This is a genomic window from Bradyrhizobium sp. CW1 (genome assembly GCF_023100665.1).
Classification (GTDB): Bacteria; Pseudomonadota; Alphaproteobacteria; order Rhizobiales; family Xanthobacteraceae; genus Bradyrhizobium; species Bradyrhizobium canariense_D.
In genome coordinates, this window is the sequence record NZ_CP064684.1 from 3749962 (window position 1) to 4200777 (window position 450816).

At 63.9% G+C, this 450816-nt stretch carries 431 protein-coding genes, 6 tRNA genes and 9 pseudogenes (1 of these 446 only partly in view); 249 read left to right on the top strand and 197 right to left on the bottom strand.

The features are described 5' to 3' along the window. The first annotated feature begins 40 nt into the window (after nt 1-40). The 27 genes from IVB54_RS18395 (at nt 41) to IVB54_RS18525 (ending at nt 26184) form a co-directional block, all read left to right on the top strand. Nucleotides 41-406 carry an NADH-quinone oxidoreductase subunit A gene (locus IVB54_RS18395; RefSeq protein WP_008136158.1) on the top strand — a complete coding sequence of 122 codons (366 nt, stop codon included), beginning with the start codon at nt 41-43 and terminating at the stop codon, nt 404-406. Next, a complete protein-coding gene (locus IVB54_RS18400) occupies nt 403-984 on the top strand; it encodes an NADH-quinone oxidoreductase subunit B (RefSeq protein WP_026232875.1) in 582 nt (193 codons plus the stop codon). The genes IVB54_RS18395 and IVB54_RS18400 overlap by 4 nt, the downstream gene beginning before the upstream one ends. 11 nt (nt 985-995) lie before the next feature. Beyond that, entirely contained in the window at nt 996-1610 is a 615-nt protein-coding gene (locus tag IVB54_RS18405) for an NADH-quinone oxidoreductase subunit C (RefSeq protein ID WP_018455092.1), read from the top strand. 2 nt (nt 1611-1612) lie between these two features. Beyond that, nucleotides 1613-2809: an NADH-quinone oxidoreductase subunit D gene (locus tag IVB54_RS18410; RefSeq protein ID WP_018455091.1), complete on the top strand. Its 1197-nt coding sequence runs from the start codon at nt 1613-1615 to the stop codon at nt 2807-2809. Then, on the top strand, nt 2809-3771 hold the full coding sequence (locus tag IVB54_RS18415) for an FkbM family methyltransferase (protein ID WP_018455090.1): 963 nt from the start codon (nt 2809-2811) through the stop codon (nt 3769-3771). The genes IVB54_RS18410 and IVB54_RS18415 overlap by 1 nt, the downstream gene beginning before the upstream one ends. Before the next feature lie 12 nt (nt 3772-3783). Next, the gene (gene nuoE / locus IVB54_RS18420) at nt 3784-4395 is read left to right on the top strand and encodes an NADH-quinone oxidoreductase subunit NuoE (protein ID WP_018455089.1); all 612 of its coding nucleotides are present in this window, start codon (nt 3784-3786) and stop codon (nt 4393-4395) included. Beyond that, the gene (locus IVB54_RS18425) at nt 4395-4598 is read left to right on the top strand and encodes a hypothetical protein (protein ID WP_026232874.1); all 204 of its coding nucleotides are present in this window, start codon (nt 4395-4397) and stop codon (nt 4596-4598) included. Before nuoE ends, IVB54_RS18425 begins: the two co-directional genes overlap by 1 nt. A gap of 15 nt (nt 4599-4613) precedes the next feature. Beyond that, nucleotides 4614-5939 carry an NADH-quinone oxidoreductase subunit NuoF gene (gene nuoF / locus IVB54_RS18430; RefSeq protein WP_018455087.1) on the top strand — a complete coding sequence of 442 codons (1326 nt, stop codon included), beginning with the start codon at nt 4614-4616 and terminating at the stop codon, nt 5937-5939. 5 nt (nt 5940-5944) lie between these two features. Further along, nucleotides 5945-8020 (top strand): NADH-quinone oxidoreductase subunit NuoG, encoded by a 2076-nt coding sequence (nuoG, locus tag IVB54_RS18435; protein WP_247362609.1) that lies wholly within the window; start codon nt 5945-5947, stop codon nt 8018-8020. Between the two features lie 4 nt (nt 8021-8024). Then, nucleotides 8025-9092 (top strand): NADH-quinone oxidoreductase subunit NuoH, encoded by a 1068-nt coding sequence (gene nuoH, locus IVB54_RS18440; RefSeq protein ID WP_018455085.1) that lies wholly within the window; start codon nt 8025-8027, stop codon nt 9090-9092. Nucleotides 9093-9106: 14 nt separating this feature from the next. Next, nucleotides 9107-9595, top strand: a complete 489-nt coding sequence (gene nuoI, locus IVB54_RS18445; protein WP_026232873.1) for an NADH-quinone oxidoreductase subunit NuoI — start codon at nt 9107-9109, stop codon at nt 9593-9595. 9 nt (nt 9596-9604) lie between these two features. Then, nucleotides 9605-10243, top strand: coding sequence for an NADH-quinone oxidoreductase subunit J (locus tag IVB54_RS18450; RefSeq protein WP_018455084.1), 639 nt, complete (start codon nt 9605-9607; stop codon nt 10241-10243). Beyond that, a complete protein-coding gene (gene nuoK, locus IVB54_RS18455; RefSeq protein ID WP_007603558.1) occupies nt 10240-10548 on the top strand; it encodes an NADH-quinone oxidoreductase subunit NuoK in 309 nt (102 codons plus the stop codon). Before IVB54_RS18450 ends, nuoK begins: the two co-directional genes overlap by 4 nt. Before the next feature lie 61 nt (nt 10549-10609). Continuing rightward, the gene (gene nuoL / locus IVB54_RS18460; RefSeq protein ID WP_247298475.1) at nt 10610-12709 is read left to right on the top strand and encodes an NADH-quinone oxidoreductase subunit L; all 2100 of its coding nucleotides are present in this window, start codon (nt 10610-10612) and stop codon (nt 12707-12709) included. Further along, nucleotides 12710-14218, top strand: a complete 1509-nt coding sequence (locus tag IVB54_RS18465; RefSeq protein WP_018455082.1) for an NADH-quinone oxidoreductase subunit M — start codon at nt 12710-12712, stop codon at nt 14216-14218. Nucleotides 14219-14240: 22 nt separating this feature from the next. After that, entirely contained in the window at nt 14241-15677 is a 1437-nt protein-coding gene (nuoN, locus tag IVB54_RS18470) for an NADH-quinone oxidoreductase subunit NuoN (protein ID WP_018455081.1), read from the top strand. Between the two features lies 1 nt (nt 15678). Then, entirely contained in the window at nt 15679-16485 is an 807-nt protein-coding gene (locus IVB54_RS18475; protein ID WP_247777426.1) for a biotin--[acetyl-CoA-carboxylase] ligase, read from the top strand. After that, a complete protein-coding gene (locus IVB54_RS18480; protein WP_247777427.1) occupies nt 16485-18155 on the top strand; it encodes a ribonuclease J in 1671 nt (556 codons plus the stop codon). The genes IVB54_RS18475 and IVB54_RS18480 overlap by 1 nt, the downstream gene beginning before the upstream one ends. Before the next feature lie 12 nt (nt 18156-18167). Continuing rightward, complete coding sequence (gene mce, locus IVB54_RS18485) at nt 18168-18572, top strand: methylmalonyl-CoA epimerase (RefSeq protein ID WP_018455078.1); 405 nt, start codon at nt 18168-18170, stop codon at nt 18570-18572. Between the two features lie 9 nt (nt 18573-18581). Next, a complete protein-coding gene (locus tag IVB54_RS18490; protein ID WP_018455077.1) occupies nt 18582-18857 on the top strand; it encodes a DUF1467 family protein in 276 nt (91 codons plus the stop codon). A 28-nt stretch (nt 18858-18885) separates the two neighbouring features. After that, nucleotides 18886-19233 (top strand): hypothetical protein, encoded by a 348-nt coding sequence (locus IVB54_RS18495; RefSeq protein ID WP_007603574.1) that lies wholly within the window; start codon nt 18886-18888, stop codon nt 19231-19233. Nucleotides 19234-19268: 35 nt separating this feature from the next. Beyond that, entirely contained in the window at nt 19269-20549 is a 1281-nt protein-coding gene (mtnK, locus tag IVB54_RS18500; protein ID WP_018455076.1) for an S-methyl-5-thioribose kinase, read from the top strand. 134 nt (nt 20550-20683) lie between these two features. Next, the gene (locus IVB54_RS18505; RefSeq protein ID WP_039799326.1) at nt 20684-22270 is read left to right on the top strand and encodes an ABC transporter substrate-binding protein; all 1587 of its coding nucleotides are present in this window, start codon (nt 20684-20686) and stop codon (nt 22268-22270) included. A gap of 60 nt (nt 22271-22330) precedes the next feature. Further along, nucleotides 22331-23254 (top strand): ABC transporter permease, encoded by a 924-nt coding sequence (locus tag IVB54_RS18510; RefSeq protein ID WP_085384783.1) that lies wholly within the window; start codon nt 22331-22333, stop codon nt 23252-23254. Continuing rightward, nucleotides 23251-24072: an ABC transporter permease gene (locus IVB54_RS18515; protein WP_007603580.1), complete on the top strand. Its 822-nt coding sequence runs from the start codon at nt 23251-23253 to the stop codon at nt 24070-24072. Before IVB54_RS18510 ends, IVB54_RS18515 begins: the two co-directional genes overlap by 4 nt. Continuing rightward, nucleotides 24069-25049, top strand: a complete 981-nt coding sequence (locus IVB54_RS18520) for an ABC transporter ATP-binding protein (protein WP_018455073.1) — start codon at nt 24069-24071, stop codon at nt 25047-25049. The genes IVB54_RS18515 and IVB54_RS18520 overlap by 4 nt, the downstream gene beginning before the upstream one ends. Continuing rightward, nucleotides 25042-26184 (top strand): oligopeptide/dipeptide ABC transporter ATP-binding protein, encoded by a 1143-nt coding sequence (locus tag IVB54_RS18525; protein WP_051112980.1) that lies wholly within the window; start codon nt 25042-25044, stop codon nt 26182-26184. The genes IVB54_RS18520 and IVB54_RS18525 overlap by 8 nt, the downstream gene beginning before the upstream one ends. Here the strand turns inward: IVB54_RS18525 and IVB54_RS18530 are convergent. After that, nucleotides 26099-26722 (bottom strand): LysR family transcriptional regulator, encoded by a 624-nt coding sequence (locus tag IVB54_RS18530; protein ID WP_026232872.1) that lies wholly within the window; start codon nt 26720-26722, stop codon nt 26099-26101. The genes IVB54_RS18525 and IVB54_RS18530 overlap by 86 nt on opposite strands. A 129-nt stretch (nt 26723-26851) precedes the next feature. On the opposite strand from IVB54_RS18530, the pseudogene IVB54_RS18535 reads away from it, so the two are divergent. Further along, a pseudogene (locus IVB54_RS18535) lies at nt 26852-27245 on the top strand (RidA family protein). A gap of 41 nt (nt 27246-27286) precedes the next feature. Further along, nucleotides 27287-27991: an L-2-amino-thiazoline-4-carboxylic acid hydrolase gene (locus IVB54_RS18540; protein WP_018455069.1), complete on the top strand. Its 705-nt coding sequence runs from the start codon at nt 27287-27289 to the stop codon at nt 27989-27991. Between the two features lie 326 nt (nt 27992-28317). On the opposite strand, the gene IVB54_RS18545 is transcribed toward IVB54_RS18540, so the two are convergent. From IVB54_RS18545 to IVB54_RS18560, 4 genes are all read right to left on the bottom strand, one after another. Continuing rightward, entirely contained in the window at nt 28318-29346 is a 1029-nt protein-coding gene (locus IVB54_RS18545) for an ABC transporter permease (protein WP_026232870.1), read from the bottom strand. 12 nt (nt 29347-29358) lie between these two features. Continuing rightward, entirely contained in the window at nt 29359-30861 is a 1503-nt protein-coding gene (locus IVB54_RS18550) for a sugar ABC transporter ATP-binding protein (protein WP_018455067.1), read from the bottom strand. Between the two features lie 6 nt (nt 30862-30867). Beyond that, a complete protein-coding gene (locus IVB54_RS18555; protein ID WP_247777429.1) occupies nt 30868-31890 on the bottom strand; it encodes a sugar ABC transporter substrate-binding protein in 1023 nt (340 codons plus the stop codon). A gap of 141 nt (nt 31891-32031) precedes the next feature. Further along, nucleotides 32032-32436 carry a globin gene (locus IVB54_RS18560; protein WP_018455065.1) on the bottom strand — a complete coding sequence of 135 codons (405 nt, stop codon included), beginning with the start codon at nt 32434-32436 and terminating at the stop codon, nt 32032-32034. Nucleotides 32437-32912: 476 nt separating this feature from the next. On the opposite strand from IVB54_RS18560, the gene IVB54_RS18565 reads away from it, so the two are divergent. From IVB54_RS18565 to IVB54_RS18600, 8 genes are all read left to right on the top strand, one after another. Beyond that, complete coding sequence (locus IVB54_RS18565) at nt 32913-33287, top strand: DUF2946 family protein (protein WP_026232869.1); 375 nt, start codon at nt 32913-32915, stop codon at nt 33285-33287. An 84-nt stretch (nt 33288-33371) separates the two neighbouring features. Beyond that, nucleotides 33372-35579: a TonB-dependent receptor gene (locus IVB54_RS18570; protein WP_247777430.1), complete on the top strand. Its 2208-nt coding sequence runs from the start codon at nt 33372-33374 to the stop codon at nt 35577-35579. 122 nt (nt 35580-35701) lie between these two features. Beyond that, complete coding sequence (locus IVB54_RS18575; protein ID WP_026232867.1) at nt 35702-36220, top strand: copper chaperone PCu(A)C; 519 nt, start codon at nt 35702-35704, stop codon at nt 36218-36220. A 32-nt stretch (nt 36221-36252) separates the two neighbouring features. After that, on the top strand, nt 36253-36771 hold the full coding sequence (locus IVB54_RS18580) for a YcnI family protein (protein ID WP_018455060.1): 519 nt from the start codon (nt 36253-36255) through the stop codon (nt 36769-36771). After that, nucleotides 36771-38333 (top strand): CopD family protein, encoded by a 1563-nt coding sequence (locus IVB54_RS18585; RefSeq protein WP_018455059.1) that lies wholly within the window; start codon nt 36771-36773, stop codon nt 38331-38333. The genes IVB54_RS18580 and IVB54_RS18585 overlap by 1 nt, the downstream gene beginning before the upstream one ends. A gap of 153 nt (nt 38334-38486) precedes the next feature. Continuing rightward, a complete protein-coding gene (gene proS / locus IVB54_RS18590) occupies nt 38487-39806 on the top strand; it encodes a proline--tRNA ligase (RefSeq protein ID WP_018455058.1) in 1320 nt (439 codons plus the stop codon). 90 nt (nt 39807-39896) lie between these two features. Beyond that, nucleotides 39897-41177, top strand: coding sequence for a lipoprotein-releasing ABC transporter permease subunit (locus IVB54_RS18595; RefSeq protein ID WP_018455057.1), 1281 nt, complete (start codon nt 39897-39899; stop codon nt 41175-41177). Between the two features lie 7 nt (nt 41178-41184). Continuing rightward, nucleotides 41185-41886 (top strand): ABC transporter ATP-binding protein, encoded by a 702-nt coding sequence (locus IVB54_RS18600; protein ID WP_018455056.1) that lies wholly within the window; start codon nt 41185-41187, stop codon nt 41884-41886. A 77-nt stretch (nt 41887-41963) separates the two neighbouring features. On the opposite strand, the gene IVB54_RS18605 is transcribed toward IVB54_RS18600, so the two are convergent. Next, nucleotides 41964-43043 (bottom strand): zinc-binding alcohol dehydrogenase family protein, encoded by a 1080-nt coding sequence (locus tag IVB54_RS18605; protein ID WP_018455055.1) that lies wholly within the window; start codon nt 43041-43043, stop codon nt 41964-41966. Between the two features lie 107 nt (nt 43044-43150). Here IVB54_RS18605 and IVB54_RS18610 point away from each other — a divergent pair, with 107 nt between their 5' ends. Then, nucleotides 43151-43924 carry a helix-turn-helix transcriptional regulator gene (locus IVB54_RS18610; protein WP_018455054.1) on the top strand — a complete coding sequence of 258 codons (774 nt, stop codon included), beginning with the start codon at nt 43151-43153 and terminating at the stop codon, nt 43922-43924. Nucleotides 43925-43951: 27 nt separating this feature from the next. On the opposite strand, the gene IVB54_RS18615 is transcribed toward IVB54_RS18610, so the two are convergent. After that, the gene (locus IVB54_RS18615; protein ID WP_247362612.1) at nt 43952-45370 is read right to left on the bottom strand and encodes a PLP-dependent aminotransferase family protein; all 1419 of its coding nucleotides are present in this window, start codon (nt 45368-45370) and stop codon (nt 43952-43954) included. 137 nt (nt 45371-45507) lie between these two features. Between IVB54_RS18615 and IVB54_RS18620 the strand changes: the two genes are divergently transcribed. Both IVB54_RS18620 and IVB54_RS18625 read left to right on the top strand, forming a co-directional pair. After that, entirely contained in the window at nt 45508-45969 is a 462-nt protein-coding gene (locus IVB54_RS18620) for a carboxymuconolactone decarboxylase family protein (RefSeq protein ID WP_018455053.1), read from the top strand. A 111-nt stretch (nt 45970-46080) separates the two neighbouring features. After that, nucleotides 46081-46698, top strand: a complete 618-nt coding sequence (locus IVB54_RS18625) for an HD domain-containing protein (protein WP_247777431.1) — start codon at nt 46081-46083, stop codon at nt 46696-46698. 35 nt (nt 46699-46733) lie between these two features. On the opposite strand, the gene IVB54_RS18630 is transcribed toward IVB54_RS18625, so the two are convergent. After that, nucleotides 46734-47720 carry a hypothetical protein gene (locus IVB54_RS18630; RefSeq protein WP_245288408.1) on the bottom strand — a complete coding sequence of 329 codons (987 nt, stop codon included), beginning with the start codon at nt 47718-47720 and terminating at the stop codon, nt 46734-46736. Nucleotides 47721-48325: 605 nt separating this feature from the next. Here IVB54_RS18630 and IVB54_RS18635 point away from each other — a divergent pair. Together IVB54_RS18635 and map are read left to right on the top strand one after the other, a co-directional pair. Continuing rightward, on the top strand, nt 48326-51475 hold the full coding sequence (locus tag IVB54_RS18635) for a GAF domain-containing protein (protein ID WP_247777432.1): 3150 nt from the start codon (nt 48326-48328) through the stop codon (nt 51473-51475). A gap of 78 nt (nt 51476-51553) precedes the next feature. Further along, nucleotides 51554-52303, top strand: coding sequence for a type I methionyl aminopeptidase (gene map / locus IVB54_RS18640; protein ID WP_026232866.1), 750 nt, complete (start codon nt 51554-51556; stop codon nt 52301-52303). A 148-nt stretch (nt 52304-52451) separates the two neighbouring features. Here map and IVB54_RS18645 read toward each other — a convergent pair whose 3' ends face one another. Continuing rightward, nucleotides 52452-52700 (bottom strand): DUF3551 domain-containing protein, encoded by a 249-nt coding sequence (locus IVB54_RS18645; protein ID WP_018455048.1) that lies wholly within the window; start codon nt 52698-52700, stop codon nt 52452-52454. Nucleotide 52701: 1 nt separating this feature from the next. After that, nucleotides 52702-53022, bottom strand: a complete 321-nt coding sequence (locus IVB54_RS18650) for a DUF3551 domain-containing protein (RefSeq protein ID WP_247777433.1) — start codon at nt 53020-53022, stop codon at nt 52702-52704. A gap of 252 nt (nt 53023-53274) precedes the next feature. On the opposite strand from IVB54_RS18650, the gene IVB54_RS18655 reads away from it, so the two are divergent. The 17 genes from IVB54_RS18655 to fabZ all read left to right on the top strand — a co-directional run bounded on the left by IVB54_RS18655 (nt 53275) and on the right by fabZ (nt 74317). After that, complete coding sequence (locus tag IVB54_RS18655) at nt 53275-53994, top strand: outer membrane beta-barrel protein (protein ID WP_018455046.1); 720 nt, start codon at nt 53275-53277, stop codon at nt 53992-53994. A gap of 455 nt (nt 53995-54449) precedes the next feature. After that, nucleotides 54450-57947: a DNA polymerase III subunit alpha gene (gene dnaE, locus IVB54_RS18660; RefSeq protein ID WP_018455045.1), complete on the top strand. Its 3498-nt coding sequence runs from the start codon at nt 54450-54452 to the stop codon at nt 57945-57947. A 114-nt stretch (nt 57948-58061) separates the two neighbouring features. Continuing rightward, nucleotides 58062-58433 (top strand): DUF2846 domain-containing protein, encoded by a 372-nt coding sequence (locus tag IVB54_RS18665; protein ID WP_247777434.1) that lies wholly within the window; start codon nt 58062-58064, stop codon nt 58431-58433. After that, entirely contained in the window at nt 58430-58579 is a 150-nt protein-coding gene (locus IVB54_RS18670) for a hypothetical protein (protein ID WP_247777435.1), read from the top strand. Before IVB54_RS18665 ends, IVB54_RS18670 begins: the two co-directional genes overlap by 4 nt. 112 nt (nt 58580-58691) lie before the next feature. Further along, nucleotides 58692-59432, top strand: a complete 741-nt coding sequence (locus IVB54_RS18675) for a carbonic anhydrase (protein ID WP_026232864.1) — start codon at nt 58692-58694, stop codon at nt 59430-59432. A gap of 191 nt (nt 59433-59623) precedes the next feature. Beyond that, entirely contained in the window at nt 59624-62119 is a 2496-nt protein-coding gene (locus IVB54_RS18680; RefSeq protein ID WP_247777436.1) for a caspase domain-containing protein, read from the top strand. A gap of 219 nt (nt 62120-62338) precedes the next feature. Next, on the top strand, nt 62339-63328 hold the full coding sequence (locus tag IVB54_RS18685) for a 30S ribosomal protein S2 (protein ID WP_007603625.1): 990 nt from the start codon (nt 62339-62341) through the stop codon (nt 63326-63328). Nucleotides 63329-63459: 131 nt separating this feature from the next. Further along, nucleotides 63460-64383 (top strand): translation elongation factor Ts, encoded by a 924-nt coding sequence (tsf, locus tag IVB54_RS18690; protein WP_018455041.1) that lies wholly within the window; start codon nt 63460-63462, stop codon nt 64381-64383. 60 nt (nt 64384-64443) lie between these two features. Beyond that, on the top strand, nt 64444-65160 hold the full coding sequence (gene pyrH, locus IVB54_RS18695; RefSeq protein WP_247777437.1) for a UMP kinase: 717 nt from the start codon (nt 64444-64446) through the stop codon (nt 65158-65160). A 65-nt stretch (nt 65161-65225) separates the two neighbouring features. Then, nucleotides 65226-65789: a ribosome recycling factor gene (gene frr / locus IVB54_RS18700; RefSeq protein WP_007603628.1), complete on the top strand. Its 564-nt coding sequence runs from the start codon at nt 65226-65228 to the stop codon at nt 65787-65789. 112 nt (nt 65790-65901) lie between these two features. Beyond that, nucleotides 65902-66660, top strand: coding sequence for an isoprenyl transferase (locus IVB54_RS18705; RefSeq protein WP_007610887.1), 759 nt, complete (start codon nt 65902-65904; stop codon nt 66658-66660). Next, nucleotides 66657-67499 (top strand): phosphatidate cytidylyltransferase, encoded by an 843-nt coding sequence (locus IVB54_RS18710; protein WP_026232863.1) that lies wholly within the window; start codon nt 66657-66659, stop codon nt 67497-67499. The genes IVB54_RS18705 and IVB54_RS18710 overlap by 4 nt, the downstream gene beginning before the upstream one ends. A gap of 4 nt (nt 67500-67503) precedes the next feature. Then, entirely contained in the window at nt 67504-68727 is a 1224-nt protein-coding gene (gene dxr / locus IVB54_RS18715; RefSeq protein ID WP_018455038.1) for a 1-deoxy-D-xylulose-5-phosphate reductoisomerase, read from the top strand. Between the two features lie 44 nt (nt 68728-68771). After that, a complete protein-coding gene (gene rseP / locus IVB54_RS18720; protein WP_018455037.1) occupies nt 68772-69923 on the top strand; it encodes an RIP metalloprotease RseP in 1152 nt (383 codons plus the stop codon). A gap of 187 nt (nt 69924-70110) precedes the next feature. After that, nucleotides 70111-72666, top strand: coding sequence for an outer membrane protein assembly factor BamA (gene bamA, locus IVB54_RS18725; protein ID WP_026232862.1), 2556 nt, complete (start codon nt 70111-70113; stop codon nt 72664-72666). 125 nt (nt 72667-72791) lie between these two features. Continuing rightward, on the top strand, nt 72792-73859 hold the full coding sequence (gene lpxD / locus IVB54_RS18730) for a UDP-3-O-(3-hydroxymyristoyl)glucosamine N-acyltransferase (RefSeq protein ID WP_018455035.1): 1068 nt from the start codon (nt 72792-72794) through the stop codon (nt 73857-73859). Then, complete coding sequence (gene fabZ / locus IVB54_RS18735; RefSeq protein WP_007610868.1) at nt 73856-74317, top strand: 3-hydroxyacyl-ACP dehydratase FabZ; 462 nt, start codon at nt 73856-73858, stop codon at nt 74315-74317. The genes lpxD and fabZ overlap by 4 nt, the downstream gene beginning before the upstream one ends. 6 nt (nt 74318-74323) lie before the next feature. On the opposite strand, the gene IVB54_RS18740 is transcribed toward fabZ, so the two are convergent. Next, nucleotides 74324-74668 (bottom strand): KTSC domain-containing protein, encoded by a 345-nt coding sequence (locus IVB54_RS18740; protein WP_085353277.1) that lies wholly within the window; start codon nt 74666-74668, stop codon nt 74324-74326. A gap of 175 nt (nt 74669-74843) precedes the next feature. Between IVB54_RS18740 and lpxA the strand changes: the two genes are divergently transcribed. The 4 genes from lpxA (at nt 74844) to IVB54_RS18760 (ending at nt 79576) form a co-directional block, all read left to right on the top strand. Then, entirely contained in the window at nt 74844-75635 is a 792-nt protein-coding gene (gene lpxA / locus IVB54_RS18745) for an acyl-ACP--UDP-N-acetylglucosamine O-acyltransferase (RefSeq protein ID WP_247298534.1), read from the top strand. A gap of 19 nt (nt 75636-75654) precedes the next feature. Then, nucleotides 75655-76512: a UDP-2,3-diacylglucosamine diphosphatase LpxI gene (gene lpxI / locus IVB54_RS18750; RefSeq protein WP_039799320.1), complete on the top strand. Its 858-nt coding sequence runs from the start codon at nt 75655-75657 to the stop codon at nt 76510-76512. Beyond that, complete coding sequence (gene lpxB, locus IVB54_RS18755; RefSeq protein ID WP_247336816.1) at nt 76509-77708, top strand: lipid-A-disaccharide synthase; 1200 nt, start codon at nt 76509-76511, stop codon at nt 77706-77708. Before lpxI ends, lpxB begins: the two co-directional genes overlap by 4 nt. Before the next feature lie 1694 nt (nt 77709-79402). Further along, the gene (locus IVB54_RS18760) at nt 79403-79576 is read left to right on the top strand and encodes a hypothetical protein (protein ID WP_164988493.1); all 174 of its coding nucleotides are present in this window, start codon (nt 79403-79405) and stop codon (nt 79574-79576) included. A 202-nt stretch (nt 79577-79778) separates the two neighbouring features. Here the strand turns inward: IVB54_RS18760 and IVB54_RS18765 are convergent, their stop codons facing one another. The 3 genes from IVB54_RS18765 to IVB54_RS18775 form a co-directional block, all read right to left on the bottom strand. After that, on the bottom strand, nt 79779-80183 hold the full coding sequence (locus IVB54_RS18765) for a hypothetical protein (RefSeq protein ID WP_247777438.1): 405 nt from the start codon (nt 80181-80183) through the stop codon (nt 79779-79781). 329 nt (nt 80184-80512) lie between these two features. Continuing rightward, nucleotides 80513-80686 (bottom strand): hypothetical protein, encoded by a 174-nt coding sequence (locus IVB54_RS18770; protein ID WP_247336810.1) that lies wholly within the window; start codon nt 80684-80686, stop codon nt 80513-80515. 464 nt (nt 80687-81150) lie between these two features. Beyond that, the gene (locus IVB54_RS18775) at nt 81151-81558 is read right to left on the bottom strand and encodes a hypothetical protein (RefSeq protein ID WP_085357631.1); all 408 of its coding nucleotides are present in this window, start codon (nt 81556-81558) and stop codon (nt 81151-81153) included. Nucleotides 81559-82203: 645 nt separating this feature from the next. Here IVB54_RS18775 and IVB54_RS18780 point away from each other — a divergent pair. After that, a complete protein-coding gene (locus IVB54_RS18780; protein WP_247397107.1) occupies nt 82204-83136 on the top strand; it encodes an ABC transporter substrate-binding protein in 933 nt (310 codons plus the stop codon). Between the two features lie 121 nt (nt 83137-83257). On the opposite strand, the gene IVB54_RS18785 is transcribed toward IVB54_RS18780, so the two are convergent. From IVB54_RS18785 to gltX, 8 genes are all read right to left on the bottom strand, one after another. Next, the gene (locus IVB54_RS18785; RefSeq protein ID WP_247336804.1) at nt 83258-84025 is read right to left on the bottom strand and encodes an SDR family oxidoreductase; all 768 of its coding nucleotides are present in this window, start codon (nt 84023-84025) and stop codon (nt 83258-83260) included. Beyond that, nucleotides 84022-85131, bottom strand: coding sequence for an ATP-binding cassette domain-containing protein (locus IVB54_RS18790; RefSeq protein ID WP_247336801.1), 1110 nt, complete (start codon nt 85129-85131; stop codon nt 84022-84024). The genes IVB54_RS18785 and IVB54_RS18790 overlap by 4 nt, the downstream gene beginning before the upstream one ends. Before the next feature lie 10 nt (nt 85132-85141). After that, complete coding sequence (locus tag IVB54_RS18795; RefSeq protein WP_247777439.1) at nt 85142-85999, bottom strand: carbohydrate ABC transporter permease; 858 nt, start codon at nt 85997-85999, stop codon at nt 85142-85144. Next, nucleotides 85992-86915: a sugar ABC transporter permease gene (locus IVB54_RS18800; RefSeq protein WP_085362119.1), complete on the bottom strand. Its 924-nt coding sequence runs from the start codon at nt 86913-86915 to the stop codon at nt 85992-85994. The genes IVB54_RS18795 and IVB54_RS18800 overlap by 8 nt, the downstream gene beginning before the upstream one ends. Continuing rightward, entirely contained in the window at nt 86912-88198 is a 1287-nt protein-coding gene (locus IVB54_RS18805) for an ABC transporter substrate-binding protein (protein ID WP_085353258.1), read from the bottom strand. Before IVB54_RS18805 ends, IVB54_RS18800 begins: the two co-directional genes overlap by 4 nt. 57 nt (nt 88199-88255) lie before the next feature. Further along, nucleotides 88256-89434, bottom strand: coding sequence for an ROK family transcriptional regulator (locus IVB54_RS18810; protein ID WP_198957573.1), 1179 nt, complete (start codon nt 89432-89434; stop codon nt 88256-88258). A gap of 177 nt (nt 89435-89611) precedes the next feature. Beyond that, entirely contained in the window at nt 89612-90916 is a 1305-nt protein-coding gene (gene gltA, locus IVB54_RS18815; protein WP_018458093.1) for a citrate synthase, read from the bottom strand. A gap of 169 nt (nt 90917-91085) precedes the next feature. Then, the gene (gene gltX, locus IVB54_RS18820; protein WP_085353254.1) at nt 91086-92513 is read right to left on the bottom strand and encodes a glutamate--tRNA ligase; all 1428 of its coding nucleotides are present in this window, start codon (nt 92511-92513) and stop codon (nt 91086-91088) included. Between the two features lie 166 nt (nt 92514-92679). Between gltX and IVB54_RS18825 the strand changes: the two genes are divergently transcribed. The 4 genes from IVB54_RS18825 to IVB54_RS18840 all read left to right on the top strand — a co-directional run bounded on the left by IVB54_RS18825 (nt 92680) and on the right by IVB54_RS18840 (nt 97455). Beyond that, nucleotides 92680-94356: a glutamine--tRNA ligase/YqeY domain fusion protein gene (locus tag IVB54_RS18825; protein ID WP_085395031.1), complete on the top strand. Its 1677-nt coding sequence runs from the start codon at nt 92680-92682 to the stop codon at nt 94354-94356. A 19-nt stretch (nt 94357-94375) separates the two neighbouring features. Continuing rightward, entirely contained in the window at nt 94376-94762 is a 387-nt protein-coding gene (locus IVB54_RS18830) for a nuclear transport factor 2 family protein (protein ID WP_018458090.1), read from the top strand. 84 nt (nt 94763-94846) lie between these two features. After that, nucleotides 94847-95080 carry a DUF2171 domain-containing protein gene (locus tag IVB54_RS18835; protein ID WP_007610829.1) on the top strand — a complete coding sequence of 78 codons (234 nt, stop codon included), beginning with the start codon at nt 94847-94849 and terminating at the stop codon, nt 95078-95080. Between the two features lie 95 nt (nt 95081-95175). Next, entirely contained in the window at nt 95176-97455 is a 2280-nt protein-coding gene (locus IVB54_RS18840; RefSeq protein ID WP_247336797.1) for a ComEC/Rec2 family competence protein, read from the top strand. Nucleotides 97456-97593: 138 nt separating this feature from the next. On the opposite strand, the gene IVB54_RS18845 is transcribed toward IVB54_RS18840, so the two are convergent. From IVB54_RS18845 to IVB54_RS18870, 6 genes are all read right to left on the bottom strand, one after another. Then, nucleotides 97594-98028: a hypothetical protein gene (locus IVB54_RS18845; protein ID WP_018458088.1), complete on the bottom strand. Its 435-nt coding sequence runs from the start codon at nt 98026-98028 to the stop codon at nt 97594-97596. A gap of 494 nt (nt 98029-98522) precedes the next feature. After that, nucleotides 98523-99224 carry a transcriptional repressor LexA gene (gene lexA / locus IVB54_RS18850; protein WP_026233499.1) on the bottom strand — a complete coding sequence of 234 codons (702 nt, stop codon included), beginning with the start codon at nt 99222-99224 and terminating at the stop codon, nt 98523-98525. A 176-nt stretch (nt 99225-99400) separates the two neighbouring features. Then, the gene (gene glp / locus IVB54_RS18855; RefSeq protein WP_085395034.1) at nt 99401-100612 is read right to left on the bottom strand and encodes a gephyrin-like molybdotransferase Glp; all 1212 of its coding nucleotides are present in this window, start codon (nt 100610-100612) and stop codon (nt 99401-99403) included. Nucleotides 100613-100850: 238 nt separating this feature from the next. After that, nucleotides 100851-101042: a hypothetical protein gene (locus IVB54_RS18860; RefSeq protein ID WP_026233498.1), complete on the bottom strand. Its 192-nt coding sequence runs from the start codon at nt 101040-101042 to the stop codon at nt 100851-100853. 167 nt (nt 101043-101209) lie between these two features. After that, on the bottom strand, nt 101210-101836 hold the full coding sequence (locus IVB54_RS18865; RefSeq protein ID WP_085395035.1) for an HAD family phosphatase: 627 nt from the start codon (nt 101834-101836) through the stop codon (nt 101210-101212). Between the two features lie 14 nt (nt 101837-101850). After that, on the bottom strand, nt 101851-102984 hold the full coding sequence (locus IVB54_RS18870) for an alpha-hydroxy acid oxidase (RefSeq protein ID WP_018458083.1): 1134 nt from the start codon (nt 102982-102984) through the stop codon (nt 101851-101853). Nucleotides 102985-103288: 304 nt separating this feature from the next. On the opposite strand from IVB54_RS18870, the gene IVB54_RS18875 reads away from it, so the two are divergent. Continuing rightward, a complete protein-coding gene (locus tag IVB54_RS18875; RefSeq protein WP_026233497.1) occupies nt 103289-104626 on the top strand; it encodes a S41 family peptidase in 1338 nt (445 codons plus the stop codon). A 272-nt stretch (nt 104627-104898) separates the two neighbouring features. Here IVB54_RS18875 and IVB54_RS18880 read toward each other — a convergent pair whose 3' ends face one another. Continuing rightward, the gene (locus tag IVB54_RS18880) at nt 104899-107631 is read right to left on the bottom strand and encodes an EAL domain-containing protein (RefSeq protein WP_247336794.1); all 2733 of its coding nucleotides are present in this window, start codon (nt 107629-107631) and stop codon (nt 104899-104901) included. Nucleotides 107632-107773: 142 nt separating this feature from the next. On the opposite strand from IVB54_RS18880, the gene IVB54_RS18885 reads away from it, so the two are divergent. Continuing rightward, nucleotides 107774-107875: a Flp family type IVb pilin gene (locus tag IVB54_RS18885; protein WP_247336957.1), complete on the top strand. Its 102-nt coding sequence runs from the start codon at nt 107774-107776 to the stop codon at nt 107873-107875. A 9-nt stretch (nt 107876-107884) separates the two neighbouring features. On the opposite strand, the gene moaC is transcribed toward IVB54_RS18885, so the two are convergent. From moaC to IVB54_RS18905, 4 genes are read right to left on the bottom strand one after another with little or no spacing between them, the layout of a single operon-like run. Further along, nucleotides 107885-108427, bottom strand: a complete 543-nt coding sequence (gene moaC / locus IVB54_RS18890) for a cyclic pyranopterin monophosphate synthase MoaC (RefSeq protein ID WP_247777440.1) — start codon at nt 108425-108427, stop codon at nt 107885-107887. A gap of 1 nt (nt 108428) precedes the next feature. Continuing rightward, nucleotides 108429-109250: an indole-3-glycerol phosphate synthase TrpC gene (trpC, locus tag IVB54_RS18895; RefSeq protein ID WP_247777441.1), complete on the bottom strand. Its 822-nt coding sequence runs from the start codon at nt 109248-109250 to the stop codon at nt 108429-108431. A 7-nt stretch (nt 109251-109257) separates the two neighbouring features. Next, nucleotides 109258-110271 (bottom strand): anthranilate phosphoribosyltransferase, encoded by a 1014-nt coding sequence (trpD, locus tag IVB54_RS18900; RefSeq protein ID WP_247336787.1) that lies wholly within the window; start codon nt 110269-110271, stop codon nt 109258-109260. A gap of 14 nt (nt 110272-110285) precedes the next feature. Continuing rightward, nucleotides 110286-112184, bottom strand: coding sequence for a peptidylprolyl isomerase (locus IVB54_RS18905; RefSeq protein WP_247777442.1), 1899 nt, complete (start codon nt 112182-112184; stop codon nt 110286-110288). Nucleotides 112185-112407: 223 nt separating this feature from the next. Here IVB54_RS18905 and tpiA point away from each other — a divergent pair, with 223 nt between their 5' ends. From tpiA to IVB54_RS18920, 3 genes are all read left to right on the top strand, one after another. Then, complete coding sequence (gene tpiA, locus IVB54_RS18910; protein ID WP_247336780.1) at nt 112408-113166, top strand: triose-phosphate isomerase; 759 nt, start codon at nt 112408-112410, stop codon at nt 113164-113166. 157 nt (nt 113167-113323) lie between these two features. Next, nucleotides 113324-113710, top strand: a complete 387-nt coding sequence (gene secG / locus IVB54_RS18915; protein ID WP_007590603.1) for a preprotein translocase subunit SecG — start codon at nt 113324-113326, stop codon at nt 113708-113710. 166 nt (nt 113711-113876) lie between these two features. Continuing rightward, a complete protein-coding gene (locus IVB54_RS18920; RefSeq protein WP_007590604.1) occupies nt 113877-115508 on the top strand; it encodes a CTP synthase in 1632 nt (543 codons plus the stop codon). Between the two features lie 4 nt (nt 115509-115512). Here the strand turns inward: IVB54_RS18920 and IVB54_RS18925 are convergent, their stop codons facing one another. The 3 genes from IVB54_RS18925 to IVB54_RS18935 all read right to left on the bottom strand — a co-directional run bounded on the left by IVB54_RS18925 (nt 115513) and on the right by IVB54_RS18935 (nt 118326). Then, a complete protein-coding gene (locus IVB54_RS18925) occupies nt 115513-116175 on the bottom strand; it encodes an rRNA adenine N-6-methyltransferase family protein (RefSeq protein ID WP_018458074.1) in 663 nt (220 codons plus the stop codon). 103 nt (nt 116176-116278) lie between these two features. Next, a complete protein-coding gene (locus tag IVB54_RS18930; RefSeq protein WP_247777443.1) occupies nt 116279-117655 on the bottom strand; it encodes a HAMP domain-containing sensor histidine kinase in 1377 nt (458 codons plus the stop codon). After that, nucleotides 117652-118326, bottom strand: coding sequence for a response regulator transcription factor (locus tag IVB54_RS18935; protein ID WP_247362721.1), 675 nt, complete (start codon nt 118324-118326; stop codon nt 117652-117654). Before IVB54_RS18935 ends, IVB54_RS18930 begins: the two co-directional genes overlap by 4 nt. A 195-nt stretch (nt 118327-118521) precedes the next feature. Between IVB54_RS18935 and IVB54_RS18940 the strand changes: the two genes are divergently transcribed. The 3 genes from IVB54_RS18940 to IVB54_RS18950 all read left to right on the top strand — a co-directional run bounded on the left by IVB54_RS18940 (nt 118522) and on the right by IVB54_RS18950 (nt 121045). Beyond that, on the top strand, nt 118522-118848 hold the full coding sequence (locus IVB54_RS18940) for an NIPSNAP family protein (RefSeq protein WP_247336773.1): 327 nt from the start codon (nt 118522-118524) through the stop codon (nt 118846-118848). Between the two features lie 125 nt (nt 118849-118973). Next, entirely contained in the window at nt 118974-119837 is an 864-nt protein-coding gene (gene kdsA / locus IVB54_RS18945) for a 3-deoxy-8-phosphooctulonate synthase (protein WP_018458071.1), read from the top strand. Next, complete coding sequence (locus tag IVB54_RS18950) at nt 119837-121045, top strand: MFS transporter (RefSeq protein WP_085353232.1); 1209 nt, start codon at nt 119837-119839, stop codon at nt 121043-121045. Before kdsA ends, IVB54_RS18950 begins: the two co-directional genes overlap by 1 nt. A 30-nt stretch (nt 121046-121075) precedes the next feature. Here IVB54_RS18950 and IVB54_RS18955 read toward each other — a convergent pair whose 3' ends face one another. Next, nucleotides 121076-121492, bottom strand: a complete 417-nt coding sequence (locus IVB54_RS18955; protein ID WP_085395042.1) for a helix-turn-helix domain-containing protein — start codon at nt 121490-121492, stop codon at nt 121076-121078. 110 nt (nt 121493-121602) lie between these two features. Between IVB54_RS18955 and IVB54_RS18960 the strand changes: the two genes are divergently transcribed. Together IVB54_RS18960 and IVB54_RS18965 are read left to right on the top strand one after the other, a co-directional pair. Further along, a complete protein-coding gene (locus IVB54_RS18960) occupies nt 121603-121905 on the top strand; it encodes a hypothetical protein (protein ID WP_247336770.1) in 303 nt (100 codons plus the stop codon). A 17-nt stretch (nt 121906-121922) separates the two neighbouring features. Then, nucleotides 121923-122546 carry a dihydrofolate reductase family protein gene (locus IVB54_RS18965; protein WP_085395044.1) on the top strand — a complete coding sequence of 208 codons (624 nt, stop codon included), beginning with the start codon at nt 121923-121925 and terminating at the stop codon, nt 122544-122546. 22 nt (nt 122547-122568) lie between these two features. On the opposite strand, the gene queF is transcribed toward IVB54_RS18965, so the two are convergent. Both queF and IVB54_RS18975 read right to left on the bottom strand, forming a co-directional pair. Then, nucleotides 122569-123021: a preQ(1) synthase gene (queF, locus tag IVB54_RS18970; protein ID WP_018458066.1), complete on the bottom strand. Its 453-nt coding sequence runs from the start codon at nt 123019-123021 to the stop codon at nt 122569-122571. A 51-nt stretch (nt 123022-123072) separates the two neighbouring features. After that, nucleotides 123073-124050 carry a lyase gene (locus tag IVB54_RS18975; protein WP_247336767.1) on the bottom strand — a complete coding sequence of 326 codons (978 nt, stop codon included), beginning with the start codon at nt 124048-124050 and terminating at the stop codon, nt 123073-123075. 173 nt (nt 124051-124223) lie between these two features. Here IVB54_RS18975 and eno point away from each other — a divergent pair, with 173 nt between their 5' ends. The 14 genes from eno (at nt 124224) to IVB54_RS19045 (ending at nt 138103) form a co-directional block, all read left to right on the top strand. Then, nucleotides 124224-125507 carry a phosphopyruvate hydratase gene (eno, locus tag IVB54_RS18980; protein ID WP_018458064.1) on the top strand — a complete coding sequence of 428 codons (1284 nt, stop codon included), beginning with the start codon at nt 124224-124226 and terminating at the stop codon, nt 125505-125507. 34 nt (nt 125508-125541) lie between these two features. Further along, on the top strand, nt 125542-126675 hold the full coding sequence (locus IVB54_RS18985) for a zinc-binding dehydrogenase (RefSeq protein WP_018458063.1): 1134 nt from the start codon (nt 125542-125544) through the stop codon (nt 126673-126675). Between the two features lie 116 nt (nt 126676-126791). Beyond that, nucleotides 126792-127790 (top strand): MBL fold metallo-hydrolase, encoded by a 999-nt coding sequence (locus IVB54_RS18990; protein WP_247397137.1) that lies wholly within the window; start codon nt 126792-126794, stop codon nt 127788-127790. Nucleotides 127791-127965: 175 nt separating this feature from the next. Then, a complete protein-coding gene (locus IVB54_RS18995) occupies nt 127966-128517 on the top strand; it encodes an NADPH-dependent FMN reductase (RefSeq protein WP_085353225.1) in 552 nt (183 codons plus the stop codon). Between the two features lie 209 nt (nt 128518-128726). Then, nucleotides 128727-129044 (top strand): septum formation initiator family protein, encoded by a 318-nt coding sequence (locus tag IVB54_RS19000; RefSeq protein ID WP_007590617.1) that lies wholly within the window; start codon nt 128727-128729, stop codon nt 129042-129044. A gap of 311 nt (nt 129045-129355) precedes the next feature. After that, the gene (pdhA, locus tag IVB54_RS19005; RefSeq protein ID WP_247397139.1) at nt 129356-130378 is read left to right on the top strand and encodes a pyruvate dehydrogenase (acetyl-transferring) E1 component subunit alpha; all 1023 of its coding nucleotides are present in this window, start codon (nt 129356-129358) and stop codon (nt 130376-130378) included. Between the two features lie 29 nt (nt 130379-130407). Then, nucleotides 130408-131796, top strand: coding sequence for a pyruvate dehydrogenase complex E1 component subunit beta (locus IVB54_RS19010; protein ID WP_026233491.1), 1389 nt, complete (start codon nt 130408-130410; stop codon nt 131794-131796). A 3-nt stretch (nt 131797-131799) separates the two neighbouring features. After that, nucleotides 131800-132102, top strand: a complete 303-nt coding sequence (locus tag IVB54_RS19015; RefSeq protein ID WP_007590623.1) for a DUF5076 domain-containing protein — start codon at nt 131800-131802, stop codon at nt 132100-132102. Nucleotides 132103-132104: 2 nt separating this feature from the next. Continuing rightward, on the top strand, nt 132105-132557 hold the full coding sequence (locus tag IVB54_RS19020) for a nucleoside deaminase (RefSeq protein WP_247397142.1): 453 nt from the start codon (nt 132105-132107) through the stop codon (nt 132555-132557). A gap of 60 nt (nt 132558-132617) precedes the next feature. Then, nucleotides 132618-133967, top strand: coding sequence for a pyruvate dehydrogenase complex dihydrolipoamide acetyltransferase (locus IVB54_RS19025; RefSeq protein WP_247397145.1), 1350 nt, complete (start codon nt 132618-132620; stop codon nt 133965-133967). 48 nt (nt 133968-134015) lie between these two features. Then, nucleotides 134016-134222, top strand: a complete 207-nt coding sequence (locus IVB54_RS19030) for a hypothetical protein (RefSeq protein ID WP_018458056.1) — start codon at nt 134016-134018, stop codon at nt 134220-134222. Nucleotides 134223-134239: 17 nt separating this feature from the next. After that, nucleotides 134240-135661: a dihydrolipoyl dehydrogenase gene (gene lpdA, locus IVB54_RS19035; protein WP_247777444.1), complete on the top strand. Its 1422-nt coding sequence runs from the start codon at nt 134240-134242 to the stop codon at nt 135659-135661. Between the two features lie 145 nt (nt 135662-135806). Further along, nucleotides 135807-137048, top strand: coding sequence for a threonine synthase (locus tag IVB54_RS19040; RefSeq protein ID WP_247777445.1), 1242 nt, complete (start codon nt 135807-135809; stop codon nt 137046-137048). Between the two features lie 86 nt (nt 137049-137134). Continuing rightward, nucleotides 137135-138103, top strand: a complete 969-nt coding sequence (locus tag IVB54_RS19045) for a tripartite tricarboxylate transporter substrate binding protein BugD (RefSeq protein ID WP_085353215.1) — start codon at nt 137135-137137, stop codon at nt 138101-138103. Nucleotides 138104-138135: 32 nt separating this feature from the next. Here the strand turns inward: IVB54_RS19045 and IVB54_RS19050 are convergent, their stop codons facing one another. The 3 genes from IVB54_RS19050 to IVB54_RS19060 form a co-directional block, all read right to left on the bottom strand. Next, entirely contained in the window at nt 138136-138522 is a 387-nt protein-coding gene (locus IVB54_RS19050) for a response regulator (RefSeq protein ID WP_018458052.1), read from the bottom strand. Between the two features lie 85 nt (nt 138523-138607). Next, nucleotides 138608-139279, bottom strand: a complete 672-nt coding sequence (locus IVB54_RS19055) for a response regulator transcription factor (RefSeq protein ID WP_018458051.1) — start codon at nt 139277-139279, stop codon at nt 138608-138610. Further along, nucleotides 139276-141711 (bottom strand): PAS domain-containing sensor histidine kinase, encoded by a 2436-nt coding sequence (locus IVB54_RS19060; RefSeq protein WP_026233490.1) that lies wholly within the window; start codon nt 141709-141711, stop codon nt 139276-139278. Before IVB54_RS19060 ends, IVB54_RS19055 begins: the two co-directional genes overlap by 4 nt. A 744-nt stretch (nt 141712-142455) precedes the next feature. Here IVB54_RS19060 and IVB54_RS19065 point away from each other — a divergent pair. The 3 genes from IVB54_RS19065 (at nt 142456) to IVB54_RS19075 (ending at nt 143366) form a co-directional block, all read left to right on the top strand. Then, the gene (locus IVB54_RS19065) at nt 142456-142824 is read left to right on the top strand and encodes a hypothetical protein (protein ID WP_247777446.1); all 369 of its coding nucleotides are present in this window, start codon (nt 142456-142458) and stop codon (nt 142822-142824) included. After that, the gene (locus tag IVB54_RS19070) at nt 142821-143009 is read left to right on the top strand and encodes a hypothetical protein (RefSeq protein WP_039800268.1); all 189 of its coding nucleotides are present in this window, start codon (nt 142821-142823) and stop codon (nt 143007-143009) included. Before IVB54_RS19065 ends, IVB54_RS19070 begins: the two co-directional genes overlap by 4 nt. 66 nt (nt 143010-143075) lie before the next feature. Then, nucleotides 143076-143366 (top strand): hypothetical protein, encoded by a 291-nt coding sequence (locus IVB54_RS19075; RefSeq protein WP_231188451.1) that lies wholly within the window; start codon nt 143076-143078, stop codon nt 143364-143366. A 91-nt stretch (nt 143367-143457) separates the two neighbouring features. Here the strand turns inward: IVB54_RS19075 and IVB54_RS19080 are convergent, their stop codons facing one another. Then, nucleotides 143458-145650, bottom strand: coding sequence for a lytic transglycosylase domain-containing protein (locus tag IVB54_RS19080; RefSeq protein ID WP_247336756.1), 2193 nt, complete (start codon nt 145648-145650; stop codon nt 143458-143460). A gap of 324 nt (nt 145651-145974) precedes the next feature. Here IVB54_RS19080 and IVB54_RS19085 point away from each other — a divergent pair, with 324 nt between their 5' ends. The 5 genes from IVB54_RS19085 (at nt 145975) to IVB54_RS19105 (ending at nt 149450) form a co-directional block, all read left to right on the top strand. Continuing rightward, nucleotides 145975-147711, top strand: a complete 1737-nt coding sequence (locus IVB54_RS19085) for an adenylate/guanylate cyclase domain-containing protein (protein WP_018458045.1) — start codon at nt 145975-145977, stop codon at nt 147709-147711. A 105-nt stretch (nt 147712-147816) separates the two neighbouring features. Further along, nucleotides 147817-147993 carry a hypothetical protein gene (locus IVB54_RS19090; protein ID WP_018458044.1) on the top strand — a complete coding sequence of 59 codons (177 nt, stop codon included), beginning with the start codon at nt 147817-147819 and terminating at the stop codon, nt 147991-147993. 149 nt (nt 147994-148142) lie between these two features. Next, a complete protein-coding gene (locus IVB54_RS19095) occupies nt 148143-148355 on the top strand; it encodes a hypothetical protein (protein ID WP_018458043.1) in 213 nt (70 codons plus the stop codon). A 66-nt stretch (nt 148356-148421) separates the two neighbouring features. Continuing rightward, on the top strand, nt 148422-148724 hold the full coding sequence (locus tag IVB54_RS19100) for a hypothetical protein (protein WP_247296609.1): 303 nt from the start codon (nt 148422-148424) through the stop codon (nt 148722-148724). Between the two features lie 156 nt (nt 148725-148880). Then, the gene (locus IVB54_RS19105) at nt 148881-149450 is read left to right on the top strand and encodes a hypothetical protein (RefSeq protein WP_247777447.1); all 570 of its coding nucleotides are present in this window, start codon (nt 148881-148883) and stop codon (nt 149448-149450) included. Between the two features lie 26 nt (nt 149451-149476). Here the strand turns inward: IVB54_RS19105 and IVB54_RS19110 are convergent, their stop codons facing one another. Both IVB54_RS19110 and IVB54_RS19115 read right to left on the bottom strand, forming a co-directional pair. Continuing rightward, on the bottom strand, nt 149477-149698 hold the full coding sequence (locus IVB54_RS19110; RefSeq protein WP_085353205.1) for a hypothetical protein: 222 nt from the start codon (nt 149696-149698) through the stop codon (nt 149477-149479). Further along, nucleotides 149698-149964: a hypothetical protein gene (locus IVB54_RS19115; protein WP_247336751.1), complete on the bottom strand. Its 267-nt coding sequence runs from the start codon at nt 149962-149964 to the stop codon at nt 149698-149700. The genes IVB54_RS19110 and IVB54_RS19115 overlap by 1 nt, the downstream gene beginning before the upstream one ends. 700 nt (nt 149965-150664) lie before the next feature. On the opposite strand from IVB54_RS19115, the gene ilvD (IVB54_RS19120) reads away from it, so the two are divergent. Both ilvD (IVB54_RS19120) and IVB54_RS19125 read left to right on the top strand, forming a co-directional pair. Further along, nucleotides 150665-152389, top strand: a complete 1725-nt coding sequence (gene ilvD, locus IVB54_RS19120) for a dihydroxy-acid dehydratase (protein WP_027518135.1) — start codon at nt 150665-150667, stop codon at nt 152387-152389. Next, a complete protein-coding gene (locus tag IVB54_RS19125; RefSeq protein ID WP_026233489.1) occupies nt 152376-153197 on the top strand; it encodes a tetratricopeptide repeat protein in 822 nt (273 codons plus the stop codon). The genes ilvD (IVB54_RS19120) and IVB54_RS19125 overlap by 14 nt, the downstream gene beginning before the upstream one ends. A 15-nt stretch (nt 153198-153212) precedes the next feature. Here IVB54_RS19125 and xth read toward each other — a convergent pair whose 3' ends face one another. Further along, nucleotides 153213-154010, bottom strand: a complete 798-nt coding sequence (gene xth, locus IVB54_RS19130) for an exodeoxyribonuclease III (RefSeq protein WP_007610740.1) — start codon at nt 154008-154010, stop codon at nt 153213-153215. A gap of 133 nt (nt 154011-154143) precedes the next feature. Here xth and IVB54_RS19135 point away from each other — a divergent pair, with 133 nt between their 5' ends. Then, nucleotides 154144-156474, top strand: a complete 2331-nt coding sequence (locus IVB54_RS19135; RefSeq protein WP_247336748.1) for an ATP-binding protein — start codon at nt 154144-154146, stop codon at nt 156472-156474. 9 nt (nt 156475-156483) lie between these two features. Here IVB54_RS19135 and erpA read toward each other — a convergent pair whose 3' ends face one another. Then, nucleotides 156484-156813 carry an iron-sulfur cluster insertion protein ErpA gene (erpA, locus tag IVB54_RS19140; RefSeq protein ID WP_007610737.1) on the bottom strand — a complete coding sequence of 110 codons (330 nt, stop codon included), beginning with the start codon at nt 156811-156813 and terminating at the stop codon, nt 156484-156486. 134 nt (nt 156814-156947) lie between these two features. On the opposite strand from erpA, the gene IVB54_RS19145 reads away from it, so the two are divergent. From IVB54_RS19145 to surE, 12 genes are all read left to right on the top strand, one after another. Further along, on the top strand, nt 156948-158156 hold the full coding sequence (locus IVB54_RS19145; RefSeq protein WP_026233487.1) for a deoxyguanosinetriphosphate triphosphohydrolase: 1209 nt from the start codon (nt 156948-156950) through the stop codon (nt 158154-158156). Nucleotides 158157-158165: 9 nt separating this feature from the next. Beyond that, nucleotides 158166-159956, top strand: a complete 1791-nt coding sequence (gene argS, locus IVB54_RS19150; RefSeq protein WP_018458033.1) for an arginine--tRNA ligase — start codon at nt 158166-158168, stop codon at nt 159954-159956. Between the two features lie 139 nt (nt 159957-160095). Beyond that, nucleotides 160096-161670 (top strand): SPOR domain-containing protein, encoded by a 1575-nt coding sequence (locus tag IVB54_RS19155; RefSeq protein ID WP_026233486.1) that lies wholly within the window; start codon nt 160096-160098, stop codon nt 161668-161670. 45 nt (nt 161671-161715) lie between these two features. Then, complete coding sequence (nagZ, locus tag IVB54_RS19160; protein ID WP_018458031.1) at nt 161716-162744, top strand: beta-N-acetylhexosaminidase; 1029 nt, start codon at nt 161716-161718, stop codon at nt 162742-162744. Next, nucleotides 162741-163580, top strand: a complete 840-nt coding sequence (locus IVB54_RS19165; RefSeq protein WP_007590654.1) for a ScpA family protein — start codon at nt 162741-162743, stop codon at nt 163578-163580. The genes nagZ and IVB54_RS19165 overlap by 4 nt, the downstream gene beginning before the upstream one ends. 21 nt (nt 163581-163601) lie before the next feature. Next, on the top strand, nt 163602-164354 hold the full coding sequence (scpB, locus tag IVB54_RS19170) for an SMC-Scp complex subunit ScpB (protein ID WP_018458030.1): 753 nt from the start codon (nt 163602-163604) through the stop codon (nt 164352-164354). Nucleotides 164355-164520: 166 nt separating this feature from the next. Next, nucleotides 164521-164757, top strand: coding sequence for a twin-arginine translocase TatA/TatE family subunit (locus IVB54_RS19175; protein WP_007610722.1), 237 nt, complete (start codon nt 164521-164523; stop codon nt 164755-164757). An 88-nt stretch (nt 164758-164845) separates the two neighbouring features. Beyond that, on the top strand, nt 164846-165400 hold the full coding sequence (gene tatB, locus IVB54_RS19180; RefSeq protein ID WP_018458029.1) for a Sec-independent protein translocase protein TatB: 555 nt from the start codon (nt 164846-164848) through the stop codon (nt 165398-165400). Next, the gene (gene tatC / locus IVB54_RS19185) at nt 165397-166209 is read left to right on the top strand and encodes a twin-arginine translocase subunit TatC (RefSeq protein ID WP_018458028.1); all 813 of its coding nucleotides are present in this window, start codon (nt 165397-165399) and stop codon (nt 166207-166209) included. Before tatB ends, tatC begins: the two co-directional genes overlap by 4 nt. Nucleotides 166210-166407: 198 nt before the next feature. Further along, nucleotides 166408-167739 (top strand): serine--tRNA ligase, encoded by a 1332-nt coding sequence (gene serS, locus IVB54_RS19190; RefSeq protein WP_018458027.1) that lies wholly within the window; start codon nt 166408-166410, stop codon nt 167737-167739. A gap of 94 nt (nt 167740-167833) precedes the next feature. After that, nucleotides 167834-168196, top strand: coding sequence for a hypothetical protein (locus IVB54_RS19195; protein ID WP_018458026.1), 363 nt, complete (start codon nt 167834-167836; stop codon nt 168194-168196). A 101-nt stretch (nt 168197-168297) separates the two neighbouring features. After that, on the top strand, nt 168298-169065 hold the full coding sequence (surE, locus tag IVB54_RS19200; RefSeq protein ID WP_018458025.1) for a 5'/3'-nucleotidase SurE: 768 nt from the start codon (nt 168298-168300) through the stop codon (nt 169063-169065). 35 nt (nt 169066-169100) lie between these two features. Here the strand turns inward: surE and IVB54_RS19205 are convergent, their stop codons facing one another. Further along, nucleotides 169101-169472: a response regulator gene (locus tag IVB54_RS19205; RefSeq protein ID WP_007590670.1), complete on the bottom strand. Its 372-nt coding sequence runs from the start codon at nt 169470-169472 to the stop codon at nt 169101-169103. A gap of 225 nt (nt 169473-169697) precedes the next feature. Between IVB54_RS19205 and IVB54_RS19210 the strand changes: the two genes are divergently transcribed. Both IVB54_RS19210 and IVB54_RS19215 read left to right on the top strand, forming a co-directional pair. After that, a complete protein-coding gene (locus IVB54_RS19210; protein ID WP_026233485.1) occupies nt 169698-170348 on the top strand; it encodes a protein-L-isoaspartate(D-aspartate) O-methyltransferase in 651 nt (216 codons plus the stop codon). Between the two features lie 109 nt (nt 170349-170457). Continuing rightward, nucleotides 170458-171843: a LysM peptidoglycan-binding domain-containing M23 family metallopeptidase gene (locus tag IVB54_RS19215; protein WP_247777448.1), complete on the top strand. Its 1386-nt coding sequence runs from the start codon at nt 170458-170460 to the stop codon at nt 171841-171843. A gap of 157 nt (nt 171844-172000) precedes the next feature. On the opposite strand, the gene IVB54_RS19220 is transcribed toward IVB54_RS19215, so the two are convergent. Further along, the gene (locus IVB54_RS19220; RefSeq protein WP_018458021.1) at nt 172001-173017 is read right to left on the bottom strand and encodes an ATP-binding protein; all 1017 of its coding nucleotides are present in this window, start codon (nt 173015-173017) and stop codon (nt 172001-172003) included. Between the two features lie 180 nt (nt 173018-173197). Between IVB54_RS19220 and yajC the strand changes: the two genes are divergently transcribed. The 6 genes from yajC to IVB54_RS19250 are packed head-to-tail and all read left to right on the top strand — an operon-like array spanning nt 173198 to nt 178851. Then, nucleotides 173198-173563 (top strand): preprotein translocase subunit YajC, encoded by a 366-nt coding sequence (gene yajC / locus IVB54_RS19225; RefSeq protein WP_007610701.1) that lies wholly within the window; start codon nt 173198-173200, stop codon nt 173561-173563. A 59-nt stretch (nt 173564-173622) separates the two neighbouring features. Further along, nucleotides 173623-175227: a protein translocase subunit SecD gene (gene secD / locus IVB54_RS19230; RefSeq protein WP_018458020.1), complete on the top strand. Its 1605-nt coding sequence runs from the start codon at nt 173623-173625 to the stop codon at nt 175225-175227. A gap of 10 nt (nt 175228-175237) precedes the next feature. Then, nucleotides 175238-176257 carry a protein translocase subunit SecF gene (secF, locus tag IVB54_RS19235; protein WP_018458019.1) on the top strand — a complete coding sequence of 340 codons (1020 nt, stop codon included), beginning with the start codon at nt 175238-175240 and terminating at the stop codon, nt 176255-176257. A gap of 60 nt (nt 176258-176317) precedes the next feature. After that, nucleotides 176318-176701 carry an Mth938-like domain-containing protein gene (locus tag IVB54_RS19240; protein ID WP_018458018.1) on the top strand — a complete coding sequence of 128 codons (384 nt, stop codon included), beginning with the start codon at nt 176318-176320 and terminating at the stop codon, nt 176699-176701. Further along, nucleotides 176698-177561, top strand: coding sequence for a phytoene/squalene synthase family protein (locus IVB54_RS19245; protein WP_018458017.1), 864 nt, complete (start codon nt 176698-176700; stop codon nt 177559-177561). The genes IVB54_RS19240 and IVB54_RS19245 overlap by 4 nt, the downstream gene beginning before the upstream one ends. 45 nt (nt 177562-177606) lie before the next feature. Beyond that, a complete protein-coding gene (locus IVB54_RS19250) occupies nt 177607-178851 on the top strand; it encodes a threonine ammonia-lyase (protein WP_018458016.1) in 1245 nt (414 codons plus the stop codon). Between the two features lie 16 nt (nt 178852-178867). Here the strand turns inward: IVB54_RS19250 and IVB54_RS19255 are convergent, their stop codons facing one another. From IVB54_RS19255 to IVB54_RS19275, 5 genes are all read right to left on the bottom strand, one after another. Then, nucleotides 178868-180046 carry an aminotransferase class V-fold PLP-dependent enzyme gene (locus tag IVB54_RS19255; protein ID WP_018458015.1) on the bottom strand — a complete coding sequence of 393 codons (1179 nt, stop codon included), beginning with the start codon at nt 180044-180046 and terminating at the stop codon, nt 178868-178870. A gap of 78 nt (nt 180047-180124) precedes the next feature. Next, entirely contained in the window at nt 180125-180682 is a 558-nt protein-coding gene (locus IVB54_RS19260; protein ID WP_039800294.1) for a CAP domain-containing protein, read from the bottom strand. A 105-nt stretch (nt 180683-180787) separates the two neighbouring features. Further along, nucleotides 180788-181882, bottom strand: coding sequence for a serine/threonine protein kinase (locus IVB54_RS19265; protein WP_026233483.1), 1095 nt, complete (start codon nt 181880-181882; stop codon nt 180788-180790). 7 nt (nt 181883-181889) lie between these two features. Then, nucleotides 181890-183317, bottom strand: coding sequence for a methylenetetrahydrofolate--tRNA-(uracil(54)-C(5))-methyltransferase (FADH(2)-oxidizing) TrmFO (trmFO, locus tag IVB54_RS19270; RefSeq protein ID WP_247336741.1), 1428 nt, complete (start codon nt 183315-183317; stop codon nt 181890-181892). 126 nt (nt 183318-183443) lie between these two features. Then, complete coding sequence (locus IVB54_RS19275) at nt 183444-183596, bottom strand: DUF1127 domain-containing protein (RefSeq protein ID WP_018458011.1); 153 nt, start codon at nt 183594-183596, stop codon at nt 183444-183446. A gap of 617 nt (nt 183597-184213) precedes the next feature. Between IVB54_RS19275 and IVB54_RS19280 the strand changes: the two genes are divergently transcribed. Beyond that, nucleotides 184214-184540 (top strand): hypothetical protein, encoded by a 327-nt coding sequence (locus IVB54_RS19280; RefSeq protein WP_018458010.1) that lies wholly within the window; start codon nt 184214-184216, stop codon nt 184538-184540. A 76-nt stretch (nt 184541-184616) separates the two neighbouring features. On the opposite strand, the gene IVB54_RS19285 is transcribed toward IVB54_RS19280, so the two are convergent. Both IVB54_RS19285 and IVB54_RS19290 read right to left on the bottom strand, forming a co-directional pair. Continuing rightward, nucleotides 184617-185441: a lytic murein transglycosylase gene (locus IVB54_RS19285; protein ID WP_247777449.1), complete on the bottom strand. Its 825-nt coding sequence runs from the start codon at nt 185439-185441 to the stop codon at nt 184617-184619. Between the two features lie 130 nt (nt 185442-185571). Beyond that, on the bottom strand, nt 185572-186480 hold the full coding sequence (locus tag IVB54_RS19290; protein ID WP_026233481.1) for a DUF2189 domain-containing protein: 909 nt from the start codon (nt 186478-186480) through the stop codon (nt 185572-185574). A gap of 334 nt (nt 186481-186814) precedes the next feature. Between IVB54_RS19290 and IVB54_RS19295 the strand changes: the two genes are divergently transcribed. Further along, nucleotides 186815-187198, top strand: coding sequence for a DUF3597 domain-containing protein (locus tag IVB54_RS19295; RefSeq protein WP_026233480.1), 384 nt, complete (start codon nt 186815-186817; stop codon nt 187196-187198). A gap of 53 nt (nt 187199-187251) precedes the next feature. Here the strand turns inward: IVB54_RS19295 and IVB54_RS19300 are convergent, their stop codons facing one another. Both IVB54_RS19300 and IVB54_RS19305 read right to left on the bottom strand, forming a co-directional pair. Beyond that, nucleotides 187252-187527 carry a GNAT family N-acetyltransferase gene (locus IVB54_RS19300; RefSeq protein WP_018458006.1) on the bottom strand — a complete coding sequence of 92 codons (276 nt, stop codon included), beginning with the start codon at nt 187525-187527 and terminating at the stop codon, nt 187252-187254. A gap of 248 nt (nt 187528-187775) precedes the next feature. Further along, nucleotides 187776-188132, bottom strand: coding sequence for a hypothetical protein (locus tag IVB54_RS19305; RefSeq protein ID WP_018458005.1), 357 nt, complete (start codon nt 188130-188132; stop codon nt 187776-187778). Nucleotides 188133-188311: 179 nt separating this feature from the next. On the opposite strand from IVB54_RS19305, the gene IVB54_RS19310 reads away from it, so the two are divergent. Both IVB54_RS19310 and IVB54_RS19315 read left to right on the top strand, forming a co-directional pair. Next, a complete protein-coding gene (locus IVB54_RS19310; RefSeq protein ID WP_247336735.1) occupies nt 188312-189919 on the top strand; it encodes an acyl-CoA synthetase in 1608 nt (535 codons plus the stop codon). A gap of 9 nt (nt 189920-189928) precedes the next feature. After that, complete coding sequence (locus tag IVB54_RS19315) at nt 189929-190789, top strand: DUF296 domain-containing protein (RefSeq protein ID WP_247336733.1); 861 nt, start codon at nt 189929-189931, stop codon at nt 190787-190789. Nucleotides 190790-190805: 16 nt separating this feature from the next. Here IVB54_RS19315 and IVB54_RS19320 read toward each other — a convergent pair whose 3' ends face one another. Continuing rightward, the gene (locus IVB54_RS19320) at nt 190806-192878 is read right to left on the bottom strand and encodes a DUF1217 domain-containing protein (RefSeq protein WP_247777450.1); all 2073 of its coding nucleotides are present in this window, start codon (nt 192876-192878) and stop codon (nt 190806-190808) included. Between the two features lie 1163 nt (nt 192879-194041). Between IVB54_RS19320 and IVB54_RS19325 the strand changes: the two genes are divergently transcribed. Together IVB54_RS19325 and IVB54_RS19330 are read left to right on the top strand one after the other, a co-directional pair. Next, nucleotides 194042-194623 carry an SRPBCC family protein gene (locus tag IVB54_RS19325; protein ID WP_018458001.1) on the top strand — a complete coding sequence of 194 codons (582 nt, stop codon included), beginning with the start codon at nt 194042-194044 and terminating at the stop codon, nt 194621-194623. 2 nt (nt 194624-194625) lie between these two features. Beyond that, nucleotides 194626-195576 (top strand): annotated as a pseudogene (locus IVB54_RS19330) (cytochrome D1 domain-containing protein); the annotation flags it as partial. Nucleotides 195577-195627: 51 nt separating this feature from the next. On the opposite strand, the gene IVB54_RS19335 reads toward IVB54_RS19330, so the two are convergent. The 5 genes from IVB54_RS19335 to IVB54_RS19355 form a co-directional block, all read right to left on the bottom strand. Beyond that, nucleotides 195628-196302: an HAD family hydrolase gene (locus IVB54_RS19335; RefSeq protein WP_018457999.1), complete on the bottom strand. Its 675-nt coding sequence runs from the start codon at nt 196300-196302 to the stop codon at nt 195628-195630. A gap of 18 nt (nt 196303-196320) precedes the next feature. After that, nucleotides 196321-196884, bottom strand: a complete 564-nt coding sequence (locus IVB54_RS19340; RefSeq protein WP_026233478.1) for a DinB family protein — start codon at nt 196882-196884, stop codon at nt 196321-196323. 46 nt (nt 196885-196930) lie between these two features. Next, nucleotides 196931-199912 carry an excinuclease ABC subunit UvrA gene (gene uvrA / locus IVB54_RS19345; RefSeq protein WP_018457997.1) on the bottom strand — a complete coding sequence of 994 codons (2982 nt, stop codon included), beginning with the start codon at nt 199910-199912 and terminating at the stop codon, nt 196931-196933. Between the two features lie 282 nt (nt 199913-200194). Continuing rightward, the gene (locus IVB54_RS19350) at nt 200195-200884 is read right to left on the bottom strand and encodes an outer membrane protein (RefSeq protein ID WP_018457996.1); all 690 of its coding nucleotides are present in this window, start codon (nt 200882-200884) and stop codon (nt 200195-200197) included. Between the two features lie 230 nt (nt 200885-201114). Next, nucleotides 201115-201897 (bottom strand): outer membrane beta-barrel protein, encoded by a 783-nt coding sequence (locus IVB54_RS19355; protein WP_026233477.1) that lies wholly within the window; start codon nt 201895-201897, stop codon nt 201115-201117. A gap of 459 nt (nt 201898-202356) precedes the next feature. Between IVB54_RS19355 and IVB54_RS19360 the strand changes: the two genes are divergently transcribed. Further along, nucleotides 202357-202854, top strand: coding sequence for a single-stranded DNA-binding protein (locus IVB54_RS19360; protein ID WP_018457994.1), 498 nt, complete (start codon nt 202357-202359; stop codon nt 202852-202854). 370 nt (nt 202855-203224) lie between these two features. Further along, nucleotides 203225-205969 (top strand): DNA gyrase subunit A, encoded by a 2745-nt coding sequence (gene gyrA, locus IVB54_RS19365; protein WP_018457993.1) that lies wholly within the window; start codon nt 203225-203227, stop codon nt 205967-205969. 105 nt (nt 205970-206074) lie between these two features. Here the strand turns inward: gyrA and IVB54_RS19370 are convergent, their stop codons facing one another. Next, a complete protein-coding gene (locus IVB54_RS19370) occupies nt 206075-207928 on the bottom strand; it encodes a KUP/HAK/KT family potassium transporter (protein WP_018457992.1) in 1854 nt (617 codons plus the stop codon). A gap of 206 nt (nt 207929-208134) precedes the next feature. Further along, nucleotides 208135-208392 (bottom strand): hypothetical protein, encoded by a 258-nt coding sequence (locus IVB54_RS19375; protein WP_018457991.1) that lies wholly within the window; start codon nt 208390-208392, stop codon nt 208135-208137. 247 nt (nt 208393-208639) lie between these two features. Between IVB54_RS19375 and coaD the strand changes: the two genes are divergently transcribed. From coaD to IVB54_RS19415, 8 genes are all read left to right on the top strand, one after another. Continuing rightward, nucleotides 208640-209134, top strand: a complete 495-nt coding sequence (gene coaD / locus IVB54_RS19380) for a pantetheine-phosphate adenylyltransferase (protein ID WP_018457990.1) — start codon at nt 208640-208642, stop codon at nt 209132-209134. A gap of 41 nt (nt 209135-209175) precedes the next feature. Next, nucleotides 209176-209739, top strand: a complete 564-nt coding sequence (locus tag IVB54_RS19385) for a peptidylprolyl isomerase (RefSeq protein WP_018457989.1) — start codon at nt 209176-209178, stop codon at nt 209737-209739. Nucleotides 209740-209747: 8 nt separating this feature from the next. After that, on the top strand, nt 209748-210173 hold the full coding sequence (locus IVB54_RS19390; RefSeq protein ID WP_018457988.1) for a hypothetical protein: 426 nt from the start codon (nt 209748-209750) through the stop codon (nt 210171-210173). Then, nucleotides 210170-210634: a peptidylprolyl isomerase gene (locus tag IVB54_RS19395; RefSeq protein ID WP_018457987.1), complete on the top strand. Its 465-nt coding sequence runs from the start codon at nt 210170-210172 to the stop codon at nt 210632-210634. The genes IVB54_RS19390 and IVB54_RS19395 overlap by 4 nt, the downstream gene beginning before the upstream one ends. 142 nt (nt 210635-210776) lie before the next feature. Then, on the top strand, nt 210777-211850 hold the full coding sequence (gene queA / locus IVB54_RS19400) for a tRNA preQ1(34) S-adenosylmethionine ribosyltransferase-isomerase QueA (RefSeq protein WP_018457986.1): 1074 nt from the start codon (nt 210777-210779) through the stop codon (nt 211848-211850). Between the two features lie 57 nt (nt 211851-211907). After that, on the top strand, nt 211908-212150 hold the full coding sequence (locus IVB54_RS19405; protein ID WP_018457985.1) for a type II toxin-antitoxin system VapB family antitoxin: 243 nt from the start codon (nt 211908-211910) through the stop codon (nt 212148-212150). Further along, entirely contained in the window at nt 212150-212311 is a 162-nt protein-coding gene (locus tag IVB54_RS19410; RefSeq protein WP_018457984.1) for a type II toxin-antitoxin system VapC family toxin, read from the top strand. Before IVB54_RS19405 ends, IVB54_RS19410 begins: the two co-directional genes overlap by 1 nt. Continuing rightward, nucleotides 212308-212538 carry a type II toxin-antitoxin system VapC family toxin gene (locus tag IVB54_RS19415; protein ID WP_245288491.1) on the top strand — a complete coding sequence of 77 codons (231 nt, stop codon included), beginning with the start codon at nt 212308-212310 and terminating at the stop codon, nt 212536-212538. Before IVB54_RS19410 ends, IVB54_RS19415 begins: the two co-directional genes overlap by 4 nt. A gap of 118 nt (nt 212539-212656) precedes the next feature. Here the strand turns inward: IVB54_RS19415 and IVB54_RS19420 are convergent, their stop codons facing one another. The 4 genes and pseudogenes from IVB54_RS19420 to IVB54_RS19435 form a co-directional block, all read right to left on the bottom strand. Then, nucleotides 212657-213694: an aspartate-semialdehyde dehydrogenase gene (locus IVB54_RS19420; protein ID WP_018457983.1), complete on the bottom strand. Its 1038-nt coding sequence runs from the start codon at nt 213692-213694 to the stop codon at nt 212657-212659. A gap of 219 nt (nt 213695-213913) precedes the next feature. Continuing rightward, nucleotides 213914-214516, bottom strand: coding sequence for a PepSY domain-containing protein (locus IVB54_RS19425; protein WP_018457982.1), 603 nt, complete (start codon nt 214514-214516; stop codon nt 213914-213916). A 247-nt stretch (nt 214517-214763) separates the two neighbouring features. Further along, nucleotides 214764-215510: a TetR/AcrR family transcriptional regulator gene (locus IVB54_RS19430; protein ID WP_018457980.1), complete on the bottom strand. Its 747-nt coding sequence runs from the start codon at nt 215508-215510 to the stop codon at nt 214764-214766. 133 nt (nt 215511-215643) lie between these two features. After that, a pseudogene (locus IVB54_RS19435) lies at nt 215644-216843 on the bottom strand (patatin-like phospholipase family protein). A 204-nt stretch (nt 216844-217047) separates the two neighbouring features. On the opposite strand from IVB54_RS19435, the gene tgt reads away from it, so the two are divergent. Then, the gene (gene tgt, locus IVB54_RS19440) at nt 217048-218196 is read left to right on the top strand and encodes a tRNA guanosine(34) transglycosylase Tgt (protein ID WP_247296644.1); all 1149 of its coding nucleotides are present in this window, start codon (nt 217048-217050) and stop codon (nt 218194-218196) included. Between the two features lie 15 nt (nt 218197-218211). On the opposite strand, the gene IVB54_RS19445 is transcribed toward tgt, so the two are convergent. After that, nucleotides 218212-218430: a hypothetical protein gene (locus IVB54_RS19445; RefSeq protein ID WP_026233474.1), complete on the bottom strand. Its 219-nt coding sequence runs from the start codon at nt 218428-218430 to the stop codon at nt 218212-218214. 199 nt (nt 218431-218629) lie between these two features. Here IVB54_RS19445 and cysK point away from each other — a divergent pair, with 199 nt between their 5' ends. Further along, entirely contained in the window at nt 218630-219607 is a 978-nt protein-coding gene (cysK, locus tag IVB54_RS19450; RefSeq protein ID WP_018457976.1) for a cysteine synthase A, read from the top strand. A gap of 3 nt (nt 219608-219610) precedes the next feature. Then, nucleotides 219611-219853, top strand: coding sequence for a BrnA antitoxin family protein (locus tag IVB54_RS19455; RefSeq protein ID WP_007610629.1), 243 nt, complete (start codon nt 219611-219613; stop codon nt 219851-219853). A gap of 76 nt (nt 219854-219929) precedes the next feature. Here the strand turns inward: IVB54_RS19455 and IVB54_RS19460 are convergent, their stop codons facing one another. Together IVB54_RS19460 and IVB54_RS19465 are read right to left on the bottom strand one after the other, a co-directional pair. Continuing rightward, on the bottom strand, nt 219930-221360 hold the full coding sequence (locus tag IVB54_RS19460) for a caspase family protein (RefSeq protein WP_018457974.1): 1431 nt from the start codon (nt 221358-221360) through the stop codon (nt 219930-219932). A gap of 203 nt (nt 221361-221563) precedes the next feature. Beyond that, the gene (locus IVB54_RS19465; RefSeq protein WP_085353150.1) at nt 221564-222439 is read right to left on the bottom strand and encodes a DMT family transporter; all 876 of its coding nucleotides are present in this window, start codon (nt 222437-222439) and stop codon (nt 221564-221566) included. Between the two features lie 150 nt (nt 222440-222589). On the opposite strand from IVB54_RS19465, the gene IVB54_RS19470 reads away from it, so the two are divergent. Continuing rightward, nucleotides 222590-222988: a RidA family protein gene (locus tag IVB54_RS19470; protein WP_018457972.1), complete on the top strand. Its 399-nt coding sequence runs from the start codon at nt 222590-222592 to the stop codon at nt 222986-222988. A 51-nt stretch (nt 222989-223039) separates the two neighbouring features. Here the strand turns inward: IVB54_RS19470 and IVB54_RS19475 are convergent, their stop codons facing one another. The 3 genes from IVB54_RS19475 to IVB54_RS19485 all read right to left on the bottom strand — a co-directional run bounded on the left by IVB54_RS19475 (nt 223040) and on the right by IVB54_RS19485 (nt 224662). Continuing rightward, entirely contained in the window at nt 223040-223585 is a 546-nt protein-coding gene (locus tag IVB54_RS19475) for a hypothetical protein (protein ID WP_026233473.1), read from the bottom strand. After that, entirely contained in the window at nt 223530-223874 is a 345-nt protein-coding gene (locus IVB54_RS19480) for a hypothetical protein (RefSeq protein WP_018457970.1), read from the bottom strand. The genes IVB54_RS19475 and IVB54_RS19480 overlap by 56 nt, the downstream gene beginning before the upstream one ends. 200 nt (nt 223875-224074) lie before the next feature. Next, on the bottom strand, nt 224075-224662 hold the full coding sequence (locus tag IVB54_RS19485) for a formyltransferase family protein (protein ID WP_018457969.1): 588 nt from the start codon (nt 224660-224662) through the stop codon (nt 224075-224077). Nucleotides 224663-224849: 187 nt separating this feature from the next. Between IVB54_RS19485 and IVB54_RS19490 the strand changes: the two genes are divergently transcribed. Then, nucleotides 224850-225137, top strand: coding sequence for a hypothetical protein (locus IVB54_RS19490; protein WP_018457968.1), 288 nt, complete (start codon nt 224850-224852; stop codon nt 225135-225137). A 337-nt stretch (nt 225138-225474) separates the two neighbouring features. Continuing rightward, nucleotides 225475-225711: a hypothetical protein gene (locus IVB54_RS19495; RefSeq protein ID WP_026233472.1), complete on the top strand. Its 237-nt coding sequence runs from the start codon at nt 225475-225477 to the stop codon at nt 225709-225711. A gap of 3 nt (nt 225712-225714) precedes the next feature. Here the strand turns inward: IVB54_RS19495 and IVB54_RS19500 are convergent, their stop codons facing one another. From IVB54_RS19500 to IVB54_RS19515, 4 genes are all read right to left on the bottom strand, one after another. Beyond that, a complete protein-coding gene (locus IVB54_RS19500; RefSeq protein WP_026233471.1) occupies nt 225715-226017 on the bottom strand; it encodes a hypothetical protein in 303 nt (100 codons plus the stop codon). A gap of 91 nt (nt 226018-226108) precedes the next feature. Beyond that, entirely contained in the window at nt 226109-228157 is a 2049-nt protein-coding gene (locus IVB54_RS19505) for an acetoacetate--CoA ligase (RefSeq protein ID WP_018457965.1), read from the bottom strand. A gap of 118 nt (nt 228158-228275) precedes the next feature. Further along, entirely contained in the window at nt 228276-228503 is a 228-nt protein-coding gene (locus IVB54_RS19510; RefSeq protein WP_018457964.1) for a hypothetical protein, read from the bottom strand. Between the two features lie 155 nt (nt 228504-228658). Further along, nucleotides 228659-228880: a hypothetical protein gene (locus IVB54_RS19515; RefSeq protein ID WP_018457963.1), complete on the bottom strand. Its 222-nt coding sequence runs from the start codon at nt 228878-228880 to the stop codon at nt 228659-228661. A 141-nt stretch (nt 228881-229021) separates the two neighbouring features. On the opposite strand from IVB54_RS19515, the gene IVB54_RS19520 reads away from it, so the two are divergent. Further along, nucleotides 229022-230131, top strand: a complete 1110-nt coding sequence (locus IVB54_RS19520) for an AI-2E family transporter (protein ID WP_026233470.1) — start codon at nt 229022-229024, stop codon at nt 230129-230131. A gap of 145 nt (nt 230132-230276) precedes the next feature. Further along, nucleotides 230277-230663 (top strand): NUDIX hydrolase, encoded by a 387-nt coding sequence (locus IVB54_RS19525; RefSeq protein ID WP_026233469.1) that lies wholly within the window; start codon nt 230277-230279, stop codon nt 230661-230663. Between the two features lies 1 nt (nt 230664). Here IVB54_RS19525 and IVB54_RS19530 read toward each other — a convergent pair whose 3' ends face one another. The 4 genes and pseudogenes from IVB54_RS19530 to IVB54_RS19545 form a co-directional block, all read right to left on the bottom strand. Beyond that, nucleotides 230665-230958, bottom strand: coding sequence for a Zn-ribbon domain-containing protein (locus tag IVB54_RS19530; RefSeq protein ID WP_247777451.1), 294 nt, complete (start codon nt 230956-230958; stop codon nt 230665-230667). A 104-nt stretch (nt 230959-231062) separates the two neighbouring features. Further along, the gene (locus IVB54_RS19535) at nt 231063-231302 is read right to left on the bottom strand and encodes a hypothetical protein (RefSeq protein WP_026233468.1); all 240 of its coding nucleotides are present in this window, start codon (nt 231300-231302) and stop codon (nt 231063-231065) included. A 129-nt stretch (nt 231303-231431) separates the two neighbouring features. After that, a pseudogene (locus IVB54_RS19540) lies at nt 231432-231662 on the bottom strand (hypothetical protein); the annotation flags it as partial. 308 nt (nt 231663-231970) lie between these two features. Next, nucleotides 231971-232141, bottom strand: a complete 171-nt coding sequence (locus IVB54_RS19545) for a hypothetical protein (protein ID WP_018457957.1) — start codon at nt 232139-232141, stop codon at nt 231971-231973. Nucleotides 232142-232629: 488 nt separating this feature from the next. Here IVB54_RS19545 and IVB54_RS19550 point away from each other — a divergent pair, with 488 nt between their 5' ends. Then, nucleotides 232630-233292: a hypothetical protein gene (locus IVB54_RS19550; protein WP_247777452.1), complete on the top strand. Its 663-nt coding sequence runs from the start codon at nt 232630-232632 to the stop codon at nt 233290-233292. A 174-nt stretch (nt 233293-233466) separates the two neighbouring features. Here IVB54_RS19550 and IVB54_RS19555 read toward each other — a convergent pair whose 3' ends face one another. Then, nucleotides 233467-233826: a hypothetical protein gene (locus IVB54_RS19555; RefSeq protein WP_247397170.1), complete on the bottom strand. Its 360-nt coding sequence runs from the start codon at nt 233824-233826 to the stop codon at nt 233467-233469. A gap of 161 nt (nt 233827-233987) precedes the next feature. Between IVB54_RS19555 and IVB54_RS19560 the strand changes: the two genes are divergently transcribed. Further along, complete coding sequence (locus tag IVB54_RS19560; protein ID WP_026233466.1) at nt 233988-234194, top strand: hypothetical protein; 207 nt, start codon at nt 233988-233990, stop codon at nt 234192-234194. A 335-nt stretch (nt 234195-234529) separates the two neighbouring features. On the opposite strand, the gene IVB54_RS19565 is transcribed toward IVB54_RS19560, so the two are convergent. The 3 genes from IVB54_RS19565 to IVB54_RS19575 all read right to left on the bottom strand — a co-directional run bounded on the left by IVB54_RS19565 (nt 234530) and on the right by IVB54_RS19575 (nt 235622). Next, complete coding sequence (locus IVB54_RS19565) at nt 234530-234721, bottom strand: hypothetical protein (protein ID WP_018457953.1); 192 nt, start codon at nt 234719-234721, stop codon at nt 234530-234532. A 47-nt stretch (nt 234722-234768) separates the two neighbouring features. Next, on the bottom strand, nt 234769-235152 hold the full coding sequence (locus tag IVB54_RS19570; RefSeq protein ID WP_018457952.1) for a hypothetical protein: 384 nt from the start codon (nt 235150-235152) through the stop codon (nt 234769-234771). A 113-nt stretch (nt 235153-235265) separates the two neighbouring features. Further along, nucleotides 235266-235622, bottom strand: coding sequence for a hypothetical protein (locus tag IVB54_RS19575; RefSeq protein ID WP_018457951.1), 357 nt, complete (start codon nt 235620-235622; stop codon nt 235266-235268). A gap of 911 nt (nt 235623-236533) precedes the next feature. Here IVB54_RS19575 and IVB54_RS19580 point away from each other — a divergent pair. The 17 genes from IVB54_RS19580 (at nt 236534) to IVB54_RS19660 (ending at nt 247436) form a co-directional block, all read left to right on the top strand. Continuing rightward, a complete protein-coding gene (locus tag IVB54_RS19580; RefSeq protein WP_247777453.1) occupies nt 236534-237787 on the top strand; it encodes a site-specific integrase in 1254 nt (417 codons plus the stop codon). Then, nucleotides 237784-238332: a hypothetical protein gene (locus IVB54_RS19585; protein WP_247777454.1), complete on the top strand. Its 549-nt coding sequence runs from the start codon at nt 237784-237786 to the stop codon at nt 238330-238332. The genes IVB54_RS19580 and IVB54_RS19585 overlap by 4 nt, the downstream gene beginning before the upstream one ends. A 144-nt stretch (nt 238333-238476) precedes the next feature. Beyond that, nucleotides 238477-238701, top strand: coding sequence for a hypothetical protein (locus tag IVB54_RS19590; RefSeq protein ID WP_247777456.1), 225 nt, complete (start codon nt 238477-238479; stop codon nt 238699-238701). Between the two features lie 235 nt (nt 238702-238936). After that, nucleotides 238937-239155: a hypothetical protein gene (locus tag IVB54_RS19595; protein WP_247777457.1), complete on the top strand. Its 219-nt coding sequence runs from the start codon at nt 238937-238939 to the stop codon at nt 239153-239155. Continuing rightward, on the top strand, nt 239152-239394 hold the full coding sequence (locus tag IVB54_RS19600) for a hypothetical protein (protein ID WP_247777459.1): 243 nt from the start codon (nt 239152-239154) through the stop codon (nt 239392-239394). Before IVB54_RS19595 ends, IVB54_RS19600 begins: the two co-directional genes overlap by 4 nt. After that, nucleotides 239391-240635 carry an AAA family ATPase gene (locus tag IVB54_RS19605; RefSeq protein WP_247777460.1) on the top strand — a complete coding sequence of 415 codons (1245 nt, stop codon included), beginning with the start codon at nt 239391-239393 and terminating at the stop codon, nt 240633-240635. The genes IVB54_RS19600 and IVB54_RS19605 overlap by 4 nt, the downstream gene beginning before the upstream one ends. 484 nt (nt 240636-241119) lie before the next feature. Next, nucleotides 241120-241506, top strand: a complete 387-nt coding sequence (locus IVB54_RS19610; protein ID WP_247777461.1) for a DUF5681 domain-containing protein — start codon at nt 241120-241122, stop codon at nt 241504-241506. A gap of 180 nt (nt 241507-241686) precedes the next feature. After that, nucleotides 241687-241836, top strand: a complete 150-nt coding sequence (locus IVB54_RS19615) for a hypothetical protein (protein WP_247777462.1) — start codon at nt 241687-241689, stop codon at nt 241834-241836. Further along, nucleotides 241829-241999 (top strand): hypothetical protein, encoded by a 171-nt coding sequence (locus IVB54_RS19620; protein ID WP_247777463.1) that lies wholly within the window; start codon nt 241829-241831, stop codon nt 241997-241999. Before IVB54_RS19615 ends, IVB54_RS19620 begins: the two co-directional genes overlap by 8 nt. Before the next feature lie 36 nt (nt 242000-242035). Next, entirely contained in the window at nt 242036-242227 is a 192-nt protein-coding gene (locus IVB54_RS19625; protein WP_247777465.1) for a hypothetical protein, read from the top strand. A 148-nt stretch (nt 242228-242375) separates the two neighbouring features. Beyond that, a complete protein-coding gene (locus tag IVB54_RS19630) occupies nt 242376-242906 on the top strand; it encodes a hypothetical protein (RefSeq protein ID WP_247777466.1) in 531 nt (176 codons plus the stop codon). Nucleotides 242907-243081: 175 nt separating this feature from the next. Further along, complete coding sequence (locus IVB54_RS19635; RefSeq protein ID WP_247777467.1) at nt 243082-244299, top strand: hypothetical protein; 1218 nt, start codon at nt 243082-243084, stop codon at nt 244297-244299. Between the two features lie 5 nt (nt 244300-244304). Continuing rightward, nucleotides 244305-244580, top strand: coding sequence for a hypothetical protein (locus IVB54_RS19640; RefSeq protein ID WP_247777468.1), 276 nt, complete (start codon nt 244305-244307; stop codon nt 244578-244580). A gap of 74 nt (nt 244581-244654) precedes the next feature. Beyond that, nucleotides 244655-245056 carry a hypothetical protein gene (locus IVB54_RS19645; protein ID WP_247777470.1) on the top strand — a complete coding sequence of 134 codons (402 nt, stop codon included), beginning with the start codon at nt 244655-244657 and terminating at the stop codon, nt 245054-245056. Continuing rightward, the gene (locus IVB54_RS19650; protein WP_247777471.1) at nt 245022-245261 is read left to right on the top strand and encodes a hypothetical protein; all 240 of its coding nucleotides are present in this window, start codon (nt 245022-245024) and stop codon (nt 245259-245261) included. Before IVB54_RS19645 ends, IVB54_RS19650 begins: the two co-directional genes overlap by 35 nt. Further along, nucleotides 245258-245431, top strand: coding sequence for a hypothetical protein (locus IVB54_RS19655; protein WP_247777473.1), 174 nt, complete (start codon nt 245258-245260; stop codon nt 245429-245431). Before IVB54_RS19650 ends, IVB54_RS19655 begins: the two co-directional genes overlap by 4 nt. Before the next feature lie 238 nt (nt 245432-245669). Continuing rightward, nucleotides 245670-247436, top strand: coding sequence for a hypothetical protein (locus IVB54_RS19660; protein ID WP_247777475.1), 1767 nt, complete (start codon nt 245670-245672; stop codon nt 247434-247436). A gap of 19 nt (nt 247437-247455) precedes the next feature. Here the strand turns inward: IVB54_RS19660 and IVB54_RS19665 are convergent, their stop codons facing one another. From IVB54_RS19665 to IVB54_RS19675, 3 genes are all read right to left on the bottom strand, one after another. Continuing rightward, the gene (locus IVB54_RS19665) at nt 247456-247698 is read right to left on the bottom strand and encodes a hypothetical protein (RefSeq protein ID WP_247777476.1); all 243 of its coding nucleotides are present in this window, start codon (nt 247696-247698) and stop codon (nt 247456-247458) included. Further along, on the bottom strand, nt 247662-247850 hold the full coding sequence (locus tag IVB54_RS19670; RefSeq protein ID WP_247777477.1) for a hypothetical protein: 189 nt from the start codon (nt 247848-247850) through the stop codon (nt 247662-247664). Before IVB54_RS19670 ends, IVB54_RS19665 begins: the two co-directional genes overlap by 37 nt. Nucleotides 247851-247987: 137 nt before the next feature. Further along, entirely contained in the window at nt 247988-249013 is a 1026-nt protein-coding gene (locus tag IVB54_RS19675; RefSeq protein ID WP_247777478.1) for a hypothetical protein, read from the bottom strand. A gap of 154 nt (nt 249014-249167) precedes the next feature. Between IVB54_RS19675 and IVB54_RS19680 the strand changes: the two genes are divergently transcribed. Continuing rightward, on the top strand, nt 249168-250100 hold the full coding sequence (locus tag IVB54_RS19680; protein WP_247777479.1) for a hypothetical protein: 933 nt from the start codon (nt 249168-249170) through the stop codon (nt 250098-250100). A 337-nt stretch (nt 250101-250437) separates the two neighbouring features. Further along, a complete protein-coding gene (locus IVB54_RS19685; protein WP_247777480.1) occupies nt 250438-250887 on the top strand; it encodes a hypothetical protein in 450 nt (149 codons plus the stop codon). Between the two features lie 833 nt (nt 250888-251720). On the opposite strand, the gene IVB54_RS19690 is transcribed toward IVB54_RS19685, so the two are convergent. From IVB54_RS19690 to IVB54_RS19700, 3 genes are all read right to left on the bottom strand, one after another. After that, nucleotides 251721-251796: transfer RNA gene (locus tag IVB54_RS19690), tRNA-Lys, on the bottom strand. Between the two features lie 315 nt (nt 251797-252111). Beyond that, on the bottom strand, nt 252112-254787 hold the full coding sequence (locus IVB54_RS19695) for a glycosyltransferase (RefSeq protein WP_018457949.1): 2676 nt from the start codon (nt 254785-254787) through the stop codon (nt 252112-252114). A gap of 214 nt (nt 254788-255001) precedes the next feature. Then, entirely contained in the window at nt 255002-255607 is a 606-nt protein-coding gene (locus IVB54_RS19700; protein WP_018457948.1) for a beta-1,3-glucan biosynthesis protein, read from the bottom strand. Between the two features lie 329 nt (nt 255608-255936). Here IVB54_RS19700 and IVB54_RS19705 point away from each other — a divergent pair, with 329 nt between their 5' ends. Then, the gene (locus IVB54_RS19705) at nt 255937-257496 is read left to right on the top strand and encodes a beta-1,6-glucan synthase (RefSeq protein WP_039800292.1); all 1560 of its coding nucleotides are present in this window, start codon (nt 255937-255939) and stop codon (nt 257494-257496) included. On the opposite strand, the gene IVB54_RS19710 is transcribed toward IVB54_RS19705, so the two are convergent. Next, a complete protein-coding gene (locus tag IVB54_RS19710) occupies nt 257456-257836 on the bottom strand; it encodes a hypothetical protein (RefSeq protein ID WP_018457946.1) in 381 nt (126 codons plus the stop codon). The two genes, IVB54_RS19705 and IVB54_RS19710, sit on opposite strands and share 41 nt — an antisense overlap. A 110-nt stretch (nt 257837-257946) precedes the next feature. Next, nucleotides 257947-259335, bottom strand: a complete 1389-nt coding sequence (locus tag IVB54_RS19715; RefSeq protein WP_247336719.1) for a hypothetical protein — start codon at nt 259333-259335, stop codon at nt 257947-257949. A 174-nt stretch (nt 259336-259509) separates the two neighbouring features. On the opposite strand from IVB54_RS19715, the gene glmU reads away from it, so the two are divergent. Beyond that, nucleotides 259510-260865 (top strand): bifunctional UDP-N-acetylglucosamine diphosphorylase/glucosamine-1-phosphate N-acetyltransferase GlmU, encoded by a 1356-nt coding sequence (gene glmU, locus IVB54_RS19720; RefSeq protein ID WP_018457944.1) that lies wholly within the window; start codon nt 259510-259512, stop codon nt 260863-260865. 6 nt (nt 260866-260871) lie between these two features. On the opposite strand, the gene IVB54_RS19725 is transcribed toward glmU, so the two are convergent. Continuing rightward, entirely contained in the window at nt 260872-261090 is a 219-nt protein-coding gene (locus tag IVB54_RS19725) for a hypothetical protein (protein ID WP_018457943.1), read from the bottom strand. Between the two features lie 220 nt (nt 261091-261310). On the opposite strand from IVB54_RS19725, the gene glmS reads away from it, so the two are divergent. The 3 genes and pseudogenes from glmS (at nt 261311) to IVB54_RS19740 (ending at nt 264946) form a co-directional block, all read left to right on the top strand. Continuing rightward, entirely contained in the window at nt 261311-263137 is a 1827-nt protein-coding gene (glmS, locus tag IVB54_RS19730) for a glutamine--fructose-6-phosphate transaminase (isomerizing) (RefSeq protein WP_018457942.1), read from the top strand. Nucleotides 263138-263226: 89 nt separating this feature from the next. Beyond that, the gene (locus IVB54_RS19735; RefSeq protein ID WP_018457941.1) at nt 263227-264000 is read left to right on the top strand and encodes a DUF502 domain-containing protein; all 774 of its coding nucleotides are present in this window, start codon (nt 263227-263229) and stop codon (nt 263998-264000) included. Nucleotides 264001-264104: 104 nt separating this feature from the next. Further along, nucleotides 264105-264946 (top strand): annotated as a pseudogene (locus IVB54_RS19740) (DUF1932 domain-containing protein). A gap of 28 nt (nt 264947-264974) precedes the next feature. On the opposite strand, the gene IVB54_RS19745 reads toward IVB54_RS19740, so the two are convergent. Next, nucleotides 264975-265490 carry an adenylate kinase gene (locus IVB54_RS19745; protein ID WP_018457939.1) on the bottom strand — a complete coding sequence of 172 codons (516 nt, stop codon included), beginning with the start codon at nt 265488-265490 and terminating at the stop codon, nt 264975-264977. A gap of 177 nt (nt 265491-265667) precedes the next feature. Between IVB54_RS19745 and IVB54_RS19750 the strand changes: the two genes are divergently transcribed. The 3 genes from IVB54_RS19750 to panE all read left to right on the top strand — a co-directional run bounded on the left by IVB54_RS19750 (nt 265668) and on the right by panE (nt 267990). Further along, nucleotides 265668-266057 carry a hypothetical protein gene (locus IVB54_RS19750; RefSeq protein WP_018457938.1) on the top strand — a complete coding sequence of 130 codons (390 nt, stop codon included), beginning with the start codon at nt 265668-265670 and terminating at the stop codon, nt 266055-266057. A 106-nt stretch (nt 266058-266163) separates the two neighbouring features. Then, a complete protein-coding gene (locus IVB54_RS19755; protein WP_026233463.1) occupies nt 266164-266994 on the top strand; it encodes a helix-turn-helix transcriptional regulator in 831 nt (276 codons plus the stop codon). 66 nt (nt 266995-267060) lie between these two features. Next, nucleotides 267061-267990: a 2-dehydropantoate 2-reductase gene (gene panE, locus IVB54_RS19760; RefSeq protein WP_018457936.1), complete on the top strand. Its 930-nt coding sequence runs from the start codon at nt 267061-267063 to the stop codon at nt 267988-267990. Here panE and recG read toward each other — a convergent pair. Continuing rightward, a complete protein-coding gene (recG, locus tag IVB54_RS19765) occupies nt 267987-270095 on the bottom strand; it encodes an ATP-dependent DNA helicase RecG (RefSeq protein ID WP_247336716.1) in 2109 nt (702 codons plus the stop codon). The two genes, panE and recG, sit on opposite strands and share 4 nt — an antisense overlap. A gap of 182 nt (nt 270096-270277) precedes the next feature. Here recG and IVB54_RS19770 point away from each other — a divergent pair, with 182 nt between their 5' ends. The 3 genes from IVB54_RS19770 to IVB54_RS19780 all read left to right on the top strand — a co-directional run bounded on the left by IVB54_RS19770 (nt 270278) and on the right by IVB54_RS19780 (nt 274530). Continuing rightward, a complete protein-coding gene (locus tag IVB54_RS19770; RefSeq protein WP_018457934.1) occupies nt 270278-270568 on the top strand; it encodes a succinate dehydrogenase assembly factor 2 in 291 nt (96 codons plus the stop codon). Continuing rightward, entirely contained in the window at nt 270565-274083 is a 3519-nt protein-coding gene (gene mfd / locus IVB54_RS19775; RefSeq protein ID WP_018457933.1) for a transcription-repair coupling factor, read from the top strand. Before IVB54_RS19770 ends, mfd begins: the two co-directional genes overlap by 4 nt. Nucleotides 274084-274320: 237 nt before the next feature. Next, a complete protein-coding gene (locus tag IVB54_RS19780) occupies nt 274321-274530 on the top strand; it encodes a cold-shock protein (protein WP_018457932.1) in 210 nt (69 codons plus the stop codon). Between the two features lie 202 nt (nt 274531-274732). Here IVB54_RS19780 and IVB54_RS19785 read toward each other — a convergent pair whose 3' ends face one another. The 3 genes from IVB54_RS19785 to IVB54_RS19795 all read right to left on the bottom strand — a co-directional run bounded on the left by IVB54_RS19785 (nt 274733) and on the right by IVB54_RS19795 (nt 279423). Then, on the bottom strand, nt 274733-275959 hold the full coding sequence (locus IVB54_RS19785) for a hypothetical protein (RefSeq protein WP_018457931.1): 1227 nt from the start codon (nt 275957-275959) through the stop codon (nt 274733-274735). Nucleotides 275960-276044: 85 nt separating this feature from the next. Beyond that, nucleotides 276045-277550, bottom strand: coding sequence for an AMP-binding protein (locus IVB54_RS19790; protein ID WP_247777482.1), 1506 nt, complete (start codon nt 277548-277550; stop codon nt 276045-276047). A 4-nt stretch (nt 277551-277554) separates the two neighbouring features. Further along, complete coding sequence (locus tag IVB54_RS19795) at nt 277555-279423, bottom strand: extracellular solute-binding protein (protein WP_018457929.1); 1869 nt, start codon at nt 279421-279423, stop codon at nt 277555-277557. A gap of 260 nt (nt 279424-279683) precedes the next feature. Between IVB54_RS19795 and IVB54_RS19800 the strand changes: the two genes are divergently transcribed. Continuing rightward, entirely contained in the window at nt 279684-280508 is an 825-nt protein-coding gene (locus tag IVB54_RS19800) for an invasion associated locus B family protein (protein ID WP_018457928.1), read from the top strand. A gap of 77 nt (nt 280509-280585) precedes the next feature. Here IVB54_RS19800 and hspQ read toward each other — a convergent pair whose 3' ends face one another. After that, nucleotides 280586-280915 carry a heat shock protein HspQ gene (gene hspQ, locus IVB54_RS19805; RefSeq protein WP_018457927.1) on the bottom strand — a complete coding sequence of 110 codons (330 nt, stop codon included), beginning with the start codon at nt 280913-280915 and terminating at the stop codon, nt 280586-280588. A gap of 106 nt (nt 280916-281021) precedes the next feature. On the opposite strand from hspQ, the gene IVB54_RS19810 reads away from it, so the two are divergent. Then, nucleotides 281022-281975, top strand: coding sequence for an AEC family transporter (locus IVB54_RS19810; RefSeq protein WP_018457926.1), 954 nt, complete (start codon nt 281022-281024; stop codon nt 281973-281975). 7 nt (nt 281976-281982) lie between these two features. Here IVB54_RS19810 and IVB54_RS19815 read toward each other — a convergent pair whose 3' ends face one another. Further along, nucleotides 281983-283167, bottom strand: coding sequence for a UbiH/UbiF family hydroxylase (locus IVB54_RS19815; RefSeq protein ID WP_018457925.1), 1185 nt, complete (start codon nt 283165-283167; stop codon nt 281983-281985). Between the two features lie 87 nt (nt 283168-283254). On the opposite strand from IVB54_RS19815, the gene pcsA reads away from it, so the two are divergent. From pcsA to IVB54_RS19830, 3 genes are all read left to right on the top strand, one after another. After that, nucleotides 283255-284022 carry a phosphatidylcholine synthase gene (gene pcsA, locus IVB54_RS19820; RefSeq protein ID WP_085353096.1) on the top strand — a complete coding sequence of 256 codons (768 nt, stop codon included), beginning with the start codon at nt 283255-283257 and terminating at the stop codon, nt 284020-284022. After that, the gene (locus IVB54_RS19825; protein WP_018457923.1) at nt 284019-284753 is read left to right on the top strand and encodes a TerC family protein; all 735 of its coding nucleotides are present in this window, start codon (nt 284019-284021) and stop codon (nt 284751-284753) included. Before pcsA ends, IVB54_RS19825 begins: the two co-directional genes overlap by 4 nt. A gap of 75 nt (nt 284754-284828) precedes the next feature. After that, nucleotides 284829-285803 (top strand): quinone oxidoreductase, encoded by a 975-nt coding sequence (locus IVB54_RS19830; RefSeq protein WP_018457922.1) that lies wholly within the window; start codon nt 284829-284831, stop codon nt 285801-285803. 122 nt (nt 285804-285925) lie between these two features. On the opposite strand, the gene IVB54_RS19835 is transcribed toward IVB54_RS19830, so the two are convergent. After that, on the bottom strand, nt 285926-287122 hold the full coding sequence (locus IVB54_RS19835; RefSeq protein WP_018457921.1) for an acetylornithine transaminase: 1197 nt from the start codon (nt 287120-287122) through the stop codon (nt 285926-285928). A 403-nt stretch (nt 287123-287525) separates the two neighbouring features. Here IVB54_RS19835 and IVB54_RS19840 point away from each other — a divergent pair, with 403 nt between their 5' ends. The 3 genes from IVB54_RS19840 to IVB54_RS19850 all read left to right on the top strand — a co-directional run bounded on the left by IVB54_RS19840 (nt 287526) and on the right by IVB54_RS19850 (nt 289382). Then, the gene (locus IVB54_RS19840) at nt 287526-288473 is read left to right on the top strand and encodes a hypothetical protein (RefSeq protein WP_018457920.1); all 948 of its coding nucleotides are present in this window, start codon (nt 287526-287528) and stop codon (nt 288471-288473) included. 125 nt (nt 288474-288598) lie between these two features. Then, complete coding sequence (locus IVB54_RS19845; RefSeq protein ID WP_018457919.1) at nt 288599-289030, top strand: MerR family transcriptional regulator; 432 nt, start codon at nt 288599-288601, stop codon at nt 289028-289030. Continuing rightward, the gene (locus IVB54_RS19850) at nt 288963-289382 is read left to right on the top strand and encodes a carboxymuconolactone decarboxylase family protein (protein WP_026233462.1); all 420 of its coding nucleotides are present in this window, start codon (nt 288963-288965) and stop codon (nt 289380-289382) included. The genes IVB54_RS19845 and IVB54_RS19850 overlap by 68 nt, the downstream gene beginning before the upstream one ends. Before the next feature lie 90 nt (nt 289383-289472). Here IVB54_RS19850 and rimO read toward each other — a convergent pair whose 3' ends face one another. After that, nucleotides 289473-290798 carry a 30S ribosomal protein S12 methylthiotransferase RimO gene (gene rimO, locus IVB54_RS19855; protein WP_018457917.1) on the bottom strand — a complete coding sequence of 442 codons (1326 nt, stop codon included), beginning with the start codon at nt 290796-290798 and terminating at the stop codon, nt 289473-289475. A 111-nt stretch (nt 290799-290909) separates the two neighbouring features. On the opposite strand from rimO, the gene IVB54_RS19860 reads away from it, so the two are divergent. From IVB54_RS19860 to IVB54_RS19880, 5 genes are all read left to right on the top strand, one after another. Continuing rightward, nucleotides 290910-291500, top strand: a complete 591-nt coding sequence (locus IVB54_RS19860) for an ANTAR domain-containing protein (RefSeq protein ID WP_007590901.1) — start codon at nt 290910-290912, stop codon at nt 291498-291500. Beyond that, complete coding sequence (locus IVB54_RS19865; RefSeq protein WP_018457916.1) at nt 291497-292660, top strand: CmpA/NrtA family ABC transporter substrate-binding protein; 1164 nt, start codon at nt 291497-291499, stop codon at nt 292658-292660. Before IVB54_RS19860 ends, IVB54_RS19865 begins: the two co-directional genes overlap by 4 nt. 331 nt (nt 292661-292991) lie before the next feature. Continuing rightward, complete coding sequence (locus tag IVB54_RS19870) at nt 292992-294773, top strand: NirA family protein (RefSeq protein ID WP_018457915.1); 1782 nt, start codon at nt 292992-292994, stop codon at nt 294771-294773. Beyond that, nucleotides 294770-296377 carry a sulfite reductase subunit alpha gene (locus IVB54_RS19875; RefSeq protein ID WP_018457914.1) on the top strand — a complete coding sequence of 536 codons (1608 nt, stop codon included), beginning with the start codon at nt 294770-294772 and terminating at the stop codon, nt 296375-296377. Before IVB54_RS19870 ends, IVB54_RS19875 begins: the two co-directional genes overlap by 4 nt. Before the next feature lie 199 nt (nt 296378-296576). After that, on the top strand, nt 296577-296729 hold the full coding sequence (locus IVB54_RS19880; protein ID WP_007590908.1) for a hypothetical protein: 153 nt from the start codon (nt 296577-296579) through the stop codon (nt 296727-296729). Here IVB54_RS19880 and IVB54_RS19885 read toward each other — a convergent pair whose 3' ends face one another. From IVB54_RS19885 to pxpB, 3 genes are read right to left on the bottom strand one after another with little or no spacing between them, the layout of a single operon-like run. Beyond that, complete coding sequence (locus IVB54_RS19885; RefSeq protein ID WP_018457913.1) at nt 296730-297500, bottom strand: 5-oxoprolinase subunit PxpA; 771 nt, start codon at nt 297498-297500, stop codon at nt 296730-296732. A gap of 32 nt (nt 297501-297532) precedes the next feature. Continuing rightward, nucleotides 297533-298570 carry a biotin-dependent carboxyltransferase family protein gene (locus IVB54_RS19890; RefSeq protein ID WP_018457912.1) on the bottom strand — a complete coding sequence of 346 codons (1038 nt, stop codon included), beginning with the start codon at nt 298568-298570 and terminating at the stop codon, nt 297533-297535. Further along, nucleotides 298567-299298, bottom strand: a complete 732-nt coding sequence (gene pxpB / locus IVB54_RS19895) for a 5-oxoprolinase subunit PxpB (protein ID WP_018457911.1) — start codon at nt 299296-299298, stop codon at nt 298567-298569. The genes IVB54_RS19890 and pxpB overlap by 4 nt, the downstream gene beginning before the upstream one ends. 245 nt (nt 299299-299543) lie before the next feature. Here pxpB and IVB54_RS19900 point away from each other — a divergent pair, with 245 nt between their 5' ends. Together IVB54_RS19900 and IVB54_RS19905 are read left to right on the top strand one after the other, a co-directional pair. Then, nucleotides 299544-300242, top strand: coding sequence for a ribonuclease activity regulator RraA (locus IVB54_RS19900; RefSeq protein ID WP_018457910.1), 699 nt, complete (start codon nt 299544-299546; stop codon nt 300240-300242). Between the two features lie 25 nt (nt 300243-300267). Continuing rightward, nucleotides 300268-300672, top strand: a complete 405-nt coding sequence (locus IVB54_RS19905) for a cupin domain-containing protein (RefSeq protein ID WP_018457909.1) — start codon at nt 300268-300270, stop codon at nt 300670-300672. 143 nt (nt 300673-300815) lie between these two features. Here IVB54_RS19905 and IVB54_RS19910 read toward each other — a convergent pair whose 3' ends face one another. The 3 genes from IVB54_RS19910 to IVB54_RS19920 all read right to left on the bottom strand — a co-directional run bounded on the left by IVB54_RS19910 (nt 300816) and on the right by IVB54_RS19920 (nt 303162). After that, nucleotides 300816-301166: a hypothetical protein gene (locus tag IVB54_RS19910; RefSeq protein ID WP_007590916.1), complete on the bottom strand. Its 351-nt coding sequence runs from the start codon at nt 301164-301166 to the stop codon at nt 300816-300818. Between the two features lie 177 nt (nt 301167-301343). Next, a complete protein-coding gene (locus IVB54_RS19915; protein WP_018457908.1) occupies nt 301344-302207 on the bottom strand; it encodes a DUF2147 domain-containing protein in 864 nt (287 codons plus the stop codon). Between the two features lie 172 nt (nt 302208-302379). Further along, complete coding sequence (locus IVB54_RS19920) at nt 302380-303162, bottom strand: transporter substrate-binding domain-containing protein (protein WP_018457907.1); 783 nt, start codon at nt 303160-303162, stop codon at nt 302380-302382. Between the two features lie 138 nt (nt 303163-303300). Here IVB54_RS19920 and IVB54_RS19925 point away from each other — a divergent pair, with 138 nt between their 5' ends. Then, complete coding sequence (locus IVB54_RS19925) at nt 303301-303798, top strand: DUF1993 domain-containing protein (RefSeq protein ID WP_018457906.1); 498 nt, start codon at nt 303301-303303, stop codon at nt 303796-303798. A 33-nt stretch (nt 303799-303831) separates the two neighbouring features. Here the strand turns inward: IVB54_RS19925 and IVB54_RS19930 are convergent, their stop codons facing one another. The 6 genes from IVB54_RS19930 to IVB54_RS19955 all read right to left on the bottom strand — a co-directional run bounded on the left by IVB54_RS19930 (nt 303832) and on the right by IVB54_RS19955 (nt 309981). Beyond that, on the bottom strand, nt 303832-304329 hold the full coding sequence (locus IVB54_RS19930; protein ID WP_026233461.1) for a hypothetical protein: 498 nt from the start codon (nt 304327-304329) through the stop codon (nt 303832-303834). Between the two features lie 184 nt (nt 304330-304513). After that, the gene (locus IVB54_RS19935; protein ID WP_018457904.1) at nt 304514-305503 is read right to left on the bottom strand and encodes a hydroxyacid dehydrogenase; all 990 of its coding nucleotides are present in this window, start codon (nt 305501-305503) and stop codon (nt 304514-304516) included. Between the two features lie 33 nt (nt 305504-305536). Next, nucleotides 305537-306637, bottom strand: coding sequence for a sn-glycerol-3-phosphate ABC transporter ATP-binding protein UgpC (gene ugpC / locus IVB54_RS19940; protein WP_018457903.1), 1101 nt, complete (start codon nt 306635-306637; stop codon nt 305537-305539). A 6-nt stretch (nt 306638-306643) separates the two neighbouring features. Then, entirely contained in the window at nt 306644-307555 is a 912-nt protein-coding gene (locus tag IVB54_RS19945) for a carbohydrate ABC transporter permease (RefSeq protein WP_018457902.1), read from the bottom strand. Beyond that, the gene (locus IVB54_RS19950; protein ID WP_007590928.1) at nt 307555-308493 is read right to left on the bottom strand and encodes a sugar ABC transporter permease; all 939 of its coding nucleotides are present in this window, start codon (nt 308491-308493) and stop codon (nt 307555-307557) included. Before IVB54_RS19950 ends, IVB54_RS19945 begins: the two co-directional genes overlap by 1 nt. Nucleotides 308494-308640: 147 nt before the next feature. Continuing rightward, entirely contained in the window at nt 308641-309981 is a 1341-nt protein-coding gene (locus IVB54_RS19955; RefSeq protein ID WP_026233460.1) for an extracellular solute-binding protein, read from the bottom strand. Nucleotides 309982-310464: 483 nt separating this feature from the next. Here IVB54_RS19955 and IVB54_RS19960 point away from each other — a divergent pair, with 483 nt between their 5' ends. Continuing rightward, on the top strand, nt 310465-311256 hold the full coding sequence (locus IVB54_RS19960) for a Spy/CpxP family protein refolding chaperone (protein WP_018457899.1): 792 nt from the start codon (nt 310465-310467) through the stop codon (nt 311254-311256). 111 nt (nt 311257-311367) lie between these two features. Further along, nucleotides 311368-311745, top strand: a complete 378-nt coding sequence (locus IVB54_RS19965) for a response regulator (protein WP_026233459.1) — start codon at nt 311368-311370, stop codon at nt 311743-311745. A gap of 62 nt (nt 311746-311807) precedes the next feature. Here IVB54_RS19965 and IVB54_RS19970 read toward each other — a convergent pair whose 3' ends face one another. The 3 genes from IVB54_RS19970 to glk all read right to left on the bottom strand — a co-directional run bounded on the left by IVB54_RS19970 (nt 311808) and on the right by glk (nt 313433). Further along, nucleotides 311808-311972, bottom strand: a complete 165-nt coding sequence (locus IVB54_RS19970) for a hypothetical protein (protein WP_162847220.1) — start codon at nt 311970-311972, stop codon at nt 311808-311810. Nucleotides 311973-312114: 142 nt separating this feature from the next. Further along, a complete protein-coding gene (locus tag IVB54_RS19975; protein ID WP_018457896.1) occupies nt 312115-312318 on the bottom strand; it encodes a hypothetical protein in 204 nt (67 codons plus the stop codon). Between the two features lie 143 nt (nt 312319-312461). Further along, the gene (gene glk / locus IVB54_RS19980) at nt 312462-313433 is read right to left on the bottom strand and encodes a glucokinase (RefSeq protein WP_018457895.1); all 972 of its coding nucleotides are present in this window, start codon (nt 313431-313433) and stop codon (nt 312462-312464) included. A gap of 254 nt (nt 313434-313687) precedes the next feature. Between glk and pncA the strand changes: the two genes are divergently transcribed. The 11 genes and pseudogenes from pncA to IVB54_RS20035 all read left to right on the top strand — a co-directional run bounded on the left by pncA (nt 313688) and on the right by IVB54_RS20035 (nt 324078). Continuing rightward, nucleotides 313688-314326, top strand: a complete 639-nt coding sequence (pncA, locus tag IVB54_RS19985) for a bifunctional nicotinamidase/pyrazinamidase (protein WP_018457894.1) — start codon at nt 313688-313690, stop codon at nt 314324-314326. Between the two features lie 16 nt (nt 314327-314342). Further along, nucleotides 314343-315458, top strand: coding sequence for an alpha/beta fold hydrolase (locus tag IVB54_RS19990; RefSeq protein ID WP_018457893.1), 1116 nt, complete (start codon nt 314343-314345; stop codon nt 315456-315458). Nucleotides 315459-315604: 146 nt separating this feature from the next. Further along, nucleotides 315605-317638 (top strand): NAD(+) synthase, encoded by a 2034-nt coding sequence (locus tag IVB54_RS19995; RefSeq protein WP_018457892.1) that lies wholly within the window; start codon nt 315605-315607, stop codon nt 317636-317638. Between the two features lie 14 nt (nt 317639-317652). Then, the gene (locus IVB54_RS20000; RefSeq protein ID WP_018457891.1) at nt 317653-318039 is read left to right on the top strand and encodes a GrlR family regulatory protein; all 387 of its coding nucleotides are present in this window, start codon (nt 317653-317655) and stop codon (nt 318037-318039) included. A 92-nt stretch (nt 318040-318131) separates the two neighbouring features. After that, a complete protein-coding gene (locus tag IVB54_RS20005; RefSeq protein WP_247777484.1) occupies nt 318132-319385 on the top strand; it encodes a DUF1236 domain-containing protein in 1254 nt (417 codons plus the stop codon). A gap of 360 nt (nt 319386-319745) precedes the next feature. Further along, nucleotides 319746-319832, top strand: a pseudogene (locus IVB54_RS20010) (ABC transporter permease); the annotation flags it as partial. Between the two features lie 245 nt (nt 319833-320077). Further along, nucleotides 320078-321928 carry a dihydroxy-acid dehydratase gene (gene ilvD, locus IVB54_RS20015; RefSeq protein WP_018457888.1) on the top strand — a complete coding sequence of 617 codons (1851 nt, stop codon included), beginning with the start codon at nt 320078-320080 and terminating at the stop codon, nt 321926-321928. 238 nt (nt 321929-322166) lie between these two features. Beyond that, nucleotides 322167-322490, top strand: coding sequence for a hypothetical protein (locus IVB54_RS20020; RefSeq protein WP_018457887.1), 324 nt, complete (start codon nt 322167-322169; stop codon nt 322488-322490). Nucleotides 322491-322772: 282 nt separating this feature from the next. Further along, nucleotides 322773-322862: transfer RNA gene (locus IVB54_RS20025), tRNA-Ser, on the top strand. A 386-nt stretch (nt 322863-323248) separates the two neighbouring features. Next, entirely contained in the window at nt 323249-323584 is a 336-nt protein-coding gene (locus IVB54_RS20030; protein ID WP_018457874.1) for a hypothetical protein, read from the top strand. A gap of 329 nt (nt 323585-323913) precedes the next feature. Further along, entirely contained in the window at nt 323914-324078 is a 165-nt protein-coding gene (locus tag IVB54_RS20035; RefSeq protein WP_018457873.1) for a hypothetical protein, read from the top strand. A 200-nt stretch (nt 324079-324278) separates the two neighbouring features. Here the strand turns inward: IVB54_RS20035 and IVB54_RS20040 are convergent, their stop codons facing one another. Beyond that, nucleotides 324279-324527, bottom strand: coding sequence for a hypothetical protein (locus IVB54_RS20040; RefSeq protein ID WP_018457872.1), 249 nt, complete (start codon nt 324525-324527; stop codon nt 324279-324281). A gap of 14 nt (nt 324528-324541) precedes the next feature. Further along, the gene (locus IVB54_RS20045) at nt 324542-324721 is read right to left on the bottom strand and encodes a hypothetical protein (protein ID WP_018457871.1); all 180 of its coding nucleotides are present in this window, start codon (nt 324719-324721) and stop codon (nt 324542-324544) included. A 517-nt stretch (nt 324722-325238) separates the two neighbouring features. On the opposite strand from IVB54_RS20045, the gene IVB54_RS20050 reads away from it, so the two are divergent. After that, on the top strand, nt 325239-325982 hold the full coding sequence (locus tag IVB54_RS20050) for a DUF2786 domain-containing protein (RefSeq protein WP_018457870.1): 744 nt from the start codon (nt 325239-325241) through the stop codon (nt 325980-325982). 41 nt (nt 325983-326023) lie between these two features. On the opposite strand, the gene IVB54_RS41655 is transcribed toward IVB54_RS20050, so the two are convergent. Further along, nucleotides 326024-326230 (bottom strand): hypothetical protein, encoded by a 207-nt coding sequence (locus IVB54_RS41655; RefSeq protein WP_007591053.1) that lies wholly within the window; start codon nt 326228-326230, stop codon nt 326024-326026. Nucleotides 326231-326537: 307 nt separating this feature from the next. Between IVB54_RS41655 and IVB54_RS20055 the strand changes: the two genes are divergently transcribed. The 4 genes from IVB54_RS20055 (at nt 326538) to IVB54_RS20070 (ending at nt 330065) form a co-directional block, all read left to right on the top strand. Beyond that, complete coding sequence (locus IVB54_RS20055) at nt 326538-326834, top strand: hypothetical protein (RefSeq protein WP_018457868.1); 297 nt, start codon at nt 326538-326540, stop codon at nt 326832-326834. A gap of 187 nt (nt 326835-327021) precedes the next feature. Next, nucleotides 327022-329049 carry a VTT domain-containing protein gene (locus IVB54_RS20060; protein ID WP_247777485.1) on the top strand — a complete coding sequence of 676 codons (2028 nt, stop codon included), beginning with the start codon at nt 327022-327024 and terminating at the stop codon, nt 329047-329049. Then, nucleotides 329049-329744 (top strand): endonuclease/exonuclease/phosphatase family protein, encoded by a 696-nt coding sequence (locus IVB54_RS20065; protein ID WP_039800285.1) that lies wholly within the window; start codon nt 329049-329051, stop codon nt 329742-329744. The genes IVB54_RS20060 and IVB54_RS20065 overlap by 1 nt, the downstream gene beginning before the upstream one ends. A 129-nt stretch (nt 329745-329873) precedes the next feature. Continuing rightward, nucleotides 329874-330065, top strand: coding sequence for a hypothetical protein (locus IVB54_RS20070; RefSeq protein WP_018457865.1), 192 nt, complete (start codon nt 329874-329876; stop codon nt 330063-330065). A 49-nt stretch (nt 330066-330114) separates the two neighbouring features. Here IVB54_RS20070 and IVB54_RS20075 read toward each other — a convergent pair whose 3' ends face one another. Next, nucleotides 330115-330339, bottom strand: a complete 225-nt coding sequence (locus IVB54_RS20075) for a hypothetical protein (protein ID WP_018457864.1) — start codon at nt 330337-330339, stop codon at nt 330115-330117. 235 nt (nt 330340-330574) lie between these two features. Here IVB54_RS20075 and IVB54_RS20080 point away from each other — a divergent pair, with 235 nt between their 5' ends. From IVB54_RS20080 to IVB54_RS20090, 3 genes are all read left to right on the top strand, one after another. Further along, nucleotides 330575-330892, top strand: a complete 318-nt coding sequence (locus IVB54_RS20080; RefSeq protein ID WP_162847233.1) for a DUF1476 domain-containing protein — start codon at nt 330575-330577, stop codon at nt 330890-330892. A gap of 41 nt (nt 330893-330933) precedes the next feature. Then, nucleotides 330934-331248: a hypothetical protein gene (locus IVB54_RS20085; protein ID WP_085349855.1), complete on the top strand. Its 315-nt coding sequence runs from the start codon at nt 330934-330936 to the stop codon at nt 331246-331248. A gap of 671 nt (nt 331249-331919) precedes the next feature. Further along, the gene (locus tag IVB54_RS20090) at nt 331920-332855 is read left to right on the top strand and encodes a septal ring lytic transglycosylase RlpA family protein (protein WP_083926497.1); all 936 of its coding nucleotides are present in this window, start codon (nt 331920-331922) and stop codon (nt 332853-332855) included. Here IVB54_RS20090 and IVB54_RS20095 read toward each other — a convergent pair. Then, nucleotides 332849-333805: an alpha/beta hydrolase gene (locus IVB54_RS20095; protein ID WP_085349804.1), complete on the bottom strand. Its 957-nt coding sequence runs from the start codon at nt 333803-333805 to the stop codon at nt 332849-332851. The genes IVB54_RS20090 and IVB54_RS20095 overlap by 7 nt on opposite strands. Before the next feature lie 151 nt (nt 333806-333956). On the opposite strand from IVB54_RS20095, the gene IVB54_RS20100 reads away from it, so the two are divergent. The 9 genes from IVB54_RS20100 to IVB54_RS20140 all read left to right on the top strand — a co-directional run bounded on the left by IVB54_RS20100 (nt 333957) and on the right by IVB54_RS20140 (nt 343774). After that, nucleotides 333957-335219 (top strand): D-alanyl-D-alanine carboxypeptidase family protein, encoded by a 1263-nt coding sequence (locus IVB54_RS20100; protein WP_247777487.1) that lies wholly within the window; start codon nt 333957-333959, stop codon nt 335217-335219. A 2-nt stretch (nt 335220-335221) separates the two neighbouring features. Beyond that, on the top strand, nt 335222-335908 hold the full coding sequence (tmk, locus tag IVB54_RS20105) for a dTMP kinase (protein ID WP_018457857.1): 687 nt from the start codon (nt 335222-335224) through the stop codon (nt 335906-335908). Next, the gene (locus IVB54_RS20110; RefSeq protein WP_018457856.1) at nt 335905-336951 is read left to right on the top strand and encodes a DNA polymerase III subunit delta'; all 1047 of its coding nucleotides are present in this window, start codon (nt 335905-335907) and stop codon (nt 336949-336951) included. The genes tmk and IVB54_RS20110 overlap by 4 nt, the downstream gene beginning before the upstream one ends. A 109-nt stretch (nt 336952-337060) precedes the next feature. Then, complete coding sequence (metG, locus tag IVB54_RS20115; RefSeq protein WP_018457855.1) at nt 337061-339082, top strand: methionine--tRNA ligase; 2022 nt, start codon at nt 337061-337063, stop codon at nt 339080-339082. 13 nt (nt 339083-339095) lie between these two features. Next, a complete protein-coding gene (locus IVB54_RS20120; protein WP_018457854.1) occupies nt 339096-339872 on the top strand; it encodes a TatD family hydrolase in 777 nt (258 codons plus the stop codon). Nucleotides 339873-339885: 13 nt separating this feature from the next. Next, nucleotides 339886-340683 carry an MBL fold metallo-hydrolase gene (locus tag IVB54_RS20125; protein WP_018457853.1) on the top strand — a complete coding sequence of 266 codons (798 nt, stop codon included), beginning with the start codon at nt 339886-339888 and terminating at the stop codon, nt 340681-340683. A gap of 165 nt (nt 340684-340848) precedes the next feature. Continuing rightward, nucleotides 340849-341442, top strand: a complete 594-nt coding sequence (locus IVB54_RS20130) for a TRAP transporter small permease (protein ID WP_018457852.1) — start codon at nt 340849-340851, stop codon at nt 341440-341442. A 2-nt stretch (nt 341443-341444) separates the two neighbouring features. Then, nucleotides 341445-342758: a TRAP transporter large permease subunit gene (locus IVB54_RS20135; protein WP_007591091.1), complete on the top strand. Its 1314-nt coding sequence runs from the start codon at nt 341445-341447 to the stop codon at nt 342756-342758. A gap of 38 nt (nt 342759-342796) precedes the next feature. Further along, nucleotides 342797-343774, top strand: a complete 978-nt coding sequence (locus tag IVB54_RS20140; protein WP_018457850.1) for a TRAP transporter substrate-binding protein — start codon at nt 342797-342799, stop codon at nt 343772-343774. 92 nt (nt 343775-343866) lie between these two features. On the opposite strand, the gene IVB54_RS20145 is transcribed toward IVB54_RS20140, so the two are convergent. The 3 genes from IVB54_RS20145 to IVB54_RS20155 are packed head-to-tail and all read right to left on the bottom strand — an operon-like array spanning nt 343867 to nt 348464. After that, nucleotides 343867-345516, bottom strand: coding sequence for an acyl-CoA synthetase (locus tag IVB54_RS20145; RefSeq protein ID WP_018457849.1), 1650 nt, complete (start codon nt 345514-345516; stop codon nt 343867-343869). A gap of 23 nt (nt 345517-345539) precedes the next feature. Next, on the bottom strand, nt 345540-347429 hold the full coding sequence (locus tag IVB54_RS20150; protein ID WP_247777488.1) for a TRAP transporter large permease subunit: 1890 nt from the start codon (nt 347427-347429) through the stop codon (nt 345540-345542). Between the two features lie 15 nt (nt 347430-347444). Next, nucleotides 347445-348464: a TRAP transporter substrate-binding protein gene (locus IVB54_RS20155; RefSeq protein ID WP_018457847.1), complete on the bottom strand. Its 1020-nt coding sequence runs from the start codon at nt 348462-348464 to the stop codon at nt 347445-347447. A 456-nt stretch (nt 348465-348920) separates the two neighbouring features. Between IVB54_RS20155 and IVB54_RS20160 the strand changes: the two genes are divergently transcribed. Next, on the top strand, nt 348921-350117 hold the full coding sequence (locus IVB54_RS20160) for a Xaa-Pro peptidase family protein (RefSeq protein ID WP_018457846.1): 1197 nt from the start codon (nt 348921-348923) through the stop codon (nt 350115-350117). A gap of 83 nt (nt 350118-350200) precedes the next feature. On the opposite strand, the gene mdoH is transcribed toward IVB54_RS20160, so the two are convergent. From mdoH to IVB54_RS20185, 5 genes are all read right to left on the bottom strand, one after another. Further along, complete coding sequence (gene mdoH / locus IVB54_RS20165; RefSeq protein ID WP_026233451.1) at nt 350201-352345, bottom strand: glucans biosynthesis glucosyltransferase MdoH; 2145 nt, start codon at nt 352343-352345, stop codon at nt 350201-350203. After that, complete coding sequence (locus IVB54_RS20170) at nt 352333-353841, bottom strand: glucan biosynthesis protein G (protein ID WP_026233450.1); 1509 nt, start codon at nt 353839-353841, stop codon at nt 352333-352335. Before IVB54_RS20170 ends, mdoH begins: the two co-directional genes overlap by 13 nt. Before the next feature lie 235 nt (nt 353842-354076). Continuing rightward, entirely contained in the window at nt 354077-354904 is an 828-nt protein-coding gene (locus IVB54_RS20175) for a hypothetical protein (protein WP_018457843.1), read from the bottom strand. Between the two features lie 83 nt (nt 354905-354987). Then, nucleotides 354988-356280, bottom strand: coding sequence for a siderophore utilization protein FsrB (gene fsrB, locus IVB54_RS20180; protein WP_018457842.1), 1293 nt, complete (start codon nt 356278-356280; stop codon nt 354988-354990). Nucleotides 356281-356332: 52 nt separating this feature from the next. Continuing rightward, nucleotides 356333-357718, bottom strand: a complete 1386-nt coding sequence (locus IVB54_RS20185; protein ID WP_345946428.1) for a TonB-dependent siderophore receptor — start codon at nt 357716-357718, stop codon at nt 356333-356335. On the opposite strand from IVB54_RS20185, the gene IVB54_RS41660 reads away from it, so the two are divergent. Next, entirely contained in the window at nt 357706-357870 is a 165-nt protein-coding gene (locus tag IVB54_RS41660) for a hypothetical protein (protein ID WP_018457840.1), read from the top strand. The genes IVB54_RS20185 and IVB54_RS41660 overlap by 13 nt on opposite strands. A gap of 137 nt (nt 357871-358007) precedes the next feature. Here the strand turns inward: IVB54_RS41660 and IVB54_RS41665 are convergent. The 6 genes and pseudogenes from IVB54_RS41665 to IVB54_RS20210 form a co-directional block, all read right to left on the bottom strand. After that, nucleotides 358008-358646 (bottom strand): annotated as a pseudogene (locus IVB54_RS41665) (TonB-dependent receptor plug domain-containing protein); the annotation flags it as partial. Between the two features lie 191 nt (nt 358647-358837). Further along, entirely contained in the window at nt 358838-359503 is a 666-nt protein-coding gene (locus IVB54_RS20190) for a methionine ABC transporter permease (RefSeq protein ID WP_018457839.1), read from the bottom strand. After that, nucleotides 359493-360659, bottom strand: coding sequence for a methionine ABC transporter ATP-binding protein (locus IVB54_RS20195; RefSeq protein WP_018457838.1), 1167 nt, complete (start codon nt 360657-360659; stop codon nt 359493-359495). The genes IVB54_RS20190 and IVB54_RS20195 overlap by 11 nt, the downstream gene beginning before the upstream one ends. A gap of 226 nt (nt 360660-360885) precedes the next feature. Then, a complete protein-coding gene (locus IVB54_RS20200; protein ID WP_018457837.1) occupies nt 360886-362358 on the bottom strand; it encodes a DASS family sodium-coupled anion symporter in 1473 nt (490 codons plus the stop codon). 112 nt (nt 362359-362470) lie between these two features. After that, a complete protein-coding gene (locus IVB54_RS20205; RefSeq protein WP_018457836.1) occupies nt 362471-363277 on the bottom strand; it encodes an enoyl-CoA hydratase/isomerase family protein in 807 nt (268 codons plus the stop codon). A 33-nt stretch (nt 363278-363310) separates the two neighbouring features. Beyond that, nucleotides 363311-364069, bottom strand: a complete 759-nt coding sequence (locus IVB54_RS20210) for a hypothetical protein (protein WP_018457835.1) — start codon at nt 364067-364069, stop codon at nt 363311-363313. Nucleotides 364070-364131: 62 nt separating this feature from the next. Between IVB54_RS20210 and nthA the strand changes: the two genes are divergently transcribed. The 3 genes from nthA to IVB54_RS20225 are packed head-to-tail and all read left to right on the top strand — an operon-like array spanning nt 364132 to nt 365791. Next, nucleotides 364132-364755: a nitrile hydratase subunit alpha gene (gene nthA, locus IVB54_RS20215; protein WP_018457834.1), complete on the top strand. Its 624-nt coding sequence runs from the start codon at nt 364132-364134 to the stop codon at nt 364753-364755. Further along, nucleotides 364752-365411 (top strand): nitrile hydratase subunit beta, encoded by a 660-nt coding sequence (gene nthB, locus IVB54_RS20220; RefSeq protein ID WP_018457833.1) that lies wholly within the window; start codon nt 364752-364754, stop codon nt 365409-365411. The genes nthA and nthB overlap by 4 nt, the downstream gene beginning before the upstream one ends. Beyond that, on the top strand, nt 365411-365791 hold the full coding sequence (locus IVB54_RS20225; protein ID WP_018457832.1) for a nitrile hydratase accessory protein: 381 nt from the start codon (nt 365411-365413) through the stop codon (nt 365789-365791). Before nthB ends, IVB54_RS20225 begins: the two co-directional genes overlap by 1 nt. Before the next feature lie 158 nt (nt 365792-365949). Here IVB54_RS20225 and queC read toward each other — a convergent pair whose 3' ends face one another. After that, entirely contained in the window at nt 365950-366663 is a 714-nt protein-coding gene (queC, locus tag IVB54_RS20230) for a 7-cyano-7-deazaguanine synthase QueC (protein ID WP_018457831.1), read from the bottom strand. Nucleotides 366664-366799: 136 nt separating this feature from the next. Here queC and mazG point away from each other — a divergent pair, with 136 nt between their 5' ends. Beyond that, nucleotides 366800-367654 (top strand): nucleoside triphosphate pyrophosphohydrolase, encoded by an 855-nt coding sequence (gene mazG, locus IVB54_RS20235; protein WP_018457830.1) that lies wholly within the window; start codon nt 366800-366802, stop codon nt 367652-367654. A gap of 20 nt (nt 367655-367674) precedes the next feature. Here the strand turns inward: mazG and hflX are convergent, their stop codons facing one another. The 4 genes from hflX to IVB54_RS20255 form a co-directional block, all read right to left on the bottom strand. Continuing rightward, the gene (gene hflX / locus IVB54_RS20240) at nt 367675-369057 is read right to left on the bottom strand and encodes a GTPase HflX (RefSeq protein ID WP_026233449.1); all 1383 of its coding nucleotides are present in this window, start codon (nt 369055-369057) and stop codon (nt 367675-367677) included. A gap of 11 nt (nt 369058-369068) precedes the next feature. Continuing rightward, on the bottom strand, nt 369069-369317 hold the full coding sequence (gene hfq, locus IVB54_RS20245) for an RNA chaperone Hfq (protein WP_007591126.1): 249 nt from the start codon (nt 369315-369317) through the stop codon (nt 369069-369071). A gap of 237 nt (nt 369318-369554) precedes the next feature. Continuing rightward, complete coding sequence (locus IVB54_RS20250) at nt 369555-370925, bottom strand: sigma-54 dependent transcriptional regulator (RefSeq protein WP_007591127.1); 1371 nt, start codon at nt 370923-370925, stop codon at nt 369555-369557. Nucleotides 370926-370940: 15 nt separating this feature from the next. Next, the gene (locus tag IVB54_RS20255; RefSeq protein WP_018457828.1) at nt 370941-373334 is read right to left on the bottom strand and encodes a PAS domain-containing sensor histidine kinase; all 2394 of its coding nucleotides are present in this window, start codon (nt 373332-373334) and stop codon (nt 370941-370943) included. 175 nt (nt 373335-373509) lie between these two features. Between IVB54_RS20255 and IVB54_RS20260 the strand changes: the two genes are divergently transcribed. After that, entirely contained in the window at nt 373510-373656 is a 147-nt protein-coding gene (locus IVB54_RS20260; RefSeq protein WP_018457826.1) for a hypothetical protein, read from the top strand. A gap of 166 nt (nt 373657-373822) precedes the next feature. Here IVB54_RS20260 and ntrC read toward each other — a convergent pair whose 3' ends face one another. From ntrC to dusB, 3 genes are read right to left on the bottom strand one after another with little or no spacing between them, the layout of a single operon-like run. Continuing rightward, entirely contained in the window at nt 373823-375265 is a 1443-nt protein-coding gene (ntrC, locus tag IVB54_RS20265; RefSeq protein ID WP_007610301.1) for a nitrogen regulation protein NR(I), read from the bottom strand. A gap of 9 nt (nt 375266-375274) precedes the next feature. Continuing rightward, on the bottom strand, nt 375275-376450 hold the full coding sequence (locus tag IVB54_RS20270) for a nitrogen regulation protein NR(II) (protein WP_026233448.1): 1176 nt from the start codon (nt 376448-376450) through the stop codon (nt 375275-375277). Continuing rightward, a complete protein-coding gene (gene dusB / locus IVB54_RS20275; protein WP_018457824.1) occupies nt 376447-377448 on the bottom strand; it encodes a tRNA dihydrouridine synthase DusB in 1002 nt (333 codons plus the stop codon). Before dusB ends, IVB54_RS20270 begins: the two co-directional genes overlap by 4 nt. A gap of 281 nt (nt 377449-377729) precedes the next feature. Between dusB and IVB54_RS20280 the strand changes: the two genes are divergently transcribed. Next, nucleotides 377730-378911, top strand: a complete 1182-nt coding sequence (locus tag IVB54_RS20280; protein ID WP_018457823.1) for a bifunctional 2-C-methyl-D-erythritol 4-phosphate cytidylyltransferase/2-C-methyl-D-erythritol 2,4-cyclodiphosphate synthase — start codon at nt 377730-377732, stop codon at nt 378909-378911. A gap of 3 nt (nt 378912-378914) precedes the next feature. After that, entirely contained in the window at nt 378915-379514 is a 600-nt protein-coding gene (locus tag IVB54_RS20285; RefSeq protein ID WP_018457822.1) for a CinA family protein, read from the top strand. On the opposite strand, the gene IVB54_RS20290 is transcribed toward IVB54_RS20285, so the two are convergent. Continuing rightward, a complete protein-coding gene (locus IVB54_RS20290) occupies nt 379414-379743 on the bottom strand; it encodes a mechanosensitive ion channel domain-containing protein (protein WP_338014016.1) in 330 nt (109 codons plus the stop codon). The two genes, IVB54_RS20285 and IVB54_RS20290, sit on opposite strands and share 101 nt — an antisense overlap. Nucleotides 379744-379751: 8 nt before the next feature. Between IVB54_RS20290 and IVB54_RS41670 the strand changes: the two are divergent. Further along, nucleotides 379752-379856 (top strand): annotated as a pseudogene (locus IVB54_RS41670) (cytochrome c4); the annotation flags it as partial. 141 nt (nt 379857-379997) lie between these two features. Here IVB54_RS41670 and IVB54_RS20295 read toward each other — a convergent pair. Together IVB54_RS20295 and lipA are read right to left on the bottom strand one after the other, a co-directional pair. After that, nucleotides 379998-380468, bottom strand: a complete 471-nt coding sequence (locus IVB54_RS20295) for an SRPBCC family protein (RefSeq protein ID WP_247777489.1) — start codon at nt 380466-380468, stop codon at nt 379998-380000. A gap of 6 nt (nt 380469-380474) precedes the next feature. Further along, a complete protein-coding gene (gene lipA, locus IVB54_RS20300) occupies nt 380475-381431 on the bottom strand; it encodes a lipoyl synthase (RefSeq protein ID WP_247777491.1) in 957 nt (318 codons plus the stop codon). Between the two features lie 130 nt (nt 381432-381561). Here lipA and IVB54_RS20305 point away from each other — a divergent pair, with 130 nt between their 5' ends. Further along, on the top strand, nt 381562-382164 hold the full coding sequence (locus IVB54_RS20305; RefSeq protein WP_018457818.1) for a DNA-3-methyladenine glycosylase: 603 nt from the start codon (nt 381562-381564) through the stop codon (nt 382162-382164). Nucleotides 382165-382166: 2 nt separating this feature from the next. Here the strand turns inward: IVB54_RS20305 and IVB54_RS20310 are convergent, their stop codons facing one another. The 12 genes from IVB54_RS20310 to IVB54_RS20365 form a co-directional block, all read right to left on the bottom strand. After that, nucleotides 382167-385043, bottom strand: a complete 2877-nt coding sequence (locus tag IVB54_RS20310; protein WP_085349819.1) for a valine--tRNA ligase — start codon at nt 385041-385043, stop codon at nt 382167-382169. A gap of 141 nt (nt 385044-385184) precedes the next feature. Continuing rightward, nucleotides 385185-385958 (bottom strand): DUF2497 domain-containing protein, encoded by a 774-nt coding sequence (locus IVB54_RS20315; protein ID WP_026233447.1) that lies wholly within the window; start codon nt 385956-385958, stop codon nt 385185-385187. A gap of 306 nt (nt 385959-386264) precedes the next feature. Further along, nucleotides 386265-387656, bottom strand: coding sequence for a TolC family outer membrane protein (locus IVB54_RS20320; RefSeq protein WP_018457815.1), 1392 nt, complete (start codon nt 387654-387656; stop codon nt 386265-386267). A 203-nt stretch (nt 387657-387859) separates the two neighbouring features. Next, on the bottom strand, nt 387860-388522 hold the full coding sequence (locus tag IVB54_RS20325; protein ID WP_018457814.1) for a protein-L-isoaspartate O-methyltransferase: 663 nt from the start codon (nt 388520-388522) through the stop codon (nt 387860-387862). Nucleotides 388523-388658: 136 nt separating this feature from the next. Continuing rightward, nucleotides 388659-388838: a hypothetical protein gene (locus IVB54_RS20330; RefSeq protein ID WP_026233446.1), complete on the bottom strand. Its 180-nt coding sequence runs from the start codon at nt 388836-388838 to the stop codon at nt 388659-388661. A gap of 176 nt (nt 388839-389014) precedes the next feature. After that, nucleotides 389015-389089 (bottom strand) — tRNA-Asn (locus IVB54_RS20335). 134 nt (nt 389090-389223) lie between these two features. Continuing rightward, nucleotides 389224-389592: a hypothetical protein gene (locus IVB54_RS20340; protein WP_018457812.1), complete on the bottom strand. Its 369-nt coding sequence runs from the start codon at nt 389590-389592 to the stop codon at nt 389224-389226. A 974-nt stretch (nt 389593-390566) separates the two neighbouring features. Further along, nucleotides 390567-390950 (bottom strand): RidA family protein, encoded by a 384-nt coding sequence (locus IVB54_RS20345; RefSeq protein ID WP_026233445.1) that lies wholly within the window; start codon nt 390948-390950, stop codon nt 390567-390569. Nucleotides 390951-390966: 16 nt separating this feature from the next. After that, nucleotides 390967-393300, bottom strand: coding sequence for an acetamidase/formamidase family protein (locus IVB54_RS20350; RefSeq protein ID WP_247777493.1), 2334 nt, complete (start codon nt 393298-393300; stop codon nt 390967-390969). A 259-nt stretch (nt 393301-393559) separates the two neighbouring features. Next, complete coding sequence (locus IVB54_RS20355) at nt 393560-394801, bottom strand: acetamidase/formamidase family protein (protein ID WP_018457809.1); 1242 nt, start codon at nt 394799-394801, stop codon at nt 393560-393562. Nucleotides 394802-394850: 49 nt separating this feature from the next. After that, nucleotides 394851-396473 carry an amino acid ABC transporter permease/ATP-binding protein gene (locus IVB54_RS20360; RefSeq protein ID WP_018457808.1) on the bottom strand — a complete coding sequence of 541 codons (1623 nt, stop codon included), beginning with the start codon at nt 396471-396473 and terminating at the stop codon, nt 394851-394853. Then, nucleotides 396473-397390, bottom strand: a complete 918-nt coding sequence (locus IVB54_RS20365) for an ABC transporter substrate-binding protein (protein WP_026233444.1) — start codon at nt 397388-397390, stop codon at nt 396473-396475. Before IVB54_RS20365 ends, IVB54_RS20360 begins: the two co-directional genes overlap by 1 nt. A gap of 503 nt (nt 397391-397893) precedes the next feature. Between IVB54_RS20365 and IVB54_RS20370 the strand changes: the two genes are divergently transcribed. Next, nucleotides 397894-398106: a hypothetical protein gene (locus IVB54_RS20370; protein ID WP_018457805.1), complete on the top strand. Its 213-nt coding sequence runs from the start codon at nt 397894-397896 to the stop codon at nt 398104-398106. A gap of 87 nt (nt 398107-398193) precedes the next feature. Here IVB54_RS20370 and IVB54_RS20375 read toward each other — a convergent pair whose 3' ends face one another. The 3 genes from IVB54_RS20375 to IVB54_RS20385 form a co-directional block, all read right to left on the bottom strand. After that, a complete protein-coding gene (locus IVB54_RS20375; protein WP_018457804.1) occupies nt 398194-398340 on the bottom strand; it encodes a hypothetical protein in 147 nt (48 codons plus the stop codon). A 181-nt stretch (nt 398341-398521) separates the two neighbouring features. Further along, nucleotides 398522-398594: transfer RNA gene (locus IVB54_RS20380), tRNA-Cys, on the bottom strand. A gap of 124 nt (nt 398595-398718) precedes the next feature. Next, a tRNA-Cys gene (locus IVB54_RS20385) sits at nt 398719-398792 on the bottom strand. A 155-nt stretch (nt 398793-398947) separates the two neighbouring features. On the opposite strand from IVB54_RS20385, the gene IVB54_RS20390 reads away from it, so the two are divergent. Further along, nucleotides 398948-399247 (top strand): hypothetical protein, encoded by a 300-nt coding sequence (locus IVB54_RS20390; protein ID WP_247776423.1) that lies wholly within the window; start codon nt 398948-398950, stop codon nt 399245-399247. Between the two features lie 43 nt (nt 399248-399290). Here IVB54_RS20390 and IVB54_RS20395 read toward each other — a convergent pair whose 3' ends face one another. The 10 genes and pseudogenes from IVB54_RS20395 to IVB54_RS20445 all read right to left on the bottom strand — a co-directional run bounded on the left by IVB54_RS20395 (nt 399291) and on the right by IVB54_RS20445 (nt 413170). Next, nucleotides 399291-399509, bottom strand: a complete 219-nt coding sequence (locus IVB54_RS20395) for a hypothetical protein (protein WP_247776424.1) — start codon at nt 399507-399509, stop codon at nt 399291-399293. Nucleotides 399510-399515: 6 nt separating this feature from the next. Further along, complete coding sequence (locus IVB54_RS20400) at nt 399516-400058, bottom strand: hypothetical protein (RefSeq protein ID WP_247776425.1); 543 nt, start codon at nt 400056-400058, stop codon at nt 399516-399518. 5 nt (nt 400059-400063) lie between these two features. Further along, nucleotides 400064-401215, bottom strand: coding sequence for a hypothetical protein (locus IVB54_RS20405; protein ID WP_247776426.1), 1152 nt, complete (start codon nt 401213-401215; stop codon nt 400064-400066). Between the two features lie 329 nt (nt 401216-401544). Next, nucleotides 401545-402296 (bottom strand): annotated as a pseudogene (locus tag IVB54_RS41675) (ABC transporter ATP-binding protein). A 10-nt stretch (nt 402297-402306) separates the two neighbouring features. Beyond that, a complete protein-coding gene (locus IVB54_RS20420; RefSeq protein WP_085385242.1) occupies nt 402307-403023 on the bottom strand; it encodes an ABC transporter permease in 717 nt (238 codons plus the stop codon). A gap of 197 nt (nt 403024-403220) precedes the next feature. Next, nucleotides 403221-403955, bottom strand: coding sequence for a tRNA-uridine aminocarboxypropyltransferase (locus IVB54_RS20425; protein ID WP_018457801.1), 735 nt, complete (start codon nt 403953-403955; stop codon nt 403221-403223). A gap of 41 nt (nt 403956-403996) precedes the next feature. After that, nucleotides 403997-407101 (bottom strand): efflux RND transporter permease subunit, encoded by a 3105-nt coding sequence (locus tag IVB54_RS20430; protein WP_018457800.1) that lies wholly within the window; start codon nt 407099-407101, stop codon nt 403997-403999. Then, nucleotides 407101-410250: an efflux RND transporter permease subunit gene (locus IVB54_RS20435; RefSeq protein ID WP_247776429.1), complete on the bottom strand. Its 3150-nt coding sequence runs from the start codon at nt 410248-410250 to the stop codon at nt 407101-407103. The genes IVB54_RS20430 and IVB54_RS20435 overlap by 1 nt, the downstream gene beginning before the upstream one ends. A 36-nt stretch (nt 410251-410286) precedes the next feature. Beyond that, a complete protein-coding gene (locus IVB54_RS20440; RefSeq protein WP_247338011.1) occupies nt 410287-411696 on the bottom strand; it encodes an efflux RND transporter periplasmic adaptor subunit in 1410 nt (469 codons plus the stop codon). Then, complete coding sequence (locus tag IVB54_RS20445) at nt 411686-413170, bottom strand: efflux transporter outer membrane subunit (protein ID WP_026233443.1); 1485 nt, start codon at nt 413168-413170, stop codon at nt 411686-411688. The genes IVB54_RS20440 and IVB54_RS20445 overlap by 11 nt, the downstream gene beginning before the upstream one ends. 724 nt (nt 413171-413894) lie before the next feature. On the opposite strand from IVB54_RS20445, the gene IVB54_RS20450 reads away from it, so the two are divergent. Beyond that, nucleotides 413895-414929 (top strand): cysteine synthase A, encoded by a 1035-nt coding sequence (locus tag IVB54_RS20450; protein ID WP_204511168.1) that lies wholly within the window; start codon nt 413895-413897, stop codon nt 414927-414929. 21 nt (nt 414930-414950) lie between these two features. Here the strand turns inward: IVB54_RS20450 and IVB54_RS20455 are convergent, their stop codons facing one another. The 8 genes from IVB54_RS20455 to IVB54_RS20490 all read right to left on the bottom strand — a co-directional run bounded on the left by IVB54_RS20455 (nt 414951) and on the right by IVB54_RS20490 (nt 427194). Next, a complete protein-coding gene (locus IVB54_RS20455; RefSeq protein WP_018457795.1) occupies nt 414951-415484 on the bottom strand; it encodes a DUF805 domain-containing protein in 534 nt (177 codons plus the stop codon). A 135-nt stretch (nt 415485-415619) separates the two neighbouring features. Next, nucleotides 415620-417860, bottom strand: a complete 2241-nt coding sequence (locus IVB54_RS20460; RefSeq protein ID WP_018457794.1) for a glycosyltransferase family 41 protein — start codon at nt 417858-417860, stop codon at nt 415620-415622. Between the two features lie 113 nt (nt 417861-417973). Next, nucleotides 417974-420214 (bottom strand): tetratricopeptide repeat protein, encoded by a 2241-nt coding sequence (locus IVB54_RS20465; RefSeq protein ID WP_247776430.1) that lies wholly within the window; start codon nt 420212-420214, stop codon nt 417974-417976. A 125-nt stretch (nt 420215-420339) separates the two neighbouring features. Further along, nucleotides 420340-422580, bottom strand: coding sequence for a tetratricopeptide repeat protein (locus IVB54_RS20470; RefSeq protein WP_018457792.1), 2241 nt, complete (start codon nt 422578-422580; stop codon nt 420340-420342). A gap of 100 nt (nt 422581-422680) precedes the next feature. Then, nucleotides 422681-423418, bottom strand: a complete 738-nt coding sequence (locus IVB54_RS20475; RefSeq protein ID WP_018457791.1) for an amino acid ABC transporter ATP-binding protein — start codon at nt 423416-423418, stop codon at nt 422681-422683. A gap of 11 nt (nt 423419-423429) precedes the next feature. Continuing rightward, the gene (locus IVB54_RS20480; RefSeq protein WP_018457790.1) at nt 423430-424950 is read right to left on the bottom strand and encodes an amino acid ABC transporter permease; all 1521 of its coding nucleotides are present in this window, start codon (nt 424948-424950) and stop codon (nt 423430-423432) included. Then, the gene (locus IVB54_RS20485; protein ID WP_018457789.1) at nt 424947-426152 is read right to left on the bottom strand and encodes an ABC transporter permease subunit; all 1206 of its coding nucleotides are present in this window, start codon (nt 426150-426152) and stop codon (nt 424947-424949) included. Before IVB54_RS20485 ends, IVB54_RS20480 begins: the two co-directional genes overlap by 4 nt. 25 nt (nt 426153-426177) lie before the next feature. Further along, on the bottom strand, nt 426178-427194 hold the full coding sequence (locus IVB54_RS20490) for an amino acid ABC transporter substrate-binding protein (RefSeq protein WP_018457788.1): 1017 nt from the start codon (nt 427192-427194) through the stop codon (nt 426178-426180). Between the two features lie 395 nt (nt 427195-427589). Between IVB54_RS20490 and metC the strand changes: the two genes are divergently transcribed. Together metC and IVB54_RS20500 are read left to right on the top strand one after the other, a co-directional pair. After that, nucleotides 427590-428774, top strand: coding sequence for a cystathionine beta-lyase (gene metC, locus IVB54_RS20495; RefSeq protein ID WP_018457787.1), 1185 nt, complete (start codon nt 427590-427592; stop codon nt 428772-428774). Nucleotides 428775-428907: 133 nt separating this feature from the next. After that, nucleotides 428908-430599 (top strand): Na/Pi cotransporter family protein, encoded by a 1692-nt coding sequence (locus IVB54_RS20500; RefSeq protein ID WP_018457786.1) that lies wholly within the window; start codon nt 428908-428910, stop codon nt 430597-430599. A 6-nt stretch (nt 430600-430605) separates the two neighbouring features. Here IVB54_RS20500 and IVB54_RS20505 read toward each other — a convergent pair whose 3' ends face one another. The 6 genes from IVB54_RS20505 to IVB54_RS20530 all read right to left on the bottom strand — a co-directional run bounded on the left by IVB54_RS20505 (nt 430606) and on the right by IVB54_RS20530 (nt 441799). Further along, nucleotides 430606-430944 carry a lipid-A-disaccharide synthase N-terminal domain-containing protein gene (locus tag IVB54_RS20505; protein ID WP_007591223.1) on the bottom strand — a complete coding sequence of 113 codons (339 nt, stop codon included), beginning with the start codon at nt 430942-430944 and terminating at the stop codon, nt 430606-430608. After that, nucleotides 430941-431687 (bottom strand): glycosyltransferase family 2 protein, encoded by a 747-nt coding sequence (locus IVB54_RS20510; protein WP_018457785.1) that lies wholly within the window; start codon nt 431685-431687, stop codon nt 430941-430943. Before IVB54_RS20510 ends, IVB54_RS20505 begins: the two co-directional genes overlap by 4 nt. Before the next feature lie 63 nt (nt 431688-431750). After that, nucleotides 431751-432596: a phosphatase PAP2 family protein gene (locus IVB54_RS20515; protein WP_085385250.1), complete on the bottom strand. Its 846-nt coding sequence runs from the start codon at nt 432594-432596 to the stop codon at nt 431751-431753. Nucleotide 432597: 1 nt separating this feature from the next. Next, complete coding sequence (locus IVB54_RS20520) at nt 432598-434340, bottom strand: glycosyltransferase family 39 protein (protein WP_026233442.1); 1743 nt, start codon at nt 434338-434340, stop codon at nt 432598-432600. Between the two features lie 50 nt (nt 434341-434390). Next, the gene (gene pbpC, locus IVB54_RS20525; RefSeq protein ID WP_018457782.1) at nt 434391-436499 is read right to left on the bottom strand and encodes a penicillin-binding protein 1C; all 2109 of its coding nucleotides are present in this window, start codon (nt 436497-436499) and stop codon (nt 434391-434393) included. 95 nt (nt 436500-436594) lie between these two features. After that, a complete protein-coding gene (locus tag IVB54_RS20530; protein WP_247776431.1) occupies nt 436595-441799 on the bottom strand; it encodes an alpha-2-macroglobulin in 5205 nt (1734 codons plus the stop codon). A 402-nt stretch (nt 441800-442201) separates the two neighbouring features. Here IVB54_RS20530 and IVB54_RS20535 point away from each other — a divergent pair. Next, nucleotides 442202-442278 (top strand) — tRNA-Arg (locus IVB54_RS20535). Nucleotides 442279-442457: 179 nt separating this feature from the next. Then, nucleotides 442458-442676, top strand: a complete 219-nt coding sequence (locus tag IVB54_RS20540; protein WP_018457780.1) for a hypothetical protein — start codon at nt 442458-442460, stop codon at nt 442674-442676. A gap of 63 nt (nt 442677-442739) precedes the next feature. Here IVB54_RS20540 and IVB54_RS20545 read toward each other — a convergent pair whose 3' ends face one another. Both IVB54_RS20545 and IVB54_RS20550 read right to left on the bottom strand, forming a co-directional pair. Further along, complete coding sequence (locus tag IVB54_RS20545) at nt 442740-443105, bottom strand: hypothetical protein (protein WP_247338016.1); 366 nt, start codon at nt 443103-443105, stop codon at nt 442740-442742. Nucleotides 443106-443120: 15 nt separating this feature from the next. Further along, entirely contained in the window at nt 443121-444404 is a 1284-nt protein-coding gene (locus tag IVB54_RS20550) for a hypothetical protein (RefSeq protein WP_026233440.1), read from the bottom strand. A gap of 148 nt (nt 444405-444552) precedes the next feature. On the opposite strand from IVB54_RS20550, the gene IVB54_RS20555 reads away from it, so the two are divergent. Then, on the top strand, nt 444553-444780 hold the full coding sequence (locus IVB54_RS20555; protein WP_018457777.1) for a DUF2171 domain-containing protein: 228 nt from the start codon (nt 444553-444555) through the stop codon (nt 444778-444780). Between the two features lie 334 nt (nt 444781-445114). On the opposite strand, the gene IVB54_RS20560 is transcribed toward IVB54_RS20555, so the two are convergent. Continuing rightward, nucleotides 445115-445264 (bottom strand): hypothetical protein, encoded by a 150-nt coding sequence (locus tag IVB54_RS20560; RefSeq protein ID WP_018457776.1) that lies wholly within the window; start codon nt 445262-445264, stop codon nt 445115-445117. A 244-nt stretch (nt 445265-445508) separates the two neighbouring features. Here IVB54_RS20560 and IVB54_RS20565 point away from each other — a divergent pair, with 244 nt between their 5' ends. Continuing rightward, nucleotides 445509-445670 carry a hypothetical protein gene (locus IVB54_RS20565; protein WP_018457775.1) on the top strand — a complete coding sequence of 54 codons (162 nt, stop codon included), beginning with the start codon at nt 445509-445511 and terminating at the stop codon, nt 445668-445670. Between the two features lie 109 nt (nt 445671-445779). Here the strand turns inward: IVB54_RS20565 and IVB54_RS20570 are convergent, their stop codons facing one another. From IVB54_RS20570 to IVB54_RS20580, 3 genes are all read right to left on the bottom strand, one after another. Then, a complete protein-coding gene (locus IVB54_RS20570; protein ID WP_247338017.1) occupies nt 445780-446586 on the bottom strand; it encodes a hypothetical protein in 807 nt (268 codons plus the stop codon). Between the two features lie 184 nt (nt 446587-446770). Continuing rightward, nucleotides 446771-447019 carry a hypothetical protein gene (locus IVB54_RS20575; protein ID WP_018457773.1) on the bottom strand — a complete coding sequence of 83 codons (249 nt, stop codon included), beginning with the start codon at nt 447017-447019 and terminating at the stop codon, nt 446771-446773. A gap of 76 nt (nt 447020-447095) precedes the next feature. Then, a complete protein-coding gene (locus IVB54_RS20580) occupies nt 447096-447332 on the bottom strand; it encodes a hypothetical protein (protein ID WP_018457772.1) in 237 nt (78 codons plus the stop codon). A 267-nt stretch (nt 447333-447599) separates the two neighbouring features. Between IVB54_RS20580 and IVB54_RS20585 the strand changes: the two genes are divergently transcribed. After that, a complete protein-coding gene (locus tag IVB54_RS20585) occupies nt 447600-447947 on the top strand; it encodes a DUF6481 family protein (protein WP_018457771.1) in 348 nt (115 codons plus the stop codon). A gap of 139 nt (nt 447948-448086) precedes the next feature. Here the strand turns inward: IVB54_RS20585 and IVB54_RS20590 are convergent, their stop codons facing one another. Then, nucleotides 448087-448329, bottom strand: coding sequence for a pentapeptide MXKDX repeat protein (locus IVB54_RS20590; RefSeq protein ID WP_007591301.1), 243 nt, complete (start codon nt 448327-448329; stop codon nt 448087-448089). Between the two features lie 319 nt (nt 448330-448648). Between IVB54_RS20590 and dctP the strand changes: the two genes are divergently transcribed. The 3 genes in view from dctP to IVB54_RS20605 are tightly spaced (each overlapping or abutting the next) and all read left to right on the top strand, a layout consistent with a single transcriptional unit that may run on beyond the window. Beyond that, entirely contained in the window at nt 448649-449671 is a 1023-nt protein-coding gene (dctP, locus tag IVB54_RS20595) for a TRAP transporter substrate-binding protein DctP (protein ID WP_247338018.1), read from the top strand. Continuing rightward, a complete protein-coding gene (locus tag IVB54_RS20600) occupies nt 449668-450222 on the top strand; it encodes a TRAP transporter small permease (protein WP_247296812.1) in 555 nt (184 codons plus the stop codon). The genes dctP and IVB54_RS20600 overlap by 4 nt, the downstream gene beginning before the upstream one ends. Continuing rightward, a protein-coding gene (locus IVB54_RS20605) for a TRAP transporter large permease (protein WP_007591317.1) crosses the window boundary here: on the top strand, nt 450219-450816 show its 5' end (the start). Its footprint extends 761 nt past the window's final position; only the first 598 of its 1359 coding nucleotides appear in the window; it begins with the start codon at nt 450219-450221; its stop codon lies off the right edge, out of view. Before IVB54_RS20600 ends, IVB54_RS20605 begins: the two co-directional genes overlap by 4 nt.

Consider the following 450816-nt stretch of genomic DNA (forward strand, 5'->3'; position numbering starts at 1 on the left):
TCCGTGGCTGTCCCGAGGCTGCGGGAAAAAGGGCTCGTCAATGAGCGGCATTCTGCAGAACTATCTTCCACTCGTCGTCTTCATAGGGGTAGCGGGCCTCATTGGCCTGGTGCTGCTGATCGCGCCGTTCATCGTGGCGTTCCAGCAGCCGGACCCGGAAAAGCTGTCGGCGTATGAGTGCGGTTTCAACGCCTTCGACGACGCCCGCATGAAGTTCGACGTCCGCTTCTATCTCGTCGCCATCCTCTTCATCATCTTCGACCTCGAGGTGGCGTTCCTGTTTCCCTGGGCGGTGGCGTTCGGCAAGCTTGGCGCGACCGGCTTCTGGTCCATGGTGGTGTTCCTCGCCGTGCTGACGGTCGGGTTCGCCTATGAATGGAAGAAAGGCGCACTGGAATGGGATTGACCCCTACGTCGTCCGCCGGTCCGGTTCTCGCGCCGGCCCCCAAGGGCATCCTGGACCCGTCGACCGGCAAGCCGGTCGGGGCCAATGATCCGTTCTTCCTCGAGGTCAATTCGGAACTGTCCGACAAGGGCTTCTTCGTGGCCGCGACCGACGACCTCATCACCTGGGCGCGCACCGGCTCGCTGATGTGGATGACCTTCGGTCTCGCCTGCTGCGCAGTCGAGATGATGCAGGTCTCGATGCCGCGCTACGACGTCGAGCGCTTCGGCTTCGCGCCGCGCGCTTCACCGCGTCAGTCGGACGTGATGATCGTCGCGGGGACCCTGACCAACAAGATGGCGCCTGCGTTGCGCAAGGTCTACGACCAGATGCCCGAGCCGCGCTACGTCATCTCGATGGGCTCCTGCGCCAACGGCGGCGGCTATTATCACTATTCCTACTCGGTCGTGCGCGGTTGTGACCGCATCGTGCCGATCGACATCTATGTGCCGGGCTGCCCGCCCACGGCGGAAGCGCTGCTCTACGGCGTGCTGCTGCTGCAGAAGAAGATCCGCCGCACCGGCACAATCGAACGCTAAGGTTTTACGTCATGGACGACGCCAAGCTCGACGCCCTGGGGCAGACGATCGTTAGCGCGCTTCCGGGCGCCGCCATCGGTCATTCGGTGGCCTTCAACCAACTCACGGTGGATGTCGAGGTCAGCAAAATCGTCGAGGTGGTCAAGTACCTGCGCGATGACCCGAACTGCCGCTTCATCAACTTCACCGACATCACGGCCGCGGATTATCCGTCGCGCGAAAAACGCTTCGACGTGATCTATCACTTCCTGTCACCGACCCTGAACGCGCGGATCCGGCTCAAGGCCCAGGCGGACGAGACCACGCAGGTGCCGTCGCTGATCGAGGTGTTTCCCGGGGCCGACTGGTTCGAGCGCGAGGCCTACGACCTCTATGGCGTGATCTTCGTCGGCCATCCCGACATGCGCCGCCTCCTGACCGATTACGGCTTCGAGGGTCATCCGCTGCGCAAGGATTTCCCGACCACCGGCTTCCTCGAGGTCCGCTACGACGACCAGGAGAAGCGGGTGGTGTACGAGCCGGTCAGGCTCAACCAGGAATTCCGCAAGTTCGACTTTTTGTCCCCGTGGGAGGGCGCCGACTATCCGGTCCTTCCAGGGGATGAAAAAGCAGGGCCGAAGGTCTGATCATGAACGAGCAACCCGAAGTCCTTCGCAACTTCACCATCAACTTCGGTCCGCAGCATCCGGCGGCGCACGGCGTGCTGCGCCTGGTGCTGGAGCTTGACGGCGAAGTCGTCGCCCGCGTCGACCCGCATATCGGCCTGCTTCACCGCGGCACCGAAAAGCTGATCGAGCAGAAGACCTATCTGCAGGCGATCCCTTATTTCGACCGCCTGGACTACGTCGCGCCGATGAACCAGGAGCACGCCTTCTGCATGGCTGCAGAAAAGCTGCTCGGCATCGAGGTGCCGCGCCGCGCGCAGCTGATCCGCGTGCTCTATTGCGAGATCGGCCGCATCCTGTCGCATTTGCTCAACGTCACCACGCAGGCGATGGACGTCGGCGCGCTGACCCCGCCGCTGTGGGGCTTTGAAGAGCGCGAAAAGCTGATGGTGTTCTACGAGCGCGCCTCCGGCAGTCGCATGCACGCAGCCTATTTCCGCGTCGGCGGCGTGCATCAGGACCTGCCGCAGAAGCTGGTCGACGACATCGACGCCTGGTGCGATCCGTTCCTGAAAGTGGTCGAGGATCTCGACCGGCTGCTCACCGCCAACCGCATCTTCAAGCAGCGCAACGTCGACATCGGCGTCGTGTCGCTGAAGGAAGCCTGGGAGTGGGGCTTCTCCGGCGTGATGGTGCGCGGTTCGGGCGCGGCCTGGGATCTGCGCAAGTCGCAGCCCTATGAATGCTACGCCGAGATGGATTTCGATATCCCGATCGGCAAGAACGGCGACTGCTATGACCGCTATCTGATCCGCATGGAAGAGATGCGCCAGTCCGTGCGCATCATGAAGCAGTGCATCCAGAAGCTGAACGCGGCCGACGGGAAGGGTCCCGTCGTCGTCGAGGACAACAAGGTCGCGCCGCCGCGCCGTGGCGAGATGAAGCGCTCGATGGAAGCGCTGATCCACCACTTCAAGCTCTACACCGAAGGCGTCCACGTGCCCGCCGGCGAGGTCTATGCGGCGGTCGAGGCGCCGAAGGGCGAGTTCGGCGTCTTTCTGATCTCGGACGGCACCAACAAGCCCTACAAGTGCAAGATCCGCGCGCCCGGCTTTGCGCATCTGCAGGCGATGGACCACATCTGCCGCGGTCATCTGCTCGCCGACGTCTCGGCGATCCTCGGCTCGCTCGACATCGTGTTCGGAGAGGTCGATCGGTGATGGCGCAGGCGCCGATCCAGTTTGACCGCGCCTCGGGGGCCCTTGAAGGGGCCAACCTGTGGGAGCGGACGGCTGCCTTGGCGCTGGTGACGGGATCGAAGATCTCGTCGCACTTCTCGCATATGGGCTACATCGCCTGCGCCAATCTGCTGCGCAAGACGCTGCCCGAGCGCAATATCGCGATCAAGCTCAATCCCGACGCCGTGTTCGAATTTCCCTACGGCGATGGCTATTGGAGCAAGCTGCTCAACCGCTCCTACAATTACGAGGACGAGCTGGAGCTGTTGTTCGCCGATTCCATCGACGTCGACTACACGCTGCTCGATTGCGGCGCGAATTACGGCTATTGGTCGGTGCTGGTGTCGAGCAAGCCGTTCGGCTCGCACAAGGCGATCGCGATCGAGCCGTCGGGGCAGAACTATCCGAAGCTTGACAACAACGCCCGCATTAACGCCAGCCGCTTCGAGACCATGAAATGCGCGATCGGCGCGGCCCGTGGCACCGCGCGTCTGTCAGGCACCAAGCACGAGGCCTTTAGCATCGCCGGCGATGCGTCGGCGGGCGGCGAGGATGTGCCGGTCATTGCGCTGGATAATCTGATCGACGACGGCAAGGTCGCAGGCACCGGCAAGTACCTGATCAAGCTCGACGTCGAGGGCGTCGAGATCGAGGCGATCAAGGGCGGCGCCCGGCTGCTCCAGGCCGACAGCGTCATCATGTGCGAGGAGCACGGCAGCGACCGTTCGCACGCGGTCTCGCGCTACATCCTCGAACACACCCCGCTGAAGCTGATCGTCTACGATCCCAGCACCCGACGTATGGAAACGGTGACCGAGCTGTCGATCCTCGACCGCATCAAGGTCTCCACCCACGTCGGCTACAATGTTTTCGGCACCGCAAGCGCATTCTGGCAGGACAGGATCAATGCCCTGAATGCGAAAACAGCGCGCCGCGTGCAGTGAGAGATTGAAGAGATGTCCGTTCGCCGATTAGCACCGAAGGAAGTCCAGCCCGCGAGCTTTGCGTTCACGGAGGAGAACCTCGCGTTCGCCAAGCAGCAGATCGCGAAATATCCGGCCGGACGCCAGGCTTCGGCCGTCATCGCCATCCTCTGGCGGGCGCAGGAGCAGCACGACGGCTGGGTCTCGGAAGCCGCGATCCGCGTCATCGCCGACATGCTCGACATGCCCTATATCCGCGTGCTCGAGGTCGCCACCTTCTACACGATGTTCCAGCTCGCCCCGGTCGGCAAGAAGGCCCACGTCCAGGTCTGCGGCACCACGCCGTGCCGCCTGCGCGGCGCCGAGGATCTGATCCACGTCTGCGAGCACCGCATTCATCACGAGCCCTTCCATCTCTCCAAGGACGGCAATTTCAGCTGGGAGGAGGTGGAGTGCCTCGGTGCCTGCGTGAATGCGCCGATGGTGCTGATCGGCAAGGATACCTATGAGGATCTGACCAAGGAAAGCTTCGGCAAGGTGCTCGATGGCTTTGCCTCGGGCAACCCGCCCAAGCCCGGTCCGCAGAACGGCCGCCAGTTCTCGGCGCCGACCGGTGGGCCGACAACGCTGAAGGAAATCACCTGATGCGTGATCTCTCACCGCCAGTTGAAGGGAGCAGTGTTGTGAAGAAGTGGGGCTTCGTCGCAATGCATTCCGCCGTGGCGGCCACATTCATTTTCCTGCTTCAGCGCTTCGCCCTGAACGCGTCGCTGGAATCCAGTCTGCTCTGGGCGCTGACCTTCGCCGTCTGCGCCGCCGGGCTTGCCTACAAGCAAGCCAACCGTTGATCGGAAAGCACTGACATGCTCGAGGACAAGGACCGCATCTTCAAGAACCTCTACGGCCTCCACGATTGGGGGCTCGAGGGCGCGCGGCGCCGCGGCGCCTGGGATGGTACGAAGAACATCATCGACAAGGGCCGTGACTGGATCATCAACGAGATGAAGGCGTCGGGGCTGCGCGGCCGCGGTGGCGCCGGCTTCCCGACCGGCCTGAAATGGTCGTTCATGCCGAAGGAATCGACCGACGGAAGGCCGAGCTATCTCGTCGTCAACGCCGACGAATCCGAGCCCGGGACTTGCAAGGATCGCGAGATCATGCGGCACGATCCGCATCTCCTGATCGAGGGCTGCCTGATCGCGAGCTGCGCGATGAACGCGCATGCCTGCTACATCTATGTCCGCGGCGAGTTCATCCGCGAGCGCGAGCATCTCCAGGCGGCGATCGACCAGGCCTATGAGGCCAAGCTGGTCGGCAAGGACAACGTCAACGGCTGGCCGTTCGACATCTACGTCGCCCACGGCGCCGGCGCCTATATCTGCGGCGAGGAAACCGCGCTGCTCGAGAGCCTCGAAGGCAAGAAGGGCCAGCCGCGCCTGAAGCCGCCGTTCCCGGCCAATGTCGGCCTGTACGGCTGCCCGACCACCGTCAACAATGTCGAGTCGATCGCGGTTGCGCCGGACATCCTGCGCCGTGGCGCGGCATGGTTCGCCGGCATCGGTCGTCCGAACAATGTCGGCACCAAGCTGTTCTGCATCTCCGGCCATGTCGAGCGGCCCTGCAACGTCGAAGAGGCCATGGGCATTCCGTTCCGTGAGCTGATCGAGAAGCATTGCGGCGGCATCCGCGGTGGCTGGGACAACCTCAAGGCCGTGATCCCCGGCGGCTCCTCCGTGCGCATGGTGCCGGCCGAGCAGATCATCGACACGCCGATGGATTTCGACAGCTTGAGCAAGCTGCGCTCGGGTCTCGGCACCGCGGCCGTGATCGTGATGGACAAGTCGACCGATTTGATCCGCGCCATCGCCCGCATCTCCTATTTCTACAAGCATGAGAGCTGCGGCCAGTGCACGCCGTGCCGCGAAGGCACCGGCTGGATGTGGCGCGTCTTGACCCGCATGGCCGAAGGCCGCGCCCACAAGCGCGAGATCGACATGCTGCTGGAAGTCACCAAGCAGGTCGAAGGTCACACCATCTGCGCGCTCGGCGACGCGGCGGCGTGGCCGATCCAGGGCCTGATCGCGCATTTCCGTCATGAGATCGAAGCGCGCATCGACCAATATTCGCACAAGTCCGACATCGACGATATCGGCGTCCGCGATCCCGTGAACATGGTCGCGGCGGAGTAGAGAGAATGACCAAGCTCATCATCGACGGTAAAGAGATCGATGTCCCCGCCGAATACACGCTGCTCCAGGCGTGCGAAGCGGCCGGCGCCGAGATTCCGCGCTTCTGCTATCATGAGCGGCTGTCGATCGCCGGCAATTGCCGGATGTGCCTCGTCGAGGTGAAGGGCGGCCCGAAGCCGGTCGCGAGCTGCGCCTGGGGCGTGCGCGATTGCCGTCCGGGTCCCAAGGGCGAGCCGCCGGAGATCTCCACCCGTTCGCCGATGGTGAAGAAGGCGCGCGAAGGCGTGATGGAATTCCTTCTGATCAACCATCCGCTGGATTGCCCGATCTGCGATCAGGGCGGCGAGTGCGACCTCCAGGACCAGGCGATGGGCTACGGTGTCGACACCAGCCGCTTCGCCGAGAACAAGCGCGCGGTCGAGGACAAATATCTCGGCGCGTTGGTCAAGACCTCGATGAACCGCTGCATCCAGTGCACCCGCTGCGTCCGCTTCTCGGCGGAAGTGGCCGGCGCCCCCGAAATGGGTGCGACCGGCCGCGGCGAGGACATGGAGATCACGACCTATCTCGAGCACGCGCTGACCTCGGAATTGCAAGGCAATCTCGTCGACATCTGCCCGGTCGGCGCGCTGACCTCGAAGCCCTATGCTTTCGCCGCGCGCCCGTGGGAGCTCGGCAAGACCCAGTCGATCGACGTGATGGACGGCGTGGGATCCGCGATCCGCGTCGACACCCGCGGCCGCGAAGTGATGCGTATCCTGCCGCGCATCAACGAGGCCGTGAACGAGGAGTGGATCTCCGACAAGACCCGTCACGTCGTCGACGGCCTGCGCACCCAGCGTCTCGACCGGCCCTATATCCGCGAAGCCGGCAAGCTGCGCGCGGCGAGCTGGCCCGAGGCCTTTGCCGCGATCGCCGCGAAAGCGGCCCGCACCGACGGCAAGCGCATCGGCGCGATCGCGGGCGACCTCGCTGGCGTCGAAGAGATGTTCGCGCTGAAGGACTTGCTGGCCAAATACGGCTCGGCCAATCTGGCGGTGCAGGGCGGCGACGCCTTCGATCCCGCGCTCGGCCGCGGCTCCTACATCTTCAATCCGACGCTCGCCGGCGTCGAGCAGGCCGATGCGCTGCTCATCATCGGCGCCAATCCGCGGAAAGAAGCGGCCGTGTTCAATGCCCGCATCCGCAAGCGCTGGCGCGCCGGCGGCTTCAAGGTCGGCGTGATCGGCGCCAAGCCCGACCTCACGTACGACTATGATCACCTCGGCGCGGGCACCGACACGCTGGGTGAGCTCGCGGCCGGCAAGCACTCCTTCATGGACGTGCTGAAGAACGCCAAGAACCCGATCATCCTGGTCGGTGCTGGCGCCGCCTCGCGCCACGACGGCGCCGCCATTCTCGCAGCCGCGGCCAAGCTCGCACTCGACGTCGGCGCGCTCAAGGACGGCTGGAACGGCTTCGGCGTCCTGCACGAGAGCGCCTCGCGCGTCGGCGCTCTCGATATCGGCTTTGTCGCTGGTCAGGGCGGGCTGAATGCGGCGCAGATGACGACGTTCGGGACGCTCGATCTGCTGTTCCTGCTCGGCGCCGACGAGATCAAGCCGTCGGACGGCACCTTCGTCGTCTATATCGGCACCCACGGCGACCGCGGCGCCCATCGGGCCGACGTGATCCTGCCAGCAGCCGCCTATACCGAGAAGTCCGCGATCTACGTCAACACCGAAGGCCGCGTGCAAATGACCGGACGCGCCGCATTCCCGCCGGGCGAGGCCCGCGAGGACTGGGCGATTGTCCGCGCGCTGTCGGAGGCGCTCGGCAAGAAGCTCGGCTATGACTCGCTTTCGGCCCTGCGCCAGGCGATCTTCAAGGCCGTGCCGCATCTGATGCGTCTCGACCAGATCGAGCCCGGCTCGGCCGACCAGATCAAGAAGCTCGCGGGGAAGGGCGGCACGACGGAGAAGGCCCCGTTCAAGCCGCTTGTCGAGGACTTCTATTTGACCAACCCAATCGCGCGTGCGTCCGCCGTGATGGCGGAATGTTCGCGGCTTGCCTCCGGGCAGATGCTGACCGCAGCGGAGTGAGCCGATGGAATTCTTCGAAAGCGCATTCTGGACCGGGTTCCTCTGGCCGCTGATCATCATGATCGCGCAGAGCGTCCTGGTGCTGGTCGTTCTGCTGGTGGCGATCGCCTACATCCTGCTCGCCGACCGCAAGATCTGGGCGGCGGTGCAGATCCGCCGCGGCCCGAACGTGGTTGGTCCCTGGGGCCTGCTGCAATCCTTCGCCGACCTCCTGAAGTTCGTGCTGAAGGAGCCGATCATCCCGTCCGGCGCCAACAAGGGCGTGTTTCTTCTTGCTCCCTTGGTCTCGTGCGTGCTCGCGCTCGCGGCCTGGGCGGTGATCCCTACCAATCTCGGCTGGGTGATCTCCGACATCAACGTCGGCGTTCTCTTCATCTTCGCGATCTCGTCGCTGTCGATCTACGGCATCATCATGGCCGGCTGGTCGTCGAACTCGAAATATCCGTTCCTCGCGGCGCTGCGCTCGGCGGCGCAGATGGTGTCCTACGAGGTCTCGATCGGCTTCGTCATCATCACGGTGCTGCTCTGCGCCGGCACGCTGAACCTCTCGGCCGTGGTCGAGGCGCAGCATGTCCGCGGCCTCGCCAGCCTGATCGGGCTGCCGCAGCTCACCATCCTGAACTGGTACGTCTGGCCGCTGTTCCCGATGTTCGTGATCTTCTACGTCTCGGCGCTGGCTGAAACCAACCGCCCGCCGTTCGACCTCGTCGAAGCAGAATCCGAGCTCGTCGCCGGCTTCATGGTCGAGTACGGCTCGACGCCGTATCTTCTGTTCATGCTCGGCGAGTATGTCGCGATTGCCACGATGTGCGCGATGGCGACGATCTTGTTTCTCGGAGGCTGGCTGCCGCCGGTGGACCTGCCGCCCTTCAACTGGGTGCCGGGGATCATCTGGTTCTCGCTGAAACTATTCTTCATGTTCTTCCTGTTCGCGATGGCCAAGGCGATCGTGCCGCGCTACCGCTACGATCAACTGATGCGCCTCGGCTGGAAAGTGTTCCTGCCGTTGTCGCTGGCGATGGTGATCGTGGTGGCCGGTGTGCTGCACTTCGCCGACATCGCGCCGAAGTGAGGGCCGTCATGGGTATCAACATCAACGCCACTGCACGCTCGCTTCTGCTGTCGGAATTCGTCTCGGCGTTCTTCCTCGCCATGCGCTATTTCTTCCAGCCGAAGCCGACGCTGAACTATCCCTTCGAGAAGGGCCCGATCTCCCCGCGCTTCCGCGGCGAGCATGCGCTGCGCCGCTATCCGAACGGAGAAGAGCGCTGCATCGCCTGCAAGCTGTGCGAAGCGGTTTGCCCGGCCCAGGCCATCACCATCGAGGCCGGTCCGCGCCGCAACGACGGCACCCGCCGCACCGTGCGCTACGACATCGACATGGTGAAGTGCATCTATTGCGGCCTCTGCCAGGAAGCCTGTCCGGTCGACGCCATCGTCGAAGGTCCGAACTTCGAGTTCGCGACCGAGACCCGCGAGGAACTGTTCTATGACAAGGCCAAGCTGCTCGCCAATGGCGACCGCTGGGAACGCGAGATCGCGAAAGCGATCGAACTCGACGCGCCGTACCGGTGAGATGAGAGCATGATCCTTCCCGCGCTGTTCTTCTATCTGTTCGCCGGCGTCTGTGTCGCCTCGGCGGTGATGGTGATTGTCTCGCGCAATCCCGTGCACTCGGTGCTGTACCTGATCCTGGCCTTCGTCAACGCCTCCGGTCTGTTCGTGTTGATGGGCGCCGAATTCCTCGCGATGATCCTGATCGTCGTCTATGTCGGTGCGGTCGCGGTCCTGTTCCTGTTCGTGATCATGATGCTCGACGTCGACTTCCTCGAGCTGCGCGAGGGCTTCATCGAATACCTGCCGGTCGGCCTCGTGATCGGCGGCATCTTCCTGTTCGAGCTGCTGCTCACGGTCGGCTTCTGGGTCATCAACCCCGGCGTCGCCAAGACGATCACGGCGGCGATCCCGACCAACGTCTCCAATACCGAGGCGCTCGGCCTGGTGCTCTATACCAAGTACATCCACTACTTCCAGCTCTCGGGCATGGTGCTGCTGGTCGCGATGATCGGCGCCATCGTGCTGACGCTGCGGCACAAGGCGAGCGTCAAGCGGCAGGACATCAACATTCAGAACGCGCGCACGCCCGAAATAGCGATGGCGATACGCAAGGTGGCGCCGGGGCAGGGGCTCCAGGACTCTGACGCGGCGGAGTGGGTGAAATGACGATCGGGCTCGGACACTATCTTGCGGTCGGCGCGATCCTGTTCACGCTCGGGATCCTCGGCATCTTCCTGAACCGCAAGAACATCATCGTCATCCTGATGTCGATCGAGCTGATCCTGCTCGCGGTCAACGTCAACCTCGTGGCGTTCTCGACCTTCCTCGGCGACATCGTCGGGCAGGTCTTCGCGCTCCTGGTGCTCACCGTCGCGGCCGCTGAAGCCGCGATCGGTCTCGCCATCCTGGTGGTCTATTTCCGCAACCGCGGCTCGATCGCGGTTGAGGACGTCAATCTGATGAAGGGCTGATCGCATGATCCGGAAAAGTGGACACCGGTTTTCCGACCAGATCATGCGGAAAGAGTAAATCATGGTCCAGGCAATCGTCTTCCTGCCTCTGCTGGGCGCCATTCTGGCTGGCCTGATCGCGCTGTTCGGCGCGCATGCCCGCAACCCCTCGGGCGACACGGTCGAGCATCACGATGATCACGGTCATGGCGCGCACGCCCATGCGTCGGACACGATCAACGAGGATGCGTCGGTCGTCCACGAGACTCATCACGAACCCGGAGATGGCCACGACGACCACCACGTCTCCGAGCCGCCCGCGGCGGGCTCGCGCGCTGCCGAGCTGATCACCACGGCGTTGCTGTTCGTGTCGGCGGCGCTGTCCTGGATGACGCTGGTCGATGTCGGCTTCATGCACCACGACATGCGCATTCCGCTGCTGCCGTGGATCCTCTCCGGCGATCTCCAGGTCTACTGGACGCTGCGGGTCGACACGCTCACCGCCGTGATGCTGGTGGTCGTGACCACCGTGTCCTCGCTCGTGCACCTCTATTCCATCGGCTACATGGACGAGGATCCGAACCGGCCGCGCTTCTTCGGCTATCTCTCGCTGTTCACCTTCGCCATGCTGATGCTGGTGACCGCCGACAACCTCGTGCAGCTGTTCTTCGGCTGGGAAGGCGTGGGTCTGGCAAGCTACCTCCTGATCGGTTTCTGGTACCAGAAGCCGTCGGCGAACGCCGCCGCCATCAAGGCCTTCGTGGTCAACCGTGTCGGCGATTTCGGCTTCGCGCTCGGCATCTTCGCGATCTTCCTGCTGGCCGGCTCGACCGATTTCGAGACCATCTTCCACGCTGCGCCCGGGTTGACCGGCAAGACCATCGACTTCCTCGGCTGGCACGCCGACGCGCTGACCCTGACCTGCCTGCTGCTGTTCATGGGCGCGATGGGCAAATCGGCGCAGTTCCTGCTGCACACCTGGCTGCCGGACGCGATGGAAGGCCCGACCCCGGTGTCGGCGCTGATCCACGCCGCGACCATGGTCACCGCCGGCGTCTTCATGGTGGCGCGCCTGTCGCCGCTGTTCGAACTCGCGCCGAACGCGCAGGCCGTCGTGATGTTCTTCGGCGCCACTACGGCGTTCTTCGCGGCGACCATTGGCCTGGTCCAGAACGACATCAAGCGCATCGTCGCTTACTCGACCTGTTCGCAGCTCGGCTACATGTTCGTGGCGATGGGAGCAGGGGCCTATTCGGTAGGCATGTTCCATTTGTTCACGCACGCCTTCTTCAAGGCGCTGTTGTTCTTGGGCTCCGGCTCGGTGATCTACGCGATGCATCACGAGCAGGACATCCGCAACATGGGCGGCCTGTGGCGCAAGATCCCCTACACCTACGCGGTGATGGTGGTCGGCACGCTCGCGCTCACGGGATTCCCGCTGACCGCGGGCTATTTCTCCAAGGACGCGATCATCGAGTCCGCCTACGCCTCGCACAATCCGTTCGCGATGTACGGCTTCCTGATGACGGTCGTCGCGGCCGGCCTGACCTCGTTCTACTCGTGGCGCCTCATCTTCAAGACCTTCCACGGCGAGCCGCATGACGAGCACCACTACGAGGCCGCGCATGAAGCGCCGATCTGGATGCTGATCCCGATCGGTGTGCTTGCGGTCGGCTCCATCCTGGCCGGCTTCCCGTTCAAGGAGCTGTTCGCCGGTCACGGCATCGAGGAGTTCTTCCGCGAGTCCGTGAAGATGAACCCGCATATCATCGAGGAGATGCACCACATTCCCGAGACCATCGCCTTCCTGCCGACGGTGATGATGGTGCTGGGCTTCCTGGTGTCATACCTGTTCTACATCCGCCGGCCTTATCTGCCGGTCGAGCTCGCGAACACGCAGCCAATGCTGTACAAGTTCCTGCTCAACAAATGGTACTTCGACGAGCTCTACGACATCATCTTCGTCCGTCCGGCGAAGTGGATTGGCTATCAGCTCTGGAAGAAGGGTGACGGCTTCATCATCGACGGTCTCGGCCCCGATGGCGTCTCAGCCCGCGTGCTGGACGTCACCCGCAACGTCGTGAAAATCCAGACCGGCTATCTCTACCACTACGCGTTCGCCATGCTGATCGGTGCCGCCGGCCTGATCACCTGGTTCATGTTCGGCTTTGGAGGCCAGTAAATGACGACCTGGCCAATTCTATCCGTCACGACGTTCCTGCCGCTGGTCGGCGCGCTGATCGTCTATCTCAGCCGTGGCGACGACGAGGCGGCCCGGCGCAACTCGCGCTGGATCGCGCTGTGGACCACGCTGATCACCTTCGCTGTGTCGGTGATCCTGGTCATGCGGTTCGATGCGTCGAGCGCCGACTTCCAGTTCGTCGAGAAGGCGAACTGGCTTGCCACCGGCATCACCTACCACATGGGCGTGGACGGCATCTCGTTGCCGCTGGTGATCCTGACCACCGCCATCATGCCGTTTTGCATCATCGCGAGCTGGAAGGCGATTACCAACCGCGTCCGCGAATACATGATGGCGTTCCTGATCCTGGAAACGCTGATGATCGGCACCTTCTCGGCGCTCGATCTCGTGCTGTTCTACCTGTTCTTCGAAGGCGGCCTGATCCCGATGTTCCTGATCATCGGCGTCTGGGGCGGTCCGCGCCGGGTCTATGCATCTTTCAAGTTCTTCCTCTACACGCTGCTCGGCTCGGTGCTGATGCTGCTCGCGATCATGGCGCTGTACTGGAACGGCGGCACCACCGACATCCCGACCCTGATGCACACCGCCGTGCCGCGCTCGCTGCAGACCTGGGCGTGGCTCGCCTTCTTCGCCTCGTTCGCGGTGAAGATGCCGATGTGGCCGGTGCACACCTGGCTCCCCGACGCCCACGTCGAGGCGCCGACCGCAGGCTCGGTGGTCCTGGCCGCGATCCTTCTGAAGATGGGCGGCTACGGCTTCCTGCGCTTCTCGCTGCCGATGTTCCCGCTGGCTTCGCACGACTTCGCGCCGCTGGTCTTCACGCTTTCGGCCATCGCCATCATCTACACCTCGTTGGTGGCGCTGATGCAGGAGGACATGAAGAAGCTGATTGCGTACTCCTCGGTGGCGCATATGGGCTTCGTCACCATGGGCATTTTCGCCGGTACCATGCAGGGTGTCGCCGGCGGCGTGTTCCAGATGATCTCGCACGGCATCGTCTCCGGCGCGCTGTTCCTCTGCGTCGGCATCGTCTACGACCGCATGCACACCCGTGAGATCGCGGCCTATGGCGGCCTCGTCAACCGGATGCCGCTCTACGCGCTGACCTTCATGGTCTTCACCATGGCCAATGTCGGCCTGCCCGGCACCTCCGGCTTCGTCGGCGAGTTCATGACGCTGCTCGGTACCTTCAAGGTCTCGATCCCGACCGCGTTCTTCGCCACCTTCGGCGTGATCCTGTCGGCCTGCTACGCGCTGTGGCTCTACCGCAAGGTCGTGTTCGGGGCGCTGGTCAAGCCGTCGCTGGCGAGCATGAAGGATCTCACCTTCCGGGAGGGCTTGACGCTGTTCCCGCTGATCGCGCTGACGATCCTGTTCGGCATCTATCCGAAGCCGGTGCTCGACATGTCGGCGGCCTCGGTCCAGCAACTCGTCAACAATTACAACACCGCTGTGACGGCCGTGAAGGCCGCCGCACTGCTCCAGTGAGCGGGCAGGTCAGGATATCGCCATGAGCTTTGAGACTGCAGGTTATCAACTGGCGCCGGTGCTGCCCGAGCTCGTGCTCGCGGTCGGGGCGATGGCACTCCTGATGCTCGGCGCCTATCGCGGGCAGGAGACCACCAAGACGGTCACGACGCTTGCGGTGCTGCTCCTGATCGTTGTCGGCGTGCTCGAATACATGCTGCCCGCGGGCAAGCACGTGACCTTCGGCGGCAGCTTCATCGTCGATGATTTTGCCCGCTTCATGAAGATCCTGGCCCTGATCGGCTCGGCGGTGACGCTGGTGCTGTCGACCGAGTTCCTGTCGGATCCGTCGCGCCGCATCTTCGAATATGCGATCCTGGTGCTGCTCTCGACTCTCGGCATGATGGTGCTGATCTCGGCCGGCGATCTGATCTCGCTTTATCTCGGCCTCGAATTGATGTCGCTGGCGCTCTACGTCGTCGCGGCCTCGAACCGCGACAACGCCAAGTCGACCGAAGCCGGCCTGAAGTACTTCGTGCTCGGCGCGCTGTCCTCGGGCATGCTGCTCTACGGCTCCTCGCTGATCTACGGCTTCACGGGCACGGTGGCCTTCACCGGCATCGCGGCGGCCGCGACGATCTCGAATGTCGGCCTGTTGTTCGGCCTGGTGTTCCTGCTCGCCGGCCTCTGCTTCAAGGTCTCGGCGGTGCCGTTCCACATGTGGACACCCGACGTCTACGAGGGCGCACCGACGCCTGTGACAGCCTTCTTCGCCTCGGCCCCGAAAGTGGCCGCGCTCGCGGTCTTCACCCGCGTCACGCTGACCGCATTTCCGGGCATCGTCTCGCAGTGGCAGCAGATCCTGGTGTTCGTGTCGATCGCCTCGATGGCGCTGGGCTCGTTCGCCGCGATCGGCCAGAGCAACATCAAGCGCCTGATGGCCTATTCCTCGATCGGCCATATGGGCTTTGCCCTGGTCGGACTTGCCGCAGGCACGGTCGAGGGCGCGCAGGGCGTCTTGATGTACATCGTGATCTATGTCGCGATGACGCTGGGCTCCTTCGCCATCATCCTGGCGATGAAGCGGAACGGCCAGCCGGTCGAGCAGATCAGCGATTTCGCAGGTCTCTCTCGGACCAATCCGCTGCTCGCCTTCATGTTCGCGATGCTGCTGTTCTCGCTCGCCGGCATCCCGCCGCTCGCCGGCTTCTTCGCCAAATGGTACGTCTTCGTCGCCGCCATCAAGGCGAACCTGTTCACGCTCGCCGTGATCGGCGTGCTCTCCAGCGTGGTCGGCGCCTACTACTATCTCAGCATCGTCAAGACGATGTATTTCGACGAGCCGGCCGGGCAGGTCGATCCGGTGCGCGTCGAAGTCAAGACGGTGCTGGCGGTCGCGGGCCTGTTCAACATTCTGTTCGCCCTGTTCGCGGGCCCGGTGGTGAGCGTCGCCTCCGCCGCCGCCAAGTCGCTGTTCTAGGATGGCATTCGCGCTCGGTCCTCGTGCGGCGTCGGCGGGCTACAAGCTCGCAGCTTTCGAACGGACCGGCTCGACCAACACGGAGGCGATCGAGCACGCGAGGGGCGGCGAACGCGGCCCGATGTGGTTCGTGACGTCGGAGCAGACCGCCGGCCGTGGCCGCCGTCAGCGCCCCTGGATCGCACCCAAGGGCAACCTTGCAGCTAGCGTCCTCGAAGTCCTCGACGTCGCCCCTTCCGTCGCCGCGACGATCGGCTTTGCGGCCGGGCTGGCCGAGGAGGCCGCCCTGGAGAAGGTTAGCCTGGAGGCTGCACTGCGCCTCGGCGAGGGCCGTCCCCGCTACGCCCTGAAATGGCCGAACGACGTGCTGGCCGGCGGCAAGAAGCTGGTCGGCATCGGCCTGGAGGCCGAAGCCATCGGCGACCGTCTTGCCATCGTCGTCGGCATCGGCACCAACGTCGTCGCCGCGCCCGAGGGTACGCCGACGCCTGCGGTGTCGCTGGCCGCGCTCGGCGTCCAGATCAGCGCGGAGGAGCTGTTCTCGGCGCTCTCCGATGCCTGGGTGGAATTCCGCGGTATCTGGGACAATGGCCGTGGCTTTGCCGAAATTCGCAAATTGTGGCTGGAGCGCGCCGCCGGCCTCGGCGAGCGGGTCGCGATCCACACGGGAGTGATGACGCTGGACGGCATTTTTGACACGATCGACGACACCGGCTGCCTGATCGTCCGCACGGTGGAGGGCCGGCGCGTGCCGGTCGCCGCGGGCGAGGTGTTCTTCGGCACGGCCGCCTCCGTGGGAGCTGCGTGATGGCGAAGCCTGAAGAACTGGTATTTGCACCGCTCGGCGGGGTCGGCGAGATCGGCATGAATTTGTCGATCTACGGCCTCGGCAACCGCCAGCAGCGCGCCTGGCTGGCGATCGATCTCGGCGTCTCCTTCGGCGACGAGGAGCATCTGCCGGGCATCGACCTGATCATGCCCGACGTCAGCTTCCTGGAGAAGGAACGCAAGAATCTGATGGGGCTGGTGCTGACCCACGCCCATGAGGATCATTTCGGCGCCATCATCGACCTTTGGCCGAAGCTGAAATGTCCGATCTACGCGACGCAGTTCAGCGCCGCGCTGTTCGAGGCCAAGTGCGCCGCCGAGCGCAATGCGCCCAAGATCCCGGTGACGGTGGTGCCGTCGGGCGGGCGCGTCGATATCGGTCCGTTCAACGTCGAGTTCATCCCGGTCGCGCATTCGATTCCGGAGTCGCATGCGCTGGCGATTCACACCGAAGTCGGCACGGTGCTGCACACCGGCGACTGGAAGATCGATCCGACCCCGATGATCGGCCGCCCGACCGACGAAAAGCGGCTGCGGGAGCTCGGCGATGCGGGCCTGCTCGCCCTGATCGGTGATTCCACCAACGCCGTGCGCGACGGCCGCTCACCCTCGGAAGCCGAGGTTGCGAGCTCCATCACCGAGCTCGTCAAGGCCGCCAAGGGCCGCGTCGCGGTCACGACCTTTGCCTCCAATGTCGCGCGCCTCAAGGCCGTCGCCATCGCTGCGAAGGCCGCCGACCGTGAGGTCGTCGTGGTCGGCCGCGCCATGGAACGCGTGGTGCAGGTCGCGCGCGAGACCGGCTATCTCGACGGCGTGCAGAGTTTCCGCTCCGCCGAGGTCTACGGTCATCTGCCGCAGGACAAGGTGCTGGCGCTCTGCACCGGCAGCCAGGGCGAGCCGCGTGCCGCGCTGGCGCGCATCGCCAATGACGACCATCCCGAGATCACGCTCAACCGTGGCGACAGCGTCATCTTCTCCTCGCGCACCATTCCCGGCAACGAGAAGGCGGTCGGGGCCATCATCAATGGCCTGGTCTTGCAGGGCGTGGAGGTCATCACCGACCGCGACCAGCTGGTCCATGTCTCCGGTCATCCCCGCCGCGACGAATTGCGCGACATGATCGCCTGGACCAGGCCGCAGCTCCTGATCCCCGTCCATGGCGAGGCCCTGCACCTGAACGAGCACGCCAAGCTCGCGCGTGCCGCCGGCGTGCCGCGCGTGCTGGTCTGCCGCAACGGCGATCTCGTCAAGCTCGGCCCCGGCGATCCCGGCATCATTGGGCAAGTGCCTGCGGGCCGTCTCTACAAGGACGGCACGATTCTGGAGGACTCCAAGTCCCGCGCGGTGGGCGAGCGGCGCCGCATGGCCTTCTCCGGCTGCGCCTTTGTCGCCATCGCCATGACGGAGCAGGGCGAGCTTGCCGACGATCCCGCGGTCGAACTCGTCGGTATCCCCGAGAAGAACAAAGCGGGCGAGCCCTTCGACGACCTCGTCTTCGACGCCGTGGTCTCCACCGTCGAGGGCCTGCCGAAGGCGCGCCGTCGCGACCCGGATGCGCTGGCGGAGTCGGTGCGACGCGCTGTCCGCTCCGTGATCAACGAACATTGGGGCAAAAAGCCCCCCTGTCTGGTACATGTGCTGACAGTGTAACGGGAGAGAAACATGCTGGGCCGGCTCAACCATGTCGCGATCGCGACCAAGGACGCCGTCAAGGCCGCCAAAATCTATGGCACCGCATTCGGGGCCCAGATCTCGGAGGCCGTCGCGCTGCCCGAGCATGGCGTCACCACGGTGTTCGCGACGCTGCCCAACACCAAGATCGAGTTCATCGAGCCGCTCGGCGAGGCCTCGCCGATCGCAAAGTTCCTGGACCGCAACGCCGACGGCGGCATCCACCACGTCTGCTACGAGGTGGTCGACATCATCGCCTCGCGCGACACGCTGGTGAAGGAGGGGGCAAGGGTGCTCGGCGACGGCGTGCCGAAGATCGGCGCCCACGGCAAGCCGGTGCTGTTCCTGCACCCGAAGGATTTTTCCGGCGCGCTGGTCGAAATCGAGCAGGCATAGGCCGAAGCCATGGCCATCCAGATATCAACCGCGATCGCGATCTACTTCGTCATCTGGTGGGTCGCGCTGTTCCTGACGCTGCCGTTTGGCGTGCGCAGCCAGCACGAGGACGGCGTCGGAGTGCCGGGCAGCGACCCCGGCGCGCCGATCCTGACGCGGATGGGGGGCAAGCTGATCTGGACCACCATCATCTCGGCGGTCATCTACGGGATCGCCATGGTCGCCTATCACGCCGGCTATTTGTCGATCGAGCGCCTGTCGAAATTGATGGGCATGCCGTTTTAATTTCGTGGTTGGCTTGGTTGGGGGAAGAATGACTTTTCAGAGGATCGTCGTCGCGCTTCTAGTGCTGATCGTCGCCGGTCTCGGCGCCATCGGCTATTTCGAGTGGAAGATGGCCGTGCAGGTGCGCACCCTGAAGGCGTTCGTCGAGGGCTATGTCTTCAACGAGGCCGTGATCGCCTGCGAGCAGGCCAAGAGCTCGACCCCATTCAAATGGAACGGCGGCAAGAGCACCGCGGTGATCGGCCTGAACTCGGTCAAAACAGACAAATACACCGTCAGCGCCAGCTACACGCTGGTGGCGGACAGCGTCTATTGTGATTACGATCCGATCAAAAGAAAGGCCGAGATCGGCTCGAGCTTCCTGGAGCGGGAGTAACGATTCGGCCATGCCAAGCATGGGATGGGATCGTCATGGCGCAGGGGCAGGGGGACTACCGGATTTTGCATGAGGCGGCGTTGCGGGACTATCTCGCGGGCGTTGCGGATCTCGCCGCGACCCTCGGCGGCGAGCCGGCCTCCTGGTCGATCACCGAAGTCGGCGACGGCAATCTCAATCTCGTTTTCATCGTCAAGGGCGGCCGCGGCGGCATCGCCGTGAAGCAGGCGCTGCCCTATGTCCGCCTCGTCGGCGAGAGCTGGCCGCTGCCGTTGTCCCGGGCTCATTACGAATATCTCGCTTTGTCGCGGCAGGCCGAGCTCGCGCCCGGCCTCGTGCCGGCGCTGCTGCATCACAACGAGGCCCTGGCGCTGACGGTGATGGAGCTGCTCGAGCCCCACATCATCATGCGCAAGGGGATGGTTGCGGGCTCGCAGTATCCGCGCTTTGTCGATGACATCACCACCTTCATGGCGCGGACATTGTTCTTCACCTCCGACCTCGCGGTGTCGGCGGCCGAGAAGAAGCAGGGCATCGCAGCTTTCGCCGGCAACCATGCGCTGTGCAAGATCACCGAGGATCTGATCTTCACCGATCCTTACCGCGTCGCCGAGCAGAACCGCTGGACTGCGCCGTATCTCGATGCGCTCGCCGCAGAGCTTCGCGAGGATATGGACCTCCACGTCGCGATCTCCCGGTTGAAGCTGAAGTTCATGGCGAGCCCCGAGGCGCTGCTCCACGGCGACCTGCACACCGGCTCGATCATGGTCACGGGCGGCGAGACGCGGGTGATCGACCCCGAATTCGCGTTCTACGGCCCGATGGGTTTCGATGTCGGCGCCGTGCTGGCCAACCTCCTGATGGCCTATTTTGCCTCCGCCGGGCATGAGCGCACGCCGGGCGAACGGCGTGCTTTCGAGGCCTGGGTGCTGGAGACGGTGGAAACGGTCTGGAACGATTTTACGCGAAAGTTCCTCGAGCTCTGGCGCGCTGGCGCCGCAGGCGATGCCTATCCCGCCTCACTGTTCGCCGGCGAGACAGGCGCGGCACGGCTGGAAGCCGAGCGGCAGGCCTACATGCAGCGGCTGTTCGCGGACACGGTCGGCTTCGCCGCGGCAAAAACCATCCGCCGCATCTTCGGCCTCGCCCACAATATCGACTTCGAGCTGATCGAGGATCCGCGCCGGCGCGCGATCAGCGAAGCACGCGCCGTCAGGCTGGCAAGGGCGATGATGCTCGAGGTGGGGGCGTTTCCGACCATCGCGGATGTCACCGCTGCAGCGCGAAAATTGCGCGACTGGCAGCCGGAGTTCTAGCGGGCTTCTGCGCAAATCGGTGGGGCCCGCGCGCGACGCTCGCATACGTCAACCCCTTCAAGACGCTTGCGCTCGACGTGCCGTGGATGGTCAACTCTCGGACCAGAGCACGCTGCGTTGTCGGAGGGACCATGATGTTCAGGATAGTGGCGATCATCGCGGGTTTGGGGCTGGCACTGGTGGCCTCGGCGGAGGCCCAGACGCCGCGCAAGGGCGGAACCATCCGCATGACCGCGCCTTATGGCTCGAGCTTCACCAGCCTGGACATTCTTACCACGCAGCGCGCCCAGGACGAGATCTACGCCAAGGCGCTGCACCGGTCGCTCTACATCTGGAATTCCACGGAAGGCAAGCCGGTTCTGGAGCTTGCCAAGGAGGACGTCGTCTCGGGCGGAGGCCTCGTTCATACCTTCAAGCTGCGCGACGACGCCTATTTCCACAACGGCCGCAAGATGACGGCCGACGACATCATCTGGACCTACAACCGCATCATGGACGGCACCAAGGCTTATCCCGGTGCGCGCTATGTCCGCGTGATCGAGGGCGCGGCGGCGGTCGAGAAGGGCCAGGCCAAGGAGATCTCCGGCCTGAAGAAAATCGACGACTTTACCTTCGAGATGAAGCTGACCGAGAAGGTCGATCCAGGTTTCTACTTCTGGAACGCGATCACGTCGATCTATCCCGCCGACGAGGCCGCCAAGGAGAGCTTTCTCCAGAAGCCGATCGGTCTTGGACCCTTCAAATTCGTCGAGCACGTGCCGGGGTCGCGCATCGTTCTGGAGCGCTGGGATCGGTTCTACAAGCCCGGCAAGCCCTACGCTGACAAGATCATCGTGTCGGTCATGGGGGAGGCCGCGGCACGCGATGTCGCCTTCCGCAACAAGGAGATCGACACCTCGGTGCTGGGACCGGCGCAATATGTCGCCTATCAGAACGACGCCGACCTCAAGGGCACGGTCGTGGAAGTCGCCGAGGTCTTCACCCGCTACATGGGGATGAATCCCGCGTTCAAGCCGTTCGCCGACAAGCGGGTCCGGCAGGCGATCAACTACGCGATCGACACCGACCTGATCATCAACAAGCTGGTCAAGGGCAAGGCCTACCGGGCCACCAGCTGGCTGCCGCTCACCTCTACCGCCTACGACAAGGCCATGAAGCCCTACGCCTTCGATCCCGCCAAGGCCAAGCAGCTGCTCGCCGACGCCGGCTATCCCTCAGGCTTCGAATTCGAATGGACCACCAGCCAGAACGAGAGCTGGGGTCTGCCGATCGTCTCGGCCGTGATCCCGATGCTGGACAGGGTGGGCATCAAGGCCAAGGTCAAGCAGGTCGAGACCGCGGTGCTGGCGGAGGTGGTTCGCAGCGGCGACTACCAGGCCTTTGTCTATTCGCAGGCGACCGGACCCGATCCGCAGGCCGCCCTCAAATGCTTCCACTCATCGACACCGCAGTCGGCCTGCAACTACATGAACTTCAAGAATGCCGAGTTCGACAAGCTGATCGACGAGGCGGGGCAGTCCGATGACGCTGCAAAGCGTACCCAGCTGCTGCAGAAGGCCAATGCTGTTCTCTACGAAGAGGCGCCGGTCTGGTTCTTCAACTACAACAAGGCGGTCATGGCCGTGCAGCCGTGGCTCAAGGGGGTTCAGCTGAATGCGACCGAACTGACCCATCAGAACGTCGAAGACCTCTGGGTCGACGAGACCTCGCCCGCGAAGTGACACGCGCTCTCGCGCTCCCTCCGTCGCCATGAACGACGGAGGGAGAGAGGAAAAGTGCCGATGCTCTCCTTCCTGTTCCGCCGCCTGCTGCAGACCATTCCGACCGTGCTCGCAGTGGTGGCTCTGGTGTTCGTGCTGTTCAGCGTCGTTCCCGGCAGCATCGTCTCGTCGATGAGCGACGATGCCGATCCGCAGGTCGAGCTGCGCATGAAGAAGCAGCTCGGGCTCGACGATCCCGTCTATGTCCGCTTCGGCGCCTACATCGCCAAGCTTGCGACCGGTGATTTCGGAACGTCGTTCCGGACGCGCGAGCCTGTGACGTTCATGATCGCCAAGCGGATATGGCCGACGCTCCAGCTCATCTTCACCGCCATGGCGTTTTCCGTCGTGATCGGTGTTCCCCTGGGTTTCATCGCCGCGCTGAAGCCGGGGGGTATCGTCGACACGCTGGCCATGGTCGTGGCGGTATCAGGCCTTTCGATCGCCAAATTTTGGCTCGGACTGGTGCTGATGTACTTGTTCGCGTTGAAGCTCGGCTGGCTGCCGAGTTTCGGCTATGGCGATGGCGGACTGAAATATCTGATCCTCCCGGCCGTGACGCTCGGCGTCTCGCCGATGGCGCTGTTCGCGCGGACGACACGCGCCGCGGTCCTCGAGATCATGACCGCGGATTTCGTCCGCACCGCGCGCTCCAAGGGCATGAGCGAGACCCGAGTCGTGAAGTGGCATGTGATGCGCAACGCGCTTGTCATCATTCTCACCACCGTTGGCCTGCAGTTCGGCGCGCTGATGGGGCAGGCGGTCGTGGTCGAGAAGCTGTACTCCTGGCCGGGCATCGGCTCGCTGCTGGTCGACAGTGTCCTGCAGCGCGACATTCCGGCCGTCCAGGGCTCCATTCTTGTCGTGGTGCTGTCCTTTCTCGCTATCAATCTGCTGATCGACGTGCTCTACGGCGTGATCGATCCCAGGATCAGATACGCATGAAGCTCCGCGCCAATCTCATCATCGGTGGCGCGCTGTTCGCGCTTGCGATCCTGGTCGGCCTGCTCGCGCCATGGCTGGCGCATACCGATCCTGTCCTCGACGCCAATCTGCTCAACGCGGAAGAGCCTCCGAGCTGGACTTGGTGGTTCGGCACCGACGACCAGGGCCGCGACATCTATTCCCGCGTCGTCTATGGCGCGCGGGTTTCGCTGACGGTCGGCATCGTCTCGCAGCTCATCAATAGCGTCATCGGCGTCGCGTTGGGCCTGAGCGCCGGCTATTGGGGCGGCTGGTGGGACGATGTCGTCAACGGCCTGACCAATCTCATGCTCGCGATCCCCTCGCTGATCTTCGCGTTGGCCATCATGGCGGTGCTCGGTCCCGGCCTGACCAGCCTGCTGATCGCACTCGGCTTGACCAACTGGTCCTTCACGTGCCGGATCGCGCGGGCCTCGGCGCTGTCGCTGAGGAGCCAGGGCTATGTGCAGGCCGCGACCGTGCTCGGCTACGGCGATCTCCGCATCATGATCACGCAGCTGCTGCCGAACATGCTAGGGCCGATCGTCGTCATCGGCACGCTCGGCATGGGCAGCGCGGTCTTGTCCGAAGCCGCGTTGTCGTTCCTCGGCCTCGGCGTCCGCCCGCCGTTTCCGAGCTGGGGCAGCATGTTGTCGGATGCCCGCGATCAGATCACGACCGCGCCGTGGCTCTCGGTGTTTCCCGGCCTTGCGATCTTCCTGACGGTGCTCGGCCTCAATCTGCTCGGTGACGGCCTGCGCGACATTCTCGATCCGCAATCGCGGAGCCGGCGCACATGACCCGCACGCCGCTGATCGAAGTCGAGGATTTGCGTATCGATCTCGACGATGGATCGCGGCGCGTTGCGGCGGCCGAGGGCATTTCATTCCGCATCGATCGCGGCGAGACGTTCGGCCTTGTCGGCGAATCCGGCTGCGGCAAAAGCATCACGGCGCTGGCCTTGATCGGCCTGTTGCGGCAGCCGTTGTCGATCGGCGGCGGTGTCATCCGGTTTGAGGGACGGGAGATCCAGCACCTTTCAGCCGCCAGGCAACGGGATCTGCGCGGCAATCGCATCGCCATGATCTTCCAGGAGCCGATGACGGCGCTCAACCCGGTCTCGCCGGTGGGCCGGCAGATCGCCGAGATGTTCGTGCTGCACAAGGGCAAGAGCTGGCGGGAAGCCGATAGACTGGCGGTCGAGGCGCTGGCGAGCGTGCGCGTTCCCGCCCCGGAGCGGCGCGTGAAGGATTACCCGCACCAGCTGTCCGGCGGCATGCGCCAGCGCGTGATGATCGCCATCGCGCTCGCTTGCGGTCCGGATCTCCTGATCGCCGACGAGCCGACCACGGCGCTCGACGTGACCGTGCAAGCCGAAATCATCGAGCTGATGCGGAATCTGTGTGCCGAGCGGGGAACCGCAATCCTGATGATCAGCCACGATCTGGGGCTGGTCGCCAATGTCTGCCGCCGCGTGGCCGTGATGTATGCCGGCCGCATCGTCGAGGAGCGCGGCTCGGCCGATATTTTCCGGGCACCCTCGCACCCCTATACGCGAGGCCTGGTTGCCTCGCTGCCGCGGCTCGGCAGTCGCGCAGCGCTTGGCCGCACCCGCCTGACGGAGATCGCGGGTGTGGTCCCGGCCATCACGAATTTCCCCAACGGCTGCCGGTTCAATCCGCGTTGCGCGCAGGCGACCGATATTTGCCGGACCACCCCGCCGGAAGCGGATTTGCTGGACGCCGGCGGCCTGGTCAGGTGTCACCACCATGCATGAGCCGCAAGCTAGTTTGGTTGAAACACGGCCGGACGACGATGTCATTCTCAGCGTCAGAGATCTCGCGGTCCATTTTCCGCTCGGAGGCGGCCTGCTCGGGCGCGGCCGGCGGCTGCTCCGTGCCGTTGACGGCGTCGATCTCACCCTGAAGCGGGGCGAATGCCTCGGCCTCGTCGGCGAGTCCGGCTCCGGCAAGTCGACGGTCGCATTGTCGATCCTTGGCCTCGTGACCCCGACGCGCGGCCGCATCGTGCTGGACGGACAGGACGTGACCAACCGACCATCCGGCGATCGGAAGGCGCTGGCCCGCATCGTGCAGATCGTGTTTCAGGATCCCTACGCCTCGCTCAATCCGCGCCAGACCGTTCGCCGCACGCTGGAAGATCCCCTGCGCGTGCATGGCGTCACGGCCAAGAGCGAGATCGAGGACCGCGTCGCGAAGATGCTGCGGCATGTGGGCCTGCGGCCGGAGCAGGCCGACCGCTACCCGCATGAATTCTCAGGCGGCCAGCGCCAGCGCATCGGCATTGCGCGTGCGCTGATCCTCAATCCGAAGATCGTCATCTGCGATGAACCGGTCTCGGCGCTCGACGTCTCGATCCGCGCCCAGATCATCAATCTGCTGCTGGAATTGAAGGAAACGCTCGGCCTCTCCTACATCATGATCAGCCACGATCTCGGCGTCGTCGAACACATGAGCGACAAGGTCGCCGTGATGTATCTCGGCCGCATCGTCGAGAACGGCCACTGGCGCGAGATCTTCGAACGGCCCGCGCACCCCTATACGCAAGCCCTGATCGCCGCCATCCCCGATCCCTTGCGCCATGCGCCGCTGGCGACGACAGGGGGCGACCTTCCCAACCCGCTCAATCCGCCGAACGGATGCGCATTCAGCCCGCGATGCCGGTATGCGGAGGCTGTGTGTCGGCGCGAGCCGGGGCCTGTGCTTGAAACGCGGGCGGACGGGCACGCGGTGAGGTGTTGGCGAAGTGACGAAATTGGTGCAGCGAGCGTCGCTCTATCTCCGTTACCCTCCGTGCCGGTCGAGCCTATCGTCTGCCACCAACCAGACGAGGGCGGCGATTCGCTATCGAGTTCTCCGCCGGCAGCGCACGCAGCCACGCGCGAAAACTGACGATCTCCGGACAATCCGCGGTGCCTTCAGGCGAAACCAGCCAATCACCCAAACCCGATCCCTGATCGATCCGGTCGCAGCGATAGCCGGGATGGTGGCCGAGGCCGCGGGCGAGCAACAGGTCGACCTTGCCTTCGACCAATTCGTGCAGGCCGGCCGGGTGCAGCACCCGCAAGCCGATCTCCGCATGCGTGCTGCGAAACGCCGCCAGGTCGAGGCGGCGGAGGTCGAAGCCGCCATGGATGCCCAATTGCAGCAGCACCGCACCTGCCGGTTTCAATTGCGAGGTCGCCTCCGCAATGTGGCGAAAGCCTTCGGAGACGCCGGGCAGATAGGCCTGACCGGCGACGGTGAGGACGAGCTGCTTATGCAGCCGCTCGAAGAGCTGCACGCCGAGGCGCGCCTCCAGCGCCTTCACCTGCTGCCCCACGGCGGCGGGCGTCACGTGCAGCTCGTGTGCGGCCAGTTTGAAGCTGAGATGCCGCGCGGCGGCCTCGAAGGCGCGCAGCGCGTTGAGTGGGGGAAGGGCGTAGGTCATCGGGCTCCATTTTGACACTGATGGGCTGTGGCCTTGCAATAGATTTTCTTGCGCTGAACCGCAGCAATGATGCTTTGCGGAGCGGTGATGGCGCCGGATACGGTCCGACCCGCAATCCGGAGAAACCTCGTGCCCCCAGCTCACCTCGTCAGCCACAATCCCGCAACAGTCCATGCGCCTGCCGGCGGCTACTGCATGGGACTTGAATTGACGCAGTATCGCCGCCTGTTGTTCATCAGCGGCCAGGTGCCGGAGAGACTCGACGGCACCGTGCCCGAAGGTTTCGAGGCGCAGTGCGAGCAGGCCTGGCGCAATTTGATCGAGGTGCTTGCTGCCGCCGGCCTTGGCATCGCGCATCTGGTCAAGGTCACCACAGTTCCTGACTGACCGCAATCAACTCGTGACCAACCGCTCCATTCGTCGCGCGATGCTGGGCGAACACCAGCCTGCGCTGACGGTCGTGATCGTCGAGACCGTCGACAGCAAATGGCTGCTGGAGATCGAGGCGATCGCCGCGGAGTGAACCAGCCGACTTTGCAATGAGCCAATCATATCGGGTGTCCCATGGCTGAGATCATCCATCCGTTTTACGAAGCGCATCGCGGTGCAATGGAGGCCGCCATGCGCGATCGGCTCGATTTGGCCGAAGCGATGTTGCGTGAGTGCGCGCAACTTTCCGAGATCGACGAGATCAGGCGCGAGGTGATGGACGAGTTCGAAATCGTGCTCATCCAAATGCCCTATGTCGGCGGCGCGGCAAGCCGCATGAGCGATTTCTTCATGCGTCTGATGGGTTTTATGGCCATCAGCCGGGTGCTGCGGCGCCACGGCGTGCCGGTGCCTGTGATCGGCGAGATCGAGCGGGAAACCTACAAGGCGCAATTGCTCACCGCGCCTGAAGCGGAGCGTCTCGCCTCAGGGCGTCAATTCATGTCGCCGGAGAACCAGGCCTTGCTGCGCGAGCAGGCGGCAAGAAGCGCGACTGAAAGCCATCAGACCGAATTTCCGGAAGATTTCGTCTACGATTTCGTCGAGCCTGATACGGGTGACAGTTTTGAGTTCGGCATCAACTACAAGGCTTGCGGCTTCTGCAAACTCGCGGCGCGCCATGGCGACAAGGACATTTTGCCGAACATCTGCGGGCTCGATTTCGTTGCCTACGCAGCGCGAGGCATCCGGCTGGAAAGGACACAGACGTTAGCGGGCGGTGCGAGCCACTGCAATTTCCGGTTCTCGCGGCTTGCGCCGGATGAGAAAGCGGAGAGCTAAGCCGCGTTCTCATGCTCCGCGATCGAGGTGAGGCTGGATTGCCCCTGCTGTCACGTCGTCATTGCGAGCGCAGCGAAGCAATCCAGAATCTTTCCGCGGCGGCAGCCTGGATTGCTTCGCTGCGCTCGCAATGACGGAGTTTGGGGAGCGACCCTGAGCCCATCCGCGCCCGCTGCCACGATGACATCCTGCTCCTGTTTTGCCCGACGAGTCAAATGCCGCCACGGTCGCAGCTACACAATTTCGGGTTTTTGTAAGTCGTTGAATTCCCTCACAGTCTCTACTGTGCATGGGGTTGTTTTCGCGCTTTTTGTTTTGAGGGGCGGCTATTCCACCGCTTTCTCCCTCAGCCGCTGCGCATAAACATTGATCACCAGCGCTGCCAGCAGGATCAGGCCGCGGATCAGGATTTTCAGGAAGCTGTCGATGTTGACGTGGTCGAGGCCGTTGTTGAGAACACCGAGAACGAAGAGACCGACGATGGTGTTGCCGATGCCGCCGCGGCCGCCGAACAGGCTGGTGCCGCCGACGACGACGGCAGCGATGGAGTCGAGCAGATAGGTGTCGAACTCGTTCTGCTGCGCGCTGCCGAAATGAGCGACACCGAGCATGCCGCCGATCCCGGAGCACACCGCCGAAATGACCATCACCGCGCCGAGGATGAGCTTGACGTTAAGGCCGGAATATTCGGCCGCCTCGCGGTTGCCGCCGACCATGTAGACGTAGCGGCCGAAGCGCGTGTAGGTCAGCACCAGATGTCCCAAGAGCAGCATGATCGCGGCGACGATGACGATCCATGGGATGCCGCCGATCGAACCCGAGCCGAGCGTGGTGATCACGCCGGGCACCTTGTAGGCGATCTGGCCGCGCACCAGCAGCGCCGAGATGCCGGCCGCGATCTGCATCATCGCTAGGGTCATGATGAAGGAGGGGATGCCGATCACGGTCAGCCCCAGCGCATTGACGAGGCCGAGCAACGCGCAGAGCAAAATGGCCAGCAGGATCGCCGCGGCGCCGGGCAGGGGAATGTTGGGAATGTTGACGTAGGATTCCTGGAGCGTGAAGTAGGCGACCGCGATGCCCGTGACGTTGGCGATGCTGGCGATCGAGAGGTCGATCTCCGCGCAGAGGATCACGAAGGTGAGGCCGACGGCGATGATGCCTGTGACGGAGACCTGCGTCAGGATGTTGCCGAGATTGTCCAGCGTCGCGAACGACGGACTGGCCAGCGCGAAGAAGCCGGACAGGAAGATCAGCGTCAGGAACGGGGCGATGTTGCGCATCTGCGAGCGCAGGAAGGGCGCAAGCCCTCGCGTCCGCTGCCCCGCCGCCAAAGCCGTGTCACTGCTTGCCATGGTGCTTCTCCGTCACGCCGCTTCCAGCAGGCGGTCCTTGCTGACCGGCTCGTTCTTGAATTCGCGCACCAATGCGCCGCGCTTGAGCACCAGGATGCGGTCGGCCAGCGACAGCACCGTTTCCGGCTCGGTCGACAGCACGATGATCGCGAGCCCCCTGGCGCGGAGATCACGGACGATGTTGATGACGTCGTTCTTGGCGCCGACATCCATGCCGCGAGTGGGCTCGCAGAGCACCAGCAGTTTTGGCGGATAGGTCAGCCATTTCGCCAGCGCGACTTTCTGTTGGTTGCCGCCGGAGAGCATGCCGAGATCGAGGCCGACCACGGGCGGCCTGATCTGGAGCTGCTCGACCTGGCGCTTTGCGATGTCGCGCTCCTGCGCCGGCTTGAGCAGCAACGCCGAGATGCGATCGAGGATGCTGATCGAGATGTTCTTGTAAACCGGCTCCTGGTGAAACAGCATCGCGCGCCGGCTCTCCGGCACCAGCGCCACCCCGGCGCGCCGCGCCGCCGCCGTGCTCGCGAAGGTCTTGGGCTTGCCCTCGACAGCGAGCGTGCCGCCGTCCGGCTTCAGCTTGCCGAACAAGATGCGCGACAGCTCCTGCTGGCCGCAGCCCATGAAGCCGTAGATGCCGAGCACTTCGCCGGCGCGCGCCTCGAAGGAGATGTCCTTCAGGCTGCGGGCCAGCGACAGCTGGTCGACCCTTAGGACAACCGAGCTGTCGCTCGGTTGGGGCAGCATCAAATCGTCGCTGTAGCTGTGCTCGAGCGCTTCGCCGCCGCGGCCGATCATGGCCTCGATCAGCGCGCCCTTGTTGGTCGCGGCACTTGCCGTCTCCGCGACCTTCCGCCCGTTGCGGAACACGGTGACCGTGTCGGACACGCGCAAGATGTCCTCGATGAAATGCGAGATGAAGACGATCGCCGTGCCTTCCTCGCGCAGGCGCCGCAGGGTCGCGAACAATCGCTCGACCTCGGGCGGAGAGAGGGCGGACGTCGGCTCGTCCAGGATGACGATGCGCGCGCCGGAGAACAGCACGCGCGCGATCTCGATCAGCTGCTGCAGCCCAATCGGGAGGTCGCCGAGCCTGCTCATCGGATCGACGTCGATGCCGAAGCGGGCGAGCTGCTCGCCGGCCTCCCGCGCCATCCGCCGCCATTGCACGAGGCCGAGGGCGTTGGTCGGCTGGTTGCCCAGAAACACGTTCTCCGCAACCGTGAGGTCGGGCGCGACGGAGAGCTCCTGGTGCACCATGGCGATGCCGGCGCTGTGGGCATCGCGGGCCGACCGGAAATGCATCTCCTGTCCGTCGATCAGGAAGCGGCCGGAGAATTCGGTGTGCACGCCGGCGATGATCTTCATCAGCGTGCTTTTTCCCGCGCCGTTCTCGCCGACGAGACCATGGATCTCGCCGGGTGAAAGCGCGAAGTCGACACCACGAAGCGCCTCGACGCCGCCGAAGCTCTTCGTGATGCCCTGCAGTTCCAGAATGGGTGAACGATCCTCTCGCATGGAGGCTCAGATCAGGAAATGATCCTGCATCCACTGCATGCCGGCGGCGTTGGCCTTGGTCACGACCGGACCGTCGGTGACGACGTTCTTCGGGATGCCCTGTCCGCTCTTTTCGCCGCCGGGCACGGCGGAGACGCCCGCAATGATGGCGCCGCCATGAATGCGGCAGGACGGATTGCGCACGGTGGCGAACATGCGGCCTTCGCTGACCGCCTGGATCGCCGGCGGCATCGCATCCACACCGCCGATCAGGATGTTGGTGCGGCCCCGCGCCTTCATGATGTTGGCGGCGGCGAGCGCCATGTCGTCATTGTGGAAGAACGCCGCGTCGATCTGCGGATACTTCGTCAGGTAGGTTTCCCAGAGACGCGCGGTCTTCGACACATCCCAGTCGGCCGGCTGGGTGTCGAGCACCTCGATCCCAGGGAATTGCTTCACGACGTTGTTGAAGCCCTTGGCGCGGCCCTGCGCGCCGGTGTGGCCGAGGGCTCCTTGCGTCATGATGATCTTGCCCTTGCCGCCCATGGCGTTGCACAGCGCCTGCGTCACCGAGGCGCCCATGAACTCGTTATCGGGGGCGAGGAAGGAGTGGACGTTGATCTGGTCGAGCGGCGCAATCAGCGTGTCCATGTCGATCACGGGCGTGCCGGCGTCGATCATCTTCTGCACCGGCTGGGTGAGCGTGCCGATGCCAAAAGCCTGGATCGCGACGAAGTCCCATTTCTGCGAGGCCATGTTGTCGATCGCCGCGCGCTGCTTCACGGCATCGAGCTGGCCGTCGAACCAGGTGACCTCGACATTGAACAGCTTGCCCCAGAATTCCGCGGCCTGCTTGCCCTGCGCGCACCAGGTCGCCTGGAGGCCCGCGTTGGAGAACGCCGCCTTCAGCGGCTTCTCGCTTCGTCCGACTTCGGCTGCAAGGGCGGGGTTTATGCCTATGCTGCCGAGGATGGCAGTCGCGGCGCCGGCGGTTGCTGCCGCCTGAAGAAGATCGCGCCTCGTCGTCGAGAAATCTTTCGTCCCGGACATCGCTCGCTCCCATACAATTCTATCTCGGCGCGTCATTGATTGCGCGACCGATGTTCGAAAGTGTCTCACAAGAGTTGGTACCACTCAATCCGCAATCAACGGCGGGGTCGCCGCGAGCCCGTGTTGGTGCAGCGCAAAGCGTCAGGCCGGGGCGCCGGCGAACGCGTCGATCTCGATGAGCAATCGGTCCCATGCCTGCGCCATGTCCGGCGACCATTCATCGCGGAGAAGATCGCGCAGCGTATCCCTGATGACGGTGAAGAAGGCGATGAACAGCTCGCGCGGCGTGCCGTAGCCATCGTGCGATACGACCTCGCATGTGATCAGCCGGAATTGCCCGCGGCGATCACCGGCGAAGTCGAGAATGGCCTCGATCGTGAGAGCCAGCATCGATCCCATCACGAGTTCGCTGCCTTGGGTGCGGAACATCGCCCGCGTTTCGGGATGCTGTTCGAACAGCCGTTGATAGACGTGTGGCGTGAGATCGGTGCAGCGCGAGGCTGCAAGTTCAAAGCTCTGTTCGATCGGATTGGGAGAAGCATTCATCGGTGCTTTAGCCCCGCAGACAAAAAAAGAGCGGGGCCCTAGCCCCGCTCGAAAATTGTGTCGACCCTATTATCCCCGATTCTAAGATTTGATCTTGATTGGCGGGGCGACGCTGCATTTTGCGCGTCAGGGGCTCCTCCCGAGACTTGGACCACCAGACTTCGACCTCGCGGCCAGCCTGAGCAAAAGGATGCTAGATCAACTTTTCTCACTTGTCATCATTTTCGGCAACGAATGTTCAAAATTCGAGCAATTGACGAAATGATCGGACGGCCGGCCGCATAAGTGTATGACAAATATAAGAAATCTGTGGATGGGCCAGGTCTCGACTGCCTCAAATCCCGGAGGTCCCCTCCCTTGGGCCGGCCGGACCACAGTTTCCGGGGAATTTGCGCGGGACCAAGAAGGCGGCGGAACCGGGCTCGACTTGGCCATCCGCCGGTGTTTAGTTAGTAGACGAACAAACGGTTCGGCGGATGCGCGCACGGCTGCAAAAATTCCTACCTCTGGTCCTGCTTGCCCTAGTTATGCAGGTGCTGGCGCCGATTGCCGCCTGTCTGGCGGCCGGCCAGGCCGTGGCCGATCCGCTGTCCGCCGCCGTCATCTGCCACAGCGCAGGCGAGCAAGGCGGGCTGAACGATCCGGCGGGTACGCCGGTCGCACATGCCGGTACGTGTGCCCTCTGTTGCCTGGCGCAGGTGGGCGCGTCGCCCGATTCGCCGCCGCACGCCGAACTCTCCGTTCCCTTGCGCCACGCCCAGCGCGTGGTGTGGCACGCGGCGGAGGCATTCGCCGGCGCGGCCCATAAGGGTACAAACGCCCAGGCGCGCGCCCCGCCTCAATTTTCCTGACGACTCTCGTGATCGCCGCGGTCCGCCGCAGGCGATTGATGCTGTCGAATGGCCGGAGAGAAAGCCCGGCGTCAGGAATGCCCCATGTTACGTTGTCATGCCCGCCTTGGCGTGAGCGTCGTTGCCATTCAGGCCGCGCTGCTTGCGTCGTCGAGCGGAGCCTTTGCCCAAGACAGCAGCGCAGTGCTGCCGCCGATCACGGTTGAGGCGCCTCACCAGAAGCGTACGCCGGCGGTCCGACCGCCACGCAATTCTGCGCGATCGGCCCGCATCACCCGAAGCCTGCGAACGACCCCATCACCGCAGGAAACCGTGAGCGACCAGAGTGCAGGGGCTCCGGGTGCCCTGACGGTTCTGACTGCTCAACAAGCGCTGGCGGAAATTGACCAGACTCCGGGCGGCGTGGCGCTCGTCTCGGCCGATGCCTACAGGAACTCGACGCCGTCCAACACGATCAAGGATGTTCTGGATTACGTGCCCGGCGTGTACGCCCAGCCCAAATGGGGCGACGACACCCGTCTTTCGATTCGCGGATCCGGCCTGTCGCGCAATTTTCATCTGCGCGGCGTGCAGCTCTATATGGACGGCATTCCGATCAACACCGCGGATGGCTATGGCGATTTCCAGGAGATTGATCCGAGCGCCTACAAATATGTCGAAGTCTTCAAGGGCGGCAATGCGCTTCAGTTTGGCGCCAATTCGCTGGGGGGCGCGATCAACTTTGTGACCCCGACTGGCCGCGACTCGTTTCCGAACGGTGTATCCTTCGATGTCGGAGGATTCGGCTACAAACGACTTCAGGCGAACGCGGGAGGCGTCAACGGGCGGTGGGATGGTTTCGTGACCGCTTCCGCGCAGGCCGCAGACGGATTTCGCGATCACAGCTTCGGCTCGAGCAACCGTTTGAGCGGTAATGTGGGCTATCAGTTCTCCGCGGATGTCGAGACACGGTTCTACCTCAATGCCAACGAGGTGCGGCAGCGAATTCCGGGTACCGTGACCAAGACGTCCGCTTTGACCAATCCGGAAGCTGCTGCACCGGCGAATGTTGCGATGGATCAGCAGCGCAATATCGACACTGTCAGGCTCGCCAACAAAACCACCGTTCGTTTCGATGACACCAAAGTCGAATTCGGCGCCTTTGGCGTCGATCGGCATTTGATGCATCCGATTTTCCAGTGGCTGGACTACCGTTGCAAGGACTACGGCGGATTCGCGAAGATCACGGATGACCGCACCATTGGCGGCTTCCGCAACAGGTTGGTCGCGGGCGTCCAGGTGCTGAACGGCAGCATCGACAACCAGCAGTTCGCCAACATCGGCGGGAGGAAGGGCGCTCTGCTTTCTTCCTCGATCGATCGGTCGGAGAACACCTCCGCCTATATCGAAGACAGCTTCTACGTCCTTCCAAATCTTGCATTGATCGGCGGCACGCAATTTCTGTACGCGACCCGTAATCGGCAGGATCGTTTCCTCAGCGACGGGGATCAATCGGGGGCGACGCGCTTTAATCTCTGGTCGCCGAAAAGCGGTCTGTTGTGGCAAATCGATCCGGCTTGGCAGGCCTTCGCCAATGTCTCGCGGAGTGCCGAGGTGCCGAGCTTCGGCGAAAGCGCGATCGGTCTCGGCATTCCGACGATCCCGTTCACCAGCATCCGCCCGCAGATTGCGACCACGTACGAAATCGGGACTCGCATGAAGCGATCTGATTATGCCTGGGAACTGACGGCCTACCGGGCCAACATTCGCGACGAATTGCAATGCCTCTATAGTGCTTTCGGCAATTGCAATGTGACCAATGCCGACCGCACCATCCATCAGGGCGTCGAGGCCGGCGCGGGCGCAGCCATCTTTCGTGGCATCTTCGTCAATGGCCCGGCGCCGGACAAGATCTGGCTAAATGTCGCCTATTCCTTCAACGACTTCCGCTTCGACAAAGATCCGATCTTCGGAAACAATCGATTGCCGGGAGCCCCAACTCACTATTTGCGCACGGAGCTTCTCTACAAGCACCCTACCGGTTTCTATGTTGGACCCAACGTAGAATGGGTGCCACAGGCCTACTTCGTCGACAGCATGAACACGCTGACGACAGAGCCTTACGCCCTGTTGGGATTGAAAGCCGGATTCGACAATGGCGGCCCGATGTCTGCCTACATCGAGGGGCGCAATCTCACCAACAAGACCTACATAGCCAGCGCCAGCATCATCGATCGAGCGACGGCGACGTCAGCATTGTTTGAGCCGGGTACTGGAAGAGCAGTATACGCTGGAATGAGGTATCGATGGTGACGCTCTATGCTCGGCTCCGCGGCAGGCCCGCATTCCGAATGCCGATGCTGACGGCGGCGGAAAGTGATCGCAAGAATGCAGGGCCATTCTTGGCCCGATCAATCGAGAAAGAGGCAATCAACATGAAGAATATCGGACGAACTCTCCTTGCGATTTCAGTGTTGCTGACCGCCTGTGCCGTCGCGCAGGCCGAGGACATCAAGGCCGGCGATCTCGTCATCTCGCAACCGTGGAGCCGGGCGACGCCGGGCGGCGCCAAGGTCGCCGGCGGCTATCTCACCATCGAGAACAAGGGCACAGTGGCCGACAAGCTGGTCAGCGTTTCCGCGGATATCGCGGGGAAGGCCGAGGTTCACGAGATGGCGATGGAGAACGGCGTGATGAAGATGCGCCTGCTCGACAAGGGCCTGGTGATCGATCCCGGCAAGACGGTGAAGTTCGCCCCCGGCGGCTACCACCTCATGCTCCAGGAGCTGAAGGGCCCCTTCAAGCAGGGCGACAAGGTGCCAGTGACGCTTCAGTTCGAGAAGGCCGGCAAGGTCGCCGTTTCCCTCGACGTCCAGGGCGTCGGCGCGCAGGCGCCCGGCGACAGTGGGCACATGATGAAGAAAATGCCTGATCATTCTGGAATGAAGATGTGACGAGCATGATCTGGACCTTTGGGAGATCCAATATGTCGAAGCGAACCTGGCTGATTGTTCTGAGCGTATTTGCGGCAACGCCAGCGACTGCGCACGTCTTCCTCGAAGGCAAGCAGGCAACCGTGGGGGGATCGTACAAGGCCGTCTTCGCTGTCCCGCACGGTTGCGCCGGCTCGCCCACGGTGAAAATCCGGGTGCAGATCCCGGAAGGCGTGATCGCGGTGAAACCGATGCCGAAGGCGGGCTGGAGTGTTGACGTGGTCGAGGGCAAATATGCCAGCGAATACGACTATCACGGCAACAAGCTTTCGTCCGGCGTCAAGGAGGTGACCTGGTCCGGCGGTAAGCTGCCGGACAAGAACTATGACGAGTTCGTCATGCACACGGCCCTGACCGACACGCTCAAACCGAACACAATCCTGTACTTCCCCGTCGTCCAGGAATGCGAGACCGGCGTCAGCCGCTGGATCGAGATCCCCGCGGAGGGGGCAGGGCATTCGCACGAGGGCAAGTCACCGGCGCCGGGCGTAAAACTTCTGCCAAAACCCTGATGCGCCTGCTCGCCGCGCTGGCGACGCTGCTTCTCGTTGTCGGCTTCGCGACCGGCGCCTCGGCGCACGCGGCGCTCGTCGCGGTCGAGCCGGCGAGCGGCAGCATGCTCGCGAGCGCGCCGAAGGCGGTGGAGTTGCGCTTCAATGAGACAGTGACGCCGGGCGCGATCCGGCTGATCGACGGCGCGGGCAGGGCGCGGGATGATGTGCGCGTCAACGCATCGGGCGAGACCATCTCGGTCGCGATGCCGATGGACATGCCGCAGGGCACGGCGGTCGTCAGCTATCGCGTGATCTCGCAGGACGGCCATCCCGTTACGGGATCGGTGATCTTCTCTATCGGCACGCCGACGGGGACGCAACCTCCCGCAAACGCCGATCGCGGATTGAACGTGCTGATCTGGCTGGCGCGGGTCGGTCTCTATCTTGGCCTCTTCGTCGGCGTCGGCGGCGCGTTCTTTGCGCGCTGGGTTGCGTGGTCGATGACGGGCATAACCGTCCCGCGTGTGGCGCTCGCCATCGGTCTCCCGAGCGCGGTGGTGTCCCTTGGCGTGTTGGGGCTTGATCTCCTCGGGCTACCGTTGTCGGCTCTCGCGACGATGGCTCCCTGGAAAGTGGCATTCGGGACCAGCGCGGGCCCCGCCTTGCTCGTGGCCGTCGCTGCAATGCTGTTCGCATTGCTGGCGCTAGGCAGCGCGTGGTGCGCGCGCGCTCTGACCATTATTGCCTTCGTCGGCGTCGGCTTGTCGCTGGCAATGACCGGGCACGCCGCTACGGCACCGCCCGAACTGTTGACCCGGCCGGCAATCTTTCTCCATGGTCTTGGTGTTGCCTTCTGGATTGGAGCCCTCGCACCGCTGGTCGCCCTGTTATCGAAGCGGCCCGCCGTGGCATTGCCTGTCGTGAACCGCTTCTCTCGCCTCGCCGCGCCGGTCGTTGGTGTTCTCGCATTGACCGGCCTCGCGCTCGCCATCGTCCAGCTTGAGGATCCGTCTGCATTGGTCGAGACCCGCTACGGGCTCATCCTCTCGATCAAGCTCGCGCTGGTCCTCGTGCTGTTGGCGCTTGCCGCGCTCAACCGCTTCCGCCTGACCCCGGCGCTCGCGGGAGATCACAAGGCTGCGCCGGCCCTGAAGCGCTCGATCGTGATCGAATGCGCCATCGCGCTCGGCATCTTCGCCGTGGTCGCCGGCTGGCGCTTCACGCCGCCGCCGCGGACGATCGTTCCGGAGACCCCGCTGGCGATCCACATCCACACCGACAGGGCGATGTTTCAGATCCTGGTCTCGCCGGGTAAGGCGGGTATCGACGATTTCGTGCTGCAGCTCATCACTGGCGAGGGGGCGGTGCTGGAGGCCAAGGAGGTGACGCTGACGCTGAGCCTGCCCGAACGCGGCATCGAGCCGATGGAGCGGAACGCCTCGCTCGGGCCGGACAGCTACTGGCACGTGCGCAAGGTCGAGCTGCCCTTTGCGGGCCGCTGGCATGTGCGGATCGACGCGCTGGTGAGCGATTTCGAGAAGATCACGCTGGAGGACGAGCTTGAGGTGGCGGCGCCCTGAATCGGGCTCTTCGGCACATCACGTCGAATCTGAAGTCGACGGAAAAATGACAGGAATTCCGCTGTGTTAGCGGGTTTTCCTCATTCCCGGTCTTGTGTTTTGGCTCCCAATCCGGTTTCACTGCAAGTCATCACTGATTCCTCGAGTATTGCCATGCGGTTGTCGCGGTTCTTTCTGCCCATTCTGAAGGAAAATCCGAAAGAGGCGGAGATCGTCTCGCATCGGCTGATGCTGCGTGCCGGCATGATCCGGCAGGAGGCCGCCGGCATCTATGCCTGGCTGCCGCTCGGCTTCCGCGTCTTGAAGAAGATCGAGCAGATCGTGCGCGAGGAGCAGGACCGCTCCGGCGCGCTGGAACTGTTGATGCCGACGCTCCAGCTCGCTGACCTCTGGCGCGAGAGCGGCCGCTACGATGCCTATGGCCCCGAGATGCTGCGCATCGCCGACCGGCACAAGCGTGAGCTGCTGTATGGCCCGACCAACGAGGAAATGATCACCGAGATCTTCCGCGCCTATGTGAAGTCCTACAAGAGCCTGCCGCTGAATCTCTATCATATTCAATGGAAATTCCGCGACGAGCAGCGTCCGCGCTTCGGCGTGATGCGCGGCCGCGAGTTCCTGATGAAGGACGCCTATTCATTCGACCTCAACGAGGCCGCGGCGCGCGTCGCCTACAACAAGATGTTCGTCGCGTATTTGCGCACCTTCGCGCGGATGGGGCTGAAGGCGATCCCGATGCGCGCCGAGACCGGCCCGATCGGCGGCGATCTCAGTCATGAGTTCATTGTGCTGGCCGAGACCGGCGAATCCGGCGTGTTCATCAATCGCGACGTGCTGGACCTGCCGGTGCCGGGCGAGGACGTCGACTATGAGAGCGATTTGACGCCGATCATCAAGCAATGGACGTCGGTCTATGCGGCGACGGAAGACGTTCACGACGCCGCGCGCTTCGAGCAGGAAGTGCCCGCGGACAAGCGGGTGAACACCCGCGGTATCGAGGTCGGGCAGATCTTCTATTTCGGCACGAAGTATTCCGAGGCGATGAAGGCGCTGGTGGCAGGCCCCGACGGTGTCGACGTGCCGATCCACGGCGGCTCCTACGGCGTCGGCGTCTCGCGCCTGCTCGGCGCCATTATCGAGGCCTGCCATGACGATGCCGGCATCAAATGGCCGGAGGCCGTTGCCCCGTTCCGCGTGTCGATTCTCAACCTCAAGCAGGGCGATGCCGCGGTCGATGCGGCCTGCGAGAAGCTCTATGCGGAGCTGTCCGCCAAGTGCGTCGACGTGCTCTACGACGACACCGAACAGCGCGCCGGAGCCAAATTCGCCGCCGCCGACCTGATCGGCATTCCGTGGCAGATCATGATCGGGCCGAAAGGGCTCGCCGACGGCAAGGTCGAGCTCAAGCGGCGAAGTGACGGCGCCCGCGAGACCATGTCGCCTGCGGACGCGGTCGCAAGACTTGTGGGCTGATAAGGCTGGTCGGCTGAATATTGTTCATCGCCCGAGATCGCGGCCGCCAATCCGGCCACATTTGACCCCGAATCATGGGACTATCGAGCGATGGATGAGACCATGACCGAAACTGTTCAAACCGCGCCTTTTGCACCATTCGAGTGGATGCTGTCGGGGCGCTACCTACGGGCGCGCCGCAAGGAGGGATTCATCTCGGTCATCGCCGGGTTCTCCTTCCTCGGCATCATGCTGGGCGTGGCGACACTGATTATCGTCATGGCCGTCATGAACGGCTTCCGCAAGGAGTTGCTCGACAAGATACTCGGGCTCAACGGCCACATCCTGGTCCAGCCGCTGGAATCGCCGCTGACCGACTGGAAGGACGTCGCCGACCGCCTCAGTCAGGTCCAGGGCATTCGGCTCGCAGCGCCCGTGGTGGATGGCCAGGCGCTGGCGTCATCGCCGTGGAACGCCTCCGGCGTCCTGGTGCGCGGCATCCGCTCCGACGACCTCAACAACCTCACCTCGATCGCCAAGAACATCAAGCAGGGCTCGCTCGAGGGCTTCGATGACGGGCAGGGGGTCGCGATCGGCCGGCGCCTCGCTGACCAGCTGTCGCTGCACGCCGGCGACAGCATCACGCTGGTGGCGCCTAAGGGCGCGGTCACGCCGATGGGCACGACACCGCGCATCAAGCCGTACAAGATCGCCGCGGTGTTCGAGATCGGCATGTCCGAGTATGATCTCGGCTTCGTGTTCATGCCGCTCGCGGAGGCGCAGGCCTATTTCAACCGCAGCAACGACGTCACCTCGATCGAGGTCTTCACCACCAATCCGGATCAGATCGTCGCGTTCCGCCAGGCCGTGACGGAGGCGGCGGGCCGGCCGGTGTTTCTGGTGGACTGGCGGCAGCGCAACTCGACCTTCTTCAACGCGCTCCAGGTCGAACGCAACGTGATGTTCCTGATCCTCACCATGATCGTGCTGGTCGCCGCGCTCAACATCGTTTCCGGCCTGATCATGCTGGTGAAGGACAAGGGCAGCGACATCGCGATCCTGCGGACCATGGGGGCCTCGCAAGGCTCGATCATGCGCATCTTCCTGATCACGGGCGCCTCGATCGGCGTGGTCGGTACGATGGTCGGCTTCATCGTCGGGCTGGTGATCTGCCTGAACATCGAATCGATCAGGCAATTCCTGTCCTGGCTGACCAGCACCGAACTGTTTTCGCCAGAGCTATATTTCCTGTCGAAGCTGCCCGCCGAGATCGACATCGGCGAGACCTCGGCCGTCGTGATCATGGCGCTGACGCTGTCGTTCCTGGCGACGCTGTATCCGTCCTGGCGCGCCGCGCGCCTCGATCCCGTCGAAGCGCTGCGGTACGAGTGAGGGGCTGATGGAGCAGCAGGGGGCGGAAGATGTACCGGTCATTTATCTCCACGAGATAAAGCGACAGTACTTGCAGGGCGAGGTGCCGCTGACGATCCTCGACGGCGCCAAGCTCGCGCTGTGGGCGGGGCAGTCCGTCGCGCTGGTGGCGCCGTCAGGCTCGGGCAAGTCGACGCTGCTGCACATCGCGGGTCTGTTGGAAGCGCCTGATTCCGGCGAGGTCTACGTCAATGGCGCGCCGACCTCGCAACTGCCCGACATCGAGCGCACCCAGCTTCGCCGCACCGACATCGGCTTTGTCTACCAGTCCCACCGGCTGTTGCCGGAGTTCTCGGCGCTGGAGAACGTCATGCTGCCGCAGATGATCCGCGGCCTCAAGAAATCCGAGAGCGTCAAGCGCGCCAAGGAGATCCTTGGCTATCTCGGCCTCGGCGAGCGCATCACGCACCGTCCGTCCGAGCTGTCGGGCGGCGAGCAGCAGCGCGTTGCAATCGCGCGCGCGGTGGCCAATGCTCCGCGGGTGCTGTTTGCGGACGAGCCGACCGGCAATCTCGATCCGCACACCGCTGACCACGTCTTCCAGGCCCTGATGCAGCTCGTCAAGGCGACCAAGGTCTCGATGCTGATCGCGACCCACAACATGGAGCTCGCCGGCCGGATGGACCGCCGCGTGTCGCTGTCGAACGGCCAGGTGGTCGAGCTCGAGTAAAAACCGCGAAAACAACCCCATGCACAGTAGCCAAGTGCTTGGGCGCACTGACGAAAAAAATGGTGCTCCCGGGAGGTTCAAGGCCGGATCACCGTCAATTTGAACGGCCCGCCATTGGCTGCGGCATGGGCTACCGCCTCATTGGCGTGGTCGAGGTCGAAGGCCGTGGCCTCGTACTCCTCCAGCCTCAGCAGTCCCGCGCGCACCAGCGCGATCAGGCGGCTTGCCGCATCCGGCGGATACATCCAGACGCCGTGGATGCTGATGCAGTTGCGCATGATCCAGGGGTAGGGCAGCTCGAGGCCAGCGCCGCCGGCCATGCCGACGCCACCCATCAGCACGACGCGGCCATTGGGGCGCACCGTCATGATCGCCGCGCGCACCACATTCGTGCTCACCGAGGGCGGCATGATGTCGAGCACGCAGTCGATCGGCCCGGGCGCCGCACGCTTCATGCTCTCGCGGTCGTGATCCTCGTTGCCGGAGAGTTTGACCGGCTTCACGCGATCGCCGAAACGGCGGACGAGGTCGGCCAAGATCTTGTCGTTGCGGCCGGGCGCGACCACGCAGGCCGCGCCCATCGCGAGCGCGACGGAGACGGCTGCGCTGCCGAAATTGCCGGTGGCCCCGCTCACCAGCACGGTCTCGCCGGGCTGAAGGCTGGCGGCGAGAAAGCCGCCATAGGGCACCAGCAGCGTCCCCAGCGCGCACCATCGCGTGGCGTCCTCCGACGCGATCGTGCCAAGCCGTTTGACGTTCTCCGTCGGCACCCGCATCTGCTCGGCGAACGAGCCATGGCGAAAATGCTGTTGCAGGCGCATGGCGCCGGCACCGGGGGCAGTGAGTCCTTGCAGGGCAATGTCGGGCGCTGCGGCGTCGTCGCGCGAGCGCACCGTCGGGTCGCAGAACACCCAGTCGCCAACGCTGAGCTTGGTTGCGTCCGGGCCGATGGCGCGTACCCGGCCGATGCCGCCTGGCCCCGGGATGATCGGCAGGTCGAGGGCATAGTTGCGTGCCCCGCTGAAGACCTCGTTCATGTAGGACAGCACCCGCGTTGCGATGACGTCCACGATGACCTCGCCCGTGCCGAGCACAGGGTCCGCGGCTTCCTCAATCGCAAGCGGCGATCCAAATGATTTCAATACGGCAGCTTTCATGATCTCACCTCAAAGTGGGTTGAAGCCCATATGCGCCGCCTTTCCAGGCCCAGGAAGGCCTGGTATTATCCTAGTATTCCCCAAGCCCTCCATCGAGGCACGTCACCATGGCCGACCCACGCCGCGTCGAATTCGGCGACTTCCTCAGGTCCCGCCGCGAAAAGCTGTCGCCGAAGACGGTCGGGCTTCCCGCGGGCCGGCGGCGTCGCACGGCGGGCCTGCGCCGCGAAGAGGTGGCGCAGCTCGCCGGCATCGGCGTCGACTGGTACATCCGCCTCGAGCAGGGCCGCACCGTCAGCCCCTCGGTCACCACCGTGGATGCGCTGGCGCGAGCGTTGCGCCTCAGCAAGACCGAGCACGCCCATCTCAAGGCACTTGCGCGCGACGGCGATAGGCGCGCGTTCACGCGCGAGATCGTGCCGCCCCCCGTTCGGCGGATGATCGAGAGCCTGGCGCAGCCGGCCTATGTCACGGGGCGGCGCTGGGACGTGCTGGCCTGGAACGCGGCGGCCGAGGAGATCTTCGGGTTCGGACAATTGCCCGAGCAGGACCGCAACACGCTGCTGCTGGTCATGACGAACAAGCAGACGCGAAAATTCTACGGTGCCGGCTGGGCTGACATCGCCAAGAGCATGGTCGCGATGTTTCGCGCCACTCACGACGTCTGGGCCGGCGATCCCGCCTTTACGGAATTGCTGACGCGGCTGCGCCAGGGCAGTCCGGAATTCGTCAAATGGTGGGAGGCGCACGAGATCCGCAGCACTGCCGCGGGCCTCAAGATCATGAACCATCCGACCAAGGGCGTGCTCCGGTTCGAGCACACGAGCTTTCAGGCCAATGACGATCCGGCGCTGAAGCTCGTGATCTACACGCCGGTGTAGATTGCGGAAACATGGGGTCGAAGCTCGTCACGTATGACGGTCGATGATCTGAAGGAGCCGATCGCAGGACGCCTCGATCCTCTTGTGGGGAGATGTGGCGACGCCCAGCAACAGGCCGGATCGCGCCGAGGCCGCGGACGCATGCCATAGCGATAGGGGCGTGGGCGCCAACCCAAACGATGCTGCTTCCCTCGCGATCGCGACGTCGGAGGTTCCGTCCGGCAGTCTCAGGACCGCGGCCAATCCGGCGATCGCAACGTCCTTCGCAACGTCCTTGGCGCGTGCCTTCAAATATTTCAGCAGCGCATCGACTTGCGCGGCATAGGCCCGCTTCGTGCGTCGAAGATGCCGCAGATAGTGGCCGTCGCGGATGAATTCGGCGGTTGCGAGCTGTACGGAGGGCCCGGGCGCCGGAGCGAGGCATGCCGCTACCTCGGCAAAACGGGATGCCAGAGAGGCGGGTGCAACGACGAAGCCCAGCCGCAAGGCAGGAGTCAGGGTCTTGCTGAACGACCCGATGTGAATCACGCGCCCGAAACGATCGAGAGAGGCGAGCGCCGGTGTGGCCCGCCCTCTCAGCTGAAGCTCGCTCAGATAGTCGTCCTCGATCACCCATACCCCTTCCTGGGCTGCCCAGTCGAGAAGACATGAACGTCTTGCCAGCGACAAGGTGGAGCCAAGCGGTGCCTGCTGTCCCGGCGTCACGACCACCAACGCAGCATCAGGAGCGTGTTTCAGGCCGTAACGGACGTCAATGCCGTCTACATCAACCGGGATCGGCCTGATGGACAACCTTGCAAGCTCAAGGCCGTGTCTTGTGAAGGGGAAGCCCGGGTCCTCCATCCAGACCTTCTTCTGCTCGAGGCCGAGAACCCGCAGTGCCAGTCCGAGGCCGCTGCTGAAGCCGCCGGTGATGATGATCTGCGACGGTGCACATTCGATACCCCGCGCCAGCGCGAGATATGCCGCAATGTCGCGCCTCAATTCCAGCTCGCCGCGGGGATCCCGATAAATGGCCGGTGCGCTGGTTTCCGCGCGCACCGCCCGCGTGCGCATCCTCGAGAAGAGCTTGGCGGGAAAGGTCTCGTGAGCGGGCACACCCATTTGGAAAACGGCCGGTCCCGCAGTGAGCTCCTGGTACATCTCCATGAACGAGCCGGGGTGGGGAGCGGCTTCCTGCCGAGGGGTAAAGGCGGGTCGATCCGCAACACGCGTTCCGGTCGCGCGCGACGCGACGATCAGTTGCGCAGAGGAAAGTTTTTCGTAGGCCGATCGCACGGTGCCGCGCGCCACGCCCAGCTGAGCCGCCAAATCCTGCCATGAGGGCAGACGAGCTCCCGGAGCCAGCACGCCGCTCTCGATGGCAGCTCCGATACCTCTGCGGATTTGTTCCGCCAATGGCGTCTTCGCAGATCGATCGAGCTCCAGCTGCAGCGGTTTGACCATGCCCCCGTGGTACACGATTTTCGTCCATTCTTGGTGCTTTTTTGTAGACCATGGCGGGGCCATTTATCGGGCAGGGAAGTACATGGCGGAAGTACATGGCGACAGCCGCCGAACAGAACCGATCATGGAGTATGAAAATGGCTAAGCGTCTCGACTACGACCGCATTGCACCCGCAGGCATGAAAGCGCTCGGCGGCGTTTACGGCTATGTCATGCAGAGCAATCTTCCTGCAACGCTCGTCACTCTGGTTTATCTGCGCATTTCGCAGATCAACAATTGCGCCTACTGCCTCGACATGCACACGCGCGATCTGCTGAAGAGCGGACAGAAGATCGAAAAGATCGCGCTGGTGCAGGCCTGGGCGGAAGGCGGTCATCTCTTCGACGAGCGGGAGCGTGCCGCCCTCGCATGGGCTGAAACGGTGACCCGTGTGGCCGAAACCGGCATCCCGGATCAAGCTTACGAGGCTGCCCGCGCCGTCTTCGAGGAGCGCGAGCTCGTCGATCTCACCATCGCGATCGGCCTGATGAATGCGTACAATCGCATGGCAATCAGCTTCCGAAATACGCCACAGGCCGCGAAAGAGATGGCAGCCTGACCCCGGTGCCAGACGGCAAGAGGGTAAACACATGCCATCGACTGCGACGGCATGTCCTGAGATATCGGCGATTCAAGGCAGGAGCTTGAAATGACCATCGCAATTTCCGGCGTGAAGATTCCCGACAGCAAGATCACACGGGAGGCCGCCGAGCTGGTGCGCCAGTACGAAAACGACATGTTGTTCAACCACTCGGTCCGCGTCTTTGTGTTCGGCGCGATCAAGGGACATCGGCAAAATCTGAAATTCGATTCCGAGCTGCTCTACATCGCGGCGCTGTTCCACGATCTCGGGCTTGTCGACCATTACCATACACAGACCAAGCGATTTGAAGTTGAGGGCGCCGATGCCGCCCGCGAATTTCTGAGGGGGCACGGCATCGACGAGCCAAAAGCCGATCTGGTTTGGGAGGCGATCGCGTTACATACGACGCCCGGAATTCCACAATACATGCGGCCGGAAATCGCTCTCACGAATGCGGGTGTGTTGGTCGACGTCGTGGGGATTGGCTATGACGAGTACTCGCCAGAGCAGCGCGACCAGGTGACCACCGCATTTCCGCGCGGTGATTTCAAGAACGAATTCCTTCAGGTACAAATCTGCTCGGCCTTGAAGAAGCCGCAGACCACGTTCGGGACTGTCAATTTCGATTACATCGAAGATCACGACCCCACATTTCACAAGCCGAACGCATGCACGCGCATCCGCAACACTCCCTGGCGGAGCTGACCTTCGGCGCGATGTTCGAGTTTCGCCACGTTGACTCATGGCGACGGTGCGGCCGGGGGCGTTACGCTGGCGTTCGGCTGCTGAATGGCCGGCCACGGGCTCTTCGGAGCCGGCGTCGCCGCCGCGCATGACGCCGCAAGCTGCGGCCACACTGACGTCAGGCCCGTCAAGTCGATGTCGAATTTCGTGATGTCCGCCTTGTCGTCGGGTAACAGCGTGGTTTCGCGGACATGGAGGGAGCGGGACGCCAGTATCGCTTTGAGCATGTCCGGATCAATGCTGCCGCGCCAGACTTCGTATTTTCCGGCCCGCAACACAGACCCTCCGGCCGCGTTGTCCGGAGCGGCGTCCGCCGTCACCAGGATGGTGGTCTTGCCGATGGCCGTCTCGTCGATCTCGCGCGCGAATGTCAACGGCACGCGCTTTCCGCTTTCGCAGGACAGACGCCATTCCATAGGCCGGAACGACGCGCCGTTCTCCTTCAGCATCGCGATCTTGCGGACGAAGGGGCGCGCTTCCTTTTCCAGTTTCCACGCCGTTTCGGCAAGCGAACGCGTGTCGATGCCGAAACGATAGAGCTCGGCGCGCGTCAGCAGGTGCAGGTTTTCGAACTTCACCGTCCGGATCAGATCGTCTAGCTCGCGGCTGATTCCCATCGCCGCGATGAACGCAGCGCGATCGCGATCGGCCCTGGCCATCCGGCGCTGCCTGTATTCCGCGACCGCCGCCGGAGGCGGATGCCCGTGAAAGGCAAGGACCAGCCTGGAATTATGGACCGCCAGCGCGGCGTCGGGGGCGACCTCGCGCGATGTCGCTCCGAGAAACAGGTAGCCGCAGGCCGAGTTGCACATCGCATGGTAAGTGGTGAGTTCGGCTTCCACCTCGCCGCCGGTATTTTTTATTTTCAGGCACGCGGCGTCCACCTGCGTGCCCGCGGCGCACGCCGTCGCGATGGTCCGGCCAACCCGACCGATCGCCTTGCGGCTGCGCAACAACCGCCCGATGACATAGGACTGCTCCACGTTTCCGCCCGGTGAATAGAGGTAGATCGGACGCTGCGTGTCCTTGACGCCGGCAAGGAAGCGGCGAATGCGCGGCGCAGCGTCCTGGTCGATATCGCCCTCGATGGCGATCCAGCGGTCGCAGCCCGGTCCGCAGGCGTCTGGTGGTCCCTTGGCAAGATAGATCGTCAGCCTGGATGCAAATCCAGTCTTCTCGGCCGGCGTCCCTTCGGCGTGCAATGCGCCAGGAAGCATCAGCGAGGCCAGGACAAGCAGACTACGGGCGAGCATGAAACGACGGGGACCACCCGCAGTGAAAAGCAGAGATCGATGTTACACGATGATCCGCGCAGCCACAACTTGCGGTGGCGCATCCGCACGGGTCTGTCCGCGACGGCTGGATTGGCAATCTGGGGGCGATGTGGGAGCAGGCAGAACAGCATCTCCCAAGGGGACGGTGACGACAGGAACCTAAATGCCATCATGCGGTTATCGCGCAGACAATTTGCGCGACCCGGCTGCATCACTCAGAAAGTCAGGCGGGCTACCTGTGGTCGAAGCGAACAGCAGCGGGACGATCAAGCAGTAGCTCCTCGTGGAGCTAGGAACGTGGCAGGGGAAGACCAATGACGACAGCGACCGGGATCCGCTCGGCCGATCGCAATTCCGTCTTAGCCACACTCGGCGACTTCATCCGAGAGATCAGCAATCCCGACGATCTCGCCTATGCTGCGGCGGAACTGCTCGGCCGCAGCCTGAACGTCAGCCGGGCGGGCTATGGCACGGTCGACACCTCAGCCGAGACCATCACCATTGTCCGCGACTGGAACGCACCGGGCATCCTGAGCCTCGCAGGCGTGCTGCGCTTCCGCGACTATGGCAGCTACATCGAAGATCTCAAGCGGGGCGAGACCGTCATCTGTGCCGATGCTGAAAAAGACCCTCGCGTCGGCGATCGTGCCGAGGCTCTCGAGGCGATCTCTGCGCGTGCGCTCGTCAACATGCCGATCTCGGAGGCCGATGGGGTCGTGGCGCTGCTGTATTTGAACAATGCCGGGCCGCGCGAATGGAGCCCCGAAGAGCTGGAGCTCATTCGCGATGTTGCCGAGCGTACGCGCACGGCCGTTGAGCGTCGCCGTGCTGAGACGGCCGTGCGGGAGAACGAAGCCCGGCTGCTTTTCCTGGACGCACTCAACAAGGAGACGGCCAGGACCCGCGATGCCGACGGCGTGATGGCGGTGACGACCAGGATGCTTGGCGAGCATCTCGAGGTATCGAGCTGTGCCTATGCCGATATGGATCCCGACCAGGACGGCTTCACCATACGCGGGGATTGGGCGGCGCCGGGCGCGGTGCATATCCTTGGTCACTACAGCCTGGCTGACTTCGGGAAGAAGGCGGTGCGAGAGCTCGGCGCCGGCAGGCCCCTGATCATCAATGACAATTTGAAGGAGCTTGCGCCTGAGGAAGCCGCCACTTTCCAGAACATCGGGATCGGTTCGACGATTTGCATGCCCTTGGTCAAAGAAGGGCAACTCACCGCCTTGATGGCGATCCATCACCGGGGCCCGCACCAGTGGACGCCGCGCGAACTCGCCTTGCTCACCGAAGTGACCGAACGGTCGTGGGCCCACATCGAGCGCGTCCGATCGGAACAGGCGGCGCGGGAGGCCGCCGAACGACTGACGCTTGCAAACAAGGCGGCTGGTATCGGCACCTGGGACTACGACCCGGTCAACAACGTTCTTCGATGGGATAGCCGCTGCAAGGAGGTGTTCGGTTTATCGCCGGACGCCGAAGTCAGCTATGAAGGGTCGTTCCTGAAGGGCCTTCATCCCGAAGACAGGCAGCGCGCCCACGAGGCCGTCTCCGCGGCGCTGACGCCGCACGCGCCGGCAAACTACAACATGGAATACCGGACCATTGGCATCGAGGATGGGGTCGAACGCTGGATCGCCGCGACCGGTCAAGCCATCTTTGCCAACGGCCAAGCTGTTCGGTTCATCGGAACGGTTCTGGATATCACCGCGCAAAAGAAAACCGAGCGTCATCTCAGAATACTCAATGATACCGGGGCCTCGGTCTCTCGCGAACGCGACCTCGACAAGATCGTCCAGATCGTGACGGATGCCGGCGTCGGACTCACCGGTGCTCAATTCGGCGCCTTTTTCTACAACGTTCTGGCGCCGGATGGCGGCAGCTACATGCTGTATTCGCTGTCTGGTGCGCCGCGATCCGCGTTTGAAAACTTTCCGATGCCGCGTAACACAGCCGTCTTTGGCCCGACCTTCGAGGGCTCCGGCGTGGTGAGGTCCGACGATATCCTGCGGGACCCCCGCTATGGCAAGAACGCGCCGCGGAAAGGCATGCCCGAGGGCCATCTTCCGGTCCGATCCTACCTGGCGGTCCCTGTGATCTCGCGCACCGGCGAAGTTTTCGGCGGACTATTCTTCGGTCACGCCGAGACGGGTAAATTCCAAGCCGAGCAGGAGTCCGCGTTGCTTGGTGTTGCGGGCCATGCCGCCACCGCTATCGACAACGCCCAGCTCTTGACCCGGCTCGAGGCGCTCAACGCCGGATTGGAGCAACGTGTTGCCGACGAAATTGCCGAGCGCATGAAGGCCGAAGAGCAATTGCGGCAATCCCAGAAGATGGAAGCCGTCGGGCAGTTGACCGGCGGCATTGCCCACGACTTCAACAATATGCTGGCCGTGATTCTCGGCAGCCTGAATCTTGCCAAGCGGCGGCTCGGCAGGGGAGAGGTCAGCATAGACCGCTTCATCGAGGGCGCCATCGACGGTGCAAATCGCGCAGCCACGTTGACGCAGAGGCTGCTCGCGTTCTCGCGCCAACAGCCGCTCGCGCCTGAGGTCGTGGACATCAACAAGATGGTCGGCGGGATGAGCGAGTTGCTCGAGCGCTCGCTGGGCGAGCTGATCCGCCTCGAGACGGTGTTGGCGGCTGGCCTCTGGCGGGTCAAGGCAGACCCGGCCCAGCTGGAAAGCGCGATGATCAACCTCGCGGTCAATGCGCGCGATGCCATGCCGAAGGGCGGCAGGCTGACAGTAGAAACCAGCAACGTCTCGATAGACCGAAAATATGCTCGCGAGTATGCACTCGCACCCGGGCAGTACGTTCTCGTGGCCGTGACGGACAACGGCACGGGAATTCCGGCCGACGTGCTGGGCAAGGTGTTCGATCCGTTTTTCACGACCAAGGTCGTGGGCAGGGGCACCGGTCTCGGCCTCAGTCAGGTCTACGGTTTCGTGCGGCAGTCGGGCGGCCATGTCAAAATTTACTCGGAAGTCGATGTTGGCACGACCGTGAAGATCTACCTTCCACGCTTCGCCGGCGAGGAGGCGGGCTCAGCTCTGTCACAGGAAGAAATACCCGCCGGTGCAAGCCATCAGAACGAAACCATTCTCGTCGTGGAAGACGACGAGCGCGTCCGCAACATTTCGTCCGAAAGCCTGCGCGAACTTGGCTACAACGTCATCGAGGCAGCCAGCGCCAAAGAGGCGATCAGGACGATCGAAAATGGTTTCGTTCCAGATCTGCTGTTCACGGATGTCGTCATGCCCGACATGACCGGCGCCGAGCTGGCGGCCGAGCTGTCGAAACGATACCCGGCGCTGAAAGTGCTGTTCACCACCGGCTACACGCGCAATGCAATCGTTCACAATGGCGTGCTCGATGCCGGCAAGCATCTGCTTCCCAAGCCCTTCGCTATCGAAGACCTGGCTGCCAAAGTCCGCACCTTGCTCGACGAGATCTGAACGCGTTTTGGAAACGATCTCTTCCGTTTGCAAGCTGCCTTCACAAGGGCTATGTCCCGGCTTTCGGAAGAGCATGACATGACAATCTCGGATGACAACGACCTCGCGCGCCTGAAGGAGATCGGGCGCATTGTCGCCAATACCCTGGAGGCAATGGGAAAGGCGCTCGAGCCGGGCATGTCCACCTCCGAGCTCGACCAGATCGGGCGAACGCTGCTGGAGGCCGCCGGTGCACGTTCGGCTCCGGAGCTGGCCTACGACTTTCCGGGCGCAACCTGCATCAGCGTGAACGAGGAGATCGCTCATGGCATCCCCGGCGATCGGCGGATCGCGCGCGGGGACCTCGTGAACATCGACGTGTCAGCCGAGAAGAACGGCTTCTTTGCGGATGCGGGAGCCTCATTCGCCGTTCCACCCGCAACCCGCGCGGTCGAACGTCTTTGCAGGGACGGCCGGCGGGCGATGTGGACGGGCCTGCAGCAGGTCGGAGCCGGCAAACCGATTGCCGGTATCGGTCAGGCCATCGGGACCTTTGCGCGGAAGAACGGTTACAGCCTGGTCAGGAACCTTGCCAGTCACGGCGTCGGCCTGTCGCTCCACGAGGAGCCGACGGAGATCGCAACGTGGCCCGACCGCTCCGAACGCCGCATCATGAGCGAAGGCCTCGTGTTCACCGTCGAGCCGTTCCTGTCCCTTGGCGCGGAATGGGCAGAGGATGGCGATGATCCATGGACGCTCTACAGCAGCCCCGAGGCGCCGACCGTTCAATACGAGCACACCGTGATCGCTACGCGAAGCGGACCGTTGATCGTTACGATGGCTGGTTAAGGAGGCGTCCTCAAGCCACCGGATCTCGGGCAGCATCCGAACGGGTTCGATCATCCAGAGCCAGCGGCGGCGCCGGTCTCGCCGACCAGATTGCCGAGCGTGGCGTCGGAAGCTCAACGCAAGGCGGGCCGCATATCAAAGTCCCGATTTAATTGACGCGCCGCGAGTGGCGAGGGGGCTTCTTCTGCGCAAAATACGGGTTCGCCACGCACGTCGCTGACCGACCGAGGGCTAAAAATCTGCACTGCTCGAGAGAGGTGTAGCGGCAATCGAAATAGCCGACGGGACCGTAGATCTGCATGCAGACCGGATAGCTCGGATCGTAGGTCTGCGCGTGCGCAGGCGCGCCGGCGAGCAGCAGGCCGATCGCGAGGAGCGCGAAGCGAGCGCGACGCATCTCAGCGCGGCAAATAGTAACCGGGCGAATAACCCGGCACCTGCGCGCGCGGCCTGTTCTGATACGCGTAGGGATCGTCGCTCTGGCCTGCGAAATACGGGTTCGCGATGCAGGTGAGGGCGCGGCCCGACGAACTCGCCTGGCACTGCGCGTAAGTGTCGAACGTGCAATTGCTCAGCCCCGGCCATTCATCGCCGGTGAGGCAGAAGGCATGGTGGGTCCCGAACGCGCGCGCAGGCACGCTTGCGCTAAGCGTGAAACCAAATGTGGCGAGGACGAGCGAAAATGTGGCGACAATGGGGAGAGCAATTCGTCTGCGCATTCGATTCTCCAATCACGCGAACGTGCGCGCGACGTTGTTACGCGCGCATGCTGCGTATGTCGTGTAGTCGACAATGGAACTCATGAAAACTCTTGTTTCAAAGGGTTTCCCGCGCGCGCTGGTAAATCTTCATTAATGAAGCGCGATCCTTTGGCGCGAACTGTGGCGTCGAGGTTACAGCAATTCTGTCGAGCGCTGCTATGACGACGCTACGGCCCGGGGGCCTAACGACGAAACTGGAACGGGAATCAAATGAACAAGAATCTGTTGCTTGCTGCTGTGAGCCTTGTCGCGCTCGGCGCGACCGCACCGGCGGTGGCTGCTGACCTCGCTGCGCGGCCTTACACCAAGGCGCCGGCGATGGTCGCCGCGATCTACGACTGGAGCGGCTTCTACATCGGCGTCAACGGCGGCGGCGGTTCCGCCCATTCGACTTGGGATCTCGTCGGCGGTGGCCGCGAGGGTTCGCACGATGCGACCGGCGGCACGGTCGGCGGCCAGATCGGCTACCGCATGCAGTCGGGCCAGTGGGTATTCGGTATCGAAGGTCAGGGCAACTGGGCTGACTTCTCGGGCGACAACGTCAGCGCGCTGTTCGCGACGCGCAACCGCTCCAAGATCGACTCGTTCGGTCTGATCACCGGTCAGATCGGCTACGCCTGGAACAACGTCCTCCTTTACGCCAAGGGCGGTGCGGCTGTCGCCGGCAGCAAGTATGAAGTCTCGACCCCTGGCGGCGCGCTGCTGTCCTCGAACGATCAGACCCGTTGGGGTGGCACGATCGGTGCCGGCCTCGAGTACGGTTTCGCCCCGAACTGGTCGGTTGGCGTCGAGTACAACCACATCTTCCTGCAGGACAAGAACGTCACGTTCGCAGGCCTGGTTGGCACCGATCGCATCCGCCAGGACGTCGACATGGGCCTCGTTCGCTTGAACTACAAGTTCGGCGGCCCGAGCCTCGGCCGTTACTGAGTAAAAGACTGCTATCGATCGCTCGACTTCGAGCGGTTGGCGAAAGCCCCGGCCATCGGCCGGGGCTTTTTTGTTGCTTAAATTCAGCGGGTTAACCATTCTGTTTGGAGATGGTCGAGATGGCTTGACTCCTGAGAACGAAATGAGAACAATGTTCTTCATACGTTCTCACCATGGAGTAAGCCATGTTCAGGATTTTCGTTGAAGAGGCCGCCGCGTTGGCGTCGATCGCGCTGTTTGTCGGGATGATTGCGATCTGGGCCCAGGTGCTCCCGCAGCTCTAGGCGCGGGCCTAGGTTGGGGAAAAGCAGGACGACGCGGCCGATCGGCCGCTCCGGCGTGGACTCTGGCACCATGACGCCCCACCATTATGAGGCGAGTCGGCCGGGCGAGTGCAGGATGCCTCCGGTGCCGGTGACCGCTCCATCTCATCTGCAAGAGGCCGTCACGCGACCATGCCGAGCGCCGGATTTGTCCACCTTCACGTTCACTCGGCCTATTCGCTGCTCAAGGGCTCGATCAAGATCGCCAAGCTCGCCGAGCTAGCGAAGAAAGACCATCAGCCGGCGCTGGCGTTGACCGACACCGACAACATGTTCGGTGCGCTGGAGTTCTCCGACAAGATGGCGGGCTCCGGTATCCAGCCGATCGTGGGCTGCGAGATCGCGATCGAGTTCGGCGACCAGGATCCCAATGCGCGCAACGTGCTGCTGCCCTCGCGCGTGGTGCTGCTGGCCGCGCAGGAGCGCGGCTATCGCAGCCTGATGCGGCTGAACTCGCGCGCGTTCCTGGAGACGCCCGACACTCATGCTCCCCACATCAAGTTCGACTGGCTCGAAGGCGAGACCGAAGGTCTGATCGCGCTGACGGGCGGTCCGGACGGACCGATCTCGCTGGCGCTTGCCGGCGGTTATACCGAGCTCGCGGCGGCGCGCTGCGAGCGTCTGGCCAGCCTGTTCGGAGACCGTCTCTACATCGAATTGCAGCGCCACAACATCGAGAAGGAGCGGCGGGTCGAAAGCAGCCTGATTGACATCGCCTACACCAAGGGCCTGCCGCTGGTCGCGACCAACGAGCCGTATTTCGCCACGACCGACGATTATGAAGCCCATGACGCGCTGCTCTGCATCGCCGGCGGGCGGCTGATCGCGGAGACCGAGCGCGAGCAGCTCACGCCCGATCACCGCTTCAAGACCCGCGCCGAGATGGCGGTGCTGTTCGCCGACATTCCGGAGGCGCTGGCCTCGACGGTGGAGATCGCCGAGCGCTGCTCGTTCCGGCCGATGACGCGCAAGCCGATCCTGCCGTTCTTCACGGTCGGCGCTGCCGCAAGCTCCGATGCCGCCGCAGTCGAGGCGGCCGAATTGAAGCGGCAGGCGGAGGAGGGGCTCGCCAACCGCCTGCGCGTGCACGGCCTCTCGCAAGGCACGACGGAAGAAGATTACAACGCGCGGCTTGCGTTCGAGCTCGACGTCATCATGCGCATGAAATACGCGGGCTACTTTCTGATCGTCTCCGACTTCATCAAATGGGCAAAGGGCCAGGGCATCCCGGTCGGGCCGGGCCGCGGCTCCGGCGCAGGCTCGCTGGTGGCGTGGGCGCTGACTATCACCGACCTCGACCCGATCAAGTTCGGCCTGCTGTTCGAGCGCTTCCTCAATCCGGAACGCGTCTCGATGCCGGACTTCGACATCGACTTCTGCCAGGATCGCCGCGGCGAGGTGATCAGGTACGTCCAGGAGCGCTACGGTCGCGACCAGGTCGCGCAGATCATCACCTTCGGGACGCTGCAGGCGCGCGGCGTGCTGCGCGACGTCGGCCGCGTGCTGCAGATGCCCTATGGCCAGGTCGACAAGCTCACAAAACTCGTGCCGCAGAATCCGGCCACGCCGGTGACGCTGGCCGCCGCGATCGAGAGCGAGCCAAAACTCCAGGCGTTCCGCGACGAGGATCCGGTGGTGGCGCGCGCGTTCGACATCGCGCAGCGCCTCGAAGGCCTGACCCGTCACGCCTCGACGCATGCGGCCGGCATCGTGATCGGCGATCGCCCGCTGAGCGAACTCGTGCCGATGTATCGCGATCCCAAATCCGACATGCCGGTGACCCAGTTCAACATGAAATGGGTCGAGCCCGCGGGCCTCGTGAAGTTCGACTTCCTCGGCCTGAAAACGCTGACCGTACTCGACGTCGCGTGCAAACTGCTCAAGCCGCGCAACATCCACGTCGATCTCGCGACGCTGCCGATCGACGATGCCGAAAGCTACCAGATGCTGGCGCGCGGCGAGGTGGTCGGCGTGTTCCAGGTTGAAAGCCAGGGCATGCGGCGCGCGCTGGTCGACATGCGCCCCGACCGTTTCGAGGACATCATCGCGCTGGTCGCGCTCTATCGACCGGGTCCGATGGCGAACATCCCGACCTATTGCGCGCGCAAGCACGGCGACGAGGAGCCGGAATATCTCCACCCCGTGCTGGAGCCGATTCTCAAGGAGACCTTCGGCGTCATCATCTACCAGGAACAGGTGATGCAGATCGCGCAGGTGATGTCGGGCTATTCGCTCGGCGACGCCGACCTGCTGCGCCGCGCCATGGGCAAGAAGATCCGCGCCGAGATGGAGAAGCAGCGCGAGATCTTCGTCGCAGGCGCAGTGAAGAACGGCGTGCCGAAGGGGCAGGCCGATACCATCTTCGAGCTGCTGGCGAAATTCGCCGACTACGGCTTCAACAAGAGCCACGCGGCGGCCTATGCGCTTGTGTCCTACCACACCGCCTACATGAAGGCGCATTACCCGGTGGAGTTCATCGCCGCGTCGATGACGCTTGATCTCAACAATACCGACAAGCTGTCCGAATTCCGCGCCGAGGCGCAGCGCCTCGGCATCAAGGTCGAACCGCCCAACGTCAACCGTTCCGGCGCGACTTTCGAAGTCGGCGACAAGACCATCTACTACGCGCTCGCGGCGTTGAAGGGCGTCGGTATTGCGGCCGTCGAGCAGATCATCGCGGAGCGGACCAAAAACGGCTTGTTCACCTCGCTCGCCGACTTTGCCGCGCGGGTGTCGCCGCGCGCGATCAACAAGCGCATCATCGAAAGCCTCGCCGCGGCGGGCGCCTTCGACACGCTGGAGCCGAACAGGGCGCGGGTCTTCGCCGGCGCCGACTCGATTCTCGCCGCATGCCAGCGGGCGAACGAAGCTGCAACCGTCGGCCAGAACGACATGTTCGGCAGCTCGGCCGACGCGCCGACCATCATGCTGCCGCAGATCGAGCCCTGGTTGCCGGCCGAGCGGCTGCGCCGCGAATATGACGCGATCGGCTTCTTCCTGTCGGGACATCCGCTCGACGATTACGCCACCGTGCTGAAGCGGCTGCGCGTGCAGTCCTGGGCCGAGTTCTCCCGCGCGGTGAAGACCGGCGCCACCGCCGGCAAGGTCGCGGCCACCGTGGTGTCGCGCATGGAGCGGCGGACCAAGACCGGCAACAAGATGGGCATCATGGGGCTCTCTGATCCCACGGGTCACTTTGAGGCGGTGCTGTTCTCCGAAGGCCTCGCGCAATATCGCGACGTCCTGGAACCGGGCGCCGCGGTGCTGCTCCAGCTCGGCGCCGAGCTCCAGGGCGAGGACGTCCGCGCGCGCGTGCTGCACGCCGAGCCGCTGGACGAGGCCGCGGCCAAGACGCAGAAGGGCCTGCGCATCTTCGTGCGCGACACCAAGCCGCTGGAATCGATCGCCAAGCGTCTCGCCGGCCCCGACATGGCGAACGGCGCCGCGCCGAAGGTCGGCAGTCCGGGCATCGCGCCCCGCTCCAACGGCGACGGCGAGGTCTCGCTGGTCATGATGCTCGACCTCGAAACCGAGGTCGAGATGAAGCTGCCCGGCCGCTTCAAGGTCTCGCCGCAGATCGCCGGCGCCATCAAGGCGGTCGCCGGTGTGGTGGACGTGCAGCAGCTCTAGCAACGCGCACGGTGTTGCAGGCGGCTGCATGTCTTGCGCGGGACATGCGGCGGCCCTGTTGCAACCTTTCGCTGTTTTCGGTTAGCATGCACTCGGGGAAAATCTGAGGGCGTGATGCTATTGCGTGGGCTGGTATTGCTCGTGGCTGCGGCACTGCTGTGCGGCTGTGAGACGGCGAGGAGCGGGCTCGGATATTCGGAGACGGTACGAAAGCTGGGTCCGCCGAAAGCCGGGCAGGCCCGTGTCGTCGTGTTTCGCGAGAAAGGCTTCGGCGGCATCGGCGATCCGGACTGGGAATTTTCCCTCGACGGTACGCCGATCAAGGGCCTGAAGACCGGGACATATGTCTATGTCGATCGCCCGGCAGGCCAGCACCAGTTCGTAGCAGAGGAGGCGGCGCTCGGCGTCACGCGCGTGGACTTTTCGGCTCAGTCCGGCCAGACCGTGTTCTTCGTAGCGCGCTCAGTCAGCGCAAGAGCGCCATGATCGCGAATGCGAGCACGGGGGTGCTGGGCTGGGGTCTCACCCTTGCGATGACGTCCGGCTATAAAAATCAGGGGCCGCTGGATTTCCTGCCCTTGGATGAATCGGCCGCCAGGACGACGATCGCAGAGCTTCGGTTGGCAGAATAGCCTCCGCGCGAAATTCGAGCTCCGCCCGCACCGTCATTTGTGGTGTCGTCACAGCGTTGCGGCTATGATCGCCGTGAGGCCGTTCGTCCATCGCGCCGGGAGGGAACGTGACATGTGCGACAAGTGCAATGAATCCCCACATGAGAGGATCGCGCCGTCGCGACGATCCGCGATGTTGTTGGGTGCCTCGGCGCTCGGCCTCGCCCTGACCGGCAGAGCCTTCGCCAAAGAGACCAAGGCGCCGCCCAAGCCGCAGAACGTGCTGTCGCCCGACGCATCATTGAAGCGCCTGACGGAAGGCAATGCCCGCTATGTCGAAGGCGTGTCGCGGCGGCACGATTTCAAGCACGAGCGCGAGGCGTTGGTCGGCGGACAGAATCCGTTCGCGGCCGTACTGAGCTGTGCCGATTCGCGCATCGCGCCGGAATATGCCTTCGACACTGGCCGCGGCGATCTGTTCGTTTGCCGCGTCGCCGGAAATTTTGCCGGCACCGAAACCATCGCCAGCATGGAATACGCGGTGGCCGTGCTGAATGCGCCGCTGATCCTCGTGCTCGGCCATGACGCTTGCGGCGCGGTCGATGCGACGCTGAAGGCGATCAAGGACAACAAGCCGCCGCCGGGCCATATTCCATCGCTGGTCGATGCGATCACGCCTGCAGCGAAGGCTGCGATGCAGCAGGGTGGGGACGTCCTCGACAGGGCGATCCGGCAGAACGTCATCGACAACGTCGCGAAGCTGAAGTCGGCAGCGCCGATCCTCAATGCGGCCGTGGAGCAGGGCAAGCTGAAGGTCGTCGGCGGCATCTATCGGCTCACGACGGGAACGGTCGACCTGATCGCGCAGGTCTGACGAGACGAACCGGCTCGCGCCGGTTCGTTGTCGCGAGGCTGACGCAGGCGCCCTGGCGTTGGTGCCGGGCGCCATGCCGCCGCCTCAATCCAAGCCTTCGTTATTTGGAAGCCTTTCGTTCAAGTGTCATTCAGCTCGCCACGCGTCTGATGCGTGGCGGCATCTCAACAACAAAAACGGGCAAGCAAGTCATGCGTGGGACGCTCCGAGCCTTCATTTGCCTTCTCCTGCCAATCGCGGTCCTTGCCGCGGGCGCGCCGGATCCGGCGCGTGCACAGCAGCAGGAAAAGCGTATGGCGCTCGTGGTCGGCAACGGCGCCTATGCCAAGTCGCCGCTGGCGACGACGGCAAACGATGCCGGCCTGATCGCGCAGACGCTGCAGGCGGCGGGCTTCGACGTCGTCGGCGCCCGCGATCTCGACGGCGACACGCTGCGCAAGAGCTTTCGCGATTTCATCCAGAAGGCGCAGGCCTCCGGACCGGACACCGTCGCGATGGTCTACCTCGCCGGCTATGGCGTGCAACTTGCCGGTGAGAACTACTTCATCCCGGTCGATTCCAACATCACCCGCGACACCGACATTCCGACCGAAGGCCTGCGCATCGGCGACTATCTCCGCCAGCTCGCCTCCGTTCCGCTCAAGGCCAACATCGTCGTGCTCGACGCTGCGCGGGCGCAGCCCTTCGTGGAGGGCGGCCAGCAGATCGCGAGCGGACTTGCGCTGGTCGAGCCCGACGCCAACATGCTGATCGCGTTCAACGCCGCGCCCGGCACGGTGGCGCCCGAGGAGCCTGGACCTTACGGCATCTATGCGCAGTCGCTGGCGGAGATGATCCGCACCGGCGGCCTACCGCTGCCTGAGGTGTTCGACCGCGTTCGCCTGCGCGTCAACGAGGCCAGCAAGGGCGCGCAAGTGCCCTGGAACGAGCAGAAGATATCGGCGCAATTCTCGTTCTTCGAGCGCGGACCTGACGCGCCGCCGCCTGAGGCCGCACCCGACCAAGTCGCCGCGATGCGCAACAAGCCGATCCGCGATCTCGGCGTGCAGGATGCCTATGCCGCCGCGCTCACGCGCGACACGCTGCCGGCCTACGAAGAGTTTCTCTCCGCCTATCCCGGCGACCCGCTGTCGAAGCGCGTGATGGTGATCGTCGCGGCGCGCCGCGAGGCCATCACCTGGCGGCGGACCTATCGGACCGACACGCCGGAGGCCTATTGGTCGTATCTGCGTCGCTATCCGCGCGGTCCGCATGCGGCGGATGCGCGCCGGCGCTTGGCGATTCTCACCGCGCCGGCCGAGCCGCCGCCGAGCTTCGCGATGATCGACTACGACGTGCCGCCACCGCCGCCGGAGGAGGTGGTCTATGTCGAGCGTCCCGTGCTGTATTTCAGCGATCCGGATTTTGGCTTTGCGCCGCCACCGCCGCCGCCGGTCTATTATCTGCCACCGCCGCCGCCGGATTTCGTCGTGCTGTCGCCGCCGATGCCGGTGGTCGGCCTGTTCGTGCTGCCGCAGCCGATGTTCGTGCCAATTCCTGTGTTCGTCAGGCCGCCGGTCTATGTCGCACCGCCCCCGAACAACATCATCTATCAGAACATCCATAACAGGACGGTCATCAACACGGTGATCAACCAGCCGCCGGCACCGCCGGCGGGTGCGGGTGCCGGAGCGGGCAATCTCGCGCCAGCCATTGCCGGGCGCACCAATCCGGCTGGTCCCGCCATGCCGCAGGCGGTCGTGCAGCGCGCCGCCCTGATTCAGCAGGGCAAGGCGCCGATGCCGCCGAGCGCGACGATGCAGCCGACGGCGAGGCCAGGAATGCCTCCGGCCAGGCCGGCCAATGCCGCACCGACCGGTACGCCACCTACGACTCCACCTGCCAGTCCGCTTGCCACGCCACCGGCCAAGCTGCCCCAAGCCAACACCCTGCCGGTTCCCGGCACCCATGGCGGTCCACCTGTACCGCCAGCGGGAGCCGGGCCACTGCCGGGCGGCAGACCCGGGCTGCCCACGGCCACTGCTCCCGGCACACCGCCGCCGACCCATCCGGGAGGGCCTGCGGGAGCGCCGACGACTGCTGCTCCCGGCACCACGCCGCCGGGTCATCCCGGTGCGCCGACCGCCGCCGCGCCGGCGACTGCGCCCACGGCGACAAACCCGGCCGCTGTGCCCGGCCAACCGCCGAAGCCGCCGGTGGCCCAAGCCCCGCCCGGGACCGGGATCGGGCCTGGGGACCATGGCAAGTCCGCGACCCGCGAGCCGGCTGGTTCGCCGCCTGCTGCCCGCACGCCTCCTGGCGCAGTTGGACGACCGGTCACGCCGCCGCCCTCGGCGGCGCGGGAGCCGATCAGGCCGCAGCATCAGCCGACCGCAGCTCCCGCCCAGGCTGCCCGGCCGTCGGCGCCACCACCGCGGCCTCAGGCCGTGGCGCGGCCGGCGCCTCCGCCTCCGCCGCGTGTTGCGCCGCCGCCACCGCCACGGGCGGCTCCACCCGTGGCGGTTGCTCGACCGGCGCCGCCGCCAATGGCGCGGCCCGCGCCGCCGGTCGCCCGGCCGGCGCCACCTCCGCCGCCCCGGATGGCCGTCGCGCCACCGCCGCCGCCGCGCCCGGCAGCACCTCCACCGCGTCCTCCGGCTCCGCCGCCGGCGGCAAAGAAGTGCCCGCCGAACCAGCCCAGATGCTAGGCAGGGGCTAGGCCGGAGCGATCTTTACGGAAGGGGGCCTCTTGCGGGCGAAAGCCGCCCCGAAAGGCCCTTATTTCCTTGCTTCTGGCCGAAATCGCGCTATACACCGCGCCATCTCACACGGAAGCATGGCTCACAAGGCCGTCCGGTGGCAGCCGGGGCGACAACGCTCTGTCCTGCTCACACGCTTCCGGAGGAACCAACCGGAGAATTAGAACGATGGCACTACCCGATTTCACTATGCGTCAGCTCCTCGAAGCCGGCGTGCACTTTGGTCACCAGTCTCACCGCTGGAATCCGAAAATGGCGCCGTTCATTTTCGGCGCCCGCAACAACATCCACATCGTCGACCTCGCGCAGACCGTGCCGTTGCTGCACAACGCCTTGCAGGCGGTCAGCGACACCGTCGCCAAGGGCGGCCGCATCCTGTTCGTCGGCACCAAGCGCCAGGCGCAGGACGGCGTTGCCGACGCGGCCAAGCGCTGCGCTCAGTACTTCGTCAATTCGCGCTGGCTCGGCGGCACGCTGACCAACTGGAAGACGATCTCGGGCTCGATCAAGCGCCTGCGTCATCTCGACGACGTGCTCGCCGGCGGCGATGCCTCCTCCTACACCAAGAAGGAGCGCCTGACCCTTCAGCGCGAGCGCGACAAGCTCGACCGCTCGCTCGGCGGCATCAAGGACATGGGCGGTCTGCCCGACCTGATCTTCGTGATCGACACCAACAAGGAAGACATCGCGATCCAGGAAGCCCAGCGGCTCAACATTCCGGTCGCGGCGATCGTCGACACCAATTCGGATCCGAAGGGCATCACTTATGTGGTGCCGGGAAATGACGACGCCGGCCGCGCGATTGCGCTCTATTGCGATCTGATCGCGCGCGCAGCGATTGACGGCATTTCACGCGCCCAAGGCGATTCCGGAATCGACGTCGGTGCTTCGGTTCGGCCGGTCGCAGAAGAGCTGCCCGCCACGAGCGGCTTCCAAGGCCTTGCCGGCCCGCGCGGCACGTCCGACGACCTCAAGAAGCTCCCGGGCGTGTCGGGCGCGATCGAGAAGAAGTTCAACGATCTCGGCATCTTCCACTTCTGGCAGCTGGCTGAGCTCGATCACGATACCGCGCACAAGATCGGCGAAGAAGTCGGCCTGCCGAGCCGCGCGGACGCCTGGGTGGCCAAGGCCAAGGCGCTGACCGCGGAAGCGGAATAGTCAAAAAGAGCGATGGGTTGGCCGGACAAGCTCCGGCCACCATTTCAGTTGACGCGAATTCCTGAGATGGACCGCGGCGAGGCGATCTGGCCGCGCCGCGGCAAACCGGCAGGCAAAAAGGATTTTGAACGATGGCAACGATCACAGCTGCGATGGTCAAGGACCTGCGCGAGTCGACCGGCGCAGGCATGATGGACTGCAAGGCCGCGCTGACCGAAAACGACGGCAACATGGAAGCGGCGCAGGATTGGCTGCGCAAGAAGGGCCTGTCGAAGGCCGCCAAGAAGTCGGGCCGCGTCGCCGCCGAGGGTCTGATCGGCGCGCTCACCAAGGGCAACAAGGGCGTCGTGGTCGAAGTCAATTCCGAGACTGACTTCGTCGCGCGCAACGGCCAGTTCCAGGGCCTCGTCAAGATGATCGCCCAGGTCGCATTCAACACCGGCGCCGATGTCGACAAGATCAAGGCCGCCAAGGTCGGCGACGTCACGATCGAAACTGCGATCAATGACGCAATCGCCACCATCGGCGAGAACATGACGCTGCGCCGCGCAGCTTCGCTCGAGGTCAGCCAGGGCGTGGTGTCGAGCTACGTCCATGGCGCGGTGGTCGAGGGCGCCGGCAAGATGGGCGTGATCGTGGCACTGGAATCCCCCGGCAAGGCCGACGAGCTCGCAACGCTTGGCCGCCAGATCGCGATGCATGTCGCGGCCGCCAACCCCCTGGCGCTGGATCCGTCCGGTCTCGATCCGGCGGTCGTCAAGCGCGAGAAGGACGTGCTCGCCGACAAATATCGCCAGCAGGGCAAGCCCGAGAACGTGATCGAGAAGATCGTCGAGTCCGGCCTGAAGACCTATTACAAGGAAGTTTGCCTGCTCGAGCAGGCCTTCATCCACGACACCGGGAAGTCGGTGGCGCAGGCGGTGAAGGAAGCCGAAGGCAAGGTCGGCGGCGCGGTGAAAATCGCGGGCTTTGTGCGCTATGCTCTCGGTGAGGGAATCGAGAAGCAGGAAAGCGACTTCGCGGCCGAGGTCGCGGCGGCCAGCGGCAAGAAGTAAGCGCCGGAACGTTCCTTCCGGCGTGCCGCCGGAAGCGGCGCCCGGACAAGGAAAGTGCTCATGACTGATCCGGTCTATCGTCGCGTCGTGATCAAGCTGTCCGGCGAATATCTCGCGGGACCGCAGGGTTTTGGCATCGATCAACCGACCATCGACCGGGTCGCCGACGATCTGATCGCCGCTCGCCACCTCGGCACCGAAGTCGCCGTCGTCATCGGCGGGGGCAATCTCTTTCGCGGCGTCGAGGTCTCCTCGCGCGGCGTGTCGCGCCCGACCGGTGACACCATGGGCATGCTCGCGACGATGATGAACTGCCTCGCGCTCGAGGCCACGATCGAGCGCAAGGGCACGCCTGCGCGCACGCTGTCGGCCTTCGTCATGCCCGAGATTTCCGAGCTGTTCACCCGCACCGCGGCACATGAATACCTCGCCGAGGGCCGGATCGTGCTGCTCGGCGGCGGAACCGGTAATCCGTTCTTCACCACGGACACGACCGCGGTGCTGCGCGCAGCCGAGATCGGCGCCCAGGCGGTTCTGAAGGCGACCAATGTCGACGGTGTCTACTCGGCCGACCCGAAGAAAGACCCGACGGCGACGCGATTCGACCGTCTGACGCATTCGCAGGCGATCGAGGGCGGCTACAAGGTGATGGATGCGACCGCCTTCGCGCTTGCCCGCGAGACGTCGCTGCCTATCATCGTGTTCTCGATCGCGGAGCCGGGCTCGATCGGCGCTGTACTGCGTGGCGGCGGCCACGGAACCATTGTCGCCGGCTGACGGCTTGTCGTTGCACCCTGAGAGAAGGTGCGGAGAGGTCGCCGGGATTTTGAAGGAGAAACGGGATGGCCACGGACAATTTCGATCTCAACGAAGTCAAGCGCCGCATGCAGGGCGCGATCCAGTCGCTCAAGCACGAGCTTGGCGGCCTGCGCACCGGTCGCGCCTCCGCCTCGATGCTCGATCCGGTGCAGGTCGACGCCTATGGCAGCCACATGCCGCTGAACCAGCTCGCCACCGTCAGCGTGCCGGAGCCGCGCCTGATTTCGGTGCAGGTCTGGGACAAGTCGATGGTCAAGGCGGTGGAGAAGGCGATCGTCGATTCCAATCTCGGCCTGTCGCCGGCGACTGAAGGCCAGGTTCTGCGCCTGCGCATCCCCGAACTCAATGAGGAGCGTCGCAAGGAGCTCGTCAAGGTCGCGCACAAATACGCGGAAGCCGCCAAGGTCGCCGCGCGCCACGTCCGCCGCGACGGTCTCGACGTTCTCAAGAAGCTCGAGAAGAATCACGAGATGTCCGAGGACGATCAGAAGCGCCACGCCGACGAGGTGCAGAAGGCGACCGACGGCACGATCTCCGAGATCGACCAGTTGCTGGCCGCCAAGGAAAAAGAAATCCTCACCGTCTAAGCAGGATGGATCGCGCTCTAGGTTATGTTCGCGCATGATCTTTACGGAAAACCGCTTCGCACTTTGCGCTAACGCGGCCCTTCGGGTCCGGATCATGCTTTAAGGCAGCCTCATGTCCAACGCCGCCGCGCCCGCAACGGAAGGACCAGATCGGTCCGATGCGCCTGCGCATGTCGCCATCATCATGGATGGCAACGGACGTTGGGCGGCCGCGCGCGGCTTGCCACGGGCGGAGGGCCATCGCCGCGGCGTGGAGGCCCTGCGTCGCGTGGTTCGGGCGTCGCATGAGCTTGGCATCCGCTATCTCACCATCTTCTCCTTCAGCTCGGAAAACTGGTCGCGTCCGGCGAGCGAGATCGGCGATCTGTTCGGCCTGTTACGCCGCTTCATCCGCAACGATCTGGCGAGCCTGCATCGCGACGGCGTCAAGGTACGCATCATCGGCGAGCGGGACGGGCTGGAGGGCGACATCTGCGCACTTCTCAATGAGGCGGAGGAACTGACGCGCGATAACACGCGCCTCACGCTCGTCGTCGCCTTCAATTACGGCTCCCGGCAGGAGATCGCGAAGGCGGCGCAGAAGCTCGCGCGGGAAGTCGCCGAGGGCCGGCGCAGTCCCGACACGATCGATGCCGAGACACTGGGGGCGCATCTCGACGCGCCCGACATTCCCGATCCCGATCTCATCATCCGCACCAGTGGCGAGCAGCGCCTGTCCAACTTCCTGATGTGGCAGGCCGCCTATAGCGAGCTTGTCTTCGTGCCGATTCACTGGCCCGATTTCGACAAGGCGGCGCTGGAAGGCGCAATCGCCGAATTCGCCAGGCGCGAGCGCCGTTTCGGCGGCCTGGTCGCGAAAACCGCCTCGTGAGCGAGCCCAACTCCGCACCGGCCGGCTCTCAGCCTGCCCCGAGCAATCTCGTGATGCGAATCCTCGCGGCGCTGGTGCTGGCGCCGCTCGCCATTGCGCTCGCTTATGCCGGCGGCTGGCTGTGGGCGCTTCTCGTCACCCTGGTGTCGATCGGACTGTTCGCGGAATGGCTGATGGTGGTTGGCGCAGGCTCGACCGCGCTGACCGGGGCGGGGACGATCGTCATCGCCGCGATGGGCTTGTGCGTTGCCTTCGGCGCGCTGAAGACCGCAATCATCACCGGCCTGATTGGCGGGGCGGTCGTGACGGTGATCGCGCGGGGCAAGTTCGTCTGGGCGGCCTCCGGATTTGCCTATGCGTCGGCGGCGCTACTCGCCTCGATCCTGCTGCGGAAGGATCTCGTGAACGGCTTCGCCGCGCTGATGTTCGTGCTGCTCGTGGTGTGGGCGACCGATATCGGCGGCTATTTCGCCGGCCGCGGCATCGGCGGACCGAAGCTGTGGCCGCGCGTGAGCCCGAAGAAGACCTGGTCAGGGGCGCTCGGCGGCTTTGCCGCGAGCCTTTTGGTCGCGGTCGCCTTTGCCGCTTGCGGGGTTGGAAAGATAGTTCCATTGCTGCTCGTCAGCGCGGTCCTCTCAATCGTGTCGGCCTGCGGCGATCTGTTCGAATCCGCGGTCAAGCGGCGCTTCGACGTCAAGGATTCCAGTCACTTAATTCCGGGCCACGGCGGGCTATTGGACCGTCTGGACGGTTTTGTCGCCGCCATCCTGGTGGCATGGATTATCGGCTTCCTCCGCCATGGTGTGCATAGCGCCGGAAGCGGTCTTATGGTTTGGTGAACATATGAGCGCGGTCCCATTGCGTAACAACAAGGCTGCGGCATCGAGCGTCCGCAGCGTCACGGTTCTCGGCGCCACCGGCTCGATCGGCGACAGCACGATGGATCTGCTGCGCGCCTCTCCCGAGCGCTACCGTGTCGAGGCGCTGACGGCAAACAGCAATGTCGAGGCGCTGGCAAAGCTCGCGAAGGAGTTCTCCGCGCGCTTCGTCGCGATCGCCGACATCACCAAGTTTGCCGAACTCAAGGCTGCGCTCGCGGGCACCGGCACCGAATGCGGCGCCGGCGAAAGCGCGGTGATCGAGGCCGGCGCGCGTCCGGCCGATTGGGTGATGGCCGCCGTGAGTGGCGCCGCCGGACTGAAGCCGGCGCTGGCGGCGGTCGATCGCGGCGCGCATGTCGCGCTCGCCAACAAGGAATGTCTCGTCTGCGCTGGTGATTTCTTCATGCAGCGCGCGGCGAAAGCGGGCGCCTGCATCCTGCCTGCGGATTCCGAGCACAATGCGTTGTTCCAGGCGCTCGCCTCGGGCAATCGCGACGAGCTCGTCCGTGTCATCATCACGGCCTCCGGCGGCCCCTTCCGCACCTGGAAGCCTGCCGACATCGAGCAGGCGACACTCGCGCAAGCCCTGAAGCATCCGAACTGGAGCATGGGCCAGAAGATCACGATCGATTCCGCCTCGATGATGAACAAGGGGCTCGAGGTGATCGAGGCCTCCTATCTGTTCGCGCTCTCGCCCGACGAGATCGACGTCCTCGTTCATCCGCAGTCGATCATCCACGGCATGGTCGAGTTCTCCGATCGCTCGGTCGTGGCCCAGCTCGGCTCACCCGACATGCGCACGCCGATCGCGCATTGCCTCGGCTGGCCCGACCGTATCAAGGGTCCGGCCGCCAAGCTCGATCTGGCCAAGATCGGCCAGTTGACCTTCGAGGCGCCGGATTTCGAGCGCTTCCCCGGGCTGCGCCTGGCCTTCGATTCTCTCCGGACCGGGAAGGGGGCGACCACGGTCTACAACGCCGCCAACGAGGTCGCGGTCGCCGCCTTCATCGCCGGCAAGATCCGGTTCGGGGCGATTGCCAGGCTGGTGGAGGAGACGCTGGATGACTGGGTCCGCAGCGGGAACCAGGCGCCGCTGACGTCAGCGGACGATGCAATCGCTGTTGACCATGTTGCGCGAAATAGGGCTGCCGCCCTATTGCCTCAAATTGCCTTAAAGGCATCCTAGATGGTTCGGGGCCAGGGCCTTGCGGCACTGGATGAGGGAATTCGATGATCGACTTTTTCGTCCATAGTTTCAATACGTTGAGCCATGGGCTCCTTGGCTACGCGGTTCCCTTCCTGTTCGTCCTGACCATCGTCGTGTTCTTCCATGAGCTCGGCCATTTCCTGGTCGCGCGCTGGGCACGCGTTCGTGTGTTAACTTTTTCGCTCGGTTTCGGACCTGAGCTGGTCGGTTTCAACGACCGCCATGGCACCCGCTGGAAGATCTCGGCGATCCCGCTCGGCGGCTACGTCAAGTTCTTCGGCGACGAGAGCGAGGCTTCGACGCCGTCGTCCGAGAAGCTTGCGGCCATGACGGCCGAGGAGCGCGCCGGCAGCTTCCATCACAAGAAGGTCGGCCCGCGCGCCGCCATCGTTGCCGCCGGACCGATCGCCAATTTCATCCTGGGCGCGCTGATCTTCGCCGGCATGGCGCTGTATTACGGCAAGCCGAGCACGATTGCGCGCGTCGACGGTGTCGTCGCCGATGGCGCTGCGGCGGCAGCCGGCTTCAAGATCGGCGACGTCGTCGTCCAGATCGACGGCAAGCCGATCGAAAGCTTTGCCGACATGCAGCGCATGGTTGCGATGAATGCTGGTTCGCCGCTTGCCTTCCAGGTCAAGCGCGACGGTTCCATCGTGTCGCTGACCGCGACGCCGGCGCTGCTCGAGCGCAAGGATCCCTTCGGCAACAGCCACCGTCTCGGCGTGCTCGGCGTCGAACACAAGTCTCAGGCCGGGGAGGCCTCGACGTCGCCGGTCGGCGTCGGCGAAGCGCTCAAGATCGGGGTGGAGCAGGTCTGGTTCATCATCACCAGCACCTTCAAGTTCCTGGGCTCGTTGTTCGTCGGGAACGGCAATCCGAACGAGGTCAGCGGCGTGCTCGGCATTGCCAAGATGTCGGGGCAGGCGGCCAGCGCCGGGTTCCAGTTCGTGATCAACCTCTGCGCGGTGCTGTCGGTGTCGATCGGCCTGCTGAATCTGTTCCCGATCCCACTGCTCGATGGCGGTCACCTTATGTTCTATGCGGCGGAGGTCGCCCGTGGTCGGCCCCTGTCCGAGCGGACCCAGGAGATGGGGTTCCGAATCGGGCTTGGCTTGGTGCTGATGTTGATGGTGTTTGCGACCTATAACGACATCCTGCGAATGGCCGCATCCTGATAGGGGCTTTTTTGTGGCGTTGCCCGGGCGTTGCTCTTGGGCAACGTCTTGGAATGAAAATGAAATTACGGCGCGCTCGACCGTTTGCGGCGTCGGTGAAATTGTCTACAAGCGGCTTGAACTTGGGGAATCTCCAGACCGGCGTTGGGGTTGGGTCTGGTACGGAATGATAAGGGCGCGTTGCGCAATGAAGTTTGGACTGCGACTCCGGGGGGGCTTGCTCGCAACCCTGATCATGTTCGGCGCGCCGGTGCTTGCCCCGGTTGGGGCTGCCTTTGTGTCTTCGTCTGCGCTTGCTCAGACCGTGCAGTCGATTTCCGTCGAAGGAAATCGCCGGGTCGAGGTGGAGACGATCCGCTCCTACTTCAAGCCGGGTCCCGGCGGTCGCCTGGATCAGGGTGCCATCGACGATGGCCTCAAGGCGTTGATCGAGACCGGCCTGTTCCAGGACGTCAGGATCAACCGCGGGGCCGGTGGCCAGATCGTCGTCTCCGTGGTGGAAAACCCGGTGATCGGCCGCATTGCCTTCGAGGGCAACAAGAAGATCAAGGACGAGCAGCTCACCGGTGAAGTCCAGTCCAAGGCGCGCGGCACCTTCTCCCGCGCCATGGTGCAGTCCGACACCCTGCGAATCGCAGAAATCTATCGCCGCTCCGGCCGTTACGACGTTCGCGTCACGCCTGAAATCATCGAGCAGCCGAACAACCGCGTCGATCTCGTCTTCACGGTCGAGGAGGGCGCCAAGACCGGCGTCAAGTCGATCGAGTTCGTCGGCAACAACGCGTACTCGTCCTACCGCCTGCGCGACGTCATCAAGACGCACGAATCCAACCTGCTGAGCTTCCTCGCCAGCAGCGACATCTACGATCCCGATCGGGTCGAGGCCGACCGCGACCTGATCCGCCGCTTCTATCTCAAGAACGGTTTCGCCGACGTCCAGGTCGTCGCCGCGCTCACCGAATACGATCCGGAGAAGAAGGGTTTCAACGTTACCTTCAAGATCGAGGAGGGCTCGCAATACCGGGTCGGCTCGATCGACTTCCGCTCCAGCATTCCCAACTTCGATCCCACCTCGATGCGCAACTATTCGCGCGTCAATGTCGGCTCGCTCTACAACGTCGAATCGGTCGAGAAGTCGGTCGAGGAGATGCAGATCGAGGCCTCGCGTCGCGGTTACGCCTTCGCCGTGGTCCGTCCCGGCGGCGACCGCAATTTCGAGGCGCACACCGTGTCGGTCGTGTTCAACATCGACGAGGGTCCGCGCACCTATATCGAGCGCATCAACCTTCGCGGCAACACCCGCACGCGCGACTACGTGATTCGTCGCGAGTTCGACGTCTCCGAGGGCGATGCCTACAACCGCGCGCTGGTCGACCGTGCCGAGCGCCGCTTGAAGAACCTCGACTATTTCAAGAGCGTGAAGATCACGACGGAGCCCGGCTCGTCGAGCGACCGCGTGATCCTGCTCGTGGACATGGAAGAGAAATCGACCGGCGACTTCTCGGTCTCGGGTGGTTATTCCACCACCGACGGCGCGCTGGCCGAAGTCTCGGTTTCCGAACGCAATTTGCTCGGCCGCGGCCTGTTCGCCAAGGCGGCGGTGACCTACGGCCAGTATGCCCGCGGCTACTCGCTGTCGTTCGTCGAACCCTATCTGCTCGACTACCGGGTCGCGCTGGGTCTCGACCTCTATCAGCGTGAGCAGAGGTCCAACAGCTACATCTCCTACGGCACCAAGACGCTCGGCTTCTCGCCGCGCCTCGGTTTCTCCCTGCGTGAAGATCTGTCGCTGCAGGTGCGCTACTCGATCTACCGGCAGGAAATCACGCTGCCGTCGTACCTCGCGAACTGTAACAACAACCAGTTCCTTGCCGACGGTGTCACTCCGAATCCGGCATTCAATCCAAGCCCGGCTTTCTCCGCGGCGAGTGGTATTCCTCTGGCTCCCTCGACCAACGGCCTCGGCTGCTACAGCGACGGCGAGGCCTCGCTGCCGGTCCGCAAGGAGCTTGCCAACGGCAAGACCCTGACCTCGGCGCTCGGCTACACGCTGACCTACAACACGCTCGACAACAACAAGAACCCCACCGACGGTCTGCTGGTCGATTTCCGGCAGGACTTCGCCGGCGTCGGCGGCGACGTCTCCTATCTGAAGACTGTGGTTGACGCGAAGTACTACACTCCGCTGGTCTCCGATATCGTCGGTCTCGTTCGCCTCCAGGGCGGCATGCTGAACAAGATGGGCAGCGATCTGCGCATGCTCGATCATTTCCAGATGGGCCCGAACCTCGTCCGCGGCTTTGCCCCGAACGGCATCGGACCGCGCGATTTGAACCCCTTCGGTACGCAGGACGCGCTTGGCGGCACCAAGTATTGGGGTGCTTCGCTCGAATTGCAGATGCCGTTCTGGTTCCTGCCGAAGGAAGTGGGTCTGAAGGGCGCCGTCTACGCCGACGCCGGCGGACTGTTCGACTATCAGGGACCGACGACGTGGTCGGTGACCAACGAACTGACCACGACCAAGAATTCGAGCTGCACGCCGTCGACCGTCAATCCCGCTTCGGCTGGAACCTGCACCGGCCTGGTGTATGACAATGGCAATGCGGTCCGGTCGTCGGTCGGCGTCGGCTTGATCTGGGCCTCGCCGTTCGGTCCGCTGCGCTTCGACTACGCCGTGCCGCTGACCAAGGGCAAGAACGACCGTACGCAGGAGTTCCGGTTCGGCGGCGGCACCTCGTTCTAATTCGAACAGCACGGCACGATCCGGACCACCGGAGCCGGTTTCCGAAAGGGATCGTGCCAATCCAGGAGATGAGGCATGATGCGGCTTGGCCGCTTCATGCCGAAGCCGGACCGCGACGGGGTGGAATGGCGCAGCCGACCTTCTTCACACAGCCGCCCGCCTCAGCGCTGGCTGACATCGCCACGCTGACCAAGGCGGAGTTGGTCGATCCCGCCAGGGGCGGCCAAATCATCAGGGGTCTTGCTTCGCTCGACGAAGCCGGCCCGATGCACCTGACGTTCTTCGACAATCTCAAATATGCCGATGAGCTCAAGGCGACCAAGGCCGGTGCTTGCCTGGTGAGCCCACGCTTCGAGGCGCGGGTGCCCGCGCATGTCGCCGTGCTGCGGGCGCCACAGCCGTTCCGCGCCTTCGTCAGGATCGCGCGGGAGTGGCATGGCGACGCGCTCCGGCCGCAATCCTGGACCGGCAACGACGGCATCGCGCCGTCGGCCATCATCGACCCCACCGCCAGGCTCGAGGACGGCGTGATCGTCGATCCCTTGGCCGTGATCGGCCCTGACGTGGAGATCGGCAGCGGCACGGTGATCGGTGTGGGGGCCGTGATCGGCCCCGGCGTCAAGATCGGCCGGGACTGCAATGTCGGCGCACGCACCGCCATCCAGTGCGCGCTGATCGGCAACGACGTGCTGATCCACCCCGGTTGTTCGATCGGCCAGGACGGCTACGGCTTCATCTTCTTCGGCCCCGAGGGCCATCTGAAGGTGCCCCAGACCGGCCGCGTGCTGATTCAGAACAACGTGGAGGTCGGCGCCGGCACCACCATCGATCGGGGCTCCTTGCGCGACACCGTGATCGGGGAAGGGACCAAAATCGACAATCAGGTCCAGATCGGCCACAATGTGACCATTGGCCGGCACTGCCTGCTGGCAGCCCAGATCGGCCTTGCCGGCAGCCTCACCCTCGGCGACAACGTGGCGCTGGGAGCGAAGGTGGGCATCAACAATCACGTCAAGATCGGGGATGGAGCTCAGGTGACTGCCATGAGCGGCGTCAAGGACGACGTTCCTCCCAACGGACGTTGGGGTGGTTTTTTCGCCAAGCCGGCCAGGCAGTGGTTCAAGGAAATTTTGGCGGTCGAGCGCTTGGCGCGCGACAGCAAGGCCGATCCGAAGCAGGAGGAACGGGAGTGACGGACGAAGCACCGGTCAGGTTCGAGCTTGTGGACATCAACATGATCCTGCAAACGCTCCCGCACCGTTTTCCGATGCTGCTGATCGATCGCGTGATCAACATCCGCACCGATTACAGCGGCATCGGCATCAAGAATGTCACCTTCAACGAACCGCCGTTCCAGGGCCACTTTCCCGATCGCCCGGTCTATCCCGGCGTCATGATGATCGAAGCGATGGCGCAGACCGCGGGTGTGATCGGCATCAAGTCGGTCGAAGGCACCGAGAAGCCGCGCGCGGTCTATTTCCTCACCATCGACAAGTGCAAGTTCCGCAAGCCTGTGCTGCCCGGCGATACCATCGAATACCACATGCGCTCGATCGGCCGCCGCAAGGCCATGTGGTGGTTTCACGGCGACGCCAAGGTCAACGGCCAGGTGGTTGCGGAGGCCGACGTCGGCGCCATGCTGACCGACTGAGCGGGATCAACTTCTCTGGATGCGCTCGCGCGCAGGACACGCGTACCGGCCGCCGCTGACCTCGCGCTTGATGTTCTGGTTGAAGAACTGTCCCATGGACGGTGCGCCCAGCAGGCGCTCGACCGTGTCGACCGGTACGCCGCAATAGCGGTCATAAACGCCTTCAACGGCCACGACGAGGGCCTGCTGCGCACGGTCGTAACAGACCCGCTGAAGCACCGTGCTGCGGCTGATGTCGCGGCACTCGAACGTCGCGAGGTCGATGGGGCGGTGTTCGGCGGTCTCGATCGTCTCGGAGACGATCGGCGCCGCGGCGAACTGTGCGAGGAGAAGTGCCAGGGCCCTGACCACGATACCTGAAGCTCCGCGTGAACTTGTTGATGACCCGGGAAGGCTGCCTCATCCGGCACTTGAAACACGGAGAGATCATACGTCACTGGACAGATCGGGCATAGTCGCGCTAACCAGCGGAAAACCGAGCGACTTCAACACCTAATCAGACCTTCTTGATGAGTCAGATTGCTTGATGAGTAAGATTGACCCCACCGCACGGATCGCGGACGGCGCCGTGATCGGCGAGGGCACCGAGATCGGCCCCTTCTGCATCATCGGCCCGCATGTCGCGATCGGCAATAACTGCAAGCTGATCGGACAGGTCACCGTCATCGGCCACACCTCGATCGGAGATGGCTGCGTGATCTCGCCGTTCGCGGTGCTGGGCGGGGCGCCCCAGGATCTCAGCTACAAGGGCGAGCCCACGAAGCTTGAGATCGGCTCGGGCTGCACCATCCGCGAAGGTGCGACCATGAATGTCGGCACCATCAAGGGCGGTGGCCTGACGCGCGTCGGCAACGACGGCTATTTCATGAACAACAGTCATGTCGGGCATGACTGCATGGTCGGCAACAACGTGATCTTCGCAACCTCGGCGACGCTCGGCGGCCATTGCGAGATCGGTGACGCCGTCTATATCGGCGGCCTGTCCGCAGTGCATCAGTTCACCCGCATCGGCCCCTATGTGATGGTTGGCGGTGTCTGCGGCGTGCGCGACGACGTCATCCCGTATGGGCTGGTCAACGGCCAATATGCGGTGCTCGAAGGCCTCAACCTGATCGGCATGAAGCGGCGCAAGTTCACCAAGCAGCGGCTTGTGACCGTGCGCGCGTTCTACCAGAAACTCTTCCGTGGCCCCGCTACCTTTGCCGAACGCCTGGAGGCGGCGCGGCCGCTCGCCGGTGGAGATCCGGCGATCGGCGAAATCCTCGACTTCATCGGCAAGGGCAAGCGCCCGCTCTGTCTTCCCGCCATCGCGAAGTGATGATGGAATGGCCCCGGGCATGACATCGGCGGCTTCGGAAATTTCATCGCCGGTCGGCGTCGTCGCTGGCGGCGGCGCGATGCCGTTCGCGGTTGCCGACTCGCTCGCCGCCCGCGGCATCACGCCGGTGTTGTTTCCGCTTCGGGGAGCCTGCGATCCCGCGCGGGTAGAGAAATTCCGTCATCGCTGGATCTCGGTCGGCCAGCTCGGCCGCGCCATGCGGCTGTTTCGCGAGGAGGGCTGCCGCGACCTGATTTTCATCGGCACGCTGGTGCGACCTTCGCTGTCGGAGGTCCGGGTCGACTTCACGACGCTTCGGCTGCTCGGCAATGTCATCCGCGCCTTCCGCGGCGGCGACGATCATTTGTTGTCCGGCGTCGGGCGCATTCTCGAGCAGGGCGGCTTTCGCATGGTCGGCATCAAGGATGTCGCGCCCGATCTGCTGATGCCCGAGGGCTGCATCAGCCGCGCCTGGCCGAGCGACACCGGCAAGACCGACATCGAGCGCGGACGCGCGGTGCTGACCGCCCTCGGTCCGTTCGACATCGGCCAGGCCGCGGTCGTGATCGACGGCCATGTGGTGGCGGTCGAGGATATCGAGGGCACCGATGCACTGCTCGCGCGCGTGGAACGGCTGCGCGAAGAGGGCCGCATCCGCGCCGCCACCGGGCGGGGCGTGCTGGTGAAGGTCCCAAAGAGCGGGCAGGATCTGCGCTTCGACCTGCCGACGATCGGCCCGCGCACCCTCGAGGGCGTCGCCGCCGCAGGGCTGGCCGGGATCGCCGTCGTTGCCGGCAACACCATCGCCGCCGAGCCGCAGGCAATGATCGCACTCGCCGACGCAAAATATCTCTTCGTCATCGGCCTGCCGGCGTGATGCAGGGTCGCGATCCCAAGCGCAAGATCTTCCTGATCGCCACGGAGGAATCCGGCGACCGGCTCGGCAGCGCCTTGATGAAGGTGCTGCGCCAGCGCCTCGGCGACGGCGTGCAGTTCGTGGGCGTCGGCGGCCACACCATGGCGCGCCAGGGGCTCGAGACGCTGTTTCCGATCGAGCAGCTCTCGATCGTCGGCTTCGCCGCGGTCGTGCAGCAATTGCCGAAGATCCTGCGGCTGATCCGCGAGACCGCGGAGGCAGTGACCGAAGCCGCGCCGGACGCGCTCGTCATCATCGACAGCCCCGATTTCACCCACCGTGTCGCCCGCCGCGTGCGGACGCGCAATCCGGCGATCCCGATCGTCGACTACGTCTCGCCACAGCTCTGGGCCTGGCGGCCGGGACGGGCGCGGACCATGCTCGGCTATGTCGACCATGTGCTCGGCCTGTTGCCATTCGAGCCGGAGGAATACCGCAAGCTCGGCGGGCCGCCATGCAGCTATGTCGGCCATCCCCTGATCGAGCAATTGCCCTCGCTGCGGCCGAACGCGGAGGAGCAGGCGCGCCGCGACGGCGAGCCGCCGGTCTTGCTGGTGTTGCCCGGCAGCCGCCGCAGCGAGATCAGGCACCATCTCGACGTGTTCGGCGCGACGCTCGGCCGATTGCAGACCGAAGGCCGCGCGTTCGAGCTGATGCTGCCGACCATGCCGCATCTCGAAACCACCATCCGCGAAGGCATCGCGAACTGGCTGGTCAAGCCTCAAATCGTGGTCGGCGAGAACGAGAAGCGCGCTGCCTTCCGCATCGCGCGCGCGGCACTGGCAAAATCCGGCACGGTGACGCTGGAGCTCGCGCTATCGGGCATTCCGATGGTGACGGCCTATCGCGTCGGCGCGATCGAAGCCTTCATCCTGCGCCGCGCGATCCGTGTCTCCTCGGTGATCCTCGCCAATCTCGTGATCGGCAAGGATGTCATCCCGGAGTTCCTGCAGGAAGACTGCACGCCGGAGAAGCTGGCGCCCGCGCTCTCGGAGCTTCTGACCGATTCACCGCTGCGCCGGCAGCAGGTGGAAGCATTCGCCCAGCTCGATACGATCATGTCGACAGGCAACAGATCGCCGAGCGTGCTCGCAGCCGACATCGTGCTGGCGACGATACGCAAGGGTAGGCGGGCGAGCCCGGACGCGTACTCCTAAACTCTTGGCTTACGAGAGCAAAGCGGAAGCCTCTCACGTTGAGCGCGATCGGGCGGCTGGTGGCCTGAGACATCGGCCTCACGATGTGGTATCCGAAAGCCGATGCAGGAGCCAAGCTTCGTGACTTGTGTTCTCAGACCGCCGAGACTTGAAGAACTACCAACGCTCTCGGCTTTGTGTCTTAGGTCCAAAGCTGTATGGGGTTACGGCAACGACTTCATGGACGCGTGTCGGGGTGAACTCACTATCGAACCATACGAACTGCAATCTAGTTCGATTGCGGTGGCGGAAGAGCACGGCAAGATTGTCGGCGTCGCCCAAGTCCAGGTCACTGGAAGCGAGGCTGATTTGTTGAAGTTGTTCGTTGACCCGACGATGCTTCGTAATGGTGTAGGAATGAAGCTGTTTCATTGAGCCACCAGCGAAGCAACAGCCATGGGCGCTCATCGTATGGTGATCGAAGCGGACCCAGATGCTGCACCTTTCTATCGACGAATGGGCGCGAAAGACTGCGGCTTCGCTCCCTCCGGCTCATTACGCGGCAGGATGCTTCCCAAGCTGGTTACGGAGCTGGGATCAATATGAGGTGCATGTCGGCTCCTGGCCCATCGGCGAAGTAGCAGCGCACCGGGTGAGGTCCGATCAGTGAGGCATGGCGGACCAGATTTTCTCACGTTGAGTTCTTCGCATTTTGACCCAAAGCGGACTCCAGCGCATCGAGCTCCCTCTGAGGGAGTGGGCACCGTGTTCTTTAACCTAGCCAAATGCAGGAACCGGCCGGCTTGCTCCCAATTCCGCTATGGACGATTCGACATTTGCCCAGTTTCAGACTACGCGGGAGGACAGTCGCAGGTTGCGCGACGAGGCCCGCACGCTTCGCGCCGCCTTGAGAAAACAACGTGAACTTCTCCGCCTTGCACGCGCCGAAGCGGCAATGGCCCGGGCTGAGTTGATCGCGAAGCGAGCAGGCCAGCTCCCCTGAAGAGAACGATCGATCTGGATCAAAACCGCCTGCCACCGTGCGCATGATGTGATGTCCATGAACGATAAGCCTGCGCCCAAGCCAGAAGTGAAGCCCCCGAGAGCCCGACGGCGCATCATCGAAAAGTATGCCGCCGGCCTCAGCGAATTGATCAGGAAGCTCCGCCAGAAGCTGGACTCCTGAAGGTCGGGGAACAGCCTGCAGGCGTCATAAAGCCGCAACGACCGAACTTCGCCAGCGAGCCCGCATTGTCAGAAAGGCTCCACCCCAAAATCTCTTTCTAAGTTGTGCTTCGGCCAAGTGTTTTGAGAGGCTTTTCTCGCATTCTATTAAGGGTCATCATGCGTGTCCCGCCCATCCAAAGTTCGTATATTGCAGCATTGTCGAAACTGCACGAGCAGCAATTAGAACGGCTGCGCATCGATCCAGAGATCGAAAAGCAATATGACGAAATCCGTCAACTGAGGGAAAGACTAAGATTAGCCCTCAGCCGGAAGAAGCTCCGCCCGCCGCTCTCAGCACACGAGTAGTCTCGCAATCTGTCGCTGGCCAAACGGACCTGATGCATCGATGCTCGCTCCAGAGGAGTGCGTATTCGGTTGCAGTTCCTCCAGATGTGGCGCACTACCGATTATCGCCGGCCAAAGGCTTGTCCGTAGGCGTCGGTGCCTGAGAGATGATTTGCGCTCCCGCCTAGACGGGAGCGATCATCATGGCCCAGCCCTTCAGCAGTGAAACGCTAGAACTCTTCGATCGAGCGCAACGAGCGATCGATACCTCGATCCGGCTTCGCCAAGAACGCCGCGATGCGATCCGAAAAGCCCAAAAGTACCAGCTCGAGTTTGAACTGCGGATGAGCCAAGAGCGTTGGCGCTCGATCTCCTGAGGGGATTGGACTGCACCCGTCCTCGTGCGGCGAGGCTTGAGCTGCTCATTTGGCATTCCCGCTTGTGGCCCATCAGCGAAGTGGCGAACCGTCTCATTGAGGTCAGCTTCGTGGGTGGAAGCGGACTGGTTTTGCTCAGGCCGGGTTCTTCGCACCTTGACCCATGGCGGACTACGGGTGCTATTGATTGCCCAACGACGGATCATCCTTCCGGTCCGGGAATGAAGTAGCGCCACAAAGGAATCATTCTTCCTTCGGCGTAGGACGGCCACCACCAAACCAGCGCCCTGCCGCTGAGGTTCTGCCGGTTGAGCACGACAGAGTTTGGCACGTTAAACCATTGCCCGGGTTCGCTTGGGCGCTGCGGATTTTTCAGAAGGACTCTATAGCCGCTTTTTGCCACATCCCACTCGGCTTCCGCGTGTTGGCCGTCCCCTCCATCACAGCACGGCTCACCTGCCTTATTCTTGAGACTTTTGAACCAAGCGTTCAGTTCTGGCCCGATCGGATCATGTGAATAGGCTGTGCTGATGCCGAAAAAATTGACCGCATACAGGGCTACGATCAACCGATAAAAATGCACCGGGCGTCCACTGGAACTGGTCATGGAAACCTCCGTTTCCCTGCCCATTTGCGTGGGTCATCGGAATTGCGCCAAGGTTCAATCGGAAAGTGCATGCCGTTAGAGATGCCGATCACTACCTCGGCACGGCTTTACCTTTGGCGACCGAGTCAATTTCGCCTCTTGGCCCTTAGCCGAAGGTCAATTGAGCGCGTGTCATGCCGGCTGTCAGGGGCAAACCGGACCTCGATCCAACTTGACGTCCACCGCTGCTTTTGGACCCAACCCGGACATAGCTTGCACCGGAGACAAGTAGCCGTTTTGGGTGTCCGGTAAGGCCGCCGCCTCGCCGGACCGATTAAGCTTCGACCGCTTTAGTTGAATGTTTGTAGTCTCAATTTGAGCGATCCGTCGGCTTGGCGTTCGAAGACATGCGTCGCTAAACCACTGAAGGGAGACGGCTTGCCCTCCTTGTCCTTACCCGTGGCGCTCCACTTGGCTGTGCCGAAGACAACCTTATCGTCTCCGCCGGCGTCGATCATCTCCAACTTGTGATCCGTCACACCGCTCGCGAAGAGTCCGGCAAAGAATTTTCTCGATCTCAGCCGGACCCGACGCGACCTGATGTGTGGGTGGCATCAATTTTGCCGTCGCAACATAGGAGGCGCCGATGGCTTTCTCGTCGTGCTTATTGAATGCGGCATCCCAAGCGGCGTAAGCCTTCTCCACGTCGCCCTTGGCGTCCGCGGCCAACGAAATTCCCGGCGCACCGAGCAGACAAATGACTAGTGCTGATGTTAGAGCCAACTTCATAGGATACTCCTCTGTAGGATAACGCCTTCCCGATTGATTAGATCATCACTCCGGTCGTCTGCCGCAGCTGCGGTCCGCCAGTATGACGACACCGTCGCCGGTCGCGTGGCGGCCATTGGTTCATTGCGGAAACCGACGCGATCGGCACCGTCGCGTGCGTCATTCGCTCCCACAATCGATTACTTACGAAGAACGAGCCTTAAGCCTTCAGGTCGGTGATCCGCATAATCGCGACCACGTTCCCATCATTGAACGCCTGCTCCTTTGTGTCCTTGTTGCAGGTCCAGACAAAATTCTTCTTGCCGGTAAAGGTCTTTTCGTCCTGCTCAAGCCGAAGCTCTCCTTCGGTGATATGGCAGACCATGGCATTCATCATCGGGGGCCCCATGGTCTTCGATCCCGGCTGCATGATGATGTCGCGCATTGAGACGGTCTTAAAACCCGGGATCAGCGATGGTGTCTCGCTATCATACTCACGCACCACCACACCTGGCCACGGAGTTGTGTCCTTGTAGCCCGTCGTTTGAGCGGCGGCGGGCTTTATCATGGCCGCCGAAGCCGCTGCCAACCCGAATGTCAATGCAGACCTTCGATCGATCTTGCTCATCGCTTTTCTCCCTGGGTTACTGCAACAAGCCGCCGCAAAAGCTGCGCGCGTGGAAATGTGGAGTCGTGGTGAGAAACCGAAAAGGGGCGGTCTCATAGGGTAGCGCACCTGCCGATAGCGCTAGCACTTCTCGTTGGTCCCGAACGGCGACTTCGGCACATCCCGCTTCTAGGGCAACCACATTCTACGAGACTGGTGCACCCGTAGAAATGGGTGTTTCGCCCCAAGAGGCATAATGCCTCAGCTTGTTTAGGGCCCGGAGAATCGTACTCGCTTTCGGCACCTTCACACGGCGCCCGACTGAATACGCAAGTCAGTGTCGCTGACTGGTCCTACGGTGTGTGCGTGCTGGTCGCCGGGCATATTTCGCGGAGGCCCTGAGAAAGTGATGTAGTCGGCTGCTTTTGGAGAAGTACGCGCACGATAAGGCATGACTTCTAACCAATCCAGTGGTGCGATTACGTGGCAACCTTGGCGCTCGTTTATAGGATATCGGCACGTGACCCGAAGTTGCCGCTGCGCCGATCCCCTGCATCTCCCAGCTGTGAGTGCACCAACTATCGAGACGTGATACTCTGTGTTCGATCGTCCTCGGGCTCCGATGAGGATCGAATGAAGCGGCGGGAGTTCATAGCAGGCAGTGCAATGCTGCTCGTTTCGCCACGGCGTTTGCGGGCCCAGGGCACGCCTCGCCGGATCGGTCTCTTGGGCGGATTCCTAGATTCTCAGGGTCGCAACGCGTGGCGCAGTGGTTTGCGCGAGAAGGGCTGGATCGAGGGCAGGAACCTGCTCGTTGAATATCGTTTTGCCGAAACTCCGGATCGCTTGTCAACCCTAGCTGCGGAGTTGGTGACGCTAACTCCCGATCTGGTAATTGCCCTCGGGCCGTCACCAGCCCTTGCCCTTAAATCGGCAACTGCCACCATTCCGATTGTATTCGTGGTTGTCGCCGATCCCGTGGGGCTCGGCCTCATCCAAAGCCTCGCGCGTCCAGGCGGTAACATGACCGGTCTCGCGAGCTGGGTGCCGGGAGATTGGACCGCCAAACAAATAGAAATCCTCCAGGAACTGGTTCCTGGCGCGTCGAAAATTGCGCTCTTGGTCAATCCGAGCAACCCCATGCACAGGCTGATGGTAGCCGAGGAGGCACCAAGCGCAGCCCGGAAGTTGGGCGTGGCTCTGCCGATAGTTGAGGCGACCGCGGACGAGGAGCTTGATATCGCCTTTGCCTCGGCTGCCGCCCAGCACGCCGATGCAATCATTGTCTTTGGCGATGTTCTTATCATTCGCCAAGCCCCACGAGTTATCGCGCTCGCGGCCAAACATCATCTGCCCGCGATGCATTTCTTCCGACAATTCGCGGATGGCGGATTAGTCGTCTACGGCCCGGATATTTTCGATCTATTGCGTCGTGCTGGCGGCTACGTCGATAAGATCCTCAAAGGCATCAAGCCCCCCGAGTTGCCGGTCGAGCAGCCGACCAGATTCGAGTTGGTGATCAACATGAAGACGGCCAGGGCGCTCGGCTTAACAGTGCCGCCTTCACTACTCATTCGCGCTGACGAGGTGATTGAATAGAGCTATCTCGCTGCGATGCAGGAGTCCGTTCATGGCCCAACTCCGACTCAAGGTGAGGTGGGCTCACGCGGCTGCTCTCGGAGACGGAGCGGACCTCTACGACAGCAGCTCGGATCACGCTCTAGCCGAGACCAGCGTCGACCTGAAAACACTGCCGCGTGATGCGCTGGCTGTCGTCCGAGGCGAGGAAAAGCGCCATGTTGGCGATGTCGTCGGGCGTCACCGCGTCGGGAATGGCCTGACGCGTGCGCAGCTCGGCGATCACCTGGTCGTCCGGGTACCACAGCCGGCGCTGACGCTCCGTGATCACCATCCCCGGCGCTATCGCGTTGACGCGGATGCGGTCGGGCCCGAGCGACCGGGCCAGGGAGTTGGTGAAGCCGACGATCGCGGCCTTTGCCGCGGCGTAGACAGGCAGCCCCGGCGCGCCGCGCATCCAGGCAATCGACGACATGTTGATGATCGAACCGCTGCCGTGCGCCTGCATCTGCGGCACCACCGCTTGCGCGGCAAAGAAGACGTGCTTGAGGTTGACGCCGATCATCCAGTCGAATTCGGCCGGCGTCACCTCGGCCAGCACCTGACGCTGATCATTGGCGGCGTTGTTGACGAGGACCGCGGCATCGCCAAGCGATCCCCGGACCTGCGCCATGGCGCCGCGCAAGGCGTCGATGTCGAGGAGATCGCACGGCACGAACAAGGGTACGGTCCCGGCCGCGGCCTTCACTTCCGCGACCAGCGCCCGGCCGGCTGCTTCATCGAGATCCAGGAACGCGACGCGCGCCCCTTGCGCCGCGAACGCCCGCACGAAGGCGGCACCGATGCCGCTGGCGCCACCGGTGATCAACACCACGCGGTCCCTAAGGCCGGCATAGCTCGTTCTTGTCATGCGATCAGTCGCTCCGTCTCGGGGTCGAACAGGCAGATGCGACGCGTGTCGAGCGCGAACGGGGCGGCGGCGCCCGGTGTGGGGCGGATGTCCGGCGTGATGCGCGCCAGCGCAGGCTCGCCGCCAAGCCGCAGCAGCACGATCGTTTCGGCTCCCGTCGGCTCGACCATCTCCACCGGCGCGGTGACGACGACGGGCGGATCGGCGGAGAACACGCGGCTGCCCTCGGCGAGGCATTCCGGCCTGATCCCGACCACCACGTCACGGCCGACGAAAGGGGCCGCCGCGTCGTATTGACGAAGGCGGAGGCGGACCTCGTCCGGCCGTCCCGCGCCGATCACGACCACCGGCCCGCCGGCATCGGCCTCCAGCCGTGCCGGCATCGTGTTCATCGGCGGCGAGCCCATGAAGCGGGCCACGAACAGATTGGCGGGATAGCGATACACGGTATCCGGGTCGGCAAACTGCTGCACCACGCCGCGATGCATCACGGCAATGCGCGTCGCCATCGTCATCGCCTCGATCTGATCGTGTGTGACATAGACGATGGTGGCGCCGATGCGCTGGTGCAGCCGCTTGATCTCCATCCGCATCTCGACGCGCAGCTTGGCGTCGAGATTGGAGAGCGGCTCGTCGAACAGGAAGAGCAGGGGATCGCGCACCAGCGCCCGGCCCATCGCCACACGCTGGCGCTGGCCGCCGGAGAGCTGCGAGGGCTTGCGGCCGAGCAGCGGCTCGATCTGGAGCAGCCTGGCCACATTCGCCAGCGCCTTTTCCTGCTCGGCCTTCGGGACGTGACGGCATTCCATGCCGAAGGTGATGTTCTGGCGCACCGTCATCGACGGATAGAGCGCGTAGGACTGGAACACCATCGCGATGTCGCGGTCCTTCGGCGGAATGTCGTTGACGATACGTCCGCCGATTTCCACGGTGCCTGCGCTCGGGAGGTCGAGCCCAGCGATGATGTTGAGCAGCGTGGACTTGCCGCAGCCGGATGGGCCAACGAGCACGGTGAATTCACCGCTCTCGATGTCGAGATCGATGCCCTTCAGCACCTCCAGATTGGCGTAGCGCTTGGACAGGGAGCGAATGCTTAGGGCTGCCATGACAATCCGATCATTTCACGGCCCCGGCGGTGAGGCCGCGCACGAAATACTTGCCGCCGATCAGATAGATCAGCAGGGTCGGCAGGGCGGCGATCATCACCGCCGCGCTCTGCACGCCATGCTGCGGGATGTCCGCGACTGGTGCGGATAGCGCGATCAGCGCGGCGGTGACGGGCTGTTGCTGACCAGTCGTGAATGTCACGCCGTAGAGAAATTCGTTCCAGATATGCGTGAACTGCCAGATCACGGTGACGACCAGAATAGGCGGCGAGAGCGGCAGGATGATGCGCCAGAAAATACGAAAGAACCCTGCGCCATCGATGCGCGCAGCTCTTATCAGATCCTGCGGGATGGCAGTGTAGTAGTTTCGGCAGAACAAGACCGTAAAGGAGAGTCCCTGGATCGTGTGGATCACGACCAGGCCCGTTAGCGTGTTCATCAGGCCCGTATCGCGCAACACGATGGTCCAGGGAAGCAAGCGCATCTGCTGGGGAAGGAAGAGGCCGAGGGTCACGATGCCGTAGATCCAGTTATCGCCGCGAAAACGCCAGAGCGACACGGCGTAACCGGCGACAGCACCGAGCAGGGTCGAGAAAATCGTCGCGGGAATCGTGACGAGCGCGGAGTTCAGCATGTACGGCCGGATGCCGGCGCAGGTCTCGGCGACGCAGAAACCGCTCCAGGCCGCGGCGTAGTTGCTCCATGCCCATTGCTTCGGCCAGCCGATCATCGACGCCTGCGCGATCTCCTCGTTGGTGCGGAGCGAGTTCAGCACGACAACAACCAATGGCGCGAGCCATGCTGCAGCGATCAGCGAGACGACGAGATAGATCAGAATCCGGCTTGGCGCGATGGTTCGCTCACGCATGGATCGCCCGCCGCCGCTGGACATAACGCCACGCTGCATAGGGCAGCAAAACCGCAAGAAGAATGAGCAACATGAGCACTGCCGCCGCCGCTCCGCGTCCGAGCAGGCTGCGCTGGAACATCAGGTCATAGACGACGAGGGCCGGCAGCTGGGTGGCGATCCCGGGTCCGCCATTGGTGAGCGCGCGGACGAGGTCGAAGGTCGAAATCGCGAACTGCAGCTGGATGACGATGACGGTGATGGTGATCGGCCAAAGGGTCGGCAGGATGACACGCCGGTACATTCGGATCGGTCCGGCGCCGTCGATCTGCGCGGCCTTGATCAGGTCGGCGTCGACGGAGCGAAGGCCGGCGAGGAACAGCGCCATGGCGAAACCGGACGATTGCCAGATCGCAGCGATGACAATGGTCCAAATGGCCATGTCGCGGTCGATCAGCCAGTCGAACCGGAAGGAGGTCCAGCCGAGGTCGCGGACCAGCTTCTGGATCCCGAGGCCGGGATTGAGCAGCCAACTCCAGACCGTGCCGGTGACCACGAATGACACCGCCAGAGGATAGAGGAAGATGGACCGCAGCAGATTCTCGCCGCGAATGCGCTGATCGAGCAGGATCGCAAGGATGAGACCGGTCGCCAGGCTCAGCAACACGAAGGCGCTGCCAAACAGCAGCAGATTGTCCAAGGCAATCTGCCAGTTCCGCGATGCGGCGACCGCAGAATAGTTGCGCAAGCCGACCCAGCCCGAGACCGGGACCAGAGTGGACGGCGTGAACGATATCCAGATCGTCCACAGCGTAAACGCAATGAGATGCGCGGCGGACAACAGCAGCGGCACCCAGATCGTCAGATATTCAGGCAGCCGGCGTACCCAGCCAGAGGCCGCCGGCCGGCCCGGTGTTGTCGAGACGGCGATCGTCAACGTGAGCTCTCGACGGCTTCGGCGAGGCGTATGGCCGCTTGCTCCGGCTTGATCGTCTTGTTCTTCACGTACTCCGTGATCACGTCGATCATCGCTGCGGTCATGCCGTTTTCCTGCGCCATGTTGTGCGCAAGGCTGAGGACGGCCTGATTGCTGGCAATCGCGTCTTTCAGGGCTGCTGCGGTCCGCCGTTGCCCGTCCGACCAGCCTTCGCCGGAGAGATCGACATCGGTGCGCACGGGGATCGATCCCGTGATCTGCGAATACATAGTCTGGATCGCCGGATCCATGACGAGCTGGGCCATCAGCGTCTGGCCGGCCTGCAGGTCGGGCTCCTTGCGCTGCCAGAATATGAAGGCATCGGCATTCAACAGGAAGACCGGCTTGCTATTGTCGCTCGGGCCCGGGGCGATGATGAAGTCCTCGAACTTGAAGCCGGCGTTGCGCAAGACGCCCTGCGCCCACCCGCCCATGATCATCATCCCCATGTCGCCGTCGACAAAGCGCTTCAAGTTGGTCGAAAAGTGCTGGGCGCCGACGTTGGGGTCCATCCAGTCGGCAATCTTGCGCACCTGTACGAAGGCAGCCTTTATCTCGGGGCCCTCCAGGGCCTTCTTGTCGAGATTCATGATGGCTGCGCGGTAAGCGGTGGGGCTGATGCCCGCCAAAGCGGCCTCGAATTTCTGGCCGTCGTCCGGGCGGGTGCCACCGTTGGCGATGGGATAGGGGACGCCGCCTGCTTTCATCTTCTCGGCGAGGTCGTTGAACTCAGCCCATGTGACGGGGACCTTGTCGGCCTTGGCCTTGTCCATCGCGCGTTTGGAGAGAAACAGCATGTTGGTGCTGTAGATCTGCAACGGCAGTGCAATCCACTTGCCCCCCGGCTTGTGCAATTTTGCAAGATCCGGAGCGACAACCTTTTCGTAGCCGGCGGCAGCGACGACGGCATCGAGATCGACGGTTGGGGCAATCTTGGACCAGGCCGCGATCTCGGGACCTTTGAGCTGCGAGCAGGCCGGCGGATCGCCGGCCATGATCTGGGCACGCAGCTTGTTCATCATCTCGGTGGTGAAGCCGGGGACGGGCGAGTGCTGCCAAACCCCGCCTTTCTCCTCGAATTTCTTGCCGAGTGCCGTGATGGCCGCCCCATCGCTACCTGCGGACCATTGCGAGATCGCAGTCAGACGCGGCTTGATCGCGCCTTGCGCGCGGGCGAATGCCGGCAGCGCGAGCGCGGCCGCAGATCCGGCGAGCAGTTGGCGCCTTGTTGTCGTGATCGGCATGGCAATTTCCTCCCGGTGTGAACTCTTTCGCGCGAGAGCCGCGCGGCATCAGGTACGTCAGGCGGCCTCGGCCGATGCGGCCGGCATGCCGCCGCGGCAAGCGAGGCAGAAAGACGCGAATGCCAGCGCCGCCCGCGGATCGTTGCCGTTCGACGGCGGCACGAAAGCGAGCGACACTTGCGCGTGTTTGCGGCCGCCCAACAGGCTGGCGTCGATCCCCTCGACGAGCGCGTTGCGATCGTCCTCGGTGAGGAGCGACGGCCAGCCGCTGATCGCGACGCCCTTGCATGGCTTCACGTTCAGCGTATTGCCGATCGCAAGGCCAAGCCGGAACAGCCGCCGGCGCAATTCCTGCCGCACGCGCGACGAGAGCGGCATCGCGGTCACCCACTCGCTGCCGAGCTCAAGCAACTCGGCTTCCGCGACGCCAAGAAGCTCGGCCAAAGCGGGAAGCGACGTATAAGCCTCGACGCAGCCATGATGACCGCAGCGGCAAATTGGTCCGTCGGCTCCGAACACCATGTGGCCGAGCTCGACCGGCTGGAGGACATCGTCCTCGACCGCGTCATCCATCCAGGTGCCCGCGACGCCCTGACCGACGAAGACGAAGAGATGCGCGCCGCTGAATGGATAATGCTCCGTGCGGCAACGGTGAAAGATGGCGTGCGCGACGACCGAATTGGTGAACTCGACCCGCACGCCGGGAAGCGTCTCGCCGAACATCTCGCTGATCCGCCCGACATCGCAGGGAATGATCGGATTGCCTGACGCGCCCAGCCGGCCGAGACCCGGAATCGAGACGCCGATCTGTGCGAGGGGGATACGTCGACGCCGCGTCCACTCGCGCAGCAATGTCATCGCTTCGCGAAACGCCCGGCCGACCGTCGCGACGGTCGGCGTCTTCGGCAGCGGCACATGCCCGGTGTAGTGCAGTTCGCCCGACAGGCCCCCGACCCCGACGCTGAGCCGCTGAGTGGTCAGCTCGAACGCCGCGAGCGCCACCGCCTTATCGAGCGACACGAGACCCGTGGGGCCACCGACATAAGGGGCAGGGCGCCGCACTTCCTCGATCAGGCCTTCGGCCTTCAGATCGAACAGGATGCGCGACAGGCTCGCTTCCGACAGGCGCACGGCCTTGGCCAGCGGCGGGCGAAAAGACCCGCCTGACTGAAGCAGGTGAGTCAAAATGGCAGCGCGCGTCTGCCGCCGACTTCTCGGCTGCTCCGGCATTTCCATCCCTGTCGTCATTCTTACTTAGAGTAAGAATTTGCGCGCGAAGCGTTGCGACGTCAAGCGTCGGCCGAGATATTGCGCCGACTTGTTGTTGTGCACGGCAGCAGGGTTGTGTCCGTGCAAAACAAAACGGCGCCATCCGGAGATGGCGCCGCTTCGAAAGCCGTGATGGGCTCGATCTTACTTCCGGTTGTTGATCGCAACGTAGTCGCGGCGGGTGACGCCGGTGTAGAGCTGGCGCGGACGGCCGATCTTCTGCTGCGGATCCTCGATCATCTCGCTCCACTGGCTGATCCAGCCGACGGTGCGGGCGACCGCGAACAGCACGGTGAACATCGAGACCGGGAAGCCCATCGCCTTCAGCGTGATGCCCGAATAGAAGTCGACGTTCGGGTAGAGCTTGCGGTCGATGAAGTACTGGTCGCTGAGCGCGATCTTCTCGAGCTCGAGCGCCACCTTCAGCATCGGATCGTCGCCATGGCCGGTCTCCTTGAGCACGGCGTGACACATCTTCTGCATGATCTTGGCGCGCGGATCGTAGTTCTTGTAGACGCGGTGACCGAAGCCCATCAGGCGGACTTCAGAGTTCTTGTCCTTCACCTTGGCGATGAACTCGGGGATCTTGTCGACCGAGCCGATCTCGGCGAGCATCGCGAGCGCTGCTTCGTTGGCGCCGCCATGGGCCGGGCCCCACAGGCAGGCGATGCCGGCCGCGATGCAGGCGAACGGGTTGGCGCCGGAGGAGCCGGCGATACGCACGGTCGAGGTCGAGGCGTTCTGCTCGTGGTCGGCGTGCAGGATGAAGATCTTGTCCAGCGCGTCAGCCAGCACCGGGTTGATCTTGTAGTCCTCGCACGGCACGGCAAAGCACATGTGCAGGAAGTTCTCGGCGAACTTCAGCGAGTTTTTCGGATACACGAAGGGCTGGCCGACCGTGTATTTGTAGGCCATCGCAGCCAGCGTCGGGATCTTGGCGATCATGCGCATGGAGGCGATCATGCGCTGCTTCGGATCGTTGATGTCGGTTGAGTCGTGATAGAACGCGGCGAGCGCGCCGACAGCCGCTACCATGATCGCCATCGGATGGGCGTCGCGGCGGAAGCCCTGGAAGAAGCGGGCCATCTGCTCGTGCACCATCGTGTGATGGATCACGCGGTCGTCGAAATCCTTCTTCTGCGCGGCGGTCGGAAGCTCCCCGAACAGCAGCAGATAGCAGGTCTCGAGGAAGTCGCCATTCTCGGCGAGCTGTTCGATCGGATAGCCGCGGTATTCCAGCACGCCCGCGTCACCGTCGATATAGGTGATCTTGGACTGGCAGCTCGCGGTCGAGGTAAAGCCCGGATCGTAGGTGAACAGGCCGGACTGGCCGTAGAGCTTGCCGATATCGATGACGTCGGGCCCGACGCTGCCGCTGTGGATCGGAAGATCGAAATTCTTGTTTCCGACCGTCAGTGTGGCGGTCTTATTGCTTGGTTTGGCGTCCATCAGAGGTCCCCGATGTATGGTGAAACGGGCCGGACCCGGAGGCCCCGATGAGATATCGCGGGGCAGGCCGGATGTTCCAGAAGGTACGGGTGAGATGGGTATATTATTGCTGTGTGCGCTGCAAGATGGCGCCACGCATGGTCGACTTACGTCGTAGGCTGGCCCTCAGCTAGTCCTTAGCCTGATCCTTAAGCCGGCCCTGGCTTTCCTGGCGTCCCAGGACGTCCAAAACCTCGAATATGCCGGGCGACGTCGTCCGACCGGTCAGCGCGGCCCGCAGCGGCTGGGCGACCGCGCCGAGCTTGAGACTATTTTCCTCGGCAAAGGCGCGCAGCGCGGCTTCCGCATTGGCCGCGCTCCACGTCTCGACTTTCTCCAGCGCGGAATGAAGCTGGCCGATCAGCTTGCGGTTCTCAGGCGTCAGCAGCGCCGCCGCCTTCGGGTCAAGCTCCAGCGGCCGGTCCGCGAAAATGAAATAGGCGCTGTCGATCAGCTCGATCAGCGTCTTGGCGCGCTCCTTCAGGGCCGGCATGGCCTTCAGGAGCTGCGCGCGCGTGGTGTCGTTTAACTTGGCCTTAAGCTCGTCGCGGCTGGGCACGACGTGGTCGAGCACGTCCTCGAACATCTTCACGAGTGATTGATCGTCGGCATTGCGGATGTAGTGGCCGTTGAGGTTTTCCAGCTTGGCAAAATCGAAGCGCGCTGCTGCGCGGCCGACGCTGGCAAGATCGAACGCCGCGATCATCTCCTCCGTCGAGAAGATTTCCTGGTCGCCATGGCTCCAGCCGAGCCGGACGAGATAGTTGCGGAGCGCGGACGGGAGGTACCCCATGGCGCGGTAGGCATCGACGCCAAGCGCGCCGTGCCTCTTGGAGAGCTTTGAGCCGTCCGGGCCATGAATCAGGGGGATGTGGGACATGCTCGGCAGCGTCCAGCCCATCGCGTCGTAGATCTGCTTTTGGCGGGCCGCGTTGATCAAATGGTCGTCGCCGCGGATGACGTGGGTGACGCCCATGTCGTGATCGTCGACCACCACAGCGAGCATGTAGGTCGGGTTGCCATCGCCGCGCAGCAGGACGAGGTCATCCAGATTCTCGTTCTGCCAGACCACGCGGCCCTGGACCTGGTCCTCGATCACGGTCTCGCCGGTCTGGGGCGCACGGAGCCGGATGGTGGGCTTTACGTCGGTCGGGGCCGTCGCCGGATCGCGGTCGCGCCACAGGCCGTCATAGAGGCGCGTGCGCCCCTCTGCGCGCGCCTTCTCGCGCATCGCGGTGAGCTCCTCGGCGGTGGCGTAGCAGCGATAGGCCTTGCCGTCGGCGAGCAGCTGCTCGGCGACCTCGCGGTGGCGGGCGGCGCGGCTGAACTGGTAGATGACGTCGCCATCCCAGCCGAGCTCCAGCCATTTCAGGCCGTCGAGGATGGCGCCGATCGCGGCCTCGGTGGAGCGCTCCCGGTCGGTGTCCTCGATCCGGAGCAGCATCTTGCCGCCGTGCTTCTTCGCATAGAGCCAGTTGAACAGCGCCGTGCGCGCGCCCCCGATATGGAGGAAGCCGGTCGGCGAAGGAGCGAAACGGGTGACGACGGGAGAGGTCATTCTTGGCAGGGCCTATGCATTGGAGGCGCTGGTATATAACAGGACCGGAGCATAACTAAAGCCCGGCAGCGGACCGCCAGGGGTTGCTTGAGACCTTGCTTAAGCCCTTGGCTCAGCCAAGGGAATTTGGCAGAAGGGCCGCTGATTTCCCTACAGGATTTTCGTAATGACAGAACCGGTGGCGAACGAGGTTGGGCGCGATTTCATTCGTGACATCATCCAGGCCGACCTCGAGGAGGCCAAATACAAGGAGATCGTGACCCGGTTCCCGCCGGAGCCGAACGGTTATCTCCATATCGGCCACGCCAAGTCGATCGCGCTCAATTTCGGCATCGCCCAAGAGTTTCCGGGCCGTTGCCATCTGCGCTTCGACGACACCAATCCGGTCAAGGAAGAGCAGGAATATATCGATTCCATCCAGGCCGACGTGCGCTGGCTCGGCTTCGACTGGGGCAAGAACCTGTTCTTCGCTTCGGACTATTTCGACCGCCTCTACGAATGGGCGGAGCAGCTGATCCGCGACGGGCTCGCCTATGTCGATGACCAGACCCAGGAGCAGATTCGTCTTGCGCGCGGCACGCTGACCGAGCCCGGCAAGAACTCGCCGTTCCGCGATCGCACCGTGGATGAAAACCTCGACCTGTTCCGTCGCATGAAGGCGGGCGAATTCCCGAACGGCGCGCGCGTGCTGCGGGCCAAGATCGACATGGGTGCGGGCAACATCAATCTGCGCGACCCCGTGCTGTACCGCATCCTGCATGCGCACCATCCGCGCACCGGGACCAAATGGAGCATCTATCCAAGCTACGACTATGCCCACGGCCAATCGGACGCCATCGAAGGCATCACGCACTCGATCTGCACGCTGGAGTTCGAGGACCATCGGCCGCTCTACGACTGGTTCATCGAGAAGCTGCCGGTGCCCTCGAAGCCGCACCAGTACGAATTCGCGCGGCTGAACCTGACCTACACGCTGCTGTCCAAGCGTGTGCTGACCCAGCTCGTCCGCGAGGGCCATGTCGCGGGCTGGGACGACCCGCGCATGCCCACCATGGCGGGCATGCGCCGCCGCGGCGTGCCGCCGGCCGCGCTTCGCGAATTCGTCAAGCGCATCGGCGTTGCGAAAGCCAATAGCGTGGTCGACGTCGGCATGCTGGAATTCTGCATCCGCGAGGAATTGAACCGCACGTCGCAGCGGCGCATGGCGGTGCTTAAGCCGCTCAAGATCGTGATCGAGAATTATCCCGAGGGGCAGACCGAGGAGCTCGAGGCGATCAACCATCCGGATGATCCCTCCGCCGGCACCCGCAAGATCACGTTCGGCCGTGAGCTCTATATCGAGCAGGACGACTTCATGGAGAACCCGCCGAAAAAGTTCTTCCGTCTGTCGCCGGGCAACGAGGTGCGGCTGCGCTACGCCTATTTCGTCAAGTGCACCGGCGTGATCAAGAACGATGCCGGCGAGGTGGTGGAGCTGCGCTGCACCTACGATCCCGCGACCAAGGGCGGCAACGCGCCCGATGGCCGCAAGGTCAAGGCCACCATGCACTGGCTGCCGGCGGCGACATCCGTGCCCGCGGAAATCCGCATCTACAATCAGCTGTTTGCCAAACCGAGCCCGGACGCCTCGAACTTCGCCGCCGACCTCAATCCGCAGTCACTGGAAATTCTCGCTAATGCCCGCGTCGAGGCATCGGTCGCGGAAAGCAATTCGACCGAGCCGATGCAGTTCGAGCGCCAGGGCTATTTCGTGCGCGACAAGGACTCGACGTCCGACAGACCGGTATTTTCCAGGACTATCGGTCTGCGCGACACGTTCGCGAAGGAAGTTGCCAAAGGCTGAAAAGAGCTGCGAGACCACAATGAGCAACGAAGCCGACGCTATCGTTTCCGGCATCATCGCGAAATGGCGCGCCGGCTTCGCCACGCTCGATGCGGCCGCGCTCTCATCGCTCTATGCGAGGAATGCCTTCTTCTTCGGCTCCAACCCAAAGCTCTACCGGGGCAGGGCCGGCGTCGCAGACTATTTCAACGGCCTGCCGCGCTGGCGCAAGCCGAGCGCGGTGTTTTCCGAGGTGACGGCGGCGCAGGCAGGTCCTGATCTGATCAATATGGCCGCGACCATCTCGTTCGATCTCGCCGGCGAACGCCCCGATTTCTCGGTCAAGATGAGCTGGGTCATCATGCGCGAGGACGGCGAGTGGAAGATCGTCAATCACCATGCTTCGTCGCAGGCGCCGCTGATCTGACGAGCGGGCACACGGCTTCGTCATTCTCGTGAGAGAACGAACGTGCTCCCCGCGCGTTGGGGTGGGTCCAACAAGGAACCCACCATGCAGAACATCGCAGAGCATATGGAAGTGATCGGCGCCGACGGCGTCCACATCGGCACCGTCGACAAGGTCGAAGGCAATCGCATCAAGCTGACCAAGAAGGACAGCGGCGAGGGCAGCCACAAGGGCCATCATCACTTCATCGACAAGGGCCTCGTCGCCGATATCGAGGGCAACAAGGTCAGGCTGTCGGCCAAGGCGGATGTGGCCGTGACGATGGAAGAGGAAAAGTAGCGGCCGCGCCCCTTCGTTCCTGATCCGTACCGCTATCCGCCCACCTGCACGTTCCGGTAGCTTCTGGCTTCGTTGCGTATCATCGAGTGCAGGGAATGGCGGAGCCGGGCCGGCCGGTACGATCGCAGGGGATCGCGGGGACGTGGCCCGCGGGCCGCGCCGCGTCCGCGGGCGGCCTCGCGCCTGCAGGCCTCGACCTCTGGACATCGCTGGCCGAGACCCTCCGCGCCTGGCTGCGCGCCGAGGCGGGCGCCGGGCGGCTGTTGCCGTGGGTGCCCGTCGCGTTTGGCTGCGGCATCGCGCTTTATTTCTCTGCCGATCATGAGCCGGTGCTGTGGGTCGTTGCCACGACCGCCATCGCGCTCCTGCTTGGCGCGGCTCTGTTGCGGCGGAGCCGGCTGTTCGCCCCGGCCATCATGATCGCGGCGGTCGCGGCCGGCTTTGCCGTCGCAACCTGGAAGACGGCGCGCATCGCCCACCCGGTGCTGGCAAGGGCGCTCTATTCGGTGTCGTTGTCGGGCTTCGTCGAGGCTCGCGACATCCGCGAGCGTACCGATCGTTTCGTGCTGCGCGTCACGGCGATGGAGGCGCAGCGCAGCGACGTCAGGCTCGAGCGCGTGCGCCTGTCGGTCCGCAAGGGCACCGCGCCGGAGGTCGGTAGCTTCGTTCAGCTGAAGGCACGGCTGATGCCGCCACTCGCGCCGGTGCGGCCCGGCAGCTACGACTTTTCGCGTGACATGTTCTTCCAGGGCATCGGCGCCTCCGGCTTCGCGATGGGCGCCATCACGGTGGCGTCGCCGCCTGAGACCGGCGGCTTACGGCTGCGTTACGCGGCCTTCATGCAAGGCCTGCGCGATGCGATCGATGCCCGCATCCGGGCGACGCTCGACGGCGACAATCGGGCGATCGCGACCGCGCTGCTCACCGGGCGGCGCGATGCGATCACCACGCCCGTCAACGATGCGATGTTCATCTCCGGCCTCGGCCACGTGCTCTCGATCTCCGGTTATCACATGGCCGTCGTTGCCGGCGTCGTGTTCTTCGCGGTGCGCGCGCTGCTCGCTCTGATCCCCGGACTGGCAGCCGGCTTCGCCATCAAGAAATGGTCGGCCGCCGCCGCGCTGGTCGCCGCTGCGTTCTACCTGCTGCTGTCGGGCGCGGAGGTCGCCACGCAAAGGTCGTTCTTCATGACGGCGGTGGTGCTGATCGCGGTGATGGTCGATCGCCGCGCCATCACCTTCCGCACGCTTGCTGTGGCTGCGCTGATCGTGCTGGCGGTCGCGCCGGAAGCGCTGGTGCATCCGAGTTTTCAGATGTCGTTTGCGGCAACGCTCGGCTTGGTCGCACTGGTGCAAATCGGCATGCCCAATTTGTTTGCCTCGCCGGACAATTCGGCGACTGCGCGCATTGCGATGTGGGGTGGGCGCGAGATTGCGATGCTGTTCATGGCTTCGCTGATTGCGGGACTTGCGACCACGCCCTATGCCGCCTTTCATTTCCACCGTGTCACGCCGTTCGGCGTGCTCGCCAATCTCGGCGCGATGCCCGTGGTCTCTGCGCTGGTGATGCCGGCGGGGCTGTTGGGGCTGCTTGCTGCGCCGTTCGGGCTGGACAGCGTGTTCTGGTGGCTGATGGGGATTGGCATCGAGTGGATGGTCGCGGTCTCGCGCTGGGTCGCGGCCTTGCCGGGCGCGGTGGGCCGCATCCCGGCGTTCGGGATCGCGCCGCTGATCGCGGCGAGCCTGGGAATCATTGTGCTCGGCTTGTTGCGCACGCCGCTGCGCTGGTCCGGCGCCCTGGTGCTGCTGGCAGCGATCCTCTGGGGACTGTCGGCGCGGCAGCCCGACATCCTGATTGCCGGGGATGGCGCGAGCGTCGCGGTGCGGGGCAGGGACGGATATCTGCACCTGATCAGGACGAACAAGGACGGCTTTCTGCTCAAGGAATGGCTCGCTGCCGACGCCGATCCGCGCGATGCGGGCAGAGCCTCGCTTGCCGATGGCGTGTCCTGCGACGAATCCGGCTGCGTGACGCCACTGGCCGACGGGAGGCTGGTCGCGCTGGCACTGCGCGTCGACGCTCTCGCAGACGATTGCAGTCGGGCCGCCCTGGTGGTGACGACTCGTCCCGCGCCGCCCGATTGCGCGGCGATGGTGGTCGATCGGCAGCGGCTCGCCAGCCAGAGCGCGCTGGCGCTGACGCAGCGTGGTGACGGTTTTGTGGTTCAGGCAGTGAGGGCGAGAGGCACGAGCCGCCCCTGGTTGCCGGCCGGCGCCGGCGAGGGTGATTTCGACGGCAGCCTCGCGCCAAAGTCGACCGCGCCTCGCATCAAGGACGCAACGCCGGCGGACACCGACCTGCAAGCCGACGATTGATCTGATGGTGCGGAGCAACGCAGTGGTTCGGTGCGTCCGTTCGGATTCGCGGGGCGCAAACCACACCATCTCGCCGGCCACGGCCGGCGATGGCGATTCAATCCTGACCTCCGACCTCGTAGCCGGAGGGCGGCTCTGTCAGCCGATCGGCAGGTGCGTGACGGTCGGCTGCCTGTCGGCGGTGATCTGCGCCTTGTGCTCGCGCTCGGTGACCGACTGAGTCACCGGCAGTTGCAGCACCGTCGCGCGCTGGCCTTCGACGAGCTGCGTCACCAGCACGTATTTGCCGTCGGGGAATTCGATCGCATCATGATGGCGGTCGGGAACGTGCGGATCGATCTTGCCGAACTTGCCGACGCGGGAATTGATGGTGCGCGTCCAGATCCAGCGATTGTCGTAGCGGACGTCGTCGGCGAAGGCGAGCTCCGTCCCCGGCAGCAGGCAGACGGCGACGGACGGATCGGCTGCAGAGGCGAAGCCGCGCGTCGAGGTGCCGCGGAAGCTTGTCGTGACGATCGTCTCGCCGACTTCGGCGGGGCGCGACGCGACGGCATGTAGGCTGTAGTCACACATCGGGTGCTCCTCATGCTGGGATAGCAACCCGCGTCTCTTATCGAGGCGCAGGCCTCTATCAGAGTGGAAGCACGAACGCTGTGCTTGGTTGTGGGCAAATCTGCGGCTGGCTTCCGCAAGCCGCGATCACATTATCTTTCCCGAATTCAATAGGAACAAAGCTCGCCGCGATGCATTCGGGAGGCGCGTACGCGAACATTGCCAACTTGGCTGCAACGGCCGAACTTGACCGCTGGTCGCTGTTTCCTCGAACAACCGAGCCGCGAAGCGGTGCTGCTTGAAGCGGTGCTGCTTCGTCGGCGTGGCGAGGAGCCAGCGTTGGAGGAGGGGCCGGATAGTCTGTGCAGAACCAGAAAGGCTATCCAGCCGGAGCGGACGATGATCCGCTCCAATCTCTGACCGGCGATGCCGATCGGAAGCGCGCGAGGCGCCAAGCACCTCCGGCATGAAGTGCTTCCGATATGAAGTACTGCCGATAGAAAGGACTCCCGGTATCAGTACTTCCGGTAAAGCCCGATCAGCTTGCCCTGAATCTTCACCCGGTTGGGCGGCAGGATGCGGACCTCATAGGCCGCGTTGGCGGGCTCGAGCGCGATCGAGGCGCCGCGACGGCGGAAGCGCTTCAGCGTCGCTTCCTCGTCGTCGATCAGCGCCACCACGATGTCGCCGGTATCGGCGCTCTCGTTGCGCTGGATCAGGGCCATGTCGCCGTCGAGAATGCCGGCTTCGACCATCGAGTCGCCGCGCACTTCCAGCGCGTAATGCTCGCCCGAGCCGAGCATGTCAGGCGGTACGCTGATAGTATGGCTGCGGGTCTGCAACGCCTCGATCGGCGTGCCGGCCGCGATGCGGCCCATCACCGGCACCGCGACGGGACGTTCGCCCTCGTCAGCGGGCAGGCTCGCGCTCGCACGCACCTTGCCGAGATTGCCCTCGATGACGCTCGGCGTGAAGCCGCGGCGGCTGCCAGCGGCTGCCTGGAGCTCCGGCAGCTTGATGACTTCAATCGCACGGGCGCGGTTGGGCAGGCGTCGGATGAAGCCACGCTCCTCGAGCGCCGTGATCAGGCGATGGATGCCCGACTTCGAGCGCAGATCGAGCGCATCCTTCATCTCGTCGAAGGAGGGCGGCACGCCGCTTTCCTTCAGACGTTCACTGATGAACCGCAGAAGCTCGTATTGTTTGCGCGTTAACATCTCGACCAAAGTCCCCCGGTTGATGTCGTCCGATTCCGAGACGCTGAATTCGGCCATAAGCCGCTGCATGCTCGAAACAAATCATGAACAGACACTATATGTTCGATACATGTTCCGCAACTGCTTAATTTACCGTGAACAGAGCAAAGTGCGCGGAACGCGCGTTGCGGGGGCGCTCAGACGGGGAGCCGCAACACTTCGCAAGCCGTGCCGGCTTCGGCCTTCGGCGCGAATGGTGCGCGGACGAGAAGTACCTGTGCTGCAGCGAGATTCGCAAGCAGCGAAGAGTCCTGATGATTGACGGGAACAACGACGCGTGTGCCATCGTCACGCTCCTCAAGATGCGCGCGCAGATAGTCCTCGCGCTGGTCGTTGGCGCCGACGTCGCGGCCGAGCACGGCGCGTTCACGGCGATGGTGAATCACTGAACGGCCCGACAGGGCGCGAATCAGCGGCACCATGAACAGGAAAGCGCACACGTAGGACGATACGGGATTGCCCGGCAGGCCGATCACACCCATTGCGCCGAGTCGCCCGTGCATCATCGGCTTGCCTGGCCGCATCGCGATCTTCCAGAACGCCATCGCGATGCCTTCGTCCCGCAGTGCCTGCTGGACCAGATCGTGGTCGCCGACCGATGCGCCGCCGGTCGTGATCAGGACGTCGGCGCCGCTCTCGCGGGCGCGGCGGATGCCGGCGGTGGTGGCCTCGAGCGTGTCGGCGGCAATACCGAGGTCGATGGTCTCGGCGCCCTCGCTGCGGGCGAGCGCGTGCAGGGCGTAGCCGTTGGAATAGACGATCTGGCCGTGGCCGGGCGTGGTGCCCGGCATCACCAGCTCGTCGCCGGTGGCGAGAATCGCGACCTTCGGACGCCTGACAACGGCAAGGTGCGGATGATTCATCCCGGCGGCGAGCGCGAGGTCTCGCTCGGTCAGACGGCTTCCCTTGCGCAGGAGCACGTCGCCCTCGCGGAAATCGACGCCGGCGGGGCGGATGTGCCGGCCGGCGATCGCGGCTTCCTTGATCGTGATGCGCTTGCCGGCGGCGACCGTGTCCTCCTGGATCACGACGGCGTCCGCGCCAAAGGGAATGACGCCGCCGGTGAAGATCCGCACGGCCTCGCCGGCTCCGACCGTCCCCTCGAACGGTCGGCCCGCTGCGACTTCGCCGATGACGGTGAGCTCCGAATCGATCGTCGCGGCGTCGGCCGCGCGCACCGCGTAGCCGTCCATCGCCGACATCGCTTGCGGCGGCTGCGTGCGCCGCGCCACGACGTCACGCGCGAGCACGCGATGGTAGGCCTCGTCGAGGGAAATCATTTCTTCCGGCAGCGGCTCTGCACCCGCCAGCACCGCGGCAAGCGCGTCAGAAACCGGCATCAAGGCCACGGCGAAAACTCCTGCTCGGCACGTTCGGGCGAATGTTCCGCACGTCTTCTAGCCGAGCGCAGGCGCAGAGGCAAAAGCGGCTGAGCAGGCACAGTCATCCCGCCCCTTCACATTGTTCCGGAAGGCAGGATCAAGCGCGTCGCGGCATGATCCGAAGGAGGTCACAGATCGGCAGGAGAGTGGTCATGGAAGCGACGAAAATCATGGCAAGGCGAGAACGCGCCATGGCCTGAATCGATCAGCTCCCTGCCTGCCCGGGAGTTACGTCGGGCGCCTTGGATCCCTGATCCTTGTCGGGCAGCGGGTCGGCTTGGGATTTCAGGTCGGCGGCCTTGCTCACAAGCTTGGCGGAAAGGTCCGAATCTGAAGTTGTCCTCGCGAATTCAAGAAGAAGAGAGGCCTGCTTGGTGAGGTAGGTTTTGCCCAGCACGATGATGCATCCGTCCGTAGAAGTCCCAACGGACTCTAAGAGTCCGGAAGGCGGTATTCCGTTCCCGGAACTCTGTATAAAAATGTACAAAGTGATCCGGTTCCTCAATTTTTCAAAATTGGTCCGTCGGGCCGTGCCGTCGTGGGTTTCGCGACAACGGACCGTCGTCAAATGCCCAATGCCTTCAATGCGTTCCCGACGTCACGCGGCGAGGTCACATGCACCGCCGTCAAGCCGCGCGCGCGCGCTCCCTCGATGTTTTCGGCAAGATCGTCGAAGAACACGATGCGCCCGGCGGGCACGCCGATCGCCGCAACGACGTGGTCGAAGGCCTCCGCATCCGGTTTGCGCAGGCCGATGCTGGACGACAAATACAGCTCGCGGAAATGGCCGAGGAGGTCGGCATATTCCCTCGAGAAATGGTCCACGTGCGGCCGGTTGGTGTTGGAGAAAGCATAGAGCGGCATCTGTTTCGCTGCGCGCGGCAGCAGCTCGGCGATGTCAGGCATTTCGCCGGCGAAAATCGCGTTCCAGCCTTCCAGGAACTGCGCATCCGAAATGCCGATTCCGAGCGAGGCTCGCAATGAGGCGAAATAGTCCTCATCGCTGATCTTCCCCATCTCGTGCAACCGATAGGCTTCGCTGTCCCGCACATAGCGCGCGACGATGGCTTCGGGCTTGCAGCCGGCATGTCCCGCCCAGCAGGCGATCGCCTTGGAGAAATCGATATCGAGCACGACGCGGCCGAGATCGAACAGGAGCGCATCCGCGCTGCCGGGAGAGAGCGATGTCACCTGCGTCCTTTCACTCAGTATCGATACGGCTCGTGGTCGAACAGCGGAAACGCGCTGAACACACTCGGCGCGTTGGTTGCGGTCGCCTGGTGCAGGCAGGATTTGTTGACCTCGGCGAACGAGGTCGCACCCAAGAGGCCGAGGCAGCGCAGCACTTCGTCCTCGAGCAGTTCCAGCATGCGCGCCACGCCGGCTTCGCCGGCCGCCGCCAGCGCCCAGCATTGCAGCCGGCCGATGCCGACGAGGTCGGCGCCCGCCGCGATCGCCTTGACGATGTCGGTGCCGCGACAGACACCGCCATCGACCATGATCTTGGCGCGGCCGTTCACGGCGTCGACGATCTCGGGCAGCACGTGCATGGCGCCGCGACCGTGATCGAGCTGACGGCCGCCATGGTTGGAGACGTAGATCCATTCGACGCCGTGATCGATCGCGATCAGCGCGTCCTCTGGCGTCGCGATGCCCTTGAGGATCAGCGGGATCTTGAACTTGTCCTTGATCATCTTCACCGTCCGCCACTCCAGACCCTTCTGGTAATCGCCCCCGGTGGCGCGCAAGCGGCTCTCGCGAACGTAGCGCTTGGCGATGTCACGTTCGCGGCGGCTGTAGTGGGCGGTGTCGACGGTCAGGCAGAAGGCGGCGTAGGCGTTCTTCTCGGCCCGGCTGACGACGTCGGCGACGAAGGCGTCATCGCCGCGCACATAGAGCTGGTAGAGCCGCAGCGCGTCGGACGCAGCTTCGGCGGTCTTTTCTAGGCCGGGCTCGGACACCGAACTGAGCATGTGCGCCGCACCGAAAGTGCCGCAGGCGCGTGCCACGCTCGCCGCACCATCCGGATCGAAGATCTCGAGCGCGCCGACCGGGGCGAGGACCACGGGCAGGCGCATCTTGCGGCCGAACTGTTCGACCGAACCTGTAACCTTGCGAACATCGCGCAGCACGCGCGGGCGGAAAGCGATCTCGTCCAGCGCCATGCGGTTGCGACGCATCGTGGTCTCGGTCTCGGCCGCGCCGACGATATAGTCCCATGCATTCTGGTTGAGGTTGGCGCGGGCTTTCCGGATGAATTCATGCAGATTCTGGAACGGCTCGGTGCTAGCGCCGAGCTCGACGTTCCTTTCCGGTTGGATGCGGGGTGCTTCGTTCATTGTTATCCTCCCGAGAATTTGAAGCCTTCCCTGATCGCCTAACCCGTCCGGGGCGCCAAAACCATCCTAAAATGGCATGGCTGCGAGGCGCGGGCCGGCCGGCCGACCCCCGCGGCGCACGAACCGGTCCTGCAACGTTGCCGAAAGTTTGGGTCCGGACCAACCGATTTTTACGGTGTACCCGCCGGCGTGGCATCCCGGCCTTGAAGAAACCAGAATGGTATTGTGAGAAGCAGGCTGGATCGCCATTTGCATGGCGGCTCCCAGCCCCACCGAACCGCGAAGCAAAAAGGCCAGCCTATCCATGCGGAAAACCCTGCTGTTTCCACTGGGCGCGCTCACCGGAGCGTGTCTGACCCTTTTGGTAGCCAGTCCGCACGGCGGCGTATGGGCGGCACGGGCGGCAGCGAGCGCGGATGACGCCTATTCCAAGCTCAATCTGTTCGGCGAAGTGTTCGAGCGGGTGAAGGCGAGCTATGTCGAGAAGCCTGACAATGCCAAGCTGATCGAAGGCGCGATCACCGGCATGGTGACCTCGCTCGATCCGCACTCGCGCTACATGAACGACAAGGCCTGGACCGAGATGCAGGAGACCACCTCCGGCGAGTTCGGCGGGCTCGGCATCGAGGTCACGATGGAGGAGGGGCTGGTCAAGGTCGTCTCGCCGATCGACGACACGCCGGCATCCAAGGCCGGCATCATGTCGGGCGACCTCATCAGCAAGATCGACGGCGATGCCGTGCAGGGCATGACGCTCGAGCAGGCCGTCAACAAGATGAAGGGGCCGGTCGAGACCCAGACCAAGCTCACGATCGTGCGCAAGGGCGCCGACGCCCCGCTCGACGTCGCGATCAAGCGCGAGATCATCCATGTGCGTCCCGTGCGCTTCCACGTCGAGAACGGGGATATCGGCTATATCCGCGTCACCTCGTTCAACGAGCAGACCACCGATGGCCTGAAGAAGGCGATCGCATCGATCACCAAGGAGGTTCCGCCGGAGAAGCTGGTAGGCTACGTGATGGACCTGCGCAACAATCCGGGCGGATTGCTCGACCAGGCCGTGTCGGTGTCGAGCGCGTTCCTGCAGCGTGGCGAGGTCGTCTCGACCCGCGGCCGCAATCCGGAAGAGACCCAGCGCTTTACCGCCCATGGTGGCGACCTCACCAAGGGCAAGCCGCTGGTGGTTCTCGTCAACGGCGGCTCCGCCTCAGCCTCGGAAATCGTGGCCGGCGCGCTGCATGACCACAAGCGCGCGACGCTGATCGGCACGCGCTCGTTCGGCAAGGGCTCGGTGCAGACCATCATTCCGCTCGGCACCGGCAACGGCGCGCTGGCGCTGACCACGGCGCGCTACTACACGCCCTCGGGCCGCTCGATCCAGGCCCAGGGCATCGCGCCCGACATCGAGATCCTCCAAGACGTGCCGCCCGAGCTGAAGGGCCGGATGGACACCATGGCGGAGTCCCAGATGCGCGGTCATCTCCAGGCAGCCGACGGCACCGAGCAGACCGGGTCGCAGTCCTATGTCCCACCGGAAGCGAAAGACGACAAGGCCCTGCATACGGCCTACGACTTCCTGCACGGCCAAACCGCGAATGCGGTCGCCGCCAAGCCGGCGTCGAAGGCTGCGGTGCCGAACTAGGCGCTCGCGACGGTAAGGTGTTGATCGCCCGGGAGCGGATAGCCGTTCCCGGGCGAACTTGTTTCGGGACGCTGTGTCAGCTCGGGTTCATGGCCGCGAAGGTGGCCTCGTAGCAGCCATCGCGCTCGGCCCAGCGGCGGGCGCGGTCGCGCTCGACCAGACCGCGCCGCTGGACCCGCAACTCCAGCAATTGCATGACCTCCGCGACACCCTGCGTCGTGTGTATCGAGGAGAGCTTCTGGGAATGCCGCTGCGCCGACCACGAGGTCGAACTAGCTTGCCTCGCGGCGCCGGCCTTCCTCGCCATTACGCCGGGCGAGACGGCTGCGATGAGCTGCGAACAGCTCCAGCACCTTGTCGGCGGGCTTTGCGGCGCTGAACAGATAACCCTGCATCTCGGAGCAGCCGAGCGCGCGCAGCAACCGCTGCTGCTCCTCGGTCTCGACGCCCTCGGCCGTGGTGGTCATGCGGCGGGCGGCCGCGAGATTGACGAGCGCCTGCACGATGCTGGCGGAGCCGTCGGGGCCGGCGATGTCGTTGACGAAGCAGCGGTCGATCTTGATCTTGTCGAACGGGAAGCGGTGCAGATAGCTTAGCGAGGAGTAGCCGGTGCCGAAATCGTCCAGCGCGATGCGGACGCCGATGGCGCGGAGTTGATGCAGGATCGCAAGCGCCGTGTCGTCGTCGCGGATCAGCACCGCCTCGGTGATTTCGAGCTCGAGCCGGCTCGCCGACAAATTGGAGGCGGCAAGCGCCGCCATGATCTTCAGCGCCAGCGTGCCGCTCTTGAATTGCACCGGCGAGACGTTGACGGCGAGGCGGATGTCGTCGGGCCAGTTCGCCGCGTCCCGGCAGGCGGTCGCCAGCACCCATTCGCCGATCTCGTTGATCAGGCCGGTGTCCTCGGCGATCGGAATGAACTCGGCCGGCGAGACCATGCCGCGCTCGGGATGGCGCCAGCGCACCAGCGCCTCGCAGCCGGTGATGCGGTCGTCCTTCAGGCTGAGGCAGGGCTGGTAATACACCTCGAGGCCGCCTTCGCGTCCGCCTTGGGCGATGGCGTGGCGCAGGGCGATCTCGAGCTGCCGCCGCTCGTGGATCTTGGCGTCCATCTCCGGCTCGAAAAAACGGTAGGTGCGGCGCCCGGCGGCTTTGGCGGCGTACATCGCCATATCCGCGTTCTTCAGGATCTGGTCCAGCGCCGTTCCATGTTGCGGCGCCAGCGCGATGCCGATGCTGGCGTCGGTGGCAAGATGATGTCCCATGCAGTCGAACGGCGCGCGGATGGCCTCAAACACCCGCGCGACGAGTTCGTTGACCTGATCCAGCGATGTCACCGCGCTCTGGACGATGGCAAATTCGTCGCCGCCGAGGCGCGCCACGAAGTCCGCCGGCCCCGCACAGCGGTGGAGGCTCTGCGCGACCGACTTCAGGAGCTCGTCGCCGACGAGATGCCCGAGCGCGTCGTTGACGCCCTTGAACTCGTCGATGTCGATGTAGTGCACCGCGAGTTGTTCGCCGCCGGCGACGAGATCGAGTTCCTGACGCAGATGCTCGTGGAACATGGTGCGGTTGGGCAGGTCGGTCAGTGCGTCGTAATGAGCGAGATGGGTGATGCGCTCCTCGATACGCCGGCGCTCCGTGATGTCCTCATGCGTCGCCACCCAGCCGCCATCCGTGAGCGGTTCGTTCACGATCTGGATCGAGCGACCGTCGGAGGTCTCGACCACCATGGAATTGCGCACGTGGACGTCGCGCAGGACCCGTGCGACATACTGGTCCGCATCGCCGGTGAACGAGCCGGTGGCTTTGCGGTGTGCAATGATGTCGTGAAAGCTGCAGCCGGGTCTCACGATTTCGGCCGACAGCCCGTACATCTCGATGTAGCGCTGATTGCAGATCACGAGCTGCTGCGAGGCGTCGAACAGCAGCAGGCCCTGGGTCATGTTGTTGACGGCGCGGTCGAGACGCTGCTTTTCCAGCGTCAGCCGTTCCCGCGAAAGACGATGCTGCTCCAGGAGCTTGCGAACGATCGCGATCAACACGCCCGCGATGGCGAGCGCGGAAGAGGCCGCGACCGAGATCAGGATGCCGATCTGCTCGCGCCAGTCCGTCAGGGCCGTCGCGCGCGTCGTGGTGGCCATCATCAGGATCGGGAAGTGAGGCAGGGCATGTGAGGAAATCAGCCGGTCCTCGCCGTCGACGGGGCTCATGAAGCGGCCGGTAAAATGGTCGAGCCCGAAAACCCTTTGATGCGCGAACGGACCGTTCTTGAAATTCCGTCCCATCAATTCACTGGAATGGGGATAACGGGCGAGCATCATGCCGTCCCGGTGCAGCATCGAGATCGTCGTGCTTTCGCCGAGCACGGCGGACTCGAAGAATTTTTCGAAGTTTGCCGGCTCAATGCCGCGTCCGACCACACCCATGAATTCGCCGTTCGGTCCGACGACCTTGCGCACGATCAGGATGGTCCATGCGCCGGAGATGCGACTGTAGAGTGGCTCGATCAGGACGTCGGGAGCGTCGGGATCGTACCGGAAGGTCTGGAAATAGGCGCGATCGGCAACGTTCACGTTCGGGGCCGGCCATGCCGCCGACGAATTGATCAAATTGCCTTCGGCATCGATGATATTGACGCCGCCCATGTAGGGCAGTGCCTCGATCTTCGAACGCAGCATCCGGTGGAGGTCCTGGCCGGCGAGGCGCTTGCGATAGTCCGCCGCACTGGTGATGCCGCTTGCGCGGACGTAGTCGACGAAATCCTTCTGGATGACCGCGAAATCCTGCAATTGCTGGTCGAAATGATGGGCCAGCATCAGCACGGTGTTTTCCAGCTCGCGCCCGGAGCTGCGCAGCGCACGTTCGCGGAAATTCTGCGCCATCAGCGTCGCGCCGACGGCGATCGCAGCGATCAACAGCGTGCCGCCCACCACCAGCCAGCGGATCGGTCCGCTGCGCACGAAGGCCTGGTCAAAAAGGCGACTGCCGAATCCCGTCATCATGATCGATCGTTGTCGTGCACACGCCAGGGTCAATTCTTGGCCCCGGAAACATCCGTTGGTTTACGGGAACGGAGTGGAGGCGAAGTTAGCAAGCTGGGTTAATGGGCCGTGAAGGGACCCTCGCAAAAGCAATCAATATGCGATCGAGTATGGGCTGATTGCGCTCGCGATCGTCGCCGTGGTGGACGGCCTGGGCAGCAAGCTCAGTTCAAAATTCGGGTCGATCAGCGCGTCGTTGAAGTAGCAGCCGCAATCAGACGGGGTAATGGCCGGACTTGCCGCCGAGCTTCTCGACCAGATGGATGCCTTCGATGCGCACGCCGCGCTCCACCGCCTTGATCATGTCGTAGATGGTGAGGCAGGCGACCGAGACGGCGGTGAGCGCTTCCATCTCGACGCCGGTCGGGCCCGTGACCTTCACGCTGGCGCGGACGAGGCAGCCCGGCAGCGTTGCGTCTGGCTCGATCTCGACCGTCACCTTCGACAGCGCGAGCGGATGGCAGAGCGGGATCAGCTCCGCGGTGCGCTTGGCGGCCATGATGCCGGCGATGCGGGCGGTGCCGAGCACGTCGCCCTTCTTGGCGTTGCCGGACACGATCAGGTCAAGCGTCGCCCTGGTCATGACGACGCGTCCTTCCGCGACCGCGAGCCGCTCGCTGGCGGGCTTGTCCGACACGTCAACCATCCGCGCCTCGCCGGAGGCGCCGATATGGGTGAGGGCAGGGCCGGTCTTGGTGTTGGACTGGGTCTTGGACTCGGACTTGGCTGGTTTCGTCGCGGTCGGCTTGCGGGCCATGTCAGCGCGTGCCCGTCGCGCGCGCCGTCGTCTCGCGCGCCAGCAATTTGCGCGTCGCAGCGGTAACATCGGCTTGCCGCATCAGGCTCTCGCCGACCAGGAAGGTCGACATGCCGACGCGCTCGAGCCGGGCGAGATCGGCGGGCGTGAAGATGCCGCTCTCGCCGACCATCAACCGGTCGCCGGGGATCAGCGGCGCCAATGTTTCGCTGGTCGCAAGCGTGGTTTCGAAGGTGCGCAGATTGCGGTTGTTGACGCCGATCATCGGCGAACGCAGCTTCAGCGCGCGGTCAAGCTCGACGCGGTCGTGGATCTCGATCAGCACGTCCATGCCGTGGGCGATGGCGGCATCCTCGAGCTCTTTTGCCGCGGCATCATCGAGCGCCGCCATGATGATCAGGATGCAGTCGGCGCCGTGCGCCCGGGCCTCCGCCACCTGATAGATGTCGAACATGAAATCCTTGCGCAGCACCGGCAGTGACGTTGCCGCGCGGGCCGCCACCATGAAGTCGAGATGGCCCTGGAACGAGGGCGTGTCCGTCAGCACGGACAGGCAGGCAGCGCCGCCGGCCTCATAGGCCCTGGCCAACAGCGGCGGATCGAAATCGGCGCGGATCAGGCCCTTTGACGGCGACGCCTTCTTGACCTCCGCGATCAGCGCGTAGTCGCCATTGGCGTGCTTGGCCTTGATCGCGCGCAGGAAGCCGCGCGGTGCTGCTTGCGCCTTGGCCTTCGCCTCTACCGCCGACAGCGGCTGCGCGCGCTTGGCCGCAGCGATTTCTTCGCGCTTGTAGGCTTCGATCTTGGTCAAGATGTCCGACATGTCAGGCTCAGCCGTTCGAGACCGCGATCAAATGTTTCAGCCGCGCGCGCGCCGCGCCGCTGTCGAGCGATTTTGCGCCGATCACGACACCTTCCTTGAGATTCCTGGCACGCCCCGCTACGACCAATGCGGCAGCGGCGTTGATCAACGCGACGTCACGATAGGGGCTCGGCTTGCCGTCGAGCACGCCCTGCAAGGCGATAGCGTTGGCGTCGGCGTCGCCGCCTTTGAGCGCACCGGCCTCGCAGCACGGCAGGCCCGCGTCCTCCGGCGTCACCTCGAAATTCCGGATCTCGCCATTGTGGAGCGCGGAGACGAAGGTCGGGCCGGTGAGGGTGATTTCGTCGAGGCCGTCGGAACCGTGCACGACCCAGGCGGATTCGGAGCCGAGGTTCTTGAGCACTTGCGCCAGCGGCTGCACCCATTGCCGGGAGAACACGCCGACCATCTGCCGTTTCACACCGGCCGGATTGGACAACGGACCGAGCAGGTTGAAGATCGTGCGTGTCGCAAGCTCCACCCGGGTCGGGCCGACGTTCTTCATGGCGGGATGATGGGCGGGCGCGAACATGAAGCCGATGCCGCATTCGCGTATGCAGCGGCCGACCTGTTCGGGCCTCAGATCGATCTTCACCCCCAGCGAAGCCAGCACGTCGGCAGCGCCCGAACGCGACGATAGCGCGCGGTTGCCGTGCTTGGCCACCGGCAGACCGGCGCCCGAAACGATGAAGGAGGCACAGGTCGAGACATTGACCGAGCCGGAGCCGTCGCCGCCGGTGCCGACAATGTCGACGGCGTCCGCGGGCGCATCGACCGTGAGCATCTTGGAGCGCATGGCCGAGACCGCGCCGGTGATCTCGTCCACGGTCTCGCCGCGCACCCGCAGCGCCATCAGGAGGCCGCCCATTTGCGAGGGCGTAGCCTCGCCGGACATCACGGCGTCGAAGGCGGAAGCCGCTTCGTCACGCGACAGGCTGGCGCCGGTCGCCACTTTTCCAATGATCGATTTCAGGTCGTCCATCGCGTGCTTTCAACTCACTGGTTCGCGCCGGTCACCTGCGCGAAGGCGGCCTGATTAATCGTGGTCCCGATGTCGGTTTCAAGCTTGTTGACGTAGGACGCGACCTGCTCCTCGGTCTGCGCGCGGTCGAGACTGTCCTTCAGCTTCTTGACCGCATCGGAAGCGGCATCGACGGTGGGATCGATGATCTCGGTAACGCGGAACACGATCACCTCGGTGCCGCCGGTCACTGCCGTCTGCCCGACGCCGTCCTTGGCGACGCGGAAGGCGGCCGACACGACGGCCGCGGGCACGCTGGCGGGCGAGTCGTCCCGCTTGAAGCCGGTGGCGGTCTCGACCTTGGCGCCGATCGCGGCTGCTTCGTCGGCGAGCTTGCCGCCAGATTCGAGCTTCTGCACCATCTCGGTCGCCTTGGCCTTCAGCTTGGTCGCGATCTGGTCCTGGCGCCAGCGCACCTCGACCTGGTCGCGAACCTCGTCGAGATTGCGGTCGCGCGAGGGCGTGATGGCAAGCACGTCGTACCAGACATAGCCGCCCTTGAACGAGATCGAGTCGTTGTCGACGCCGACATCGGTGTTAAAGGCCTGCGACACCACGTCGAGGCCCTGCGGAATGCCGGAGACCGGCTGGCCGCTCGGCGCGCGGCCGGAACGGTCGACGGCGTCGATGGTCACGGCGGTGAGGCCGAGCTTCTGCGCCGCGTCGATCACGCTGGCACCGCCGCCGCGCTCGTCTTCCATCTTGTCGCGGAGATCGGCGACCTTGACGCGCGCACGCTCGGTGGCGATCTCGCGCTTGATGTCGGCGGCAACGCTCGCGTAGTTCGCCTCAGTGCCCGGCTCGATCTTTTCGACCTTGACGATCGACGTGCCGAGACGGCCCTGGATCGGCTGGCTGATTTCACCGGCGGGAAGCGCGAAGACAGCGTCTCCAACTGCGGGATCGAGCGAGGATTTGGTCACGAGCCCGAGATCGACGTCAGACGCGCTCAGTCCGCGCTCCTTGCCGAGGTCCTCGAACGACGTCCCGCTGGTGAGCCGCTCGCGTGCGGCCTGTGCCTCGGCGGCGTTGGGGAATACGATCTGCTGGATTTGGCGCTTCTCCGGCGTGCCGAGCCGGTCCTTGCGCTGGTCGAATGCTTTCTTGGCGTCCTCGTCCGACACCTCGCTCCACTTGCCGATCTCCTCCGGCGAGACCACGACGAACGCGATCTTGCGATATTCGGGCGCGCGGAACTTGACCTTGTGATCCTCGAAATAGGCGGCGAGCGCCTCCGGCGATGGCGCGTCGATGGTGCCTGCCTGGGCTGCGTCGAGCCTGACGAATTCAATGGCGCGCTGCTCGTTCTGGAAGCGCGTCAGCACGTCGAGCATCGCCTTCGGCGGCTCGAGGCCGGCACCGATCGTGCCGGTGATCTGCCGACGCAGTGAGACCTTGCGCTGCTCCGAAACGTAGCGCTGCTCGGTATAGCCGAAATTGCGGATCACGGACTGAAAGCGGTTCGAATCGAAGTTGCCGCCGACGCCCTTGAAGTTCGGGTCGTTCATGATGAGCTGGCGGATCTGGTCGTCGGACTGGCCGAGCCCGAGCCGGCGCGCCTCTTCGTCGAGGGCGGCTTCCGCGATCGTCTGCTGGAGCACCTGACGGTCGAGGCCGAAGGCGCGCGCCTGCTCAGGCGACAGCGGCCGGCCGAACTGGCGGCTGATCTGCTGGAGGCGATCAGTGTAAATCTGGCGGAACTCGTTCAACGAAATCTCGGTGCCGCCGACCTTGGCCACGGTGGATTGCCCAAAACCCTTGAAGATGTCGGCAATGCCCCAAACGCCGAAACTGATGATCAGCACGCCCATCACAATGGCCATAATGGTCTTGCCGAGCCAGTTTGATGAGGCCTTGCGCATTCCTCGAAGCATTTGGTCCAACTTGTTTGGCAGGAGGGGAACGGGAGCGCGTCTTAATGCAGATTCCGCAAAAGCGCGTCACCAAATTGATCAATCATCATAAAGTGGTGGCTTTCCCCCCGCAACCTCGGGTCTAGCGGGCTTTCGATCCCTGCGGTTAAAAGCCCCTGGTCTCTGGAACTGCCACGGGACCTCTGCTAGCGCATGAACAAACCAAATTTTGCTGGAATTTGACATGACCGATGCCATCCGCCCCCTGATCGCCGGCAACTGGAAAATGAACGGCCTCAAGGCCTCGACTGCCGAATTCGACGCCATGCTCAATGGCGCGGCAGAGGTGGCCGGCAAAGCCGAGCTGCTGGTTTGCCCGCCGGCGACCCTGATCGCTGTCTTTGCCGAGAAGGCACGCGGCAAGAAGGTCGCGGTGGGGGCCCAGGATTGCCACCCCAAAGCCTCGGGCGCCCATACCGGCGACATCGCCGCCGAAATGCTAGCGGATTCGGGTGCGACCGCCGTCATCGTCGGCCATTCCGAGCGCCGCGCCGACCATGGCGAGGGCGAAGCCCTGATCCGGCAGAAGGCTGAGGCCGCCTGGCGCGCCGGGGTGACGGCGATCGTCTGTATCGGAGAGACGCAGGGCCAGCGCGATGCGGGCCAGACCCTGGATATCCTGCGCGGCCAGCTCACCGGCTCGCTGCCGGATGGCTCGACCTCCGCCAATCTGGTCGTGGCCTATGAGCCGGTCTGGGCGATCGGCACCGGCCTGACCCCGACGTCTCGGGATGTCGAGCAGATTCATGGCTTTATCCGGGAATTCCTGACCTCCAGGTTCAAGGCCGACGGCGCCGGGATGCGCATTCTCTATGGCGGCTCGGTCAAGCCCTCGAACGCGGCCGAGCTGATGGCCGTGAAGAACGTCAATGGCGCGCTGGTCGGCGGGGCCAGTCTGAAGGCGGCCGATTTCCTTGCGATTGCGCAGGGCTGCCCTATTTAGGCAGGGCCGTCCCTGGCTGGTTCAAACCACTGGTCCGGGGCTGATCGGGGGTGGCAATGCCCCGTCCGATCGTGTAACACCGCGCAACTTCAGGAAAACCCCGCGAAGCACGATTGGCCGCCGTCTCGGCGCTGTCGGCTTGTGACGGAAGGACACTATGCAGACCGTTGTCATCGTCATTCACCTCATGATCGTCACCGTTATGATCGGCGCCGTCCTGCTCCAGAAGTCGGAAGGCGGGGGCCTCGGCATGGGAGGCGGCGCAGGCTTCATGTCGAGCCGCGGCACGGCGAACCTTCTGACGCGGACCACCGCGATTCTGGCCGTCGGCTTCTTCCTCACCAGCCTGTTCCTGTCCTGGTATGCCGGCTACGACCGCAAGCCGTCGTCGATCATCGGTGCGCCGGCGTCGCAGACACAGCCGGCCGGTGGCGGACCGATCGCGCCGCCGACCTCGGGTGGCATCCTGGATTCGCTGAAGAAGGCCGACGAGCAGCAGCAGGCTCCGGCACCGAGCGGCCCGCAGGTACCGCGTTCGCAATAAAACAGGGGGGCCATGCAGGGCGGCTTCTACCGTCCTGGATCAACAATCCCTATCAAGGCTCTGTCACCACTCTCAGTTCTGGCTCACCCACAGCCCCACAAAATGTTTGGGGCGGAATACGAATCGCTTTGGCGAATCGAATTCGAGGGATTAGAGGTTAAGCCCCATGGCGCGGTACATATTCATCACCGGCGGCGTGGTTTCTTCGCTCGGCAAGGGTCTGGCTTCAGCGGCACTCGGTGCCCTGTTGCAAGCTCGGGGCTACAAGGTCCGCCTCCGCAAGCTTGACCCCTATCTCAATCTCGATCCCGGAACGATGTCGCCGTATCAGCACGGCGAAGTGTTCGTGACCGATGACGGCGCGGAGACCGACCTCGATCTCGGTCACTATGAGCGCTTCACCGGGCGGCCGGCGACCAAGGCCGACAACATCACGACCGGGCGCATTTATCAGGACATCATCTCCAAGGAGCGGCGCGGCGATTATCTCGGCGCGACCATCCAGGTGGTTCCGCATGTCACCAACGCCATCAAGGATTTCGTCCTCGACGGCAACGACGATTACGACTTCGTGCTGGTCGAGATCGGTGGCACCGTCGGCGACATCGAGGGCCTGCCGTTCTTCGAGGCGATCCGCCAGCTCAAGAACGAGTTGCCGCGCGATCACGCCATCTACATTCATTTGACGCTGCTGCCTTACATCCCGAGCGCCGGTGAGCTGAAGACAAAGCCGACGCAGCACTCCGTCAAGGAGCTGCGCTCGATCGGCATCCAGCCGGACATCCTGCTCTGCCGTACCGATCGCGAGATCCCGAAGGAGGAACGGCGCAAGCTCGGGCTGTTCTGTAACGTGCGCGAGAGCGCCGTCATCGAGGCGCGCGACGCCGACAGCATCTACGCTGTCCCTCAGGCTTACCATGCGGCAGGCCTCGACGACGAAGTGCTTGCCGCCTTCGGCATCGGCTCGCGGATTCCGCCGGAGCTGCGGAGCTGGCAGCAGATCAACGAGCGCATCCGCAATCCCGAGGGCAACGTCACCATCGCCATCGTCGGTAAGTATACCGGCATGAAGGATGCGTATAAGTCGCTGATCGAGGCGCTCTCCCATGGCGGCATCGCCAACAAGGTGAAGGTCAATCTCGACTGGATCGAAAGCGAGATCTTCGAGAAGGAAGATCCCGCGCCGTTCCTCGAGCACGTCAACGGCATTCTGGTGCCCGGCGGCTTCGGCCAGCGCGGCGCCGAAGGCAAGATCCGCGCGGCGCAGTTCGCGCGCGAGCGCGACGTGCCGTATTTCGGCATCTGCTTCGGCATGCAGATGGCGGTGATCGAGGCAGCTCGGAATCTCGTCGGGATCGAGGAGGCCAACTCCACCGAGTTCGGCCCGACCAAGGAGCCCTTGGTCGGCCTGATGACGGAATGGCTGCGCGGCAACGAGCTCGAGAAGCGCACCAACGCCGGCGATCTCGGCGGCACGATGCGCTTGGGCGCCTATCCCGCGGCGCTCAATCGCGGCAGCCGCGTTTCGGAAGTCTATGGCGGCGCGACCGAGATTTCCGAGCGCCACCGCCATCGCTACGAGGTCAACACCGCCTATAAGGATCGCCTCGAGCAGCACGGGCTGAAATTCTCGGGCCTGTCGCCCGACGGCGTGCTGCCGGAGATCGTCGAGTACGAGGATCACCCCTGGTTCATCGGCGTCCAGTTCCATCCGGAACTGAAGTCGCGACCGTTCGAGCCGCATCCGCTGTTCGCGTCGTTCATTCGCGCGGCAATGGTTCAGAGCCGCCTGGTGTAATCGCTCAGCGCGTGGCGGTGCAGTCACCTGCAAGATGCATCGGCTCCGGCGCGGCCGGCATTGACGTATCGGGCGCAAGCGATCCCGTGACGAGCTTCATCTGCGGCCGTCGCGTCAGCTTGTAGACGGCGGCCGGCGGCACGTTCAGCAGGGCACGATCCACCAGCTTTGCGCGCAAGCCCAGCCGGTCGAGCACGGGCCGCGGGATCGGACAACTCATGCCGTAGGTGAACTGGTAGAAGGCGCCGCCGGGGCGGACATGACTGAACGCGCCACCGACGATCGAGACCACCTTGCGCGTCGACATGTTGAGCAGCGGCAGGCCGCTCACGACCGCGCCGACGGGCGCGCCGTCATAGAGGCGCTCCGTTGCGAGCCGCCCTGCATCCATCCACAAGACGCGCGCGTTCGGAAAACGCATCTGGAGCACCTTCATGAAGTCGGAGCCGTATTCGATCAGCGTGAGGTCCTGCTGGCGCACGCCGCGTTTGAGCAGCTTGTAGGTGAACGCGCCGGTGCCGGGGCCGAGCTCGAGAACAGGGCCGGTCGATGCGGTGATCTCGCGGGTGATGAGATCGGCCAGCGCCGCGCCTGACGGCGCGATCGCGCCGACGCGGCGCGGGGCTGACATCCATGACAGGAAGAACGAGAGGAAATCGTTGGGCATGCGCACTCCGGCATCTTGGTTGCGCCTCGCAGGTCAGAGGTGAGGCGGCCGAACAATCGCTTGAGTGCATTGCGACAGCATTGCGTGCCGCCTGTCGATTGCGTCAATTCTCCCGGACGGGCGGCAGTGACATCCTGAAGCACGCGCCGCCGATCGCTGTGTCCGCGACCGAGATGTGGCCGCCATGCAGGAGCACGATCTCGCGCACCATGTTGAGACCGAGGCCGGCACCGCGATCGAGCGGTGTCAGCCGGTAGAACGGTTCGAATATCTGTTCGCGCTGATCGGCCGGAATGCCGGCGCCTTCGTCCGTGACCTCGATGCTCGCGGGCCTGCTGACACGAATGCCTATGGTGCCGCGGCGCGGGCCGTGCTGGATCGCATTCTGCACAAGGTTGGTCAGCGCGCGCTCCAGCGCCGCCGCATCGCCGATCGTTTCGACCGGCGTGGAGGGGGCGTCGTGCGCCAACTCGTAGCCGGCGGCAATGGCCAGCGGCGCAAGATCTGCGGCCGCGCTTTGCGCGATTGCGACGAGGTCAACGCGCGTGAAGGGATGGCCGCAGCGGTCGAGCCTTTGAATGTCCAGCAGCTGCTCGGCAAGCGTTGCCAGGCGCGCGGAATCCTCCAGCAACCGGGTCTTGTCCGGCCCCGCTGGAAGCGACTCCAGCCGCGTGTTCAGGATCGCGATCGGTGTGCGCAACTCGTGTGCGGCATCGGCGACGAAGCGCTTGTGGCGGGCATAGCCCTGGTCTAGCCGCGCCAGCGCGTCGTTGACAGCGGTCACGAGCGGCACGACCTCCAGCGGAATCCGATCCAGCGACAGCCGGGCGCCGCGTTGATGGATGTCGATGCGCCGCGCCTGGTCCGCCGTCGCATCGAGCGCCTCGAAGGCGCCCCGCACGATCATCGGCGTCGCAATGAATGTCGCCGTTCCCATGAGGAGCAGGCCGGGCAGGGCGATGCCGAGCAATGCAAGCGATGTCATGAACAACGCCTTGGCGCCGGTGAGCCTGCCTTGCGTCGCCGTGATGATTTGCACATTGCCGGCGTCGGTGTCGACCCGCTTCAGCCGCGCCGGGGGCTTGCGCGGATCGTCCTCGAACAGCTGCCAGCCGAGCCGGGCCTGGCTGATCTGGTCGAGGCCGCTGCCGATGGCGGCGAATTCGGCCGGCACGGGGCCTTCGCTGAGCGAATGTCCCTGCCTGTCGCGGACCAGGAACCAGAGATCGGGGGTCTCGCTGCGCAATTGCTTCAGTTCGGTCGTCGACCGCAGGACCAGGTCGCCTTGCGCGTCGCGTCCGAGCGCGCGCTGGAAGATATCGATCACGCGATCTTCGTCGCGTCCGGCGATCACGAATCCCGACGCGCTCAATGCCCCGACGACGACGGCAACGAGCGCCGTGAGCAGCACCGCCTGGAGCGACAGCAGGCGCAAGCTCAGCCGCGAGCGCAGACAATAGGGTTCGTGGTGCTTGCTCATGGCAGCTTCTTCAGGAGATAGCCGACGCCGCGGATGCCGTGGATCTCCACGCGCGCATCGGCTTCCGAGAGTTTGCGGCGCAGGCGCGACACATGCGTATCGAGCGCATTCGACTGGATCTCGTCGTCGAAACTGTAGACGACTTCTTCCAGCGCGGAGCGCAGCACGGTCCGGCCCATGCGGCGGACCAGGGCTTCCAGCACGAGGAGCTCGCGTCGCGGCAGCTCGAGCGGAGCCCCGTCGATGCTTGCCTCGCGATGGCCGAAATCGAAGGCGAGGCGGCCGGCGTGCATGATGTCGGGATGCAGCCCGGCGGGCCGGCGCAGCACGGCGCGCAGCCGCGCCAGCAATTCCTCCACCGCGAACGGCTTTGACAGATAATCATCCGCCCCGCAGTCCAGTCCGGCGACCCGGTCGGCGAGTTCGCCGCGCGCCGTCAACACGATGATCGGCACGCCGTCGGCGCGCGCCCTGAGTTTCGGGATCAGGGTGAGACCGTCGCCATCGGGAAGCTGGCGATCGAGCAGGACGGCGGCGTGGACGTCGGCAGAAATGGCCTCTTCCGCCTCGGCAAGCGTCGGGGCGTGGTCCACGACCATGTCGTAGCGCTTCAGCGCCGACACCAGCGCGTCGGCCATTTCGGCCTCGTCCTCGACGAGCAAAATCCGCATGATCCGCACCTCAACCTCAATCGCGCCATTCTAGCGGCCGTATCATTGCGGCAGCATTGCGGGAACCGGCTCTCGATGAAGCGGCTTGAGCGGCTCTAGCCATGCACGGAACGCTACCGGGGCGGCCGAGCGGGCCTCAAGACACCGTCGGGGCCGGCCGTTATAACCGCCGGACCTGATCAGGGAGGAATACGAATGATCTACGAAATGCGCATCTATCGCTGCGTGCCCGGCCGCCTGCCGGCACTGCTCAAGCGGTTCGAGACCGTCACGCTGAAGGTGTGGGAAAAGCACGGCATCAAGCAGGCCGGGTTCTTCACGACCCTGATCGGTGAATCCAACCAGGAGCTGACCTATTTCCTGGCCTGGGAGTCGCTCGCCGAGCGCGAGAAGAAGTGGGCCGCCTTCATGACCGATCCGGACTGGATGAAAGGGCGCGCCGAGAGCGAGGCGGACGGCCAGATCGTCGGCAACATCGTCAGCCAGATCCTGGCGCCGACCGCCTTCTCGTCGGTGAAGTAGAGACGGCCGGCGCGAGGGCGTCGCGGGGAGCCTGGGCGCAACCCTGATATTCTGGGAGCCCAGGCCGAATGGGGTTGATCCGCCCTTCATCGCGGCTATGGTCGCGCCGAAACGAGGGATTTGCCTTGAGCTCTTCGACGTCAGCGGCTCCGGTCGTCACCATTGGCAAGGTCAAATTCGGCAATGATCTGCCGATCTCGATCATTGCCGGGCCGTGTCAGCTCGAAAGCCGCCAGCATGCGCTGGAGGTGGCCTCCGCGCTGAAGGAGATCGCCGCGCGGCTGCAGATCGGCCTCGTCTACAAGACCTCATTCGACAAGGCCAATCGCACCAGCGCGTCGGCCGCGCGTGGCCTCGGACTTGCACAATCGCTGCCGATCTTCGCCGAAATCCGATCGTCGCTCGGCCTGCCGGTCCTGACCGACGTGCATGACGCCGGGCAGTGTGCCGAGGTGGCGCAGGCGGTGGACGTGCTGCAGATTCCCGCCTTCCTATGTCGCCAGACCGATCTGCTGCTGGCGGCGGCCGCAACCGGCAAGGTCGTCAACGTCAAGAAGGGTCAGTTTCTTGCGCCCTGGGACATGGCCAACGTCGTGTCCAAGATCACGAGCGCGAACAATCCCAACGTGCTCGTCACCGAACGCGGCGCGTCCTTCGGCTACAACACCCTGGTCTCCGACATGCGCGCGCTGCCGATCCTGGCGCGCACCACCGGCGCCCCCGTGATCTTCGACGCGACTCATTCGGTGCAACAGCCGGGCGGGAAGGGGACGTCTTCCGGAGGCGAGCGCGAATTCGTGCCGGTGCTCGCACGCGCAGCCGTCGCCGTCGGTGTTGCCGGTATCTTCATCGAGACCCATCCCGATCCTGACAGCGCGCCGTCGGACGGACCCAACATGGTGCCGCTGCGCGAGTTCGAAGGGCTGATCCGAAGGCTGATGGCGTTCGACGCGCTCGCCAAGGATTCGACCAAAGCCGACCCGCGCTGATGCAGCAAGGCGAGGCGCGGGCGCACGATCACGGCCTGCCGGCCGCGCTTTACGTCATCTCCGGTGCAAGCTTCGCCGCGGCGCTCTCCGCGCGCGCGCTCGATCCGGTGCTGCCGCACGTCGCGGAGGACTTTGGCGTCAGCATCGCGACCGCTGCCGGTTTTGCCGCGGTGTTCGCCTTCACCTTCTCGATCATCCAGCCGATCGTCGGCGCCGCCGCCGATCTGTTCGGCAAGACGCGGCTGATGATCGGCTGCCTCGCGCTGCTCGGCCTTGCCAACATCCTGGGGGCGCTCTCGAGCTCATTCTCGGTTCTGTTCGCGACCCGTATCCTCGCCGGTATCGGCTCCGGCGGCGTGTTTCCGGTGGCGCTCAGCCTGACCAGCGATCTCGTCGGTCCGGAGAAGCGCCAGGTCGCGATCAGCCGCACGCTCGCCGGCGCGATGACGGGCAATCTCCTCGGCGCCTCGGCCTCCGGCCTGATCGGCGATTTCCTCGGCTGGCGCGGCGTGCTGGCGGTGCTCGGCGCGCTGGTGATCGTTGCCTCGATCGCGGTCGCCGCCGGTTTTCGTGGCGCCAAGGTCAAGCATCCGCCGAAGACGAGCCTGTCGGCGCTGAAGGCGGGCTATCGCACCATCTTCACCAACCCGAACGCCTATGTCTGTTATGCGGCGGTGTTCATCGAAGGCTGCTGCGTGCTCGGCCTGTTTCCCTACATCGCTTCGTTCCTGTTCGAGCTCGGTCAGACCTCGCTCTCGATCGCGGGCATCGTCATCGCGGGCTTTGCGGTCGGCGGCTTGTTCTACACGCTGACGGTGTCGCGCCTGCTGCCATGGCTGGGCATGAAGGGAATGATGATCGCGGGCATGACGCTGGTGGCTTCGCAGCTCGTTGCCGTCGGCTTCGGCCTGCGCTGGGAAGTGCAGGCGTTCAATCTCATCGTGATGGGATGGGGCTTCTACATCGCCCATGGCTGCCTTCAGATGTTTGCCAGCGAACTCTCGGTCGAGGCGCGCGCAACCGCGTTGTCGCTGCATTCGTTCTTCTTCTTCATGGGGCAGACGGTGGGGCCGCTCGCCTATGGACTTGGCCTCCAGCATGGCGGCAAGATGCCGACCCTGTTCGCGAGCGCCGCGATCATGGTCGCGCTGGGCTTCGCCTGTGCGCGGCTGTTGAAACAGCGGGCGCCATCGGATGCAGTCGCCTAAAAGATGTCTAGCGCCTGACGCGGCGTATCGTCATTTAGAACCTCCTTTCCTCAGTTTTTGCTTCATCTGGGAAAGCATCTTGGGGCCCCCCGCCGATAGTCTCTCGGCAATCGCACCAAGATCCGGATCAGCATTACGATATTTGCTGCCCCATAAGCCAAGCTCGGCGAGGACAGGCAGCAGATCAATGCCCGCCTCCGTAAGGCGATAAATCGCCTTCAGTTTATGCGTGGGGTCGTCATGACGGGTAAGGACGCCGCCTTCTTGCAGCGTTTGAAGCCGCTCCGCAAGCGTCCGCGATGATATCGTTTCATCGGACTGCAGAAATTCCCGGAAGTGCTGTTTCCCCGCGAAAACGATGTCACGCACAATCAGCAGCGTCCAGCGATCGCCGAGCAACTCCAGCGACAGACTGATTGGGCAACCTGATCGCTGTCTTCCCGACATCCGTAGTTCCCTTTGTAAATCGATTTACTATTGACATCATTCGAGGCTGGCGTCAATGCTTCCAAATGTAAACCAATCACAAAGTCTCAATGCTGGAGGAGTGGTGGAAAATGCCCGCAGATATCCATCAGGTTGCAAGCGGCGGCTTTTACATATTTCAGAAGGTGACAGAGCTCCTGGGCAGGAAACTGCGCAAAGACGTGACTTATCGATCTGTCCCGCTCGATGACGCCCGCAGCAGCATGATCGCAAACAGGATATCAGCCAGCTTCACGGAAGCGTTGATCGAAACTCCAGCGAGCTTCAATCGCCAAGAGCGATGGGCACTCGACACGCCAACTTCAGAAAACACAACTCGAACGACCTTCAAACAATGGGCTGCTGAATCGTTCGCAGCTTCGATCCTTGCATGATTCGAGAGAATAGACCGATGCGAAAACTTATCCTTCAGATGCAGGTGTCAGCCGATGGCTTTGTCGGCTCCTACGGAACGGTAAATTGGCAGCTATGGGGTTGGGGTGACAACAACTTTTGGGATGATGAACTGAAGCGCGATTTCAATGCTCACTTCGAGCGCATCGACACGATTCTTCTCAGTCGGAAGATGCTGAATGAAGGGTATCTACGGCATTGGGAGAACGCAGCGAACCGCTACCCAACTGAGCCATTCTACGCGTTCGCTAAGCGTATCACAGAAATGAGCAAAATGGTTCCGACGAATAAGCCAACGGAGCCGGCGTGGGAACGAACCACGCTTGTCAGCGGAGATTTGCACGAGGTGGTCGGCGCCTTAAAGAGCCAACGAGGGCGCGACATTGGCGTGTTCGGTGGCGCGGGGTTTGCCGCGGCGCTGATCGAACAAGGTCTCGTTGACGAGTTTCAATTCTACGTCAACCCGGCGGTATTGGGTGACGGCGTCAGGATCTTCGCGGCGTCGGGGTTCAGGAAGCTAAAATTACTCGAGGCCAAGGCTTATTCGAGCGGCATGGTTGTTAGCCGCTATACCTCGTCCCCCGAGCGAGCAAATCTTCGCGGTCGAGACCGAACGCGGTGAGTCAGAAACGGTCTCTTCAAGCTCAGCCCCGGCCGCGATAGGGCGCGACGCCCTGCTCGGGCACCCACAATCCCTTCGGCGCGCGGCCCGTCTGCCAGAACACGTCGATTGGAATGCCGCCGCGCGGATACCAATAGCCCCCGATGCGCAGGAACTTCGGCTTGATCTCGCTCGCGATGCGCTTGCCGATCATCACGGTGCAGTCCTCGTGGAAGGCGCCGTGATTGCGGAAGCTCGCGATGTAGAGCTTGAGCGACTTCGACTCCAGCAACCATTGGCCGGGGGCGTAGTCGATCATCAGATGTGCGAAATCCGGTTGTCCCGTGACCGGGCAGAGCGAGGTGAATTCCGGCACGGTGAAGCGTACCAGATAGTCCGTGCCCTTTTGCGGGTTCGGCACGCGGTCGAGCTGCGCTTCTTCCGGTGTGTGCGGCCATTCGACCGCGCGGCCCAGCTGAAGGGATTTCTTCGCCATTGTCGTCACATCCTGTTCCGCGTGCCGGGATGGACGCAAATGCCGCTGTCGTCAACCGGCGGCGACCGTCTGGATCATGACGATCCGGTCGTTGCCGGATTCGCAGCCCCAGAGCACGCCCGGCCTCCCGTCGAGCTGGCGCACATTGGCGTTAGCCTTGTCGCTGGCGAACACGTTGAAGCGCTCGGTGGCGGGATCGAAGCGGACGATGGCGTTGGCGGAGAAATCGGTCAGCCAGACTTTGTCCTTGTCATCGACATAGACCGCGTAGGTGCGGGGACGCTCGCCGGGCAGCTTCCAGGTCTTCCAGGAGGCTTCCGCGGGATCGTGCACCGAGACGTGGCCACTGTTCCACTCGCTGACCCAGATCCGGCTTTTCGAATCCGACCAAACCCGTCGCGAACCTTGGCTCGGCGTCGGCGGCTCGACCACACTGGCGCTGCCCGTCGCCGGATCGATCCTGGCAATATAGCTGCCGGCAAGCGAGGCATACCAGACGTCGCCCTTGGGCGTGACGGTGATTCCGTAGGGGCCGACGCCCTTGGGCGCCCTGAACACGTCCATCCCGCCCGCGTTCGGCTTGAGGCGGCCGTAATAGCCGGACTGGCCGGTGAACCAATAGGTGCCGTCCTTGTCGAACACGCCGGTGTTGAGATTGGCGTAGGCGAACTTCTCGGGCAGGCGGAACAGGGTGACCTTGAGGTCGGAAGGATCGACGCGGGCGATCGCATTCTGGCCGCCCTCGGTGATCCAGGGCGCGCCGTCGGGGCCGATGGTCACGCCGTGCGGGGCGGCGCCCTGGCCGAGGCTGACCGTCTTATGGCTGCCATCCTTCGGATCGAGCCTGCCGAGCAGGCCCTTGCCCTGGGCCGTAAACCAGACCGTGCCATCGGGAGCGGGAGCGAGGTCGTGCAGACCGATGCCGGAGCTAATGGGATAGTATTTTGTCCGGAACGGGCCTTCCTGCGCAAAACTCGGGCGCGTCGCGAGGAGGGCGATGCTCGAGGCAAGAAACTGGCGGCGATTCATGGCGTTACCCCGACCGTTTCAGATTGAGGTTTTGCGGCAGACCAGATGCGGTCAACCTTAGTCCGAGCCGCTTCACGCGTCAGTCGAAGCCCACCCTCCAAGCGTTCACATTTGCTTGCGGTCCGTGTAAGACCCGCGGCACCGATCAGCCCTAACGAACGGAAGTGCACATCATGACCGCCATCATCGACATCATCGGCCGCGAAATTCTCGATAGCCGTGGCAATCCCACCGTCGAGGTCGACGTCGTGCTGGAAGATGGCGCGCTTGGCCGTGCTGCCGTGCCGTCCGGCGCCTCCACCGGCGCCCATGAGGCGGTGGAACTACGCGACGGTGACAAGACTCGCTATCTCGGCAAGGGCGTCACCAAGGCGGTCGGCGCCGTCAACGGCGAAATCTTCGAGGCCCTGAGCGGCCTCGATGTCGAGCAGCAGGCCCAGCTCGACCAGATCATGATCGACCTCGACGGTACGCCGAACAAGAGCCGGCTGGGCGCCAACGCCATCCTCGGCGTGTCGCTCGCCTGCGCCAAGGCGGCCGCGAACTCGCTCGACATGCCGCTCTATCGTTACGTTGGCGGCACCTCGGCGCGGCTGCTGCCGGTGCCGATGATGAACATCATCAATGGCGGCATGCACGCCGACAATCCGATCGACTTCCAGGAGTTCATGATCCTACCGGTTGGCGCGTCCTCCTTTGCCGAGGGCTTGCGCTATGGCGCGGAGGTCTTCCACACCCTGAAGTCCGAATTGAAGAAGGCCGGCCACAACACCAATGTCGGCGATGAGGGCGGCTTTGCCCCGAACCTGCCGTCGGCGGACGCCGCGCTCGAATTCGTCATGAACGCGATCGGCAAGGCCGGCTACAAGGCGGGCTCCGACATCGTCATTGGCCTCGACTGCGCCTCGACCGAGTTCTTCAAGGACGGCAAATACGTCTACGAGGGCGAGGGCAAGACCCGCTCGATCTCCGAGCAGGCCAAGTACCTTGCTGATCTCGTCTCGCGCTATCCGATCGTGACCATCGAGGACGGCATGTCGGAAGACGACATGGACGGCTGGAAGGAGCTGACCGACCTCGTCGGCAAGAAGTGCCAGCTCGTCGGTGACGATCTCTTCGTCACCAACGTCAAGCGCCTCGCCGAAGGCATCAAGGCCGGACGGGCCAATTCGATCCTGATCAAGGTCAACCAGATCGGCACGCTGACCGAGACGCTCGCCGCCGTCGAGATGGCGCACAAGGCCGGCTACACCTCGGTGATGTCGCACCGCTCCGGCGAGACCGAGGATTCTACCATCGCCGACCTCGCGGTCGCCACCAATTGCGGTCAGATCAAGACCGGCTCCCTTGCGCGCTCCGATCGCACCGCCAAATACAACCAGCTCCTGCGCATCGAGCAGCAGCTCGGCAAGCAGGCGCTCTACGGCGGCAAGGCGGCACTGAAGGCGCTGGCATAAGCCAGCGGTCGGACAAGAACAGGGGAGGATCGACATGAGCGACGGCAAGAACGGCCTGCAACTGCGTTCGCTGATCAAGAAGAGCGGTGAGCTCGAAATCTCGCTGCTCGACGTGCCGACCCCCGAACCCGCCGCGGACGAGGTTGTCGTCCGCGTCGAGGCCGCGCCGATCAACCCGTCCGACCTCGGGCTCTTGATCGGCGCGGCCGACATGAGCACGGCAAAGGCTTCGGGCACCAAAGAAGCTCCCGTCATCACCGCGAAAGTGCCGGAAGGCGCGATGCGGGCGATGGCAGGCCGGCTCGACGAATCCATGCCGGTCGGTAACGAAGGCGCGGGAGTCGTGATCAGGACCGGCTCCTCGGATGCCGCGAAGGCGCTGATGGGCAAGACCGTCGCCATGATCGGCGGCGCGATGTACACGCAGTATCGCACGTTGAAAGTGCGCGAGTGCCTGCCGTTGCCGGAAGGCACCACGCCGGCCGAAGGAGCCTCCTGCTTCGTCAATCCGCTGACCGCGCTCGGCATGACCGAGACCATGCGGCGCGAGGGTCACAAGGCGCTGGTGCACACTGCGGCCGCATCCAATCTCGGGCAGATGCTGAACAAGATCTGCATCAAGGACGGCATCCCGCTGGTCAACATTGTGCGCAGCAAGGAGCAGGCCGACATCCTGCACAAGATCGGCGCCAAATATGTCGTCGATTCCACCGCACCGAGCTTCCTCGGCGATCTCACCAATGCGCTGGTCGAGACCGGCGCCACCATCGCCTTCGACGCCATCGGCGGCGGGAAGCTCGCCGGCGACATCCTCAACTGCATGGAAGTCGCGATCAACAAGACCGCGAAGGAATACAGCCGCTACGGCTCCAACGTGCACAAGCAGGTCTATGTCTATGGCGCGCTCGATGTCCGCCCGATTGAGCTGCCGCGCGGCTTCGGCATGGCTTGGGGCGTCGGCGGCTGGCTGCTGTTTCCGTTCCTGATGAAGATCGGGCAGGCGGACGGGGCCAGGCTGCGCCAGCGCGTCGTCGACGAACTGAAGACCACGTTTGCCAGCCACTACACCAAGGTGGTGTCGCTTTCCGAGGCGCTCGATCCCGCCAACATCGCGGTGTACGCCAAACGCGCCACTGGCGAAAAATTCCTCATCAACCCGAACAAATAATCGGGACGTGCGACGGCACGTCACCGAAAGAAGGTCTTGCCTTCTGAGCGAAGCCGGGGATTATTCCGCCGCCATTTGCACGCGGGAAAACCGCGGGGCGCTCAGAAGGGGACCTCATGACCGATCTTAATCGCCGCCATTTGCTTGCAGGCGCCGCCACCTTCGGTGCGGCTGCCGTGACCGGCTTTGGGCCGACCGCCGCCAATGCCTCAGTACCGCAAGCCGGCACGCAGGCGCCGGGCTTCTACCGCTACAAGGTCGGCAGCTACGAGTGCACCTCCATCAATGACGGTGCGCGCACTTTCCCGATGCCGGACAAGTTCGTCGTCAACGCGCCGAAGGAGGAAGCGCTGGCCGCTGGCGAGGCGGCCTACATGCCGAAGGGCATGGTCACGGTGCCGTTCAACCCGCAGCTCATCAACACCGGCTCCAAGCTCGTGCTGATCGATACCGGCAACGGTGTCGCCAATCTCGAGCCCAGCAAGGGCGCGGTCGGCCGCACGCTGCAGAACCTCCAGGCCGCCGGTGTCGACCCCAAGAGCATCGACGTCGTGCTGCTCTCGCATCTGCATCCCGACCACACCAACGGCATTCGTCTCGCCGACGGCGCGCTTGCCTTCCCCAATGCGGAGATCATGGTGCCAGGCAAGGACTGGGAGTTCTGGACCAGCGAGGACAACGCCGCCAAGGCCGAGTCCAACGCGATGATGAAGAACTACTTCGCCAACGTGAAGAAGACCTTTGCCGGCCTCGAATCCAAGGTGACGAAGTACGAGTGGGGCAAGGAGGTCGCACCGGGCATCACCTCGATCGCGACGCCCGGTCACACCCCGGGGCACACCTCGTTCGCGGTCGCCTCAGGCGATTCCAAGGTGCTGATCCAGTCCGACGTCACCAACATCCCGGAGTTCTTCCTGCGCAATCCGGACTGGCATGTGGTGTTCGACACCGATGCAGCGCTGGCGCAGGAAACCCGCCACAAATTCTACGACATGGCGGCGGCCGAGAAGGCGACCGTGATCGGCTTCCACTTCACCTTCCCCTCGGTCGGCCATGTCGAGAAGGACGGCGCCAAATATCGCCTGATCCCGTCGGCGTGGAATCCGACGATCTGAGCCGATTTGCAGATTTGTACCAGGGATCGGGCCGCCACTTGGCGGCCTGATTGTTTGGGCAACCGTTCAGAAACCCAGCGTTTCCAAATCCGACCGGTCCATGCACTTGCATCTATCGGTCGAGATCGCTTAAGTGCCGACCCGGCACTCCCGCTGAAGATTTCGAGGACACTCCATGGCCTACAATATCGTCACGATCGCCGGCAGCCTGCGCAAGGACAGCTTTTCGCTCAAGATCGCCAATGCGCTCGCCAAGCTCGCGCCGGCCTCGCTCAAGCTCGAGGTCATCACGCCGGCCGGCATCTCGTTCTTCAACCAGGACCTCGAGGGAGCGCCGCCGGCGGATTGGCTGTCTTTCCGCGAAAAAATCCAGAAATCGGACGGCGTCATCTTCGTCACGCCGGAATACAATCGCGCGATCCCGGGGGTGCTGAAGAACGCCATCGACGTCGCCTCGCGGCCCTATGGCAAGAGCTCGTTCAACGACAAGCCGGTGGGCATCATCGCGAACTCGCCGGGCCCGCTCGGCGGCGTCAGTGCCGCCAAGACGCTCCAGAACATCCTGCCGGGCATTTCCGGCCCGATCATGCAGCAGCCGGAGGCCTATCTGAACGGGGTGGGCGACGCGTTCGATGCCGACGGCAACCTGACCAAGGAGTCCTTGAAGCCGGTGCTCCAGGCCTATATCGACGCGTTTGCGGTGCACGTCGCGAAGCATCACGGCTGAGGCCGCGAACCCCGGGTCTCCGTCATGGCCGGGCAAAAACGCGAAGCGCGTCTTCGCGCTAGATGTCCCGGCCATCCACGTCTTTGCCAAATTGACGAAGAACGTGGATGCCCGGCACAAGGCCGGGCATGACGGCTGAGCCAGGCATTGGAACGCCAAGCGGGCGGGCAATTAGCACGCCCTTAACCAACCTGTCCCATCTTCCCAGGATGGTCTCCCGCGCGCGCCTGAAATCGATCCTGACCGGTCTTGCCCTCTATGCGATGGCGGCCGCCATCGTCGGCTATTTCGGCGTCAACGCCTATACCGGCAAATACGGCCTCAACGCCCGCCAGGAGCTCGACCAGGAGATCGTGGCGCTGACCAGCGAACTGGCGCAGCTCAAGCGCGAGCGCGCCAGGAGCGAGCAGCGCGTTTCGCTGCTGCGCTCCGCGAAGATCGACCCCGACATGCTGGACGAGCGGGCGCGCTTCCAGCTCGACTACGTCAATCCGCGCGATCTCGTCCGGACGATCCCGGCGAACTGACACGCGAGCGGCACAAGCGCCATTTGCGGGGTTTGCGGTCTGCCGCTGACTCCATCGAGCCAGCGCGATTGCGATATGCAAGCAGCCCGTTGCTTCCTGCGGCTGACGTGAGCGGGTCTGCGATCGGTATTCCACACACGATGCGGGAGTCGGGGAGCTAAATGTTGCCCGATCCGCGTCAAAGATTTTGCAATATTACGATCGCGTTGCAGTGCGGCATAATGAAAGGCGTGCCATGCCGCCGCGGTGCTTTCCAAGGGCGTTTGACTTGGGTTAGACAGGGCTGAAGTTTTCTCTGACCCGGAATTCCCATGGCCGCACCCAAGAAAGCCGCCGCGAGTACTGCACAGGACAAGACCGACGGCGGTTCGCCCCCGGAATTCACCAGAGAGCAGGAGCTCAAGGCGCTCCGCGACATGCTCCTGATCCGGCGGTTCGAGGAAAAGGCCGGCCAGCTCTACGGTATGGGCGCGATCGGCGGCTTCTGCCACCTTTATATCGGCCAGGAGGCCGTGGTGGTCGGGATGCAGATGGCCCTGAAGCCGGGCGATCAGGTCATCACCGGCTATCGCGATCACGGCCATATGCTCGCCACCGGCATGGAGGCCAAAGGCGTCATGGCCGAGCTCACCGGCCGTCGCGGCGGCTATTCCAAGGGCAAGGGCGGCTCCATGCATATGTTCAGCAAGGAGAAGCACTTTTACGGCGGCCACGGCATCGTCGGCGCACAGGTCTCGCTCGGCACCGGGCTCGCTTTCGCCAATCACTATCGCGACAACGACAATGTCAGCGTCACCTATTTCGGCGACGGCGCGGCCAACCAGGGCCAGGTCTATGAGAGCTTCAACATGGCGGAGCTCTGGAAGCTGCCGGTGATCTACGTCATCGAGAACAACCGCTACGCCATGGGCACTTCGGTCTCGCGCGCCTCGGCGCAGCAGGATTTCTCCAAGCGCGGCGCCTCCTTCAACATTCCCGGCCGGCAGGTCGACGGCATGGACGTCCGCGCCGTGAAGGCCGCCGGCGACGAGGCGGCGGCCTGGTGCCGCGCCGGCAAGGGACCCTTCATCCTGGAGATGCAGACCTACCGTTATCGCGGCCACTCGATGTCCGATCCCGCAAAGTACAGAACGCGCGAGGAGGTCGAAAAAGTCCGCCACGACCAGGATCCGATCGAGCAGGTGCGCAACCGCCTGTTGGCCGCCAAGGTCAGCGAGCAGGATCTGAAGGCGATCGACGCCGAGGTGCGCGACATCGTCAACGCGTCCGCCGATTTCGCCCAGCATGATCCCGAGCCGGATGCCGCCGAGCTCTGGACCGATATTTACCGCTGAACGCGCGCAAGCTTTCTTTTGGAGCCGATATGCCAATTCAAGTGCTGATGCCCGCGTTGTCGCCCACGATGGAGAAGGGCAACCTCTCCAAATGGCTGAAAAAGGAGGGTGAGACGATCAAGTCCGGCGACGTCATCGCCGAGATCGAGACCGACAAGGCGACCATGGAGGTCGAGGCGACCGATGAAGGTACGCTCGGCAAGATCCTGATCCCCGAGGGCACCGCCGACGTGGCCGTGAACACACCGATCGCGACAATTCTGGCCGATGGCGAAAGTGCCGCCGATCTCGCCAAGGCGCCCGCGCCTGCCCAGCAGCAGAAGGCTGCCGAATCCGTAGCCCCTGCCGCCGCGAAGACCGAGGCTCCAGCTCCCAAGGCTGCGCCGGCGCCGCAGGCCGTCGCAGAACCCGACCCGGAAGTGCCCGCCGGCACCGAGATGGTGACGCAGACCATCCGCGAAGCCCTGCGCGATGCTATGGCCGAAGAGATGCGCCGCGACGCCGACGTCTTCGTGATGGGCGAAGAGGTTGCCGAATACCAAGGCGCCTACAAGGTGACGCAAGGGCTGCTTCAGGAATTCGGCGCCAAGCGCGTCATCGACACGCCAATCACGGAGCACGGCTTTGCCGGCATCGGCGTCGGCGCCGCGATGACCGGGTTGAAGCCGATTGTCGAGTTCATGACCTTCAACTTCGCTATGCAGGCGATCGACCAGATCATCAACTCCGCGGCCAAGACGCTCTATATGTCCGGCGGCCAGATGGGCTGCTCCATCGTATTCCGCGGGCCCAACGGCGCCGCTTCCCGCGTGGCCGCCCAGCACAGCCAGGATTATTCGTCCTGGTATTCCAACGTCCCGGGCCTCAAGGTCGTCGCGCCGTTCTCGGCCGCTGATTACAAGGGCCTGCTCAAGGCTGCGATCCGCGATCCCAATCCGGTGATCTTCCTCGAGAACGAGATGCTCTACGGCCACACTGGCGAGGTGCCGAAGCTCGACGATTTCGTGATTCCGATCGGCAAGGCGCGCATCGTGCGCTCCGGCAGCCATGTCACGATCATCTCGTGGTCGAACGGCATGAGCTACGCGCTGAAGGCCGCCGACGAACTCGCCAAGGACGGCATCGAGGCCGAAGTGATCGACCTGCGCACGCTGCGTCCGATGGACACCGACACCATCGTCAACTCCGTCAAAAAGACGGGACGTGCCGTCACGGTGGAAGAGGGCTGGGCCCAGAGCGGTGTCGGCGCCGAGATCGCCGCGCGGATCATGGAGCATGCCTTCGACTATCTGGATGCGCCTGTAACCCGGGTCTCCGGCAAGGACGTGCCGATGCCGTATGCCGCGAACCTGGAAAAGCTCGCGCTGCCTTCGGCTGCCGAAGTGGTCGAGGCCGCCAAAGCCGTCTGCTACAGGTAGACCATGGCGGGTCCGAAGGAGCAGCCATTGCCACCCGACGTCCTCGTCCGCGACGACGCGGTCGAGATCCTGCGCGTGTTCGTGCTGGACGGCGGGCTGTCGATGGCGTTCCAGCGGGCCTTCGACGAGCCCGACATGTGGGGCCTGCTGCTCGTCGATCTCGCCCGTCACGCCGCGCGCGCCTATGCGCGCGAGAGCGAATACACCGAGGAGGACGCGCTGAACCGGATCATCGAGATGTTCCAGGCCGAGATCGAGCGTCCCACCGACACCGGCACCACGACGCCGCGCGGGAAGGGGCACTGACCGTGGCGATCGAATCCTATCATTTCGATTTCATGCTGGAGGCGATCCGCGAGGCGGAAGCCTCGATTGCGCAAGGCGGCCTGCCGATCGGCGCCGTGCTGACCCGCGACAACAAGGTCATCGCCCGCGGCCACAACAACCGGGTGCAGGAGAACAACCCGATCCTGCACGGCGAGATGAGTTGCCTGCGCGAGGCGGGTGCGATTTCGTTCCACGATACCGTCATGTACACCACGCTGTCGCCATGCGCGATGTGTGCCGGTGCGCTCTCACTGTTCAAGGTCAAGCTTGTGGTTATTGGAGAGTCCGTCACCTTCGAGGGCTCCAAGGACATTCTCGACAAGTTCGGCATCTCCTGGATCGACCTTGCCGACGACCGCTCCATCACCATGATGAAGAATTGGCGTTCCATCCCTGCCAATGAGCGCCTGTGGCGGGGCGACATCGGCAACTAACCTGGTCTGTTCGTCTTCGGTCCGGAGACGGATTTTTGCAAAGTTCTTCTTGAGGTCAGCATGCCCATCAACATCCTGATGCCCGCTCTTTCGCCGACGATGGAGAAGGGCAACCTCGCCAAGTGGCTGAAGAAGGAAGGCGACAAGGTCAAATCCGGCGACATCATCGCCGAGATCGAGACCGACAAGGCGACCATGGAGGTCGAGGCCATCGACGAGGGCACGATCGCCAGGATTCTCGTGCCAGAGGGCACGCAGGACGTGCCTGTCAACGACGTGATCGCGGTGCTGGCCGGCGAGGGCGAGGACGTGAAGGCGGCAGGTGCCGCCAAGCCCAGTGCCTCCGCCGCGCCTCCGAAAGCTGCTGAAGCCCCTGCTGCTGCATCGGCTCCTGCGCCTGCTGCGCCCAAGGCCGCGCCGGCGCCCGCCGCAGCACCTGCACCGCAGGCCGCAGCACCGGCTGCGCAGAGCAACGGCCATGCCGGCCGCGTGTTCTCCTCGCCGCTGGCGCGCCGGCTCGCCAAGGAAGCCGGCGTCGATGTTGCGATGGTGACTGGCACCGGCCCGCATGGCCGCGTGGTGGCACGCGACGTCGAGCAGGCCAAGTCCGGCAAAGGCCTGAAGGCTCCCGCGGCGACGCCGTCAGGCGCACCCTCGACCGCGCCGACCATGTCGGACAAGCAGATCCTGTCGCTGTTCGAACCCGGCTCCTACGAGGTCATCCCGCATGACGGCATGCGCCGCACGATTGCGCAGCGTCTAACCGCGTCGATCCAGAACGTCCCGCACTTCTATCTCACGATCGACTGCGACATCGGCAAGCTGCTCGCCGCGCGCGAGGAGATCAATACGGCTGCTCCCAAGGACAAGGAGAAGAAGCCGCTCTACAAGATCTCGGTCAACGACTTCGTCATCAAGGCGATGGCGGTCGCGCTGCAGAAGATCCCGAATTGCAATGTGAGCTGGACCGAATCCGGCATGGTCAAGCACCACCATTCGGACGTCGGTGTTGCGGTGGCAATGCCCGGCGGCCTGATCACGCCGATTATCCGCAAGGCGGAGACCAAGACGCTATCGACCATCTCCAACGAGATGAAGGATTTTGCGACACGCGCCCGCTCGCGCAAGCTGAAGCCCGAAGAGTACCAGGGCGGCACGACGGCCGTCTCGAACCTCGGCATGTTCGGCATCAGCCACTTCACTGCCGTGATCAATCCGCCGCATGCGACCATCCTCGCGGTCGGCACCAGCGAGGAGCGGCCTGTAGTCCGCGGCGGCAAGATCGAGATCGCGAACATGATGAGCGTGACCCTGTCCTGCGATCACCGCGCCATCGACGGCGCGCTCGGCGCGGAACTGATCGGCGCCTTCAAGCAGCTGATCGAAAATCCCGTCATGATGATGGTCTGACGCGCGGTAGAGGGGGCACCGTTGCATGTCCGTACCCGCTGGCCATGGATGTCGCTGCTGCTTGGAGCAGTCGTCGCGCTCAACCCGATTGGGCTCGATCTTCTTTACTCCGCGTTCTTTGCCGGTGAACAACTGGCACGGAACATCGCCCAGCCGGTCGTGCTGATTGCCTTGGCCGTAATGGCTTTGGCGACGATGCTCGAATGGCTGGTGAGGTCTTTTCTGATCAAGCGCCGCGCCCGCGGCGCCTCTTGAGTTGAATGGGAGCCGCCATGGCCGAGACATCCTTCGACATCATCATCATCGGCTCCGGTCCGGGCGGCTATGTCACCGCAATCCGCGCCGCCCAGCTCGGCTTCAAGGTCGCGATCGTCGAGAAATCCTATCTCGGCGGCATCTGCCTGAACTGGGGCTGCATCCCGACCAAGGCGCTGCTGCGCTCGGCCGAGATCTACCACTACATGCAGCACGCCAAGGATTACGGCCTGTCGGCCGACAACGTCTCGTTCGACCCGAAGGCGGTGGTGCAGCGCTCGCGCGGTGTCTCGAAGCGGCTGAACGATGGCGTTGGCTTCCTGATGAAGAAGAACAAGGTCAGCGTGATCTGGGGCGCGGCCTCGATCGATGCGCCCGGCAAAGTCACCGTGAAGAAGTCGGACGTCGAGGGCCCCAAGGGTGCGCTGGGCGAGGGGACGTATCAGGCCAAACACATTATCGTCGCGACCGGCGCGCGGCCGCGGGTGCTGCCGGGCCTCGAACCCGACAAGAAGCTGATCTGGACTTATTTCGAGGCGATGGTGCCGGAGCGGATGCCGAAATCGCTGCTGGTCGTCGGCTCCGGCGCGATCGGCATCGAGTTCGCCTCCTTCTTCCACACCATGGGCTCGGACGTCACCGTGGTCGAAGTGCTGCCGCAGATCCTGCCGGTGGAGGACGCCGAGATCGCCGGCCTGGCCCGCAAGCGTTTCGAGAAGCAGGGCATCAAGATCCTGTCCTCGACCAAGGTGACCAAGCTCGAGAAGAAGGCCGACAGCGTCGTCGCTACCATTGACGACGGCAAGGGCAAGCCTGTGACGACCGAGTTCGAGCGTGTGATCTCGGCGGTCGGCGTCGTCGGCAACATCGAGAACCTTGGACTCGAGAAGCTCGGCGTGAAAACGGATCGCGGCGTCATCGTGATCGACGGCTACGGCAAGACCAACATCCCCGGCATCTATGCCATCGGCGATGTCGCGGGGCCGCCGATGCTGGCTCACAAGGCCGAACATGAAGGCGTGATCTGCGTCGAGGCGATCAAGGGCCTGCATCCGCACGCCATGGACAAGAACCTGATCCCGGGCTGCACCTATTGTCAGCCGCAGGTGGCCTCCGTCGGCCTCACCGAAGCCAAGGCCAAGGAGAACGGCCGCGAGATCCGCGTCGGCCGCTTCCCCTTCGTCGGCAACGGCAAGGCCATCGCGCTCGGCGAGGACCAGGGCTTGGTCAAGGTGATCTTCGACAAGAAGACCGGCCAGCTGCTTGGCGCCCACATGATCGGCGCGGAGGTCACCGAGCTGATCCAGGGCTACGTCGTCTCCATGAACCTTGAGACCACGGAAGAGGAGCTGATGCACACGGTGTTCCCGCATCCGACCCTGTCGGAGATGATGAAGGAAGCCGTGCTGGATGCGTATGGACGGGTGCTGAATATTTGACGGGCGCGCATCGCCGCCCACCACCGTCATTGCGAGCGAAGCGAAGCAATCCAGACTGCCTCCGCGGAAAGACTCTGGATTGCTCCGCTGCGCTCGCAATGACGAGCGGAGGGATCTGTTTGCAAAACAAGAAGGAAATCACCCCATGCAAGACAACGACAACCTCACCATCGAACGCCCGACCTTCGTCACCCATCTCGAATGCGCGATGGAGGGCGATCATTACGCCGCCGACCGGGTCCACAACCTCTCTAAGGCCGGCAAGCCGCTGCTGGTGCGCTACGACCTTGCCGGTGTGAAGACGGCGCTGACGAAAGACGCGCTCGCCCAGCGCCCCGCCGACATGTGGCGCTACCGCGAGCTTTTGCCGGTGCGTAAATGTCGGGATATCGTCTCGCTCGGCGAGGTCACGACGCCGCTGATCCGGCTGCCCAAGCTCGGTGCAAAACTCGGCGGCGGCGAGATCATCGTCAAGGACGAGGGGCGCTTGCCGACCGGCTCGTTCAAGGCGCGCGGCCTCGTGATGGCGGTGTCGATGGGCAAGGCGCTCGGCATCAAGCATATGGCGATGCCGACCAACGGCAATGCCGGCGCGGCGCTCGCGGCTTATGCGACCTCCTGCGGCATCAAGACCACGATCTTCTGCCCGGCCGATACGCCGGAGGTGAACGTCAGCGAGATCGAGCTGCAGGGCGCCACCGTCTACCGCGTCAACGGCTATATCGACGATTGCGGCAAGATCGTCGGCGAGGGCGAGGCGAAAGTCGGCTGGTTCGACACCTCGACCTTGAAGGAGCCGTACCGCATCGAAGGCAAGAAGACGATGGGGCTCGAACTCGCCGAGCAGCTCGGCTGGGACGTGCCCGACGTGATCTTCTATCCGACCGGCGGCGGCACCGGCTTGATCGGCATGTGGAAGGCGTTCGACGAACTAGAGAAGATCGGCTTCATCGGCAGCAAGCGCCCGCGCATGGTCGCGGTGCAAGCCTCCGGCTGCGCCCCCATGGTGCGCGCCTATGAGGCCGGCACCGAGCATGCGACGCGCTGGGAGGACGCTCACACCATCGCGTCAGGCATTCGCGTGCCGCAGGCGATCGGCGACTTTCTCATTTTGCGCGCGGTGCGGCAGAGCAACGGTTTTGCCATTGCCGTCGACGACGATAAGATCTCATCGGCGCTCAGCGAGGTCGCGCGCGAGGAGGGGCTGTTGCTCTGCCCCGAAGGTGCTGCCACCTACGCCGCCTACAAGGACAGCCTCGCCGACGGCCGCGTCAGCAAGTCCGACCGCGTGATGCTGTTCAACTGCGCCACCGGCCTGAAATACCCGCTGCCGCCGGTCACCCGCACGCTCGATCGCCACAAGCCGATCGACTATTCGCAGTTCTAGCGCGGCATTTCGTCCCTTCAGGAACGATCCCTCTTCCCGTACGCGGGAAGAGACTAAAACAACAATGACATTGCTGGGAGAAGACAATGAAGGCCGCCTGGGCTGCGCTGATTGCTATTCTCGCTGTTGCAGGCGCCGCGCGCGCCGACGACTATCCCTCGCGTCCCATCACCATCATCGTTCCCTTCGCCGCCGGCGGTCCGTCGGATGCGATGGCGCGAGTGCTTGCCGAGCGGATGCGGACATCGCTTGGGCAGCCGCTGGTGATCGAGAACGTCACCGGCGCGGGCGGCTCGATCGGCGTCGGCCGCGCCGTGCATTCGGCCCCCGACGGCTACACGATCTCGTTCGGCCATCTCGGCACCCACGTTGCCAACGGCGCCGTCTACAAGCTCAATTACGACTTGGTCGCGGACCTGGAGCCGGTGGTGCTGCTGCCGAGCAATCCGATGATCGTCGTCAGCAAGAACGCGGTGCCCGCGACCTCGCTGAAGGAGCTGCTGGACTGGCTGAAGTCGCGACCGTCGCCGCCGACCGCCGGCACCGCCGGCGCGGGCTCGGGTAGCCACATCGCCGGGGTCTATTTCGAGAGCGTCAGCGGCATCAAGCTGCAATACGTACCGTATCGCGGCACCGCGCCCGCCCTGAACGATCTCATTGCCGGCCAGATCGACGTCATCGTCGACCAGACCTCGAACTCCATCAACCAGGTCCGCGCCGGCACCATTCGCGCCTACGCCATCACCGATGACAGGCGCCTGTCGTCGGCGCCCGACATCCCGACGGCGGAGGAGGCGGGCCTGAAGGGCTTCAACATGACGCTCTGGTCCGGCATGTGGGTGCCGAAGGGCACGCCAAAGGCGATCGTCGCCAAGCTCAATGCCGCTGCCGTGGAAGCGCTGAACGATCCCGGCGTGAAGAAGCAGCTCGAAAGTCAGGGGCTTGAGATGACACCCCAGGATCAGCTCACGCCCGAGGCCCTGGGCGCCCGCCAGAAGGCGGAGATCGCGAAGTGGTGGCCAATGATCAAGGCGGCGAACATCAAGGTGGAGTGAGCGCCGTGTCGCCAGGGCTCGGCGCCAGCGTATCACGTCTCGGTTTGATCGGAGCCGGACAGGGCCATCCGCAGACATTCAAGCAGAGCGGGCGTGGAGAACGGCTTCGCCAGAAAGCAGATAGCGCCCGCTTTCAGCGCGCGGTCGCGCACGGCATCGTCGGGAAAAGCCGTCATGAAAATGAAGGGCGTGTGGTGACCAAGGCTGCGCATGTGCGTCAAGAGCTCAAGGCCGCCCATCAACGACATCTGCACATCCGCGATCACGCAGGACGTCGTCTTCAGTTCGGCCGATTGAAGAAATTCGTCAGCGGAGCGAAATATGTTGACCGTGTATCCCCGCGACGTCAGCAGATTATTGGTCGCAAGGCGGACTGATCGATCATCGTCGATGACGGAAATGGCCGAGGGGATTGACAAGATGATCGCTCCTGATCGGGGAGCCGCCGATCACGGTGCCGCACTTGACGAAAGTGAGCCCTTGGAGCGAGCTTGAAAAGCATACTTAGGTTTGCACCTTTCCGCCCGGGCGTGAGATTCCGAGCGCCTCCACCATTCTGACGAGATCGGCCAACGACTTGGCGCCCATTTTCCGCATGATCTGCCCGCGGTAGATCTTGACGGTAATCTCAGCCAATCCGAGCTCGGCAGCGACTTGCTTGTTCATCAGGCCGGACGCCACCAGGGCGAGGATGTCGCGCTGGCGCGCGCTTAAACCCTCGAATCGGGACCGCACTCCCGCGACCGACTCCTCGGCATTGCGTCGCTTGCGATCCCGTTCGATCGCGGCCTGAACCGCATCCAGCATGTCCTGGTCGCGCACCGGCTTGGTCAGAAAATCGATGGCGCCGCTCTTCATGGCCCTGACGGTCATCGGAATATCACCATGACCGGTGATGAAGATAATGGGCGTGTGAATGTTCGCCTTCGCTAGGTCCGACTGCAGGTCAAAGCCGCTTGAGCCCGGCAGGCGGATGTCGAGCACAAGGCAGCTGGGGACCGCCGGTGGCTTGGCTTCCATGATCTCCGCCGCGGAGCCGAAAGCCTCGACCTTGAGGCCGACGGATTGAAAGAGGTTGGTGAGCGCACGGCGCATCGATGGATCGTCGTCGACGATCAAGACGATCGGATCGTCGGAACTCGTCTGCACCGTCGCCACCTTGGGAAGGTCGGTCACGACGTGTCCTCGATCGGCAAGGGCAGGGCAATCTGGAATGTTGCTCCGCTTCCGTCATTGGGGAAGGCCGAGAGCCGGCCCGCATGAGCCTCGATGATCGATCGGCAGATCGACAGTCCCATCCCCAGGCCGCTCGGCTTTGTCGTGAAGAAAGGTGTGAAGATGCGCTCCGTCGCGCCGTCGCCGAGGCCGACCCCGCTGTCTGTCACGATCAGGAGCATGCGGCCTTCGCCGTGCTCGCTCGCCTGGCTGGAGCGGATCGCAAGCTCGCGCGGACGGTCCACATTGGCGTGCATGGCTTCAATCCCGTTCATGACCAGGTTGATCAGCACCTGCTGCAGCTGGATCCGGTCGCCGCAAACGCTGGGTAGAGCGGACGCCAGCTCCATTCGTACCGACACGGCATGGGTGGCAAGCTCGCGGCGGACGAGCGCCACCGTCTCCCTGACGAGCTGGTTCATGTCGACCGGAGCCATCTCGATCTCGGTCTTCTTCGCAAGCGTTCTGATCCGGCGGATCACCTCGCTGGCGCGATTGGCGTCCTCGACGATCCATTCCACGGAACGGCGTGCGGCATTCAGTTGGGCTGGTTCGCGGCCGAGCCATCCGATACAGGCATCCGCATTGGAGATCACGGCGGCCAAGGGCTGATTGATCTCGTGGGCGATCGAGGCCGTGAGTTCGCCGAGCATCGTGACACGCGTCACGTGAGCTAGTTCGGCTTGCGCCTTGCGCAGCGCTTCTTCGGCCTGCTCGGCGCGGATGGCCGCCGTCACGTCGCTGCTGACGCCACGATAACCGAGAAAGTTGCCGTTCGCGTCGTGCAAGGGCTTGCCGCTGGTGCGCACGTAGATCGGAGATCCGTTGCGATCCTTGCTTCGGTAGACCAGGTCGCGAAACGGAAGGTGGGCATCGAGCGTCGCGCGATGCCGCTCCCACTTCTCGGGCTCGAGCTCGGCATCGGGTGGAATGTCCCAACGGGCGAGGCCGATCACGCCCGTGGGCACGGGACCGGCCGTGTCGGCATGTTCCGAAATCCGTGTGATACGGTGGTCCGGCCCGCTCTCCCAAAACCAGTCCGAGGCGGTTTCGGCATAGTCGCGAAATCGCTGCTCGGACAGCTTGAGCTCGTCAAAGGCTTTTTGCAGCGCTTGTCTGGCGGCAAACTGCTCGGTGACATCGACGTGGGTGCCGATGATTTCCGTGACATCGCCGTCCCCGCCGACGACGGGATGCCCCTCCGTATGGACGTGTCGTACGGAACCGTCCGGACGCAAAATCCGAAAATCAACTTCGAAAGGCTGCTTTTGCCGGATTGCCTGACGTTCCACATCGACGATCCGGCGAAAGTCTTCGGCGAGGATCCGTTGTTGGAAAGCCTGCGCCGACAGATCGATCTGGTCCGGGTTGAATCCGAACAGGCGATAGAGTTCGGCCGATCGGTAGGCAAACTCCTGACTGCGCACGTTCCAGGCCCAGCTGCTCGTGTGGCTGAGGCGCTGGGCTTCGGTCAGATAGGCTTCGCTGCGACGCAGCCGCTGTTCGGTTTCCTTTGCCGTAGTGACGTCAGTGACCGCTCCGACAAACTCGATGTGGCCGGATCCATGTCTCACCACGCGTGCCACGGAATGGAGATATTTGATGGTTCCATCGGGCATCAGCAGGCGATATTCATGGTCGAAATCGCCGACCTCACGGAAGGCCCGATCAAGGGTCTTGCTGACCGCATTGCGATCTTCCGGATGAATGCGCTGGAAAACGAAATCGAGCGTCGGTTTGACCTGCGGGTCACATTGGAAGATGCGAAAGGTCTCCCTGGACCAGACGGCCTCGCGGGTTGCCAGGCTCAGGCCGAAGCTGCCGGTGCGGCTCAACTCCTGCGCTTGGGCAAGGTAGGCCTCGCTCTGCCGCAGCGCATCCTCCGCCTCCTTGCGCTGGGTGATGTTTTCGCAGGCGACCAGCACGATCGGCGTGCCGTCGCCGCGTCGCATGGCCTTGGCGTTCTCACGGACCCAGAGAACCGAGCCGTCCTTCCGGACCTTGCGAATCTCCCAGGTGTGCGACTGGTCCACGGTTTCCAGGCACAGCCCGACACAGCGACGGACGAAATCGCGGTCCTCTTCGAAAAAGACGTTCAGCACAGATTGGCCGGTCAACTCGGCCGCCGTGTAGCCCAGTTGCGCGGCGCCAAATGTATTTACGTTGAGCACCGTTCCGGCCGGATCGACCATGAAATACATGACCGGATTGTGCTCGAACACTTGTCGCCATTGCTTCACGGCGTCGCGCAGGTCGGCATTGTCCTGCCGCCAGCCATCCCCAGTCGCGGACTCGCCTTTCCCCGCATTGCCGAGAGATCGAAGCGCCGCAAGGCCGCCGAGCAGGAATTGCGCGGCCGAATTCCCTAGTTTTGCGATCTGGCCAGGCATCATCGCAAGCGTCCCGGCCCGCGTGGGGCAGGGAGAGTAGAGCACTTTGCGACAGCAGGGGCAATTCCCTGATCAAAGCAGGATTCCGCATCGAAAGTTCGCGGGCTCCGTGCAGCTTGCCAGCGTTGCGCCGTCTCGTTGCGAGCGGACGAAACTCCGGTAAATCACCGGACAAACCTATGTATAGGTCGCGCAATCCTAGTCATACGCTGCATTTACCTCCGTACAATTGAGCGGCCCGTCACATGGGGACTAGTCTCACCGGCAATCCAGTGGTGTCGATCGCAACGCTTGAACAGTTGAGTAGCGCGGGGTCGTGCACTCAAGAGGCCAGCTTCGCCTCCGCTGGCGCTGACTTGCCGATGATCTGGTCACGATTGAGAAGCCGCATTTCGTTGACGAACGTGATGATTGTGCATCAGCGCCCGTGGGGATCCTCGACCGTCAGAGGCGCCCATCAGAGGCCAGGAGGAGAGGATCATGTGCGATAAGCCCGAACACTCCGAGCGCCCTTCCGCCGCAAAAAGCTGCGCCGTCTGCAGCGGGAAGTTCGGCCTGATCCGGTATTATTCCTGGCGAGCGCCGCTTTGCTCCCGGAAATGTCTCGATCGCTTCAGAGCGCGCCGCGAACGCGATCGCCGATGGCTGTTTCGGTCTCAGGCGGCGTAAGCACCAGTCACCGGATCTGCTGCGTTCGGCAATTCTGTATCGGGAGGCTGCGCGTTGAACCGTTGTTGCAAGCTCCTCTTGGCGATCACGCTGCCGCTTTCGTTGATGACTGGAGCGGAGGCGGACGAGGCCGGACAGGATGGCGCACATCGTCATCCGCCTCGGGATCTGCTCCTCCACGAGCAGTTCTATTCGAGTTGGCACCTGCCGGACAATCCGGTGCTGACTTGCTGCAACAACGCCGACTGCTACCCGACCGAGATACGGCGGGTCGAGGGGAGCATCTACGCGCTGCGCCGGGAAGACGGGAAATACATCCTCATTCCGCCTCAGAAGGTCGAGCGAAACAGGGATAATCCCGACGGCCGCAACCATCTTTGCGCGCCGCCGCCGTCCGCCTCTCTCGTCGACACGGTCTACTGCTTTGCGCTCGGAGGTGCCACATGAGGTTCATATTGGTGAACGGCAGGACCCCTTTTCGCAAAACGTCCTGCCTCTGGTGCTGCGAGGAGATCAGCGGCGGCTATCTGCGCGATGCGAAGACGCTGCTGCCCTACTGCGGCTACGAGTGTTACGCGCTTCATGGCGAAGCTGCGCCGCTGATCGAGGGGCGCACACGAGCGGCGTCTTGAGCGGATAGGAGGGCGAAACGGGCGGTGGATTTGCCGTCCGGGCGAGAGGACATCGCGATGAGATTCATGTTCGTCAATCAGGAAGGGCCTCGCCACGGCGGTACCTGCAGCGCGTGCGCGCAGCCGCTGGGCGCGAGTTACGTCCGCCATGTGCCCGCTGAGCGGCGGTACTGCGACTATGATTGCTACCGTCGATATCAGCAGACGGCGGTGGAAATGCTCTGGCCTTACCGCAGTTCGCTCGAAGCGATCACGGTGTCGAGCTGGAACTGGATACTGCAGACGGGCGCGCTCTCGCGCTCGCTGACGGAAGCATTTCTGCGCGCGTACGAACCCTCTGACCACGGAAGGAGGTGACGGCTCGCCAAACGATGCGGACCCGCGCAGAGAGGTCGGTCGCAGTCACTGCATCCAGCTTCACGCCGCGTCCAGCCCCGGCGTCGCGAAGCTAGGGCGCGGCGGCTGCGGCCGATGCCGTCGTCGGCATCGCGCCCCTGTTCGGCGTCGTAACGCGCTGCTCGGACTTCGCCGCGACGACGCTGCTGGCCTCAAACCTCGCACGATAGACCAGCACGTTCTCGATCACGCGCTGGACGTAGTTGCGCGTCTCCGACAGCGGGATGCGCTCGACCCAGTCGACCGGATCGACCTTGGGATCCCTGGGGTCGCCGCGCGCCTGCACCCATTCGCGCACGCGGCCCCGGCCGGCATTGTAGCCGGCGAAGGTCATGATCTGGTTGCCGCGATATTCCGACATGAGCGCACTGAGCTCGGCCGCGCCCATCTGCGTGTTGTAGACGGGATCGGAGACCATCTTGTCCCAGTCATAGGTCAGGCCGAAGCGCTTTGCGGTGTCGCGGCCCGCTTCCGGCGTCACCTGCATCAGCCCGACTGCGTTGGCGGCCGATTTGTCGCGCTGGTCGAACGAGCTTTCGGTGCGCGCCACCGAATAGATCACGCTGGGATCGATCGCGGGCGCCACCTGCTTATGTTCAGGGATGCCGATGGTCGGGAAGGCGTAGTGATCGAGCGCGAGCCCGCGCGCCAGCGCCGACTTGCCGACCTCCAGCATCACGCGCGCATCGTTGCGCCGGCCGGCGAGCTCGCCGAGCGCTTCGAGTGCGGCGACGTCGGTGCTCTCCTTGGCAAAATCCTCGGCGAAGTAAAACACCATGTCGCGCTCACCGACGCCGTAGAGCATGTCGGCGGCGCGCACGCGCTCGTCCGCGGGCGGCGCGTCGACTGCTGCCAGCACGGGCGAGGGCGCACGCAGCTCGATGCGGTCGAGACCGAGCCTGGCGCGGGCGAGCTGGCCGTAATAGGCGGTCGGATAGCGCGCCGCCGCCTGATAGCTCAGGCGCGCATCGGCCGGTGCGTTCATTGCCTCGGCCGCGCGGCCGCGCCAATAATGCGCGCGCGACAGCGCGATCGGATTGGCGGAGCCTTCGTCGATCGCGGCGAAATGCGTCATCGCCGCCTTGGGATCATCGAGATAGCGCAGCGCGATCCAGCCGCACATGAAGTGATAGTCGGCGCGATAGACCTCCATCGCGGGCACGGCTGCCGAGCGCACCAAATCATAGGCGGTTTTGAACTTGCCCTGGTCGAGCAGCTTTCGCGCGAGCAGGCGGCGCTCGCGCCACCAGGCGTCGGTGTCTTGCGCCGCCATCGTATCGGGCGCGGCGGCCAGGATCACCTCGGCCGCGTCGTCGATGCGGTCATTCTGGAGATGCCATTGCGCGCGGCACAGCACATAGCCGAGGTCGCGGCGCGCCTCGGCCGAAATGTCCTCCAGGTAATCCTTGGCCTTGCTGGCCTTGCCGGTGACTGCGGCGCAGGCCTTGACGATCGCGAGCGCATCCTCGCCGAGCCGCTTGGCTGCGCGCCGCGCCCCCGCATAGTCCTTGGCGCCGAGCCGCTTGTCCATGCGGGCGCGATGATCCTCGGCGGTCAGGAGATCGCGGAACGCTTGGTAGGAATCCTCCTCACTGCGCTCGGACAATTCGTCCGTGCGCCAGGCATCGCGCACGAGACGCGCGGCCCTGTCGCTGTCGCCCTCGGTCATCAGCACGCGGGCGAGCGCGAACTTGCCCTTGGCGCTGGTCGGCCGGTCCATCGTGAATTTGTGCACGGTCGCCGCGTTGGCCTTCTCCTGCCACAGCCGCGCCTCGGCGCGGCGGCGGAGCAGCGCGCTGCTCGGCCAGTCCGGATTGGCGGCGAGGAAGGCGGCGTAGCGCTTGAAATTCGCCGTGCTTTCGGAATGGCGCAGCATAAACCAGTCGGCGAGTTTCTGTCCGGCCGGGTCGGCAATGCGGTCGCGCGCCGCGCTGGCGTCCTCGGTCTTGCCCTTCCGCGCGAGATCGATGGCATCCTTCAGCGCGGCGAGATCGCCAGTCAGCGGCGGGGCTGCCGGCTTGTCCGAGGGCGCGTCGTCCTGCTTCTTCGACTTGCGCTTGGCCTCGGCATGCTTGCCGTGCCGCGCCTTGCCGGCGGAGGCGTGGCGCTGCTTGCCGGTTTTCGCCTCATGCGTCTTCTTCGGCGCGGACGATTTGTGACCGCTCTTCGCTGCCAGCTCTGTAGGGATGAAGGCCAAAGCGGCCACGGCAACGACACACGCGAGCGAGCGTAGGCACTGGTTCATTCCGTGGTCCCCCTGCGAAACCAGTACAAACCAAAGTCCGCGACGAGATGCGGCTCGAGAATCAAAACGGCGTCAAAATGGTGACACGACGTCGTTTCGCATCCTGAAGCTGTTCCAACAATGCGGCGAAATACGGATGGAGCCAGGGAACCTGTGCAACGGCGGGGCGAGCGGGTCTCTTAACCTTCATTAACGAATACGGCTCGCGCGACGGTTGCGGCGGTTCAGGACGCCTCGAAGCGGCCAAATTGCGCGTATTCCCGGCGGCAAATCCGTTGTATTGGGTTCCAAAGCCTTTCCCCTTCAGCCCATTGTCCCGCGCCCATGCCGATTTTCAACCAGTCGATCCGGCGCAAGATCGTCGGGATTGCGCTCGGCCTCATCATCCTGATGGTCGTCACCGCGATCCTGTCGATGGTGATGTCCAGCCGCGTCGGCCATCTTCTGGATGAGCTGACCGCGCGGTATATTCCGGCTTACGGCCACCTGGCGCGGTCCAATGTGCGTTCGCTGGAGCGGGCGCTGGCGATGCGGCGCATGGTGATCGCCAAAATGCAAACGCCGCCGGACGAGGAGGGCTTTGCGGCGCGGCTGAAGATCTTCAGGGAAACGGACGCCCAGGTCGAGCAGGAGGCCGAAGCCGCGCGAAAGCTGATCAACGCGATCATCGACGATGAGAGCACACCGTCGGACAACGCGGCACTCGCCCGGATCGAGACGCGCATCGAGAATGCAGTCAAGGAGCTTCGCCGCGAACTCGACGAGGAGGACGCCAAGCTGCTCCGGCTGCTCGATGCCAAGGACTTTGCGGCCACGCGCGACGTGCTCGTCCATGTGGACGCGCTCCGCGATCTCTTCACCCAGCGGATCGATGCGATCCGCGCCGAGATGCTCTCGCAGGTGTTCGTGAGCACCGCGCAGGTGATCCGCCATCAGCGCCAGGCGATCATCGTCTCGGGCATCGTGACCATCCTCGCGGCGATCGTCGGACTTGCCTTTGCGATCATGGTCTCCACCGGGATCACGCGACCGGTCCGGCTCTTGCTGGCCGGCACCCGCGAAGTCGAGGCGGGCCGCTTCGACAAGACCATCAGTGTCTCGACGCAGGACGAGATTGGCGAACTCGCCTCCGCCTTCAATCGCATGGTCGAGCAATTGCGCCAGAACGAGCGCATCCGCGAGACCTTTGGCCGCTACATCGATCCCAAGGTGGTGCAGGGGCTGATTGACCGGCCGGAGGTCGCCGTCGACGGTCAGCGCCGGGTGATGACCATCATGTTCTGCGACATGAGCGGCTTCACCGCGATGAGCGAGGGCATGACCCCGCGCGGCCTGGTCAAGGTGATGAACCACTATTTTACCGTCATGTCCGGTCCGATCAGGAGCAACCGCGGCATCATCGACAAATATATCGGCGACGCCATCATGGCCTATTGGGGCCCTCCCTTCATCGAGGAGGAAGAGCCGGCGCTGCTCGCAGGCCTTGCTGCGATCGAAATGGCCGATCAGGTGCCCGCGCTGCAGAAGCAATTGCCGGATCTGCTCGGCATCCGCGCCATGCCCGGGCTTTGCGATCTGCGGATCGGCATCGCCACCGGCGAGGTCCTGACCGGCAGCATCGGCTCCGAGCTGATGATGAGCTTCACCGTGATGGGCGACGCCGTGAACCTCGCCTCACGACTGGAGGCCGTCAACAAGACCTATGGCACCCGTATCCTGATCTCGCAGGCGACGGCGGACGCGATCGGCTCGCACCTCGGATTGCGCGAGGTCGACCGTCTTGCGGTCGCCGGCCAGAGCGCGCCGCAAACGATCTTCGAGGTGATGGGCCGGGCAGGCGCACTCACGGCCGCGCATGAGAGCCTGCGTTCTCACTACGCCGAAGGCCTCGCCGCCTATCGCGCCCGCCGCTTCGACGAGGCCCGCGCCGGCTTCAACGCGGCACTTGAAGCCGTCCCAGGCGACGGCCCCTCGCGGGCAATGCTTGCTCGTATCACGCGGTTCGAGGCCCATCCGCCGGACGAGGGCTGGGACGGCGCCTGGCGGTTGGAGCAGAAATAGTCGGCCGCGCGGGAAAAATTGATTCTACTCGATAACGATGTTCGCAGTGACCTATTTCCCGGGCTTAGGTTTGGTGTCCTTGAGGCGTTTGATGGGGACACGCCGATGACAGAACTTGAGAACAGGCTCGAACGGTTCGAGACGCTCACCGCCGAATGCGAGCTGATCGCCAGGCTCGCCACCGACAGCACCAAGCGTGAGTTTTATCTGAAGCTCTCGGAGCGGTATCGCCAGCTGGCGGTGGACATGCGGCAGGCCATAGCGAGCCAAGCTGCGGCCTGACGCCGGCAATCCGTTCTTAACACTTGGCGCGCATCCTCAATGCAGATGCGAGGACGCCTCCGGTGATTTCCCGCTGTGGAAATGCCGGGGCTCGCTGCGGTGCAGCGCGCCTCGCGAGATTGTTTTGTCGTGCCTAACAGGGCGATCCCATGCGCCTTTTTGCGGTCATCATGTTTGGACTCATGACGGCAGCCTGCAACCAGGAGCAGGAGATCACCGGCTCGACCCCGGTCTGCGCGATGCGGAACTACACTTCCTTCAATCCCCGCGACATGACCCAGTGCGTTGCCGCCTGCAAGGCGTGCGACCACGGCAACACGGTCACCTGCAGCACGTCGTGCACGCTCAAGGGCGCCCGCTGAGCGGCTCCGCCTCCTGGTTCGGGGCCGATGGTGTCTCGACGGTGTTTTGGCACCGGAACGATTCACATGGATCAATCATTGAAGGGATGGCAGGACGCGGAGTCCTTTGGAATGGGTATGCTCGATCCCGGTCGGTTCCTGGTGTCATGCTCTCACTGCGCAGCCTGGCCGATGGCCGCCAATGTAAGACGTTCGAGCTGGTCGGCTTCGCCGAACGAGGTCCGCTTCGTTTGCCCGCGCTGCCGCCGCGAGGAGACCGCGATCATCTCCGCCTCCGGCGAGTTGACGCCGATCCGGCGCGTCGACGTCCCGCCGCGCGACGTCACCGCGGCCTGGGCTCAGGCCCAGCGCCCAAGAGGGCGAGCGTAGCCCGCCGTTTAAGGAGAAGAGGGCCGAGCGCAGCCAGCTGAGGGCAAGAGGGCGCGCGTCACCATCCGTCGGGACCTCTGATGAGGCAGTTGAACTGCCGCGGGAGGTGATCCAAGCAGGTGCAAATGTGCTAGGATCGTCGGCATGAGTTCATCCATGCCCCGTCCAATCCTGCCGCCCCTCCGCGACCGTTTCCGCCTTACCCCGGTCGCGGCGCGCCTTGCGCCGCTGTTCGGCTTCGCGCTGCTGATCGTGTCATGCGCGCTGGCAAGCTTTGCATTCGCCTGTGCCACGCCGTTTGCGGCTTGCGCGGTTGTCGCCGCCGCCATGCTGCCGCTGCGTCCGGCGCTGCTCGTCGTCACCGGCGCCTGGCTGGTGAACCGGGGCATCGGCTTCGGCGCGCTGCACTATCCGATCGACCCCAGCACTATCGCCTGGGGCTTCGTCATCGGCGCTGCTGCGCTGCTATCGACCGCAGCAGCATCGACGGTCCTCCGTAGGCTGCCGCAAGGCCGCACGCCGCTGATGCTTGCGATTGCATTCGTTGCCGCCTACGCGGTCTATGAGTTCGCCGCGACGCCGGTCCTGGGCGGCGAGGGCGCCTTCACCGCCGCCATCGTGACCCGGATCGGGCTGACCAGCGCCATCTGGCTCGCCGGCCTCGTCGCCGCCTGTGAGATCGTCCGTCTGGCCGATCCGTTCGGGCGCGCGATGCGGAACGCCTGAGCGCCAACCAAGGCACTGAAGTCCGGTCATGCCGATAACCGGACCTTTGCCCAGCGCTGCAAGGCGACCGCTGTCCAAACCGTCTCGACAAACCCGAACGGCCAGGCGCCCTGGAGAAAGCCATAGACCCCGCTGAGCGCGCAAGCTGCCGCGAAGGCCAGCACGAAATGCGGTCCGCGCGGCTCGAGCGCGTAAAACAGCAGCATCGCACTGACCGACAGCAGTCCGAAGATTGTGATTGCGTCCATCAGCCGGCCGGAGGCTTCGGCTTCTTGGCGACACCGCGGGTGTGGAAGACGGCGGGCCCCATCACCGGCCACAGCGCGGCCGTCGCGGTCAGAACGGTCGCGGCGCACATTGCAGCCAGCACGGACGATCGGATTTTCAAGCCGCGCGTCCGCGATCGACAGACGATCCAGACCCAGGCGCAGACCACGACGGCGATGGACAGTTTCGTCATCAGCCCGTGCGCATGGTCGAGCACCGCGATCAGGCTGCCCACGCCGGCGAGCACGACAGCGGGTACCCTGCGCCCTCTTGGACAAGAGGGTGAAGCGACGAAGCAAAGCTCGGGCGGAATCAGCCGCGAGAACGCGAAGCGTGTCTGCAAGTTGAATCTGCATTGGCGGATGGCGATTGCTGCCCCTTGCTCCGTCATTGCGAGCGCAGCGAAGCGATCCAGAGTCTTTCCGCGGAGGATTCTGGATTGCTTCCGCCTTCGCTAAAGCTTCGGCGGACAAGTCGCTCCGCTCGCAAAGACGATGTGGAGAGAGTGTGCACAACACTTCGATCTGTGGCCTGGACGCAGCGCCCTTGCGGCGCGTCCGGACAGGCGGGGAGATGATGAAGCGCCGACTCACCTTGGCTGCGCCTCGTCGTCGCGCCGAAGTTGCAACGCAGGCACGCACCGGAAACTTGAAGTTGTGGGATTGTCCTCCCGCCGGGGGTATCGCAGTAAGCTCGATCGTGTCCTCACGGCCACGATTGTGCCGTCCGTGCAACACTCGTCACGGATTTAACCATCTTCTCTGTCCGTTCGCATCGACGCCGCTTTTTGGCCACACCCGAACATGAATAAAATCACTCGAATATTTTAGCGGCAGCGGTGATCCTGGAAGACGACGGAAATCCCCAAGGTCGATTCAAAAGGTCGATTCAAATCTTGGCTCTGATTTTTCGGGTCTGAAAGGGTTGGCCGGGGAAACTGGTTTGCGATGGACGCGAAGAGCAACATCAAGCAGAGGCTGCCGAGCCGTCACGTGACGGAAGGTCCTGCGCGCGCGCCCCATCGCTCCTACCTCTACGCCATGGGTCTGACCACCGACCAGATCCACCAGCCCTTCGTCGGCGTCGCCTCGTGCTGGAACGAGGCCGCGCCCTGCAACATCTCCCTGATGCGCCAGGCGCAGGCGGTGAAGAAGGGCGTCGCAGCCGCCGGCGGCACGCCGCGCGAGTTCTGCACCATCACCGTGACCGACGGCATCGCCATGGGGCATGACGGCATGCGCTCCTCGCTGCCGTCGCGCGAATGCATCGCCGATTCCGTCGAATTGACGATCCGCGGCCACGCCTATGACGCTCTCGTTGGCCTGGCCGGCTGCGACAAGTCGCTGCCGGGCATGATGATGGCGATGGTCCGTCTCAACGTGCCCTCGATCTTCATCTATGGCGGCTCGATCCTGCCCGGCAATTTCCGGGGCCAGCAGGTGACCGTGCAGGACATGTTCGAAGCCGTCGGCAAGCACTCGGTCGGCGCAATGTCGGACGAGGACCTCGACGAGATCGAGCGCGTGGCGTGCCCCTCGGCGGGTGCCTGCGGCGCGCAGTTCACCGCCAACACGATGGCGACCGTCTCCGAGGCGATCGGGCTGGCCTTGCCGTACTCGGCCGGTGCTCCGGCACCCTATGAAATTCGCGACGCCTTCTGCATGACCGCGGGCGAGCAGGTCATGGAGCTGATCGCCCAAAACATCCGGCCACGCGACATCGTCACCCTCAAGGCGCTGGAGAATGCCGCCGCCGTGGTCGCCGCGTCCGGTGGCTCGACTAATGCTGCACTGCACCTGCCGGCAATCGCGCACGAGTGCGGCATCAAGTTCGACCTGTTCGACGTCGCCGAAATCTTCAAAAAGACACCGTACGTCGCGGATTTGAAGCCAGGCGGCCGTTATGTCGCCAAAGACATGTTTGAAGTAGGTGGCATACCGCTTCTGATGAAGACGCTGCTCGACAACGGATTTCTCCACGGTGACTGCATGACCGTCACCGGTCGAACGATCGCCGAAAACCTCAAAAGCGTGAAGTGGAATCCGCACCAGGACGTGGTGCACCCGGCAGACAAGCCCATCACCGTCACCGGCGGTGTGGTCGGTCTGAAGGGCAATCTGGCGCCAGAAGGTGCGATCGTGAAAGTCGCGGGAATGTCCAACCTCAGGTTCACCGGTCCGGCCAGGTGCTTCGACCGTGAGGAGGATGCTTTCGAGGCCGTCCAGAAGCGCACCTACCGCGAAGGCGAAGTCATCGTGATCCGCTACGAGGGGCCGAAGGGCGGTCCCGGCATGCGGGAAATGCTCCAGACCACCGCGGCGCTGACCGGCCAGGGCATGGGCGGCAAGATCGCGCTCATCACCGACGGCCGCTTCTCCGGCGCCACCCGCGGCTTCTGCATCGGCCATGTCGGGCCGGAAGCCGCCATCGGCGGCCCGATCGGGTTGCTGGAGGACGGCGATATCATCGAAATCGACGCGGTCGCCGGTACCCTTAACGTAAAATTGAGCGACCAGGAGCTTGCCCAACGCAAGACCAAATGGACCGCTCGCGCGACTAACCACACGACGGGCGCGCTCTGGAAATATGCTCAGCAGGTTGGACCAGCGGTCGGTGGGGCAGTGACCCATCCGGGCGGCGCGCACGAGAAACAGTGCTATGCGGACATCTAGGCGTACCATCGTTGCGTTTGTGTTGGGGGCTGCCGCGCTGGCCGCGCCGGCTCTCGCCTTTGACGGCGCACCCGTCAGCCAGAAGGATGCGACCATCCCGGTGGTCACGACCTTGCCGGGCGCAGCAGGCAAGGTGCGCAATGTACCGCCAGTCGTGCCCCAGGAAACCTCGCTCAGCGCCCTGCAATATGCCGCGGAGGGTGGCCACCCCATCGCGCAGTGGAAGCTCGGCCGCATGTACGCCAATGGCGACGGCGTCGCCCAGGACGATGTGCGTGCGTTCGAGTATTTCACCCGCATCGCCAACGCGCACGCCGAAGACAGCCCGTCCGCGCCGCAGGCGCAGATCGTCGCCAACGCCTTTGTGGCGCTCGGCCGCTATTATCTCAGCGGCATCCCGAATTCGAAGGTCAAGCCGGACCAGGAGCGGGCGCGGGAGATGTTTTCCTATGCCGCGTCCTATTTCGGCAATGCGGATGCGCAATACGATCTCGCCCGCCTGTACCTGAAGACGCCGGACGCTTCGCGCGAGGATTTCCGCTACGGCGCGCGCTGGCTTGGGCTCGCCGCGCAGAAGGGCCAGCACGAGGCCCAGGCGCTGCTCGGCCAGATGCTGTTCAACGGCGACCGCCTGCCGCGGCAGGCCGCCCGCGGCCTGATGTGGTTGACGCTGGCGCGCGACAGCGCCGGCAGCGACGAGACCTGGATCAAGGAAAACTACAACCGCGCCTTCGCAAAGGCCTCCGACGACGATCGCGCCATGTGCCTGCAGATGCTGGAGCAATGGGTGCAGGGTCGACGGGAGTGATGGGTTGAGGCGGCCTCACGCCGCCTCAAGATCGAGATCCGCCCACACCGGCACGTGGTCCGACGGCTTCTCCCAGCTGCGCACATAGCTGTCGATGCCGACATTGGCGAGCCGGTCGCTGGCCTGTGGCGACAGCAGAAGGTGGTCGATCCGCAGGCCGTGGTTCTTCTGCCAGGCGCCGGCCTGGTAGTCCCAGAAAGTGTAGAGCCCGGGCTCGTCGGTGACGGCCCGAAGCGCATCGGTCAGGCCGAGGCCGAGCAGGGACTGAAAACTCTCCCGCGTCTCGGCCTTGAACAGGGCGTCCTCGGTCCAGGCGGCGGGATTATGGACGTCCCGGGCATGCGGGATAACGTTGAAGTCGCCTGCGAGGATCAGCGGCTCCTCGGTCTTGAGGCGCTCCTTCGAATACTCAAGAAGCCGCGACATCCATTTGAGCTTGTAGGGATATTTCTCGGTGCCGACCGGATTGCCGTTGGGCAGATAGAGGCAGGCGATGCGCAGCACGCCGGACTTGAGCGTCACCACGCCTTCGAGGAAGCGAGCATGGGCGTCCTCGTCGTCGCCGGCCAGCCCCGACTTGGTCTCGTCGAACCGGAGCTTCGAGAGCAGAGCGACACCGTTGAACGTCTTCTGGCCGTGGGTGACCACGTTGTAGCCGAGCGCCTCGATCTCCAGCCGCGGGAAGGCCTCGTCGACGCATTTGATCTCCTGGAGGCAGACGATGTCCGGCTGGCACTCCTTCAGCCAGGTCAGGAGGAGATCGATGCGCTGCCGGACCGAGTTCACGTTCCAGGTGGCTATTCTGATGGGCATCTTGGCGGCTCCGGGCAGGGGCCATGGTTAGAACAAAATGCAAACGCGCCCGTCAAGGACGCTGCGAAATCTCCCACAAAATTAACCCGGCTTAAGTCGGGCCCGGGCCATTGATCGTGAAAAGGTTTTTCGAATGGGACGGCCGAACAAAGCCATGAAGCGAACCGAGCCCCGCGACGGGTTGATCGGCGCGTTCCTGTACTGGCTCGGCGGCTACGAGATCGAGGACGGCCTGACCGCCGGTCTCAGCGAGCGCGAGCTGAGCCGCATCCGTGCCAAGCAGATCGACGCGGTGATACGCCTGATCCCGGTGACGATGGCCGTCACCATGCTCAACGTCGCCGTTGTGCTGATTTTGTTCTGGGGTCGTGGCTGGAACGACTTTCTCGCGATCTGGGGCATGACCCTCGCGACCGCCGCCTCGCTCGCGGTGCGCGCGTGGCGGCGCTCCCACCAGAGCCCGGCGCAAGAAGTCTCGCCCCGTGCCGTGCGGCAGATGTTGCGGCAGGCGTTTTTCCTCGCCGCAATCTGGGGCACGCTGCCGGTCGCGCTGTTCAGCCGCATCGAGCCGACCAGCCAGCTCATTCTGGCCTGCCTTATGGTCGGCATGATGTCCGGCGGTGCCTTCACGCTCTCGACCTTCCCGCGTGCGGGCCTTGTCTATCTCGCGACGACGACGATCGCCTGCGCCGGTGCGTTGCTGTTATGCGGCACCGGGCCTTACCTCGTGACCGCCGTGTTCCTGCTGCTGTTCGCGTTCTTCATGGCGCGCAACATCGTCTCGCAAGGCAATCTGTTCCTTGGCAATCTCAAGGCCCAGCTTGAGCTCGAGCGCCAGACCGAGATCATCTCACTATTGCTGAAAGATTTTCAGGAGAACGCCAGCGACTGGCTGTGGCAGACCGACGCCGAAGGGCATTTGGTCGACGTGCCCGAGCGCTTCGCCGCGGTCGCACAGCTGCCACTGCCCTTGCTGAAGGGCTCGCATTTCGCCGACGTGCTCGACATGCTGTGCCCCGAAGACAAGAGCGCGGCCTACAATGTCGTCGGCCTGATGGAGCACGCCGAACCGCTGCACGAGATGAACCTCAAGGTCGTCGCCGGCGGCGAGGCGCGGCTGTGGTCGCTCACCGCGAAGCCGGCCTACGACCGCGACGGTCAATTCCTCGGCTATCGCGGCTTCGGCCGCGACGTGACCGAGCGCTGGCGCGCGGAAAAGGCCGAGGCCGAGAGCCGCGCCAAATCGGATTTCCTCGCGGTGATGAGCCACGAGATCCGCACGCCGATGAACGGCGTGCTCGGGCTTGCCAGCATGCTGCTGGAGACAAAACTCGATCCGGAGCAGCACGAGGCCGTCACCACGATCCGCGAGTCCGGCGACAATCTCCAGCGCATCCTCAACGACATCCTGGACCTCTCCAAGCTCGAGGCTGGACGCTTCGCGTTCGAGGTGATCGACTTCGCGCCGCAGGCGCTGGTAGAGACATTGGCGACCGTCGTGCGCGCGAGTGCCAAGAGCAAGGGGCTCGCGGTCAAGGTCAAGCTCGATCCGAACCTGCCGCCGACGCTGCGCGGCGATGTCGCGCGTATCCGCCAGGTCCTGCTCAACCTCGCATCCAACGCGGTGAAGTTCACCGACCAAGGCGAAGTCACGATCGCAGCCGTCTGTCAGGCCCGCCGCGATCTGCTCGCCACCGTCGAATGGAGCGTGACCGACAGCGGTATCGGCATCGCCCCCGAGAAGCTTGGCCAGCTCTTCTCCGACTTCGCGCAGGCCGACGCCTCGATCAGCCGCCGCTTCGGCGGGACCGGGCTTGGGCTTGCGATCTCCCGGCGCATCATCGAACAGATGGGCGGCACCATCGGCGTCACCTCGACGCCGGGCGAGGGCTCGACATTCAGCTTCACGCTGGTGCTGCCCTGGAGCCAGGAGAAGGCATCCGACTACATTGCCGACCGCGACGAAGCCGACTACCTCAAGGCGCGTATCGCGAGTCTCGACCGACCGCTGAGGGTGCTGATCGCCGAGGACGACGCCGTCAACCGCATGGTCGTGAGCAAGATGTTAGGGGCCTTCGACGTCGAGCTGCGCGTCGTCACCGACGGCGTCGAGGCCGTCGCGGCGGCCTCGGAGGAAGACTACGATCTCGTGCTGATGGACGTGCGGATGCCCGACATGGACGGCCTTGCCGCAACCCGGGCGATCCGTGCGCAAGGTGGCCGATTCGAATCCTTGCCGATCATCGCGCTCACCGCCAATGCCTTCCCCGAGGACGTCAAGATCTGCCGCGAGGCCGGCATGTCGGACTTCCTGGCCAAGCCGCTACGCAAACCCGCGCTGCTGGCGGCGCTGCTGCGCGCGCTCGATGGACATGTGATGGCGGGAGACGCACCACTTCAGCCGGAGCTCATGTCGGTCGACGTGGAGTGGACGGACGAGGAAAGGCAGATGACCGGCGCCTAGCCGGCGACGTCAGATCGAGAAGCTGGTCCCGCAGCCGCAGGACGCCGTGGCGTTCGGATTGTTGACGCGGAACGAGGCGCCGATCAGATCGTCGACGAAATCGACCTGCGACCCCGCCAGGAACGGCTGCGAGGCGGAATCGACCAGCACCACCGCATTGTCCTGCTCGATCACGAGATCGTCGTCAGTGCGGGCACGGTCAATGTCGAACTTGTACTGGAAGCCGGAACAGCCTCCGCCCTCGACCGAGATCCGCAGCATCGCGCCAGACCCTTCGCCCTTGAGGATCTCCCCAATCCGGCGTGCGGCCTTGTCACTGATGGTCACGTCAGTCGTCATCGTTCGTCTCCGATAGGCCCGCGGTCACACCAAGGTCACCTGAAGGTCACGTGCCCTATTCAGTTGGTATCCCGCGTCCGGCATAGTTAAGTGCCACCATACGCAGAATCAAATGGATAGAGACTAAATTCGCCGTGTCCGTCGGAATGGCTGCCCCCCACGCGCCCTATGCCTGCGATCCCGAGCGCAGTCGCGGCCGATTGGTCGCGGAACCGCCAAGCCGGACCCGCAGCCCGTTTCGACGGGATTGCGACCGGGTGATCCATTCCACCGCGTTCCGCCGGCTGAAATACAAGACCCAGGTGTTCGTGTTCCACGAGGGCGACCACTACCGCACCCGGCTGACCCATTCGCTGGAGGTGGCGCAGATCGCCCGCGCGCTGGCCCGGCAGCTCGGGCTGGACGAGGACCTCACGGAAACCCTGGCGCTCGCCCACGATCTCGGCCATCCGCCGTTCGGGCACGCCGGCGAGCGGGCGCTGGACGCCTGCCTGAAGGATTTTGGCGGCTTCGATCACAACGCCCAGACGCTCCGCGTCGTTGCGGCCCTGGAACAGCGCTATCCCGAATTCGACGGGCTCAACCTGACCTGGGAAGCGCTGGAGGGCATCGTCAAGCACAACGGCCCGCTGACCGATCGCAGCGGTGCGCCGGCCGGGCGTTATCGCGAGCGCGGCGTTCCCGTCGGCATCGCCGACTACATCAAGATCTATGATCTCGAATTGTGGAGTTTCGCCTCGCTGGAGGCACAGGTCGCCGCGATCGCGGACGACATCGCCTATGATGCCCACGATATCGACGACGGTCTGCGCGCCGGCCTGTTTCACCTCGACGACCTCAAGGTGATGCCGCTGACCGCGGAGATTATCGCCGAGACTTCTGCGCATTACCCCGATCTCGAAGACGTCAGGCGCGGCGCCGAGCTGGTGCGCGAGCTGATCTCACACTTGATCGGTGCCGTGTTCGCCGAGGCCCAGATAAACCTTGCCGCCGTGAAACCGCAATCCGCACAGGACGTGCGCCAGCAGAGCCGGGCATTGATCGCATTCCCCGCCGCGGTCGCCGAGGAGGAGGCCGCCATCAAGCGCTTTCTCTATCAGCACATGTACCGCCACAAGCGGGTCATGCGGGTGATGGGCGAGGCGGAACAGATCCTGTTCGACCTGTTCGCAAAATACCTCACCTCGCCCGGCGAGCTGCCGCCGGAATGGCTGGTCGGGGCGGAGGCGGACAACGAGGGCGACCGGGCCCGCCGGATCGGGAATTTCATTGCCGGAATGACCGACCGTTTCGCCCTGACCGAGCACCAGCGGCTCTTTGACTCGACCCCGGATTTGCGTTAGGCGGCGCCCATGCCCGACACATCCTCAGCACTGCACCTGTTCGCCGACGTGCTCGCACGCGTGCACGCGGTCTGCCGCGCGCTCGCGGCGGAAGCCAACTGGCCCGAGGGCATCGATTTCTCGCGCGTGGTGGTCGAGCCGCCGCGCGATGCTTCCCATGGCGACATGGCGACCAACGCAGCCATGGTGCTTGCGAAAGAGGCAAAGGCAAAGCCGCGCGACCTCGCCGAGCAGATCGCCGAACGGCTGCGCGCGGACCCGTTGATCGCCAAGGTCGACGTCGCAGGTCCAGGCTTCATCAACCTGACGCTGGAGCCGGCCGCATGGGCCGAGGCGCTACGGACCGTGCTGCGCGAGGGCGCCGATTACGGCCGCGTCCGCGGCGGCTCCAAGGTCAACGTCGAATATGTCTCCGCCAACCCCACCGGACCGATGCATGTCGGCCATTGCCGCGGCGCCGTGTTCGGCGATGCGCTGGCGAGCCTGCTTGAATTCGCAGGCCGTGACGTCACGCGCGAATATTACATCAACGACGCCGGCGCGCAGGTCGACGTGCTCGCCCGCTCCGCGTTCCTCCGGTATCGCGAGGCGCTCGGCGAAGACATCGGCGCGATGCCGGAAGGCCTTTATCCCGGCGACTATCTGAAGCCGGTCGGGCAGGCGCTGGCGCAGGAGCACGGCGACAAGCTCCTCGCCGTGAGCGAGGGCGCGTGGCTACGGACGGTGCGCGCCAAGGCGATCGCGATGATGATGGACGAGATCAAGGATGATCTCGCCGCGCTCAACATCCGCCACGACGTGTTCTTCTCCGAGCGCTCGCTACAGAACGCCGGCAACAACAAGGTCGCCGAGACCATCGATTTCCTGCGCGCCAAGGGCGACGTCTACCAGGGCCGTCTGCCGCCCCCAAAGGGGGCTCCGACCGAGGATTGGGAAGATCGCGAGCAGTTGCTGTTCAAGGCGACCGCCTATGGCGACGATGTCGATCGCCCGCTGATCAAGTCGGATAATTCCTACACCTACTTCGCCGCCGACATCGCCTACCACAAGAACAAGTTCGATCGTGGTTTCGCGGAGATGATCGACGTCTGGGGCGCCGACCATGGCGGCTACATCAAGCGCATGCAGGCGGCGGTGAAGGCGACCACCTCCGGCAAGGGGGCGCTCGACGTCAAGATCGTCCAGCTGGTGAAGTTGCTGCGCAACGGCGAGCCGGTGAAAATGTCCAAGCGGAGCGGGGACTTCGTCACCTTGCGTGAGGTGGTGGATGAAGTCGGCCAGGACGCCGTCCGCTTCATGATGCTCTACCGCAAGAACGACGCGGTGCTCGACTTCGACCTCGCCAAGGTCATGGAACAGTCGCGCGACAACCCGGTGTTCTACGTGCAGTACGGCCACGCCCGCGGCCACTCGATCTTCCGCAACGCCCGGGCCGAGGTGTTCCCGGAACTCCCGGAGGAAACGGAAAAGCGCATCGCCTGGCTGGGTGAGTCGGCGGTGGAACGGCTGTCGGACCCGGCTGAACTCGACCTTCTTAAGCGGCTCGCAATATTTCCGCGCATGCTGGAAGCGGCCGCAACCGCCCACGAGCCGCACCGAATTGCCTTCTATCTCTATGATTTAGCCAGCGAATTTCATGCACTTTGGACGAAGGGGCGCGATTTGCCCTATTTACGCTTCATTATCAATAATGATGCAGATCTAACGAAGGCGCGGCTGGCCATGGTCCAGGGCGTCGTCTCTGTCCTGGCATCGGGCCTCGCCATCCTCGGCGTCCATGCTCCGGACGAGATGCGGTAGTTTGGGGCGAACTACTTAAGGGATTTCGGGGGTAACCGGCAGAAGCCGGATCGCTTAGACTTGGTTGAAAGCCTTGTGGGTCGAAAGCCGCGCCTTGGTCGAGGGGCGCGCGGCTTTCCCGAAGGGACGCATCATCACGATGGCCGAACGATATCAGGACAGACCGTTTCCTTCCGATGACTATCGCGGTGGCGATCAGCATGGGAGGGCGGAGAGCGGTGATCCCTTGGCCGAACTTGCCCGCCTGATCGGGCAGACCGATCCGTTCGCAGCGCAAGGGCGGCCGGGCGTGCACCCGCCTGCAGCACCTGCGCCTGCCCAGAGCTATCAGGACGACGACTATCGCCAGGACGATGGCCAGCAGGACTATGCCGACCAGGCCCCGCCGCCGCCCGGGCCACCCTCATGGATGCGGCGCGCCAATGTGCAGCCGCAGACGGTGCCAGCTGAGCCTGCCTATCCCGCTTCCGTAAACCCGGTTCATCCACTGCATCGTTATTCAGCCCAGCCGACTGCGCCCGAGCCTGAACCTGATTATCGTCAGCCGCAGGCCTATCCGGATCAGGCCTATCAAGCTCGCACCCATCAGGGGCAGGCCTATCAGGATCAGGCATATCAGCAGCCCGATCAGGCTTACCAGGAGCAAGCCCACCAGCAGCCCGATCCGGCGCGCTACGACGAGGCGCTCTACGGACGGCTGGAGGCGGGCGAGCAGGACTATCAGCGCGATCCCGCCTATCCCGACGATCCTTACGCGTTCCAGAGCGACTATCCCGAGGCCGATCTCGACGAGCCGAAGAAGCAGCGCGGCGGCATGATGACCGTCGCGGCGATCCTGGCCCTTGCCGTGGTCGGGACCGGCGCTGCGTTCGCTTACAAGACCTATGTGGGCTCGCCCCGCAGCGGCGAGCCGCCGATCATCAAGGCCGACAACACGCCGACCAAAATCGTGCCGGCGCCGTCGGACTCCTCGGCCAAGGTACCGGACCGCATGGTCACCGGAGATGGCGCCGAGAAGATCGTGCCGCGCGAGGAGGCGCCTGTCGACGTCAACGCCAAGGCGGGAGGTCCCCGCGTGGTGTTCCCGGCGCTGAACCAGAACGCGAACCCGCCGCCAGTCGCGAGCGTGTCGCCGTCCAGCATTCCGCTGTCGAGTGCGGGCCCGAATCCGAGCAACGGCACGCTGCCGAACAATTCGCCGCGCGCGATCAGGACCGTGGCCGTGAAGGGCGATCAGACCGACGCCACCGCGTCGCAAGCGACCACGGCCGCGAAGCCGACAGCTCTCCCGAAGCCCGTTGCGGCACCAGCTGCACCACGCACGCCGCCGACCTCGGCCAATGCCAGTGCCAATCAGCCGCTCTCGCTTGCGCCGCAATCGGCGCCGGCCGCGGAGCCACCGCAGCGGATGGCTGCGACCAATCCGACGCAAATTGCGCCCGCGAGCAGCGGTGGCGGCGGCTACGTCGTGCAGGTCTCCTCGCAGCAGACCGAGGATAGCGCCCACGCCTCGTACCGGGTGCTTCAGAGCAAGTACGGCAGCGTGCTTGGCTCCCGCGCACCCGTGGTCAAGCGGGTCGACCTGACCGACAAGGGCAAGGGAATCGTCTACCGCGCCTTCGCTGGGCCGTACGGATCGCTCGAAGAGGCGAACCAGGCCTGCAACAGTTTGAAATCCGCTGGCCTGTCTGCCTGCTTCGTCCAGAGGAATTAACGGCCGTTTCCTTGACCCTCTCGCGGGTCAGGGTTAATCGGCCGTATGAGCACGCGGGCCTTCATTACCGGCGTTTCCGGAACGGAACTAACCGCCGCCGAGCGGGAGTTTATCCGCAGCGAACGCCCGTGGGGCTTCATCCTCTTCAAGCGCAATGTCGAGACGCCGGCTCAAGTTGCTGCACTCGTTGCGGAATTGCGGGCGGTTGCGGGTTTCGCTGATGCCCCTGTCCTGATCGATCAGGAGGGTGGGCGGGTGCAGCGCCTGACGCCGCCGCATTGGCCGGTCTATCCGCCGGGCGCTATTTTCGCAGGCCTCTACGATACTGATTCGGCGCTCGGGCTGACCGCGGCGCGCCTCAGCGCCCGGCTGATCGCCTGCGATCTCGCAGATCTCGGCATTACCGTGGATTGCTTGCCGCTGGCCGACGTGCCGGTGGCTGGCGCCAACGCCGTCATCGGGAACAGGGCTTACGGCACCGAACCGGGAAAGGTCGCCGCGATCGCCCGCGCGGTCACCGAGGGCCTGGAACAGGGTGGCGTGTTGCCGGTGCTCAAGCACATCCCCGGCCATGGCCGAGCTACGGCCGATACCCATTTCAATCTGCCGACGGTCGACACGTCGCGCGACGAACTGGATCGCACCGACTTCGCGGCATTCAAGCCTTTGGCGGATTTGCCGATGGCCATGACTGCACATGTTGTGTTTAGCGCGGTCGACCCCGCCCATCCGGCGACGACATCTGCGACAATGATCGCTGAGGTGATTCGCGGCGCAATCGGGTTCCAGGGTTTGTTAATGAGTGATGACGTGTCGATGAACGCGCTGTCGGGCAACATCGCCGAACGGACCCGCGCCATTTTTGCGGCCGGCTGCGACATGGCCCTGCATTGCAACGGCAACATCGAGGAAATGCGTGAGGTCGCCGGCCAGACACCCGAACTGGCGGGCAGGGCGCTGGAGCGGGCGAACGCCGCGCTCGCTGCGCGTAAAGGACCGCAACCGTTCGATCGCGCGGCCGCGCGCGCCGAACTGGAGGCATTGATCGCACGGGCAAACACGGCATCGGCATGACCGCAGAAATCCTATCGTTTGAAACCGGGCGGCCCGCAGAGCTCGCCGAGGGTGAGCCGGCGTTGGTGGTGGACGTCGAGGGTTATGAAGGTCCGCTCGACCTGCTGCTCGCACTGGCGCGGCAGCAGAAGGTAGATCTCGCCAAGATCTCGATCCTGGCGCTCGCCGACCAATATCTCCACTTCATCGAAGCCGCGCGAAAGATCCGCCTCGAGCTCGCCGCCGACTATCTCGTGATGGCGGCATGGCTCGCCTTCTTGAAATCGCGTCTGCTGCTGCCGGAGCCGCCGAGTGCGGAAGGCCCGAGCGCGGAGCAGATGGCGACGGCGCTCGCCAACCGCCTGCGCCGGCTGGAGGCGATTCGTGAAGCCGCCAACCGGCTGATGAACCGGCAGCAATTGCTGCGCGACATCTTCCCGCGCGGCGAGCCCGAGCAGATCGCCGAGATCAAGCATCCGAAATACACGGCAACGCTCTATGACCTGCTCACCGCCTATGCCGCGCAGCGCCAGTCGCGCGTGCTGGCGAGCGTGCATCTGGCCAAGCGCACGGTGTGGTCGCTTGCCGAGGCGCGCGCCACGCTGGAGCGGCTCGTCGGAAGCATCAGCGAGCAAGACGATTGGGGCGTTCTCGACGATTTTCTGCTTCAGCATGTCGCCGATCCGACGCAGCGCGCGACGGTGCTCGCCTCGAGTTTCGCGGCTGCGCTCGAGCTGGTGCGCGAAGGTCAGCTCGAGCTGAATCAGAAAGAGGCGTTTGCGCCCATCTATTTCCGGAAGGGGCGCCCCAAGCCGGTCATGGACGCAGCTCCTGCGCCCGATGCGCCGGTCGCTTAAGTGCAACAAGGAGAATCTGCCATGGCAAGCCTGGCTGAAGTGCGGGTAGAAGAGGCCGAGCCGATGGAGAACGAGTCCCAGGCACGTCCCGAAGAATTGCGGCTGCTGGAAGCGCTGCTGTTCGCTTCGAATGAACCGCTGGACACCGCGACGCTGGCCAAGCGCATGCCCGAGGGCGTCGACGTGAAGGCCGCGCTCGAGCAGTTGCAGGCCGACTACTCCCTGCGCGGCGTGAATCTCGTGCGGGTCGCCAACAAATGGACCTTCCGTACCGCGGGCGATCTCGCCTGGCTGATGACCCGCGAGAGCACCGAGACCCGCCGCCTGTCGCGCGCCGCGATCGAAGTGCTGGCGATCATCGCCTATCACCAGCCGGTGACGCGCGCCGAGATCGAGGAGATCCGCGGCGTCGTCACCTCGAAGGGCACGCTGGACGTGCTGCTGGAAACCGGCTGGATCAAGCCGCGCGGTCGTCGCAAGACGCCGGGCCGTCCCTTGACCTTCGGAACCACCGAGGACTTCCTGTCGCAGTTTACTCTGGAACAGCTCGGCGATTTGCCGGGCCTGGAGGAGCTGAAGGGCACGGGCCTGCTGGATTCGCGCCTGCCGACCGGATTCAGCGTGCCGACGCCGTCGGATGACCCGACTTTGCGGGAAGACGAGGATCCGCTGGAGCCGGGCGAGGACCTTGATCTGGCGCTGGCGCCCGCGGTCGAGCCCGAGACGCCGCCGGAAGGCGGCCATGAGGGGGGCGGGGGTGGCAGCGAGGACTGACGTCCCGGCCTTTTACCGGCCGCCTGCGACCAGTTAACACTAGCAAAATTACGCAGCGCCAACAGCGAATTGGCGCTGCCTTGGTCCTTGTTTTTGACACCTGCCAAGCCTAGGTTTCGGTGAAGATCGGCCGGTCCCCGGCCATGCGCGTTTGGAGGGTTGCAGGATGGGTTCACTCAGCATTTGGCACTGGGTCCTGGTGATCGCAGTGGTCCTGCTGCTGTTCGGTCGCGGCAAGATCTCGGATCTGATGGGCGACGTGGCGCAGGGCATCAAGGCGTTCAAGAAGGGCATGCAGGACGACGACAAGGTCGCCGACAAGCCCGAGCCGGCCAAGTCCATCGAGCACAACAATGCCGCGCCGACCGCGGCACGGTCGGACGTCGGCAGCAAGGCCGTCTGAGCCAGAGAGCACGCGAGACGCGGGTAGCGGACCCGATCCTGCGCGCGAGGGATTGGGCCGGCTGCGGCTGGCGTGAACGGAAGACCTCATGTTCGACATCGGGTGGAGTGAACTGGTCCTGATCGGGGTCGTGGCTCTGATCGCCATCGGCCCGAAAGAGCTGCCGGGCGTGCTGCGCATGGTCGGGCAGTGGATGGGCAAGGCGCGCAAGATGGCCGCCGAATTCCAGGGCCAATTCCAGGAAGCGATGCGCGAGGCCGAAATGGCCGACCTCAAGAAGAGCTTCGACGAGGTCAAGGAAGCGGCTTCCGGCTTCGCCGGCAACAATTTGATGACCTCGCTCCAGAAAGACGTCAGCGACGCGCTCCGCGTCGATGCACTGGACAAACCCGCCGAGACCTCGATCTCCACCGCTGTCGAACCGTCGGCGACTTCAAGCGAAGCGCTGACGACGCCCACCACGCCGGAAGCGCCGACGCCGGAGACCTTCGTGGAAGCCGAGGCACATGCGGCCGTGAACGAGCCGCTCGCCATCACCCGTGAGGTCGAGCAGGCGCAGGTCGCTCAAGGTTCGGTCACGCAAGATTCGGTCACCCAGGACACTGCGCCGGCCGAGGCGATTAAGGGCGCCAAAGCGTCATGAGCGCCGCCGATATCGAGGCCAGCAAAGCTCCCCTGATGGACCATTTGATCGAGCTGCGTTCGCGGCTGATCAAAGCGCTGCTCGGCTTCGGCATTGCCTTCATCTTCTGCTTCTTCTTCGCCAAGCAGATCTACAACGTGCTGGTCTGGCCGTTCGTGTGGATCGCGGGTCCCGAGAACTCGAAATTCATCTACACCGCGCTGCTGGAATATTTCATCACCCAGCTCAAGCTCGCGCTGTTCGGCGCCGGCTTCATCTCGTTCCCGATCGTCGCGACACAAATCTATAAGTTCGTCGCTCCCGGACTCTACAAGCACGAGAAGCAGGCCTTCCTGCCGTATCTGGTCGCGACCCCGTTCTTCTTCGTGCTGGGCGCAGCACTGGTCTATTTCGTCGTGCTGCCCATGCTGGTCCGCTTCTCGCTCGGCATGCAGCAGGCCGGCAGTGACGAGACCGCGCAGATCCAGCTGCTGCCCAAGGTCGGCGAATATCTGTCGCTGATGATGTCGCTGATCTTCGCCTTCGGCATCGCCTTCCAGCTTCCGGTGATCCTGACGCTGCTGGGGCGCATCGGCATCGTCACGTCTAAAATGCTGCGCGAGAAGCGCCGCTATTTCATCGTCGTTGCCTTCGTCATCGCGGCCGTTCTGACCCCGCCCGATGTGCTCAGCCAGTGCTCGCTCGCGATTCCCTTGCTCGCGCTCTACGAGGGCTCGATCATCGCGGTGGGAATTGTGGAGAAGAAGGCTGCAGCTTCGCAAGCCTCTAGCGGCACCGACGTATCGACGCCGGCCAATCCGGCAGAGTAGGGCGCCCCATACTCCGGTGTCATTCCCCGCGAAAGCGGGGAATCCAGTACGCCGCGGCCTATGGGGAATCAGTGATGTTTCTGGAATACTGGATCGCCCGCTTTCGCGGGCGATGACAGCCGTGCTAGGGGAAGCAGCCATTTGCATAAATGCAAATCCAGGATTTGCAGGGTTGCAACAAGCCCCAGGACCACGGCCATGCACGACATCAAATCGATCCGCGACAACCCGCAAGCCTTCGACGCCGGCCTCGCACGACGCGGCCTGAAGCCGATGTCGGCGTCGCTGCTTGCGATCGACGAGACCCGGCGTGCGGCGATCCTGGCTTCCGAGCAGGCGCAGGCGCGGCGCAATGCGGCCTCAAAGGAAATCGGCGATGCCAAGAAGACGAAGGACGAGGCGCGCGCGGCGAAGCTGATGGCGGAGGTCGCCGAGCTCAAGACCACCATGCCGGAGCTCGAGGCGACCGCGAAGGCTGCCGACGAGGAGCTCGCCAAGGAGCTGGCGGCGATCCCCAATCTGCCGCTCGGCGAGGTGCCCGATGGTGTCGACGAGCACGGCAATGTGCAGCGCCATGTCTTCGGCAACAGGCGCAACTACGCGTTCGTGCCAAAACCCCATGACGATCTCGGCGCCGCGCTCGGTGACATGGATTTCGAGACCGCAGCGAAACTCTCCGGCGCGCGCTTCGTCGTGTTGAAGAAGGGACTGGCGCGGCTCGAACGCGCGCTCGGCCAGTTCATGCTGAATCTACACGTTGACGAGCACGGCTATACCGAGATCAATCCGCCGCTGCTCGTGCGCAACGAGATCATGTTCGGCACCGGACAATTGCCGAAGTTCGAGGACGACCAGTTCTGGGCGATCAAGGGCGAATTGCTCGCCGCGCCCGACCATGAGCGGCTCCGGACCGAGCGTCTCGGGATCATTCCGACCGCGGAGGTGGCGCTCACCAATCTCGTCCGAGAATCCATCCTCGACGAAAAGCAGCTGCCGATGCGGCTGACTGCGCTGACGCCGTGTTTTCGCGCGGAGGCGGGCGCCGCAGGGCGCGACACCCGCGGCATGATCCGGCAGCACCAGTTCACCAAGGTCGAACTGGTCTCGATCACGACGCCGGAGACGAGCAAGGACGAGCACGAGCGCATGCTCGCCTGTGCCGAGGAAGTGCTGCGACGGCTCGAGCTGCATTACCGCGTGATGACGCTGTGCACCGGGGATATGGGTTTCTCGTCGCAAAAAACCTATGACATCGAGGTCTGGATGCCGGGTCAGGGCGACGGCGGGGCATTCCGCGAGATCTCGAGCTGCTCGGTTTGCGGCGATTTCCAGGCCCGCCGGATGGACGCGCGCTCGCGCGGCCCCGATGGCAAGCCGCGGTTCGTGCACACGCTCAACGGCTCCGGCACAGCGCTAGGCCGCGCGTTGATCGCCGTGATGGAGACCTATCAGCAAGAGGACGGCTCGATTGCGGTCCCCAGCGTGCTCCAGCCCTATATGGGCGGGCTGAAGGTGGTCGCACGCGACTAGGCGTGCCGCCAATCTGAAACGGAGAAACGTTTGGTTGCGAAGATCGGGCGGCCGGTTATCCTGCCGGCCACCCGACAACGCGAACCGATCGTTCATGGCCTTGCACCGCGATATCTTCTGGGTCGGCAGACAATGGGCGGTGACGGGTGCCGGTATCCAGGCCGTCGATCAGCGGCTGCGTGGCGTGCTCGACATCGCGATCACGCGGCTCTGGGACGACGATCTGGTCCAGAGCCGGCGCGCCAAGCCCGGTGTGAATGCCGCGGATTTCGACCAGGCACTGTCGCTGGCACGCGAACGCTTTCCGCAGGCGCCGGTGCCGGACCCATTCGTCGCGCAGCTGGAGGCGCTCGGCGTGATTGAGGCGCCGATGGTGAGCCCGGTCGTGCCGGCGATGAGATTGCACGCGGAGGGCCGGCTTGCGCGCTTTCTGCCGCAATGGCGAGTTCGCCGATAACCGCCAAGCCGGCGACCGGGTGCCGCCCGGTCGGCCGGTTTGCCTGATCGGCCCCGGCCGGATAAGACGGCTCAGACCCGCTTCAGGAATCGACCTTTCCCATGCGCATTCTCTGCACCAATGACGACGGCATCCACGCCCCCGGCCTCAAGGTCCTGGAGGAGATCGCGCGCGCATTGTCCGATGACGTCTGGGTGGTCGCGCCTGAGCTCGACCAGTCCGGCGTGTCGCATTCGCTGTCGCTCAACGATCCGCTGCGCCTGCGCGAGGTCGGTCCGCGGCATTTCGGGGTGCGCGGCACGCCGACCGACTGCGTCATCATGGGCGCGCGCCACATCCTCGGCGCCAAGCTGCCCGATGTCGTGCTGTCCGGCGTCAACAAGGGCCGCAACGTCGCCGAGGACGTGGTCTATTCCGGCACCATCGCCGGTGCGCTGGAGGGCACCATCCTGGGGCTGCCGTCCTTCGCCCTGTCGCAGGAGTTCAGCGTGGAGACCCGCGACCGGCCGCTGTGGGACACGGCCCGCAAATTCGGGCCCGACATCCTGCGCAAGGTGATCGCCGCCGGCATCCCGAAGGACACCGTCATCAACGTCAACTTCCCGGCCTGCGCGCCGGAGGATGTGCTGGGCATCCGCGTGACGCGGCAAGGCAAGCGCAATCTCGGCTTCCTAAGGATCGACGAGCGCAGGGACGGCCGTGGCAATCCGTATTTCTGGATCGGCTTCGAGCGCACCGCGATGATGGATACGCCGGCCGACGGCACCGATCTCGCGGCGCTCCGCGAACGCTACGTCTCCGTCACGCCGCTCAGGCTCGACCGGACCAACGAGGCGTTTTCCGAGGCGCTGAGTGCGACGCTGAAGTAAGTCCGACGCTGAAGTAATCCGACCTGGAATGGGGCCTAGCCGCCGCGAAGCGCGGCTTCGATGGTCTTGCCGAGGGCGTCGAGCTGAAATGGCTTCTGAAGCGCCGGCCGATCGCGGTACTGCTCGGGCAGGCCCGAGGAACCGTATCCGGTGGCGAAGATGAACGGGCAGCCCTTCGCCTTGATGACATCGGCGACCGGCGAGATGACCTTGCCGTTGACGTTGACGTCGAGAATGGCGATGTCGAACTCGGTTGCCTGGGCGAGCCGCATGGCTTCGGTGATGTCGCCCGCCTCGGCTGCGATCTTGTAGCCAAGCTCTTCGAGCATGTCCGCGACCATCATCCTGATCATCACCTCGTCTTCGACGAGGAATACAGAGCGGCCAGTAAGCCCCGTCGCGGTCATGGTCGAGTCCTTGCCCATTGCCAAAAACGTTCGCAGATAACATGAATCGACGCAATGCGCGTTTCGACGAACGGATGCCTGAAAATGGCCATCGCGGCTCGCCCGTTGCAAGCCAATTTATGGTCAACTACGCCATCCGAAGCCTATCATGGGTTCCCTGAGCCGGAACAGGAATCTCGCGCCCGGGTTGGGCGTCCCGGACCGCAAACACAGCACAAGCAGGCAATGACCCCCCATCAGCACCCGCCGGAAAAGATGATGTTTCAGCTCACGCTGAGGCGTCGGGGCATCAGCGACCAGGCGGTCCTGAGGGCCATGGAGGAGGTGCCGCGCGATCAATTCGTCGACGACGCCGATCGGGACGGCGCATATCGCGACAGCGCGCTCCCGATCGCCTGCGGGCAGACCATCAGCCAGCCCTTTGTCGTCGCCTACATGACCGAGCAGCTCCAGCTTCAGAAGAAGCACCGCGTCCTCGAGATCGGCGCCGGCTCGGGCTACCAGGCGGCGGTGCTGTCGCGGCTCGCCGGCCAGGTGTTGACGGTCGAGCGCTACCGCAAGCTTGCGGATGCCGCACGTATCAGGCTTGAAAAACTCAACTATCACAACGTCGAGGTGATGCTGGGCGACGGACTCAATCTGCCCCCCAATATTGGCCCGTTCGATCGCATCATCGTCACGGCCGCGATGGAGCAGCTCCCGGAGAACCTGGTCGAGCGGCTGGAGGTGGGTGGCATCCTGATCGCGCCCGTCGGCCCGCATCAGGGGGTGCAGACGCTGATCCGGCTGAGCCGGACCGAAGCCGGGATCGAGCGCAAGGAACTCGTCGAGGTCCGCTTCGTGCCGGCGCTGCCCGGCGTGGCGCGGGAGCTGTAGAATTCCGGATTGGCTGCGCTGCCAACATCTTATTGGGAGGGTTAAGCCGTTATTTACTCGGCGCGTGTTTACTTAAAACACCAGTTCTGTTGCGTACGAGTGAGTAACCATGTCCGTTGCCGCCGAGTTGCTTTACTCGCGCCGTGTGCCGCAGGTCGCGGTGCTGGCGCTGATCTCCTTCAGCTTCGCAGGGTGCAGCGCCGACATGTCGTCGCGCATGTCCCAGTCGAACTTCTCCAATCCCTTCGCGCAGGAATCGACCGGTTCGGTGCAGCAGGCCCCGCCGCCGCAGCGTGAGTTGCCGCAATATTCGCGGCCGCAGACGCAGTCCGGTTATTATCAGTCGCAGCCTTTGCCGCCGGCGGTATCCACGCCGCAATCCTACCCCGTTGCAGCAGGCGGTGTGTCCGGAGGCGGACGCGGCGTGGGCTCCTACGTACCCCCGGCGCAGCCGCATCTCGAGACCACGGCCACCGTGCCGCCACGCTCGGTTGCAGCCGCCCAGCCGGTCGGCGGAACCAAGATCATCGTCGGCACCAGCGATACGCTCGACCTGCTTGCCAAACGCTATCGCGTCACGCCGCAGGCGATCCTCGCCGCCAACGGCTATAAGGGGCCGCGCGCGCTCTCGCCCGGCCAGCAACTGATCATTCCGCACCAAGCTACGGCGGCTGCGCCCGCGCCGCTCATGTCTTCCGTTGCCGCTGCCCCAGCGCCCGCTGCGAAGCCGGTTGCGGCCGTTGCCGCGCCGTCAAGCACGCACTTCGTGAACCACGGCGACACGCTCGCCAGCATTGCCCGCAAGAACCATATCTCGGCGGCCGAATTGGCCCGCGCCAACGGCCTCGATCCCTCTGCAAAACTCAAGCTCGGCGCCAGGCTGGCCGTGCCCGGGGCCAAGACCGCCGCTGTCGCAGCACCGCTTGCCGCGGCTCCGGTCGGAGCCGCTCCCGTCGCGGGGACGCTGCAGCCGGTTGCTGCCGCGCCTGCGCCCGCCACCAAGATGGCCGCCGTCGCCGCGCCGGTGCAGAGCGCGCGCCTGGCCCAGGCCACCGCCAACGTCGAAGACAAGGCCGCGGACACTCCCGCGAAAGCTGCGGAGACCACCAGCGCGCTGCCGACTTTCCGCTGGCCGGTGCGCGGCAAGGTGGTCACGAGCTACGGCGCCAAGACCAATGGCAAATCCAACGACGGCATCAATCTCGCGGTGCCCGAGGGCACGCCGGTCAAGGCGGCCGAAGACGGTGTCGTTGCCTATTCCGGCAACGAGCTGAAAGGTTACGGCAATCTGGTCCTGGTTCGGCACTCCAACGGCTACGTCACCGCATATGCCCATGCGAGTGAGCTGATGGTGAAGCGCGGCGATACCATCAAGCGCGGCCAGGTCATTGCCAAGTCGGGTCAATCCGGGGAGGTGGCGTCGCCGCAGCTCCACTTCGAGATCCGCAAGGGATCGAGCCCGGTTGATCCGCTTCAATTCCTGAACGGGGCGTGATGAGGCCTACATTGTCTCCCAACTGAAGCTGTCGTCGCCCGGCTTGACCGGGCGACCCAGTACGCCGCGGCCTCTCGATCGATCACAACCGTCTCTGGAATACTGGATCGCCCGCTTTCGCGGGCGATGACAGTTTTGGGTTGGGCTATGACTGTGGCTACGTCGCCGCCAGCTTGACGCCGAGCCGTCCCGCAAGCTCCTGGACGAACTGCCAGGCGACACGGCCCGAGCGCGAGCCGCGCGTCGTCGACCATTCAAGTGCCTCGCGTTCCAGGGCGTCATCGTCGATCTTCACGCCGAAATGGCTGCAATAGCCCCGCACCATGGCGAGATATTCGTCCTGGCTGCACCGGTGGAAGCCGAGCCAGAGACCGAAGCGATCCGACAGCGAGACCTTCTCCTCGACGGCTTCGCCGGGATTGATCGCGGTCGAGCGCTCGTTCTCGATCATCTCGCGCGCCAGCAGATGGCGGCGGTTGGAGGTGGCGTAGAGGATGACGTTCTCCGGCCGCCCCTCGATGCCGCCTTCGAGCACCGCCTTGAGCGATTTGTAGGACGCATCATTGCCGTCGAACGAGAGGTCGTCGCAGAACACGATGAAACGGAAGGATGAGGCGCGAAGCTGTTCCATGAGGGCGGGGAGGCTCTCGATGTCCTCGCGATGAATCTCGATCAGCTTCAGTCTGTCGGCCGGTTTGCGCTCCGCGTTGATGCTGGCATGCGCCGCCTTCACCAGCGACGACTTGCCCATGCCGCGCGCGCCCCAGAGCAGCGCGTTGTTGGCGGGCAATCCGTTGGCGAAACGCTCGGTGTTCTCCATCAGGATGTCGCGCATCCGGTCGACGCCCTTGAGCAGGAACATTTCGACGCGGCTGACCCGCGGCACCGCCGCAAGGCGGCCGTCCGGGTGCCAGACGAAAGCATCCGCCTGCTTGAACGACTCGCGTTCGGCGGCGGGCTTGCCTTGCGCGGAGAGGTGCGCCGCAATCGTCTCCAGCGCGCGAACGATGCGCTGCTGGGAGACGTTTTGGTTCGTCTTGGACGTCGTCTTGGAAATCGTCTTGGAAGCCGCCTTGAGGGCCACCTTGGGACGTTTTGCCGCGACGCCGGCTGCCTTCGCGGCAGGGGTGCGAGGGCCTTTGCCGGCCGGGCTTTTGCTTGGTTTTTGGGGCATGTCCGAAGTTCCTGAGAATGCAGCCTTATCGGGCCTGTGCGCGCGCCGCAAGGTGGCTAAAAGGGCGGTCTGGCAGCGTTGCAATTGGGGCAATGGCCGCTATAGTCCGCGCGAATTTGACCGAACCGGTCGCCATTTGGGCCTGACCGGTTTTCCCCCGTTCTCACGAGGATCGTCCGAATGCTGATTACCCCTGCGTATGCCCAGGCTGCGGGCGCCGGCGACACCAGCGGCATGTTGATGTCGCTGCTGCCGTTCGCCCTGATCTTCGTGATCATGTACTTCCTGATTCTGCGTCCGCAGCAGAAGAAGGTCCGTGACCACGCCGACCTGGTGAAGAACATCCGCCGCGGCGACACCGTCGTGACCTCGGGCGGTCTCGTCGGCAAGGTCACCAAGGTCGTCGACGACGACCAGATCGAGTTCGAGATCGCCGATGGCGTGCGCGTGCGGCAGATGCGCTCGATGGTCTCCGGCGTACGCGCCAAGGGCGAGCCGGCCAAGGAATCCAAGGAAAGCGCCAAGGAAGACGCCGCGTCGAAGTGAGTGCTTCCGCGAGTCTCTCAAGTTTTCCTGCAAATCTCCTGATCTGACAGGTCCAGTCGATGTTGTATTTCACGCGGTGGAAGGCGCTCGGGATTATCCTGACGGCGCTGATCGTGTGCCTCTGCGCGGTCCCGAACTTCTTCCCCGAAGCGCAGGTCAAGACCTGGCCCGCCTGGGCGCAGCGTCGGCTCGTGCTCGGCCTCGATCTTCAAGGCGGCTCCTATCTGCTGCTCGAGGTCGACGGCAACTATGTGAAGAAGGAGCGGCTCGACCAGGTCCGCGACGACGTTCGCCGGACGCTGCGCGATGCCAAGATCGGCTTCACCGGCGGCGTCACCGTGCGCAACGACGCGGCCGAGGTTCGGATCACCAAGGAATCCGATCTGCAGCCTGCGCTCGCCAAGCTGCGCGAGCTGTCCCAGCCGCTGGGAGGACTGGTCGGATCCAGCGGTCAGCGCGACCTGGATGTGACTGACGCCGGCGGTGGCGTGATCCGCCTTACCATCCCGCAGGCCGCGATGCTCGACCGCATGCGCAAGACGATCGAGCAGTCGATCCAGATCGTCGAACGCCGCGTCAACGAGCTCGGCACCGTCGAGCCTGTCATCCAGCGCCAGGGTAACGACCGCATCCTGGTGCAGGTCCCCGGCCTCCAGGACCCGACTCGTCTGAAGGAATTGCTGGGCAAGACCGCGAAGATGGAATTCCGCATGGTCGATACGTCGGTGCCGCCCGATCAGGCGCAGCAAGGACGTTTGCCGCCGGAATCCGAGCTTCTGATGAGCGCGTCACCGCCGCCCACACCCTATGTGGTCAAGAAGCAGGTGCTGGTCGCCGGCGGCGACCTGACCGATGCCCAAGCGAGCTTCGACCAGCGCACCAGCGAACCCGTCGTGAGTTTCAAGTTCAATACGTCGGGCGCGCGCAAGTTCTCGCAGGCCACGCAAGAGAACGTCGGGCTGCCTTTTGCGATCGTGCTCGACAACAAGGTCATCTCGGCTCCCGTGATCCGCGAGCCCATCACCGGCGGACAAGGCCAGATCTCGGGCAGTTTCACGGTGCAATCGGCCAACGATCTCGCGATCCTGCTGCGCGCCGGCGCGCTGCCGGCACCGCTCACGGTGGTCGAGGAGCGCACCGTCGGTCCGGGCCTCGGCCAGGACTCGATCGAAAAGGGCGAGCTCGCCGCCTATGTCGGCTCGATCTTGGTCATCATCTTCATGCTCTTGACCTACCGGCTGTTCGGCGTGTTCGCCAACATCGCGGTGGCCATCAACGTCGCCATGATCTTCGGCCTGTTGTCGCTTCTCAACGCCACGCTGACGCTGCCGGGCATCGCGGGCATCGTGCTCACCGTCGGTATCGCGGTCGATTCCAACGTGCTGATCTACGAGCGCATCCGCGAGGAGTTGCGTGGCGGCCGCAACGCGATCTCGGCGATCGACGCCGGCTTCAAGCGGGCGCTTGCGACCATCCTCGATTCCAACATCACCACTTTTATTGCCGCCGCGGTGCTGTTCTACATCGGTACCGGTCCGGTGCGCGGCTTCGCCGTGACGCTCGGAATCGGCATCATCACCACGGTGTTCACCGCTTTCACCCTGACCCGGCTGATCGTGGCCTGGTGGGTGCGGTGGAAGCGGCCGCAGAGCGTGCCGATCTAGGAGCCTGATCGTGAATCACACTGTTCTCATCGGGCTCGGCGTCCTCATTGCCATTCTCACCGTGGTTGCGGCATTCGGCTGGCTGCCGTCGCTGCGCATCGTCCCCGACGATACCCATTTCGACTTCACGCGTTTTCGCCGGATCAGCTTCCCGATCTCGGCGGCGTTGTCGATCGTCGCGATCACGCTGTTCTTCACCCATGGACTGAATTTCGGCATCGACTTCCGCGGCGGCACCCTACTGGAGGTGCAGGCCAAGTCCGGCACCGCCGATATTGCGGCGATGCGTACGACGTTGGATGCCCTGCGTCTGGGCGAAGTCCAGTTGCAGCAATTCGGCGGCCCCGCCGATGTCCTGATCCGTGTCGCGGAGCAGCCGGGCGGCGACGCCGCCCAGCAGGAGGCCGTGCAGAAGGTCCGCACCGCGCTTGGCGATTCCGTCGACTATCGCCGCGTCGAGGTGGTGGGACCGCGCGTATCGGGCGAATTGCTCGCCTACGGCATGCTCGGCCTGATGCTGGCGATCGTCTCGATCCTGATCTACCTCTGGTTCCGATTCGAGTGGCAGTTCGCGCTTGGCGCCATGATCGCCAACGTGCACGACATCGTGCTCACGATCGGGTTCATGTCGATCAGTCAGGTCGATTTCGACCTGACCAGCATCGCGGCGCTTCTGACGATTTTGGGCTATTCGCTCAACGACACCGTCGTCATCTACGACCGCATCCGTGAAATGCTGCGGCGCTACAAGAAGATGCCGATGCCGCAGCTCCTCAACGAATCAATCAACTCGACGCTGTCGCGCTCGATCATCACCCATTTCACTGTGACGCTGGCGCTGCTGGCCCTGCTGCTGTTCGGCGGCCATGCCATCCACAGCTTCACCGCGGTCATGATGTTCGGCGTGGTGCTGGTCGGCACCTATACCTCGATCTTCATTGCGGCCCCGATCCTGATCTATCTCGGCGTCGGCGAGCATCGCGAGGATGCGGTCGATAAGGCTACGCCGGCGAAGAAAAGCAAGGCATGATCCGAACCGCATGCCCTCGCAGGAGTTTGGGAGGGCAGTAAGCTCATTCGGACGAAGCTCATGGCCGGCGATCCCAACGCACCGCATTTCCCCCGCTCGGCGCCGATCGAAGCCTATGGCAAGGGCGGCTTTGCCTTTGCCGGGATGTCGCATCGGGGATCGCTGCTTTGCCTGCCCGACGCGATCTGGGCCTGGGACATAACGGACCCTGCAAAGATCGACCGCTATTCGCTGGATCGAGTCTTCAAGTCTGCCAACAGCATCGACACGCTCCTGGTCGGCACCGGAACCGGGGTCTGGCTGCCGCCGCCGGAACTGCGCCAGGCGCTCAAAGCGGCGAGGGTGGTGCTGGATGCGATGCAGACCGGTCCCGCCGTGCGTACCTACAACATCATGATGGGCGAACGGCGGCGCGTCGCGGCCGCGCTGATCGCCGTGCCATGAGTGGCTCCGCGCCGCCGCCGGATTCTGCTGCGTTCTGTGCTGACCTCGTGCGCAGCCACGACTTTCCGCACTATGCCGCGACCCTGTTCGCGCCCGCTGCCGAGCGCCGCGGGCTGCTGGCGCTCTATGCCTTCAATGTCGAGATCGTCCGCGTCCGCGATCAGGTGAGCCAGCCCTTGCCCGGTGAAATCCGCCTGCAATGGTGGACCGACATGCTGTCGGGCCAAGTCCATGGCAGTGCCGAGGGCAATCCGGTGGCGGCGGAGCTGCTCCGCGCAATCCGTGATTTCGACCTGCCGGTCGAGCCGCTGTCGCTGCTCGCCGACGAGCATCAATTCGATCTCTACAACGACCCAATGCCAACAATGGCGGCGCTGGAGGGCTACCTCGCGGCGACCTCATCGGCGCTGTTCGATCTCGCCGCCCGGATCATGGGACCACCGTCGGCGGCGGCCGAGCATCTCGCCCGCCATGCCGGGCTGGCGCAGGGCATCGTACAGGTCATCGCCAATCTGCCGCGCGATGCGGCGCGCCGGCAATTGTTCCTGCCGCAGCAGGTGCTGGCGAGCCACGATTGCGACGTGGAAGACGTGTTCGCCGGAAAGGAGACGCCAAACTTGCGCGCCGCGCTGGGCCAACTCTCGGGCGAGGCGCAGCAACATTTGACGACGGCCTTGTCGCTGCTGGTGGAGGTGCCGGCATCAGTGCGTCCAACGTTCCTTCCGCTCGGACAAGCGCGGGCCGACCTCAAGCGCCTGTCGCAACCCGGGCGCAATCCATTTACGCCGCAACCGTCATCGCGGCTGCGTACGCTGTGGACGCTGTGGCGGGCTTCACGTTCGCGGGAATTTACCAAATAGCGGTTGGCTTATCGCCGGAGCCGGGCAAATGCTCTATGCTGTCCTATGGCTGAGTTGTCCCAAACCATATCTTCCGATCTGGGCGGCCTTCCGGTCGTACCGGCCGACATCCATGCCGCCGCCGAGACGATCCGCGGCGCCGTCGTCGAGACGCCCTGTAGCTACAGCCGCACGCTGAGCAATATCTGCGGCTGCGACATCTGGCTGAAATTCGAGAACCTCCAGTTCACGTCCTCGTTCAAGGAGCGCGGCGCGCTCAACCGCCTCAAGGCGCTGACGCCGGAGGAGCGCGCGCGGGGCGTCGTCGCGATGTCGGCGGGTAACCACGCGCAGGGCGTCGCCTATCACGCCAAGCGGCTCGGCATTCCCGCCACTATCGTCATGCCGGTCGGCACGCCCATGGTGAAGGTCGAGAACACCAGGCATCACGGCGCCGAGGTGGTGGTGACGGGCGCCACGCTGGAGGAGGCGGCCGCGTATGCGCGCAGCCACGGCGAAGTCCATGGCATGATCTTCGTCCATCCCTATGACGATCCGCTTGTCATCGCAGGGCAGGGCACGGTCGGGCTGGAAATACTTGAGGCCGTGCCGGAGCTCGATACGCTGGTCGTCCCGATCGGCGGCGGTGGCCTGATCAGCGGGATCGCCATTGCCGCGAAATCGATCAAGCCGTCGCTGCGGATCCTCGGCGTCGAGGCCTGGCTCTACCCCTCGATGTACAATGCCATCCATGACGGCAATTTGCCGGCACGTGGCGACACACTCGCGGAAGGCATCGCGGTGAAGTCGCCCGGCAAGATCACGACCGAAATCGTCCGCCGCCTTGTCGACGACATTGCGCTCGTCAACGAAGCCGAGCTCGAGCGCGCGGTGGCGACCCTGATCTCGATCGAGAAGACGGTCGTCGAAGGCGCCGGTGCCGCTGGCCTCGCCGCGCTGATGTCCGACCCGTCCCGTTTCGCCGGTCAGAAGGTCGGGCTGGTGCTGAGCGGGGGCAATATTGACACACGTCTGATCGCATCGGTCCTGACCCGCGAGTTGGCGCGCGAGGGGCGGCTCACCCAATTGTCGCTCGACATTCCCGACAGGCCCGGCCAATTGGCTGCGGTCGCGGCACTGCTGGCCGAGGCCGGCGCCAACATCATCGAGGTCTCGCACCAGCGCACGTTCTCGGATCTTCCGGCCAAGGCGACGTTGCTGCAATTGGTGATTGAAACCCGCGACAGCGCCCATCTCGACGAGGTCATGGCGAAGCTTGGCGCATCCGGATTGAGTGCGCGCTGTACCTGAGCGTGCATGATCGCCGCTATCGCCGCGTCAAACCCGCCAAATGGACGATCAGCCGATCGATCTCCGCGTCCGTATTGTAGTAGTGCGGGGAGGCGCGCACCACCGGCGGCAGCGAGCGGATTTCGGCATCGATGCGCGTGCTCGACGGATCTGAGGCACCGATCGTGATGCCGGCTGCGGCCGCGTCGCTGACGACCGCTTCCGCCTCGTACCCTTCCACCGTGAAGCTGACGATGGCTCCCGGAGCGCGTCCGAGGTCGCGAACTCTGATGCCGCGAATGGATGCAAGGCCGCCCCGGAGGCGGTCCGCCAGCATGCGGCAACGCCGCTCGATCGGGCCGATCCCGACATCGAGGGCATAATCGACAGCCGCGCCGAGCCCAAGCCGGGCTGCGTAGTTGTTCTCCCAGGTCTCAAAACGGCGCGCGTCGTCACGCAGCCGAAAAGCGTCCCGGGAGACCCAGGGTGCGGCGAAGTGATCGATCATTGGCGGTTCGAGCCGCTGCAGCATTTTTCGGCCGACGTAGAGAAAGCCGGTGCCGCGCGGGCCGCGGAGGAATTTACGCCCGGTCCCCGACAACATGTCACAGCCGATGGCCTCGACGTCGACCACCATCTGTCCGACTGCCTGGCAGGCGTCGAGCAGATAGGGGATGCCGTGCGCCCGCGCTATCTTGCCGACGGCTGCAGCCGGATTGACCAGCCCGCCATTGGTCGGAACCCAGGTGATCGCAATCAGCTTCACGCGCTCATCGATCATGCGTTCGAGCGCGTCGACGTCGAGCTCGCCGCTGGCATCGCTCGGCACGACGTCGATCGCGACGCCTGTTCGGTTGGCGACCTGAAGAAAGGCGACATAGTTGGCCGCGTACTCCGCCTCGGCGGTCAGGATCCGGTCGCCCTTGCTGAATGGAAGCGCGTAGAAAGCCATCTGCCAGGCAACCGTCGCGTTCTCCATGAGGGCGATCTCATCGGGCGCGGCGTTCAGGAGGCGGGCGACCGAGCCGTAAACGGATTCAAGTCGGCGCGCCTCGCGGTCGGCGGCGGCATAGCCTCCGATCTCGCTCTCCAGATCGATGTGTTCCTTCATCGCCGCAACAACCGACGCCGGCATCAGCGCTGCGCCCGCGTTGTGGAGATAGGCGAGCCGAGAGGCAGCCGGGGTGTCGCGACGAATTCGGTCGATATCCATCATCCATGCCTCCGCGTCTCGCGATCCTCATGCATGGATTAAACGCGTCGAGGGATGCGAACAAGATGGCCAAGCTTGGTCTCAGATGCAAAGGCCGAGCAGCTTGATGTGGCAGCCGCCGGATTTTGGCTTGCTGGCGGGCGCAGCCTCGCGCTTCACCGCAACCAGCGGCTCCCCGTCTTTCTTGCCTTTGCCTTTGCCCTTCGGCTCGTAGTCGCCGGCGATCACCATTGCCCAATAGGTGCGCTTGCCGCTAGCGTTTTTCGCGCTCGCGATCCCGACGCGGGAAGCGTTGTGCAGCAGCAGATTCTTGCGGTGTCCCGACGAGTCGATCCACTGTCCGAGGGTCTTCTCGAAATTGTCGTAGCCGTAGGCGATGTTCTCGGCGGCGCGGCCTGCGCCGGCCGGTGCGACCCGGCGGTTGAACGGGCCGAGGGCGTCGTGACTGAGGTCGTCCTTCGTCGCCATCGCGCGCGCCTGGTCCATGGCGATGCGGTCGAGGGTCGAATCGCGGACGACGCGGACCTCACCATGCTTGAGGCGGAAGCTCGAGATCAGCTCGGCGGGGGACTCGGCCATTGCGGACGTGGTGGCGAGCAGCAGAAGGCTAGCGATCAGGCCGCCAACCACACGATGCATCATGTACCCCCGAGTGCCCATGACCCCGCCAAGTCCCCCCACCAAGTTCGAATTATCGGATCGCTTCTCTATCGCCAATGTGGACGCTTCAAGGCGTGATCCACGTTAGCTCGCCGGCAGGTCGGCCTCGAAATTGAAGCGGTCGCGCAGGTTCTTGCGCTGCTCCAGGATGTCCTTGAGGAAAGCACGGTCCTGGTCGTTCTTCATCATCGGCTCGATCAGGTCGAGCTGGTTCATGGCGACCAGTTGCAGGATCTCCGTGCGCGGCTTGCCGTCCGGATTGCGTGGCAGTGCGTGCACGACCTGGATGTGTTCCGGCGGCTTTGGCCCCTTGGCAGCGGTGAGCTCGATGCGCAATTGGCCTTCGAGCGCGGCCTGATCGGCTTCGACGAAGGCATAGAGGCCGACACCGGAGCGGCGGTCGGCAAAGGCGACGATGGCGGTGTCGCGCACGGCGGGGTTCTTGCGGATCAATTCTGCCAGCACCGGCGCGTCGTTGACGAGCCTTCGGCCGCCGCCTTCACGGTCGGTGAAGTTGAACAGGCCGCGGGTGATTGCCCGATAGACCTTCTTGCCGGTGGCGAGCCAGAGGCTGGCGGCGAACGACTTCTTCGCCAGGATCTTGCGCTCGCGCGGCGTCAGCGCCTCGGGCGCGTAGGATCGCTTGTGCTTGAGCAGATGCCGGAGATCTTCATAGGCCAGGATCCGGTAAAGCCGGCCGCGACGGTCGAAGCAGGCGGCGAGCTGGAAGTCGGTCACATAGGCGCGACCGTCGCGGCCGACCAGCCAGTTCTGTTCCTTGGCAAGATCGTTGTGGCAGATTCCGGCGCGGCGCAGCCGTCGCAGCGCGGCCTTCGCCGAGCGAAAATAGGCGAGGTCGCCATGCGGTTTCGCCAGATGCAGTGCGACACCATCGACGAAGCTGCGCACCAGCGCGCGGCGTCCGGCCCACAGCAGCTCCGGGCCGACATCGAGTCCCTTAGCGAGTGCCAGCGCATGCTTCTCGCGGGCGAACAGGTGGCGCGCCAAAAGGAATGACCACCACGGCACCTCGTCGAGGCGGCGCAGCACCGCGTCGACCTCGCCGTCATCGTCGCGGAATCGGCCGCGCTCGACGGTCGAGAACACGTCGCGCTTGAGCAGCACGCCCTCGGTCCAGCGCGCCGAGAGTGTTGCGGCGTCGTCTTTGGGAAGGTTCATCGAAAACTCACGCCGCGGCGGCAATGCGCAGGTGATCGGCGATCCAGCGATCGAGATCGGCGAGCGCCAGCGCGCTCATCGCCTGCTTTTTGGCCACCGTCTTCTCGTTCCCGCGCAGCCGGCTTCCGTCGGGCTTCTTCGTCGGCGCGCTGGCGAGCGGCGGGAACAGGCCGAAATTGATGTTCATCGGCTGGAACGAGCGCGTGCCGGGCTCGATGGTCTCGATATGGCCGCCGGTGATGTGGCCGAGCAGGGATCCGAGCGCAGTCGTGACCGGCGGACTCGCAAGCGTCTCGCCGCGCACCTCCGCTGCCGCATAGAGACCGGCAATCAGGCCGACGCTGGCGGATTCCACATAGCCCTCGCAGCCCGTCATCTGGCCGGCAAAGCGCAGCCGCGGCTGCGCGCGCAGGCGCAATTGGCCGTCGAGCAGCTTTGGCGAGTTGAGAAAGGTGTTGCGATGCAGGCCGCCGAGGCGAGCAAATTCGGCCTTCTCCAGCCCCGGAATGGTGCGGAAGATGCGCTGCTGCTCGCTGTATTTCAGTTTCGTCTGGAAGCCGACGATGTTGTAGAGCGTGCCGAGCTTGTTGTCCTGGCGCAGCTGCACGATCGCGTAGGCCTTGGTGGTGGGATCGTGCGGATTGGTGAGGCCGACCGGCTTCATCGGTCCATGGCGGAGAGTCTCGGGGCCGCGTTCCGCCATGACCTCGATTGGCAGACAGCCGTCGAAATAGGGCGTGTTGGTCTCCCATTCCTTGAACTCGGTCTTCTCGCCGGCGACCAGCGCTGCGACGAAGCCGTCATACTGCTCCTTTGTCATCGGGCAGTTGATGTAGTCGGCGCCGGTGCCGCCGGGACCGACCTTGTCGTAGCGTGACTGAAACCAGGCCACCGACATGTCGATGGATTCGCGGTGCACGATCGGCGCGATCGCGTCGAAGAAGGCGAGGGCGTTCTCGTCGGTCAACTCGCGGATCGCATCGGCCAGCGGCGCCGAAGTGAGGGGGCCGGTCGCAACGATGACGTTGCTCCACTCGGCCGGCGGCAGGCCTGCGACCTCACCGCGGGCGATCTCGATCAGCGGATGATCGTTCAGCGCCTTGGTGACGGCCGCCGAGAAGCCGTCGCGGTCCACCGCCAGCGCGCCGCCAGCGGGTACCTGGTTGGCGTCGGCTGCGCGCATGATCAGCGAATCGAGGCGGCGCATCTCGGCATGCAGCAGGCCGACGGCGTTGTTGGCGGCATCGTCCGAGCGGAACGAATTGGAGCAGACGAGCTCGGCAAGCCCATCGGTGCGGTGTGCCTCGGTCATGCGGGTCGGCCGCATCTCGTGCAGCACCACGGGCACGCCGAATTCGGCCACCTGCCAGGCGGCTTCGGAGCCGGCAAGGCCTGCGCCGATCACGTGCACGGTATTTGATTGGGGTCCTGTCATGGGGCGGACAGGTAGCGCTTTTCGGCGATCAGTGGAATCGCCGAGATCGAGTTTTCTGCCTCCGGATGCGACAACGCCCGCACGAGGCGGGCGCTATCGGTCCGTCCGGTTCAGGGCTGAACGATATCAGCCCTGATACTGACCGGCGGCAACGCGCGGGATGTCCGAGCGATCGAGGCCGATATCGGAAAGCTCGCGATCGCTGAGCTGGGACAGCTCGGCAACATTGCGCTGATAGTCCCGGAAAGCTTGGATCATGCGGATGAGCGAGAGCAGCATTGGTAATCTCCTGTAGTTCGATTCAGCTCTTGCCCGAGCCTCATCGTTGAAATGAATATAGGTGAGAGTGGTGCAGTGCGAAAGTTCCGATGCTGCGATGCAGCTAAGCGCTGAGTGCATGGCGCTGGTAACGGACGATTAACCCGAAAGCACTCCCGCCCAAAGGGTAGGCGGAACAGGGAGCACAGGTCTGAAGTCCCGTGAATTCACGGATTTGCTATGGGCTAGTCGGTTCCGTTCGGAGCGAAATAAGTCGCTTTGCTCTTGTCCGCAAGCGGATCGACTAGCTTCTATAACCAAGTCTCACATGCGAGAATCGCATGATTCTAATGAATTGATACTCATTAGTTGGCGCGTGCGTACACTTTTGCCAACTCTCGCCAGCGATTCGCCTGGTTGCAGCGGATCCACATGACGAAGGGCGGCGAGTCAGGACTATCCCGCTTGGTTAGCCACAACCGTCCCCGCTCGCAGTGCACACACGCTGAACGTGTGGCGTTGATTACAAGCGTGTAATGAAAATCAGAAATTTTGCATGCAGCTCTGCGCGCCGCGCAACATCACGCAATTCTCGCGGGGAATTCATTGCGTCAAGTTGCCGCGCCCGGAGGAAGGTGATGTCGCAGATTCCGGCAATGTCGCTGGCTCTGGCCCAAGAACAAGAGAAGGAAGGTAACGTCATGACGAAGTTACTCGGGGTTATCGCAATTGCCGCCGTTGCGTTCGCCGTCACGCCGGCCCAGGCCGCCAAGCACGCCGCCGGCGGCTGCAGCTCGGCCAATCTGGAGAAGACAGAGACCGCGATCGAAAACATGGCCGATGGTGACGGCAAGTTCGTCGCGCAGAAGGAGATCGCGGCCGCGCAGGACTCGCTGCTCAACGGCAAAATGGGTGCGTGCGGCGCGCATCTGAACAAAGCGATGCACGCCACCATGGGCAAATAGGAACTTCAGGAACGCATTAGGAGAGGGCCGGTCGCCGAGCGATCGGCCCTACGCTTTTGTCCTGCAAGCATCTCATCTAAGGGGCGCGCGCGAGCTGGGTGGCGAAATAGGCGACGGTCTTCGAGTAGACCTCGCTCTTGTTCCACTGCTGCAGCACCGCGAAATTCGGACTGCCCGGCTGCCAATCCTTACCCTTCTGCCAGCCATAACCGGCAAGATAGTTCGCGGTGGAGGCGAGCACGTCAGGGGCGTTGTGCAGGAGATCGCGCTTACCATTGCCGTCGAAATCGACGGCGTATTTCATCCATGACGACGGCATGAACTGGGTCTGTCCGAGCTCGCCGGCCCAGGCGCCCTTCATGTCGGCCGGTGCGAGGTCGCCGCGCTGGACAATGCGGAGCGCATCCAACAGCTCGGCGCGAAACTGCTCGGAGCGCCGGCAGTCATAGGCCAGCGTCGCCAGTGAGCGGATGGTCGCGAACTTGCCGGTATTGACGCCGAAATCGGTCTCGAGACCCCAGATCGCGACCAGCACCTCGCCAGGCACGCCGTAGGTCTGCTCGATACGCGACAGCACCGAGCCGTATTGCTTCATCATGTTGGAGCCGCGCGTCAGGCGCGGCGGCACCATGCGGCCGGAAAACTCCTCGAAGGTCTGGCTGAAGACCTTCTGCGAGCGGTCGCGGTTGAGCACGTTCTGATCGAGCGTCACACCGGCGAGCCCGGCGGAAATGGCCTGTTGCGAGACGCCCTTGGCCGCGGCGTCCGTTTTGAAGTCTGCAAGCCACGCGTCGAAATTGCCTGAACCGCAGGCAACAGCGGCGAGCGCTGGCTGAGCGGATAGCATGGACGCGGTGATGGCTAAGGCTGCGAGGGCGAGACGAGAAATCGTCGGGGTCATTCGAGCAAATAAATTCCGTGAAGTGATCTGAACGGCGCGCGCAATCTCGATGGAAACCGCGGCCAAAGCAAGGCGTATGACAGTGCGCGATCCTGCCCGCACCGGGGCAGGATCGCATGTCACGATATCGTCAGGCGTCGGTCCGATTGCGCCAGGGGAAGAGGTTGGCGGGGAAGTCGGCGGCCGGCTTGCGTGCACGATGCGGCGGAGGCGGCACCGGACGCGCGCCCGGATCGGCCGCGATCACCTTGCGGTAGAGATGCCAGGTGGCATGGCCGAGCACGGGGACCACCACGGCAAGGCCGAGGAAGGCCGGAATGGTGCCCAGCGCCAGCAGGACGGCCACGATCAGGCCCCAGGCCGCCATCGGCACCGGGTTCTTCGCGACGACGCGCAGTGACGTCACCATGGCCTCGAACGCGCCGGCATGGCGGTCAAGCATCAGCGGGAACGACACGGCGCTGATGCACAGCGCGGCAAGGGCGAACAGGAAGCCGGTGCCGCAGCCGACCACGATCAGCCACCAGCCTTGCCGGCTCGTGAGCACGCGCGTCAGAAAATCCGAGATCCCGGATGCGCCTTCATAGCCGAAAGCGGCGACATAAATTGCCTGCGCGGTCGCAACCCAGGTCACGAACAGGGCCAGCAGCAGCGCGCCGAGACCGAGCATGGCGCCGAACGAGGGCGAACGCAGCACCTCCATGGCGTCCCAGGCGCTGGCCTCCTCATGGCGCTCGCGCCGGCTGGAGAGCTCGTAGAGACCGAGAGCGGCGAACGGGCCGATTAGCGCGAAGCCTGCGGCCAGTGGGAACAACAACGGCAACACTGAATAGCCCATCACCACGCGGGCGAGCACGAGGCCCAGCACAGGATAGATCACGCAGAGGATGATGGCGTGGCTCGGCACCGCCTTGAAATCGTCCCAGCCGCGCTTGAGCGCATCCTGCAGATCGGAGAGTTGGATGGTTCGGATCACCGGTCCAGCCGCTTCGGCGGTCTGGGCCATGGACGGGACATTGCCCGGGTAGAGTGTGGCCATGGTCGCTAGCTCCCTTGCCATGCGGCCGCATCTGGCGCCAGCAACGGCGCAAGCGGCCGCTATTCTGAGTTTCGCGATCCCCAACCAGACGCGAATTCCGGATGGCATCGCGAACTGAACGTCAACCGTACGCCCATTTGCGAGTCCTGTCCCTCACGCTTGGGTGAGATTCGATGCCGCGGTGCAATCTCTACAGTGTCATTCGGTCGTTATTTCGCCGCAGATAAGCTGATGCTGCGTGCTTGTTCGCGGAACTTTGGCGGGCGCAACGACGCAACTTGGTCTATAAGTGCCACTCAAGGCCCTTCCAGCGGGTCCTTTTCGGGGAGCAGACATGAGCATTTTCGGGAAAATTATGGGCGCGATCTTCGGTAGCCAGCCAGCTTCCGCCGCGCCCGCAGGCAGCGCACCGTCGGGCAGCGCGCCCGCAGGGGCCGCGCCGAGCGGATCCGCGGCGACGGTGGACGTTGCCGCGATCGTCGACGCGGCGGCCGCTGCGCACAAGGGCGAAAAGCTGGAATGGCGCACCTCGATCGTCGATCTGATGAAGGCGCTCGACATCGATTCCAGCCTCGCTGCGCGCAAGGACCTCGCCAAGGAGCTCGGCTACAGCGGCGACACTAACGATTCCGCGACCATGAACGTCTGGCTGCACAAGCAGGTGATGTCCAAGCTCGCCGCCAATGGCGGCAAGCTGCCGCCGGAGATCAAGCACTGACCGATCGCCCGGTCGCAATCCAAGGGCCCGCGATCGCGCGGGCCCTTTTGCATTCAGGCGACGAGATCCGCATCTTCCGGATGCCTGTCGAGATAATCGACGACGAAACCGCAACCGGCAATCACCTTCCTGCCGTCGCGCCGGATCAATTCCAGCGCGCCCTTGACCAGCTCGGAGCCGATGCCGCGGCCGCGCAGCGCGCGCGGCGTCTCGGTGTGGGTGATGATCACCGCCGACGGCGTCAGCCGGTAATTGGCGAAGGCGATTTCGCTGCCGACATCGAGCTCGAAGCGGCTTCTGTCCTTGTTATCCCGTACCGACGGCGCCATGCAAAAATCCTTCCGACATGCTGCTTGCCTCTGATCTAGGCGCCTCAACCGGTCCTTGCCAAGGTGCGAGCAAGAGTGGTTGCCGCAGGGGAGATATCCGGAAACTGCGTGTCCCGCTCAGCCTGGAATTGAAGCCGGGCTTGCCGACGGTGCAGGAGTCGTTATGGAAGCTCGGGGCGTTGTAGCCCCCCGCCGCTTCTCGCAACGCCGGCGTTGGATCTCTTCCTAGGCCTGATCGCCCGGATGCTTCAATCGGTCGCCTTGGCGAGCCTGGAATCCTCCGGCTGCGCCTGCGGGCGCAGGCATCCCTGGCAGATGACGAGGGAACGGTTGACCATGGCGTCCCGTTCCTCCTCGATGCCATCCTTCGCCTGCCACCATTCCTTTGAATAGGGCTGAAGCGCGGCTTGCGACCTGTTGCGCTCGGATCGGGCCGCGCGCACTGGTTCTGAAGCAGCGCGCGGGTGATTGGGATTTTCGCCGGCGCCGTCCCAGGCATAGCGCGCGGGCTTGAAGGCAGGATCGGAGGCGAGGTGCGCTTGTGGGCCCACGGCACATCCGGCAAGCGCCAGCGATAACATGAGGAGGGCGGGCGCTTTGACCATGATGCGGCACTCTGTACGCGAGAACTGAGCGAGGTTGCGCCGATCATGTTTAAAATTTCCTGAACGGTTGGATGGGCTGCGCTGCGCCCGGCAACCTTGCAGGGCTCCTGGCGATGGCGATAAATGGGCTGCAATGAGCGGCCGGCTCGCGTGCCGTCCGCCGCCGAAGAGGAAGCCCGATGCAGCCCCTGCGCATGTCCCGCCGCGTCATGAATCTCGCTCACATGCTGACCCAGAATGCGCGGCGGCATGGGGCGCGTCCCGGTTTCGTCTGGGGCGACAGATCCTGGACCTGGCGCGAGATCGATGCGCAGGTCTCGGCACTGGCAGCCGCTCTCGCGGCGCGCGGGATCGCGAAGGGCGACCGCATCCTCGTTCATTCCAAGAACGGCGATGAGATGTTCTTCTCGATGTTCGCCGCGTTCCGGCTTGGCGCGGTCTGGGTACCCACCAATTTCCGCCTGATGCCGGACGAGGTCGCCTATCTCGCGCAGGCCTCCGGCGCGAAGGCGTTTCTGTGCCATGTCGATTTTCCCGAGCACGCCGCGGCCGTAAGCGGTGGCGCGCTGGAATTCACCTGGAGCATCGACGGTCGGGCGCCGTTTGCCGAGACGTCGGTTGCGGATGCCGTCGCGTCGCGCGCCGGCACGGTGGTCGAGAACGTCGCAGTCGAGCACGACGATCCCTGCTGGTTCTTCTTTACATCGGGCACCACCGGCCGCTCCAAGGCTGCGGTGCTCACCCACGGTCAGATGGGTTTTGTCGTCACCAACCATCTCGCCGATCTTACGCCCGGCGTCACCGAAGCAGATGCCTCGCTGGTGGTGGCGCCGCTGTCGCATGGCGCCGGCGTGCATCAGCTGGTGCAGACCGCGCGCGGCGTGTGCACCGTGCTGCTGCCGACGGAGAAATTCGACATTGACGAGGCGTTCCGCCTGATCGAGGCGCATCGCGTCAGCAATCTCTTCGTGGTGCCGACCATTCTGAAGATGATGGTCGAGCATCCCGCCGCCGACAAATACGATCATTCCTCGCTGCGCCATGTGATCTATGCGGGTGCGCCGATGTATCGCGAGGACCAGAAGGCTGCGCTGAGGAAGCTCGGCAAGGTGATCGTGCAGTATTTCGGCCTCGGCGAGGTGACCGGCAACATCACCGTGCTGCCGGCAGCGCTGCATGACCCCGAGGACGGGCCGCACGCGAAGATCGGCACCTGTGGCTTCGAGCGTACCGGCATGCAGGTCTCGATCCAGGACGACGAGGGCCGTGAACTCGGCGCCAACCAGAGCGGCGAGATCTGCGTAATCGGCCCCGCGGTGCTGGCCGGCTACTATGACAATCCCGAAGCCAATGCGAAGGCTTTCCGCAACGGCTGGTTCCGCACTGGCGATCTCGGCCACATGGACGAGGAGGGGTTCGTCTACATCACGGGACGAGCCTCCGACATGTACATCTCCGGCGGCTCCAACATCTATCCGCGCGAAATCGAGGAGAAGATTCTGACCCATCCTTGCGTCGGCGAGGTCGCGGTGCTCGGCGTACCCGATGCGACCTGGGGCGAGGTCGGCGTTGCCGTCTGCGTCGCCCGCGAAGGCGCGAAGCCGGTGAGCGAAGCGGAGATGGCGGCATTCCTCGGCCCCAAGGTCCCCCGCTACAAGATGCCGAAGCGGTTCTTCTTTTGGGAGGCCTTGCCGAAATCCGGCTACGGCAAGGTTCCCAAACGGATGGTTCGCGACGAGCTCGAGGCGCGCGGGCTGCTCGATCTCGACAAGACACGGGCGGGCTGAGCGAAGGTCATGCGCAGCATCAAGCAGCCCGGCGCGCCGGTCGCCGAGCGCATCCAATGGGCGGAGGCGAGGGGACGCGCTTTCTCCTTCACGCTTCAAGCAGGTCTGCCGCTGCTGGAGGCGGCGCGCCGCGGTTTCGCCGCGGAGGGATTCGCCGGCGGCGTGCTCAGCTTCGGGCGCGGCGCGCTCGGGCCGTTCGGCTATGTCATGCCGGCGCTGTCGAAGACCAGCGAGAATGCCGCGTTTTATAGCGACACATTCCGGCCAAGCGGCGTGACGCGCACCAGGCTCGGCAGCATGACGCTGGGCATGCACAATGGCGCCCCGTTCTTTCATTGCCATGGGCTGTGGACGGAGGCCGATGGCCGCGCCGGTGGTGGCCACATGCTGCCGGACGTGACCGATGTCGCCGAGCCGTTCGAGGTCGAGGCCTTCGGCATCGATGGTGCGATGTTCGCCGCAGAGCCAGATCGCGAGACCAATTTCAAGCTGTTCGGGCCCGTGGCGGCTGCGAGCACCGGCGCACGCACGACCAGCCGCGCTTTCGCGCTGCGGCTGCGCCCCAATCAGGATTTCGCGGGCTGTCTCGAAGACTTCTGCCGCGCGCAAGGCATCGCGCGCGCGAGGATCCATGGCGGTGTCGGCTCGACCATTGGGGCGCGCTTCACCCATGGCGGCGTGACTGAGCCCTTCGCGACCGAGCTTGCGGTAACCGGCGGCGCGATTGCGGCCGGCTCCTCCGGCGCCCTCGAAGCCGCACTCGATGTCGCCCTGATCGACTACACTGGCGGCATAGCGGAGGGCCGTCTGATTCGTGGCGACAATCCCGTGCTGATGACCATGGAGCTGGTGCTCGAGGTGTTGGGCTAGTATCGGCGAGCGATCATCAGCGGGTGCGCAGCTTGGCGATGGCCAAGTATGTGGAGTCACTGATCCCCGAACTGGATCCCTGAAACAGGTTGAGCAGGGGGGATTGACCCTGGCCGGTGCTCTGGCTGTTTCTGATGTCATACATGGCGGAGAAACGGCTCAACAGCTTTGTCACCTTCGCGGGATCGGACAGATCCTTGATCTTCATGAATCTGTCTACGAACTTGGCCTGCTGATCGATCGGCATCGCCGCCATCGAGTCAGGCAAATCGAAAGTGGTCCTGAACACCTCCGAAAGAGCCTTGTCGGCAAGGATGTCGTATGCGGACGTGATGTCCCCCGCCTTTCGCTGGAAATAGAGCGCAAGGCGCACGCCGGGATTGGCATCGCCCTGCTGCTGCTCCAGGCTTTGCTCGACATAGTTCGCTTGTGTTTCCCGAAACTGATCCCGCTTTTGCGGACCCATCATCGGAAGACGCGCGACGTTGCCTTTACTGTCGAAATTGAACGACGCCACGATTTCGGCAAAGCGAGGATCGCTCTCGGTGTTCGCGAAGCTCTTTGGATCGTTCAGGTCGGAGCTGAAGATCTTCTTGAGAAATTCGGTGCTGACCTTCCTGGGATCCAGACCCTTGGCCAAGAGAATGAAATCGACCATCGGCCTGTTTGCGAGAAGATCGGAAACACTGTCGATGCCGGCGATGGCCTGCTGATATTCCGACGCATCCTTCGTGGCCTGTGCCCGAACTGCGGCCTGCTGCTGGGGAGTCGCCGTGCTGGCGCTCTTCACCGCTCCAATGACGTAGTCCTTGGCGATCTGGAGGACTTCAGCCGAGTCCTGAGCCACCAAGGGGGTGGTCAGATTGCCTTTTGCGTCGAAGTTGAAGGCGCGTGCCAGCTCCAAATATCGATTGTCCTTGAGGGTATAGACGTAGCTTTTGGGGTCGTTGATGTCGCTTTCGAGCACGGCCTTGACAGTCGCCGGCGAGACGTTCGCGGGCTCGAGGCCGACAGCTCCCAGCGCAAATTCATACACGCCCGGTGTCGATACGAACGCCTGGACTGAATTGATCTTGAGGATGGCAGTTCTAAATTGCCTGATTGCAAAAGCTTCGTTCAACGGGCTCGCCGCCGAATAGACGGCGGACTTGCTGTCGTCGAACTTCTGTTTCGTGATCGTGACATTTGCAGCAGTCTGCGCCGACACACCTGACGGAAGCGACCCGTCGGAGGAAAACTCGAACGCACCGGCCAGGTCGACGAACCCGCCAATCGTCCCTATCTGCTCGCTAAGGCTGGAAATGCTGCTCGCATATGACTCCAAATGATGCTTTTCGACCAGAATCTGGACGTTCAACTGGGTCACGTTCGCGCCCGGTTGCGATAGTTGGGCGGTGTAGTCGGCGATCCTTGAATTGGCCGCGGTGACATCCGATCGGGCCTGAGCAAGGTCGGCGTTGAGGCCACTTAGCTGAGAAGCGAAAGTGGTGTTGACGTAGCTGTTGGGATCGGATGGATCGCTGCGCAAGACCTGGCTTATGGTGTCACGCGACCACTTGCTTTGATCGATCCCGTACGCCGAATAGACATAGTTGCGAAGACGGTCGTTGTTCAGGAGCTGGTCTGCACTGCTGATGTTACCGATTTCGGCGCTGTAGTAATTCGAATCGCCGGCAAGTGCATCGACCTGGCTTTTCCTGGTCGCCGTGTACAGACCAATCATCTCGTCGGTCTGGTTCTCCGATTGCGCCACCGGCGTGGCACTGCCATTGAAGGAAAACGCGGCGGCGAACTCACGGTAACGCTTGTCGACCAGCTTGTTGACAAAGCTGTTTGCGTCGGAGAGGTCGCTCTCCAGCACCTTTTTCATGAAGGCCTTGGCGTAGGCCATGTCTTCCAGGCCATACGCCTTCGTTGCATAATGATAAAGGCGATAGTCTTTCATGAAGTCGTCGACGGACTTCACGTTGCCGATGTGGGCTTTGTAATAGGCGACCTCTCGCGCTACGTCCTGTTGCTGTTCGACCCGCGTCAGGGACTGCTTGAGATTGCGCGTGATGTAGCTGTAACTGAAATACGTTGATACCATCGCGCACTCCTACGGTCCCGGACGTCCGTCAATCATTGCGGGGTCGCGAGGTGGGGCTGGCCTCATGCCGGCAAACTGTCTCAGAGCCAGGTTCTCCAAGGCCATTTTCGGACCGCGATCCCAGATTCAAGTTTGCCCTCGCGAGGCATATCGGGTTTTGTTGCTGCATGTTTCTCAGATACAGCTTTCGTGAGGGTTGCGTTCCGGATATGTCCCGATCAAGAGATCGATCGGAATGGCTCTCGTCCCGAACGCGACGCAGCGCCATAGCGCGTCGAAGACGCGCGTAAACGCGCTTACGGCGGTGTGGCGTTGAGCCGGGATCCAGAAGCCGTGCATTCTGCCGCAGGATGGGTCACGGCTCTGCGGCGCATCGCCGAAGGGGCGCTGCGCCGCGTCCGGGGCACGAGAGCCCGAAGTCATCTGGCATTGCTATTCGCGTGATACGCGCGGTTTCGCATTCTCGCGGCCTGTGCGGCCCGAGCTTTGCGGCATTCTTTGCCCCCAAAATGCCGAGGGCGCAGGGAAGGCCGGGTGCCGGCTGGCACCCACGGTCCACTGTGCGAAGGTTGCGCTACGAGAGGCTGCACAGCGGCATACAGGTGAAGCCCAACACACGGCCTTCCCTGCGCAGTGGTTTTACGGCTTATGTCGTGATCTCCCCGGGGAGCGATGCACTATTGCCCCCGTCGCCTTGCGGATGGCTGACGCTGCGGCCCGGTCGGCCCGCACGCATCACCGCAAGACTTGGCGCACAGACCCCGGGCGCCAGGACCACACGATTTTGCCGTACGCAGGCTGCACCGGTCGTGTGCGCGACACTTTCGCTCACGGTTGCCCGCCCTGCGAAGCCTTCGCGCCGGTGTGGCCCACGTCCACCACGTCCCATCCCGCGTTCGTGACGATCGCGATCCGCCCCTCGGCCGGGTTGGGATGGCTCTTTATATGATAATCCGAAATGCGGATAAAGAGAAATATTTTTAAGCGCCGTGATTGACCCGCTTATTGGTGTTTTGCCCGCCGGGGCGGCAAGGGGTTGTGGGGCGCGCGAGCCCCGCCGCAACGCGGCCACGAACGGGTCTCCCCGCGGCCGCAAAATGCGCTACCATGATTCCAGCGCGCTTCAAGTCGCGCATGATCACCGACACGTATGAGGAAACGAGATGAGGGTGACGATTGGACGGCGCACGGTCCTGGCCGCGGTGCTGATTGCCGCGGGCGCGGTGGCTTTGACGGCGGCGTTTGGCCCGGTTTCGACATCGGCCTGGGCCCACGGGCCGACCCGTCAGAAGGTGCGCGAATCCATCGAGATCAACGCCGCCCCGGCCAAGGTGTGGGCCGCAATGGGCAATTTCCAGGACATGAGCTGGCTGCCACCTGTCACCAAGACCGAGGGCGAGAAGGGCAACGAGATCGGCGCGACGCGCAAGCTGACGCTGACGGGAGGCGCGACCGTCGACGAGGAGCTCTACAAGTTTGACGCCGCCGCGATGAGCTATTCCTACCGGATCACCAATGTGGACGTGAAGGTGCTGCCGGTCACCAATTATTCCTCGACATTGACGGTGACGCCGAGCGCTGACGGCAAGGGCTCGACGCTGGAATGGGCCGGCGCGTTCTATCGTGGCTTTCCCAACAACGAGCCGCCGCCGGAGCTGAGTGACGAGGCCGCGGTCAAGGCGGTGAAGGGGCTGTACCAGGCGGGCCTCGAGGCACTCAAGAAGAAGATCGAGAGCGGAAGCTGACGGTGCGGGCGCTGGTCCTGGCGGCGCTCGCCGCCAGCTTTTGCCTGGCCGGCATCGCGCATGTGTTCGCCGAAGAGGCATTCGTCACCAACCAGCTCAGCGACGATCTGATGGTCGTGGACCTCGCCACGGCGCGCAGCGTCGCGACCATCCCGATCGGCGGCAAGCCGGCCGGCGTCGCCGTCAGCGCGGACGGACGTTTTGCCTATGTCACGAGCCCGGATGCCAAAGCCGTGACGGTGGTGGACGCAGCAACGCGGCAGGTTGCGGCGCGGATCGAGGTCGGCGGCGGGCCGCTCGGCATTGCCGTCGCGCCGGATGGCCGCACCGTCTATGTCGCGGACTGGTATGCGGCGGCGGTGCGGGTGATCGACGCGGCCTCGCGCAGCGTCACGGCCAGCATTGCGGTCGGCGCCTCGCCATCGGGGCTCGCGGTAACGCCGGATGGCAAGCTGCTGCTCTCGGCCGACCGCGACGACGACAGTGTGTCGGTGGTCGACACCGCGACGCGCCAGCGCACGACGACCATCAAGGTCGGCACCCGTCCGTTCAGCGTCACCATCGATGCCGAGGGCAAGCGCGCCTACACCGCCAATGTCGGCTCCAACGACGTCTCCGTGATCGACATCGCCACTGGGGCCGAGACCGGCCGCGTGCAGGTCGGGATGCGCCCTTATGCGGTGGCGTTGGCGCAGGGCCGCGGCTTCGTCACCGATCAGTATGGCGGCACTGTCAGCGTGTTCGATCTGGCGACCTTGAAGCCGCTCAAGCGCATCAATGTCGGCGATTATCCCGAAGGCATTGCCGCGACTGCCGACGGCAAGCGCATTATCGTCGCCTGCTGGGAAAGCAACACGCTCGATATCATCGATGCGGTCGAGCTGAAGCTGATCGGCGAGGTCAATACCGGCGACGGCCCGCGCGCGTTTGGGGCATTCTTGCGCAGGACGGAGCAGGGGCGTGTAGCCCGCGTGAGCGGAGCGACATGCGGGACGGGGCTCTCCTCATCCACCGGCGTTCCCGGATATCGCTTCGCTCATCCGGGCTACGGCACCGGGGCACAGCGTCCATACAATCTCATCCATCTGATCAAACATGTGATCCGGCACCATCGCCCGCAGCGCCGCCGGCGCCGCATAACCCCAGCCCACCGCTCCGCAGGCAATTCCCACTGTCCGCGCCGCCTCGATGTCGCGCACTTCGTCGCCGATCGAGATGACCTTGCCCGGCTCCACGCCGGCGCGGCGGATGACCCGTCGGAACTTCGCGGGCTTGCCGAAAAGCGAGGCCGCGCAATCGAAATGGGCGAACAGCGTCGCGCAATCGCCGAGCTTCTCGCGCGCATTGGCTTCGCTGTCCGACGTCACCATCGCGAGCTGCACGCCACTCTCCGCCAGCGTCCGCAGCATTGTCTCGACCCCCGCAAACAGCGAAATCTCCGCTGCAGCCTCCGCCTTCAGTCGCCGCGCATGCCGCGCGATCGCCGGCAGCTTCCACAGCGGCACCTCGAGCCGGCTCAGAATCTCCCGCGAAGAAGCATGCCGCAGCCCCTCGATATCCTCGTCCGCGACGCGGCGGAAGCCGAAGCGATCGGCGACGTCGTTGATGGTGCGCAGGAACCACGGAAAGCTGTCGGCCAGCGTGCCGTCGAGATCAAAGATGGCGAGGGAGTAGGGCATGGAGACGAAGCTACACCGCTAGGCTTTCCACACGGTTTCCTCGGTCCATCCGAGTTGGTCGAATTCGGTGGCCCTGAGCGGCGCCTCTCCCTCGGCGAAGAACTCGTCAAGCTGAGGCGGCGCGACGCTCGTTTCGGACAGCATGGCGTGCGCTTGTCCGCGGTGATGAATTTGATGCTGGAACAGATGCATGAGCAGTCGGTCGCGGCGTTCGGCCTGGACCCGCGTGTCGCGGTTGATCCGCACAATGCCGTTGAGAATCTCGGGCGTCAGTGCATCGCACATGGCGATCAAGCGCTTGTCGATCGCGGCTTGCGCAGGCTTCAGCGCAGCAAGGGAAAGGTGCGGCACGTCGTTCTTCCAAGCTGCCGGTCCCAACCATCCGCCCTCCAGTGCATCGACATAGAAGAGGTCGATGACATGGATGTGGTTCAGCGTGCGTTGCAGGCTCGGAAAGAAGCCGGTCCGCTCGGCTTCGAAGTCGGCCTGAGACAGCGCCGCGCAAGCGGTGAGCAGCCGGTGGTTTGCCCAAGCATTATTGTGGGCGAACGCACGATAGGTTTGCACAAGTCCGGCAGGCAAACTCAGTCTCCCTCAGACAATGTGTCGGCCGCTCCCGCGGCGTAACCTACTCGGCCGCCTCGCTCGCCGCGCGTCTCCGCTTCGGCTTCCGAGCCTTCGCCAGCACCGGCGCCAGGAACTTCCCCGTATAGCTCCGCGGCGCTTTTGCGATGTCCTCTGGCGGGCCCCAGGCGACGATCTCGCCGCCGCCATCGCCGCCTTCGGGGCCGAGGTCGATGACCCAGTCGGCGGTCTTGATCACTTCGAGATTGTGCTCGATGACGACGACCGTGTTGCCCTGCGCGACCAGCTCGTGCAGCACCTCCAACAGCTTCTTGACGTCGTGGAAATGCAACCCGGTGGTCGGCTCGTCCAGGATGTAGAGCGTGCGGCCGGTGGCGCGCTTTGACAGCTCTTTTGCGAGCTTGACGCGCTGGGCTTCGCCGCCCGAGAGCGTCGTGGCTTGCTGGCCGACATGGATGTAGTCGAGGCCGACGCGATGCAGCGTCTGGAACGTCTCGCGTACACGTGGGACCGCCTTGAAGAACTCGGCCGCTTCCTCGACGGTCATGTCGAGCACGTCGGCGATGCTCTTGCCCTTGAATAGGACCTCCAGCGTCTCGCGGTTGTAGCGCTTGCCCTTGCAGACGTCGCAGGTGACGTAGACGTCGGGCAAGAAGTGCATCTCGATCTTGATGACGCCGTCGCCCTGGCAGGCCTCGCAGCGGCCGCCCTTGACGTTGAAGGAGAACCGGCCGGGCTCGTAGCCGCGCGCTTTCGACTCGGGCAGGCCGGCGAACCATTCGCGGATCGGCGTGAAGGCACCGGTATAGGTCGCGGGGTTGGAGCGCGGCGTGCGACCGATCGGCGACTGGTCGATGTCGATGATCTTGTCGATGTGCTCGAGGCCCTCGATGCGGTCGTGCGGCGCGGCGCCTTCGCTGGCATTGTTCAGCTTGCGGGCGATCGCCTTGTAGAGCGTGTCGATCAGCAGCGTCGATTTGCCGCCGCCGGAGACGCCGGTGACGCAGGTGAACAGGCCGAGCGGAATTTCGGCCGTAACGTTCTTGAGGTTATTGCCGCGCGCGTTGACCACCTTGATGGTGCGGCGATGGTTCGGCGGGCGCCGCTCGGGCACCTCGACCTCGAGCTCGCCGGTGAGATATTTGCCCGTCAGCGAGTTGGGGTTGCGCATGATCTCGGCGGGCGTGCCTTCGGCGATGATGTTGCCGCCATGCATGCCGGCGCCGGGGCCGATGTCGAGCACGTGGTCGGCGAGCAGGATCGCGTCCTCGTCGTGCTCGACCACGATCACGGTGTTGCCGAGGTCACGAAGTCTCTTGAGCGTGTCGAGCAGGCGCGCGTTGTCGCGCTGGTGCAAGCCGATCGAGGGCTCGTCGAGCACGTAGAGCACGCCTGTTAGCCCCGAGCCGATCTGCGAAGCCAGCCGGATGCGCTGGCTTTCGCCGCCGGAGAGCGTGCCGGAGGAGCGGGAGAGCGTGAGGTAGTTGAGGCCGACGTCGAGCAGGAAGGTGAGGCGCTCGCGGATCTCCTTGAGGATGCGGCCGGCGATCTCGTTCTGCTGGGTGTTCAGCGCCTCCGGCACGGTCTCGAACCACGCGCCGGCGCCCTTCACCGACATCTCGGAGATGTCGCCGATATGCTTGCCGCCGATCTTGACGCAAAGCGCCTCGGGCTTCAGCCGAAAGCCGTGGCACGCCTCGCAGGGCACGTCGTGGAAGTACTTCGCCAGCTCCTCACGCGCCCACTCGCTCTCGGTCTCGCGATAGCGGCGGTTGATGTTGGTGATGACGCCCTCGAACGGCTTCTTGGTGTCGTAGGAGCGGACGCCGTCCTCGTAGGAGAACTTGATCTCGTCCTCGCCGGAGCCATGGAGGATCGCGTTCTGCGTCTTCTTGGGCAGATCCTTCCATTTGGTGGTCAGCGTGAACTTGTAGTGCTTGCCGAGCGCAGTCAGCGTCTGAATGTAATAGGGCGACGAGGATTTGGCCCAGGGCGCGATTGCGCCCTTGCCAATGGCGAGCTCCTTGTCGGGAATGACGAGGTCTTCGTCGACATGCTGCTCGACGCCGAGGCCGCCGCACGCAGGACAGGCGCCATAGGGGTTGTTGAACGAGAACAGCCGGGGCTCGATCTCGGGGATGGTGAAGCCGGACACCGGGCAGGCGAACTTTTCCGAGAACAGCATGCGCTCGGGTCCGCTCTTGTCGTGGATCTTTGCGGTCTTCTTCTTCTCTTCCGCGGGTGCTGCCGCAGCCGGCGCATCCGCGAATTCGATGACGGCGAGGCCCTCGGCAAGTTTCAGCGCGGTCTCGAAACTTTCGGCGAGGCGCTGGCCGATGTCGGGGCGCACCACGATGCGATCGACGACGACGTCGATGTCGTGCGGGAATTTCTTGTCGAGAACAGGGGCTTCGGCGAGCTCGTGGAAGGCGCCGTCGATCTTGACGCGCTGAAAGCCCTTCTTGAGCCATTCGGCAAGCTCTTTGCGGTACTCGCCCTTGCGGCCGCGCACGACCGGCGCGAGCAGATAGAGGCGCGAGCCCTCGGGCAGCGCCAGCACGCGATCGACCATCTGCGAGACGATCTGGCTCTCGATCGGCAGGCCGGTGGCGGGCGAATAGGGCACGCCGACGCGCGCCCACAGCAGGCGCATGTAGTCGTAGATTTCGGTCACCGTGCCGACGGTGGAGCGCGGGTTCTTCGACGTCGTCTTCTGCTCGATCGAGATCGCCGGCGACAGGCCGTCGATCTGGTCGACGTCGGGCTTCTGCATCATCTCCAGGAACTGGCGGGCGTAGGCAGACAGCGATTCGACGTAGCGGCGCTGGCCTTCGGCGTAGATGGTGTCGAACGCGAGCGAGGATTTGCCGGAGCCCGACAGCCCCGTGAACACCACCAGCTTGTCGCGGGGAATCTCGACATCGACGTTCTTGAGATTGTGCTCGCGCGCGCCACGGATGGTAATTGCGCGCAGGTTTGATCCCACGTTCTGCTGTTGGCGCTTCGCCTTGATCACTTCATCCATCCGGGTTGCCCTCAAGGAATCCCAAAGGCGCGCGATCGCGCCAACAAAAAAGGCGCGCTTCGCCCGGAACCGGGATCGGCGCCGATGGGGTTGTCAGCGAACGTAGGAAGAACGGAGACGGATTTCCAGTGGGACTTGCGAATCGTCAACGGATTGTTGGCGCACTGGCGGCATCTGGCAGGAGCAGGGTGGAACTGCGCGGCAACGTGCCCGACAAAACAAAAAGGCCGGCACAAGGCCGGCCTTTCGTAACGCGGATGGCGTTGGGGCTAAGTACTGAACTCAGTACTTGGCGACCACCGGGCCCCCGAAGTGATAGTTCACGCCGACCTGCACGGTGTGAAACTCGAGCGTGCCGGAGGGCAGGGCGCCCGAGAAGTAGGTCTCGCCGCCGAGGCTGCGAAAGAGGTACTCGCCCTTGACCGACCACTGCGGAGCGAAGAACGCTTCGACGCCCGCACCGACGGTCCAGCCGGAGTGCCACTTGCTGTCGGAAACGGTCACGCCGAGCGCGCTGACGCTGAGCTTGTTGTCGATCCAGGCGTAACCACCGGTGCCGTAGAACAGGACGTTGTTGACGGCGTAGCCGATGCGGCCGCGCACGGTTCCCATCGCATCGGTTTTGGAGCTGAGGGTGGTGCTGACGAGGCCGAAGCCGGGGACGGCAACGGGGCCGGTGACCGACGCGCTGACATCAGCCCAGGAACCATCGGCCTCGACGCCGAGCACGACATTGCCGGTCTGCCAGTTGTAGCCGGCAGTACCGCCGACGAAGCCGCCCTTCATCTTCGGGTCGGTCGAGGAATTTTCCCAAGCGCCGCCACCGACGATACCGAGGTAGAAGCCGGTCCAGTTGTAGACCGAAGCCATGGCCACCGGGGCCTTGGTGTAGGGGCGCGCCGCGAGATCAGCGGCCGAAGCCGGGGCGGCGAGAGCGAACAAACAGGCCGAAGCCAACAAAACCTTTTTCATTTTCAACTAATCCCAGTCCCAGTTTCTGATTGTGCCTTCCACGATAGGGAGGGCATCGGACTCACTTGCCCAACTGATGCCGTACTTACACCAGTGAAGCCGCAAGTTGTGTCACTCAAAAGCAACAACGGTCGGAAAACGGAACGGTTATTGACCGATTAATATTGGAGAACTGCACAGCAAAAGGCCGGCGCAAGGCCGGCCTTCGAATTGCGATATGTCCAGCGCGATCAGTACCTTGCGATGGCCGGACCGCCCCAGCGATAGTTCAAGCGCACCAGGCCCATGTCTACGTCCTGGCGAATCCGGTCGCTGCCGAATACCGCACCCGCGGGCGTTGTGAAGCCGATCGTGCGATCGCCAAGGAAGATGTGGTCGTACTCAAAGCCCAGCGACCAGTTCGGGGCGAAGCCGAATTCCAGACCGGCCCCGACCGTGCCACCCCAGCGAGTCTCCCGGGCCGAAGCCAGCAGCGCGCCCGCGCCGGGCGTACCCGCAGCAGCGTAGATGTCGTACTTGTCACCGACGACGGCGGCGCCGCCCTTCACGTAAAGCAGCACGTTGTTCCAGGCGTAACCGACCTGACCGGTGATGAGACCGAAAGCGTCGATGCGGGAACGGTTGCGATCACCCGTCACCAAAGCGGTACCAGGGAAGAGGGTGCTCACGTTGTCGCCCCGGAAGTCAGCCCAGTTGCCCTGGCCTTCCAGACCGAACACCCAATTGGCGGACTGCCAGCGATAGCCGATCTGGCCGCCGACGGTGCCCCCTGTTGCATTGTGACAGCCTTCGCCGACGAGAACGCCGGTCGCGGGCGTGACGAAGTCCCAGCACTTGTGGCTGGAGCCACCGCCGCCGTTGATGCCGATGTAGAAGCCGCTCCAGTCGTAGATGGCGGCAACCGCCGGCGGCGGGGCTTTGGTGTAGGGACGCGCGGCCATGTCCGCCGCGCTTGCGGGAGCCGACAAGCCCATCGCCACTGCACCGATTGCACAAATAAGAAGCTTATTCATTGCCAGTCTCCCCAGGTTTCGTCCGCTTCTTATTTCCCCGAAGCGGCTGATCAGGCGCGAGGGCCCATATGAACTAAGTCCGAGGCAACCGTAGCTCTACGGAGCGGCAGAGTCCGTCTCCCAAATGCAACAAGACCGGGGCAGTGCGAGTACCCATAACTTGCTGAATGTTAAGTTCTTTCTTCCATTTTTGGGAACCTACAAAGGTTCCAATCGACGTGTGCCTTTCCGCAACACATGTGGCCGATCGATCCCACGCCTTCAGATCTGTCTTCGCCAAGAACAAATCTGGAACGAACCGGAGGTCGATGCTATATGTGGGGATAACCGGAAGGGTGACGGCCTGATCGTCGTCCGCAAGTGTTCGGCGAGCGTATAGGGTCGCCTCAACAGGCACGGCGGAACGCGGGAGCGGACCGGCCTTCTTGAATTCAGTGGCATTCGGAGCGGAGAGCGGAGATGGCGGGAAGCGTCAACAAGGTCATTCTGGTTGGAAATCTCGGCAAGGATCCTGAAATCCGCCGCACCCAGGACGGGCGGCCGATCGCCAATCTGAGCGTCGCGACTTCGGAGACGTGGCGCGACAAGGCGACTGGCGAGCGCAAGGAAAAGACCGAGTGGCACCGCGTCGTGATCTTCAATGAAGGGCTCTGCAAGGTCGCCGAACAGTATCTGAAGAAGGGCGCCAAGATTTACGTCGAGGGTGCGCTCCAGACCCGCAAATGGACCGACCAGAGCGGTGTCGAAAAGTACTCGACCGAAGTCGTGCTGCAGGGGTTCAACTCGACCTTGACGATGCTGGACGGTCGTAGCGGCGGTGGCGGAGGCGGCAGCTTCGGCGACGAGCCGGGCGGCGATTTCGGCTCCTCCGGTCCGGTCAGCAGCACGCCGCGGCGCCCTGTTGCCGCCGGCGGCGGTGGCCGCAACAGCGACATGGACGACGATATCCCGTTCTGAGCGATTCCGCTCCAAGAACGCGGCGCCTGATGCGGACGCCCGGCCGGATGGGCGGCGCTTCTCATCTCATGTCAGAACATCCCACTAATCGACAGGACGGGCTCGGCATTTCCGGGCCCGCTTCATGTTTGGGGTGAGCTCGGATTGCGGCTTGGCAAACGCGCCGACGCGGCAAGCTCACCGCGCGGTTTTCCACGCGTGAGCGGCGATTTTGCAAGGCCGATGCGAGTGCTGTCCGAGACACCGCTCGCAAGGGCTTAAGTTGTTGGAAAAATAGGCGGAAAAAGCGCTTCCCAGAACGCCGCGAGGGTGGTTATCAGAGGCTCGATGCGCTATATGATTCCCAGATAAAACCTCACCGGATTTCCCCTTGGCTGACGACGACGACAAGCCCGGCGACCAGCCGGCGCAACCCTCGGATATTCGCCCCGTCTCCATCTTCGAGGAGATGAAGAAGTCCTATCTCGACTACGCCATGAGCGTGATCGTGGCGCGGGCGCTGCCTGACGCCCGCGATGGCCTGAAGCCGGTGCATCGCCGCATCCTGTACTCGATGAACGAGCAGGGGCACACGCCGGACAAGAAGTACGTCAAGTCCGCCCGCGTGGTCGGTGACGTCATCGGTAAATATCATCCGCATGGCGACCAGTCGATCTACGACGCCATGGTCCGGATGGCGCAGGACTTCTCCATGCGCGTGCCGCTGATCGACGGCCAGGGCAATTTCGGCTCGGTCGACGGCGATCCCCCGGCTGCCTATCGTTATACCGAAGCCCGATTGACGAAGGCGGCGCTGGCTCTGCTGGCCGACATCGACAAGGACACGGTCGACTTCCAGCCGAACTACGACAACAACGAGACCGAACCGTCGGTCTTGCCAGCCAAGTTCCCGAACCTTCTCGTCAACGGCGCCGGCGGCATCGCGGTCGGCATGGCGACCAACATCCCGCCGCACAATCTCGGCGAGGTCATCGACGCCTGCGTCGCGCTGATCGACAACCCCGCGCTCACCATCGACGAGCTCATCAACATCGTGCCGGGACCGGACTTCCCGACCGGCGGCGTCATCCTCGGACGGCAGGGCATCCGCGCCGCCTATCACCTCGGCCGCGGCTCGGTCATGATGCGCGGCAAGGTCGCGATCGAGACCATCCGCAAGGAGCGCGAGGCGATCATCATCACCGAGATTCCCTACCAGGTGAACAAGGCGACGATGGTCGAGCGCATCGCCGAGCTGGTCAAGGAAAAGAAGATCGAAGGCATCGGCGACCTGCGCGATGAATCCGATCGCGACGGCTACCGCGTCGTCATCGAATTGAAGCGCGACGCCGTGCCGGATGTGGTGCTCAATCAGCTCTACAGGTTCACGCCGCTGCAGACGAGCTTCGGCGTCAACATGGTGGCGCTCGACAGCGGCCGTCCACGGGTCATGCACCTGAAGGACCTGCTGGCGATCTTCGTCGACTTCCGCGAGCGGGTCGTCACGCGGCGCACCAAGTTCCTGCTCGCCAAGGCCCGAGATCGCGCCCATGTTTTGGTCGGTCTCGCCATCGCAGTCGCCAATATCGACGAGATGATCCGCGTCATCCGGACCTCGCCCGACCCGACCACCGCCCGCGACACCCTGATGTCGCGCGACTGGCCGGCCCGGGACGTCGAGGACATGCTGACGCTGATCGACGATCCGCGCCACCGCATCAGCGAGAACGGCACGATCCGGCTGTCGATGGAGCAGGCGAGGGCCATTCTCGATCTGCGCCTGCAACGCCTCACCGCACTCGGCCGCGACGAAATCCGCGAGGAGCTCGACAAGCTCGCCGGCGAGATCGCCGACTATCTCGACATCCTGCGCTCGCGCGACCGCGTGCTGGGCATCATCAAGTCCGAGCTCGCCGAAGTGAAGGCCGAGTTCGCAACCCCGCGCCGCACCGTCATCATCGAGCAGGAAGGTGAGGTCGAGGACGAGGACCTGATCCAGCGCGAGGACATGGTCGTCACCGTCTCGCACGCCGGCTACGTCAAGCGCGTGCCGCTGTCGGCCTACCGGGCCCAGCGCCGCGGCGGCAAGGGCCGCGCCGGCATGCAGACCCGCGATGAGGATTTTGTCAGCCGGCTGTTCGTGGCGTCCACGCATACTCCGATGCTGTTCTTCTCCTCGCGCGGACAGGTCTACAAGATCAAAGTCTGGCGCCTGCCGATGGCCGCGCCGAATGCGCGCGGCAAGGCGCTGATCAACATCCTGCCGCTGGAGCAGGGCGAGCGCATCACCACCATCATGCCGCTGCCGGAGGACGAGTCCACCTGGGGCAATCTCGACGTGATGTTTGCCACGACAGGCGGCAACGTCCGGCGCAACAAGCTGTCCGACTTCGTGGATGTCCGCCGCTCCGGCATCATCGCGATGAAGCTCGACGACAATGAAGCGATCGTCGACGTGCAGATCTGCACTGAGCACGACGACGTGCTTTTGACCGGCGCCGGCGGCCAGTGCATCCGCTTCCCCGTGACCGACGTGCGGGTGTTCACCGGCCGCACCTCGATGGGCGTGCGCGGCATTGCGCTTGCCGAGGGCGACAAGGTGATCTCGCTGGCGATCCTGCGCCACGTCGAGACGACGTCCGACGAGCGCTCGGCGTACCTGAAGATGCGTCGTGCGGTCGCCGGCGAAGCTGCGGCCGAGGAGCCGGCGGCGGACGCCGAGACCGAGGAGACCTCCGGCAGCTTCCAACTCGCCCAGGAGCGTTACGTCGAGATGTCAGCGCAGGAGCAGGTCGTGCTGACCGTGTCCGTCAACGGTTACGGCAAGCGGACGTCGTCCTACGAGTACCGCACCACGGGCCGCGGCGGCAAAGGCATCGTCGCCATGAGCGTCAACAACCGCAACGGCAACCTCGTAGCGTCGTTCCCCGTGGAGGATGCTGATCAAATCATGCTGGTTACCGACAAGGGTCAGCTGATCCGCTGCCCGGTCGAAGGCATCCGCGTCGCCGGCCGCTCGACCCAGGGCGTGATCGTGTTCGACACCGCGGAGGACGAACACGTCGTCTCGGTCGAGCACATCACGGAAGAGGCCGAGAGCGGAAACGGGGCGAATGGGGAGTCGAACGGGGAGTGATGCGTCACCCCGTAGCCCGGATGGAGCGCAAGCGAAATCCGGGTTCTTCATTCGGACGGCTGTCCCGGATTGAGTTGTGCTCGATCCGGATACTGCACTGACCAGCTAAATCTCCAGCTCCGTGCCGAATTCCACCACCTGCTTGGTAGGTACGCCGAAGAACGCGGCGGAGCGTTCGGCGTTGCGTTGCAGGAAGGCGAACACGGTTTCGCGCCAGACCCACATGCCCGGCACGTCCTCGCGCGGGATGATTGTCTCGCGGCCGACGTAATAGGTGATGTCGGAGAGGTCGATGCCGGGCAGCTTGCCGTGGCGGCAGGCGAAGGTCAGCCCTTCGTAAATCGTCGGGTTCTGCATGAAGCCGTAATGCAGAACGACGCGGGTAATGCCGGGAATGATCTCGATCACCTCGATGCGGTCTTCGTCGGCGATGTGAGGAAGCTCCTCGATCAGCACGGTGACCAGGACGATGCGCTCGTGCAGCACGTGGTTGTGCTTGACGAACTGGGTCAGTGCCAGCGGCACGCCGCGCGGCGCCGAGGCCAGGAACACGGCGGTGCCGGGGAGTCTGGCGCTGCACTGGTTGACCGCGGTCTCGATCAGATCCTCCTCGGGCTGGCGCAGCTTCGCGCGTGCGGCTTCGACGAGCTTCACGCCGCTGCGCCAGGTCAGCATCAGGAAGGCGACGAAGCCCGCCAGCATCAGCGGAAACCAGCCGCCCTCGAACAGCTTGATCGAATTGGCCGAGAAGAAGATCAAATCGATCACGAAGAAGAAGCCGTTCACGGCAACCACGAGCCACGGTGAATAGCCCCACTGGATCGCGACCAGGGCGGCGAGCAGCGTGGTGATCGCCATCAATAGCGACACCGCGATGCCGTAGGCGCCGGCCAGCGCCTCCGAGCTGCCGAAACTCAGCACGGCGCCGAGCGTTGCGGCGGCGAGCAGCCAGTTCACCAACGGCACGTAGATCTGGCCGATCGCGTCGCTCGTGGTGTGACGGATCTGCATGCGCGGCAGGAAGCCGAGCTGGATCGACTGCTGCGTCAACGAGAACACGCCGGAGATGATGGCTTGCGAGGCGATCACGGTCGCGACCGCCGAGAACGCGACCAGCGGATAATGCAGGGCGTCAGGGCAGAGCTGGAAGAACGGATTTTCGATCATGGTGGGATCGGTGATCAGCAGCGCGGCCTGGCCGAAATAGTTCAGCACGAGCGCAGGCAGGCAGATCGCGAACCAGGCCAGCCGGATCGGCAGGCGGCCGAAATGCCCCATGTCGGCGTACATGGCTTCGCCGCCGGTCACCGCGAGGAAGGCGGCCCCCAGGATCGCGAAGGAGACATGAAAATCCTGATGGATCAGGAAGTCGAACGCATAGAGCGGGCTGAGCGCCGCCAGCACCGCCGGCGCCTTGACGATGCCGTGGATGCCGAGCGCTGCCAGCACGAAGAACCAGGCCAGCATCACCGGTCCGAAGATGCGGCCGATGAAGCCGGTGCCCTGCTTCTGCATCATGAACAGTCCGATCAGGATGACGACGGTCACGGGCACAACCGCCGGCGCGAGCGAGGGTGCGTCGACCTTCAGACCTTCGATGGCTGAGAGCACGGAGATGGCCGGCGTGATCGCGCCGTCCCCGTACAGTAGCGCGGCGCCGATGAGGCCGACGACCAGCAAATGCGCGCGCCAGGTACCGGGTTGAGCGTTGCGGGCATGCAGCAAGGCCAGCAGCGCGACGATGCCGCCTTCGCCGCGGTTATCCGCACGCAGAATCAACAGCGCATATTTCAGTGAGATGATCAGCAACAGCGCCCAGAGGATCAGCGAGGCGACGCCCAGAACGGCATCGTTCGTCAAAGTGCCGCCATGGGCGGCGGCCTTGGCGGCTTCCTTCAGGGCGTAGAGGGGGCTGGTGCCGATATCGCCATAGACCACCCCGAGGGCGCCCATGGTCATGGCAATCGGCAGTGGATCAGGTTGATGGCCGGAGGCGACTGCAGGCGTGCTGGACAATGGCGACCCCCCGATGGGATCGCGCCCGACGGGTCATTCCGACGGGCGCGAGCATCAGGCAGTGTGCGACGGGACGTCGCAAATATCCATGGGGTATATCTTTGGGGTTTATCTTGAGAGTTAGCTGACGCGAAACTGACAGACCCCCACTACGGAGTACGGTTGGCAGTCACAAGGCGAGCCTCGCGGATGTTGGCTTTGGTGCCGGCCTGGCGGAGGCAGGACGCTTCGAAATTCGGCCAGGCCTGCTGCGAGCAGTCCTTGCCGACGGTACGGATATCGAGCCGGTCGCTCTTGGCAAGCGGCTGCGGCACGCTCGCCTCGACGGTGGGGGCGAAGCCGGGCAGGAGCGTGAGGGTGGCAGCAACACACGCAGAAATGGCGATCGCCGAAAGAGCCTTGATCATGACAGTCCCCTGTGATGCGGCCGCTACGCCCAGTGTGCGGCCCGTCGTTCGTTGGCTGGATTAGTAACCATGGCCAGTTTCCGGACGTCTTCGCGAACGCGGGAAATGGTTTCGTTCGCGCTCCGTTTTGTGTCGTGGCCGCCCTCAGGACGAAACAATTCGGCGCATTCCGACACGCTTCTGCGGAAAAACCGCCAGGGAACCTGACCGGCTTGCCGGGCCGGGCAGGGCGCGGTAGGACGTGGCCATGCCGCGCATTGCTTTCTATCCAGGTTCCTTCGACCCCATCACCAACGGCCATCTGGACGTGGTCCGGCACAGCGTGTCGCTGTGCGACAGGCTTGTTGTCGCGATCGGGGTGCACCCCGGCAAGAAGCCTCTGTTCTCGACCGAGGAGCGGCTGAAGATGCTCCATGACGTCTGCGGGCCGGTGGCCGCCCAGGCCGGCTGCGTGCTCGAGGCCGTGACGTTTGACGATCTGTCGGTGACCTCGGCGCGCAAGCACGGTGCCACGATCATGATTCGGGGCCTGCGCGACGGCACCGACCTCGACTACGAGATGCAGCTCGCCGGCATGAACGAGGCCATGGCGCCCGAGGTGCATACGATCTTCCTGCCGGCCTCTCCCATGGTCCGCCCGATCACCGCCACTTTGGTGCGCCAGATCGCTGCCATGGGCGGGGATGTCTCGGCCTTCGTCCCGCCGCTGGTTGCGGCCCAGCTCAAGGCAAAATTCGCCTGATAACGGCGCGTTTCCTTTCTCATCTCTGATCCGGAGTTGTCATGATCCGAATTCTCGCAGTTCTTGCCGCGGTTCTGTTCGCGGTGCCGGCCTTCGCGCAAGCCTTGCCGGCCGGCCTCGACAAGGCCAACGCCATCGTCATCGACTCCACCAAGGGCCGCATCGTCATCAAGCTCCGGCCGGACCTTGCGCCCCAGCACGCCGAGCGAATCAAGCAGCTCGCGCGCGAGGGTTTTTACAACAACGTGCCGTTCCACCGCGTCATGGATGGCTTCATGGCGCAGACCGGCGACGGTCAGAACTTCAATGGCACCGGCGGCTCGAAATATCCGAACCTGAAGCAGGAATTCTCGAAGGTGCATTTTGCGCGCGGCATCGTCGGCATGGCCCGGCGCGGCGACAGCGTCGACACCGCCAATTCGCAGTTCTTCATCATGTTTGCCGACGGCGGCAGCCTCGACAACCAGTACACCGTGATCGGCGAGGTCGTGCAGGGCATGGACGTCGTCGACAAGCTGAAGAAGGCGCCTCCCGGATCGAGCGGCGGCACCGTCACCGACCCCGACAAGATGGTGAAGGTGCAGGTCGCTTCCGACATCAAATAGGAGCGGCGATGGCGCGCTGCGGTGGCAAGCTCCTGCTGGTTGCCGCGGTGCTGCTGCTCGGCGTCCCAGGCGCGGTCGCCGAGGACGCACAGGTCAACACCATTCAGGACATCTTCCGGCATTTGCGCACCTGCTGGAAGCCGCCGCCCGCCGCCAGGGCCCGCCCGATCGACATCACCGTCGTGGTGAGCTTCAACCGGGCTGGAAACATTCTGGGCCATCCGAGGATTACCTATGAATCCGCGGAGGCTTCCGACAATGACCGGCTGCAATACCGGGTCGCGGTGATGGAGGCATTGCAACGCTGCACGCCGATGCCATTTACCGATGCGATGGCCGGCGCCGCTGCGGGGCGTCCGTTCGCGATCCAGTTTCGCAACCGCAAATCTTCACCTGACAGGACTTCACCCCCAACCCAAGAGAGACGAGCATGAGCGCCACCGAAAACACACTGATCCTCGAGACCACGCAGGGCCCCGTCACCATCGAGATGCGGCCTGATCTGGCGCCCGGCCACGTCGCACGCATCAAGGAACTCGTGCGCGAAGGCTTCTACGACGGCATCGTATTCCATCGCGTGATCGACGGCTTCATGGCGCAGACCGGCTGCCCCCAGGGCACCGGCACCGGCGGCTCCGGCCAGAAGCTGAAGGCCGAGTTCAACAAGGAGCCGCATGTGCGCGGCACCACCTCGATGGCGCGCGCCGCCAGCCCGGATTCCGGCGATAGCCAGTTCTTCATCTGCTTCGACGATGCCCGCTTCCTCGACAACCAGTACACGGTGTGGGGCAAGGTCACCGAGGGCATGGAGAACGTCGACAAGATCAAGCGTGGCGAGCCCGTGCAGAACCCCGACAAGATCGTCAAGGCGCGGATGGCGGCTGACGCGGCGTAGGCGTTCAACCCTCATGGTGAGGAGGCGCGTGGCGCCGTCTCGAACCATGAAGGCCGAGCTGCAGCAGCGGGGCCTTCATCCGTCGAGACGCGCGTTCCGCACCCCTCAGGATGAGGAGTGACTGTGCGGCCCTGAGACCGAGATGCGCACCGACTTCTTCGATTTCGACCTGCCCGCCGAGCGCATCGCATTGCGCCCGGCGAGCCCGCGCGACTCCGCGAAGATGCTGGTCGTCGATCGCGGCACGCTGCGCGACCAAATCATCACCGACCTGCCGCAATGGCTGAAGCCGGGCGACCAGCTCGTCGTCAACGACACCAAGGTGATCGCGGCGCAATTAAAAGGCCGTCGCATCGGCCGCGAGACCGAGCCGAAGATCGAGGCAACGCTGATCAAGCGCCTCGACGGCTCGCGCTGGCAGGCGTTGGTGAAGCCTGCCAAGAAACTCATCGCCGGCGACCGCATCCGCTTCGGCAATGAGGGCAAGGTCTGCCTGCTCGGCCATCTCGACGCCGAGGTCGAGGCGAAGGGCGGGGAAGGCGAGGTGACGCTGTCATTTTCGTTTCACGGCCCGACGCTGGATCAAGCCATCGCCGATCTCGGCAGCCCGCCGCTGCCGCCCTACATCGCCTCGAAACGCACGCCTGATGATCAGGATCTCGCCGACTACCAGACCATGTTCGCTGTGAACGAAGGCGCCGTTGCCGCGCCGACAGCAGGCCTGCATTTCACCCCGGCGCTGGAGCAGGCGATGCACGCGCGCGGCGTCGGCATCAATCGCGTCACGCTGCATGTCGGGGCAGGGACCTTCCTGCCGGTGAAGGTGGACGACACCGAAGGCCACAAGATGCATGCCGAGTGGGGTACGCTGTCGTCCGAGACGGCGGAGCGGCTCAACACGGCGCACAAGAACGGCGGCCGTATCATCGCGGTTGGCACCACGTCGTTGCGCCTGATCGAAAGCGCAGCCAGCGAGGACGGCACCATTGAGCCGTTCGCCGCCGAGACGTCGATCTTCATCACCCCCGGCTATCGCTTCCGCGCCGTTGATATTCTGCTGACCAATTTCCATTTGCCGAAGTCGACACTGTTCATGCTGGTGTCGGCGTTCTCCGGGCTGGAGGCGATGCAGCAAGCCTATGCACACGCGATCGCAACCGGCTATCGGTTCTATTCGTACGGGGATGCCTGTTTGCTGTTTCCGGCGCGGGAGTGACGCGGGCGGCGTTCTCGTGCTATACTGCTCATACGTTTTGCATGGATCGAGTGGCCGATGAACATCCGTTCCGCGAAAGTCGATGAGCTTGCCCAGCGCCTCGCCCGCTTGACGGGGGAAGATATCGAGACGGCGCTCGAACGCGCCATCGAGGAGCGCTTGTCTCGCGTGGCATCGCCGGCGGTCGATAGGAGGGCCGCCCTGACGTCGTTCCTCGAGCGAACCGCTGGCTTGCCCGTTCTCGATTCTCGGCCTGCAGACGAAATCCTCGGCTATGACCGTTTCGGGCTGCCGTCCTGATGGTGCTGGATACGTCTGCGATCGTCGCGACCGTCACCAACGAGCCAGATGGGCAGCGCTATCGGAAAGCCATGCTGGATGCTGCCAGCCTGTCGATGTCAGCAGTAGCAATCCTGGAAACAAGATCGTTCTCTCTGCTCGCCTCGGAGCATCGGCCGTGAAGTTCTTCGACGAATTGCTGGAGACTGCCGGGATTGTCGTAGTGCCGTTCGACGCAGACATGGCGAAAGGCGCGTTCGAGGCATTTCAACGCTTCGGCAAGGGCGGGGGGCATCCGGCGCAGCTCAACATCGTCGATTGTGCGGTCTACGCTTGGCGAAAGCGCGTTCGCAACCGCTGCTCTTCAAGGGAGCCGACTTTGCTAAGACAGACATTCTCCCCGCGTTGACCTGACCGCGCTATTTGCCATTGTAGGGTGGGCAAAGCGAAGCGTGCCGACCAACTTTCTTGATGCGAAGTGGTGGGCACGGCGCTTGCGCGCCTTTGCCCACCTTACGCATCTTCCGTTACGCCATCACCCGCTGTGGCAGGAGCTCCGCGATCTGCACCGCGTTGAGCGCAGCGCCCTTGAGCAGCTGGTCCGCCGCCACGAACATCGAGATCGAATGCCCGGAGGGGTCGCTGAAGTCCTTGCGGATGCGGCCGACCAGGACGTCGTCCTGGCCCGAGGCGTCGATCGGCATCGGGAAGTAGTTCCTGGCACGGTCGTCGACGACCTTGACGCCGCGCGCTCGTGCCATGATGGCGCGGACCTGGTCCTCGCTGATCGGCTTCTCGCATTCGAAGGTGATGGCCTCGCAATGAGCCCGCAGCACCGGCACACGCACGCAGGTGACGCCGATCGCGATCTTGTCGTCCTCAAAGATCTTGCGGGTTTCGTTGATGACCTTGGTCTCTTCGTCGTTGTAGCCGGTGTCAGGGTCGATCGCCGTGTTGTGGTTGAAGAGGTTGAACGCGTAGGGATGCGGCATCACCTTCGGCGTATAAACCTGCCCGTTGAGGTTGGCGCGGGTGGACTCGACCAGCTCCTCCATCGCGGCAGCGCCGGCGCCGGAGGCCGCCTGGTAGGTCGAGATGATCACCCGCTTGATGCGGTTGCTCTGGTGGATCGGCCACAGCGGCACCAGCGCCGTGATGGCGGCGCAGTTCGGGTTGGCGATGATGCCCTTGTGGTCGCGGATGCGATTCGCGTTGATCTCGGGGATCACCAGCGGCACGTTCGGGTCCATGCGGAAGGCGGAGGAGTTGTCGACGACGACGGCGCCCGCCTTGACTGCGATCGGCGCGAACTTCTTGGAGATGCTGCCGCCGGCGGAGAACAGGGCGATGTCGACGCCTTCGAAGGCGCGTTCGGTCAGCTCCTCGATGACGACGTCTTGCCCACGGAACGACACCGTCTTGCCGGCCGAGCGGGCGCTGGCCAGCGCCTTGAGCTTGCCGACGCGAAAGCCGCGCTTGTCCATGGTGGCGATGAATTCGGCGCCCACCGCACCGGTGACGCCGACAATCGCGACGACGGGATCGTTACTCACTTTGTCCTCCATTGAATTGCGATCTAAACAACAAAAAAGCCCCGGACCATCATGGGCGGGGCTTCGGTAGAGTGGATTGCGTTCTAGTCGACGACTACACGCGCACGCCTCCCCGGGCCCCGAAGGCCGTGGTGGTTTTAGTCGTGCGTTTGGTGGTCGCGAACATGGCGGGAGCTTATGCGGGAGAGTCCTGCCCCCGTCAATGGCTTTTCGGCGGGATTGGGGCTGCCGCTATTTGGTCCGGGCGCCCGGCGGTTCGAGGATGACCTCCTTGAGGTTGTCGCCACTGATGACGACGATCGCGAAATTCAGCCGGCCGCGTTCGCGCACCAGTCCGCCGCTGATGGCTTTGCCGGAGGCCGCGCGTTCGGCGACGTGGACGGCATCCGCAAGTCGGTGCTTGATGGCACCGAGCGCTGCGAGATTGCTGCGATCGTCGAGGTCGAGCTCGGCGAGAGGGAGGGCGGCTTCCCCGCCGACGAGCTCGCCGGTCGCGGCATTGATGGTGTGGCGCCAGATCCGGTCGTTGTGCAGGGTCTTCACCCGGTAGACCGGCACGCCTGAGGCTCCGTCGAAACTCACATCCGCCGTGGTGGCACCGACGTGGCGGGCTTCCGCAATCGCCATGGCCTGGTTGATCGAGATCGACGAGCTGCGGAAGCGCTCGATCTCGCGGCTGACCGCTTGGCGGTCGGCCTCGGCGTCACCATCTGTGTCGTTGTGAAGGGTGGTCGGCGTGCCCGTGCTCACGATCGCCCGCGCCGGCGCTGCGAGGAGGAGTGCGGACAGGGCGATCGCGAGCAGTCCCGAGATCCGTCGTTTGGCCGTCGTCATGCTCGAACCCTCGGCCAGCGAGTATGCCGGATGATCGTCAAGAATTTGCGGCCGACCTTGGGCATCGGTCGGCCGCTGAGCGTCGCGACGGGCTGTACCGCCGGGACGATCGAAGCGGTGCGGACCTCTTGGGGCTGGTGAAAAAGCGATCCGCATCGCCCTATAATTAAACCATACCGTATCGTTTTGTTTCGGTCAACGGCGCGGCCACGAGATCTCCCGGAAAGTTCGCAACCTCACGGAATTGTCAGCGCGACGGGCGGCGTCGCTGAGTGCCCTTGGCGGCACTCTGGCTGCCGTCCGCTGATCCCAGCGCGCCTGCCAGGAACAGCTTGATCGCAGCGCGCATGCGCTTTTCCGCGGCCTTCATCTCCGGCGGCGTTCCAAACGTCGCCAGACGATGGTTATGACCGACGACGACGTCGAGGAACACTTCCGCCGCGATGGTGGTGTCGTCGACGTCGAGCGCGCCTTGCGCCACCAGATGGTCGAAGAAGCGTGCCGTGGTGGCGACGGCCTTGAGCCAGCCTTCCTCCTTGCCGAGCTTGGCGATGTCGGGAAAGTTGATGGCCTGCGACGTCATCATGCGGCTGAAGGCGACGGCATCGGGTCCGCAGGTGAATGTCAGCATCTCGCGCCCGATCTCGACGAGCCGTTGCTCGACCGAGATATCCGAGGCGCTGCCGAGCTGCGTCTCGGCGGCCGCGGACAGCGGTGCCAGCCATCGCGCGATCTCGCGTCTCAGCACGGCTGCAAACAGGCCGCGCTTGTCGCCGTAACGGGCATAGACGGTGGGCTTGCTCACTCGCGCGGCTTCCGCGACCGCATCGAGCGAGGTCGCATCAAAGCCGCGATCCAGGAACAGGCGGGTTGCGACCTCGATCAGCCGCTGATCGCGCTCGATCGCGGCGCTTTTCGTCGGCCGGCCGCCGCGCGATTTCGGCACCTCGCGCCGCGGCGCCGCCGGTCTTGTCCTGGTCGCAGTCAATCCCATGCCCAATGATTCCTGCGCGGTCGTGACATCAGTCATTGCTCTATAACGCGCGGCAACGAGTGCGTCATGGCTAATCTGGCCGAATGATCGCATCGTCAACCGTCTCGGCACGGCCCCGTTCCTCACCGAGCGCTCACGGAAGCGTCGAAGTCCAGGCCTCGCCCGAAGCCGCCTTCTCATATCCGTACTGATACAGCGCCCGCATATAAGCGGTGTCGAACCCTTCCGAGGGGGCGGCCGGATAATCGCGCGCGATATAGGAGAGATGGAAGCCCAGGCGGTTGCGCTTCGCAAAATCATAAGTCGAGAAGATGATCGAGCGGGTCTGCGACTGACGACAGGCTGCGGGAGGCAACGTCGATGGTGCTGTTGGAGACGAGCTCGAAATTGCGTTCGATCTTCTTGTTGACGAGGATGTAGATGTCCAGCTTCGCAGGGCCGGGAAGGCGACTGCCCTGGAAAAGCAAGGCTTCCGGCAGCGTCAGCACCGGGGCCGTCACACCGCCGTCGACATGCATCTCCTGAAATCTGCGGCCCTCGCCTTCGGCGTCGATCATGATCGGCGGAAACACCAGCGGGATGCTGGCGGAGGCCGCCATCACGTCGCGAAACAGCTTGAGCGCCTCGGGCGTGCCGACCGCGGCGATCCTGCCCATGTCCCAGATCGCGGTGCGCTGGGTGTCGAGATCGGTCGTCACCACCAGCAGCCTTCGGCCCTTGGCGTTTTCATGGGCGACCTGCGCCATGATCTCCGGTCCGACATAGCGGGCGACGAGCTCGCGCAGCCGGGTGTTGCCGAACAGGCCGGATCCGAACAGCACGCGCATGATGCTGGGATCGCTCAACAGGCTCTCCGCGACGCCGCTGGTATAGACCTCCTTCAGCGTGTCGTCATATTGCGAGCCGAGAAACGCAAAGGGCGCAATCAGGCCGCCGGTGCTCACGCCCGAGACAACCGAGAAGGTGGGACGGGTTCTGGCCGCGGTCCAGCCGTTGAGCACACCGACGCCGTAGGCGCCATCTGCGCCGCCGCCTGACAGCGCCAGGTAGGACTTCGTCGCGGTGCTGGTGTCCTTCTCGAAATTGAATTTCGTGATGGGTTCGTCGGCGTAGCGCCGCAGGCCATCAATATCGAGCACGCGCGATGTGCTGGCTTCGGTGGCCGTATAGGGCGTGCGGGGCAGGGAGGTGCAGGCGCCGAGCGCCAAGCTGCACGTCAGGACCAGCAATCCGAACAGGCGGGCGCCGGTCCACCTCGTCCAGCCATGCGAACGGCCGGCTGGGTCAGTCGAACTTGAAGGGAGGGGCATTGCGGTGGCTGGCGATCACGCATCTACCGCCGCCGGCAACATCGCCGCGGCATCTCGTCCAGCCCAAGGTAAAACTACACTGTGTCGTTTTGTTTAACAAGCGTCGCAGGCGCACAATTCCGTGTCCCCCAATATTTGAACCCATTGTCCCAGTCTGATGCATAAGCCGGCCGAGGCATCGCCCGAGCGGGTTGATCGGCCTGCTCCGACACGCAATAAGCACCGTCATGAATCGTCCTGACACCGGTCTGCCCAATCATTTCGAACTGCTCGCCACCGATGGCGCCGCGCGCACCGGGCGCCTGACCACGCCGCACGGCGTGGTGCGCACGCCCGCCTTCATGCCGGTCGGTACCGCCGGCGCGATGAAGGGCATGCACTGGCGCGAGGTGCGTGAGGCCGGTGCCGACATCGTGCTCGGCAACACCTATCATCTGATGCTGCGTCCCGGCGCCGAGCGGATCGCGGCGCTTGGCGGCTTGCAGACATTCACCGGCTGGAACGGGCCGATGCTGACGGATTCCGGCGGCTTCCAGGTGATGTCGCTGGCGGATCTGCGCAAGGTCAGCGAGCAGGCCGTGACCTTCCGTTCGCATATCGACGGCGCCAAGGTCGAGCTGTCGCCGGAGCGCTCGATCGAGGTGCAGCGTTTGCTCGGCTCCGATATCGCCATGCAGATGGACGAATGCGTGCGACTGCCCGCCGAGCGCGCCGACATCGACCGCGCGATGCAATTGTCGCTGCGCTGGGCCGAGCGAAGCAAGCGCGCCTTCGAGAGCGCGCCCGACGGCTACATGCTGTTCGGCATCGTGCAGGGCGGCGACATACCCCAGCTTCGCCATGCCAGCGCGCAAGGCCTCATCGAGATCGGTTTCCATGGTTATGCCATTGGCGGCCTCGCCGTCGGTGAGCCGCAGGCGGTGATGCTGGCGATGATCGACGAGACAGCGCCGCTGCTGCCGAGAGAGCGGCCGCGCTACCTGATGGGCGTCGGCACACCCGACGACATCCTCGAGGCGGTCAAGCGCGGCATCGACATGTTCGACTGCGTGATGCCGACGCGCAATGGCCGGCATGGCGTTGCCTTCACACGCTTCGGCCAGGTGAATTTGCGCAACGCGCGCCACGCCGACGATCCCCGTCCGCTCGACGAAGAGAGCTCCTGGCCGTCGGCGCGCAGCTACGCGCGCGCCTATTTGCACCATCTCGTCAAGGCGGGCGAGACGCTGGGTGCGATGCTGCTGTCCGAGATCAATATCGCTTATTACCAGTTCCTGATGCAGGGCATCAGGGACGCGATCGCACAGGGAACGTTCGAGGAGTTCTATCGGCGTACGCGCGAAGACTGGGGGAGGGGCGACATCGCCCCGCGCTAGGTCAAGTGCAAAACGTCAGTTGCAGACGAGGCGCTGCTTGACGGAGTGCTTGGTCACGAAGCCGTAGCCGCAATTGTCGCAGGTCCAGAGATAGCTGATCACGTGTTCCGACAAATACGCAGAACCTTCGGCGGCGATCATGGAGTCGGCGCAGACGGGACAGGCCGGCAACTCACTGCAACGCGGAGCGCGGTTCGGTGCGACGGTCGACAACACTTCAGCGACTGCTGACATCGTGGTGACCTCCCAGCTTGAGACCTAAGTCTAACATAAGCAGAATCAGTTGACGAGGTCGCAACACAAATGCGTTGGTTTTCTGATAATTATTGCTCACGCGATTTTGCGATGCAGCGTATTTAACATGTAACGCAATCTCGCTTGCGTGTCGTCGCAGGCTGTCTAGAAGCACAATCGTCGCCACAGGGAGTTCATCATGGACGCATCGTCCACCACGGGTGCAGCGCACCAACCCGGCCGCGGCCGGATCTATGACTCGATCGTCGATGCTTTTGGCGACACGCCGATCGTGCGCTTGCGCCGGCTGCCGGGCATGCATGGCGTGAACGCGACCATTTTGGCAAAGCTTGAATATTTCAATCCCGCCGCAAGCGTGAAGGATCGCATCGGCGCGGCCATGATCATCGCCATGGAGAAGGCCGGAATCGTCAAGCCCGACACCGTGCTGATCGAACCGACCTCCGGCAATACCGGCATCGCACTGGCCTTCGTCGCGGCGTCGCGCGGCTATAGGCTCAAGCTGGTCATGCCGGAGTCGATGTCGATCGAACGCCGCAAGATGCTGGCCTTTCTGGGCGCGGAGCTGGTGCTGACACCGGCCGCGCAAGGCATGAAGGGCGCGATCGCGACGGCCGAAGAGCTGTTGAAGACGACGCCGAATTCGGTGATGCCGCAGCAGTTCAAGAATCTCGCCAATCCCGAGGTGCACCGCCGCACCACCGCGGAGGAGATCTGGAATGACACCGCCGGCAACATCGACTTCTTCGTCGCCGGCGTCGGCACCGGGGGCACCATCACCGGCGTCGGCCAGGTGCTGAAGCCGCGCAAGCCCTCGCTGCGCGTGGTTGCGGTCGAGCCGGAGGAGAGCCCGGTGCTGTCGGGTGGCCAGCACACGCCGCACAAGATCCAGGGCATCGGTGCGGGCTTCGTCCCTGACATTCTCGATCGCTCGGTGATCGACGAGATCGTCAAGGTCAACTCGACGACGGCGATCGAGACCTCGCGGGCACTGGCGCGGCATGAGGGCATTCCGGGCGGCATCTCCTCGGGCGCCGCGATTGCCGCGGCCGTCGAGATCGGCAAGCGACCCGAAGCTGCGGGAAAGACCATCCTGGCTATAGTGCCGTCCTTCTCCGAGCGGTATCTTTCGACGGCTCTGTTTGAGGGAATCTAGGACATGGCGGATCAACCACCGAGGCGGCCGCGGACGTTGGGCGACGCCAGGACGGAGGCCGAGGCGGCGTTCAAGAAGGTGACGGCGAAGGTCGCTGCGGCGCCGCCAAAGCAGAACGTGGCGCCGGGGGTCAAGGAGCAGGTCACGCTGCGGATCGACCAGGACGTGCTGGAGCATTTCCAGTCCGGCGGGCCCGGCTGGCAGGACCGCATCAACGAGGCGCTGCGAAAGGCCGCGGGGAAGTAGACGCCAAAGCTTTGGTTTATTCGTAACGAAAAAGCCCGGCGCGAGCCGGGCTTTTGTATCTGCGATTGGCCTCGCCTCAGCGGCGGAACATGCCGCCCATCATGCCGCCGACGACACCGCCGACGAAGGCTGCGCCGGCAGGATCGCCGCCGCTGCTGCGATGGGGAGCAGGTGCGGGCGCGCTGCTGGCCGCGGGGGCGGCGGCCCGGCGGGCTGCCTTCTGGCTGTTGTCGCTCGCGGTCGGCGGGCCGGCCACGACTTCCGAAAGCAGAGCCTTGTGCTGGAGCTTGTTCAGGTAGCCAGACGCGGGATAGCCGCGCGCCGCCTGCCAGCGCTTGAGCACCGACCGGGTCTCGTCGCCGAAGACGCCTGTCTGTTTGTTGTCGAAGCCGAGCCCGCCCAGGCGACGCTGAACGTCGCGGCGCTGGTTCTTGTCGAGTCCGATTTGGTCCTCGGTAAGCTGGGTGGCCTCTTCGGTGAAGGTCGCGGGATCGACGCCAGCGGTGAGGGTGCGCGTCGCGGTCGAGGGGCCGCTCTTGATGGCCGCGAGGCGTGCCAGCGCAAGCGCCTTGAACTGACCGTTCGGGTAGGCGGAGAGGTAAGCGTTGAGCTCTTCCGACTTATTGCTCTCCTTGACCGAACGCCAGTATTCGAGCTCGACACCGTCCGAGCTGCCGCCCGTCGCCATTGGCACGCTGCCAGCAGCCGTCGGTGCCGCATTGGCGACCTGCGTCGTCGGAGCCTGGTTGAGATAGACCGCGCCGGTCAAATTGGTGTGGCCCCAGGGCAGCTGCCCCTTGTGGGTCTCCTCGTTGACCTGGGCGCGGACCGACGTCATCGCCTGCTGGATCTCGACACCAGGCTTGGTGATGTTGTCGATGAGCGCACGGGTGAACGGGCTGTTGTTGCCCTCTTGGCCGTCGAGCGCGGTCTGGCCCGGGCCGGTGGCGAACGCGATCAGCGTGCCTTCGCCGGATTTCATCTCGGCAAGACCGCTCTGCACGTTGACGCTGCGGGTCGCGGAGTTCGATTTGATCTTGGCGGCAAACGGATTGTCGCGGCAGGCGTCAAGGAACACCAGCTTGACCTTGGCGTCGCCCATGGTCTGCTCGAGCGTCAGATCGATGTTGATGGCGGCACCGAGCTTGACGTCCATCTCCGACTTGATGTCGGCGTCGACAGGCAGAAGATAATTGGAGCCGCCGACCGCGATGCCGTGACCGGCATAATAGAACACTGCGACGTCGGAGCCCTGCGCCTTGCGGCCGAAGTCCAGCAGCTTCTCCGTCATCTGGTCGCGCGAGAGGTTCGAACCTTCGATCACCTCGAAGCCGACATTGCGCAGCGTTGCCGCCATCGCCTTGGCGTCGATCGGCGGGTTCGGCAATTGTGCGACGTTCTTGTAGGTGCCGTTGCCGACGACGAAAGCAACGCGGCGGTCGGCCTTCGCGGCACTGACCGACAGTGCCATGCACATCAGCGACGCGAGGAGGGTGAGAGTGCGCATCTGGAATCCCCAACAGAATCGAAATTGCAGGCAGCAACGAATTGGCACGAACTTACATGAAGTGCCCGCCTCGGCGCCACCAAAACGGCAGTTCGTCGCGTTCAACCCGCTGCTGTGTGGCAGAATGTGCACGATGGAATACCCTTCCAACGTGATCCAAATCACACGGCCACTTGGTTTTGTCGCGCGAGGCGGCGCGAGGTTCAGCGCGCGGGAGCAGGATCTGCCGGAGCTGGCTTTAGATTCAGGAGATTGCCGAACAGGATCAGCGCGGCGCCGACCACCGTCCAGGTGTCAAGCCGCTCCGAATACAGCAGCCAGCCAGCGGTCGCGGTCAATGGAACTCGCAGGAAGTCCATGGGAACAACGATGGTCGCATCCGCATAGCGCATCGCGCTGGCGAGGCAGTAGTGCGAAAACGTGCCGCAGACGCCGATCACGCCGACCCACGCCCAGACGTAGGCGGAGGGCCACGTCCAGACGAACAGCGTCGGAATGAAGCCTGCGACCGATTGCACCACCAGCATCCAGAACAGGATCGACAGCGCGCTTTCGGTGCGGGTCAGCGATTTGACGAGCACCATGGACACGCCAAAGCCCATGGCGGCGCCGAGTGCGATGAGTTGACCGGGATTGATCTCGCCGGTGGCGGGTCGGACGATGACGATCACACCGAAAAGGCCAAGCGCGATGGCGGCGATCTTCCACGGCGTCATGCGCTCGGAGAGAAGGCTCGCTGCGAGCAGCGCCGTCCAGATTGGCATGGTGAACTCGATTGCCACCACCTGGCCGATCGGGATCAGCGTCAGCGCGAAGAACCAGCCGAGCTGCGCAACATAGTGCACCAAATTGCGCCCGATGTGCTGCGGCAGGCGCGACGTCCTGAGCACTTTGAAGCCGCCGGCCCGATAGATGAACGGCGAAAGCAACAGGAATCCTAGCAGCGAACGCACTTCCATGATCTGAAATACATTCAGCTCGCGCGTGGTCTCGCGTCCGGCGACCGCCATGACCAGCATCAGCGACAGCCAGCCGGCCATCCACAGGGCAGCCATCGTTTTGGACGGTGTCGTGTTCATCGGCGCGGGTGTGAGAGGCGAGGTCTTGAGGGACGGCCGGTATCGGCGACATCCTCGCCGTTTGCAACGGTCAAATCTGCCGGTGCAGCGATGCAGGGCGCCGTGCTAAGGCATCAGTGAACAACGAGAACAATCGGGAGATCTTCGCTCATGCACATCTTGCAGCCGGCCGAGTGGAAAAAACCGCGCGGCTTTTCCCATGGTGTCGTGGTCGAGGGGCCGGGCCGCTGGGTGGTGCTGGCCGGGCAGACGGGCGGCGACGAGACCGGCAATTACGCGCCTGACATGGCAGCGCAGGTCGGGACCGCGCTGAAGCGGATCATCAAGCTCCTGGGCGAGGCCGGCGCCAGCCCCGAGCATATCGTCCGCCTGACCTGGTACCTGACCAGCCGCAGCGAATATGAGGCAGCCGGGGCCGGCATCGGCGCGGCCTGGAAGGAAACGCTGGGGCGCAATTTCCCGCCCTCGACCTTGCTCTACATCGGCGGCCTCGTGGATGACCGGGCCAAGGTCGAGATCGAGGTCACGGCGTTCGTGCCGGGCACATAAAAATCGACCCGGCGAGATCGCCGGGTCGATTGTCAATCTACTCGTATCGGCTTAGCGCGACAGCGAGATGTTGGCGCCGCGGAACTGGCTGTCGGCGCGCATCGTGACGTTCTGCTTGTTGCCGGACGTCTTCAGCGAAATGTTGGCGTTGAAGCCGGCAGTGGAGGCGAGCAGCTCATAGTTTCCGCCGGCCCCGCGACCCGAAAGGGAGCCGCTGATATTACGGCTGGCCTCGGACCAGCTGCCCGCGATGGCGCTGCCTTCAGCCTTGACGTTGGCGCCGAGGTTGAACTTGTAGGCGTCGCTGGCGCAGGTCAGAGACAACTCCATGGTCGGTCCGATCGGAGCGTATTTCGCCCGGCAGCGGATCCGTTCGGTCGAGCCGTCATCCAGGGTGACCGTGCCTGAGCCGCTCCAGCTGCCGGCCAGCGGGGCGAACGGGCCGGACTGGGCCTTGCTCTCGGAGTTTGCAATTCCGGCGGCAAACATAACGGCGGCCGCGATCAGCAGCCGCCGGCCCACACCGCTCGTCACGATTTTTCTATTGGCGCGATGCTTCCCACCGCCCGCTGCACGGTATGCCTGCAGATGCTCCATTCCACTTCCCCGATCCGGCGTTGCCGCTGAGTTGACCGTTGGCATATGCACCATTGATCGAAACTTTCACAAGTCCCCCGCTGCCGATGGTGCCGGAAACGTTAGCGCCGGGCGCGGTGATCTTGCCGTCGGCAACCGTCAGCAAGGAGCTCGCGGTCGGCTCGCAGGTGCCGCTCTTGGTGACGATGGTGACGTGCCAGTTGCCGTCATAGGGGGTCTGGGCAAAGGCGGGCGCGGCGAGGGTGGTAACTGAGGCGGCACAGAACGCCGCAATGCGAGCAAAACGCATAAAATCCATCCTTGAATTTGTCTGATATGCTGACCCTTATTCGGGCCAAATGTGACGGAAATTTGGTGCAGTGCCAAATCGAAAATTGTTCCTGTGGGAACAATGGTTTATTTGGGTTTCAAGCTGGGATTCTTGAAGCAAAATCAATGCCCCGTTACGTTAAGAGTAAACGTCAGGAGATCGACTCAGGATAAAGGGCCTCAGGAAAGACTTGGCGCTGAAGTCGCGAACTGCTCGTCTTGAGTCTTGGACGGCAGCGCCTTGTGGACCTTGGCATAGTCGATCACGTCGGCCAGCAATTTGAGCCCGAGCGGGGCGAGCGCGCGCTCCCACAGTTCCCGCGCCGTCTCGCCCTTCTTGACGAAGCACCACTCCTGGGCCGCAATGGCGCCAGCGTCCATGCGGTCGGCGAGGTGATAGATCGTGCCGCCGGCGATCGGATCGCCTTCCTTGATGGTCCATTCCACGGCCGCCTTGCCGCGGTGACGCGGCAGCAGCGAGGGATGATAGCCGATACCGCCCAGCTTCGCTGCCTCAAGCGCGTCCTTGCCGATCCGGGCGTGGCTGTGCGCGGTGACGATCAGATCGGTGTCGGGGGCGATCTCGGAGGCCACCACCAGTTTGGGATTGGCCTGGACCACGACGTCGATGCCCGCCGCCTTGGCTGTTGCGGCGAGACGATCCTCGGCGTCGGCCACCACGACGCGCACGATCGAGACACCATGCTCCCGGAGCATGTTCAGGGTGGTCACGCCGAAATGGCGGGAGCCGACAAGAGTAATGCGCATGGGTGTCCGATCCGTCTCGCAACTGCGTCATCTCCCGATAACACGTCCGGACGTCCTGTCACCACCCGCGCTGGGTTTGCGCCGGTTATCAACAACGCGCCGGGCGAGGCTGCGCGATGAATTCCGCGATTGCGGTGTCGGCCGGTCCGGTGCTTCCATGCGCATGGCATCGGCTCGGAGTGAACGCATGCGGAGCGCGTGGTTTGTCCTTCTCGCGGCCTTGGTTGCAACCACTTCGGCGCGCGCTGGCGGACCGCCCTATCCCGTGGTTCCGCCCGAGGTCGGGGTGGCGCCCTTCATCGGCCCGACCTGGGACACCTATCGCTGCGCGGAAGGGCCGGTCACCAATTTTTATCACGGCGCCTATTACGGCCAGGAGCCGCCGGCGCTCTATCGCGGCTACGCGTACCGGCCGCATTACCGCTACAGCGCCTACCGCAGGCTGCCGCGCAAATATTTCTGCGGCACAGACTAGCGTTGCCGCGCCGCCACGGTGGTGCGGCGAGTGCCGACGGCCGGTTCCTGTGTTTCGTTTTTAACAGAGAGACCCAGGATTTGCCGTTAGAACGTGGACCGACCGGGGCTGGCGACATTTCAACCCGCATCCGTTTTCGAACCCGGATTTGGCCGCTGGCGTGATCGCCAGCGGCTTTTTCATGCTCGGCCATCACGAAATCATCTGACGGTAACGTGATCTCAACCAGCTTGGCGTATCGACGAATCCGTCGCGGATTTGTATTGCGTACCGCGACACCGAGATTGTCGCGCCGGCGCGGGTGCGCCGTGCGGGCTTTTTCGCCGGGACCTATTTCATGCCGAGCGCGATTGAGCAGATCGTCGACGTCTATGTCCGGCTGAAGAACCGGCGCGGCCTCGACGAGCTGATGATGCACAGGCAACGGCTTGCAGTCGATCTGAAGAGCAGGTCCGGCTACGACTTCAGCCTGCCGATCGGCCAGATCGACGAGGAGATCGCGATCATCGAAGCCGGCCTCAGCCGGCTCAAGTCGGGCGATATCGCCGCGACGGACGACGGACGGCCAGTTTGACGTTCAGTCGCGCCGGCCACCGTCGATGACGGTGAACAACGGCCGCGCCTGGGTCGGCTCGACCAGCAATTCCTCCACCAGCGCGGCCGCCGCATCGACATATTTGCGCGTCGGCTTGTCGAGGGGACGCGTGGCCTCGTCGTCGAGCGCGACCTTGGCGGCCTCGACCAGCTTGCGCATTCGCGCCGCGTGGTCATCGCCCGCCGTCAGCGTCGCGCGGGCCAGCGAGCGCAGCACGAACAGCTCGCCCTCGAGGCGGAGCAGACGGTCGTTCAGCCTGGAGAGGACGGCGTTGAGGTCGGCCATGGCGCGCGTTCGCTGCGGAAGATGCATCCTGCTCTAGCGGCGATCGGTGAACGGAGTCCAAACGGCATCGGCGCAATTGCGGCGATCTCCCTCAAGTCTCGCTCCGCGCCAGATAGTCGCGTGCGAAGGCGAGATACCAGTCGAGACAGGCGGGATTGGCCATCGCCTCGCGGTTGATGACCTTCTCGACGGGCTGGCCGAGCAGCAGCTTCTTGATCGGCAGCTCCTGCTTCTTGCCCGAGAGCGTGCGGGGAATTTCGGCGACCGCAAAAATCTCGTTGGGCAGGAATCGGCGCGAGAGGCCGGCCTCGATCGCCTTGTTGATCTTCGCCTGCATCGCGCCGTCGAAGGCGACGCCTTCGCGCAGCACCACGAACAGGGGCATGTAGCTGTCACGGCCGAGATATTCGAGATCGACGACGAGGGAATCCAGCACCTCCGGCAAGGCCTCGATCGCGGAATAGAGTTCGCTCGTGCCCATGCGCAGGCCATGCCGGTTGATGGTGGCATCGCTGCGGCCATAGATGATGCAGGAGCCGTCCGGGTCGACCTTGAGCCAGTCGCCATGCCGCCACACCGGCCCACGGCCGGTGCCGTCGAAATTGTCCGGATAGGTCTCGAAATAGCTCGCGCGATAGCGCGCACCGCCCTTGTCGTTCCAGAAATAGAGCGGCATCGACGGCATCGGCTCGGTGCAGACGAGCTCGCCGACCTCGCCGATGACGGCGCGGCCCTGTTCGTCAAAGGCTTCCACGGCAGCACCCAGCAGACGGCACTGCATCGCGCCCGGCGTCTGCGGCAGTTCGCGATTGCCGCCAATGAACGCGCCGGCGAAATCGGTGCCGCCGGAGATGTTGGCCCACCAGATATCGGCCTGCGCCTTGCTGCCGTTGGTCTTCGACAGGCCAGCGAAGCGGTTGTTGAACCAGGCTTGGGTGTCGGCGCTCAGCGGAGAGCCGGTCGAGCCGAGACATCGAAGCTGTGAGAGATCACCGGCGGCGACGAGGTCGACCTCGGCCTTGGCGCAGTTGGCGAAGAACGCGGCGCCCGCGCCGAAGAAGGTCGCTTTCGACTGCGCGACGAAGCGCCACAGCGTGGTCCAGTCTGGTTTGTCCTTGGCGCCGCCGGGGCTGCCGTCGAAGATGCAGCAGGTGGTGCCGCTGAGCAGGCCGCCGACCTGGCTGTTCCACATGATCCAGCCCGTCGAAGAGTACCAGTGATAGCGCTCGCCGAACGAGTTCTCGTGGTAGGAGCAGCCAAGATCGTTGTGCAGGCCGAGCAGCGCCAGCACCACGATGATGATACCGCCATGGCCGTGCACGATTGGCTTCGGCAGGCCGGTGGTACCGCTGGAATAGACGATCCAGAGCGGATGATCGAACGGCAGCCAGGCCGGCTCGAACGCGTCGATCTCCGCGCCGGTTGTTGCGCTAATTTCGGAGAGCAGGGCGTCGGCCGCTGCGGGCGCGGCGGCCTCGCTGTGCAGGATGACGTGCTCGACCGTCGGCAGCGACCGCCGCAGCTCGGCGAGGACGTCTTTGCGATCGTGCCGGCGGCCGGCATAGGTGACGGCGTCGCAGGCAATCAGTACTTTCGGTTCGATCTGCTTGAAGCGGTCGATCACGGCGGGCGCGGCCATGTCGGGCGCGCACAGGCTCCAGATCGCGCCGATGCTGGCGCTCGCCAGGAATGCGATGATGGTCTCGGGGATGTTGGGCAGATAGGCGGCGACGCGGTCGCCGGGCTTGATGCCTTTTTCTTTCAGATGCAGCGCGAGCGCAGCCGCCTTGCGCCGCAGCTCCGGCCAGCTCGTCTCGCAAAGCCTGCCGTCCTCGCCACAGCTGACGATTGCGGGCAGGCCGGCGGCGTCAGCCGCGTCCACGTGGCGGAACACCTGCCGGGCATAGTTGACCTGCGCGCCGGGAAACCAGAGCGCGCCGGGCATCTTGCGCTCGGTGATCACGGCGGCAAACGGCGTCGGCGATTGCAGATCGTAATAGTCCCAGATGGCGTGCCAGAACCCGTCGAGATCGCGCACCGACCATTGCCGCATCTCCTCGTAGCTGTCGAAGTTGAGGCCGCGCTTCTCGGCGAGCCAGGTGCGGTAAAGGGCGATCTGGGGAACGAAGGGTGAGGTCATTGCGTGTCGGCTTCAGTTGCGGGGCGGAGAGTTTAACCGTTGCCGCAGAGTAGCAGAAGCCGCAGTTCGGGCAGGGGGCGTTGACGGGAGTAGCTGGTCTGGGTCCGGTGGAAGCAGTCTACCCGCCGGCTCCGGCCCAACGCCTTCCGAACACGGGTGGCTTGGTTTTCACCGCTTCCCAGCCGAAGAAATGATGTTTGCCGGACCATGTGTGCACCACGCCGCTGCAGATGCTGCACTTGAAGGTGCCGGAATGCGCTTCGGCGTGCTCCTCCCTTGTCGCCGTGTAGTTCATGCTGCAACCCGCGCAGGTGAATTCTTCGATCGTCCAGATGGTATTGGCCATTGCACCGAAGTGGTTTGAGGGACCTCGATGGAAGCGTAGGTGCACGCCTTTGCATCGACGTAAACCGGTCGGCCGAAATCCGGTTAATCACCGTTAGCCAAGCCGGCATCACGTCGCGCACCTTGCCGGCGCTCGCCCACGGCGCCGCCGCAAGATCAATCGCCGGTCCGGATGCTTCGCATGTCCCGGTCGATGCACATCTGAACGCGCCTGATGGCGAGCAACGGCAGCCTGCCTTGCACGCGCCCGGTGCGGGCCCTGTCGCCGACGGCATAGGCGTAGCGCCAATAGCCCGGTGCGCCGTTTGGCTTCAGCGAAAAGCGGATGCCGCGGTGAATTCCCGCGTGTGCGACGGGCTCTCTGGGGCGGCGTGCCATCGTCTCGGAATGCAGAATGGCCCGATGCGTTCCTAATCGCCGGCTCGTGCCGGCCCGGTCGTCTTGACGCCGGGTGCGCGGCTGGCAATAACGCGGGGCCGCGCAAGTGCCGGAACCCGCGTCAATGCCGCAAGGAAAGCCGTGCCCGTGAAAAGTCTGCGTCAGCTCCTGACGGGCGAGGACATCATCCAGCTCGTGATCCGCGTCGGCCTGCTCGGCCTGCTGATCATCTGGACCTTGCTGATCATCCGCCCCTTCGTGCCGATCCTTGCCTGGAGCGGCGTGCTCGCGGTCGCGTTCTACCCGGCCTTCAGCTGGGTCGCCAAGATCCTCGGCGGCCGGCCCAAGACCGCAGCGGCGATCCTGACCCTGATCACGCTCGGCATCGTCATCGGTCCTGCGACCTGGCTCGGTATCAGCGCAGTGGACGGAGTGCGCGAGCTGGCGCACCAGCTCGGCACCGGCGACCTCGCGCTTCAATCGGCGCCGGAGCAGCTCAAGTCGTGGCCGGTCGTTGGCCCCTGGTTATTCGACCTCTGGGAGCAGGCCTACAACAACATCCGCGCAGTGCTCCGCGAGGTGGCGCCGTATCTCCAGCCGCTGGCGGGACCGCTCTTGTCGCTCGCGGGCGATGCCGGCGTCGGCACGCTCCAGTTCCTGGTCTCGGTGTTCGTGGCCGGCTTCCTGTTTCCGCACGGGCCGCGGCTGGTTGCGGCCGGCCGCGGTTTCCTGTTTCGCATCGTGCCCGAACAGAGCGAGCATTTCCTGGGGCTCGCGGGCGCGACCATCCGCGCCGTGGCGCAAGGCGTGATCGGCGTCGCGATCGTGCAGGCATTGCTCGCCGGCATCGGCTTCAAGCTTGCCGCGGTGCCGAGCGCCGGCCTGCTCGCCTTCATTGTGCTGCTGCTCTCGATCGTGCAGATCGGCGCCTTCCTGGTGCTGCTGCCGGTGATCATCTGGATCTGGACCGCCAAGGACGTCACCACCGCGCTGCTGCTCACCGTGTTTCTCGTCCTCGTCGGTTTCCTCGACACCATGTTGAAGCCGCTGGTGATGGGGCGCGGCCTGACCACGCCGACCATCGTCATCTTCGTCGGCGTGATCGGTGGCACGCTCGCCCACGGCATCGTCGGCCTGTTCATCGGCCCGATCATCCTGTCGGTGGCCTGGGAGATGATGATGGCCTGGATCAGGACGGAGGACCGGGCAGAGGCGGGGGCAAGGGCGGGCACAGCGGCGGGCGAGGGCTGATCTGGCGCCTCGAACGGCGGGATCGGCCTGCCGGGTTTAATCAGATCTGACGGCCTTGGCCCGGGTGATCAAGATCCATCCGGAACTTGTCTATCCGACTAGACAAGTTACCATGGGCTCGACTCTATTTTCGATTACGGCGGACATGGCGAAGTCTTCCAAACTGGTTGCCGCCAAGCGCGGCAAGGTATTGTTGGTCAGACGCCGGTCGGACGGCCTGTGGATGTTTCCGGGCGGCCGCAAGCGCGCGCGCGAGTCCGACAAGGACTGCCTGCGGCGGGAGATCAAGGAAGAGCTGCCCAAGCTGAAGCTCGGCCGGATCAGCCTCTGGAAGGAAGTGACGGCCAGGAACAAGCGTTCCGGCCGCAAGATGAGCGACGCGATCTTCATCGCCAAGGGCGCCAAGGGCAGGCTCGCGATCGGCGACAAGCACGAGATCGACCGCGCCGTCTGGCAGAAGCCGCGCGGCATCCGCCTAACGCCGACCTCGCGCTATATCCGCGACCGCCTGTTTCCGCGGAAGCGCGGGTGAGCTAGGCCTCCTCGTCGTCCTCCGACGAGAGCTGTATCCGTCCGGTGTGGGCCCGCGAAAAATTGGCGCGCGGTTGCGGCGCGGACATTCTGGCCATTTCGGCTTCGCGCTGCTCCTTGCGAGCCTTGCGCGCGCGCTTCATGGCCTGCTTGACCTGAGGGTTCGGTGAATCCTCCGCGAAGAACAGCACCACCTCGCAGCTCGGACATTGCCTGGAATGGCCGTCCTGCAACCGTCCCGCGCGGTCGCGGAATACGGTCTTGCAGCGCGTGCACTGAATCTGGACGAAACTCATGCGCGGTCGATCGACAATGACTGATGAAAATGGATCGTCAGGTGATCCCAAATGTCTGAAGAAAGCTTGAACGCGTCGGCGACTTCAAGCCGCTCGATCAGGCGCTATTGCTTGGCCGCCATCGTGTCCAGGCAATGGTTGAGATAGACGGTGCGATCCCTGGGCAGCACCTTCTCGAGATCCGCCTTCAGCGCGCATTCGCGCTGCCGCATCTGCTCGGCCCGCCGCTTCTCGGCCGCCTCGCGATATTCGGGAGCAACCTTGTTGGGATCGACGAGAGCCTGCGAGCGGGCGGGAGCCGTCACGGCGAGTGCAATGGCGGTGATGATCATGAACTGTTTCAAATGAGCCTCCGTAAAAGGCTCATCCTAGCGCTCGGGCGGCGAGGGCTCAAACGGCAAGTTCGCCGAGACGCCCGGCAGCCCAGTTGATTCAACTACCTGAAGTTGGGACTCGTGACGTCCATCAGGGACGTGGTCGATCTTGTGGCTGAGATGCCCGGTGTCGTGATCGCGCCGCAACTGGCTGAGCGATGTCTCGTTCAGCTGATGCAAGACCTCGCTGAGTTCAGTCGTATCCGGATAACCGGCAGCAAAACCCTTGCCGTAGATCTTGCGCAACGTACCGACCAGCGTGTTGCCGTGCTTCTTGCTGATCGCGCCATCCTTGTCGCGGTGGCGATGATCCAGGCCCGTGTCCTTCATGGCTTTCTCCCTGAGCGGCGTCTGCGCGCCTGGAGAGAGCGTGCTCCCAAACGAGTTGATTGGCAACGGCACGGCGCGCGGCAGTTGAGCCTCGTCAAGATGTGGAAAGATCGAAGGCCGTGTGAAGCAGTTCACAAGCGATGGTCGAGATCGCTGCTACGAAGGCCTCATTGCTTGACCAAATGATATTTTGAAAACGCCCCAGCGCTCCACCAGGCGCTGGGGTTTTCACGTCTATCACCGCAACGGCCAGACCGCGCGGCGCGCGATCGGTCGGGTGCTTTTCGAATGATGCCGAAGGCGGGCGACTACGCGGCTTGCTCCTCGAACGAGGTGTAGACCTGGCCACCCGGACCAATCACCTGAACGCCCCAGCATCCGTCGGCGATGAGCTCCTTGGCCTTCTTGAGGGCGGCGGCGAGTGACAGCCGCTTGAGGCTGACGATTCCTGCCGTGTCGAAACCGCTGATTTCAAACATGCCGCTCCTCCCTGTTTTGTCGAATCCTACACTTTTTGAGCGGGTTGTCTCGCGGCTTTTGGGACAGGGGCCCGGCGCACGAGCAGGCGATGGCCAAAATCGCCAAAACAACCCCATGCACAGTAGCTAAGTCCCGCTGGCGCAACGCTTTCTTTTTGGCACATGGCGGTCCTGCATCCGGCGGAGACGCCGGTTGACGCGTCGGGCAAAACAGGGGTAGTCTGCCAACTTCGGAAAATCCGCTTCGGACCAGGGCGGCTTCCCGGGATCGGGAGGAGCTCGCGCACCGGCCTGCCTGTCATGACCCTCGCACGACCCCGTAGTCGGCCGGGATGGCCGGGGTCTGCAGCAGGCCGCGGCCGCTAACGTGGAATTAAGCTGAAAAGCCCACAATTTTAGACAGTTGTAGATGGGTGCTGCGTAAGGGAGCTGTCGCGAGGACGTTCCGGCGACGGCTTCCTGTTGCTCGCTCATTTGGGGTCAATGCCATGACCGCGACTTTCGAAACGCAAGGCCTTGTCGAACAGCTCGACCCTGCAGCACTGGCTGCGGCCATCGCCGCCGGCGAACCCGCAAGCTTGGACGCGCCAGAACCGATCAAGCGGTCCGGCCGGACGTCGGTCATGGCGCTGTCGGTGTGTGCCCTGGCCATCAACGGCGCGGCGGCGATCTACACATGGCCGTCCGGCCTGCCATCGCTGAATCTGAGCAGCCTGGCTGATCTGCTCCCGCGCCAAGAGGCTTCAGCGCCAAAGCCGGATCCGGTTGTCGCGGCCTTGAAGGATATTCAGTCGACCCAGCAGCAACACACGGCTTCGCTGCAGGAGAGCAATCAGGCCTTGCAACAAAACGCGGCTGTGCTGCAGGCGGATTCGATGGTGCTGCTTTCGCTCCGGCAGAGCATCACGGATGAACGGGTCGATGTGAGGAAGGTATCTTCGCAGCTGTCCACGCTGATTGCGAAGATCGACTCGCTGCAAAATGCCATGATGTCGGACGTCACGTCCTCCGTTCGAAGAGCGCATGCGCGCTATGGACTGTCCGCAGCGATGCGCAAGCGGATCGTTCGGCAGTCGAAATCTGCAGGTCCCGTTTCAGTTGGAGGAGCGCCGTTGAGCGCGCCTGCCACAGTTTCGGGCCCGGAGAGCTGAAGATAGGGTCAGGCAGGTGATCTGAGACTTTGTCCGCGCTCACTTGGCGGGCTAACGTGAGCGCGGCTTTTTACCCGACTTGGAACTACGGAATGCTGGTGACAGTGCGCTCCGGCACTGTCACCGGATCCTAAGAAGCGACCAGGGGCCCGCCGGTTTGCCCTGAGGGGCCGTTCAATAGTAACGACGCCGCGGACGGCGCTCGTAATAGTCATCGCCGTAATAGCCTTGCCGGCCCTGTTGAAACTGCGGCGGAACCGTTCCGGTCGGGTAACACTGGCCGTCGCGGGTATCGATATCGGCACCGTTTCCGCAAGGAACGGGATAGTGGCCATAGCTTCTACCGCCTCCATAGTACTGCCGTGCGGCCTGTTCTTGCGGCGGCAAGTAGCCGTTGGGGTAGCACATGCCGTCGCGGGCGCTGACGTCCCAGCCGTGGCCGCACGGCGGTGGGTGCACAGGGACACGGTATTGAACCTGATGAACCTCACCGAGCTGTAGAGCCAGCAAGGTTGCCACAACTGCACCGATCATCGGACTTCTCCCAATCGCACTATGCCTACGCCTGAGCGGCTGAATGATCGCTGAACGGGTTCACGCCGGCGATCTTAACCTCACTTTAGGAAATCGTTGTTCGGCGGCGTGCCGTTGGATATAAAGGGAGCCGCCGTTAGCGTCAGTTGCGTCCGTGAGTCATGATTACCTATAAGCAGTACCACATCCAGCAAGTCGAGCACGGGCCCAAGCGCTGGGTTGCTCGCATCACGCGGACAGACGGCCAAAACATCCGCACGATAATGCCGGCGACTGAGCGTCCCTATCTCGACACGAAGCCGACAGCGTCCGCCGAGGAAGCCGAGGCGCTCGCCAAGGAAGGCATCGACTTCGGCGGCGTGGTGTAGGCGGTCATCGCGGTCGACTGCCATTCGTTCGCGAACTCGCCGGTGGCTTCATCCGCCTCCGCAGCCGGCTTTTCACCCGAAAACTATTGTGGCTCGGTTGGCTTGTCTCGCTCATGGCTCTCGGCTTCGGCGGCCGCGCACGCATCCATGCCATGGCATTTGCTCAGATAGTACCGAGCGCCTGCGAAGATCGAGCAAACAATCACCACGGAAACCAGCAGGAAGATCATCCACCGTCGGTTCAACATTCCCATGACCTTCTGCACCCGCCATCCGACGCGGCCCGTTCGCCTGACCGGCCCAGCCAGGCGAGGCGAAGGGTCGATAAGCTCAAATCAGACCTTGCGCTTCGGATTCAGTCTAGCCTCACGCTCCAGCCGCTCGGACTTCAGGCGTTTGAGGTTTTCCTGAAACTCCGGAGTGGCTTGGCTGTCCGCTATTGTCTGTCTCGATCCTATCGGATTGAGGGTCCTTCGATCGGCTTCGTCCGCGACTTGTTGCGCGGCCGACCGTTTGGGTTTGATCATTTGCTTTTTGCCTTCAGGCGAGATTGACCAGGCGGGCGCCGGTCAATTCATTTTCGATTTGGCCGGTCGCGTCGAACATTCTGGAATTCCTCGGGTCCCTTGACGAGCCGCCGCTTGCGGCTGGCCTGGTCATCCGGGCTCGCTTTGTTGTCTTTGAGCTTGTCGATCGCATTACCCGCCATTTCCCGAGCCCGCTCGGACGAGGCCTTGGCGGTAGACGTAACCGCGAGGGCGGAGGCGGGTTTGCCCAAGCCAATATCAACCAGCCGACGGATGGATTCAGAGCGAGCCGGAGTGTCTTCCTGCCCCGACGCCCATGCGTCGATCTGAGCGACAGTCGCCTCCGGCCAGCGCGTGCCGATCTGGACGCCTTGACCAGTAGCGGGGCGGCCGCGATGCTTTTTGGCACGAATCTTTTTTGCTGGTTTCATTTTATTTGGTACCAAAAAATCATGCCGAAGGGAAGCGCGAACCTCCGATGGCTGTGCCTGTTTAGTGCACTGGCACCGCAATCCCCACGCAACATCACGATCACAGATTGAACTCAGGCGGCCCCCCGTAGAGGAAGCGCCAGTTGTACAGCAAAAGGTCGGGAAGCATTTGCTTGGACGAAGGCCTGCAAGGCCGGCGTGATCTCGCTACTCGTGACACGCTCGGCAAGCTCATCTGCGATCTCGCTGGTGGCATCGCGAGACCAGCCCTCGATGGCGTTGAAGGCGACGATACGGACGGGATACGCGTACTGCCCGGAGAGTAGGTCGCGGATGATGGTCTCGACGTCGGTATCCTGCTCGTCGGCCTCGCGCCAGGAGCAGCCGGCGCGCGCGCCGAAGTCTTCCAGTACCAGGTAAATCTCCCGGTCGAGCCGATCCAGCGGCACAATCGACGGCGCATGACGCATGACGCAACTCCTACTCAAGAGGAGCAATCGTTCGACTGTCCGTTCGTTCCGCCCGGAACTCAGGCCGATAGGCAAATGAAAGAGGCGGACGTTTGAGAAGCGGCCTTACTTCTTTGGCAGAAGTCCCAAGACGAACCATTGAGCCGGAAACAGTGGAAACAGCAGCGCTCCCCAGATGAACCAAATGCGCCTAGACCGGCCTCTCTGTGCCGCGAAATTGGCGGTCACGCGCCCACACCACATCATCAGGGTGACAATGACCAAGCCAAACATGATTGAGGCAAGCATGGAGTGGCTCCTGCCGATGGTCCGTTGGCTATCATATAGGATTGGCCTGTCGCCGGGGAGAGAGCCCAAATCAAGATTGCGCGCTTAAGGCGGGGACGACCGGCGCCGCCTTACTTTACTTGTTCTCTGGCTCCGGTGACGAGGCGGAGCCCGGCGTGCGGGACGTCGGCACCGTCTGAGAGAGCGGCAACTGAGGCGGCCTATTTGGGGCGGAATGGCTTTGGGCACACCAGCTTTCCGGAAGAGTCTCGTCGGCAAGCGCCGACATCAAAGCGCCGCTCGTTTGCGGCGGCAGGACGCGTCGGCAGCGGCAATTCAGCTGCCGACACAGTGCCGACATGGAGCTTTCTGTCGAAGTTGCGTTTGGGATTACTGCTTCATTGTGTTGGTGAGCGCGCTGGGGCTCGAACCCAGGACCCCGTGATTAAAAGTTATGGCCCTGCACACGCGCCAAGCTGCTGCAAACATTGTATTTCCCCCTAATTCGCTCAGTATTCCCTTGATTGCAGGATTTCTAGCGATTTGCGATGGATGCCTAGAAATGCCTTGCGCTGACCCGAGGCTGTGTGCATAGAGTGTGCACGCAGACCACGTAATGATTTTGTGTGCACGGAGGCGGGGCAATGCAGGTCAAGATCAGCAAGACGCAAGTGGACCGGCTGAGTGCGGGTCAGATGCTCGCGGACAAGGAAGTGAAGGGCTTCGTTGCGCGCCGTCTCAACAGTGGCGCCGTCAGCTATGGGTTTCGTTACCGGGACAAGAGCACCGGCAAGCAGCGCTGGCTCGGTTTGGGGCTTCACGGCAGCATCACCCCCGATGAGGCTCGGGACCTGGCCAAGAAGGCAGCCGGCGAGGTGGCGGACAAGAAGGATCCCCAGGCTGAACTTCAGGACTCTCGGGCAGAGGCGAAGCGGGAGAAACTCGTCGCCGCCAACACGGTCAATGTTGTGCTGGACGCCTTCGAGAAAGATCACGTTGACGGATTACGTAGTGGCGATCAGGTCAAGGCTGCTTTCACGAACCATGTGCGGCCCCGAATTGGGGACAAGTCCATCTATGATCTGAAGCGCAGCGACATCATCACCATGCTGAACGAGATCAAGGCCGAGAGCGGCCCCGTGATGGCTGACCGGGTTCTGGCGCACGTCCGCAAGGCCTTCAACTGGCAGATGGTCCAAGACGATGAGTTCAAATCGCCGATCGTCCGCGGCATGGCAAAGACGAAGCCGAAGGAGCGGGCTCGTAAGCGGACCTTGGCGGACGACGAGATCAGGGACGTTTGGGCAGCTCTGGAGCAGATCGAGCAGCCGGCCTGCTATCCGCGCTATGTGAAATCCCTGCTGCTCGCCATGACGCGCCGAAACGAATCTGCCCGGATGCATACTGACGAGTTCGATGGGGACCTCTGGATCATCCCGGGAGCGCGGTCCAAGAACAAGCAAGATCACGTTATCCCCCTGACGCCTGCCATTCGCGGCCTCGTCGGGGAGAAGCCCGCCGGCTGCAATGGCAATTCGTGGTTCGTGTTCTCCACCACCCATGGCGCCAAGCCCTTCAGCGGCTTCAGCAAGGCCAAGAAGGAACTCGACCGCGTCGTTGCGAAGATCCGCAAGGCAGAGGGCAGGGCGCCCATGAAGCAATGGCAGCTGCACGACCTGCGCCGCACCGGCCGCAGCCTGATGAGCCGCGCCAAGGTGGATGCTGATCATGCAGAGCGTTGCATGGGGCACGTGATTGGCGGGGTGCGTGAGACCTATGACCGGTACGAGTACCTGGAGGAGAAGCGGAAGGCTTTCGAGGCTCTTGCCGGCTTGGTCGAGCTGATTCTTAATCCTCCGGCAAACAACGTGATCCAGATCGCGGGGGCGGCGAAATGAAGAAGCGCGTGGCGATCACAAAGCGTGCAAAGGCGCTCTTAGCCGTTCCCCCGTCGGTCAGGGGAAGCGAAAAGTGGGAGGGGCTGGACAGCGCCTGGGGCGCAAAGGAGTACGGCGCATTCAGCCTCGACAAGCCTAAGGGATACATCTTCCCAGACACCGGGTGGACTCCCATCCCAGAAGGAAGCGAGATCGACCGCTGGAACGAGGCAAACCTGCGGGCAATCCGCCGCGCATTTGCTCACTTCGGGCTCAGTCCAGAGGATCCTTATGCTTGGCGGCTGTTGGTCGAGTACCTCGCGTTCGCGTTTTTCTGGAAAGGGCCCAAGACGAGGGGGGCGCCTGAGAAATGGACACGGGAGAAAATGGCCGATCTCGCGGCCATCGTCGCGACGTTCCCTGGCATGAGCGATACCAGTATCGCCAAGAAGCTTGCGAACGATAGGAAGTCTTCCTTTTACGTGAAGGGGACCAACTCCAGTGACGGAGTTAGCGGCCTTCGCCGGAGGATTGGAAAGGCGCGCAAGAAACTCGCCACTAATTAGTTGGCACGGAATGGGTACAAAATTTGCCCCCGTTTTGATTGCCAGCCGACTACATCAAGTTGAGCCTCGGTAACAACGAGCTACTGGGGCAATCTAACTGGTGCCGCGTCTAGATTCCCTTCGGTAGCCTCACCGAGGGTCAAAATGGACAGTCCGAAGAAAGAACATCGCGCTCCCGTCGATGTGAAAGGTGCCGCAGCATACACTGGCTTCGGCGAAGGCTATCTCAACAAGCTCCGCTGCACTGGCGGCGGCCCCGTCTTCATCAAGCGTAACGGCGCCGTCAGGTATGACCTCGACGACCTCGACGCTTGGTTGCTTGCCGGCAAGCGCAAGTCAACCTCCGACACTCGCGAGGTTGCCGCCTAATGAAGCCTCACATGGAAAACCCCGCAACGCTGGCGGCGTGCGGGGTTCAGATTGCTGATCTAGCGGGCGCTTCGATCACTTCTGAATGTATCGACAACCTTCCTCCAATTCAAGCTGATCCTTTCGCCGAGCGTCGATTTGCTCTGGCTCTTGCGCAGCGAGTGTTCGGCGTCGCCTCAAGCTCTCAAGTTGGGAGATTGATCCCGGTCATCCGGCGTCGTCGGAGGGTTGCGGCATGAAAAACGGAATGAAGCCGATCCTCTCTCAGCTCGACGCCATCGCCGAGCACATCACAGGCCCTACCGGCTACTCGATGGACAGCCTCCGGACGGTGCGCGCTGCGTTGCTCGACACGTTCGATCACATCGAAGCCGAGATCATCAAGCGTGAGAACGCCCGACCTGTTGGCGGGTTGCTCGACGGCATTCTCAAGCCGGGCGGAGGTGCAGCATGATGCACGCCCAGCCCGAACAGTTCCGACCGCTGATCGTGACCGATCCGAAGATCCGAAAGCTGCTCCAGCTTGCCGGCCTGCGCTTCATGTGCAGCCGCGCCCGCTGGCTCGACAGCGAGGCAAGGAAGATGGGGCTGGCTCTCAAGGCCGGCAGCATGACCTCTGACGAGGTTGACGCCAAGCTGGAGGAAATGGGCGCGCTCGACTTGGTGTACCCAGAATTGATGGGTGAAGAATGATTGAGCCTGAATTTCCCGAGCCCATCGATATGAGTCGATCAGACGCGGGATATCTGATGGCCGCCGAAGCGGCTCGCCTCAAGGCGCTGGCACGTGATCGCCTTGGCGTTGACCCTGTGGCAGAAAACAACGCTCTCGACACCAAAACCATCCAGCATGACGAGCGCCGCGCGCGTTTGGCAGCGCTGAAAATGCCGCAGAGGGGGTCTCTGCGGCTTGAGCCTCTAGAGGACATCTTTCTCGAGGATGATTGCGCCAAGGGCCATATCATCAAGGGGGTTTTCGCCTGGGGTGAAACATCGGCATGGATCGCGCCACCCGGTGGGATGAAGTCAGCGCTGCTGGCATCCGCGGCAATGAGCGTTGCCCTCAACCAACCGTGGTTTGGCCGGAGAGCACCTGGCAACCCCGTTGGAGTGGTTTATTTTGCCCTGGAGCGCGCCGATTTGGTGAAGCGGCGGCTGATCGCTCACCGCCGCAAGTTGGGCCTGCCTGAAAATCACCAAACCGCAATTGTCGTGCAAAGCGGGATGCTCGACATGATGAACCCGGCAACGGTGCCGTTGGTCGTGGAGGCGGTAAAGCGCGCCGAAACATACTTTAGCCAACTACCCGATTGCCATTGCGCGGGTCTTCTAATCTTCGACACCTTCGCGAAGATGATTGCGGCTGGCGGCGGCGATGAGAACAGCGCGAAAGACCAAGGCAGAGTGTTCGCCAATCTCCAGCGCATCAAGGATGAGCTTGGAAGCCCGCATATCGCCCTGATTGGTCATACGGGCAAGGATGAGGCCAGAGGCGCACGCGGCTCCAATGCTCTTTACGGTGACGTAGACGTGTTGGTGACGATCGGCGGCGACACCATCAAAACCGCGACTGTTAGTAAGGCCAACGATATTCCCGATGGCCCGCTTTTCTCTTTCGGGTCCGAGGTGGTCGAGTTCGGCACCGATGAGGATGGCGACCCGATCACCGTCAACATTGTCACATCCGGCGAGGTTACGCCTAAAGGTGACGCACAACCCCGAGAGCCCAAGCTCTCGCCTGATCAGCGCACGTTTTATCGTATCCTGCATGACGCAGGGCGGGCCGGCCTGGACCTCGAAGACTGGAACGAGAAGGCGCGCCAAATCGGGATCGGCGCCAACCGCAAGGCGAAGCTCTACGATCTCCGCAAGGCTCTAGAGGATAAGCGCTTGGTCCGTGAGTACGCAGGCCGGTGGAACGTGAACCATGGCTGACGCTCAATCTTGGGGCCAGGGAGCGAGCGGCAGATCAAAACCAGCTGCGAGGACTTTGAAAGCATGCCTGTTTGATGCGGTCCCAGACAAACTCCCCACCGCCGCAAGGTGGACGGGGGCGAGAGGTCACCGGGCATTCGTTCCGAACCTTGGCTCCCGTGCCCCAGCCGTCAACGACGCAGGCGCCACCGCTTGTCCTGTGACAGCCTTCGCCGCAACCCCACGCAGCATGTGCTTCGCCAGCAAAGACAGCAAGGGCAGTCACAAGCATTGCCAACCGAATACTCTTCATCGCTGTGCTCCTCGAAAGACGCCATCCAGTGTGCACCAAATTCGAGACCTTCGAAAGCGCACATTGGGACGAGGGTTGGTTACGGGTTACGGCTCTCTAAAGAGAGCCGAACCGTAACGTAACCCCGTAACCTGCCAAACCGTAACCCGGAACGTAACCGTAACCGTAACCACGTAACCAAGGAAATCAGCCGTGAATAAACAGCTTGCAAAGACAGCGTGGAAGCCGGGACAGTCGGGCAACCCGCTGGGAAGGCCTCAGGGAGCGCGTGCGAAGTTCTCAGAGAAGGCGTGCGCCGATGCACTGGCGGATTGGACAAGCAATGGTGCGGCCACGCTGGAGCGTGTGAGGGCCACTGACCCGAGCACCTATCTCCGCGTGCTGTTCAGCATCATCCCGAAAGACATCGCGGTATCGATCGAGAACCGCACTGGTCCGATGGACTCTGCCGAGATGCAGATGATGCGCCGGCTAGTGGGACTGATCCAGGCGACGGCGAATGCGGTTGATCCTGAGATCGTGTTTGGCTGGATCGAGGAAGATCTAAGAGCGCGCGTCGCGAAGCGGATCGACAGTTGAGCCGAGTCATTTTGACGCAGTCTTTTGCCGATTGTGTGCATAGTGTGCGCACACATTCCAGAGCATTGCCCAAGATGTTGTTTACGTTAGCAAAATGCCGTCCAAGCGCGTGATAAAATATTACGTGGTCCGCAAAAACTGCTACGTTGTCCTCGGATGATTTGCCTTGGAGGGCGGACTTTGACGAAGAACGAATTGGGCGAGCTGGCCCGGATGCTTCAGGCACACACGCCGCTGTGCCAGCTATCGGACATGCAGGTGCGGGCCGCTCTCGAATTGATGGAGCAGCGCGGTTACGTCATCGCCACCCCGGTCAAGACCGATGCGTGAAGCCGTCCGCTTCTCCGACAGCATCACAATCCGGGTTCAGCCTGAGATCACCGCGTTGGTGGATCGTGCCGCGCGCGCCAAAGGCAGCAAACCCAGCGAATGGACTCGCCAGGCTCTTCTGGCGGCCCTACGTGCGGCCGGCTTCGACCCGGCGGCCTCTTAACGACATCTCACCCCCTGAACCACAAAGGAACGACAAATGGCATCCGTACCGAACGGCACAGACCCCGAACCGAAGATCACCCGCAAGGGACCGCAGCAGCAATCCGGCACCCGGCAAATCGGAAAATACCTCGACCACGAGACGACTGCACCGCAGCCGGCAGGCCCGAAAAGCATTCATCGCGAGATCGAGCGCGAGGCCAACAAGCGCCGGAATCCTTCGCGATGATTGATGTGAGCAACAAATCGGCCGACTTCGACCCGGCGTGCAATGCCACCCAAGCCACGGACGACCCTCTACGGGCCGCTAATGGTGAGGTAGCGGCGTGACATACTACTGTCCAGGCACCGAGGAAAAAGACCCGGCGAAGATCATCATGTCCCTGCAACAGGCGCATGAGAAAACGGCGACTAATACGACGAACATCGCGACCAACGCGGCCGCTCTTGCGACCCTAAACACCAGTTATCCCGCCAGCAAAGTCACGGGGACGACGACCAACGACAACGCTACCGCCGGGAATATCGGCGAATACATTGAAAGCGTTGTGGCGTCAGGATCAGCCGTCGCGTTGACCTCTGCCACTCCAAAGAATGTCACAAGCATATCGTTGACCGCAGGCGATTGGGATATCTCTGCTGCTGTTGTTTACTTTCCTGCGGCAACTACCAGCATGACAGCATCCGGCGGTAGCGTATCGACCGTCAGCGATACGCTGGACGGAACTTATATCCAGTTCGACAGATACGCTGCTTTCGTGCCCGCCAATCCTCTGGGCGGCTTTGCTATCCCACGCCGCCGCGCGTCTTTGTCTGGAACAACCACCTTCTATTTAGTGGCGCAAGCGACCTTCACGGTCAGCACCTTGGGCGCCTATGGCTTGATAAATGCCCGCCGCGTCCGCTGATCTAATCTGCGTCGATCCTGCGCGCATTCAAGAGTTCTGGCCGCACGTCAAGGACAAGATCAGGGCCGCGATCGAGCGGACAAATTTAAGCGAGTTTTCTGACATCGAGGCGGGCGTTCGCTTGCCTCCCGGCACGTTCCGCACAACGGCCGAGCCATAAAATGGAGACCACACTTTGAGCGAAGATCGAAACGACGCCGGCCAATTCACGCCGTCGACTGATGGGCTGTACGGCAGAGAGGCTGAGGAAGCCGCCGCCGGCTTCAAGGCTATGCCCGTGACGACGGCGCCTGAACCGAGTGGCGACGACGAATTGAGCACGCGCGAGGCGGCTGATGCGCTGAGTGCATCGCGGGCGGCTGCTGCTGATGAAGTGGTCGGCTATCAAAAAACAGAAACCGGTGAGGGAGCGGATCCGAACGAAACGGTGTCGCTCCAGCGCGCCGCGACCGATCTTGCGACTTATCGCGCATCGAAAACCGACAGCGCCGCCATCTCCATTTCCAAGGATTTTGCGGCAGAGATCGATGCGCTGCGTACGGCTGCCATCGAAGAGGGGCTAGATCCAAAAGAGACCGGCATCGACAAGGTTCCCAAGACCGCAGACGTACCGGCGGGGGCCAGCGATAAGAGCGGGGACGAACCCGCCGAGCCTGGTATGGAGCATCTCGATCCCGAGGTGCAGAAGGCCCTGAAGATCCCGGCCGTCAAGGAGGCGTTAGAGCGCGAGTTTGCGCAAGCCGATGAAGCCAAGGCGCAGTTCTCGCAAACCCTGGATGTGGCCCAGCGGCTGGCGCAAGCGACCTTGCTCACGCTGGCCCCCGGTCTGGCGAACGTCCCCGCCCACCAGCTTGAAGGGGCGCTGCAACAGCTCGCCGTAACCGATCCAGCCCGCGCCACCGCGATTGTGCAGGCTCTCGAAGGCGCCCAGCGCATCGAGTTCGCTCAGCAGCATGAGCAACAGCGGCAGGCGCAGGTCGCTCACCAGCAGTTCGAGGCCCAGCGGCAGGAGTACAGCAGGCAGGCCGATGCCGCGCTTGGCCCGATGACCTTCGCGGAAAAGACGCAAATGGTTGAGGATCTGGTCAATTACGTCGGCGAGTTCGGGATCAGCCGAGAGGGACTGATGCGCGAAGCACAGACGAACCTCGCGATCCACCATCCAGCGTTTCAGAGGATGGCCGCCGATGCACTGATGTATCGGCGCATGCAGAACGCGTCCAAGGCCGTAGCGACCCGCGACATTCCGCCCGTGCAAAAGCCCGGCACTACGGGCCCTCGAATTTCGAGCGAGGCGTTAGCAGTGGGTGGGCTAGAAGCTAAATTTCATAAATCTGGAAACCTAAAAGATGCGGCAGCGGCACTGATGGCACGACGTAGGGCAGCGAGGTAAGACCAATGGCCGAAAACTACGATGAGCGCTCGTTCGAAGATCGCATGCAAGGCAATTTCAGGAACCGCACCGGCGAGGATTGGTCTCCGCAAAAAACGGTAGACAGCTTTACGCTCTACGGTCCCGAGCAGCGTGCTCAGGCGCTCGACCAGCTCGACGTTGAGATTTCCCGCACCGAGATCAGCAACAACCCGACGGCAATCAAGACTGCGGCGTCCCGCTTGGCCCTCAAGCGAGAGCTGCAATCGCTGCATCAGAAGATGCTGGCGGTTAGGCGGTGAGCCCGGTCACAGTCGCACTGGCGCGGCAATACCTGGAGCGGCAGTCGCCTTTCGGCCGGTGGGCGATCGTTCGCATGCTGCCGGTAATGCCGACAATGCCGGCCTACGTCGCCGAATTTGTCAGCGTGAGCAGCGGTTCGATGAAGCTTGATGATTTGATCGCTGCGACGCAGGAAGTCTCGCGGCTGCACACGGACAACGGCCTGGCTGATCCCTGTACCGCGCAGGTCGCAGCGGCATTCAATGCGATTGCTCCAATCGAACCGCCGCGCTCCTGGCCGAAGGATCAGAAGGTCCGCTTCACCGAGCTTCCTTACGACCTGCAACGATATGTGGCCGCGCATGAGGACCAGCGCGAGAGGGGAATCCGCCGGGCGCAGAACGAAGCAGCGGTTGCCCGTCAGGCCCTTGCCGCAATTCAGAAACCAACCGAGGTAAGTCATGGCACTATCGACACGCCCGCCGCCGCTCACTGAAGAGCGCATAAATGCCTTTCGCGGCGAAATCGACGCGTTCATTGACGCGCGAGCCGCGAAGATCAAGGAAACCTGCGAAGGCGTCCCGGTTGGCGTCATTCGCAACCTTCTGACGGCACGTTCGGGCGGCTGCCAATGCGCCGCTTACCTGGAATTGATGTCTAAGGACGCAGCGGAAGCCGAAGCACAGAAAGGTGCGGCATGACCGGGATGCTCGACGGGCTACTGGATCCCGAACTGATGGCGCGGGTTTCGGAGCGCCAACGGATCGTCGCACGAGTTGCGGAGCAGACCGGCCTTTCGCTTTCCGAGGCTCGGCGGGCTCTGGATTGTTTCGCCGAAGACTTGTCGCACGAGGGGCACGAGCTGCACTGATGAAAGCCGTCCTCCCCGAACAGGTCGAGCTTGCTCGCGTCGTCAACTATTTCGGCTCTGAAGAGGGGCGGAATGGACGTTTCATGATCCAGGGGCCGTGCGGCTGCACGTTGAGAGTGACTGCCTACGACGGAGAGCAAAGCGGCTGGGAGCAAGTCTCTGTTGCCACCGAGCGCCGCCGCTCACCGAACTGGCCGGAAATGTGCTTCGTCAAGGATCTGTTCTGGGATGAAGAGGAATGCGTGGTGCAGTACCACCCGCCGCGATCTCAGTACGTCAAAATGCACCGCTATTGCCTGCATCTATGGAAACCCAAAAAGACGCCACTGCCGGCGCCTCCCGCGGGCTTGGTTGGTATCATTGGCATTGGTCCGGAGGAAACACAGGCCTGGGTAGACGCGATGGTGGCCGACCTTGTGAGGGCCGCCCAGTGACACATTGGACGGACTCGATCAGCGGCGCCCTCGACCACGCCGAGCGGCTTGATGGCGACCTTGAGTATTTCGCCGAGCACTACCTGAAGATCAGGCCGAAGGCTGGCGGTGTTGTCCCGTTCCAGTTCAACCCGGTCCAAAGGAAGCTTCACGCAATCGTCGAGGAGCAGCGTGCCAAGACCGGCATGGTTCGCATTGTTGTCCTCAAGGCTCGGCAGGAAGGCGTCAGCACCTATGTCGCGGGGCGCTACTACCACAAGACGATCAAAAATCCCGGCTTCCTGACCGCGATCGTGGCGCATGAGAAGCCGGCAGTCCGCAATCTGTTCGGCCTGGTCAAGCGCATGCATGACTTAATGCCGGAGGACATGCGGCCGGTCACTGGCGCCTCGAATGCCGAGGAGCTGAAATTTAGCAACATCGATAGCGGCTATCTCGTCTCGGTCGCAACGGAGGACGGCGCGGGCCGATCGTCAACAGCGCAGGCTTTGCACGCCTCCGAGGCGGCCTTCTGGGTCAACCTAAAGGAACAGCTCGCCGCGTTGATGGAGACGGTGCCCGATCTGCCGGATACCGAGATCATCATTGAGACCACCGGCAACCAGTTCGGTGACGAGTTTCACCAGTTCTGGTGCAAGGCCCTGGCCCGAGAGAACAGCTTCCTGGCGGTGTTTCTGCCGTGGTCGGAAGATCCGACTTACCGCAAGGCTCTCCCCGACGACTTCGCAATGAGCACCGAGGAAAAGCAACTCGCCGAGCTTCACGGGCTCGATGCCGAACAGATCTATTGGCGTCGCTGCAAGATCGCGGACAAGGGCGACATCAACTATTTCAAGCGTGAGTATCCATTGACACCTGATGAGGCTTTCCTGGCCTCCAGTTTTGACAGCTTCATTCCCCATGACCTTGTGCTGCGAGCCCGCAAGAATGAGCACAAGGGGACGGGCCCGCTGATCGTTGGCGTCGATCCCGCCCGATTCGGTGCCGACAGCACTGCGATTGCCTGGCGTCGTGGCAGCGGCATCGAGAGGATTGAGAAGCGCCACGGCCTCGACACCATGCAGGTTGCCGGGTGGGTGGCTCAAATCATCCGGGATGATAAGCCGGCCAAGGTCAACATCGACGTGGGTGGCCTCGGCGCCGGCATCTATGACCGTCTGGTTGAACAGGGCTATGGCGGCTCATTCGGCAGCGGCTTGCTCAATGCCGTCAATTTCGGCTCAAAGCCCGTCGAGCCTCCGCCCTTGGACGACAGCGGCAAGCCATCCGGCGGCCCGGCCAATCGCCGTGCTGAGATGTGGTCGCACTTAAAGACCGCCCTGGAGGGCTCTCACTTCTCCCTCCCGGATAGCGACAGCTTGCAGACCGACGTCTGCGGCCCGGGCTACCGGTACATGAGCGACGGCCGGCTTTTGCTGGAGAGCAAGGACGACATGAAGAAGCGCGGCATGCCTAGCCCGGACGAGGGCGACGCGGTGGCGCTGTGCTTCAGCGAGCCCGGCGGGGCGCCGGTCGTGGCGAACAGCAACTTCAATCGGCCGATCGTGTACCCGAACATGGGGGTGGTGTGACGGTCAATAGGATCGGCTGCTAGGTCTCAGTGACAAACACGAGCTTTTCCGAAAGAACTTTTCGGATCCGCTCTGCCTCGTCCATCTTGGTACCTGACGGCAAATCAAAGCCAATCGTGCGTTTCGTCAACTCTAACTGCTCCCCGTCGAACTGTTCGAGAACGATGAAGATGTCGCCGCTCGGATACTCGGAAAGCCTAAAATGCGGACGCGCTCTTTTTGTCATTAGCCATTGCCCTTGTACGTTGCTGCGCTCTTCCATCGTTTGATTGCAGATCCGGCACTACGGTCGGTTACGCGAATCGTCTCTTCCATGTAGTGCCCTACCGCTTCCCAGACCGACTTAGATTTCTGATACACGGTCACAGCGTGAGGCTTGCCCCAAACGGTCACCTTGTATTCACGTTCGCTCATTTGCTTTCTCCGCGCTTAACTCAACCGGAACGAGATCGTAAAGGCAATCGCCGTCTTTCGGTAACTAACAGGTCACTCTCTCTCGCCCCGACTCGGGCGCGCGCCAAAGGATAATCCGAACGTGAAGACGAGCCGAATTAACCGACAGCCATAGATATCCTCAAAGCCAGCTTCCTCAGCATGTCCGGAGCCTTGAGGGGATATAGCTCAATCCCACTTTCAATCCTCAATGCGCCTCTCAGCTCATCTTTCAGCGCATGCAAGTTGCCTTCGTGTACGTCGTACACTGTTGCTAAGGCGTGCGCGTTGCGAAATCCGCGCTCCGGCGAGACGCGCAAGAGATCCATATTTTGCCGGTGAAAGCCAAAGCCGAGAAAAATTGTCATGGTTGCCTGCGCCATGACGCGTTCGACATGGTCGGGGTCATGCAATGCCGCGCTCTCCGTGTATGTACGGATGCGCTGCGTGAGGCTGAAAACGTCGGTCACCCTATGCCCAAACGGGAGATAATCTTTTCCGCCGCGTACGATTGACCCTAAGGATCCGTACGGCCGGATCATGTTCAACTCTCCAACGATTTCCGCCGCGTCCTCCTCCGTGAGTCCTTGGCGCTGAAGCGCTCCCAAAACATAGTGTTCGATACAACGGTCGTAGTTGAAGTTTACGAAGGTTACATTCCTGAAGGCCTCGCGAAATTCGCTTCGTCTAAGGTTAGAAATTGCCATTAAGAACATCTGCTCGATCCAGCCATTTTTGCCGGCGTCTGGGGATGTCCTTCCAGTGCGCGGATCGAGTCTCAACTCGCTTCCCGCTTCGCATTTCAGAAGGTTTTTTAGGATGCACGCCTTGCCGAGCTCGACTATCTCCGGCCATTGATCGAGCCTATACAGCGCGTCGTCGATGGAAACCGCAGTGGTCAGTGCTGAGGCTAATAATTGCCCCCCCTGCATATACCGGTTGAGTTTGTCCGCGTCGTTCTGAAACTTTTGTCGTAGGAGCCAATAGAGACTTTGATCGCCCCGTGTGGGCTCGGAGCTCTTGTAGTGATCGAAATAAAAATTAACGTCTTCCGCGATGTTTGACGCCAGTGTGGCCCCGAGAGGGAATCCGAAATCAACGCTAGCGCCAGCGCCGACAACAAAAACAACTGGTTGCTTGAACATTGCAATCCCCCGCTAGTCGCCGGCCGGACTCAACCGGAAGGAGGGCGCAAAGGCAATGACTCGACGCACAGATATTTAGACAATTCGCCATTGCGCCGCCCCGACTCAGGCGTGCCATTCCACAGCGCCATGATGCGCGTTGTGGAGGCTCGCTATGTCCACGTATTCGACGGAAGCCCGCCGTGCTGCAAAACTGAAGTGGCTCAATGCGCCCCCGGGCATGACCAATGATCTCGCAGACGAGTTTATGAGGAGGCTGACCGCAGGGGAAACGCTAAGCAAACTAACCTCGGGGAGAGTATCGCCGGCCCTGGTGACAAGAGAGCGCTTTCGAAAACATTGCGAATTGCACCCTGCGTGGTCGGTCGAAGCAAGGCGGCTAGCGAAAATCAACGAAGAAGCTGCGGCGCATATCCGAAAAACCGTCACGTGGAAGCTCGCGATCCAGCGATCGGCTGACAACCGCCGGACAGCAGAGAGATGCAAGAACGGCCATATCCGGGGACTGGAAAACACGTTCTATGAGCAGCATCTGGGCTACCTGGTCCGACGCTGCAAGGACTGCATCAAGAACCGCCGCGTACTGCGCATGCCCAGCGCGGAACTGGTGAGAGCTTCGATTGCATCCCTTCACGAAGGCGGCACGTTGACTTCCGGCGTAAGGTCCCAAGTGCAGCAAGCGATGAGAAATTTCATCAGGGCGAATCCGAAGCTCGGCACTCGGCTGCGCAACATCTCAGACAAGAACGCATCCGCGCATAGGAGCGCAGCTCAGAGAGCCAGGCGCCGGTTTGCCGCATCCTCATTGATCCGAAACAACGGTGAAGAAGCTTATGAAGCGGTGCGGCAAGCGACGGCTCATCTTTTTGGAGACGAGCGCGGCGATGTCATGTCTCTGATGTTTGTTGCGATAGCGGAGGAACGCCTCAAGCTGAGTGAGGCGAGAGCGCGTGTTGGGGAGTTTCTGGCAGTTCACCGACGCCGACCGCGGGTCTACGGCGATTACAGCCTGAACAGCCCGATAGGTGAGGATGATGGCGTGACGTGGCTGGACACAAAGACGGATGCGGACCGACTTTGGGTCTAGGCGCGCCGAGGCGCCCCGAAGGGGATGGCTTTCTTAACGCAAATCAGGTGAGATAGTCGGCGGAGCCTGAGAACTCCCGCCAAAGGCCTTGCCGGGCCTGAAGCACCAGAGCGTTGGCAGGGCGATCCTTGCCGGGATCGACTTTTCGCCAATGATTAGCAGCGTGCCGATAGCCGTCGGCGCGAACGGCACCACTATGCCGGGAGAGCGGCGGCTATACAAGACCCGTAAGGGGAAGGCCGTCGCGCATGGTCTCTGGCCATGTTCTCAGACTCCCGGCGCCAGTGCTGTCCACTGGCAACCGGCCCTGAGAAGCCGTCAATCCAGAGAAACCACCATGGAAAACGTCAGAGAACTGCCAGCGGAGTCCACCCGTGCGATTTTGTCCGGGCTCGGCATCCAACAGCGGGAGCGACAAGCATCGCTCCACACCCTCGCCAGACTCAGGAAAGAGGCATCCGCCGAGATCACCCGCCTGATCGCCTTCCTCGACCAGTCCGACCCCTATGTCATGACCGAGCTTGAGGACGAGTGCGAGGACGAGGGCGCACAGTGCGACGGCGGCGGCGGTGAGGAGGGCTGCGAGGACGAGGGAGCGGATACAAGCGACCGCGAGCCATCCCTTGGCAGTTGCGATCCGTCCATGGGCGGCGGCGATCAAACCCGTTGGGCTGCCGGGGACCGTCGCGACCTTGAGGACGACCCAACCGAGTCCGGCATCGGCGACCATGACGGGTTGCTGGAGCAGGTCGGTTGGCAGGACTGGATGCACACGGTGATGGCGTGATGCGCCTGATCCGCCTCTACATCGGCAGGCTCTGTTTCAAGTTCAGTTTGTGCCTCGCCATCGCAGGCAAGAAGATCTGCGGCGTCTGACGATATAAGAAAGGGGCCACTTAAGGTGACCCCTTTCCGGGTCAATCGCCTAAGCGATGATAAACTCTCTGCGGCCGGCATACCGGCATGAAATAGTGGGTGGGCCCACTAGGTAGGTAACGGATATAAGCCTACCACTTCTAAGACATCGTCCTGACGGCTATTCAGCCGTGATCAGCGTTCTAGTTCTACAGCCTTTTCGGCTGCTGGATACACATCATCCAGATCTAGTGTTCTAACGGCTTCTTAGCCGTGAAAAGGTCGGCACCTTCCGATCCGGCGTCCTGACGGCATTTAGCCGTTGGTTGCCAAGTAGATCCTCAGCAGTGCGAGGAAAAGCTCGATCAACGCGATCAGCAATTCCAGATACTGATGTAGGCCCATCATAGTCTCCTCTTTAGCCCCGGCACTGCACCCCTCGAAAATTGAGGTGCAGTGGAGGGCTAAAGCGGAGTGTGTTGGAGGTAGGTATGTTGCCCGGCTTGTGCAAGTGGGCCTCTTCGGAGCAGCGGTGAGCTACTGCGTGTTGTGGGTCTGGAGAATTGCCTCTCGATAGTTCTCAGCAACAACAAGCAGCGCGGCGCGAGATGGTTCGTGCTGGATCGCGTCCGCCCACTCTCGACAGGCTTGCCTCCATCTGCCGGAGATCGCCGTCGCTCTGTCCCGTGTGCATGGTGTGTGCAGGCAGGATTTCTGAAGAGGGTGGGGCGGTTGATTTTTTCGAGGTAAGTTGTTGATTTTGCTTGGTGAGCGCGCTGGGGCTCGAACCCAGGACCCCGTGATTAAAAGTCACGTGCTCTACCGGCTGAGCTACGCGCTCCCATGGCCGCTGATGGCTTCACAGAAATAGCCATCGTCTTCGGTCATTTGGAAAAGCATGTCTTGCCGCCACATCGACGCAAGCGTTGCGGAAAAACCGGCTGTTTCCGGATCATGCTTTCGGCCCGCGCTGTGTAGGGGGATGGGGCGCGGAGGTCAATAGCTCGGGTGGTTGCCGAACTTGAAGGCAACAGCGGGAATTCGCTCGCCGTTTCCAATGCTTGAGCCGGGATTTTCAACCCGAATGGCGGCCGTCATCCACGCCGAAGAAGCCGCGACGTCCGCCCACGGGACGGATGCCACGCTCGGAGCCCCGTCAGTTCGCTTCCCGCCGGACCTCGCTCGGCACCGGCACTTGCTGCGGCGTGCCGGCGGGGGTGGGTAGCGCGACCGGGCGCAAGCCGATCAGCTCGGCGGTGCGGATCGCGCTGTCGCGCCAGAACTGGAACGAGTTGATGCGGCTGAGCTCGAGGATGGCGATGGCGACCGCGGCCAGGAACGGCAGGCTCTGCAGCACCAGCACGCCGGCGAAGATGTAGATCTCCGTGATCTGGCGGTAGCTGTTGGAGGCCACCAGCACGCCGGCACCGATCAGGAGCAGGGCGCCGATCACGGCCTCCCAGAACGCCTGGAACTCGATCGACATCCTCGACAGGCCGCCCTTGGAGGTGCGCGCGAACGCGATGTGCTCGGTGATCAGTCCTTGCGCCACCGCGCGCGACACCGTCCACTGCACGCTCATCGCCGCGATCATCGCGCCCAGCATCTGGCCGGGCTTGATCGCGACGCGCGCGCGGTACATCGACAAGAAGTGTACGAGCGAGACGATGAAGGCGCCGATGATCGGCAGCGTCAGGATCTTGTCGGGGATGGCGATGTCGGCGAAGGCGACGATCGGCACCCAGACGAGGTTGAGCAGCGCCACGACGACGCCGAGGCTTTCGGCACCCAGCCAGTTCAGCCAGCCGAGGCCATATTCGCGCTTCTGGTCGGGCGTCAGCCGGCTCCGTCCGGGCAGGAAGTTCCGCCAGTGCTTCTTGACGATCTGGAGGCCGCCATAGGCCCAGCGGTGACGCTGCTTCTTGAAGGCCTCGTAGGTGTCGGGGAGCAGGCCCTGGCCGTAGCGGTGGTTGGTGTAGTGCGTGGTCCAGCCGAGCTGCTGGATCGAAAGGCCGAGATCGCTGTCCTCGCAGATCGTGTCGGACGACCAGCCGCCGGCCATGTCCATCGCGGCGCGGCGGATCAGGCACATCGTGCCGTGCACGATGATGGCGTTGGTCTCGTTGCGCTGGACCATGCCGATGTCGAAGAACCCGGCATATTCGCCGTTCATGATGTAGTGCATGATCGACAGGTCGCCGTCGCGATGTTCCTGCGGCGCCTGCACCAGGCCGACGCTGGGATCAGCGAACGCCGGCACGAGGTCCTTCAGCCAGTCGGGATCGACGACGTAGTCGGCATCGAGGATGCCGATGATCTCGGCGTCGACGGCGGTGCGGTCCATCGCGATGCGCAGCGCACCGGCCTTGAAGCCCTGCACCTTCTCGGCGTTGATGAACTTGAAGCGTTCACCGAGCGTGCGGCAATGATCCTGGATCGGCTGCCAGAAGGCAGGGTCCGGCGTGTTGTTGATGATGACGACACATTCGTAGTTCGGATAGTTCAGCCGCGACAGCGCATCGAGCGTCTGCTTGAGCATCTCGACCGGCTCGAAATAAGCGGGGATGTGGATCGAGACCTTCGGGCAATAATTCTCGGGCACGTCCTCGACCGGCTTGCCTTTCGTGAGCAGCCGCTGCGGCGGCCGGCCGAACGCGACGGCCGCGATCTCGTCGATGCGCGCCATCGCGATCAGCACGAGGGGGACAAGCAGGATCATGCCGAGCGTGAGCGCGAAGGCCGAGCCGAAGATGAAATAGTGCCCGTTCCAGAACGCGAACACGGTGGCAGCCCAGGCGCCGACGCCGTTGGCGGTGGCCGACAGCAGGAACGCCTGCTTCGCCGTCGGCTGCTGCAGCCGCAGGATTGGCAGCGACAGCAGGATACCGACGAGGAGCGCCACACCCATCAGCTTCCAATAATCGGGATTTTGCACCGGGCCGGTCCAGGCAAATTTCGGCTCGCGGCTGGCGTTGAGGATGCCCCAGTACGGACCGACGCCGCCTTCGAAGTATTTCCAGGGCTGATCGATGGCCTCGACGATGTTGTATTCCATGCCGATGGCGTCGGCGCGGCTGACGAAGTTGCGCAAGGTCAGTGCTTGCTGGAACGGACCGGGGTCGGCGTTGCGTAAATTGTAACCCGCGCTCGGCCAGCCGAATTCGGCGATCACGATGCGCTTGCCGGGGAACAGGTTGCGTAACAGATTGTAGCGGTCGACGGCCTGGTCGACCGCCTGATCCGAGCGGAAGTTTTCCCAATAGGGCAGCACGTGGGCGGCGATGAAGTCGACGTTGGAGCCGAGGTCGGGATTGTCGCGCCAGATGTTCCAGATCTCACCGGTCGTGACGGGTACGCGGACCGCGCCCTTGACCTTCTTGATCATCTCGATGAGGTCTTCGACCTTCTGCTCGCCGCGGTAGATCACCTCGTTGCCGACGACGACGCCGTTGACGTTGCTGTTCTTGCGCGCGAGCTCGATGGCGGCCTTGATCTCGCGCTCGTTGCGATCCTTGTCCTTGTCGATCCACGCGCCGACGGTGACCTTGAGGCCGAACTCCGCCGCGATCGGCGGCACCAGTTCCACGCCGCCCGTGGACGAATAAAGGCGGATCGCGCGCGTCATCGTCGACAGCGTCTTCAGGTCGGCGCGGATTTTCTCCACCGTCGGAATGTTGTCGATATCAGGATGAGCCGAGCCCTCGAACGGGGCATAGGAGACGCTGGGCAGCAGGCCCTTGAAGTCGGGCGCGGGTTCCTTGTCGCGCAAGACTCCCCAGAGGCCGGCGTGGAGCGCGGACACAAGCAACAGAACGGCGGCGACAACCCGCATCGCGGCTAAACCAAAAGGGGCTGAGGGGGCAGGGAAGCGGATCCGACCCCGAGATCCGACCAAGTCCGCGGCAAATGGAGCATACCTCTGCCGCGCGGTTTCACAACTGTCATCGCCTCATGACCGAATGAGAGCATGCACATTTCGAAATTCGCAGCAGTGCCAATTGCTTCTATCGCCGATCGTTCCTGAACGGAGGCTGAAACAATCGCGGCTATTTCGGGGGCGCCGGTGACGGGCTTGCCGCCGGCGAGGGGCTCGCGGCCGGCTGCGGCTGCGCATTGCCCGATGCGGGCGCGGCCGGCTGCGAGGCCGCGGCCGCCGCCTGCTGCGGCTGCGACGCCGGGTTGATCCAGCAAGCGTGCACACGGCTGTCCAGGGTTTCGGCGACCTTGGGATCGATCTGGCCGCCGAAGCGGGTCAGGCAGCGGAAGGCGGCCTGGATGTGGCCGCCGGGGCAGCCGAAACGGTCATAGAGGTCGAGATGGCGGAATGCGGTATCGAGGTCGTCCCGCCACATCAGCCGCACCACGCGGCGGCCGAGCCAGACGCATTCGGGGTTGCCGGCCGGGCCGCTGATGACCTGGGCTGCTTCGGCGAATTCGTCGGTGCGGCGCTGATTCTGAGCGGCATCCTTGGCCGTGTCGGCGGGCTGGGCGGCTGCCTTGCTCTGGTCGGGGGCGGGCGTGCCGCTCTGGGCGGAGGCCGCGCCGATACCCATCAGGCCGATACCCATCAGGATGACAAGGGAAGAAACGGCCAAGGTGGCGGCGAACTGCCGCAGGACCGCATTTCGTAACTCGAACACCCGTTGCCGCATGAATTCCCCAATATATCACTGACCGTCCGCGTCAGGACCTTCGCGGACGCGCTCGGTGATGGCGTCCAAATGGGTCTCCAATGCGGCGGAAAAGTCCTCCCCAGTCCATGGCCTGAATCTGGAATTTTGTCCAGCAAAGTCACGATCCTAGGCCTCGGTCGAACGGCCGCAGGTAAATTCCTCAGGGGAGGGATGGATCCATAACGGAGTCACCCCCTTGGCAGACGGCGTGCTAGCAGGTAATCGACGGCCCTTCGCGGAGGACGGAACCGATTTCTCTTCGTACGCCACTGGCGCTTCTGCTCGTTTCATTGGGTGCGATCGCTGCCGTGTGGTGGTGGCTTGCCACGCCGATCTCGCTCGCGCGCGCCCCGATCGATCCCGCCGACAAGGTCCAATGCGTCTCCTACGCGCCGTTCCGCGGCGAGCAGTCGCCGCTGAACGCATGGACTCATATCGAGGCCGATCAGATCGAGCAGGACCTGCGCCAGCTCAAGGAGATCACCGACTGCGTCCGCACCTATTCGATGGAGAACGGGCTCGACCAGGTGCCGGCGATCGCGGCCCGGATCGGCGGGCTGAAGGTGCTCCAGGGCATCTGGCTCTCCAGCAACCGCACCAAGAATTTCGAGCAGGCCGCGCTCGCCATTCGCCTTTCCAAGGATTTCCCCGGGATCATCACCAGCATCATCGTCGGCAACGAAGTGCTGCTGCGCGGCGAGATGACGACCGCGGACCTCGTCTCCATCATCCGCTCGGTGAAGGCGCAGGTCAGCGTGCCCGTCACCTATGCCGATGTCTGGGAGTTCTGGCTCAGGAATCGCGAGATCTATGACGCCGTCGACTTCGTCACGATCCACATCCTGCCCTATTGGGAAGACAATCCGGTGCGGGCCAAGTTCGCCGCCTCCCATGTCGAACAGATCCGCGAGCGCATGGCGGTCGCATTTCCCGGCAAGGAGATTTTGATCGGCGAAACCGGCTGGCCGAGCGAAGGGCGCATGCGAGATGGCGCGCTGCCGTCGCGCACCAACCAGGCGCGCGTGGTCTCGGAGATCCTGAGTCTGGCGAAAGCGCAGAAATTCCGCGTCAATCTGATCGAGTCCTACGACCAGCCGTGGAAGCGCAAACTGGAAGGCACCGTCGGCGGCTATTGGGGCCTCTATGACTCGGTGCGCCGTGGCCTGAAATATCCGCCGGGCGAGCCGATCAGCAATTTCCCGTACTGGAAATGGTACATGGCCGCCGGCATGGGCCTCTCCGTGCTGGTGTTCGCGGTCGCGGGCCTGACGTTGCGGCGCAGACCGTGGACGCCGCGCTTCTCGTCCTGGCTCGGCGTGGCGATCTCGGCAACCTCGGCCGGCATTCTGCTCGGGATCGGCGCCGACAAGATGTACTACGAGAGCTACGGCATCGGCGGCTGGCTGCTGTGGGGCGCGCTGCTCGCGGCTGGCATCCTGTCGCCGATCTTCTGCGCGCAGGCGATGGTGATCGGCCGCAGCCTTCCGACCTTCCTCGATCTGCTTGGTCCGCGCGAGGGCCGGAAATGGTCGAAGCTCACCGCCGTGCTCGGCTTGACGCTGGCAGTGACGGCGGTCATCGCGGCGCAGACCGCGCTCGGATTCGTGTTCGACCCGCGCTACAAGGATTTCCCTTACGCCGCGCTGACGATGGCGGTTGTGCCGTTTGCGCTGTTGATGCTGAACCGGCCGCAGATCGGCCAGCGTCCGATCGCGGAATCGGTCTTCGCCGGCGTGCTGACGCTGTCGGCGGCCTATGTGCTGTTCAACGAGGGCCGCGACAATTGGCAGTCGCTGTGGACCTGCGCGATCTATCTCTTGTTCGCGCTCACGCTGTGGCGGGCGCGGGCCGAGCAAATCCAAGAATGAGCAGGCCGATCGCCAGGCCCGACAGCACGACATTGTAGAGCACGATGCCAAGGCCCGCGGCGATGATGCCGGCGGTGAGCAGCACGATGGACGGCCGCATCAGGTTCAGCGTTGCCACCACCAGCGCGACGATGCCGAACACCGAATTCTTGAACAGCACGGTCGAGACCGAGCGCGCCTTGCAGACCAGGGTCTGAAGCCCGGCGTCGCAGGCGAGACCGACCTGCGAGTTTTCGATTCCGAGATAGCGCAGATAGAGCGCATAGCCGACGCTGGCGAAGCCGACGACGATTAGGAACTGCACCTGGTAGGGCGTGAGGCGGAAGGGCTTTTTTGTCATGGCGGCAATATGGTCGGGATGGTGGAACGGGGCAACAGGGGAGGCGCAAGTTTCTCGCGACCTGCGTGAGATCCTTCACCCATTACGCTGATGAATTGCCGCGAGGTAAGCTACCTTCTGAAGAACGACGACAGCGTCGATCCCGCCGACGCCGTCTCCGGCTTCGGCTGTGCGGCCGGCTGCGCCGCAGGAGCAGGCGCGGGCTCCTCGCGCTTCGACGAGCGTTTTGAGGAATAGCTGCGGCGATGCTTGTCCGGCTTGGCGGCCGGCGCGGGCGCCGGGGCGGTCTCGGCTTGCGGCACCGAGTCCTGGTTCTTGTCGGAGTTCTTCTCCTGAACCCTGTCTTGCGTCTTGTCTTGGGTCTTGTCTTGGGTCTTGTCTTGCCCCTTGTCCTGCTTCTTCTCTTGGCCGCCGCGCATTGACAGCCGCTGGCCGTCGAACACGGTGGTCTCGCAGTGGCGGTCGTTCTCGGCGAGGCCGGCGCAGAGTTTTGCTGCAGCCGCTGCATTGATCAGCGGACCGGCGCCGAGGCGGATCTGCATGCCAAGGCCGGTGTTGCCTTCCTTGATCATGATGATCGGCCGCAGCGCTGCGATTTCGGGATTGGATTTGGTGACCCCGCGCCACAGCGCGCGCAGGCCATCGAGCGAGTTGGCGCCACCGAGATCAATCGCAAAGCGCGTCTGCTGGACCGCGATCGCGGGAGCCTCGCTTTCGGCGGCCTCCGGCGGCTTGGCAGGTGCCGCGGCGACTTCGATCGGAGCGGGCGCCGGTTCTGGCTTCGTCTCGGCAGCCTTCTCGGTCGCCTTCTCTGCGGCCTCGGGCTGAACCAGTTTCGGGGCGGCCGGATCGGGCGGCGCCATGATCGATTTGGATGGGACCAACGGAAGCATCGGCAGTGCCGAATTCGTCGCCGGCGACTGCGCGACCAGCGAGGCCGCGGCCGCGCTCTGCGGCGGCGGACTCCACGGCTCCTTTGCGGCCTCGGCGCGCGGCCTGTCGTTGGCCGGAGCCGGTGTCGAGGCGACCTGCGCGATGCCGGGCGCCGGCGGGCCGATCAAGGCCGGCGCGTCCTGCGGCTTCGCAACGGACGCCTGCGGCGGCGTTGTCGTCTGCTTGGCGATGGCGCCGGTCACGGAATCGAGCCCTTGCTCCAGCACGGTGACGCGCGAATAGAGCCGGTCGCGATCGGTGTTCAGCGTCTCGATGGCGGAGGCGAGCCGGCGGGCCTCGTTCTGGCTCTCCTTGGTCAGGATCCGGAGCCGGTCGGCCTGGCGCGCGAGATCGGCGGATGCGACCTGGTCGCGCCGCCAGCCGAGCTGGGCCTGGTTGGCGAACACGGCAAGCACCACGGCGCCGACGGCCGTCACGCCCCATGAGCCCAGCCGCCACATCATGCCGCGATCGAACGAACTCTCCTCGGCCACAAGTCCGGAGAACAGCCCGCCGGTCTCCTTGGCGCCGAAGGCATCCGCCAGTGGGTCGGAATCCTTTGCCATGAACGTTAAGTGCCCAACCCCTGTCCGGCTTCCCCGAATCAATCAGGGAACATTAACAGGAAAAGCGTGTCGCACTTGAACTCCGGGCGTTTGCGGGGGTAGCAAGGCGATAGCTGATGAGGGCGGCCCGTCGCCCGCTGGCGCCGATTGATTCGGCCGATTGACAGGATTGCGATGACCGCCCGTTCCAGCCTCACGATCGTGCTCGCCGCCGGCGAAGGCACGCGTATGCGCTCACACCTGCCGAAAGTGCTGCATCCTGTCGCGCACCAGAGCTTGCTCGCCCACGTGCTCGCCGCGGCGCCCAAGGGAACCGGCACCTCGCTCGCGGTCGTGATCGGACCCGATCATCAGGCGGTGGCGGACGAAGCAAGGCGCATCCGTCCCGACGCGCTCACCTTCGTGCAACAGGAACGGCTCGGCACCGCACATGCGGTGCTGGCGGCGCGTGATGTCATTGCGCGGGGCGTGGATGATCTGCTGATTGCGTTCGGCGACACGCCGCTGATCTCGGCCGAGACCTTTGCGCGGCTGCGCGCGCCGCTGGCCAAAGGCGCCGCAATTGCCGCACTCGGCTTCCGCGCCGCCGATCCCACCGGCTATGGCCGCTTCATCGTCGAGGGCGACCGCCTGGTCGCGATCCGCGAGCAGGCCGATGCCAGCGCCGAGGAGCGCAAGATCGACCTGTGCAATGCCGGGGTTATGGCGATCGACGGGCATCGCGCGCTCGCGATCCTCGACAAGATCGGCAATGCGAATTCCAAGGGCGAATATTATCTGACCGACGCGGTCGGCATTATCAGCGAACAGGGATGGGATGCCGTGGTGATCGAAACCAGCGAGGACGAAGTGCGCGGCATCAACACCAAGGCGCAGCTCGCCGAGGCTGAAGGCGTGATGCAGGCGCGGTTGCGGAAAGTGGCGATGGAGTCCGGCGTCACGCTGATCGCGCCCGAAACCGTCTATCTCGCCGCGGATACCGTATTCGGCAAGGACGTGACGATCGAGCCCTTCGTGGTGATCGGCCCCGGCGTTTCGATCGGCGACGGCACGGTGGTCCATTCCTTCTCGCATATCGTCGAGACCAAGCTCGGCAAGAAGGTCTCGATCGGCCCCTATGCGCGGCTGCGGCCCGGCACCTCGCTCGGCGACGGCGCGCGCATCGGCAATTTTGTGGAGACCAAGGCCGCGACGCTGGAGGCCGGCGTCAAGGTCAACCATCTCTCCTACATCGGCGATGCCATCATCGGCGCTAATTCCAACATCGGCGCCGGCACCATCACCTGCAACTACGACGGCTTCAAGAAGCACAAGACGATCATCGGGCAGGGCGCCTTCGTCGGCACCAACTCCTCGCTGGTTGCACCGGTGATAATCGGCAACGGCGCCTATATCGGCTCGGGCTCCGTGATCACGCGCGACGTGCCTGATGACGCCATGGCGCTGGAGCGGAGCCCGCAGACCATCCGCGAAGGTGGTGCGGCGCGCTATCGCGAGATGAAGACGCGAGGGAATAAGCCGGCGAAATGAGCGCCGCTATTCGTCGTCGGCGAATTCGGAGAAGATCGCGCGCGTCAGGCGCCAGCCGCGCGGCTTGGCACGCTTCGCCGGCTCGCCGGCGACGTGCTTGATGAAGACGGGCTTGCTTTCCTTGCCGCGCTGGGGCGGCGGCCAATGCGCGAGGTGCGTGCCGGTGGTCTCGCTGGCGCGCACCGCCATCGATGACAGGCCTTTGCGGTTGGATGAGCCTTTCATGGCCTCTCTCCTTGGTACGCAAGGGTTGGCCAAATTTGTTGACAACAAGTTAACGCGCGCGGTTTAAGGCCCAGCCAGTTCGACGCAGGCGAGGCTCGGTCGCCGTCGGTGCTGTCTCAATCAGCAATAATTATTGAGTATCTGGTTCCTTAGGAACTTCGCTAAAAACTGAGCTGGTCGTTTAGGCGATTTTTCGACGATTTGGGGGATATTGATCCGCATGTGCGGGATTGTCGGCATTCTCGGGCGCCAGCCGGTTGCAGAGCAATTGGTGGATTCGCTCAAACGTCTTGAATATCGCGGCTATGATTCCGCGGGCGTCGCCACGCTCGAAGGCAAGCAGCTCGAGCGCCGCCGCGCCGAGGGCAAGCTGAAGAATCTGGAGAAGCGGCTGGAGGCCGAGCCGCTCAAGGGCACGACCGGAATCGGTCACACCCGCTGGGCCACCCACGGCAAGCCGACCGTGAACAATGCGCACCCGCACGCGACCGAGCGTGTCGCCGTGGTTCACAACGGCATCATCGAGAATTTCCGCGAGCTGCGCGAGGAGCTCGAAAAGAAAGGCACGGTGTTCCACACCCAGACCGACACCGAGATCGTGCTGCATCTCGTCGACGACCTGCTCACGCGCGGCAACAAGCCGGTGGAAGCGGTGAAATTGACGCTGGCGCGGCTGCGCGGCGCGTTCGCACTCGGCTTCATCTTCGCGGGCGAGGACGATTTGATGATCGGCGCGCGCAACGGTCCGCCGCTCGCGATCGGCTATGGTGACGGCGAGATGTATCTCGGCTCCGACGCCATCGCGCTCGGGCCGTTCACCGACACGATCAGCTATCTCGAGGACGGCGACTGGGTCGTGCTGACCCATACAAGCGCTTCGATCTTCGACAAGGACGGCCATGCCGTCCAGCGCGAGAAGACCAAGCACGCGGCCTCGACCTCGCTGGTCGACAAGGCCAATTACCGCCACTTCATGGCCAAGGAGATCCACGAGCAGCCGGAAGTGGTCGGCCACACGCTGGCACGCTATGTCGACATGGCGACCGAGCGGGTCTCGCTGCCGGTCAAGCTGCCGTTCGACTTCAAGAACATCCAGCGCATCAACATCACGGCTTGCGGCACTGCGAGCTACGCCGGCTTCGTCGCAAAATACTGGTTCGAGCGTTTCGCGCGCGTGCCGGTCGAGGTCGATGTCGCCTCCGAATTCCGCTACCGCGAGGCGCCCTTGCGCAAGGGTGATCTCGCCATCTTCATCTCGCAGTCGGGCGAGACCGCCGACACCTTGGCCGCGCTGCGCTACGCCAAGGCCCAAGGCGTGCACACGGTGGCCGTCGTCAACGTGCCGACCTCGACGATCGCGCGCGAAAGCGAGACCGTGCTGCAAACGCTGGCCGGCCCAGAGATCGGCGTCGCCTCGACCAAGGCGTTCACCTGCCAGCTCATGGTGCTGGCAAATCTTGCGATCGCGGCCGGCAAGGCCCGCGGCGAACTGACCGACGAGGACGAGACCAAGCTCGTTCACGGGCTCGTCGAAATCCCGCGTTTGATGTCGGATGCGCTCACCACCGAGCTCCAGATCGAGAAGCTCGCGCGCGAGATCGCGAAATCTCGCGACGTGCTCTATCTCGGTCGCGGCACCAGCTTCCCGCTCGCCCTCGAAGGGGCGTTGAAGCTGAAGGAGATCTCCTACATCCACGCCGAGGGCTATGCCGCCGGCGAGCTCAAGCACGGCCCGATCGCGCTGATCGACGAGACCATGCCTGTCGTCGTCATCGCGCCCTACGACCGGGTGTTCGAAAAGACCGTCTCCAACATGCAGGAGGTCGCCGCTCGCGGCGGCAAGATCATCCTGATGACCGACGCCAAAGGCGCGCAGGAGGCAACCGTCGAGTCCCTCGTCACCATCGTCATGCCCGATATGGCGGCGGCGTTCACGCCGATGGTCTATGCGGTCCCGGTTCAGCTGCTCGCCTATCATACGGCGGTCATCATGGGGACCGATGTCGACCAGCCGCGCAATCTCGCGAAATCCGTGACGGTGGAATAGGCAGAGGGGTCGAGTGCGGGACGCTTCGTGGTCTTCCAAAACCTGCTAGAAGACCCTAGCTTGGACGAAGCGACTGACTTGGAACCCGAATGAACCCCCGTGACGACGCGCCTGCGCCTCTTGATGCCGTGCCCGAGCCGCATACCGGCCTGATCGGCCGCTTCCGTAACTATTTCCTCACCGGCCTCATCGTGACGGGGCCGATTGCGATCACGCTGTATCTGGTCTGGTGGTTCGTCACCTGGGTCGATGGCGTGGTGCGGCCGTTCGTGCCGCTGGCCTATCGGCCCGAGACTTATCTGCCCTATGTCATTCCCGGCTGGGGGCTGATCGTCGCATTCTTCACGTTGACGCTGGTCGGCTTCCTCGCGGCCAATTTGATCGGCCGGACACTGGTCGATGTCGGCGAGACCTTCCTCGGCCGCATCCCGGCGGTACGCGCCATCTACCGCGGCCTGAAGCAGGTGTTCGAGACGCTGTTCTCGGGCAAGGGCTCGAGCTTCCGCAAGGTCGGCCTGGTTGAGTTTCCCTCGCCGGGCATGTGGTCGATCGTGCTGATCTCGCAAGCGCCGAACGAGGACGTCTCCCGCAGCCTGCCGGGTCAGGAGGAGCACGTCTCGGTGTTCCTGCCGTGCTCGCCGAACCCGACGACCGGCTTCTTCTTCTATGTGCCCAAGAGCAAGATCGTCGAGGTCGACATGAGCACCGAGGATGCCGCGACGCTGATCATGTCGGCCGGCGTCGTGCAGCCGGGCTCAGCGCCCGATTCGAAGAAGGCAGCGGCGCTGGCGGGCATGGCGAATGCCGCGCGTATTGCCAACGCCTCGGCGGCGGTGCAGCCCCAGCCTGCGAAGGTGGAGTAGGGCCATTCCCCTGCGGGATGGCCGCCGTTCACGCGGGCGTCTCGTCCTCTGCTAGTCTCCGATTGAACTGAGCGCGTTGCTCGGGCTTCGATCTGGAGTGCACGATGTCCAAAACTATTGCGATCCTCGCGCCCGGTGCCATGGGCAGTGCCGTGGCCCGCCGTCTCGGCGAGCACGGTGCGCGTGTGCTGACGTCGTTGAGAGGGCGGAGCGAAGCGACGCGCAAACGCGCCACGGATGCCGGCATGATCGGCGCCGAGGACGACGCGATCGCGGACGCCGACATCATCCTGTCGATCGTGCCGCCGGGCGAAGCCGTGGCGCTCGCCGAGCGGCTGGCCGGGCTGATCGTCCGGCGCGAGAAGAAGCCAATGCCGTCAACGTCGATACCGTGATGAGGATCGAGGAGATCATCGGCTCGGCACAGGCGCCGTTCGTCGATGCCGGCATCATCGGGTTCCCGCCCCAGCCCGGTGGCAAGAGCCCGGCCTTCTACATGTCGGGCGAGCACGCCAAGGATGTCGCCGTGCTGAAGGATTTCGGGCTCGACGTGCGGATCGTCGAAGGGCCGGTCGGTGCCGCGTCCGCGCTGAAAATGTCCTATGCCGGGATCGTCAAGGGCCTCGCCGGGATCGGCGCGGCGATGGTGGTCGCGGCAACGAAAGCGGGGGCTGCGGATGCGCTGCGCGACGAACTCGCACTCAGCCAGCCCGCGGTTCTGGCCCGGCTCGAAGTCGCGCTGCCGGACATGATTCCGAAAGCCTATCGCTGGGTCGCGGAGATGCGGGAGATTTCCGGCTTCCTCGGCCCCGATCATCCGGCGAGCCAGGTTTACGAAGGCTTTGCGCGCTGGTTCGAGCACCTCGCCGAGGATGCGAAAGGCGAGGCGGCGGATACCGACCTGATGAAGGCATTCGCCGCGCGCATCGCGCAGAAGAAATCCTGATCGTCCGGTCTCACGTCACCGCCATCCATCATGTGCCGTGCAGCGAATCCAGAAACCCCTGGATGTCTCGATCGCGTCTCAAGCGCACGACCGGAACGTCAGCGCCATACTGCATACGCTCGGCCTCGATGACAGGCGCGCGCTCGGTGTCGTAGCGCCACGCCTCGCGCATCAATTTCCAGTCGAACTGCTCGGGGCACCCCTCCGGGAGATCAGGCCGGGCCTTGTCGCGATCGAAGGCGGATCGCAGGAGAATGCGCCACTGGCAGAGCCAGCGCGGGCGGTCGATGACGACCAGCGTATCGGCGCGCGCGAGCGTGAGATCGAAGGCAAGTCCCGAGAAGCTGCCGTCGACAACCCATGCGTCGCCCGCGATCGCCTCGGTAACCCGTGCTCGGAAGTTCGGTTTGTCGGATGGCTTCCATCCCGGCCGCCAGTAGAGCACGTCGAGATGCACCACCGGCAGCGCGAGCTTTTGCCCGAGATTTCGGGAGAGGCTCGTCTTTCCGCTACCCTGACAGCCTACAACGATGATCCGGCGCATCGTCGTAGGGTTCCATAAAGTCGGGCGAAGGGAAAGAGGAGGCCTCCGAACGCGCCTTATTACCTGGCATGTAATTGAGCCCATCTGCAGCCTGGCTACTGTCCCGGTCATTCACCCGACAGGAAGCATTCCATCAAGCCTCCTGTCGCGTGTGTGTCGGTGCATGAGGAGAGAGCTATGCAAGTCGTGTTTACGAAGAAGGAGCCGCCGCAATGGCTGCTCGACATGTGGCGGGAGATCGACAACAAGACCTTCGGACCAGGCTTCGACTGTTTTACGGAAGATGCCGTTTGCAACCTCGGCGTCGCCGATTGGAAGGGGCGCGAGGCGATCCGCGGCAATCTGAAGGCCTTCATCGACACCGGATTCACCGCGCTCCATCACATCACCGAATATTGGGACGCGGGGTCGCTGAAGGTGTTTCGGGGTGTCGTGGACATGACACCCGATGATCCCTCAATGAAGACGGTTCATCCCACGATGACGCACTTCTTCTACATGGACGAGAGGAACGACACCAAGGTACGGCACTGGGTCGGTGCCGTGGGGCCGGTCGCCTTCGGTTGATCGCCACGAACCTGCTACCATCGGCGGTGGTGCCTCGGACAAGCCGACGTACCGCCGCCGATGCGCGTTGACGATGCCGCACATCGACAGGAAGGATCAGTCGGCCATGAAAGCGACGGCCAGTGCCCTCAAGACGCGCGCCAGTTCCGCGGGCGCGCTGCTGCGTCAATGGCGGGACATTCGCGGCAAGACGCAGCTCGACCTGTCCTTCGACGCCGGCGTCTCGCAGAAGCACATCAGCTTCGTCGAGAGCGGCCGCAGCGTTCCGAGCCGCCAGATGCTGCTCGACCTTGCGCAAGCCCTCGACGTGCCCTTGCGCGAACGCAACGAGCTGCTGCTGGCCGCCGGCTATGCGCCGTCCTATTCCGAGCCCGCGCTCGAGGCGCCCGGCATGACGAGCATCAACCGTGCCCTGCAACGCATGCTGCGTCAGCACGAGCCGTTTCCCGCCATCGTCATGGACCGGTACTGGAACGTGCTGATGACCAATGAGGCCGCGCCGCTTCTGTTCAATTGCTTCATCGACATGTCCGCACGGCCGGCGCCACGAAACCTGCTGCATCTTATGTTCGATCCGGAGGGCATGCGCCCTTTTATCGCGAACTGGCCGCAGACCGCACGCGGGCTGCTGGCGCGGGTGTATCGCGAGGCAGTCGGACACGTGGTTGACATCAGGACGAAGGCGTTGCTGGAGGAGCTGTCGCAATACCCCGGGGTGAAGCCGGAATGGCGTGCGCCGTCGGCATCCGATGCGATGCCGATGATCCCGTTGTCCTTCGTCAAGGACGGTGTGACGCTGGACTACTTCTCCCTGATCACGACGGTTGGAACGCCGCAGACGGTGACGGCGGAGGAGCTGCGGCTCGAGTGCATGTTCCCCGCCAACGAGGGGACCGAAGCCGAGCACGGCAGGTTCTTGCGCGCGCACGCCGGTTGAGGAGACGTCGCGAGGCTCATCTGTTATTGTTTCAGCGAAAGCGGTCACTCCGCAATGGGAGTTCGAATGAGAGTGCTTGTGATCGGCGCGGGAGCGCTCGGAGGCTACTACGGAGCGCGCCTGGTCCGAGCCGGCGGCGACGTGAACTTTCTGGTGCGGGCCGGGCGTGCGGAGCAATTGCGGCGGAATGGATTGCAGGTCGTGAGCCCGCAGGGCGATTTCGCCGTGCAGCCGAAGATCATCCTGGCCAACGACCTCAAGGAAACGTTCGACGTCGTGCTCGTCGGGGTGAAATCCTACTCGCTCGACGATGCGATGGCCCAGTTTGCCCCGGCCGTTGGCGCCCACACGATGATTTTGCCGATCCTCAACGGGCTGAAACATGTCGACGCCCTGACGGCGCGGTTCGGCGCCGCTCAGGTTCTCGGCGGGCTCGCGAACGTCAGTGCCGGGCTCGATGCGGATGGTCGCGTCGTTCAGTTCATGGCCAATCAGACCATCGTCTTCGGCGAAATCGGGGGGTCGTTGAGCGAGCGTGTGCTCGCCCTGGAGACGCTGCTGCACGTGCCCGGTATCGACGTGCGCGCCAGCGAAGCGATCATGCAGGACATGTGGGAGAAATTCGTCCAGCTCTCGACGCTCGCCGGCATCACCTGCCTGATGCGTGCAAGCATCGGAGACATTCTGGCCGTTCCGAACGGCGAGCAATCCATCTTCCGCCTGTTTGCCGAATGCTGCGCCGTCGCCACGGCCTCGGGTTTTGAGCCGCGAGCGCCTTTCATCGAGTTTGACCGGAAGCTGTTCACGACCCCGGATTCCCCGCTCAAGGCCTCGATGCTGCGTGATATCGAGCGCGGCTCGGTCACCGAGGCGGAGCATATCCTCGGCGATATGGCCAACCGGGCTCGTGCACTCGGCATCGACACGCCCCTGCTGGATCTCGCCCGGGCGCATGTGGCGGCTTATGAGATTGGGCGGCAACGAGCGGCCAGCTAACCCGCTCCGATCAGCGGGATCGCTTCATCCCGCTCATACAGATACAGCAGGCAGCGCAGTGCCTCGCCGCGCTCGCCCTTGAGTTTTGGATCGTCCTTCAGGATGCGCAGCGCCTCGTCGCGGGCCTGCGTGATGAGCTGGCCGTGCACCTCCGAGCGGGCGATGCGGTAGCCGGGCAGGCCGCTCTGGCGCACGCCGAGCACATCGCCTTCGCCGCGCAGCTTCAGATCTTCCTCGGCGATCCGAAAGCCGTCGGTGGTCTCGCGGATCACCTTCAGCCGTGCTTTCGACATCTCGCCGAGCGGCTCGGAGTAGAGCAGCAGACAGGTCGAGGCCTCCGAGCCGCGCCCGATGCGGCCGCGCAATTGATGAAGCTGGGCGAGGCCAAAGCGTTCGGCGTTCTCGATCACCATGATGGTCGCCGCCGGCACGTCGACACCGACCTCGACCACGGTGGTCGCGACCAGCAGACCGATCTCGTGGGCGGCGAACTGGCCCATGACGCGGTCCTTCTCGGTGCCCTTCATCTGGCCGTGGACGAGGCCGACACGGTCGCCGAAACGCTTTTGCAGGGTTTCGAAGCGCTTGGTCGCATTGGTCAGGTGCTCGGTACCCTCGGCCTCGGATTCCTCGACCAGCGGGCAGATCCAGTAGACCAGCTTGCCGGATTCGAGCGCGCGGCCGATGCTGTCGGTGACCTCGCCGAGGCGGCTCATCGATATGGTGCGAGTTTCGATCGGCTGGCGGCCGGCCGGCTTCTCCCTGAGCTCGCTGATGTCCATGTCGCCGAAATAGGTCAGCACCAGCGTGCGCGGAATCGGCGTGGCGCTCAGCACCAGCACGTCGACGGCCTCGCCCTTTGCCGTCAGCGCCAGCCGCTCGCGCACGCCAAAACGATGCTGCTCGTCGACGACGGCGAGGGCGAGATCGCTAAAGATCACGTCGTCCTGGATCAGCGCATGGGTGCCGACGAGCAGGTCGATCTCGCCGGCTTCGAGTTGTGCCAGCAGGTCACGCCGCTCCTTGCCCTTTTCGCGGCCGGTGAGGATCGCGACCCGCATGCCCGCGCGCTCGGCGAGCGGCGCGATGGTCTTGATATGCTGACGAGCCAGAATTTCGGTCGGCGCCATCAAGGCGGCCTGCTTGCCGACCTCAGTGACGGCAGCGGCGGCCAGCAGCGCGACCACGGTCTTGCCGGAGCCGACGTCGCCCTGGAGCAGGCGCAACATGCGCACCGGCTGTTGTAGATCATTGGCGATGGCGGCTGCTGCGTCGCGCTGGGAGGTTGTCAGCGCATAGGGCAGGGCATCGATGATTTTGTTGCGGAGGTGCCCGTCGCCGGCGTTGCGCACACCGGCCGGGCGTCGCAATTGGGCGCGGATCAGGGCAAGCGCAAGTTGCCCGGCCAGGAGTTCGTCGAAGGCGAGGCGCGACCAGAACGGCTGGTCGGGCAGAATGTCGGTGAGCTCGACCGGCTGGTGCACGCGGGTGAGCGCCTCGGCGATCGGCGGGAAGCCGCAGCGGCGCAGCACCTCCGGGCTGATCCATTCCGGCAGTGCCGGGAGCTTCTGCAGCGCCTGCGCGACCGCACGGCGCAGCGAGCCGAGTGCAAGGCCCTCGGTCAAGGGATAGACGGGATCGATGCCGGAGAGTTTGGAAATCGCCTCCTCGTCCAGCACCCGGTCGGGATGCACGATCTGCGGGACGGCGTCGTACATCTGGAGCGTGCCGGAGACGAAGCGCTTCTCGCCGATCGGCAGCAGCTTCTCGACATAGCCGGGCTTTGCGCGGAAGAACGTCAGCACGACGTCGCCGGTGTCGTCGCTGGCGTAAACGAGGTAGGGCGCGCGCGCATTGCGCGGCGGGGGCGGGCGGTGGCGGTCGACCGTGACCTCCAGCGTCACCATGGTTCCCTGCACGGCGTCGCGGATCTTCGGCCGGGCGCGACGGTCGATCACCTGGCTCGGCAAATGCAGCAACAGATCGACCAGCCGCGGCGTCTCATTGCGGCTGAGCAGATATTGCAGCAGCTTGTCCTGCTTCGGACCGACGCCGGGCAGGCTGGTCACGGGGGCAAACAGCGGGTTGAGCAGGCTGGGGCGCATCAGGCGAATCTAGGACCGTTTTCGCTCGTCATGCCCGGCTTTATGCCCGGCATCCACGTGTTTTTCGTGCCCTTGCGGGGCAGCGGGCCATGACAAATCGAGGGCTGACAGGGCCCGCCCGAGTGGCTATATCACCCCGGCCCGGCACGTCCGGGCTTTTGGCGTTTGACTGGAATTGAGACATGACGGGAACGACACGATCGAGCAACGGGCTGGACGACCGCCGCAAGCGGCTTCTGTTCCGCTGCTGGCACCGCGGCACGCGCGAGATGGACCTGATCCTCGGCCGGTTCGCGGATGCCGAGATCGGCAATCTGTCCGATGACGAGCTGACGCAGCTCGAGACCCTGCTCGAAGAGGCCGATCCCGACCTCTATGCCGCCATCACCGGCGACAAGGTGCTTGCCGCCGACGTCATCGGCCCGCTGTTTGCGCGCATCAAGGGGTTTCCGATCGCGGACCGCGACGTATGAAGCAGGGGATGAAATCGCCGGCCGAGCTGCTCACGCCCGGCCGCGCGCTCACGCTTGCCAATGTTGCCGAGGGTGCCGAGGGCCTCGTCATCTCTGATCTCGCGCGCGCCATCGCGGCGCGGCCGAAGAAGCCGGCTGTCAGCCTCGCGGTGATCTGTCGCGACGGGCCGCGGATGCAGCAGCTCGAACGTGCTCTGCAATTCTTCGCGCCCGATTTGCCCGTGCTGACCTTCCCGGCCTGGGACTGCCAGCCCTATGACCGCGTCTCGCCGCATGGTGGCGTCCTCGCGCAGCGCCTGACGACGCTGGCGCGGCTGGCGTCACTGACCGGTAGCGACAAGCCGCTGATCGTGCTGACCACGGTGAACGCCGTGGTACAGCGCGTGCCGGCGCGCGAGCTCGTCGCGGCGCAGGCGCTGTCGGTCGCCCCCGGCAACGTCGTGCCGATGGATACCATCATCGCCTGGCTCGAGCACAACGGCTACAACCGCTCCTCGACCGTGCGCGAGCCCGGCGAATACGCGGTGCGCGGCGGCATTCTGGACCTGTTTCCGGCCGGCCTGGACCAGCCCGTCCGTTTCGATTTCTTCGGCGACAGCCTGGAATCGATCCGCACCTTCGATGCCGAGACCCAGCGCACGCTGCTCGACATGCGCGCGCTCGATCTCGTGCCGATCTCCGAATTCCAGCTCGTCACCGAGACCATCCGCCGCTTTCGCATGGGCTACGTCGCTGAGTTCGGCGCGCCCGAGCGCGACGATGCGCTCTACGAGGCCGTCAGCGAGGGCCGCCGCCATCCCGGCATGGAGCATTGGCTGCCGCTGTTCCAGGACCGGATGGACACGCTGTTCGACTATCTGCAAGGAGCTTGCGTCGCGATCGAGCCGCAGGCCGAGGACGCCATCCGCGAGCGTTTCAAGCAGATCCTCGATTATTACCAGGCCCGCCGCGACGCCATGGAGCATCCGGGCGGCGGTGCCATCTACAAGCCGCTGCCGCCTGACAGGCTCTACCTGACCGAGGAGGAGTGGGGCAAGCGTGAGAGCGGGATGCCGTTGGTGCGGCTCACCCAGTTTTCGGTGCCCGCTGATGGTACCAGCGTGGTCGATGCCGGCGCGCGCAAGGGACGAGACTTCGCCCCGGAGCGCAACGATAACAAGATCAATGTCTTCGAAGCCGTCGTCGCACATGTGCATGGGCTACTGACAAACCGCAAGAAGGTGGTCATCGCGCTCTGGACGGAGGGCTCGCGCGACCGCATGACCTCGATGCTGCGCGATCACAAGCTCACCCCCGTGACCAGCGTCAACAGCTGGCGCACGGTGCAGGCGACCCCGCGCAACGAGACCATGCTGGCCGTGCTCGGCCTCGAAAGCGGATTCGAGACCGACGAGATCGCTGTCATCAGCGAGCAGGATATCCTTGGCGATCGCCTGGTCCGACCGCGCAAGGCGAGCCGCAAGCTCGACAATTTCATCTCGGAGGTGACGAGCCTCGCCGCCGGCGATATCGTGGTCCATGTCGATCACGGCATCGGCCGCTTCATCGGCCTGCAGACGCTGGACGTCGCCGGCGCGCCCCATGACTGCCTCGAGCTGCATTATGCCGCCGAGACCAAGCTGTTCCTGCCGGTCGAGAACATCGAGCTGCTGTCGCGCTATGGCTCCGACCAGACCACGGTCGAACTTGATCGTCTCGGCGGTTCGGGCTGGCAGACGCGCAAGGCCAAACTCAAGAACCGCATCCGTGAGATCGCGGGCGAGCTGATCAAGATCGCCGCCGAGCGCCACCTCCATGAGGCGCCGAAGCTGCCGGTGCAGCCGGGCCTCTACGACGAGTTCTGCGCGCGCTTCCCCTATGACGAGACCGAGGATCAGCTTGGTGCGATCGAGTCCACGCTGAAGGACCTCGAGCTCGGCCGTCCCATGGACCGGCTGATCTGCGGCGACGTCGGCTTCGGCAAGACCGAGGTGGCGCTGCGCGCCGCCTTCGCGGTGGCGCTCGAAGGCAAGCAGGTCGCGGTCGTGGTGCCGACCACGCTGCTCGCCCGTCAGCATCACAAGACGTTCACCGACCGTTTCAAGGGTTTCCCGGTCCAGGTCGCGCAGGCCTCCCGGCTGGTGCCCGCCAAGCAGCTCAATCTGGTCAAGAAGGGCCTCGCCGACGGCTCGGTCGACATCGTCGTCGGCACCCATGCGCTGCTCAGCAAGTCGATCAAGTTCCGGGATCTCGGCCTGCTGATCGTCGACGAGGAGCAGCATTTCGGCGTGACCCACAAGGAGCGGCTGAAGCAGCTCCGCGCCGAGGTGCACGTGCTGACGCTGTCGGCCACGCCGATTCCACGCACACTTCAATTGGCGCTCACCGGCGTGCGCGAGCTCTCGATCATCGCATCGCCCCCGGTCGACCGCCTCGCGGTCCGCACCTTCGTCGCCCCGCACGACCCCTTGATGATCCGCGAGGCGCTGCTGCGCGAGCGCTATCGCGGCGGCCAGGCGTTCTACGTGGTGCCGCGCATCGACGACCTCGCCGAGGTCAGGGATTTCCTCGACAAGAACGTGCCGGAGATGAAGGTTGCGGTTGCGCACGGGCAGATGCCGCCCGCCGTGATCGAGGATATCATGACGGCGTTCTACGACGGCAAGTTCGATATCCTGCTGTCGACCACGATCGTGGAATCCGGCCTCGACATCCCCAACGCCAACACGCTGATCGTGCATCGCGCCGACATGTTCGGCCTTGCCCAACTGTATCAGCTCCGCGGCCGCGTCGGCCGGTCCAAGCTGCGGGCCTATGCGCTGTTCACGCTGCCGGCGCAGCAGAAGATCACGGCGCAGGCCGAGCGCCGGCTCACCGTGCTGCAATCGCTGGAGACGCTGGGCGCGGGTTTCCAGCTCGCCTCGCACGATCTCGACATCCGCGGCGCGGGCAATATCCTGGGCGAGCAGCAGTCCGGCCATATCAAGGAGGTCGGCTTCGAGCTCTATCAATCGATGCTGGAGGAGGCGATCGTCAACCTCAAGGCTGGCGTGTCCGAGCCCGCGGCCGACCGCTGGTCGCCGACGATCACCATCGGCATGCCCGTGCTGATTCCGGAGGATTATGTCGGCGATCTCTCGGTGCGGCTGTCACTCTACCGCCGGCTCGCCGACCTCGACAGCGAGGAGGAGATCGAGAACTTCGGCGCCGAGATGCGCGACCGGTTCGGCGTGTTGCCGGACGAGGTGCGCTATTTGTTCAAGGTCGCCGCGATCAAGGCGTTCTGCCGCCAAGCCAATGTCGGCAAGATCGACGCCGGTCCGAAGGGCGCCGTCATCGCCTTCCGCGACAATTCCTTCGCCCATCCCGACCGGCTGGTGAGCTTCATCCGCAGCCACGGCCAGGCCGCGAAGGTGCGGCCCGACATGAAGGTGGTGTTCCTGCAGGACTGGGAGACGCCGGAAGAGCGTCTGGCCGGCACCACCGAGATCATGCGCCAGCTGGCGCAGCTCGCGCAGAGCAAGAAGGCGGCGTAGAGGTTTCCGGAGGCGGCGCGAAACGACGCGCCGCACTCGGATCTCGGAACAGCGACATATGATCACTTGCGCAATGATCGAACAGTTGCTAGGTTCGGTCTATCGAGTTTCGGCCGAACGACTTGGCCTCGCCGCTGAAAAGCGCGCCTGACTGACGACCCTCCCTCCAGATCTCGACGACACCCACCGCGCTTCTGAGCGCGGCTAAACGTTTATCTATCTTAAAGGACGATCCCCATGACGACGGGAACTGTGAAGTGGTTTAACAGCCAAAAGGGCTTCGGATTCATTCAGCCGGACGAGGGCAGCCAGGATGTCTTCGTTCACATCAGCGCCGTTGAACGCGCCGGCATGAATACCCTCAACGAAGGGCAGAAGGTTTCTTTTGAAATCGTTGCAGATCGCAAGACCGGCAAGTCTGCTGCTGAAGATCTGCGCGCCGCATAGGCTGTCGCAATCCCAATGACGTTGCTTTGACCACGGATGTACTGGCAGAGCTTCTGATTTTTTGACCCGCGACCGTTTACCGGCCGCGGGTTTTTTGCGCCAGCGGCCGGCCCTCGCGAATGAGAATGCGAACGGTGCGTTTCGCGTAAAGCTTCCACATGTGAGCAGTCGAGCTCCGACGGCAGCGAGCGCTCGCGGATGATTACGACGCCGCCCGCGATGCCTCGGCCGACAGCCGCCCAAGCAGCGACCTTGCCGTATCCGAGGGCGACAGCGAATCCACCGAAACGACGGGATCGCTGCGCATCTCGTGCTTGCCGTTCGACGTGTGCCGCATCACCGCGGAGAGGCGGCGGGCGATCATGTGCGCAGTGCGGAAGTCGGTCTCCGCGAACACGACGACGACCGAGCCGTCCTTCTGCGCCACGCCAAAATCCATCTGCCGCATCAGCCGGCTGAGAATGCGCGCGGCATCGAGCTGGGCGCGGGAATTGCCGGGATCGAAGGCGAAGCGTGCGACCGAGAGGCCGCCGCCGCGAGCCAGCGTCTGCTCGACCGCCTTGGCAAAATCACGCGCAAAAGCTTCCGCCGTGAGCAGGCCGCTGCGCGGGTCGAGCCAGCCGCCGGCATCGATCGAGCGCAGCGTACGGCTCAGCTGGGCTTCCATGGCGTGCTGGCGGATCAGGGGCAGCGCGTTGGCGGCGACCTTCGCTGACTCGCCGGGGATCAGTTCGAGATTGGGCAGGTCGTAAGTCTGCGTCAACTGATGCGCAGTGACGACCACGGGCAGGCTGCGGAAGCGGGTGTCCTCGGCGAGCACCGTGAGAAAGGCATCGGTCACGCGGGGGGTAAAACCTTCGGCGAGCACGACGCCGTCGAGGTCGCGGGTGTTGAGATGCTTGGCCGCTGCCTCGATCGAGAGCGCCCCGATGACGCCGACGCGCTCGCCGAGCGCGACGGAAAGCGCGGGGTAAGCCGCGCCGCGGCCGATCAGAAGCACCGTGGCATCGCGAACGGGATCAGCCTCCGGCAGCGCGACTTTGACCTCGGGCAGCCGGCGCAGCACCGTGGCGTGAAGGGTACGAATCCGTAGAGCGGCGCGAAGCCGCGCGATCAGGCGTTCGGAATGGCCGGCGCGCGAGGAAGAGAAGGGCAGGACGTTGTGCGGGAGCGCGCCCGCCGCATCCAATGCCACGAAGGGAAGGTAAGGGGATTGCTCCGCAATCTTGCTGGCGAGCGGCGCCAGATGCGGCTCGTGCCCGGCATGCATCGCGGCGAGAACCACGGCCGGCTGCACCTCTTCGACCGCGCGCACCGCGCCGGCCCAGCCGGTGTCGATCACGGGAAAGAAGCGCGCCTCGTCCAGCGCCGCAATGAAGGCCGGCCGCTCGCCATTGGACACAAACAGGATCGGGCCGGCCTGGGACATCGAGAGACTCTGATCACGCGACAGGTGCCGCGCAATCTAGTCCGGCCGCCTTAATGCAGCGTCAATGGAACGGTCGAAACTACGCTTAGACCGGCCCGGAGCGGTCGCGAAAAGCTTCGACCATCAGGGGGTTAAGCCCGAGTTCGCTGAGCGCCTCGCGGGCGCGGGCATTGTCCTGGGCGCGGCCCGCGAGCCGGTGACGGGAGAGCCGGTCAGGCAGCGCGGTCAGCAGGGCGCCCTGGCCGAGCCGGCGCGCCCATTCCTGCAGGTCGTTGGAGAGGAAGCGGTAGCCGCCGACGGCCATGATCCCGGAGGGCGGCGCGGTGATGCAGATCGCGCCGCTCGGACGATCGAGCCGCGCGGCATAGCCGGTATCGACATAGTCGCGTGGCGGTTGCGCGATCAGGGTGTCGCCGACCGGCGGCGGCGGCGGGGCGTAGGCCGCGATCGGCACCATAGGGCCGCGCAGCCCGAGCGTGCCCTTCGGCGTCAGCAGAATCTCGCCGGCGATCGACGAACCCGACTGCTCGCGCGGCGCGCCGTGCGGTCCCGGCATCACCGGCACCGGCATGCCGTCCTCGCCACGCCGGGCGCCGAACAATCCGGCCTCGCCGAACAGATAGACGTCCGTGAAAGGCGCATGCGGCGCAATCCATGCCTCGCTCGCCGACACCTGCTCGGGGGCGCGCCACAGGCCGATGACGTTGCGCAAGCTCGGCATCCGCGCCGCCAGCTCGGAATCGCCGAGCCGCTGGGCGAACTGTGCCGGTGCGATCAGCACGTCGCATTCGTGCGCATTGATCTGCTGCTCCAGCACGTCGTTCTCGAAGGGGTGATGCAGCGCCAGCGTGCCGCCGCACAGCAGCCACACCGCGAGCGAGGAGGCGAGCCCTGCGAACGACATCGGCGTGAACGCCGCCATCACGGTTGCGCCTTGCCTGATGTCGGCTTCCAGCGACATCGCGAGCCCCCCGGCGATCAGGCTGAAATGCGGCCGCGGCACCGGACGAAAGCCTTCCGCGGTGACGTCGAAGGAGATCATCGCCGCCTTGCGGCCATCCTGAATCACGGCGCGCGCTGTGCCGGGCGGACGGGCCTGCACGTCGTCGAGCGAGGCCATGCCTTCGGGCAGGTTGGTGCCGAAGCCGCAGACATGGCGAATCGAGAAGGCTTCCGCGGCCGCGTGCATGGCGAGATCGGCATAGCTGACGCCGTCGACCGTGCTCATGGTGACGATGGCGCGCGCCGCGGTACGATTGAGAGCGGCGGTCAGTTCGGCATGGCGCCAGAGCAGCGGCAGCACGGCGACGACAAGACCGGCGCGATGGGCGGCGAGAACGGTGAGCACGAACTCGACCGTATTCGGCAGTTGGATGGCGATGACGGAATTGGCCGGCAGGCCTGATTCGACGAAAAAGGCGGACAGCGCCTCGATGGCGGTGTCAGCCTCGGCATAGCTCATCCGCCGCGGCTCGTGCCCGGTCACGCGGAACTTGTTCAGGGGGTCGAGCAGAGCGGTCGCGTGCGGCTGCCGCATCAGCGTGCGCTGAAACAGTGTGTCGAGCGTCGGCGATACGGCTGGCTGGTTCACGGCGTCACTTTGCTTGATGAGCTTGCGGCTGCCCCTTCGACCACCAGGTCTCCGGCAAATAGCCGGACAGCGAGGTGGCCTCTGGCCGTTCTATCCGATTCCAGCGCGCGATCCATTGCTCGGATAAGTTAAACAGGGGGATTGTATAGAAACCGGAGATCAAAGCGCGGTCGAGCGCCCGCACCGCGGATACGAAATCCGTGTGTTCACGGGCTTCCAGCAGTGCGGCGATCATCGCATCGACCGCGGGATCCCGGGCCCCCATGTAGTTGCGGGTGCCCGGACTGTCGGCGGCAGCGCTCCCCCAGTAGAAATATTGCTCGTTGCCGGGCGACAGGGACTGGTCCCAGCGGTTCTGGATCATGTCGAATTCGTAGGCGAGCCGGCGCTGGTCGAACTGCACGGGATCGACCGATCGCACGCTGGGCTCGATGCCGGCGCGCCTGAGGTCGCGCTGAAAGGCAAGCGCGACGCGTTCCTGGTCGCGGGTCGTGACCAGGATCTCGAAGGTGAAGGGCGCCTTGGTCGCACGGTTGCGCAGCACGGTGCCGTCGAGATCGTAGCCGGCCTCCGACAACAGCTTCAGCGCCGCGCGCAGCGTGGTCCGGTCGCGGCCCGAACCGTCGGTCACCGGCAGGCGGTAGCTGCCGTCCATTATGTCAGGCGGGATCTGCGCGGCGAACGGCTTGAGCAACTCGCGCTCGCGCGCATCCGCAGGCTTGCCATACGCTGAGAGGTCCGAGCCGGCAAAATAGCCGGCGACGCGCGAGTAGAGGTTGAAGAAGTAGTTGCGGTTCACCAGCTCGAAATCGAACAGCAGCGTCAAGGCCTGGCGCACGCGGATGTCGGCGAATATGGGACGCCTCGTGTTGAACACCAGAAATTCGGAAGGTTGCGGCACGCCCGGCTTGAAGGTGTCGCGGATCACGTCGCCATTCTTCGCCGCGGGAAAGTCGTAGCCGTCGTGCCAGCGCAGCGGCTCGTGCTCGATGCGGAAATCATAGAGGCCGCGCTTGAAAGCTTCGAACTGGCCGTTGGCTTCGCGAAAATAGTCGAGCCTGATCTCCTCGAAATTGTAGAGCCCGCGATTGATGGCGAGGTCACGGCCCCAATAGTCGGGATTGCGGGTGAGCGTCACGCTGGCACCGGGCCTCACGGCGGTGACGCGATACGGGCCGGAGCCGACCGGGCCCGACAGCGTCGTCTCCTCGAAAGCCGCGACGTCGACCGCATGTTTCGGCAGGATCGGCATCAGGCCGAGGATCAGCGGCAGTTCGCGGTCATTGGCTCCCGCAAGGTCGAAGCGGACGGTGAGGGGATCCGGCGCCTCGGCCCTTGCCACCTTGCCGTAATATTGCCGGTGGTTGGGGCGGCCGTGGTCGCGCAGCAACTGCCAGGAGAACAGCACGTCCTCGGCGCGGACCGGCTTGCCGTCGGAGAAGCGCGCGCGGGGATCGATGTGGAACGTGACAAAGCTGCGCTCGTCATCGGTCTCGACCGATCTGGCGAGCAGTCCGTAGAGCGTGAACGGCTCGTCATTGCCGCGCGCGAGCAGGCTCTCGACCACGTAGTTCCGGACCGGCTGCACGGCCAGTCCCTTGACGATGAAGGGATTGAGGCTGTCGAAGGTGCCGAGAACGCCCCAGGTCAGCCGGCCGCCCTTGGGGGCGTCAGGGTTGACGTAAGGGATGTGGGTGAAACCGGCAGGCATCGCCGGCTTGCCGTGCATGGCGATGGCGTGGGCTTCCTCGGCCTCTGCGCCGCTGGCCGGAAGCCCCAAGGAAAACGGGAGCCCCAAGGCGAAAGCCAGGACACAGAGGCGGACGCAAAGACCTTCAGGACGGCCCTCGAGAAGGCGCTGGAACATGAACATGTGGACACGTTGATTCGAGGACCGCAGGCCTGAATCCTATCACAGGGATTTTCCCGGGGGCGCACGCCGACGCGCGGTCAAAGGCGCTTGTCGGCATTGATCTTTTCGTCGGCCACGTTAAGAAGGCACGCAATCGCGCAAGAGCGCCGAGCCCGTCACTTATCTGCCTCATTTGACGGGGAGAGAGCCGCGCCCAACGCGGCCAGGCTCGGTGCGTCGAAGCGGTTCGGGCACTTCCCGTTCAGAAAGGGTTTTCCGCAATGAATTTCCGTTACTTGGCCGCGTCCGTCCGGCCGCGCGGGCGACTTCTCGCCTTGTTGACGGCGACGGCGTTGGCCGTCCCGTTTGCCGCCGAGGCCCAGGCTCCCGCGCCAGCTCCGGGCACGCCCGCGCCCAAGGCGACCCCGAAGGCCGCTCCGAAGGCTGCCCCCAAGGCTCCGGCGCCGGCCGCTCAGGCACCGGCCCAGCCGGCACCCGCCCAGGGCGCTCCGGCGCAGGGCGCTCCAGCGCAGCAGGGCGCGGCCCAGCCGGCCGATCAGCAAATCCAGCTGATCTACGCCCCCTGGACCAAGTTCTGCCTCAAGGGCCAGGACGCCAATGCCAAGCAGGTCTGCTTCACCGGCAAGGACGGCCGTATCGAGTCGGGCCAGCCGGTCATCGCGGCCGTCATCATCGAGCCAGAAGGCGAGCCGAAAAAGATCCTGCGCGTGACGCTGCCGCTCGGCATGCAGTTGGTGCACGGCACCCGCATCATCGTGGACAACAATCCGCCGTTGCAGAGCCCGTATGTGATCTGCTTCCAGAACGGCTGCATGTCCGACTACGAAGCCACGCCCGAGTTCATCAACAACATGAAGAAGGGCCAGAACCTGGTTGTTCAGGCGATCAATGCCAACGGCGCACCGCTGACGCTGCCGCTGCCGCTCGCCGGCGAATTCCAGAAGGCCTATGACGGCCCGCCGACCGATCCGAAGGTGTTCGAGGAAACCCAGAGGAAGCTGCAGGAAGAGCTCCAGAAGAAGGCTGAAGAGCTGCAGAAGAAGCAGCAGCAAGCGCCTGGCGCCGCTCCGGCCGGACAGAAGTAATCAGGGATCAATCCCGCACATGAAAAAGGCGCTCGGTTCGAGCGCCTTTTTTGCTGGCCAGTTGATGGCTTCGAAACTCAGTTCAGCGAAGGATTGCGCGGGCGATAGCCGGTCTTGTCCTTGACGAAGATCTCGGCGACCTGGGAATGCCGGACCGGCTCGCCGGAATCGTCCGGCACGAGATTCTGCTCGGAGACATAGGCGACGTATTCCGACTCCGAGTTCTCCGCGAGCAGGTGATAGAACGGCTGGTCCTTGTGGGGCCGCACCTCCTCGGGGATCGACAGCCACCACTCTTCGGTGTTGTTGAATTCCGGATCGATGTCGAAGATCACGCCCCGGAACGAGAAGATCCGGTGGCGCACGACCTGTCCGATCTGGAATTTGGCGGTCCGCGCTTTAATCATTCCCCGTCGATAGACCAGGATTGTGGCCGATGCTAGTGCCCTGATCTGGAATTAACCCGCGGTTGCGGGGCAGATAGGCCCCCAATCTTCAGAAAACACTTCATCAATGGTCGATATCCTCAATCTGGCTCTACCATATTTCGGCTTGATCTTCGTTGGATTCGCCTGTGGCAAGGTCAAATCCCTGCCGGAATCGGGCCTCGCCTGGATGAACTTCTTCCTGCTCTATGTGTCGCTGCCGGCGCTGCTGTTTGCGATCATGTCGAAGACGCCGTTTTCGGAATTGAACAACCCGCCGTTCCTGGTCGCGACCACCCTGTCGACCGTTGCGGCGTTCACACTCGCGCTGGTCGTCGGCAAGGTTTTGGGCGGGCTGACGCTGCGCGAGGCGACGCTCGCCGGGCTCTCCGGCGGCTACGGCAATATCGGCTACATGGGACCGGGGCTGGCGCTCGCCGTGCTCGGGCCGAAGGCCTCCGCGCCGACTGCGCTGATCTTCTGCTGCGACAGCATCTTCCTGTTCACGATCGTGCCGTTGCTGATCGAGCTCTCCGACCGCGATCATCCCTCGATCGTGCATGCCTTCGGCGTCGTGCTGAAGCAGATCGTGCTCAACCCGCTGATCATGTCGGCCTGCTTTGGCGCGGCCTTCGCATCGCTGCATATCGAGATGCCCGTCGCACTCGATCGCACCATCACCTTCCTCCAGAACGCAGCCGCTCCGACCGCGCTGTTCGTGCTCGGCGTGACCGTGGCGCTCCGCCCGTTCGATCGGGTCCCGTGGGAAGTGCCGGGCGTGATCGCGATCAAGCTCCTGGTCCATCCGCTTGCAGCTTTCGGCCTGATGCTGGCGCTCGGCCCGTTTGCGCAGCCCTGGGCCGCGACCGCCGTGCTGATGGCCTCGCTGCCGCCGGCGCTAAACGTGTTCGTCATCGCCCGGCAGAACGACGCCTGGATCGAGTCTGCCTCCGTCGCGGTGCTGCTCGGGACGTTTGCGTCCGTGGTCACGCTGACCAGCGTGATGTGGGCGATCCAGACTGGCCGGCTGGCGTTTCCTTGAGCGGCGGTTACTTCCGCCAAGTCGGCGTGAGCCCCTCGCGCATCGCAAAACGCCGGAGCGGGCCGATCGCGCCGAGCAGGTGCATGCCGACCGCGCGGACGGGCTGGAGTGGCAGGAAATCATTGAGCAGCGAGCGGTTGGCGATGTCGATCGCAAAGGTCCGGCTCAGGATGTCCGGACGCCGCGCCCGGTCATAACGCTTGAGCACGTCTGCTGCGCCGGGATCTTGGCCTGATGCGATGGCCTCGCCTGCAAGCCTCGCAATGTCGGCGGCATCGCGGAGGCCGAGATTGAGACCCTGGGCGCCGATCGGGGGAACCACATGGGCGGCTTCGCCGACCAGCGCAATGCGGTCGCCGCCGAAGGATTTGGGACGTTCGATCGCCAGCGGGAACAGATGGCGGCCCGGCTCCACCGTCATGCGCCCGAGGATCGAATGCGACTGCTTCTCGATCGCGGCGGACAATTCCTCATCGCTCAGGCCGCGAAGCCGCTCGGCGTCCGCAGGCGCCGAGACCCAGACGACGCTGGAACGATCGCCGGGCAGGGGCACGAACACGCAAGGACCATGCGGGGTGTGGAACTCGGTCGAGACGTTGCGGTGGGGCCGCGCGTGCCCGACGTTGAAAGTCAGTGCCGTCTGGGTCAGCTCGCGCCGCGTCACCGCGATGCCGGAGGCTTCGCGGCACAGCGAATGCCGGCCGTCGGCCCCGACCACGAGGCGGGCCGAGAGAAATTGCGCAGCGGCCGTGCGGATCGCGACGTCATCGGCTTCGATGACGACAGTTTCGGCCTCGTCGTCGAAACGGACGACATCGGGCAGTTCGGCCGCGCGCGCTTCCAGCGCCAGCATCAGCGAGCGGTTGTCGATGTTGTAGCCGAAGGCATCGAGGCCGATTTCGTGGCAGGAGAACCGGACCTCCGGCGCACGAAACAGCCGGCCGGTGTCGTCGACGAGCCGCATGATTTCGAGCGCGGCCGCCTTGTCCTTGCAGCGCGGCCAGACGTCGAGGCTCTCCAGCAGATCGACGGAGGCACCGAGTAGCGCCGTGGTTCGATTGTCGGCATAAGGCATGCGACGCGCCACCAGCGCGGTCCGTGCGCCCGCCTGCGCCAATGCGATGGCGGCGCTCAGTCCCGCCGGTCCGCCGCCGATCACGGCCGCGTCAAAGAGTGTCGATGCATCTGTCATGGAACGACATTGGACATGCCCCGCGGCAAATTCAAGCCCACTCATATTTCCCTGATTTTATGACGAATTGTGCGACCAGGCGCCGCAATGGCTTATGTGCAAACCGGTGTCATTCTGATAGCAGAAGTCATGGACAGCCAAGAGGATTCCCTGAAGCCCAGGCCCGCGATCCGCGCCGCTGCCTTCTCGGTGCACATCTTCACCGCGTTCGGTGCGGCGATCGCGCTGCTGGCGATGCTTGAGGCCGTGCGTGAGCACTGGGCGGCGATGTTTCAATGGCTGGGCGTCGCCCTCATCATCGACGCGATCGATGGGCCGATCGCGCGCCGGCTCAACGTCAAGGACGTGCAGCCGAACTGGTCGGGCGACGTGCTCGACCTCGTGGTCGATTTCGTCACTTACGTCTTCGTGCCGGCCTATGCGATCGTGGCCAGCGGCTTGCTGCTGCCGGTCGCAGCTCCCCTGCTCGGCGTCGCCATCATCGTCACCAGCGCATTATATTTCGCCGATCTGCGCATGAAAGCGGACGACAATCATTTCCGCGGTTTTCCGGCGCTGTGGAATGCGGCGGCGTTCTATCTGTTTCTGCTGCACTGGCCGCCGCTGCTCTCGACGCTGCTAGTAGCGGCCCTGGTGGTGCTGACCTTCGTGCCGTTCCACGTGCTGCATCCGGTGCGCGTCGTGCGGCTGCGCTGGCTGACGATGTCGCTGATCGCCATCTGGGCTCTGCTCTCCTTCTACACGCTGCAGATGGACTTTCGCGTCGGCACCGGTGTGACTGTCGCGCTCTGCGCGATCGCGCTCTGGATCAGCTTCAGCGACGCATTGATCCGGCTGACGAGATCCTTCGCATGATGCACCTGTTGACCAGCCCCGAAGCCTGGGCCGCGCTCCTCACCTTGACCGCGCTCGAGATCGTGCTCGGCATCGACAACGTCATCTTCCTGTCGGTGATCGTCTCGCGCATTCCCGAGAAGCAGGCGCACCGCGCCCGCCAGATCGGGCTCGCGCTGGCGCTGATCTTCCGCATCATCCTGCTCAGCCTCCTGGTCTGGCTGATCGGCCTGACCGCGCCGGTGTTTTCGTTTTCCGGTTACGGCTTCTCCTGGCGCGACCTCATCCTGATCGGCGGCGGTCTGTTCCTGATTGCGAAGGCGACGCACGAGATTCATGGCGAGGTCGAAGCCGATGACGGCGAGGGCGGCGAGAAGTCACCTCGTAACGCTTTCTTCTGGGTCATCGTCCAGATCGTGATCATCGACATCGTGTTCTCGCTGGACTCGATCATCACGGCGATCGGCATGGCGCAGGACCTCGAAATCATGATCGCGGCCGTCGTGATCGCCTGTCTCATCATGTACATTTCGGCCGGACCGGTGTCGCGGTTCGTCGCGGAGCATCCGACCACGAAAATGCTGGCTCTGGCCTTCCTGGTGCTGATCGGCGTCGCGCTGGTTGCGGACGGATTCCAATTCCACATCCCGCGCGGCTACATCTATTTCGCGATTGCGTTCTCGGCAGCGGTCGAGTTTTTCAACGTGTTAGCGAAACGCAACCGCAGGAAGACCGGCAAGCCGTCGGTCTAGGCGTTCCAGCCCGCGTCGAGTTGACAAGGCGGGCGCGATGTCTTTCGCTGGCCCGCGAGAAAAGGAGGTCAGGTGATGACCAAAGCCGTCCGTGTGCACAAGGTCGGAGGCCCCGAAGCCCTGGTCTATGAGAGCGTCGATGTTCCGGCGCCCGGGCCCGGCGAGGTGCGCATCGTCCAGCATGCCGTCGGCCTGAACTTCATCGACGTCTATTACCGCACCGGCCTCTACAAGGCGCCGGGGCTGCCCTTCATCGCCGGCAACGAGGCCTCGGGCGAGGTCGTCGCGGTCGGGCCGGGCGTGACGAATTTCCATCCCGGCGACCGCGTCGCCTACTACCACAATCTCGGCGCCTATACCGGGGAGCGCAACATCCCCTGGGAGCGGCTGGTCAAGCTGCCCGACCACATCACCCACGAGCAGGGCGCCGTGCTGATGCTGAAGGGGCTGACGGTGTGGTATCTCCTGCACAAGACCTTCAAGGTCGAGCCGCATCATCGCGTGCTGATCCATGCCGCGGCCGGCGGCATCGGCCTGCTTGCCTGCCAATGGGCGAGGGCAATGGGTGCCCACGTCATCGGCACCGTCGGCTCGCGCGAGAAGGCTGCGCTTGCCGAGGCCAATGGCTGCGACCATGTGATCCTCTACAACGAGGAAGACTTCGTTGCGCGCGTCAAACAGATCAGCCGCAACGAGGGCTGCGACGTGGTTTATGACGGTGTCGGCAAGGCGACGTTCCCGGGCTCGCTGTCCTGCCTGAAGCCGCGCGGGATGTTCGTCTCCTTCGGCAATGCCTCAGGCCCGGTGCCGCCGTTCTCGATCGCCGAGCTCAACACCCACGGCTCGCTGTTTGCGACCCGGCCCAAGCTCAACGACTATATCGGAACGCGCAAGGAGTTGCTGGAAGGCGCTGACACGCTGTTCGCCGCCGTCATTAACGGCAAGCTGCACGTGCCGATCAACCATGCCTACGCGCTCAAAGACGCCGCCAAGGCGCATATCGATCTCGAGAGTCGCAAGACCACGGGCGCGTCGATCTTGAAGCCGTAGAGAACGTCTTGCCGAAGTCGTCATGCCCGGGCTTGTGCCGGGCATCCACGCTCTTCGTGCCGCGCCTCAAGGCGTACATGGCCGGGACAAGCCCGGCCATGACGGAGAAGAGAGCGGGCCGTCTACGCCACCCGCCGTGCCGCGCCGGCTCTGGTCAAGATCCCGTCGAGACAATCGATCATCTCGGCGATCTCGGCCCGCGTGACGTTCAGCGCCGGCATGAAGCGCAACGTGTCCACCTGCGGCGCGTTGAGGAGGACGCCGGCCTCGAACGCCTGCGCGACGATGCCGGGCGCGATCGGCAGCTTGAGGTCGAGCGCGAGCAGGAGCCCGCGACCTCGCACTTCCCCGAGCCCATGCCGCGCCGAGACCTTCTGCAGCTCGCTTTCGAGCAGCAGCCCGGTTTCGGTCGCCGTCTTCAGGAACTCCGGCTTGCTGACCTCGTCGAGCACCGCAAGCCCCGCCGCGCACATGATCGGGTTGCCGTTGAACGTGCCGCCCTGGTCGCCGTGCTCGAAGCAGGCCGCGCGTTCGGTCGCGAGCAGCGCCGCGAGCGGTACGCCGCCGCCGATGCCCTTGCCGAGCGTCATGATGTCGGGCGCGATGCCGGTGTGCTCGTAGTGGAAGAGCTTGCCGCTCCGGCCCATCCCGGTCTGGATCTCGTCGAAGATCAGGAGGAGGCCGTGCGCGTCGGTGAGGGCGCGCAACTCCTGCAAGAACTGGTCGGTCGCCGGCCATACGCCTGATTCCCCCTGGATCGGCTCGAGCATCACAGCGACGGTGTTGTCGTTGATCAGCTTTTCGACCGAGGCGATGTCGTTGAGCTTCGCCTTCTTGAAGCCGGCGACCTTTGGCTCGAACAGCGGCTCAAAGGCCTTCTTGCCCGAGGCCGACATCGTCGCCAAGGTGCGGCCGTGAAAGCCGCCTTCGAAGCTGATGATCTCGTACGCGCCACCTCGATGCAGGCTGCCATATTTGCGCGCGAGCTTGATCGCGCCCTCGTTGGCTTCCGCGCCGGAATTGGCAAAGAACACCTGGTCGAACGCGCTGTCTGCAACCAGCGCCTGCGCGAGCTTCAGGCTTGGCTCGTTGTAGAAGGCGGGGCTTGGCGTCAGCAGCCGCTTGGCCTGCACGGCAAGCGCGTTGGCGATCGCGGGCGGGGAGTGGCCGAGGCAGTTGACCGCCCAGCCCTGTACGAAATCGAGATAGCGCTTGCGGCTGTCGTCCCAGAGGTAGGAGCCGGCGCCGCGAACGAACACGGCCTTGGGCCGAGCGGTGATGTCCATCAACGCGTCATACGGATGGGTGGCGGTGGTCATGTCGAACTCCTCTGGAGGCGGGTGGAAAAGGGGGCGCGAAAAGCAAGAAGGCCGCACCTTGCGGGTGCGGCCTTCTCGAAAACCTACGCTGAATTCAGTGCTTCAGCGGCGTCGTCGGACATGGCGCACCCTCTCATCGTCGCGGAAGCGACGGCGGAGCATTTCGGTGCGCTGATGGGTCCGAGCGTTGATCATGGGGCGCGGCAATACATGCGAATGGCCGGGCTTGTCAAGCGCCGCCTTGCAGACCACACGCCCAGCGTGCATGGGGCAGGAGAGAGATGGGCGGCTGGAAACCATTACGTCTCTAGCGCGTTTGTGATCAGCGAACGCGAATTGGCTCGAACCGAACGGATGACGGTTCGGACCAAGAGGGGCGGGACCAACCAGATAGTTTTAAGCCTTGTCCGACACGCCTTATTCGATCGACCTCGACAGCATTCGCGGCGCGTTTCCGCCGGGCATCGAGGCGCCGCCGCTGTTGCTGGACTTTGCCGGCTGGCTGAAGGGACGGCCCTGGGGCAGCGTCGGCTGCTTCTCGCTGCAGGGCCAGTTTTCCGATCAGGCGCCTATTGTTGACGGCAGTCCCTTGCGCGACCGGTTTTCGCTGTTCATGCGGCTGTCGGATGGCTCGGCTGTTGGCGGCTGGTATGGCGCGGGTCTCGACCGCGACAATCCGCCGATCGTGGGGCTTGGGTCCGAGGGCGATCACGAGCTGCTGGCGCCGAGCCTCGATGGTCTGCTGGCAAAACTGACATCACAGCAATTCGACAACGCTTGGAGCGATCTGAAGCCACATGACGAGGTCGAATGCCAGACGGTCGAACTCGCGCAGTGGCTGACAGGACGGCCGACCGGGGAGACGGCGGCGGCCGATAACCATCCCTCGGAGCTGCCCGACTTTCGCGGCTTCATGGAAAGATGGAGCCGGGAGCGCGAAGACTATTGGGCCAATCATCGCCTGATGGCCGAGCTCGGCTGGCGCCTGACCGCGCATCTCCCCAAGGGCAAGAACGCCTGGGACAAGACGCATTTCGAGGTCGCGATCGTCGGCAAGCAGTACGAGGCGCGCGTCCTGTCGCGCGGGCCGCAGCCGTTCGAGGAAGCCGCCTCGATCGAATCCCTGCTGCGCGATCTGCGTGAGGAGATGCGCCGCGCACAGCCCGAGCTCGGGCTGTGGTACGCCATGAAATTCGGTCTCTATGCCGACGGCCGCGTCATGCCGAACTTCGAATATGATGTGCGCCCGACCATCGAGGGCGAGCCCGCGAAGCTGTCGGAGGCGCAAGCCGATCTTGCCCGCGCCCCGCGCCCGGAGCGCTGGGTGCCGAAATGGCTGGCGGAATCTTGAAGCTCGGAGTGCCGCGACGCTGCCGCCCAGCCGGCGCGCCGAAATCTTTGCACCTTCGATCCCCCTTGACTTAGAGCGCGCTCGAAGGGGTATCTGTACGTGCGTCAGTACGAGAACGGGCACACATGAAGATCGGCGACCTCGCAAAACGGACCGGCCTGTCGACGCACACGCTGCGCTATTATGAGCGCATCGGGCTGCTTCCATACGCCGACCGGGATCGCTCCGGCCAGCGCGACTTTGACGCATCGATCCTCACATGGATCGCATTCCTTGGGCGGCTCAAGACCACGGGAATGCCGATCCGGGACATGTTGCGTTACGCGGCGCTTCGGGATGAAGGCGACGCTACCGGCACAAGCCGGCGGCAGATTCTGGAAGTCCACCGGGAACAGGTACGCACGCAGATTGCCGAACTCCAGGAATGCCTGCTCGTCCTTGATACCAAGATCGCCGGCTATGCCAGCGACGAACAGAGGACGAAGGAAAATGACGCACGCCCAAACACAAGACGAAAGCCGCTTCGATCGCGGTCAGCGGGCCCTGTCACGTATTGACGGCAGTGCCGGCGAAAAGGTCGTCGCCTCACTCGCCGACATAGCTCCGGATTTCGCACGATACGTGATCGAGTTTCCGTTCGGCGACATTTACTGCCGCCCGGACCTCGGCCTGCGCGATCGAGAGATCGCCACGATCGCCGCGCTGACGGCGCTCGGAAATGCCGCGCCTCAGCTCAAAGTGCATCTCGAGGCGGGTCTGAACGTCGGCCTGTCTCGCGACGAGATCGTGGAGATCATGATGCAGATGGCCGTCTATGCGGGCTTCCCGGCGGCGCTGAACGGGCTGTTCGCAGCCAAGGAAGTGTTCGCCGCACGCGACGAACAGCAGGCGTCGGGAGAAGCGACATGACCTCGTAGTTCGGGCACGCCCAGCCTGAACGCCGGCTGGTGGAAAATGCCTAAGGCGCGCCGGTCTTGCCGGCGTGCCGCGACCGGAATCTCAGAATCCCGCGACGCTGCCGTGGAGGTCGTACTGGTCCGCGCGCTCGATCTTGGCGGTGACGATCTCGCCGACGCGCAAGGGGCGGCGGCTCGACAGGTAGACGGCGCCGTCGATCTCGGGCGCATCAGCCTTGGAGCGGCCCCTTGCGACGGTCGGGCCGACCTCGTCGATGATGATCTGCTGGCGCGTGCCGACCTTGCGCTTCAGCCTGCGCGCAGAGATTTTCTGCTGGCGCGCCATCAGTGCATTGTAGCGCTCCTGCTTGATCTCTTCCGGCACGGGGTTCTCGATCGCATTCGCCGTGGCGCCGGCGACCGGCTCGTACTTGAAGCAGCCGAGCCGATCGATCTCGGCTTCGTCCAGCCAGTCGAGGAGATAGGCAAAGTCCGCATCGGTCTCGCCGGGGAAGCCGACGATGAAGGTCGAGCGCAAAGCGAGATCAGGACATTGCTCGCGCCAGCGCTTGATGCGCGCCAGCGTCTTGTCCTGCGCCGCCGGGCGCTTCATGGCCTTCAGTACTTCGGGGCTCGCATGCTGGAACGGGATGTCGAGATAGGGCAGCACCTTGCCCTCGTTCATCAGCGCGATGACCTCGTCGACATGCGGGTAGGGGTAGACATATTGCAGCCGGACCCAGGCGCCGAGCTCGCCGAGCTCGCGCGCGAGGTCGATGAATTTGGCGCGGACCTGGCGATCCTTCCACGGGCTCTCGGCGTATTTCAGATCGACGCCATAGGCCGAAGTGTCCTGCGAGATCACCAGCAGCTCTTTCACGCCGGCGTCGACCAGGCGCTCGGCCTCGCGCAGCACGTCGTTGGCCGGTCGCGAGACCAGGTCGCCGCGCAGCTTCGGGATGATGCAGAAGGTGCAGCGGTTGTTGCAGCCCTCGGAGATTTTCAGATAGGCGTAGTGCCGCGGCGTCAGCTTGATGCCTTGCGGCGGCACCAGATCGAGATGCGGATTGTGGGCGGGCGGCAGCGCGCGATGCACGGCGTCCAGCACGCTCTCATATTGCTGCGGGCCGGTGATGGAGAGCACGCCGGGATAGGCCTGCTCGATCTGCTCGGGTTCCGCCCCCATGCAACCGGTCACGATCACCTTGCCGTTCTCGGCCATGGCCTCGCCGATCGCCGAGAGCGATTCCTGCTTGGCGCTGTCGAGGAAGCCGCAGGTGTTGACGATGACGATGTCGGCCCCGTCATGCTTGCGGGCGAGCTCGTAGCCCTCGGCGCGCAGACGCGTGATGATGCGCTCGGAATCCACCAAAGCCTTGGGGCACCCGAGCGACACGAAGCTGACCTTCGGCGCAGCCGTCTGATCCATATCCAAATCTGCCTGATTGACAGGGTTGAGCTAGTCCCAATTGCCCATAATTACAACCCTTTGCATGGCTCGCGGGCATGCTATGGATGAATCACTGGTGGTGAGTGAGCAATGAGCGCCGAACAGTCGCCCAAAATCGTGATCGTCGACGAAAGCCCGATCCGGGCTGCGATCCTCGAAGAAGGGTTGCGGGAGGCCGGATTTACGCAGATCGTCCATATCCGCGAGATGCAGAGCCTGCTCGCCCGGATTTATGCGGTCGATCCCGACATCATCCTGATCGATCTGGAAAACCCCAGCCGCGACGTGCTGGAAGCGATGTTCCAGGTCAGCCGCGCCGTGAAGCGGCCGATCGCGATGTTCGTCGACCAGAGCGATTCATCCTCGATCCAGGCCTCGGTCGAGGCGGGGGTCTCCGCCTATATCGTCGACGGGCTGAGGAAGGAGCGCATCAAGCCGATCCTCGACCTCTGCGTGTCGCGCTTCAATGCCTTCGCAAAACTCCAGGAGGAACTGGAGCGTACCAAGTCGCAGCTCGAGGATCGCAAGGTCATCGAGAAGGCCAAGGGCATCCTGATGAAGGTGAAAGGCCTCACCGAGGACGAGGCCTATGTGCTGCTGCGCTCCACTGCGATGCGCGAGAAGAAGAAAATCGGCGAGATCGCCCAGTCGATCATCACCGCGTCGGAGATGCTGAAATGACCGCTCCCCTCCGCATCGGGTTCATTCCGCTGGTCGATGCCGCAGCGCTGATCGTTGCCGTCGACAAGGGATTTGCCGCGGCTGAAGGGCTCGAGGTCGAACTGGTCCGCGAGGTCTCCTGGTCCAACGTCCGCGACAAGCTCAATATCGGCTTGTTCGACGCCGCGCATCTGCTCGCTCCCGTCGCGATTGCGTCCTCGCTCGGGCTCGGCCACGTCAAGGTGCCGATCGCGGCGCCCTTCAATCTCGGCATCAACGGCAACGCGATCACGGTCTCGCCGGCGCTTCATACCGCGCTGATGGAGGAGATCGACGGCGACCGCTTCGATCCGCTCGCCACGGCAAAAGCGTTGGCGCGCGTGGTCACCAAGCGGCGCAAGGCTGGGGCCGATCCGTTGACCTTCGGCATGACCTTCCCGTTCTCGACCCACAATTATCAATTGCGGTTCTGGATGGCGGCGGCCGGCGTCGATCCCGACGAGGACGTGCGGCTGGTCGTGCTGCCGCCGCCCTATATGGTCGACAGTCTTGCCAATGGGCATGTCGATGCGTTCTGCGTCGGTGCGCCCTGGAATTCGATCGCGGTCGATCTCGGGATCGGCCACATCCTGCATTTCGTCTCCGACATCCTGGCCCATGCGGCGGAGAAGGTGCTGGCGCTCCGCCAGGTCTGGGCCGACAAGAATCCCGACGTGGTAGCCAGCCTGGTGCGCGCGGCGGTGAAAGCCGCCGAGTTCATCGAGCATCCCGAAAACCGGACCGAAGCGGCGCAGATCCTGGCGCAGCCGGAGCGGATCGGCGTCGATGCCGAAGTCATCCAGCGCACCCTCACGGGGCGCCTCAAGATTTCGCCGGACGGCACCTTTCGCGAGAGCGGCAGCTACCTCCTGGTGGGACGCGAGGAAGCAGGGCGCCCCGATCCGGTCCAGGCCGCCTGGCTCTATGCGCAGATGGTGCGCTGGGGGCAGACGACGCTGACGCCCGACGGCGTCAAGACGGCGATGGCCGTGTTCAGGCCCGATCTCTACGACGGCGCCCTCGGGCGCCGGCCGCCCGCCCAAGCCCCCGCGGCATTCGGCGCATTCGCCGGCCCCGCCTTCGATCCCGCCAATATTCGGGGGCATCTCGAGGCCTTCGAGGTGGGCCGCTGGAAGGTGTGATTCGGGTCTGCATCGTTTTTGAGCGCTGGAGATCCGAGTCTAAATTTTAGGCCGACTGCTCGAATTTCATAAGAGTTCCGGAGCCCAGAGTTCCCCGGCGCGCTCTTAATTACCTGATACCTCACACATTTTCATTTCATCGAAGCTGGCACGCAACTTGAATGTTGCAGTGCGGCCAGCCTGTCACAGATGCCTGCTGCGCCAGTCCCCAGCAACGAAGCTGTTCGGACCGCTGGGTGCGCAGCCGGCTCTCGAGCCAGCCGAGCTCCTCGCGGGTCGTGCACTTTCCGTCGATACCACCCAGGTGGCCGCAGGAGCTTCGTTACTGACCATGAAACTCGACACCGTCTCAGTCGACTTTACCGACGACCAGAAACGCTACCTTGAAGGCTTCACGACCGGTCTGCAGATCAGTCGCGTCGGTCGCGGTCTCGGCGGCGGCGCCGGCAAGGCGAACGCCGAGCCGACCGGTCCCGATGCCGTGCACATCAAGGCGCAGGACAAGGTGATCGCCGCGGGCAAGAAGCTCGCCGACCAGGAGAAGGTCAAGCGCGACGAGCATCCCTTCGATGCCTATCCGCGTCTCCGCCAGCAGGCGCTCGATAATACGCCGCCAAGCCCGGCGGACAATTTCCGCTGGCGCTATTACGGCATCTTCTACGTCGCGCCGACGCAGGACTCCTACATGTGCCGTCTGCGCATTCCGAACGGCATCATGAAGCACTGGCAACTGTCCGGCCTTGCCGACCTCGCCGATGAAACCTGCGGGCCCTACAGCCACGTCACGACGCGTGCCAATCTCCAGCTTCGCGAGATCCCGCCGAAGAACGCCGTGAAGCTGATCGAGGGCATACAGGATCTCGGCCTGTGCTCGCGCGGCTCCGGCGCCGACAACATCCGCAACGTGACGGGAACGCCGACGGCGGGCATCGATCCGCAGGAGCTGATCGACACGCGGCCTTATGCGCGCGAGTGGCACTACCACATCCTGAACGATCGCTCGTTGTATGGCTTGCCGCGCAAGTTCAACGTCGCCTTCGACGGCGCCGGCAAGATCGCGGTGCTCGAGGAGACCAACGACATCGCCTTCACGGCGTATGAGGTGAAGGATGGGTTCGGCGTCGAACCCGGGATCTGGTTCCGCCTCGGCCTCGGCGGCATCACCGGCCACAAGGACTTTGCGAAATATTCCGGCATCGTCGTCAAGCCTGAAGACGCTACCGCCGTTGCCGACGCCATCGTGCGCGTCTTCATCGAGCACGGCGACCGCACCAACCGCAACAAGGCGCGGTTGAAATACGTGCTCGACGCCATGGGCCATGACGGCTTTCTCAAGCTGGTCGAAGAGCGGCTGAAGACGCCGTTCACGCGCGTGACGGAAGAGGCGTTTGCGCCGCGGCCGGCCGCGGACCGCATGGCGCATATCGGCGTGCACAAGCAGAAGCAGGACGGCTTGAACTGGATCGGCGTGTCGCTGACGCTCGGCAAGATCAGCTGCGATCAGATGCGGGGTCTCGCCAAGGTGGCGCTGGACCTCGGTGACGGCGAGATCCGTCTGACCGTCTGGCAGAACCTGCTGATATCAGGGGTGCGTGACGAGAATGTCGAGCTTGCCGTTGCGGCGATCAAGCAGATCGGGCTCGCGGCCGAGGCCTCGCACATCCGCGCCGGCCTGATCGCCTGCACCGGCAATGCCGGTTGCCGCTTTGCCGCCTCCAACACCAAGCGTCACGCCGCCGAGATCGGCGAATGGTGCGAGCCGCGCGTCGAGATGGACAAGCCGGTCAACATCCACGTCACCGGCTGCCACCATTCCTGTGCCCAGCACTACATCAGCGACATCGGTCTGATCGGGGCGCGCGTGCCTGTCAACGAGGAGGACACGGTGGAGGGCTATCATCTCTTCACCGGCGGCGGGTTCGGTCCTGACGCCGACGTCGGTCAGGAGGTCTATCACGACCTCAAGGCCGAGGACGCGCCGAAGACGGTCGAAGGGCTGCTCAAGGCCTATATCGCCCATCGCTCGTCTCCTGACGAAACCTTCCTGTCCTTTGCGCGCCGTCACGACGGCGAGACGCTGCGCAAGCTTGCCGATGCCGAGGTGTCCTCATGAACCAGATCAGCCCTCCACCCAAACTCGACATTATTCCCACGAGCGCCCCGTTCTCCGACGCGCAACGCTCCTGGCTGAACGGCTTCTTTGCCGGGCTGCTGTCGCCTGAGGCGGCCACGCCGCTGTCGGCGGAGCAGGGCGCCGCGGTCATGCAGGCTGGTGACGGTGACGACGGTGAAGCGCCGTGGCACGACCAGACCATGCCGATCGCCGATCGGATGAAGCTCGCCGAAGGCCGTCCCGTGCGGCGCAAGATGATGGCGGCGATGGCGCAGCAGGATTGCGGGCAGTGCGGCTACAATTGCCACGACTATTCGGAGGCGATCGCGAGCCGCAGTGAAGCGCGCCTCAACCTCTGCGTCCCCGGTGGCAAGGAAACCGCACGGATGCTGAAGTCGTTGCACGAAGAGCTGGATAAGGCGCCGGCGGCAAAGCCGGCTGACAAGCAAGACGCGGTGGCGGCCCCCGCCGTGACCGTGACGATCGCCGAGCCCGGCCGCTCGCGGGACAACCCCGTTGCGGCGACCTTCCTGTCGCGCCGTCTTCTCAACAAGGGAAAGTCCGAGAAGGAAACCTATCACGTCGAGTTCGATCTCTCCGAGAGCAAACTCGACTACGTCGTCGGTGACAGTTTTGGCGTGTTCGCGCGGAACGAGCTCGGCCTCGTCGACCAGGTCATCGCGTTGCTCGGTGCCTCCCACACCACGAAGGTCAACGGCAAGACGCTGCGCGAGGTGCTGATCGACGACGTCTCGTTGTCGCCGGCGCCCGACACGCTATTCGAACTGCTCTCCTTCATCACCGGCGGCGCGCAGCGCGAGAAGGCGCGGGCGCTGGCACAGGGCGAGGATCCCGATGGCGATGCCGCAACGCTCGACGTCATGGCGGCGCTGCAGAAGTTCTCGGGCACGCGGCCGCATCCCGAAGCCTTCGTGGAGGCGCTCGAGCCGCTGCAGCCGCGGCTCTATTCGATCTCGTCCTCGCACAATGCGACGCCTGGAAAGCTGTCGCTGACGGTCGATTCCGTGCGCTACGTGATCGGCAAACGCAAGCGCATCGGCGTTGCCTCGACCTTCCTCGGCGAGCGCATCGCTGAGGGCGAGAAGCTCAAGGTCTATGTGCAGAAGGCGCACAATTTCGGCCTGCCGCAGGATCCGAAGACGCCGATCATCATGATCGGCCCCGGCACCGGCATTGCGCCGTTCCGCGCCTTCCTGTTCGACCGCAAGGCGACCGGTGCGCCTGGCAAGAACTGGCTGTTCTTCGGCCATCAGCGCAGCGATTGCGACTTCTTCTACCAGGAGGAGCTCAACGCGATGAAGACCTCGGGCCTGCTCACGCGTATGTCGCTGGCCTGGTCGCGCGACGGCGAGAAGAAGTTCTATGTGCAGGACCGCATGCGCGAGGTCGGCCGCGAGGTGTGGACGTGGCTCGCCGAGGGGGCGCATTTCTACATCTGCGGCGATGCCAAACGCATGGCCAAGGACGTCGAGCGTGCACTGGTCGATATCGTCGCCCAATTCGGGGCGCGTTCGACCGACGAAGCCGTCAGTTTTGTCGCAGAACTCAAGAAGACGGGCCGCTTCCAGGCTGACGTCTACTAGATGTCATCCTACGGTCATCGAGCCGGTTCCAACTGGCTCGGATTTGAGCGAATAAGATTCTCGGAAGTGGCGGGCGAGGAGAATTTGCTCCTGCGATGGGGGGTTTTCAGAGAACCCGCATCGCTATTTCCGCCGGTCTCTTGCCCGCCACCCCGGTTGATCCTTCATAATCGTCCGAATGGGGCGTTGGAGATCGACCATGCGCGAACTATCGGCGGAAGCCAGGCTGCACTTCTACGCGCGCTCGCTCTCGCGGCGGACCGGTGCGAGCGTGCATCATGCCGCAATGTACAGCGCCTTCGCCGTCATCGCCGCGATCGTGTTCGGCACGCTGTCGGTACACCCGTTCTGATCACGCTCCGCGCTTGAACGGCGCGACCTCGATCCCTGCATCCTTCAAAGCCTGCCGCAGACCGCGCGCGATGTCGACGGCGCCCGGCGTATCGCCGTGGATGCAGACCGTGTCGGTGCGCATCTTGATGACCTTGCCGGTGACCGAGACCACCGCGCCGTCCTGCACCATGCGCACCACGCGGTCGGCGATGGCCTTGGCGTCATGCAGCACTGCACCGGGCTTCTTGCGCGAGACGAGATTGCCGTCGTCCTCATAGGCGCGGTCGGCGAACACCTCGTGCACCATCGGCAGATTGGCGGCTTCGCCGGCCTTCACCAGCTTGGAATTGGCGAGCACGACGAAAATCAGGCTCGGGTCGACCGCCTTGATGCCGGCGGCGATCGCCTTCGCCGTCATGTCGTCCTCGCAGGCGACGTTGGAGAGCGCGCCATGCGCCTTCACATGCGTTACCTTGTGGCCGGCCGCGGTCGCGATCGCCTGCAGCGCGCCGATCTGGTAGGCGACGAGGTTCTCGATCTCGGAGGCCTTCAGACCCGCGATCGGATGGCGGCCAAAGCCGTGCAGGTCGCGATAGCCAGGGTGCGCGCCGACCGAGACGCCGCGCGCCTTCGCCAGCTCGACCGTTCGGCGCATGATGTCGGGGTCGCCCGCGTGGAAGCCGCAGGCGACGTTGACCGAGCTCGCCAGCTCGATCATGGCGGCATCATTGCCCATCTCCCAAGCGCCAAAACCTTCGCCGAGATCGCAATTGAGATCGATCGTCTTCATGGGTTGCTCTCCGTCTCTGGTCGTCTTGTCGTTTACGGCTCGGCCGCGACCTGCCAGGTCCCGGCGTCGACGGCACTGACAGCATAGCCCGCGACGTTGGCATCGCTGAGCGCTTCGATGTTGAGCGCCACGGTGTCGGCAGAGCGCAGGCGATCGGGCAGGTTGCGGATCAGCTGCGCAAATTTCTTCGCCTCGTCCTGGGCCTCGGCCATGCTGACCGCCTTGAAGCGGAACGCCGTTCCCGCCGAGGTCTGCGCGAGACGGCCGACATCGGCCGTGATCACGGTCGCGATCTTCGGGTAGCCGCCGGAGGTGCCGCGATCCATCATCAGCGCGATCGGCGCGCCGTTGCCGGGCACCTGGATGCTGCCGTTAACCGTGCCGTCGGAGACGATGTTGTGGCCGTGCAAATGTTTGATCGCGGGGCCCTCGAGCCGGTAGCCCATGCGATCGGAGGTCGCCGAGATCTTCCACTCGCTGTCGAGGAACAGCGCCTTGTTGGCGTCGTCGAACTCGTCGTCCTGCGGACCCAGCAGGACGCGGATCGGACCGCTCGACGGCTTCGGCAGTTCGATGCGCTGTTCCGGTGCACCGCTTGCGGCATCGACGCTGAATTCGTCGTCGGCCTGCAGCGGGCGCGGGTAGGGGCTGCCGAGACCGGCACGGGCGTTGACTGCGAGACTGCCGAACACCGGCTCGCCCTTGATCCCGCCTTCGATCGCCAGATAGGTGAACGCACCGCCGCGAGCAAAACCCAGCGTCAGCGTCTCGCCGTCCTTCAGCGTCACCGATGTGTCCGTGGCGACCGGACTGCCGGCGATGTCCGCATTGCGCGGCGCGCCTGAGATCGCGACGCGCACGGCACCGTCGCGCGCGGTGAACGCGGCGCCGAACGGGCCGACCTCGACAGCGGCTGCGAACGGTTCGTTGCCGACAAGCGTGTTCGCCGCCGCGAGCGACAGGCGGTCCATCGCTCCGCTGACCGTCAGGCCATAGCGTTGCGCGCCATGGCGTCCGCCGTCCTGGACCGAGCTTGCGGGCCCGATGCTGGCGATCACGAGCCGGCTCATGCCACCACCTGCTCGGCAATGATCTCGCCGGCCCCGGCAGCGCGGTCCTGTTCCTCGAATGTCTTGTGGTCGATCGCGAAAAACGTCACGCGATCGCCGGGTTCAGTGAGGAAGGTCGGATTGCGGTGGAGCTGATAGGTCCGCACCGGCGTGCGGCCGAGCAGGTGCCAGCCGCTCGGGGCCGCCAGGCACTGGATTCCGGCCTGGATGCCGCCGATCGAGATCGTGCCGGCAGGCGTCAGCAGCCGTGGATTCTGCCGCCGCGACATCTGCAGGGATTTGTCGAGGCCGCTGAGATAGGACCAGCCCGGCGTGAAGCCGATCATGGCAACCTTGTAGTCGCCGGCGACGTGGCGCGCGACGATGTCGTCGGGTGTGGTGTTCAGCGCCTTCGCGACGTCCTCGAGGTCGATGCCGTGCTCGCCGCCATAGGCGACGGGAATTCGCCATCGGCGGGCCTTGGTGGCCGGCGGCAGCGGCCGGCTGGCGAGCGCGAGCAGCTTTTCGCCAAGTTCATCGAAGCCGATCTTGCCGGGATCGTAATGCACCAGCAGCGAGCGATAGGTCGGCACGGACTCGGTGATGCCATCGATCGGACTCGCTGCGAGCGCCTTGTCGAGCGCCAGCACGCGCTGGTTGGCGTCGTCGTCGATGGTACGGCTGAACTCGACCGTGACGGCGCTGTCGCCACTGGGCAGCAGGCGGGGCGGGGGAAGCGTCGCGGACATGGGCTGTCGAAATCGGGCTTCTGGAGATACGCGGGCTCGGCCTTGAGCTCCGCTCGTCCCTGCTTCGCGTAAATGCGCCCGCAAGTCCAATAAATTAATGCAGGGGGAGGCGATAAACCCTTGTTATCGCGACGCATAACAGCGCTGCGGCCCTGCATGATTGGTAGCTTGTTGGCCCTTGACGCAAGGCCCGCACCCCGCAAGATGCGCGTTCTTTCCCGCCCATCCGGAGCTCGTCTGTTTCCATGTCGCTGTCCCCCGAAGCCCGCAAGACCCTCGCCGGCATCACCACTGCCACCATCACCACGGTCCTGCTGAAGAAGGGCCTGCGCAACATCTGGATGCGCGGCGCGCGTCCGCTGCGTCCGGGTCTGCCGCGCCTGGTGGGACCGGCCTTCACGCTGCGCTTCGTGCCGGCGCGGGAGGATCTGGCGACGCCGGAGTCATGGTCGTCGCCGATCTCGACCCGCACCGCGATCGAGGCAATGCCGGAGGGCTGCATCGCCGTGGTCGACGCCATGGGCATCACCGACGCCGGCATCTTTGGCGACATCCTATGCGCGCGCATGATGAAGCGCGGCGTCACCGCACTCGTCACCGACGGTGTCGTGCGTGACGTCGAGGGCGTGCTCGGCACCAACCTGCCGGTCTGGTGCGACGGCTATGCCGCGCCGCCGTCAGTCGCCGGTCTGACCTTCGTCGGCTGGGGCGAGCCGATCGGCTGCGGCGGCGTTGCGGTGTTCCCGAACGACATCGTTGTTGCCGACCAGGACGGCTGCGTGCTGATCCCGCAGGCGATGCTCGAACAAGTGCTCAACGAGGGTGTCGAGCAGGAGCGGATGGAAGCCTGGATCGTCAACGAGGTGAACAATGGCGCGGTGCTCCCGGGCCTCTATCCCATGAACGCCGAGACCAAGGCGCGCTACGCAGCAAGCAAGAAGTAATCGGGAAAGAAGCGAGGTAATCCCAATGGAGATCACTGTTGCAGGCACGCGGCTGACCCGCCGCGCGCCCAAGGAAAATTTCACCGGCACCGTCTGGCAGGACCCGGTGATCATGGCGCCCGCGCCGGCACGGCTGAACTGCTCGCGTGTCTCGTTCGAGCCTGGCGCACGCACCAACTGGCATCATCATCCGCTCGGGCAGACCCTCTACGTCATCTCCGGTGTCGGCCGCGTTCAGACCAAAGGCGGGCCCGTCAGGGAGATCCGTCCCGGCGACACCGTCTGGATTCCGCCGGGTGAGGTGCACTGGCACGGCGGATCGCCGACCAACGGCATGTGCCATATCGCCATGCAAGAAGCGCTCGACGGCGTCTATTCGACGTGGCTGGAGCCGGTGAGCGACGCGGAGTATGGGGCCGCGTTGGGCTAGCTCTCGTGCCCCGGACAAGACGCATCGCCCCGCGGCGATGCGTCGCCGATCCGGGGCCCAAAACTTTTGACGGCATCAGGACTGCTGAGTCCCGGCTCTGCGCAGCAACGCTTCTCGTCGCTGCTTGTCCGGGGCACGACACCTTACATCCGCTCGGCGGTCCACGTTCCCGTGCACATGCTGCCGCGCCACGTGCCGGAGCCGGAGGTGCCGCTGAGGCGGCCGAAGCCGACGGCGCGCTTGATGCCGGTGCTCAAGGTGACATTGATGCTGCCGGCATCCGCGACGCGGCCCGACGCCGTCACCATTGCGCTGCTCGAGGCGATCTGACCGTTGTTGATGCCGATGGCGACGGTCGAGCCGTTGCCGCAGGTCTCGCTCGATGACGAGATGCGGACATTCCATGCGCCGTCGAATGTGCTGGCGCTGGCCTGCGCGGCCGGCAACGCGATGACTATGATTGTGGCGAAGAGAGCCTTGCGAAATCCGTTCATGACACGCCCCTAGGGTTGATTATGCGGGGATCGTGTCACGGACGCGGAACCGGCGATGTGAGGGCTGTCACGCGCGCGACGGGCTCTGTGATGTCGCGCACATCCCGGAAAGCGAGGGGTAAAAGCAAAAGGGCCCGCATTGCGGGCCCTTTGTCTCGGTCAGAGTGTCGCGGGAAGTCAGTTCACCCGCGTCCAGGTCTGGCCGCCGCAGAACATGCCGCCGAAGGCGCAGCCCTGCACGCGCAGGCGATCGGTGCCCTTCAGCGCGATGGTTGAATCGTAGGTCGAGCCGGAGTTCGGATCGAGGATCCGGCCGGACCATTTTGGGTCCTTGTTCTGGTCCTTGCCGGGCTTCATGTTGATCAGAACCTGCTCGCCATTCTGGTTCGATTTCGAATCGACCGAGTAGCCGCAGAGATTGCTGCCGCATTGCTCGATGCGGACCTTGCCTTCCTTCTCCTCGGTGAGCCAGACGCCGAGCGGTGAATTGAGGTCGCGCGTGGCCGCGGTTGCGGGAGCCGGCGGCGCGACGGCGGCCGACTGAACGGGAGCAGGCGCCGGGACAGGAGGCGGAGATGGCGCCGGCGGCGCGACTCCCACCGTCGGGGCAGCACTTGGGGTCGGCTGAGGCGGCGGCACAAGCGCCTCTTCGGCCGGAGCCTTGTTAGCCGTGGTGGCCGGAGGCGCTGGCGGGGCAGGAGGCGCCACGGCCACGGGGGCTTGGACGGGAGCTTGGACAGGGGCCTGCTCGGCCGCCGGCGGCGCCGTGACAGGTGTTGGGGCCGGCGCCGGATCGGCAGGCGGCTGCGGATCAGCCTTGGCCTGTTGCGGTGCCTGCGGGTCCGCTTTGGGAGCCCCCTTGGCATCGTTCTTGGCTTTCTTCGCCTTGCCCTGGCCGGTGTTGTCGTAGACGCCGGGGATCTGCACCGTGCCGCGGTCGGGATCAATGCGGATGGTGCGCCCGCCATAGTCGAAGGTGTACTGCGCCTGCGCAGCGGTGCTCGCCAAAAGGAATGCGGCCGTGGCCAACAGCTTCCTCATTTCGCATCTCCTGAAACAGGTGGTCCCCGCACCGACGCTTACGCCCCGGTTCGATCGCAAAAAGTGATCTAGATCACTGTCACCGTATGAGTCGTGGCTTCTGCGTTTCGGGTTCAATAACACCGGAGCCGGTCCAAAGTTTGGCCGGCACAAGCGACAGGAGGACGCGGCCCTAATCGAACCAGGCGGCGTAGATCTTCTTGTAGCTGCCGTCCTGCATCGAAATATGCAGCCATTGATCGACGAAGGCCTTCAGCGCCATGTCGCGCTGGAGCCAATAGGCCTTCTCGGAAAAATCGAACGGCTTGTCGGGATGCACCGCGCAGAGCACGCCTTGATGCTGCTTCTGCTGGTAGCGCGTCTCCGAGGCGTCGGTCATCATCAGGTCGGCATTGCCCTTGGCGATCTCGTCGAAGATCACGGTATTGTCCGGGAAGACGGTGATGTCGGCGTCCTTGATGTTGGCACGCGCGAAGCGCTCGTTGGTGCCGCCGGGATTGACGATCACGCGGGTGCCCTTCTTGTCGATGTCGGTGATGCTCTGGTATTTGCCGACATCGGCACAGCGCGCGATCGGCGTCTTGCCCTCGCGCATGATCGGCGTGGAGAAGAAGCCCTTCTTCTGCCGGTCGAGCGTGACCGAGACGCCGCCCATGGCGATGTCGAACTGATCGGCCTCGAAATCCTTCATCAGCTTCGGCCAGGCCGTCGGCACGAATTCGACCTTGACGCCGAGCGCCTTGCCGAGTGCCTCCGCCATGTCGACATCGAAGCCACTGAATTGCTGCGTCGTCTTGTCGAGATAGGTGAAGGGCTTGTAGTCGCCGGTCATGCCGACGCGCAAAGTGCCGCGCTTGACTATCTCGTCGAGGCGGGACGGCGCCGTCTGCTGTGCGTGGGCCGAAAGGTTTGCCAGCAGGACCACGGCCAAAGTCGCCAGAATTCGAATGGTCATTCGAACGATCATCTCTTTTCCACCCATGTCCAAGCTGTCATTGTGCAGCTCTCGAGGCCTGTCTTGAGGCCTGGATTTAGACCAGATGCCCGTCTCTGGCGAGGCGGAATTGAAGGGAATTTTGAAGTGACGATCTCAATGTATGACGCCTCGGTCGGACTCTTCGTGCCGTATCTGCGCAACCTCTCCGCACTGCTCGACAAGGGCGTTGCCTATGCCGAGGCCCGGAAGTTCAACCCGGCCGTCCTGCTCGGCATGCGCATGGCGCCCGACATGTACGATCTGGCGCAACAGATCGGCGAGGCCTGTCGCCACGCCACGGTCGCCGCGGCCTTGCTCGCCGACCGCGAGCCGGTGGCGCTGCCGGTGCTGGAGCACGACATGGCCGGGCTCCAGGCCCGCATCGCGACGTCAATCGAGTTCATCGAAAGCCTGCCGCGCGCAGAGATCAATGCTGCGGCGGAGCGGAATGTCTTCTTCAGGCTGAAGAACGGGACCGAGTTGCCCTTCACCGGGCGGACGCTGCTGCTGACCTTCAGCGTTCCGCAGTTCTTCTTTCACGTCACGACCGCCTACGACCTGTTGCGGCACGCAGGCGTCGAGCTCGTGAAGAAGGATTATCTCGGACGACGATAAGCCGAACCGGCATCCACTTCGCGCGAGAGCGCGCTAGGCTTCGCCCTTGCGCTCGTAATCGGCGAGCGAACTGCGGCCGGCGATCTCGCTGCGCAGCTCTTCGAAGCGCCGATGCGCCTCGTCCTCATGCGCGTCGACGAAATGCACCGCGGCTTCGCCGGTCATCGGGCCGCTGACCACGGGCACGGACTGCTCGCCGATGGTCTCGTGGACGTAGAACTGGCCGTCATCGCCGCGATGGACCGTCCATTTCAGACGGATCGCCACCATCGGCCCGGGGCCGACCTTGCTGTAGCCGTCGGCGTCGGCGTGCTCCGGCACCAGCGGCTGCTCCTCGACCACCGGATGCTCGTCGACCATCGGGGGCTCGTCCGCGACCCCATGCTCACCAGCAACCACCATTTCGGTCACGGTGACGGTCTCGGTCTCGCGCACGGTCTCGGTTTCGCGCACGACGAGGACGGGTTCAGGGTGCTCCAGGATGCTGGCGATGGTCGCCAACGCGTGGTCGGTCGGGTCGATCTCTGACAAGGGTCCATCCTCCAGCTCGACGCGGCTGGCAAGTCTGTCCCACTGCCGCCGCGGCCGGACCTATTACGCGGGTTTGATTAAGGCTGAGTGAGGGCTCGATCTGCACCAAAATGGGACTCATTCTGGCGTTCCGAAGGCGGGGGCAGCCGCCCGCCCAGGAGAACCGCCTAGCCCAGAGATGCGCTCAGCCCAGGACATCCTGATTGATGATGTTCTGCCGAATGGGATCGCCGTCCAGCACACTCAGGATGTTGCGCGCGGTCTGCTCGCTCATCCGGCTCACCGCCTCGACCGTGACGCCGGCGACGTGGGGAGCCATGATGACGTTGGGCAGCGCGAACAGCGCGTTGCTGACCGGCGGCGGCTCGACCTCGAACACGTCGATGCCGGCACCGGCGAGCTTGCCCGAGACCAGCGCGTCGTACAGCGCCGCTTCCTTCACGATGCCGCCGCGTGCGGTGTTGATGAGGTAGGATTTCGGCTTCATCCGGCCGATCCGCGCCGCATCGAACAGGCCGACGGTCTCCGGCGTCTTCGGGCAGTGGATGGTGACGAAATCGGCGTGAGGCAGCGCGGCATCGAGGTCGGCGACCGGCTCGCAGCCTGCTGCCTTGATCTCTGCGGCTGCCTTGTAGGGATCATAGACCTGCACATTCATGTCCATCGCCAGGCAGCGCTTGGCGGTGCGGGTGCCGATGCGGCCGAAGCCGATGATGAGGACGGTCTTGCCGTAGAGATCGAACGGCAGCATGCCGAGACGGTCCGCCCATTTGCCGTCTTTCACGCAGGCGTGCATCTCCTGCGCGCGTTTTGCCAGTGTCAGCATCATGAACAGCGCCTGTTCGGCGACCGAGGGCGAGTTCGCGCTGCCGGCGACCATCAGCGGCACCTTGCGGCGGGAGAGGGCGGGGACGTCGACGGCGTCGTAACCGACGCCGATCCGGGTCACCACCTTCATGTCCTTCGAGGCTTCGAGCTCGGTCTCGCCGAAAGCGGTGGCGCCGAGCGCCACGCCATGGACCGGCGCGTGGCTCTTCAGCAAGGCCTCGAAATCCCTGGCGGAGATCAGGTTCGGAAACTCGATGAGCTCGATATCATCTCGCTGGGTGAGGAGGGCGCGCGCCCCTTGCGACAAAGTTTGCGTGACAAAGATTTTCTTCTTGTTGGTCGACATCGTCCCTACCTGCGCGAGTTTCTTGGCCGGCCGTCACAAGACGGCGCCGGTCGCCTCGTTTAGCAGGTGCATATTGTTGAGGTCCATCGCCAAACGTATGGGTGCTCCGTCCTTGGCGCCCGCATTGGGATCGACACGGCCGCAGACGGGCGTGCCTTCCAGTCCGAAATAGACCAGCGTCTCCATTCCCATCGGCTCGGTGACATCAAGCACGGTGTCGAAGGTCTCGACACCCGGCTCGAGATGCGCATGCGATTCCGTGAGATGTTCGGGACGGATGCCGAGCAACAGGTTTTCAGATCGGGGCAGCGCGCTGTAACGGGCGGCGCGGGCCGGCGGCAACGGGAATGAGATGCGATCCGTCAGGCGGACGTTGAGCTTGCCGCCAACGTCCTCGAGACGGCACGGAATGAAGTTCATCGCCGGCGAGCCAATGAAGCCCGCGACGAAGCGCGTCGCCGGCTTGTGGTAGAGCTCGTTCGGGGTGCCGATCTGCTCGATCCGACCCTTGTTCATCACCACGACGCGATCAGCCAGCGTCATCGCCTCGACCTGGTCGTGGGTGACGTAGACCGTCGTGGTGCGCACTTTCTGGTGCACCTTCTTGATCTCGATCCGCATCTGCACGCGCAGCTTGGCGTCGAGATTGGACAGCGGTTCGTCGAACAGGAAGACCTTTGGGTTGCGCACGATGGCCCGCCCCATGGCGACGCGCTGGCGCTGGCCGCCGGAGAGCTGCTTCGGCTTGCGGTCGATCAGGTCGGTGATGTCGAGGAGGCGGGCGGCTTCCGTCACCCGCGCCTTGATCTCGGCCTTGGGATAGTGCTTGAGCCGCAGCCCGAACGACATGTTCTCCGCGACCGTCATATGCGGGTAGAGCGCGTAGTTCTGGAACACCATCGCGATGTCGCGATCCTTCGGCGGCACGTCGTTGACGACGTCCCCGCCGATCATGATGTCGCCGTCGGTGATGTCCTCGAGTCCCGCGATCATCCGCAAGGTCGTCGACTTGCCGCAGCCGGAGGGGCCGACGAGCACGATGAACTCATGGTCTGAGATGTCGAGATCGATGCCGCGCACCGCCTCGACGTCGTCGTACCGCTTGACCACCTTCCGCAACGCAACCTCAGCCATAAGACATCAACCCTTTGTCGCGCCGGCGGTCAGGCCGGCAATGTAATAGTCCATCAGGAAGGCGTAGATGACCAGCGGCGGGGCAGCGCCAAGCAGCGCGCCGGTCATGATCTGCCCCCAGTTGAAGACGTCGCCCTTGATCAGCGTGGTGGTGATGCCGACCGGCAGCACGAGCTGGTCGATGGATGTCGTGAACACCAGCGGATAGAGGAACTGCGCCCAGGACACGGTGAAGGCGAAGATGGTCGCTGCGATCAGGCCAGGGAGGGCAACCGGAATGAAAATCCGCGTCAGGGTCTGGAGCCAGGAGGCGCCGTCGATGAGAGCCGCCTCGTCCAGCTCCTTCGGGATCGAGGCGAAATAACCGATCATGATCCAGGTGCAGAACGGCACGGTCAGCGTCGGATAGATGAACACCAGCACGTACCAGCGGTTGAGAAGGGTGATGCCGGTGACGTCCTGGACCACCGCGAGCATCTTGAACAAGGGAATGAACAGGAGGCTGTCCGGGATCAGATAGGTGAGAAAGACCCCGGTCGCGAGCGTCGCCGAGCCCCAGAACTTCATCCGCGCCAATGCAAACGCCGCCGGAATGCTGATCAGCATCGTCACGATCACGACCACGATCGAGATCATCGACGAATTCCAGAAGAATCGCAGGAACTGGTTCGAGGTCAATAGCTCCACATAGTTCGACAGCGTCGGATGAAATACCCACCACGGATTGGTGGCGGCCGAGATCTCCGCGCTGCTCTTGAGCGAGGTGATCAGCATGTAGATCGGCGGGATCAGGAAGAAGATCGCAAACAGCACCAGGAAAAAGTAGGACCAGCGCAGCGCCCAGGTGCGGTCGCGGCTCATGCTTCGAAGCTTGACCTTGCGTGTCGGTCCGGCCTTGTCGATTGCGAGCGTGCTCATCAGGCTTCGTTCCCACGTTTGTTGACATCGCGCAGGATGAAGACCGCTGCGACGGCGAGGATCGGCACCATGAACAGCGAGACGCAGGCGCCGAGCGGAATGTCGCTGCTCTGGATGCCGACCTGGAACGCCCAGGTGGCGAACAAATGCGTCCGGTCCAGCGGACCGCCGGAGGTGAGGATGCGCACGATGTCGAAATTGGCGAAAGTGACGATCAGCGAGAACAGCGTGGTGATGGCGATGATGTTGCGCATCATCGGCAGGGTGATGTGCCAGATCTTCTGCCACCAATTGGCGCCGTCGATCGCTGCGGCTTCGTAGAGCTGGTCGGGTACGGATTTCAAGGCGGCCAGGTACATGATCAGGAAGAACGGCGCGCCGTACCAGACGTTGACGAGGATGACGGAGAAACGCGCCCAGAAGGTGTCACCGAGCCACGGGATCGGACCGATGCCGAAGAACGACAGCGTATAGTTGAAGGCGCTGTAGGAGGGATCGAACAGCCACAGCCATGCCAGCGTGCTCATCGCCGGTGGGATCACCCAAGGCACCAGCAGCATGCCGCGCCATTTACGTTGCTTCTTGCCGGGAATGTTGTGGACGAAATGCGCGACGATGAAGCCGATCAGCGCCTTGAAGACCACGGCGGTAATCGCAAAAATGCAGGACTGTCTCACCACCATCCAGAACGTTTCGCGCTTGAACAGGAAGGTGAAGTTGCTGAGACCGACGAACTTCGTCATCGCCTTGTTCAGCGTCGCCAGGTAGACCGAATAGAAGGCGGGATAGAGCACGAGCAGGGCGATCAGGAGGATCAGCGGCAGCGTCAGGAAGAACGCGACGGTCGATTTCCGTCCCATTGCATTGCGCAGGCTCGCCCGTTTGCGCGGGCTCGCAGCTCGAGCGGGACGGCCTTGCTCAACGACGACATCGGCCATGACGTTAGCCTCTTTTGCAGGACACGTAGCAGGACATGTAGGACGGCGAAGCCGGCGCAGCCGTCGGCTTCATTCGGCAAGCGGATCGAGCGAGTGTGCCTCGGCGGCTCACGCGCGAAGCGTGAACCGCCATGGCACATACCCGGCTCAGGTTCGCATGAAGCCTTCGCACTCGCCTTCGGCCCAGGCGAGCGCGGTTTCCAACTTCTCTCCTTGCGCAAAGCGCAGCGCCATCTTGGTCAGCGTCGCCTGGAAGTAGATCTGCTGGGCGATCTTCGGCGGCGCCGGAGACGCGGCGATCGACATCGTCTGCTGCTTGTAGGGATCCGGATAGTGGAAGAGCGTGCCCTTCGGCGGCCCTTCCTCGGCCCAGGTCTTGAACTTCGTCATGTTCGCGTAGGCCGGCAGATCGTACCCGCCGCTCGCCGCGACGAACTTCTCGATCGCCGCCGGCGAGGACAGGTGAACAAGCAAGCTCTTGGCCGCTTCCTTGTTTTTGCCAAAGGCCCAGACGCCCCAGAAGTACGGCAGGAAGGGCGCAAAACGTCCCTTCGGACCGGACGGGAAGCCGTGCGTCCAGCACTGTTCGGCGACTTGCGGTGCGTCGCGCTTGGCGACCGCCCAGGCACTCGGCGGATTCAGGATCATCGCCCCGCGGCCCGAGATCAGCCATTTGTTGTTGGAGGCATCGTCCCAGGACGGCGCGTCGGTGGGCAGGACGGCGATCAGCTTCTTGTAGAATTCGAGCGCCTGCCGCACTGCATCGGTCTTGACGGTGATATCGCCCTTGGCGTTGACGAGCTCGGCGCCGAACGACTGGAAGATCGCGCCGGCGGTGTCGACGCTGTCGGTGGTCTCGCCGAGACCGATGCCGAAGGGGAAGCCGGCCTTGTGGCAGGCCTCGGCCGCCTTCAGGAACGTCTCCATGGTCCAGTTGTCTGCTTTTGGCGGAGCGCCGACTGGATACATCTCCTGCACGTCGATGCCGGCGTGTTTCTTCATGAGATCTATGCGGGAGCAGGGGCCCTTGATCTGGCTTCCCGGCGTCGCGGGCACTGCGAGCCATTTGCCGCCCGACCGCCCGAGATATTTGACGGTGTCGTTCACCTCGCCGTTCTGCTTGATGAGCGGCTCCATGACGTCGTTGAGCGGTTCGAGATTCTCGGAATAGGCGTGCGGCCACCAGCTCGGCATCTGGAGAATGTCGTGACCGGACTTGGCCTGGGCTTCGGCCGCTGCCGTCAGCTCGATCTTCTTGTTGTTGCTGGTGATGTAGTCGATCGAGACTTCGACCTTCTCCTTCTCGCCCCATTCCTTGACGAGCGCGGTGGAGGCATCGTTGGCGCCGGGCACCCAGTGGTCCCAGAAGCCGATCGAGAGCTTGCCGGCGGCGTAAGCGCCTCGGACATAGGGCGCCGTGATCAGCGCCGCGGAGGACATTGCAGTGGCAGCCACAAATTGACGTCGCGTCAGTGTCTTGCGTGACATCTCGTTTCCTCGCTTGGGTGTTTTATTGTTCTGGCGTTCCTCTGAACTCTTCCGAGTTCTGCTTTTGATTTTCTTTTCGAAAGTTTCTTGTTCGACGTTTCTTGTTGATGCCGTCGGCTTCGAAGGCAAATTGGTAGCGCGATCAGATCATGATTGATTGCGTCTGTCGAGAAAACCGAACGGCTTGCGCCTAGAACTAACGTTGTGTCCGGGAACGCGGCAGCGCCCTCGACCTCATGCGCGGACCATGAACCACGGCCGGTTGTTTTGCGACGCACACTTGGCGCTGGCGCGCCCGACCGACATGTGCGCAATTACGCCGCAGTTTCCAAGGAGCCTGCATAAGCACCTCGCGGCAAACACTTTTCGGGCGTGGATAGCATTTGTCGGCGCCTAGACCTCGAAGCGGTGAAAACGATAGAGTTGCAGCTGGCGGGTGGTTCTCATCCCCAAGAGCCTAATCAGATCGAGATGGAGACCAGAATGATCAACCCGGCGCCGCCCGCGCGGCTTTACCTGCGACGATGGTTCGCGCTGGGGTCCGTTTTCGTGTTGCTGCTCGGCGCAGCCGCGGTGGCGAATGCTCAAGGCCTGGTCAAAGGGGTTCAGGAAGGAGCGGCGGCCGGGAACAAGGCGGCGGGTCCGGTCGGCGGTGTGCTCGGCGGCGCGATCGGCGGTGTGGTCGGTGTGTTCACCGGCGTGCTCGGCGTTGGCAATAATGGCAATCAGGCGCCTGCCGCCAGAGATCCGAGCAAGGATGCAAGCAAGGATGCGGCCAAGGACGCCAAGCAGGGCGCCGGCAAGGACAAAGATGCCAAGAGCGCCAAGGCGGGCAAGGGCGCCAAGGCGAGCAAGGAGGCGAAGAACGCGCCGCAGGACAAGGATGTCACGGTCCTCACCCAGACCGGCGCGCCGCAATTGACCGCCGACCAGATCGTCACCAACAGCGACTCCTATATCGAGCGGATCAAGACCGAGCTGAACCTCACGCCCGAGCAGGAGAAGCACTGGTACGGTTTCTCGAGCGCCATGCACTACCTCGGGCATAACGGTGCCGAGCGGCTCAACCTGCGGGTTGCGCGCGCCAAGCGGGATCCTCCCGACGACATCGTCGAGCAGATGCGCAACGAGGCCCAATTCCTGATCGACCGCGCTGCCGACCAGCGCAATGTCGCCGACGCCGCCGAGCCCCTCTATTCGAGCCTCGATGACAAACAAAAGCAGGTGTTCGTGCAGGAGATGGTGCGGCTCAGCCACGAACGAGGATTGGATTGATCAAGTGGAATCGGATCGGGCGCGTCGAATTAACGGACCCCGCCACGAATTCGTGAATGCTCTTCGCAATTCGGTTATGATTAGCTTGGGAAGCTGATGGGCGGGGTTGATATGGCGGACGGACTCTCCGTTTTCCTGGTCGAAGACGAGACGTTGATCCGGATGATGATGACGGACATGGTGGAGGAACTCGGCCACCACGTCATCGCGGAAGCGGATAATGTTCGGGACGCCAGCGCTTTCGCCATGACCGCGCAGTACGATCTTGCGATCCTCGACATCAATCTCAAGGGCCTCTACGTCGATCCGGTCGCCGATCTGATCGAGCGTCGCGGGAAGCCGTTTTTGTTCGCCACGGGCTACGGTCCGGAGCTGCTGCCGTCCTTGCTCAGGCGCCGGCCGATCCTGCGCAAGCCGATTTCGATCGATCAGCTCAAGGCGATGATCGATTCGATGTTTCCGGAAGCGGCAGCGAAGACGCCGAACTGAGACCAAAATGAAAATGGCCGCCCATCAGGGGCGGCCATTTCGCGACGGAATTCGTCGCGGCTTCACATCAGGCCGGCGCCGAGATCGATGCCGCGCGCCATCAGGCCGAACGAGGCGACCAGGCCCGTGCAGCAAAACAGCAAGATGGTCTTGAACGAAGAAAACGAAGAATCGGCCAAACGCGTTTCGCTGGTGGCCGGCATCGCGGCGATCGAAATCATGCTCATGTTCATTCCCCCCTTTGTTGCCCCTGAATTGGATCAGGTGGGGAACTCCTAGAGCAAAAAGTTTGACGCGAGCTTTCGAGGGATCGTTAACGAAATCGCAATCGATACCGCATTTTCGGGCACTGGAGTGCGATCACGCGTTTCAGTGGCGCCCGTTCTTCAGCACCGTGGCGATGGTGTGGGCCGTCATGGCGGCGCGGTCCGAAGCGCGCTGGGCTGCGAGGCGGTCACGCGCCTTTTCCTCGATCAAGAGCTCGATCAGGGCCAGCCGCTTGCCCTCGTCGTCCGCCTCGAGCAGCAGGCGGTGATAGCGGTGATAGTCGAAACCCAGATCCTGCTTACGCATGTCACGCCCCCGCAACTACGCCACGCACAAGCTAGGATTGTTTCTCATCCGGGACGTGCGCGCAAGCACGATCCCGCGTCGCGCGCGCGTGCCGCGCAATCAGCTGTGCATGACTGGAACCCGCGGACGGAGGCGCGCGCCGTTTAAGGCTGGTTGTGCTCCGCGAACATCGTCAGGCCGAGGAAACTCGCATCAGGTTTCGTGACCAGTCTGGTCGGGATGTCGCGCAGATAGTCCTGGAAGCGTCCCTTGGCTTCGAAGCGCGCCCGGAATGCGGAGGCTGCGAGGAAGTCAGGAAAGCGCGGCACGATTCCGCCGGCGATATAAACGCCGCCGCGTGCGCCGAAGGTCACCGCGAGATTGCCCGCGACCGAGCCGAGGATGGCGCAAAACATCTCCAGCGTCTTGCGGCTGAGCTCGCAACTGCCTTCCAGGGCGGCCTTCGTGATGGCGGCAGCATCGCGATGCGGCACCTGAGCGCCTTCCACCTCGGCCAGCGCCTCGTACAGGCTTTGCAGGCCCGAACCGGACAACGCGCCACGCTCGATGGAGACATGGCCGAGGCGTCGGCGCATGCACGCGATCACGCGTTCCTCGCGCTCGTCCTCCGCCGGCAGGGTCGCGTGGCCTGCCTCGGTGACGACGGCCAGCCGTGAGCCGTGGCGCTCGACCAGGCAGGACACGCCAAAGCCGGTTCCAGGGCCAACCACCAGCAACGGCTCTCCGGGAAGGCCATCCTGTCCGCCGAGCGGGATCAGGTCGGCGGGCTGCAGGGCGGGCAGGGACCAGGCCACCACCTCGAAATCGTTAAGAACATGGACGCTGTCGAAGCCGAGGGCCGGCTGAAGCTCGTTGCCGTCGATGACCCATGGGCTGTTGGTCATGACGCAGCGGTTGTTGGTCACCGGTCCTGCGACGGCCAGCACGGCCCTTGGGGGCGGTTGGCCGTGGCAGCGACGCGCGAGAACATCGGCAATGGCTTCCCGGACGGTCGGGAAGTCTGCCACTTTGACGTAGTCGATCGGTCCGGTCTGATCGCCCTGACTGAGCGCGAAGCGCGCATTGGTGCCGCCGATATCGGCGAGAAGAATCTGTCCTGTCTTGCCGATGGTCATGTGCGTATGGCTGCCGCAGCCTTTCCGGCTGCGGGAACCGCTTCCTCCGCTCTATCCGATCGCAAGACGCGAACGGCTGTCAGAATCCGTCCCCGGGTGGATCTAGTCAACACGCATCAGCCCAAACCGTTGCATCCCGGGACCGACGGGGCGCATTCGCGCAGATCGCCGCACCTTCTCGTTGGTTGCGAAGCAGCCCGGGAAGATCGACACTGCAGACGTGCCTTCGGCGCCGCTCGCGCGGATGGCCTGGAATGGACCTTGCGATGAAGATTTCCGACCGCGACGTGCTGCTGGTCATCGACGTGCAGAACGATTTTTGCACGGGCGGGGCGCTCGCCGTGCCCGGCGGCGAGAAGGTCGTCCCCGCCATCAATCGGATCGCCCAAAAATTCGCCAATGTGGTGCTGACCCAGGACTGGCATCCCCGCGATCATGTCTCCTTTGCGCCGAACCATGCGGGCAAACAGCCGTTCCAGACCATCGTGCTCGACTACGGCGTCCAGGTGCTGTGGCCGAGCCATTGCGTGCAGGGCACCGCAGGCGCCGAATTTCATCGCGATCTCGACGTCACCCGCGCAAATCTGGTGGTGCGGAAGGGATTTCGGCGCGGCATCGATTCCTATTCGGCGCTGTTCGAGAACGACAGGACAACGCCGACCGGCCTGCTCGGATATTTGCGCGAACGCGAGTTGAACACCGTCTTCGTCGCCGGCCTCGCGTTCGACTTCTGCGTTCGCTTCTCGGCGGACGATGCCCGCAAGGCCGGGTTCGAGGTCGCCGTCATCGAGGACGCCTGCCGCGGCATCGATCTCGACGGCTCGGTGGCCGCGACCCATCAGAGTTTTCGCGAGCGCGGTATTTCGCTCGTCAGCTTCGAGGCCTTCCTGTGAGGACCGTGGGATAGCCATGGCGGAGAAGACCGGCAAACAGCTGCGCGCACCGGAGCCGGTCCCGGATGACCCGCTGCTGTGGCCGTTCGCTGCGGCGCGGATTGCCATGGACGCCTGCTTTGGATGGCTCGAGCGCGGCCCGTCGGAGCTGGCCGACAGCAGCCTGCCTTGGACCACGCCCAACTCCGTCGCGCTGGAGCTTGCGACCATGCGCCTGCGTAATTGCGCGCGGACGGGGGCCGGCCAGCCGGCACTGGTCTGCGCGCCCTATGCGCTGCACCGGGCCCTGATCGCCGACTTCGCGCCCGGCCACAGCGTTGTGCAGTCCCTGCAAAATGGCGGCATCGACCGGGTCTATCTCACCGACTGGCGCTCGGCCGCACCCGACATGCGCTATCTCTCGATCGACAGCTATCTCGGTGATCTCAACGTCGCCATCGACGAAATCGGCGCGCCGGTCGATCTCGTCGGCCTGTGCCAGGGTGGCTGGCTCTCGCTGCTCTATGCGGCGCGCTTTCCCGCCAAGGTGCGGCGGCTGGTACTGGCTGGCGCGCCCGTCGACCTCTCCATTGACTCCAGGCTGTCGCAGCTCGCCCGCAACGCGCCGGAGATGGTCTACGACCAGCTCGTCGCCCGCGGCGGCGGCAATGTCAGCGGCGAAGAGATGCTGCGGCTCTGGTCGAAGGCACCGAGCCGCGACGACATCGCGACGGCGCTGCAGAGCGACCTCTCCGGCGAGGACGGTGCGGCGCTGCTGGCACGCTTCGAGCGCTGGAATGCCGAGCCCCTCAATCTGCCCGGCACCTACTATCTCGAGATCGTCAACTGGATTTTCCGGGAGAACCGGATCGCGCGCGGCCAGTTCACGGCACTCGGCCGCGGGATTGATCTGAAGGACGTCAAGGCGCCGGTCTTCCTTTTGGCCGGACTCGATGACGACGTCGTGCCGGCTGCGCAGGCGCTCGCCACCGCCGGCTTGCTCGGCACACCGCCGGCGTTCATTGCGGCGGCCTCCCAGCCCAGCAACCATCTTGGCCTGTTCATGGGCGCGCGGACCCACGCCCATGCCTGGCCCCGGATCGCCGAGTGGCTGCGCGACGATCTGCCCGGCATGCTGGCGCGCAGAGCCTGAGACTGCCTCAAGGGCACGGCCGGGCAGCGAAGCTGCAAATCCGTTATGCATGCCGTTGAATGGCCTGCACGGGGCCATGTCGATGGGTTAAATGGAGTCCAGAGCCGGCGGAGGCCGGTCGCGACGAGACAAAGGGACTGTGCTCGATGAGTTTCCACTCGATCTATGCCCACGGATTTGCGCGCGTGGCGGCCTGCGTCACCACCTCTCATGTGGCTGATCCCACGGCCAACGCAGCTGCGGTTCTGGCGGCGGCGAAGGACTGCCACGCGCAGTCGGTGGCGGTTGCCGTGTTCCCCGAGCTCTGCCTGTCCGGCTATGCAATCGAAGATCTCGTGAAGCAGGATCCGCTGCTCGATGCGGTCGAGCGCGGGCTTGTGGCCATCGTCGAGGCATCCTCGTCCCTGATGACCGTCCTGATCGTTGGCGCGCCGCTGCGCTTTGGCAATCGGATCTACAATTGCGCGGTCGTCATCCATCGCGGCAAGATCCTCGGCGTGGTGCCCAAGAGCTACCTGCCGACCTATCGCGAATTCTACGAGGGGCGGCATTTCGCCTCCGGCGCCGGCATCGTCGGAGAGATGGTCGCCTTTGGCGGGCTGCATGCCCCGTTCGGCGTCGACCTCCTGTTCGCAGCCGAGGACGTTCCGGGCCTGACCATCGGCGTCGAGATCTGCGAGGACATGTGGATCCCGGTAACGCCGGCCTCCGAGCTCGCGCTTGCGGGCGCGAGCGTGCTGATCAATCTCTCGGGCAGCCCGATCACGATCGGCCGCGCCCGCTCGCGCGCGCTCTTGTGCCAATCGACGTCGGCCCGCTGCCTCGCGGCTTACGTCTATTCCGCGGCCGGGGCAGGAGAATCGACCACGGATTTGGCCTGGGACGGCCAGACCTCGATCTACGAGAACGGCGTGCTGCTGGCCGAGGGCGAGCGGTTCCGCCAGGGCGGCCAGATCACGCTGGCCGACGTCGATCTCGACCTGCTCAGGCAGGAACGCGCGCTGATGGGTACGTTCGACGACAATCGCCGGCAGCGCGAAGCCTTCTTCCGAAAAGTCGGCTTCGCCCTGAAGGCGCCGGCCGCCGATATCGGCTTCCTGCGCAAGGTCGAGCGCTTTCCGTTCGTGCCGAGCGACGAGAGCCTGCTCGAGCAGGACTGCTATGAGGCCTACAACGTTCAGGTCGCGGGCCTCGTCCAGCGCATGCGTGCGACCGGTACCAAGCGCGTCGTTATCGGCGTCTCGGGCGGACTCGATTCCACCCATGCTTTGATCGTCGCCGCTAAGGCCGTCGACCTTCTTGGCCTGCCGCGAGAGAACATTCTCGCCTACACCATGCCGGGCTTTGCCACCGGCAGCGACAGCAAGACCAATGCGCTGGCGCTGATGAAGGCGTTGCAGACGAGTTGGCAGGAGCTCGACATTCGCACCACGGCGACGCAGATGTTGAAGGACATCGGCCATCCCTTCGGCAAGGGCGAGAAGGTCTATGACGTCACATTCGAGAATGTGCAGGCGGGTCTGCGCACGGACTATCTGTTCCGGCTCGCCAACCATCATGGCGGCCTCGTGATTGGCACCGGCGATCTCTCCGAACTCGCGCTGGGCTGGTGCACCTATGGCGTCGGCGATCAGATGGCGCACTATAACGTCAACGCCGGGGTGCCGAAGACGCTGATCCAGCATCTGATCCGCTGGGTGATTGCCTCCAAGCAGTTCACCGACGACGTCAACCAAACGCTTGGATCGATCCTGTCGGCCGAAATCTCGCCGGAGCTGGTTCCGGCTGAGCCCGGCGAGAAGCCGCAGAGCACGGAAGCTTCGGTCGGCCCCTACGAGCTCCAGGATTTCAACCTGTTCTACACGCTGCGGTTCGGCATGCGGCCGTCCAAGATCGCCTTTATGGCGCTGCAGGCCTGGAAAGACGTTGCCCAGGGCGAGTGGCCGCCGGCATTTCCGACCGACAAGCGCAAGGCCTACGATCTCAAGGAAATACGCCGCTGGCTGGAGGTGTTCTTGCGCCGCTTCTTCGCTTTCAGCCAGTTCAAGCGCTCGGCGATGCCGAACGGACCCAAGGTTTCGGCCGGCGGCTCGTTGTCGCCGCGCGGCGACTGGCGTGCGCCGTCGGATTCGAGCGCTGCGGCGTGGCTTGAAGATCTCGAGCGGAATGTGCCGGTTTGAACGGGAGATGAGCGATGTCGGCCGGCGATGGGCTCGAGCAGGGCGGCAACCCACAGAAGGTCCTCAACGGCCTCTACATCTTTGAGATCGAGATGCGCGACGGCAAGCGCGGCCAGGCCAAAGGCGTCGTCGTGCTCTGCGATGGCCGCATCATGGGCGGCGACAGCTATTTCTACTACACCGGCAGCTACACCTTCCGGAACGGGAAATGGCGTGGCGACATGACCGTCAATCAGCACACCGAGGCCGTCGGCAAGCCGCTCGCGTTCGGCGGCAGGGAAGTGACCTGCGGCTTTTCCGGCGACTATTCCGCCGACGGCGCCGAAGTCGAAGGCATGGCGCTGGTTGGCAAGACCAGCGTGACATTCACGGCGCGGCTCACGCTGAAGGACCCGATGTGAGACCCGCGTGATCAGCCCTCGTTCCTGATCAGGAACCTTCGCACCCACAGAACGTTCGCGTCTGTTGTTGCGAATTTTCCAGGAGAGGGACCATGCGCAAGCACTTGATGTTATCGACCGCGGCTATCGGACTGATGCTTGCTTCCGGCTTCGCCTACGCCCAGGCGCCCGGTGAGCGAAGGGACGAGCCGAGACGGACCGAGGAGCCGGCGAAAGGTGCCGGGCCGCAACGCGGCGGCGCCCAAGAACGGGTTCAAGAGCGCGCGCAGGGCGCCCAGGAGCGATTGCAGGGTGCGGGCCGCGAGGAGAAGGGCGGCGCTGCCAAGCAGGACGCGAGTGACGACAAGCGCCAGCCGGCCAGTTCTGCCGAGCGCAACCAGCCGAAGTCGAAGGATCAGGCCCAGGAATCTCGTGAGCCTTCGCGCGATCGCAACCGTGAGGCGGAGAGCCCGAAACCGGGACGCGACGGCAAGAACAGCGCCGAGACGAAGCAGGACAAGTCCGCGCCGCAGAAATCAACGGCCGAGTCCGAGAAGTCCAAGTCCGGCACGTCTGGCCAGCAGAACGAGCGCACGGGAGCTGCGGCCAACCAGAACGAGCGCAACCAGACCCAGCCGCCGCGCAACGCGGCCGAGCAGCAGCAGCCGCCGCAACAGAACAACCGACCGGCCACAGCGACCGACACGAACCGGACGGCCCCGACCAACAATGCGCAGACCGCGCCTGCCACTTCAGGCACGCAGACCAATCAAGCCAATCAGACGCCCCAGACCAACACGCAGGCCAATCAGCAGACTCAGGTGACGTCCGAGAAGCAGGTGCGGATCTCCGAAACGGTGAGCCGCGCACGCCTGGCGGAGCCGGAGCGTAATCTGAACATCTCGATCCGGGTCGGTGAAACCATTCCCTCGCGCGTGCGCCTCCACAGGCTTCCGCCCGAGATCGTCGCGATCGAGCCCGAGTATCGGGACTACGAATATTTTTCGACGGGCGACGACGTCGTCATTGTGGAGCCGCGGACGCATCGCATCGTCAGCCAGGTGCCCCGCGACCCCTCACGAGCCCGCGCCCAGATGAGCGGCGGCACCTCATCGAGCATGGCGGCCGCCGGGGGCAGCAATGTGAACTGCCAGATCATGCGGCGTGACGCCTCGGGTAATGTGGCCCAGGCAGAACCCTCGACCGTGGGCTCGACCGCGCGAACGGACTCCCTGAGCGTGACTGTCCAGATGCCCGGCGGCGGCTCATCCGCGCCGATCGCCCTCGGCGCTCCCGCGGGCAACATCGTGGTCGCGACGCAAGGGCAGGGCGACTGCACGGTGACGATCGAGCCGCAGACACGCTAGCGCCGTGTCGGCATAACGACGCCAAAACGACTTCGCGCCGCACGGCTGATCAAGCCGGCGGCGCGAAATCACGTTCAAACTAGAAAGTCCCGAGGTCCGGAGTGCCTAGGAGTCCGGACCTCGTAACCTTGCCCCAGCCTTTGATCCCCCGCCCCATGTGGTCCCCAACCCCGTGGTGCGCGATCAGAGGGTGATGCCCTTGGAAGGCCGCCGATCGATGTCCCGCGATGTACGCGACATCGGAATAGGATTCCATTCCGGATCACTACGGATTTCATCGCGCTTGAATTTTCGCGGTGCATGCGCCTGCACGCGCGGTTGCCTGAAACCAATGCAAGCGCGCGAGCGCATGTGGCCCTGATCATGCCGGCACCGGCGACCACCATCGTCGTGACCACGCTGCCGGTCTCCGTGATCGGCGACTGGCTCGATCCCGAACTGCAATAATTCCGTCATGGCCGGGCTTGTCCCGGCCATCCACGACCTTTCCGCATCAAGAACGTGGATGCCCGGGACAAGCCCGGGCATGACGGCTGAGACCGCCGGTGCCCACGCGCCGGGAGCAGGGGAGCCCTGTCCGGCCCAAGTTCCCGTTGCGCGCGTTCCCCCCGTGCGCTATCCGGCCGGAAAGGCCTGAGGCGGCTTCGAAAATTTGCCCCGCCCTGCCAGCCAAACCGAGGACGGAAACCGCCATGCCAGCCTATCGCTCCCGCACCACCACCCACGGCCGCAACATGGCGGGCGCCCGCGGCCTCTGGCGCGCGACGGGCATGAAGGACGGCGATTTCGGCAAGCCGATCATCGCGGTCGTCAACTCCTTCACCCAGTTCGTGCCCGGCCACGTCCATCTCAAGGACCTCGGCCAGCTCGTCGCCCGCGAGATCGAGCAGGCCGGCGGCGTGGCGAAAGAGTTCAACACCATCGCGGTCGACGACGGCATCGCCATGGGCCATGACGGCATGCTCTACAGCCTGCCGTCGCGCGAGCTGATCGCCGACAGCGTCGAGTACATGGTCAATGCCCATTGCGCCGACGGCATGGTCTGCATCTCCAACTGCGACAAGATCACCCCCGGCATGCTGATGGCGGCGCTGCGGCTCAACATCCCTGCCGTGTTCGTCTCGGGCGGACCGATGGAGGCAGGCAAGGTCACCCTGCAGGGCAAGACCAAGGCGGTCGACCTGATCGATGCCATGGTCGCAGCCGCCGATTCCAAGGTCAGCGACGAGGACGTCAAGGTGATCGAGCGCTCGGCGTGCCCGACCTGCGGCTCGTGCTCGGGCATGTTCACGGCCAATTCGATGAACTGCCTCACGGAAGCCCTTGGCCTTGCGCTCCCCGGCAACGGCACGGTGGTCGCAACCCACGCCGATCGCAAACGCCTGTTCGTCGAGGCCGGCCACACCATCGTCGATATCGTGCGCCGCCACTACGAGCAGGACGACGCTAGCGTGCTGCCGCGCAATGTCGCGAACTTCAAGGCGTTCGAGAACGCGATGACGCTGGACATCGCGATGGGCGGCTCGACCAACACGGTGCTGCATCTGCTCGCGGCCGCCCATGAAGGCGAGGTCGAGTTCACCATGCGCGACATCGACCGGCTATCGCGCCGCGTGCCTGTCCTTTGCAAGGTCGCGCCGTCGGTCGCCGACGTGCATGTCGAGGACGTGCATCGCGCCGGCGGCATCATGGGCATCCTGGGCGAGCTCGACCGCGCCGGCCTGATCGACACGTCGGTCTCGACCGTGCACGCGCCGAACATGGGCGACGCGCTGGAGCGCTGGGACATCAAGCGCTCCAGGAGCGAGTCTGTCCGCACCTTCTTCCGGGCGTCGCCCGGCGGCATCCCGACCCAGGTCGCCTTCAGCCAGGAGCGCCGCTACGACGAGCTCGATACCGACCGCGAGAAGGGCGTGGTCCGCAACCTCGAGCACGCCTTCAGCAAGGACGGCGGCCTCGCCGTGCTCTACGGCAATCTCGCGCAGGACGGCTGCATTGTGAAGACCGCCGGCGTCGACGCCTCGATCCTGATATTCTCAGGCCCCGCCCGCGTATTCGAAAGCCAGGACGCCGCCGTGGAAGGCATTCTGGGCGGCAAGGTCGTTGCCGGCGAGGTCGTGGTGATCATCTATGAAGGCCCGCGCGGCGGTCCCGGCATGCAGGAGATGCTGTATCCGACCAGCTATCTGAAATCGATGGGCCTCGGCAAAGCCTGCGCGCTCGTCACCGACGGACGCTTCTCGGGCGGCTCGTCGGGCCTGTCGATCGGCCATCTGTCGCCGGAAGCGGCCGAAGGCGGCAACATCGGTCTGGTCAGGACCGGCGATCGCATCGCCATCGACATCCCGAACCGCAGCATCACGCTGGAGGTCTCCGACGAGGAGCTCGCCAGGCGCCGCGCCGCGGAAGAGGCGAAGGGCGATGCCGCATGGCAGGCGATCGGCCGCAAGCGCAACGTCTCGACCGCGCTTCAGGCCTACGCCGCGCTCACCACCAGCGCCGCGCGCGGCGCGGTGCGCGAGGTGAAGCGGCGCTCGAAGTAAGTGCGTCACGTGCGGGTGTGATCGCAAGCATCACGCATCGCGCATGGTCAACAAGTTCTGAACGGCCGGCGCAAGCCGGCCGTTTGCATTAAGGATGCCCCGATGAACTTCGGCAGCTCAGAATTTTGCGGCGTATACTGCCATCGATCTTCGCAAATCCGTTTCGGGCAATTGGGGCACCACAATAATGTCTCGCACTCTCGCTGTCGTTTTCTCAACAGTCGTCGCTGCGATTTCAATGACCGGCGCGGCTTCCGCCGGCTGCTACAATTGCTACACGCCGCCGCCGTGCACGACCTGCTACCAGCAGCAATACGTGCAGCCGCAATACCGCACCGTCGACGAGACCGTGATGGTGTCGCCCGGCTCCGTCGTGGCGCACCGCGCACCGGCGCAGTACCGCACCGTGATGGTGCCGCAGACCGTGATGGTGGCGCCGCCGAGCGTCCAGTACGAGCGCATCCCGCCGCAATACGCCACGCGCCAGCGCGTCGAGATGGTCCAGCCGGGCTATTCCTATTACGCCCCGGTGCAGATGAACTGTGCCTCCTGCGGGAACTGAGCCAAGCTAGCTTACGAAGAATTCAAGCGGCGCTCCCAACGGGGGCGCCGCTTTTCTTTGCAGCCAGCAAACGAGGCCCGGAAACGGAGGCGACTCCAAACCGGGCCTCGCAACCGGCGACGCCCTGGGAGATGTCGCCAGTGTCCGGGATCGCCGAGAGGGCATAGGGTAAGGGAACAGGCTGACGCTCGCCTGACAGATCCGATGCCGGGGAAGGGGCGGGCGCCAACTTCGCGTTGCCATGCGCCGTCGACTGCGTTAAGCGACAGCAATTCCGAACTTGGAAGGGTGGCCGAGTGGTTTAAGGCACCGGTCTTGAAAACCGGCGTGCCCGCAAGGGTACCGTGGGTTCGAATCCCACCCCTTCCGCCACCTCCTAGTCCAATAGTGCCCAATCCGTCTTTCTGTTTCGAAGAAGCGCTTGATCTAAAACGGTTGGGTTCGTTGCTTGGGCTTGGTGGCAGCGCGGGCTCCAGCAGCGTGCCCACGTGGTCTGGTGCCGCTCTCGGCGCCGGAGCGGGCGGCCTCTCCATTCCCATGTTCGCAAGCGGCACCAGTTCGGCCCCGGGTGTACTCGCCATGGTGGGCGAGAAAGGTCCCGAACTGGTCAACCTTCCGCGCGGCGCGCAGGTTTTCAAGCCGTCAAGCGCGGAGAATGCTGGAGGATCAGAGCGGCCCTGCTGTGGTCATGCAGGACGGTGTGCTGGGAGTAGCTGCCGAACTTGTGGACTGGCCGCTCCGCCGCTACGATTTGCGGCATGGGACAGACCAAAAAGCTGATCGATTGCCACGACTGTGACCACCCGGTTTCACCGAGTGCGTCGGCCTGTCCAAATTGCGGCTCGAAGGTGCCGTTCGGTCCTCCCGTTCTTCACCGCAAAAGGCCCCCGGTCTATAACATCGAGGCGCGCAACGACCGCAACATGGTCGTCTTTGCCGTGACGCTGGGAGGCTTAGGCGCAGCTTACGGATTTGCGACAAGCGCAGGGCCGCTTAGCGCTGCGCTGCTGGTCACATCGTACGGCATGCTGGGTGTGTTGGTAGGCGTCCCGCTTGCGGCGTTGTTCAACGTCACGCGCCGGCTGTGGCGGTAGCGACCTCCGGAATCTGGGAAGTCTACGTACCAGCCCAGCGTCGCTCCCGGCGCTCTCATCCGCAATGAGCATGGGCCTAGTAAGGAAGCGGTGCCATTTCCACACCCGAGTGACAATCCGGGCCACCCCGAATTCCGGTAGTCTTACGGAATCCTTTTTCGGAACACGGTGTTCTACTGTGAGAACACCGGCGAGATTTAAGTACCAGTTTCTAATTTGCCCGGGATGGCCGCAGTGGGGGCTGGAACCACCCTGCGGCCTTTCGCTTTAGCGAAACCCATTTCTAAGTTGAGCCGTACCGTCTCGGAGGCGAAGTCGGCGGAGAATTCGTGAGCATTCAAATCATTATAGCCGCCATGTTGGAGCGCGAGCTAGCGGCGCGCGGCGTGCAATCGTTGGGACCTTCCGATTGCATAGAGATCGTCGAGAACCTGCTTGAGCGCTTGAAAGATCTGGATCGGGAGTTAGCTGCGCGAGGCGCAACGCGGCGGTAGGCTGATGGAGAGACGGCCCCGGGTTGGAGGGGCCGGGGACTGGTTAGACCGAGGCCGCTACGCGGGAGCTTTGGCATTCTCTTGTTCACGATGCAGGTCCGCAGGAGTCGCAGTCGATCGCGGATCGACATTTGCGATTGCGGTCTGGCAGGCGAGCAATCCGGTCATCGGGACGCGTCGCGCCGTGAGCACGATGAGCTTTAGATCGTCTTCCGGTGTCCAATGGTCAGTGCGTATTTGTCCGCTCCAGGCTCAAGATGCTGAGGCCAGTCAATTGCCGTGCAGAACAAGCCGCGTCGCTCGATTTCCCGTGCAAGAGCTTCCGCGCGCAGCCTCGCTGGCAATCCGACAAAACGCGCGCCGGCTAGCCTATCTGCTTGCACCTCTTGGCGAATGAACTCGTGCATCCGCAGAATGAAGTGGTCAGAGAGGCCTTCGAATTCGCTCATGCCAGCCAATCGCGTCAGTCAAAGATATAGGCAACCAGAAAGGTGGATGGCTGCCAAGCGATGAACCCAATCGCCTCCAGCGAAACAGCTGTGGCCAGGAGGGCTACAGCGCTGAAGGTGAGGTGAATGACGAGATCAAAAAAGTTGTGGGGCTCGTCTGCATCTGCAGTTTGAAATGCGGTTCTATTGGACATTCGAATATTCCTCTATTCGAGGTCATATCGAGTTCGACGCTCTCAGCCAAACGTTCGCTGGGGTTAACCTGACCGCTAAACCTTAACAGCGGGTCCAGTCCCTATGTGTCGCGGCACAAAACCGATCGACGGCCTTGATCAGTGCGTCCTTCAATCCACCACTCTGCTGCGGCTAACCTCAACAAGCGCAGGGATCAAAGCCGGCTGGCTGCAAGCTCGAAATACTGTGAACACGACGCCGCCGCCAAAGCCAAGGCGCTCACGCAACCCCGTTCGGCTTGTGGTGGTCTGCTCCCGACAGTGATTTGTCAGTTGCGGTGGAAATCGAGCGAGTGCGCGATTGTAGTGAAGCCTCGTCTCTGCATTCTATGGTCAGTGCCGCGAGGTCGTGCACCGCACGTAGAAGGAGTGAGGTCCGTTCGAAAAAAGTCGAAGATCAATACAGTTGACAAGAGACCCCTTCCGCCGGTCTATCCGACCGGGTTCTATCCGTCGGGTTTACCCGGACAGGTGATCGGTGAATCAGACATCCAATCCAGCTGCACTCGACAAGCTGAAGCTCCGCATTCAGGCGTTGCGTTCCAAGACCATCGCCAATGGCTGCACTGAGGACGAGGCGCTGTCTGCGGCCGCCAAGGTCGCCGAACTGCTGGATCGCCACGATTTGTCGCTGTCCGACGTCGAACTGCGGGCGTCGCCGTGCGAGCGGAAGGTCTACGAGACTTTTCGCAAGAAGCGAATTCCCCTGGACGACTGCATCGGGGCGATCGCTCGTTTCTGCGATTGTCGGGTCTGGCGCGAGAAGAACACGGCCGGCGAGAGCAGCTATGTGTTCTTCGGCCTCGGCGCGGACATCGAGGTCGCGCATTATCTGGCCGAATTGATCGACGGCGCCGTCCGCGCCGAGCTCGGCCGCTTCAAGACCTCGGTCGACTACAGCAGGTTCCGGCACCAGGAGCGGCATCTGGCCAATGCCTCCTTCGCGCTCGGGATGGTGGGGTCCATCGCGGACAGGCTGGTGGCGATCAAGGCCAGTCGCGATCAGATCAACGAAAGCACCGGCCGCGGGCTGGTGGTTCTCAAGACGTCGGTGGTCGATGCGGAGTTCGACAAGCTCGACCTGAAGATGCGGACCCAGCGCAGCAGCAGCCGGATGGTGTCGATGACGGCCTATGAAGCCGGCGGCGCCGCCGGCGCGTCGCTGGCCATCAATCCCGGGCTTGCAGGGTCGCAGTCAAGGACCGCTCCCAAAGGGAGCTGAGCGCGTCGGGGGAGGGCGTGCAGCGTCACCGTCATTGCAGTTCAGTCGATCGACTTCTCGAGCTTCTGGGCTGCCCGGAAGTCGTCCATGTGCTGCAGGTTGGGCCCATACGCAGCCTCCTTGGTCAGCAGGTGGTAGATCCGGGCCACGACGGTTTGCAGATGTTTCATTCGTCCGCGCGGCATCGCCCGGGCCTTGCAAAGGGCTCGGACCGCGTGCGCTCGGAAATAATCAAAAGCGTCTGACATCGCGGACTCAACGTCCCGCGAAACGATTGGTTCTTGGATTGGTCCTCGTTCGCGCGCCCCAAAGCGCCTCCAGGAACGCTGTCGAATGGGAGAACTTAGCTCGTCACGAAGCTATGGGATGGGCGAGGTATGTTCTTCTTTTTCTCGAACCGGCTGGGATGTCTCGGCTCGCTGCTGGTCTCCGGGTTGATCACTCTCGCGCTGCTTGTTCTGTTCGGGATCGTTCGGTTCTAACCGCCCGCGGGTTCAGGAACCTGGCCCTCGCTGACCCGTTGTTGGCACTCTCGTCCAGCCATGGAGGGCGCCCTTGGAAAGTACGATCATCGGAGAATTCGACACGCGCCGCGGCGCCGAGCTTGCGGTTGAGCATGTCGTGCAGGAATGCGGCGTGCCGCGAAGCGACGTCTTCGTCCAGCCCGTCGGTGGCGCGAACACGTCGGGGACACGCCCGGCCGGTCCTGACGCCAAGGCCGCGCCTGCGCCGGAGGGACACCAGAAGCTGGAAGGCCGGATCGAGGTCTCCGTGGATTTTCACGGCGATGCGCCTGAGAAGATCGCGGACGCCTTGAAAGGCGCAGGTGCGAAGACTGTCCGAACCAAGTAGCGGCAATGGGCGACTGTGGCGCCGGAATCCGCGCACGCTGCAACGGCCACTCTGGTTCTGAGTCGGGGAACCCCTTGCGCGGTCAGTGCGTTTCAACGCGAACGCAGATTGCGAGGTCTCCCTGCTTCAGAGCTCATCGACCCTGATCCCCGGCGACACCGTCTGGCGGCGGTGCGAGGCGCGGCGTGTGGCGGTTCTGAACGATGCTGCCGCTTATTTCGCGGCCCTGCGGCAGACCCTGCTGCAGGCGCAGGACCTCGTCTATATCGTCGGGTGGGATATCCATAGTGAGACCAGGCTGGTCGGCGAGTCCGAGCGAGCGGATGATGGCTTGCCGGAGCAACTCGGCCCATTCTTGCGCGCGCTGGTCCACCGCCGTCCCACCTTGCACATCAACATTCTCGTCTGGGACTTCGTCTCGTTCTACGCCTCCGAGAGGGAATGGAATTCCGCGGCCAAATTTACCGCCGACACAGATGGCCGCGTCCGGTTTCACCTGGATGCCACGCTTCCCTTTGGGTCGGCCCAACACCAGAAGATCGTCTGTGTCGATGGTTCACTGGCGTTCGTCGGCGGGCTCGATCTGACGATCAGGCGTTGGGACACCAGTGATCATCGCGCCGATCACGCATCGCGCTGTGATCCCCAGGGCAAGCCATACCTGCCGTTTCATGATGTTCAATGCGTGGTCGATGGGGATGCGGCGGCGCAGTTGTTCGACCTCGTGGAGCAACGCTGGCGCGCGGCGGGCCAACAAATTGATGATCGGCGCCCGCTGAAAAGCTTGCGCTGGCCGGCGATTGTGCCGGTCGAGGCTGAACATATTCCGGTGGGTATCGCCAGGACCGAGGTGGTTTGTCCGGCAGGTTCGACGCTCCGGGAGGTCGAACGCTCGCTGATTGCAGCGATGCGGTCCGCGACGAAATTCGTGTACATCGAGAACCAGTTCACCAGCGCCACCAAGATCGCGCGCGAATTGGCGGAGCAGATGCTGCGCGTGCCTTCGCTTCGGGTTCTGATCGTCACCCCAAAACTGCACTCCTCATGGCTGGAATCCCAAGCGATGCAGAACGGCCGGGGCGCTTTCATCGATTGCTTCAGTTCGGCCGGCGTCGCCGATCGCATCCGCTTCGTCTACCCGGTCTCGGGGAACGGGGATACGGAAGCGGCCGTGATGGTGCACAGCAAGCTCATGATCGTCGACGATCGGATCTTGAGGATCGGTTCGGCCAATTTGAACAATCGATCGATGGGTGCCGATAGCGAATGTGACCTGATCTTCGAAGCCGCATCAGACGAGCATCGGGAGTTCATCGCCTCGGTCCGCCGTCGCCTGATCGCCCATTTCTGCGGTCTCGATGAACAGACCGTCGCGCAAAACGAAGATCGTCTTTTTGCGCTCCTGGACGACGTCGCAAGCGGGACGAAGGCGCTGCGGGACGTTGAATCCTCGGTCCTGACCAGCGCTCTGGCCACGATGGTTCAGCCGGTGGCGGACCCTGAGGCGCCTCTTCATCTGGAGCGGGCGGCATCGCGGATGTGGAGCACGAAGACGATCATCGGGATGGTCTCGATCGCCGTGGCGCTTTTTGGACTGGCGATGGCCTGGTCCTACACGTCGTTGAGCGATTTCGCCGACGCGGGCCGGATGTCGACGCTTCTGTCTGCCTATTCGCAGTCCGTTTGGGGTCCGCCATTCGCGATTGCAGCTTTCGTCGTCGGCGGGTTGGTCGTGTTTCCGGTTCTCGTGCTCATTGCGGCGACTGCTGCCGCACTGGGACCATGGCTAGGCTTCGTCACCGCCATGACGGGGGTCGTGCTCAGCGCCTTTATCCTGTTTGCGATCGGACGGGCACTCGGGCGCGAACGCCTCCAGCGTTTGCTCGGACGACGTACCGCGCGCATCCAGGAACGTGTTGTCGGCAAGGGGATTCTGGCTGTCGTCGTCATCCGGATGATCCCGATCGCGCCGTTCTCAGTGGTGAATGTCGTGGCTGGCGCGAGCACGCTGCCTCTGCGTGACTTCCTGGTCGGAACGCTGCTCGGCATGACGCCCGGCATTCTCGCCATGGCAGTTTTGGGGGCTCAGATCGCTGATCTCGCCAGGAACGCGTCCTGGGTCAACATGTTGCTGCTCGCACTGGCGTTCCTGGGCTGGCTCGCGATCTGCGCCGGCGCGCAATTCGTCGCGACGTGGCTCGCCGGGAGGCGCTGATGCGCTTCATGACGTGGAATGTGCATGGCACCTTCAATCTCAATCCGAAGTTCGATCTGGAAGGGATCTGTTCCATCATTCGCAAATGGGCTCCCGATGTCGTCGCGCTTCAGGAGGTGGATTCGCGATCGCGATCGGACGATCCGTTTGCGAAGCTGGCGAGCGTCGTCGGCGATCACGGTGTTCACGCCAAGTCGATCGTCACGGCCGATGGCGACTACGGCCAGACGCTCCTGAGCCGCTTTCCATTCTCCGGCCCGCCCGAGATCGTCGACGTGTCGTATCGTGAGCGGGAGCCGCGCCGAGCGATCGCCGCGGGACTGCTGACACCGGTTGGCGATGTTCGCGTGGTGGCCACGCATCTCGGCCTGAGCATCCACGAGCGCCACGCGCAGGCTCAGGCGCTGGTGAGCCTGGTGAAACCTGGAAGGACCGTCGTCCTCGGGGATTTCAACGACTGGTTCTGGATCAAATCGGTGCGGCGCGTGCTCGCGCAGGTCTGCCCAAACCGTACGCGGCTGCGAACTTTCCCGTCGCATTTGCCCCTGCTGCGGCTTGACCGGATCTATGCGACGTCCGACAGCCCGATCGGGAAGGTTTGGACCGACGAAGGCGCGAGGGCCTATTCAGACCATTTGCCTGTTATTGCAGACATCGAGATCCCTGCGGGGTCAAACGCATCGAAAGTGCGATAAAAAAAGTGCTGTCTGCAGAAGGACTTGGCTACTGTGCATGGGGTTGTTTTCGCACATTATGCAGTCGGCCCGCAGTGCCGCTCAGCGGGACCACGAGGAACTCTTTCCTCACCTCAGCATTATCTGGCCATGACGGAAGACATTTCCTACCGGCGCAAGCCCTTGACTCCTGAGCAGCGGCAGGCGCGCGATGCGACACGCCGTGTCGAAGCCGAAAAAGCCATGCGCGATCATGAAGCTGCGCAGAAGGCGTTTTATGCGAACAAGGAACGGCTAAGGGCCGAACGGTTGGCACGTGAACAGACGGAGGCGAAGGGCTGACCGTACGCGGTCGCCCCGTCAAGGATGTCCTTGCCCGCGAGCGCCGGTCTCAGTGCCGGTGAGGGATGCGGGTCACGCTCAACGCCTGCTTCAGCGCCTGAACGGCACTTGCGAAAGGTCTGCGAGGCGATTGCGCCTCGATCGCTTCGGCTGCGACGCGACAATCGTCAGCGACCTTGAGCAACCCGCCTCGCGCGAGGTCCATGGTGGAGAGGGCTGCCTGCTCCAGGCAGACCCGTTCAAGCCGTCGAAACTCCCGCAGTTCTTTGTTCATGCGTCAGCTCTCGATGTCCCCGGCCATGCGGCGCTGAGTCTGCTTAATGAACAGTAAACATCTCTGCCTAGCCGGGTTGGCTGGCGTAGAGCTGGTGGGTGCCTTGGGCACGCCCAGCGGGCTTGACGGCGTTTGGCTTCCGCCGGAAGCTTCCAACGACCCTGATTTGAACCACGGAGACGTTCGCTTCCAGCCAGTCCGATCCCGATCAGCGAAAAACGAAATGGAGCTGACCATGACCACGTTCGACAAGCGCGAGCAGGGCTTTGAGGCCAAATTCGTCCACGACGAGGAGCTCATGTTCAAGGCCACGGCCCGGTCCAACAAGCTGCTCGGGCTCTGGGCCGCAACCCAGCTCGGCCTCAGCGGCGATGCCGCGGCCGGCTATGCGACGGCGTTGGTGACGGACCATCTGGAGAACCACTCGATGGACGAGATCCTCGACAAGGTGGCAGGCGATCTTGCCGCCAAAGGCGTCGCGCGCGAACAGGTCGCAGCCAGGCTTCAGGAATGCATGCACCAGGCGTTGCAGCAACTCGAAGCGGACAAGTGAAAGCAGGCCGGCCCTCGACGGCTGGGATCGGGAGGCGGGTGGTGTCTTGCGGAATATCTTGCGGAGTATCTTGGAGCAGCTTCCGCAAATGGGCCGGCGCGATCGCACTCGCTGCTACGATCCTGGTCGGCTGCTGCGGCGCTGAGGTATCGGCCACGCCGCTGACGCCATTTCGCTACGAGGCGCAGGCGCAGCGTCACTGCCCGCACGACCGGGTTGTCTGGCTCGATTTCAGCAAAGGTGTCTATTACGGCAAAGGCCAGAAGCGGTACGGCCAGGGTTTTGACGGCAGCTTCGTCTGCCTGAGCGAAGCCCGTGACAGTCTCTATCGGCGTTCGCTGCTTGGACTGCGGTAAGCGTATTGTTCGGGAAGTGCTGGGTGCTCAGGCGAAGGCCAATGCCACGAGGCTGGAGCACAGCAGGACCAGACCACCGGCGGTCAATGCCAGGAAGCCATCGGATACGAGGTCATGGTTGCGCATGGGACACCTGCCGCTCTCGTCTGCGATGCTCGATCGGATCGATTAAAAATGTCCGAACGCGCCGTCTTGAAAGGGTGATGCTTGCCGTCCGCGCGAGTGCCTCAGGCCCTCGTGCGGTAACCTTCAAACGCATGGGCCAGGAAGATCCCCGCGCTTACCAAACCCATCAGTGCCGAAACCGTCTCGATCATCGTCTCATTCCATTCCGCCCTGCACGCGAGAAAACGCGGGCGGCCTTGCACAGTCAAAAGAATTCCAGTGAGCGGCGCGACAATGGGGTGGAGTGAGGATTTGGCGCAACAGAATGTCCAGGCGTGGCACAGAGCAGGGCACCGGCGCCCCGTAGTTCAACGGGGCGAGCGCATACGCCCTGTTTACCATCCCGGCGTGAACGCCGTGCGCTCCCCATTTCCGCCGTGTTCGGGTTGCGTTATCGTTACCACTTCCGACGCGGTGGTGGGCCGCCTCGGAGCAAAGGACCGGACAGCGCTACCCGTAGCCAAAGCGGGTTAGGTACGCCTCCGGCAAAGTGGTATTTGGGGCGAATGGGGATCCGACGGTCAGATTCGGTTTTGCGGGCCGCGCGCGCTGCTGCGATGGCCGCGACCTGCCTTGCGCTCGCCAATTGCGCCTCCTCCAACAAATTCGCCAGCCGGGTCGATCCGAAATACGGCGTGTCCTCGAGCCCCCGGGTCGTGGCTTTGGGCGATCCGGTCCCGAAGGGCGGCGGCGCCTATCGCGTCGGCAAGCCCTATGTGGTGGGTGGCCGGACCTATGTGCCCGAAGAGGACGTCAACTACCGCGCCGAGGGCATGGCGTCCTGGTACGGCGACGATTTCCATGGCCGCCTGACCGCCAATGGCGAAGTGTTCGACATGGGCTCGCTGACCGCGGCGCATCCGACCCTGCCGATGCCGTCCTATGCGCGGGTGACCAACGTCTCGAACGGCAAGTCGCTGATCGTCCGCGTCAATGACCGCGGGCCCTATCACGGCAACCGGCTCATCGACGTCTCGAACAAGGCCGCCGAACTGCTTGAATTCAAAGGCAATGGGATCGCCAAGGTCCGTGTCGAGTATGTTGGCCGGGCGCCGCTGGAAGGCTCCGACGACCGCCAGCTGATGGCCACCTTGCGCACCGGGACCCCGGCGCCATCGCCGTCGATGGTCCGGGTCGCCTCCGCGAGACCCTTCGTGCCGGAGCTGCCATCGTCGAACCGCGGCGCCATGCGCGGCGAAGTTCCGACGCCGGAGGGACGGCCCTACAATCTCGGCAACACCTCCGCCGACATGGCTTCACTCAGTGCGACCTCGGAAATGTCGGCCTCGAGCCGCAACCGGGGTCGGGCGCTCCAGAACGCGCGCGCCGTGTCCTATGACGGGGACGGCCGCTATGCGACCGAGAGCGCTCCGTCCGGCGCCTACGCCTCGGACGGCGCTGCCGAGGCCCGCGGCATCCTGAGCGGCCGCGGCCTCTACTGAGCCGCGCTTTCCTTCAGGAAACTCATCAGCGCCGCATTCACCTCGTCGGGCCGCTCCTGCTGGACCCAATGGCCGGCGCCCTCGATGATCAGCTTTCGCTTCAGATTGGGCAGCACGCGCTCGAGTTCGTTGACGCGCTTGGCTCCGATCAGGCCGGTGATGACGGCGTCGTTCGAACCGGCAATGAAGAGCGACGGCTGATGGATTTGCGCGTCCTGCCAGGGCGCCGTCAGCTCCCAATTGCGATCGAGGTTGCGATACCAGTTCAGCCCGCCGCGGAAGCCGGACTTGCGGAAGGTTTCGGTGAAATAGGCAAGGTCAGTCTCGGTGAGCCAGGCCGGCAGAGGCTCCTCCGGGTTGCCGTGGCCGAGGAATCCCTTGCCCTCCAGCACGAACATGGCTGCGGAGGGATCGGCAAGGCCGCGCCCGCCGAGCACGATGCGCATGGTGCGCGCGACGTCGCGCTCGAACTCGGCTTCGGCAACGCCGGGCGCCTGGAAGTACTGCCAATAGAAATTGGTGATGCCGCCGTGGCGCAGGAGTTCGAGCGGCTTGCCGCGGCCGCGGAACGGCGGTGGCACGCTCAGGCCGGCGACCGCCGTGAAGATGTCGGGCCGGAACAGCGCCGCGTGCCAAGCCACCGGTGCACCCCAGTCGTGGCCGACCACCATGGCCTTGGTCTCGCCAAGCGCCTGCACGAGGCCGACGATATCGCCGACCGTGTCGAAGATCGAATAGGCCGTCGCCTCGGGCGGCGCTGAGCTCTGGCCATAGCCGCGCATGTCGGGGGCGACGACGCGAAACCCGGCCTGCGCCAGCGCCGGGATCTGGTGGCGCCAGGAGTAGGAGAGTTCCGGCCAGCCGTGGCACAGCACCACCAGCGGCCCCTGACCGGCTTCGCGGATGAACAGGTCGATCCCGTTGGCCTTGATCACGCGGGTGGATGACATCGCTTTTCCGCCTTGTTTCAGGGGTTTGGTCAGAAAATCTGAGGTGCCACGATAGGGGCGGGACGAGAATCGTGCAATCTCGGGACAAGCGGCCACCCCGTGTTGTTTGCACCGGCTCCAACTGTTAGAACGCCGCTCTCAGGGCTTGGCCATGGAATTTCGTCTTTCCTCGTTTAGGCGCACCTGGTTTACCGCCGGAGCGCTGGCGCGCGGGCTGATCGCGACGGCTCTGGTGGCGGCCATTGGCTGGAGCGGGGCGCTCTACGCCGCCAACCAGAGCGTCCAGGGCGCCAAGAAAACAGATGATTCCGGCTTCGACGGCGACGCCCCGACCGCGATCCTGATCGAGGCCTCCAGCGGCAGTGTGCTGTTCGAGAAGAACGCCGACGAGCTCCGCGCGCCCTCGAGCATGATGAAGCTGATGACCGCCGAGGTCGTCTTCAACGCCATCAAGGAGGGCGACATCAAGCTGACCGACGAATACCGGATCAGCGAGAACGCCTGGCGCAAGGGCGGCGCACCCTCCGGCGGCTCGACCATGTTCGCCGCCATCAACAGCAAGGTCACGGTCGACGATCTCCTGCACGGGGCGATCATCCAGAGCGGCAACGACGCCTGCATTGCGCTGGCCGAGGCCATGGCGGGCAGCGAGCGGATTTTCGCCGCCGACTTCATGACCAAGCGAGCTCGCGAGCTTGGCCTCACGAAATCGACCTTCGGCAATTCCAACGGCCTGCCGGACCCCGCCAACAAGATGACGGTGCGCGAGCTCGGCATTCTCGCCCGGCACATCATTCTCGACTTTCCCGAATTCTACAAACTGTTCGGCGAGAAGGAATACACCTGGAACAAGATCCGCCAGCCCAACCGCAATCCGCTGCTCAATTCGATGGAAGGCGCCGACGGTCTGAAGACCGGCTACACCAAGGAAGGCGGCTACGGCATGGTCGGCTCGGCGGTGCAGAACGGCACGCGGCTGATCGTTGTCATTAACGGGCTGGAAGACCCCGACGATCGCGCGACCGAAGCCAAGAAGATGCTTGAATGGGGTTTTCGCAATTTCGAGACCCGCACCCTGATCGCGGCCGATCAGCCGGTCGGCTACGCCAAGGTGTTCGGCGGCGAGAGCCGCTCGGTCAAACTGGTCGCCAAGACGCCCGTGAAGGTGATGGTGCACAAGAACGGCAGCGACAAGCTGATCGCGCGCGTCATCTATAACGGCCCGGTGCGCGCGCCGGTCGAGGCCGGGCAGAAGGTCGGGCTGGTCAGGGTCTGGCGCAGCGGCAACATCGCAGTGGAGACGCCGGTCTATGCCGCTGACGCGATCGGCACCGGCTCGACGGTGCGCCGCGCGATCGACGGCGCCAGCGAGCTGGTGATCGGCATTTTCCGTGCGGGCGCCGAGAAGCTCTGATCATGAGTGAAAGCGCGGTAAAGTGGCCGTCCGGACGCGGGCGTTTCGTCACCTTTGAAGGCGGCGAGGGGACAGGCAAGTCGACCCAGATCAAGAAGCTCGCCGACCGTCTCAAGGCCGCCAGGATGCGTATCCTCGTCACGCGCGAGCCGGGCGGCTCGCCGGGCGCCGAGATCATGCGCCATCTGGTGCTGTCAGGCATGGGCAAGCTGCTCGGACCCGAAGCCGAGACGCTGCTGTTCGCGGCCGCCCGCGACGATCATGTCCACACCGTGATCCAGCCAGCGCTCAACCAGGGCACGTGGGTGCTGTGCGACCGCTTCGCCGACTCGACGCGGGCCTATCAGGGCAGCCTCGGCCGCGTGCCGGCCGCGCTGATCAACGCGATGGAGCGGGTCACGATCGGCGATCTCAAGCCGGACCTCACCATCATCCTCGACCTGCCGGTCGAGATCGGCCTGCAGCGCGCGGCCGCGCGCCGCGGCAGCGGCACGCCGGACAGGTTCGAGGCCGAGAAGCTTGGTTTCCATCAGGGCCTGCGCGAAGCCTATCGCAAGATCGCGGCGGACGATCCCGCGCGCTGCGTGCTGATCGACGCCAATTCCGATCCCGACACGGTTGCCGGACGCATCTGGATCGCGATGCGTGATCGCCTGCTCCCGACGCCGGCAACGGTGGTGTCCATATGAGCCCGCGTCAGACCGAGCGCGAAACTGCCATGTCTCATCCGCGCGAGACGAGCGTTCTGTTCGGCCATCGCGAGGCCGAGACCGCGCTGCTCGCCGCCTATCGCAGCGGGCGTATCCCGCACGCCTGGTTGATTGGCGGACCGCAAGGCATCGGCAAGGCGACGCTGGCATATCGGATGGCGCGCTTCGTGCTCGCTCACGGCCAGCCGCTGGCGCTTTCGGTGCAGCGCGCCGAAGATCTCGCCATCAATCCTGATCACGCCGTGGCGCGGCAGGTTGCGGCGAGCTCGCATGGGGGTCTGCTGACGCTGGAGCGCACCGCCAACGATCGCGGGGTGATGCGCACGGTGATCACCGTGGACGAGACGCGCGAGACGATCGGATTCTTCGGCTCGACCGCGGCGGCCGAAGGCTGGCGCGTCTGCATCGTCGATACCGTCGACGAGCTCAATCCAAATGCCGCCAACGCGCTGCTGAAAATTCTCGAGGAGCCGCCGCAGCAATCGCTGTTCCTGCTGGTGAGCCACGCGCCGGCGCGCGTGCTCGCCACAATTCAGTCGCGCTGCCGCAAGCTGCGCCTGCGCGCGCTCGCAACCGACGACGTGATTGGAGCAGCCGCAACCGCTGCCGATCTCGACCCGAACGATCCGGCATTGCGCGAGGCGGCGGAGGCGTCCGAGGGCAGCGTCGCGCGGGCGCTGACGCTGCTCGGCGGCGACGCCCTGAAGCTCCAGCAACGCACGGCCGCATTGTTGGCGCGACTGCCGCAGGTCGATCCGCGCGAATTGCACACGCTCGGCGAATCGCTCGGCACAAGCGACCGCGTTGCGCTTGCCGCCTTCATTGACGGCATCGATCGCTGGATCGCGGAACGCCTGCACGCCGACGAGGCCAATGCCAACCAAAATCTGCCGCGCCTTGCGCGTCTAGCTGAGGTATGGGAAAAGATCGTCCGCGCCGCGCGCGACACCGAAACCTACAATCTGGAGCGAAAGCCCTTGGTTTTCTCGGTGTTCGGCTGGCTGGCGGACGCAACGCGCTAGAGCATGATCCGGAAAAGTGTCCAGCGGTTTTCCGGTTGGATCATGCTCAAGACAATAAACTAACGCAGATTCGTTTCCCAATTTCGAGAAGCCGGTAAAGGAATTCGTCGTGGCAACGCGAGCTAAGAAAACCGCTAAGGGCAAGAGCAGCAAGAAGAAGGCTGCCACGAAGGCCGTCAAGAAAGCCGCGAAGAAGGCTGTGAAGGCGCGCGCGCGCAAAGCTGCCAAGAACGTCAAGAAAGCCACGAAGACCAAAGAGGCGGCCGCCAAAAAAACCGGGAAGAAGAGCGCCGCGAAGACGGCAAAGAAGGCAGCGAAGAAGCAGGTCGTCGCCAAGAAGACGGTGAAGACAGGAACCAAAAAGCCAGCCAAGGCTTCGGCGAAGAACAAGGCCTCGGCGAAAAACAAGGCCCCGGCGAAGAAGATAGCCAAGACGGCGAGGGTGGCTGCGCCCGCAGTGACCGCCGCACCAGCTCCTGTCGCGACGCCGCCGAAGACTGCGAAGCCCGATGTATCGAAACCCAAGGCCCCGCGCGCGCCGAAGTCCATCGCAGCGCCGCACGCCAACACGCCCGTGGCCGTCCCCGCGCGCGACAACGTCTTCTACATCACGACTGCGATCGCCTATCCCAATGGCAGCCCGCATATCGGCCACGCCTATGAGGCGATCGCGACCGATACGTTGGCGCGCTTCGCGCGACTCGACGGCAAGGATGTGTTCTTCCTGACCGGCACCGACGAGCACGGCCAGAAGATGGTTCAGACCGCGGCCGGCGAAAAAATGTCCGTCTCGGAGCTCGCCGCCCGCAATGCCGGCCGTTTCAAGCAAATGGACGAGCGCCTGAACGTGTCGTTCGACCGCTTCATCCGCACCACCGAGGAGCAGCATCACCGCTCCAGCCAGGAGATCTGGCGGCGCATGGAAGCGAACGGGGATATCTATGCCGACATCTATGCCGGCTGGTATTCCGTGCGCGACGAAGCCTATTACGCGGAGGACGAGACGCGCCTGAACGAGGACGGCGTGAGGCTCGGGCCGCAGGGCACGCCGGTCGAATGGGTCGAGGAGAAGAGCTACTTTTTCCGCCTGTCGGCCTATCAGGACAAGCTGCTCAAGCTGTACGAGACGCAGCCCAATTTCATTGGGCCCGACTCCCGCAAGAACGAGGTGGTGAGCTTCGTCAAGGGTGGCCTGCGCGACCTCTCGATCTCGCGCACGACGTTCGACTGGGGTGTCAAGGTGCCCGGCGACGAAGATCACGTGATGTATGTCTGGGTCGACGCGCTCACCAACTACATCACCGGCGTCGGCTTCCCCGACGAGAGCGACAACAACTGGCGTTATTGGCCTGCCGACGTGCACATCATCGGCAAGGACATCATCCGCTTCCATGCGGTGTACTGGCCGGCTTTCCTGCTGTCGGCCGGGATCCCCCTCCCGAAGCGGGTCTATGCCCATGGCTTCCTGTTCAGCAGGGGCGAGAAGATGTCGAAGTCGGTCGGCAACGTGGTCGATCCCTTTAACCTCGCCGACCAGTACGGCGTCGACCAGATGCGCTATTTCTTTCTGCGCGAGGTGCCGTTCGGCCAGGACGGCAACTACAATCACGAGGCCATCGTCGCGCGCATCAATGCCGATCTCGCCAACGATCTCGGCAACCTCGCGCAGCGCTCGCTGTCGATGATCGCGAAGCAGCTCGGCGGCGTGCTCCCGGAGCCCGGCGAATTCAGCGACAACGACAAGGCGATCCTGTCACAAGCAGACGGCATGCTCGCGGCGTCCCGCGAAGCGATGGCGACGCAGCAAATCCATCACTGGCTCAATGCCGTGTGGGCCGTGGTCGCGGAAGCCAACCGCTATTTCGCGGGCGAAGCGCCGTGGGCACTCGCCAAGACCGATCCTGTCAGGCAGAGGACGGTGCTCTACGTCACCGCCGAAGTCGTGCGCCAGATCGCAATCCTGGCCCAGCCGGCGATGCCGACGGCCTCGGGATTGCTGCTGAACAGCCTCGGTATCCCCGAAGCGGAGCGCAACTTCGCCGCGCTTGGTGGCGCAACGCGCATCGCGCCCGGTACGACGCTGCCCGCGCCGACGCCGGCCTTCCCCCGCTATATCGAGCCGGCAGCCTAAAGGCGTTCGCACCATGCTGGTCGACAGCCACTGCCATTTGGATTTTCCGGATTTTGCGGAGGATCTCGACGGGATCGTGTCGCGGGCGCGAGCGGCCGGCATCGGCCGCATGGTCACGATCTCGACGCGGGTGAGGAAACTGAACCAGCTTTTGGCCATCTCCGAGCGCTATGACGACGTCTATTGCTCGGTCGGCACCCATCCGCATAACGCTGATGAAGAAGACGGCATCGCGCCGGACGAGCTGATCGCTTTGACGCAGCATCCCAAGGTCGTCGCGCTCGGCGAAGCCGGGCTCGACTATTTCTACGACAACGGCTCGCCGGAGGCGCAGGCGAGGGGCTTTCGTGCCCACATCGCCGCCGCCCGCGCCACCGGCCTGCCGCTGGTGATCCACACCCGCGAGGCTGACCAGGATTGCGGCCGTATCCTTGAAGAGGAGACGGCAAAGGGATCGTTTCGCGCGGTGTTGCATTGTTACACCGGCGGGCGCGAGTTGGCGCTGAAGGCGGTCTCGCTCGGGCTCTATATCGGCTTCACGGGCATCCTGACCTTCAAGAAGTCCGAGGCCTTGCGCGCGCTTGCGGCCGAACTGCCGTCCGACCGTATTCTGGTTGAAACAGACTCGCCCTACCTTGCGCCGGGCAAGTACCGGGGCAAGCGCAACGAACCGGCCTATGTGGTCGAGGTCGCAAAAGTGCTCGCCGAAACACGCGGCGTGTCGTTTGACGAGATCTCGCGCCAGACAAGCGAAAACTTCTTTCGCCTGTTCTCCAGGGTGAAACCTTAGAACTGGGAGCCGCATGACGCTGACGCTGACGATCCTGGGCTGCGGCTCCTCCGCCGGCGTGCCGCGTCCGGCACTCGGCTGGGGTGCCTGCGATCCCAACAATCCCAAGAACCGCCGTCGCCGCTGTTCGCTGCTGGTCGAGCAGACATCGGGCGAGGGCACCACGCGTATCGTGATCGACACCTCGCCGGACCTGCGCGAGCAATTGCTCTCGACCAATGTCGACCACATCGATGCCGTGTTCCTGACCCACGAGCACGCCGATCAGACCCACGGCATGGACGACCTGCGTTCGGTCGTGATGCACATGCGCCGGCGGATTCCGACCTATCTCAATCAGACGACTGCGAACGACATCATGTCGCGGTTCTCCTATTGCTTCGTCTCACCGGCGGGCAGCGACTATCCGCCGATCCTGACGGCGCAGTCGATCGAGGCCGGTGACAGCCAGACCATTCAGGGGAAGGGCGGCCAGGTGACGATGACGGCCTTCCTGGTGCAGCACGGCAACATTCCCGCGCTGGGCTATCGCATCGGCGATGCCGCCTACACGCCCGATCTCAACGACATCCCACGCGAGAGCTGGGGCGCCCTGGAAAATCTGGATCTCTGGATCGTCGATGGCCTGCGCTACACCAGCCATGTCAGCCATTTCAGCATCAACGACGCGTTGTCCTGGATCGAGCGCTTCAGGCCGAAGCGCGCCGTCATCACCAACATGACGGCCGACGTCGATTATGAGGTGATCCGGCAGTCGCTGCCGGCGGGAGTGGTGCCCGCGTATGACGGGCTGCGGCTGGAGACCCGCTGAACCTGCGGGGGAAATTCCGGCGAGAGCCGGCATACTCCTTGCTTGCGCTAGCCCCATCATGTTGATCTAACGTCTGAAAGACAGGCGCTGGGCAGGGGCGATATTCATGCAGGACCGGCGCGCGACGTGCGATCGCCGGGACCTTCTGAATCGCTTCGTATGAGGATGGGGATCGCGTTGGCAGGGGACGATGTCACGAGCCGGGGGCCGGTGCGACGCGCGCTAGATCTCCTTTATCTCGGTGCGGGCTACGCCGCCGGCGCCTTCATGGTTGCGATCTTTGCAATCATGATGATCATGTCGATCGGGCGCCAGTTTGCGGTCAACATTCCCGCCGGCGATGATTTCGCCTCATGGTGCATGGCCGCGATGGCATTCCTCGGCCTCGCTCACACCTTCAAGCGCGGAGAGATGATCCGGGTCGGCCTGTTGCTGGAGCGTCTGCATGGGCGCTCCAAACAGGTGGCGGAGGTCGTGGCCCTTGGTATTGCCGCCGCTTTCATCCTCTATTTCACCCGGCATGCCGTGCAGATGACCTACGATTCCTGGCGCTTCAACGACGTGGCGCAGGGCGTCGTCGCGCTTCCGCTCTGGATTCCGCAGCTCGGGTTTTCCGGCGGACTCGTGATCCTCTCGATCGCGCTCATTGATGAAATGGTCAGTGTCATCAGCGGCAACCGGCCGAGCTACGAGAAGGGCTCGCCGGACGAGACTCCGGACGAATTCATCGAGCGGATATCGCAGGGCGGCGGAGGTTGACGATGGCCAATCTCGGCATGATCGAACTATCGTTCATTCTGCTCGGCGTCATGATCGTGCTGCTGGGAAGTGGCATCTGGATCGCGGTTTCGCTGGGGCTTGTCGGCTTCGTGGCGATGGCGCTGACCACGAGCCTGCCGCTCGGCTCCGTGCTTGCGACCACGACATGGAGCGCAAGCTCGTCATGGACGCTGGCTGCGCTGCCGTTGTTCATCTGGATGGGCGAGATCCTCTTCCGCACCAAATTATCCGAGGAAATGTTCCGGGGCCTGTCGCCCTGGGTGCAGTGGCTGCCGGGGCGTCTGACCCATGTCAACGTGATCGGCTGCGGCATCTTCGCGGCAGTGTCGGGTTCGTCGGCGGCGACCTGTGCGACCATCGGCAAGATCGCGCTGCCCGAACTGGACAAGCGTGGTTACGATAAGGGCTTGAGTCTAGGCTCGCTCGCGGGCTCCGGCACGCTCGGCCTGCTGATCCCGCCGTCGATCCCGATGGTGGTCTATGCGGTCACCGCGAATGTCTCCGTGCTTCAGGTGTTCCTCGGCGGCTTCCTGCCGGGCGTGCTCGTGATGGTGCTCTATTCGGGCTACATCATCATCTGGTCGCTGCTGAACCCGAAGAAGATTCCGCCGCGCGATCCCCCGATGCCGTTCCGCCAGAAGCTGCGCGAGTCGGCCAGGCTTGCGCCCTGCCTGTTGCTGATCCTGGCAGTCTTCCTCTCCCTCGTGCTCGGCTTCGCGACGGCGACGGAATGCGCCGCCTGGGGCGTTTCGGGCGCGCTGCTGCTGGCGTGGTGGAGCCGCACGCTCACGCGCAAGAACTTCCTCGAGAGCATCATGAGCGCGACGCGCCTGACCTGCATGATCATGCTGATCCTGGCAGGCGCTGCCTATACGACCGCAGCGATGGCCTATACGGGCATTCCGGCGGCGCTCGCCACCTGGGTCCAGGGCCAGCAGCTGACGCCGGGCATGCTCGCGCTGTATCTGAGCATCATGTACATAATCCTGGGATGCCTGATCGACGGCATCTCGATGATCGTTCTGACCGCCGTGATCGTGCTGCCGATGGTCAAGCAGGCCGGTCTCGACCTGGTCTGGTTCGGCGTCTATCTCATCATCCACGTGGAGATGGCGCAGATCACGCCGCCGGTCGGTTTCAATCTGTTCGTGCTCCAGAACATGAGCGGGCGTGATACCTTGACCGTCGCGCGGGCGGCGTTCCCGTTCTTCGTCCTGTTGCTCGCCGCCGTGTTCATCATCACGGAATATCCGCAGATCGTGATGTTCCTGCCCAAGCTTGCTTTCCCAGACTGAGCGTACCGGTTTTGAAATTGACTGTGAGGAGAAGCCCGATGATGTCTCGTTTATTCCGCGCATCCTTGATCGCCAGCGCCGTGCTGGCTGCGACACCCGCTTTGGCTCAGACCAAATGGAATCTGCCGGCGGCATATCCGGCCGACAATCCGCACTCCGAGAATCTCGTCGCGTTCGCCAAGGACGTCGAAGCCGGCACGTCCGGCAAGCTCCAGATCACGGTTCATCCGGGCGCCTCACTGTTCAAGGCGCCCGACATCAAGCGCGCGGTGATGACCGGGCAGGCGCAGATGGGCGAAGTCTTGCTGTCGATCCACGAGAACGAGGATCCGGTATTCGGCGTCGACGTCGTGCCGTTTCTGGCGACCAGCTTCCCGGATGCCATGAAGCTGTACCAGGCGTCGAAGCCGCTGATTACGAAGAAGCTGGAGGCGCAGGGGCTCAAGCTGCTGTTCGTCGTGCCGTGGGCGCCGCAGGGCGTCTATGTCAGCAAGCCGCTTGCGACCATCGAAGACATGAAGGGCCTTAAATGGCGGGCCTACAACGTTGGGACCGCGCGCATCGGCGAACTGGTTGGCGCGCAGTCGGTCACCATTCAAGCCGCCGAGCTGCCGCAGGCACTTGCGACCGGCGTCGTGAACTCCTTCATGTCGTCAGGCGGCACGGGCTACGATGCGAAGGCATGGGAGTCGCTGAAGTACTTCTATGACGTGCAAGCCTGGATCCCGAAGGACTACACCTTCGTCAACAAGGCTGCGTTCGAGGCGCTCGACAAGCCGACCCAGGAGGCCATCCTCAAGGCCGCCGCGACCGCGGAAACCCGCGGCTGGAAGGCCTGGCAGGACAAGAGCACCTGGTACATCGATCAGCTCAAGGCCAAGGGCATGACGGTCGAGCCGCCGAGCCCGGCCCTGAAGGCTGGCTTCCAGAGGATCGGCGAACAGCTCACCGCCGACTGGCTCAAGAAGGCGGGAGCCGACGGCCAGGCCCTGGTTGACGCCTATAAGAAGATGTGAGGTCGAGGGGGCCCGGCGAATCTGACTAGTCGAAACTGCGCAACGACTTCGCGGCGACACCCAACCGCCGCGGAGGTCGAGACAAGCGGCTCTCAGCTCGAGATTGCCTTCGCCGATCCCGCTTCGTTGCGCAGCAGGAATTTCTGGATCTTTCCCGTCGACGTTTTCGGGATGGGCCCGAACACCACGGCCTTCGGCGTCTTGAAGCCGCTCATATGCGAGCGGCAGAAGGCGATGATATCGGCTTCGCTCGCGCTTGCGCCGTCCTTCAGCTCGACGAAGGCGCAGGGCACTTCGCCCCATTTCGGATCGGGCTTTGCGACCACGGCGGCAAACAGCACGGCGGGGTGCTTGTAGAGGATGTCCTCGACCTCGACGGAGGAAATGTTCTCGCCGCCGGAGATGATGATGTCCTTGGAGCGATCCTTGATGATGACGTAACCGTGCGCGTCGAGCACGCCGAGATCGCCGGTGTGAAACCAGCCGCCCTCGAAGGCTTCCTGCGTCGCCTTGTCGTTCTTGAGGTAGCCCTTCATCACGATGTTGCCGCGGAACATGACCTCGCCGATGGTCTCGCCGTCGCGCGGTACTTGCCTCATGGTCTGCGGATCGATGACGGTGACGGCTTCCTCGAGCGGGTAGGGCACGCCCTGCCGCCGCTTCAGGCTGGCGCGCTCGGCTGCGGGCAAATCATCCCAGCCAGGCTGCTCGGCGCAGACGGAAGCGGGGCCGTAGACCTCGGTCAGGCCATAGACGTGCGTCAGCTTGATGCCGATGCTCTCGGCGTCCTCGAGCACCGCGACCGGCGGCGCGGCACCGGCGATCAGGCCGACGACGCGGCGCGCGGCATCGCCCTTCGGTGCATCGGGCGCGTTGATCAGCGTGTTGTAGACGATCGGCGCGCCGCACATATGGGTGACGCCGTGCTGCTTGATCAGCTCGAAGATTTTCGTCGGCTCGACCTTGCGCAGGCAGACGTTGATGCCGGCGGCGGCTGCGATGGTCCAGGGGAAGCACCAGCCGTTGCAGTGGAACATCGGCAGCGTCCAGAGGTACACCGGATGCTGGCCGAGTTGGCCCGCGAGAATATTGCTGACGGCGTTCAGATAGGCGCCGCGATGATGGGTGACGACGCCCTTGGGATTTCCCGTGGTGCCCGAGGTGTAGCTCAGCGCGATTGCGTCCCATTCATCGCCCGGCAGGATCGCCGCGAAGTCAGGATCGCCTTGCGCGAGCGCGGCCTCGTACTCGATCTCGCCGATGCGCCCGCCGCCCTTGAAGGCGGTGTCGTCGACGTCGATCACGAACGGTTTTGGGCCACTCATCTGTGACAGCGCATCGGTGATCACGCCGGAAAACTCGGGGTCGACCAGAATGATCTTTGCGCCGCCATGGTCGAGCTGAAATGCGATCGAAGGCGCATCGAGCCGGATATTCAGCGCGTTGAGCACGGCACCGGTCATGGGGACGGCGAAATGCACCTCGTTCATCGCCGGAATGTTCGGCAGCATCGCCGCGACGGTGTCGCCGACGCCGATACCCTTGCCGGCAAGATACGAAGCAAAGCGCTTGCAGCGCTCATGCGTCTCGCGCCAGGTGAAGCTGCGCCCCTCGTAGACTGTGCTGACGTGATCGGGATAGACCGCGGCGCTGCGTGCGAGAAAGCTCAACGGGCTCAGCGGCACGTAATTGGCGGGCGTCTTGTCGAGGCCGATATTGTACTGGTTCTGCCGCTCGCTCATCGACACCTCCCTTACGCGCCGGCCTACAGGAATCCGATGGAGATCCACGGAAAGACGGCGACCACGATCAATCCTACCAGCAGCGCCAGCAGATAGCCCCAGATCGGCCTGATGCCTTCGGCCGGATCGACGCGTCCGATGGCGCAGGCGGCATAATAACCGACCCCGAAGGGCGGGGCGAATAGCCCGATACCCATGGCGAGAATGATGACCATGGCATAGTGCACCTCGTGGACGCCGACGGCGCGCGCAATCGGAAACAACAGCGGCCCGAACAGCACGATCGCCGGGATGCCCTCGAGCACGCTGCCGAGGATGGTGAAGGCCAGGATCGAGACGGCGATGAAGGTCGCCGCGCCGCCCGGCAATCCGGTCATGGCGGATGCCAGCGCCCGCGAGAAGCCTGATTGCGTCAGGCCCCAGGCCATGCCGGTCGCCGTGCCGATGATCAGCAGGATCGCGCCCGACAGCGCCGCGGTTTCGACCAGCATCGGAAACAGCCGCCGCCAGTCGAAGCGGCGGTAGACGAGGAGGCCGACCAGGGCGCCATAGACGATGCCGATCGTGGACACTTCGGTGGCGGTGGCGATGCCTTCGACCACGGCGTAGCGGATCACGAAGGGCAGCGCGAGCGCGGGCAGGGCGATGACGAAGGTCTTGCCGATCTCGCCGCCTGTGGCGCGGCGGACATGGCTCATGTCCTCGTGGCGATAGCGCCACCACACCAACATGCACAGCGTTATGGCCAGCACCACGCCGGGCAACAGGCCGCCGGTGAACAGCGCGGCGATCGAGACGCCGGTGACCGATCCGATCGTGATCAGCACGAGACTCGGCGGAATGGTTTCGGTCTGCGCGCCGGTGGCCGCAAGAAGCGCGACGAGATCGCCGGGCTTGGCGCCGCGCTGTTTCATCTCCGGGAACAGCACGGGCGCGACCGCGGCCATGTCCGCGGCCTTGGCACCTGAGATGCCGGAGACCAGGTACATCGCGCCGACAAGCACGTAATGCAGCCCACCGCGGACATGGCCGAGCAGGCTGGCCAGGAACGCCACCATGGCCCGTGCCATGCCGGTCATTTCAATCAGGAGCCCCAAAAATACGAACAGCGGCACCGAGAGCAAAATGAGGTGGCTCATGCCCTCGTCCATCCGCCCGACCAGTACCATGACCGGCGTGCGCGTGGTCAGTGCCAGATAGCCGAAGATCGCGAGCCCGAAGCCGAACGCGATGGGAACGCCGGCAAAGACGCAGAAGCCGGCGACGCCGACGAAGAAGATGACGAGGTTGAGATTGCCGAGCGGCCGCAGATATGGCTGCGCCAGCCAGAACAAGCCGACGACGACGGCAACGGCGACCGCGGCCGTCAGCACCATGCGGTAATCGACTGCGCGCAGCAGCCGCAACAGCGCGAACGCCGCCATCAGGCAGATGCCGGCCGGCAATGCCGCGGCGCGCCACATATTGGAGATCTGCAGCGCCGGCGTGGTGATGAAGCTTTCCTCGCAGGCGTAGTCCCAGGACGGCCAGACGATCAGCGCCAGGAAGGCCAGCGCCGCGCAGGTCGCGACCAGATCGAGCCAGGCCCGCGTGGCCGGCCTGGTGCTGGCGACGACCGCGGTCATGCGCATGTGCTCGGAACGGCGGAACGCCACCGCCGCGCCCAGCATGGCGAGCCACAGGAACAGGATCGAGGCCAGCTCGTCCGACCAGATCAGCGGCCGGTGCAGGCCGTAGCGCGCGACCACGCCGGCAAACAGGATCGCAATCTCGGCGACCACCAAAATGGCCGCCGGAATTTCGACGAGGAGACCGAGTGCGCGCTCCGTCGAGGCCAGCAAGGAAGGCCGGTGAGGGGACCGAACAGCCGCCTCGCCCGCCACTCCGCTCACTTCGACCTCAAGATGAGCCATGACGGCTCCAACGCGTTACGACAGCTTGCCGACGGCTTTTTCCAGCAGGTCCCAGGCCTGGTCGCCATATTTGCCTTTCCACTCGGCATAGAAGCCGGCGGAGCGCAGCTTGTCGCGGAACGGCGCGACCGCGGGCTGATTGAAGGTCAGGCCCTTGCCCGCGAGCTCCTGCTGCAGATTGGCATTGAGCTTGGCGGTATCCTCACGCTCCTTGAGCGCTGCGGCATTGATGTTCTTGGCGACGATGGTGCGCACATCCTCGGGCAGGCTGCTCCACGCCTTGCGATTGGCCAGGAACCAGAAGCCGTCCCACATGTGGTTGGTCAGCGAGCAGTATTTCTGCACCTCGTAGAGCTTGGCGGTCGAGATGATCGCCAGCGGGTTCTCCTGGCCCTCGACGATCCTGGTCTGCAGCGCGGAATAGACCTCGGCGAAATTGATCGAGGCGGGCGCCGCATCGAATGCCTTGAACATTGAGGTCCATAGCGGCGACACCGGCACGCGGATCTTGAAGCCCTTGAGATCGTCCGGATGGGTGATCGGCTTGCTCGACGACGTGGTCTGGCGGAAGCCGTTGTCCCAAATCTTGTCCATGACTTCGAGCCCGGCCTTCTTGATCTCGCCGCGGACAAAGGCGCCGAGATCGCCGTCCATCGCCTTCCAGACCGTGCCGTAGTCCGGGAACGCGAAGCCGATGCCGTTGATGGACGCCGCCGGTACCAGGGTCGACAGGATCAGCCCCGACAGCGTGAAGAACTCGACGCCGCCGGACCGGATCTGGCTCAGCATGTCGGTGTCAGACCCGAGCTGGTTGTTCGGGAAGATCTGGAGGTCGAACTTGCCGCCTGTCTCGGCCTTGATCGCCGCGGCCATCTCCTTGGCGCGCACGTTCAGCGGATGCGTGTCCGGCAGGTTATTGGCGTATTTGTAGGTGAACTCGGCGCTCTGGGCGCGGGCCACATGGGGCGCACTGAGGCCGCCCAGGACCGCGGTCGCGGCGGAGGCCTTGAGAAGCGTGCGGCGGGAAAAGCTCATGGGTCTGCTTCCTCGGAAAGTTTGTTGTTGTTCTGAGATGCAAACCTATACGGACGGAAGGTCAGAAGGTCATCTGCGATCTCGCGAAGCCTCGCTTATTGCAGCCGGACATCCTCACGGCAATATCGGCTTTCGGCGGCATCGGCCCGATTCAAAAACCGAAAAACAACCCCATGCACAGTAGCCGTCGAAAGTCGGGACCACGTCCGACGGCCAGCCTGGAAATGGACCGGGAACGAAGGTGCGATGAGAGGAATTCTAGCTAAATAACTGATCTGATTTGATATAATGATATTCCATAATATACCTTATGCGAATCGTGGATATGGCTGTGCAGGTCAGGCCAGATCATTCCGCAGCTACCCAGAACCCCTCTTTCGGATCAAACTTGTGCCAACAAATCCCCGGGCAAACCGACGCAGCGGTTGTCGCCACGGCAGCATTGGGAGGTTCGTCATGCAGGAGAACGTCGCCCGCGCAGACCGCTCGCGCGCCATTCCATTCGACGCCGCCAAGCTCGACCGCCTGATGGAGGCTGCCGGCCTCGACGTCCTGGTCGCGACCTCCAAGCACAATGTGCAGTACCTGCTGGGTGCCGAGCGCGCGATCTTCTTCGACTACATGGATGCGCTCGGCGTCAGCCGCTATCTGCCGGTGCTGGTCTATCCCAAGGGCGCACCCGACAAGGCGGTTTATGTCGGCCACCGTCTGGAAACCCATCAGCGCGCCGTGGCGCCGCCATGGGTGGCGCAGGTGCGGACCGAGTCCAACGGCTCGGTCGATGCGATTACGCGGGCCGTAAGCCTGATCCGCGATGCCGGCGTGCCCCTGAAGCGGGTCGGGGTCGAGATGGCGTTCCTGCCGATGGATGCGGGCCGGGCGCTCAGTGACGCCCTGCCCGGCGCCGAGCTCAAGGACGCGCTGCTGGTGCTGGAGCGGCTGCGGGCGGTGAAGTCGGCGGACGAGCTTGCGAAGCTCAAGACGGCGTCCGAACTGGTGATCGCCTCGATGCTGGCGGTGATCGCCGGGCACGGGCCGGGCACGACCAAGCAGCAATTGTCGGACGCCTTGCGGCTCGCCGAAGCCAATCGCGGGCTGACCTTCGAATACTGCTTGCTCGCCTGCGGCAACAGCCACAACCGGGCGCCCTCGGCGCAGCGCTGGGAGCAAGGTGACGTGCTGTCGCTCGATTCCGGCGGCAATTATCACGGCTATATCGGCGACCTCGCGCGCATGGCCGTGCTCGGCGATCCCGATGCCGAGCTGAAGGACTGTCTGGCCGAGATCGAGGCGGTCCAGCGCGCCGCCTTCGCGGCGGTCAGGCCGGGCGCCATGGGCGGCGACATCTACGTCGCGGCCGAGCGGCAGCTCGCGAAGATCACCCAGCGCGACTGCACGGAGTTTTTGGCCCACGGCATGGGCCTCGTCAGCCACGAGGCCCCTCGCCTGACGGCCAAAGGTCCGATCCCCTACGACGACACGGATGCGCGGCTGCCGCTCGAAACTGGCATGGTGGTGTCGATCGAGACCACGATGAAGCATCCGAAGCGCGGGTTCATCAAGCTCGAGGACACGGTTGCGGTGACGGCGACGGGTTACGAGATCTTTGGCGAGGGTGGTCGCGGCTGGAATTTGGGTGGCAGTTCGCTGTAGGCTGGGACCGCGCGCACAGCAGACATCTCGCTCTCGGCCCAAGCCCAGCCGGGTCGTCAACCCCTGTCCTACACCGCCATGACCTAGACTTCCGCGGAAGCGGTAGCTCGCGGCATGCGCATGACCTGCTCGAGGGCGTGTGGGTGCTTCAGCACGGCAAGCGTCTCGCGTGCGCTGAGGCTGCTGACGACTTCCTCGAAATCGTCGCTCTGCTCAATCTTGGCCCGGCCGATCGCGAGATCTATGTCGATTTGGCCCGATTTGCGCGGCGGCGTTTCGAGGGACTGCATGTGCGGTCCCAGCAACGCGGGATTCTGTCTAAGTTCGATCAGGGCCCCGTGTGGCTCGATTCGATCCAGGCTGGCAAGCTCTCTCGCCCTCTGCAGCAGCGCCGGCACGCGATTGTCCTCCGGGGTTGCAAACAGGCGCGCCATTCGCGGTGCCGTCGAGGTGACGAGACCGATCGGAATGGCGCAAACCAGGCCGATGATCACCGGTGACATCCAGAGCAGCAGCGGAAGCGACACGGCGTAGGCGCTTGCCGCCATGGCCAGACCGCATAGGGTCGGCACCGTGAACTTGCGATAGACTTCGTCGCGCGTGATCCTGCCATCGCTTCGCCGTTGCACTTGCCAGCCCGCGTCACGGCCCAGCAGGATCTCCGCCACGGCGGTGGATTGAAAGATCATCATGGAGGGGGCGATCAAGGCGGCAAGCAGGCTCTCGGCGACCACCGCCAGCAGCACGCGAAATCCGCCGCCGAATGCCTGCCGTTCCGCACGCTTGGTGAGCAAAACGAGGTAGGCCAGCAATTTGGGCACGATGAGCAGCCCCATTGTCGCGGCAAAGACCCAGGCGGCGAGCACGGGATCCTGTGCGGGCCACGTTGGAAACAACGAGAAGCCCTTGGGAAAGTACTCCGGCTTGACGAAATAGGCCTGCAAGGAGGTCAGGATTCCGAGCAATAGAAACAGCAGCCACAGCGGCGCGGTGAGGTAGGATCCGATCCCGGTCAACAGGTGAAGCCTGGAGACCCAGTGCAGGCCTCGAGCCGGTAGAACGGCAAGATGCTGGAGATTGCCCTGACACCAGCGGCGGTCGCGCGCCGCGAAATCCAGAAGCGACGGGGGCACCTCCTCGAAACTCCCGCCGATACCTGGAGCCATGAAAATTCCCCATCCCGCTCGTCGCATTAGTGCGGCTTCGACAAAATCGTGGCTGAGGATATGGCCGCCGAAAGGCTTCCTCCCGCGCAACTCGGGCAGGCCCGCCTCTTGCGCAAAAGCCTGCACCCGGATGATGGCGTTATGTCCCCAGTAGTTGCCCTCTGAGGCGTGCCACCAGGTGTTCCCGGCCGCGATCAGCGGGCCGTACAAACGACCCGAGAACTGCTGAAGCCGGCTAATCAGGGTTCGCGCATTGACGACGATCGGAAGCGTTTGAATCAGCGCGGCTTGCGAGTTCGATTCCATCGCGCCCGCCAGCCGCACGATGGTCTCTCCGCTCATCAGACTGTCCGCGTCGAGAATGATCATGTAGTCGTAGGCGCCACCGAACCGCCTCACCCATTCGGCGATGTTGCCGGACTTTCGGGCGGTGTTGTCGGATCGGTGACGATAGTAGAGATGGCCCGAACCGCAGTTGCGCTGCAGTTCCAGAAACGCAAGCTCCTCGGCAATCCAGATGTCCGGATCTGTCGTGTCACTGAGCAGAAACCAATCGAACAACGGGTCCTGTCCGGTTTCGTCGACCGACTCGTACATGGCGCGGAGTCGCGCCATGAGATGGTGCTGATCCTCGTTATAGGTCGGCAACAGCATCGCCGTTCGGCCGGTGATCGTGGGCAGCGGACCCTGGCTGTCAATTGGCAGCACATCCGGTCGCCCCCGCAGGAGCACAAAAAAACCGGCGACTGAAGACACGAACGAAAACGCGATCCAGGCGAGCAGCACGAGAAACAGCCCGAACACCATGCCTTCGAGGACCGTGACGCCACCAACCTTGAGAACATCGTACATCTCAACAGCGCCCGCAGCGGTAATCGCGACCGTTCCGCCAAGAATGAACAGGCGTCGCGCTGCAACGGCAGGGGCGGTCCGCAGTCGCCCCGGATCGGCACGGTTAGTCCGGTCCAATCGGCAAGGCTGCATGGGGAGAGGCGTTTCGTCGGGAAGATACCGAGTGCCAAGCTCAAGCGAGAGCGCGGGCGAGGTCGTCAGGGCGCCCATCGGTAAACCCAGACTTCAGAGATCGGCTGTTCGCCCTGCATCAAGATCGCCCTCAACTCGATCGGCGCGTCCTTCACGGCGCACTGGAAACTCAGGCGCCAGCCACCGGTTTCCGGGTTTGGCTGTGTGACGACGTTCTTGATCTCGGATTTGTCGGCGCTGACGGCACCCCTTACCTTGTTGGGATCGACCGCCTTCAGTCCGTCCCCGACGATTTCGAGCACGAACAATTTGCTGTCGTCGCCCCGCGCGCCAACGCCTGTGCGGGTGAACCGAGCCAGCGAATTGGGCTTCGGCGCGTCCGGACCCCAGTGCAGACGGTAGGTGTAGTTGTTTTCGCTCTTGGCCTGGAGAGCTGTTTTCGGGCGCCAGAAGGCGGCGATGTTGTCGTGAACTTCCTCCTTGGTCGGGATCTCAAAGAGGACCACACTGCCCTCTCCCCAATCTCCGATCGGTTCGACCCAGAGGCTTGGGCGACGCTCAAAGCGCGATTCGATGTCCTCGTAGGCAAAGAAGTTTCGTTCCCGCTGCATCAGGCCGAAGCCGCGAGGATTGAGATCATTGAATGTGCTGGCTTGCAGATCGCGCGGATTGTTGAGAGGACGCCAGAGTTGCTCGCCCTTTCCGTTGAACACGGCGAGCCCATCGGAGTCGTGCACGGCAGGGCGGAAATCGTCGACATCGTGTCGGTCGTTCGGACCGAAAAAGAACATGCTTGTCATGGGCGCCAGGCCGGCATGCTGCAGCTCGATCCGCGGATAGAGCGACATCTCCACGTCGAAGACCGTCGGAGCGCCCGGCCTGATCGTGAAGCGATAGCTTGCCGTAGCGCTCTTGCTGTCAAGCAGCGCATGGACCACCACAGATGTGGCACCCGGCGCGGGCTTCTCCAGCCAGAACGCCTTGAAGAAGGGAAATTCCTCCCCCTTGCTCTCGCCGGTATCGATCGACAGACCGCGCGCGGACAGGCCATACGTCTCGCCTTTGGCAACGGCACGGAAGTAGCTGGCGCCGAGAAACGCGCAAACCTCGTCGTAATAGTCGGGGCGATTGATCGGGGCGTGAATGCGAAACCCGGCAAACCCGAGATCGGCGTCCGGTACCTGGCCGATATTGTCGCCGAATGCAAAATCGTCGCGCCGGTACCTGATCGGTACGGCTCGTCCGCCGGCGACCTCGTAAATGTCGACCCTGTTCTTATAGAAAAAGCCGCGGTGGAAAAACTGAACCTCGAAGGGCAGCTTCTCGCTACGCCAAGCCGCGCGCTCCGGCAGAAAGCGAATTGACCGGTACTGGTCGTAGGTGAGATCCTTGAGCGCGTCCGGGACCTTTTCCTCTGGTGGCGCAAAGGGCTTACTCGCCAAATTGCGGGCAAGGTCGCGCACATAAGAGGGACCAAACGGCAACTCCGCCGCCGATGCCGCAGAGACTGCGCCAGGTAGTAATGTCGCCAATGGCGTCAATGCCGAGGCTTCCAGGAATTGCCGGCGATTCAACTGTGCTACCCGTTCGGTTCCAACCGCAGTGCAACCCCCTCGTCGCGAACGAGTTCCACGAGCGCCGCCGAATCCGGGCGGAGTGTGGCCGACGACCTCGTCGAGCGGGCTTGGGGCGATTTCGCGCTGCTTGGCCTTGGTTGCGCCTGCAGGACAAGCTGCAATTTCCGATTGCGCATTCTTGAGCCAGGGCGGCGCGCAACGTTGTAGCCCCGAAGGTAACTGGATGATCGCTCTAGCGCACGAGCAGCAACTCCAGCTGGCTCTGCGCTTTCTTGACCGCCGTCGCATACCAGCTCTGGCTTGGTGCCTCCTTGGCGAAGCACGCCGTGTACGCGGTCATCGCGTTGTCTTCGCGGGTGATGTCGCCGCGGGGGTCTTTCTTGTCGATGGGTTTGGCCATCATCTGCTTCCAGACCTTTTCGCAGGCCGGGATCTCAGCCGTCTTCACCGCGTCGCTTGCGGCGAGAAAGAAGACCTTGTCGCCATGGATCGCGACGACGTCGATTTCATGCGGCGGTCCCTTCAGGTCGCCATTGCCGCGCACGCCCAGCACGGCGACGGCCGCGCTCGCTCCCGCGGGCTTCGTGATCGGCAGTTCGGCGTATTTGGCGAAGGCGGAGTCCTGGATCGCCTGATAGTAGAAGCGGTCCGATTTGAAGGCCGCGCCGATCTCCTGCGGCATGCCGTCCTCGCGGTGCTCGCGAAGCCAGTGCCTGAGCAAGCCGGTCGTGGTCGCCACCGCTTGCATCTTGTCGCCTTCGGAGGCGAAGCCGAGGCCGTCGAGATGGCCAAAGCCGGAGTCGCCCTTGAAGAGCGTGTCCGCATTCGTCTTGCCGTCGGCCGGCAGTCCCTTGATCACGACGGGGCCCACCAGGCCGCGCAGGACGCCCGTCAACTCCTTGAGCGCCGCATCGTGCTGCTTATAGGTCTCGTCGTTCTCCGCAGCTTTCGAGAACTTTGCGATGTAGCGATCGCGCAGGTCGAGATAATGCTGCTCGGGCGTGGCCGCATCGGCGGGCGTAGCAAAGACGAGCAGGCAGAGCAAGGCAAGCGATCTCATGCGATTTCCGGAAAGGCGGGGAGTGATCTCCAGTCTTTGTGCCGGTGCCGGGCCGTAAGGTTCATCCGCGCCGGACGAACGCCCTACTCCGCCGGCGTCAGTTGCTGCCGGCTTGGGCGCATCGCAGCCGTCGCCCGCACGCGGACACGGGCGCGGCGCTTGCGCCACCAGATCACGATTCCGGTGACCGAGAGCGCCGCCACCACCAGCCCCATGACCGAGATCAGAATGCGGCCGAACAGCCCGACGATGCGGCCCGAATGCAGCGGGAATTGCGCCTGTACGAAGATGTCGGCGGCGGTGCCGACCCAGGGCAGCCGTTCGCCGATCGGACGACCGTCCTCGCTGTCGTAATAGAGCTGCGCCGGGCCGACGCCGCCGGCGCCGTGATCGTCGCCGGGGTGGAAGAAGGCCGCGGCATAGACGCCGTGGGCCGGGCCGTGATTGACCGAGCCGACCGGGATGGTCCACCCTCGCCCCTTGCCGTCGACCGCCGCGCGCGCGGCGATGTCGGCGAAGCTGACCTTGGGCTCGATGGGGTCGTCGAGATCGCGATACGGCCGCTGCTCATAGGGCGTCGGCGTGTAGTTCGACACCATTTTCATCAGCGGCGAGAACACCTCGAAATAGAGGTTCAGCGAGAACGCCGTGAAGGCGATGATGAAGAGCACGCCCCAGGTCCACAGGCTGAAAGCGCGGTGGATATCGAAATTGATCCGGTAGGCGCTGCCTGACGTCTTGATGGTCCACGCGGGCGCCCAACGCGCCCAGAAGCCGCGTTCGAGCTGGCGCGTGACCTGGGGTGCCCGCGCCGCCCGGGCGCGCCGGCGCGAGGGCAGCGTCAAATACAAGCCGACGAAGCAGTCGATGGTCCAGATGATGGCGATCACGCCGAGCAGGCGCATGCCCCAGCGGTCGCTGCCCCAGAATTCCGGGATGTGCATGGTGTAGTGCAGCTTGTAGAGGAACGAGACGAAGTTTTCGCGCGTCACCGGCCACACCGCGCCCCAATAGCGCCGGCCGAGCTCGGCGCCAGTATTGGGGTCCAGAAAGATCTGATTGTAGTCGAGCGGATAGCGCTTGCCGGTCGCGGGATCGATCCTGGGCATGACGAAGAACCACAGCGAGTGGCCCTCCTCCGGCGTCATGAACAGGTAGACAACGCGCGCGCGGGGATCGCGCTGCTCGATCATCTTGGCGAGATCGATCGAGGGAATGGCCGGGCCCTTGCTGCTGACGTCGAACAGATGGCTGTTCAGGACCTCGTCGATCTCGTGATCCCAGGAGATGATCGCCCCGGTGATACCGGAGAAGAACAGGAATCCGGCCGTGAGCAGTCCCGCCCAGCGATGCAGCTTGCCGAATATCGCTCTCATCGTCTTCTCTCATCAAGCAGGCCCGGCCGCCATTGCCGGACCGTCCTAGACCTCACCACCGATACGTCAGCTTGCCGATGGCCTTGCGTCCCTCTGCGTAGAAGCAGCCCGACAGGCTGTAACAGGCGGCGACGTAGCGGGTGTCGGCGAGATTGGTGACGTTCAGCGACAGGCGCCAATTGTCCCTGGTGTAGGCGAGCAGCGCGTCCAGCACGGTCGCGGATCCGACCTTGAATGTATTGGCGTCATCGCCCCAGGTCGCGCCGACATAGCGGACGCCGCCGCCGAACTGCAGGCCCGCGAGCGGCCCGGTCTGAAGCGTATAGTCGTTCCACAGCGAGGCGCGGTTGAGCGGCACGGTGACCGGCGCCTTGCCGACATTCACCGGATCCTGCGTGACGATTGCATCGACATAGGCATAGGCCGCGCGCAGGTTCCAGCCGTCGGCGAGCGACATCGTGCCTTCGAGCTCGAGGCCGCGCGATTTCACTTGGCCGGTCTGCTCGGCAATGTTGAGCGGAGGCGCAAAGGTGACGACGTTGTCGCGCGTCAGGTCGAAGGCGGCGAAGGTGAACAGCGCGTTCCATCCGAGCGGCTGGTACTTGACGCCCACCTCGTACTGCACGCCGGTCTCGGGATTGAGCAGCTGTCCGCTCGGGCCGGTCGCGAGCACCGGCAGGAACGATTCCGAGTAGCTGAAATAGGGCGCGATGCCGTTGTCGAAATTGTACATCATTGCGGCGCGGCCGGTGAAGGCCGACGCATCCTTCGCGACCGACGTATTGAAGATGCCGCTGCCGACCTGCGTCGTTACAAAATCCTGGCGGCCACCGAGCTGGAACGAGAGCCGGCCGAGCTTGATCTGGTCCTGCGCGTAGAGGCCGACCTGCGACTGCTTGACCCCGGTGTCGTCGCTCATGGCGCCCATGGTCCAGTCGTAGCTGTAGACCGGGCTGAAGACGTTGATCTCGGGCGCGGACGTCGTGACGCCAAAGGCGGTGTCGCGGAATCTGGTGTTGCGATAGTCGATCCCGACCAGCGTGGTGTGGCTGAGGAAGCCGGTGGTGAATTTGCCCTGGAGCTGGTTGTCCACGGCGAAGGAGTCGATGTAGGAGTTGCTGTAGCTGCCGAAACGGGCGAGCTGTCCCGCGGCCTCGTCGGTATAGCCTCCGCCGAAAAACACCTTCTCCTCGTTGTGCTGGTAGGCGTAGCGCAAATTCTGCCGGAATGTGATGTTGTCGGTGAAATTGTGCGAGAGCTGGTAGCCGGCGGTCGCGATCTCGGTGTTGAACGCGTTGAAGCTCGGCACGCCCGAAGAACGAGACCGGGATGGTGCGGCCGTTGTTTGGCCACACCGTGCCCGAGGCCGGCAAGAACTGGAGGCCCCACCCTGCCCGGTCGCGCTGGTAGTTGGCGAGGATCGTGATGGTGGTGTCATCGTTCGGCTTGAACGTGACGGCGGGCGCGACGAAGACGCGGTTGTCCTTGGTGAAGTCGACCTGGGTTTCGCCGTCGCGCACCACGCCGGTCAGGCGCCACAGCACGGTGCCGTCCTTGTTGGCGGGACCGCCCATGTCGAACTGGCCCTGATAGCGGTTGAAGCTGCCGCCCGAGATCGAGACCTCGCCGAACTGCTGGGCCGTCGGCAGCTTGGTCACGTAGTTGAGGATGCCGCCGGTGCCGCTGCCGCCATACATCGCCGAGGATGGGCCCTTGAGAACCTCGAGACGCTCGGCGCCATAGGGATCGAGGCCGTTGAAGTGCACGTAATTGCTGGAGGGAATCCGCAAACCGTCGACATAGAGGCCCGACATGGTGGTGTCGAAGCCGCGGATCTGGAGGGCGCCGAAGCGCGTGTCCGAGCCGCCGTTGACGTCGCCGCTGACGCCGGCGGTGTAGCGCAACGCCTCGCCGATCGAGACCGCGCCCTGGTTCCTGACCTGGTCGGTCGTGACGACGGAGACGGACTGCGGGGTTTCGATCAGCGGCGTATCCGTCTTGGTCGCGGTGCCGCTGCGCGTCGCAACGAAACCGCGCACCGGACCATTGGAGCGTTCACCGGTGGCGTCGTTCGAGGATGCCGACTGGGTTGGCGCAGCTTGCTGCGACGGAGAGCGACGATTGGCGCGCGCGGTGCGTGTCGCCGCTGACTGTCGCGTTGAGGCGACCGCTGCAGGCCGGGCGCGCTGAGCCGGGGCTTCGACGGTGACGGCGGGGATCTGCGTTTGCGCCTCCACGGCACCGAAGGGAACGACGAGAGCAAATGTGCTGGCCGCTCCGAGGAAGAGAGTCTGTATCTGTCGACGACGCGTGTCGGCACGCGAAGCAAGTTGGAAATCGGTCACGTTTGTCGAGGCCCCACGCACTGCCGGCTTCGCCGGTATCGTTTTTGATGCCTCGCCCTAACGCAGGCGATTTCGGAGTGCGATAGGAACTGCGTTAGAATTTCTCCAGACGCGTGCGCAACGCGTGCGACGAATGCACTCAGTCGTGTCTCGAAGTTTGGAATGCTTCCAGACCGACAAGAACCTGCTTGTTCGAAATGTCTTAAACGGCGTCAGCGATGTCGCAGCCGGCGATTAACCCGGCGCGCGAGATAATCGCCGGCGCTCTGCACGAGCTGCACCAGCGCGATCAGCACCACGACGACGGCCAGCATCATCTCCGGCATGAAGCGCTGATAGCCGTAGCGGATGCCGAGATCGCCCAGGCCTCCGCCTCCGACGGCGCCGACCATGGCGGAATAGCCGAGCAGGCTGACAACCGCGAGCGTCAGCGCCAGCAGAAGACCCGGCAGCGCTTCGGGGATCAGCACCTTGAGCACGATCTGCATCGGCGAGGCCCCGAACGAGGACGCCGTCTCGATCAGGCCGCCATCGACCTCGCGGATCGCGGCCTCGACCAGGCGCGCGATGAACGGCGCCGATGCGATCGTCAACGGTACGATCGCGGCCGTCGATCCGATCGAGGTGCCGGCCACCAACCGCGTGAACGGGATAATGGCGACGACCAGGATGATGAAAGGCGTGGATCGCGTCGCGTTGACGACGGCACCGAGCACGCGATTGACGATGGGCGCCGCGAACAGCTCGCCTTTCCGGCTGGTCGCGAGAAAGACGCCGAGCGGCAGGCCGAAGGCGGTGCCGATCAGCGCGGCGAGCCCGACCATGTACAGGCTCTCGCCGGTCGCCTGGATGATCAGGTTGATGAGTTCAGGCGACATAGCCGAGACGCTCCGCGGGGAATTGATATTGTGAAAGCCAGGCCAGCGTGCGCGTCGTCGCGTCCTCGCCGCCGGACATGCCGAGAGGGATACCAAGCGTCAGCGAGCCCACATGCTGGCCGCCGATCTCGTCGATGCGGGCCGACAGCAGCGACACGTCGAGGCCGAGCTCGCGCGCCAGCCGCGCCACCATCGTGTCGCCGGCCCCTGCCCCGCGCACCTTGACGCGGATCACGGCCTGTCCGGCCGGAGGCTGCTCCGAAACGATCCGGCTCGCCAGCGACACCGGCAGGCTGTCTCCGATTACTTCGGCCAGGAAGGATTGCGTGATCGGATGCTTGGGGTAGGTGAAGATGTTGGCGACATGGCCGCTCTCGACGACGCGGCCGGCATCGAGCACCACGACATCCCCCGCAAGTTGGCGCACCACGGACATCTCATGGGTGATCAGTACGATGGTCACGCCCAGCTCGCGGTTGATGTTCGCGAGCAGATCGAGGATCGCCCGCGTGGTCTGCGGATCGAGCGCCGAGGTCGCCTCATCCGACAGCAGCACGCTCGGCCGCGTCGCGAGCGCACGGGCAATGCCGACGCGCTGCTTCTGGCCGCCGGAGAGTTCTGACGGGTAGCGATCGTGCTTGTCTGCGATGCCCACCAGCGCAAGCAGCTCGGCCACGCGCGCGCGGATATCGGCCTTGGCCCAGCCGGCGATCTCCAGCGGCAGCGCGATGTTGGCGGCAGCGGTGCGGGAGGACAGCAGATTGAAGTGCTGGAAGATCATGCCGATCGAGCGCTGCGCCAGCCGCAAGTCGCGGCCCGAGAGCGCCGAGATATCTCTGTTATCGACGACGACGCGGCCCGTGGTCGGCCTCTCCAGGCCGTTGATGAGCCGGACCAGGCTCGATTTGCCGGCGCCGGAGCGGCCGATGATTCCGGTGATCGAACCGCGCGGGATGGCGAAGTCGATGTTTTGCAGGGCATTGACGCCGGGCTTGCCGCGATAGGCCGGATAGGTTTTCGAGATGCCTTCGAAGCGGACCATCGCGTCGGACGCAGTCGCGGCAGGTGAGATCGCGTGAGCTGAGATCGCGTCAAACTTTTCGATCGGCTGTCCGATCGCGAGCGACGGGTGGACGTTCATGGAGGCGGCCTTCATGCACAATAGTTCCCTTGCCCCTGGGCATCCGGGAACGGTCGCATCAAGCGACGGAGAGTGAAACCGCGATGAGGACTCGGCTGGAGCGCGCTGCACCGCAGCACGCACAATCGCCCTTTCGGGTCGCTCTGGCAATGTCAGATATTTGCGGGGAGTTGGACGAAGTTTTTCAAATGTCTTCCCGCTGAAGAAAATTCATCTGCCGCCGCATTGCCTCCCGCCCGACTCAGTGGACCTGCAACCAGGGCCATACGATCAGCAGGAGCCCCGCGAAATAGAGCATCCCAAAGATCAGCCCAAAACCCCAGAACTGACCCTTGCCGATATAGCCGCTCCCGAAATACATCGGCGCCGGCCCGGTCGCGTAAGGCGAGATCACCCCCATCAGGCCGAGCGAATACATGCAGAGCATGGCGAGCGTCGTGACTGGTAGGTCGGGGATGCCGGATCCGACCGCGAGCACCACGGGCAGCACGGCGGCGGCATGCGAGGTGATGCTCGAGAAGAAATAGTGGATCCAGAAGAACAGCGCGACCAGCAGGAGCATTGCGGTCGACGGCGACAGCCCGGCGAGCGGCTTTGCGTATTCGGTCGCGAACCATTTGATGAAGCCGATCTCGTTGAGGCCCGAGGCCAGCGTCAGCAGCGAGGTGAAATAGAAGAACACCTCCCAGGCGCCCTTCTCGGCGACGATGTCGGCAAACTCGATCACGCCCGTCACCAGCATCAGCGAGATCACGATGAACACGACGGTGGTGGCGTTGACGAAATTCGAGCCCAGAAGCGGCACGCGGATGTCCGGGCTCGAGCCCGCGATCCACAGGAACATCGCGAGCAAGATCAGCGCCAGCATGATCCATTCATTGCGCGACATCGGGCCCATCTCCGCGAGCTCCTTCGATGCCCATTCGGAAATTTCCGGGCTGCTCTTCACCTCGGGGCGGCAGACCGCGTAGCTGAGCAGCGGGACCAGCACCATCAGGAGCAGGCCGAGCGGCGCAAAGCCGATGAACCACTGCGCCCAGCTGACGTCGATTCCGGCGGTCTTCTTGGCGATGGCGAGCGCCGCTGCATTGGGCGCCAGCGCGGTGAAGAACAATGAGCTGGTGACGGCGGTCGACGCGAACGCGGTCCACATCACGTAGGTGCCGATCTTGCCGGCAGTCGGTCCTGGCTCGGAGCCGTAGATGCGCGGGATGTTGCTGATGATGGGATAGACGATGCCGCCGCTGCGCGCGGTGTTGGACGGTGTCGCCGGCGCCAGCAAGAAGTCCGACATCGCCACCGCATAGCCGAGACCTAGCGTGTTGGTGCCGAGCTTTTGCACCAACACGAGCGCAATACGCCGGCCCAGCTGGCTCTTGCGGTACCCGATCGAGAACACGAAGGCGCCGACGATCAGCCACACCGTGCTCTCGGCAAAGCCCGCCAGCATCCAGCGCAGCGATTTGGTCGGATCGGGATCGATATAACCGCCGACGCCGGCAACCGTCAGCCCGATCAGGCCGACCGCGCCGACCGGCATCGATTCCAGGATGAGCCCGGTGATGACGGCCGCGAAGATCGCAAAATAGTGCCACTGATTGGCGTTGAGCCCTGCGGGCACCGGCCACAGATAGATCAGCAGCCATACCGCGAGCGGCGCGATCAGCTTCCAGCGAAACCCTTTCGCCTCGGGTGCCTGCGTGCCAGTGGTCATGGGCCCTCCCCCTCGATCGTCATTGTCGTCTGCCGGCCCGTTGATCGGGCCTATTTTGTCCCAGCGCCGCGTATACGGATAGTCGGCGGCGCAATCAATGCCTGGCCGGCTTCTACCGCCCTCTGAACTTCGGTTTGCGTCGCGTCAGGAACGCCTCGACGCCCTCCTTATGGTCCTCGCTAAGGCTTGCCAGGGCGAACTGGTCGACGTCCATGTGGCTGGCGAGATTATCCAGCGCATGCGCCAGCCGGTTGACCGTGAGTTTCGTCATGGCAACGGAGAGCGGCGGCTGCGCGGCCACCTTGCGCGCAAGCTCCATCGCGGCATCGAACGCATGGCCGGGATCGACCACCTGCTCGACCAGGCCCCACTCATAGGCTTCATCCGCGCTGATGCGCTGATCGGCCAGGATCACCGCCTGCTTGGTGCGCGCCGGGCCGATCAGATGCAGCATGCGCGGAATGCTCTGCCAGCTCATGTTCATGCCGAGCCCGATCTCGGGCACGCGCAGATGGGCATCGCGTCCCATGACGCGGAAGTCGAGCGCGACGGCCAGCGCCACGCCGCCGCCGACGCAAAACCCCTCGATGGCGGCGATCGTGATCTGCTCCATCTCCTGCCAGGCGTGGGTCAGGCGCGGTCCGAGCTTGAGATGCCGCCGCAGCGTGCCGAGGTCCATGTCCTTGCGCGCGCGGCCTTCGGCATCCTTGAGGTCGAAGCCGGCGCTGAACGCAGCCGCGCTGCCTGTCAGCACCACGGCAGAGGTTGCGGCGTCATCCTCAAAACTGCGCGCGGCCGCGGTGAGCTGGCGTAAAGCCTCTGGCGATAGCGCATTGATGCCGTCGCCGCGGTCGAACCGCACCACCGCAATCCGTCCCTCCGGCCCGAGGCCCTTCTCGATCTTGACATAGTCAGGCAACGCAAACTCCCCTGGTCTTGGTCTTCCTGGCGCTCACAGATGCCCGGTGCGCCGATGTTCGGGTTCGCTTCCATGGACCGGAAACCGGATCGTGGTCCCGATGGTGATCCAGTTGGCATTTTCGCCGGTGATGTTGCGGCCGTAGATCAGATCGACGGAGAATATCTCGTTCGGTCGGTAGCGGACACCGGTCTGGAAACGCGGCTGCACGATGCTTGCGACCTCGGCGGCGCCGGCCTGCCCGTACGCCTCGATCGTCCATTGCAGCGTGTCGGTGAATTTCCAATCGAAGCCGATGCCGTAGGTCAGGTAATGGCGATCCACCGTCCGATCCCAGAGCCAGCCGCCGTTGACGTTGATGCGCATGGTCTCCGACAGGCGGAAGGTCGCGGGGATGACGGCAAAGGCGGCTAGCGCCTCGCCGGTCGCCGCGTCGAACGATCCTCCGCCATAGGCCGACAATCCCCACCGGCCGATTCCGGTCGGGACGAAATTCGTCTTGGCTTTTGGCGCGATTGTCGTGCTCCAGTCGCCGCCGCTCCGGGCCCGGATGGTCTGCAGGCTCAGCTCGATCGGCCTGAAGGGATCGACGACACAGGAGGGATTGGCGACCGCCGAAAAATCCGTGTTGGAAGCCGCCGACAGCCAACTTTCCACCTTGCAGGAGCCGACATCGGAAATGTCGGCGGCATCGACCGCATAGGCGCCATTCGCGGCGCGCGCATCCTGCGCCGCGAATGCGCCAAGAGCCGCGATTGCGACGGTTATTCCGGTTCTTGCAGCCCAGCCCATGGTGCGATGTTAGCAGAGTCTTCGCCTCGACAACGCCCGGATTCTGGGACTATCTTCGCCCCATGAGCGACCATCATCACCACGATCACGACCATTCCGAGCTGTCGGAGACCGAGCTGCGCGTGCGCGCGCTCGAGACGATCCTGACCGAAAAAGGCTATGTCGAGCCGGCCGCGCTCGACGCCATCATCCAGGCCTATGAGACCCGGATCGGCCCCCATAACGGCGCGCGCGTTGTCGCCAAGGCCTGGAGCGATCCGGCGTTCAAGAAGGCACTGCTGGAGGACGGCTCGAAGGCGATCGGCACGCTCGGCCATGTCAGCCGCGTCGGCGACCACCTCGTCGTGGTCGAGAACACGCCGCAACGTCACAACATGGTCGTGTGCACGCTGTGCTCCTGCTACCCCTGGGAAATGCTGGGGCTGCCGCCGCTCTGGTACAAGGCCGCGCCCTATCGCTCCCGCGCGGTGAAGGACCCGCGCGGCGTGCTCGCCGATTTCGGCGTGCAAGTCGCCAAGGACGTTGAAATCCGGGTATGGGATTCGACCGCCGAAACGCGCTTTCTGGTGCTGCCGATGCGCCCCGCAGGGACCGAAGGCTGGAGCGAGGAGCAGCTCGCCGAGCTGGTCACGCGCGATTCCATGATCGGCACCGGCTTTCCCAAGGCGCCGGGGGCGCCGTCATGAACGGCGTGCACGACATGGGCGGCATGGACGGGTTCGGCAAGGTCGAGCCCGAACCGAACGAGCCGGTGTTCCACGAGGAATGGGAGTCGCGTGTTCTCGCCATGGTACGCGCGATGGGCGCGGCCGGCGCCTTCAACATCGACACCTCGCGCTTCTATCGCGAGACGATCCCGCCGCATATCTATCTCTCGAGCTCCTACTACAAGAAATGGTTTCTCGGGCTCGAGGAGATGCTGATCGAGAAGGGCTACCTCACTCGGGAGGAAGTCGCCGCCGGCCACGCGATGCAGCCGGCCAAGGCGCTCAAGCACGGCAAGTTTGATCTCGGCCAGGTCGAGCGCATCATGGTGCGCGGCAAGTTCGCCCGCCCTGCCCCGGCGCCGGCGAAATTCAAGATCGGTGACAAGGTCCGCGCGAAGAACATTCACCCGGCGACCCACACCCGCCTGCCGCGCTACGTGCGTGGTCATGTCGGAATCGTCGAGCTGAACCATGGCTGCCACGTGTTTCCGGACTCGGCGGCGATGGAGCTCGGCGAGAATCCGCAATGGCTCTACACTGTCGTGTTCGAGGGCCGCGATCTCTGGGGCGCGGACGGCGATCCGACCTCGAAAGTCTCGATCGATGCGTTCGAGCCGTATCTGGACCCGGCGTGATGAGCAGCACGGCTGCTGCTGCCGCGACGGCAGCGATCCCGAGCATTCCGCGCGACGATGACGGCCCGGTGTTCCGCGCGCCCTGGGAGGCGCACGCCTTCGCGATGGCGCTGACGCTGCACGAGCGCGGCGTGTTCACCTGGCCCGAATGGGCGGCAGCCCTGGCCTCCGAGATCAAGCGCGCGCAGGCGGCCGGCGATCCCGATACGGGCGAGACCTACTATCTCCATTGGCTCGCCACGCTGGAGGGGCTGGTCGCGCGCAAGGGCGTTGCGTCTGCGGAGACGTTGCATCGCTACCGCGACGCCTGGGACCACGCGGCCGATCGCACCCCGCACGGCAAGCCGATCGAGCTGAAGGCGGAGGATTTTGCGCCGTAGTCCCTTTGCGCGTTGCTTGGGTACACTCTAATCCCAACCAACACTGTCATTCCCCGCGAAGGCGGGGAATCCAGTACGCCGCGGCCTGTCGATTATCGCTACCTTCTCGGAGTACTGGATCACCCGCTTTCGCGGGTGATGACACCGAGTCTATGGTATCACCGTCCCGCCACGTACTCCCGCCACCCCTTCGCCCGCAGGCTGCACGCCGGGCATTCTCCGCAGCCGTATCCCCAATCATGCTGCGCGCCGCGTTCGCCGAGGTAGCAGGTGTGCGACTGCTCGCGGATGAGGTCGACCAGCCCGTCGCCGCCGAGGTCATGGGCGAGCTTCCACGTCGCGGCCTTGTCGATCCACATCAGCGGGGTATGCAGCTCGAACTTGCGGGCCATGCCGAGCGACAGCGCGGCCTGCATCGCGCGGATGGCGTCGTCGCGGCAATCGGGATAACCGGAATAGTCGGTCTCGCACATGCCGCCGACGATGTAACTGATGCCGCGCCGATAGGCCAGCGCCGCGGCGAAAGTCAAAAACACCAGATTGCGGCCGGGCACGAACGTGTTCGGCAGGCCGTCGGCGCCCATCGCAATCGCGACGTCGCGCGTCAGCGCCGTCTCGGACACGGCCGCCAGCGTCGGGATCGCTAGCGTGTGGCTCTCCCCGAGCCTGGAAGCCCAATCCGTGCGCAGGCCCTTGATGCCGTCGAACAGCCGGTCGCGGCAGGCAAGCTCGATGGCGTGGCGCTGCCCGTAATCGAACCCAAGCGTCTCCACGTGCGCAAAACGATTCAGCGCCCAGGCAAGGCAGGTGGTGGAATCCTGGCCGCCGGAAAACAGCACCAGCGCGGTTTCGGATGAAGATGCGTCAGTCATGGCCCGCGCTTTAGCACTGCGCACGCGGCTCGCCAATCTGGCGCGCCAACCGGTGGAAATCACCCTGTTCCGCCGCGCTACGCTGGGAACGGGGGCGCTTTTGGCATAAGGCTTGAGAGCCAGGAGAATGCCCGCAATGACCCCTTCCCGCGACATTTCCCGCCTGATCGAGATCATGGCGGCGCTGCGCACGCCGGTGACTGGCTGCCCCTGGGACCTCGAGCAGAATTTTGCGACCATCGCCCCCTATACGATCGAGGAAGCCTATGAGGTGGTCGAGGCCATCAGCCGCGGCGATCTCGACGATCTCTGCGAGGAGCTCGGCGACCTCCTGCTGCAGGTGGTGTTCCATGCTCAGATGGCCGAGGAGCAGAACGCCTTTGCCTTCGGCGATGTCGTCGAGGCCATCACCCGCAAGATGATCCGGCGCCATCCGCACGTCTTCGCCGACAAGGAGGGCAATCTCGCCTCCTCCCACGTCAAGGAAGTCTGGGACCGCATCAAGGCCGAGGAGAAAGCCGAGCGCGCCGCGCGCCGGCCACCCCAGGAAGCGCCGTCCCACAAGTCGCTGCTGTCAGGCGTGAAGGCCGGCCAGCCCGCCCTGACGCGCGCCATGGAGCTGCAGCGCAAGGCCTCCACTGTCGGCTTCGACTGGAACGATCCGCGCGCGGTGCTGGCAAAAATCCGCGAGGAAGCCGACGAGATCGAGGCCGCACTCGATCGCAACGACAGCGAGGGGTTGGCGGAAGAGACCGGCGACCTGATGTTCGCGCTGGTCAACCTCGCCCGCCATGTCGATGCCGATCCGGAAGCCGCGCTGCGGGCGACCAACACGAAGTTCGAGCGGCGGTTTGCCTATATCGAACGGGCGCTGGAGGCGCAGGGGCGGACCCTCGAGCAGGCGTCGCTGGCGGAGATGGACGCGTTGTGGAATGAGGCGAAGAGTGCGAAGCAGTCGTCACCAGAGGAGCGCAAGCAAGCCGGCCGCTAACTCGGCCGGGACGACACTAACTACACGGACAGTCGCGGCACGGCATCGAACCGGTTCACCACGATATCCCGCTTGGTCTCGTCCACCCGCACCGTCATGTCGAAGCGGCCGTCGTGCAGCTCTTTCGCCAGCACTTCGGAATTCCGATGCAGCCAGCTGATGCCGGCGCCGTCGGAGGCATCGATGGAGAGGTCGAGCGTGATGCGCTTGGCGGCCAAGCGCTCCTCGATCGCGGCGAGCAGCGCGTCGACCCCTTCGCCCGACACGGCCGACACCAGCATCGCGGGATGGTCCTCCGGCCTGCGCGCGGCGATATTCAAGAGTTCTTCGCGCTGTTCGGGACCATAACGGTCGATCTTGTTCCAGACCTCAATGATGCGGCCTGAATCATCGGGATTGATGCCGAGCTGGCGCAGCACCGCGTCGACGTCGCTCTGCTGCGCCTCGGCATCGTCGTGCGAGATGTCGCGCACATGCAGGATGACGTCGGCCTCCAGCACCTCCTCCAGCGTGGCGCGGAAGGCGGCGACGAGCTGCGTCGGCAGATTGGAGATGAAACCGACGGTGTCCGACAGCATCGCCTTGCCGCCATGCGGCAGGGTGAGCGCGCGCAGGGTCGGATCCAGCGTGGCGAACAGCATGTCGGCGGCCTGCACGTCGGCGCGGGTCAGGCGGTTGAACAGCGTCGATTTGCCGGCATTGGTGTAGCCGACCAGCGCCACGACGCGGTACGGCACCCGCTGGCGGCCTGCGCGATGCAGGCGGCGTGTGGCCTGCACCTTCTTCAGTTCGCCCTCGAGCTTGGAGATGCGCTCCTGGATCAGGCGGCGGTCGGCTTCGATCTGCGTCTCGCCGGGACCGCCCATGAATCCAAAGCCGCCGCGCTGGCGCTCGAGATGGGTCCATGAGCGCACCAGGCGCGAACGTTGATAGTTGAGATGCGCGAGCTCGACCTGGAGCGAGCCTTCCTTGGTCTTGGCGCGGCGGCCGAAGATTTCCAGGATGAGACCGGTGCGGTCGAGCACCTTTGCCTGCAACTCCTTCTCGAGGTTGCGCTGCTGGATCGGCGCAAGCGCGCAATCCATCACCACGAGTTCGACGTCGAGGCTCTTGGCGAGCGCGGCGATCTCCTCGACCTTACCCTTGCCGATATAGGTCGCAGGGCGGATCTGGCTGATCGGCGCGATGATGGCGTCGGCAACGACGAGATCGATCGCGCGCGCGAGGCCGGCGGCTTCGTCGAGCCGGGCTTCCGCGTCACGCACGACATGAGCTTCCGATTGCGCGTCGGCACTGCCTGCGCGCACCCGCAAATAGGGACCGATGACAAGCACCCGCCCCGTCTGCGTACCCCCTGCCGACCGCGGACGGTCGGCATCCCCGTCGAAATTCCGGGGTTCCAATCAGATCACTCTCAAGCCGGCTGATCCTCACCGCCTTCGAACAGCTGGATCGGAGCGCCCGGCATGATGGTCGAGATCGCATGCTTGTAGACGAGCTGCGAGTGACCGTCGCGCCGAAGCAGCAAACAGAAATTGTCGAACCAGGTCACGATGCCCTGGAGCTTCACTCCGTTGACCAGAAAGATCGTCAGTGGCGTTTTGGTTTTGCGAACGTGATTAAGGAAGGTGTCCTGCAGGTTTTGTGCGCGGTCTGCCGCCATTGTTTTTTTCTCGCTTTGAGTTTCTTTTTATTGCGCCGGTTGCGGCCCTCTTTTGAAACTCGGGGTCCTCGTCCGGTTGCCGTCCCTCATGAGATCCCCCTCGGGGGGACAGCGGTTCAATTAGAGGACAGGTAGGCTTATTAGGCAAGCCGCTTCACGCGGCAGCCCATGCCGTATTGCCCCGAAAAACTACGGAAATCGATGATTTTCCTCGCCTATTCCAACGACGTCGCAGCGTTAGCCGACGCCGAGCGCCTTCAACTTCCGGTGCAGCGCCGAGCGTTCCATGCCAACAAACTCGGCCGTGCGAGAAATATTTCCTGAAAAACGGCTGATCTGTGCAATCAAATAGTCGCGCTCGAACACTTCGCGGGCTTCGCGCAGCGGCAGGCCCATGATGTGCTCGCCATTGTTGCTGGTCGGCATCGCGGGCACCATGGAGCCGACATCCTGCGGCAGCATGTCGGCAGTGATGATGACTTCCGGCCCGCCAGCGGCGAGAATCATGACTCTCTCAACGTTGTTGCGGAGCTGGCGCACATTGCCCGGCCAGACATGCGACTGCAGTACCGCCATCGCGTCCTGGCCGATCTGCCGCTTGGGCAGGCCGCTGCCCGCGGAGATCTGCTCCATGAAATAGTCGATCAATTCCGGAATGTCTTCACGCCGCTCCGACAATGCGGGCACGCGGATCGGCACCACCGAGAGCCGGTGATAGAGGTCCTCGCGGAAATGACCGGCCGCGATTTCCTCTTCGAGGTTGCGCGCGGTGGAGGAGATGATGCGGACGTCGACCTGCACCTTGCCGTTGCCGCCGACGCGCTGGAACGACTGCTCGACCAGCACGCGCAAGATCTTGTTCTGGGTCTCGCGCGGCATGTCCGCGATCTCGTCGATGAACAGCGTGCCGCCATGAGCCTCTTCGAGTGCGCCGGGCTTGCGCGCGTGCTCGCCGTTGGACTGCTCGATGCCGAACAGCTCGTGCTCCATCCGCTCGGGCGTGATCGCAGCGGCGTTGATGACGACGAAGGGGCCGTCGGCGCGGCCCGAGGCCGTGTGCAACGTGCGGGCGGTCAGTTCCTTGCCGGCGCCCGCGGGGCCGACGATCAGGATGCGGCTGTTGGCCTTGGCCGCACGCTCGATGGTCTGGCGCAGCTGGTTCATGCTGGGCGAGCGGCCGACCAGCGAGCTTGCGCTCGGCGCGAGTTGCTTCAGCTCCTTGACCTCGCGCTTGAGCCGCGAGTTCTCCAGTGCACGGTTCGCGACCAGGATCAGCCGGTCGGTCTTGAACGGCTTCTCGATGAAGTCGTAGGCGCCACGCTTGATCGCGGCGACCGCGGTCTCGATGTTGCCGTGGCCGGAGATCATCACGACCGGCAGATCGGGGTTGTCCTTCTTGACCTGCTCCAAGAGCTGTAAGCCGTCGAGCTTGGAGCCCTGCAGCCAGATGTCGAGGAACACCAGATGCGGCCTGCGGTTGGCGATCTCGGCGAGCGCCGTATCGCTGTCGCGCGCGGTCCGGGTCACGAAGCCCTCGTCTTCGAGGATGCCCGCAACGAGATCCCGAATATCGGCCTCATCATCGACAATCAGAATTTCACTTGCCATGGATCGCCTGTTTTCTCAGCTGCCTGTTGAGGCTTTGATCTTCGTTGAATCATTGGTCTTTTCAGCCGGCTCTTTGGTTTCGACGGCCGCCTCTTTTGTTTCCGGATCCTTGAGGGATTGCGTGGCCGTTTCGCCGCTTTCCGGCTTGGTCGTTGCCGCGGCTGCCGGTTCGGCCCCCTCGCTTTTCGCGGGAGCGCCGGCGATCGCAAAACGCATCCGCATCCAGGCGCCGCGCTGGCCCTCGCGGAAGTCCGAGGCATCCTTCAGCTCGATGCGCCCGCCATGGTCTTCCAGCACGCGACCGACGATCGCGAGCCCAAGGCCGGTGCCTTTGGCGCGTGTCGTCACATAGGGCTCGAGCAGGCGCGAGCGCGCCACCTTGGGCAGGCCGATGCCGTTGTCGACGACGTCGATCAGCACGTCCTCGCCCTCGCGCGAGACCACGACGTCGATCCGGCCTTTGCCGAGCTCCTCCAGGGGGACCTGCTCGATCGCCTCGGTGGCGTTCTTGACGATGTTGGTGACGGCCTGCGAGATCAGCCGCCGGTCGAACTGGGCGCGCAGCGGGTCTTCCTTGAACTCGGCCTCGATATCGATCTCGGGGTGGGCGACCTTCATCAGGAACACCGCCTGCCGCACTGTGTCGGCGACGTCCTCACCCTCCATGACCGGCTTAGGCATCCGCGCAAAGCGCGAGAACTCGTCGACCATGCGGCGGATGTCGTCGACCTGACGCACGATGGTGTCGGTGCACTGTTCGAAGATCTGCTTGTCCTTGCCCTCGGTGATGTCCTTGCCGAATTTGCGGCGAATGCGTTCGGCGGAGAGCTGGATCGGGGTCAGCGGATTCTTGATCTCATGCGCGATGCGGCGCGCGACGTCGCCCCAGGCCGAGGTGCGTTGCGCCGAGACCAGTTCGGTGATGTCGTCGAGCGTGATGATGTAGCTGTCGTGCGGCTGGCTGGTCTTCTCGGCGCTGACGCGGACCGACAGATTGCGTTCCTGCCCGTCGCGCGTGATCGTGATCTGCCCCTGCACCAGGCGCTGGGTCCCTTCCCGCGCCGTCTTCATCATCTCTTCGAGCTCGGGCAGCACGTCGGAGAGCGGATGGCCGAGCGTCTCGGCTTCGGAGTGACCGATCAGCTTTTCGGCGGAACGGTTGAGAATGCCGACGCTGCCTGAGGTATCGACACCGATAATGCCGGCGCTCGCGGACGACAGCACCGCCTCGATGAAGCGGCGGCGGCTGTCGATGAGCTCGCTGGCGTTGACGAGCTCGTCGCGCTGGCTACGCAACTCCTCCGTCATCTTGTTGAAGGTCTCACCCAGCTGGGCGAGGTCGCCTTCCGACTGGTGCACCGGCACTTTCACATGGAGATCGCCCGTCGAGACCGTCTGGGCCGCGTTCATCAGGCGTCGGATCGGCGAGACCAGCGAGTTGGCGAAGTTGAGGCCGATCAGCACCGAGGCCATCAGGATGGTCAGCGCGATCACCGCGAACATCAGCGCGAACGCGACCTGGATGCCGAGCCGGCGCGACTCGATCTGGGCGTATTCGGCGACGCTGACCTCGGTCTGCTTGAGCTGGTTGACGACATTCGGATCGAGCGGCCGTGCGACGTAGAGGAATGTGTCACTGAAGGCGCGCAAGCGGACCACCGCGGCGACGAAGCTCGCATCGGGCAGCACCGCGATCTCGGGTTCGGATTCGTTGACGTTGCTGAGGAAGTCCGGTGCCGGCGGCGAATAGGCCAGCCGCATGCCGGTGTCGGCGGATTCGAGAATGTTGGTGTTCTTGTCGATGATCATCGCGCCCGGCAAATTGCGCGAGGCGGCGCTGGACGTCAGCAATTCGCGAAACGAGCGGCGATCCTGGTCGTAGAGCGGCCGCGCGTGGGCGATGTCGTTGGCCATGCCGAGAATGTCGCCCCGGATCAGCTGCGCATGGTCCTGCATGTAAGCCCGCGCGATCGTCAGTGAATTCTGGATCACCTCCTTGGTCGGGCCGGAGAACAGGCGGTCGAGGCCGCGCTCGATGGTGACGTTGGCGACGACGGCGACCAGCACCGCCGGCAGCACCGCCACGATCGAGAACAGGCTGACGATCTGGACATGGAGGCGCGCCGCCGCCCTGCCCCGCCGTCGCGCCAGGATCAGCTGCCAGAGCTCGCGGATGATGATGCCGACCAGCAGCAGGATGGTGGCTGCGTTGCTCAGATAGAACGAACGGACAACTTGCGGCGTCAGTTCGATGCTGGTGAGGCCGGTCAGGACCAGGAAGGTGAGCAAGGCCGACAGCAGCGCCAGCGCCACGGCGAACGGCGCCAGCCAGCGTCGCGCCGACCAACGCCGGGGCTCTTCTGCTGGGGCCGTGTCAAAGGATGCGGCCGAGGTGTCTGCGCTGGTCATTCCGGCAATGGGTGCTGAAAACGGGGGGGCCGCGGCGGGCGGCTACTGATGTATTCGTACCACATTGTTGCCGAATTGCGACAATTCCGCGGCGTCACCGCCGCGACCGACCCGCGCATCCACAGCGACATGCCGGAGGGCGGGAACGGATTCCAGCCCCGGCGGCTTGACCAGCATGCACAGGTTCTTTCTCGCGATGATGGTATCGGCCGTGCTGCTGCTGATCGTGGCGGCGGACCTGCTGGTCAATGGTCTCGGGGTGCAGGAGCCCAATGCGAACGTCGCCAGCGCAATACAGGTCTCAGGCCGGTTTGTCAGATAGGTGTGAGGCCGCGTTCCGCGGCTGAAATCACCCTTTGAATGTTCCTGCGGAACATTTCAGTCCGATCGGGACTTCTGCTCACCGCGTCAGCCACGACGGCCAGCGCGATCGGACAGGCTCAGCTCCGCTTGGTAGGGGGAGCTGAGCCACCGGCCGTTGCGTGGGGCTAGCCGCCGCTCCGATACACCTGGATATCGAGATCCCGGATCTTCTTCCGCAGCGTGTTGCGGTTGAGGCCGAGCAGATCGGCGGCGCGGATCTGGTTGCCGCGGGTGGCCGCGAGCGCGGCCGTGAGCAGTGGCACCTCGATCTCCTTCAAGATGCGATGATAGAGGCCCGGCGGCGGCACGCCGTTCGGGAAGCCCTGGAAGTGCGAGGAGAGATACGCCTCCACGGCGCCACCGAGATTGTCGACGCCATGCTGGACGGCGGCACCCGGGCTGACCGTGGGTGGCGCCAGCTCGCCGTCGATGACGGAGCCCGTGATCACATCCTGGGGATACAGCGCCGCGAGGCGACGGGCGAGGTTCTCGAGCTCGCGCACGTTGCCCGGCCAGCGGTGCTGCTTCATCCGCTCCAGCGCCAGCGTGTCGAGCTTTTTCGGCGGCAGGCCGTCCTTCTCCGCCAGCGCGAAGAAATGACGGATGAGATCGGGCAGATCCTCGATGCGCTCGCGCAACGGCGGCAGCCGTAGCGGCACGACGTTGAGGCGGAAGAACAGATCTTCGCGGAACAGGCCTTGCTGGATCAGGACGCGCAGATCCTTGTTGGAGGCCGCGACGATGCGCACGTCGGTCTTGATCGGGGTGCGACCGCCGACCGTGGTGTATTCGCCCTGCTGAAGCACGCGCAGCAGACGGGTCTGCGCCTCCATCGGCATGTCGCCGATCTCGTCCAGGAACAGCGTGCCGCCCTCGGCCTGCTCGAACCGGCCGGAGGCGCGGGTGTTGGCGCCGGTGAAGGCGCCGCGCTCATGGCCGAACAGCTCCGACTCGATCAGGTCGCGCGGGATCGCCGCCATGTTGACCGCGACGAACGGGCCATTGCGGCGCTTGCCGTAGTCGTGCAACGCGCGCGCCACCAGCTCCTTGCCGGTACCGGACTCGCCCGTGATCATCACGGTGAGGTCGGTCTGCATCAGGCGCGCCAGCACGCGATAGATTTCCTGCATCGCCGGCGAGCGGCCGACCAGCGGGATCGCCTCCATCTCGGCGTCCTCGTTCGGCGTCGAGACCCGCTCCTTCGGCTCGGCCAGCGCGCGGCCGACGATGGCGATCAGCTCCTTCAGATCGAAGGGCTTCGGCAGATATTCATAGGCGCCGCGCTCGGAGGCCCGGATCGCCGTCATGAAGGTGTTTTGCGCGCTCATGACGATAACAGGCAAATTCGGCCGCATCTTCTTGATCCGCGGCAACAGGTCGAACGCGTTCTCGTCGGGCATCACCACGTCGGTGATGACGAGATCGCCCTCCCCCTGGCTGACCCAGCGCCACAGCGTTGCGGCATTGCCGGTCAGCCGCACTTCGTAGCCGGCGCGCGATAGTGCCTGATTGAGAACCGTGCGGATGGCGGTGTCGTCATCAGCAACGAGAATGCTACCTGCGGGCATCGTTAATCCTCATTTCGCCCCCTGTGACGCAGACGACGACTTTCCGGCAGAGCCGTCGTGACTGCTTTGATCGGCATGTTTCACCGATGTGGAATACATCGGCATCAGCACGCGGAAGGTTGTCTTGCGCGGCTGAGATTCGCATTCGATGATGCCCCCGTGATCCCCGATAATCTTTGCGACCAGCGCGAGGCCCAGACCCGAGCCGGTCTGTTTGGTGGTGACGAAGGGATCGAACAGGTTTGGCAGAAGATCGTCCGGCACGCCTGGTCCGTTGTCCTTCACGCAGAATTCGAGCGGCAGGGATACACGGGATTTTTGACCGGGGACTGACAGGCGGACGCCGGGGCGAAACGCGGTGGTGAGCTGGATTTCACCGTCGGGAACGTCGATCAGCGCTTCGGCGGCGTTCTTCACCAGGTTGAGGAACACCTGGATGAGCTGGTCCTGGTTCGCCAGCACCGGGGGCAGCGAGGGATCGTAATCCTCGACGAAGCGGATGTTGCGGGCAAAGCCGGACTGCGCCAGCCGTTTGACGTGATCGAGCACCGAATGGATGTTGACGGGGCCGCGCACCACGGGGCGCTCGTCGCCGAACACCTCCATGCGGTCGACCAGCGTCACGATGCGGTCGGCCTCGTCGCAGATCAGCCGCGTCAGCATGCGGTCTTCCGAGGAGGCCTGCTGCTCCAGGAGCTGCGCCGCGCCGCGGATGCCCGAGAGCGGGTTCTTGATCTCGTGCGCCAGCATCGCGGCGAGCGCGATCACCGAGCGCGCGGCGCTGCGATGGGTGAGCTGGCGGTCCATCTTGTCGGCGATGGAGCGCTCCTGGAGCATCACCACGATATGGCCGGGCCGTTCCGTGACGGGGGCAACGTGCAGATCGACCTGGCGGTCCCCGCCCATGCGCGGCGTGCCCAGATCGACCTTGTACTCGTTGACAGGTGCATTCGACGAACGCACCTGGTCGATCAGCGCCAGCAAGGGGCTGCCAAACGGCACCAGCTCTTTCAGCGACTGCCGCTTCAAGAACTGCGTCGAGATATCGAAGAAGGCTTCGGTTGCGATGTTGGCGGCGACGATTTTGCCGTCCGGCCCGATCATCAGCACGGGATTGGGAAGTGCGTCCAGGATGGCATCGCTGTCGGACGGAAACGGCCGACGATGTTCAGCAACTGAGCTCATGCAGCGGCGCTCCATGCGAAGTCGTCGAAGGCATCTTGCAGTGACCGGTGAACGAGGTGCGGATCCTCCGAGGTGAGGATTTTCTGGCGCCAGGATTTCAGCTTCTCGGCCGGCGCACGGCTCACATCGGCCGCGACGTCGAGCGCCCAGCCCAGATGTTTTCGCGCGTGCCGCAGCCCGATGCGCAGGCCGTAGAGCGCGCAGACGCCTTCATAAAGCGTGCGCACATAATGCAGCTGCGTCTCGAGCGGCGGCGTGGCTTCCACCGCCCCACCCTTGAGGCGGCGGCCGATCTGGCCGGGCAGCCAGGGCTGGCCCTGCGCGCCGCGGCCGATCATCACGGCATCGGCGCCGGAGGCCTTTAACGCCGCGAGGGCCTTCTCGTAAGTGGTGATGTCGCCATTGACGACGAGCGGAATGGAGATGGCCTCGCGTACGGCGCGGATCGCATCCCAATCGGCCTCGCCCTTGTAGAACTGGCAGCGGGTGCGGCCGTGCACGGTGACGAGCTTGATGCCTGATGCCTGTGCGCGCCGCGCCAGTTCCGGTGCGTTGCGGGTGCGGTCGTCCCAGCCGAGCCGCATCTTCAACGTCACTGGCACCTTCACCGCCGCGATCGTCGCTTCGATCAGGCTGACGGCGTGGTCGAGGTCGCGCATCAAGGCGGAACCGGACTGGCCGCCGGTGACGTGACGAGCCGGACAGCCCATGTTGATGTCGATGATATCGGCGCCTTCGGCTTCAGCGATCCGGGCGCCCTCCGCCATCCAATGCGTCTCGCACCCGGCGAGCTGGACCACGTGGGGACCGATCCCCGTGGCTTCGCAGCGCAACCGGGACATATGATGGCCATTGGCGAGTTCGTCGCTGGCCGTCATTTCGGACACCACCAGACCGGCCCCCAACTCCGCGGCAAGCCGGCGGACGGGCGAGTCAGTCACCCCCGACATCGGTGCCAGGAAGACCGGGGTGGCGACATCAATATCGCCTATCTTCAATGGCTTAGAGCCTGATACTACCGAGCCGGTCACAGGGGTCTCGTTGCGTTGGCAGCGCCTCATCGCGCCTGCCATGACCTATCTTGCGCACAATTCTTGTGCAGTCAAGCGTCATGCCTACAGTTTAGACAGTTCTGCAAATCTTTCAAGTGCAGTGCAGCAAAATGCTGTTTCCCACAATCCGGGGAAACCCCCTTTTATTGCGGGCCTGCCGTGCTAGAGGCATGCGGCGATCACCCCACCCCCGACTCTCTTCATCACCAAATGAGTATTTGAGTCCTATGGCGAAATCACAGCGCACCGCAGTCGTCCTCGTCGCTGCCGGACGCGGCCTGCGCGCAGGCGCCGGTGGCCCCAAGCAATATCGCGAGATCGGCGGCGTGCCGGTGATCTATCGCGCCATGGAGGCCTTCAGCCGTCATGCGGACGTGTTCGCAGTTCAGCCCGTCGTGAACCCGGACGACAGCGCCATGTTCACGGCGGCGGTCGCAGGGCTCGGCCACGAGGCGCCGGTCAATGGCGGCGCGACCCGGCAGGCCTCGGTGCTCGCCGGTCTCGAAGCGCTCGCCAGGCACAAGCCCGACATCGTCCTGATCCACGACGCCGCGCGACCCTTCGTTTCGGAAGGCGTGATCACCCGCGCGATCGATGCGGCCAGCCGCACCGGCGCGGCGATCCCCGTCGTTCCCGTCACCGACACCATCAAGATCACCGGCGAGAATGACAATGTCGAGGACACGCCGGACCGGGCGCGGTTGCGAATTGCGCAGACGCCGCAATCCTTTCGTTTCGACGTCATCCTCGAAGCGCATCGTCGCGCGGCCAAGGACAGGCGCAGCGATTTCACCGACGATGCCGCGATTGCCGAATGGGCGGGATTGACGGTTGCAACCTTTGAAGGCGATGTTGCCAATATGAAGCTCACCACTCCCGAGGATTTCGTGCGCGAGGAAGCGCGGCTGGCAAGCCTGCTCGGCGACATCAGGACCGGCACGGGCTACGACGTCCACGCCTTCGGCGAGGGCGACCATCTCATGATATGCGGCGTGCGCGTGCCGCACACCAAAGGCTTCCTGGCCCATTCCGACGGCGATGTCGGCCTGCATGCGCTGGTCGACGCCATCCTGGGCGCGCTCGCTGACGGCGACATCGGATCGCACTTTCCGCCCAGCGACGCGAAGTGGAAAGGCGCCTCCTCCGACCAGTTTTTGCAATACGCCATCGAGCGCGTCACCCAGCGCGGCGGCCGCATCGCCAATCTCGAGGTGACCATGATCTGCGAGCGGCCGAAGATCGGCCCTTTGCGCGAGACCATGCGCGCGCGCATCGCCGAGATTTCCGGCGTCGACATCTCCCGCGTCGCGGTCAAGGCGACCACCAGCGAGCGGCTCGGCTTCACCGGCCGCGAGGAAGGCATCGCGGCCACCGCGAGCGCCACCATCCGTCTGCCCTGGAGTGTCTAGGCCATGGCCGGCAGCGACGCACGCGCCCTCTCCCGCTCGCTGCTCGATTTGTGCCGGATGCGCAAGCTGACGATCGCGACCGCGGAATCCTGCACCGGCGGCCTGGTTGCCGGTGCGCTGACCGACATCCCCGGCTCTTCCGACGTCATCGATCGCGGCTTCGTCACCTATTCCAACGACGCCAAGCGCGCGATGCTCGGCGTCGAGGTAAGCACGCTCACCAATTTCGGCGCCGTCAGCAGGGAGACGGCAACAGCCATGGCGGTCGGCGCGCTGGAGCGTGCCGGCGTCGATCTTGCAGTCGCTATCACCGGCATTGCCGGCCCCGGCGGCGCCACGCCCGGCAAGCCGGTTGGCCTCGTGCATTTCGCCGCCGCCGCGCGCGACGGACGCATCGTCCATCGCGAGCATCGCTTTGGCGCCATCGGCCGCACCGCCGTGCGTCAGCGCTCCGTGGTCGAGGCGCTGCGCATGCTGATGGATCTCGCCCGCGGCCCGCAAGTTACGGCCAAGCCGAAACGTGCCGCCGCAGTAACCCGCCTGCGCCCGCGCGTGACACGATCACCGCGCCGGCACGCGGTGAAGCGCAGGCCGCCGCGCTGACCGCGGGGGTGAGATCCCTCACGCAGCCGCGAGTTAAGCACTCACGTGATCGAGCACGCACTGCTTGATCGCGCTGTGATTGACGATGGCTGCGCCCCACACCAGCCCGTAGAGACTTGACCTTTCCCGCCATGCAGGTGACCTCGACGTCATTGCCGATGTGGAAGGGTCGAAACAGCAGCAGCATGACGCCGGCGGCGATGTTGGAGAGTGGGCCCTGTAATGCCAGACCAACGGCGAGAGATGCGCAACATTGCCCGTGCGATGACGCCGCTGGAGATCGAGCAGGCCGCTGCGTATTATGCCTCGCAGCCGCCGGATGTCGTGAAGGCGGTGGATTGAAATTTTGGCACGCCTGCCTTCCCCATCGTCATTGCGAGCGCAGCGAAGCAATCCAGAGTCTCTCCGCAGAGGGATTCTGGATTGCTTCGTCGCAAGGGCTCTTCGCAATGAAGGAGGAGAGAGCGTGCCCGTCCGCAACCACTACGACGACACCAGCTTCCGCCGTCGGTAGATCGCATCCGCCCGCTTCTCGAAGGCGATGGAAAATCGCGCGAACGCGGCGTCGAACATCGAGCCCATCAGGAGCGCCAGCATGCGGCTCTTGAACTCGTAGGCAAGGAAGAAGCCGACATCGCAAACGCTCTCGCCTTTGGGCTCGAACGTCCAACGGTTTTCCAGATTGCTGAAGGGACCTTGCAGATATTCGACCAGGATCTTCAAATTGGCGCGGTCGAGCGTCACGCGGCTGGTGAAGGATTCCCTGACCAGCTTGAACGACACCGTCATGTCCGCGACCAGCACCTCGGTGCCGTCGGGTTTCGCCATGCGCTGACGGACCTTCAGCGCACTGCACAGCGGCACGAATTCCGGGTAGCGCTCGACGTCAGCGACCAGATCAAACATCTCGGACGCGCTGTGATCGACACGACGCTTGCTCGAAAAATTGGGCATGGCGATTCAGCGGGCGCTTGCTGCCCGCGCGGCCTTCAGTTTCGCAAAATCCTCGCCGGCATGATGCGACGAACGGGTGAGCGGGGTCGCAGACACCATCAGGAAACCCTTGGTGTAGGCGACCTTCTCGTAGGACGAAAACTCGTCCGGCGGCACGTAGCGCATCACGGCGTGATGCTTGCGGGTCGGCTGGAGATATTGCCCGATGGTCAGGAAATCGACGTCGGCGGAACGCAGATCGTCCATCACCTGCTGCACCTCGTGGCGCTCCTCGCCGAGGCCGACCATGATGCCGGACTTGGTGAAGATGGTGGGATCGAGCTCCTTGACCCGCTGCAACAGCCGGATCGAATGGAAATAGCGCGCGCCCGGCCGCACCGTGAGATAGCACGCCGGCACGGTCTCGAGATTGTGGTTGAACACGTCGGGCTTCGCCGCGACGACGACCTCCAGCGCCCCCTCCTTGCGCAGGAAGTCGGGCGTCAGGATCTCGATCGTGGTCGAGGGGCACGCGGCGCGGATCGCGCGGATGGTCTGGGCGAAATGCTCGGCGCCGCCGTCAGTGAGATCGTCGCGGTCCACGGAGGTGATGACGACATGGGCAAGGCCGAGCTTGGCCACAGCCTCGCCGACGTTCTGCGGCTCGGCCGCGTCAAGTGCATTCGGCATGCCGGTCTTGACGTTGCAGAAGGCACAGGCGCGGGTGCAGGTGTCGCCCATGATCATGAAGGTCGCGTGCTTCTTGTCCCAGCACTCGCCGATATTCGGGCAGCCCGCCTCCTCGCACACCGTATGCAGGCCGTTGGCGCGCACGATGTTGCGCGTGTCGGCATAGCCGCGGGTGTTGGGCGCGCGTACGCGGATCCAGTCCGGCTTCGGCGGCGAAGCGGAATCGGGCCGGTTCACCTTTTCGGGGTGACGTGGGCGCAGCGGGTTCGAGATGGTATCGACGATAACGACCATGGGGTGTCCGGTCTGACCAAGTCCTACCTAGTCGGTCTGGCCGGGCATCGCAACCCGGCTCGCACCGCTTCAGGGAACATGGCAGATATGGGCAATATCCTGCTCTGTTCTCTGGCGATTCTCACCTCGAATGGCTCCAGTCTCGAAGACCTCTACTCCTCGGCTCGGCAAAGCCCTGAAGCCTACCTTTTTCGCGCGCAGCGTCCACGAGGTCGCGCCCGATCTGATCGGTGCGACCATGCTGGTCAACGGCGTTGGCGGGATCATCGTCGAGGTCGAGGCCTATCATCATACCGAGCCGGCGGCGCACTCCTACAATGGCCCGACGCCGCGGAACCAGGTGATGTTCGGCCCGCCCGGCTTTGCCTATGTCTACCGCTCCTACGGCATCCACTGGTGTGTGAACTTCGTCTGCGAGGAAGAAGGCTCGGCCAGCGCCGTGCTGATCCGCGCGCTGGAGCCGACCCACGGAATCGCCGCGATGCGGCGGCGCCGCCATCTCCAGGATTTGCACACGTTGTGCTCGGGCCCGGGCAAGCTGACCGAAGCGCTCGGCATCACCATCGCGCACAATGCCTTGCCGCTCGACCGTCCGCCGATCGCGCTGCATGCGCGGACGGAGGACTTCGAGGTGGCGGCCGGCATCCGGATCGGCATCACCAAGGCGGTCGAGCTGCCCTGGCGCTATGGTGTCAGGGGCTCGAAATTCCTCAGCAAGCCGTTTCCGAAATAAGCTTACGACGCCTGCTTGAGCCGCTCCAGCGCCTCGAGCAGCTTGGCCTTGCGGGCGAGCGCGGCCTCGCGCTTCTCGCGCTCCTCCTCGACGACCTCCTCGGCCGCGTTGGCCACGAATTTCTCGTTGGCCAGTTTGGACTCGGCACGCTTGATGTCGGCGTCGGCCTTCCCGATCTCCTTGTCCAGACGCGTGCGCTCGGCGACGACGTCAATCACGCCCTTCAGCGGCAGCGCGGCCACCTCGCCGCGCACCAGGAGCTGGACCGCGCCGTCGGGCGCACGGTCGGCGAAGGAGATGTCCGACAGCCGCGCCATGCGCTTGATGACGTCGCTCCAGCGCGGCGCGCGCTCCTTCGTCTCGGCCGAGGCGCCTGCGAGCACCAGCGCCGTGAGGGTCGCCGGCGGGATGTTCATCTCGGCGCGCACCGAACGGATCTGCGTGACAAGGTCAATGACCCAGCCGATCTCGGCCTCGGCCGCGGGATCGGTGAAGTCGGCATGGTCGAAGATCGGCAGCACCCAAACCGGCGAGACGAGCGCGTCGGTCGGCCCCGTCGTCGCCGCGAGCATCGCAAGCTGCTCCGGCGTCGGCCCGGCCGGCTTCAGCGGCCACGGTGCCAGCGCGAGCAGACCGTCGCGCTTGGCCGTCACCTCCCACAGCTCCTCGGTGATGAAGGGCATGAAGGGGTGCAGCAGTTTCAGGATCTCGTCGCGCGCCCATGCCACCATGGCGCGGGTCTCGGCCTTGGCAGGGCTGTCGGGGCCGAGTAGCACGGGTTTTGCGAGCTCGAGATACCAGTCGCAATAGACGTTCCACACGAAGCGGTAGATGCTGCCGGCGGCGTCATTGAAGCGATAGGCCTCGATCGCCTCGGTCACCTCGCGCGTGGTGTGCGCACTCTCATGTGCGATCCAGCGGTTCAGCGTCTCTTTGACCTTCGCCGGCTCGAAGCCTTCGGGCACGGCGCAATGGTTCATCTCCGCAAAGCGCGACGCATTCCAGAGCTTGGTCGCGAAATTGCGATAGCCCTCGACACGGCTGGTGGCGAGCTTGATGTCGCGCCCCTGCGCGGCCATCGCGGCCAGCGTGAAGCGCAGCGCGTCCGCACCATATTGGTCGATCAGGCTGAGCGGATCGATGACGTTGCCCTTCGACTTCGACATCTTGGCGCCCTTCTCGTCGCGGACGAGGGCGTGGATGTAGATCGTCGAGAACGGCACCTCCTTCATGAAGTGCAGCCCCATCATCATCATGCGGGCGACCCAGAAGAAGATGATGTCGAAGCCCGTCACCAGTGCGTTGGTCGGGTAGTAGCGCTGCACTTCCGGCGCGTCTGCGGGCCAGCCGAGGGTCGAGAATGGCCACAGCGCCGAGGAGAACCAGGTGTCGAGCACGTCCTCGTCGCGCGTGATGAAGCCGTCCCGCTTGTTGCGGTCGAGCGCCATCTCGCGGCCCTGCTCGACCGTGATGACTTCCTGCTCGACGTAATAGCCGAGGGCGTGGCTGACGGCCTCCTCCTCGGTCTCGGCGACGAACACCTTGCCATCAGGACCGTACCAGGCCGGGATCTGGTGGCCCCACCAGAGCTGGCGCGAGATGCACCAGGGCTGGATGTTCTCCATCCACTCGAAATAGGTTTTTTCCCAGTTCTTTGGCACGAAGGTGGTTTCGCCCGAACGCACGGCGGCCATCGCGGGCTTCGCCAGCGTCTTGGCGTCGACATACCATTGGTCGGTCAGATAGGGCTCGATCACCGTGCCGGAGCGGTCGCCATGCGGCACCATGTGGGTGTGAGGTTCGATCCGCTCGACGAAACCGAACGATTCCAGTCGCTCGACGATGCGCTTGCGCGCTGCAAAGCGATCGAGCTTGTTGAACTCCTCGGCGAACTGCGAGGCACCTTCCGGCAGGTCGCGCAGATAATCCTCGTTGTCGAGGAGATCGAGGCAACCTTCCTTGTCGATGACGCTGATTCGGGCGAGGCCGTGGCGATTGCCGACCTCGAAATCGTTGAAGTCGTGCGCCGGCGTCACCTTGACCGCGCCCGAGCCCTTCTCCGGATCGGAATAATCGTCGGCGACGATCTGGATCTTGCGGCCGACCAGCGGCAGGATCACGTTCTTGCCGACCAGCTTCTGATAGCGCTCGTCGTCGGGATGCACGGCCACCCCGGTATCGCCGAGCATGGTCTCCGGGCGCGTGGTGGCAACGACGATGAAGCTCGAGGGATCCTCGGGGCTGAAGATCTTGCCCTCGATCGGATAGCGCAGGTACCAGAGGCTACCCTTGACCTCGGTCTGCTGCACTTCGAGATCGGAGATCGCGGTGAGCAGCTTGGTGTCCCAGTTCACCAGCCGCTTGTCCTTGTAGATCAGGCCGTCGCGGTGCAGCTCGACGAACACCTTGACCACGGCCTTGGACAGGCCCTCGTCCATGGTGAAGCGTTCGCGCGACCAGTCGCAGGAGGCGCCGAGCCGCTTGAGTTGGTTGATGATGGTGTCGCCGCTCTCGGCCTTCCACTGCCAGACCCGCTCCAGAAACTTCTCGCGGCCCATCTCGCGACGGCTGGGCTGCTGGCGCTCCATCAGCTGCCGCTCCACCACCATCTGGGTGGCGATGCCGGCATGGTCGGTGCCGGGCTGCCACAGCACGTCGCGACCGCGCATGCGCTCGAACCGGCACAGGATGTCCTGGAGCGTGTTGTTGAGGGCGTGGCCCATGTGCAGCGAGCCCGTCACGTTCGGCGGCGGGATCACGATGGTAAAGGGCACAGCGTCGCGGCGGTCTGGGCGGCCGGCCTTGAAGGCAAGGCTGTCCTCCCACACGACGGACATGCGGGCTTCGATATCGGCGGGCTGGTAATTTTTCTCGATCATGGCGCTGTTAGAAAGCCGCGCACGGGGTCCAAGTCAACGGACAAGTCAACGGAAAGCCAGGCGGCAACAGGGCTTTCCGGTCCGGTCGGGAAACAGAATATTACCCACAAGCAGGGCTTTATGAGGGCTCTGCGGCCCGATCTACCTGCCGCCGCGCGATACCCGCTCGATTTCGGCCTTCACGATGCGTTCGACCAGGCCCGGCAAATTGTCGTCCAGCCAGGATTTCAGCATCGGACGCAGCATCTCCTTGACCAGATCCTCCAGAGTTCGCGCATTGCTGCTGAGCACCGTGTGGGCCAGGGAATTGAAGGCGGATTCGACCGCGGAGACCGTCGATTGCGCCAGCATCGGCTGTTGGGGCGGCAGCGGCGGCGCATCGAAGTCCACGGGCGCATAGGATGCCGGCGTCGGACGCGGCGCCGGCGATTCGGCGAATTCGAGATCGTCGCGCGGCTCGACCTTGCGGAAGCTCGGCGGCGGCGGAGGCGGCGTCGGCTCCATCGCCAGCGCCATATCGTCGGTCAATTCCAGCACGTCGGGCTCAGGTTCGGGCTCCGGCTCGGGAGCACGGATTTCCGGCGCGGGCGTGGCTGCGTCGAGCCCCGCCAGCAGCGCGTCGATATCGTCCTGATTGTTGGATGCATCCACCTCGGGTGCGGCGGCCGGCGGCGCTGCCGGCTTTGCGGCCGGAGCCGGTGCCGGCTTTTCGGCGGCCGGTTTGGGCGGCGCGACCTTGGATGGCGGAATATCGTTGATCACCTGCGGCTTCGGTGACGCGGCGGGGGCGGCAGCTTTCTCGGGCTTAGCGGCATCCGCCGGCGGCGGCTTGGCCTCATCGTCGGCAATGATGCGCCGGATCGAGGCCAGAATCTCCTCCATCGAGGGTTCTGTGACCTTTGCAGGCTGCGTCATCTCCGACTCCACATCATCAACGCCCTCGCATGCGTTGTTTTACACCAAGCACGACAGGATTGGCCGGTTCCGGATGGGTGGCCCGACATTTTCGTCACGGCAGCCCGACTTGTCCCCAGATGACAGCTCAACGTGCAGCGGTGCGCCCCTGCCCTCGGCACTCATGCTTTACGCACACGGCATCGGATGCAGAGCGAATCGACCCGCATCCTTCTTGGCAAGGCTATGTCAGGGATTTTGCTGATTGCAAGCAAAGCACCGGTCGGCTTCGGCTATTTGCGAGGCCGACCGGATGATTACGGGACTCTAGCGTCCGTCTGGCGTGCGTACGCCGGCCCAGCTGTCGCGGACCTGATGGTAGTGCACGCTGGGATCGTAGACAGTGGTGTTGAGGCCGAGGACTTGCGGCGCGAGACGACCGACCGCGTTGAGCACCGAATAGGACGCCACCACGCGGTCATGCTGGGCAGTGACGAGCGCCACGCGCGCGTTGACCAGCGCCTGCTGCGCGTTGAGCACGTCCAGCGTGGTGCGCTGGCCGGCCTTGGCTTCCTCGCGCACACCGTTCAGCGCGATCTCGGAGGCCGTAACCTGCGCCTGCGCAGACTGCACCTGCGCCTTGCCGGCTTCCAACTGGCCCCAGGCCTGCACGACGTTGGCGCGGGTCTGATCGCGTGTGGTTTCAAGATTCAGGCGCTGCTGCGCCAAGTTCTCTTTCGATTGGCGGATCAGCGCATATTCAGCGCCGCCCTGATAGATCGGCACCGAGGCGGTCGCGATGGCGGAAGCGGTCGTCGTTCGGAAGACCGTCAGGGTCTGCTGGTACGACTGGGTGATGCCAGCCTGAACCGTGAGGGTCGGCAGCAGCGCGCCTTCGTTGATCTTGACCTGGAGATAATTGACGTCGATGCCGAACATCGATGCCGTGACGTTGGGGTTCTCCACCAGGCTGAGACCGACGGCGGAGGCGAGCGTCCCGGGCAGGAAACGATCGACCGGCGAGCCCGGCGCAAGGTTCGTCGGCTCGTTGCCGATGATCCGGCGGAAATTGGCACGCGTCGTCGTGAGATTCGATTCGGCCGTCAGGGCCTGGGTCCTGCCTGCCGCGAGCTGCGCTTCGGATTGCGCCACGTCCGTGCGCGTCACCTCGCCGACATTGAACCGATCGCGCGTTTGCTTGAGCGTCTGTTCGAGGACGCGCACATTGCTGCGCTGAACTTCGAGTGTGGCGGAGTCACGAAGATAATCCATGTAGCTGGTCGCAGCCTGCAGCAGGACCGTCTGCTCGAGCACACGCAACGCCTCGCGGGATCCCGAGACCTGGCTTTCCGCCACGCGCGTCCTGTTGGCGGTCTGATTGCCGTTATAGAGCGTCTGGTTGATGGTCAGGCTGGCGCTATTGGGCTGAAGGGGCGGGTCGCTATGGATCGGCACAGCCTTCTGCGTCTGCTGAATATCCTGATATTGATAGCCGGTGCTGAGATTGATCCCGACCTTGGGGCGATAGCCCGACAGCGCTTGCGGCACGTTCTCGTCAGTCGAGCGCACCTGGGCGCGCTGCGCGTTGAGCTGCGGATTGTTCTGATAAGCGCGCACCAGCGCAGCCTCGATCGTATCCGCCAAGGCAGGCGTCGGCGCGGCAAGCGCCAGCAGCAGGACCGAAACCGCTGCTCCGGTGAAGAGCTTCACCCCATGCATCCAAAAATTCCGTTCATTCTAACGCCCGGCTCGTGCCCGCGAGCTGGGTTACCGTCTACGAGTGGAGTCGTTGCCCCGCCGCAACATAGGACGCGGTCAAGCGCGACGGAACTACCTGAGGGGTGTTCTCGGTGGAAACTCTTCACGTGCAGCATCCCGGCCACACTTCTGATTCAGAACGGGATTTTAACGGGCCAAAGCCGTCAGAAGACGAAGGCGGCGGCCCGTTCCAGCCCCGGAAGGACCGGGGCTGCGGCATCGAACAGCGCCCGATGGCCGAATTCGCCGTGGGTATGGGTCACGATCATGGCTCGCGGCGGCCTGGATTCGGCCGAGACCCCCACCAGGCGCCCCCCCTCCTTGAGCTGCCCGAGCAGCCCTGCCGGGGTCACCTCGGTGGCGCCGTTGAGGACGATCACATCATAGGGACCTGCGGCGGCATCACCCTCGGTGCAGGCCGCGGCCTTGCAGGCCACGTTGGCCAACCCGAGGGCGGCGAAGGCGTCGTTGGCCTTTGCCGCCAGGCCCGAATCGCATTCCGTCGCGATGACTTTGCGCGCGAGCTTGGCGGTCAGCGCAGCGAGATAGCCCGTGGCGCAGCCGACGACCAGCACGTCGTCATCCTCGCCGATCTCGGCGGCCTGGAGCAGCTTGCCGGTCAGCTGCGGCTTGATCAGGAACCGCTTGGCGCCTCCCTCGCTGACGTCGAGATCGAGGTCGAGATACGCCAATGCCTGCCGGCTGGCGGGCACGAAAGCCTCGCGCGGAACCGTGAGCATGGCGTCGAGAACACGACGGTCGGTGACGTCACTGGTGCGCACCTGGCCATCGACCATTTTTAGGCGCGCCGTCGAGAAAACGGACATTTGCGGACCCTGCAAGGCGGACGATGCCGCGGACGAAAGTTGGCGGCATCTTTGGAACAGGCCCTGCGAAAACGCAACATGGCTTTGGCCCGCAAACCGGGCCCTTCCGCAACTCGCAACGTCGAGGGTGAGCCGCCTATTCGATCGTGACCGCGAGGCGGCCGATCAATGCGGCGACTTCGTCCAGCCGTGCCGAATCGTGGGTCTCGACCGCCCGCGCCAGACAAGCGAGGCATTCGTCGTCGCTGAGTTCGGGGATGTCCGCCGGCAGAATGGAGGGGGCCAGCGGGAAACGGTCGACCTGGATGTCTCGCATGGGAATCAGCTCCATAAAGGACCGGCCTCTGGAAGCTCGATTTCAATTGAGTCGTTTTGGCGTCACCGCGGCGGATGCGGGCTCGCCGCGGTACACATCTAGTTGAGGATCTGCTGCAACGAGATCGCACGCCAGATCAGAGTCTGGGCGCAAGTTGCTGAAAATGAAGCGGAATTTGGCTCCCCGGGCTGGATTCGAACCAGCGACCATCCGATTAACAGTCGGATGCTCTACCGCTGAGCTACCGAGGAAAAGGGCGAACCTGTCGTTCGCGCGCGGCTGCGTATAACAAAGCCGCTTGCGCTTGCAAAGGACGAATTCGCTATGTGGCACATTGCGGCGAGGAAGGGCACGCGGCCCCTCCTCCGCCCGGCCTCAGGTCAAGTTACTCGGCGACGAACGAAGTGGTCTTGGTGCCGGAATCGTAGCGCAGCCGGAGTGCCGTGAACTTGCAGAGGTTGACGTTCTTCCAGAGCACGGTCTCGTCATAGTTCTGCCAGTCAACGCGGACGTTCCAGACGCATCCTTCGTCGTCATCGTCGAACTCGACATAGGTGCTCGCCTGGTTCTGCAAAACCTTGTCCAGCTCGTTGTCCCATTCGTCCATGCCATCGTCCGGGGCGTTGAAGCCCAGGAATTTGATGGCATAGCCGGTCTCGTTGACGACAGTGACGTTGCGGGCGTCAGTCGCGTACGACGGCGCGGCGGCAATCGATAGACCGACCGCGATCAGTGCAGACAGAAAATACTTCATATGAAATTCCCCCGATCGAAACGGGCTTTCGGTGCCTGACGTCGATCGGCGCAGGCGCCGCGGCAACCAATGGCGTTGCCTCGAAGGATTCGTCGGAGGCGCAATCGAAAGGTGCAAGACGCGATCGATCCGCCTCCGGCTCTCTGCACGACGCGAGACGCGCAGCGAGCAATTCTTATCGATTCGAATTCTCCGCAGCAATGAACCGGCATTCATAGATCGCGGGGTTTGTTGTCTCCGGGGCGGGCGCCCGGCACCGCGCGAATATGATTCTTGTCGCAGACACAGCTTCGCGCCCTCGCGGCTTGGCTCGCCCGAGCTTTGCTTTGTTTCGTACACCCTCCTCGTCAGAGGGCGCAGGGAAGACCGGGTGCCGGCTGGCACCCACGGTCCACTGTGCGAAGGTTGCGCTACAAGAGGCTGCACAGCGGCATACAGGTGAAGCCCAACACACGGCCTTCCCTGCGCAGTGGTTTGACGGCTTATGCCGAGCTCTCCCCGGGGAGCGATGCACTATTGCCCCCGTCGCCTTGCGGATGGCTGATGCTGCGTGCCCGGTCGGGCAGCGACATCACCACAAGACTTGACGCACAGACCCCGGGCGTCAGGACGACACGGTTTTGCCGTACGCTAATAGCACCGGTCGTGTGCGCGACGCCTTCGCTCACGGTTGCCCGCCCTGCAAAGCCCTTCGCGCCGATGTGACTAGCGTCCACCGCAGCTCACCCCGCGTTCGTGACGATCGCGATACGCCCCGCTGACAGGGATGAGGTGGCGACTGAATACGCCAAAGTCGAATTTCGGTAAAGTAGAATCTTTTCGCGCGAGCGGATTGACCCGTCGTTTGGGTGTTTTGCCCGTCGGGCAACGCAAGGGCTTGTAGCCCGGATGGAGCGAAGCGTAATCCGGCACCCTGTATCCGTTAAACGAATCCCGGATTGCGCTTCGCTCCATCCGGGCTACGGATCATCTCCTCACGGCCGGCGGCAGACCAGGTCGATCTCGATCAGCGCGTCGTAGGCAAGCCCGGTGACACCGACGCAGGTGCGGGCCGGCAGGCGGTCGGGCGGAAAGAACGCGCGATATGTCTCGTTCATCGCGGTGTAGTCTTCCTTGAAACGCGTGAGATAGATGCGTGTCATCACGACGTGCTCGAAACCGAGATCGAGGCCCGCCAACACCACCTTCAAATTCTCCATCACCGCCCTCGTCTGCGCCACGATGCCCTCCGGCAGCACGCCCGGGATTTGCGGCGTGTCCGGCATCTGGCCGGTGACAAAGACAAAACCGTCGGTCTCCACCGCGTGGCTGAAGGGCGCGACCGGCTTGGGTCCGCCGCTGATCATGTGGAATTTCACTGGAGTATCCTTCGGTTTAAGGCGCGTCCAGAAACAGGCGCTTGCTGATGATCGCGTGCACGCCCCAATTGCCGTCGACCACCTGCGTGACGCCGAAGTCGACGGCGGCCGACATCAGCGCGATCGCCTCGTCCTCGCTCAACCCCTTCACGTTCATCAGGAAGCGTCGCATCTTGCGAAACGCATCTTTCATGGCGAGATCGAGCGAGGACTTTGCGTAAACCTCGCTCTGGCCCTGAGCGCCGAACTCGGCGAGGTAGTTGGGATGGCTGAATCCGGTCAGGACCCAATCAGATTCGGTTTCGATCAGGGGATAAGAGAGATCGGCGAAGGGTTGGCCGGAGAGGTCGGCCTTCTTGTGCAGGATCACCTCGAAGGTTCCGGTCATCGAGCATTCAATCGCGGTGCCGCTCAATTCGCCGTCGCCTTGCGTGGCATGGGGATCGCCGACCGATAACAATGCGCCGGGAACGGAGACCGGAAGATAGACGGTCGCCCCCTTCCCCAAGCGCCAATTGTCGAGATTGCCGCCGAAATAGGACGGCGGCACGGAGTCGATGAAATCGACCTCGCGCGGCGCCACCGCGATCACGCCGAAATGCGGGCGCAAGGGAATGCGGATGCCGTCGAGCACGGCGTGGCGGCGCTTCACGGTGCCGGGCAAGACCGGAACGCCGGGATAGTCGTAGGTGGCGTGCACCACGCCAAACGGGTCGGTCTGCGGCTCCCAGCGGTAGGAATACAGCGCGCGGGCATGCGGCGCATCGGTATCGTCCAGGATTTCGTAGATCGTCACGACCTCGCGCGGCTTCGGTCCTGAAAGAAATTCGTCGTAATGATAGCCCCACCAGGCCGCGACCGAGGAGCCGAACACGCGCCCTGAATGTTTCGGATGACGACTTGTGCGCGGTACGATGTCGAGGATCCGGACTTCCAGCACGTCGCCGGGCTGGGCGTCCTTCACCGACACGGGCCCCGTGCAGATGTGCACGCCAAAGCCTTCGCCGGCGCCGCGCCCGAATATGCTGGCATCCATCGGACCCGCGCCGCGGCGATCCACGTTCTTCCTCGCCTTGGTCCAACCGAATACACTTTCGGCGGCGGTATCGCCCGCGATCATCAGCTCAGGATCATCGGAGGCATGCTGCGTTAGCGTTTCGATCGTGATCGTATCACCCGAATTGATCTCGAGCTGCGGCTGTAACGCGCGACTGAAATATCCCCAATGAACACGGTGGGCTTCGATCGGAAGATGATGATGCTTGCGTTCGGCCGTTCTCGGCTCGTCGATGTCGGTTCGGGCGAGATTGCCGCGCGCCTCGGCGCTCGCCGGGTGCACGCGAAGCTGCGCCAGCGCATCCTGCGGCCAGCCGCGCTGACCGGCTATCCCCTGCTGGGTCGTCGCCCGCTCCGCTTCCTGCTGGCGAAACTCGCGCGGCGGCAGCCCGAAGCGATGGCGGAAGGCGCGGCTGAAATGCGCGGAATCGCCAAACCCATAGGCGTAGGCGATCTCCGAGATTGAGCGATGCGCCTCGGACGGATTGGACAGATCGGCCCAGGCGCGCTGCAGCCGCCGCTCGCGAACGTAATGAGTAAAGTTGTCGCCGACCGTCTCGAACAGCTTTTGCAGATAGCGCTCGGAAATCTCTTCGGCCTGCGCGACGCGCGCCGGCACCAGTCCGGGATCGTCGAGGCGGCGTTCGATGGTCTGGCAGATCCGGTGCAGGAGTGCCGACTGCGTCGCGCTCGATCCGGCGTCGGACGTCGAAGCCGCCAATTGATGGGCGAGTGTCAGCAGCAGATCGACGAGCGACTGCGTGACCGCATTCCATTCGGCATCGCTCAGCGTGTCGAGCGTGCGCGCGGTCGCGTCCATCAAGCGCGCGAAGACATCGGCAAAGCCGCTGGGCGGAACGACCCTGGGTTCGCCGAGCCGCGGCCTGCCCGAGAGGCGGCCGTGCAGCGCCTCCGAGGTCACCGACAGCACGACGGCGCGCATGTCGCGCTGGAATACGATGCTCCAGTCCCCGCTCCGCGGCAGCAGCACGAGATGGCCCACCGGAACGATGCGATGGCCGGCGGCGCTCTTGAGCACCATGCCGTCCTCGACCGGCATCAGCGCAATCGGCAGGTCTTCGTTGGCCTGCGGACGCGGACCGATGGTCTGGGCGCCGGCCGCCATGCGCGTCAGCGCAACGCCTGCGGCGTGGCGATGTGACGCCGTTGCGTGCCCATCCAGGAAGCAATGGCCTGCCGCCGGCTGCAGGCCGACCGCGGCGAGCACGTCCCGCCAGGCTTCGGGGCGGTCGTCTTGAGCGTAGGACTCGCTCGTGAAAGGACGGAAGCTCATCGGATCGACCCAGATTGCAGTGGATCGAAGCAACCTCTGTGCCAGACGAACGTGGTCATCCGTCGCAGCGAGGGGCCGCAAATGACGGTCTTTTGTCACGTCCTCATCCTGGAAATGAGCTGTTCTTCAAAGTGTTGGAGCGCGATGTCAACGTCGAGCACGATGTGTAGCCTGGATGGAGCGAAGCGTAATCCGGGGGCCTTTTGAGTCCGGCGTGACAAACCCGGATTGCGTTGCGCTCCATCCGGGCTACGGCCCATCAGTCGCACCGAAAGATGTTTTTGCGGATCGTGCCGTGAACTCCCCAATTGGCATCGACCACCTGGGTGACGCCGAAATCGGCGCCGACCGATAGCAGCGAAATCGCCTCGTCCTCGCTCAAACCGTGCACGGTCATCAGGAACCTCCTGAGCTTGCGGAACGCATCGCGCATCGCACGGTCGAGACTCGAGTGGTTGGCAATCTCGGTCTGTGCGTCGGCGCCGAGCGCGGCGAGGTAGTTCGGATAGGTGAAGCCGTAGAACGACCACGCCTGATCGGTCTCCAGCATCGGATGATCGAGACCTTCGAGGCTGGTGCCGGCGAGATCGGCCTTCTTGTGCAGGACGAACTCGAAATCGCCGGTCAGCGAGGTTTCGATCGCGGTGCCGCCAAGCTCGCTGTCGCCTTGCGCGGCGTGGGGATCGCCGACCGAGAAATAGGCGCCGGGGATCGCGACCGGATAGAACATCCGCGCCCCCTTGCCGATGCGCCAGTCGTCGATGTTGCCGCCGGTATAGCTCGGCGGGATCGAGCTGACGAAATCGGCCTCCGACGGCGCGAGCCCCATGGTGCCAAAATGCAGCCGTGCCGGCACCCTGACGCTTGTGAGGATGTTCTCGCGCTTCTTGATGGTGGCGTGATCGACGCGCACGCCGGGATAATCGATGGTCGGATGCACGATGCCGTCGGGGTCGGTCTGGGGCGTCCAGACGTAGTTGTAGACCGCTTTGGCGCAGGGCTCGCCTGACGTGTCGAGCTCGAAGATGGTGACGACCTCGCGCGGCTTCGGCTCCTCGATCAGATCGTGATAGTGAAAGCCCCAATTGGCGGCGATGTTGGAGCCGAAGCAGCGCCCGGCATGACAGGCGCTGCAGCTCGGCCGCGGCCGGATATCGAGGATGCGCACTTCGAGGATGTCGCCGGGTTCGGCGCCTTCGATCGCGACCGGACCGGTGAGGAGATGCACGCCGATCCCCTCGCCTGCTCCGCGGATGAACGGGCCTTCGGTCGGGCCCGAACCGCGCCGCCCGACGGCCTTGTGCTCGCGCGTCCATTGGAACACGCTCTCGGCGCCGGGATCACCCTGGATCATGCGCTCGTAGTCATCATTGGCGTGATGGGTCAGCGTCTCGATGGTGGCGCGATCCCCCGAGCGCAGGGTCAGGGCCGGCGCGACCTTCTTGGAGAAATAGCCCCAGTGGACGGTCTTCGGCGAAACCGGCAGCGTGACATGCTTCATGAGGTGGCCTCTTCTGGAAACGCGGTCTTGAACGGTGTGGGTGCGGCTCTCATCGCACCACCTCCGGAGTTTTGTCGGCTTCCATCACGCTGAGGAAACGCGCGGTCAGCGGATTGCGGGGGTTGGAGAGCACCTCGTGCGCGGGCCCCTCCTCGATGATCGTGCCGCCGCTCAGGAACGCGACGCGGTCGGCGACCTCGTCGGCGAAGCGGATCTGGTGCGTCGAGATGATCATGGTGAGGCCGTCATCGACGGCGAGCCGCCGGATCACCTCCAGCACCTCGCTGACGAGCTCGGGATCGAGCGCCGAGGTCGGCTCGTCCAGGAGCAGCACGCTGGGGTTCGGGGCGAGCGCTCGGGCGATCGCGACGCGCTGCTGCTGGCCGCCGGAGAGATGCCGCGGCAGCGCGTCGGCGCGGTGCGACAGCCCGACCCGCTCGAGCAGCTCGGCGGCGCGGCGATCGGCATCAATGCGGGTCATGCCGTGCACCCAGCGCAAGGGCCCGGCGATGTTCTCCTTGGCCGAGAGATGGGCAAACAAATTGAATTGCTGGAACACCATGCCGACGCCCACGCTTGCCCGCTCATTGGCGATCGCGCGGGGCGGCAGCAGCTTGCCGTCGTCGCCAAAACCGAGGCGGCGGCCGCCGACACGCACCGTGCCTCCGTCCCAGCTTTCGAGATGATTGATGCAGCGGAGCAGCGTGCTCTTGCCGGAGCCGCTGGGCCCGAGCAGCGCGACGACCTCGCCGACGCGTACGGTGAGATCGAGGCCGGCAAGCACCTTTTGCCCGCCGTAGCTCTTGGTGAGGTCCTTGGTCTCGACCGCGATGTTGTTGCGTGAAATCGTCGCCGCGCGCCGGGTGCGTTCCTCGCGGGTCAAGGCCAGCGGTGGCGTGTCGGTGAGCTCAGCCTGTGCAGGCACTTGGACGTCGACGATCGCTGCGGCAAGTTCGAGCTTGGTGGCGAGGTCGACGCGACGCCAGGGCAGGTAATCGGCGAGCCTGCGCTGGCGGCCCTTGGTACGATCGAGATCGAGCAACCATTCGACGAAAAGCTGGATGATGCTGATGGCAAAGGTCAGCACCAGGTATAGCAGGCCCGAGGCGAAGAAGATCGAGAAGAAGTCGAAGGTCGAGGACGCAAGCTGGGTCGAGCGCAGGGTCAGCTCCTGGACCGCGACCACGGAGGCGAGCGACGAATTCTTCAGCGCACTCACGGCCTCGTTGCCGAAGGCCGGGATCATGGTGCGGATCGCCTGGGGCGCGATCACCCGCCACATCAGGATCCGCGGCGTCATGCCGAGCGCCTGGCCGGCCGTCACCTGCCCGCGGTCGACACCGAGCACGCCGGCGCGCAGCATCTCGGCGATGAACGGCGCCTCGTTGCAGGCCAGCGCAAGGCCGGCGGCCAGCACCGCCGGCAGCTTGATCCCGATATGCGGCAACGCGTCGTAGGCGAACACCATTTGCAGGATCAGCGGCGTGCCGCGGAAGATCACGGTGTAGGCCCTGGCGATCGCCGCCAGCAGCCAGAAGCGGGAGAGCTGCATGCCGGCGAGGATCAATCCAAGGATCAATCCGCCGCCGAGCCCGAGGGCAGTCACCTCGAGGGTGAGCTCGATGCCCTCGAGCAGATACGGCATGCTCAGGTAATGGAGGAATAGCGACATCAGTCGGCCGTCAGAATGTCAGGCTCCTTGAAGTTGTTCACGTCGAGCCCATGCTTCTTCAGAAGCTCCATATGCGTGCCGGCCTTCTGCACCTCGATCAGGGCTGCGAGCACGGCGTCGCGGAATTTAGGCTTGTCCTTCGGGACGGCGATGCCGACCGAATACGGGATCGTCACCGCGGTCGCCTTCTCCAGCTTGTCCGGATAGGCCTTCACCGCGCTGTCGACGGTGTTGACGTCGTTGACATAGGTGTCGGCACGACCGGCGAGGATCGCCTGGATGCAGTTGGCGTTGTTGTCGTAGAGCTGGACGGTCGGCTCGGCCTTGCCGGCCTTCTTGCACTCAGGCATCAGCGTCTGGATCAGCGGCACCTCGACATAGCCGGTGTTTTCAGCGGCAGCGGCGCCGCACATCGACATGTTGATGCCGTTGATGCCCTTCGGATTGCCCTTGGCGACCAGCACGCCGTCGAACACTTTCGAATAGGTGATGAAGTCGGCGGCCTTGGCGCGCTCCTTGGTGGCGTAGATGTCGGAAATCACGATGTCGGCTTGTCCCGCGGCCAGCGTCGTCAGGAGCGCCGCGAACGTCACCGGCTTGTAGGTCAACTTGAAGCCGAGGCATTCGCCGATGGCTTCGCCGAGATCGATGTCGAAGCCGATATACTTGCTCGGATCCTTCGGATCGATGGTCTCATAGCCCGGCGTGTGCGGGTTGATGGCGTTGACGAGGGTCTTGCCCTTCCAGTCCGGATATTTGTCCTGGAGCGCGGCGCAGGCCGCAGGCGCCGCAGCCTGCGCGCTCAGGGGCGCGGCTGCCAGCGCGCCGAAAGTGACCGCGGCGCCGAGCGCGGCCTTGTGCCAAGACAGCGATGCACGTGCGTTCCCCCGCGCCTGGGGCAATACGGGTCTCTCCATCTCCAGCTCCTTCGAATTGTCATGGCAATGGCCATGTTCCAGATCGCGGAAGCGAGCCTAGGAGGAGAGCGGACCGGAAAGCTTGTCCGCGGGCGTACAAAAAATTGGATGGAGGGAGCCCGCCATTTGGGCAGGCAGCTGCTCAAAAACTGTTCGTGAATGCGGGACGCTGTAGCGCGCAATTGCGAATTCGGGGAAACCACATGATCTTGCGTGACGCCGCGATCTGCACGATCAGCGAATCATGCGGTGAGGTCATTTGACAGAGATATGACAATCAAAGGACGCATCTGCGGCCGACATCCGGGAGAAATAAACAGCGAAAGATGTGACATCCTTCACACTGCGGGCACCCCGGCAGGAACCTAAGTTTCCCAACGCGATTTCATCAATCGCTAACCAATCGGGACCCGATTGGCGGATCGTTAAAATGCGATCGATCGGCTCAACCGGGAAACAAACCGGCTTTGCGATATTGCGCCATCCGCGGTCCGGAGGGTGTGATGAGCGAAGCCGAATTCAACTTGCTGCTGGATGCCGTCCAGGACGCCATGGTCCATGAAGATCTGGCGTTCGTGCCGGGGGAGGATCTCGTGCCGCGCTCGTGGACGTATTACGCGAAGCCCAACGCCTCCGCGAAGCCCAAAGCCGCCAATGACAATGAGGGCGCCTGGCCCTTGGTGCCTTTCCCGGACGGCTGGTACGCGGCCTGCTGAAGCCAATTTCACCGTGAGCCGACGCGCCCGCGCTCCGCGGGCGTTTTGCTATGGCAGCTACGCGGTGAAAATCCCGCGTGATCGCGATCAGGTCTTGACCCGCTCTCCGCCGTCCTGCGGCGCCTGGTCGGGTGCGGCCGGCGGAAAGATGCTGTCATAGATCGCACGGGCCTCGCGGATGAGGCGGGCCCGCTCCAGCTCGGATTTCGGGACAAATCGGACGGTTTCGCTCACGTGCTCTCCAGCGCTCGATCGTTGGGATGCATCACTTCGCAGATGCGAAGACTATGCCAGCGGGCTGAATGGCGGGTTTCCGCCGGGCCCCGGGCAAACCCGGTGCCAGCACGCATCGCCCGCGCGGGCCGATGGCAGCCGCGATACGATCGAATATTGCTGAAATATCAGGAGGTTGAGATGGAGGCCACGTCGGGACTCGAACCCGAGTAAACGGTTTTGCAGACTGCTAGGACCGTTTACAACAAACGGACGGATAGAATAGCGAACAAGTTCAGGTGCTTACGGATGGTAAGATTGGTGCTTTACCGCCCCAAGCGCCTTAAGCGAAAGCGCCCGTACACAAAATCGTACACACAAAACCTTAGTGGAATTGGTTGGAGGCCACGCCCGGAATTGAACCGGGATAAGGGCTTTTGCAGAGCCATGCGTAACCATTCCGCCACGTGGCCAACCAGCCGCCGAAGCGACCGGCCAGTGTTTGCCAGATCACCCGCGTCGGATCAACCCATGCCGCGTGAAACGCGCCAGGGCTTTGGCCACAGTCGTAGTTCCGCCCTGAAAGGCGCCTTATCCTGTTTGCATAACCTAGAAAGGGAGGCGGTACGTGGAATTGCTTCGGTACGGTCAGAGCTTCAAAGTGCAATCTCGGGATGTGTTCAAGAAGGTTCATAGCGACGGACCATTTCCCAACATGCTGCGCGTCAACTTTATGAATTTCGGTCGCGGTTACGAACGCAAGAGTGCTTTCGGCGTCACTCTTCGGTGGCAAGACGTAGAATCGGCCATACAGGCGTTCTCAGAAATGGGGCACCCCGAAGCTATCAAGCTTCGAAATGCCGTACACTTGGCAAAAGCCGCCGAAGACGCTGGATGGACGGCGGCTAACGCGACCCCATCCAACTGAAACACAAATGTAGGTCGCCATCATTTGGCGGCCTATTTTTGGTTTAGCGCCGCCCGACATACCGAATGACCTTCTTATTCTTCTTACAAACCGGGCAAAAATCGCGACGGCGGTCGAATTCTGCGAGCTTGGCAAGCTGATTCGTTTTGCGATTGGCATGTTGGCGCACTGACAAGCTCAGCGCGTTAGTGATACAATCGTCGCAGATTGCAGCCGGTGCCCGGTTCTCAATGAGGCCGCCAACGTCGTCCAGAACGGTCACGCTAATTTACCTTGCACCGGGGACACTTGTTTTGATGCGGATGCCGCCTAGTGAGGCCAACTCGCGGATCACGTTGACGCTGTTCCTTGCCAAACTTTCAACAGCCGCTTGAGAACCAGGCAACGTCTCTTTTGCGCTGAGAGCTATCAAGGCGACCCGCACGTCTTCCAAGGACTTCTGGTAATCCTCAACGATGGTCGCGCCCTCGCGAGAGTCGAAGATAATGGCTAATTCGATTGCCTTCCATTGCAACTCGATGATTTTCGATAGCGCGGCCTTGCGTGTCGCCTCGTCCACGTTGTTGGTTTTGAGAACGCCTTGATGCACTGCGGCTACATCGCTCACTAATGCTCGAGTCCTGGCGTTTAAGTCGTCAAGGTTCCGGATTACGAATTCGCTTCGGATTTTTTGTATTTCCAAATTCTGATTGATAATCGGCACGATCCAGTAAGTCGCGATGACGCCTGCAATTACGCCGACCAGAGTGGCCCAGACCGGTAACTTGTCCTCTTTGAGCGTCTTGCAAATGTAACTGAAGAAGCGCGCCATTATTGTCACCGCTTCTGTTCAACTTTAACCGGAGTGCGCAAACCGATATTTTTTCGCGCTCGCTTTGCGAGACCATTCAGCTTGTCGATATCGTCCTTATGGAGGGATTTATACAAGTACCCCAGCTTTACTCCGGCGTCCTTCGCAATGTGAGCGTCGTGCGGCGAGACGGAATTGGTCACCTCGATTCCTGATTTAAGGCTCTCAGCGTTCGTGCCTTTCAGGGAGATTGCAATTCCTCCACTCACAAAAACGGCCATGGCCGCTGACAGTGCAGCGAGTGCAAACTTTCCGGGCGAGTTGAAATTCTGAGAGAACGACTGGATCAAGCTTTCGTCGAAAAATTCATCAATCGCCGCAAAAACATCGAGCTTGGCGAAAGATTCAAGTTCCTCTCGTTCAATCGCGCTAAACGCGGATATAAAGTACGAGACAAGAACATTCGCTTCATATGTCGCGAGCGGATTCTTACCGTCGTATTGAGGACCGTCTATAATGACAGCCGATTTTTCCGCGAGGACGAAAGATGGGTACGCCAAGTTGAAGAACCTGTCAGACACGGCTGACCGAGCAACCTGCGCGATCGCAGGAGGCTTCGAAAGGTACATTTGAAGGTCCAATGGTATCTGATGGCGAGGAACGCCATCGTTCAGCCATTTGACCTTTCGTACAGGAATTTCCTCATTTGGGTAACGCGCGATGGTCAGGGAATCTTCTGGATTGAAGTCAGTCACCACCTCGCCGAAATAAACAGGAGCGAACTGCCTACCTGGCACTATTACCAAGTCACCCTTTTTCACTCTTGCGAATAGTTTTCGAACGTTGCTGGCAAGAACTCTATCGTGTCCGTCTTCCAGTTTCTCGTCGGAATAGGTTGTTGGATTTCTCGAAGGGGGCGTGCCACCCTTTCGCACGTAGTTAGTAACTGCCGCTGACATGCGGGTGTGCTGCCTGAGCCGTGCTTGATCATTGACAACCGCAGGCCAGAGACGAATTCCGGGAGTGTCCAGGAAAACTGCATCGTGGCCCAAGAAGATTTCCAAAAATCGCCGCCCCAATCCTGGGAAGATGACCCATATCGCAGCATCAGACGGAATTATTTTTGTAGCAATATCTACGACTATCAAAGGCCCCACCCCAGCACGGACCACCAGCAAAGAATCGATTTCCTAGCGGGCCGACTATAGAGGCACGCTGGGGTTAAGCTAGCACCGCCAGAACTATCGGAGCGAGCATTGTGAACGGTTTGAACAACCGCTTACAAGGCGCGCAGGAATTCGCCTTTGCCGAATTGAATGTGTACGCAAAATCGTACACATACCAAAGTATCATATCCAATCAAGTTATTGAATTTACTATAGTATTTTAGGCGGGAGCGTGAAGATAGAGGTTTTGCAGACCGGCGCGTAACCACTCCGCCACGTGGCCCCAACGAGGGCGGAGCAATATAGGGGATCACAGGTTTAGGCAACCCCGACCGGACCAGCTACGCCTTCGCGCCGCCGAGATATTGGCCGAGAATTTCATCGGTCGCGCCGGCGGCCACAATCCACCCCTCCTCCAGCAGGATCGCGCGGTTGCAGGTGCTCTTGATCAACTCGATGTCGTGCGAGGCGAGCACCAGAATGCCGGCGCGTACAACGATCTCGTCGAGCCGCTGCCGCGCCTTCTTGCGGAACTGCTGGTCGCCGACGCCGATCCATTCGTCGAGCAGCACGATCTCGCCCTCGACGGCGGTTGCGACTGCAAAGATCAGGCGCAGCATCATGCCGCTGGAATAGGTGCGCAGCGGCAGGTCGAGCCGGTCGCCCAGTTCGGTGAATGCGGCGATCTCCCCCCGCTTGCGTCGATCTCGGAGCGCCGTGCGCCGATCACGAGGCCACGCCGCATGATGTTCTCGTAGCCGGTCGCTTCCTCGTCGAATCCGGCCGAGAGATCGAACAGCGGCAGACAGCGGCCCAGCACGTCCACGCTGCCCGACGTCGGATGGTAGATGCCGGCGAGCACCCGCAGCAGCGTGGTCTTGCCGGCGCCATTGGCGCCGATGATGGCGACGCGATCGCCGGCACGGATGTCGAGGTTGACGTCATTCAACGCGGAGACGATGTGCGGGGTCGCCGTGGTCCGCCGCAGTGTCATCGCGTTGACGAACCGGCTGCGCAGCGAGCGGTCGCGGAACGACAGCACCGGAAACCTTACCGAGACGTTGCGAAGCGCGATATGAGCTGCGGGGGTCATATCTCGTGCCTCACAGCCAATACGCCACACGATGGCGGTATTTCGCGTAGCAGCCGAGGCCGATGACGGCCACGACGGTCGCATAGATGACCCCGAGGAGCCATTGCTCCGCATCGGTCGACTGCGACAGTAGCGGCCTGCGCACCAGATCGAGCAGCGTCGCGAACGGATTGGCGCGGATCAGCCAATAAAACGCGGTGCCGCGCGCGCTGTCTTCGGTCCAGATGATCGGCGTCAGGAAGAAGACGAATTGCAGGCCGCTGACGATCGCCGAGCCGATGTCACGAAACCGCGCGCAGAGCATACCGAGCGCGACCGAGCCACCCAGCAGCACAGTGAGCAGGATCGCGAAGCCCGGTACCGCGAGCAGCATGCTCCCATGCAGCGGCCACGGCATCAGGAGATAGAGCAGGACGACGATCACCAGATGATGCGCGAAGATGAGGACGTTGCGCGCCATCATCTGGAGCACGTGCACGATCAGCGGCGCCGGCACCGCCTTGATCAAATGGCCTGATGCCACGAAGATGTGGGAACCTTCCTGGAGCGTCGTCGCGATCAGCGTCCAGACGATCAGGCCGACGGCAAAGTGCGGCAGAAAGCTCGTGATGTCCTGTCTGAACAGTGCCGCATAGACCGTGCCGACGCTGGCAATGGTCGCCGCGAGCGTCAGTGTGATCCAGAGCGGGCCGATCACGGTACGCCGATAGCGCAGCGAAACGTCCATCAGGGCAAGCGTGCCCCAACGATCGAACCGCGCCGCCTGGGCAAGGATCTCCTTGGCTGCAAGCTGAATGCGACGGCCCCTTCGTTTCCGGCGTTCCGATCGTGCGAGAGCATAGCAGATAGCGGCCTATTGGCCGACGGTCTCTATCCGCCCGCCTCTCGCGGGACAATCGGCCGTACGGATGATCCGGACCGGAGTCAGGCTCGCTTGACCCGCCGGACACCGCGCCGGCGGTCCTTCACCGGCGGCTTTGGCGCCAATTCGGGCATCTCGGTCTGGACCTCGCGGTAGCGGGTTAACATCCGTTCAAAGCTGGCATTCAGCGTCTCGGCGATGTCCGGGCGCTTCTCCAGAGCGGAGAGGATCGTCGCCGCAGCCTCGATGGTCGACAGTCCGTCCTTCCGAGGCTCCTTGCGCAGGCGCCCGTACCGCGATGGGGTGGTCGGGTTCAGGATGACGCGCTGGCATTTCAGCATCCACGGGTTGCGCCACCACAGGGCCTTGGCTTGGCTCCAGGTGCCGTCGAGCAGCACCACACCTTCGAGCTTGCCGAGGCGCGCGCGCTGGTTGTCCGCGACCTCGCTCTTGCGGTTGAGAGCCAGGATTTCGCCCTCGGCCTCGAGATCGGTGGCGTGCGCCGAGCCGAGATAGAGCACCGCCCAGTGCGAGGCGTTCTCGATGGGTTGCCCCAGCGCTTTCGACAGGCTCGGCCAGGACAGGCCGACCCGCAGCGTGGCACCGGCGAAATGCTTCGCAAGCAGCCGCGCAGTGCCGAGCGCCCTGTCCTGCTCCTGCGGATGCTGAAGGATCAGGAGCGAGAGCCGGTTCTTGATGGGCGTGACGCTGTCGCAGATGCACAACGGCATCGGCTTCTGGCAGTGCGGGCATTCGGGGATCGGATCGGCCGGCGCGGCGGCGGTGGGGTTCGACATAGTCGCCGCTATACGCTCTGCACGGCGGTTCAACAACCCGCCTATTCCGCCGGCGCGGCCAGCGGGCGCGGTTCGGAGCGGCGGCGCAGGCGGTCGACCAGCAGGTAGATCACGGGCGTGGTGTAGAGCGTCAGGATCTGCGAGACGAACAGCCCGCCGATGATGGTGATGCCGAGCGGACGGCGGAGTTCCGTGCCGGGCCCGGTCGCGACCACCAGCGGAATGCCGGCGAACAGCGCCGCCATCGTCGTCATCAGGATCGGCCGGAAGCGCGCCTGGCAGGCCTCGAAGATCGCCTCCGCCGACGACAGGCCGCGCTGGCGCTCGGCATCGAGCGCGAAATCCACCATCATGATGCCATTCTTCTTGACGATGCCGATCAACAGGATGATGCCAACGAAGGCGATCACGGTCAGTGGCGTGTTGGTGAGCTGCAAGGCCAGCAGCGCGCCAAGTCCCGCCGAGGGTAGCGTCGAGATGATCGTGAGCGGATGGGCGAGGCTCTCGTAGAGCACGCCGAGCACGATATACATCGCCACCAGCGCGCCGAGGATCAGGAGCGGCTGGCGGCCGCTGGTCTTGGCGAAATCGCCAGCATTGCCATCAAAACTGCCGCGAATGCCTTCCGGCATGTGCAGCTCCTCGACCGCGCGCTGGATGTTCTGCGTTGCGGCCTGGATCTGCACATCCGGCAACAGGTTGAACGACACCGTGGTCGATGGGAACGACTGCGAATGATAGACCGCGAGCGCGGCGAGCCCGCGCGTCGCATGCACCACGGCCGACAGCGGCACCTGCGCGTCGCCCGCGCCGGCGACATAGATGCGATCGAGGTTGGAGGGGTCGACCTGGAATTTCGGGTCGATCTCCAGCACGGTCATGTACTGGTTGCGCTGGGTGTAGATGATCCCGATCTGCCGCTGCGAGAACGCGTTGTTGAGCGCGTTGTCGATATCCTGGACGCGGACGCCGAGTGCGGAGGCCTTCTGGCGGTCGATCGACAAGGTCAATTGAAGCCCGCCGGGATCGCGGTCGCTGGAGATGTCGGTGATGCCTTCGACGCTCTCCATGCGCTTGGCCACGATCGGCGCCCACTTTTGCAACAGGCCGAGGTCGGTGCTGGTCAGCGTGTATTGGTAGTCGGAATCGCTCTGCCGTCCGCCGGCGCGCACGTCCTGGGCGGCGAACATGAACAGGCGGATGCCGGGCACCGGGTATAACGCCCGCCTGAGACGGTCGATCACCACCTGGGTCGAGACGTGGTCGCGCTCCTCCGGCGGCTTCAGGCTGATGAACATGGTGCCGCGATTGGAGGTCGCGCCGCCCGGTCCGCCGCCGCTGCCGACGGTGGAGCCGATGCCGGCCACTGCCGGATCCTGCATCACGATGTCGGCGAGCCGCTGCTGCAGGCTCAGCATCGACTGGAACGAGATGTCGGCCGAGGCGCGCGTCGCCCCGATGACGAAGCCGGAATCGTCGGTCGGGAAATAGCCCTTAGGGATCTTGATGTAGAGCGTAATTGTTAGGCCGATGGTGGCGAAGAACACCAGCAGCGTCAGCAGCGGATATTCCAGCACGGTGCGCAAGGTGCGGGTGTAGAACGCGACGATGCGCGACAGCGAGCCCTCGATGATCCGGTCGAACAGGGTCGCCGTGCCAGACGTGGTCTGGCGGATGTAATGGGCGCAGATCATCGGCGTCACCGTCAGCGACACCAGGGTCGAGACCAGGATGGCGAAGGTCAATGTCAGGGAGAACTCGCGCAGCAGCCGGCCGACGACGCCATCCATGAAGATCAGCGGCGTGAAGGCCGCGATCAGCGACAGGCTGATCGACACGACGGTGAAGCCGATCTGCCGGGCGCCGTCCAATGCCGCCTGGAGCGGGCGCATGCCGTGCTCGAGATTGCGGTACATGTTCTCGATCATGACGATGGCGTCGTCGACCACGAAGCCAACGGAGATCGCCAGCGCCATGAGCGAAAGATTGTCGATCGAGAAGCCCGCGACCCACATGCCGGCGCAGGTTCCGGCCAGCGCCAGCGGCACCGAGATTCCGGCTGCGATCGTCGGCGTGAGCCGTCGCAGGAATACGAACACGACGACCATCACGAGAATGGCAGTCGCGAGCAAGGTCCACTGCATGTCGAGCACGCTGGCGCGGATCGTACTGGTGCGGTCGACCAAGGTGGAGATATCGACCCCGGCCGGGATCCACTGCTTCAGCGCGGGGATCAGCGCCTTCACCCGGTCGACGGTATCGATGACGTTGGCATCGCCCTGCTTGGTGATCTGGATCAGCACAGCCGGCTGCTTGTTGAACCAGGCGATGGAACGGGCGTTACGGACGGAGTCCTCGATGTCGGCAACATCGGAGAGCCGGACGAAATTGCCCTTCGCGCTCTTGATGACGATGTCGCGGAACTCTTTCGCCGTCCGCATCTGCTTGTTGAGCGACAGCGTCTCGCTCTGGCGCTCGCCGTTGAAGATGCCGACCGGACCGAGCGGGTTGGCGTTGATAATCGCAGTTCGCACGTCGTCGGTGGCGATGCCGGCATTGGACAGCGCGACAGGATTGAGCTGAATCCTGACCGCCGGCTGGTCGGCACCCGAGATCGTCACATTGCCCACCCCCGGCACCTGCGAGATGCGCTGCGCCAGCACGGTGTCGGCGACGTCGTAGACCGCGCTGGCGGACAGCGTCTTCGAGGTCAGCGCCAGCACGAAGACCGGCGCGCCTGCGGTGTTCGCCTTGCGGAAGCGCGGCAGCGTCGGCAAATCGCTCGGCAGGTCGACCAGCGACGCATTGATTGCCGCCTGCACGTCGCGGGCGGCTTTGTCGACGTTGCGGCCGATGTCGAACTGGAGCTGGATGCTGGTCGTGCCGAGTGACGAAGTCGAGGTGATCTGGCTGATGCCCGCGATCTCGCCGAGCCGCCGCTCCAGCGGCGAGGCAACCGTCGCGGCCATGACGGACGGGTCGGCGCCAGGACGGCTGGCCGAGACGAAGATGGCGGGAAAATCGATGTTCGGAACCGAGGCAACGGGGAGGAACTCGTAAGCCACGATACCCAGCAGGAACAACCCGATCGACAGCAGCGTGGTCGCGACCGGGCGGCGGATGAAGGGCTCCGAGATCGATGCCATCACTGCATCCCCTCGGTCGCGCCCGCGACGGGCGGACCGCCGGATTCGGCCGGCGGCAGCGCCTGCTCGAGGCGGCGGTTGATGCGGTCGAGGGCGAGATAGATCACCGGCGTGGTGTAGAGCGTGAGCAATTGGCTGAGCAGCAGGCCGCCGATAATGGAGATGCCGAGTGGGAAGCGCAGCTCGGCGCCGGTGCCGCTCTCGATCGCCAGCGGCAGCGCACCGAACAGGGCGGCCAGCGTCGTCATCATGATCGGACGGAAGCGCAGCAGACAAGCCTGTACGATCGCCTCGTTCGGCGACATCCCCTGCCCGCGCTCGGCCTCGAGCGCGAAGTCGATCATCATGATCGCGTTCTTCTTGACGATGCCCATCAACAGGATGATGCCGATCAGCCCGATCACCGAGAGATCCTGCCCGCACAGCATCAGCGCCAGGATCGCGCCGACGCCGGCGGACGGCAGCGTCGAGAGGATCGTGATCGGATGGATGTAGCTCTCGTAGAGCACGCCGAGCACGATATAGATCGTGATCACCGCGGCCAGCAGCAGCCAGGGCTGGCCGGCGAGTGCCTTGGCGAATTCGGCGGCGTCGCCGGCATAGACGCCGACGATGCTGTTGGGCATCTCGATCCGGGTCTCGATGGTCTTCACGGCCTCGACGGCATCGCCAAGCGCCGCGCCCGGCGCGAGGTTGAAGCTGAGCGAGATCGACGGGAATTGCGCCTGGTGCGAAATCGCGAGCGGCGCGGTGGTGCGCGTCAGCGTCGCCACGGCGGAGAGCGGCACCTGCGCGTTGGGCGCACCGGCGGTCGCGCTCGCCGCGCCCGGCAGATAAAGCTTCGACAGGATCGAGGGATCGCGCTGGTACATCGGCAGCGCTTCCAGCACCACGCGGTACTGGTTGGCCTGGCCGTAGATGGTCGAGATCTGGCGCTGCGCGAAGGCGTCGTTGAGCGTGTCGGTGATGCCCTGAAGGCTGACGCCGAGCTGGCCGGCGCGGGTGCGGTCGACCGTGAGCTGCGCCCGCAGACCGCCTTCCTGCGCTTCCGAGGAGACGTCGCGGAACAGCGGATCGCGCCGCATTTCGGCAACCAGCTTGCGCGCCCATTCCGACACCAAAGCGGCGTCGGTGCCGGTCAGCGTGTACTGGTATTGCGAACGGCTCGACTGGGTCGAGATCTGCACGTCCTGCACCGGCTGGAAATAGACGGTCATGCCGGGGATGGTGGCCACCCGCCCCTTCAGGCGGGTGATGACGACGCTGACATCGTCGCGCCGCTCGCCGCGAGGTTTCAGCGTCATGACAAGACGGCCGACATTGGTGGTCGGATTGACCGAGCCTGCACCGATCACCGAGACCACGCCGGTCACATCGGGATCGGCCTTGATGGCGTCGGCCGCCTCGGCCTGCCGCTTCTGCATCTCCGCAAACGAGACGTCGGGACCGGCTTCGGTCACCGCCGTGATCGAGGCGGTGTCCTGCAGCGGCAGGAAGCCCTTTGGCGCGACGACATAGAGCGCCAGGGTCGCGATCAGCGTGGCGAAAGTCACGACCAGTGTCGCGCGCTGGCGCTCCAGCACCCAGAGCAGCGTGCGGTGATAGAACCCGACGGTGCGGTCGATGAAGCGGCTGACCGCGGCAAGACCCGGCACTGCCAGCTCTTCATGGGCATGCTTCAGCAGGCGCGAGCACATCATCGGCGTCAGCGTCAGCGACACCACGGCGGAGGTCACGACCGCGATCGTCAGGGTCAGCGCGAATTCGCGGAACATGCGGCCCACAAGGCCCGACATGAACAACAGCGGGATGAACACCGCAATCAGCGATACCGTCAGCGAAATCACGGTGAAGCCGATCTCGCTGGCGCCCTTCAGCGAAGCCTCCATCGCGCTGTCGCCGTTTTCCATGTGGCGGACGATGTTCTCGATCATCACGATGGCGTCGTCCACGACGAAGCCGGTGCCGATGGTGAGCGCCATCAGCGACAGATTGTCGAGGCTGAAGCCGGCAAAATACATGATGCCGAAGCTCGTGATCAGCGACAGCGGCAGCGCCACGCCGGCGATCAGCGTGGCGCGTAGCGAACGCAGGAACAGCAGCACCACCAGCGTCACCAGCACGACGCTGAGGATCAGCGTGAACTGCACGTCGCGCACCGAGGCACGGATGGTGACGGTGCGGTCGGAGACGATGGTGAGGTTCACGCCGGCCGGAATAGCGCGCTGGACCTTTGGGATTTCCGCCCGGATCTGGCTGACGACGTCGATCACATTGGCGCCGGGCTGACGCTGGATGTCGATGATGACGGCGGGCGAGCCCTGGTACCAGCCGCCGGTGCGGTCGTTCTCGAGCCCATCGACGATCTGGGCGACGTCGGCGATCGTGACCGGCGAGCCGTTGCGGTAGGCGATGATGACAGGCTTGTAGGCGTCGGCGGCGGCGATCTGGTCGTTGGCGGCGATGATGTAGGATTGCTGCGCGCCGTCGAGCGAGCCTTTCGGCCCGGAGACGTTGGCACTGGCGATCGCGGTGCGCAGGTCTTCCATGGCTATGCCATAGGCGGCGAGCCGCGCGAGATCCGCCTGGATGCGGACGGCTGGCTTCAGTCCGCCGAGCACAGAGACGCGCCCGACGCCGGAAATCTGGCTCAGCCGCTGCGCCAGAAGCGTATCGGCGATGTCGCTCATCGCCCGCAACGAGATTGTGTCGGAGCGCAGCGCCAACGTCATCACCGGCGCATCGGCCGGGTTCACCTTGGCGTAGGTCGGCGGATAAGGCAGCGTCTTGGGCAGCACGCCGGCCGCCGCGTTGATCGCAGCCTGGACGTCCTGGGTGGCACCGTCGATGTCGCGGTTGAGATCGAACTGCAGCGAGATCTGGCTGACGCCGAACGAGCTCGTCGAGTTCATCGCCGACAGCGACGGGATCTGGCCGAGCTGCCGCTCCAAGGGCGCGGTGATCAGCGAGGCGATCACGTCGGGGCTCGCGCCGGGCAATTGCGTCGTCACCTGCACGGTCGGGAAATCGACCTGCGGCAGCGCGGACACCGGCAGCGCGAAATAGCCGAGCAGCCCGCCAATCAGAAGCGCGATGCCGAGCAATGAGGTCGCGATCGGACGGCGGATGAAGGGTTCGGAGACGCCCATGGGATGCGCCTGCCGCTCAGGCGGCTGTTGTCGGGATCATGGCTGCTTAGCTCCACTTCCCGATGCACCCGGACTTGACGGAGGCCCTGGTGCCGGTCCGGTCTGGCCCTTCTGGTCGCCTTCGCTGCTCTTGCGCTTGGCGCGGAACTCGCCGTCCTTGTCTTGTCCGTCCTTCTGGCCGTCTTTTGCGCCGTCCTTCTTTTGACCATCCGGCCCGCGCGAGCGCTTGCGCGGCGCGAGATCGGCCGACGGGGTCTGATCGTCGCGCCCGATGACCACCTTGGAGCCGTCGGACAGATTGGCAAAGCCCGTCGTGACGACCTTGTCGGTCGCCGACAGGCCACTGGCGATGACGGCGTCATGCTCGTTCTGCTGCGTCACCGTCACCGGCTTGGCCGAGACGATGTTATCCTCGCCGATGACATAGCTGAAGGTGCCGATCGGTCCGCGCTGCACGGCCGAGGTCGGCACCACCAGTGCCTGGGTCAGGGTCTCGACCTTGAGGCGGACATTGACGAACTGGCCCGGCCAGAGCTGGTAATTGGCGTTGGGGAATTCGGCCTTGAGCCTGAGCGTGCCGGTGGTCTGGTCGACCTGGTTGTCGATGCCGGTGAGCTTTCCGGTGTCGATCACTGTGAGGCCATCATTGCCGAACACGTCGACCGCGAGCGCGCCCTTCGACGCGGCGGCATTGACCCGCATGATCTGCTGCTGGGGCAAGCTGAACCACACCGCGATCGGCTGCAATTGCGTGATCACCACGAGGCCGGTGGTGTCGGAGGCGTGGATGATGTTGCCTTGATCGACCTGGCGCAGGCCGGCGCGGCCCGAGATCGGCGCCACGATCTTGGTGTAGCTCAGCGTCGCCGCCGCATTGTCGATCGCGGCCTGATCGGCCTTGACCAGCGCCTCGGTCTGCGCGACCAGCGCGCGCTGGGTGTCGGCCTGCTGCTTGGATCCGGCGTTGGACGCGGCGAGCTGCTCGTAGCGCGTGAGGTCGATACGCTGGTTGGCGAGCTGGGCCTGGTCCTGCGCCTTCTTGGCGACCGCCTGATCGTACGTCGCCTGATAGAGCGCCGGGTCGATCTCGCCGACCACGTCGCCTTTCTTGACGTCCTGTCCCTCGGTGAAATTGACCGCGATCAGCTTGCCGTCGACCTGCGAGCGGACGGTCACGGTGTTGAGCGCGCGGATCGCACCGACGCCGTCGAGATAGACGGGAACGTCCTGGATGCGGGGCGTCGCCGCCAGCACCGGCACCGGCAGATCCGGCCGTTGATTGCGGCCGTTCGCCTGCTGCGGCTGCTGGTGCCAGGTGGTCCAGCCGTAGTAGCCGAGCCCGCCGAGGATCGCCAGCGTGATCAGGGTCATGACGAAGCCGCGCCCGCGCGACTTCTTCGCCGTTCCCTCCTTCACGCCTTGCTTGGTATCCGGCTTAAAGAGCATTGACCGGTTTCTCCATCCTCGGCTCCCAGCCGCCGCCGAGCGCCTGATACAGGCTGACGATAGCAAGAAGGCGGGCAAGTTGCGCCTGCGACAGCGCGTCTTCCGCCTGGAACAGGGTCAGTTGCGTATTGAGCACGGTGACGATGTCGGCCGTGCCCGCGCGCAACTGCTGCTCGGAGAGATCGAATGCGCGGCGGGAGGCGTTGAGGACGTCACGCTGCAATTGCAGCCTGATCGTGGTCTGCTTGATCGAAAACAGCGCGTTGTCGACATCGGCAAAGGACTGGATGATGGTCTTGCGGTAAGTCTGGAGCAATTCGTCCTGCCGCGCCTTGGCAAATTCGAAATTGCCGAGGATCTTGCCACCGTCGAAGATCGGCTGCGTCGCGCTGCCGACGAGCTGGAAGAACGCCGCATGCGGCTGGAACAGCGAGACCAGGGCCGAGCTTTGATAGCCGCCATTGCCGGTGAGCTGGATGGTCGGAAAGAACTGCGCGCGGGCATTGCCGACGTTCGCTGTCGCGGAGGCGAGCTGGGCCTCCTGCCTGCGGATGTCGGGCCGTTGCGTCAGGAGCTCCGACGGCAGTCCCGGCGTCACGCGCGGAATCGCGATCCGGTTCAGCGAGCCGCCGAGCACGCGCACGCTCTCCGGCGGCCGCGACACCAGGACTGCAAGCGCATTGACGTTCTGGTCGAGCGTCTGGCGCAGCGGCGGCACCAGTGCCTTCTGGTTTGCGAGCACGCTCTCCTGCTGGGCGACGTCGAGGTCGGTGCCGGTGCCGGCCTTGCGCCGTTCCCTGACGGCATCGAGGATGCGTTGCGCGCTCGCGATGTTGCGCTGTGAGGTCCTGATGCGATCCTGCGAGGCCAGCACCTGGAAATAGGCGTTAGCGACGCCTGCAAGCGTGGTCAGCGCAACGACGTCGCGATCGAAGCGGTTGGCATTTGCCGTCTCTTCCGCCGTTTGCAGGGCGTCGCGATTTTGGCCCCAGAAATCGAGCTGGTAGCTCGCGCTCAGCGAAGCCTGGTAGTTGACGACCTCACGGCCGCCATTGGTTAGCCCCGAGGCGGAGGAACCGGAGGTGCGCGAATAGGCCTCCTGCCCGGTGCCGGACAGGCTCGGCAGCAGCGCCGCACCCGCCTGCCGCGCCTGAGCGTCGGCCTCGACGATGCGCGAAACGGCGGCGGCGATGTCGAGGTTGACGGTGTGCGCCTCTTCCATCAGCTGTGTCAGCTCCGCGGAGCGGAAGCTGCGCCACCAATCCAGCGACGGCGGCGCATCGGCCTTCCCGGCATATTTGTATTGCGTGGGAACGTCGAGCGCGGGATCAGGAAGATCCTGCGTCAGCACGCAGGCGCCCGAACCGGCGGCGAGGCAAGCGACCGCAAGCCAGCGCGCCGCACGTCGCGTCCGGGACGTCGCGCCTGGTGACCGCCGCACGGCGATCGCCGGAACACGTTGTGTCACATCCACCCCCCGCCGGGCAGATCGAACCGCCGCCGCGCGGCCGGATTAGCCGATTCGCAGCGCGGTCGTCGGGGGGCTTTGGACAACTCGTTCACAAGTGATGCTTTCGGCGAAATTGTGCGCCTCATACTAGCCGGACGCGGAACCGCGGGACAGTCCCGCAGTTGCGATGTGCCCCCCAAAGCGCGACGATCTTAGAGCTGAGAAAATACAAAAGGGTGCTGTCCTGCAGGTGTTTCTTGAATTTCAGGGCCGTTCCTGAGTGCGTTCGAGCTTACCAAGATTTCATGTGATACTGCCGCCACACCGACGCCAACCCCCTCCAATCCGCCTGCACCGCTCGCGATGCGGCTTCAGTCCGGCCGCGAAACCGGGCCTGGCCACTTTCGCGAGGTTGTCCATTATCGGAAAACGAATAAGCGTTCGTCGTGCCGATATCTTGACCGCCTCCCGCGTACTATCCGCACTCTTCGACGGCGACGGCTGACATCCAATGGAGGGTGCGCTGGCGACGACCCTTATCTTCCATGTTTTGGCAGAAGCCGGCCACATCCTCCTACCGATATCCCGCGGCGTAGCACAGCAGCAGCGGCGATCTCTCCTTCCAAATTTTCACTGCTTACGGGGATTTTCGCGGGTTTCGCCGCAGCGCAAAAGCCTTCCCCTTTGGCATTTCAAGCACTAGGTTCTGGCCAACCTAATCAACCCCTTGCCAGTGATTTCCCCTGACATGACCATCAAAAACGACGTTGTCGAAGCCATCGGCAACACCCCGCTGATCAAGCTCAAGCGCGCTTCCGAACTGACCGGCTGCACCATCCTGGGCAAGGCCGAATTCATGAATCCCGGCCAGTCGGTGAAGGATCGCGCCGGCAAATGGATGATCCTCGAGGCCGAGAAGCGCGGCCAGCTCAAGCCCGGCGGTCTCGTCGTGGAATCGACCGCCGGCAATACCGGCATCGGTCTTGCGGTCGTGGCCAGCGCCCGCGGCTACCGCACGCTGATCGTGATCCCGGAGACGCAGAGCCAGGAGAAGAAGGATTTTCTGAAGCTGTGCGGCGCCGAGCTGCTGGAATCGCCGGCCCTGCCCTATTCCAATCCGAACAATTACCAGCATGTCGGCCGCCGTCTTGCCGACGAGCTGCGCAAGACGGAGCCGAACGGCGTGCTGTTCGCCGACCAGTGGAACAACCTCGACAATGCGAAGGCGCATTACGAGTCCACAGGTCCCGAGATCTGGGAGCAGACCGGCGGCAAGATCGACGGCTTCGTCTGCTCCGTCGGCAGCGGCGGCACGCTGGCCGGCACCAGCCGCTTCCTGAAAGAGAAGAGCAAGGACGTCAGGATCGCCTGCGCCGACCCGCACGGCGCCGGCATGTATGAATATTTCAGAACGGGCGATGCCAAGGCGACGCCGGGCGGCTCGATCACCGAGGGCATCGGCCTCAACCGGGCGACCGCAATCGTCGAGAGCGCAAAGGTCGATGACGCCTATCTCATTCCCGATGCGGAAGCAGTCACGGTGATCTACGAACTGCTCCAGCACGAAGGCCTGTGCCTCGGCGGCTCGACCGGCATCAACGTTGCCGGCGCGATGCGTCTCGCAAAACAGCTCGGGCCCGGCAAGACGATCGTCACCGTGCTTTGCGATTCCGGCAGCCGTTACCAGTCGAAGCTGTTCAATGCGGACTTCATGCGCGCCAAGAGCCTTCCTGTGCCTGAATGGCTGGAGAAGCGCAGCAACATCAAGCTGCCGTTCGTCTAGAACGTTCCGGAAGCCGGCCGTCTAGCTCCAGTTCGAGCGAGACGATCCCTGCGACACCCGCGCGAGGCGCTCGTTCGATAGCGAAGGCTTGTTCGCGCGTGTGCGCGGCGGGAGGGGAGCGCCGTAGGAGCCCTCGCTGTCGCCGCTCGGCCAGAACATGAGCGCGAGCATCAGCGCGAGGTTGACGAGCGCGCCGACCGCCGTTGCCTGGTGCTCCTCCCCGATCGCCCAGGCCGGAAACCGGCCCGCGACGACATGGTCGACGATCATGAGCGCGAACCAGGCAGGCACCACGCAGACCGGATCCCAGCCGATGTCGCGGATGCGCATCGATTGCAGCGTGAGGGTCGCAACTCCGAAGAACACGATCGCGGCGATCATCGCCCAGCTCTTGGTGAGGTCTTCGGGTCGGATCGCGCCGGGCGAGGTGTTGTTCAGCACGGCCATTGCGATTGCAAAGCAGATCGCCGTCATCACGATCGCAAGCGCGACCGTCGCGAGGAAGAAATGCAATCGCCCGAGCCGGGCGTTCAAGCCGAAGACGAAACCGAGCATTGGCGCACCCTTTTGGCGCCACATGCCCAGAGATAGCTTTCGGAGCCATGAACCGGCACGGTCGCGCAGCGCCGCATGGTTTCCGGAGGACTAAGGTGGCCGGCGCAATTCGAGGCTACGCCCCAACCGGCAGGGTCAGGCGCCCCCGCTGCCTTCGACAGCCGCGGCACAATAGTCGCGCCAGAACTGGCGATAGCCCGCTTCGACCTTGCGCGTGTAGATTTCGACATTGCCGGCGGGAGACGCTGCGATCCGGGCCGGCAAGTCGCTGCGCAACCTCGCCAGATACGCCGGCTGCGCCGCATATTTGCAGGCGATCGCGGCATAGCCCTCGTCGTCCTCGGCGACCCAGTCGTCGAGACCGACCGCAGCCACGATCGAACCACCGGCACGCGACGAGGCGCCGTTGCCAAGCTTGGCCACGACCGGAACGCCCGCATAGAGCGATTCCCAGGTGCTGACGCCGCCGTTTTGCGGGAATGTGTCGAGCGATATGTCGACGTTCGCAAACGCCCGCAGGTGCTCGGGGCGCGGCGACGAGCCCAGGCAGGTGACATTCTCCTCGGCAACGCCCTGTGCCACGAACCGCGCGACCAGATTGTCGCGCAACATGGGATCGTCAAGCAGAGTATGCTTGATGATGATCTTCGAACCCGTCACCTCGCGCATCACTTTCGACCACACCCCGATGGCCTCGTCTGAGATCTTGTAGATGCGGTTGAACACGCCGAAGGTGACATGGCCGTTGCGGAGCATGGGCGGCTCCGATGCAGGTAGATCCAAAATGGGATCGATCGTGATCAGGCACGGCAGGTCGTAGACCTTTTCAGCCAGCAGATGGCGCGCCGATTGCGGAATGAAGACCGGATCCGCGAGCACGTAGTCCATGGTCTGAAGGCCCGTGCCCGTGGCGTGACCAAACCCGGAGACTTGGATCGGGGCCGGCTTGCGGGCGAAGACATGGAGCCTGTTGCCGGTCGTGTGCCCGGATACGTCGATCAGGATATCGACCTTGTCGGCCTGGATGCGATCGGCCAACTCGTCATCCGACATCTGCCAGGCGTCGACCCAGACATCCGCCGAGGACCTAAATGCGGCGGTCATCTCATCTCTTACCGGCGAGCACGAATAGCAGACGATCTCAAACCTGGCGTGATCATGATGGCGCAGCACCGGCAACAGAGCGAACGCCGCCGAGTGATGCCAAAACTCGGCAGCAACATAGCCGACCACGATCCGCCTGTCGGGATCAAGCTGCCGGGGGGCAAGAGTCCTTCGCGGCAACTTCGAGCCGATCGCGTCCCACCACTGCTTTCGTGCGGCCTGCTGAACCGCGAAATCGGCCTCGGAGAGATAGTCGAGGAAGAAGATCTTCCGGCCGATCAAGGATGCATCCGGCACAATGGCCAGCGCCGCATCGAGAAGCTCGATCGCCGACGCGATCTCTCCCTGATTTGCAAAACAAGCGCTCAGCAGCGCCATCGCGATCGCTGAGCTTGGATATTCCTCCAGCAACATGGTGCAGGCTAAAATCGCTTGCGCCGTGTTTCCCATGGCGAGCGCGACTTGTGCCTTCCCCTGCAAGGCCACCTCGAGCTTGGGCGCAAGCGCAAGGGCCGCGTCGAAATCCGCCGCCGCCTGTTCCAACCTCGACGTCTCAAGATTGAGCCGTCCACGGTTCGCCAGGATTTTCGCCGAGCCTGGCCTGATCGCGAGCGCCGCCTCCAGCGCGCCTTTGGCCTCGTCGAAGTTTTTGAGCTCGATATTGACCAAACCTTTGCCGACGAGCGCCTCGACGTTTCGCGGCTGAAACAACAGTGCGCGCTCGAAGCTCTGTTTGGCGCGATCAAGCTGGCGCAGCGCGAGCTCTGCCAGGCCGCGATTGCAAAGCGCATCGGCATGATCGGGCTTCAGCCCGATCGCGCGATCGTACATTTCGATAGCCTGCTCGACACGGTTTAGATGCAACAAGGTATTTCCGAGATTGGCCAAGGCCATCGGTAAGCTGGGCTTCAACGCGATGGCTCTCTCCAGGGACGTACGCGCGTCCTCATATTCCCCAAGTGCGAAATGCGTGGCTCCCAAATCGGAAAAAGCCTGTGCCGAGCGTGGGTCGACCGTCACGGCATATTTGAGGGCCTGTTTCGCTGCCTCGAAGTGTCGGCTCGCGAACGCGCCCAAGCCAAGCAGGTGCAAGGCGCCGAAATGCTCCGGAAGTTCATTCAGGATCTGGCGGCAGAGCGCCTCGGTCTCCGCATACCGGCCCTGGCCATAGGCCGCATTCGCGGTCGAAATGATCGCGTCCGCCTGCTTCTTCAATTTCTTCTGCAATCGCGCGTTCTGGAACGCGCGCGCGCCGGCGCCGCTGCTCTGCAAGGATTCTCTCCGGAGGATGTCCGAGACGATTCTAGCTGATTCGCGGCCAGAGCCGCCGGTTTAGGCGGCCCGGCAATCCCCCGGAAGATGCCGGTGCCCAACCCGGGCCTCGCCTACGCAACGTCAGCGTTATCCGCGGCGGCGGCACAATAGTCGCGCCAGAACTTTCGGTAACCCGCCTCGAGCTCCCGCGTGTAGGTCTCGACATTTCCGGCGGGCGAAGCCGCGATCCGGGCGGGCAAATCCGCGCGCAATTTCGCCAGATAATCGGGCTGCGACGCAAACCTGCGAGCGATCTCGACATAACCATCGTCATCCTCGGCCACCCAGTCGCCGAGGCCGACGGCAGTCACGATAGAGGCGCCGGCACGCGAGGAGGCCCCGATGCCGAGCTTGGCCACGACGGGAACGCCCTTGTAGAGAGATTCCCAGGTGCTGATGCCGCCATTTTGCGGGAACGTGTCGAGGGACATATCGACCTGGGCGAAAGCCACCAGATGGTCGTCGCGCGAGGTGGTGCCGAGGCAGGTGATGTTCTCCTCGGTAACGCCCTGCGCCAGGAAGCGCGCGACCAGGCTAGCGCGCAGCAGGGGATCATCGAGCAGACCATGCTTGAGGACGATCTTCGATCCCGGCAGCTCCCGCATGATGCGCGACCACACACGGATCGCATCATCCGATATTTTGTAGATGCGGTTGAACACGCCGAAGGTGACGTAGCCGTTGCGGAGCATCGGCAGCTCCGAAGGCGCCAGATCCGAGACAGGCTCCATGGTGATCAGACACGGCAGATCGTAGATTTTCTCGGCAAACAGATTCCGAACCGACGGCGGAATGAAAATGAGATCCGCGAGCACGTAGTCCATAATCGGCATGCCTGTGCCCGTCGCGTGTCCGAAGCCAGTGGCCTGGATCGGGGCCGGCTTACGCGCAAAACACTGCAGCCTGTTACCGGTCGTGTGGCCCGAAACGTCGATCAGGATGTCGACATTGTCGGCTTGGATACGATCGGCGAGTTCGTCGTCCGAAAGCCCCCAGGCATCGACCCAGACGTCGGCCAATGATTTGAACATGGCGGTGTACTCGTCCGCGCCCGGCCATGAGTAGTAGCAGATGATTTCAAATTTAGTGTGATCATGATGGCGCAGCACTGGCAGCAGCGTGAGCCCCGCGGAGTGCTGCCGGAATTCGGCAGCGACATAGCCGACCACGATCCGCTTTTCCGGGTCCAGCGGCCGCTTCGGCAACTCCCTTCGCGGCTGCTTGGAGCCGATCTGGTCCCACCAGGATTTTCGCACCGCCTGCTGGACCACGAAATCGGCCTCGGCGCGGTAGTCCTCCAGGAAGATCTTTCCTCTGATCGCATCCCCATAGTCCGGCCGGACTGCCAGCGCGCGATCGAGATACTCGATCGCTGCGTCCATGTCCCCCTGGTTCGAATAAGAGAAGCCCATCAGCGCCAGCCCCACCTCGGAGCGCGGATTTTGCTCGATCAGGGCCGTTGCGGCTGCCATCGCCTGCGCGGTCTTTCCAATGACGAGGCAGGCCTGGGCCTTGCCGCGTAGCGCCAGCTCGAGCTTGGGCGAGATCGCAAGCGCCGCCTCGAAATCCGCAAGCGCGGGCTCCAGGCGCTGCAACTCGTAACTGAGCCGCCCGCGTTGGGCCACGATCCTCGGCGAGCCGGGCTTGATCGCCAGCGCCATGGCAAATTTGGCGGCCGCCTCGTCGTGGTGCCGCAGCTCCATGCTGACCATGCCGCTGCCGACGATAGCCTCGGCGTGACGGGGCTGAAACAGCAGGGCGCGGTCGAAGCTTTCCTTGGCGCGCATGATCTGTCCAAGCACAATCTCGACCATACCGCGATTGCAGAACGCGTCGGCATAATCCGGCTTGATCTTGATGGCGCGCTCATGCAGCTCGAGCGCCTGTTCGTACTGCCCCAGATGCATCAGCGTGTTGCCGAGGTTGGTCAGCGCGACCGCAAAATTCGGCTTTAGCGCGATGGCCCTCTCCTGGCACCGCCGCGCCTCCTCGTAATTGCCGAGATCGAAATGCACGGTCGCGAGGTTGTTATGGGCATCGTGCAGGCGCGGATCGAGCACAATCACGCGCTTGAGCAGCTGTTGCGCCTCCTCCAGGCGCCGGCCGTCATGCGCGCACATGCCGAGCAGGTGCAGAGCGTCGACATGATCGGGCAGCGCTTTAAGGATCTCCCGGCAGAGTGCTTCAGTCTCAGCATATCGGCCCTGGCCATAGGCGGTAGCCGCGGCGGAGAGGACGGCGTCCGCCTGCTTCATCAATTTCTTCTGCAATCGCGCGTTCTGGAATGCGCGCGCGCCGCCGCTGCTCTGCAAGGTGTCTCTCCGGAAGATGGCCCGGGGCAGAGTCTAACTGATTCGCAAGCCCGACCTGCCGGTCAGCTGGCACGGTGACACCCCCGGGATTTCCCGGGGCTCAGCGGCCCGGCGCTGCCGGTCCCCTACGCAACCTCGCTGCCTTCGACAGCCGCGGCACAGTAGTCGCGCCAGAACTGGCGATAGCCCGCTTCGACCTCGCGCGTGTAGATTTCGACATTGCCGGCGGGGGACGCTGCGATTCGGGCCGGCAAGCCGCTGCGCAACCTCGCCAGATACGCCGGCTGCGCCGCATATTTGCAGGCGATCGCGGCATAGCCCTCGTCGTCCTGCGCGATCCAGTCGTCGAGACCGACCGCAGCCACGATCGAACCACCGGCACGCGACGAGGCGCCGTTGCCGAGCTTGGCCACGACCGGAACGCCGGCATAGAGCGATTCCCAGGTGCTGACGCCGCCATTTTGCGGGAACGTGTCGAGCGATATGTCGACGTTCGCAAAGGCCCGCAGGTGCTCGGGGCGCGGCGACGAGCCCAGGCAGGTGACATTCTCCTCGGCAACGCCCTGTGCCACGAACCGCGCGACCAAATTGTCGCGCAACATGGGATCGTCAAGCAGGGTATGTTTGACGATGATCTTCGAACCGGTCACTTCGCGCATCAATTTCGACCACACCCGGATGGCCTCGTCCGAGATCTTGTAGATGCGGTTGAACACGCCGAAGGTGACATGGCCGTTGCGGAGCATGGGCGGCTCCGATGCAGGTAGATCCAAAATGGGATCGATCGTGATCAGGCACGGCAGGTCGTAGACCTTTTCAGCCAGCAGATGGCGCGCCGATTGCGGAATGAAGACGGGATCCGCGAGCACGTAGTCCATGGTCTGAAGGCCCGTGCCCGTGGCGTGACCAAACCCCGAGACCTGGATCGGGGCCGGCTTGCGGGCGAAGACATGGAGCCTGTTGCCGGTCGTGTGCCCGGATACGTCGATCAGGATATCGACCTTGTCGGCCTGAATGCGATCGGCCAGTTCGTCGTCCGACATCTGCCAGGCGTCGACCCAGACGTCCGCCGAGGACCTGAATGCGGCGGTCATCTCATCTCTTACCGGCGAGCACGAATAGCAGACGATCTCGAACCTGGCATGATCATGATGGCGCAGCACCGGCAACAGAGCGAACGCTGCCGAGTGGTTCCTCAATTCGGAAGCGACATATCCGATCAAAATCCGCTTGTCCGGATCAAGCGTGCGGGGCGCCAACGCCCTTTGCGCCAATTTGGCGCCGATCGCGTCCCACCATTGTTTTCGCGCAGCCTGCTGAACCGAAAAATCGGCCTCCGGGAGATAGTCCAGGAAGAATATCTTGCGCCCGATCAAGTCCGCATAATCAGGCGCCATTGCCAGCCCGGCGTCGAGATGTTCGAGCGCCGTCGCGATGTCTCCCTGGCTCGCATAGCAGGAAGCCAGGAGCGCAATTCCGATGTCGGACCGCGGATTTTCCTCCAGCAAGGTCTCGACGGCCGCAATCGCCTCGGCCGTGTTGCCCTTGACAAGGTTGACTTGCGCCTTTCCCTGCAAGGCCACTTCGAGCCTCGGCGAAAGCGCCAGCGCCGCATCAAAGTCCGCGAGCGCCTGCTCCAGCCGCAACAGATCGAGATTGAGCCGTCCGCGCTGCGCCAGAATCTTCGGCGAATCCGGCTTGATCGCGAGCCCTGCCGCGATCGCCGCGGCCGCCTCTTCGTAGTGCCGGAGCTCGATGCATACCATGCCCCTGCCTGCGATCGCTTCCGCGTGACGCGGTTGAAACGCGAGGGCGCGATCGAAACTCTCCTTGGCGCGCTGGGACTGGCCTTCGATCAGCTCCGCCATGCCCCGATTGCAAAATGCATCGGCATAGTCCGGCTTCAGCCTGATAGCGCGATCGTGCAGCTCGATAGCCTGCTCGGCGAGGCCCATGTGCAGCAGCGTATTGCCGAGATTGGTCAAGGCGATCGGAGAATTCGGCTTCAGCGCAACGGCCTTCTCCTGGCATGCGCGAGCCTCCTGAAACTTCTGGAGGGTGAAATACACCGCCCCGAGATTACCATGGGCATCGGGCGAACGCGGATCGAGCACGGTCGCGCGCTCGAGCAGTTGTTGCGCCTCATCGAGCCGCCCGCCATCATACGCGCGCAGACCGAGCAAGTGCGCGGCGTCGAAATGATCCGGAACCTCCGTCAAAATCCGGCGGCAGAGTGTCTCGACCTCCGCGTATCTGCCTTGGCCGAGTGCCTGAACCGCGGCGGACATGAGTGCGTCCGCCTGCTTCTTCAATTTCTTTTGCAATCGCGCGTTCTGGAATGCGCGCGCGCCGGCGCTGCTCTGCAAAGTCTCTCTCCGGAGGATGGCCCGAAAAGAGCTTGGCCGATTCGCATGGTGCCAAGCTGGCGGGCCGGTTAGACCCGCGACGCCACCGGATTGCAGGTGCTCAGCGCAGGATCTGGCTCAGGAACAGTTTTGTTCGGGCGTGCTGTGGGGCCGCGAAGAACTCGTTGGGCGTGTTGGCTTCGATGATCTGGCCCGCGTCCATGAACACCACGCGGTTGGCGACCTCGCGGGCAAAGCCCATCTCGTGGGTGACCACCAGCATGGTCATGCCCTCCTCGGCAAGGTCGACCATGGTGTCCAGCACCTCCTTGACCATTTCGGGGTCGAGCGCCGAGGTCGGCTCGTCGAACAGCATCACCTTCGGGTTCATCGTCAGCGCGCGGGCGATCGCGACGCGCTGCTGCTGACCGCCGGACATCTGTCCCGGAAACTTGTTGGCCTGGTGCGGGATCTTGACCCGCTCCAGAAACTTCATCGCCGCAGCCTCGGCGTCCTTCTTGGGGATGTTGCGCACCCAGATCGGCGCCAGCGTGCAATTGTCCAGCACGGACAGGTGCGGAAACAGGTTGAAGCTCTGGAACACCATGCCGACTTCGCGCCGCACCGCATCGACGTGCTTGAGGTTCGGCCCGAGCTCGATGCCGTCAACGACGATCTCGCCTTCCTGAAACTCCTCGAGCGCGTTGATACAGCGGATCAGCGTCGACTTGCCCGAGCCGGAGGGGCCGCAGATCACGATGCGCTCGCCCTTCTCGACCGTAAGGTCGATGTCGCGCAGCACGTGAAACTCGCCGTACCATTTGTTCAGGCCGGAAATCTTGACGATGGGGTCGGACATGGTGACCTCGATCAGTTGCGGCGGTGAGCGTTGAGGCGGTGCTCAACGAAGAGCGAGTAGCGTGACATTCCAAAGCAGAAGATGAAGTAGATGATCCCGGCGAAGGCGAACCCTGTGAAAGCGGTCGATGGCGACGACCATTTCGGATCCGAGAACGACGCCCGCAGCGAGCCGAGGAGATCGAACAGCGCCACGATCGAGACCAGCGAAGTGTCCTTGAACAGCGAGATGAAGCTGTTGACGAGGTTCGGAATGACGTGGCGTAGCGCCTGCGGCAGCACGATCAGCGAGGTCGTCTTCCACCAGGACAGCCCCAATGCCGCGGCCGCCTCGCCCTGCCCGCGCGGGATCGCAGCCAGCCCGCCGCGGACGTTCTCGGCCTGATAGGCGCCCGTGAACAGAGAGATTCCAATCAGCGCACGCACGAGACCATCGACCGTGAAATTGCCCGGCAGAAACAGCGGCAGCATGTAGGTGGCAAAGAACAGCACGGTGATCAGCGGCACGCCGCGCCAGAACTCGATGAAGGCGATCGAGAAGATCCGGATCAACGGAATGGTCGAGCGGCGGCCAAGCGCCAGCGCAATGCCGATCGGCAGCGAGGTGACGATGCCGGTGACGGAGACCACCAGCGTCACCAGAAGTCCGCCCCACAGGTTCGTCTGCACGATCGGCAGTCCGCCGTGATCGAGCCCCATCAGCTTGATCACGATTGCGATGGCGGCGAAGGTGACGATGCTGGATGTGAGGGCCCGCCCCCCGGTGCGGAGGCCGCCGCCGAGAACGAAGGCGATCAGTGAGACGATCGCGGCAGTGATGGCGAAATCGGCCCAGACCGACTGGCCTGTCCCCTGCAACTGGTCACGCAGCCAGGTCAGCGGAAAGATCAGCCAGTAGATCGCGGTACCCACGAGCACGATGACATTGCCGACGACCCACAACAGCGGTGCGGCAGAGGAGGTCTTGCCGAGACCGAGCAGAGCCTGCCCAGCGCCGATGATGCTGTCGTCGAACAATTGCAGCAGGTCAGCGGTCCAGCTCAGGCCAAATCCCTTGATGCCGCCGCCATGCAGCAGAAAGAATGCGACCACCGGAAACGCAAGGAAGAACAGGCCAGCGTTCAATCCTTTCGACGGCAGTCGCGGAATGAGCAACGGCACCAACAGGACTACTGACAACACGAGCGTGAGGTTGACCCGCCAGCGTTCGGCTTCGGGGTAGAAGCCGTAGATCAGTTGCGGCAGCTTGGCCTGGATGTAGGGCCAGCAGGCGCCGACCGTAAAGCCGGCGTTCTCGGCGAGGCAGGCCGTGCGATCCTTGCCGGTCCAGACTGCATCGACCATCAGGAATTTGACGGAAGGAATGATGGTGAACCAGAGCAGCAAGGCGCCGACGATCGTGAGCAGGATGTTGGTCGGCGAGTTGAACAGGCGCGTCCGCACCAGGCCGACGAAGCCCGTGGTCTTCACCGGCGCGGGACGCTCATCCAGAAGATCCCGGCGAACGAAACTGGACGAGGTGATATCGCTCATGCGCCGAGACTCCGGCTGACGCGCCAACCGTAGACGCTCATGACGGCGCTGGTGATCAGCGAGATCAGGAGATACACGCCCATCGTCATGGCGATGATCTCGATGGCCTGCCCGGTCTGGCTCAGCGACGTGCCGGCGAACACGGAGACGAGGTCGGGATAGCCGATCGCGACGGCCAGCGACGAATTCTTGGTGAGATTGAGGTACTGGTTGGTCAGCGGCGGAACGATGACGCGCATCGCCTGCGGCACGACGACCAAGCGCAGCGTGGTGCCGCGGCTCAGGCCCAGCGACGATCCCGCCTCCATCTGTCCGCTGTGGACGGAGAGGATGCCCGCGCGCACGATCTCGGCAATGAAGGCGGCCGTATAGGTCGACAAGGCCAACGTGAGCGCCACGAACTCCGGGATGATCCGCGAGCCACCGGCGAAATTGAAACCCTTGAGCTGCGGCAGCTCGAAGCTGAAGGGCAGACCCGCTACCAGCATGGTGACGAGCGGCAGTCCGAACAGCAGGCCCAGCAGATAGGGCCAGATCCGGATCACCTGACCCCGCTCGAACAGCGCCCGGCGCGCATGGATGCGCAACGCCACCGAAGCCACAATGCCGAGGGCCAGCACCGCCAGAAACGCCTCGAAGCCGCTCTCGCCGATCGGGCGGGGAATGACGAGACCGCGATTGCTGACGAAAGCTATGCCGAGCAGCGAAATGCTCTGTCGTGGATTGGGCAAGGCCGCGAGCACCGCCAGGTACCAGAACAGGATCTGGAATAGCAGCGGCAAGTTGCGGATGATCTCGACATAAATTTCGCCAATGCGCGCGAGCAGCCAGTTGGGCGACAGCCGGCACAGCGCGACGATGAAGCCGATCAAGGTGGCGAACACAACGCCCACCACCGAGACCACGAGCGTGTTGAGGAGCCCGACCAGGAATACGCGCAGGAACGTGTCCGAGCCGGTATACGAGATCAGCGTCTGATTGACGTCGAAACCGGCGTTGTTCGCGAGGAAGCCGAAGCCGGCGGCAATATGCTGGTTCTCGAGGTTGGCGCGGGCGTTGGAGACGATTTCATAGGCAATCCAGCCCAGGATCGCAGCGAAGGCAAACTGGACGGCGATGCCGTTCCAGCCTGTCTTGCCCCCCAGCACCCGCCTGATCTTCAGCGCGATCTGGGGCGGGGGTTTGCGAGCCTCGATGCTCATCGCCGCGAGCGCGGGTCAGGCCGGATCAGCGGATCGGCGGGGCGTATTGGAGACCGCCCTTGTTCCAGAGATTGTTGAGACCCCGATTGATACCGAGCGGCGAGCCTGCGCCGACATTGCGGTCGAACACTTCGCCGTAATTGCCGACGGCCTTCACGATGCGCACCACCCAATCCTTGCTTATGCCGAGCTGTTCACCGAAATTGCCATCGGTACCCAGAACGCGCTTCAGTTCAGGATTTTCCCCTTTCGCCTTTTCGTCGACGTTTTTCGCGGTCACGCCGAGCTCTTCGGCGGTGATCATGGCAAACAGCGTCCATTTCACGATGTCGAACCATTGGTCGTCGCCGTGGCGCACCATCGGACCGAGCGGCTCCTTCGAGATGATTTCCGGGAGCACCATGTGATCGCCGGGATTGGCAAGCTTCAGGCGGTTGGCGTACAGGCCCGACTGGTCGGTGGTGAAGACGTCGCAGCGCCCGGCCTCGTAGGCCTTGACCGTTTCGTCGTTGGTGCCGAACGCGATCACCTCGTACTTCATGTTGTTGGCCTTGAAGTAGTCGGCGAGATTCTGCTCGGTCGTGGTGCCGGTCTGGACGCAGACCGACGCGCTGTTGAGCTCGAGCGCCGAGTTCACCTTGAGCGACTTCTTCACCATGAAGCCCTGCCCGTCATAATAGGTCACGCCGGTGAAGTTGGCGCCGAGCGAGGTGTCGCGCGAGATGGTCCAGGTGGTGTTGCGCGACAGCACGTCGACTTCGCCGGATTGCAGCGCCGTGAAACGGTCCTTGGCGGAGAGCGGCACGTATTTGACCTTGGTCGGATCGTTGAAGATCGCCCCGGCGATCGCGCGGCAGACGTCGACATCAAGCCCGGTCCAGTTGCCCTTGTCGTCCGGCGAGGAGAAGCCGGGCAGGCCCTGGCTGACACCGCAGGACAGCATGCCGCGGTCCTTGACGGTCTTGAGCGTTTGCGCATCGGCGGCTTGGGCAGTCAGGCCGGCGGCGAGAGCGAGAGAGAGAGCCAGGGTTACGCGTTTCATGGGCTTTGGGCCTTTCAAAGTCGTCTCAAGGTCAGGAACGTTGTCTTTGCGATCGCCTCTGCCAGGGCTAGCCGTCTCAAGACCAGCCCTGCAAGAGTCATGCTGGAAATCCTTGCCGATCACCCGCCGATCCCGGGAGGCCCTGCCTTAATCCCCGCCGACAGGCGCCCGCCGTTACGGCTGTGGCGCTTGGTCCGGTCAGGCGATGGATCGAAGGTCGCGGCAGGCCCCTCAACATGCGGCGACTGAATAGCACCTGCGATAACAGAACGACTGGCCTGCCGGGTCAAGGGGTTGACGGGACTCTTCTGTGTTCTGTTATTAACGACAGCGGCCTTTCGGCCAGCCCGCGGGCGCAGCGTGCCTGGTGGAAACGCGCTTTTGAAAGCAGACGCATGGATTCCTCACCCCCCTCCGAACAGCACGCCGAGACCCGGCTGGTCACCTCCGGCCGCGACACCAAGGCGCAGAAGGGGTTTGTCAATCCTCCGGTGTTCCACGGCTCGACCGTGCTCTATCCGACCGCCGAGGACCTGCACGCCCATCGCGGCGAGTTCACCTATGGCCGCCATGGTTCCCCCACCACCAAGGCGTTCCAGGAGACGCTGATGACGCTAGAGGGGCCGCAATGCGCCGGCGTCGGCATCGTGCCGTCGGGTTTGTCGGCGATCTCGACCACCCTGCTCTCGGTGCTGAAGGCCGGCGACCACATCCTGGTCTGCGATAACGTCTATCGGCCCTCGCGCAATTTCTGCAACGGCATGCTCACCCGCTACGGCGTCGAGACCACCTATTTCGATCCGATGATCGGCGCCGGCATCGACAAGCTGTTCAGGCCCAACACAAGCGCTGTGCTGGTCGAGGCGCCAGGCTCGCAGTCGTTCGAGATGCCAGACATCCGCGCCATCGCCGAGGTCGCGCATGCCCGCGGCGCGATCGTCATCGACGACAACACCTGGGCGACGCCGCTCTATCACCGCTCGCTCGAACAGGGCGTCGACATCAGCATGCAGGCCGCCACCAAATATATCGGCGGTCATTCCGACATCATGTTCGGCACCATCTCGGCCAATGCCAGGGCATGGCCGCAGATCGCCGAAGGCATCCGCCTGCTCGGCGTCTGTGCCGGTCCCGATGACGTCTTCCTGGCACTGCGCGGCCTGCGTACGCTGTCGGTGCGGCTGGCGCAGCATCATCGCTCCGGGCTCGACATGGCGCGCTGGCTTGCGAGCCGTCCCGAGGTCGCGCGCGTGCTGCATCCGGGGCTCGAGACCGATCCGGGTCATGCGATCTGGAAGCGCGACTTCACCGGCGCTTCGGGCCTGTTCAGCATCGTCTTGAAGCCGGCGCCGCAGAAGGCGGTCGACACCATGCTCGATACGCTCAAACTGTTCGGCATGGGCTTTTCCTGGGGCGGCTTCGAGAGCTTGGCGATTCCCTTCGATTGCGACGCCTATCGCACCGCCACGACATGGTCGCCGGGCGGCCCGACGCTGCGTCTGCATATCGGGCTCGAAAGCGTCGACGACCTCAAGGCCGACCTCGATCGCGGCTTCGCTGCCCTCAAGGCAGCAATGTGAGCCTGCTCACAAGGCATCACGCCGTGGGAACGTGCAGAAGCCGCAAACGTTAACGCCGACGCGCCAACGAATGGTTTGAACCTCAAGCATTTGGCGCTAGCCTCACCAATCGACTCCAATCCGGACACGGAGCATGGGAACGTTGGTACTGCTCGATCTGATGGGCGGCGTGGCGCTGTTGCTGTGGGGCCTGCACATGGTCCACAGCGGGATTCTGCGCGCCTTTGGCCCGGACTTGCGACGGCTCCTCGGCAAGGCGCTTGGTAACCGCTTCAACGCGTTCGCCGCCGGTCTCGGCCTTACTGCCCTGCTCCAGAGCAGCACCGCGACCGCGCTGCTCACGAGTTCGTTCGCAGCCGAGGGCTTGCTCAGCCTGGTCACCGCGCTCGCCATCATGCTCGGCGCCAATGTCGGCACGACGTTGATCGTGCAGGTGCTGTCGTTCAACATCGCCGCCGTCGCGCCGGTCCTGTTCGTGCTCGGACTGGTCGCCTTCCGCGTGGGTCCACGCTCACGGATCAAGGACGTTGGCCGTGTCTTGATCGGCCTCGGGCTGATGCTGCTGTCGCTGCACATCCTGCTCGACACGCTGGCGCCGGCCGAGAACGCGCCGGGCGTCCGCATCGTGATGTCCTCCATCACGGGCGATCCCGTTCTGTGCATCGTGATCGCGGCGCTCGTCACCTGGGCGGTGCATTCGAGCGTCGCCAGCGTGCTGCTGATCATGTCGCTCGCCTATTCGCAGTTCATCTCGCCTTACGCGGCGCTCGCACTGGTGCTTGGCGCCAATCTCGGCAGCGCCATCAATCCCGTATTCGAAGGCGCCAAGCGTGACGATCCCGCCAGTTATCGCCTGCCGGTGGGCAATCTCGTCAACCGCGTGATCGGGATCGCCTTGGTCCTGCCCTTCCTGGGCCCGATCGCCGAGCACATGCACGCCTGGCAGCCCGATCTCGCCAGGATGACGGCGGCGTTTCATATCGCCTTCAACGTCGGCACGGCCATCATCTTCATCGGCCTGCTCGATACCGTGTCGCGCCTGTTGACCCGGCTCCTGCCCGATCGTGTTCAGGAGGCCGATCCGGCCCGGCCGCGCTATCTCGACGAAACCGCGCTGGAGTCGCCGTCGCTGGCGCTGGCCGATGCCGGCCGCGAAACCCTGCGCATGGGCGATCTCGTCGAGATCATGCTGCGCAAGGTGATGGCGGCGATGATGAGCGGCGACCGTGCGCTGGTCGACCAGGTCTCGAAGATGGACAACATCGTCGACGGCCTCGACGAAGCCATCAAGCTCTACGTGACTAAACTCATGCGCGGCAGCCTCGACGAGAGCGAGGGCCGGCGCGCGATGGAGATCATCTCCTTCGCCATCAATCTGGAACATATCGGCGATATCATCGACAAGAGCCTGAGCGAGCTCGCGACCAAGAAGATCAAGCGTCGCTTCCAGTTCTCGCCCGAGGGCGCCGAGGAGCTCGCCGCCTTCCACAAGCGCACGATGGATTCGCTGCGCATCGCCTTCGGCGTCTTCATGTCGGGCGACGCCAACGAGGCGCGCAAGCTGCTGGTGGAGAAGACTGCGCTGCGCAATACCGAGCTTGCCGCCGTCGAGCGCCACCTCGACCGCCTGCGCGAGGGCCGCCCCGAGACAATCGAAACCACGTCGCTGCATCTCGACGTGCTGCGGGACCTGCGCCGCATCCACTCGCATATCTGCTCGGTCGCCTATCCCGTGCTCGACGCGGCCGGGGAGCCCCATCGCAGGCACGAAGCGGAGACCGCCGCCCTGCCCGCGCCGGGCGCGGCGTCCGCGTTGCCGCGCTAGCCTGGATCAGCGCTCCAGAGTCTTTGACGCGCGGCCGCGGTTCTTCACAATCAACATGATGTTACGGATATAGATGATGGTCGCGAGCGCCTGGCCGAGGATGATGACAGGCTCGCGCTTGACGACGCCATAGACCAGCGTCATCAGCCCGCCGCCCATCGAGCAGAACCAGAACGCCATCGGCACCACGCTGTTGCCGGCGCGCTCGCTCGCGATCCACTGCACCAGGAAGCGTGCCGTGAAGAACAGCTGCGCGACGAGGCCGAACGCGAGCCAGAAGTCGAACTTGGCCACGAAGACATCGTAGAAATAATTGCTCAGCGCCTGACCGTATTGGATGATCATGCCGTCACCTCAGTCACATCCGGCGTCGGCTTCTTGCGGCGGATCAGCCACCAGACGCCCACGAGATCCATGATCCCGATCCACAGCCGGTCGAAGAAACCGTAGTTTGACACGCCGGAGCGGCGCGGACGGTCGATCACGTCGACATAGGCGATCTCGTAACCCTCGCGGCGCACCAGCGCCGGCAGGAAGCGGTGCAGCCCGTCGAAATAGGGCATCATCAGGAACACCTCGCGCCGGAACGCCTTCAGGCCGCAGCCGGTGTCGCGCGTACCGTCCTTCAGGATCGCGTTGCGGACGCCGTTGGCGACACGTGACTGGAATTTCTTGAAGCCGGTATCCTTGCGGCCGACGCGTTGTCCAGCCGCAAGTCCGACCTTGCTTCCGTTCTCGACAGCCGAAATCAGGTCCGGCAGGAAGGCCGGATTGTTCTGGCCGTCGCCGTCGAGCGTCGCCACGATCGCGCCGCGTGCCGCACGCACCCCGCTGCGCACGGCCGCGGATTGGCCGCCTGATCTGGCATGGCGCAGCTGGCGCAGATTGTCCCGCTGCTTCATGACCGCGCCAAGCCGTTCGCCGGTCGCGTCCGTCGAACCGTCATTGACGTAGATGATCTCATAGGCCCAGCGGCCGTCGAGCGCCGCGCCGATCTCCTCGATCAGCGGCACGATGTTGTCGGCTTCGTTGCGCACGGGAACGACGATGGAAACCGAGGGCTGGAAAACCGAAGGCTGGGACGACAAATCGAAGCTCGTGGTTGGAATTGGCTTGGCTCGGGAACCGGCGGTCCCGGCAGGCAGCCGCTTTTATGGGGCGGATGCCCCGTGGGCAACCCTTTTGAGGCGGCCTGAGACTGCCCCCGCAAGAGGCACAATGGTCCCGTCGGCACGGATGGCAAAGCCGAGCCTGCGGGCCGCGAACCAGTAGCGCACCGCCATCGCGCCGACCATGCCGACCAGGGCGCCGGCCACCACGTCACTCGGGTGGTGCGCAAGCAGCACCAGTCGCGTCAGCAGGATCACGATCGCGTAAGTGAACATGAACACGCGCAGGCGCGGCCACAGCGCCGAGACCGCAAACGCCAGGGCGAACGCCGTCACTGCATGCCCCGACGGCAAGCTGGCATAGGCCCCGGTCCCCTCGAACGGGATGAAGTTGAAGGGATTGGCCTTGCCGCCGACAAACGGACGTCCGCGGCCGATGAGATATTTCAGGATCTCGGCGACGAATATCGGCACGGCAACAGACAGAAACACGAACTGCAGCCGCGTGCCGAGGCCGAGCAGCAATGCGCGGCTTGTGCCGTGCAATCCCGCCGCAACCAGCACCAGCACCACCAGCACACCCCCGAGCACCGAGAGCACATACTCGTCCTTGCCGAAATCGGTGAGGATGCGGATCGGCCACAGGCCTGGCGTGCCACGCGGCGGCATCAGCTGGATCTCGGTCAGGTCGAACACGACCATCAGCGCGATGACCAGGGCTGCACCTGCAGCACTCAGCCAAAGCGAATGCCGCGCCAGCTTTCGCGCGGCCTCGGCGCGGCGCGAATGCGAGGGCGTGCGCACGAGCTGTGCCAGGGCGCGCCCCGAGAGCGTGAGCAATTGTGCGGGATAGCTCGCGCGCGGCGAGATGTCGGTTGGTGCCGACATCCTACTCGGTGCCTTCCGAGCGGAAGATCGAGATCGAGATCGCGCGCCCTTGCGAGAAATTGTAGCCGTCGATGCGGGTGCCAACCTTGTAGCGCAGCCCGATCGCCTCGGCGCGCTGCACGAAGCCGCGCTCCGAACGCTGCTCGATCAGCGCGAAACGGCAGCTCCCCTGCCGCAGGAAATCCGCCGCACCCGAACCGTCGGTGAGCAGCGTCTGCGTACCCGTCAGAAAGACCAGGCTCGGCTCGTGATAGCCGGCCGCGGCCGCCTTCGGGCCCACGCAGGTGACGTTGCGAAGGGCGCGTGCGATCTCGATGCTCGGAAACAGCGGCGTCAGCGACGGCAGCACGATGCCGTAGACCGTTAGCGCGAGCATCAGGGCTGCGACCAGCGCGTTGAGCAGCGAGCGCTCGGCGTGATTGTTGTCGTGAAGCCACCAGGCGAACAGGCCAAAGATCAGCGAGGCCGCGATGAACGGCCATGCCACGAAAGCAGGCTGCCGCGTCAGCATCACCGCGCCGACGACCGCGATGATCGAGCCGCCCACGGGGATTGCGAACCACCATGCCGAGCCGCGCATCAGCCAGGACCACGACAGCACCCGCCGCTCGAGCGCGCCCGCGGTGAGGATCGCGATCGCAGGATACAGCGGCAGCACGTAATGGGGCAGCTTGGTCAGCACCACCTCGAACACGATCCAGGACGGGACCAGCCAGGCCAGCAGGAATTGCGCGCCGGGCTCGCGCCGCGCGCGCCAGACCGCGGGCGCGGCCATCGCCGCGAGCGGCGCGCCGGGCCAGAACGTGATCCAGAACAGCACCAGATACAGTCCGGGCGGCGCGCCGTGGGATTCCTGCGCGCCCAACTTGCTCAACATGTCGCCGCCGACGGAATCGGCGAAGAAGGCATCGCCCGCGCGCCAGAAGATCGCGACGAACCAGGGCAGCACCAGCACCAGCATCCACATCAGGCCCCAGAGCGGGCGCAGCTTCCACAGCCAGGAGGCATCGCGGTCCTGGATCGCGAGCGCGATGATGGTCAGGCCTGCGAACATCAGGATCAGCGGGCCCTTGATCAGGATGCCGACAGCGAGAGCCGTCCAGAAGATCGCGGGCCAGCTCCAGGGCGGATGGGTCTCGTCCTCGGCGCGCTGCCACGACAGATACGCCCGTGCCATCGCGCCCATCGCGGCGACCACGCAGAACAGCAGCATGGCGTCGGTCTTCGCAAGCCGCGCCTCGACGCCGAGCAGCACGGAGGCGCACATCAGAAGTGCTGCAAGCACCGCGGCGCGCCGCGTGACGAAGCCGAGCGCCGTCCAATAGGTCATGAGCACGGCGCCTATCGCGCCGATCAGCGAGGGAAGCCGATAGACCCAGATGCGCAATTCGGCCCGCGGCAGACCGAGCGCCGATGCCGTCTCGACCGCGGCCGATTGCAGCCAGTAGATGCCGACGGGCTTCTTGTAGCGGACGTCTTCCTGGAAGCGGATGTCGACATAATCGCCGCTCTCGACCATCTGCTTGGTGGCCTGCGCAAAGCGCGCCTCGTCGCGATCAACCGGCGGAATCGTAAAGAAGCCCGGCAGGAATAGCAGCAGCGCGCACAGCAGCAGGAAGGCGACCGCGCGGACGTGGCTGGCCGTGGCGATGTCGAACATGGACACGAGCCGGCTGCCCGGATTCACCGGGGATTTCGGCTCGCGGGGAGCTCCAAAACGGGGTGTTGGATAGGTCTCGGCCATCGGTTCCGCTTACGCTGAAACCGCCATCGCCACAACCGCTTGAGGCAGGGTCACTGAATTCGAATGACAACTGTGTCCGCGGCGCCCGTGGCATCGATGACGGTCAGCCGCGCAAAGCCCGGACCGGGCGGATCGATCAGCCGCTGGCGCCGTCCGTCGATCTCGCCCTGCGCCGTTCCGTTAACCATGACGGTCATGGGCAGAACGCCGCCGGCGACCTTGACCGGCATGGCTGCGCCGCCCTCGCCACCTGAGCGATCGACGTCGATCCGCGAGCCGTTCAGCGGAAACTGGATGTGCAGGGCCTGCTCGCCCCCGGTCCGCACCAGATCCCCGACCGGGCGGAACCGCCTCAAGGGCAATGGCAGCTTGGCGTTGCTGGCCACGAGAGTTCCTTTCGGCGGCTTCGGCAACGGCAGGAGCGTCTTGCCGGTGCGGGCGAAGGCGTCGAACAGGATCGGCGCGGCGGCAACCCGACCGATCAGGCCCGGAACCGGCGCGCCATCGGGCCGGCCAACCCAGACCCCGATGGTCATGCGCCCGTCGAAGCCCATCGACCAGGCATCGCGGTAGCCGTAGGAGGTGCCGGTCTTGAAAGCGATGCGGTTATGAGCCGCGTTCTCCGGCGGCGGGGTACCGAGCAGCACATTGCCCACTTGCCAGGCCGCGACCTGATCGAGCAGCCGCAGCGGCTCGCGCTCGTCCCCGTCGCTCATGATCTCGCGCAGCGGCTTGGTGGTGCCGAGCCGGGCGAAGCCCGCATAGAGCTGGGCGAGGTCCTGCAGCGTCACGCCGACGCCGCCAAGGCCCATGGCAAGTCCCGGCGCCTCGTCTTTGGGCAGAACCAGATTGCCACCGGCCTGACGCAGCCGCGAGGCCAGCCGGCTCGCGCCGACGCGGTCGAGCAGCACGATCGCGGGCACGTTTAACGACAGCTGCAGCGCCTTCTTCACCGGCACCGTGCCCTGAAACGTCATGTCGAAATTTTCCGGCGCGTAGGAGCCGAAGCGCACGGGCCGATCGTCGATCAGACTGTCCGGATGAACAAAACCGTCCTCGAAGGCCAGCCCGTAGATGAAGGGTTTCAGCGTCGAGCCCGGCGAGCGGATGGCGCGGGTCATGTCGACCTGCCCTGCCCGGCGCTCGTCGAAATAATCGGCCGAGCCGACGCGCGCGAGCACGTCGCCGCTCTCATTGTCGACGACGATGATGCCGACCGAGATGTTCGGCCCCAACGCAATGGCACGATCGCGCGCTAGCGGCTCCAGCACCTTCTGGAGGGTGGCATCGAGCGTCAGCTTGATGACTGGCGCGTCCTTGACCGTCGCAAGCGCCGCATCGGAGGCGTGCGGCGCCAGGATCGGCATCGGCTTGCGCAGTTTCGGCACAGGAACGGCTTTCGCCTGCTTCGCATCGTCGAGGCTGATCTGTTGCTCCTCGACCATGCGGTCGAGCACGCGGTCACGCGCTTTGCGCGCCGCATCGGGATAGCGATCGAGCCTGCGGGTCTCCGGCGATTGAGGCAGCGCGACCAGCAACGCGGCTTCAGCCAGCGACAACCGCTTCGGCTCCTTGCCGAGATAGGCGATCGAGGCAGCGCGAATGCCCTCGAGATTGCCGCCGTAAGGCGCGAGCGCCAGATAGAGGTCGAGGATCTGCTCCTTGCTCAAGCTGCGCTCGATCTCGATCGCACGCACGATCTGCCGCAGCTTTGCATGGAGCGAGCGCTGCCGCCGAGGCTCCATCAGCCGCGCGAGCTGCATCGAGATGGTCGAGCCGCCCGAGACGATGTGGCCGCGCGTCGCAAGCTGAAACGCAGCGCGCCCCAGCGCCACCGGGTCGATGCCGTCATGTGCGTAAAAGCGCTGGTCCTCGTAGGCGAGCAGCAGCTTCAGATAGGTCGGATCGACGTTCGTTTTTGTCTCGACCGGCAGTCGCCAGCGTCCATCCGCCATCGCATAGGCGCGCAGCAGCTTGCCATTCCGATCGACGATGGTGGTGGAAACCTGGCGGGCGTCGTCGAAAGGCAGCGGACCGAGGGAGTAAACCCACGCGACGACGCCGACGATGGTGAGGATGAGCGAGAATGCCAGCGCGGAGAGGACACGCGGGCCCCTGCCCCTTGCTCCGTCATGGCCGGGCTTGTCCCGGCCATCCACGTTCTTGCCTCTCGCACCAAAGTCCGTGGATGCCCGGGACAAGCCCGGGCATGACGGCGGAGCATGTGGCTCCTTGTCGCTCATCCCATCACCACTCACTTCGCCGCCCGCACCTCGACCGTGCCGGTCCCGGTACGGCCGTAGCGCGAGGGATTGTACATGTCCTCGACATAGGCCTGCGGCAGCACGTATTTGCCGGGTGAGACCACACGCACGACGTAGGCCACCGTGAAGACCGCCTTGGAATCCGAGGCCCGATCGACGGCAGCCGTGAAACGATCGTCGCGGAACTCGGTATCTTCGGGCTCTTCGCCATCCTCGATCCAGCCCAGCGTGCCGCTGTCGCCCGACGACACCAGTTTTGGATTGTCGATTTCCAGGCCGGCCGGCAGATAGTCGGACACCATGATGTGGCCGTATTCGGGCTTGGCCTCGGTGATCTTCAGCACCACGGCGAAGCGGTCGTTCTGCTTGACCTTGCTGATATCGGCGGGCTTGCCGTCGAGCGTGAAGAAACTGCGCTCGATCTTGAAGCCGTTCGATGCCGCGGGCTCAGGCGTCACCGGCGACCCCGACACCGAGACCACCGCCTGCACCGGCGCGTCTCCGGTGTTGGTGATCTTCAGCGGCTTGCCTTCCAGAGTGGCGGCCTTGTAGCTGCGGTACAGCGCGGTCTTGACCGGCTGGCCGTCCACCTCCATCGACAGGTTCTCCTTGGCGAGCGCGCGCGCCGCCAGCACCAGCCACGCATTTTCCTGCGTGGAGGTGTAGGGCGTCAGCCCGCGCGCAGTCTCGACCCGCGACACCGCCTGCGTCAGCGTTGCCTTCGGCGCGTTGCCTTCACTGGCAAGCGACACCAGCGCTGCGGCATCGCGGAGCTGCGAGCCGTAGTCGGTGCGGCCGAACTCCAGCACCGGCTTTGGGGCGAGACTGTCGAGGGCTGCGCCATAGACCCGCTCCGCGCGGTTGCGGTCACCGACCAGCGCGAGCGCCGCGGCGAGCTGCGATTTCGCGATGGGAGTGGCGAGGTTGCTCAGCTTGGTGTCGGCGAGATAGCGGAGGTCGCCGATCGGCGCCGCGCCGTTGCGCGCCAGCACATAGAGGCCGTAGGCGAGATCGCGGCCGCCGTCCTTCTCCGGCTCGTTGCCGTTGACGACCGAGTTGCGGATGCGGTCGAGCGCGGTCTTGAACAGCACATCCGGCACCACAAAGCCCTTTTCGCGGGCGCGAGTCAGGAAGTCCGTCACATACGCGTCCAGCCAGGAATCGTCACCGCCTGCCGACCACAGCCCGAACGAGCCGTTCGAGCCCTGGCGGGCCAGCAGCCGCTCGATGGCGTCGCGGATGCGCTGGTCGACCTCGGTGTCCATGGCCAGGTGCGCACCGGCCGCGAGCTCGTTGACATAGAGCAACGGCATGGCGCGGCTGGTGATCTGCTCCGAGCAGCCATAGGGATAGCGGTCAAGTGCTTTGAGGATCGTCGCCGCATCGAGCGCAGTGGACAGGCTGGCCGAGACCGAGACGCTACCGGTGCCCGGCACGAGATCGGCGAACATATCCGAGGTCAACGTCAGGCTCTCACCCTTCGCCAGCGTCCGGATCGAGCGCCGCGCCAGCACTTGCGTCGCCGCCTTGACGTCGAGCGCATAATGGCGCGCCAGCGCCAGGCCATTCGGCCCCTTGATGTCGACGTCGAGTGTCGCCTGCCCCGCCGCCGTCGCGTCGATGGCGAGCGTGAACGAATTCCGCTGCTTGGCGGCAAGCTTGACCGTCGTCGCGGGATTGCCGGTCATTCTCACTGGCCCGCCGGTCTTCACGTTGATGACGTAATCGCCGGCCTGCCCCTCGACATTGTCGATCTCGAGATTGACCGTGCCGTGGTCGCCGTTGAGCAGGAAGCGCGGCAAGGTCGTGGTCAGCACGACAGGGTCGCGGATCACCACGTCCGTGTTGGCGCGACCGAGCTTGGTCGCGGTCCACGCCACCGCCATCACGCGCGCGGTGCCGGCGAACTCCGGAACGTCGAAGCTCACTTCGGCCGTGCCGTCGGCGGCAACGGTGACGATGCCCGAATAGAGCGCGAGCGGCTTTTGCGCGGGCGGCGAGCCCTGGAGCTCGGCGGCACCGGCGTCGCCGCCGGACTTGATCTGCCCGCGCGTGCCCGACATGCCGTCGATGAGTTGCCCATAGAGATCGCGGATCTCCGCGCTCAGGCGGCGCTGGCCGAGATAATAGTCGTCTGGCGCCGGCGGCTTGTAATTAGTGAGGTTGAGGATGCCGACGTCGACCGCGGCGATCACGATCTTGGCGTCCTCGCCCGGATTGAGCCCGTCGAGCTTGACGGGGATCTTCAGCAGCCCATTCGGCCGGATCAGAGCCGGCGGCGTCAGCTTCACCTGCAATGTACGGGTCTGCTTGTCGATACCGAACCATTTGAGTCCGATCGCCCGGCCCGGCATGCGTTTCGCGGCCGCATCGAGCGGACGGCGCAGCGTTGCCACAACATAGGCGCCGGTGCCCCAGTCCTTGCCGACCGGGAGCTTCACCTGGGCGGTGCCTTCCTTGACGTCGATGGTCTGCGTCGTCAGCAGGCGATCGCCGAGCACGTTGACCGTCAGTTTGCCGGCGCTGCGGACGTTGACCGACACGGTCATCGTGTCGCCCGAGGCGTATTGCGGCTTGTCGATCGAGGTCTCCAGGAGGTCCGGCGTGTCGGCGCTGCCGTCGGAATACCAGCCGACGTCGAACTGTACCGAGGTCACGGGCCCGTCGGCGTCGTTCGACTTCACGTCCAACCGGTAGCGGCCGGGCTGTGGGGTCAGCGAAATCCGCGACGGCTTGTCCGCGGCAACTGTCACGTCGCCGTCGGAGACGCGCGAGGTCGATTTGACCGGCTCGTACTCCCAGTAATTGCTCTGGCGATACCATTGGTAGCGCGACTCCATCTTCAGGAGCTCGTAGCGCAGGCCGTCGCGGCGAAGCCTCTCACCCTCGGGCGAGACGAACACAACATCGAACTCGGCCTTGTCGCCCTCGGCGACGTTCTTGTCGCCGAATAGCGGCTTGATGCCGATCATCGCGGCAGCAGGCGCGACCGGCAGCACGATCTTGCGCTCGACGGCGCGGCCGCCGGTCTCGACCATGCGGACGAAGATCTGCGCCTCCTGCGGCCGCGTCGAGGCCGGCTGCTTGTCGAGCGTGACCGGGAAGGTCGCAACGCCGTTGGCGTCGGCTTCCGGCAGGTTCTCCAGCGGCGTGCGCTCGTTCGAGGTGGTCTCCTCGTCGGCGACGCCGAACTGGTAGCCGGCGAAGCCCGGCCGCTCGGACGCGGGCGCGACCAGCATGTCGCCTTCGAGCGCTAGCCCCGAGGCCGGCGCGCCATAGAGGAAATGACCGTCCGCCTTAAGCTCCACTGGAGCGTTAGCTTTGATCAGCTTGTCCTTGGCAGACAAGTCGAATTCGATCCGATCGGGGACGTAGTCCTCGACCATGAAAGTGGTCTCGCCGACCGAAGAGCCCTTCGGATCGGTGAAGGCGCGCACCCGCCAGGTCCCGGTCGGGACGGCCGAGTTGAGCGGCACCGACAAGGTGCGCCCGCCCGCGCCCTGGTCGGACAGCACGGCGCGGCGGAATTCGACGCCATCAGGACGCTCGATCACCAGGGTCATCGGCCCGCCGGTGACGGCGTTGCCCTGCCCGTCGCGCAACAGCGCGGTGAGATAGACGGTCTCGCTGGAGCGGTAGACGCCGCGCTCGGCATAGACGAAAGCGTCGGCGCCCGCAGGCACGGCCCTGCCCGAAACGCCGCGGTCCGACAGGTCGAAGGCGGAGGACTTGAGGCTGAGGAAGGCATAGTCGGCCTTCTCGCCGGTCACGGTGAGCATCGCCGGCGACAGGCCGCCCTCGCCGCGCGCAAGCCCCGCCTCGAACAGCACATGGCCGCTCTCATCGGTCTTGCGGGTGGCCAGGATCTCGTTGTTGCGCGCGACCAGCCGCACCTCGGCTTTGCCGACCGGATCGCTCGAGGCCAGCGAATTCACGAAGACATGGATGCCGTCATTGCCGGAATAGGCCGTGACGCCGAGATCGGAGACGATGAACCATTGGGTGGCGAGCTGATAGTCGTCGTCCGAGCCCGGCCCCTTGGCCGCGGCCGTCATCACATAGACGCCGGGCTGGAGTTCACCAAGCGCCTGGTCGACCGGGAATGCCGTGGTGACGTCCTGGTTGAGCGTCATCGCGGTGGCAAGCTCGCCGGTCCAGACTTTCACGCCGCGCTCGCCGCCGAGATCGCTGAGCTGGTATTTCGACAGGGTCTTCTGGAAATCGCTGTCGACCACCGTGTTGATCAAATTGCGGTCGCCGATCCGGAACACGTTGATGTTGACGGCTGGCGTGTTGACGCTGACGACGGGAATGCCGCGCTGGCCCGTCCTCGGCAGCACATAGGCGCGGCTGGTGAAGCGCACGAAGGGCTTGCGGTCGCGCACATAGACGTTGAACTCGGCCGATTTCGGAAGGCCTTCCTTCACGGTGGACGGCAGGCCGGCGCGCAAATTGATGTTGTAGCGCTCGCCATGCTTCAGCCCGTCGACGCAGAGCTGCTTGGCCTCGGCCGACAGGGCCGGCTTGTCCTGGCCGGCCAGCGCGAGGTACGGCGCGAAATCGGTGCGTTTTGCCAACTCCTCCGAGAACTGGAAGCAGGCGCGCGGACTGGCGGAGTCCGAGTCCACGGTGTAGTCGAGCAGCCGAAAACCGTGCTCGTCGCGCATCTTCTCATATTGGCCGCGGACGTCGGCGACCTCGCGCATGTCGAGCGACAGCCGCAGAGCATCCAGCGCCGGCCGCCACAGCTTGCGTTCGGAAAGAGACTTGCCGAGCACCGCGAGCGCGTCGGCCTCCTCGCCCGCATTCCCGGCGCGCTGGTAGGCGATGTAGGCGGCGGTCGAGGCGCGCTCCAGCAGGAACGTCTGCTCGCTCGAGCTCTTCGGCGATATCTGGAAGATGACCTTTGCCAGCCGCAACCAGTTGCCGGCGTCCTCCGGCGTGGTCGCCGCGATCTGGCCGAGCACCGACAGGCCGGTGCGATAGTCGTTGCGCCGGAAGGCAACATCGGCGTCGGTGCGCAAGCTCGCGCCGGTCTTGGCGACCGGCCCCGCCTCGCCCTTGATCTGCGCCTCCAGCTTGATCGCGGAATCGGCGAGGTCGTCCCGCTTGAAGGCTTTGTCGGCGGCCTGCGCGACGCTAAGGCCGAACGCCAGCGTGGCGCAGAGTGTGACGGCGCGAACAAGACCGATCATGGATGGACTCCCGGAAATCGCGGACGAACGCCGCTTGTCGCATGAAATGCGCGGAAAGGTGACGGACTCAAGGCGATGGAACCAAAGGTGCAAACCGTCGCATTCGCCATGACAAGGCACGCCCAGAGGAGACCGATCAAGCTACCGCCGCGCACGCCGTCCTGATGGCGCAGCAATATCCGACCAGTCGTCCGGCGGCCGTGTCCCGGAAGCTGATCAGCGTTCCCGGCGATGTGATCCATCGTCCAGTCTGCTGCCGCTCAACCCGGCACCCTGACACCCCACCGTTCCGCTTTGTCGCGGCTTCGACGAAAACGGTTCGGTTCAGGCTTGGCGAAAGACGATATTTTTCATAATGGCATAGTAGATGAACAGCGGCCCCCAACCAGGGCGGCTCAAGACGGTCCCGTAGCTCAACTGGATAGAGCATCAGATTTCTACTCTGAGGGTTGCAGGTTCGATTCCTGCCGGGATCGCCAATTTCGGTCTCATCCGTTCATCGTGAGCCAGATCTACGGCGCGCACCTGCAGAATCCGTCCTTCACGAACGCGTGGGCCGCCTCGCTCCGGCCTTTGATCCGGGCAAACGAGCCCTATCTATTCGCCGGGCGACGTGCGCCCGATAAGGACTTCGATGCCACTATCCGACTTGACAAGAATGGCGATCGCGTCGGCGGTGGCGGTTGTAGCAATATCGTTTTTGGCAGTTGACGCGGGAGTCGTGAACTCCGGTGTGGTCACAAAGCCGATCGCGACGGCCCGGGCCACCATCGCGGACGCGGCAGCGAGTCAGCACCAACTCGCCTTCGCCGTTCAAGCGTGGGCGCGTCGCGGCCACCAGAAGCCGGCCGTGGAAGAATGCCTGGCGATCGATTGAAACAGCGCAGTTTGTCGCCCCTCTCGTCTGGCGGATGTATGCGCAACGTAACAATCATGTTTGTTATAGGCCGTTATTCCCCCGGATGAAGATCGTCCAAATCCAGCCGAGCAGTGCGCTCAAGGCGGCGACCGATGCGGCGATTGCCGCGGTCCGAGTCCACCAGATCTGCCGCTCGTGCCGTTCGATATCCGCCTCGGATTTTTGATTATCTTTCCAGTTCAGCCATTCCTGGGCGAACCCGATCGTCATGACGGGCGCGGTTCCGATCGCGATCGCTCCTGCGGATGCCGCGACGGTCTGGGCAAGGCGCGCTCGGACGTTGGCTGCACCCGTCTTTTCAAGCACCGTAAGCCATTGCCGGGACTGTTCGTCTGAAACATGCCACGTGCATTCCCTGTAAGGAAACGCTTTCGGTCGCTCTGTCATGGCCTTGCACCGCACTCACCCTTCAGTGTCGCCTTGATGTCGCGCCCACCACCCGGCAATCGCCGCTGCTAGATCCTTCCACAACTCAGTCGGCAAATCCGGCACCGCCACCCGGACGCTGTACCGATCCGTCGTCGCGTCGTGAAACCACTCGGTCGCCGCGAAATCGAAACCAAAACTGCCGGCGTGGCGAATGGGGAAGCCTTTGCCGCTCAGGTCGCGGCTCATGTCCTCGGCGGCCTGCCGCGCGGTCGCCTCATCGAGGGCGCGCCTGCCGCGAAGCGTGACATAGAGGCCGTGGGTGAAATGCAGCTCGGCCGAGAGCGAAGCGAGCTCGGCGGCGAAATATCGCGCCGCGTGGCGACCGTTGCGCAGAATCGCAGCGACGCGCGTTTTCGTCAGGGCCCAATAGGCCACAGAGCCCACGAATGGCGGGAAGTGCGCCGGCAACGCCGCGCCACCGAGAAGCCGGACGGCATTGCGGGTTTCCGCCGCCAGGCTTTCGGACAGCAGCTGGCCCGCCTTGAGGTCCTTCCGGCTCCAATGCACGAACACGGCAGAGCCGAGCCGGCCGTATTCCACCCCGAGCGAATCCAGCTTGTTGTGGCTTCGCACCAACACGACGGGAATGTCCCATCGCGCGGCCCATCTCAAGACACGCCGGATGCGCGCCGATCTGCCGGCGAAACATGTCGTGTCGAAAATCAACAGATCGAGCCCCGAACCGTCACAACGCAGAGCTGCCTCGAACGCCCGGGCAGGGGCGCATGAATCGAGCAGGAGCAAGCGTGGCAAGGCTGCCGCAGCGAACGCTTCGCCCAGCGGGAGGCTGGCGATGACAAGCCGCAAATGGGGGACGAGGCTCTCGATCAGCTCCAGTGTCTCGCCGTAAGTGCCCGGCAGCACCACGACGTCTGCTTTGCCGATGATCCGTGCGGACGCGAGCAGCAGCGCGGAGATCGCGGCCATGCCGGAGGCGGTATAGATCGCATCGCTCCTGCAGCCCCGCTCGAGTTCATAGAACGAGGGACCACTCACCTTGAGGTCCGCGCGCTGATAGTCGTAGCTGAACACGAACGGACCGCTGCTGGGAGACGCCGCATGCGACCAGGCCGTCTCCGTCGCTCTCCAGTCCTGCAGCGCATGTTCCGCGCGTAGTGCGGCGGCGAGCTGAAACTTGGAGACCACAACCTCGTCGACCGATTGCGGCCGAGCCAAATGCAGCGGGCTCCTCAGGCAATCGTTCAGCAGCCCGATTTCCCTGTGCTTTCGATCGAGATAGGCTTCGGAGGTCTCCATGCGGATCTTGATGAGCGTCTTGATGCGGATCTTGGCAATTGCGACTGCCATTCAACGTCCGGCGAGCGCATTGGCTCCAACAGCCGGGCCCGCCTATCCTTGCAACGAAGACCGGTCCTCGCCGTTGACACGGCACAAGGAGAACATCATGAGCGAGATCAGAGAGCACATGAAGATCGTCGGCAAGGACGGCGCACATGTCGGCACCGTCGACCGCGTCGAGGGCAACCGTATCAAGCTGACGCGGAAGGACAACCCGGAAGGTCACAAGGACCATCATCATTACATCGACACGAAATATGTCGGTGCCGTCGAAGGCGATGTCGTCAAGCTTTCGGTCAATGCCGACGCGGTGCCGAAGTCGGAAGCTGCCTGACACAGTGCAGCCCTTCGGGGACTTTTTGTTTGTTCACGATCCTGCTCCGCTTCGTTCCCCGAAACGAATCGCGATCGGAAAATCGTCGTCCGAACGAGTCTTAACGTAGCGTTTCGGCGGCTCGCGTCAGGCGTCGAGTGTCACGAGCATAGGCGCCGATGGCGGCGTTCTCGCGCGAAATGAATTGAAGGGGGCGCGGAACGAACTTGCGATCGGCGCGTTCGAAATCCAGTGGTGCCGATTTGCCAGCCCCGATCGGCTCTCGAGAACCCCGTGCTTGTCCCCCGAGCACGGGGTTTTTCTGTGAATACCAGTTCTCTCGTAAAGAGAGAGCTCAGTCCGTCCGCTCTTCGCGCCGGTCGCGGGCGAGTTGATGCCAGGCCAGGGCCAGCTCGATGAGACGTTGCCGGTCAGGACCTTCGGCCGCCACGGCGCGCTTCATCGCCGTCTCGGCTTCATGCTGTGGATCGTACTTGGTACACATGAAGCCAATTCTAGCCGGACGATCTGGACAAGCGCGTGGCAATTTCGTCCGTATGATTGCGGGGTAATGCCGTCCTCGCGGATTTGCGACGCAATCCAATTCACGCATCTGTCGAACGACCCGCCCCGATTGGGGGCTTGATGCGTACCGATCTGTGAAGTGCGTCACAGCCGGCGCACGGCGCCTCCGCTAAACAGTCCTCAGCGCTCCCAGAGAGCGAGAAGGCTTGGGAGATATTCCCGTCATGACGCAAGAAGCCGCAGCCGAAATTCCCGTCCCGGCGCGAGGCGAAAGATCCGACCCGCTCGGCATCGCTTATCTTGCGACCATCGGCATCGTGATGCTGGCCTGGATCGCAGGCCTGGTCTGGGCCGCGATCGCGTTCTTCAACTGGGTAGTGTCCTGACGCGCGGGGCGATCCCCTTGAATCAATTCCCGGCCAGCTGAGGGCCAGCGCCAAAACGAAAAGAGGCGGCTTTTCGCCGCCTCTTCGCTTCAGCCCTCGCCTGGCGTGCTCAGTAACAAGCCCGTGGATCAGCCTGCACGTACTGGCCGCTCGGATAGCGGTAGTAGCAGTTGCCTTGGGCCAGATAGTAGCCGGGGCGCGAAGCAGCCGTCGCGCCGGCGATCGCGCCGGTGGCACCGCCGATCACAGCGCCTGCGGCCGCACCCGAGGCGTTGCCCGAGATCAGGCCGCCCAGCACGCCGCCGACGATAGCGCCGCCAAGCGCGCTCGCGCCGGGATCGGCCGCTGGCGGCGGCGGCGGCGGTTCGTAGGCGACGGGCGGAGCATAGGCCACGGGGACGTCGTCGTAATAATCCTCCGAGATATAGGCCGGAGGCCCGTCCATCCGCTGCGGATAATAATACCGCGCGCCGCCCACATCCCACCACCAGCCAGAGCGGCCGTTGTGGACTTCGTGGCGCCAGCGTCCGCCATCCCAGGCGAGATGGCCGCGATAGGTGTGTCCGCCCCAGTCGCGCGCCGGTGCGGGACCCCTGGCGTAATTGCGTCCGGGCGGCGGACCGCCGGCATTGCGAGGGCCAGGACCTGGACTCGCGAGAGCAGGATTTGGACCCGGACCAGCATGACCAAGACCGCCGGCGTAGGGCTGGACGCCGGCCTGTGGCGCCGGCCGGGCAGCCTGCTGCGGCGGCGGCCCCTTTCGCATGTTCTGCGGCGGCGCGCCGGCGCCTGGCCCGGCCGATGGCTGGGCGGCGTCTCTCGGCGGTCTGGCGTCCTGAGCCTGCGCCGGGACGGCGAGCAATGACATCGCCGAAACCAAGGGAATGATGATCTTGATGCGACTGGACACACTCATGCGTGCTTGCCCCCTACTCTTTCGATTGCCGTCAACCGCCGTGATGCCTGGCGCGATAGACGATTCGGCTCGCGCTGAGCTGATGCCGGCTGACATGACTGACCTGCTTTGGTCGGCTAAGTCCCGTTACAAATGATTAAGATCACGACATTTTTTCGTCCGCGCGGGTCGCTCTGGCATGCCTCTAGCGGGCCGGCTCGATCACATTGCAGTTGCTTCGCCCGGACATCAGGCAGTCCTGCATCTTGCTCGCGGAGGTGAGATCGCGGGCGAGCCACCAGCCGACGCCGAGGATCAGGATCGCGATGATCAAGCCAGCGATGGCGCCGCGGCGGTTGTCACCGGATTGAGGTTTTGGAGTGGATTTCGGCTTCGCGCCCGGTTCGGGCTTAGGTTCGGAGTTGGCTTCGGAACTGGCTTCGGGCTTGGACATGGCTGACCGATCACGGGGGCGAGCGGGCTTTATCACCTCTGCGGCGTGGCGTCACATCCCGTCCAGCTTCTCCCGGTTAGCCTCGGGTCGGCCGGATCGCTTCCTTGCGGGAGGTTTCGGCCGCCGGGATCGCCTGCTGGACGCGCGGAGCGCAGGTCGTAAGCACAAACGCGGTCTGGGTGCATTCCCAATCTGTGCCCAGGACGGCACTTTCGATCGGCTGCGGACGGGCGAGCAGCAGCGTGGCACCGGCCAGGGTTGCCACCACGACCGCGATTGCGAGCGCCTTCAGGCTCAGTCGTGAGATCGTCATACCCGTGCTCCGCGTCTCATACCAGGCGGACGCTAGGCACCGCCCTGGTGCCCCCTTATGAGGGACATCACAATTCGGCAGTTTTTCCGGGCTACGAGAGATCGTCGGGGGCGGCGATTTTCGTCTACCTGATCGGCTGCGATTATAGGTGGCATCACGGCGCGCGCCGATGTACACGCATCTGCGTCGCGCGGCGCCCGCTATGCCCAGCCGACGTACCAACAGGCAGTGATGTAGGATCGAAAGCGAGGATGACAAGGTTCGCCGATGAGTGGATTTAGGGAACCAGGCTTCTCCGACCGGCAAAAGGCGGCACAGGAAGCACGCAAGAACCTTTTGAACAAATTCAAGTCGCAGCCGGGGCCGGATGATCCCGCGGTTGTGGCGAAGCGTGCGGAGCGCGAGGCCCTTGCGGCCAAGCGCGCCGAAGCAAAGGCTGCGCGCGACACGGAAAAGGCCGAGCAGAAGCGCCTTCAAGAAGAAGCTGCCGCGCTCGAGGCCGCGCGGATCGCCCGCGAGGCCGAAGAAGCCGTCGCGAAGGCGGCCGAAGCCGAGGCCGAGCAAAAAGCCAAGCGGGACGCCCGCTACGCCGCCCGCAAGGCGAAGCGCAAGTAACGTTTGCAAGTCTAACGCGCGCAAGTCACGTTCAATTGAATTTGGACTGAAACAAATGCTCTGGGGGCGGTCTACGTGACCGCCCCCGGATTTTTGGCGCGCGTCTGCCTGTCGCAAGCGCCTCCTCGACGTTGGAAGATCAGTGCTTCTTCATCATCCCGTCGTCTTTCTTCATCCCGTCCTTCGACATCGTGTCCTTCTTCATGCCGTCGTCCTTGGACATGGTGTCCTTCTTCATGCCGTCCTTGGACATCGTGTCCTTTTTCATCATGCCGTCATCCTTGCCCATCTTGTCCTGGGCAAAGGCGGCAGGCGACAGCGCGAGGCCGAGCGAGAGAACGGCCGCCGAAACGCCGAGCGCGATGCGGGTACGAATGGTCATGACTGGTCTTCCCTTCGAGATGGATGTTGGTCAGCGACGGACGCCGCTATCTGATCTCGACGGATTGCCACGGGGCGTTGTTACGCGGCCGCCGATAAATTTCCGCGAGCCCATCCTAGGTTCTGCGGATGTAGGAGATCGGGAGTGTGCAATGCAGCATCACCGACGCTTGCCGCGGCATTCGGTCTCGAACTATCAGACTAGAGAACATTGTCTGAAAGACCGGCTAGGATGGGCCTCAGCGCGGTCTCCAAGACCGGCCCAAAATCACGGCAAAGCAAACAAGAACCTTCCAAGAACCGTCCAAGGGAATCACGCCATGTTCACGCGCCGCCACCTGATCGCGACCGCCGTCGCCGCACCCGCCATTCTCCGTTTCAGCACCGGCACCGCGCATGCCGCGACCACGCTGAAGATCTCGCATCAATTCCCGGGCGGCACCGTCGACAAGGGCGATTTCCGCGACCGGCTCTGTCGCGTGTTCGCCGCCGAAGTCAGCAAGCGCAGCAACGGCGACATCGCCGCCGAGATCTATCCGAACTCCTCGCTGATCAAGACCAACGCGCAGTTCTCCGCGATGCGCAAGGGCGCGCTCGACATCAGCCTCTATCCGATGCCCTATGCCGGCGGCGAATTGCCGGAAACCAATATCGGCCTGATGCCGGGCCTCGTCACCACCTACGACCAGGGCATGCGCTGGAAGAAGGAGCCGGTCGGCAAGGCCTTGACCGACTTCCTCGCCGACAAGGGCATCATCCTGCTCAGCTGGGTGTGGCAGGCCGGCGGCGTCGCCAGCCGCTCCAAGCCGATCGTGGCCCCCGAAGATGCCAAGGGTCTCAAGGTGCGCGGCGGCTCGCGCGAGATGGACATGGTGCTGCAGACTGCCGGCGCATCCGTGCTGTCGGTGCCCTCGAACGAAATCTACGCAGCGATGCAGACGGGGGCGTGTGATGCCGGCATCACCTCCTCGACCAGCCTGATCTCGTTCCGGCTTGAGGAGGTCGCGAAATCGCTGACCTCGGGCGCAGGCGCGTCCTATTGGTTCATGCTCGAGCCGCTGATGATGTCGAAGGCGATCTTCGACAAGCTGCCGAAGAACCAGCAGGACATCCTGCTCGCGGTCGGCACCGAGCTCGAAGCCTTCGGCCGCAAGGGCGCGCAGGACGACGATGTCGAGGTCGCCAAGGTCTACGAGAAGGCCGGCGCCAAGGTCTCGGCGCTCGATGCCGCGACCGTCGGCAAGTGGCGTGACATCGCCCGCGACACCGCATGGAAGGACTACGGCGCCAAGACCGCGACATCTGCCAACCTGCTCAAGCTCGCGACCGACGTCGCCGCATGAGCCACGGTCCGCTTCCGGATCGTGACGGCCAGGTAAACGCTGCCGCAAGGACCGGCCTTGCGGCAGCGATCGATCGCGGTCTCGCCATCCTCAACAACATCATCGTCGTGTTCGCCGCGATTGCGCTGATCGCCGCCTGCGCCATCCTGAGCTACAGCGTGCTCAGCCGCGCCTTGTTCAAGGCTGCCAATTACTGGCAGGACGAGGCCGCGGTGTTCCTGCTGGTCGGCGCGACCTTCATGACGGCCGCCTACGTGCAGCAGAACCGCGGTCACATCGGCATCGAGGCCTTCGTCGGCCTGCTCTCACCACTGGCGAACCGGATCAGGCTCTGGCTGGTCGATGCCGTGACGCTTCTGTTCTGCGCTTTCTTCGCCTGGAAGTCCTGGACACTGGCGCATGAAGCCTATGTCGATGGCCAGGTCTCGAACTCGATGTGGTCGCCGCCGCTGGCCATCCCCTATTCGCTAATGGCGTTCGGCATGAGTCTGCTCTGCGTCCAGATCCTCGTGCAGCTTGCGCTGCCTTTCGCTGGAGCCAGGCGTTCATGAGCGTTTTCGGTATCGGCCTCGCCTACGGGATCGCGACGCTTGTCGTGATGTTTTCGGGCATGCCGATCGCGTTCGCGCTCGGCGCGGTCGCAGTCGTGTTCATGGGCATCTACATGCCCGCCGCCTCTCTCGACACGGTGACGCAGAATGTCTACGAGGAAATGGCCTCGATCACGCTGCTGTCGATCCCGCTCTTCATCCTGAAGGGCGCCGCGATCGGCAAGTCGCGCGCCGGCCAGGATCTCTACTCGGCCCTGCACGCTTGGCTGCACCGCGTCCCCGGCGGGCTCGGCGTCGCCAATGTGTTCGCCTGCGCGCTGTTTGCGGCGATGGCGGGCTCCTCGCCCGCGACCTGCTCGGCAATCGGCTCGGCCGGCATCCCCGAGATGCGCAAGCGCGGCTATTCCGGCGGCTTTGCCGCGGGGATCATCGCCGCCGGCGGCACGCTCGGCATTCTGTTGCCGCCGTCGATCACCATGATCCTGTTTGCGGTCGCCGCCGAAAAATCGCTAGGACGGCTGTTCCTCGCCGGTATCGGGCCCGGCCTGCTGCTGGTCTCGCTGTTCGGCGTTTACGCCGTGATTCGCTTCCGCC

What these genes read in the sequence shown, in the direction of transcription:
- IVB54_RS18395 (WP_008136158.1), top strand. Translation starts at nt 41, where the DNA reads ATGAGCGGCATTCTGCAGAACTATCTTCCACTCGTCGTCTTCATAGGG.
- IVB54_RS18405 (WP_018455092.1), top strand. Translation starts at nt 996, where the DNA reads ATGGACGACGCCAAGCTCGACGCCCTGGGGCAGACGATCGTTAGCGCG.
- IVB54_RS18410 (WP_018455091.1), top strand. Translation starts at nt 1,613, where the DNA reads ATGAACGAGCAACCCGAAGTCCTTCGCAACTTCACCATCAACTTCGGT.
- IVB54_RS18415 (WP_018455090.1), top strand. Translation starts at nt 2,809, where the DNA reads ATGGCGCAGGCGCCGATCCAGTTTGACCGCGCCTCGGGGGCCCTTGAA.
- nuoE (WP_018455089.1), top strand. Translation starts at nt 3,784, where the DNA reads ATGTCCGTTCGCCGATTAGCACCGAAGGAAGTCCAGCCCGCGAGCTTT.
- IVB54_RS18425 (WP_026232874.1), top strand. Translation starts at nt 4,395, where the DNA reads ATGCGTGATCTCTCACCGCCAGTTGAAGGGAGCAGTGTTGTGAAGAAG.
- nuoF (WP_018455087.1), top strand. Translation starts at nt 4,614, where the DNA reads ATGCTCGAGGACAAGGACCGCATCTTCAAGAACCTCTACGGCCTCCAC.
- nuoG (WP_247362609.1), top strand. Translation starts at nt 5,945, where the DNA reads ATGACCAAGCTCATCATCGACGGTAAAGAGATCGATGTCCCCGCCGAA.
- nuoH (WP_018455085.1), top strand. Translation starts at nt 8,025, where the DNA reads ATGGAATTCTTCGAAAGCGCATTCTGGACCGGGTTCCTCTGGCCGCTG.
- IVB54_RS18450 (WP_018455084.1), top strand. Translation starts at nt 9,605, where the DNA reads ATGATCCTTCCCGCGCTGTTCTTCTATCTGTTCGCCGGCGTCTGTGTC.
- nuoK (WP_007603558.1), top strand. Translation starts at nt 10,240, where the DNA reads ATGACGATCGGGCTCGGACACTATCTTGCGGTCGGCGCGATCCTGTTC.
- nuoL (WP_247298475.1), top strand. Translation starts at nt 10,610, where the DNA reads ATGGTCCAGGCAATCGTCTTCCTGCCTCTGCTGGGCGCCATTCTGGCT.
- IVB54_RS18465 (WP_018455082.1), top strand. Translation starts at nt 12,710, where the DNA reads ATGACGACCTGGCCAATTCTATCCGTCACGACGTTCCTGCCGCTGGTC.
- nuoN (WP_018455081.1), top strand. Translation starts at nt 14,241, where the DNA reads ATGAGCTTTGAGACTGCAGGTTATCAACTGGCGCCGGTGCTGCCCGAG.
- IVB54_RS18475 (WP_247777426.1), top strand. Translation starts at nt 15,679, where the DNA reads ATGGCATTCGCGCTCGGTCCTCGTGCGGCGTCGGCGGGCTACAAGCTC.
- IVB54_RS18480 (WP_247777427.1), top strand. Translation starts at nt 16,485, where the DNA reads ATGGCGAAGCCTGAAGAACTGGTATTTGCACCGCTCGGCGGGGTCGGC.
- mce (WP_018455078.1), top strand. Translation starts at nt 18,168, where the DNA reads ATGCTGGGCCGGCTCAACCATGTCGCGATCGCGACCAAGGACGCCGTC.
- IVB54_RS18490 (WP_018455077.1), top strand. Translation starts at nt 18,582, where the DNA reads ATGGCCATCCAGATATCAACCGCGATCGCGATCTACTTCGTCATCTGG.
- IVB54_RS18495 (WP_007603574.1), top strand. Translation starts at nt 18,886, where the DNA reads ATGACTTTTCAGAGGATCGTCGTCGCGCTTCTAGTGCTGATCGTCGCC.
- mtnK (WP_018455076.1), top strand. Translation starts at nt 19,269, where the DNA reads ATGGCGCAGGGGCAGGGGGACTACCGGATTTTGCATGAGGCGGCGTTG.
- IVB54_RS18505 (WP_039799326.1), top strand. Translation starts at nt 20,684, where the DNA reads ATGTTCAGGATAGTGGCGATCATCGCGGGTTTGGGGCTGGCACTGGTG.
- IVB54_RS18510 (WP_085384783.1), top strand. Translation starts at nt 22,331, where the DNA reads ATGCTCTCCTTCCTGTTCCGCCGCCTGCTGCAGACCATTCCGACCGTG.
- IVB54_RS18515 (WP_007603580.1), top strand. Translation starts at nt 23,251, where the DNA reads ATGAAGCTCCGCGCCAATCTCATCATCGGTGGCGCGCTGTTCGCGCTT.
- IVB54_RS18520 (WP_018455073.1), top strand. Translation starts at nt 24,069, where the DNA reads ATGACCCGCACGCCGCTGATCGAAGTCGAGGATTTGCGTATCGATCTC.
- IVB54_RS18525 (WP_051112980.1), top strand. Translation starts at nt 25,042, where the DNA reads ATGCATGAGCCGCAAGCTAGTTTGGTTGAAACACGGCCGGACGACGAT.
- IVB54_RS18530 (WP_026232872.1), bottom strand. Translation starts at nt 26,722, where the DNA reads ATGACCTACGCCCTTCCCCCACTCAACGCGCTGCGCGCCTTCGAGGCC.
- IVB54_RS18540 (WP_018455069.1), top strand. Translation starts at nt 27,287, where the DNA reads ATGGCTGAGATCATCCATCCGTTTTACGAAGCGCATCGCGGTGCAATG.
- IVB54_RS18545 (WP_026232870.1), bottom strand. Translation starts at nt 29,346, where the DNA reads ATGGCAAGCAGTGACACGGCTTTGGCGGCGGGGCAGCGGACGCGAGGG.
- IVB54_RS18550 (WP_018455067.1), bottom strand. Translation starts at nt 30,861, where the DNA reads ATGCGAGAGGATCGTTCACCCATTCTGGAACTGCAGGGCATCACGAAG.
- IVB54_RS18555 (WP_247777429.1), bottom strand. Translation starts at nt 31,890, where the DNA reads ATGTCCGGGACGAAAGATTTCTCGACGACGAGGCGCGATCTTCTTCAG.
- IVB54_RS18560 (WP_018455065.1), bottom strand. Translation starts at nt 32,436, where the DNA reads ATGAATGCTTCTCCCAATCCGATCGAACAGAGCTTTGAACTTGCAGCC.
- IVB54_RS18565 (WP_026232869.1), top strand. Translation starts at nt 32,913, where the DNA reads ATGCGCGCACGGCTGCAAAAATTCCTACCTCTGGTCCTGCTTGCCCTA.
- IVB54_RS18570 (WP_247777430.1), top strand. Translation starts at nt 33,372, where the DNA reads ATGTTACGTTGTCATGCCCGCCTTGGCGTGAGCGTCGTTGCCATTCAG.
- IVB54_RS18575 (WP_026232867.1), top strand. Translation starts at nt 35,702, where the DNA reads ATGAAGAATATCGGACGAACTCTCCTTGCGATTTCAGTGTTGCTGACC.
- IVB54_RS18580 (WP_018455060.1), top strand. Translation starts at nt 36,253, where the DNA reads ATGTCGAAGCGAACCTGGCTGATTGTTCTGAGCGTATTTGCGGCAACG.
- IVB54_RS18585 (WP_018455059.1), top strand. Translation starts at nt 36,771, where the DNA reads ATGCGCCTGCTCGCCGCGCTGGCGACGCTGCTTCTCGTTGTCGGCTTC.
- proS (WP_018455058.1), top strand. Translation starts at nt 38,487, where the DNA reads ATGCGGTTGTCGCGGTTCTTTCTGCCCATTCTGAAGGAAAATCCGAAA.
- IVB54_RS18595 (WP_018455057.1), top strand. Translation starts at nt 39,897, where the DNA reads ATGGATGAGACCATGACCGAAACTGTTCAAACCGCGCCTTTTGCACCA.
- IVB54_RS18600 (WP_018455056.1), top strand. Translation starts at nt 41,185, where the DNA reads ATGGAGCAGCAGGGGGCGGAAGATGTACCGGTCATTTATCTCCACGAG.
- IVB54_RS18605 (WP_018455055.1), bottom strand. Translation starts at nt 43,043, where the DNA reads ATGAAAGCTGCCGTATTGAAATCATTTGGATCGCCGCTTGCGATTGAG.
- IVB54_RS18610 (WP_018455054.1), top strand. Translation starts at nt 43,151, where the DNA reads ATGGCCGACCCACGCCGCGTCGAATTCGGCGACTTCCTCAGGTCCCGC.
- IVB54_RS18615 (WP_247362612.1), bottom strand. Translation starts at nt 45,370, where the DNA reads ATGGTCAAACCGCTGCAGCTGGAGCTCGATCGATCTGCGAAGACGCCA.
- IVB54_RS18620 (WP_018455053.1), top strand. Translation starts at nt 45,508, where the DNA reads ATGGCTAAGCGTCTCGACTACGACCGCATTGCACCCGCAGGCATGAAA.
- IVB54_RS18635 (WP_247777432.1), top strand. Translation starts at nt 48,326, where the DNA reads ATGACGACAGCGACCGGGATCCGCTCGGCCGATCGCAATTCCGTCTTA.
- map (WP_026232866.1), top strand. Translation starts at nt 51,554, where the DNA reads ATGACAATCTCGGATGACAACGACCTCGCGCGCCTGAAGGAGATCGGG.
- IVB54_RS18645 (WP_018455048.1), bottom strand. Translation starts at nt 52,700, where the DNA reads ATGCGTCGCGCTCGCTTCGCGCTCCTCGCGATCGGCCTGCTGCTCGCC.
- IVB54_RS18650 (WP_247777433.1), bottom strand. Translation starts at nt 53,022, where the DNA reads ATGCGCAGACGAATTGCTCTCCCCATTGTCGCCACATTTTCGCTCGTC.
- IVB54_RS18655 (WP_018455046.1), top strand. Translation starts at nt 53,275, where the DNA reads ATGAACAAGAATCTGTTGCTTGCTGCTGTGAGCCTTGTCGCGCTCGGC.
- dnaE (WP_018455045.1), top strand. Translation starts at nt 54,450, where the DNA reads ATGCCGAGCGCCGGATTTGTCCACCTTCACGTTCACTCGGCCTATTCG.
- IVB54_RS18665 (WP_247777434.1), top strand. Translation starts at nt 58,062, where the DNA reads ATGCTATTGCGTGGGCTGGTATTGCTCGTGGCTGCGGCACTGCTGTGC.
- IVB54_RS18670 (WP_247777435.1), top strand. Translation starts at nt 58,430, where the DNA reads ATGATCGCGAATGCGAGCACGGGGGTGCTGGGCTGGGGTCTCACCCTT.
- IVB54_RS18675 (WP_026232864.1), top strand. Translation starts at nt 58,692, where the DNA reads ATGTGCGACAAGTGCAATGAATCCCCACATGAGAGGATCGCGCCGTCG.
- IVB54_RS18680 (WP_247777436.1), top strand. Translation starts at nt 59,624, where the DNA reads ATGCGTGGGACGCTCCGAGCCTTCATTTGCCTTCTCCTGCCAATCGCG.
- IVB54_RS18685 (WP_007603625.1), top strand. Translation starts at nt 62,339, where the DNA reads ATGGCACTACCCGATTTCACTATGCGTCAGCTCCTCGAAGCCGGCGTG.
- tsf (WP_018455041.1), top strand. Translation starts at nt 63,460, where the DNA reads ATGGCAACGATCACAGCTGCGATGGTCAAGGACCTGCGCGAGTCGACC.
- pyrH (WP_247777437.1), top strand. Translation starts at nt 64,444, where the DNA reads ATGACTGATCCGGTCTATCGTCGCGTCGTGATCAAGCTGTCCGGCGAA.
- frr (WP_007603628.1), top strand. Translation starts at nt 65,226, where the DNA reads ATGGCCACGGACAATTTCGATCTCAACGAAGTCAAGCGCCGCATGCAG.
- IVB54_RS18705 (WP_007610887.1), top strand. Translation starts at nt 65,902, where the DNA reads ATGTCCAACGCCGCCGCGCCCGCAACGGAAGGACCAGATCGGTCCGAT.
- dxr (WP_018455038.1), top strand. Translation starts at nt 67,504, where the DNA reads ATGAGCGCGGTCCCATTGCGTAACAACAAGGCTGCGGCATCGAGCGTC.
- rseP (WP_018455037.1), top strand. Translation starts at nt 68,772, where the DNA reads ATGATCGACTTTTTCGTCCATAGTTTCAATACGTTGAGCCATGGGCTC.
- bamA (WP_026232862.1), top strand. Translation starts at nt 70,111, where the DNA reads ATGAAGTTTGGACTGCGACTCCGGGGGGGCTTGCTCGCAACCCTGATC.
- lpxD (WP_018455035.1), top strand. Translation starts at nt 72,792, where the DNA reads ATGGCGCAGCCGACCTTCTTCACACAGCCGCCCGCCTCAGCGCTGGCT.
- lpxA (WP_247298534.1), top strand. Translation starts at nt 74,844, where the DNA reads ATGAGTAAGATTGACCCCACCGCACGGATCGCGGACGGCGCCGTGATC.
- lpxI (WP_039799320.1), top strand. Translation starts at nt 75,655, where the DNA reads ATGACATCGGCGGCTTCGGAAATTTCATCGCCGGTCGGCGTCGTCGCT.
- IVB54_RS18760 (WP_164988493.1), top strand. Translation starts at nt 79,403, where the DNA reads ATGGCCCAGCCCTTCAGCAGTGAAACGCTAGAACTCTTCGATCGAGCG.
- IVB54_RS18765 (WP_247777438.1), bottom strand. Translation starts at nt 80,183, where the DNA reads ATGACCAGTTCCAGTGGACGCCCGGTGCATTTTTATCGGTTGATCGTA.
- IVB54_RS18775 (WP_085357631.1), bottom strand. Translation starts at nt 81,558, where the DNA reads ATGAGCAAGATCGATCGAAGGTCTGCATTGACATTCGGGTTGGCAGCG.
- IVB54_RS18780 (WP_247397107.1), top strand. Translation starts at nt 82,204, where the DNA reads ATGCTGCTCGTTTCGCCACGGCGTTTGCGGGCCCAGGGCACGCCTCGC.
- IVB54_RS18785 (WP_247336804.1), bottom strand. Translation starts at nt 84,025, where the DNA reads ATGACAAGAACGAGCTATGCCGGCCTTAGGGACCGCGTGGTGTTGATC.
- IVB54_RS18790 (WP_247336801.1), bottom strand. Translation starts at nt 85,131, where the DNA reads ATGGCAGCCCTAAGCATTCGCTCCCTGTCCAAGCGCTACGCCAATCTG.
- IVB54_RS18795 (WP_247777439.1), bottom strand. Translation starts at nt 85,999, where the DNA reads ATGCGTGAGCGAACCATCGCGCCAAGCCGGATTCTGATCTATCTCGTC.
- IVB54_RS18805 (WP_085353258.1), bottom strand. Translation starts at nt 88,198, where the DNA reads ATGCCGATCACGACAACAAGGCGCCAACTGCTCGCCGGATCTGCGGCC.
- IVB54_RS18810 (WP_198957573.1), bottom strand. Translation starts at nt 89,434, where the DNA reads ATGGAAATGCCGGAGCAGCCGAGAAGTCGGCGGCAGACGCGCGCTGCC.
- gltA (WP_018458093.1), bottom strand. Translation starts at nt 90,916, where the DNA reads ATGGACGCCAAACCAAGCAATAAGACCGCCACACTGACGGTCGGAAAC.
- gltX (WP_085353254.1), bottom strand. Translation starts at nt 92,513, where the DNA reads ATGACCTCTCCCGTCGTCACCCGTTTCGCTCCTTCGCCGACCGGCTTC.
- IVB54_RS18825 (WP_085395031.1), top strand. Translation starts at nt 92,680, where the DNA reads ATGACAGAACCGGTGGCGAACGAGGTTGGGCGCGATTTCATTCGTGAC.
- IVB54_RS18830 (WP_018458090.1), top strand. Translation starts at nt 94,376, where the DNA reads ATGAGCAACGAAGCCGACGCTATCGTTTCCGGCATCATCGCGAAATGG.
- IVB54_RS18835 (WP_007610829.1), top strand. Translation starts at nt 94,847, where the DNA reads ATGCAGAACATCGCAGAGCATATGGAAGTGATCGGCGCCGACGGCGTC.
- IVB54_RS18840 (WP_247336797.1), top strand. Translation starts at nt 95,176, where the DNA reads ATGGCGGAGCCGGGCCGGCCGGTACGATCGCAGGGGATCGCGGGGACG.
- IVB54_RS18845 (WP_018458088.1), bottom strand. Translation starts at nt 98,028, where the DNA reads ATGTGTGACTACAGCCTACATGCCGTCGCGTCGCGCCCCGCCGAAGTC.
- lexA (WP_026233499.1), bottom strand. Translation starts at nt 99,224, where the DNA reads ATGTTAACGCGCAAACAATACGAGCTTCTGCGGTTCATCAGTGAACGT.
- IVB54_RS18870 (WP_018458083.1), bottom strand. Translation starts at nt 102,984, where the DNA reads ATGAACGAAGCACCCCGCATCCAACCGGAAAGGAACGTCGAGCTCGGC.
- IVB54_RS18875 (WP_026233497.1), top strand. Translation starts at nt 103,289, where the DNA reads ATGCGGAAAACCCTGCTGTTTCCACTGGGCGCGCTCACCGGAGCGTGT.
- IVB54_RS18880 (WP_247336794.1), bottom strand. Translation starts at nt 107,631, where the DNA reads ATGATGACGGGATTCGGCAGTCGCCTTTTTGACCAGGCCTTCGTGCGC.
- moaC (WP_247777440.1), bottom strand. Translation starts at nt 108,427, where the DNA reads ATGGCCCGCAAGCCGACCGCGACGAAACCAGCCAAGTCCGAGTCCAAG.
- trpC (WP_247777441.1), bottom strand. Translation starts at nt 109,250, where the DNA reads ATGTCGGACATCTTGACCAAGATCGAAGCCTACAAGCGCGAAGAAATC.
- trpD (WP_247336787.1), bottom strand. Translation starts at nt 110,271, where the DNA reads ATGGACGACCTGAAATCGATCATTGGAAAAGTGGCGACCGGCGCCAGC.
- IVB54_RS18905 (WP_247777442.1), bottom strand. Translation starts at nt 112,184, where the DNA reads ATGCTTCGAGGAATGCGCAAGGCCTCATCAAACTGGCTCGGCAAGACC.
- tpiA (WP_247336780.1), top strand. Translation starts at nt 112,408, where the DNA reads ATGACCGATGCCATCCGCCCCCTGATCGCCGGCAACTGGAAAATGAAC.
- secG (WP_007590603.1), top strand. Translation starts at nt 113,324, where the DNA reads ATGCAGACCGTTGTCATCGTCATTCACCTCATGATCGTCACCGTTATG.
- IVB54_RS18920 (WP_007590604.1), top strand. Translation starts at nt 113,877, where the DNA reads ATGGCGCGGTACATATTCATCACCGGCGGCGTGGTTTCTTCGCTCGGC.
- IVB54_RS18925 (WP_018458074.1), bottom strand. Translation starts at nt 116,175, where the DNA reads ATGCCCAACGATTTCCTCTCGTTCTTCCTGTCATGGATGTCAGCCCCG.
- IVB54_RS18930 (WP_247777443.1), bottom strand. Translation starts at nt 117,655, where the DNA reads ATGAGCAAGCACCACGAACCCTATTGTCTGCGCTCGCGGCTGAGCTTG.
- IVB54_RS18935 (WP_247362721.1), bottom strand. Translation starts at nt 118,326, where the DNA reads ATGCGGATTTTGCTCGTCGAGGACGAGGCCGAAATGGCCGACGCGCTG.
- IVB54_RS18940 (WP_247336773.1), top strand. Translation starts at nt 118,522, where the DNA reads ATGATCTACGAAATGCGCATCTATCGCTGCGTGCCCGGCCGCCTGCCG.
- IVB54_RS18950 (WP_085353232.1), top strand. Translation starts at nt 119,837, where the DNA reads ATGCAGCAAGGCGAGGCGCGGGCGCACGATCACGGCCTGCCGGCCGCG.
- IVB54_RS18955 (WP_085395042.1), bottom strand. Translation starts at nt 121,492, where the DNA reads ATGTCGGGAAGACAGCGATCAGGTTGCCCAATCAGTCTGTCGCTGGAG.
- IVB54_RS18960 (WP_247336770.1), top strand. Translation starts at nt 121,603, where the DNA reads ATGCCCGCAGATATCCATCAGGTTGCAAGCGGCGGCTTTTACATATTT.
- IVB54_RS18965 (WP_085395044.1), top strand. Translation starts at nt 121,923, where the DNA reads ATGCGAAAACTTATCCTTCAGATGCAGGTGTCAGCCGATGGCTTTGTC.
- queF (WP_018458066.1), bottom strand. Translation starts at nt 123,021, where the DNA reads ATGGCGAAGAAATCCCTTCAGCTGGGCCGCGCGGTCGAATGGCCGCAC.
- IVB54_RS18975 (WP_247336767.1), bottom strand. Translation starts at nt 124,050, where the DNA reads ATGAATCGCCGCCAGTTTCTTGCCTCGAGCATCGCCCTCCTCGCGACG.
- eno (WP_018458064.1), top strand. Translation starts at nt 124,224, where the DNA reads ATGACCGCCATCATCGACATCATCGGCCGCGAAATTCTCGATAGCCGT.
- IVB54_RS18985 (WP_018458063.1), top strand. Translation starts at nt 125,542, where the DNA reads ATGAGCGACGGCAAGAACGGCCTGCAACTGCGTTCGCTGATCAAGAAG.
- IVB54_RS18990 (WP_247397137.1), top strand. Translation starts at nt 126,792, where the DNA reads ATGACCGATCTTAATCGCCGCCATTTGCTTGCAGGCGCCGCCACCTTC.
- IVB54_RS18995 (WP_085353225.1), top strand. Translation starts at nt 127,966, where the DNA reads ATGGCCTACAATATCGTCACGATCGCCGGCAGCCTGCGCAAGGACAGC.
- IVB54_RS19000 (WP_007590617.1), top strand. Translation starts at nt 128,727, where the DNA reads ATGGTCTCCCGCGCGCGCCTGAAATCGATCCTGACCGGTCTTGCCCTC.
- pdhA (WP_247397139.1), top strand. Translation starts at nt 129,356, where the DNA reads ATGGCCGCACCCAAGAAAGCCGCCGCGAGTACTGCACAGGACAAGACC.
- IVB54_RS19010 (WP_026233491.1), top strand. Translation starts at nt 130,408, where the DNA reads ATGCCAATTCAAGTGCTGATGCCCGCGTTGTCGCCCACGATGGAGAAG.
- IVB54_RS19015 (WP_007590623.1), top strand. Translation starts at nt 131,800, where the DNA reads ATGGCGGGTCCGAAGGAGCAGCCATTGCCACCCGACGTCCTCGTCCGC.
- IVB54_RS19025 (WP_247397145.1), top strand. Translation starts at nt 132,618, where the DNA reads ATGCCCATCAACATCCTGATGCCCGCTCTTTCGCCGACGATGGAGAAG.
- IVB54_RS19030 (WP_018458056.1), top strand. Translation starts at nt 134,016, where the DNA reads ATGTCGCTGCTGCTTGGAGCAGTCGTCGCGCTCAACCCGATTGGGCTC.
- lpdA (WP_247777444.1), top strand. Translation starts at nt 134,240, where the DNA reads ATGGCCGAGACATCCTTCGACATCATCATCATCGGCTCCGGTCCGGGC.
- IVB54_RS19040 (WP_247777445.1), top strand. Translation starts at nt 135,807, where the DNA reads ATGCAAGACAACGACAACCTCACCATCGAACGCCCGACCTTCGTCACC.
- IVB54_RS19045 (WP_085353215.1), top strand. Translation starts at nt 137,135, where the DNA reads ATGAAGGCCGCCTGGGCTGCGCTGATTGCTATTCTCGCTGTTGCAGGC.
- IVB54_RS19060 (WP_026233490.1), bottom strand. Translation starts at nt 141,711, where the DNA reads ATGATGCCTGGCCAGATCGCAAAACTAGGGAATTCGGCCGCGCAATTC.
- IVB54_RS19070 (WP_039800268.1), top strand. Translation starts at nt 142,821, where the DNA reads ATGAGGTTCATATTGGTGAACGGCAGGACCCCTTTTCGCAAAACGTCC.
- IVB54_RS19075 (WP_231188451.1), top strand. Translation starts at nt 143,076, where the DNA reads ATGTTCGTCAATCAGGAAGGGCCTCGCCACGGCGGTACCTGCAGCGCG.
- IVB54_RS19080 (WP_247336756.1), bottom strand. Translation starts at nt 145,650, where the DNA reads ATGAACCAGTGCCTACGCTCGCTCGCGTGTGTCGTTGCCGTGGCCGCT.
- IVB54_RS19085 (WP_018458045.1), top strand. Translation starts at nt 145,975, where the DNA reads ATGCCGATTTTCAACCAGTCGATCCGGCGCAAGATCGTCGGGATTGCG.
- IVB54_RS19090 (WP_018458044.1), top strand. Translation starts at nt 147,817, where the DNA reads ATGACAGAACTTGAGAACAGGCTCGAACGGTTCGAGACGCTCACCGCC.
- IVB54_RS19095 (WP_018458043.1), top strand. Translation starts at nt 148,143, where the DNA reads ATGCGCCTTTTTGCGGTCATCATGTTTGGACTCATGACGGCAGCCTGC.
- IVB54_RS19100 (WP_247296609.1), top strand. Translation starts at nt 148,422, where the DNA reads ATGGATCAATCATTGAAGGGATGGCAGGACGCGGAGTCCTTTGGAATG.
- IVB54_RS19105 (WP_247777447.1), top strand. Translation starts at nt 148,881, where the DNA reads ATGCCCCGTCCAATCCTGCCGCCCCTCCGCGACCGTTTCCGCCTTACC.
- IVB54_RS19110 (WP_085353205.1), bottom strand. Translation starts at nt 149,698, where the DNA reads ATGGACGCAATCACAATCTTCGGACTGCTGTCGGTCAGTGCGATGCTG.
- ilvD (WP_027518135.1), top strand. Translation starts at nt 150,665, where the DNA reads ATGGACGCGAAGAGCAACATCAAGCAGAGGCTGCCGAGCCGTCACGTG.
- IVB54_RS19125 (WP_026233489.1), top strand. Translation starts at nt 152,376, where the DNA reads ATGCGGACATCTAGGCGTACCATCGTTGCGTTTGTGTTGGGGGCTGCC.
- xth (WP_007610740.1), bottom strand. Translation starts at nt 154,010, where the DNA reads ATGCCCATCAGAATAGCCACCTGGAACGTGAACTCGGTCCGGCAGCGC.
- IVB54_RS19135 (WP_247336748.1), top strand. Translation starts at nt 154,144, where the DNA reads ATGGGACGGCCGAACAAAGCCATGAAGCGAACCGAGCCCCGCGACGGG.
- erpA (WP_007610737.1), bottom strand. Translation starts at nt 156,813, where the DNA reads ATGACGACTGACGTGACCATCAGTGACAAGGCCGCACGCCGGATTGGG.
- argS (WP_018458033.1), top strand. Translation starts at nt 158,166, where the DNA reads ATGCCCGACACATCCTCAGCACTGCACCTGTTCGCCGACGTGCTCGCA.
- IVB54_RS19155 (WP_026233486.1), top strand. Translation starts at nt 160,096, where the DNA reads ATGGCCGAACGATATCAGGACAGACCGTTTCCTTCCGATGACTATCGC.
- nagZ (WP_018458031.1), top strand. Translation starts at nt 161,716, where the DNA reads ATGAGCACGCGGGCCTTCATTACCGGCGTTTCCGGAACGGAACTAACC.
- IVB54_RS19165 (WP_007590654.1), top strand. Translation starts at nt 162,741, where the DNA reads ATGACCGCAGAAATCCTATCGTTTGAAACCGGGCGGCCCGCAGAGCTC.
- scpB (WP_018458030.1), top strand. Translation starts at nt 163,602, where the DNA reads ATGGCAAGCCTGGCTGAAGTGCGGGTAGAAGAGGCCGAGCCGATGGAG.
- IVB54_RS19175 (WP_007610722.1), top strand. Translation starts at nt 164,521, where the DNA reads ATGGGTTCACTCAGCATTTGGCACTGGGTCCTGGTGATCGCAGTGGTC.
- tatB (WP_018458029.1), top strand. Translation starts at nt 164,846, where the DNA reads ATGTTCGACATCGGGTGGAGTGAACTGGTCCTGATCGGGGTCGTGGCT.
- tatC (WP_018458028.1), top strand. Translation starts at nt 165,397, where the DNA reads ATGAGCGCCGCCGATATCGAGGCCAGCAAAGCTCCCCTGATGGACCAT.
- serS (WP_018458027.1), top strand. Translation starts at nt 166,408, where the DNA reads ATGCACGACATCAAATCGATCCGCGACAACCCGCAAGCCTTCGACGCC.
- IVB54_RS19195 (WP_018458026.1), top strand. Translation starts at nt 167,834, where the DNA reads ATGGCCTTGCACCGCGATATCTTCTGGGTCGGCAGACAATGGGCGGTG.
- surE (WP_018458025.1), top strand. Translation starts at nt 168,298, where the DNA reads ATGCGCATTCTCTGCACCAATGACGACGGCATCCACGCCCCCGGCCTC.
- IVB54_RS19205 (WP_007590670.1), bottom strand. Translation starts at nt 169,472, where the DNA reads ATGACCGCGACGGGGCTTACTGGCCGCTCTGTATTCCTCGTCGAAGAC.
- IVB54_RS19210 (WP_026233485.1), top strand. Translation starts at nt 169,698, where the DNA reads ATGACCCCCCATCAGCACCCGCCGGAAAAGATGATGTTTCAGCTCACG.
- IVB54_RS19215 (WP_247777448.1), top strand. Translation starts at nt 170,458, where the DNA reads ATGTCCGTTGCCGCCGAGTTGCTTTACTCGCGCCGTGTGCCGCAGGTC.
- IVB54_RS19220 (WP_018458021.1), bottom strand. Translation starts at nt 173,017, where the DNA reads ATGCCCCAAAAACCAAGCAAAAGCCCGGCCGGCAAAGGCCCTCGCACC.
- yajC (WP_007610701.1), top strand. Translation starts at nt 173,198, where the DNA reads ATGCTGATTACCCCTGCGTATGCCCAGGCTGCGGGCGCCGGCGACACC.
- secD (WP_018458020.1), top strand. Translation starts at nt 173,623, where the DNA reads ATGTTGTATTTCACGCGGTGGAAGGCGCTCGGGATTATCCTGACGGCG.
- IVB54_RS19240 (WP_018458018.1), top strand. Translation starts at nt 176,318, where the DNA reads ATGGCCGGCGATCCCAACGCACCGCATTTCCCCCGCTCGGCGCCGATC.
- IVB54_RS19245 (WP_018458017.1), top strand. Translation starts at nt 176,698, where the DNA reads ATGAGTGGCTCCGCGCCGCCGCCGGATTCTGCTGCGTTCTGTGCTGAC.
- IVB54_RS19250 (WP_018458016.1), top strand. Translation starts at nt 177,607, where the DNA reads ATGGCTGAGTTGTCCCAAACCATATCTTCCGATCTGGGCGGCCTTCCG.
- IVB54_RS19255 (WP_018458015.1), bottom strand. Translation starts at nt 180,046, where the DNA reads ATGATGGATATCGACCGAATTCGTCGCGACACCCCGGCTGCCTCTCGG.
- IVB54_RS19260 (WP_039800294.1), bottom strand. Translation starts at nt 180,682, where the DNA reads ATGCATCGTGTGGTTGGCGGCCTGATCGCTAGCCTTCTGCTGCTCGCC.
- IVB54_RS19265 (WP_026233483.1), bottom strand. Translation starts at nt 181,882, where the DNA reads ATGAACCTTCCCAAAGACGACGCCGCAACACTCTCGGCGCGCTGGACC.
- trmFO (WP_247336741.1), bottom strand. Translation starts at nt 183,317, where the DNA reads ATGACAGGACCCCAATCAAATACCGTGCACGTGATCGGCGCAGGCCTT.
- IVB54_RS19275 (WP_018458011.1), bottom strand. Translation starts at nt 183,596, where the DNA reads ATGCTGCTCTCGCTCATCCGCATGATCCAAGCTTTCCGGGACTATCAG.
- IVB54_RS19280 (WP_018458010.1), top strand. Translation starts at nt 184,214, where the DNA reads ATGTCGCAGATTCCGGCAATGTCGCTGGCTCTGGCCCAAGAACAAGAG.
- IVB54_RS19285 (WP_247777449.1), bottom strand. Translation starts at nt 185,441, where the DNA reads ATGACCCCGACGATTTCTCGTCTCGCCCTCGCAGCCTTAGCCATCACC.
- IVB54_RS19290 (WP_026233481.1), bottom strand. Translation starts at nt 186,480, where the DNA reads ATGGCCACACTCTACCCGGGCAATGTCCCGTCCATGGCCCAGACCGCC.
- IVB54_RS19295 (WP_026233480.1), top strand. Translation starts at nt 186,815, where the DNA reads ATGAGCATTTTCGGGAAAATTATGGGCGCGATCTTCGGTAGCCAGCCA.
- IVB54_RS19300 (WP_018458006.1), bottom strand. Translation starts at nt 187,527, where the DNA reads ATGGCGCCGTCGGTACGGGATAACAAGGACAGAAGCCGCTTCGAGCTC.
- IVB54_RS19305 (WP_018458005.1), bottom strand. Translation starts at nt 188,132, where the DNA reads ATGGTCAAAGCGCCCGCCCTCCTCATGTTATCGCTGGCGCTTGCCGGA.
- IVB54_RS19310 (WP_247336735.1), top strand. Translation starts at nt 188,312, where the DNA reads ATGCAGCCCCTGCGCATGTCCCGCCGCGTCATGAATCTCGCTCACATG.
- IVB54_RS19315 (WP_247336733.1), top strand. Translation starts at nt 189,929, where the DNA reads ATGCGCAGCATCAAGCAGCCCGGCGCGCCGGTCGCCGAGCGCATCCAA.
- IVB54_RS19320 (WP_247777450.1), bottom strand. Translation starts at nt 192,878, where the DNA reads ATGGTATCAACGTATTTCAGTTACAGCTACATCACGCGCAATCTCAAG.
- IVB54_RS19325 (WP_018458001.1), top strand. Translation starts at nt 194,042, where the DNA reads ATGAGGGTGACGATTGGACGGCGCACGGTCCTGGCCGCGGTGCTGATT.
- IVB54_RS19335 (WP_018457999.1), bottom strand. Translation starts at nt 196,302, where the DNA reads ATGCCCTACTCCCTCGCCATCTTTGATCTCGACGGCACGCTGGCCGAC.
- uvrA (WP_018457997.1), bottom strand. Translation starts at nt 199,912, where the DNA reads ATGGATGAAGTGATCAAGGCGAAGCGCCAACAGCAGAACGTGGGATCA.
- IVB54_RS19350 (WP_018457996.1), bottom strand. Translation starts at nt 200,884, where the DNA reads ATGAAAAAGGTTTTGTTGGCTTCGGCCTGTTTGTTCGCTCTCGCCGCC.
- IVB54_RS19355 (WP_026233477.1), bottom strand. Translation starts at nt 201,897, where the DNA reads ATGAATAAGCTTCTTATTTGTGCAATCGGTGCAGTGGCGATGGGCTTG.
- IVB54_RS19360 (WP_018457994.1), top strand. Translation starts at nt 202,357, where the DNA reads ATGGCGGGAAGCGTCAACAAGGTCATTCTGGTTGGAAATCTCGGCAAG.
- IVB54_RS19370 (WP_018457992.1), bottom strand. Translation starts at nt 207,928, where the DNA reads ATGACCATGGGCGCCCTCGGGGTGGTCTATGGCGATATCGGCACCAGC.
- IVB54_RS19375 (WP_018457991.1), bottom strand. Translation starts at nt 208,392, where the DNA reads ATGATCAAGGCTCTTTCGGCGATCGCCATTTCTGCGTGTGTTGCTGCC.
- coaD (WP_018457990.1), top strand. Translation starts at nt 208,640, where the DNA reads ATGCCGCGCATTGCTTTCTATCCAGGTTCCTTCGACCCCATCACCAAC.
- IVB54_RS19385 (WP_018457989.1), top strand. Translation starts at nt 209,176, where the DNA reads ATGATCCGAATTCTCGCAGTTCTTGCCGCGGTTCTGTTCGCGGTGCCG.
- IVB54_RS19390 (WP_018457988.1), top strand. Translation starts at nt 209,748, where the DNA reads ATGGCGCGCTGCGGTGGCAAGCTCCTGCTGGTTGCCGCGGTGCTGCTG.
- IVB54_RS19395 (WP_018457987.1), top strand. Translation starts at nt 210,170, where the DNA reads ATGAGCGCCACCGAAAACACACTGATCCTCGAGACCACGCAGGGCCCC.
- queA (WP_018457986.1), top strand. Translation starts at nt 210,777, where the DNA reads ATGCGCACCGACTTCTTCGATTTCGACCTGCCCGCCGAGCGCATCGCA.
- IVB54_RS19405 (WP_018457985.1), top strand. Translation starts at nt 211,908, where the DNA reads ATGAACATCCGTTCCGCGAAAGTCGATGAGCTTGCCCAGCGCCTCGCC.
- IVB54_RS19410 (WP_018457984.1), top strand. Translation starts at nt 212,150, where the DNA reads ATGGTGCTGGATACGTCTGCGATCGTCGCGACCGTCACCAACGAGCCA.
- IVB54_RS19420 (WP_018457983.1), bottom strand. Translation starts at nt 213,694, where the DNA reads ATGGAGGACAAAGTGAGTAACGATCCCGTCGTCGCGATTGTCGGCGTC.
- IVB54_RS19425 (WP_018457982.1), bottom strand. Translation starts at nt 214,516, where the DNA reads ATGACGACGGCCAAACGACGGATCTCGGGACTGCTCGCGATCGCCCTG.
- IVB54_RS19430 (WP_018457980.1), bottom strand. Translation starts at nt 215,510, where the DNA reads ATGGGATTGACTGCGACCAGGACAAGACCGGCGGCGCCGCGGCGCGAG.
- tgt (WP_247296644.1), top strand. Translation starts at nt 217,048, where the DNA reads ATGAATCGTCCTGACACCGGTCTGCCCAATCATTTCGAACTGCTCGCC.
- IVB54_RS19445 (WP_026233474.1), bottom strand. Translation starts at nt 218,430, where the DNA reads ATGTCAGCAGTCGCTGAAGTGTTGTCGACCGTCGCACCGAACCGCGCT.
- cysK (WP_018457976.1), top strand. Translation starts at nt 218,630, where the DNA reads ATGGACGCATCGTCCACCACGGGTGCAGCGCACCAACCCGGCCGCGGC.
- IVB54_RS19455 (WP_007610629.1), top strand. Translation starts at nt 219,611, where the DNA reads ATGGCGGATCAACCACCGAGGCGGCCGCGGACGTTGGGCGACGCCAGG.
- IVB54_RS19460 (WP_018457974.1), bottom strand. Translation starts at nt 221,360, where the DNA reads ATGCGCACTCTCACCCTCCTCGCGTCGCTGATGTGCATGGCACTGTCG.
- IVB54_RS19465 (WP_085353150.1), bottom strand. Translation starts at nt 222,439, where the DNA reads ATGAACACGACACCGTCCAAAACGATGGCTGCCCTGTGGATGGCCGGC.
- IVB54_RS19470 (WP_018457972.1), top strand. Translation starts at nt 222,590, where the DNA reads ATGCACATCTTGCAGCCGGCCGAGTGGAAAAAACCGCGCGGCTTTTCC.
- IVB54_RS19475 (WP_026233473.1), bottom strand. Translation starts at nt 223,585, where the DNA reads ATGGAGCATCTGCAGGCATACCGTGCAGCGGGCGGTGGGAAGCATCGC.
- IVB54_RS19480 (WP_018457970.1), bottom strand. Translation starts at nt 223,874, where the DNA reads ATGCGTTTTGCTCGCATTGCGGCGTTCTGTGCCGCCTCAGTTACCACC.
- IVB54_RS19485 (WP_018457969.1), bottom strand. Translation starts at nt 224,662, where the DNA reads ATGCGCATTACTCTTGTCGGCTCCCGCCATTTCGGCGTGACCACCCTG.
- IVB54_RS19490 (WP_018457968.1), top strand. Translation starts at nt 224,850, where the DNA reads ATGCGGAGCGCGTGGTTTGTCCTTCTCGCGGCCTTGGTTGCAACCACT.
- IVB54_RS19495 (WP_026233472.1), top strand. Translation starts at nt 225,475, where the DNA reads ATGCCGAGCGCGATTGAGCAGATCGTCGACGTCTATGTCCGGCTGAAG.
- IVB54_RS19500 (WP_026233471.1), bottom strand. Translation starts at nt 226,017, where the DNA reads ATGGCCGACCTCAACGCCGTCCTCTCCAGGCTGAACGACCGTCTGCTC.
- IVB54_RS19505 (WP_018457965.1), bottom strand. Translation starts at nt 228,157, where the DNA reads ATGACCTCACCCTTCGTTCCCCAGATCGCCCTTTACCGCACCTGGCTC.
- IVB54_RS19510 (WP_018457964.1), bottom strand. Translation starts at nt 228,503, where the DNA reads ATGGCCAATACCATCTGGACGATCGAAGAATTCACCTGCGCGGGTTGC.
- IVB54_RS19515 (WP_018457963.1), bottom strand. Translation starts at nt 228,880, where the DNA reads ATGGCACGCCGCCCCAGAGAGCCCGTCGCACACGCGGGAATTCACCGC.
- IVB54_RS19525 (WP_026233469.1), top strand. Translation starts at nt 230,277, where the DNA reads ATGGCGAAGTCTTCCAAACTGGTTGCCGCCAAGCGCGGCAAGGTATTG.
- IVB54_RS19530 (WP_247777451.1), bottom strand. Translation starts at nt 230,958, where the DNA reads ATGAGTTTCGTCCAGATTCAGTGCACGCGCTGCAAGACCGTATTCCGC.
- IVB54_RS19545 (WP_018457957.1), bottom strand. Translation starts at nt 232,141, where the DNA reads ATGTTTGAAATCAGCGGTTTCGACACGGCAGGAATCGTCAGCCTCAAG.
- IVB54_RS19550 (WP_247777452.1), top strand. Translation starts at nt 232,630, where the DNA reads ATGACCGCGACTTTCGAAACGCAAGGCCTTGTCGAACAGCTCGACCCT.
- IVB54_RS19555 (WP_247397170.1), bottom strand. Translation starts at nt 233,826, where the DNA reads ATGATCGGTGCAGTTGTGGCAACCTTGCTGGCTCTACAGCTCGGTGAG.
- IVB54_RS19560 (WP_026233466.1), top strand. Translation starts at nt 233,988, where the DNA reads ATGATTACCTATAAGCAGTACCACATCCAGCAAGTCGAGCACGGGCCC.
- IVB54_RS19565 (WP_018457953.1), bottom strand. Translation starts at nt 234,721, where the DNA reads ATGATCAAACCCAAACGGTCGGCCGCGCAACAAGTCGCGGACGAAGCC.
- IVB54_RS19570 (WP_018457952.1), bottom strand. Translation starts at nt 235,152, where the DNA reads ATGAAACCAGCAAAAAAGATTCGTGCCAAAAAGCATCGCGGCCGCCCC.
- IVB54_RS19575 (WP_018457951.1), bottom strand. Translation starts at nt 235,622, where the DNA reads ATGCGTCATGCGCCGTCGATTGTGCCGCTGGATCGGCTCGACCGGGAG.
- IVB54_RS19580 (WP_247777453.1), top strand. Translation starts at nt 236,534, where the DNA reads ATGCAGGTCAAGATCAGCAAGACGCAAGTGGACCGGCTGAGTGCGGGT.
- IVB54_RS19585 (WP_247777454.1), top strand. Translation starts at nt 237,784, where the DNA reads ATGAAGAAGCGCGTGGCGATCACAAAGCGTGCAAAGGCGCTCTTAGCC.
- IVB54_RS19590 (WP_247777456.1), top strand. Translation starts at nt 238,477, where the DNA reads ATGGACAGTCCGAAGAAAGAACATCGCGCTCCCGTCGATGTGAAAGGT.
- IVB54_RS19595 (WP_247777457.1), top strand. Translation starts at nt 238,937, where the DNA reads ATGAAAAACGGAATGAAGCCGATCCTCTCTCAGCTCGACGCCATCGCC.
- IVB54_RS19600 (WP_247777459.1), top strand. Translation starts at nt 239,152, where the DNA reads ATGATGCACGCCCAGCCCGAACAGTTCCGACCGCTGATCGTGACCGAT.
- IVB54_RS19605 (WP_247777460.1), top strand. Translation starts at nt 239,391, where the DNA reads ATGATTGAGCCTGAATTTCCCGAGCCCATCGATATGAGTCGATCAGAC.
- IVB54_RS19620 (WP_247777463.1), top strand. Translation starts at nt 241,829, where the DNA reads ATGCGTGAAGCCGTCCGCTTCTCCGACAGCATCACAATCCGGGTTCAG.
- IVB54_RS19625 (WP_247777465.1), top strand. Translation starts at nt 242,036, where the DNA reads ATGGCATCCGTACCGAACGGCACAGACCCCGAACCGAAGATCACCCGC.
- IVB54_RS19630 (WP_247777466.1), top strand. Translation starts at nt 242,376, where the DNA reads ATGTCCCTGCAACAGGCGCATGAGAAAACGGCGACTAATACGACGAAC.
- IVB54_RS19640 (WP_247777468.1), top strand. Translation starts at nt 244,305, where the DNA reads ATGGCCGAAAACTACGATGAGCGCTCGTTCGAAGATCGCATGCAAGGC.
- IVB54_RS19645 (WP_247777470.1), top strand. Translation starts at nt 244,655, where the DNA reads ATGCTGCCGGTAATGCCGACAATGCCGGCCTACGTCGCCGAATTTGTC.
- IVB54_RS19650 (WP_247777471.1), top strand. Translation starts at nt 245,022, where the DNA reads ATGGCACTATCGACACGCCCGCCGCCGCTCACTGAAGAGCGCATAAAT.
- IVB54_RS19655 (WP_247777473.1), top strand. Translation starts at nt 245,258, where the DNA reads ATGACCGGGATGCTCGACGGGCTACTGGATCCCGAACTGATGGCGCGG.
- IVB54_RS19660 (WP_247777475.1), top strand. Translation starts at nt 245,670, where the DNA reads ATGCGTGGTGCAGTACCACCCGCCGCGATCTCAGTACGTCAAAATGCA.
- IVB54_RS19665 (WP_247777476.1), bottom strand. Translation starts at nt 247,698, where the DNA reads ATGGAAGAGCGCAGCAACGTACAAGGGCAATGGCTAATGACAAAAAGA.
- IVB54_RS19670 (WP_247777477.1), bottom strand. Translation starts at nt 247,850, where the DNA reads ATGAGCGAACGTGAATACAAGGTGACCGTTTGGGGCAAGCCTCACGCT.
- IVB54_RS19675 (WP_247777478.1), bottom strand. Translation starts at nt 249,013, where the DNA reads ATGTTCAAGCAACCAGTTGTTTTTGTTGTCGGCGCTGGCGCTAGCGTT.
- IVB54_RS19680 (WP_247777479.1), top strand. Translation starts at nt 249,168, where the DNA reads ATGTCCACGTATTCGACGGAAGCCCGCCGTGCTGCAAAACTGAAGTGG.
- IVB54_RS19685 (WP_247777480.1), top strand. Translation starts at nt 250,438, where the DNA reads ATGGAAAACGTCAGAGAACTGCCAGCGGAGTCCACCCGTGCGATTTTG.
- IVB54_RS19695 (WP_018457949.1), bottom strand. Translation starts at nt 254,787, where the DNA reads ATGCGGGTTGTCGCCGCCGTTCTGTTGCTTGTGTCCGCGCTCCACGCC.
- IVB54_RS19700 (WP_018457948.1), bottom strand. Translation starts at nt 255,607, where the DNA reads ATGCGGCAACGGGTGTTCGAGTTACGAAATGCGGTCCTGCGGCAGTTC.
- IVB54_RS19710 (WP_018457946.1), bottom strand. Translation starts at nt 257,836, where the DNA reads ATGACAAAAAAGCCCTTCCGCCTCACGCCCTACCAGGTGCAGTTCCTA.
- IVB54_RS19715 (WP_247336719.1), bottom strand. Translation starts at nt 259,335, where the DNA reads ATGGCAAAGGATTCCGACCCACTGGCGGATGCCTTCGGCGCCAAGGAG.
- glmU (WP_018457944.1), top strand. Translation starts at nt 259,510, where the DNA reads ATGACCGCCCGTTCCAGCCTCACGATCGTGCTCGCCGCCGGCGAAGGC.
- IVB54_RS19725 (WP_018457943.1), bottom strand. Translation starts at nt 261,090, where the DNA reads ATGAAAGGCTCATCCAACCGCAAAGGCCTGTCATCGATGGCGGTGCGC.
- glmS (WP_018457942.1), top strand. Translation starts at nt 261,311, where the DNA reads ATGTGCGGGATTGTCGGCATTCTCGGGCGCCAGCCGGTTGCAGAGCAA.
- IVB54_RS19735 (WP_018457941.1), top strand. Translation starts at nt 263,227, where the DNA reads ATGAACCCCCGTGACGACGCGCCTGCGCCTCTTGATGCCGTGCCCGAG.
- IVB54_RS19745 (WP_018457939.1), bottom strand. Translation starts at nt 265,490, where the DNA reads ATGCGCCGGATCATCGTTGTAGGCTGTCAGGGTAGCGGAAAGACGAGC.
- IVB54_RS19750 (WP_018457938.1), top strand. Translation starts at nt 265,668, where the DNA reads ATGCAAGTCGTGTTTACGAAGAAGGAGCCGCCGCAATGGCTGCTCGAC.
- IVB54_RS19755 (WP_026233463.1), top strand. Translation starts at nt 266,164, where the DNA reads ATGAAAGCGACGGCCAGTGCCCTCAAGACGCGCGCCAGTTCCGCGGGC.
- panE (WP_018457936.1), top strand. Translation starts at nt 267,061, where the DNA reads ATGAGAGTGCTTGTGATCGGCGCGGGAGCGCTCGGAGGCTACTACGGA.
- recG (WP_247336716.1), bottom strand. Translation starts at nt 270,095, where the DNA reads ATGCGCCCCAGCCTGCTCAACCCGCTGTTTGCCCCCGTGACCAGCCTG.
- IVB54_RS19770 (WP_018457934.1), top strand. Translation starts at nt 270,278, where the DNA reads ATGACGGGAACGACACGATCGAGCAACGGGCTGGACGACCGCCGCAAG.
- mfd (WP_018457933.1), top strand. Translation starts at nt 270,565, where the DNA reads ATGAAGCAGGGGATGAAATCGCCGGCCGAGCTGCTCACGCCCGGCCGC.
- IVB54_RS19780 (WP_018457932.1), top strand. Translation starts at nt 274,321, where the DNA reads ATGACGACGGGAACTGTGAAGTGGTTTAACAGCCAAAAGGGCTTCGGA.
- IVB54_RS19785 (WP_018457931.1), bottom strand. Translation starts at nt 275,959, where the DNA reads ATGTCCCAGGCCGGCCCGATCCTGTTTGTGTCCAATGGCGAGCGGCCG.
- IVB54_RS19795 (WP_018457929.1), bottom strand. Translation starts at nt 279,423, where the DNA reads ATGTTCATGTTCCAGCGCCTTCTCGAGGGCCGTCCTGAAGGTCTTTGC.
- IVB54_RS19800 (WP_018457928.1), top strand. Translation starts at nt 279,684, where the DNA reads ATGAATTTCCGTTACTTGGCCGCGTCCGTCCGGCCGCGCGGGCGACTT.
- hspQ (WP_018457927.1), bottom strand. Translation starts at nt 280,915, where the DNA reads ATGATTAAAGCGCGGACCGCCAAATTCCAGATCGGACAGGTCGTGCGC.
- IVB54_RS19810 (WP_018457926.1), top strand. Translation starts at nt 281,022, where the DNA reads ATGGTCGATATCCTCAATCTGGCTCTACCATATTTCGGCTTGATCTTC.
- IVB54_RS19815 (WP_018457925.1), bottom strand. Translation starts at nt 283,167, where the DNA reads ATGACAGATGCATCGACACTCTTTGACGCGGCCGTGATCGGCGGCGGA.
- pcsA (WP_085353096.1), top strand. Translation starts at nt 283,255, where the DNA reads ATGGCTTATGTGCAAACCGGTGTCATTCTGATAGCAGAAGTCATGGAC.
- IVB54_RS19825 (WP_018457923.1), top strand. Translation starts at nt 284,019, where the DNA reads ATGATGCACCTGTTGACCAGCCCCGAAGCCTGGGCCGCGCTCCTCACC.
- IVB54_RS19830 (WP_018457922.1), top strand. Translation starts at nt 284,829, where the DNA reads ATGACCAAAGCCGTCCGTGTGCACAAGGTCGGAGGCCCCGAAGCCCTG.
- IVB54_RS19835 (WP_018457921.1), bottom strand. Translation starts at nt 287,122, where the DNA reads ATGACCACCGCCACCCATCCGTATGACGCGTTGATGGACATCACCGCT.
- IVB54_RS19845 (WP_018457919.1), top strand. Translation starts at nt 288,599, where the DNA reads ATGAAGATCGGCGACCTCGCAAAACGGACCGGCCTGTCGACGCACACG.
- IVB54_RS19850 (WP_026233462.1), top strand. Translation starts at nt 288,963, where the DNA reads ATGACGCACGCCCAAACACAAGACGAAAGCCGCTTCGATCGCGGTCAG.
- rimO (WP_018457917.1), bottom strand. Translation starts at nt 290,798, where the DNA reads ATGGATCAGACGGCTGCGCCGAAGGTCAGCTTCGTGTCGCTCGGGTGC.
- IVB54_RS19860 (WP_007590901.1), top strand. Translation starts at nt 290,910, where the DNA reads ATGAGCGCCGAACAGTCGCCCAAAATCGTGATCGTCGACGAAAGCCCG.
- IVB54_RS19865 (WP_018457916.1), top strand. Translation starts at nt 291,497, where the DNA reads ATGACCGCTCCCCTCCGCATCGGGTTCATTCCGCTGGTCGATGCCGCA.
- IVB54_RS19870 (WP_018457915.1), top strand. Translation starts at nt 292,992, where the DNA reads ATGAAACTCGACACCGTCTCAGTCGACTTTACCGACGACCAGAAACGC.
- IVB54_RS19875 (WP_018457914.1), top strand. Translation starts at nt 294,770, where the DNA reads ATGAACCAGATCAGCCCTCCACCCAAACTCGACATTATTCCCACGAGC.
- IVB54_RS19880 (WP_007590908.1), top strand. Translation starts at nt 296,577, where the DNA reads ATGCGCGAACTATCGGCGGAAGCCAGGCTGCACTTCTACGCGCGCTCG.
- IVB54_RS19885 (WP_018457913.1), bottom strand. Translation starts at nt 297,500, where the DNA reads ATGAAGACGATCGATCTCAATTGCGATCTCGGCGAAGGTTTTGGCGCT.
- IVB54_RS19890 (WP_018457912.1), bottom strand. Translation starts at nt 298,570, where the DNA reads ATGAGCCGGCTCGTGATCGCCAGCATCGGGCCCGCAAGCTCGGTCCAG.
- pxpB (WP_018457911.1), bottom strand. Translation starts at nt 299,298, where the DNA reads ATGTCCGCGACGCTTCCCCCGCCCCGCCTGCTGCCCAGTGGCGACAGC.
- IVB54_RS19900 (WP_018457910.1), top strand. Translation starts at nt 299,544, where the DNA reads ATGTCGCTGTCCCCCGAAGCCCGCAAGACCCTCGCCGGCATCACCACT.
- IVB54_RS19905 (WP_018457909.1), top strand. Translation starts at nt 300,268, where the DNA reads ATGGAGATCACTGTTGCAGGCACGCGGCTGACCCGCCGCGCGCCCAAG.
- IVB54_RS19910 (WP_007590916.1), bottom strand. Translation starts at nt 301,166, where the DNA reads ATGAACGGATTTCGCAAGGCTCTCTTCGCCACAATCATAGTCATCGCG.
- IVB54_RS19915 (WP_018457908.1), bottom strand. Translation starts at nt 302,207, where the DNA reads ATGAGGAAGCTGTTGGCCACGGCCGCATTCCTTTTGGCGAGCACCGCT.
- IVB54_RS19920 (WP_018457907.1), bottom strand. Translation starts at nt 303,162, where the DNA reads ATGACCATTCGAATTCTGGCGACTTTGGCCGTGGTCCTGCTGGCAAAC.
- IVB54_RS19925 (WP_018457906.1), top strand. Translation starts at nt 303,301, where the DNA reads ATGTATGACGCCTCGGTCGGACTCTTCGTGCCGTATCTGCGCAACCTC.
- IVB54_RS19935 (WP_018457904.1), bottom strand. Translation starts at nt 305,503, where the DNA reads ATGTCGACCAACAAGAAGAAAATCTTTGTCACGCAAACTTTGTCGCAA.
- ugpC (WP_018457903.1), bottom strand. Translation starts at nt 306,637, where the DNA reads ATGGCTGAGGTTGCGTTGCGGAAGGTGGTCAAGCGGTACGACGACGTC.
- IVB54_RS19945 (WP_018457902.1), bottom strand. Translation starts at nt 307,555, where the DNA reads ATGAGCACGCTCGCAATCGACAAGGCCGGACCGACACGCAAGGTCAAG.
- IVB54_RS19950 (WP_007590928.1), bottom strand. Translation starts at nt 308,493, where the DNA reads ATGGCCGATGTCGTCGTTGAGCAAGGCCGTCCCGCTCGAGCTGCGAGC.
- IVB54_RS19955 (WP_026233460.1), bottom strand. Translation starts at nt 309,981, where the DNA reads ATGTCACGCAAGACACTGACGCGACGTCAATTTGTGGCTGCCACTGCA.
- IVB54_RS19960 (WP_018457899.1), top strand. Translation starts at nt 310,465, where the DNA reads ATGATCAACCCGGCGCCGCCCGCGCGGCTTTACCTGCGACGATGGTTC.
- IVB54_RS19965 (WP_026233459.1), top strand. Translation starts at nt 311,368, where the DNA reads ATGGCGGACGGACTCTCCGTTTTCCTGGTCGAAGACGAGACGTTGATC.
- IVB54_RS19970 (WP_162847220.1), bottom strand. Translation starts at nt 311,972, where the DNA reads ATGAGCATGATTTCGATCGCCGCGATGCCGGCCACCAGCGAAACGCGT.
- IVB54_RS19975 (WP_018457896.1), bottom strand. Translation starts at nt 312,318, where the DNA reads ATGCGTAAGCAGGATCTGGGTTTCGACTATCACCGCTATCACCGCCTG.
- glk (WP_018457895.1), bottom strand. Translation starts at nt 313,433, where the DNA reads ATGACCATCGGCAAGACAGGACAGATTCTTCTCGCCGATATCGGCGGC.
- pncA (WP_018457894.1), top strand. Translation starts at nt 313,688, where the DNA reads ATGGACCTTGCGATGAAGATTTCCGACCGCGACGTGCTGCTGGTCATC.
- IVB54_RS19990 (WP_018457893.1), top strand. Translation starts at nt 314,343, where the DNA reads ATGGCGGAGAAGACCGGCAAACAGCTGCGCGCACCGGAGCCGGTCCCG.
- IVB54_RS19995 (WP_018457892.1), top strand. Translation starts at nt 315,605, where the DNA reads ATGAGTTTCCACTCGATCTATGCCCACGGATTTGCGCGCGTGGCGGCC.
- IVB54_RS20000 (WP_018457891.1), top strand. Translation starts at nt 317,653, where the DNA reads ATGTCGGCCGGCGATGGGCTCGAGCAGGGCGGCAACCCACAGAAGGTC.
- IVB54_RS20005 (WP_247777484.1), top strand. Translation starts at nt 318,132, where the DNA reads ATGCGCAAGCACTTGATGTTATCGACCGCGGCTATCGGACTGATGCTT.
- ilvD (WP_018457888.1), top strand. Translation starts at nt 320,078, where the DNA reads ATGCCAGCCTATCGCTCCCGCACCACCACCCACGGCCGCAACATGGCG.
- IVB54_RS20020 (WP_018457887.1), top strand. Translation starts at nt 322,167, where the DNA reads ATGACCGGCGCGGCTTCCGCCGGCTGCTACAATTGCTACACGCCGCCG.
- IVB54_RS20030 (WP_018457874.1), top strand. Translation starts at nt 323,249, where the DNA reads ATGGGACAGACCAAAAAGCTGATCGATTGCCACGACTGTGACCACCCG.
- IVB54_RS20040 (WP_018457872.1), bottom strand. Translation starts at nt 324,527, where the DNA reads ATGAGCGAATTCGAAGGCCTCTCTGACCACTTCATTCTGCGGATGCAC.
- IVB54_RS20045 (WP_018457871.1), bottom strand. Translation starts at nt 324,721, where the DNA reads ATGTCCAATAGAACCGCATTTCAAACTGCAGATGCAGACGAGCCCCAC.
- IVB54_RS41655 (WP_007591053.1), bottom strand. Translation starts at nt 326,230, where the DNA reads ATGTCAGACGCTTTTGATTATTTCCGAGCGCACGCGGTCCGAGCCCTT.
- IVB54_RS20065 (WP_039800285.1), top strand. Translation starts at nt 329,049, where the DNA reads ATGCGCTTCATGACGTGGAATGTGCATGGCACCTTCAATCTCAATCCG.
- IVB54_RS20070 (WP_018457865.1), top strand. Translation starts at nt 329,874, where the DNA reads ATGACGGAAGACATTTCCTACCGGCGCAAGCCCTTGACTCCTGAGCAG.
- IVB54_RS20075 (WP_018457864.1), bottom strand. Translation starts at nt 330,339, where the DNA reads ATGAACAAAGAACTGCGGGAGTTTCGACGGCTTGAACGGGTCTGCCTG.
- IVB54_RS20080 (WP_162847233.1), top strand. Translation starts at nt 330,575, where the DNA reads ATGACCACGTTCGACAAGCGCGAGCAGGGCTTTGAGGCCAAATTCGTC.
- IVB54_RS20090 (WP_083926497.1), top strand. Translation starts at nt 331,920, where the DNA reads ATGGGGATCCGACGGTCAGATTCGGTTTTGCGGGCCGCGCGCGCTGCT.
- IVB54_RS20095 (WP_085349804.1), bottom strand. Translation starts at nt 333,805, where the DNA reads ATGTCATCCACCCGCGTGATCAAGGCCAACGGGATCGACCTGTTCATC.
- IVB54_RS20100 (WP_247777487.1), top strand. Translation starts at nt 333,957, where the DNA reads ATGGAATTTCGTCTTTCCTCGTTTAGGCGCACCTGGTTTACCGCCGGA.
- tmk (WP_018457857.1), top strand. Translation starts at nt 335,222, where the DNA reads ATGAGTGAAAGCGCGGTAAAGTGGCCGTCCGGACGCGGGCGTTTCGTC.
- IVB54_RS20110 (WP_018457856.1), top strand. Translation starts at nt 335,905, where the DNA reads ATGAGCCCGCGTCAGACCGAGCGCGAAACTGCCATGTCTCATCCGCGC.
- IVB54_RS20120 (WP_018457854.1), top strand. Translation starts at nt 339,096, where the DNA reads ATGCTGGTCGACAGCCACTGCCATTTGGATTTTCCGGATTTTGCGGAG.
- IVB54_RS20125 (WP_018457853.1), top strand. Translation starts at nt 339,886, where the DNA reads ATGACGCTGACGCTGACGATCCTGGGCTGCGGCTCCTCCGCCGGCGTG.
- IVB54_RS20130 (WP_018457852.1), top strand. Translation starts at nt 340,849, where the DNA reads ATGGGGATCGCGTTGGCAGGGGACGATGTCACGAGCCGGGGGCCGGTG.
- IVB54_RS20135 (WP_007591091.1), top strand. Translation starts at nt 341,445, where the DNA reads ATGGCCAATCTCGGCATGATCGAACTATCGTTCATTCTGCTCGGCGTC.
- IVB54_RS20140 (WP_018457850.1), top strand. Translation starts at nt 342,797, where the DNA reads ATGATGTCTCGTTTATTCCGCGCATCCTTGATCGCCAGCGCCGTGCTG.
- IVB54_RS20145 (WP_018457849.1), bottom strand. Translation starts at nt 345,516, where the DNA reads ATGAGCGAGCGGCAGAACCAGTACAATATCGGCCTCGACAAGACGCCC.
- IVB54_RS20150 (WP_247777488.1), bottom strand. Translation starts at nt 347,429, where the DNA reads ATGGCTCATCTTGAGGTCGAAGTGAGCGGAGTGGCGGGCGAGGCGGCT.
- IVB54_RS20155 (WP_018457847.1), bottom strand. Translation starts at nt 348,464, where the DNA reads ATGAGCTTTTCCCGCCGCACGCTTCTCAAGGCCTCCGCCGCGACCGCG.
- IVB54_RS20160 (WP_018457846.1), top strand. Translation starts at nt 348,921, where the DNA reads ATGCAGGAGAACGTCGCCCGCGCAGACCGCTCGCGCGCCATTCCATTC.
- mdoH (WP_026233451.1), bottom strand. Translation starts at nt 352,345, where the DNA reads ATGGGCGCCCTGACGACCTCGCCCGCGCTCTCGCTTGAGCTTGGCACT.
- IVB54_RS20175 (WP_018457843.1), bottom strand. Translation starts at nt 354,904, where the DNA reads ATGAGATCGCTTGCCTTGCTCTGCCTGCTCGTCTTTGCTACGCCCGCC.
- fsrB (WP_018457842.1), bottom strand. Translation starts at nt 356,280, where the DNA reads ATGAGAGCGATATTCGGCAAGCTGCATCGCTGGGCGGGACTGCTCACG.
- IVB54_RS41660 (WP_018457840.1), top strand. Translation starts at nt 357,706, where the DNA reads ATGGTGGTGTCATCGTTCGGCTTGAACGTGACGGCGGGCGCGACGAAG.
- IVB54_RS20185 (WP_345946428.1), bottom strand. Translation starts at nt 357,718, where the DNA reads ATGACACCACCATCACGATCCTCGCCAACTACCAGCGCGACCGGGCAG.
- IVB54_RS20190 (WP_018457839.1), bottom strand. Translation starts at nt 359,503, where the DNA reads ATGTCGCCTGAACTCATCAACCTGATCATCCAGGCGACCGGCGAGAGC.
- IVB54_RS20195 (WP_018457838.1), bottom strand. Translation starts at nt 360,659, where the DNA reads ATGAAGGCCGCCTCCATGAACGTCCACCCGTCGCTCGCGATCGGACAG.
- IVB54_RS20200 (WP_018457837.1), bottom strand. Translation starts at nt 362,358, where the DNA reads ATGACCACTGGCACGCAGGCACCCGAGGCGAAAGGGTTTCGCTGGAAG.
- IVB54_RS20210 (WP_018457835.1), bottom strand. Translation starts at nt 364,069, where the DNA reads ATGGGCTGGGCTGCAAGAACCGGAATAACCGTCGCAATCGCGGCTCTT.
- nthA (WP_018457834.1), top strand. Translation starts at nt 364,132, where the DNA reads ATGAGCGACCATCATCACCACGATCACGACCATTCCGAGCTGTCGGAG.
- nthB (WP_018457833.1), top strand. Translation starts at nt 364,752, where the DNA reads ATGAACGGCGTGCACGACATGGGCGGCATGGACGGGTTCGGCAAGGTC.
- IVB54_RS20225 (WP_018457832.1), top strand. Translation starts at nt 365,411, where the DNA reads ATGAGCAGCACGGCTGCTGCTGCCGCGACGGCAGCGATCCCGAGCATT.
- queC (WP_018457831.1), bottom strand. Translation starts at nt 366,663, where the DNA reads ATGACTGACGCATCTTCATCCGAAACCGCGCTGGTGCTGTTTTCCGGC.
- mazG (WP_018457830.1), top strand. Translation starts at nt 366,800, where the DNA reads ATGACCCCTTCCCGCGACATTTCCCGCCTGATCGAGATCATGGCGGCG.
- hfq (WP_007591126.1), bottom strand. Translation starts at nt 369,317, where the DNA reads ATGGCGGCAGACCGCGCACAAAACCTGCAGGACACCTTCCTTAATCAC.
- IVB54_RS20250 (WP_007591127.1), bottom strand. Translation starts at nt 370,925, where the DNA reads ATGGCAAGTGAAATTCTGATTGTCGATGATGAGGCCGATATTCGGGAT.
- IVB54_RS20255 (WP_018457828.1), bottom strand. Translation starts at nt 373,334, where the DNA reads ATGACCAGCGCAGACACCTCGGCCGCATCCTTTGACACGGCCCCAGCA.
- IVB54_RS20260 (WP_018457826.1), top strand. Translation starts at nt 373,510, where the DNA reads ATGCACAGGTTCTTTCTCGCGATGATGGTATCGGCCGTGCTGCTGCTG.
- ntrC (WP_007610301.1), bottom strand. Translation starts at nt 375,265, where the DNA reads ATGCCCGCAGGTAGCATTCTCGTTGCTGATGACGACACCGCCATCCGC.
- IVB54_RS20270 (WP_026233448.1), bottom strand. Translation starts at nt 376,450, where the DNA reads ATGAGCTCAGTTGCTGAACATCGTCGGCCGTTTCCGTCCGACAGCGAT.
- IVB54_RS20280 (WP_018457823.1), top strand. Translation starts at nt 377,730, where the DNA reads ATGGCGAAATCACAGCGCACCGCAGTCGTCCTCGTCGCTGCCGGACGC.
- IVB54_RS20285 (WP_018457822.1), top strand. Translation starts at nt 378,915, where the DNA reads ATGGCCGGCAGCGACGCACGCGCCCTCTCCCGCTCGCTGCTCGATTTG.
- IVB54_RS20295 (WP_247777489.1), bottom strand. Translation starts at nt 380,468, where the DNA reads ATGCCCAATTTTTCGAGCAAGCGTCGTGTCGATCACAGCGCGTCCGAG.
- lipA (WP_247777491.1), bottom strand. Translation starts at nt 381,431, where the DNA reads ATGGTCGTTATCGTCGATACCATCTCGAACCCGCTGCGCCCACGTCAC.
- IVB54_RS20305 (WP_018457818.1), top strand. Translation starts at nt 381,562, where the DNA reads ATGGCTCCAGTCTCGAAGACCTCTACTCCTCGGCTCGGCAAAGCCCTG.
- IVB54_RS20310 (WP_085349819.1), bottom strand. Translation starts at nt 385,043, where the DNA reads ATGATCGAGAAAAATTACCAGCCCGCCGATATCGAAGCCCGCATGTCC.
- IVB54_RS20315 (WP_026233447.1), bottom strand. Translation starts at nt 385,958, where the DNA reads ATGACGCAGCCTGCAAAGGTCACAGAACCCTCGATGGAGGAGATTCTG.
- IVB54_RS20320 (WP_018457815.1), bottom strand. Translation starts at nt 387,656, where the DNA reads ATGCATGGGGTGAAGCTCTTCACCGGAGCAGCGGTTTCGGTCCTGCTG.
- IVB54_RS20325 (WP_018457814.1), bottom strand. Translation starts at nt 388,522, where the DNA reads ATGTCCGTTTTCTCGACGGCGCGCCTAAAAATGGTCGATGGCCAGGTG.
- IVB54_RS20330 (WP_026233446.1), bottom strand. Translation starts at nt 388,838, where the DNA reads ATGCGAGACATCCAGGTCGACCGTTTCCCGCTGGCCCCCTCCATTCTG.
- IVB54_RS20340 (WP_018457812.1), bottom strand. Translation starts at nt 389,592, where the DNA reads ATGAAGTATTTTCTGTCTGCACTGATCGCGGTCGGTCTATCGATTGCC.
- IVB54_RS20350 (WP_247777493.1), bottom strand. Translation starts at nt 393,300, where the DNA reads ATGAGCTTCCGTCCTTTCACGAGCGAGTCCTACGCTCAAGACGACCGC.
- IVB54_RS20355 (WP_018457809.1), bottom strand. Translation starts at nt 394,801, where the DNA reads ATGAAGCATGTCACGCTGCCGGTTTCGCCGAAGACCGTCCACTGGGGC.
- IVB54_RS20360 (WP_018457808.1), bottom strand. Translation starts at nt 396,473, where the DNA reads ATGTCGCTATTCCTCCATTACCTGAGCATGCCGTATCTGCTCGAGGGC.
- IVB54_RS20365 (WP_026233444.1), bottom strand. Translation starts at nt 397,390, where the DNA reads ATGGAGAGACCCGTATTGCCCCAGGCGCGGGGGAACGCACGTGCATCG.
- IVB54_RS20370 (WP_018457805.1), top strand. Translation starts at nt 397,894, where the DNA reads ATGAGCGAAGCCGAATTCAACTTGCTGCTGGATGCCGTCCAGGACGCC.
- IVB54_RS20400 (WP_247776425.1), bottom strand. Translation starts at nt 400,058, where the DNA reads ATGGCGCGCTTCTTCAGTTACATTTGCAAGACGCTCAAAGAGGACAAG.
- IVB54_RS20420 (WP_085385242.1), bottom strand. Translation starts at nt 403,023, where the DNA reads ATGGACGTTTCGCTGCGCTATCGGCGTACCGTGATCGGCCCGCTCTGG.
- IVB54_RS20425 (WP_018457801.1), bottom strand. Translation starts at nt 403,955, where the DNA reads ATGTCGAACCCCACCGCCGCCGCGCCGGCCGATCCGATCCCCGAATGC.
- IVB54_RS20430 (WP_018457800.1), bottom strand. Translation starts at nt 407,101, where the DNA reads ATGGCATCGATCTCGGAGCCCTTCATCCGCCGCCCGGTCGCGACCACG.
- IVB54_RS20435 (WP_247776429.1), bottom strand. Translation starts at nt 410,250, where the DNA reads ATGGGCGTCTCCGAACCCTTCATCCGCCGTCCGATCGCGACCTCATTG.
- IVB54_RS20440 (WP_247338011.1), bottom strand. Translation starts at nt 411,696, where the DNA reads ATGCTCTTTAAGCCGGATACCAAGCAAGGCGTGAAGGAGGGAACGGCG.
- IVB54_RS20450 (WP_204511168.1), top strand. Translation starts at nt 413,895, where the DNA reads ATGACCATCAAAAACGACGTTGTCGAAGCCATCGGCAACACCCCGCTG.
- IVB54_RS20455 (WP_018457795.1), bottom strand. Translation starts at nt 415,484, where the DNA reads ATGCTCGGTTTCGTCTTCGGCTTGAACGCCCGGCTCGGGCGATTGCAT.
- IVB54_RS20475 (WP_018457791.1), bottom strand. Translation starts at nt 423,418, where the DNA reads ATGTCCGACCCCATCGTCAAGATTTCCGGCCTGAACAAATGGTACGGC.
- IVB54_RS20480 (WP_018457790.1), bottom strand. Translation starts at nt 424,950, where the DNA reads ATGAGCGATATCACCTCGTCCAGTTTCGTTCGCCGGGATCTTCTGGAT.
- IVB54_RS20485 (WP_018457789.1), bottom strand. Translation starts at nt 426,152, where the DNA reads ATGAGCATCGAGGCTCGCAAACCCCCGCCCCAGATCGCGCTGAAGATC.
- IVB54_RS20490 (WP_018457788.1), bottom strand. Translation starts at nt 427,194, where the DNA reads ATGAAACGCGTAACCCTGGCTCTCTCTCTCGCTCTCGCCGCCGGCCTG.
- metC (WP_018457787.1), top strand. Translation starts at nt 427,590, where the DNA reads ATGGATTCCTCACCCCCCTCCGAACAGCACGCCGAGACCCGGCTGGTC.
- IVB54_RS20500 (WP_018457786.1), top strand. Translation starts at nt 428,908, where the DNA reads ATGGGAACGTTGGTACTGCTCGATCTGATGGGCGGCGTGGCGCTGTTG.
- IVB54_RS20505 (WP_007591223.1), bottom strand. Translation starts at nt 430,944, where the DNA reads ATGATCATCCAATACGGTCAGGCGCTGAGCAATTATTTCTACGATGTC.
- IVB54_RS20515 (WP_085385250.1), bottom strand. Translation starts at nt 432,596, where the DNA reads ATGTCGGCACCAACCGACATCTCGCCGCGCGCGAGCTATCCCGCACAA.
- IVB54_RS20520 (WP_026233442.1), bottom strand. Translation starts at nt 434,340, where the DNA reads ATGGCCGAGACCTATCCAACACCCCGTTTTGGAGCTCCCCGCGAGCCG.
- IVB54_RS20530 (WP_247776431.1), bottom strand. Translation starts at nt 441,799, where the DNA reads ATGATCGGTCTTGTTCGCGCCGTCACACTCTGCGCCACGCTGGCGTTC.
- IVB54_RS20540 (WP_018457780.1), top strand. Translation starts at nt 442,458, where the DNA reads ATGGCGATCGCGTCGGCGGTGGCGGTTGTAGCAATATCGTTTTTGGCA.
- IVB54_RS20545 (WP_247338016.1), bottom strand. Translation starts at nt 443,105, where the DNA reads ATGACAGAGCGACCGAAAGCGTTTCCTTACAGGGAATGCACGTGGCAT.
- IVB54_RS20550 (WP_026233440.1), bottom strand. Translation starts at nt 444,404, where the DNA reads ATGGAGACCTCCGAAGCCTATCTCGATCGAAAGCACAGGGAAATCGGG.
- IVB54_RS20555 (WP_018457777.1), top strand. Translation starts at nt 444,553, where the DNA reads ATGAGCGAGATCAGAGAGCACATGAAGATCGTCGGCAAGGACGGCGCA.
- IVB54_RS20560 (WP_018457776.1), bottom strand. Translation starts at nt 445,264, where the DNA reads ATGTGTACCAAGTACGATCCACAGCATGAAGCCGAGACGGCGATGAAG.
- IVB54_RS20565 (WP_018457775.1), top strand. Translation starts at nt 445,509, where the DNA reads ATGACGCAAGAAGCCGCAGCCGAAATTCCCGTCCCGGCGCGAGGCGAA.
- IVB54_RS20570 (WP_247338017.1), bottom strand. Translation starts at nt 446,586, where the DNA reads ATGAGTGTGTCCAGTCGCATCAAGATCATCATTCCCTTGGTTTCGGCG.
- IVB54_RS20575 (WP_018457773.1), bottom strand. Translation starts at nt 447,019, where the DNA reads ATGTCCAAGCCCGAAGCCAGTTCCGAAGCCAACTCCGAACCTAAGCCC.
- IVB54_RS20580 (WP_018457772.1), bottom strand. Translation starts at nt 447,332, where the DNA reads ATGACGATCTCACGACTGAGCCTGAAGGCGCTCGCAATCGCGGTCGTG.
- IVB54_RS20585 (WP_018457771.1), top strand. Translation starts at nt 447,600, where the DNA reads ATGAGTGGATTTAGGGAACCAGGCTTCTCCGACCGGCAAAAGGCGGCA.
- IVB54_RS20590 (WP_007591301.1), bottom strand. Translation starts at nt 448,329, where the DNA reads ATGACCATTCGTACCCGCATCGCGCTCGGCGTTTCGGCGGCCGTTCTC.
- dctP (WP_247338018.1), top strand. Translation starts at nt 448,649, where the DNA reads ATGTTCACGCGCCGCCACCTGATCGCGACCGCCGTCGCCGCACCCGCC.
- IVB54_RS20600 (WP_247296812.1), top strand. Translation starts at nt 449,668, where the DNA reads ATGAGCCACGGTCCGCTTCCGGATCGTGACGGCCAGGTAAACGCTGCC.